We start from the raw sequence: 454,205 nt of genomic DNA on the forward strand, positions 1-454,205 counted from the left end.
TCGTCCTCGGTGGCTACCGGGACCGGCTCGTCGTCGAGCTCGCCCAGAACGCGGCGGATGCCGCGGCGCGGGCGGGAGTGCCCGGCCGGCTCCGGCTCACCCTTCGCGACGGTGTCCTCGTCGCCGCCAACACGGGTGCCCCGTTGGACGCCACCGGAGTGGAGTCCCTGTCCACGCTGCGCGCCTCCGCCAAGCGGGACGCCGAGGAGGCCGGCAAGGGGACGGGCGCCGTCGGACGGTTCGGCGTCGGCTTCGCCGCCGTCCTCGCGGTGAGCGACGAGCCCGCCGTCGTCGGGCGGCACGGCGGGGTGCGGTGGGCGCTCGCCGAGGCCCGCGAGCTGGCCGCCGACACCGCCCGGCACAGCCCCGGACTCGGTGACGAGATCCGGCGCCGCGACGGCCATGTGCCGCTCCTCCGGCTGCCGTTCGCCGCCGAGGGCACCGCGCCGACGCCGTACGACACGGCTGTCATCCTGCCGTTGCGCGACACCGCCGCCGAGGATCTCGCGGAGCGGCTGCTGAGCGGCGTCGACGACGCGCTGCTGCTGACGCTGCCCGGGCTGGAGGAGGTCGTCATCGAGGTGGGGGAGCGCACGCGCACCCTCGGTCGCCGTACCGACGGCGCCCTGACCCTCGTGGAGGACTCCCGGGACGGTACGAGCCGTTGGCGTACCGTCTCCGCCCACGGGCCCCTGGAATCCGCCCTGTTGGCCGGGCGACCGGTCGAGGAACGGCTGCGTCCGCACTGGTCGGTCACCTGGGCCGTGCCCGTCGACGCGGACGGGGCTCCCGTACCGCCCCGGACCAGCCCCGTCGTGCACGCGCCCACGCCGAGCGACGAGCCCCTGGGCGTACCGGCGTTGCTCATCGCCTCGCTCCCGCTGGACACCGCCCGCCGGCATGCCGCACCCGGCCCGCTCACCGACTTCCTGGTGCAGCGTGCCGCCGACGCGTACACCGAACTCCTCGCCGACTGGCACCCGGTGGGGGAGGGCATCATCGCGCTCGTACCCGGCCCGCTGGGCAAGAGCGAGCTGGACGGGCAGTTGCGCCAGGCGATCCTCGAACGGCTGCCGCGCACCGCCTTCCTCCCGCCCGCGCTCGACCCGGGCGACGACGACGAACTGCCCTCCGCCCTGCGCCCCCGGGACGCGGAGGTCGTCGAGGGCGCCGGGTCCGAGACCGTGCGTGTGCTCGCCGAGGTGCTGCCCACGCTGCTGCCCGCCGGGCTCGAACGCCGGGTGGAACTAAGGACGTTGGGAGTCGCCCGTGTCCCCCTGACCGAGGCCGTCGACCGGCTCGCCGGCCTGGAGAAGGCGCCCGAGTGGTGGCACCGGCTGTACGACAGCCTGGCCGGCGTCGACCCCGACCGGCTGACCGGGCTGCCCGTGCCGCTCGCCGACGGGCGTACGACCATCGGCCCCCGGCAGGTACTGCTGCCCACCGGTGGTGGGGAGGGGCAGGGTGCCCCCGCACCCGAGACCCTCGCCCGCCTCGGCCTCAAGGTCGCCCACCAGGAGGCCGCACACCCCCTCCTGGAGAAGCTGGGTGCCCTCCCGGCCACCCCGAGGGCCGTCCTCACCACCCCGCAGGTGCGGGCCGCCGTCGCCGGCTCGCTGGACGAGGACGCCCGCAGCCTGTCGTGGGACGACGAAGACACCCCCGACGCCGAGGAGTTGGCCGACACGGTCCTCGCCCTCGTGCGGGACGCGGGCCTCGAACCCGGCGACGAGCCGTGGCTGGGCGCCCTAGCCCTCCCCGACGAGGACGGCGAGCTGTCCCCCGCCGGTGAACTCGTCCTCCCCGGCAGCCCGTTCGCCCAGGTGATCAGGGAAGACGAACTGGCGACGGTGGACGCCGAGTTGGCGGAGAAGTGGGGCGAGCAGCCGCTGGCCGCGTGTGGAGTCCTGGCGAACTTCGCCTTGGTCCGCGCCACCGACGTCGTCCTCGACCCGGACGAACTGGAGCCCCGGGACAGCGACTTCGCCGAACCCGACGACCCGGGCCTGCTCGACGCCGTGGACGTGTGGAGCGAAGACATCCTCGACCGCTTCCCCGACTCGCCCGTGCCTCCCGTCGCCACCGAACTGGTCGCCGTACGCGATCTGGACCTGGTCGACGACGACCGCTGGCCCCAGGCCCTCGCCCTCCTGGCCCGGCCGCCCCTGCGGGACGCGATCGTCCAGCCGGTGCGCGTGCTGCTGCCCGACGGCACGCATGAGCTCGTACGGCCGTACACGGCATGGTGGTTGCGCGGAAACCCGGTGCTGGACGGGAGGCGCCCCGCCGGTCTGCTGGCGGCCGGCGGAGACCCGCTCCTGCGCGGCCTGTACGAGGAGGCCGACGCCACCGGGTTCGACGACGAGCAGGTGCTGCGGGCGCTGGGCGTACGGACGTCGGTGGCCGCCCTCCTCGACGAGCCGGGCGGCGCCGCCGAACTGCTGGACCGCCTCGCCGATCCCGACCGCGAGGTGAGCGGGGCCCAACTGCACGCTCTCTACGGGGCGTTGGCCGACCTCGACCCGGAACAGGTCACGCTGCCAGACGACTTGCGGGCCGTGGTCGACGGGCACGTGGAGGTCGTGGACGCGGCCGACGCGGTGGTCGTCGACTCACCCGACCTGCTGCCGTTCACGGCGGGGGTGCCGCTGCTCCCCGTACGCCCGGCGAGGGCGGCCGAGCTGGCCGAGCTGTTCCAGGTACGGCGGCTGAGCGAGTCGGTGACGGGCGAGGTGACGTCGGAGGGATCGGAGCACGACGTACCTGAGTCGGTACGGGTACTGCTTGGTCCGGCGACGCCGGCCACGTACGTCGAGCACGAGGAGCTCGTCGTCGACGGCGTGGAGCTGGACTGGCGGCGGACCCGGGACGGCGTGGTGCACGCCTCGACGCTGGAGGGCGTCGCGGCGGGCCTCGCCTGGGCGGCCGGACAGTGGCCGCGGCGGTTCGAGGTGGCGGCACTGATCGAGGACCCGTCGCGGACGACGGAGCTGGCGCGGGATCGCTGGTTCGACTGAGGCGGAAGCGGAGGCGGGGGCTCGGTCCGAGTCTCTGGGGCGAGAAGGCTGGTGGGCGGGCGCGGACGCCGGAGGGGTGTCCGCGCCGGGCCGTCGGCCGACAGGCCTCGCCCTGCGACGGTAACGCGAAGGCAAAATCTCCGCGGTCGGTGCAACATTCCGCAACTTCCGTACAACCATTCCCATCCGTCACGGATCTGAGCGTGCGAGTCAAGAGACTCCCAGATCACTTGGGCCCGGGTGCGACTGCGCGTGGTGCGGACGGACTCCGTACGGATGTGCACCACCGGGCCCCCCTTCTCCACTTGGGGAAACGCATGCGCATACGTGCCACCGTGGTCGCCGTCACCGGCGCCCTGGCCCTCTCCGCCTTCGTCGTGCCTGCCGCGCAGGCCGCTGCGGCGCCCGATGTCACCTTCACCAAGGTGACGATCAACAACGGCAAGCCGATCGTCGCCAAGGCCACGGGGACCACCTCCGTGGCGGTGACGTACACGTTCAAGTACGCCGCCGGGACGGACATCAGCTCGGACAAGCTCATGGTCCTTCCGTTCCTTTACGTGGGGCCCGTCGACGTGAACAAGGTCCGCCTCGGCGGCGACGACCCCGCTACCTGCACGGCCACCTCGTCGACCACCGCCAGCTGCAAGTCCACCTTCGCCCTGAACACCAGCGGAGACGACGCCAGGCTCCGGAACACGGACGCGCGCACGTGGAAGGTGGGCGCCGTCGCCGTCGCCATCTCGGACGGGGGCGAATACAAGGCCCAGGGCGACCTCGGCACGACCCAGGTCAAGTTCCACTCGAAGCTCAACACCGACGCCACCCCGGAGCCGGTCCGCAAGGGCGCGACCATCACGGTCAAGGGCACCCTGACCCGCGCCAACTGGAACACCGGTAAGTACACGGGCTACGTCAACGCCCCGGTGACGCTCCAGTTCAAGAAGAAGGGCGCCACCACCTTCACCACCGTCAAGACGGTCAAGGCGGGTGCCGCCGGCGCCCTGAAGACCACGGTCAAGGCGACGGTCGACGGTACGTACCGGTTCGCGTTCGCGGGCTCCTCGACGACGGCGCCGATCAACGCTGTCGGGGATGTCATCGACGTGAAGTAGGCGGAGTGCGGGCTGCAGGGCTCGTACGACGAATGACGAACGACAAGTGACGAACGAAGGCCGGAGCCGCCCAGCCAGGGCGGCGCCGGCCTTTGCGTTTCGGGCTCCGCTCAGTCGGCCTCGGCTTCGAGGAAGTACTCGTAGCGGTCCAGATCGAGACCGATCCCGGTCAGCCGCCGGAACGCCTCTGCCTGTGCGCCTTTCAGCGGGTACACGTCGGTGATGCGGGCGGGCGGAATGCCGAGCAGTTCGGACGCGTCGTCCACACTCAGGGCGAAGACGTCCGCGACCGAGTCCGGGGTGTCGGCGCCGTTCGCATAGCGGGAGATGAGGAACCTCACTTCTGAACCTTTCAGTGGAAGGTGACGGATGTTACGTGCCAGGCAGGTGTTGGATCTTCGCCCGCAGTGCATCCATCCCGCCCGTCGCAGATCTGAGCACGCGGGTCGACCGGCTCAACTATCACTGGTGACACGTATGCGCATACATGTCACCGTGGCCGTCAAGCTCGGGACCACGGGTCATGTCTCTGTCCCGCTCATCTTCACGCTGACCTACGGCGCTGAGGCCGACATCACCGCCGACGAATTCTTCGTCGACGCGTACGTCTACCGGGGTTCCTTCACCACGGAGACCGTGACGTGGGAAAACAAGACACAGCCAAGTCCTAGGTCAACGGCTACTACCGCTTCAGCTACGCGGGCATCACGTCCACCGCGGGTATCGCCACGGGTGTCTACGTCGACGTGAAGTGAGCGGTCTCCTGAAGTGACAGCCACCGCCCCCAGGGGAAGACAGACCCCCGTCCCTCTGCTCAGCGGGTGGTCACTCCTTGGAGTCCGTGTCGTTCGACAGGAGTTCTCCCACCTCGATTCCGCACTCTCGCTCGATGGTCGCGATGGATGCCTTGCGGGCGGAGTTGTCGACTGTGGCGGAGGTGCCGTCGCCCGTTTGGAGCGAGTCCGCGTACGCGTGCAGGGAGGGGGCGACGCTCTTGCTCGCCATCGCGGCGAGATCCCTCAGGACGGACGCCAGCTCGTCCGGGGTATAGCGGCTCTTCTCCGAAACCGCCAGTGGAGACGCGACGGAACAGAAGGTGTCCGAGGTATCGGCCACTCCCGTGACCTTCTCGTGGCGGGCCACCGCGTCCAGGCCGAAGTACTGCGCCACCTCAGGGTCCGGAGCGGTGCCTCGGAGGAGCTTCCCGACGCCGGAGGTCGGCTGGCCCGCGGCCCGGAAGGCCATGGGTTCTTCCTCGCCGGCGACGAGCTGCCGCCGCATCACCGAGCGATAGGCGTCCACGGTGACAACCTCCCCCTCGAACTCCCCCTCGCCGACCCGGTTGTTGTCGTAGGGCAGGACACCGCCGGATCCCAGCGGTGACCAGACTCCGTCGGAGAAGCGGGCGAAGGCGATCAGGTAGTCGTGGCCGACTTCGAGGCGTGACGTGTTGTGAGAGCCCACACGGACGCGTCCGGCCCCTTTTGTCTGCCATCCGTCGACGGTGATCGAGATGCTGTCGGGCAGAGCCGACGCGCCGGACCGCTCCCACACGCGCCCCGCGATCCGCAGGTCCACCGACCTCGGCAGGTACTCCTCGCCCCCCTCGTCGACATCGCCCGAATCACGCCGCTCGTGTTCGGCCGTCACCCGGACCACGGCGACCTGGTCCGCGTACGATACCCAGTCGGTTGCCGAGCCGGAGGGCACCGCCTCCTTGGTGTCCGAGAGCACGACACTTCGGCCGGGTTCGCGCTCGTCGGGATCGCCACCCAACGGGACGAGCAAGAGCGTAGCGGCGACGGCCGACGCCCCCAGTACGGCTCCCGTGATCTTCGTACGGGCGGTGATCGTCAAGACGTTTCCTCTCTTCGGTCCGACACAGGTCGTCACTGTGACGCTGTGAGGGCCGAGTTCGTTCACCCGAAGTGGCCCACCTCTGTGATCCGGCGTACGGCTGAGCCGTGGCCCGAGAGTTCGGGCCACGGCTCAGCGCGGGTGGTGCAACCCCGGGTCAGGCGGCTGCTGTGCCGTCAGCCGGTGGTGTTCACTCGGTGTCGCCCGTGTCGTTGGGCAGGAGGTTGCCCACGTCGATGGTGCATGCCTGCTCGATCTGGGTCGCCGAGCGCCCGCGCTGCCCACTCCCGGTCCAGGTCGTCGCGCTGCCCGTGTCGCTGCGCAGCTGCGCAGCGTAGAGCGTCAGGTTCCATTTCTCGGCCGATGTGTCGGACATGCCCGCGAGGTCCACGAGGATGTCGGAGAGCTCACCGGGCGTGTACTTGCTCCCAGCCGCGGTCGCGAGTGGCGCAGCCACGCTGCAGAAGGTGTCCTTTGCCCTCGCGGCCGCCAACGCGGCCTTGTACACCAGCTTGGCTCGGGCCACCGCGTCGAGGTTGTAGTTCGCCGCGGCGGTCGGGTCGGGCGTTGCGTTCGTCAGGAACGTTTTGACACTGCTCGCCTTGCTGGCGGCGGCCCGGTAGGCAAGGGGTTCCTCGGAGCCGGAAACCAGCTTTGCCTTTAGCACCGCGCGGTATGCGGTGGCGGAGACGGTGCTGCCCTCGTACTCGCCCTGCCCGATTTCGCTGTTGTCGTAGGGAAGGATACCGCCGGTACCCAACGTCGACCACTCGCCATCGGAGAAGTGGGCGAGCGAGACCAGGTAGTTGTGTCCGACTTCGAGCCGCGAGGCCTCGTGCGACCCCACCCGGGTCTTTGTGTCTCCCTTGAACGACCAGCCGTCCGCGACGATGGTCAGCGTGCTCGGCAGAGCCGTGACCCCGGCGCGAGACCACACACGTTCCTTGACATCAAGGTCGACCGTCCGCGACAGATACCCCTCGCCGGCTGCGATCTCCTCCTCGTCGGCCGGCATTTCATGCTCGGCCGTCACCTGAACGACTGCGGCGTGGTCGCCGTACGACACCCAGTCGGTGCCGGTGGTCGAGGGTATGGCGTCCTTCGACTCGGCGATGAGGATGTCGTTTGCCCGGCTCTCGTGCTGCCCGCGCGCATCGTCGACGAATGGCACGAGTGCGGCGGAACCGGCCAGGACAGCGCCCAGCACAGCCCCCGTGATTTTCGTTCTTGTGGTCATTGCCACGAGATCCCCCCGGATCGGACTTCAGTAAGTCGAGTTGATGTTCTCTTTGTTGCTTGCGCCGAGTCCGTAGACGTCGTTGTACGACATACAGCCGAGCCGGTCGTCGTCAATATCCTTGGCGGGGCTGCCGTTGGGGCCGTGCGTCAGACCGACGGCGTGGCCGGTCTCGTGGCAGGCGTCCGACTTGTTGACCGCGCCGATGCTGTGATGGTCCTTGTTGAAAGCGATGTAGTGCTGGTCGCACTTCCGTGAGGTGACGGCATCGTCGCACCAGGTGATGCCGATCTTCCCCCTCGCCAGGGTCTTCGCCTTGTAGATGACGTCCGTCTCGGCGCCGCCGGCGTAGACGCCTCTGGACTCGATCTTCACCGTGAGGTCGGTCGGCCCGTAGTAGTCCTTTACCGCACGCGCGATGGTGTTCTTCTCAGCTGAGGTCAGACTGCCCTCTCTGTAGACCGTCAGCGTCTTGTTGTCGGTCTGGCAAAAGGTGTCGCCCATGTCGCCGTCCCGGCAGGTCGGGCTGTAGTTGGCGGTCGGATACATGTTGTCGGTGTAGGCCGCCTGAACGACCGTGGCGGTTGCGACCAGAGCTGTAGTCGCAGCTCCGATGGCGAAGATCGTCTTCCGTTTGATCGCCACTCGTTCTCCCCCTGTCTGTCCGCCGACTGTGCAGCTCATAGGAAGTTCCGATGAACGTCAGCGGAAAGTGGATCTTAGGTGATCGTTCAATGGTCGAAAGCTGAGCAAATCTCATTTGACTGATAGTGATCATGGAATGGCCGAATGTGTGCATTCAGTAATGGATATATGGAGAGATCAAGGATGATGTCGCCGAAATGCACCCCTTCAGGGGTGAGTGGAGCTGCACGACTGGCCACAAGCGCTGCAGTCGAAGTTCGGCCGCAACGCTTACGCCGGTAAGCGGCCGGGCGACCCACTTCCACGTGAACTCCAGGGCGGCCGCCGCAACCGCCGCGGTCCTCATCGCGATCCGTGGCATCGTCACCCCGACCAGCTTCGGCGCGAAGAGGTTCTGCAGCCACGGCGCGACGAGCATCAGCAGAACGTCCCGCCTCTGGTGGCGACCAGGACGATCCGCCAGCATGTGTAGGGTCGGGCGACGATCGCCAGTACCCACATCGAGATCAGGAAGAGCGTCAGCGGTGCGGCGCTCGTCACCGCGTCCAAGGTGGCGGCGCTGGAGTGGCCCGCTTGGCAAGTGGCCTCCACTGCCGCGTCGGCGGCGGTGTGAAGAAGAAGCGCATCGTCACGGCTGACTTCAACGGGGACGGTGGGGATGACATCGCAGCTGTCTCCGCCGATGGCGCGTTGTATATCTCTACCTGGGCAAGACTGACGGTTCCTTCGGCCAGCCTCGCTCCACGTGGCCCTATAGGACGTGGACGAGTGGACGCCTCGTCCTGGACGGCGGCTTCAACGGCGCGCTGGCAAGGTCGGCATTGCTGCCATGCGTACTGCTGGCGACCTGCTGCTCTATGTCGGCGCCGGCAATGGTGGACTGGCAGTGAGCCGAACTGTGTGGCCATCCGTGTAGGGCCGCCCGTCGTGAGTATTCGACTTGTGGTTTGTCCCGTACGGAACGGCGTTCCGTACGGGACAAACCACAAGTGGGCATCATGGTGCTGGACCTCATGTGCAGAGTGGTACAGAAATCTGCACCACCCGTACAACCATTCCCGCCCCTCGTGAATCTGAGCATGCGGGTCAACTGACTCAACGATCACTTGGGCCCCCGGTGTGACGACAACCCGCGAGGACGACCATCATCGGGCCCCCTTTCTCCACTTGGGGAAACGCATGCGTATACGTGCCACCGTGGCCGCCGTCTCCGGCGCCCTGGCCCTCTCCGCCCTTGCCGTGCCGGCCGCGCAGGCCGACAGCTCGGTGTCCCGGGCCGACGCCGCCAAGGTCCTTGCGGCCGGCCGGGCCGACTCCGGCAAGTCCGCGTTCAGTACCTCGGCCGCCGCTGACGATCCCGGCGTGCCGTACGCCCTGAACGCCTCCTTCTCCAACATCAAGATCAACAATGGCAAGGCGATCGTGGCGGGCATCACCGGCACGATCACCGTGCCGATCACCTACACGCTGACCCACGGTGCCGATGTCGACATCACCGCCGAGGACTTCTTCACCGACGTCGAGCTGTACTACGGCGCCACGTACGTCGATTCCGACTTCGGGCTGTTCGGTGACGACTGGGCCCACTGCACGGCCAAGTCGACGACCGTCGCCAACTGCACCCAGTCCATCGTGATCCACCCGACCCGGGACCTCTTCAACGAGACCGCCGGAAAGTGGAAGGCGTTCGCGTACGCCGAAGCCTGGAACGGTCAGGACCTCGGCAGCGACGACTTCGACGCCACCAAGGTCGGCGTCGTGGAGAAGGACCTCATCGCCGGCCCCAGCCTCCTGCGCGCCGCGAAGCTGACGGTCAACGCCACGCCCGAGCCGGTCGTCAAGGGCAAGACCATCACCGTCACCGGCAAGCTGACCCGCGCCAACTGGGACGGCGCCAACTACACCGGGTACGCCGGTCAGCCGGTGCAGTTGCAGTTCCGTAAGAACGGGACCAGCGCCTACACCGTCGTCAAGACCATCAAGACGACCACCAAGGGCGACCTGAAGACCACCGTCAAGGCGACCGCCGACGGGTACTTCCGGTACGTCTTCACGGGGACGGCGACCACCGGCGCCCTCGGTGCCGCGCCCGACTTCATCGACGTGAAGTAGGACGCTGAGTTTGGCGTGAAGTAAACGGAGCCAGGGAGGGGACGAGGTTATGGCGGTGTGTCGGAAGTGCGGTGCGGGAAAGCGCCGTTGGCCCCGTTCCTGTTCCCGGTGCCCTTCCCGGTCGGAGCGGGGTGACACGGCCGCGGACGCTGCCGAGCTGGCTGTGGAGACAGGACTGCTCGGGTGGATCGGGCGAGGAGTCATGGGAGTCGTACGGCTGGTGGTGCGCGCGATCGACTGACCGCACCCACGCGGACGCGGCCCGGCCCGCGCGGTGCCCGGCGAGCGGCAGGCCCGGCGCGGTAGGTCCCGTACAGGTGTTAAGTGTTCCAAATCGTCTGCTGGTCGGGCGAAGTGTGTGCAACCGTCGTCGGCCCCCGTGTTCCCGGGGCCGGCGGCGGGCCCATGTGTAAGACGTGCGCAAAATTACGTCCCCTCCGCACAACCAACCGCTCCCGTCACGAATCTGATCATGGGGGCCATCAGGCTCCACGATCACCTGGGCCCCGGGGTGGGCGCGCGCCATGCGCGCGATCGTCGCCGGGTCCCTTCTCCATGTGGGGAACACGCATGCGTATACGTGCCACCGTGGCCGCCGTCTCCGGCGCCCTGGCCCTCTCCGCTCTCGCCGTGCCGGCCGCACAGGCCGATGTCCACGCTTCCGGGGGCGACTCCGCCTACCGCGCGACCGTCGCGAAGATCCTGGGCGCCAGCGGCAAGACCGCGTTCATCACCTCGCCGGTCGCCGCCGCCGAGCCGTCCAAGCTGAACGTCTCCTTCTCCAACTTCAAGGTCGCCAAGTCGATCAACGCCGGCGCCGGCGGTCACCTCGTCGTTCCGGTCACCTACACGCTGACCCACGGCACCGAGGTCAACATCAAGGCCTCCGACTTCGACAGTGGCCCGTACCTGTACCGGGGCGACTTCACGAAGCCGGAGAACGTGATCTTCGGTGAGAAGGCCGGCACCTGCACCGAGACGTCCACGACGACCGCCAACTGCAAGGCCAACCTCGACATCTACCCCGGTGAGGGCGACCTGACCAACACCGACGCCGGTGCCCGCTGGACGGCCGGCGCCCTGGCCATCGCCTTCAACGGGCAGGACCCCGAGGGCGAGGACTTCGACCCCTCCAAGGTCGGCATCGCCCAGCAGGGCGACCTCGGCACCACCACCGTCCGCCGCGTCTCCAAGCTGACGGTCAACGCCACCCCGGAGCCGGTCGTCAAGGGCAAGACCATCACGGTCACCGGCAAGCTGACCCGCGCCAACTGGGACGGGCCCAACTACACCGGGTACGCGACCCAGCCGGTGCAGCTCCAGTTCCGCAAGAACGGGACCAGCACCTACACCGTCGTCAAGACCATCAAGACGACCACCAAGGGTGACCTGAAGACCACCGTCAAGGCGACCGCCGACGGTTTCTTCCGGTACGTCTTCGCGGGTACCACGACCACCGTGGGCGCGAGCGCCGCCGCGGACTTCATCGACGTGAAGTAAACCTCGGTGTAAGGCTCATGCCGGGAAGCGGCGGTCCACCCACCTCCACAGGATCTCCAGGGTGGCCGCCGCCACCGCCGCGATACCCACCGCGATCCACGGCATCGTCGTGCCCACCAGCCTCAGCGCGAAGAACTCCTGGAGCTGCGGCACGACGAGTACCACCAGGAATCCCGCGCCCATCGATGCCACCAGGACGATCCGCCACCAGGTGTAGGGGCGGGCGATGATCGCCAGCACCCACATGGAGATCAGGAACAGGGTGAGGGTCGCGGCACTCGTCTCCGCGTCCAACGCGCCCTCGCCCGTGTAGTAGTGACGGGCAATCAGGTAGCTGGCGAAGGTTGCCACCCCCGCCAGCAGGCCGCCCGGGATCGAGTAGCGCATGACCCGCCGTACGAAGTGGGGTTTCGCGCGTTCCTTGTTGGGGGCCAGGGCCAGGAAGAAGGCCGGGACGCCGATCGTCAGGGTGGAGAGCAGGGTCAAGTGGCGTGGGAGGAACGGGTATTCGACCTGGAAGCAGACCACCAGGACGGCCAGGAGCACCGAGTAGACCGTCTTCACGAGGAACAGGGTCGCCACGCGTGTGATGTTGCCGATGACCCTGCGGCCCTCCGCCACCACCGACGGCAGTGTCGCGAAGCTGTTGTTGAGGAGGACGATCTGGGCCACGGCCCGTGTCGCCTCCGAGCCCGATCCCATGGCCACGCCGATGTCGGCGTCCTTCAGGGCCAGTACGTCGTTCACGCCGTCGCCCGTCATCGCCACCGTGTGCCCGCGTGACTGCAACGCGCCCACCATGTCCCGCTTCTGCTGCGGGGTGACCCGGCCGAAGACCGTCCCCTCGTCGAGCGCCTTCGCCATGTCGTCCTGGGAAGAGGGGAGTTGGCGGGCGTCCACCGTCGAGCCGGTCAGGCCCAGTTTGCCGGCCACCGCGCCCACGGACACCGCGTTGTCGCCCGAGATGACCTTCGCGTCGACGTCCTGCTCGGCGAAGTAGCGAAGCGTGTCCGCCGCGTCGGGGCGCAGACGCTGCTCCAGGACGACCAGGGCGGTGGGGGTCGTACCGGTGGCCACCTCCGGGTGGTCGAGTTCGCGGGTGGTGCGGGTGAGGAGGAGGACGCGCAGGCCGGCCTGGTTGAGGCGGTCCGTCTCGGAGAGGGCCGGGTCCGCGGAGGACAGCAGTACGTCCGGGGCGCCCAGCAGCCAGGTGCTCGTCTCCCCGTTGCCCTCACTGAACGACGCGCCGCTGTACTTGCGCGCCGAGGAAAACGGCAGCGACTCGGTGCAGCGCCAGTCCTCGCTGTCCGGATAGGCGTCGATGATGGCCTGGAGGGAGGCGTTCGGGCGGGGGTCGGACTCGCCGAGCGCACCCAGGACCCGCCGTACGTAGGTCTCGTCGCTGCCGCCCAGGGAGCGCAGCTCGGTCACGTCCATGCCGCCCTCGGTCAGCGTGCCCGTCTTGTCCAGGCAGACCGTGTCGACGCGCGCGAGGCCCTCGATCGCGGGCAACTCCTGTACGAGGCACTGCTGTCGGCCGAGCCGGATGACACCGATCGCGAAGGCGACGGAGGTGAGAAGGACCAGCCCCTCCGGGACCATCGGGACGATGCCGCCCACCGTGCGGGCGATCGAGTCCTTCAAGTCGTTGTCCTTGACGACCAGTTGGGTGATGCACAGGCCGATCGCGGCCGGCAGCATCATCCAGGTCACGTACTTGAGGATCGTCGAGATTCCGGTACGGAGTTCCGAGTGGACGAGCGTGAAACGTGAGGCCTCTTCGGCGAGTTGGGCCGCGTACGCCTCGCGCCCGACCTTCGTGGCCGTGAAGGCGCCGCCGCCCGCGACGACGAAACTGCCCGACATGACCGGGTCGCCGGGCTGTTTGACGACGGGGTCGGCCTCACCGGTGAGCAGCGACTCGTCGATCTCCAGGCCGTCGGCCTCGACGCACTCCCCGTCCACGACGATCTTGTCGCCGGGGCCGATCTCGATGAGGTCCCCGAGGACGATGTCGGAGGTGCTCACCGCTGTGGCGACGCCGTCGCGTCGGACCGTCGGCCTGGCCTCGCCGATCACGGCGAGGGAGTCGAGGGTCTTCTTCGCCCGCCACTCCTGGATGATGCCGATGCCGGTGTTGGCGAGGATGACGTAGCCGAACAGGGTGTCCTGGAACGGGGCGACGAACATCGTGATCAGCCAGAGCACGCCGATGATCGCGTTGAACCGGGTGAAGACGTTGGCACGGACGATCTCGGCGATGCTGCGGCTGCTGCGTACCGGGATGTCGTTGATCTCGCCGCGGGCGACGCGGTCGGCGACCTCGGTGGCGGTGAGGCCCTGGGCGCGGGGGCGGCCCTCGCCTGGTGCGCCTCCGTCGGCCGGGGTGCCCGGCGCGGCGCCGGGGAGCGGGACGGGGTGCACTGGATCGAGTTCGGCGCCGGCGTCGATGTGCGTCATGTGTTCGACGGTACGTGCGGATTTGGGGCTTCACCCGGTGAGTGGGGCAAAGATCCGACCTGGGGAGGAGGGGTGGGGTGAGGAGTGGTGCGGTGGTTGTAGTCGGAGGTGCGTAGGGGGTCGGCGGGTGGGGGTGGCGGTGGGTTGGGTTCGCCCCCGCCGCCCTTGCCCGTCCCGTCCCCGGGGGCTGCGCCCCCAGACCCCCGCTTCGGCCCTGGAGGGGCCTCGTCCTCAAGCGCCGGACGGGCCGGATGGTGCCGGCCCGGACTGAAATGCCTACTCCGACCGCGTCCTCTTGATCGCCGCGTCCCGCCCCCGGACGTACCAGATGCCGATCAGGCCCAGGCCCGTGCCCGCGAGGCACGTCCAGATCCACCACTCGTGGTTGTGGTCCTCGTACCAGCCGTAGAAGGGGAGCTGGGCCAGGAAGAGGACGAACCAGAGGGTGGTGAGGCCTGTGATGGTGGCGACGACGGGACCCTCCAGGGGCTCCGGCGCCTCGTGCTTCGGTGTCCACTTCGCCATGCGCACAGCTTACGAGGCTGCCCGGCGGGTGCTCCGCACGCCCATGGCTCCCTTGGTCGGCTCTTGTACTGCAAGGGTCTACGCGCGGAGATGGCCATTCCGACCTCATATGTTCATACTGAAACGACTTGAGCCTGGCTCTTTTCTTTCGTATGAATCTCCAACACGCCAACAGAAACACGAGCTCTACATGTCCACCTCGGCCCCTGCCAAGGCTCCCTCCCGGGCCCCCGGTGCCCTCGACCGCCATTTCAAGATCTCGGAGCGGGGCAGCACGCTGTCCCGTGAGGTCCGCGGCGGGTTCGCCACCTTCTTCGCGATGGCCTACATCATCGTGCTGAACCCGATCATCCTCGGCAGCGCCAAGGACATGTACGGCCATCAGCTCGACAACGGCCAGCTGGTCACCGCCACCGCCGTGACCGCCGCCTTCACCACGCTGCTCATGGGCGTCGTCGGCAACGTGCCCATCGCGCTCGCGGCCGGACTCGGGGTCAACACCGTCGTCGCGCTCCAGCTCGCACCGCGCATGTCCTGGCCGGACGCCATGGGAATGGTCGTACTCGCCGGGTTCATCGTGATGCTGCTCGTCGCCACGGGGCTTCGTGAGCGCGTCATGAACGCCGTGCCGCTCGGGCTGCGCAAGGGCATCGCGATCGGCATCGGGCTGTTCATCATGCTGATCGGGCTCGTCGACTCCGGGTTCGTGACCCGGATCCCGGACGCAGCGCATACCACCGTGCCGCTGCAGCTCGGCGGGGACGGTCGTCTCGACGGCTGGCCGGTACTCGTCTTCGTCCTGGGTGTCCTGCTCACCCTCGCGCTGATCACCCGCAAGGTGCCCGGCGCGATCCTGATCTCGATCGTCGCCATGACCGTGCTGGCCGTTGTCATCAACGCGGTCGCGACCGTGCCCTCCTGGGGGCTCACCACACCCAAGTGGCCCGGCAATCCGGTCGCCAGCCCCGACTTCGGGCTCATCGGCAAGGTCAGTCTCTTCGGCGGGTTCGACAAGGTCGGCGTGCTGACCGGCACCCTCTTCGTCTTCACCGTCCTGCTCTCGTGCTTCTTCGACGCGATGGGCACGATCATGGGCGTCAGCGACGAGGCCGGACTGACCGACGCCCAGGGCAACATGCCCGGCATCAACAAGGTGCTCTTCGTGGACGGCATCGCCGTCGCCGCCGGTGGCGCCAGCTCCTCCTCCGCCACCACCTGCTTCGTCGAGTCCACCGCCGGGGTGGGGGAGGGGGCCCGCACCGGGTTCGCGAACGTCGTCACCGGTTCGCTCTTCGTCGTCGCGCTGTTCCTGACCCCCGTCGCCACGATGGTGCCCTCCCAGGCGGCGACCCCGGCCCTGCTCGCCGTCGGTTTCCTGATCCTGGCCGGCTCGGTCAGGGAGATCGACTGGGCCGACCACACCATCGCCGTCCCGGCCTTCGTGACGATGGTGATGATGCCCTTCACCTACTCGATCACCAACGGCATCGGCATGGGCTTCATCACCTTCGTGGTGCTGCGGCTGGCGGCCGGTCGCGGGCGCGAGATCCCGGTCGCCATGTACGTCGTCGCCGCCGTCTTCGGGTTCTACTACCTGATGCCGGCCCTGGGCCTGCTCTGACCTGCGACTACCCCCGACCGACCGTGTCCTGCGGGGTGTCTCACGGCACCCCGTAGAACCTCTCCGTCTCCTCGACCGCGCTCTGGAACCGCTCGTCGAAGTCGTTCCGGATGAGCGTCTGGACCACGTAGTCCTGAACGCTCATTCCCCGTTTCGCCGCATGGTCCCGGAGCCGGTCGAGCAGCTCCCCGTCTATCCGCAGGCTGAGCACGTTGGTCCCCATGGAGACGAGGGTCGCGGGCCGATGCGGGGCGGCGGGGGGCTTTTTGCTGTCGATTCACTCGTACGGGTGATGTGGAGGTTCAGTGGCCCTTGTCACGGGCGATTCGGCGCGTCGCGAGTGGTCTTTAGTCAGAGTAATGAGTTAGGCTAAAGAACATGCCGGACCTAACCCATGGCGACGACGCTGCCGCTGTGAACTCACTGCGCTCCGCCGTGATGCGCCTCTCGCGCCGACTCAAGCACCAGCGCGTCGACGAGTCGCTGAGCCCCACCGAGATGTCGGTGCTGGGCACCCTTGCCCGCTGCGGCTCGGCCACGCCGGGCGAGCTGGCCCGCAAGGAGCATGTGCAGCCGCCCTCCATGACTCGTATCGTCGCGTTGCTGGAAGGCAAGGGCCTGGTCCGGCTGGAGCCGCATCCCGAGGATCGGCGCCAGAAGGTCGTCACCCAGACCGAGACGGCCGAGGCGATGCTCGAAGAGAGCCGCCGCAGGCGGAACGCCTGGCTGGCCGGTCTGGTCGAGGACCTGGACGAGGACGAGTGGGCCAAACTGCGCGCCGCCGCCCCCGTACTGGAGAAGCTCGCGCATCTGTAAAGCAGGACCCAGCAAGGAGGCGATTACCTTTGAGTTCGGGAACCGGAGCAGACTCCGCACCCGCACCAGCCACCCACGACCCCCAGCCCGCTCCCCGTCCCACCGCGCCCGTGACTCCTGCGGTACTTGTTCCTTCCACCGCGCCGGTGACTTCCGCGGTGCCTGTCACTTCCACCGCGCCGGTGATTCCCACGAATCCCGTGGCGCCCGTGGCTTCCTCCGTACCCGTGACGCCCGCCGCACCCGTGACGCCCGTCGTGACCGTCGCATCCTCCGCATCCGTCGGGCGCCCCGCGCCCGCTGATTCCCCGGAGCCGTCTGCCGGTCTCCCCGCGCCTTCCGACGGGGCGGAGTCCCCCCGCGCCGGCTCCCGCGCCGCGATGTTCAGTTCGCTGAAGGTCCGGAACTACCGCCTCTTCTTCCTCGGCCAGGTCGTCTCCAACATCGGCACCTGGATGCAGCGCATCGCCCAGGACTGGCTGGTTCTCAGCCTCACCGGCTCGTCGACCGCCGTCGGCATCACGACGGCGCTTCAGTTCCTGCCGATGCTCCTCTTCGGTCTGTACGGCGGTGTCCTCGTCGACCGGCTGCCCAAGCGGCCCACGCTGCTCGTCACGCAGACGATGATGGCCGTCACCGGCCTCGCGCTCGCCGCACTGACCCTCACGGGTGGCGTCGAGGTCTGGCACGTCTACCTCGCCGCCTTCGCCGTCGGTCTCGCCACGGTCGTCGACAACCCGGCCCGGCAGTCCTTCGTGTCCGAGATGGTCGAGCCCGGACAGCTCCAGAACGCCGTGAGCCTCAACTCCGCGAACTTCCAGTCCGCGCGCCTCGTCGGACCCGCCGTCGCCGGTGTGATGATCACCGGCGTAGGCACGGGCTGGGCCTTCCTCGTCAACGGACTGTCCTTCGTCGCCCCCATCGCCGCCCTGCTGCTCATGCGCGGCCGCGAACTGCGCGCCGTGGAGCGGGCGCCGCGCGCCAAGGGGCAACTGCGCGAGGGCTTGCACTATGTCGCCGGGCGGCCCGAGCTGGTCTGGCCGATCGTCCTCGTCGGGTTCATCGGCACCTTCGGCTTCAACTTCCCGGTCGTCCTCTCGGCCTACGCGGACGATGTCTTCCACGCGGGCGCCGGCGCGTACAGCCTCTTCAACACCCTGATGGCGGTCGGCTCACTGGCCGGCGCCCTGCTCGCCGCCCGGCGCGGTACGGCGAGGCTGCGCGTCCTCGTCGCGGCGGCCGTGGCCTTCGGCGCGCTGGAGATCGTGGCCGCGATCGCCCCGTCCCTGTGGCTGTTCGCGCTGCTGATGGTGCCGATCGGGATCGCCGGCCTCACGGTCAACGTCACCGCGAACACCTCGGTCCAGATGGCCACCGACCCGGCCATGCGCGGCCGGGTCATGGCCCTGTTCATGATGGTCTTCATGGGCGGTACGCCGCTGGGCGCACCGGTGGTCGGCTGGATCACGGACGCGTACGGCCCCCGGGTCGGCCTCGCCTTCGGCGGCATCGTCGCGACGGCCGCCGCCCTGACGGTCGGCCTGGTCCTGGCCCGGGTGGGTGGCCTGAAGGTCTCCGCCGACTGGAACTCCGGACATCCGCGCGTCAGCCTCGTCAAGCGGCGGGAAGAAGCAGAGCAGGACGCGAAAGATGCGCAGGACGTGCAAGAAGTGCAGGACGAGGGCCGGCGGGAGACGGTGACCTCCGTGGCGTGAGTACGGTGAGCGCCATGAGTGCCACGAGTGCCACGAACACCGTCAGACTGTTCGCCGCCGTACTGCCTCCCGAGGACGTCTCCGAGCAACTCGCCGACACGGTGGCCGCGTTGAGGAGGCTGCCGGGTGCGGACGGGCTGCGCTGGACCGGCGTACCCGGCTGGCACTTCACCCTCGCCTTCTACGGCGAGGTCGACGAGGACGTCGTACCGGAACTGTCGGAGCGGCTGGCGCGGGCCGCCCACCGCACGGACGCGTTCGCACTGGCGGTGCGCGGCGGCGGGCAGTTCGGGCACGGGCGGGCGTTGTGGGCGGGCGCCGCCGGTGAGGTGAACGCGCTGCGCCTGCTGGCCGACCGCGCGGAGGCGGCGGGGCGGAAGTCGGGCGTCGACATGGGGGAGCACCGGCACTACAAGCCCCACCTCACGGTGGCGCGCAGCCGCGAGGCCTTCGAGGTGCGGCCGTACGTCGAGGCGCTGGACACGTTCACGAGCCGCACATGGACGGTGGACGACCTGGCGCTCGTACGCAGCAATCTGCCGAAGTCGGGGGTACCGGGGGAGCAGCCCCGGTACGAGGTGGTCGCCCGTTGGTCCCTCGCGGCGGCCGGTTAGGCTCGGCGGCGTGAATCCGAAAATCCGGAACCGGGTGATGGCCGGCGCGCTCGTGCTGATGTTCGTTGTGGTGGGGGTGGCGGCGGCGGTCGGGAAATGACGCGGGAGTGATGCGGGAGGGACGCGAGAAGTGCCCTGGGGGAGGGACCTCGTGCGGGCCTCCTCCCGACCGCCGCCCACCTGCTACGGCTGCCGCCCGCTCACCAGGCGAAGGCCTCGGGTGACGGGCCCGGGCCCGGGAAGATCTCGTCGAGCGAGGTCAGCAGCTCGTCGCTCAGCTCCAGCTCGGAGGCCCGTACGGCCGACTCCAACTGCTCCGCGGTGCGCGGTCCGACGATCGGGCCGGTGACGCCGGGGCGCGTGAGCAGCCAGGCGAGAGCCGCCTCACCGGGCTCGATGCCGTGCTTTTCCAGCAGGTCCTCGTACGCCTGGATCTGGGCGCGTGAGGTGGGGTCGGCGAGGGTGTCGGCAGCGCGGCCACTCGCACGCCGGCCGCCCTGGACCTCCTTCTTGATGACGCCGCCGAGCAGCCCGCCGTGCAGCGGCGACCAGGGGATGACGCCGAGCCCGTACTCCTGCGCGGCCGGGATGACCTCCATCTCGGCGCGCCGCTCGGCGAGGTTGTAGAGGCACTGCTCGCTGACGAGTCCGATGGTGCCGCCGCGCCGGGCGGCGATCTCGTTGGCCTGGGCGATCTTGTAGCCCGGGAAGTTGCTCGAACCCGCGTAGAGGATCTTGCCCTGCTGTACGAGCACGTCGATCGCCTGCCAGATCTCCTCGAAGGAGGTCGAGCGGTCGATGTGGTGGAACTGGTAGACGTCGATGTAGTCGGTCTGGAGTCGCTTCAACGACGCGTCCACCGCGCGGCGGATGTTGAGCGCGGAGAGCTTGTCGTGGTTGGGCCAGGCGTCGCCGTCGGCGGCCATGTTGCCGTACACCTTGGTGGCGAGGACCACCTTGTCGCGGCGCTCACCGCCCTTGGCGAACCAGTTGCCGATGATCTCTTCCGTACGGCCCTTGTTCTCGCCCCAGCCATAGACGTTGGCGGTGTCGAAGAAGTCGATCCCCGTGTCCAGGGCCGCGTCCATGATCGCGTGACTGTCGGCTTCGTCGGTCTGGGGGCCGAAGTTCATGGTCCCGAGGACGAGTCGGCTGACCTTGAGTCCTGTGCGTCCGAGCTGCGTGTACTTCATGACTGTTCAGCCAACGTCGTGGAGTGCGCTCTAGGCAAGGGCGGGTTGGGCGGGGGCGTCTGATCTTGACACTAACTGTTGGTTAGTGCTTACGTATGCGCAGCGTTACTCACTTTAAGTTTCAAGATTTAGTTCGTCCTCGACATCCCCGAGAGAGGGAGCGCCGTGACCCCCCACATGCCTGCCCCGCGTATGCCCGTCCGCCGTGTCCTCGTGGCCGCGCTCGCCGTGTCCGCCCTGCTGGGCGCCGCGACCGTGCCCGCCGTCGCCTCGCCGTCCGCCGGTGGGCGTCATGCCGTCGGGAATCCCGGGTACGTCGGTGACGGCGCGCGGCTCAACCACCAGAAGGACGTCGCCGTACGCGTCCTCAAGGGCGTGTTCGAGCGGGGTGACACAGCGATCGTCGACAAGCTCGTGCGGGCCGACTACATCCAGCACAACCCGTTCGCGGCCGACGGTTCCGGGCCGCTGAAGAACCTGGCCGTCAGTGTGCACCAGCAGTTCCCCGAGGCGAAGTACGACGTCAAGCGGGTCATCTCCGAGGGCGATCTCGTCCTCGTGCACTCCAACGTCGTGCTGACGCCGGGGAGCCGGGGCTCGGCCGTCTTCGACATCTTCCGGTTCCAGGGAGGGAAGATCGCCGAGCACTGGGACACCGGCCAGAACGTGCCGGACACCAGCGCGAACGGCAACGACATGTTCTCGACGGTCAGTCGGCCGCAGAGCGAGCAGCCGGGGCCGCGATGGCTCACCGCCTACAACAAGGCGCTCGTGACCAAGGCCTTCGACCAGCTCATTGTCCGCAAGGACCTGTCGGCGCTCGACCGGTACTGGGGGACCGAGTACCACCAGCACAACCCCGACATCGCGGACGGTGTGGCCGGTGCGCGGGAGGGGCTCGGCGGGTTCTTCCGGGCGTTCCCGGAGCTGGCCGTCTCCCGTAAGCGCGTTGTCGCGGAAGGGGATCTGGTCGCCGTGCACAGCCACTACGTGAACGCGCCCGGCGAGCGCGGGCAGGCCGTCGTGGACCTGTTCCGGGTGCGGGGCGGGAAGATCGTCGAGCACTGGGACGTGCTTCAGGACGTGCCGGCCACTTCGGCCAACGACAACACGATGTTCTGAGCGCCGATGTTCTGAGTTCCCTTGTTCTGAGCTCCGAGTTCCGGGCCGAGAACACTGTCGTTCCGTGGGCGACGGGGCCGCCCGGCCTTCTGCCGGGCGGCCCCGAACCGGTCGCCCGGCGGAAGTGGTGGCTGTCGTCAGTGGGCGTCGAACATGCCGGGCTCGTAGTCGCCGGCGGGCTGCTGGACGATGACGTTCATCCGGTTGAAGGCGTTGATGAGGGTGATGGTGAGGATCAGCGCGGTGAGCTGCTCCTCGTCGTAGTGCTTGGCGGCGTCCGCCCAGGCCTCGTCGGTGACGCCGCCGGCCGCGTCCGCGATGCGGGTGGCCTGCTCGGTCAGCTCCAGTGCGGCGCGCTCGGCGTCGGTGAAGACCTTTGCCTCGCGCCAGGCGGCGACCAGGTGGAGGCGCTGCGCGGTCTCGCCCGCGGCGGCGGCGTCCTTGGTGTGCATGTCGGTGCAGAAGCCGCAGCCGTTGATCTGGCTGGCGCGGAGCCGCACCAACTCCTGTGTCGCGAGCGGCAGGGCCGAGTCCGCGGCAGCCTTGCCCGCCGCGACGAGGTGCTTCGTGGCCTTGGTGGCGATCGGGCTGGCGAAGAGGTTCAAACGGGCTTCCATGGTGGGCTCCTCCGTCTTTGCTGCTGCCTTTGTCGGGCGTTACACACGAACGACGGGACTCAGTCGCGGGATGTGACATGCGCGAGCGAATGTGACGTGGGTCTCGTCGGAGTGTGCGAGCTGAGGTCGGGTCGCCGGGATGTCGAATGCGTCTGTTCCCGATCGACGTGGGAGTGGGAGTGAGGAAGCACACCCCAGGACCTCAGACCTCCGGCATCAGGAGCACAGCACCATGACCGAGACCGACAGCGTGACCGTGACCGCGGATCTGGCCATCTCCCTCGACGGCTTCATCGCCGGCACCGACGTCACCCTCGACAACCCCGGAGGGGACGGCGCCGAGCCGCTCTTCGAGTGGATCCACAACCTGGCGAGCTGGCGGGAACGCCAGGGCATGTCCGGCGGGGAGGAGAACCGCGACTCCGAGCTGATGCGCGAGTGGTTCGACGCCACCGGAGCGGTGGTCATGGGCCGGATGATGTACGACACGGGCGAGAGGTTCTGGGGCGACAACCCGCCGTTCCGGACCCCGGTCTTCGTGCTCACCCACCGGCCCCGGCCCACCCTGGTCAAGGAGGGCGGCACCACCTTCACCTTCGTCACCGAGGGCATCCACAGCGCCCTCGACCGGGCGAAGGAGGCGGCCGGGGACAGGAACGTCGACATCGCGGGCGGGGCGAAGACCGTGCGGCAGTACCTCGCGGAGGGGCTCATCGACGAGCTGCAACTGCACGTCGTACCCGCGCTCCTCGGGGACGGGCTGCGGCTCTTCGGGGGGCAGGGCCCGGCGCGGCGGACCCTCGAAAAGGTCCGGGTGGTCGACACCCCCCTGGCCACGCACCTGAAGTACCGCTTCGCGGCGTCCAGTCGCTAGTCGCGCGGGAACTCGTCCGTCCTGAGGGTGAGGTCGACGACGGTGTCGCCGAGGTCCACGTCGTCGCCGAAGGGGAGTTTCGTCTCGGTCGCGTACTCGCCGTTCTTGGGGTGGGTGTAGAGGAAGCACCTGCCCTGGTAGGGATCGGCGATGAGATAGACGGGAACTTCGGCCTCCGCGTAGGCGGACTTCTTGGGGCCGTAGTCATTGGCGGCGGTCTTCTTCGAGATCACTTCGGCGACGAACTCGACGTCCTGGTAGCGCCACAGGCCGTTGTCGCCCTTCTCGGCACCTTCGGTCATGAGCGTGACGTCGGAGGAGAAGCCGTTGAGGTGGCCCGGGTAGTCGATGCGGACGTCGGACTTCACGCGCTTGCGCGGGTACTTGGCGCGCAGCTGATCGTAGATGGCTGCAATGATCTCCCAGTGGGTGTCCCGCTGCGGCGACATGAAGATGTTCCCTCCGACGATCTCGACCCTGTATCCGTCGGGGATGGGGCTCTTCTCAAGCCACTCGAACATCGTGTCGAGCGTCAGCTTGTCGCTGTTGTCGTCGATGTCGGCCATCTCGATCCTGTCTTCAAGGACGGTCACCGTGGCACTCCTCCCCGGCTGTGCCCCGGACGAGCGCAGCCGTGCGGTACAACGATACGCACGGTGACCATGGCACGCCCGGATTCGGTCAGTCGGTTTCAGCCCCGTACCGGTCCCCCAGATCCCAGGCCTCGTGCAGCGAGTCCGCGAACGCGCCCGCGATCTTGTGCTCGCCGTTCGCGTTGGGGTGCGTGCCGTCGTACGTGTCGTGGTGGATGTCGTACGACGGCGGGGGCGACGTCAGGAGCAGGGGGGAGCGGGGTTCGTCCAGGTCGGCCACCGTCTTCGCCAGGAGTTCGTTGAAGCGGGTGACCTGGGCGGCGAAGGGCGGGTCGGTCTCCGCGCGGACGTTCGGGATCACCGGGAGCAGGGCGATGGCGATGCGCGGGTTGGAGCGTCGTGCCTCGGCCACGAAGAGGCGGGTGTTCGCCGTCGTCTGTTCCGCGTCCGTGTAGAAGCCGAGGTCGATCAGCCCCAGGGAGACCAGCAGGACGTCCGGCTTGTGGGCGCGTACCGCGTCGGCGATGAGCGGGGTGATGTGGTGCCAGCCCTCGCCCCAGCCGGCCAGGTGGGCGCGGGGGAAGTCGGGGTCGGCGTACTCGTACGAGTCGGCGGTGTCCGTCGCCTTGTCGTACAGCGCCTCGCGCGGGCCGACGATCTGGAACGGGCCGCCGTACGTCTCCCGCAGGTGCTGCCACAGCCGGTAGCGCCAGGTGTGTTCACCGGCACTGCCGATGGTCATGGAGTCGCCTACGGGCATCAACCTGAGCATCCGCTCATGATGAGGGATGAGAGGGATGGACGGGGGAGTGTGGGACGCGTGCGGTGTGTGAGTCAGGCCACCCGGTGTCAGGTGTATGTCAGCTTGCGGGCAGTTGTACGTCAGTGAGCGGGCGATCCGGCACCGACTCCGCTCGTCCCCGCACGGATCCGGCGGCTGATTCGGCAGGCCCTCAGGGTCATGGGCCTCGTATCGATCGCCGGGATGGCACGCTTGAGGGCATGCGCCGATCGCTCGCCCTCCTCGCCGGGGGCCTACTCGTCGGGGCGCTCGCCGCGCCCGCCTCCGCTGCCGATGGTGACCAGGACTTCACCATCAAGGACTCGCGGATCACCGAGTCCAGCGGTCTCGCCGCCTCCCGCCAGCACCCCGGCATCTACTGGACCCACAACGACAGTGACGACGGCGCCTTCCTGTACGCGATCGACAGCGCGACCGGGCAGACCGTCGCCACCGTCACCATGACCGGTGTGGGCACGCCCCGCGACATCGAGGCCATCTCCATCGGGCCGAACAACCAGATCTACGTCGGCGACATCGGCGACAACGACGGAGTGACCTGGGATCACGTCTGGATCTACCAGCTCACCGAGCCCAAGGTGCTGAAGAACCGGACGATCCGCGCCACGCAGTACGTCGTGAAGTACTCGGACGGTTCGCGCGACGCCGAGTCCCTCGTGGTCCATCCGAAGACGGGGCGCGTCTACATCATCGACAAGCAGGAGGACGGCGGCCATCTGTACGCCGGCCCGGCCAGGCTCTCCTCCTCCGGCACCAACGTCTTCCGGCCCGTCGCCGCCGTCGACATGTGGGCCACCGACGCCGCGTTCTCGCCCGACGGGCGGCAGTTGGCCGTACGCGGGTACTTCGGGGGCGTCTCCTACGCCTGGAACGGCGGCAAGTTGAAGCGGCAGGGGCAGCTGGACGTGCCGTTGCAGCAGCAGGGGGAGTCGGTCACGTACAGCCGTGATGGGTCCAAGATCATGTATGGGAGCGAGGGCGCCCAGAGCGGGGTCGAGGCCGAGGACGCTCCTTCGTACGGCAAGTCCGGTGACTCCGACTCGGCTTCCGGCAACGGGAGTTCGGCCTCGGGGAGCGGGGAGGGCGGGGGCTCGGAGGGGAACGTCAGGAACGGGGCCATCGCTGTGGGCGTGCTCTTCATCGCCTATCTCGGGCTGAAGCGGCTTCGGCGGCGGCCGTCGTCGTGATCGTCCCGGTGGCCGGTCCCGCGAGTTGAGCCGCTGCGCCGCCGAGCGTTCCGGACGGTTCCCGGACGTCGTACGCATTCCGGGGTGCCGCGAGTATTGACGTGGGCATGTTGTGTCAGTTTCCTGGGAGGTGCGCGGTATGTGGGAGCGCTCCCATCGATTCCGGGGCCGCGCCTCCCGAGAGGAACGAGCGACATGTTCCGCTTCCCCACCCTCCGCGGCTGCCGCAGCTGGCGAAGAGCGCTGTGTTCTGCCGCCGCCGTGCTTCTGCTGCCACTGGGAGCCGGTGCGCAGGCCGCGCACGCGGCGGACGCCGATACGGCGGACGTCCGTGCGGCGGCCGCCGGCGCCGGATACTGGCACACCAGCGGGCGTCAGATCCTGGACGCGGCCGGACAGCCCGTCCGTATCGCCGGCATCAACTGGTTCGGCTTCGAGACCAGCAACAACGTGGTGCACGGCCTCTGGTCCCGTGACTACAAGAGCATGATCGACCAGATGAAGACGCTCGGCTACAACACCATCCGACTGCCGTACAGCGACGACATCTTCAAGTCCTCGACCGTCCCCAACAGCATCGACTTCAGCAGCGGCAAGAACGCCGACCTGCAAGGGCTGGGCTCCCTCCAGATCATGGACAAGCTGGTCGCGTACGCCGGTCAGACGGGCCTCAAGGTCATCCTGGACCGGCATCGGCCCGACGCGGCCGGGCAGTCGGCGCTCTGGTACACCTCGGCGGTGCCCGAGTCGACGTGGATCGCCAACCTGAAGGCGCTGGCGACGCGTTACTCCGGCCAGGACGCGGTCATCGGCATCGACCTGCACAACGAGCCGCACGATCCGGCCTGTTGGGGCTGCGGTGACACGACGAGGGACTGGCGGCTGGCGGCACAGCGGGCGGGCAACGCGGTTCTCTCCGTGAATCCGCAACTGCTCGTGTTCGTGGAGGGCGTGCAGACGTTCAACGGGGTCTCCGGCTGGTGGGGCGGCAACCTGATGGGGGTCGCGCAGTATCCGGTGCAGCTGGATGTGGCCAACCGGGTGGTGTACTCGGCCCACGACTACGCGACGAGCGTGGCCCAGCAGAGCTGGTTCAGCGATCCCTCGTTCCCCGCCAACATGCCGGGGATCTGGGACAAGTACTGGGGCTACATCTTCAAGCAGAACATCGCGCCGGTGTGGGTGGGGGAGTTCGGTACGACCCTCCAGGCGACCGTGGACCAGCGGTGGCTGGCCGCGCTGGTCGACTATCTCCGCCCGACAGCGACCTACGGCTCGGACTCCTTCCACTGGACCTTCTGGTCCTGGAACCCCAACTCCGGTGACACGGGCGGGATCCTGAAGGACGACTGGCAGACGGTCGACACCGTGAAGGACGGCTACCTGACGAGCGTCAAGGCGCCTGGCTTCCCGGGGAACGGTGGCGGCGGGGGAGGAGGCGGTGGCGGTGGCGGCAGTACGGCGGCCTGCACCGCCTCCTACGCGGTCAGCAGCGACTGGGGCGGCGGGTTCAACGCCGAGGTGAAGGTGACCAATTCGGGGACGGTGGCGCTCAAGTCCTGGAAGGTGACGTGGACTTGGAGCGGCTCGCAGACGGTCACCAGCATGTGGAACGCCTCGTACACGCAGAGCGGAGCTACGGTCACCGCGGTGAACGCGTCCCACAACGGGAGCGTGGCGGTGGGGAGTTCGGCGAGCTTCGGGTTCGGGGGAGCGCCGGGGGGTGGGGGGACGCCTGCGGTGACGTGCACGGCGACGTGAGGGTCTGAGGGCGTGGGACGGGGTGCCCGGTGGTCGGCGTGCCTGACGGCTGCCGGTCGCCGGGCACCCCGTCGACGTGTCTAGCGGTTCATCGACACCACGACGTACAGCCCCGCCACCACCGCGACCGCACAGACGACGGCCATGACGATCAGTGCGCAGCCGAGCGCCCCTGTGGTGCCGGCGATCGCTGCCCAGCCGAACCGCGTTGCCCCCTCGGCACGCCGGACCGCGTCACGGTACCCGCTGTCGTCGTTCCAGTCATGATCAGTCATGTGGTCACCCCGGGTCGGACTGTACGGCAGCTAGGATCCATGGCGACATCGCGTGTCGGTCACCGGCCGGGTGAGGCATGGAGGTGTCGGGACATGCCCGTCGGAGGCATTCCTTGTCAGTCGAGTTGAACCACACGATCGTCCATGCCCGGGACAACCGGGAGTCCGCGGAATTCCTCGCGAACCTGCTCGGTCTCGGGATCACCGCGGAGTGGGGGCCGTTCATCGCGGTCGACCTGAGCAACGGCGTCACACTGGACTTCGCCACGATCCCCGCGGACAGCATCACTCCCCAGCACTACGCCTTCCTCGTCTCCGAGGAGGAGTTCGACGCGGCGTACGCGCAGATCAGCCGGCGCGGCATCGAGCACTATGCCGATCCCCACCAGCAGCAGCCCGGCACCGTCAACCACAACGACGGCGGACGCGGCGTGTACTTCATGGACCCGGCGGGCCACGCCATGGAACTCATCACCGTGCCGTACGGCGGCTGGGCCCTGTAGGCGGATGCGCCGAGGGCCGCACTCCAGTGTGGAGTGCGGCCCTCGGGCACTGCTGGTGTGTGGTTACAGCTTCTCGATCACGTAGTCGATGCACTTCGTCAGTGCCTCGACGTCCGTCGGGTCGATCGCCGGGAACATCGCCACGCGGAGCTGGTTGCGGCCGAGCTTGCGGTAGGGCTCGGTGTCGACGATGCCGTTGGCGCGCAGAACCTTGGCGACCGCGGCGGCGTCGATCTCGTCCGTGAAGTCGATCGTGCCGATGACCTGTGAGCGCTTGGCCGGGTCGGTGACGAACGGGTTCGCGTACTTGACGTCCTCGGCCCAGCCGTACAGCGTGCGGGCGGAGGTGGCGGTGCGGCGGACCGCCCAGTCCAGGCCGCCCTGGCCGTTGATCCACTCAAGCTGCTCGTTGAGGAGGAACAGGGTGGCGAGGGCCGGGGTGTTGTACGTCTGGTTCTTGCGCGAGTTGTCGATCGCGGTGGGGAGCGAGAAGAACTCCGGGATGTGGCGTCCGCTCGCGTGGATGCGCTCGGCTCGCTCGATCGCGGCCGGGGAGAACGCGGCGAGCCAGAGGCCGCCGTCCGCCGCGAAGGACTTCTGCGGGGCGAAGTAGTAGACGTCCGTCTCGGCGATGTCGACCGGCAGACCGCCGGCGCCGGACGTGGCGTCCACGAGGACGAGGGAGCCCGCGTCGGCGCCGGACACGCGCTTGACGGGGGCGGCGACACCGGTGGACGTCTCGTTGTGCGTGTACGCGTAGACGTCGACGCCCGCCTCGGCCGCCGGGTCCGGGTGGGTGCCCGGGTCCGAGGAGATGACGGTCGGGTCGGCGAGCCAGGGGGCGAGCTTGGCGGCCTTCGCGAACTTCGAGCTGAACTCACCGAAGGTGAGGTGCTGCGACTTGTTCTCGATCAGGCCGTGCGTCGCGACGTCCCAGAACGCGGTCGAGCCGCCGTTGCCGAGGACCACCTCGTAGCCGTCGGGGAGCTGGAACAGTGAGGAGATGCCCTCGCGCACCTTGCCGACCAGGTTCTTCACCGGAGCCTGGCGGTGGGAGGTACCGAGGAGGGAGCTACCGGTGGCGGCCAGCGCGTCCAGCGCTTCCGTCCGCACCTTGGAGGGGCCCGCGCCGAAACGTCCGTCGGCGGGCTTGATGTCAGCGGGAATCTGGATCTCAGCCACGGGGGGAGCGTAGCCGTTCTGGGAAACGTGGACGAAACGTGGTCCGTCCGGTGAGACGCGCTCCGCGGGTTGGGCGGGGGTTGGGGGGACGCCTGTTCCTGGGGCTGCCGCCCCCGGACCCCCGCTTCGGCCCTGAAGGGGCCTCGTCCTCAAGCGCCGGACGGGCTGAAAATCAGCCCACGCCGGACGGGCTGAAGTGCCTGGGCGTCGGAGTGAAGCGGACCGGGAGTTCCGTCAGGCCCCGTAGCCAGGGGGACGCTCGGCGGGTCAGGGTTTCGGCGGGGACCGCCAGGTCGATGTCCGGGAGGCGGTCGAGGACGACCTCGATGCCGGTCCTCGCGATGACCTCCGCGACCTCCTGCGCCGGGAACGGGCACCGGTGTTCCCCGTGCCCGAAGGAGAAGTGGGCGTTGTTGCCGCCGGTGAGGGCGGAGCCGTCGGTGCGGACCTGGGGGTCGGAGTTGGCGCCCTGGAGGCCGAGGAGGAGCAGGTCGCCCGTACGGATCTGCCGGCCGCCCAGACGGGTGTCGCGGGACGCCCAGCGGCCCGGCATGGTCTGCACGGGCGCGTCCTCCCACAGGACCTCGTTCATCGCCTCGGCGACACTGCTGCGACCGCCGAAGAGGGAGGCCGCGAACCGCTCGTCCGTGAGCATCAGGCGCAGCGAGTTGCCCATCCAGTCGGCCGTCGGGTCGTTCCCCGCCGCGATCATGATCATCAGGTCGTGGGCGAGCTCGTTGTCGGTGAAGCCGTACGGGTTCGCGAGCATCCGCGAGGCCACGTCGTCCGAGGGCCGCAGCCTGCGGGCGGCCAGCAGCCGGCCCATCGACGCGATCAGGTACTGCTGGCCCGCCATGCCGGTCTCCAGGCCGTCGGTCATGGCGAGTGCCGCGGAGACCAGGGCCGGCCCGTCCTCGTCGGCGAAACCGAAGAGGCGGGCCAGGACGCGTACCGGCAGCAGCATCGCGTACTCCTGGACGAGGTCGGCCTCGCCCCGGGCGCAGATCGCGTCGATCAGCTCGTCCGCGAACTTCTCGGTGTACGCCCGCAGTTCGACCGGATCGGCCTCCTCCAGGGCGTTGCCGATCATCGCGGCGCGCTCACGGTGGCGTTCGCCGACGGTGTAGAGGACCGAGGGCTGTCCGCGGCCGATCATCGGCAGGTGCGGCCAGTCGGCGGGGATCTTCTCCCACTGGTTCCACAGCTCCGAGTCCCGGCTGAACAGCACGGAATCTCCGGTGACTTGATGCAGTTCGCGGTAGCCGAGCACCAGCCAGGCGGGTACGTCCCCGTCGAGCAGCACCGGTGTCACCGGGCCGTGATCGCGCCGCATCTCCCGGTAGAGACGGTCGGGTTCGGTCCGCAGCCGGGAGCTGTTGAGGGGGACATGGGCGGCGGTCACCGGGGCAACTCCTCGTAAGGGGCGGGCACTTGAGCGTCGTACGAATGTGAACGCCGGTAGCGGTTCTTCGCGTGTTCCACGAGTGCTATCAGGACCCGCTTGCTCGAACTCCGTGCGCGCGCGTCGCAGTGGATGAGGGGTACGTCGGGGTCGAGGTCGAGCGCGTCACGGATGGCCTGCGGGGCGAAGTCGGGGCCGCCGAAGTCGTTGCGGGCCACGACGAACGGTGTGCCGTGCCGTTCGAGACGGTCGATGGCGTACCAGGAGTCGTCGAGGCGCCGGGTGTCGACGAGGACGACCGCGCCGAGCGCGCCGCCGAACAGCCGGTCCCAGAGGAACCAGAAGCGTTCCTGGCCCGGCGCCCCGAACAGGTACAGCACGTTGTGGGCGTCGAGCGTGATGCGGCCGAAGTCGAAGGCGACGGTCGTGGCGTTCTTGTCGCGCACCGCGCTGACGTCGTCGACGGATTCGCCGGCCCGCGTCATCGTCTCCTCGGTACTGAGCGGACGTATCTCGCTGACCGAACGGACGAGCGTCGTCTTGCCGGCGCCGAAGCCGCCGACGACCACGATCTTCAGTCCGTTGTCGGCGGAGGCGCGCAGGGGTGGCCGTGGGTCGGCTTCGGCGCCGGTGCCTTCGGCGCGGTCAGAGGTTGCGGAGTCCAACGAGCACCTGCTCCAGGATGTCGGGGTCGGTAATGGCGGTCCGGCGCGGATGGCGGGCGCTGACGCGGCCCGCGGCGAGGAGGTCCGCGAGCAGGACCTTGGTGATGCCCACCGGCAGCCGCAGTACGGCGGCGACCTCCACCACCGCAGTGGGACGCTCGGCGAGCCGCAGGATCGCCGCGTGCTCGGACTGCATTCCCGGCGCCGGACCGCACTCGGCGACGACCAGCGTCACCAGGTCGAACGGGTTGTCGGGCGCGGAGCGGCTGCGTCCTCCGGTGATCGTGTAGAGCCGGTCCGGAGAATCGTCCCTTCCCGGACGGTTCCCCGGTTGTCCCCCCGGACCATTCATGCCGTACGGGGCTGGGCCGCACGGAGCTGGGCTGTTCGGGGCTGTGCGCGCAGGTGCTCCCCGAGCTGCTCGACGAGTTCGCTCATGTTGTGGCCGACGAGCCCGGTGTCCGCGTCCTCGGTGGTGACGACGGCGAGGTGCGCGCCCTGGCCGGCCTCGACGATGAACAGCACCCCGCCGTAGAACTCGGTCATCGCGGTACGCACCCCTCCGCTGCCGTCCCCGAACTCCACGGACGCGCCGTGCGACAGCGACTGGATGCCGGCGGCGATCGCGGCGAGCTGGTCCGCCTGGTCGACGGACAGCTCCGGCGTACGGCACAGCTTCAGGCCGTCCCGGGAGAGCACGAGTGCGTGCCGGGCACCCGGGGTGCGCTCCAGCAGGCCCTCGATGAGCCAGGTCAGCTTGTCGTCGGCGGTCGTCGGTCCGGGGCCGAGGCCAGTGCCGGTCATGGGGTGGGGTCGCCTTCCGGGTGGGAGGTGGTGGGGGGTGAGGTGGCGGGCGGTGCGGGCGGGGCTTCCAGCGGGCTTAAGGGGGCCTGTGCGGGGGTGGTGGGTGCGGGTGCCGGATCAGGGCCGACGCTGCCCTGGAGGGCCGCCTGATCGGGCACGGTGCCGCGCACGGCCTGCCGGAAACTCCCGAAACGGGCCACCCGCTCGCGCGTGTCGTCGGGGTCGGGCGGCGCGAGGGGGATCGAGAACCTCGACTCGTCGGCCGGTGCGCCCCCTCGGGCACGCTCGGCCTCGGCGAGCGTACGGCCCCGGCGCCGCTGCGGCAGCTCGCCCGGGGGCACCTGCGCGGTGTGGCTCTCCGGGGGCTCCGGTGCGTGGTGGGGGGACTCGTGGGTCGGTACGGGGTCCGGGTCCAGGTCGGTGACGGCGGCGCGGGCGGCCCCGTACGACTGCTCCCCGTACGACTGCTCCCCGTACGGTTCCCGCGCGCTCGGCTGCTCCTGCGCGTACGGCTCCTGCGCGGAGGGCGCCTTCGAGTACAGCTCCTCCGGGTACGGCCACTCCACGTGGCCCTCTTCCGCGTACGACACCTGCGGGTGCTGTTCCCGCTCCTGTTCCCCGGAGCGCGCTTCCCAGGGTTCGCCGGGTGTGGGCGCCGGGGCCGCGGGGGCCTCCGGTAGCGCCTGGGCCTCTCGCGCCGGCGGTGGAGACGGCGGTGGTGGCATCGGCATGGGCAGTGGCTCGGCCGCCGCCGTGCTCCCGGCGAGGATGTCCTGCGGGATGACCACGAGGACGCCGGTGCCGCCGCGTGCCGAGGGGCGGAAGGAGACCTTGAGGCCGTACTTGCGGGCGAGTCGGCCCACGACGGTGAGGCCGAGGCGGGTGCCGGTGAGGCCGCCGAGCCCCACGCCCTCGGAGTTCCTGCCGCTGCCCTTGGCGTCGCTCTTCCCGTCCTCCCCGGCGACGGCCCGTTCCGCGCGCTGCAGCTGCACGTCGCTCATGACCAGGCCGCTGTCCTCCACGGAGACGATGACCCCGGCGGGGACCTCCTCGACGTACACATGGACCTCGGCGGTCGGCGGCGAGAAGTTCGCTGCGTTGTCCAGGAGTTCGGCCAGCGCGTGCATGACACCCTCGGCGGCGTGTCCGGCGACGGCGGCGTCGCTGGCGGAGTGCACGCGCACGCGTTGGTACCCGCTGATGCGGCCCATGGCGCCGCGCAGGATCGACTCCATGGCGATCGGACGGGCCCAGCGGCGGCCCGAACGGGCGCCCGAGAGGACGGCGATCGAGTCGGCCAGTCGGCCCGCCTGGGCGGTGCGGTGGTCGAGGTGGAGAAGGTCGGCGACGACGTCCTCGTCCGTGTGCCGGTCCTCCATGGCGCGCAGGTCGGCCAGGGTGCTCGTGGCCAGTGCCTGCATACGGCCGGCCGCGTTGGCGGTGGCCGCGAGGGCCGCCGCCCGCTCCTGGTTGGCCCGGCGCAGTTCCTCGGTCAGCCGGGCGTTGTCCTCGCTGAGCCGGGTGATCTCGTAGGCCTTCTCCTGCTGGAGGCGGCTGAACTCCTGGGCGGAGGCCTCCGTGAGGCGGGCGCGGTCGCGGGCGAGATCGGCGGACACGCGCGCGCGTTCCCGGTCCAGATCGGCGGCCGTTCCGGCCCGCACCTGGTTCAGCTCCTCGGCGAGGCGGGCGCGGTCGTGCAGCAGTCGACCGGCGTCCTCGGTGGCGGCCGCGAGCCGTCGGCCCGACAGCCGGGCGGACCTGACGCCGTGGACGGCCACGGTGACGGCCACGCACAGCAGCAGCGCGGCGACCGCCCCGCCCAGGGTGAGCGGGACGCGCGCCTCGTCCGGCGCCCGGGCGACCCCGCCCGCCACCGCGACGGCGGCGAGTGCGGCGGTGAGCAGCGGAGCGGTCAGGAGGGCTCGGTGGGCGGGGCGTTCGCCGGGTTGACGGGGCGCGGTCATGAAGGGGTCCTCGGTCGGTTCCTGGGTCGGTTCCTCGGCTGTGTCCTCGGTGCTGCTGCCTGGCTCACGGGGCCCTGCGGGGTGCCTGTGCAATCGGTTTGTGAGCGAGATGTTACTTATGGTGCTCAACTCGCCGTAACTATAGGGGAGTTAGTGAACGAATTGACGGTGTTTCGGTTCGGTCCACACAATCCGTCCACGTTTCCCTGGCCGCACGGACGGTCACTGTCAGTGGCGGGATGCATGCTGGGGGCATGACGGATCTTCGGCCGCTGGAGGCGGAACTGCGGGAGGCCGTCCGGGGCGAGGTCGGTTTCGACGCCATGTCCCGGGCGCTGACCACCATGGACGCGTCGAACTACCGGCGCGTCCCGCTGGGCGTGGTCGCCCCGCGCGACGCGGACGACGTGGCGGCGGCCCTCACCGTCTGCAGGGCGCACGGGGTGCCGGTCGTGGCGCGCGGCGGGGGCACGTCGATCGCCGGCCAGGCGACGGGCACGGGGGTCGTTCTGGACTTCACGCGGCATATGGACCACCTCCTCTCCCTCAACCACGAGGAACAGACCGCTGTTGTTCAGCCAGGGCTGGTTCTCGACCGTCTCCAGGAGGCAGCCGCCCCGCACGGTCTGCGCTTCGGCCCCGATCCGTCGACCCACGGCCGCTGCACGCTCGGCGGCATGATCGGCAACAACTCCTGCGGCGCGCACTCCGTCGCCTGGGGCACCACCGCGGACAGTGTGCGCGAGCTGACGGTGATCCGCGCGCGCGGCGACCGGCTCCGCCTGGGCCGGGACTGGGCGGGCGCCCCGGAGGGCCTGCGGCGGCTGGCGGAGGGCGAGTTGGCCCGTCTGCGCACCGGCTTCCCGGACCTCCCCCGCCGCATCTCGGGGTACGCGCTGGACGCACTCCTCCCCGAGAAGGGCGCGGACGTCGCCCGCTCCTTCTGCGGCTCGGAAGGCACCCTGGGCATCGTCACGGAGGCGGTCGTACGCCTGGTCGAGGCCCCGCGCGCGCGTGCGCTGGCCGTGCTGGCGTACGCGGACGAGAGCGCGGCGGCGGAAGCGGCGGCCGGCCTGCTGCCGTACGGTCCGCTGACGGTCGAGGGCATGGCCGCCGACCTGGTCCGCACCGCCACGGACCTCCCCCGGGGCGGCGCCTGGCTGTTCGTGGAGACGGGCGGCGAGACCCCGGCGGAGGCACGCGCGCGTGCGGACGCGATCGTGCGCGCGGCGGACGTCACGAACGCCCTCGTGGTGTCCGACCCGGCCGGCCAACGCGCCCTGTGGCGAATCCGGGAGGACGCGAGCGGCACGGCGACGAGGATGCCGGACGGCACGGAGGCCTGGCCGGGCTGGGAGGACTGCGCGGTACCGCCGCACCGACTGGGCGCATACCTGCGGGACTTCAGGGCGCTCCTCGCGGCCCACGGGCTGCGCGGCACGCCGTACGGCCACTTCGGCGACGGCTGCATCCACGTTCGCATCGACTTCGACCTGTTGACGGCACCGGGCGTGGCCCGCTTCCGCCGCTTCTCGGAGGAACTGGCGGAACTGGTGGTGTCGCACGGCGGCTCGCTCTCCGGCGAACACGGAGACGGCCAGGCCCGCGCGGAACTCCTCCCGAAGATGTACGCCCCCGAGGTGATCGCCCTCTTCGAGCGCACGAAGGCGCTCTGGGACCCGGACGACCTCCTGAACCCCGGCATGCTGGTCCGCCCCGCCCGTCTGGACGAGAACCTCCGCTTCGCGGTCCTGCCCCGCGAGCCGGTGGACGTGGCCTTCGGCTACCCGGCGGACGGCGGGAACTTCTCGGCGGCGGTGAGCAGGTGTGTAGGGGTGGCCAAGTGCCGTACGCCGGCACCGGCGCTTGGTACGGGGGGCGGCGGAGGCTCGGAGGTGATGTGTCCGTCCTTCCGGGTGACGGGCGAGGAGGCGCACTCCACGCGCGGGCGGGCCCGGCTGCTGCACGAGATGCTCGCGGGCGAGGTGATCACGGACGGCTGGCGGTCGGAGGAGGTCCGCGACGCGCTGGACCTGTGCCTCTCCTGCAAGGGCTGCCGCTCGGACTGCCCGGTCGAGGTCGACATGGCCACGTACAAGGCGGAGTTCCTCCACCACCACTGGGCGGGCCGACCGCGCCCGGCGGCGCACTACGCGATGGGATGGCTGCCGGTGTGGCTGGGGGCGGTCGCACGCACGCGCACGGCGCGCGTGGTCAACTCCCTCGCCTCGGTGGGCGTGTTGGCGGCCCTGGCGAAACGGCTCGGTGGAATCGCGCCCGAGCGGGAGATCCCGGCGGTGGCGAGTCGGACGTTCAGCCGGTGGTGGGGGAGGCGAGCGGCCGCGCGTGACAGTGGCGGGCGTGGGCGGGCGGTCGTCCTCTGGCCCGACACCTTCACGGAGCACCTGACGCCGTCGGTGGGACAGGCGGCCATACGGGTACTGGAGGCGGCCGGCCTGGAGGTGACGCTGCCCCCGACCGGCCGGACCCGCACCCGCGCCCGGGTGTGCTGCGGCCTGACGTATGTCTCGACCGGCCAACTGGACCGGGCCCGCGCGGTGTTGCGCCGCACCCTCGACGTCATGGAACCGGTGCTGGACGCGGGCACACCGGTGGTGGTCCTCGAACCGAGCTGCGCGGCGGCCCTCCGCACGGACCTCCCGGAACTGCTGCACGACGACCCGCGCGCACGACGCCTCGCGGACGCGGTCCTCACCTTCGCGGAGACCCTGGAGCACCACACCCCCGACTGGACCCCGCCCCGCGTCGACCGCCCGGCAACGGGTCAGATCCACTGCCACCAGCACGCGGTACTGGGCGACGCGGCGGACCGCCGGCTGCGCACGGCAGCGGGCCTCACGGGCGACCTCGTCGGCGGCTGCTGCGGTCTGGCCGGCAACTTCGGCTTCGAGAAGGGCCACTACGAGGTGTCGACGGCGTGCGCGGAGGAACGCCTGCTGCCGGCGGTGCGGGGGGCCGGGGAGGGGGTGGTGGTGCTGGCGGACGGATTCTCCTGCCGGACGCAGTTGCAGCAACTGGCGGGGGTGCGGGGTCGGCATCTGGCGGAGGTGCTGGCGGAGGGGTTGGACCTGGAACCGGACCTGGAACCGGACCTGGACGTGAACATGGACATGGACATGGAAGGGAACGGGACATGAGCGAGACCGAGTTGAGCCGGGTGGCCGTCCTCTCCGACATCCACGGAGTGCTCCCGGCCCTGGAGGCGGTGCTCGCCGAGCCGGAGGTGGCCGCCGCGGAGCGCATCGTACTGACCGGGGACATCACGGCGGGCCCCCAACCCGCCGAGGTTCTCGCACTCCTCCGGGACCAGGGCGACCGGGTGCTGGGGATCGCCGGGAACGCGGACCGGGAACTGGTCGAGTACCGACGAGGAGAACGGACGTCGATCCCCGACCCGATAGCCCCCTTCGCCGCATCCCGACTGACTGAGGGCGAGGTCGATTTCCTGGCGGCCCTGCCGACATCCCTCACCCTCGCCGTCCAGGGACACGGCGACGTCCTCTTCTGCCACGCCACACCTCGCGACGACGAGGAGATCGTCCTGGTCGATTCCCGCCCCGACCGCTGGACGGAGGTCTTCGCGGACGTTCCCGAAACGGTCCGCACGGTTGTCTGCGGCCACACCCACATGCCGTACGTCCGCCTCGCCCACGGCCGCCTCGTCGTGAATCCCGGCAGCGTCGGTATGCCGTACGGCCGCCAGGGCGCCCACTGGTGCCTGCTCGGCCCCGGCACCGACCTGCGCGTGACGCGGTACGACATCCCGGCTGCGATCACCCGCCTCGTCGCGGAGTGCGCGTACCCGGAGATCGCGGAGTGGGCCGACTACTACCTGCGCGCCCGGGCGACGGACACGGAGGCGCTGGAGGCGTTCGGGGCGCGTGACGGGAGAGGGGCGACGCCGACGGGTTGAGGCGGCCCCCCTCCCCTCCCGCTAGTTCAGCCGGTTCAACCGCTGCCCCCGGCTCTCGGCCACGCGAAGCGCATCCCGGAGAGCCTCCGCCAACCTCTCGGCGAGGAAACGGAGTTCACCGCGTGGCGTGTCCGGGAGCAGTTCGCGGGCGTGGGCGAGGAGTTCACGGCCCATGTCGAGCTGGACGGACTCCGTCGCGTCGGCCAGGCGGGATACGGGGCCGCCGTGGTCGTCGGTGATCAGGAAGCATGACTTGCCCTCGGTGCCGGACCAGGGCAACAGACGGGGCGAGCAGTGCGACTCGGGTTCCGTGCCCATCAGGCGACCTCCACCCCGTGGATCCAGTACGGGCCGGGCATGTCCAACCCCAGGGTGGTCATGGCCAACTCCCTTCGCCGCAAACGTTGTTCGTGAGCGGCGAGGTATGGGCGTACGGACCTGGTGGCGGTGCCGTCGAGAGGGGCGTCGGCGTCCAGGCCGTACGGGCTGCGGTGGACGGGGAGCGTTGCTCGGGCCGGGGGTGGACTGGTGGGCGCGAGGAGGAAGGCCGGGTGTGTTCGGCGGTGTGTGCCGCGTGGGGTGAGCAGGGTGCTCACCCAGGCGATGAGGCGGTCGATAAGGTCGGGCACTGTCATCAGCTCCGTTCGGGATTGCTGGTGGCCATGCCCCGGGGCGGCCGGAATCCGTCGCCGGGGTCTTTCAAAGCTACACCCTACTGCGGTCTACTGCCGTATGAGCGGTGGACTGTGAATCGCGCAGAATGCGGCCGTCTGCGCATGGTGGTGCGGTGATGGAATTCGCTGCCGACATCCCCCGCTGGCGCCAGGTGGCCGAGGTGATCCGCCGCCGCATTCAGGACGGCACGTATCCGCCTCGGACCCGCATCCCGTCCGTTGTGGAGATCACGGCGGAGTTCGGTATCGCCGCCGTGACCGCGCAGAAGGTGCACAAGGGTTTGCGTGCGGAGGGGCTCATCTACACGGAACCGGGACTCGGCTCCTTCGTTGCCGAGCGAACCGAGGGGTGATCGGTCGACTCCCCCTTGATGAACAACTCGGCGCTCTGCGCGAGGTGTTGTCCCGCAACCACGTGTTGGTGGAGGTGCTGGCCCGCACAGCGACGCTGGAACTTCCCGGGTGGTACCTGACGGCCGGGTGTCTGTTCCAGACAGTGTGGAATGTCGCCACGGACAGACCGCCCACCCATGGCATCAAGGACTACGACGTCTTCTATTTCGACGACGGTGATCTGTCCTGGGAAGCGGAGGACAGGGTGATCCGAGCCGGGCGAGACACCTTCGCCGGCCTGCCAGCGGAGGTCGAGATCCGCAACGAGGCCCGGGTCCACCTCTGGTACGAGGAGAAGTTCGGCGTCCCGTGCCCGCCGTACCCGTCCACCGAGGCGGCGATCGACAGCTTCGCGGCGACGACGTGCTGTCTGGGCGTACGCCTGGAGGGAGACGGCCGGTGGCGTGTGTACGCGCCGCACGGGCTGTCGGACGTGTTCAACCTCGTCGTCCGGCCGAACCCGGTGCTCGCTCCGCAGGCTGTCTATGAGGCGAAGGCGGCACGGTGGCGGGAGCAGTGGCCCGAGCTGACCGTGCTGGACTGGCCTCGGTCGAATGGGCCACGTGGTGGCCGGAGTTGATTTCCCGGTCGCGCTGCGACCTGGTCTCCTTTCTTCGGGCTCACTCGAAGGTGACCTCCGGCGGTTAGACCGGGCCGAAGTCCTCGCCGGCCGGGGTGGTGAGTTCGCGGTGCAGGTCCTTGTCGGAGTGGATCAGCGCGGTGGACTTCCACGCGGCGATCACAGGGGCGAGCAGGCTCACGTTGTCGAGGCCGACGGCTGCGCGCGCGGTCTCGACGAACTCGACGAGGTACTCACGGATGGCCGCTTCGTGTAGGAAGCGCACCCAAGGGAACGCCTCGGGAAAGGCGTACTCGTGCTTCAAGGGGCCTTTTCTCAGTAGTGGCCGGTGAGGGCGGGCGACACCTGGCGGGGTGCCAGGGCGGCTCAGGGGGCCTCGGCGCGGACGATTAGCGTCCCGATGTGGCCTGGCGTCGGGGCGTCGAGCACTCGTGCCGTCGCTTCGCTGAATCCGGCCCGGTTCAGGAGCCGTTCCCACACGGTGGGGCGGTAGCTGTAGCGGTAGGTGAACATGGCCTTGCCCGCGAAGCCGCCCTTGTACATGCCCTGCGGCCCGTACGCGCCGGGGATGGCCGGGGGTTGCGAGAACACGAAGACACCACCGGGGTTCAACCGCTTTCGTACGAGCGGGAAGAGACGGCCCGGGTCGGTGAACCAGGCCGCGCCGAAGACCGAGTAGACGGCGTCGTACGTGTCCGCGCACTCTGCCAGGTGCTCCAGGACTTCGGCGCACCTGAACACGGCCCCGGTGTCTCTCCACTTCTCGGTCGTCCTCTCGACCATGACCGGAGAGAGGTCGACTCCGTGTGCCCGGATGCCGTGCTGGGCGAGGTGAGCGAGGGCCCGTCCGGTTCCGCAGCCGATCTCCAGCACAGAACTCGGCCTGCCGAGCAGTTCGACGCCGGGGCCGTGATCGGCGTACTGGGTCCAGCGGAACACCGGCTCGGCATCGTCCTGGAACGCGGACTCGGCGTAGGCGTCCCACAGTTCGGTCTCGGCGGCGGTGTCGTGTTGTGCGGGCAAGGCGGTTCCTCATCGCAGGGTCTGGCCCCTGCCCTCCGGGGGGTCGAGGACAGGCGCCAGCCTAGGGCGGTTCAGTGGCTGTCGGGGACCTTGTTGTCGCATGGCGAGCAGTCCGTGCCGTCGATGGCCCACAGCTCCTCGTCGACGTCGAACCCGATGGACCGCAGGAAGTCCGAGGTGCGCAGGCACAGGCCGTCGCGGCGGCGTTCTACGAACGGGGCGTGGTGCTTTTGACTTGCTCCTCGGGCTGAAGCCCGAGGATTCTGGCCTTCCGTTCCGTTGTTGTGCCGCTACGCGGCACGGGCTTGGTTCGGGAATCCGTGGCTTCCTGTTTCTTCGCGCTGTGCCGGGATTGCTCCTGGTCTTACCGGTGCTCCGCAGGCCGATACCGCCAGTCCGGCGGCCGTCTTGACGTTGATCGCGGCGTTGTGGTCCCGGTCGTGGACGCTGCCGCAGGCGGTACAGGTCCATTCCCGGACGTTGAGGGGTTTGGGTCCGTCCTTGACGCCGCAGGTGGAGCAGGTCTGGGAGGTCGGCTCGAACCGGCCGATCGTGACCAGGGTGCGGCCGTACCGGGCCGCTTTGTACTCCAGCATGCTGACGAACGAGGACCATCCGGCGTCGTGCACGGACTTGGCCAGTCTGGTGCGGGCCAGTCCCGCCACCGACAGGTCCTCCACGGCGATCCCTTGGTTCTCGGAGATCAGCCTGGTGGAGAGCTGGTGGTGGAACTCGCGGCGTGCGTCGGTCACCCGTGCGTGGGCGCGGGCGACCTTCAGGCGGGCCTTTTCGCGGTTCTTCGAGCCTTTCTGCTTGCGGGACAGTTCCCGCTGGGCCTTCTTCAGCTTCTTCTCCGCGCGCCGCAGGAAGCGCGGGGAGTCGATTTTCGTGCCGTCGGACAGGACCGCGAAGTGGGTCAGGCCGAGGTCGATGCCGATGGTGCGGTTGGTGTCGGGCATCCGGGTCGCGTCGGCGGCGGGGTCGGTGTCAATGACGAAGGAGGCGAAGTACCGCCCGGCCGCGTCCTTGATGACGGTGACGGAGGACGGCTGCATGGGCAGAGGCCTCGACCATTTCACTTTCACCGCACCGATCTTCGGCAGGTTCAGGCGCCCTTTGTCGGTGATGGACCAGCGGGCGTTGGCGGTGAACCGGATCGACTGACGCTTGTCCTTGCGGGACTTGAAACGGGGAGGACCCGTCCTGGGCCCCTTGCGATCACCCTTGAGTGAGGCGAAGAAGTTGCGGTACGCAGTCTCGACGTCCCGCAGGGACTGCTGGAGCACCACCGCGGAGACCTCTCCCAGCCAGGACCGCTCCACCGTCTGCTTCGCCTCGGTAATCAGCCTCTTCGACAGCTCTGCGGCCCTGGGGAACGGCTGCTTGGCCGCTCTGGCCTCCTCACGGGCGCGGACCGCGTCGTTGAACACGACACGGGCGCACCCGAACGCCCTCGCCAACGTCCTCTGTTGGCCGGTGTCCGGGTACAGCCTGAAGGAGTACCGGAGCTGCATGGCCATCACGATACATACTTGGGTTATGGGCGATATGCAGAAGATCAGAACTGGTAGGCACTGTGCTTTCGTGATGCACGTCCACTTGGTCTTCGTGACCAAGTTCCGGCACAGGGTGTTCACCGATGTTCATCTGACGCGCCTGGAGGAGATCATGCGGTCGGTGTGTACGGACTTCGAGTGCGAGTTGGTGGAGTTCAACGGCGAGGACAACCACGTCCATCTCCTGGTGAACTTCCCGCCCAAGGTTGCCGTGACCAAGCTGGTCAACTCCCTCAAGGGCGTCTCCTCCCGCCGCCTGCGCCAGGAGTTTCCCGACCTGGTACGCCACTACTGGCGGGCCAACAAGCTCTGGTCGGGCTCCTACTTCGCCGGAACCGTCGGCGGCGCCCCGCTCACCGTGGTCAGGCAGTACATCGAACAGCAGAACCGGCCGGTGTGAAGTTCCCCCGGCTCCACCGGGACCAGCCCGCGCGACGCCCCGCAGGCGAGGAACTGCGGTGTCCGGCTGCACCGGACCTGAATCCGCGACGCTCCGCGTCGCCATCATCAGATTCGCCTCACCACCGGCCTGAAGGCCGATGCACTGCGAATGAATTCCGGTAGCGCGATTTCGCGGTCCCACAGGGTCATGCCGCCGTCCAGCACGTTCACGGTCAGGTGCCTGACGTGGGGCTGGACGGCGTTGAGCAGTTCCTGGGGGTCGCGGGTGCGGGTACCTACCGGGCGGTCGAGAGCTACGGTCATGACTGTCCTACCTTTCTCCGGGAGTGGCACGTGCAGCCGCAGCGCGGTTGCAGGAGGATGCCGACGGCGTGGGGCAGCGGTATGTCGGTGGTCTGGCGGCAGCTGGTGTGCAGATGCTCGTAGCCGGGGTTTTCGGCGAGCGCGCACTCGGGCGACGGCGAGCGGTCTGCGGTGGGTGGAGTCGCCATGAGGCGTCCCTCGCGGTTCCGCTCAGTGAGCCGGGCGCGCAAGGCTTCCTTTGCGTCGGCCGGGCGGAGCCGGTCAGGGCTCGCGTCCCATTCCGTACCGCCGCCGGGTGGACGGAGCTGGACGTAGGGACCCTCGTGGCCCATGACGTAGCCGATCCTGTCGCCGTGCTCGGTGTCGATCAGCAGGGTGGCGACGGGATGCTTGGTGATGGTGTCCTGCGGCTCGTGTGCTGTGGACATGAACGGGATGGTAGGGAACGGGATTTGGTGGCGTCTCGCTGGTTTCTCGAAGTTTCTCCTACTCGGTGTGTGGTTTCTTGCTGTTTCGCACAGGGCCCCTGTGAACTGGGTGTTCGCGACGGTGTCCCCGGGGAGGATGGCCAAGAACCAGTACCTGGAAGGAAGGAGAGATCATGCGACGACTGCGATTCAACGGCACGGGCTCAGGTGGCGGCGGCTGTCCTGGGGTACACGAAGACCTCGACTCGGGGGAGGTCATCGTGCATGGACCTCCACTCACGGCTTCCGAAGACCTGGCCCAGTTACAGCGCCTCGACGAAGGCGAGGTGGCCGTGGTGGTGCCACGTAATACGCTGGTCGACTTCGGACCACGTGACGACACACCGCGGCTCATCAACGCCGAGGACGAGTTCCGCCGTCTTTTCGAGACTTTCGAGCACACCGCCTGGCGCCTGGAAACCCGGCGCCGGTACGCGAGTGACGAGACCGGCGACGACTGGGCCCAGTTCGTGGCGGGGGAGACCGTGGTGTGGGACTACGGCGACTCCTGGTGCCTCAACGTGCGGTCGCAGACCACCGAGGGCAAACGGTTCGAGCGCGTGCGCCTGATCGATTCGCCGGCCACGACCGGTCAGTTGTTCCTTCAGGCCAATGCCGCGCGGAACTGCGCTGTGGGCGAGGACATTCGCAACCTGCCGCGTGCCGAGGCAAACCGTTTGCACCTGCCCGACGAGGACTTCTGGCTCTTCGACTCCAGGCTGGTGGCGCGCCTCAACTTCGACGACGTCGACAACCTCGTCGACATCGAACTGATCACAGAGCCGGCGGTGGTCAACCGTTACTGTCAAGTGCGGGACGCCGCCTGGCACTATGCGGTTCGGTACGACGAGTTCAAGGTGACCTGAGCCATACAAGGCCGGGCAGGCCATGGGGAAACGGCGTGAGGTCCGGTGACCACTGACTATCAGCAGGCACGCGAAAGCCTGGGCATTCGACTCCGGGAGCTGAGGATCTCGTGCTCTGGCGGTCGGCTCAGCGGCGCGCAACTCGCGGACCGGCTCGGCGCCGGCTGGACCAAGTCCAAGGTCAGCAAGTTGGAGAACGGCAAACAGACCGCCGTGGCTGATGACCTGCGAGCGTGGGCCGATGCCACCGGCCACCCCGAGGCGTACGACGGTCTGCTGGCCCAGTTGCGCGGTTTCGAGTCCCATATCCGGTCATGGCGAAGGCAGTTGGCTTCTGGGCACAAGCCGGTCCAGGACGCCATCACCAGCGAACACGAGCGCACGCGGGTCCTGACGATCTGGGAGAACAACCTCGTCCCCGGCATGCTGCAGACAGCCGACTACGCGCGACATGTCTTCACCCGGCACTCCGACCTCTACCAATCGCCCCGGGACACCGAGGAAGCGGTCCGCGCCCGCATCCGGCGCCAGGAAGGGCTGTACGAGCCCGGCAGGAAGTACCGGATCACGATGTGGGAAGCGGCTCTCTACTCCCAGGTGTGCCCACCCTCCGTACTCGCTGCCCAGTTGGACCGTCTCGCGAGCGTCATCGGCCTGGACACCGTGGAACTCGGCATTGTGCCGTTCGCTGCCACCCTTGGGATCTATCCGGGCAACGGTTTCTGGATCTACGACGAACGGCGTGTAGTTGTCGAGGACTGGCATGCCGAACTGTGGCTGGACGACTCGAACACAGTGGGCACATACCTGCGCGTGTGGAAGACCCTCCAGGAGTCCGCCCTGTACGGCACCGATGCGCGGGCGGTGATCAACCGTGCTCGGCAGGTGCTGAGTGCGAGCTGAGGAACCCGGACAGTCGCGGACCCCTCACCTCAACTCCCCCTGTCCCTACGAGCCGTCGGCGCGAGGGCCAGCCCAACAACGCCATCCAGTGGCGCATGATGGCCGACGCTCACGAGCTGGGCGCCGCCGTGTACGACCTGCGCGGCATCACGGACACGCTGGAGGACTCCAACCACCTGCTCGGCCTGCTGCGCTTCAAGGTCGGTACGGGGGGCGAGGCCGCCGAGTATCTGGGGGAGTGGGATCTGCCCCTCAACCGGCTGCTGCACAAGGCGCTGGATCTGTACATGTCCCGCCGCTGACGAGGGAGGAGGGGGCGGGACAGGGCGCCGGAGCGCAGGCCGGGGCGCGTCGGGTGTGCGTGGGTTCGTATGCTCTTCCTGGTCCATTACTCTGGACGGTAGAGTGCATCTCATTGTACGGAGATCGCGTACAGATCCTGGGAAGGCCCTGTAAAGATGCCCAGTGCCGAGCGTCTGCCCGCGTGGGCCGCCGTGGCCGGACCTGTTGTGCCCGCCGGTGCGGGTGATGTCGCGCTGCCCTCCGCCAATCTGCCTGCTCTCGTCGTTCCCGCCCCTGGGGGCTCTCGGGGGCGGCACCGGGGGGCGCGCAAGGGGTGGGGGACCCTGGGGGCCGTTGGGCTCGTGCTGGCCGGGGGGATATCCGTGCAGTTCGGCGGGGCGCTCGCCGTGACGCTGCTGCCGAGGGCCGGGGCCTTCGGGATCGTGACGCTCAGGCTGGTGGCAGCGGCCGTGATCATGCTGCTGGTGTGCCGGCCCAGGGTGCGCGGCTACTCGCGGGGCGACTGGGGAGTGGTCGTCCTGTTCGGCGTGACCATGGCCGCCATGAACGGGCTGTTCTATCAGGCCATCGGACGGATTCCGCTCGGTCCCGCCGTCACGCTGGAGGTGCTCGGGCCGCTCGTGCTGTCCGTCGTCGCCTCCCGGCGGGCTCTCAATCTCGCCTGGGCCGGTCTCGCCCTCGCCGGGGTTTTCCTGCTCGGTGGCGGCGGCTTCGGCACCCTCGATCCCGTAGGGGTCGCCTTCGCCCTCGGCGCCGGTGCCATGTGGGCGGTCTACATCGTCCTCAGTTCCCGTACGGGCCGACGCTTCCCGCAGGCCGACGGGCTGGCGCTCGCCATGGTGGTCGCCGCGGTGGTGTTTCTGCCGTTGGGCATCGTCGAGTCGGGCGCGAGGCTGCTCGACCCGACCACCGTGGCTCTGGGGGCGGCGGTGGGCGTCCTGTCCTCCGTGCTGCCGTACACCCTGGAACTCCTTGCCCTGCGACGCCTGCCCTCCTCCACCTTCGCGATCCTGATGAGCCTGGAGCCCGCCGTCGCCGCGACCGCCGGGTTCCTGATCCTCGACCAGGCGCTCTCCGCCCCCGAAGCCCTCGCGATCTCCCTCGTCATCGTGGCGAGCATGGGGGCGGTGCGGACACAGGTGGGCCGGAGGGAGGACCCGGACGGCGCCGACGAGGGGCCGCCCGCTGGACCCGCTCAAGTGCCCAGGAAGCCTTTGGAGTTGGAGGCTTAGGGTCGCGCCGCGTCAGGGATAGGTATTGCCTGACTTGACCTGCCTGACCGCGTCCGCCCCGATCGTGTCCGGCCCGGGTCGGGGTCGACCACGGTGTCGGGGAGCACGCAGACGGGCCGCTTCGGGGCCGGCTCCCGCACCGTGCCGCCCCCCGGAGGGCTCAGCGGGCGAGTGAGACCGCGAAGGGCTTGAAGCCGCGTCGGCGCAGGATGTGGGGAACGACCAGGATCATGGCCTCGGTGGCACGGGCCGTGGTGATGTCCCCCAGGTCCTCGATCCATGCGTCCTGCCAGCCCAGTTCGCCGAGCAGACCGGTGACGGTCTTCTTCGCCTGTTCGTCGTCGCCCGAGACATAGACGGTCGGCGGGGTGGCCAGGATGTCGGGGGCGGTCATGACCATGAACAACATGGTGTTGAGCGTCTTGACCACACGGGTGTCGGGAAGTGCGGCCTGAAGTCGCTCGGCGAGGCTGCTGCCGGGGTAGCACAGGTCGCCGGGCAGGCCGTCGACGTCACGGGTGGCGTTGGAGACGTCGACGAGGATCTTTCCGGCTAGCTCGGTGCGCAGCTCCGTGAGGCGGTCCAGGGTGCTGTCGCCGGGCGTCGCGTTGATCACGATGTCCGCGGTACGGGCAGTGGTGCGCTGGTCCGCGAAGGAGATGCGGGGGTTGGTGTCACCGGTGGGTGTGGGTGTCGCGGTCCCGTTCGTCGGGCTCCGGCCGCCCAGGACGACGTGGTGTCCGGTCGCGGCGAGCTTGGCGGCGAGGCCGGAGCCGACGCGGCCGGTGCCCAGGATTCCGATGCTGGTCATGAGGTGATGCTCCTTGCGGTGGTGGGCAGTCGGGCAGTCGGGCGGTTGGACCGGAGGAACGGACGTGGCGTGCGGTCGGTTCGCGCTCAGACGATCGGTGACAGGGAGTCGAGGGCTGCGCCGTGGACTCCGGGGGCGGCGGCCAGGAAGTCCCGGGCGGCCGTGCTCCAGGGCTTGCCCGCCAGGTCGGTGACGGTGCCTCCGGCCTCGGAGACCAGCAAGGCGCCGGCGACCAGGCCGGAGCGGACGTCGGAGAACTGCCAGAACGCGTCCATGCGTCCGGCGGCGACATGGATGAGCTGCATCGTCGCGGGCACGGACACGCGCACCACGAGTGCGTCGGTGAGCATGGTGGTGACCGACTCCCCGATCCGCCGGAAGGTGTGCTTGTCCTCGCCGGGCCGGGCCTGACCCGTGCCGACGAGCGCGGCGCCCAGGTCGGTCTTGGCGGACACCTTCAGGGGGCGGTCGTTGAGGCGGGCACCGCCGCCGGCGACAGCCGTGTACGTGTCGCCGGTCAGCGGCAGATGGACGACGGTGAGTACCGGCAGGTTGTCGCGGACCAGCGTGGCGGTGACGGCCCAGTCCTCCATGCCGTGGACGTGGTTGATGTTGCCCTCGGCAGGGTCGACGACCCACCACTCCCCGGCCGGGAGCGCGCCGCCGGCCAGCTCGTCCTCGGCCCACTGCGATCCGGGCCGGGCCCGCAGCAGCGGTTCCCGCAGCGCGTCCAGCACCGCGTCGTCGTTGGCGTGGATCTCCGCGACGACCTCGTTCAGGCTCACCCCTCGGGCGTACGGGGTGTGGCGGTCGCGCAGCGTGACGCCGGCGTTCTTCACGGCGGCTGTCACCTCGGAGATGAGCGTCGTACCGGCGTCGAAAGGCATGGCTGTGCTCATGGCGGGCTCCCTGGGTTCGATGAGTGACCGCGGGGGTTCGGTGACCGAGAGGCGGCTTGTTCCGTCCCCGCACTTCGAAGGTAGGTCGCCTGATGATTAACAACAAGTGCATGGTTTTCACTCGTAGAGTTACTCCCATGCAACTGGATCTGAACCTGCTCACCGCTCTGGACGCCTTGCTGGAAGAGGGCAGTGTCGGTGGCGCCGCGGCCCGCCTGCACGTCACCGCACCGGCGATGAGCCGCTCCCTGGGCCGCATCCGCAAGGCCACCGGCGACCAGATCCTGGTCCGCGCCGGCCGCAGCATGGTGCCCACACCCCGGGCGCTGGCCCTCCGTGCCCAGGTCCACGCCCTCGTGCAGCAGGCCCACCAACTTCTGTCCGCACAGCAGGAACTCGACCTGGCGGCTCTGGAGCGGGTGTTCACCGTGCGCTGGCACGATGCCCTGACCGCCGCCTGCGGCACGGCCCTGATCACCGCTGTCCACCAGCGGGCCCCCGGCGTCCAACTGCGCCTGCCCGCCGAGTCCGGCACGGACAGCCCCGAGCTGCGGCGGGGTGAGGTCGACCTCGAATCCAGCTCCAGCCGGCCGACGCTCCCCGACATCCGGCACCGCCTCGTAGGCCGCGATCGGCTCGTCGTCGCCGTCCGCCCCGGTCACCCGCTCGCCGAAGGCCCGCTGAGCCTCGATCGCTACGCGGCCGCCGAACACCTCACCGTCTCCAGGCGCGGACGTCTGCGCGACCCGGTCGACGACGTCCTGGCGACGTGCGGACACGAGCGCCGCGTCGTCGCCGCCCTGCCCACCGTCGCCTTCGCGCTGCAACTCGCCCCGGGTACCGACCTGGTGCTCACCCTCCCCGACGCGGCCACCCGCGCCGCCCGGGACCAACTCGGCCTGATCACAGTGCCCTTGCCGCTCCAGATGCCCGCCATCCCGCTGTACCTCCTGTGGCACCAGCGCTACGACGACGACCGCGCCCACGCCTGGCTGCGCGACCTGGCCACCGAAACCGTCCAGGCACTGTTCGCCCCACCGGCCGATTCCCGGCTTCCCTCCGACTCCCGGCTTTCCTCGCCCTCCGAACCGGGCGGTGAGGACACCTGAGGCGAACGGGCGACACCACGAACGGCGCCAACGAGTCGCGGACGTACGTCGCCGCTCAGGCGCCGATGTCCAGTGCCGTCCCGTACGGCCGGTGGGTCCTCAGCCGGATCACGAGTCGGCGTTCGGCCACCAACCCCTCCAGAAAAGCCTGTTCGTCCTCCGGCCGGGCCGCCGCCGGGATCATCGCGAGCAACTCCCGCCCGACCGCGTCGCCCGGGACCGTCGTGACCTCGGATGCCTCCGCCTCGCCCTCCGCGACAGCGAACGACCACACGTCGCCGCCCGACACATGCAGCGCGGCCCGCGGGTCGCGTCGCAGATGCTTGACCTTGACGCGGTCGGCCGTGGTGGAGAACCGGACGATGCGGGTCTGCGGGTCCCAGCTGTAGACCATGGTCGTCAAGTGGGGATGACCACTGCGCTTGTTGGTGGCGAGCGTCCCGAACTGCTGCTTGCCCAGCAGGTCGGAGAGGGCTTCGTCGGACAGGGGGCGAGGTGCGGGGCCTTGGGTCATGAACTGGGTAACTGCCCACCCAGAGCCCGGCATTCCGCCGCAGCCAGGATTCGGAAACCGGAAACGGCCCGTCTCCGCAAAGGTGACGAACCACCGGTGCCCGCCCCGTCGGCCGTTTACTGTACGTATGTGCAGCACTGCGCAGCGCAGTCGGCCGAGGAGGAATTCTGTGTCATCGCCCTGCGACCCCCAGCACGCTCCCGTCGGCGATGTGGGCGCGGCACTCCTGGTGATCGACTCCCAGCTCAGGAGTGTCCACAGCGGCAGGACCGGGAGGGACCCCGAACAGCAGAAGCTGATCGACCAGTTCGCCGCGTCGTTGGGCCCCAAGGGAGCCCATGACCTGCTGGACGGCGCGTGCACCCTCATCTACATGTTCATGACCTGGCTGCGGAAGGCCCACGAGGAACACGACAAGGACGTCATCGAGTACGTGGTCCCCAACCTCGTGGCCTCGATGCGCATGATGCCCAAGAGCGTCCGCCCCGAGGCGATCCCCACCATGGCCGGCCTGGTCATCGCCGCGGGCACCGGCCTGAGTCCCAACCTGTGGCGCAAGCAGTACGGAGACTGGACCGAGAAGGAGATGACTCCCCTGGAAGCCACCGCCTTCCTGCTCGCGGAACACATCAACCGCATCACCGACGACCCCGACTTCGCCACCCGCATGATCAGCGAGGCTCTGTCCCGGTCGGTCGACGAAGGCTGAGTGCCCCTGGCGAGGCGTTGGCGCCGTACATGGTGAGCGCCGATGTCAGTCCCGTCCTCTACATTGGCGCCGCCCTCACAAGGAGGGCGCGGGGGAGAGGGGTGCGCGATGGGTGCGAGTGGCTGGGACTACGTGACTCCGTTCGACGGCAGTGTCGAACGAGCGCTGGAACGCCTGCACGAGCAGGTGTTCCAGGAGGACCACGGCGACGACGACGCGTACAAGACGCTGGAAGACCTCTACGCGGACGAGGAGTTGGGGGAGGAGGGCACCCACTCGATCCTCGACATCGAGCGAGTGGTGCACACGACCAAGCCTCCTTCCGGCGACAGGGCAGAGGATTTCGGGACCCTGCGCCCCCTCGCGCCCGACCGCACGGCCCATCACTTCGGCACAGGTCGCCCGACGCCCGAACAGTTCCAGGCGCGGCTCGACGAGGGGTACGGGGCGATCGGCGGGCAAACGGATCCCAAGGGGCACCTGATCGACGAGTGCCAGATGCGATGGACGGGCCTGTACGTCGTCCTGTACACCGGCGACGAGCCGACCCACCTGGGCATCTTCGGCTGCTCAGGCGACTGACCCGGCAAGCCGGCGGCGAGCGGCCGGACCGCGCCCGATGCCAGGTCAGCCGGCCGCCGGCTTCTCCCACACCGACACGTGCTTCGTGCTCTCGCTCGTGAACGGCTCCCGCGTCCACCCGTCCCACCGCTCGCGCAGTCGCATCCCGGCCAGCCGGGCCATCAGATCCAGCTCGGACGGCCACACGTACCGGAACGGAATCGAGCGGTACGATCCGCGGCCGTCCACCACCTCGACGTAGTTCGAGCTGGTCGCCTGGGTGGCGATGTCGTACACGTCGAAGGCCCAGCGCGTCGGGCTCGTGTGGAACGGTACGACGTTCTGCCCGGCCGGCAGCCTGCGCAGCTCGGGCACCAGGACCTCGACGACGAACGTCCCGCCGGGCGCCAGCTGCGCCGCGACATTGCGGAAGCACGCCACCTGCGCCTCCTGCGAGGTCAGGTTCATGATCGTGTTGTAGACGAGGTAGGCGACCGAGAAGTCCCCGTCCGTCGTCCCGGCCCTCGTCGCCGAGAAGTCCCCGATCGTCACCCCGATGGCGTCCCCGCCCTGCTTGGCCCGCAGCCGGGCCACCATCGCCCGGGACATGTCGATCCCGTGCACCTCGACCCCGCGCCGCGCCAACGGCAACGCGATACGTCCCGTGCCGATGCCGAGTTCGAGGGCCCGACCGTCACCGGCCGACCCGGCCAACCCGGCCAACCCGGCCAGGAAATCGGCCGCCGGTTCGATCGCGGCGGGCGTGAACATGTGGGAGGTGGGGTCGTCGTACCCCGCGGCCACCGGTTCTCCGAAGTAGCCGTCCTCGCCTTCGCCGTCGCGATGGCCGTCGTCGTTGTCGTCTGCGGCTCGGCCTTGGTCGGAACCGGCGTCTGAGGCAGTCACCGGGGGACCGTACTGCGGGGCACGACCGCACCGCATCCGAATTCGGCAGTGGAACGACCGGGACGACTGAGCCGAGGTCCACCCGCCCCGACGACCTTGTTCAATGCAAGCACGCTTGCTTGTTTCTGGTCGCGCTGCCATCCTTCAAGAACGGACCGCACCACGCCGCAACGCCCGGCACGCCGTCGTGCCCGAAAGGAAGCGCCTCGTGTCCGACCCGTCGGCCGTCATCGACGACATGTGTCAGGAGGGCGCCCAACTCGACCACCTGGTCGCCGAGTTGAGTGCCGAGCAGTGGGCCCTCGACACCCCCGCCCCCACCTGGACCGTCGCCCACCAGATCGCACACCTCGCCTGGACCGACCACTCCTCCGTGCTGGCCGTGACCGACCGGGCCGCCTTCGACCGCGAGGTGGAGAACGCGCTGACCTCGCCGGGGGACTTCGTGGACAACGGCGCCGAGGAGTGGGCGAAGAAGCCGCCCGCGCGGTTGCTGGCGGACTGGCGGGCCGGGCGCGAGGCTCTGGCGGAGGCCCTGCGCGCGGCACCCGACGGGGCACGGTTCCCCTGGTACGGGCCGCCGATGTCCACCGCCTCCATGGCGACCGCCCGGCTGATGGAGACCTGGGCCCACGGCCTGGACGTGGCCGACGCGCTGGGCGTGCCCCGGATCGCCCCCACCGCGCGCCTCCGGCACATCGCCCGACTCGGTGTCCGCACCCGAGACTTCGCGTTCGGCGTGCACGGGATGGCTCCGCCGTTCGACGAGTTTCGCGTGGAACTCGTCGGACCGGCAGGGGAGTTGTGGACGTACGGTCCGGAGGACCCGAAGCACGCGGTCGGCCGCGTCACCGGCCCCGCCCTCGACTTCTGCCTCCTCGTCACCCAGCGCGCCCACCGCACCGACCTCGCCCTGCACGCCGAAGGCGACGACGCCGACCGATGGCTCGACATCGCCCAGGCCTTCGCGGGACCGCCGGGCAACGGACGCGCACCGAAGGGGACCACGTGATGACGGCTCCCCGGAGTCACCGGCCGCCCCTCCGCATAGGCAACGCCTCCGGCTTCTACGGCGACCGTTTCGACGCCATGCGCGAGATGCTCACCGGTGGTCGACTCGACGTCCTCACCGGCGACTACCTCGCCGAACTGACCATGCTCATCCTGGGCCGCGACCGCATCAAGAACCCGTCGGACCCCTCGGCCGGGTACGCCCGCACCTTTCTGCGCCAGCTGGAGGAGTGCCTCGGGCTCGCCCATGAGCGCGGGGTACGGATCGTCGCCAACGCCGGTGGCCTCAACCCGGCGGGCCTCGCGGAGAACGTCAGGAAACTCGCCGACCGACTCGGGATCCCCGCCCGCGTGGCTCACGTCGAGGGCGACGACCTCACCGCCATGCACCCCAACAGCCTTGCCGCACACGCCTACCTGGGCGCCTTCGGCATAGCCGCCTGTCTGCGCGAGGGCGCGGACGTCGTCGTCACCGGCCGGGTCACCGACGCGGCCCTCGTCGCCGGGCCGGCCGCCGCCCACTTCGGCTGGGGACCGGCGGACCACGACCGGCTCGCGGGCGCGGTGGTCGCCGGGCATGTGCTGGAGTGCGGTACGCAGGCCACCGGCGGCAACTACGCCTTCTTCGCCGAGCACATGGGCCAGGACCGCGGCATCCTGCGCCACCCCGGCTTCCCCCTCGCCGAGATCCACTCCGACGGCACGAGCGTCATCACCAAGCACCCCGACACCGGCGGCGTCGTCGACATCGGCACGGTCACCGCCCAACTCCTGTACGAGACACAGGGCGCCCGGTACGCCGGCCCCGACGTCACCGCCCGCCTCGACACCGTCCGCCTCACCCAGGACGGCCCCGACCGGGTACGTATCCACGGCGTACGAGGTGAAGCGCCCCCGCCCACCCTCAAGTTGGGCCTCAACCGGCTCGGCGGATTCCGCAACGAGGTCACGTTCGTCCTCACCGGGCTCGACATCGAGCACAAGGCCGCGCTCGTCCGGGACCAGTTGGAAAGCGTGATCTGCGCGGCCAAGTCCCGCCCAGCCGAGGTGACTTGGACCCTCGCCCGCACCGACCACCCCGACGCGCCCACCGAGGAGACCGCCAGCGCCCTGCTCCGGCTCGTCGTCCGCGACCCGGACCAGAACACCGTGGGCCGCACCCTCAGCGGCGCCGCCGTCGAACTCGCCCTCGCCAGCTACCCCGGGTTCCATGTCCTGGCGCCTCCGGGAAAGGGTGCCCCCTACGGGATCTTCGAGGCGGAGTACGTCCCGCAGGACGCCGTGGACCACGTGGCCGTCCTGGACGACGGACGCCGGATCCCCGTACCGCCGCCGCACGACACCCTCGTACTCGACGAGCAGCCGAAACCGCCCCTGCCCGACCCCCTGCGACCCGGCCCGGCCCGACGAGCCCCCCTCGGCCTGCTGGCCGGTGCCCGCAGTGGCGACAAGGGCGGCAACGCCAACGTCGGTGTCTGGGTGCGCACGGACGAGGCCTGGCGCTGGCTCGCGCACACCCTCACCGTCGCCCGATTCCGCGAACTGCTCCCGGAGACCGCCGACTTGACCGTCGTACGACACGTCCTCCCGCACCTCCGCGCCCTCAACTTCACCGTCGAGGGCATCCTCGGCGAGGGCGTCGCCGCGCAGCACCGCTTCGATCCGCAGGCCAAGGCGCTCGGCGAATGGCTGCGCTCCCGGCACCTCGACATACCGGAGGCCCTCCTTTGAATCCTCCTCTCCCCTTAAGGGAGGGGATTCCTGGCTCACGTTGGCTGTGGACCGGCGGTCCAGCGGCTCTTACACGATCAGCACCAGCCGGGTTGAGACCAGCCCGGACGAGCATCACGCGGGCGGAGTTCTTGTCCCTGGGGGACTCGGCTCCGCATGCGGTGCAGGCGTAGGTTCGTTCTGAGAGGGGCAGTGCGTGCTTGGTTCTCGCTCCGCACTGTGCGCAGTCCATGGTGGTGTGCGCGGGGTGTACGAGGTGCAGTTCACGGCCGTGCTTGCGGGCCATGTGGATCAGCGCCTGCTTGGTGGCACCGATCGCCGCGTCGGTGGCTTTGCGGGCCATGGTGGACTTGGCGAGGAACTTCGGGCGGAAGTCCTCGACCGCGAGGCGGTCATGGTCGGTCACAACTTTCTTCGCCCACTTGCGTCCGGTGTCCTCCCGCTGCCGGGTGACCTTCTTGTGCAGCTTCGCGGCCTGCCGCTTCGCCTCCTGGTAGCCCTTCGATCCGGCCTGTCCGCGCTTGGGTTTCCTACGGGCCATCTGCTGCTGGTAGCGGGCCAGTCGGGCGGCGGCACTCTTGCCGTGCTGGGCATGGGGGAGGTCGTGGGTGTCGCTGGTGGTGGTCGCGGTCTCCTTGACGCCCCAGTCGATGCCGATGTCCCGCCCGGTGGCGGGCAGAGCTTCGGTGGTCGTCGCCACGACGAACGAGGCGTACCAGTGGCCGAGGCTGTCGCGGTAGACGCGGACGGAGGACGGCGGCTTGGGCAGGTCCCGCGACCACACCACGCTGAGCACGATCCCGCCCGCCAGGTGCAGACGACCGTTCTTGAGGCGGAACCCGCGCTGCGTGTAGTTCAGGCTCGGGTCGACCGTGTGCTTCTTCTTGCACTTTGGCATACCCGCCCGCTGCCACTGCGGCAACTGGGCCTTGATGTCCTTCAGTGCTTTCGCGCGGGATGTGGCGAAGTCGCGGATGATCTGTTGCTGCGGGACGCTGCTGCCCTCACGCAGCCACGCATTCGCGGCGCGGGCCTCGGTCAGCATCTTGTCCAGCCGGGCTGGGCCGCACTTCTCGCCCTCGGCGTGGGACTTCTTCGAGCGGGCGCAGCACTCGTTCCAGATCCACCGGCACCGCGCCCACTCGGCACCCAGACCGGCACAGGCAGTCGACGACACACGCAGCCGGAAGGTGTACCGGGCATGGCCGACATCATCCTTCTGTCTTTTTACTGTCGTCATGACGTCAAATGTATGGCAACTGTCCGTGCTTATGCAACTACAATGGCGGTATGGATGAAGAGAAGCGCATCACTGTCCGGCTCCCGGCCGAGCTCCACGAACGCCTGGCCGGTCAGGCGAAGCGGGACCGCAGGTCGGTCAACGGAGAGATCGTGCACCTCCTGGAGGTCGCCCTTGCTGATCCGTCGGTGGGCGGCGATTCGCGCTGACGACGATTCGCCTCTCCCCGTCCCGCTCTGCGAGGGCTGCATACCCGCACGGCTTGCGGGTCGTGGCATTTTCGGAGGAGTTCGGTGACTGTCCTGATCTCTAACCTCGACAGCGCAGCCCCTGACCACACCGCCCACCGCGAGTCCATGCTCGGCAGACTCGCCGCCCTCGACGCCGAACACGCCAAGGCGCTCGCGGGCGGCGGCGAGAAGTACACCGCCCGGCACCGCGCCCGCGCCAAACTCCTCGCCCGTGAGCGCATCGAGCTGCTCCTCGACCCCGACACGCCCTTCCTGGAGCTGTCGCCGCTCGCGGCCTGGGGGAGCGAGTACGCGGTCGGGGCCTCCCTCGTCACCGGGATCGGCGTCGTCGAGGGTGTGGAATGCCTGATCACGGCCAACGATCCGACCGTGCGCGGCGGTGCCAGCAACCCCTGGAGCCTGAAGAAGGCCCTGCGCGCCAACGACATCGCGCTCGCCAACCGGCTGCCCTTCATCAGCCTCGTCGAGTCCGGCGGCGCGGATCTCCCGTCCCAGAAGGAGATCTTCATCCCCGGGGGAGCCGTCTTCCGCGACCTCACCCGCCTGTCCGCCGCCGGGATTCCCACGGTGGCGGTGGTGTTCGGGAACTCGACGGCCGGTGGGGCGTACATCCCCGGCATGTCCGATCACGTGATCATGGTCAAGGAACGCGCCAAGGTGTTCCTCGGCGGGCCGCCCCTCGTGAAGATGGCCACCGGGGAGGAGAGCGACGACGAGTCGCTGGGCGGCGCCGAGATGCACGCGCGCGTGTCGGGCCTCGCCGACCACTTCGCCCTCGACGAGCACGACGCCCTCCGTCAGGCCCGCCGGGTCGTGGCCAGGCTCAACCACCGCAAGGCGTACGCCGATCCGAGCCCGGCCGACGTCCAGCCGCCCAAGTACGACGCGGAGGAGCTGCTGGGGATCGTCCCGGGCGATCTGAAGGTGCCCTTCGACCCCCGCGAGGTCGTCGCCCGTATCGTCGACGCCTCCGACTTCGACGAGTTCAAGCCCCTCTACGGGACCAGCCTCGTGACCGGCTGGGCCACGCTGCACGGCTATCCGGTCGGCATCCTCGCCAACGCGCAGGGGGTTCTCTTCAGCGCCGAGTCACAGAAGGCCGCCCAGTTCATCCAGCTCGCCAACCAGCGCGACATCCCGCTCCTCTTCCTCCACAACACCACCGGCTACATGGTCGGCAGGGAGTACGAGCAGGGCGGCATCATCAAGCACGGCGCGATGATGATCAACGCGGTCTCCAACTCCCGCGTCCCCCACCTCTCCGTCCTCATGGGGGCCTCCTACGGCGCCGGGCACTACGGCATGTGCGGGCGCGCCTACGACCCCCGTTTCCTCTTCGCCTGGCCCAGCGCCAAGTCGGCCGTCATGGGCCCGCAGCAGCTCGCCGGCGTGCTGTCGATCGTCGCCCGCCAGTCGGCCGCCGCCAGGGGACTGCCGTACGACGAGGAGGGCGACGCCGCGCTACGGGCCATGGTGGAGCAGCAGATCGAGGCCGAGTCCCTGCCCATGTTCCTCTCCGGGCGGCTGTACGACGACGGCGTCATCGACCCGCGCGACACCCGCACCGTCCTCGGCCTGTGCCTCTCCGCGATCCACACCGCCCCCTACGAGGGCGCCCGCGGCGGCTTCGGCGTCTTCCGGATGTAAGGAATCAACGATGCCTGGGGAACCAACTGTGATCAGCTCCGTACTCGTCGCCAACCGCGGGGAGATCGCCTGCCGGATCTTCCGCACCTGCCGTGAGCTGGGCATCCGGACGGTCGCCGTGCACTCGGACGCCGACGAGAACGCCCTCCACGCGCGGGTGGCCGACGCGGCGGTACGGCTGCCGGGGACGGCCTCCGCGGACACGTATCTGCGCGGCGACGCAATCGTGAAGGCGGCGCTGGCGGCGGGCGCGGACGCCGTGCACCCCGGATACGGCTTCCTCTCCGAGAACGCCGGCTTCGCGCGTGCCGTAATCGACGCGGGGCTCGTGTGGATCGGGCCGCCACCGGCCGCGATCGAGGCCATGGCGTCCAAGACGCGCGCGAAGCAGCTGATGGGGCTCAAGCCACTGACGGACGTCACCGAGACCGACCTGCCGGTACTGGTCAAGGCGGCGGCGGGCGGTGGCGGGCGCGGTATGCGCGTCGTACGCGAACTCGCCGATCTGGAAGGTGAGCTGGAGGCGGCCCGCGCGGAGGCCTACAGCGCCTTCGGCGACGGCGAGGTCTTCGTCGAGCCGTACGTCGAGGGCGGCCGGCACGTCGAGGTGCAGATCCTTGCCGACACCCACGGCACGGTGTGGACGCTCGGCACCCGCGACTGCTCCCTCCAGCGCCGCCACCAGAAGGTGATCGAGGAGTCCCCGGCACCGGGTCTCTCCGAGCACCTTGCGGAGGAAATAAGGGAGTTGGCTGTACGAGCCGCCCGCGCGGTCGCCTACGAAGGCGCCGGAACGGTCGAGTTCCTGATCTCTCCCGACGGCAAGGCGCACTTCCTGGAGATGAACACCCGCCTCCAGGTCGAACACCCCGTAACGGAGGCCGTGTTCGGCAGCGACCTGGTGGCCCTGCAACTCCGGGTCGCCGAAGGTCAACCCCTTGAAAGCAACCCCCCACGCGCGCGTGGCCACGCGATGGAGGCCCGTCTGTACGCCGAGAACCCGGCGGCGGCCTGGACCCCGCAGACCGGCACCCTGCACCGTCTGGCGGTCCCGCAGTCGTCCGACGTCCGCCTGGACACGGGGTACGCCGACGGCGACGCGATCCCCGTCCACTACGACCCGATGCTCGCCAAGGTCGTCGTACACGCCCCCACGCGCGCGGAGGCGATCCGCAGACTGGCCGGCGCCCTGGAACGGGCGACGATCCACGGCCCGATCACCAACCGCGACCTCCTCGTCCGCTCCCTGCGCCACGAGGAGTTCACGACGGCCCGTATGACCACGGGCTTCTACGACCGCCACCTCGCCGAACTCACCGAGCCTGCCCCCGACCCGCACGCCCCCCTGGCCGCGGCCCTGGCCGACGCCCACGGCCGCTCCCGATTCGGCGGCTGGCGCAACCTCCCCGCCCGAGCGCAGGTCAAGCGCTACGCGACGGCCGACGGCGAGGAACACGAGGCGGCCTACCGCCACACTCGCGAGGGCCTGACGGCGGAGGCGGACGGGGTACGGGTCGTCCACGCCGACGCGAGTCTCGTCGTACTCGAAGTGGCGGGCGTACGAAGGAAGTTCGAGGTGACGAGATACGGCGACGAGATCCACGTCAACAACACGACCCTCACCGCCCTGCCCCGCTTCCCGGACCCGACGGCACAGCACGCCCCGGGTTCCCTGCTGGCGCCCATGCCGGGGACGGTGGTCCGGGTGGCGGACGGCTTGGCGCCAGGAGCCCCCGTACAGGCCGGACAGCCCCTGCTGTGGCTGGAGGCGATGAAGATGGAACACAAGATCGCCGCTCCCGCGACAGGCACGCTCACGGCACTGCACGCCGTCACGGGCCAGCAGGTAGAGGTAGGCACTCTGCTGGCGGTGGTGATTTGACGGGCGCAGGCGGAGACGCGCCCGATAGGAGCGCGGGGAACTGCGCGACCGGCCCCAACGGGCCCGCACCCATCACACAGCCCGAAGCCCCTCCCCCTCAGGAGCCCTGAATGTCCTCTGCTATCGAATCCGAAGAGCACAAAGCACTCCGCACCGCAGTCGCCGCCCTCGGCAACCGCTACGGCCGCGAATACCTGGCCACAGTCACCCGGGAAAACCGCCACCCCACCGAACTCTGGGCGGACGCGGCCAAACTCGGCTACCTCGGCGCCAACCTCCCCGAGTCGTACGGCGGCGGAGGCGGCGGCATAGCCGAACTCTCCATTGTCCTCGAAGAGTTGGGTGCCGCAGGCTGCCCCCTCCTCATGCTGATCGTCTCCCCGGCGATCTGCGGCACCGTCATCGCCCGCTTCGGCACGGACACCCAGCAACAGGAATGGCTCCCCGGAATCGCCGACGGCACCCGCACCATGGCCTTCGGCATCACCGAACCCGACGCCGGCTCCAACAGCCACCGCATCACCACCACCGCCCGCCGCGACCCGGACACCGGCGACTGGCTCCTGACCGGCCGCAAGGTGTTCATCTCGGGCGTGGACATCGCGGACGCGGTCCTGATAGTCGGCCGTACCGAGGACTCCCGTACGGGACGGCTGAAGCCCTGCCTGTTCATCGTCCCGCGCGACGCCGAAGGCTTCACACGACGCCGGATCGACATGGATCTGGAGTCCCCGGAGAAGCAGTTCGAGCTGACCCTCGACGACGTACGGCTGCCCGCCGACGCGCTCGTCGGCGACGAGGACGCAGGACTGCTCCAGCTCTTCGCCGGGCTCAACCCGGAACGCATCATGACGGCCGCGTTCGCCATCGGCATCGGGCGGTACGCGCTCGACGTCGCCGTCCGGTACGCCAAGGAGCGCACCGTCTGGAAGGAGCCCATCGGCGCCCACCAGGCCGTCGCGCACCCGCTCGCCCAGGCGCACATCGACCTCGAACTCGCCCGTCTCATGATGCAGAGGGCCGCCGCGCTGTACGACGCCGGTGACGACGTCGGCGCGGGCGAGGCGGCCAACATGGCCAAGTACGCGGCCGGGGAGGCCTGTGTGAAGGCCGTCGACCAGGCCGTGCACACCCTCGGCGGCAACGGCCTCACCCGGGAGTTCGGGCTCGCCTCGTTGATAACGGTCGCCCGCGTGGCTCGTATTGCTCCGGTGAGCCGCGAGATGATTCTCAACTACGTCTCCCACCAGACCCTGGGCCTGCCCAAGTCGTACTGACCCGGCACGACCCGGCACGGTTTCGCGCGAGGAGGAACCATGTTCCGCAGCGAGTACGCAGACGTCGAACCCGTCGATCTCCCCATCCACGAGGCGGTGTTGGGCCGGGCCGCCGAGTTCGGCGACGCGCCCGCCCTCGTCGACGGCGTCGACGGCACCACCCTCACGTACGACCAACTGGACCGTTTCCACCGGCGGATAGCCGCCGGGCTCGCCGAGGCGGGCGTCCGCAAGGGCGATGTCCTCGCCCTGCACAGCCCGAACACGATCGCCTTCCCGACCGCCTTCTACGCCGCCACGCGCGCGGGTGCCATCGTGACGACCGTGCATCCGCTGGCCACCGCCGAGGAGTTCGCCAAGCAGCTGCGCGACTCGGGCGCCGACTGGATCGTCACCGTCTCCCCGCTCCTGGAGGCGGCCCGGGAGGCGGCCGAACGGGCGGGCGGCGTACGGGAGATCTTCGTCTGCGACAGCGCGCCCGGGCACCGCTCGCTCATCGACATGCTCGCCTCGACCGCGCCCGAACCGGAGATCGACATCGACCCGGGACAGGACGTGGCGGCCCTCCCGTACTCCTCCGGGACGACCGGTGTCCCCAAGGGGGTGATGCTCACGCACCGGTCCATCGCCACGAACCTCGAACAGCTCGCGCGGTGCGTCTCGGTGGCCCCGGGCGACCGCATCCTGGCCGTGCTGCCGTTCTTTCACATATACGGCCTGACCGCCCTCATGAACATGCCCCTGAAGCAGGGTGCCGCCGTTGTCGTCCTGCCGCGCTTCGACCTCGACACGTTCCTCGCCGCCATCGAGAAGCACCGCATCACCGGCCTGTTCGTGGCCCCGCCGATCGTCCTCGCCCTCGCCAAGCACCCGGCGGTCGCGAACCACGACCTGTCGTCCCTGGAATACATCATCAGCTCCGCCGCTCCCCTGGACGCGGCACTCGCCGCCGCCTGCTCGAAGCGGCTCGGCCTGCCGCCGGTCGGACAGGCGTACGGCATGACGGAACTGTCCCCGGGCACCCACATCGTCCCCCTGGACGACATGCGCGACGCCCCGCCCGCCACGGTCGGCAAGCTCCTCCCGAACACCGAGATGCGGATCCTCTCCCTCGACGACCCCGACCGGGACGCCGACGCCGACGAGGCCGGCGAGATCGTCATCCGCGGCCCCCAGGTGATGAAGGGCTACCTGCGGAACCCCGAGGCGACGGCGGCGATGATCGACGCCGACGGCTGGCTGCACACCGGGGACGTCGGCCGTGTCGACGCCGACGGCTGGCTGTTCGTCGTGGACCGCGTGAAGGAACTCATCAAGTACAAGGGCTTCCAGGTGGCCCCCGCCGAACTCGAAGCGCTGCTCCTCACGCACCCCGGGATCGCCGACGCGGCGGTCATCGGCGTCTACAACGAGGACAACAACGAGGTCCCGCACGCCTACGTGGTCCGCCAGCCGTCCGCCGCCGACCTCTCCGAAGGAGAGGTCATGATGTACGTCGCCGAGCGCGTCGCCCCGTACAAGCGCGTCCGGCACGTCACCTTCATCGACGGTGTACCGAGGGCCGCCTCGGGCAAGATCCTGCGCCGCCGACTGAGGGAGAAGTCTTGACGCAGACACCGGCACCGGCACCGGCCGTGACCGCCACGCGCGCGCGTGGCATCGCCACACTCACCCTGGACGCCCCCGCGACCCGCAACGCCCTGTCCGCGCACCTCGTGCGGGACCTGGCGGGCGCCCTCACGGACTGCGGCAAGGACCCGGCCGTACGCGCGGTCGTCCTCACCCACACCGGGAACACGTTCTGCGCGGGGGCCGACCTGAAGCAGCCGCCCGACCCGACGGCCTTCGTCGGACTGCTCCGGCAGTTGCTGGAGCTGCCTAAACCGGTGGTCGCACGGGTGACCGGCCATGTACGGGCGGGTGGCCTCGGCCTGCTGGGCGCGTGCGACCTCGCGATCGGCGGCCCGGAGACGTCGTTCGCGTTCACGGAGGTACGGATCGGCGTGGCGCCCGCCGTCATCTCGATGCCGCTGCTGCCCCGCCTCGACCCGCGTGCCGCCGCCCGCCACTACCTCACCGGCGCCCGTTTCGACGCCGTGGAGGCCGCCCGTACCGGCCTGCTCACGGAGGCGGCCGAGGATGTCGACACGGCCCTGGAGCCGATCCTCGACGGGCTGCGCAGGGCGGCGCCCGGCGCCCTGGCGGAGACGAAAAGGCTGCTCACGGCTAAGGTGCTGGAGATCTTCGACCGGGACACCACCGAGCTGACCGCCCTGTCGGCACGGCTGTTCGCCTCCGCCGAGGCCCGCGAGGGGATGGCAGCATTCCTCGAACGACGGGACCCTGCATGGACGTTGTGAACGCAGCGAACGCCGTGAACGCCGTGCCCGACAGCGCGTCCCGGGCAGAGCGCGCGCGGCGCGCGCCCAAGCAGGACCGCAGCCGGGCCACCCGCCAGCGGCTGCTGGAGGCCGCCGTGGCCTGCCTCGCCGAACACGGCTGGGCCGGCTCCACGGTCTCCGTCGTCGCCGAACGCGCGGGCGTCTCCCGGGGCGCCGCCCAGCACCACTTCCCGACCCGCGAGGACCTGTTCACGGCCGCCGTCGAGTACGTCGCCGAGGAGCGCTCCACCGCCCTGCGCGCCCTCTTCCCCGAGGGCGCCACCGACCGCCGCGCGGTGGTCGCGGCCCTGGTCGACCTCTACACCGGCCCTCTCTTCCGCGCCGCCCTCCACCTCTGGGTGGCCGCCTCGAACGAGGAGCAACTGCGCCCGCGCGTCACCGAGCTGGAGGCCCGCGTGGGCCGTGAGACACACCGCATCGCGGTGGATCTGCTGGGCGCCGACGAGTCCCGTCCGGGCGTACGGGAGACGGTCCAGGGTCTGCTGGACATGTCCCGGGGCCTGGGCCTGGCGAACCTGCTCACGGACGACGGCGGACGCCGGGACCGGGTGGTGGCCCAGTGGGCGACCCTGCTGGACGAGTCCCTGGACCGCCCGGCACCGTGACCCGGCGGTGTCCGGCCGTCAGGGACTGAGCCGCTCCACACGCCAGGTTCCGTCCGCCTGCGCCACGTACCGCAGCCGGTCGTGCAGACGGTTCTCGCGCCCCTGCCAGAACTCCACCGTCTCCGGGGCCACCCGGTACCCGCCCCAGTTCGGCGGCACCGGCACCTGCTCGCCCTCCGGATAGCGGGCGGCCAACTCGGCGTACGCGGCTTCGAGTTCGTCCCGGGAGAGGATCACCGAGGACTGCTCGCTGGCCCAGGCGCCGAGCTGGGAGCCGTGCGGCCGGGTGCGGAAGTAGGCGGCCGTCTCGTCGCGTCCCGTACGGCGTGCGACGCCTGTGACGACGACCTGGCGGGCCAGCGGCAGCCAGGGGAACAGCAGCGAGACGTACGGATTGGCGGCCAGGTCGAGCCCCTTGCGGGAGCCGTAGTTGGTGAAGAAGACGAAGCCCTGCTCGTCGTACTGCTTCAGCAGCACGGTGCGGGAGGAGGGCCGCCCGCCGGCATCGGCAGTGGAGACGACCATGGCGTTGGGTTCGACGAGCCCGGCCTCCTCGGCGGCCTGCCGGAACCAGCGCGCGAACTGCTCCATGGGACCGTCGGCCAGCTCGCCCTCGGCGAGACCGTCGGCGCGGTACTGCTTGCGCATCGAGGCGGGGTCGAGGGGTATGGCGTGGTGGCGGTCGGTCACACAGTCATCTTGCCGTATCGGCGACGTCACTGAGTGGCACTGAGTGCCGCAAGGGCTCCCCAAAGGTGGCACTCGGGGATATCGTGCTGTTGCCGTCCGGTTGAACGACCGATCGAACGGGGCATCACCAGGATGACCGTTTCGGACCGCGAGCAGTATGAAATGGCCGTGGATCCGAACCGGACACACACAACCTCGCGCACCCGGGCCGCACAGTCGTAAAGCCGCACACCCGTGGCCACTGCCGTGGCCGACGCCCGTCCACAGCATCTGTCGCACACATCAAGAGGAGCCGCCTGATGTCCGACTTCGTACCCGGACTAGAGGGAGTAGTCGCTTTCGAGACGGAGATCGCCGAACCGGACAAGGAGGGCGGCGCACTCCGGTACCGGGGCGTCGACATCGAGGACCTGGTCGGTCACGTCTCCTTCGGCAACGTCTGGGGCCTGCTCGTCGACGGCGCCTTCAACCCCGGCCTGCCGCCCGCGGAGCCGTTCCCGATCCCGGTCCACTCCGGCGACATCCGGGTGGACGTCCAGTCGGCGCTGGCGATGCTCGCCCCCGTCTGGGGCCTGCGCCCGCTCCTCGACATCGACGAGCAGACGGCCCGCGACGACCTGGCCCGCGCGGCCGTCATGGCTCTCTCCTACGTCGCCCAGTCGGCGCGAGGCCAGGGCAACGCCATGGTCCCGCAGCGCGAGATCGACAAGGCGCAGTCCGTCGTCGAACGCTTCATGATCCGCTGGCGCGGCGAACCGGACCCGAAGCACGTGGCCGCGGTGGACGCCTACTGGACGAGCGCGGCCGAGCACGGCATGAACGCGTCCACGTTCACGGCACGGGTGATCGCCTCGACGGGCGCGGACGTGGCGGCGGCCCTGTCGGGCGCGGTCGGGGCGATGAGCGGGCCCCTGCACGGAGGCGCCCCCTCCCGGGTCCTCGGCATGATCGAGGAGATCGAACGCACGGGCGACGCGGATGCGTATGTGAAGCAGGCCCTGGACAAGGGCGAACGCCTGATGGGCTTCGGCCACCGTGTCTACCGGGCCGAGGACCCACGCGCGCGCGTGCTGCGCCGCACGGCCCGTGAGCTGGGCGCCCCGCGCTTCGAGATCGCCGAAGCTCTGGAGAAGGCCGCGCTGGCGGAGCTGCACGCCCGCCGCCCGGACCGGGTGCTGGCGACGAACGTCGAGTTCTGGGCGGCGATCGTCCTGGACTTCGCCGAGGTTCCGGCCCATATGTTCACGTCCATGTTCACGTGCGCCCGCACGGCCGGCTGGTCGGCGCACATCCTGGAACAGAAGCGCACCGGCAGGCTCGTACGCCCGTCGGCCCGCTACATAGGCCCCGGCACCCGGGACCCGCGGGAGATCGAGGGGTACGAGGGCATCGCCCGCTGAGGCCGTTCCGCCTCGCGAACCGCGCCCGGTCAGGCCGACCCTCGTTTCGGGCCGCCCTGACCGGGTGACGCCGGGCCGTGACCCGCTCCGATAATGTGACCCGCTCGAACGAGGGGAGACACAGCACATGCTGGTCGGGGCTGGAAACAGACGGCACGGGTTGGTCCGGGCGACGCTGCTGGTGGCGGCGCTGGCTGCACTGGCGGGCTGCGCGGAGGCAGCCGACGACGGATCGAAGCCGGACGCGCCCGCGAGCGCCTCCGCGACGGCGGCCGGGACCACCGCCAGGAGCGGCGGCAGCATCGGAGCCGCCGGCTCGGCCTGCGAACTCCCCGTCACCTTCGACATGGCCGAGGACTGGACGGCGGAAGCCGTGGACGAGCCCCCGAGTCAGGGCCCGGTCGCCCTCGTCTGCGAGGTGGACGCCAAGCCCGCCGGGCACATCGGCTTCCTGCGTGTCTGGACCGGCGATCCCGGCAACGACGACGCACGCGCGGTGCTGGAGGCCTTCATGGCCGACGAGAACAACGCGAGCAAGGCGCGGTACAGCACGTTCACGACGGGCGGTCTCGCCGGCGTCGAGGTGGAGTACGCCTACCAGAGCGAGTTCGACGACGCCCCGAAGACGGAGCGCGCCATGGCCGTCACGACCTCGCGCGGATCGGTCGTCGTACACCTCGGAGGGCTGGACACCGAGGAACACGAGGCGATGCTCCCGGCGTTCGAACTCGCCAAGCGCACCCTGAAGGCTTAGAGATCTCTGGGCCTGAACGCAGGCGACCCGCGAGCTCGGTCCCTCTGGAGGAGGGGCCGGCCGGACGTGCCGGCGAGCTCGCGGGTCGGGTGACTGCGTTGGATTCGGCCGGCTGCGTGTCAGTCGCCCACGCTGGTCCGGCACCGCATTGAACGTGGTGGCGAGCCGCTAGCCCGCAGCCACCTCACGCGTCCGGGATACCTTCATGTACCCGATCACCTCCCTTCAGTGTGAGTCACACACTAGGAAGCGATCAGCCGCGCATCAACCGATTTATCGGAGAGGCCGGGACGGAGACGAAGGTGACGGCGGTCACGGCCGGGAAGGCCGTCAGGCGGACTGCCCGAACTGGATGCCCCGGCCGTTGGTGGCCAGGTACACCATGCCGGGAATGCGGGGATCCCCGGTGATGGCCTGGCCGATCCAGCCCCACTGGTGCCGGTCGTCGTTGATGCGCCGCCAGGTCTTCGCGGCGTCGTCGGAGCGGAAGACGCCGGTGACGCCTCCCACGGTGGCGACGTGGTAGACCGAGAGGTAGGACGCGCCGTCGGCAGCCGCACCGAAGCCGAGCGTGTACGAGGCCTCGCAGCTCGCGACCTTCGCGAAGGACCTGCCGCCGTCGGTGGACCGGAAGAGCCCGTTGCCCTTGGTGCTGAGCCACAGGTCACCGGAGCGTCCCGGCGCAGCGGCCAGCTGGAAACCGGCGTCGCCGGAGGGGAGTCCGGTGGCCCGGGCCGCGAACGTCAGACCCTTGTCGGTGCTGGCGAACAGCTTTCCGGTGGCGGTGTCGAACGTGTACAGGACCTTGGGATCGACCGGGTCCGCCACCGGTGTGGCACCTGCGGGGAACGAGGAGACCACCGACCAGGTGGCGCCGTTGTCCGCGGAACGCCGGGTCGCGTGCTTCGTGCCGTCCCAGTGGACGAAGGACCACACCAGGACGCTGCCGTCGGCGGTGGTGGCGATCGGCCCCGGTGCCTCCTTGGCGTCGGCGGGCTGGGACTTGAAGGACGTCCAGGTCTGCCCGCCGTCGTTCGAGAAGGCGCCGTTGCCGTTGTCGCCCGTGCCCGTGCGGACCACGTAGGAGGGCTTGTTCGCGGCCTGCGCGAGGCCCGCCGCCGTGGTGAAGACCGGGTTGGTCGCCAGGCCGCCGGCCGGAGACGCCGTGAGCCGGTCGTGGTACAGCGTGCCGATGTCCCGTGAGCCGCTGAGCAGGTGTGCCTGACCTGTCGGGGGCGAGATCAGGAAGAGCACCGACGTCTCCTCCAGGCCACGGATCTGCGGGGCCCACTTCTTCAGGTCGCGGGTGCCGTAGAGGGTGGCGCCGGTGCCGTAGACGATGTGCTGGGAGTCGAACGGGTCGACGGCGACCATCTGGATCCACCAGCCGAACGTCGGTGCGTCCTTGCCCCACTTGAGGAAGGGGGTCTCCGACACGTCGATGGTCGCCGTGTCCTTGAGGGAGGTCCAGGTCCGGCCTCCGTCGGTGGTGCGGAACAGGGTGTCGCCCCCCGACCAGCGGTTGTTGGTGGAGACGACGACGGTGCCGGTGCGCTGGGCGTCGACGGAGGCCCCGCCGTACGCGAAGCCGTCGGAGCCGCCGGGCTTCACCGGGGTGACGTCGGTCCACGTACCGCCGGCGACGGCCAGCTTGTGCACGCTGCCGTTGGACTGGCCGTTGGGGCCGGGGGCGTCGGCGTACGTCACGTACAGCTCGCCGGCGCGGGCGTCGTACGCGGCCCGCATGGGCATCTTGGCCGTCGGTCCGGTCGGCTGCCCGGGGACGGGCACCCAGGTGGTGCCGTCGGTGGTGCGGTACAAGGTGTTCGCGGTCGCGGTGCCGTCGCCGTCACCCCAGCCGGCGTACAGGGTGCGCCCGGCGGCGACGAGGACGGTGACGCCCTGGCCGGAGGAGCTGGGGACGGGCGGGAAGCCCGTCGCGGCGGCCCAGGTGGCGCCCCGGTCCGTCGACTTGAGGAGGCCGTCGTGCCGGGTGCCCAGCCACAGGGTGTCGCTGTTGCGCGGGTCGAGGAGGAGGCGCTCACCCGTGCCCCGGCCGTCCTCGTTGGAGCCGAGCTTCACCTTGAGGTCGGTACGGGTCCAGGTGGCCCCGCGGTCGTCGGAGCGCAGGAACGCGCCGTTGCCCGCCCACGACTGGGTGTAGCTGCCGAGGGCGAGGTAGAGGCGTTCCGGCCGGGCGGGGTCGATGGCCAGGGACTCGACGCCGAGGAGGTTCGCGTCGTCCTGGCTGAGCCAGTCCAGCAGCGGGATCCAGCGGGCCGCGCCGTCGTCCCAGCGGTAGGCGCCGCCCATGTCGGTACGGGCGTAGGCGAGCCCCTTCACGGCGGGATGGAACACCACGCCGGTGACGAATCCGGTGCCGCCGATGACCACGTTGCGCCAGTCGTAGGGCGCCGCGGCGGCCCCGACCGCGGATTCCGTGGCCCGGGCACGGCCCTGGAGGGAGGGAAGGCCGACGAACGCGGCGGTGGCCGCGGTACCGGCGAGAACGGTACGCCGACTCAGATCGGACGCATGCATGACATACCTCAATCTGTGGAGCTGAGGGGGAGGTCGGGCCACGGTGCGGGTCGATTACCGACTCGCACGATGATCACTCCGGGTCATTGTGCATGCGCACTGTGTAGTTGACCGTCTGGTTGAGCCGAAGGGGCGGAGCGTGTTGGTCGGCGCTCAACCGGCCGGCGTGCGCACCATGAACACGTCCACCGGGTCCTCGCTCTCGACCGTGAACCCGTGCCGCTCGTACAGCCGTCGGGCCGGGCTGCCCTGGAGCACGTTCAGCCGGACGAGGGTGCCCTCGCTGTCGCACCGTTCCAGCAGTTCGCGCAGGATGCCCGAGCCGATGCCGGCACCCTGAAGCCTCGGATCGAGGTAGAAGTGCTCCAGCCAGAGGGCGTTGTCGGCCGGCCGTAGTGCCACGCAGCCCGCGAACTCGCCGCCCACCTCGATCACCCAGGTGTGGGCGGCCCCGAACCCGTCCCGGAACCGCTGCCGGACGCGCTGCTCGTCGTACCGCCCGAGCCGCTCCAGATCCGGCCGCATCACCACGGCACGCAGCTCGGCCACCGCCTCGACGTCCGACGCCGACGCCGGCCGCATCTCCCAGTCCGCCATGATCCGCACGGTACTACTCCGTTGACGGCCTCCCGGAGCGTGCGATTTCCTGGCGTCGTGTCTGATCTTCGTATCGTGTCCGTGAGTGCTGCCGACGAGGTTGCCCTGGAGGACTGGCGGCACGTCCACAACCTGATCGTTCCGCCTGCCGCGATGTCCCTGGACGACGTACGCGCGCGCAGTGCGCGCTACCGGCTGGAAGTCGCGTATCTCGGGGACGACCTCGTGGGGTGTTCCACCGTTCGGCCACCCGCTGGTGGTGATGACGGTGACGGCGACGCGGCGGTGGCCACCGTCATCGCGCGCGTGCTGCCCGGTTTTCGGCGGCGCGGGTTCGGGGCGGAGATCTATGGGCGGGGACTCGCGCTCGCGCGGGAGCTGGGGGCCGGCCGGATCGAGACCGTCGTACTGGCCGCCAATGAGGACGGGCTCTCCTTCGCGCGCGGGCACGGGTTCGTCGAGGTCGAGCGGTATGCGCTGGACGGCGAGGGCGATGTCTGGGTCGACCTGCGGCTGGGGGAGCCCGTTGCCTGACACCACCGGGCATTCCGAATGGTCGGTTTGGTCCCGCGGGTGTGGGGCAGGAGGGGCTTGTTCCCGAACTACGGCGAATTTCCGCCGTGCAACGATTTCCTGAGAACTTGGGGGAACCCGATGTGTGCTGCGTCACGTTCGAGTTGAATGATGGTGAGTGAGCGAACCGTCGCGCAGTACGTGCGGACGCGGCCTGCAGGGGGTCCAGGTGAGTGCTTCCCGACGTAGTGGGACCACCGACGAGCTGGGGCCGGACGAGCCCGAAAGGGACGGCCCGGAGAACTCGGACGGCGGTGGCTTCCACCTGCTCGCGGCCCTTCTCGATGGCATGGACGCCGCCCTGTGCGCCTTCGACGCGGACGGGGTGGTCACCCACTGGAACAGGGAGGCCGAGCGGATTCTCGGCTGGACCGCCGCCGAGGCCGTCGGGCGCCACGGCTTCGCCGGATGGGCCGTGCGCAAGGCCGACGCCGAGGAGATCGAGGGGCGGCTGCTGTCCTCGATGCACGCCCCGGGGCGCCAGGTGAACGAGTTCGCGCTGCTGACCAAGGACGGCGGGCGGGTACTCGTCCGGACCCAGTCGGCCGCCGTGCGCGGTCCTGACGGCAAGCCCGCCGGGCTGTACTGCGCCTTCAGCGAGGTGCACGCGCAGATAGACCTGGAGCGGTCGATAGCGTTGAGCGAGGCCCTGTTCGAGGACGCCAGCTGGGGTGTCGTGCTCGTCGACGCCGACCTTCGGCCCGCCGTCGTCAACGCGCACGCCGCCCGCTCGCTCGGCATCGGACGTACCTCCGTGCTCGGGCGGCCCCTCGGCGAGCTGCTCGCGCAGGGTGTCGAGGAGCTGGAGAGCGCGCTGACGCACGTCCTCGCCGAGGGCGCGCCGCCCGCGCCCGCCGAGATGTGGGTGAGCGTGCGGACGCCCGAGGGCGAGAAGCGGCGCTGCTGGCGGAGCGGGTTCCTGCGGCTCGCCTCGCCGCTCACCGAGGAACCGGTTCCGCTCGGTGTGGGATGGCTCTTCCAGGACATCACCGAGAGCAAGCAGGTCGAGCAGGAGGCGGCTCAGCTGCGGTTCCGCACCCATCAGCTGCACCGCGCCGCGCGGGCCGCCGCCGAGTGCGAGGACCCCGCCGAGGCCGCGACCGTGCACCTGGACTTCGCCCTCGCCGGCTTCGCAGACCACGCGCTCATCGACCGGATCGCCGTCATCGGCGGCGAGGCGGCCGACGGTACGGCGGACGACGGGGACGGTCCGGTACGGCTGGTCCGCGCCGCAGCCACGCCCTCCGGGGCGCCGGGCCCCAGCGTCCTCGCCGGCCAGGCCGGACTCCCGGTCGGCTACGGCGACGGGCACCCGGCCGTGCAGTGCGTCGAGCGGGCCGGGTCCGTGCGCGCGAGCGCCGGGTCGTACGCCGCGGAACAGGCCCGCGAGTGGGCCGTCCAGCGCCGGTGGCCGGACGACTCGGTCCACGCACTGTGCGCGGTGCTGCGCAGCCGGGGGCGCACCCTGGGCGTCGTGACGTTTCTGCGAGGCACCGGGCGAAGCCGGTTCGAGCGCACGGACGCGATGTACGCGGAGGACGTCGCCGCCCGGATCGCGACGGCCCTGGACCTGGCCGGGCTCAGAGGGCAGGACCTGGCCCCGTAAGGGGCGCGGGGAACTGCGCGAACAGGCCGGCAGGATTCGTACCCGCCGAACCCGCTGTACCCGCCGATCCCGCGGAGCACTCAGCGTTCGTAGAAGATCCGGTCCCCGTACTGCTTCAGGATGCGCGCGTTCCAGTCGTGGCCGCCGTCCACGTTGCCGGAGCGCAGCAGCGGGGGCTCGATGCCCCGTTCCGCAAGGATGCCCGCCGCCGTCGCCATGACCGACTGGAGCAGGGCCGACGTCACCACCGTGGAGGCGGGGGCGAAGGGGGCCGGGATGGTGTCGAGGGTGAGTTCGGCGTCGCCGGGGGCGATCTTCGAGTCCAGTACGACGTCGCAGTGGTCCTTGAGGAAGGTGCCGGAGGTGTTCCGGGGCGTCGTCTCCGTCGCGTACGCCACCGAGGTCACGCCGATGACGCGTACGCCGAGGGCACGCGCGTGCAGCGCCATCTCCACCGGGAGGGCGTTGCGGCCGGAGAGGGAGATGATCACCAGTACGTCCCCGGCGCGCAGCGGAGATGTGTCCAGGACGGCCGTGGCCAGACCGTCGACCCGCTCCAGGGCGGAGCCCAGCGTGGCCGGCATGACGTCGACGCCGACGACACCGGGGACGGCCAGCAGGTTCATCAGGGCGAGGCCGCCCGCGCGGTAGACGAGGTCCTGCGCGGCGAGCGAGGAGTGCCCGGCGCCGAAGGCGAAGAGGCGACCCTCGGCGGCCACGGTGTCGGCGATGAGCGTGCCGGCGGCCGTCACGGCGTCCGCCTCCTCGTCGCGGACCCGCTCCAACAGCCCGATCGCCGCGTCGAGGAACCGCCCGGCCAGTTGCCCGGCCTGCTGTCCGGTCGGCTTGCTGTCGCTCATTTCCGGCATGTCCGGGGCCCCTCGGAGGTTCGAAGTGTCTTCGAAACGTCTGCGTCGCCGATCACGGTGAGGTCTGGACCACTGCCCTGTCAACAGCGGGACCGGCCGTTAGCGCGCCCGTCGCCGTACCCTCGGGGAAACGTGCTGTCTACCCGACCGCGGGGATCCGTAACCGTGTGGTTCCCACGCGGCGGCACGGTTGTCAGTGGTATGCGTCAGAATTGAAGCCAGGGCCAGCGCACGCGCCGGAGCCGTCGAGCCTCCGGCACATCTCATCAAGGGGCACGAATGTCCGGACTGATCGATACGACGGAGATGTATCTCCGCACCATCCTCGAGTTGGAGGAGGAAGGTGTGGTCCCCATGCGCGCCCGGATCGCCGAGCGGCTGGACCAGAGCGGCCCGACGGTCAGCCAGACCGTGGCCAGGATGGAGCGCGACGGTCTGGTGGCGGTCGCCAGCGACCGGCACCTGGAACTCACGGACGAGGGCCGCCGCCTCGCCATCCGCGTCATGCGCAAGCATCGCCTCGCGGAGTGTCTGCTCGTCGATGTGATCGGCCTGGAGTGGGAGCAGGTCCACGCGGAGGCGTGTCGCTGGGAGCACGTGATGAGCGAGGCCGTCGAGCGCCGCGTTCTCGAACTCCTGCGCCACCCCACCGAGTCGCCCTACGGCAACCCGATCCCGGGTCTGGAGGAGCTGGGCGAGAAGGACGGCGCGGACCCCTTCCTCGACGAGGGCATGGTCTCGCTGGCCGACCTCGACCCGGGCGTGGACGGCAAGACGGTCGTCGTACGGCGCATCGGCGAGCCCATCCAGACGGACGCGCAGCTGATGTACACGCTGCGCCGCGCGGGTGTGCAGCCCGGTTCGGTGGTGAGCGTGACGGAGGCGGCCGGCGGGGTGCTGGTAGGCAGTGGCGGCGAGGCGGCCGAGCTGGAGGCGGAAGTGGCGTCGCACGTGTTCGTGGCGAAGCGCTGACCCGGCGCTCGCCGCGGCGCCGGTTGTCGCGCCGTCAACTCCTGTGACCGGCGAGGGACTTGCCGAGTCCTGGGATCGGTGCCGGTCCAGGGCGCGAATCCAAGATTCAGTGTGCGGAATCGCAGCGCTCGGCCGTTTTGCGTGCCACGCTGTCGCGAGAGGCATATGACTTGAGGGCTCTTGGCCGGGTGCGGCAGCGGTGTCGCCCGGCGGGGGAGGGGGAGCGTGAGGATGTGCCGCGGACATGAAGAGGGCCCCGGCGCCAAGTGGCGCCGGGGCCTGTCCTCCCCTGTGCTGACCCGGAGCCCCGAGCTCCCAGGGTCATCCCCTACGGACCGTTTTCCCCGAGCGGTCCGCCTCCCGCAGAAGATCTCCCCTCGGCCACGCGGATCATTCCTTGCGTGGGGTCACTCGAACGAGGGGTGTTGCGGCCGGAGACCGCATTTTCGAATAGCCATTCGATAATCTGTGGTCCAGCGATCCAGCGATCCAGTGGTTCGGTCCCGGTGATCCAGAGATCGGCAGAGGAAACTTCGATAGCTAGGGGGGTGCCAGGACATATGGCGCGGCGTATCGACGTGACCGGAGCGGGCGGCGTGCGCCTTGCCGCCTGGGAGTTCGCCGACCCTCCCAAAGCCGGCGAGGAACAGACCCGGGTCGCGGAACCCGACCGGGCACCCGGCGTGCTGTTACTGCACGGGCTCATGGGCCGTGCCTCGCACTGGGCGTCCGCCGCCCGCTGGCTGGGCGAGCGGCACCGGGCCGTCGCACTCGACCAACGGGGCCACGGCCAGAGCGACCGTCCGGCCGGAGACATCTACACCCGTGAGGCGTACGTCGAGGACGCCGAGGCGGCGATCGAACAGCTCGGCCTCGGCCCGGTCGTCCTCATAGGCCACGCCATGGGCGCCCTGACCGCCTGGCAACTCGCCGCGAAACGCCCCGACCTGGTGCACGGTCTGATCATCTGCGACATGCGGGCGTCGGCACTGGGCGCGGCCTCCCAGCGCGAGTGGGAGGACTGGTTCAAGGCCTGGCCGGTCCCCTTCACCACCCTCGCCGACGTACGCAAGTGGTTCGGTGAGGACGACCCCTGGGTGGAGCGGCCCAGCCCCTCGCGCGGCGAGTTCTACGCCGAGGTGATGCAGGAGTCCCCCGACGGCTGGCGCCCCGTCTTCGAACCGGAGCAGATGCTCAAGTCCCGCGAGACGTGGGTGTTCGACGCGCACTGGGAGGAGCTGACGCAGGTCCAGTGCCCGACCCTGGTCGTGCGCGGCCTGGACGGTGAACTGGGCCGGGCGGAGGCCCAGGAGATGGTCCGTGTCCTGCCGAGGGGCGAGTACGCGGAGGTGGCCGACGCGGGCCACCTCGTGCACTACGACCGGCCGGAGGCCTGGCGCGCGGCCGTCGAACCCTTCCTGGACGGCGTACTGACGCGGTAGCGCTCCGCCGGGTGGGCGGTTCCGGAGCAGGTGGTTCTTGCTCGCGGGCCCGGTGGGGGCTGGTCGAGCCCCGTGCCGGGCCCGCAGATCGGATACAGCCGTGCGTCCCTTCCGGGGCGCGCGGGACCGCTCGGCCCGTCAGCCCTTGCCGCCCCCTCCCGTCACCGTCAGAAAGGCCACCGCCCCGGCTGCCACGAGGGTCACCGCGAGCAGGCACCAGCGGCGGGCCTCGTGGAAGGCGGCCCGGATCTGCCAGACGTGCGCCATGGCGAGCAGCCAGCGGACGAAGGGGTCGGTGCGGGCGATGTTGGCCTTCGCCCGGTCCAGATGCCCTCGCAACTGCGCGCGGCGCTGCGGGTCGGTCTCGGCCGCCAGCGCGCGGTGGATGTTCACGGCGACGGCCCGGTGCCGCAGCAGGTCGTCGACGCCGGTGGCGGCGGAGCCGAAGAAGTCGGCAGGGGAGGCGTCGACCAGCTCGCGCAGGCCGCGCGCCGCCGGGGTGTTGAGGGTGGCGGCGGTGGTGATCGGCGGCACGAGGACCCGGCTGACCTGCCAGACGGCGAGACAGACCCCGGCGAGCGCCACGGCCAGCGCACCGCCGGCGGCCAGCGCCTCGCCCGGACCGTGCACCTTCCCGACGGCCACCAGCGGCCCACCACCGACGAGCGCGGCCCCGACGGCACCGAACGAGGCGATCATCCACCGTGCGGCTGCCCGCAGTTCGGGCACGGCGTCGAGCGGGGAGGGGAGGGCGTCGAAGGGGGTGACGATGCCCGGTTCGGGCGGGGCCGGCGGCGGTTGCGCGGTCACTGCGGCCAGTCCTCGGCGGTGGGGGAGTCCTTCGTCAGCGCCTGGGGCGGCCCGTCGTCGTCGGGCACGTCCGGGTAGAGGACCCACGCCGTGCCGTCGTAGAACTCCAGCACGCCGTCGTCACCGAGCCGCACTTCGTTGATCTTCGGGGCGTCCGCCATACGCGCAGTATCCCAGTCGGCAGACGCCACCGGCCGGTCAACGGGACGCCGACTCCACGTCGTTGAGGTGGCGCAGCACCGCGGCGACCGCCGCCCGCTGGGCCGGCTCCTGAAGCCCGTCGGCGAGCCCGGGGTCGCGTTCGCCGACGAGAATCCGCTCCAGGACCGGGGCCATCTGCGCGAGGACGGGGTCGGAGGCGAACCCGTCCAGGTTCTCGCGGTTCACCTCGCCGGTCATGTCCTGGCCGAGAGCGGCGGCGACGAAGCTGCCGAAGGCGATGCCGAGATGCATCACGGTCCACAGTTCGACGGGCACGGTCACCCGGCCGGCCAGTGCGTCGAGCGCGCGGCCGGCCACCCCGGCGTCGAGAGGCCCCAGCCCGGCGAGCACACCCGGCCCGCGCTCGCCGCCCTGGATCCGGTTCAGTACGACGGTCAGGGGGACGAACATCGGGTCCAGCTCGACGAGTCGGGCAAGGTGCTGGCGCAGCTTCACCTTCGCCGCCGTGTTGCGCCGCTCGGCGGCCACCAGTGCCGCCAGCACCGGCTCCCACGTCATGCCCCACGCCGCCGCCTGCACGGCGCCGAGTCGGTTCGCCCCCGGGTCCTCCTCCCGCGCACTCTCGCGGGCCTCCCGGACCAGCGTGGCGAGCGTCTCCCGGGCGCGGACGAGCCCGGGGTCCAGGCCGGCCAGCAGCCGGTCCAGGGCCACCCCGGGCACCTCGGCCACCCGTGCGCACAACTCCTCGACGTCCGGGGGCAGTCGGGCGTCGGCGGCTGCCCCGAACTCCCGGAGGTCGCCCACCAGGGACAGCGCCGCGTTCATCGTCCGGCCGCCCCCGGTGAGCCTGGCGAGCAGCGCCCCCGCGAGATGGTGGGCGACGGCGCCGGCCGCGTCCCGCGCGTGGCTGTGCAGATAGGTGCCCAGGTTGGCGTGGCCGACCGCGACCAGCGCCGGATACCCCGCCCGGTACGCGTACCGCAGACTGTCCCGCTCCCGGGCGACCGCCACCTCGCCGTGCCCCCGTACGTCCGCCACATTGGCGAGCGCCCCGAACACCTCACCCAGGTACATGAAGTCCCCGGCATCCTCGAAGACCTCCCGGCACTCCTCCAGCAGCCGCAGCGCGTCCTCGGCGCGGCCCAGGCGCAGCAACGGCATGTACGCGGGCAGGCGGGCCTGCGCGAAGTCGGTGACCGGCGCGCCGCGCGCCCTTTTGGAGCCGCACAGGTCGTCGGCGTACTCCAGCGCCCGCCGCCACTCGCCCGCCTCGATCGCGGCCCGCTGCCCGGTGTCGCACAGCTCCTCCCAGACCGCCCACCAGTCGACTCCCTCACGGGGGCCGCGTTCCCGGGGCACGTCACGCATCCGCCGGTGCAGGGCGTCGGCCTCGGCGAGGGCCCCGCCTGCCCGGTCGGTCTGCGACAGGACGTGCAGTCGCTGGACCTCGTACAGGAGCGTCGTCCAGGTGCCCAGGCCGGCCCGCCGGGCGTGGTCGGCGCCCTGGTCGGCGAGGGCGAGCGCCTCGGTAAGGCGTCCGGTGCGAACGCAGAGGTCGACCAGGCCGCTGGTCGCGGTGGCGGCGGCCGAGTGGTCTCCGCGTTCGAGCGCCGAGGCCAGGGCGGCGCGTTCCTGCCGTTCCGCGAGGACCGGGTCGGTCTCGCCGAGCACCCGCGCCAGCGCCTCCGTCGGCGCCGCGACCCCGCTGCCCGGCGCGGACGCGGCGCGGGCCGCGATCCGGCGCAGCAGGGGCAGTACGCGGGCCCTGGTGGGAGCGGACGTGTCCCGGCGCAGTACGGCTTCCAGCAGGGTCGCGGCGGACGACTCCTGCCGCAGCCGGATCAGATAGGGAGCGGCGGCGAGCGCGGCGTGCGTCAGCAGCGGCCCGGCCGATCGGGCGTCCTCGGCGCCGGTGCCCTCGCGGGTCCACGCCATCTCGAACACCCGCAGCCAGTAACCCGACAGTCGTGTGTCGACCAGCTCCCGGAACCGCGCACCGGCCCGCGCCCGCCCCTCGGCTGCGACGGCGGCCTGGATCTCGTACGACTCTCCGGACCGAGGGGTGAGCAGGCCCTGGGCCACCAGTGTCCGCAGCGCCGCGGCAGCCGGTGTCTCCTGATGGCCGAGTCGGGCGCGCAGGTCGGGCCAGTTGTGGTCCACGGCCGGACGGGTGCGGTCGGTCTCCTCCAGACAGCACAGGACGTGGAACAGGTCGCGGTCGGCGGGGGCGAGCCCGGCGGTGACACCGTCGGACCAGGTGCGCAGTATGCGTAGCTGCTCGTCGTCGGTGCCGTCGGCCGCCGATGCCCGGTCTCCGGTGGCCGGCAGTCGGGTCGGGCGCTCCGGATCGGCGGCCCGGGCGTCGGCCAGCTCCAGCAACCTCGGGTGACCCTGGGCGAGTCGGAGCAGCCCGGTGGCGAGTCGCCGGGCTTCCGCAGGGGGTGTGCCGGGGAGCCGTCCGTCGAGCAGGCGGGCCAGGTGCGGCAGTTCGCGGGCGAGCAGCATGGCCTCGTCGGGGGTCAGCAGGCCGACCGGTTCGGCCCGTACGCGCACTCCGAGCCCGGCCGGCCGGACCCGCCCGCACAGGATCAGCCGCCCCGCCCCGGAGTGCTCGGACAGCGCATCGGCCAGCTCCCCCCAACGCCGGTCCTGCCAGGCCCTGTCGGGGGTCAGCAGTGCGTCGATGCCGTCGACGACCAGCAGTGCCCGCTCCCGCTCCAGCCACGCGGCGACGGCGCCCACGAAGTCCTTGGCCGGCTGTTCGGTCCCGCCGGTGTCCAGCAGATGCAGACAGCGCAGTCCCGGCACCGCCTGCTCCAGGGTCAGCGCGAAGGCGCCGAGCGCTCCCCCCGGATACCGCTGATCCTGTTCCCGGGGTGCCGTGAACCAGACGACCCGCTCGAAGGCGTGCGCGTGCGTCGCGACCAACTCCCTTGCGCACGCGGTCTTTCCGACCCCGGGCATGCCCTGCAGCAGCACCCCGCTGAGCCCGCTGCGGGGGTCCAGTACGGCACCGGCACGCGTGAGGAGGGCGACACGGCCCACGAAGTGCTCGGGTTCAGGCGGGAGCCGGCCGGCCGTGCCCTGGCCGACAGAGCCTGTCCCGTCCGGCGCCTCCTCCGTCGGCGCACCCAGGGTGAGTCCCACCGCCCGCGCCCCGAACAGCGCCGGAGTCGCCGCCCGGAGAGCGGACGCGGGCACCCCTTCCGCCGGTGCGCCCACCGCCGACAGATCGGCCACCGCTCCTGCCAGCGCCCGGGGCAACACCCGTCCCTCGACGACCAGTTGCCGGTAGAGATGCTCGGCGAGTGCGGTCGCGAACCCGTCCTCCACCGGGTACCGCATCGCCAGCACCGCACACCCGAGCCGCTCGACGAGGTCCCCGGCGACGGCCCCGACCACGGGCCCCTCGGGACCGCCGGAAGCCCCGTCGCCCACCGGATTCCCGGCCGCCGCCGACCAGCAGGCCGACAGGGTGACGAGGGAGACGCCACGGGCGACGCCGAGAAGGTCGACGAGTTCGGGCCCTCGGACACGGTCGGGGCGCCCGGCGCCGGTCTCCAGGAGGAGTTCGCCGGGAGCGCCGTGTCCGGAGACGTGGACGAGATCCCAGCCGGCCGGCCGCGCCAGTACGGCACGAAGCCGCTCGCGTGTCACCCCGTACTGCAGTGTGCGCATCTCCACCGCGCGACCGGCGTGTGCCGCCTCAGTGAACAGCCGGGTCAGCGCGAGCCGTTCACGCCGCAGGTTCAGCGCCCGGCTGCCCTCGGGCAGACTGAACAGCGCCAACACCCTTACGGTCCGCCCCCTTTCGTGCTCCCCGCCCTCATGGCCCGCACCCCACTGCGTCACCAGGGTCACGTCCTGGACGGCCAGTGGCCGCCCCCGCGCATGCGCCAGCTCCAGCGGTACGAACATCAGGCGCCGCGCGGCCGGCACATCCCTCGGCACGACGACCCGTACCACCGCCGGGGCCGCCGCGAGCAGCGCGGGCGCGACGGGCCCGAGCACCTCCGCACCGATCCATGTGCCCACGTCCCGGACGATCTCCCGTTCCCGCGCCGCCCGCACGTCCGGGGCCGCGTGCCTGCGCAGATATCCGGGCAGGTCGAGGAAGGCCTCGTACCGCGGTCCGGTCGGGTCCAGGCGGACCTCGTGCCGGGCGAGGACCCCGCCGTCCGGCGCCACCAGTACCCACCGCCAGCGGTCGGGGCCGGCGAAGTCCTCGACGTGCAGGGTCAGTTCGGCCACGGGCCGATCGGGATCACCGGCCCGGCCGGACCGGTCAGGCATCGTCAGACCCCGAACTGTCTGCGCAGGCCCTTGATGATGGCGAGCGTCTGTTCCACGCCGGCGCGCGAGGGGTGGCCGACGGGGAGTCCCCGCAGTCCACGCGCGTACATGTCCTCCGCCGCGGCCATGTGCTCCCGGTGGCCGGTCTGCACGAGGCCGAGGAGCGCGCCGCCGAGGTTGATGAGGCGCGGCGCGTGCATCGGATGGTCCTCGGGGGTGTCGCGCAGCGCGGCCCGGGCGTGTTCGGCGGCCTCGTCCAGGATGGCGCTGTCGTTGGCGGTGCGCCCCTTGCGGAGAAGGGAGTTGGCGAGGTTGGACTCCTGCGCGACGCGTTCCTCGTTCAGCCCGGCGGCGCGCACCGGCATGATGTCCAGGCAGCCGCGGTACAGGGCGATGGCCTCGTCGATGGACTCCGTGTCCTTGGTGCTGTCGTAGACCTCCTGGAGGGCGGTGGCCAGGGAGGACATGTGCCGGGGGAGCACCGGGTCGCCGGGCAGGGACTTGTCGACGGCCTGGCGGCCGTAGTCGACGGCTTTGACGAGGTCGGCGGCGGACCGGTCGCGTTCCCAGCTCAGCCGGTGCAGCATGCACAGCGAGGAGAGGGCGGCGGCGTGCCGGATGTCGTCGACCGGATAGACCTCCACTGCCAGCTCGGCGGCCTGGAGCGAGCCGCGCAGCAGCTTCGGGTCGCCGGTGCGGCCGTATGCCAGCCGCAGGTCGTCGGAGACACCGAGGGGTTCGAGGTGCTCGGACTCCGCCGCGGCTCCGGGCTTGTCGTAGCTCCTGGACCTGGATCTGCCGAACCATCTGGCCATGCGCAGGCTCCCCCCTGAAAGCTTTCGTCACCCCCTCAATCCCCGCGATTCGCCACTCAAACCCCTTATGCCGTAGGCAAGTTCACTCTCCGCGCGAGTGCGCGAGCGGATGGGGGGCGGGGGTCGGGGTTCAGCCCCTGCTGACCGCCGCCAGGATCTCCGGCAGCCGCCGTGCCGTGCGCGGGGCGGCGAGCCGCAGTCCGAGGAGTATGAGCAGGGCGCCGTACACGGTGCCGACGGGCAGCAGCAGCCAGGTCCACCGGTCGCCGCCGGAATCGACGCTCAGCCAGATCGTCAGGGCGATGACGGGGGCGCACAGCAGGGACGCCCCGACCATGCCGCCCAGAATGGCGACCGTGGCGAGCCCGGACTGCCCGGGGGCGACGTTCTTGTAGCCCTCCTGCGGGATGGAGTACGGGAACCGGGCCGACGACCAGGCCCCGGCCGCCAGCATCGCCCCCAGCAGTGCGAGGGACAGCCCGAGCGCCTCCGGCAGGGTGGCCCAGTCGTCGAGCAGCGCGGTGGTGAGAACGACCACGAGAGTGGCGTACGGCAGGCTGATCAGCAGCAACGCCAGTGCCCGGCCGCGCAGTTCGACGTACGCGTCCCGGGTGGACGAGATCGTCATCGCGACCATCCAGAAGGCGGAGGTGTCCTGCCCGAACTGGTTGTACATCTGGATGCCGAGCATCCCGGCCGCGAAGCAGGCGAAGTAGATCGAACCGGTGCCCTGCAACGCGTTGAACACCGGCACGATCAGCCCGATCGCGAGGGAGGTCACCCACGCGGCCTTGGTCTTGGGGTCCCGCCACGCATACCGCAGGCTCCGCTCCATGACGGTCCCGGTACGCCCGTCCGGCAGCAGCCGCGCGAGTCCGCCGGACGTCCGCTCCCCCTTGCCGGCAGGCTCGGCTGCCTGGAGCGTCGACCCGTCGGGCGAGGTCATCAACCGGGTGAGGGTCTGCGACCAGACCCTCAGCAGCAGCACCAACGCCGCCGTACTGAGCGCGAGTTGGGCGAGCGCGACCCCGTACGAGCCCTCGCTCGCCGAGTCCACCGCCCCGAGGGCGGACGCGGGCGGCACCCAAGCCAGCACTTCCGCGACCGGGTCGAGTTGACCGAGCCCGGCCGAACCGAGCTGCTGCATACCGAAGTTGACGAGCTGCGCCCCGACCGCGACGACCAGCCCGCTGAGTACGGCGAGATCGCGCCCCTTACGGCTGCTGAGCAGCCGGATGTTGGCGGCGGCGACGGCCCGCGCGAGCGCCACGCACACCAGCAGCGCGAGGGGGACGGCGACGAGCGACACCACGAACGCCGGCCCACCGCGCGCCAGGGCGATCACCGACCCGACGAGCAGGGACAGCGTGAACAGCGGCCCGATACCGACGAGCGAGGCCGCGAGCAGTGCCCGGACCAGCGGCCGGGGGCGCAGCGGGAACATCACCAGCCGGGTCGGGTCGAGGGTCTCGTCCCCGCTGGGGAAGAACAGCGGCATGAAGGCCCAGCCCAGCGCCATGACCGCGAGAAGCAGAACGGTGACGGACGCGGCGTGCGCGTTGCCGCGCAGGGCGAGCAGCCCGAGGAACTGGAGCGCGGCGATGAGCAGCACGAAGACGACGGAGAAGACGTATGCGGCCCGCCGCCCCGCGGACTGTCTGAGCCCGTTGCGCAGCAGCGACAGCTTCAGCCGTACGACGACGGCCGTGACCGACCCCTCCACCGTCATCGGGCGCCGCCGCCCAGCCAGTCGAGGTGGGACCCGTGGTCGCGCCCGCCCGCGCCGACGAGTTCGAGGAACGCCTGCTGGAGCGAGGGCGCGTCACCCCGCACCTCGGCCAGCGTGCCGTGTGCCCGGATCCGTCCCGCCGCCATCACCGCGACCCAGTCGCACAGCGACTCGACCAGTTCCATGACGTGGGAGGAGAAGACGACGGTGGCGCCGGAGGCCGTGTACCGCTCCAGCACACCCCGGATGATCTGTGCCGACACCGGGTCCACGCCCTCGAACGGCTCGTCGAGGAACAGGACTTCGGGATTGTGGAGGAGAGCGGCGGCCAGGCCGATCTTCTTGCGCATGCCGGTCGAGTAGTCGACGACGAGCTTGTGCTGGGCGCCGGCCAGGTCCAGGACGTCGAGAAGCTGGGCGGCCCGCTTGTCGACCTCGGCGCCGGGCAGCCCGCGCAACCGCCCCGAGTAGGCGAGGAGTTCACGCCCGGACAGCCGCTCGAAGAGCCGAAGCCCTTCGGGCAGCACCCCGATCCGCGCCTTGACCTCGACCGGGTCGCGCCACACGTCGTGCCCCACGACCTCCACGGTGCCCTGGTCGGGCCGCAGGAGCCCGGTCACCATCGAGAGCGTGGTGGTCTTCCCGGCCCCGTTCGGCCCGACGAGCCCGACGAACTTCCCCGCAGGCAACTCCAGATCGATCCCGGCAACAGCCACCTGCTGCCCGAACCGCTTCCAGAGTCCCCGCACCCGCACGGCAGCACCATCAACCATGCGAGGAGCCTAAACGGCAGCCGTTCCCAGCACACGGGGCCGCATTCGATGAGCGGCGACGGGAGGCAACCCCGGGCTTTTCAGGGGCGTGGGGAAGTTCCCGACGGGCGGCAACCCCAGGCCTTTCAGGGGCGCGGGGAACTGCGCGACAAGCCACAGCGCACCCGCAGCCGCCAGACAACCGAAACCAGGCACCCCGAACGGCGAACCTACCGATCCCGCCCACACGCATAGGCAAGCGGCGAGATCAACTCCTCCGCATCCGGCAGCCACCGATTCGCGGGCGTAGGCCGGCAGGCCCACTGCACGGCCCCCCGAGACGCGTACCGGGTAGGCGGCGCAGCCACATACGCACCCTCGCCCAACGCGACCAGATCCAGCGAGGCTGGCGACCACCCCAACTTGCGCACCAGATCAGGCACCTTCACCGACGCCCCCGGCAGCACGAAGAACCGCATCCGCCGATCCGGCGTCAACATCACCGGCCCGAGGGTCAGTTCCATCCGCTCCATGCGCGCCAGCGCGAGGAACCCGGCCGTCTCGGGCACATCGATGGCGTCGAACGTATGGCCGGTCGGCAGCAGGATCGACGCCGTCGGCTGGTCGGTCCACAGCCGGCGCGCGACGGTCGCACTGCCCGTGGCCTGCGTCACCCAGTCGGGCCGCGTCGGGTGTGCGCCGGGCAGGGCGCACGCGGTGTCGCCGCAGGAGCAGCGCTGTACCCCGTCGACTGCTTCCAGCCACGTACCAGGAAACACGTCCCAGTGGCGTTCTTCGGCGTAACGGACGGCGGTTTCCAAGAGGGATTCGCCGCGTTGCTTGGGGATTTGGGCAGCATCAGGGCCCGCGATGGTCTCTTCCACGATGAGGACAACTCTAGTGGGAATCATGAGTTACGCATGTCACATGCGCGGGGGAGGTGCATCGATTCCGCATCTGGGGCGCATGGATGCATGGGCGGGGGCGCGCAGGAGGATCCCGGGCGGGGCTGGGTAGGCAGGGGTGGGGGCTGGGCATCCGCCTTTACCCCGGCAATCCTCACATGCTTCGCATTGTCGGCATGTCTGCGGGGCATTGATCTTCGAGGCCGGATCTTTTCGCCGTACTCGTCCGCCGTCAGGACGCGCACGGAGAAGGGGTTCCGGGCACGGAAGACACGTCAACTCGGTGCGTGGGCACGGCACCGCAGCCACAGGGGGTACGCCATGGCCGCAAGGCCTCTCGTCGCGCGGCAGCCGAACGAACGGCTGCAGGCGCTCATCCAGGAAGCGGGCTGCTCGAACGCCGGGCTGGCCCGCCGCGTCAACATGTGCGGCGCGGAGCACGGCCACGATCTGCGGTACGACAAGACGTCCGTGGCCCGTTGGCTGCGCGGACAGCAGCCCCGAGGCCGGGCGCCCGCGATCATCGCCGAGGCCCTCGGCCGCAAACTCGGCCGTACGGTCACGATCGACGAGATCGGCATGGCCAACGGCAAGAACCTCGCCTCGGGCGTCGGACTCCAGTTCTCCCCGACCGTCCTCGGCGCCATCGAGCAGGTGTGTGAGCTGTGGCGCAGTGACGTGGGCCGGCGGGACTTCCTCTCCGGTTCGTCCGTCGCCGCGTCCGCGCTCGTGGAGCCCAGCCGCGACTGGCTGATCTCGTCCCCCGACTCCCAGGTGGCGCGGCAGGCGGGTCCACGTGTGGGGCCGTCGGACGTGGCGGCGGTGCGCGCGATGACACAGGCGCTCACGGACCTGGACCACCAGTTCGGCAGCGGGCATGTGCGTCCGGTCGTCGTGCACTACCTCAACAGTGTCGTCTCCGGGCTGCTGGCGGGCTCGTACCGGGAGGCGGTCGGGCGCGACCTCTTCGCCGCCGTCGCGCGGCTGACCGAACTCGCCGGGTACATGGCCGTCGACACCGGCCAGCCCGGTCTCGCCCAGCGCTACTACATCCAGGCGCTCCGGCTCGCCCAGGCGGCCGGGGACCGGGGGTACGGGGGATACGTACTCGCCGCCTCCATGAGTCATCTCGCCGCTCAGCTCGGAAACCCTCGGGAGATCGCGCAGTTGGCGCGGGCGGCGCAGGAGGGGGCGCGTGGCCGGGTTACCCCGCGCGCGGAGGCGATGTTCCACGCCGCCGAGGCCCGGGGGCACGCCCTGATGGGCGACGCGCGGGCGGCCCAGCTGGCGTCCGGGCGTGCGGTCAACGCGCTGGAGGCGGCCGATCCGGAGTCCGGGGACGACCCGGCGTGGATCGCGCACTTCGACGGTGCCTATCTGGCCGACGAGTTGGCGCACTGCCACCGGGACCTCGGCCAGGCCGAGGCGGCGGCGCGGTGCGCGCAGGAGTCGCTGGACGGGCACCCGGAGACACGGGCGCGGCGCCGGGCCATCGGTCTGGTGCTGCTGGCCACGGCACAGGTCCAGCAGCGCGAGGTGGAGGAGGCCTGCCACACGGGCCTGCGCGCGGTGGAACTCCTCGGCACCCTGCGCTCCAACCGGGGCGCCGAGTACCTGGAGGACCTCCAGCTGCGCCTGGAGCCGTACCGCGACGAACCGGTGGTCCGGGAGTTCGGGGCACGGATGGACCTGCGGGCGGCGGCGTGACGGGAGACACAGCGGGGCGCTGAGATGCTGGTGGGGGAGTGGTCCGGCCCTGTGATTCGTCAATCGGATTCCGGGAACCCGGTAGCTTTAACTGACGATTCCGAAGGTCCCCCCATCAGCAGGAGTCCCGGTGACGCAGAGTGGACAGGGCGAGGAGCACTCGCAGCGCGTGGCGCGCGAAGGCATCGTGCTGCCCTCCGACGGCGGCGAACCGCTGCTGCCGGGTATGACGGGGGCAAGCGGCCGGCCGGCTCCGGTCCCGGCCGCGCCTCCGGCCCCTGCCCCGAACCCGACCGGCGGTCAGGCCTGGGGACTGCCGTGGGGCCCGGACACGAACCAGGACCAGGACGATTACCAGGGCCACTACCAGGCCCCGGCACAGCCGCAACCTCAGCCGCAGCCCCAGGCGTCCGGGGGCTGGCCGACGCCGCCCGACGCCCAGCAGCACCAACAGTGGGGCGACCAGGGCCAGTTCCATCCGCAGCAACAGCCGCTGCCCCAGCAACAGCCCGAGCAGCAGGCGCCGTCGGCACCGGCGTGGAACAACGACCCGGGCGCGTCCGGCGGTTGGGCCCAGCAGCCCGGCTACGGCGAGCCCGGCTACGGCGCTCAGCCGACTCCGGGCGCCCCCTACTCCGTACATGCCGCCCATGCCGACCCTGGCCCCGAGTCCGCGCCGTATCCGCCCGCGGCCCCGCAGTACGAGCAGCAGGCACACCAGCAGTACGGTCCGTACGGCGGCGCCTCGCTGCCCCCGGTCGAGGACGCGACGCAGTTCATCCCGCCCGTTCCGGGCACCCCCGGGCCGGTCGCCGAGCCGGCCACCCAGTACCTCCCGCCGGTCGCGGCGCACGCGCCCGCGCCCCCGCACGTCAACGAGGCGGCGACACAGTTCCTGCCGCCCGTGGGCCCCGGCGCGATGCCGCCCCAGACGGCCGCCGAGGCGACCACGTACCTGGGCCGTGTGCCGCAGGCGGCTCCCGGCGGTTCCGACGCCGACGCCACCCAGTACATCCCGCCGGTGCCCGGAGGGTCGTACGGCATACCCCAGGGCGGTGCGGACGACCGTCAGCCGCCCTCCGCCTTCGACAACCTCTTCCGCAGCGGCCCCGGTGCCGAGACGCCGGCCGGCGCCACCCAGCAGATGCCCCGCATCCAGCCCCAGCAGCCCGCCCCCGCCCCCTACGGCCAGCAGGCTCCGTACGCCGCCCAGCAGGCCCCGTACGGCTTCCAGGCGCCCCACGACATGGACGGCGAGCAGGACCGCGGGGGCCGGCGTTCGCGGATGGCCGTCATCGCGGCTCTCGGGGTCGGCATCGTCGTGCTCGGGATCGGGGCCGGAGCCATGCTGAGCAGCAGTGGCGGGGACAGCGACAAGGACGCGGGCAACAAGACGGTCGCGGCGACCTCGGCCGCGCCGGAGGAGTCCGAGGCACCGGCCGCCGACCCGGCCAAGGCACAGGCCGTCGAGCTGGACAAACTGCTCGCCGACAGCAACAACAGCCGCGACACGGTGATCAGGGCGGTGTCGGACGTCAAGTCCTGCAACAACCTCGGCCAGGCCGCCGCGGACCTGCGCGGCGCGGCCCAGCAGCGCGGTGAACTGGTCACCCGGCTCTCCACGCTGGCCGTCGACAAGCTCCCCGAGCACGCCGGGCTGACCGACGCCCTCACCAAGGCCTGGCAGGCGTCCCAGGCTGCCGACAACCACTACGCCGCCTGGGCCGACCAGACGGCGGGCAAGAACGGCTGCAAGAAGGGCCAGGCCCGTTCGACGGGCCAGACGCAGAAGGGCAACCAGCAGAGCGGCGTCGCCACCGAGCAGAAGTCCAGGGCGGCCGAGCTGTGGAACACGATCGCGAAGACGTACGACCTGACGGAACGCCAGTCCACCCAGCTCTGACCCAGTTCCGACCAGGGCCCGACCCGGATCCGGTCCGGCGCGGTCCCTCCCGGAGGGACCGCTCGTCGGCCCTCTTGTCAGTCCTCCGCGTTCTCCAGCAGCTTCGTCGTGTTGATGAAGCCTTTGCGGGCGGCGACCAGCCGTCCCTCGCGGACGACCTGGAGGGTCACCTGCGAGTTGACCAGGCGCGGGAACCCGACCACCGAGAGCAGGTCCTCGAAGCGCCAGCGCAGGGTCGGGGTGAGGCCGCCGGTGGTGACACCCAGACCGTCGTCGAGGGCCCGCCGGACGGTGGTCGAGGACACCTCGCCGCCCTCCAGCGACTCGACGACCGTCTTCAGGACGGTGTACGCGATCCAGGTGGTCTGCACACCCGCGTCCTGCGGGTCGATGCGGTTGTCGCCGAAGGCCTCCTCCTTGATGACCTTCTTCATCCCGTCCCAGCGGGCGTCACTGGCCACCGGGTACCAGCCGGTGATGTACGCGTCCTCGTACGGCCCGGACCTGCCGCCGGTCGCGTTGATCACCGTCTGGTCGACGCTGCCGAGGACGGTCGCGGTGCGCACGTCCGGGTAGTCCTCGCGGTCGCGCCGGAAGGAGTCCATGAAGGTGTTGGTGCGGTCCCCGAGCGCCGGCACCACACAGCCCTTCTTCTCGGGCAACGGGTTCGTCGTCCGCTCCAGGGCGAGCCTCGTGTGCGTTCCGTACTCGGTGGCGTCCTCGGCCGCCAGCTGGTTCCGCGCGGGGGCGTGCCCGCCCGCGCGCAGACCCGAGTCGAGGAGCTGGGGCAACTGGTCGCCGGCGATGGTGTCGGGGCGGACCAGGGCGACGGGACCGCAGACGGCGGCGAGTTCCTTGCCGAGACCGGCCAGGAGGGCGGGCGAGCCGCCGTTGACGGGGTAGGACATCGGGTTGGTGAACTCGTCGTTGGTGACGCCGTAGCCGCCGATGTAGGGGATTCCGGCGGAGGCCAGGGGGCCCAGGAAGTCGTCGCCGAACTGGCTGTAGGAGCCGACGACGGCGACGACGTCCTCGTCGGCGGCGCGCCGGGCGCACTTCGCTGCGGTCACCCGGTCGTTGTGGTCGTTGCAGGTCAGGACCTTGAGCTTGCGCCCGTTCAGGCCACCCGTGGAGTTGATCCAGCGCGCGTACGCCTGAGCCATCGCCGGCATGCCGGGTTTGTTGGTCGCGTCGGTGCCCTCCGGCGCCCAGGTCATGACGGTGACCTCGCCGCCCTCGGAGTCGGCCGAGGTGCCGGGTACGACCCCGCAGCCCGCGGCGAGCGCCGCGCACACGGCCAGAGCGCTCATGGATCTCGCGCGCATGGACCTGGGGAGGTTGGTACGGAAGGTGCTGCGGGTGCGTCGCCTGCCGGTCATGGACATGCACGATTCCGTCACACGACCAACCCGGATGTGACCCTTGGTCAACATATGGTGACGGGGAGGTGAATTACGGGGGGTGTTGATCTCATTTTCACAGGGACCGTACGATCGATGACCGTGCAAGGTTCGGAAGACTCTTCCCGTCGCGGCCGTCGCTCCCCCACCATGGGCGGCATGCCACTCAACGACATGCCGTGGTGGCGCTGGCGCAGCAATGTGCGCTCCGCGCTGCACATGCTCTCCGATCCGGTGTTCCAGCGGGACGTCTGGCTGGCCGGTGTCGACGGGTACGGGGACGTCACCGACGCCGTGTACCGCCTGGTCGAGGACACCTGGCTGGACAGCTGGTCCGCCGAGAAATACGTCGGCACGATCTTCCGGGACTCCCAGGAGGCCGCCCTCGTCGACACCGCCGTGCTCCGCGTCCTGCGGATCATGCACCAGGTCGGCCCGGACGCTCCCGTCTCCGCCTACCTCGACCACGCCGGCTGGCCGGAGGCGGTCCGCGCGGCCCGGGACGCCCACGTGCGCCTCGCGGTGAGCGACGGCGAGGAGCCGGACGTCCCGCCGCGCACACTGGAGGTACTGCGGATACTCACGCGCTCGGCGTAGGAGCCGGTGACGCACGTAGCTGTTCCGGTGCGTTCCGGGTGGCGGACGGGAGTCGGCCGTTCCAGGTGAATATGGGACCCTGTGCGGCATGAACGAGCAGTCCAGCGCAGCCGCGGCCCCCGCCGGGAAGCCCGCCGAGCAGTACGTCCTCACCCTCTCCTGCCCCGACAAGCAGGGCATCGTGCACGCCGTGTCGAGCTACCTCTTCATGACCGGCTGCAACATCGAGGACAGCCAGCAGTTCGGCGACCGGGACACGGGACTGTTCTTCATGCGCGTCCACTTCTCGGGTGAGACGCCGGTGACGGTGGAGAAGCTCCGGGCGAGCTTCGCGGCGATCGGCGACGCCTTCCACATGGAGTGGCAGATCCACCGGGCCGAGGACCGCATGCGGGTCGTCCTGATGGTCAGCAAGTTCGGCCACTGCCTCAACGACCTCCTCTTCCGCGCCCGCATCGGCGCGCTGCCGGTCGACATCGCTGCCGTCGTCTCCAACCACACGGACTTCGCCGAGCTGGTCGCCTCGTACGACGTCCCCTTCGTCCACATCCCGGTGACGAAGGACACGAAGGCGCAGGCGGAGGCGCGGCTGCTGGAGCTGGTGCGCGCGGAGAACGTGGAACTGGTCGTTCTGGCCCGCTACATGCAGGTGCTGTCGGACGACCTGTGCAAGAACCTGAGCGGCCGGATCATCAACATCCACCACTCCTTCCTCCCGAGCTTCAAGGGCGCGAAGCCCTACCACCAGGCGCATGCGAGGGGCGTGAAGCTGATCGGGGCTACGGCGCACTATGTGACGGCTGATCTTGACGAGGGCCCGATCATCGAGCAGGAGGTCGAGCGGGTCGCCCACGACGTGACCCCGGACCAGCTTGTCGCCATCGGGCGTGATGTGGAATGTCAGGCGCTGGCGCGGGCCGTGAAGTGGCATGCGGAGCGCCGGATCCTGCTGAACGGGCGGCGGACGGTGGTGTTCGCCTAGGCAGGCGAACAGCCCTTCCGGGTGCTCGGAGTGCTCGGACCGGCCTGGGTGCTCGGGGTGCTCGGGGCGTGTCCGCGGACCGTGTCGCGGAAGGCGATCGGGGTCTGGCCGGTGCGCTGGTGGAAGTACTTGTTGAAGTGGGTGGCGCTGGAGAAGCCGAGGCGGTCGGCGATCCGGGCGGCTGTCCGGTCGCTGTGGGCGAGGAGCCGCTTGGCTTCGAGGACGACGCGGCGGTCGATGAACTCCTTGGCGCCGAGGCCCGCTGAGGCAAGGGTGGCCCGGGAGAGGGTGCGGGCCGAGTAGCCGAGCGCTTCGGCGTAGTCCTCGACCCGGCGGGTGCGGGCGAAGTCCGCCTCCACCGCGTCACGGAAGCGCAGGTAGGTGGCGTCGGGGTCGGGGGCGGGGCTGCCGACGGGCCCGGTGAGGTGGGCCAGCCGCAGGACGAGGACGGCCAGCAGGTGGCGCAGGGCCGCGGTGTGGATCTCCAGGGGCAGCTGTCCGAGTGCGTGGAACTCGGCGGTGAGATGGGCGCCGGCCAGTCGCAGGGCCCGGGCGTCGTCGGGCAGGGGCCGCCGCAGGATCGGCGCGTGCGGGTCCTCCGTGCGGGCTCCGGCAGCGGTGGCCGGGTCGAGGAAGTCCTGGCGGAACAGGATCAGGGTGCCGTCGGCGTGGGTGAGGTCGCCCCACTGCTGGACCTGGCCGGGGCGAACCCACAGCCATGAGCCGGGTTCGAGGGCGTAGGCGGTGAAGTCGACCGTGTGCCACAGGGTTCCGCCGGTGAGGGTGATCAGGTGGTGGAAGTCCGGGCGCTGGGGGGCCGTGAGCCGTTCGCCGGGTACGCGGTGGCGCAGCTCGGCGAGGGGCAGCACCTCGACACCGGCGGGGGTGCCGGCGGGCGGTGCGAAGGAGATCTCCGGGATCTCGCGGCCGGGATCGTGTCGGTTTTTGACCATCGGTAGTCGCCAGCGTATCCGATTGCACCTGTTCAACCGTTCTAGCTTGGAGCTGTCAGCCCGTCCGGCATCACTCGATGTCGGAAAGCGGTAAGAGAGTGCCAGGAGAGGAGGCGTGTGATGCCTTCGGCGGAACGGGCCTCCTTGACGTACGCCTTCGACGCGTACTGCGCCTGGTGCTACGGCTTCGGCCCCACCCTGCGGTCGTTCGCCGAGGACAACGCCCACCGCATCCGGCTCGGCGTCCTGTCGGCCGGCCTCTACACCGGTGCCCGGACGCTGCCGATCGCGGCCTATCCGCATCTGTCGGCCGAACGCGGCACCGTCACACGGTTGACCGGAGTCGCCTTCGGCACGGGCTACGACCGCGCGATATCGCGGGGAACGACCGTGCTCGACTCAGCCGCCGCCGGGGCGGGGCTGGCCGCGCTGCGCGACCAGCCCGGAATCAGCGAACTGGACGCGGCCGAGGCCGTGCAGCGGGCGTGGTTCGTCGACGGCCGCAGCCTGTCCGACGCTGAGGTCTACCGGGACATAGCCGGTGAGCTCGGCCTGGACGCGGACGCCGTGACCGCCGCGTACAGCTCCCCGTCCGGCCGGGTGAAGGCCCGCGCCGACTTCCGCGCGCTGCGCCGACTGCGTGTCCTCTCCTACCCGACGCTGCTGCTGGACACCCCGCACGGTGCCGACCGGATGGGCGACGCGGGCTCCACCGCCGCCTCCCTGACCTCAGCGCTCGACCAGCGGCTGACCACGTTCCTTCCACTGACCACGCCCCTTCCGCAAGCCCTCACGCACAACCTGCCCTCGCAAGGAGAACCGTCATGAGCAGCGCCAAGAACGCCAAGAACACGGTCCTGACCGCCGCCGGCGAACTGTTCGGCCAGCAGGACCCGAGCGCGGTGGACCGCTGGGTCGCCGCCGACTACACCCAGCACAGCACCCTGGCCGCCGACGGCCCCGATGCCCTGCGCCGGCTGGTCGCCGGCCTGCCGAAGGGCTTCCGCTACGAGGGCGCCCGGGTGATCGCCGACGGCGACCTCGTCGCCCTGCACGGCACGTACCACGGCTTCGGCCCCGACCCGCTGATCGCCTTCGACGTCTTCCGCGTCGACGCCGACGGCAAGCTCGCCGAGCACTGGGACGCCCTGACCCCGCAGGTCGAGGACACCGCCTCCGGGCGCTCGCAGACCGACGGCCCCACCGAGGTCACCGCGCCCGAGGAGACCGAGGCCAACCGGGCCCTGGTCGCCGAGTTCGCGCAGAAGGTCCTGGTCGGCGCCGACTACTCGGTGCTCACCGACTACATCTCCACCGAGACGTACCACCAGCACAACCCGGAGGCCGCCGACGGCCTCGACGGCTTCGGTGCCGCCGCCGCGAAGTGGGGCGAGCAGGGCAAGAACCTCGTCTACAAGACCATCCACCGGGTCATCGCCGAGGGCGAGTTCGTCCTGCTCCAGTCCGAGGGCGAGTTCGGCGTCCCCGTCGCCTACTACGACCTCTTCCGCGTCCAGGGCGGCAGGATCGTCGAGCACTGGGACGTCATCTCCCCGATCCCGGCCGATCTGCCCCACGGCAACGGCCTGTTCTAGAGCCACCCGACGCCGGCAAGGAGACAGACACGATGAGTGAGCTCACGTACGCCGGGAAGACTTTTGTCCTCCGCGTCGACAACGGGGTCGTCTTCCGCAACACCTACGCGGCGGACGGCACCGCCCTCCACTACGAGACCCTGGAGGGCCCGACCAAGGGCGCCGAGGAGAACGTCACCCTCCACACCGCCGAGGTCGCCCCCGGCCTGTTCATGCTCGGCTGGGTCGAGGAGTCCGGCATGACGATCACCCACGTCATGAACCTCGACGCCCTGACGGTCCACGCCTTCTGGACCTACGAGACGGGCGAAGGCCGCGTGGCCGAACTCCACACCGGAGTCCTCGAACCCGTCTGACGGGCCCTCACCCACCGCTGTGCTCCCACCGCTCCGCGGGTGAGGGCACAGCGGCGGCGTGCGGTTCGGCGGACCCGTCCACCCTTCGCCCCGCCACCTGCCCACTGCCCGGAGGACCGCCATGTACCCGATCTCGACCCCGGCCTCGACCCCGACTCCGGCCACGCTGCCGCTCGCCGCCTACCGCGCCGCCGTCGCGCTGGACGAGCCGTTCCGGCCCGACGCCGGCGATGGCCAGGACGGCCGGTCCGCCGACCTGGTCCGCGAGGCGCTCGGCCTGCTGGGCGACGACCCGGCGGCGGCGAGGGCCGGGCTGCTCCCCGAGACAGCGGACCGGCTCGACGACGCCGCCGCCCGGCGGCTCCTGCGCGCGGTGCTGACGGTCCGGGATCCTGGCCCGCTGCCCACCGGGGCCGCCCGCGTGCTGGACGCGCTCCTGGCCGGCGAACGCCTGGCACACGACACCATCGACGCGGCCTCGCTGCCCACCGTCCGCGACACGCTTCCCCACACCGCATACCGGGCCGCCGACCGTACGGTGCTGTGGCAGGGCGACCTCACCACCCTCGGCGCGGACGCCGTCGTGAACGCCGCCAACAGCGCCCTGCTCGGCTGCTTCCGCCCGATGCACCCGTGCATCGACAACGCACTCCACTCCGCTGCCGGCCCTCGTCTGCGCGACGACTGCCACACGGTCATGTCCCTTCAGGGTCACCCGGAGCCGACGGGCACCGCCAAGATCACCCGCGGCCACCACCTGCCCGCCCGCTACGTCCTGCACACCGTCGGCCCGATCGTCGACGGCCCCGTGCTCCCGCGGCACAGGCAGGCACTGGCCGCCTCGTACCGCGCCTGCCTCGACCTCGCCGCCGAAGCGGGCGGCATCCGCACCCTCGCGTTCTGCGGCATCAGCACCGGCGTCTTCGGCTACCCCAAGGCGCCCGCCGCCCGCATCGCCCTGGACACCGTCGCCGACTGGCTCGACCGCCACCCCGGACGGCTCGACCGCGTGATCTTCAACGTGTACGCGGACGACGACCGCGCCGCCTACCTCCAGGCACTGACCGAAGGAACCCAGCCCCGATGAACCAGCCCGCCTTCGACCTGGAAGCCGCCGCGCGGACGATACACACCTGGCTCGGCGAGGCCGACCGCGTCCTGATCACCGCCGGGTCCGGACTCAGCGCCGCCGCCGGATACGACTACGGCGACGAGGACCGCTTCCGGGAGCTCTTCCCCGCCCTGCACCGCCTCGGCCTGCGCTCCCGCTACCTCGTCGGCGTACCGCTGCCGCCCGAGCTGCGGTGGGGCTACTGGGCCGTCCACATCGACGACATCCGCTTCGCGACGGACCCCAACCCCCTCTACCAGCAGCTGAGTTCCCTCGTCGGCGACAAGGACCACTGGGTGATGACGTCCAACGTGGACGGCCTCTTCGCCCGCAACGGCTTCGCCCCCGACCGGATCTTCACCCCGCAGGGCGACTACGGCCGCTACCAGTGCACCGTCCCCTGCACCCCGGCCACCTGGGACAGCCGCCCCCTCGTCGAACGACTCCTCGCCGGGTACGACCCGGCCACCGGCGCCGTCGCCGAGCCCCTGCCCGACTGCCCGAACTGCGGCGGCGAGGTCGACATCAACGTCCGTATCGGCCCCGAGTTCGTCGACGGCCCCTACCTCCCGGCGGGCCGCCGTCTCGACGACTGGCTGGGAACGGCCACCGCCGACACCCGTCTGCTCATCCTCGAATTCGGCGCCGGATTCAACACCCCCGGCGTCATCCGATGGCCGGGCGAGCATCTCACCCGCCATTTCCCCCACGCACGCCTCGTACGCGTCAACCCGACCCACCCGGAAACCCCCGCCGACCTCGACGGCCGGACCCTGCCCGTCCCCGTCGAAGCCGACCACCTGCTCGACGCACTCACCGTGCCGCACCCGGCACCCGAACCTACGGTGGCACCATGAGCGACCCGGAGAAGAACAAGGCCACGGCTCAGGCGTTCTACGACCTGATGTTCAACCAGTGCCGCCCTGCCGAGGCGATCGACCAGTACGCCGGAGACACCTACATCCAGCACAACCCGCACGTCGGCGACGGCAAGCAGCCGTTCATCGACTACTTCGAGCGCATGGCCGCCGAGTACCCGGGCAAGCGGGTGGAGGTCAAGCGAGCCTTCGCCGAAGCCGACCACGTGATCCTGCACTGCCACCAGACGTGGCCCGACGAGGAGTACGCCGGCATCGACATCTTCCGGTTCGACACGGACGGCAGGATCGTCGAACACTGGGACGTCCTCCAGGTGATCCCACCCACTTCCGAGAACGACAACACGATGTTCTGACCATCAGCCCGGGCAGCCTGCTGGAGGCATTCCTCACCTGGCTGGGCCTGGCGGTCCCCATGCTCCTGGATCTGGCCCTGACGCCTTTCTGCCGTCGTTGGGTGACCTGTTCCGCCATCGTCTGCCGGTGATCTTCGCTGATACGGTCCGATCATGCCGCGCCTGGTGGAAGTCCCTGGGTACGTACGTTTCCTGACGGCCTCCGCTGTGTCTGCGTTCGGTTCTCAGGTCACGGGGCTGGCGTTGCAGATTCTTACCGCCGTGGCGCTGAGCGCATCCGCCACGGAGGTCGGCATCGTCAACGCCGCCCGCTGGGTTCCGTATCTGCTCTTCGGACTCGTAGCCGGGGTCGTGGTGGACCGCTGGCGGCGCAAGCCGATGATGGTCGCCACGGACCTCGCAAGGGCAGTCCTGCTCGGTGCGATACCCGTGCTGTATGCGCTGGATCGGCTCACCATCCCCGCGCTGTGCATGTTCGTCTTCGCGTTCGGGGTGCTGTCTCTGCTGTTCGAGGCGGCGAACCAGTCGTACGTGCCGCAGCTGGTGCCAAAGGAACTGCTCAACGCGGGGTACGCCCGTGTGCAACAGGCCGACGCGGTGGCCGGCTCGACCGGCCCTCTCATCGCCGGGGCACTGATCAAGGTCATGGGAGCGCCGCTTGCCGTGCTGGTGGACGCCCTCACCTATCTGGTGTCCGGCCTGCTGCTCGCCTCGGTGAAAGCGCCCGACCCCGTCCCCGATCGAGGCGCACGGCGCAGCCTGGGCAGCGAGCTGCGCGAGGGCGTGGCATGGGTCTACCGGCATCGCACGCTGGCGCCCATCGCCCTGACCTCGCACGCGATGCTCCTCTTCAACAGCATGGTGACCACGGTCTTCGTGGTCTTCGCCCTGCACAGCCTCAAGATCGGCGAATTCGGTCTGGGGGTCACCTACGCCTGCGCGAGTGTCGGCGTGATACTCGGCGGTGCGCTCTCCGGTCGCGTGGCCAGAAGACTCGACGTCGGCGCCACCCTGATCACCTTCCGCCTGCTCGCCGCCATCGGCTGGCTGCCCTTGGTCCTGGCCGAGCGCGGACCGTGGGCACTCGCCTCCGTGTCGCTCGGCTTCTTCCTCGTGTCCCTGGCCATCGGCGTCGAAAGCCCGGTGGAGATGAGCTACCGCCAGGCGGTGACACCCGATCGGCTGCGCGGGCGGATGAACGCGACGATCCGCTCGATGAACTGGGGAATGGTAGCGGTGGGCGCACCACTCGGCGGAGTACTCGCCGACCAGGTCAGCTATCGCTTCGCCCTGTGGATCGGACTGTCCGGAGCGGTCGTCCAGGCACTCGCACTGGCAGTGTCTCGTACCCGCGGGGCCCGTACCGCCGACGAACTCGATTCCTCGGCAACCGACCTGACACGGCACAGCGCAGAAGCCGCTGCCGGGGAGAGCAAGGACTGACCAGCTCGCGGTGGCAATTTCGGACCCGGGTGGCCCTGGTGCGGGGCGCTGTTCTTCTCCTTCCGCTCGGTCGGTACCCGGAACGGCAACTCTGCGTCGCGGCGGTCCAGTTCCATGCATCCGGACCGAGGCGCCGAATCGTGAGAGCGCGCCTACATCCGGCTCAGCGAAGCCGCCGCGAACAGCACGTCCCTGATCGCCTCCCTGTCGCCGTCCTGGCCCGCCGCCGCTTCCTCCGGTGACACATGGCCCGCCGCCAGTTGACAGAACTCCACCCCGTCCAGGGCCACATGGGCCACCTCGTGGGCGGACGAGGCACGGGCGGCCGGGGAGTCCAGGGGGATCAGCCATTCGCCGCCGCCGGAGCCCTCGATCTCCAGGCGGAGACTGCGGCCGGGCTCGCCGGCCGGGACCAGGTGGCGGTGCGTCCGGTTCGGTGCGGCCAGGCCTGCCTGGCGGCGGGCGGCCAGTGCCTCCGGGAGCATGCGGGCCGCGAGGTCGATCATGCCGTGGAGGTGGCGCGGGGCCGGCGGTTCGTAGGGGTAGTCGACCGCGTCCGCGATGTCACCGGCGTGCACCCAGCACTCGAAGGCACGGTCCAACATCGCCTCGTGCAGGGGCAGTTCGAAGTCGCCGTACGAGATCGGCAGCTTGCCCGAGCCCCCGCCCGCGAACGACACGTTCCGTACGATGCCATGGCTCTGCTCCCGCCACGGCACCCGTACGGAACGGGTGGGCGGGAAGTACGAGGCACGCCAGTACGCCTCCGTCCGGGACGCGGGATCCGGTGGGACCGGTGTCTTCTGCTCGCCGGTCAGCGGGTCGTCGAGGCCCAGCGCGACCGCGACCAGGCCGTCCACGCTCAGCAGGTGGGCGATGACACCGGCGACCGTCGTACGGCGGCTCGTCTGCTCGTCGCCCTCGAACCAGCGCAGGCGCACGGGCGCGTGCCACTCGGAGTCCCCGAAGTCCTGGAGCAGGGCGTCGAGGCGGGCGGTCTCCGCGTCGTACGCGGTCGCCCACTCCGGGACCGGGATGCGCGGCGGGCGCCGGTCGAGGCAGCCCTCCAGGACCCGGGTGCGCAGGGTCGGGTCCAGGTCGAGGGGCTCCGGGCGCTGGAGCAGTTCGACGGCCTCGCGCAGCCGCCGGGCCTCGTCCGCGCAGGCACCGCACTCCCCGAGATGCTCCTCGACGGCCAGCGTCTCCTCCGGCGAGCAGGCGGCCAGCGCCCATGCCCCCAGCAGCGACCTCAGCACGTCGTGTTCCAGGACAAGGGGTACGACGGGCATGCCTGTCGGGGCCGACAGGGGGAGTCCCGTGTCCTCGACCGGGGAGCGCGGCATCGGTATGCGGGGCGAGCCGTCGTCGGCGCGGTGGGGGGTGCCGGGTTCCGGTCCCTTGCCGTCGCCGTCGCCGCCAGTGCCGTCGTCAAGGGCGCCGTTGACGACGTCGGGGTCCTGGGGGTCGTACCCCTCGTACTTCTCCCACTCCCCGTCCTCGTGACCCGCGCCGCTCACACCGCACCCCCGTATTCGGGGGGTGCGCCCGGTGCGCCGGTGTCGTGGGCCGTGGACAGGAGCTGGAGGCCGAGGCGGAGGCGGCGGCGGGCCTCGGCCTCCGTGACGCCCAGGTCGGCGGCGGTCTGGCGGTAGTCGCGCCGCTGGAAGTACGCCAGCTCCAGGGCGGCGCGCAGCGGGGCCGGCATCGACGTGACGATGTAGTCGGCGCGGGCGGCGACGGAGGCGCGGCGGACCCTGCGCTCCAGTTCCTCCATGGAGCCCGAGGAGGAACCCGTGGAGGAGCCTGTGGCGTCGGCGTACGTGTCGGCGGAGTCGTCCTCCAGGTGGTCCCGGTTGTCCCGGCCGTCCGGGTCGCCGTGGGCCAGGGCTGCCGTCTCCGTCTGGCGCAGCCGCTGCACCGCGAGGCGGTGGGTCAGGGTGGCCACCCAGGAGCGCAGCGGGCCCTGTTTGGGGTCGTAGGCGTCGGGGTGCTGCCAGACGTGGGCGAAGACCTCGCGGGTGATGCGGTCGGCTGCCTGTTCGTCGGCGAGGACACGGTGGGCCAGGCCGTGCACGAGGGAGGCGAACCGGTCGTACAGCTCACCCAGCGCGGCCGCCTCCCCGCGCGCGAGCCGCTGCTGCATCTTGCGGTCCCAGCGGGGCGGTGTGTCCCTCTTCGGCATGCTGCCCCCTCACCCCCGTACGTCTCGGTCGCGTCAGTCGTCTCGGTCGTGTGTCTCAGTCGTGCCGGTCGTGCCCGTGCCGTGTTCCTGTCCAGGTCCGGCGGTTGCCCACCCTCTCCTCGAATGTAGTCGGCCCCCCTGACAGCCCACTCCGCTTTGCGGCATTGTGCGCCTTCCGAAGGGCTTCAGATGGTAGAGAACCAACGGAGATCGACCGATCGCGGCGCAATTTAGGCAGCTTTCGATCGAATGAGATCGCATGTGACCGAAACCAGTACCCTGCAAACCGCTTGCAAGTCTCTTGCGGTCCGGGTCGAGTCGATGTGCGGTGTTTGATGGCATGGCTGTTGGGCAGCCGCGTCGACAGGAAGCGTAGGTCGAGCTTCCGTTTCTTCCGGACGAGTCGGACGAGGGGCCTCATGGTGGCGTTCAAGGTGACCGACGGCGAGCGAGGCGGCTGGACCGTGCTCCAGGTGTCCGGAGAGATGGACCTGGTCACCTCGCCCGAGTTGCGACAGCGGGTGCACGACGCCGTGGCCGAGGGCCGCCACCGTGTCGTCCTCGACCTCTCCGAGGTCGTCTTCTGCGACTCCAGCGGCGTCGGCGTCCTCATCGCCACCCGCCGCCTGATGCGCTCCTGCCAGGGCCATCTGCGCCTGATCCTGCCCGCGCAGGGGGCCGCGGAGAGCGCTCACGCCCATCACGTCAACCGGGTCCTCGGCGCCCTGGGAGTCCGCCGCCTCTTCGACGTCTACGCGGACCTCACCACGGCCGCCGACGAGACGGCGGCCCCGCTCCAGGCGGCCCTCACGCGCGCGTGAGGGCCCGCAGTGCGCATGACCGGCCCCCACGCGCGCGTGACGCCCTTGTCGCGGAATTCCCCCGGTCTTGGTACAGGCGTCGCTTTCCTGCCCCGGCCGCCACCTGCGCGTCGTACGCTCCGTGCGAGAACCTCGACATGGAGTCAAGGCGCGCAGAGGTGAGACACAGAGCCAAGTCTCAACGTAAAGCGTGTAAGACGCAGGCGTAGGACGCAGACGTAAGGCAGGCCCGACAGACATGGTCAGTTCCGAGTACGAACGGAAGATCGCCGCCCGGTTCACCACCTTCGACCAGGACGGCAACGGCTACATCGACCGGGTGGACTTCAGCGTGGCGGCCAAGGCGCTGCTCGCCGAGTTCGGCACCCCCGCCCGGTCCGACAAGGGCCAGGCCCTCTACAGCGGCGCCGAGGCCTTCTGGCAGGGCATGGCGGGGATCGCGGACCGGGACGGCGACCAGCGGATCACCCGCGACGAGTTCGTGAACGGCGCGGTGAAGCGGCTGCACGACAACCCCGGCCGGTTCGCCGAGATCGCCCGTCCCTTCCTGCGGGCGGCCCTGGCCGTCGCGGACCTGGACGGCGACGGCACGGCGACCCTCGCGGACACAGAGCGCGTCCTCAAGGCACTCGGCGTGCCCGAGGACATCGCCGCCACGGCCGCCGCGACACTCGACACCGACGCCGACGGCCGGGTCGGCGAGACAGAGATCGTCGACGCGCTCGCCCGCTACTTCGACGTCTCCGACTCGGACGACGGCGCCGGCTCCTGAGAGGGCCCCGACTCCTGAGAAGGCTCCGAGTAGCGCTCGCGCAGCTTGTACTTGAGTACCTTCCGCAGGGCCTCGTTGCGCGGAAGGGCGTCCACCACCTCCAGCCGCTCCGGCAGCTTGTGCACGGACAGCCCTTCCGACCGCAGGTACGAGGTCAGTGAGGCGAGGGTCAACTCGCCCGCCCCCTCGGCCTGTTCCACCACCGCGCAGACCAACTCCCCGCGCTCCGCGTCCGGTAGCCCGACGACCGCCACATCACCCACTCCCGGATGCGTGTGCAGCAGGTCCTCGATCTCCTTCGCCGAGATGTTCTCGCCCTTGCGGATGATGACGTCCTTGAGCCGCCCGGTGAGCACCAAGTGCCCGCTCCCGGTGAGGAATCCCAGGTCACCGGTGCGCAGAAAGCCGTCCGCGTCGAAGGCCTCGGCGGTCTGCGCGGGGTCCAGATACCCCTGGCACACGGCCTCGCCCCGCAGCCGCACCTCGCCCTCCACCACCCGTATCTCCATCCCCTCCGGCGGACGGCCCTCCGTGGTCGCCAGGTTCTCGACCGTGTCGTCCGGCGAGCCCATGGTGATCATCGGCACCTCGGTCATCCCGTACCCGTGCGTGAGCTCCACCCCCATCTCCCGTACGACGGAGTGGTAGACCTCCGGCGGCTTCGGCGCCCCGCCGCCCGCGAGCAGCCGCAGCGAGGGGATCACCGGAACGCCCGGCTGTTTGCGCTGCTCGGCGAGGAACATGGAGTAGAAGGCCGTCGACCCGCCGGCCACGGTCACCCCGTGCTTTCGGTACCCCTCCAGCGCGTCCGGCAGCGCGAACTGCTCGAACATCACCGCCGGGAAGCCGTACAGCAGGAGCATCACCGTGTAGTCGGGGCCGGCGATATGGGCGTAGGGAAAAGCCATCGAGCCCACGTCCGACTCGGTGAGCCGCAGCGCGTGCGCGAGGCATGATCCGCCAGCGATGAGCGAACGGTCCGTGTGGAGCACGCCCTTGGGGTCGGAGGTCGTGCCCGAGGTCCAGTAGATCCAGCGGACGGAGGTGCCGTCGGCGGGCGGGGGCGGCAGCAAGGACGGGTCCGCGTCCGGGAGTTCGTCGCTGTCGTACGCCCGGAAGACGCCCTTCGCGCCGAGCCGCCGTGCCAGCTCCGTGTGGTCGAAGCCGCGCCACACGCCCGGTACGGCGAAGAACTCCGCCTTCGACTCCCTTAGCGCGAAGCCGACTTCGCGGTCCCGGTAGAAGGGGATGACCGGTGACTGCACGGCGCCCAGGCGGGCCAGCGCGAAGGAGAGCAGGGCGGTCTCGATACGGGTGGGCAGCTGCCAGGCGACGACCGTGCCGGGACGTACGCCCATCTCGTAGAGACCCGCCGCCACCCGTTCGGAGCGGGTGCGGAGTTCGCCGAAGGTGAGGGAGCGGTCGTCCTGGAGGAGGACGGGCCGGTCGGGGGTGAGTTCGGCGCGGCGGGCCACCAGTTCCCAGAGGGTACGGGCCGAACCCAGGGCGTGTGCGGTGTCGACGACGTTCACGTTGCCCCCTGTGGCTGAGGAAACAGGTAGCTGAACAGATAACTGACGAACCATCAGATTGTGCGGGGAGCGTAGGGCTTCACGCCTTGTCGGTCCATAGGTGCGGGACTAACCTTCTAGAGGTGTGGAACTGACGGTCCGTCAGATAATCATCACCAGCTGGCCAGGCGGAGGGGACCCATGACCGAACTGCCCCGCATCATCAGCGTCGACGACCACGTGATCGAACCCGCGCACCTCTTCGAGACCTGGCTGCCGGCCAAGTACCGGGACAAGGGGCCGAAGCCCTTCACCGCCGGCATCGGCGAACTCGCCTACGTGGGCGGCAAATACCGGATCACGACCGACCCCGACGGCCCGGTCACCGACTGGTGGCAGTACGAGGACCTGCAGTTCCCGTACAAGCGGATCATCGCGGCCGTCGGGTTCTCCCGGGACGAGATGACCCTCGACGGCATCACACGCGAGCAGATGCGGCGCGGCTGCTGGGACCCGAAGGCCCGGCTCGCGGACATGGACCTCAACCACGTCGAGGGCTCGCTCTGCTTCCCCACCTTCCCGCGGTTCTGCGGGCAGACCTTCGCCGAGGCCCACGACAAGGAGGTCGCGCTGGCGTGCGTACGCGCCTACAACGACTGGATGGTGGAGGAGTGGTGCGGCGACAGCGGCGGCCGGCTGATCCCGCTGTGCCTGATACCGCTGTGGGACATCGAGTTGGCCGTCGCGGAGATCCGGCGCAACGCGGCACGCGGGGTGCGGGCGGTGACGTTCTCCGAGATCCCGACGCACCTCGGACTGCCGTCGATCCACTCCGGCTACTGGGACCCGTTCTTCGCGGTGTGCGAGGAGACCGGGACGGTCGTCAACATGCACATCGGCAGCAGCAGCCAGATGCCCGCCGCCTCCCCGGACGCGCCACCCGCCGTCCAGGCCGCGCTGAGCTTCAACAACGCGATGGCGTCGATGATGGACTTCCTGTTCAGCGGTGTGCTGGTGAAGTTCCCGGCACTCAAACTCGCCTACAGCGAAGGGCAGATGGGCTGGATCCCGTACGCCCTTGAGCGCGCCGACGACGTGTGGGAGGAGCACCGGGCGTGGGGCGGGGTCCGGGACCTGATCCCCGAGCCGCCCTCCACCTACTACTACCGGCAGATCTTCTGCTGCTTCTTCCGCGACAAGCACGGCGTCGCCTCGATCGACGTGGTCGGGCGGGACAACGCCACCTTCGAGACCGACTACCCGCACGTCGACTCGACCTTCCCGCACACCAAGGAGGTCGCCCTCGACCATGTGAAGGGCCTCGACGACGAGACCGTCTACAAGCTGATGCGCGGCAACGCCATCCGCATGCTCGGCCTCGACCTGGACAAGTAGTGGACCTCTCCGACACCCCCCAAGAGGCGGAGTTCCGGGCGCGGTTGAGGGAGTGGCTGGGGAAGGTCCTTCCCTCGCTGCCCGCCAAGCCGTCGCCCGACGACTGGCCCGGACGACGCGCGTACGACCTCGGCTGGCAGCGGACGCTGTACGACGCCGGGTACGGCGAGGTCCACTGGGGCGCCGACCCCGCCGTACGGATGATCTTCCTGGAGGAGACCGAGAAGGCCGGCGCGCCCTATGTCGGCGCGAACTTCGTCGGACTGCTGCACGCCGGGCCGACCGTCGCCGCCGAGGGGACCGACGAACAGCGGGCGCGCTGGCTGCCGCCCGTGCTGCGCGGCGAGGAGGTCTGGTGCCAGGGGTTCAGTGAGCCGGACGCCGGTTCGGACCTCGCGGCGCTGCGCACCCGCGCACGGCGCGACGGCGACCACTACGTGGTGAGCGGCTCGAAGATCTGGACCTCGCACGCCGAAGTCGCCGACTGGTGCGAGTTGTTGGTGCGGACCGACCCGGACGCGCCCAAGCACCGGGGGATCACCTGGCTCGCCATGCCCATGGACGCGCCCGGTGTCACCGTACGGCCGCTGCGCACGCTCGCCGGGTCGAACGAGTTCGCCGAGGTCTTCCTCGACGAGGTCCGGGTGCCCGTCGCCAACCGGGTCGGCGAGGAGAACGACGGCTGGCGCGTGACGATGGTGACGCTGTCCTTCGAGCGCGGCACGGCGTTCGTCGGGGAGGTCGTCGCCTGCCGCCGGGTACTGGGCGAACTCGCCCTGGCGGCAAGGGAGAACGGGCGCTGGGACGACCCCGTACTGCGGCGCCGGCTCGGGCGGCTCAACGCCGAGTTCCGTGCGCTGTGGCGGCTGACGCAGTGGAACGTGAGCGAGGCGAGCGAAGGGGTGCCCGGGGTCGGCGGGTCGGTCTTCAAGCTGCGGTACTCGCACGCCCGGCAGGAGTTGTACGAGGCGGCGGCCGAGGTGCTGGGGGAGGGCGGTGCGGCGCTTGATCTCGAACAGCCCTGGGTGCTCGACCGGTTGTCCTCACTGTCGTACACCATCGCCGCCGGCACCTCCCAGATCCAGCACAGCATCGTGGCCGAACGCGTTCTAGGGCTGCCGAAAGGACGGTGACATTCCCATATGCGTTTCCAACTCAGCGAGGACCAGAGGGCGTTGCAGACGGGCGTACGGGGGCTGCTGGCGGCGCGGTTCGGGCGCGAGCAGCTGCGGGCGGCCCTGGGCGTCGGCGAGGCACCCGAGCTGGACCGGGGACTGTGGCGGGAGTTGGGGACCGCCGGGTTCTTCTCGCTGCGGTTGCCGGAGGAGGCAGGCGGGGTCGGACTCGGCCTGCCCGAGGCGGTGTTGGCCTTCGAGGAGGCGGGTCGGGTACTGCTTCCCGGGCCGCTGATCGCCACGCAACTCGCGGCCGGGGTGGTGCCCGGTGCGGCGACGGGGGAGACGGTGGTGACCGTCGTGGACGGCGGCGGGGTGGTGGAGTGGCTGGGGGCGGCCGACGTCGTACGCGGGGATGCCGAGGGTGCGGCGGTCCTGCGGTCAGTGGATCCGCTCACACCGCTGCACCGGGTGGCCGATCCGGACTCCGGCGACCGTACGGACGTACTCCTGACCTCTCTCCTCACCGCCGCCGAGCAACTCGGGACCGCCGCCCGGGTGTGCGAGCTGGCCGCGCAACACGCCCGGACCCGTGAGCAGTTCGGGCGGCCGATCGGGGCCTTCCAGGCGGTGCAGCAACTGTGCGCCGGGATCCTGGTCCGGGTCGAGCTGGCGCGGGCGGCGGTGTACGCGGCTGCCGTCACCGTCGATCCGGTGGACATCGCGGCGGCCCGGCTGCTCGCCGACGAGGCGGCCGTGCGCGGCGCCCGCGACTGCCTTCAGGTGCACGGCGGTATGGGCTTCACCTGGGAGTCGGACGTCCATCTGTATCTGAAGCGGGCGTGGGTACGGGCCCGGCGGCCCGGCTCGGTGACGGAAGGTGAGGAGGTGCTCGCCGCCGCGTTACTGGCCGAGGCGCGGTGACCGGGGGCCGGAGCGGGACCGGCCGGATCGATGTCGCCGATCGTGGCGCGATCGAAATGTGACCCAGGTGTTGTGAGATCACTGAGCGTCGATACCGGGTTGTGTCCTACGAGTGACTCGTCACGGCCCGGAGTCGTGTGTTCGCTCCGGTACCTTCTGTGGAATGCGAGTGGTTCCGAGGTCGAGCCATCCCGGTGTTGCCCCTGAGGCGGCCCCGGATTCGGCAGTGCGCCCCGCTCGTGGTGCGGGTCCGACTTCCGGGCCCGCCTGTTCGACTTCCCGTGGTGAGCGTCGCACAGTATGCCGCAGGCGTACTCCTTCGCGTTGGAATATGCCCGAAGCGCTTGTTGGCGTGACTGTACGTCAACCATGCTTTCTCGTAAGGGACTCACGTTCTGTGATCCCCGATCTGGCCGCCGGCCCAGCCGTTGTTCTGGGCATGCAGAAAATGGCTACGATCGTGGCCCTCGTGCGGCGCGAGGCGATGTGTCCGCCGGTTCGGATGGTGTGAGCGGTGCAGGTGCTTCAAGTGCAGCTGGAGATCCGGCCCGACCCCGCAGAGGTGGGGCGGGCCCGGAGATGGGCGCGGTCACGGCTTGCCGGGTCCGGGGTCGCGGACGACGAGCCGCTGGCCGAGACGCTGATCCTCCTCGTCTCGGAACTGGTCACCAACGCGGTGGTGCACACCGGGTGCCCGGCGGTCCTGCGGCTGTCGTTCCAGGACGTGTGCGGAACGCAGTCCGGCGCCCAGGGCGTGTCCGGCGGGATCGTGCGGCTGGAGGTCGTCGATCTGAGCGCCCGTCCCCCCGTGCCCCGGCATGCCGAGGGTGACGAGACCAACGGGCGCGGGCTGGAACTGGTCGACGGGCTCGCCGACCGTTGGGGGTGGAGCGCCGAAGGCGTCGGCAAGCGCATCTGGTGCGAACTGGACCGCTGTCCGGCCCCGGCCCCGGCGCCGCGCGGAGGCGGGAGTTCGGTCATCGCACCGGGGGTCGCCACGGCCACCGCCGCGGGTACCGCTTCCGCGTACGGGGGCATGGCGGCGTACGAGGCCGTCTGACCGGACGTCCTGGCGGTGCGGCACCCGATGTGGATGTCGGTGTGGCGTTCGGTGCGGCGCTCGTCGGGGCACGGTTGCAGAAATGTCCGGGTTTCTGGGCAGTGCGTGGTGCGGTGCGCCGGGGTGTGCCCCTGTGCGCGGTTGTCGCAAAAAGGGCGTAAGTGATAAATCCCCTAGCGGGTGTTGACGTGACGTGACCGCGTGAACACGCTTGTTCTCAGCGCGATCCGCCGGAGGGGACGGCGAGGGTCTGGTGACGGGGGCCCTCGGTGAGTGCGGGTCGTGTATTCGGCGTCGACTCCTTCAGGGGTGGGGGGTGGGGTGGCAACGCCGAAGGCGGGTGGCGGCGCGCGATGCCGTACTTGGGGTGGGCAATGGCGCGCCGCCGACCGGCCGGTAGGGGTCAGAGGATTGCCACGGGTGCCACGGGACTTCCCGTGGCACCCGTGAACGGTTCGGGTGTCGCCGACAGCAGGAACGCGTACCGGCCTTCTTGTCCACAGGCTGTGGACAACTTTTCGAGATTCCAGTTCTGACCCTGTGGCATCCCCATCTCCACCAGGTCGAGCGCGTGTACGGGCATCCACAGATCATTCGATTCCGGCGGAAATATCTCAAAGGTGAGCGTGTCGTTCGCGACCGCCGCGACATCCCGCGCGTGGAACCACTCCGGTGTACGGATCGACAGCCCGGGCGAGGGATACATGTACGCGTGCTTGTCGCCGGCCAGGTACACCTGGATCTGCCCGGTCCGTACGAGCACGATGTCACCGGCGCGCACGCGCGTGCCCGCCAGCTCCTCCGCCGCGTCCAGGTCCTCCGGGGTGACCGCGTGCCCCCCGTCGAGCCGGTCGACGCCCCGTGCGCGGGCCACGTCCAGCAGCACCCCGCGCGAGACGACGTGCCGGGCCTTGTCGATGCCGGTGAACTCGGCGCCGGCGTGGGCCGTGATCGTCGCCGCCGGGCGCCCGTTGTAGAGCTTCCCGGAGTGGGAGGCGTGGGCGAGGGCGTCCCAGTGGGTCGCGCACTGGAGCCCCAGGGTCACCACGTCGTCGCTGGTCGCGACGGTCCCGCCGCCCGGCGGCCCGAACAGCTCCTGGTTGATCTGGACCATGGCGTGCACGGGGTTCACTCGGCCCGGAATCGCCCCCGTCTGGACGCCGTCCTGCTGGAGCGGCAGGGCGAGGGGGATGCGACGGCCGGTGCGGACGGTCGCGGCGGCCTCGCGCACGACCGCGTCGGTGATGAGGTTGAGGGTGCCGATCTCGTCGTCGGCCCCCCAACGCCCCCAGTTGTTCACGCGTTTGGCGATGGCGTGGAACTCGGCCGGCAATGGCATGAGTCCGGTCCTTCCTGGAGTCCGGTCGCTCCCGGGGCTTGCCTCCGGATATCCGCCGGGACATAAAATCTAACGGTCCGTCAGAAACCGCGGGAAGGGGCCGGACGTGGGGAACTTCTTGGCAGGAAAAGTCGTCGCCGTGACGGGCGCGGGCCGGGGGATCGGCCGGGCGGTGGCACTGGGCGCGGCGGCCGAGGGAGCGCGGGTCGTCGTCAACGACTACGGCGTCTCCATCGACGGCGCCTCGCCGACGAGCGAGATCGCCGAGGGCATCGTCAAGGAGATCGAGGCGGCGGGCGGCGAAGCGGTCGCGGTGGCCGACGACGTCTCCACCATGGCCGGCGGCCAGCGGGTCGTGGACGTGGCGCTGTCGTCGTACGGACGACTGGACGGTGTCGTGTGCGTCGCCGGGATCCTGCGCGAGCGGATGCTGTTCAACATGTCCGAGGAGGAGTGGGACCCGGTCGTCGCCACTCATCTCAAGGGCACGTTCACGGTGTTCAGAGCGGCTTCGGCGGTGATGCGGAAGCAGCGGGCCGGGACGCTGATCGGCTTCACCAGCGGCAACCACCAGGGGTCGGTGTCACAGGCCAACTACAGCGCGGCGAAGGGCGGGATCATCTCGCTCGTACGCAGCGCCGCGCTGGGACTCCACAAGTACGGCGTGACCGCCAACGCGGTGGCGCCGGTCGCGCGTACCCGGATGTCCGCGAACGTGCCCATGGAACTGGCGGAGATCGGGGAGCCGGAGGACGTGGCGGCCCTGGTCGTGTACCTGCTGTCCGACCGGGCGAAGGAGCAGCGGATCACCGGGCAGGTGTACACGGTCGCGGGGCCGAAGATCGCGGTGTGGGCGCAGCCGAGGGAGTTGCGGGCGGCGTACGCGTCTGCCTCCGGCGGGTGGACGCCGGAGGCGATCGCGGAGTTCTTGCCGGGGTCTGTGGGGGTGGATCCGATGCCGATGCTTGTGCGGTTGGAGGAGATGGAGCGGGCTGCGCGGGATGGGGCGCGGCCGAACGCCCAATAGCTCGGGGGTGCGGGTGGTTTGGCGGGTGCGGGTGCGTTGTGGCTTGTCGCGCAGTTCCCCGCGCCCCTGGGTGGGTCCGTGCGTCCCGTGTTGAGAGGGGAGCCCTGTGGAGTTTGGACTTGGTGTCGGGGATGAGGAGTTCCGGGCGGAAGCCCGGAGTTGGCTCAGTGCGCATGTCGATGGGGCTCTTGAGCGGCGGAGTTGGGAGCGGATTCTTGGGAAGGCCGGGTGGATCGGGCTTTCCTGGGGGGAGACCGGGTACGGCAATCGCAGCGCCACTCTCACCCAACAGGTCGTCTGGGCCGAGGAGTACGCACGGTCGGGGGCGCCGACGCGCTCTGGGCACATCGGGGAGAATCTGCTCGCTCCGACACTGCTCGCGCACGGAACCGATGAGCAGCGGGCCCGGTTCCTGCCGCCGGTGGCCGCGGGTGAGGAGCTCTGGTGTCAGGGGTACAGCGAGCCCGGGGCGGGGTCCGACCTCGCCGGGGTGAGCACGAGGGCCGAACGGGCCGCTGACGGGACGTACCGGATCACCGGGCAGAAGATCTGGACGTCCCTCGCCCACGAGGCCGACTGGTGCTTCGTGCTCGCCCGGACGGAAGCTGGGTCGGTACGTCATCACGGGCTCAGTTTTCTGCTCGTCCCGATGGGCCAGCCGGGGCGGATCGAGGTCCGGCCGATCCGGCAGATGACCGGGACCAGCGAATTCAACGAGGTCTTCTTCGACGGGGCACACGCGCGCGCGGACCACCTCGTCGGCGGCGAGGGCGCCGGCTGGGGAGTCGCGATGAGCCTCCTCGGGTTCGAGCGGGGAGTGTCCACGCTCGCCCAACAGATCGGGTTCGCGGGGGAGTTGGCGCGGGTGGTGCGGGCGGCCGTCGACAGCGGCGCGGTGGCGGATCCCGTCGTACGGGAGCGACTCGTGCGGCAGTGGGCCGAGTTGCGCGTGATGCGCTGGAACGCCCTGCGCACACTGGGCGGTTCGGGGGACGCCGGGGCGCCGAGCGTGGCCAAGCTGCTGTGGGGCGGGTGGCATCAGCGGCTGGGGGAGCTGGCGATGCTCGTGCGGGGCGCGGAGGCCGGGGTCGGGCCGGTGGAGTGGTCGGCCTCGGCACCGTACGAACTCGACGACGCGCAGCACCTGTTCATGTTCTCCCGGGCCGACACGATCTACGGCGGCTCCGACCAGATCCAGCGCACGATCATCGCCGAGCGCGTGCTCGGTCTGCCCAGGGAGCCCAAGGGAGTCGTCTGATGCGCGGTGTTCTGTTCGACGGTAAGCAGATCCAGGTCGTCGACGATCTGGAGGTGAGGGATCCGGGGGCCGGGGAGGTACTGGTCGCGATCTCGGCGGCGGGGCTGTGCCACAGCGATCTGTCCGTGGTGGACGGGACCATTCCCTTCCCCGTCCCCGTCGTGCTCGGCCACGAGGGCGCGGGCGTGGTGGAGGCAGTCGGTGCCGGTGTCACGCATGTGGTGCCCGGGGATCATGTGGCCCTGTCGACGCTCGCGAACTGCGGTGCGTGCGCGGAGTGCGACCGGGGGCGGCCGACCATGTGCCGGCAGTCGATCGGGCGGCCGGGGCGGCCGTTCACGCGGGGCGGGCGGCCGGTGTTCCAGTTCGCGTCCAACTCGGCCTTCGCGGAACGCACGGTGGTGAAGGCCGTGCAGGCGGTACGCATCCCGAAGGACATCCCGATGCCGTCGGCCGCGCTCATCGGGTGCGGGGTGTTGACCGGCGTGGGCGCCGTGCTCAACCGGGCCCGGGTGGACCGCGGGGACAGCGTCGTGGTGATCGGTACGGGCGGGGTCGGGCTGAACGTCCTCCAGGGCGCGCGGATCGCGGGCGCCTCGCGGATCGTCGCCGTGGACGCGAACCCGGCGAAGGAGGCGATGGCGCTGCGGTTCGGCGCGACCCACTTCCTGACCTCGACGGAGGGAGTGCGGGACGTGCTGCCGACGGGCGCGGACCATGTCTTCGAGTGCGTCGGCCGGGTCGAACTCATCCGCCAGGCGATCGACTTGCTCGACCGGCACGGCCAGGCGGTCCTGCTCGGCGTCCCCTCGGCCACGGCGGAGGCGTCCTTCGTCGTCTCGTCGATGTTCCTGGACAAGTCGATCCTCGGCTGCCGCTACGGCTCCTCCCGCCCCCAGCGGGACATCCCGCTCTACGCCGACCTCTACCGCGAAGGGCGCCTGCTGCTCGACGAGTTGGTGACGGAGACGTACCCGGTCGAGGACTTCGAGAAGGCGGTCGGGGATGCGGAGGCGGGGCGGGTGGCGCGGGGGGTGCTGACGTTCTGAGGGCTGGCGGTACGGGGGACCGGCCTCACGGGCTCCCCGGTTCGTCCGGGGCATGTCGGGAGTTTCCACAGGCGGCGAAACTCCCTGACGCTGGTCCTGACAGCCGTCGGGTGGTGGGGCGAGACGCGCTCCGGTGACCGGTCGGTGGTGTGCGGGGCCGGCACGGTCGTCACCGCCGGTCCTGGCGGCTCGGCGGTAGGACCGGCCGAGCCGACGACAGGTCCTGGCGGCTCAATCAGCGATCCGGTCGTCGACCCCTGCCGCTCCGACGCCTCCTGCCCGGAAGGTGCGGCGATAGGAGGTGGGAGTGACACCGAGGGTCGTCTGTAGGTGCTGCCGCATCGACTGGGCCGTGCCGAAGCCCGCGTCACGGGCCACCTGGTCGACGGAGAGGTCGGTGGACTCCAGGAGGTGCCGGGCCCGCTCCACGCGCTGCTGGGTGAGCCACTGGCCGGGGCTGACGCCCACCTCCTCGCGGAACCGGCGGGTGAACGTACGTACCGACATCGACTCCTGCTCGGCCATGTCGCGCAGCTGGAGCGGTTCGTGGAGGCGGCCGAGCGCCCAGGCGCGGGCGGTGGTCGTGGTCGCCAACTGGGGCTCCGGTACCGGGCGTTGGATGTACTGCGCCTGCCCGCCGTCCCGGTGCGGCGGTACGACCGTACGGCGGGCCACGTCGTTTGCGACGGCGGTGCCGTGGTCACGGCGCACCATGTGCAGGCACAGGTCGATCCCGGCCGCGACGCCGGCCGAGGTCAGCACGTCGCCGTCGTCGATGTACAGGACGTCGGCGTCGACCCTGATGCTCGGGAAAAGCCGCTGGAGGTGCTCGGCGTCGGCCCAGTGCGTGGTGGCCGGGCGGCCGTCCAGAAGGCCGGCTGCGGCGAGCACGTACACGCCGGTGCAGATCGAGGCGAACCGGGTGCCCGGCCGGATGTGGGCCAGGGCGGCGGCCAGTTCGCCGGTCAGTACGCCCTCTTCGAAGACCGGGCCGAGTTCGTACGACGCCGGGACGATCACCGTGTCGGCGGTGGCCAGGGTCTCCGGGCCGTGGGCGACCTCGATGGCGAAGTCGGCGTCGGTCTCGACCGGGCCCGGCGGCCGGATCGAGCAGGTCACGACCTCGTACAGGTGCCGGCGCCGGGCGTCCCGGGGGCGGCCGAAGATGCGGTGCGGGATACCCAGCTCGAAGGGAAGCACGCCGTCGAGGGCGAGGACGACCACGCGGTGCGGGCGGAAGTCCGGGTCCGGCTGGGTGTCTTTCCGCGACAGGGGCATGGCCCGATCCTAGCGAATGCTGGCCTTCCGGCCACTCGATCGGGGAGTGCGCAGGTCGGAAGCTTGACGGTGTGACGACGACCTCCAGACAGACCGCTGATGCCTTCGACGACGCCTCCGGCCGGCTCCGGAAGGCCGGCCCGACCCCGCGCATCCCCATCCACCGGGCCTGGTTCGTCGCCGCCGTCGCGTTCGTGACGATCATCGGCGCCGCCGCCTTCCGCTCCCTGCCCGGGCTGCTCATCGATCCGCTCCACGATCAGTTCGACTGGTCGCGTGGCACGATCGGCGCCGCCGTCTCCATCAACCTCGCGCTCTACGGGCTCACCGCCCCCTTCGCCGCCGCGCTGATGGACCGCTTCGGCATCCGGCGGGTCGTCGCGGTCGCCCTCGCGGTCATCGCGCTCGGTTCCGGCCTGACCGTGTGGATGACGGCGGCCTGGCAACTGATGCTGTGCTGGGGCCTGTTGGTCGGCCTGGGCACCGGTTCGATGGCGCTCGCCTTCGCGGCCACGGTCACCAACCGCTGGTTCACCGAGCGCCGGGGCCTGGTGACGGGCATCCTGACCGCCGCCTCGGCCTCCGGTCAGCTGATCTTCCTGCCGCTGCTGTCGTGGATCATCGAGACCCGCGGCTGGCGCCCGGCGGCGGTGACGGTGTCCCTGGCGGCCCTGACGGTCATCCCCTTCGTCTGGCTGCTGCTGCGCGACCACCCGGCGGACGTGGGCCTGAAGCCGTACGGGGCAAAGGAGTTCGTACCGAAGCCGGCCCCCGTGCAGGGCGCCGCGCGGCGAACGGTCCAGGTGCTGCTCTCAGCGGTGCGCACCGGCCCGTTCTGGCTCCTGGCGGGCACCTTCGCGATCTGCGGCGCCTCCACCAACGGCCTGATCCAGACCCACTTCGTGCCCGCCGCCCACGACCACGGCATGCCCATCACGGCCGCCGCCTCACTGCTCGCCGTCGTCGGGGTCTTCGACGTGGTCGGCACGATCGCCTCCGGCTGGTTCACCGACCGCTACGACCCGCGCAGACTGTTGGCCGTCTACTACGCGCTGCGGGGCGTCTCGCTCCTGTTCCTGCCTGTGCTGCTGGGGCCCTCGGTCCACCCACCGATGATCTTCTTCATCGTCTTCTACGGCCTCGACTGGGTCGCCACGGTCCCGCCCACCGTCGCCCTGTGCCGCGAGCACTACGGAGACGACAGCGCGATCGTCTTCGGCTGGGTCCTCGCCTCCCACCAGGTCGGCGCGGCGCTCGTGGCGTTCCTCGGGGGGATGGCGCGGGATGTCTTCGGGGCGTACGACGTGGTCTGGTACGCGTCGGGGGCGCTGTGCGCGGCTGCGGCGTTGATGGCGTTGGTGATACGGCGGCGAGGGCCGGCTCGGGTGGTGGGAGCGCCGGCCTGAGGGATTCCGGCGAGGCTCGGCAGGCATCCGGTCGCGGAGCGAAAGGGTGTAGCGCAGTGAGACACGCAGGGCTACACTCGGTATGGTGAAGACGATCACTCAGCGTGAGTTCCGCAACAACTCCGCCGCGGTCATGGACGCGGTCGAGGCCGGTGAGACGTACCACATCACGCGCAACGGCATAGAGGTCGCCGAATTGCGCCCCCTGACGCGTCGACGCAGGCCGAGCGCCGAGCAGTTGGTCGCTCGGCACCGCATGCTTCCGCATGTGGACTACGCGCAGATGCGTGCGGAGGCGGACGAACTGTTCGAGGGTGAGGAACGAGTCGATGACGACCCGTGGGAGCGCAGGCGTGGCTGACCGACTCCCTACGGGCGTCCTCGACACCTGCGCCTACATTGACCTGGGTACCCTCAACCCGGAGGCTCTTCCCGTCGCGCCAGAACTCACCGCTGTGACACTCGCTGAGCTGCAGCAGGGTGTGGCCATGGCGAAGGATCCCGCCGCGAGGGCAGCCCGGATGGAGAAACTGGGAGCAGCGGTCGCGGACTTCGACCCCCTGCCGTTCGACGGGGACGCCGCTGCCAGGTACGGCACCCTGGTTGCGCTGACCATCGCGGCCAACAGGGACCCCCGTCCGCGTCGCATGGACCTGATGATCGCCGCTATCGCCTCGGTGAGAGGCCTGCCGCTCTACACGCGGAACGCGGACGACTTCAAGGGACTGGAGGGCGCGGTGACCGTGGTCTCCGTCTGACCGGGGTCCCGTCGGTTTCCCGAGCGCAGCGGCTACACGCGGTGTCGCCAGATCGAGGATGTGCCGTTGCCGCGCGGGAGGTGCATCCTGCTCGGGCCTCGTTGCCGGTGCTCATGTCATCGGCAACGGTCCGGTGACCCGGGAGGGTCCGGGTCAGATGAACTGCCCACGATGGAACAGCAGCGGAGTGCCTTCGTCCTCGCCCGTCCCCAGCGCCTCCACCCGTCCTACGACGATCAGGTGGTCCCCGCCCGTGTGCACCGCCTGGATCGTGCAGTCGATCCAGGCCGCCGCGCCCGCCAGGCGCGGGGAGCCGGAGACGGGCGTCGGCTCGTGGTCGACCCCCGCGAACTTGTCCGCGCCGCTCCTCGCGAACCCGCGGCACAACTCGCCCTGCCCGGCGCCCAGTACGTTGACGCAGAAGACGCCCGCACGCGCGATGAGCGGCCAAGTCCTCGACGTACGGCCGACCATGAAGACGACGAGGGGCGGGTCGAGGGAGAGGGCGGCGAAGGACTGGCAGGCGAAGCCGGCGGGGGTGGTCCCGCCCTCGGCGGCCGGGGCGGTGATGACGGTGACGCCGGTGGCGAAGTTGCCCAGCACGCGCCGGAATTCGGCCGGGGGGACCGGCGCCCGCTCGTCCTCGCCGACCGCCCGTAAGTCCGGCCGGGGCAGCGCCTCGACGGGGACCGCGATGGTGGGCGCTGCTGTGGGTGCCCCGACCGACCTGAGATAACGGACGGCAGCCGCCGCCATTCCTGCTTGTCCCAACATACGGTCCATTGGAACTGACGGAGCGTCAGAAGTGAAGCCCCGCAAGGCAGTCAGCTGCCGCCGTAGCGAGGGCTCCGCCGCTCGACGAAGCTCGCCACCCCTTCCCGTGCGTCCGCCGTCGTCATGTTGATCTCCTGGGCCGTGGCCTCGGCGGCGAAGGCGGTGGCCCGGTCGGAGTCGAGGGAGGCGTTGACCAGTTGCTTGGTGAGGGCGAGGGCGCGGGTCGGGCCGGTGGCCAGGCGCTCCGCCCATTCGCGGGCCGTCTTGTGGAGGTCCTCGGCCGGGACGACCCGGTTGACCAGTCCCAGGCGCTCGGCGTCCGGGGCCGTCAGCGCGTCGCCGAAGAACATCAGCTCCTTCGCGCGCTGCGGGCCGATCAGTCGGGGGAGCAGGTACGCTCCGCCGCCGTCCGGGACCAGCCCCCGGTGTACGAACACCTCGATGAACCTCGCCGACTCCGCTGCCAGGACCAGGTCGCAGGCCAGGGCCAGGTGGGCGCCCAGGCCGGCCGCCGTGCCGTTCACCGCCGCGATGACCGGCTTCTCGCAGTCGAGGACGGCCGAGATCAGGCGCTGGGCGCCCAGGCGGATGACGCGGGCCACGTCACCGGCGATCCGCTCCCCGCCGGCCTGTCCCTGCCCGCCTCGCAGGTCCGCGCCCGTGCAGAAGCCGCGGCCCGTTCCGGTCAGCACGACGGCTCGTACGGCGGGGTCGGCGGAGGCGTCCGAGAAAAGTTGGATGAGACGTTCTCGCTGGTCAGGGGTGATGGCGTTGAGGGATTCGGGGCGGTTGAGAGTGATCCACGAGACCTGATTGTCAGTGGCGTGCAGTACCAATGAATCAGCTGACGAAGCGGATTTTTTCTTGTCTTCCGGGTCTTCCGGAAATTTCGGCGTGCTGGATTCTTCGGGGGAGGAAGTCATGAGGGTGCTGCTCCGTTTCTTGTGGCGGCCAGGCAGGCGGCTAGGGCAGTGGCTGATGCACCACGCCCTGGTCCTCCGGACCCGGTCCGCACACCGCCAGCGCGTCCAGCGCCACCGCCCCCTGCCCTCTGGGCAGCACCATCAGCGGGTTGATGTCCAACTCCGCCAGCTCGTCCCCGAGTTCCAGCGCCATGCGCTGCACCCGCATGACGACCTCGACGAGCGCGTCCAGGTCGGCCGGGGGGCGCCCCCGGACCCCGTCGAGCAGGGCACGCCCGCGCAGCTCGGTCAGCATGTCCCGCGCCTGCACCTCGCCGAAGGGCGGCACGCGTACGGCGGTGTCCTGGAGCACCTCCACGAGTACCCCGCCGAGCCCTACGGTCACCGTCGGGCCGAACAGGTCGTCGTGCGTGACACCGACGACCATCTCGACGCCCCGCTCGACCATCTGGCACACGAGTACGCCGTCCAGGTCCACGCCCTCGTAGCGGGCGATGTCGGTCAGCTCGCGATAGGCGTCCCGGACCTGGCTGGCCGAGGTCAGCCCGATCTTCACCAGCCCGAGTTCCGTCTTGTGCGCGATCTGGCCGCCCGACGCCTTCATCACCACCGGGTAGCCCACCAGCCCCGCCGCCCGGACGGCCGCCGCCGCGCTGGTCACCAACTGCTCGCGCGGCACCCGGATCCCGTACGCGCGCAGCAGCAGCTTGGCAGCGTGCTCGCTCAGGGCTTCGCCCGGCCGCATCAGCGCCCGCGCCTTGCGGAAACTGGGCGACGGGGTGCGCGGTGCCTCGTCGAAGGGGGAGCGGTAGGAGGCGGTGAACCGGGCGTGGTCGAGGTGGGCGCGGACGGCGGTCACGCAGTTCGCGAAGGTACGGAAGGTGGCCACCCGGGAGGAGCCGAGCAGCGTCTCGCGGTACGCCGCCTCGGTGCCGACCGGCGAGCCCCAGATCACGCACACCAGCTTGTCCGTCTGCTCGGCCGCGTCCACGAGGTCCTGCGCGAGCTTGTCGCTCATCGGGGGGAAGGGACCGGTGATGGGGCAGACCAGGACGCCCACCGCCGGGTCGGCGAGGATCGCGTCGATGATCTTCCGGCCGCGCCAGTCGCCGACCGGATGCCCGCCGCTGTCGATCGGGTTGGCCACGTTCAGGTAGTCGGGTATCCACTGGTGCAGCTCGGTCTGCTTGCCGGCGGACAGCTGCGGCAGCTTCAGCCCGGCCTCGGTGGCCAGGTCCGCGAAGTGCGCGCCCGTGCCGCCCGAGATCGAATAGACGGCGACCCCGTCGGCGAGCGGGCGGCGGGCGCGGGCCAACAGGGCCGAGGTGTCCTGGAGTTGGTCGAGTCCGTCGACGCGGATCACTCCGTACTGCCGCATCGCCGCGTCCACCACCGCGTCCGCGCCGGTCAGTTTGCCGGTGTGGGAGGCGGCGGTGCGGGCGCCGGTCTCGGTGCGGCCCACCTTGACCGCGACGACGGGTACTCCGCGCCGGGCGGCCCGGTCGGCGGCCAGGAGAAAGGAGCGGCCGTCCTTCAGACCCTCGACGTAGCAGGCGATGGCGCCCACCTCGGGCCGCTCGGAGAAGTAGGAGATGAAGTCGGCGGTCTCCAGATCGGCCTCGTTGCCGGTGGGGGCCCAGTGGGAGAGGCGGATGCCGAGTTCCTGGAGGGCGAAGACGGGCCGGCCCTGGTGGCCGGACTGGGTGATGAGGGCGATCGCGGGGCCGTCGAGGTCCTCGCGGAAGTTCTCGAAGGCGTTGAGGTTGGTGTTCGGGCCGAGCAGCCGCAGGCCGGAGCGGCGTACGGCGGCGGACAGCCGGGCCTGTGCCTCCGCGCCCGCCTCGCCCGTCTCCGCGAACCCTGAGGCGAAGGCGACGGCGAACTTCACCTTGGCCTCGGCGAGTTGCTCGACCACGGGAAGGGGGTCGGCGACCAGCAGTACGGCGAGATCGACCTGTTCGGGCAGGTCCGCGACAGAGGGGAAGCAGGGTATGCCGAAGACGGCCTCGCGAGTCGGGTGCACCGGGTGCAGCCGGGCACCGACCCGCTCGGCCCACGCCAGCAACTGCCGCGTGATACCTGTGTTCGGCCGCCCCTCGGCGTCCGAGGCGCCGACCACCGCGAGGGACTCGGGTCGGAAGAAGCGGTCGAGATCGGGCACGCCGGCGTACAACGGCCGACCGCTGACATCGAGGTCGTCGACATCGGCGGGCCTGCCGTGCACGACCGGCGAGGGCTGCTCGCCGCAGGCGATGACCCGGGCCCGGCGGGAGTCGGTGGTGAGGGTGCCGTGGGTTGATCCAAGCATCGGTCCACCCGATCCTGTGTGACAGCCAAATAACTGACGTAGTGTCAGGTTACTGAACTGACACTCCGTCAGGAACCGGCGTGCGAGGAACTTCTTCACTACGGCCGCGAACTCCCGGACCGGGCGGGGGTGGACAACCGGGCGTTCGTACGCCTTCCAGTCGTGCGGCGACACCGTGTTGCCCGGTGCGATCGCTGTGGTCGTCCTCCTCCGGCGAGCAGGACGGGCGACAGGTTCGCGGTCGGCCCGGAGGGGGCGAACAGTTGAACAGTTGAGCGAAACCGGTGGTCGGTCCGTGGGCGGCGGAGGAACGGGGCGTACGAGGTCTGTCCGCCTCCTGCTACCGGAATTCATTCGCAGTGCATCGGCCTTCAGGCCGGTGGTGAGGCGAATCTGATGATGGCGACGCGGAGCGTCGCGGATTCAGGTCCGGTGCAGCCGGACACCGCAGTTCCTCGCCTGCGGGGCGTCGCGCGGGCTGGTCCCGGTGGAGCCGGGGGAACTTCACACCGGCCGGTTCTGCTGTTCGATGTACTGCCTGACCACGGTGAGCGGGGCGCCGCCGACGGTTCCGGCGAAGTAGGAGCCCGACCAGAGCTTGTTGGCCCGCCAGTAGTGGCGTACCAGGTCGGGAAACTCCTGGCGCAGGCGGCGGGAGGAGACGCCCTTGAGGGAGTTGACCAGCTTGGTCACGGCAACCTTGGGCGGGAAGTTCACCAGGAGATGGACGTGGTTGTCCTCGCCGTTGAACTCCACCAACTCGCACTCGAAGTCCGTACACACCGACCGCATGATCTCCTCCAGGCGCGTCAGATGAACATCGGTGAACACCCTGTGCCGGAACTTGGTCACGAAGACCAAGTGGACGTGCATCACGAAAGCACAGTGCCTACCAGTTCTGATCTTCTGCATATCGCCCATAACCCAAGTATGTATCGTGATGGCCATGCAGCTCCGGTACTCCTTCAGGCTGTACCCGGACACCGGCCAACAGAGGACGTTGGCGAGGGCGTTCGGGTGCGCCCGTGTCGTGTTCAACGACGCGGTCCGCGCCCGTGAGGAGGCCAGAGCGGCCAAGCAGCCGTTCCCCAGGGCCGCAGAGCTGTCGAAGAGGCTGATTACCGAGGCGAAGCAGACGGTGGAGCGGTCCTGGCTGGGAGAGGTCTCCGCGGTGGTGCTCCAGCAGTCCCTGCGGGACGTCGAGACTGCGTACCGCAACTTCTTCGCCTCACTCAAGGGTGATCGCAAGGGGCCCAGGACGGGTCCTCCCCGTTTCAAGTCCCGCAAGGACAAGCGTCAGTCGATCCGGTTCACCGCCAACGCCCGCTGGTCCATCACCGACAAAGGGCACCTGAACCTGCCGAAGATCGGTGCGGTGAAAGTGAAGTGGTCCCGCACTCTGCCCACCACGCCCTCCTCCGTCACCGTCATCAAGGACGCGGCCGGGCGGTACTTCGCCTCCTTCGTCATCGACACCGACCCCGCCGCCGACGCGACCCGGATGCCCGACACCAACCGCACCATCGGCATCGACCTCGGCCTGACCCACTTCGCGGTCCTGTCCGACGGCACGAAAATCGACTCCCCGCGCTTCCTGCGGCGCGCGGAGAAGAAGCTGAAGAAGGCCCAGCGGGAACTGTCCCGCAAGCAGAAAGGCTCGAAGAACCGCGAAAAGGCCCGCCTGAAGGTCGCCCACGCCCACGCACGGGTGACCGACGCACGCCGCGAGTTCCACCACCAGCTCTCCACCAGGCTGATCTCCGAGAACCAAGGGATCGCCGTGGAGGACCTGTCGGTGGCGGGACTGGCCCGCACCAGACTGGCCAAGTCCGTGCACGACGCCGGATGGTCCTCGTTCGTCAGCATGCTGGAGTACAAAGCGGCCCGGTACGGCCGCACCCTGGTCACGATCGGCCGGTTCGAGCCGACCTCCCAGACCTGCTCCACCTGCGGCGTCAAGGACGGACCCAAACCCCTCAACGTCCGGGAATGGACCTGTACCGCCTGCGGCAGCGTCCACGACCGGGACCACAACGCCGCGATCAACGTCAAGACGGCCGCCGGACTGGCGGTATCGGCCTGCGGAGCACCGGTAAGACCAGGAGCAATCCCGGCACAGCGCGAAGAAACAGGAAGCCACGGATTCCCGAACCAAGCCCGTGCCGCGTAGCGGCACAACAACGGAACGGAAGGCCAGAATCCTCGGGCTTCAGCCCGAGGAGCAAGTCAACGACTGCTGCTGCCGCGCGACCGCCTTGGCGATGCGTACCGCGTCGATCGCCATTTCGCGGAACATCCCGCTGATGGGGTTGGTGTAGCCGGAGAAAAAAAGGCCTGGCGCGTTCTTCGGGGCATGGGGCCCGTGGACGACGGGCTTGCCGCGCGCGTCGAGGACGTCGAGGTGGCCGACGAGGCCTTCCAGGCCCCGGAGGTATCCGGTGGCGGCGATGACGGCGTCCGGCTCCAGGCGCTCACCGTCGGCGAGGACGACCTTCCCGTCCTCGAACCCCTCGACGGCGGCCACGATCTCGACGCGCCCCTTCCGGACGGCGTCGATGAGGCCGACGTCCTGGACGGGGATCGAGCCGGCGGTGACGCGCGAGTACAGGCCGGTGTCCGGGCGGGGCAGCCCGTGGGCCGACAGGTCGGGCACGCTCAGCTTGGCCATCGGTCCGGCGAGCCGGTCGACGAGGCGCACCGGCAGCCGTCGTACGAGGATGCCCGTGAACTGGGCCGCCCAGCCGGCCGTGGACCGCCGCACGATGTGCGGAGCGGTACGCACCGACAGCCGTACCCGGGAGGCCCCGCCCTCCACCAGGTCGACGGCGATCTCGGCGCCGGTGTTGCCGATCCCGACGACGAGGACGTCGCGGCCGGCGTAGGGCGCGGGGTTGCGGTACTGGCCGGCGTGCAGCAGCTCGCCGGTGTAGGCGTCGCGCCCGGGCCACTCGGGGAGCCGGGGGGTGTGGTTGGTCCCCGTGGCGACGACGACCGCGCTGCCGGTCAGTTCGCGCCCGCCGGTGGCGTGCAGCAGCCAGCCGGTGCCGTCGGCGGTCCGCTCGACCCGGGACACCTCGACGCCGGTGACGACCTCCAGCTCGTGGTACTCGGCGTACTTCTCGAGATACCTGACGACGTCGTCGCGCGCCACCCACCGTCCGAAGGAGCGCGGCATCGCCAGCCCCGGCAGTGAGGACAGTCGCCGGGTGGTGTGCAGATGCAGCCGGTCGTAGTGCCGCCGCCAGGACGTCCCGACCCGGTCGCCCCGCTCCAGGACGACGGCCCGCACACCCTGGGCCCGCAGCGCGTACGCGACGGCGAGACCACCGGGTCCGCCGCCGATGACGTACACGGGGGCGGTCGATGACGGTGACGGTGTCGGTGAGTGGGCCATGTGCCTGAGCGTATGCACCCGCTCACTTGTTGGGTCTCGGGCAAGACCGGAATCGGTTGCGGATTGATCACGGTGGTGGGGGAGGCGGGTGGGGTCGGTGGCGCGGGAGGCCTGGTTGTGGGGGCTCGGTGAGGCCATACTGAACTGACGTACCGTCAGATCTGGACAGCGTCAGGGGGCCGTGGGCATGGACAGGAGCACGGGTACGGCGGGTACGGGTGCGGGCAGGTTCGACGTCCCCGAGGTCGACGCCTTCACGCGGGCCTACTGGGACGCGGCGGCCGAGGGGCGCCTGCTCGTGCGGCGTTGCGGGGCGTGCGGGCGGGCTCATCACTATCCCCGGGAGTTCTGCCCGCACTGCTGGAGCGAGGACGTGGCGTGGGAGACCGCGAGCGGACTGGCCACGCTCTACACCTGGTCCGTCGTGCACCGCAACGATCTGCCGCCCTTCGGGGAGCGCACGCCGTACGTGGCTGCCGTCGTCGATCTCGACGAGGGGCCGCGGATGATGACGGAGGTGGTGGGGGAGGCCGACGGTGTCCAGGACGTGCTGCGGGTCGGGATGGGGCTTGAGGTGGCTTTTCGGGAGGGTGTGCCCGTTTTCCGTCCACGGGGTGGGAGTCGTACAGCCGTACGGGCTTCAATGGACTGATGGCCCACATTCATGAGCGGTCCCTCGCCCACCCCGTCCCCGAGTTTCCCGAGCTGCTCGGGGACGGACTCCGGCTGCGGCAGTGGCGCGCGGACTCCGACACCGACGTCGACGCGTGGCTGCGCGGGCTGACCGACCCGGACTTCCAGCGCTGGAACACCCCGATGAAGCCGGTCACCGACCTCGACAGCGCCCGTGACTCCCTCGGCACCCGTTCCGGGACCGCGGCGGACGGCACCCGGGTGTCCTTCTGCGTCACGGACGTCGTCACCGGCGCGATACTCGGCCACCTGGGCGTCAACGACATCGACCCCTTCATGCGGGACGCGCACGTCGGCTACTGGGTCCTCCCCGAGGCCCGCGGCAGCCGCGTCGCGACCCGAGCCCTAGCCCTCGGTGCGCGCTGGGCCTTCGACGTCCTCGGCCTGAACCGCCTGCAACTCGGCCACGCCATAGGCCACGACGCCTCCTGCCGCGTCGCCGAACGCTGCGGCTTCCGGTACGAGGGGACCCTGAGAGGCGCGATGTTCGAGGAGCAGCGCCAGGACACGTTCCGGGACGTCCACCTGCACGGGCGGATCGCCCAGGACCCTGAGCCGGACGCCGAGCCGGAGAAGGGTGCGGGAGCATGAGGCATGCCTTCCACGCGCTGTGACGACGAGAGTCCCGGACAGTGGCGTCTCGTCGGCGGCCTCGACGAGTTCCTCCGCCGTGCCGGTGACTTTCTTCGCTCCCAACCCGCCCTGCACACCGTTGCGTTGCGAGTGACCGAAGAACTGCGCAGGCGCGGGCCGTACATGTACGGACCCCGGGCGCCCGTCTTCGGTGTGCTGGAGCGGGCGGGCGAGGTGACGGCCGCCTTCTACCGTACGCCGCCCCACCGGCTGCAACTCACGCCCCTGAACGGCGCGGAGGCCGATGCTCTCGCCGTCTTCCTCGCAGCCCTCGGCGAGCCCCTGCCCGGCGTCTCCGGGGTCCACGAGACCGCCGCCGCCTTCGCCGAGGCCTGGCAGCGCCGTACCGGGGTCACCGGTACGCCCTACCAGCGTCAGCGGCTGTACCGTCTCGGCGTCCTCGCCGCGCCTGAGCCCGCCCCGCCCGGCCGAGCCAGGGCCGCGGTCGTCGCCGACAGAGAGCAAGTGGCTTGCTGGTACGGGGAGTTCAGCGAAGAGGTCGGCGCGCCGCCGGCACCGGACGGAGGCCTTGGCTGGGCCGACGACCGCATCGCGTACGGCGGCATCACTCTCTGGGAGGGCCCCGACGGCACCCCCGTGTCCATGGCCTGCGCCGCCCCGCAACTGGCCGGTGCGGTGCGGCTCGCGGACATCTACACTCCGGCCCGCCTGCGTGGTCGCGGGTACGCCGGAGCCGTGACCGCTGCGGTGAGCCGGGCCGCGTCGGCGGCGGGTGCGGCGGAGGTGCTCCTCTTCACCGACCTCGCGAACCCGACCAGCAACGCCCTTTACCAGCGCCTCGGTTATCGGCCGGTACGGGATTTCACGGTGTACCGCTTCGACGTGACGCCTACGGCCACGGGCACGGGCACGGCTATGGCTACGGCCACAGCAACTCCCTGACCCAACCGGCAGGTGAACCCGCCTCCGTACGGCGGTACTTGAGTCGCACGTGGCGGCGTTGGGGGTCTCCCTGGAAGAACTCGGCCTCGTCCGGGCGTAGGCGGTACAGGGTCCAGGTCGGGGCCGGGGCGTCCGGTTCGCGTTGGGCCCGTTCCCAGGCCTCCTGCGATGCGCTCGCCAACTCGTCGACCGAGCCCAGTACTTCACTCTGGCGGCCGGTCAGCGCGGCGGCCAGTGCTCCGGTCGAGCGGGCGTGCAGGTCGGCCTGTGCCTCTGCCGAGGGGGCGGACTCGACCGGGCCGCGCAGTCGGATCTGGCGGCCCAGCGCGGGCCAGTAGAAGTGGAGCGCCGCGTAGGGGCGCTCCGCGAGTTGGCGTCCTTTGCCGCTGCCGGAGTGGGAGGCGAAGGACCAGCCGTCGGTGTCCGCGCCGTGCAGCATCACGGTGCGTACGTCGGGCAGGCCGTCCGCGTCCGACGTCGCCAGGGACATGGTGTGCGGCTCGGGCTGCCCGGCGGCCACCGCCTCCGCGAACCAGGTGGTGAACAGGGGGAGCGGTTCGGCCGGGGCTGTGTTCGGGTCGAAGGCGGGCAGCTTGGTGATCTCGGGGGACCACACCCGCAGGGTTCTGAGCAGGTCGTGAAGGTCCGGTTCCGGTTCCATTTCCATGCGACGAGTATCGCGGGTGCGGGCTGCAGCCCCGGTGTCCGCCCTCGCCCCAACCTCAACTGTCACTCCCCGCCTTCACCTCCGTCTCAACCTCCACCTCCGACCCAGCCCCAGCCCCGCCCCGGCGCCGTCAGCCGGCGTACGTGTCCGCCGGGCCGTACAGAGCCGCCGGGGCGCCCGTCGTCAGGGCCCAGTAGCGGTCGCCGTAGGACCAGTGCCACCACTCCGTGGGGTAGTTGGCGAGGCCTGCCGTGGTGAGTGCGGCCGACAAAGTGCGGCGGTTGTCGCGGGCGGTGGGGGAGATGCCGGGAGCGGCCGTGTAGCAGGCGCCGTCGCTCTCCTCCGGGCTCGCGTTCACCGGGGTGCCCAGGTCGAGTTCCGTTCCTGAGTCGGTGCACAGGGTGAGGTCGACGGCGGCGCCCGCGACATGCGGGCCGATCTCCGGCGGGGAGAGCGAACGGCTCGTCGCGGTACGCAGATAGGGCTCCGGCCAGTCGGGGTGGGCCGCGCGCAGTTCGGACTCGTACCTGTCGAAGTACCGCTGCTGGAGAACGAGCGGACGGTAGCCCTCGGTGACCAGCAGACGCAGGCCCTCGGGCAGCAGACGGGCGGCCCGGGCCAGTCGCAGGGCGACGCCCTCACGCAGCAGGGCGTAGGCGCCCGCCGGATCGGCCAGGCGGGTGTCGACACGCAGATGGGGTGACTCCCGTAGATCCACGAGTGGTTCACCGTTCTCCAGGACGGGGACGGCGGCCACGCGGGGGTCGTTCATGAGGATGATGTCGTTCATTTCGGTCTGGTGCATGTCCGTCCTGTGGGGTGAGCGGAAGTCGAGCCGGAGGTCGGGCCGGGCGTCGGGCCGCACGGAATCCGGGGACGGTCTGTCGACCGTCCCCGGAGATCCCCCGTCGCATGTGCTGTCCGTGTTGTCCCGCGGCTGGTTACCGCTTCTTCGGCGTCACGTAGCCGACGACGTCACCGGCCTTGGTGTTGTACCGGTTCGTTCGCTTGTAGACACCTTCCGCGCCGCCGGAGCCGGTCTTGGTGGTGTTGCCCTCGACGGTCGTCAGCTTCTTGGTGCTGCTGTTGTACGCGACGACGATGCCGATGTGGTCGACGTCCCAGCCGTTGTTCCCGAGGCTCGGCGTGCTGCCGTCCCAGTCGTAGAGGACCGCGTCGCCGATCTTCGGGACGTAGGAACCCCGCGCGTGCCACGTGCCGATGGAGTTGCGGGCCCGGTAGAACGAGCCGGCGAACGCGTCGGTGTTCTTCGTCCTGGCGCCGGAGTTCTTCCAGACGTAGCGGATGAAGTCGGCGCACCAGTTGTTGGTGCGCCACTGCAGCCCGTTGACCTTCGTGCAGTTGCCGACCGTGCCGCTCTTCGGGTCGGTGGCGACCGCGCTGTAGTAGTTGCAGTTGCCGGCCTTCTCGCGGTTGCGCGGCGAGATGGACACCTGCTGCTGGGCCTTGGCGACGATGGCGTTCTGAAGCGCCGACGCCGTCGGCGACACCGACGACGGCGCGGCCGAGGCCGCGGCCGACACCGACTCCGCGGTCAGCGCTCCGCCCGCGAGGGCCGAGATCAGGAGGAGAGTGGCGGCGCGCCGCGCGGGCGTCCTGATTGAACCGGGCTTGGTGATGCTGGGCATCGGAAGTCCTTTCCCCGTTGAATCCCCGTTGGTGCCGGGGGAGTTCGGGCTGCTCCCGTTCCCCTCCGACACCAAGAAGCTTCGCGAGGGCCGCTTCAACTTCTCTGTAAGTCCCCTTCAAGCCCCTTCAAGCCGCTTCAAGCCCCGGTCAGGAGCTGTCAGGTTCTCGCGCCTCCCAGGACTCCCGTGCTTCCCGTGCCTCGTACGCGGTGAACACCCCGCCCGCCTCCGCCCGCAGGGCAGCCGCCTCCCGCTCGTCGCCGAGGGCGGTCCGCAGGGCCGCGAGGGAGCGCAGGGTGCGGGCCCGGGGGAGGGGCAGGCTCAGGGCGCCCCACAGGGCGGCGGACGCCGAGAGATGGATGTCCGCGTCGGTCAACTCGCCTGCGGCGAGGGCGCATTCGCCGATGGTGCGGAGCACCAGCGCCTCGCCGTACCGGTCGCCGTACCTCCGGCACACGTCGAGCAGGCCGGCCAGGTCCGCCGCCGCCTCCACGGTCCGGCCCAGCCTCAGGCGGGCCTTCGCCCGCGCCTGTGCGGCGTACGCGCTCATCAGGTCGTCGCCGAACTCCCGCAGCAGCGTGAGGGATCGGCCGAGCAGCTCGTCGGCCGTCGCATAGTCGCCGCGTGCCCGGTGCAGCATCCCGTACGTCCGCAGGGCGAGCGCCTCGCCGCGTCGGCTGCCGAGGCGGCGGTACGCGGCCAGGGCCTCTTCGAGGCGGTCGGTGACGGCGGTGAACTCGCCGAGTTCGAGATGGGCCAGCGCGACGTACCGGCAGGCGACGCCGAGCCCCGCCGGGTCGTCGAGCCGCCTGAAGTCGTCGATGGCGCGGGTGAGTTCACGTACCGAGTCCCGTAACCGGCCCTGCTCGCGGTAGGCGCCGCCCAGGCCCGCGAGAGCCGTTGCGTGTCCACGCGTGTCGCCGAGGCCGGCGCAGAGCACGGCCGCCTGCCGGAAATGGCCCACGGACGCGGTGAAGTCGTCCTGCTCGTACCGGAGATGGCCGAGACCGACGAGCAGCCTGGCCTCCCCGGCGCGGTCCTCGGCGCGGCGTACGGCGGCCAGCGCGGCCTCGTGCGTACGCGACCAGGCGTCGAAACGGTTGCTGACGAGGTACGCGGACGAGCACAGGGTGGCTGCGGCCTCGCAGGCCAGCGCGGGCAGATCCATGGCGGCGGCCCGTTCGACGGCGACGGTGATTGCGCCGGACTCCGACTCGAACCACCTGGCCGGGTCGGCCAGTGCCGGTCCGGCGGCCCGGTCGCCGACCGGCCACAGTGTGCGCGGGTCCTGAAGCACCACCTCTCCGGAAGGCGCCGCGGCGGCGGCCCGGCCGGTGAGCCACAGCCAGCCGCCGAGCGCCCGGCCGAGGGCCGCCGCGCGCTCGGTGTGCGGGTCCTCGGCCTCGGCGCGTTCGGCCGCGTACACCCGCACCAGGTCGTGCAGCCCGAAGCGCGGCTGCCCGGCCCGGTCGGTGCCCGTGAAGTGCAGCAACTGGGCGTCGATGAGCTGCTCCACGATGTCCTCGCCGCACTCCGCCTCCGGTATGCCGAGGAGCGCGGCCAGTACCCAAGGGGCCACGTCGGACGCGCCGAGCAGGCCGAGCCGGCGCAGGGCGGTACGGGCGGGGGTGTCGAGGGCGTCGTAGCTCAGGCCGAGTCCGCTGCGTACCTCCAGGTCGCCGACGGTGAGTTCGTCGAGGCGGCGCCGCTCGTCCGCGAGGCGCTCGGCGAGCCCGCTGGGCGTCCAGTGGCTGCGGGTCGCCAGCCGGGCCCCGGCGATACGCAGGGCCAGCGGCAGCCCGCCGCACAGGGCGACGATGCGTCGGGCCGCCTCGGGTTCCCGCCGGATGTGCGCGTCGCCGGCGATGCGGGCGAGCAGCTCGATTCCCAACCCCTCGTCCAGGACGTCGAGTTGGGTGAGGTCTTCGCCGCCGAGGCCGGCCAGGCGGGCCCGGGACGTGATCAGCACGCCACAGCTCGCGCTGCCCGGCAGCAGCGGCCGTATCTGCGCCTCGCTGCCCGCGTCGTCGAGGACCAGCAGGATGCGGCGCCGGGCGACCAGGCTGCGGAACAGATCGCCGCGTTCGGCGAGGCCCTCGGGCGGATCGGCGCCCAGTGCGCGCAGCAGCCGGCCCAGCACTTCGGCGGGCGGCACCGGATCGCTGAAGCCGTGCAGCTCGGCGTAGAGCTGGCCGTCGGGGTAGGCGGCGGCGAGCCGGTGCGCGACCTGCACGGCGAACGCGGACTTTCCGACGCCGCCGGGGCCGGACACGACAGCGATCGGCATGGCCTCGCGGGGGCCGGACAACAGGGCCTGTACTTCGGCGAGTTGGGCCGAACGGCCGGTGAAGTCGCCTATGGCGGGCGGGAGGAGGGAGGCGCGGGGAAGTGTCACCGCATCGGCCCGGGTGCCGATGCGGCCTTCCCCCAGGGCGTTGTCGTCGTCGGCTTTCCGGTCGTCAGTCCCGTCGGCAGCCTCGCCGTCAGTCCCGTCGGCAGTCCTGTTGTCAGCACCGCCGGCAGTTCCGTCGGTCCTCGCGGCACCCCTGGGTGAGGTCGTGGAGGGGACCGGCATCAGCTTCTCGTCCGACCGCAGGATGGCCTCGTACAGCCTCCGGAGTTTCGGACCGGGGTCGATGCCCAGTTCGTCGGCGAGTACGGCGCGCCCCTCGGCGTACACCGTGAGCGCGTCGGCCTGGCGGTCCAACCGGTAGAGGGCGAGCATCAGTTGGCCGCGCAGCCGCTCCCGGGTGGGGTGGCCGCCGACCAGGGCGGTCAGTTCGGCGGCCAGGTTCTGTTCGTGGCCCGGCGTCGCCAGGTCGGCGGAGATCCGGTCCTCCAGGGCGGCCTGCCGTGCCTCCTCCAGCCGCCCCGCCTCGACCCGCAGCGCGTCGCCGACCCCGCCGAGGGCCGAGCCGCGCCACAACTCCAGTGCTTCGCGCAGGAGTTGGGAGGCGGCACGGTGGTCGCCGAAGGCCGCGCGGTCCCGGCCCCGCGCGGTGAGCCGTTCGAAGTCCGCGAGGTCGATCCGGGCACCGTCCGCGTGGAGGAGATAGCCGGGCGGGCGGGTCTCGATCGGATCGGCGCACATGGCCGCACCCGGGCCGGTGTCCGATTCAGTGTCCGGATCGGTGCCGGCGGGGAGCGCGCGCCGCAGCCCCGAGACGTACGTCTGGATCAGTCCGCGTGCCGTGTCCGGAGGCTGGTCCCCCCAGACCATGTCGATCAGCGCGTCGGCCGAGACCGTCCGTCCGGGCCGGAGCAGCAGCGCGGCGAGCAGGGCCCGGGGTTTGGGGCCGCCCAGCGCGAGACGGTGTCCGCCGGACCAGGCCTCGACCGGGCCGAGCAGACGGTATTCCAGGTCCAACCGAGCCCCATTCCGCACACAACGTGCGCATGTCAATGCTGGGGGGCGATCGGCATCGTACGCACTCGGGCGGCGGTAGGCCACGGGGAAACGGATGTGCGGGGGTAACGAAAACGTCCAGGCCGACCCGTACGGGCCGGCCTGGACGCTGTTACTCAGGTGAGCAGTGGATCAGACGAGGTCGAAGCGGTCCGCGTTCGACACCTTGACCCACGCCTTGACGAAGTCCTTGACGAACTTCTCCTTGGCGTCGTCGCTCGCGTAGACCTCCGCCACCGCGCGCAGCTCGGAGTTGGAGCCGAAGACCAGGTCGGCACGGGTGCCGGTCCACTTGACCTGGCCCGACTCGTCGCGGCCCTCGAAAGTGTTCTGGTCCTCGGACGTGGCCGTCCACTCCGTGCCCAGCTCCAGCAGGTTGACGAAGAAGTCGTTCGTCAGCTTGCCGGGGGTGTCGGTGAAGACGCCGTGCGACGAGCCCTGGTGGTTCGCGCCGAGGACGCGCAGGCCGCCGACGAGGACGGTCAGCTCGGGGGCGCTGAGGTTGAGCAGGTTCGCCTTGTCCAGCAGCAGGTACTCGGCGGGAAGGCGGTTGCCCTTGCCGAGGTAGTTGCGGAACCCGTCGGCGGTCGGCTCCAGGGCGGCGAAGGACTCGACGTCCGTCTGCTCCTGCGTCGCGTCCACGCGGCCCGGGGTGAAGGGGACCTCGATGTCGAAGCCGGCGTCCTTGGCCGCCTTCTCGACGCCCGCGGCGCCCGCGAGGACGATCACGTCGGCGATCGAGATCTGCTTGCCGCCGGACTGGGCGGCGTTGAAGGACGTCTGGACACCCTCCAGGGTGCGCAGCACCTGGGCCAGCTCGTCGGGCTGGTTGACCTCCCAGGCGGCCTGCGGCTGGAGGCGGATACGGGCACCGTTGGCGCCGCCGCGCTTGTCGCTGCCGCGGAAGGAGGACGTGGCGGCCCAGGTGGTGGAGACCAGCTGGGACACCGTGAGGCCGGAGGCGAGGATCTGCGCCTTGAGGGCGGAGACATCGGCGGCGTCGACGAGCTCGTGCGTCACCGCGGGCAGCGGGTCCTGCCACAGCAGCGTCTCGGACGGGACCTCGGGGCCGAGGTAGCGGACGACCGGGCCCAGGTCACGGTGGGTCAGCTTGTACCAGGCGCGGGCGAAGGCGTCCGCGAACTGGTCCGGGTTCTCGTAGAAGCGACGGGAGATCTCCGCGTACGCCGGGTCGAACCGGAGCGAGAGGTCGGTCGTCAGCATCATCGGGGGCTTGGACTTCGAGGCGTCGTGGGCGTCCGGGATGGTGCCCGCACCCGCGCCGTCCTTGGCGACCCACTGCTGGGCGCCGGCCGGGCTGTGGGTCAGCTCGTAGTCGTACTCGAACAGGTTCTTGAAGAACCCGTTGCTCCACTGGGTCGGCGTGCTCGTCCAGGTGACCTCAAGGCCACTGGTGATCGCGTCGCCGCCCTTGCCGGAGCCGTGCGTGCTCTTCCAGCCGAAGCCCTGCTGCTCGATCGGGGCGGCCTCGGGGTCGGGGCCGACAGCGTCCGCCGGGCCGTTGCCGTGGGTCTTGCCGAAGGTGTGGCCACCGGCGATGAGGGCGACGGTCTCCTCGTCGTTCATCGCCATACGGCGGAACGTCTCGCGGATGTCGCGGGCCGCGGCGAGCGGGTCCGGGTTGCCGTTGGGGCCCTCGGGGTTGACGTAGATGAGGCCCATCTGGACGGCGCCGAGGGGCTCCTCCAGCTCACGGTCGCCGGTGTAGCGCTCGTCGTCGAGCCATACCTTCTCGGGACCCCAGTACACGTCCTCGTCGGGCTCCCACACGTCGGCGCGACCGCCGCCGAAGCCGAAGGTCTCGAAGCCCATCGACTCCAGGGCCACGTTGCCCGCGAGGATCATGAGGTCGGCCCAGGAGAGGCTCTGGCCGTACTTCTTCTTGACCGGCCACAGCAGACGGCGGGCCTTGTCGAGGTTGCCGTTGTCCGGCCAGCTGTTCAGGGGGGCGAAGCGCTGCTGACCGGCGCCGGCGCCGCCGCGGCCGTCGCTGATGCGGTAGGTGCCCGCGCTGTGCCAGGCCATACGGATCATGAACGGGCCGTAGTGCCCGAAGTCGGCCGGCCACCAGTCCTTGGAGTCGGTCAGTACCGCGGCGATGTCCTGCTTGACGGCAGGGAGGTCGAGGGTCTGGAACGCGGCGGCGTAGTCGAACTCCTCGCCGAGCGGGTTCGAGACGGCGGGGTTCTTCGCGAGGATCTTCAGGTTCAGCTGCTCGGGCCACCACTGGCGGTTGCCGCCGCCCTGGGTCGGGTGCGGGGCGCGCGTGTGCGCGACCGGGCAGCCACCCGTGCCCTCGGTTTTCGCGTCGGTGACGATCGCGTCATGGTTCTCAGACATGGGAATCCTTCCGGACGGGGCAGATCTCGGTGCTGCTCACGAACTGCGTTCTCAGGAACTGGAGGGGGGTGGGGGGACGGTCGGCCATGTGGAGGAGGTCACACACGCCGTCACGTCGCTGCTGTCTCCTGCCGCACTGGTGCCGCACTGGAGTCTCTTCCTGTCCCTTGGCTCCCTTGGCCATCGCCGTAAGCGATCCTACAATGGACAAGGTCCAAGTCAAGAAGTGTGACAAATCCATATCCTATCGGAACCCGGACGTCCACTGGTAAAATCCGTGTATTCCACCGAACCTGAATAGGTGAACGATATGAGCGACCTGCTGGAGCGACTGCGTGGACGCGGCTGGCGGATGACTTCCCAGCGGCGTGTCGTTGCGGAGGTCCTCGACGGCGAACACGTCCATTACACAGCTGACGAAGTGCACGCCCGCGCGGCCCAGCGGCTGCCGGAGATCTCCCGTGCGACCGTCTACAACACCCTGGGCGAGCTGGTCTCCCTCGGAGAGGTCATAGAGGTAGCGACGGACGGCCGGGCCAAGCGGTACGACCCGAACGCGCACCACCCCCACCACCACCTGATCTGCTCCAACTGCGGCACGATCAGAGACGTCCACCCCACCGGCGACCCCCTGGCGGACCTCCCCGCGGAGGAACGCTTCGGCTTCACGGTGTCCCAGGTGGAAGTCACCTATCGGGGGCTGTGCGGGGCCTGCGCGTAGCGGAGCCGAGTCGAGGGCGGCGGATTCGGTGGGCGAGTCCGGTCTGCCGACAGGCGCGCGGGTGTGCTTTCCGACCACAGGGGTGCCGCGAAGGCCGAACGGACCCTCGCGGCACCGTGGTCGTTACGCCACGGTGTAGGCGGAGTCCCCGAAGTCGGCGATCACTCGAAGCTCCCCGCCCAGGGCCCGTACGTAGGAGCGCAGGGTTGCTACCTCGGTTCGGTCGATCTCGCCGTGCTCGATCGCCGAGATGCGGGGTGTGGAGACACCCATCGAGTCCGCGATCTCGCGTTGGGTGAGTTCCTGCTCGCGGCGGATCTCGGCCAGTTTGTAGGCCCGCACCTCGGCGAGGAGGCGGTCCATGTCGGCCTGCTTCTCCTCGGGGGACCGCACAGGGATACCGGCGGCCCTCTGCTGCTCGTGCATCCGGCGCTTGACTTCCTCCCAGCTGACGGTGCTCATTCATACTCCCTTGTGTGCAGCTCGGCGATGTGTTGCTGGTAGCGCTTCTCGGCGATCGGGATGTTGGTGTCGTACCAGCCGCTCCAGTTTCCGGCCTTGTCCCCGGCGACCAGTAGGACGGCATGGCGTACGGGGTCGAACGCGAAGAGGACGCGGATCTCGCCGGTCCCGGATGATCCGGGTCTCAGCTCCTTCAGGTGGTGTTCTTGCGAGCCCTTGATCCGGTCGACGAGTGGGCGACCGAGCGCGGGCCCGAGGAGTGCCAACGCGTCGATGGCGTCTTCCACTTGATTCGCGCTGCTTTGATCCGCCGTGATCAGTTCACCGAACCACGCCGCTACCTCGGCGACGAGGATTACTTCCCATTGAGCCCTGCCCGGAAAATTAATGCAAGCATTAACCGCGGTGTCCGTTTCGAGTCATATTCGCCCTAATGGGTGAACGGAGCGCCGCCCGTAGTCAGTGCCCTGCCCTGGCCCGCAGCCCGTCGCACAGCACCGCCAGCGCCAGTTGAGGGTCCGCGCCCGCGTTCGCCCGGTGGCGCAGGGCCAGCAGGATGCCCGACAGGATCGCCATCAGGTCCGCGATGCCGATGTCGGCGCGGACCGTGCCGGCGGACTGGGCGCGGGTCAGCAGGTGGCCGATCACGCGGTGCAGGTCGGCGGAGGTGGCGTCGACCGTCGCCCGGACCTCCGGCCCCGCGTGGGCGATCGCGTCGATCAGGTCCGCCTTCGTCACCGCGTCCGTCACCAGTCGGTCGAGCACCGTGAACAGGGCCGCACCCGGGTCGTCCGCGTCGCGCAGGGCGCGGGCCTCGGCGAGGAGCGGGTCGAGGCGCTCGCGCATCACCGCCTCGAACAGGCCCTCCTTCGTGGGGAAGTGCCGGTACAGCGTGCCCGGCCCCACGCCCGCCCGGCGCGCGATCTCGTCCAGCGAGACCGAGAGCCCCTCGGCGGCGAACGCCTCCCTCGCCACAGTCAGCAGCCGGTCCCGGTTGCGGCGGGCATCGGCGCGCAGGGGCCGGTTCTCCGTGGCCATCTCCGGGTCTCCCTCGTCGTGAAGCCTTTAAGCGGGGCGGTGTCTCCGGTACGGTGAGGAAACCGGGGCGCAGTCTCCGATTCTAGCCCCGGCACATGTGCTCGTCTCGTAAGGAGAACCCCGTGGCCACCCCTGACGCCCCCGCCACTCGGACGGCATTCCTCGCCCTCGACTACGTCACCTACATCGTCGACAACTTCAGCCACGCCCCCTCCGTCGCCGAACGCGCCGCACACGCCCTCACCGCCGCCCGTACGGCCGGGCTGCCCGTCTTCCATGTCGTCCCGCAGGGCATGAGCGAGCGGATCCACCCGCTCCTGGCCCCCGCCGAGGGCGAGACCGTGCTGACCAAGACCAGCTTCAGCGCCTTCGCCACCACGGACCTCCGCGAGCTGCTGGAGGCCGCCGGGGTCGGCCGGCTCGTCGTCGCGGGCGTGGCGACCTCCGGGACCGTGCTCTCCACCACCAGGTGGGCGGTCGACACCGGATTCAAGGTCACCGTCTGCGCCGACGCCTGCGACGACCCCGACCCCGAGGTCAACGCCGTACTCCTCGACGAGTCGGTCGCCCCGAAGAGCTGGATCGGGCTGTGGCGCATCGCCGACGTCCTGTCGGCGGACGAGATCCCCGAGCTGCGCCCCTGACAGCCGGCCCCCGGTTCCTCCCCGCTCAGCCCCGGCCCAGCACCACCGTCCCCGACGAGCAGAACCAGCCCCCGGTGCCGGAGGCCACCCCGAGCTCCGGCAGGCCTCCCCCAGCCGTACGGACCTGCCGCGCACCCCCGTCCCCGCGCAACTGCCGTACCGCCTCCACCAGCAGGAACAGGCCCCGCATTCCCGGGTGTTGGGCCGACAGTCCGCCCCCGTCCGTGTTGACCGGCAGCTCGCCGCCCGCCACCCTCAGGCGGCCCTTCGCGGCATCCACGAACTCGCCGCCCTCGCCCTTCCCGCAGAAGCCGAGATCCTCCAGCGTCACCAGCGTCATGTAGGTGAACGCGTCGTAGATCTCCGCGAAGTCCATCTCGTCCGGCCGAACTCCCGCCCGCTCGAAGGCGATCCGCCCGCTCACCGCCGCCGGGGACACCGTGAAGTCGGCCCACTCCGACATGCTCACGTGCGAGACGTGCTCGCCGGTCCCGAGGATCCACACCGGCCGCGTACGGCAGTCCCGTACGTACTCCTCGGCCACCAGCAGCACCGCCGCGCCCCCGTCCGAGCGCAGACAGCAGTGCAGTTTGGTGAAGGGGTCCGCGATCATCGGGCCGTCGAGCACCTCGTCGACGGTGATCGGCGTACGGAACATCGCCTCCGGGTTCAGTGCCGCGTTGTCCCTCGCCTGGACCGCCACCGACGCCAACTGCTCGATCGTCGTGCCGTACTGGTGCATGTGGCGGCGGGCGGCCATCGCGTACTTGGCGATCAGGGTGTGGCCGTACGGGACCTCGAACTGCAACGGGCCGCGTGCGCCGAAGGAGAGGTTCCCCGTCCGGCGGCCCGCCTTGACGTCCGCGCGGGCGGTGGAACCGTAGACCAGGAGTACGGCGTTCGCGTGGCCCGCCGCTATCGCGTCCGCCGCGTGCGCCGCCATGACCTCCCAGGTCGAGCCGCCGACCGAGGTGGAATCGACCCAGGTGGGGCGCAGGCCCAGGTACTCGGCCACCTCGGCGGGGGCCAGCGTGCCGAGACCCGCGGACGCGAAACCGTCCACCACCTCCCGGCCGAGCCCCGAGTCCGCCAGCGCGCGCCGGGCGGCCTGTGCGTGCAGTGCGTACGGGGTCGTGTCGTCCACCCGGCCGCAGTCCGAGAGGGCGACCCCGACGATCGCGACCTTCCGGTTCACCGTCCGCCCTCTCGCCGTCCGCCCGTTCGCCGCCTGCCCGTTCGTCGTCGACTCAGCATGAATCTGACGGTATATCAGCTCAGGCTCTGTGCGGCAGGGTGCGTCCGCCCTAATATGACGAACCGTCAGATCCCGCTGAACGGGCGCCGCGGACGCCCAGGAGGGGCAGGTCATGGACGCCCGTTTCACCCCCGAGCAGGACCACATCCGCCGTACTCTCCGCGAACTGCTCCACAAGCGGTGCTCGCCCGGCGACGTACGAGCCGCCGTCGACACCCCGGCCGGGTACGACCCCGCCCTCTGGACGGCCCTCGCCGGCGACCTCGGTCTGCCCGGCCTCGCCCTGCCCGAGACGCACGGCGGAGTGGGCGGCACCACGACCGAACTCGCGCTTGCCGCAGAGGAGTTGGGGCGCTCTCTGGCCCCTTCGCCGCTGCTCGCGACCGCCGTACTGGCCGCCCCCCTCGTCACCGCCCTCGGCACCGACGCACAGCGCGCCGAGCTCCTCCCGCGCATCGCCTCCGGCGCCCTGACCGCGGCCCTCGCCGTTCCCGGTGCCTGTCTGGCCACCGTCCTCTCCCTCACCGGCGAACCCCGCCGCGACTGGGCCGGGGGAGGCCGGGCCGGAGGTGTTCAGGCGGCCCGACGGTCAGGTGACTGGCGGCTGTACGGGCAGGTCGGACAGGTCCTCGACGGACACAGCGCCGAGCTCCTCCTCGTGGCGGCCCACGCCGGTGGATACGCCCGCTCACGCACCCTTCTCTTCCTCGTCCCCGGCGACGCCCCCGGTCTCGTCCGCACCCGGCAGACCTCCCTCGACGCGACCCGCCCCCAGGCCCGCCTCGAACTGCGGGACGTGCCGGCCGAGTTGCTGGGCGACGAGGACGCCGACGTCGGAGCCTGTCTCGCCCGCGCCGGAGACGTCACCGCCACCGTGCTGGCCGCCGAGGCCGTCGGGGCCGCCGACCGGATCCTGGAACTGACCGTCGAACACGCCCAGCGGCGCGAGCAGTTCGGGCGGGCGATCGGATCCTTCCAGGCCGTCAAGCACCGGCTCGCCGATGTGTACGTCCAGGTCCAGGCGGCACGTTCGGCCGCCTACTACGCGGCCTGGGAAAGCGCGTCGACCGAGCCGAGCGCCACAACTGCCACGACTGCCCACGAGGGGGAGCGGGTCGGCGGGCTCGCCCTCGCCCAGGCCCTCGACTCCCTCCGTACGGCCGCCGCCGAGGGCGTTCAGCTGCACGGCGGTATCGGCTTCACCTGGGAGCACGAGGCCCAGCTGTACTTCAAGCGCGCCGCCGGTGACGAGCTGCTGTTCGGGCCGGTGCACCGGCTCCGGGCGCACGCAGCCGAGGCCGCGCGGCTCTTCGACACGGGAGAGGTGGCCGTCTGATGCCTGTCACAGCGGCGAGAGTGGTGAAGGCGGTCCAGAAGGTGTCCTCGGCGCCGGCCTTCGCGCGGATCGCTCCGCACGTCGTCCCCGCGCTCGACCGGGCCGTCCACCGGCTGACCAGGGGCAAGGTGCTGCTCAGTGCCCAGCTGCTGCCCGGGGTCGTGCTCAGTGTGCGCGGGGCGAAGAGCGGGCAGCTGCGGCATACGCCGCTCGCCTGTATGCCGGAGGGAGAGGGGGAGGGGGCGGGAAAGGAGACCGGCGGTAGCTGGCTGCTCATCGGGTCCAACTTCGGGCGTACCGGTCACCCCGCCTGGACCGCCAACCTCCTCGCCCATCCGGACGCCGAGGTCAGCTGGAAAGGGGAGGACATCCCGGTCACGGCCCGGCTGCTGGCGGGCGAGGAGCGGGACGCCGCCTGGAAGGCGCTGCTGGCGTTCTGGCCGCCGTACGCGACGTACCAGGCGCGGGTGGAGCGGGAGATACGGATCTTCCGGATCGTACGGCGCTGAGCACCCGAGGGCCGGGCAGCCGAAAGCCGAACATCCGAAAGCCGAGCATTCGCAAGCCGGGAACCTGCTGCTGACGCGCGACAGGCGGTGGTCCACCGGAGTGAACCACCGCCTGCGTGACAGGACTTGGGCCTGAAGGGCCGCGGAACCTGGATAAGTGGAGTGGCCTGGGCTATTTCGTCGGCTTCTTGCCGGTCACGCCCAGATGGACCAACTGAGCCAGGTTCGGCTTCAGTTCGGCCTGCTTCACACCCCAGGTCTGGAACCCCTTCTGGTGGGAGGCCACCGCCGCGAGCATCGCGACGAGGGAGCCGGCCATGGCGGCGGGGCTGACGTCCTTGTCGACCCTGCCCTTGGCCTGGAGCTCTGTGACCGTGTCCGTAAGGGAGTTGGTCACGGAGTTGAGGATCTTCATGCGGATCTTGTAGAACCGCTTGTCGCCCTCGGCCGCACCCAGATCGACGACCCTGAGGATCGCGTCGTTGCGCCGCCAGAACTCCAGAAACCCGTCGACGAGTTCCTGGGCGGTCTGCCAGCCGGCCTTGCCGACCCATGACCGCCCCGCGAGCAGCTGGGTCAACCCGGCGCCCTCGGTGGCCATTTGCTCGGCGATTTCCAGGACGGCGCCTTCGACGTCCGGGAAGTACTGGTAGAAGGTGGCGGGCGAAGTCCCCGCCTTCCGGGCGACATCGATGACTTTGACGTCCCGGTAAGGGGAGGAGCTGAGCATCTCGCTGAGGCAGTCGAGCAGCTTCTGCCGGGTCGCCTGCCCACGCCGGCCGGCCACACGGCCGTCGACGGTACGCACTTGTCCTGTCATGCCGTCAGCTTACCGAGGGGTGATCGGAGCGCGATTCGGCCGACTGCAAATGGGGTGCGCGGGAGGTGAGAGGGCGTCTGGAGGGTGCCGAGAGGCGGCTGTGCCTGGTCCCGCACCCGATGCCACGCCTGCTCTGCGGGATGCGTGAAGGGCCGTTAACTTGACGGTATGGCCGAAAACAGGGCATCCGCCCGCACAGAGGGCGTCCCCTGCTGGGTGGACGCCCAGCTGCCCGACGTAGAGGCGGGCAAGCGCTTCTACGGTGACCTCTTCGGGTGGTCCTTCCGGGAGAAGGACGGCCTGACGCAGGCCCTGTGCGACGGCGAACCCGTCGCCTCCCTCGCCCACAAGACCGACGGCCGGATGCCCACCGTCTGGACGGTGTACTTCGCCACCCCGTACGTCCATGCCCTCGTCGCCCGGATCCACGCGGCCGGCGGACAGGTGATCACCGCGCCGGTTCCGGTGGGCGAACTGGGCACGACGGCGCTGGCCACCGACCCCGAGGGGGCCGTGTTCGGCCTCTGGCAGGCCGGGACGCACCACGGATTCGGCCGCTGTCACGAGCCCGGTACCTTCGCCTGGGCCGAGCTGTACGCCCGGGACACCGCCGTCGCCAACGACTTCTACGGTCATCTCTTCCACGAGGCCCTCTTCGGACCGGACGCGGTCCCCGACTTCGGCAGGGCCGCCGTCTCGGAGGTGTTCCCGGCCGAGATGCCGCCTCATTTCCTGGTCCATTTCGCCGTCGAGGACATGGAGGCGGCGCTCGGGACGGTGAACCGGCTCGGCGGTCGTGTCCAGGTGCCGCCCTTCGACACTTCGTACGGGAATGTGGCGGTCGTCACGGACAATCAGGGAGCGTCGTTCGCACTCCTCCGAAAATGAGCCGTCATCGGCTGCCATCAGGCGTCATGAGCCGCCTCGGAACGGGCGCGAGCAGGTGCGGGAGCACCCTCGGGAAGCGTTTTTGTCCAGACTTCGGTCGAGACATCCCGTTTCGTATCCGAGTTCGCAACCTGTGCCCCGGCCAGGAAGAATCGGGGTGCGTGCCGCCAACGCGGTGGCGGTGGTGAGACGCTGCACGAGGTCGCGTACATATGTAGGTGACGCGGCTCGTACGGGGAGGTGGCAGGCAAGTGGTGGATCCGCTGACGCAGCACGATCCGCGGCGTATCGGGCCGTTCGAGGTGCTGGGGCGGCTGGGTGCCGGCGGCATGGGGCTGGTCTATCTCGCGCGTTCGGCCTCCGGTCGGCGCGTGGCGATCAAGACGGTCCGGACCGAACTCGCCGAGGACCAGCTGTTCCGGGTCCGCTTCACGCGTGAGGTGGAGGCGGCGCGGGCCGTCTCCGGCTTCTACACGGCCGCCGTCGTCGACGCCGATCCGCGAGCCGCCGTACCGTGGCTGGCCACCGCGTACGTTCCCGCGCCCTCCCTCGAAGAGATAGTGAACGAGTGCGGGCCGATGCCGGCCCAGGCGGTGCGCTGGCTCGCGGCGGGGGTCGCGGAGGCGCTGCAGTCCATCCACGGGGCCGGTCTTGTGCACCGCGACCTGAAGCCTTCCAACGTGCTGGTGGTCGAGGACGGACCCCGGGTCATCGACTTCGGTATCGCCTCAGGTGTCTCGAATACACGTTTGACGATGACGAATGTCGCCGTCGGTACGCCCGCCTACATGTCCCCCGAGCAGGCGAAGGACTCGCGGAGCGTGACCGGCGCCAGCGACGTGTTCTCGCTCGGCTCGATGCTGGTCTTCGCGGCCACCGGCCACGCCCCCTTCCACGGCGCGAACCCGGTCGAGACGGTCTTCATGCTGCTGCGCGAGGGCCCGGACCTCGAAGGCCTGCCGGACGAACTGCGCCCCCTCATCGAGTCCCTGATGCAGATGGAGGCGACCGGCCGCCCCAACCCCGCCGACCTCCAGGCCCAGCTGGCCCCCCACCTCTACGGCTCCGGCTCCGACGACAGCGGTACGGCCTCCGCATGGCTGCCCGAACGGGCGGTGACCCTCATCGAGGCGCGGCGCGGTGGCCGCCCGGCGGCGAAGCCGCAGTCGTCCGGCGGCAGGAGCGGTGGCAGGCTGGCGATCCCGCCGCCACCGGCCCACGAGCCCGCGCAGGGCTTCGGACGCGGCCCCGGACCAGGTCTCCTGCCCGGCCCCATGCCGTCCTCCGTACCCACCGGAGCGCCGGACACCGGCCCCGTGCGGCTGGCCGGCGCCCCCGTGCCCATCGGTCCCGGTCCGCGCGTCGCCGACGCCCGCGCCGCCGCCGTACAGGCACCCCCGCCGGAGGCCGGCCTCGTGGCCTCCTGGTCGCGTCCGCGCCCCGGCGTCAACGGCGCCGACCCGAATCCCCTTCCGGTCGCGCCGCCGCTGCCCCCGGAGTCCCCGGCGGGCTGGCGCCCGTGGCGTTTCCGTATGTCGAACGATGTCTGGGGCACCCCGGCCGTCGCCGGCGACCTGGTCTACGTCACCTCCTTCGAGGTGCACGCCCTCGACGTGATGACGGGCCGCCGCCGCTTCAAGACGCGGGACGTCGCCTGGTCGATGGCGGTCGCGGACGGCCGTATCCACGCCTCCGACGGCCCGACCCTCTTCGCTCTCGACGCCCGCGAGGGCATGGACCTGTGGCGTCTGTCCACGGACGCCTGGGTGTACTCCCTGAAGGCCGACCGGGGCACGGTCGTCACCGGTACGCGCGGCGGTGGCGTCCAGGGCTGGGACGCGGCGACCGGCCAGAAGCTGTGGGAGCACGGCGGCGCCCAGACGGACTTCGAGTCCCCGGAGGCCGGGCCCCAGGTCCACGAGGGCACGGTCTTCGTGTGGCAGGAGGGCCGGCTCCGCGCCCTGGACGCCCGTACGGGTGACGAGCGCTGGTCCTACCCGATCGGCGACGCCGCCTCCTGCGGCGGAGTCCCGGTACGGCTGACCCCGGGCCCCGACGGCCAGGTGTACGTCTCCGCGGGCACCCGCGTCCTGGCGATCGACGTGGCAGGCGGCCATGTCCGCTGGCACTTCGAGGCTCCGGCGGTGTTCCTCTCGCCGCCCACCTTCGCGCCCGGCCCGGCGGTCACGGGCGGCGGCATCTACCTCGCCGACTACCTCGGCACGGTCTACGCCCTCGACGCGACCGACGGACGGGACAGATGGCGGATCGCGACGGAGTCGCGCGCCTCGATCGAACCGGTACTGGTGGCGGCCGGCCATGTGCACGTCGGCAGCGGCAAGGGCCTCTACACGCTCGACGCGGTCACCGGCACCCCCAAGTGGCGCTTCCAGGCGGGCGGCGACATCGTCGGCGCCCCGGCGGTGGCCGAGGGCCGCATCCACTTCGGCTCGACGGACCACCTCCTGTACACCCTGAAGGCCGACGACGGCCGCCTGAGATGGAAGCTGGCGACCGGCGGCGAGATCACCGGCGCCCCCGTGGTCAAGGACGGCGTGGTGTACGCGTGCAGCAAGGACCGGTGCGTGTACGCGCTGGACGCGGAGAAGGGGACGGGGACGGCTCGGACCGGGTGAGCCGAGGGGCTTTCGGCCGGGTGTGTGGCCGCGGGTCCGTGGGGGCTTGTCGCGCAGTTCCCCGCGCCCCTGTGGCGCGCCCCTACGGGCAGCGCCACAGTGCGCGGTCCTGGTTCCAGGGCGCTGAAACCGTCGTGAAACCGCGCTGAATGCGCTCTGCCGCAGTCTCCTCGGCATGACATCGACGACATCGCACTCACTCGCCATCGCGGCCAAGGGGCTGCGGAAGGCCTACGGGGACAAGACGGTCCTCGACGGCATCGACCTGGCGGTACCGACCGGCACGGTCTTCTCCCTCCTCGGCCCGAACGGCGCCGGCAAGACCACCGCGGTCAAGGTCCTCTCCACGCTCATCACCGCCGACGCAGGCGAACTGCGCGTCGGCGGCCACGATCTCGCCACCGACCCGCACGCGGTACGGGCCGCGATCGGTGTCACCGGGCAGTTCTCCGCCGTCGACGGACTGATCACCGGCGAGGAGAACATGCTCCTCATGGCGGACCTGCACCACCTGTCCCGCGCCGAGGGCCGCCGTACCGCCGCCGAGCTCCTGGAGCGCTTCGACCTCACCGACGCCGCGAAGAAGCCCGCCTCCACCTACTCCGGCGGTATGAAGCGCCGCCTGGACATCGCCATGACGCTGGTCGGCAACCCGCGGATCATCTTCCTCGACGAGCCGACCACCGGCCTCGACCCGCGCAGCCGCCACACCATGTGGGGCATCATCCGCGGGCTGGTCGCCGACGGGGTGACCGTCTTCCTCACCACCCAGTACCTGGAGGAGGCCGACGAACTCGCCGACCGTATCGCGGTGTTGAACGACGGCACGATCGCCGCCGAGGGAAGCGCCGAGGAGCTCAAGCGGCTCGTCCCCGGCGGGCACGTCCGGCTCCGCTTCACCGACCCGGTCGCCTACCACTCGGCCGCCGCCGCCCTGCGCGAGGTCACCAGGGACGACGAGGCGCTCGCCCTCCAGATCCCCAGCGACGGCAGCCAGCGCGAGCTGCGTTCCATCCTCGACTGGCTGGACTCGGCCGGCGTCGAGGCGGACGAGCTGACCGTGCACACCCCCGACCTCGACGACGTGTTCTTCGCCCTCACCGGCCCCGGCACCGCCCCCAGCCAGCCCAGCCAGTCCAAGGAGTCTGTCCGATGAGCGCCCTCTCCCTCGCCGTGCGCGACTCGTCCACGATGCTGCGCCGCAACCTGCTGCATGTGCGCCGCTACCCGTCCATGACGCTGAATCTGCTGCTCACGCCGATCATGCTGCTGCTGCTCTTCGTCTATGTCTTCGGAGGCGTGATGAGCGCGGGCATCGGTGGAGGCGGCGCCGACCGCTCGGCCTACATCGCCTATCTCGTCCCGGGCCTCCTGATGATGACCATCGGCTCCACCGTGATCGGGGCCGCGGTCTCCGTCTCCATGGACATGAACGAGGGCCTCATCGCCCGCTTCCGCACGATGGCGGTCTACCGCGGGTCCGTGCTCGTCGGGCACGTCGTCGGCAGCGTGCTGCAAGTGCTCGCCAGTCTGGTCCTCGTCAGTCTCATCGCCGTGGCCATCGGCTTCAGGTCCACGGACGCCACGGCCCTGGAGTGGCTGGCGGCGTTCGGACTGATCGCCCTGTTCACCCTGGCGCTCACCTGGATCGCGGTCGGGATGGGCATGGCCAGCCCGAACCCCGAGGCGGCCAGCAACATGGCGACACCGCTGATCCTCCTTCCGCTGATCTCCAGCGCCTTCGTCCCCATCGACGCGATCCCGGGCTGGTTCCAGCCCATCGCCGAGTACCAGCCCTTCACGCCCGCCATCGAGACCCTCCGCGGGCTTCTCCTCGGCACCGAGATCGGCGACAACGGGTGGATCGCCATCGCCTGGTGCGTCGGTCTGACCGTGCTCGGCTACCGCTGGTCGACGGCGCAGTTCAACCGCGACCCGAAGTAACCGCCATGACAGCGCGGGCCGCGTCCCGCAACTCGTCCCGGCCCAGGGCGGCGTACTCCGACACCGCGTCGGCGTACGCCGCCCCGGCCGCGTTCCCGGCGGCCCCGACCGCCCGGCGGGCGCGGTCCGCCGACATCGTCGGCTGGTAGTCGCGCAGCACCCGCAGCCGTTCGGCCAGCGCCAGCATCCGTACGGCGGTCGGGATGTCGTCGCCGGAGGCGAGCCCCGCCATGCCGAGGGCGTGGAGCATCGTCCCGAACACCGGGAGTTCCATGGGTGAGCGGGCCGGACCGGAGAGCAGGGTCCGCAGCCCCTCGCGCAGCCGGAGGACCGGCCGCGCGACCAGTTCGAGACGGCCGGCGTGTGCGTGCGCCGTCACCGCCGCCGACTGGAGCTGCAGTATCCACCGGTCGAGGAAGGGGTCGTCGCTGTGCATCGAGTCGGCCTCGGCCATCCCCTCCACGACACCGCGCCACAGGCCGAGCCCGACCTCCGTCAGCCCGCGGGCGAGCGCGATCTCGGCGCGGACGCCGAGGTCGGCGCTGTCGGAGTCGTCCTTCTGCGCGGCGTTGGCGACCTCCGCCTGCCGCAGCCAGTACTCGGCCTCGTCGGGGTCGCCGCGCTGCAGACAGGCGAGGGCGAGACCCCCGCGTACGCCGATGGAGTCGCGCTCGTCGCCGAGCCTCGGCAGCATGTCGAGCGCCGCCCTGAGATGCTCGTACGCCGCCTCACCCTGCTCCGTGTGCAGGCACAGCTCGCTCAGCCGGGCGTGCCCCAGAACCTGGAGGAACGGGTTGTCGGCCGGCCCCAGCGCGGCGATGATCCGCCGAGCCGAGGCGAGCGCGCCGTCGATGTCGTGCTCCGACTCCCAGACGTAGGTGGCGACGCACTCGGCGGTGCCGGCCAGCAGCGGCTGCTCGCTGTCGCAGAGCTTCTGCAGCACCTCGTAGTCGGGCGGCAGCATCTCGGGGATCGCGCTCAGCACCACCGCGATGGCGCGCAGCAGCGTGTCCGGCGGGGCCGGGGGCAGCCGCCGCAGGGTGACGAGCTGGCGTACGGCGACCGGGCCGTAGCCCATGAACAGGCTGGCCGTGCACAACACAGCGGCGGCGCGGGCGACTTCGACGTACTCGGGCTCGGGGTGGTAGTGCGACAGCGGCGGGCCGGTGTCCGCGGCGAGGGCGGCGAGGCGGGGGTAGTTGGAGCCGGTGGACCACAGAGCGGTGAGGACGGCGGTGAGGGCGGCGATGGTGGGGCCGTCCGTACGGGCCAGGGCGTGGCGCAGGGCCAGCACGAGGTTGTCCTGCTCGGCCCTGATCCGCTCCCCGGCGGCCATCGGCGCCGACCCGAAGTACCAGTCGTGGTGGGCGACCCCGAAGTCCCGCGCCCAGGCGAGGAACCGGCCGACGGCCTCCTCCTCTTCGCCGGCCTCCGCGCGCCGGGCCGCGCTGAACTCCCGTACGGTCTCCAGCATCCGGAACCGCACACCGGCCGGGGTCTCGGCGACGGTGAGCAGCGACTGGTCGGCCAACTGCTCCAGCAGGAACAGCGCGTCCTCCCCGAGGACCTGCTCGGCCGCCTCGCCGGCGAAGCCGCCGGGGAAGACGGACAGCAGGCGCAGCGCGGCCCTGGCCTCCTCGTCGAGGAGGTTCCAGCTCCAGTCGACGACCGCGTGGAGTGTGCGGTGGCGCTCCGGTACGTCCCTGGCCCCGCCGCGCAGCAGCGCGAACCGGTCGCCGAGGCGGCGGGCGATCTCCGGCACCGACAGCACCCGCACCCGGGCCGCCGCCAGTTCCACGGCGAGCGGCAGCCCGTCGAGGTGACGGCACAGCCCGGCCACCGCGTCCGGCGGCAGCTCCACGCCGGGCCGGGCGGCCCTGGCCCGCTGGGTGAACAGCTCGACGGAGGTGGCGAGTTCGAGCTCAGGCAGCGCGTACACCGCCTCCGAGGTGAGGCCCAGCGGGGCCCGGCTGGTGGCGAGCACCCGCAGGTTCCTGGCGGATGAGACCAAGGCCTGTACGAGGGCGGCGGCACCGGCGACGACCTGCTCGCAGTTGTCCAGGACCAGCAGTGCGGGCCCGGCGCCGAACACACCGAGGATGCCGGACACCGGGTCGTGGCCGCCCATGGCGCCGGGCCGTTTCTCGCCCGCCCCGAGCGCGGAGGCCACCTCCGCGGCCACGTCCTCGTCCGCGGTGACACCGGCGAGCGGCACGAAGTACACCACGCGCTGCTCGGCCCGGCGGCTGACGGCGTGCGCGAGCCGGGTCTTGCCGAGGCCGCCGGGGCCGACGACGGTGACGGCGCGGGAGGCGCGCAGCAGCCGTTCGACCTCGGCGACGGCGTCGTCACGCCCGAGCAGCGGGTTCGGTTCGTGCGGCACACCGTGCCTGACAGCGGGCGCCTCGCCGGACAGCAACTCCTGCTGTACGGACTTGAGTTGGGCCCCCGGGTCGGTGCCGAGCGTCTCGCGCAGCCCTCTCCGATACGCCTCGTACCGGGTCAGCGCGGCAGACGGTCCCGCCGACGCGGCCTCGGCGCGCAGCAGTTCGGCGAGCACCTCCTCGTCGCGCGGATGCTCCGCGAAGGCCACGGCCAGTGGCCCGGCGGCCTCCGCGTGCCGCCCCAGCCGGGCGAGCGCGAGCGCCCGCGCGCGTACGAGGGTGCGGTGGACGGGGACCCGTTCGGCGCGGAGCGCGGCAACAGGGTCGTGGATGTCACCGGTCCCGTCCCCGTTTCCGTCCGAGGTCCCCTCCCACAGCGCGAGCCCGGCCTCGGCGGCGGCCAGTGATCCCGCGTGGTCCCCGGCCCTGGCCCGGTCCGCGCTCGCGGCGGCGTGCAGCAACAGGGCGGAGCTGTCCACCTGTTCCTCGGCGAGGGCGAGCCGATACCCGGTCGGCGTGCTCGCGAGGACGTCGGCGCCCAACTGCGCCCGCGCCCTGGACACGAGGACCTGCAACGCCTTGCCCGGCCGCTCGGGCAACTCCTCCGGCCACAGCCCCGCCACCAGCCGCTCGGTGCCGCAGCCGGTGCGCAGATCGGCCGCGAGCAGTGCGAGAAGGGCGCGCAGGCGGGGCGCGGTGACTTCCTGTCGGTGCCAGGCGACACGCGGGAGGAGGGTCAGGTCGGTGGACATGCGTGCAGCGTAGTCAAGGGGTCGGCCCGGTTCGCCGGGCGGCGGTGAACTCCCGCCGCGCGGGCGGCTGTCGGGGCTACGCGATTCCGCTGAACAGGTCGACCAGACCGTGGGGTGTGTTGTCGCCGTAGAGCAGCTCGTGGAGTCGGGTGCCGTCGGCGGCGGCTGCGGCGCTGCGGGGGAACATGGCCTGCTCGTACTCGGTGAGCGCGGTCTCGATGTCGCCGGGGTGTGCGGCGATGGCGCCGGCGAGTTCCGCGCCGTCGAACATGGCCAGGTTGGCGCCTTCGCCGTTCGGGATCGAGAGGTGGGCGGCGTCGCCCACCAGGGTCACCCCCGGCACCCGGTCCCACCGGTGCTCGATGGGCAGGGCGTGGAGGATGCGCAGAACGGGTGCGGTCTCACCGTCGGTGAGCAGCGCGGTGAGTTCCGGCGCCCAGCCGTCGAACTTCTGCGCGATCCGCGCCGTGGCCACGGCGGAATCGGTGAAGTCGATGCCCGCGAACCAGTCCTGCGGCTCGTTGAGCATCACGTACGTGTGCAGGGTGCCGCCGCTCTCCCGGTGGGCCCCGAGTCCCTTTCCCGGCGCGAGCGCGTACAGGGCCCCGCCGCCGACCGTTTTCGCGTGGGCCGGGTGCCGGGTGTCGCTGTCGAACAGGTAGGTCTCGACGTACGACATGCCGGTGTACGTGGGTGCCGCGTCGGAGAGCAGCGGCCGGACGCGGGACCAGGCGCCGTCCGCGCCGGCCAGCAGGCCAGTGGTGACGGAGGTTCCGTCGGCGAAGGTCACCTCGTGGCGGCCCTCGCCGAGGGTGCGGGTGCCGCTGACCTTGTGCCCCCACCGGACGGTGCCGGCCGGGAGCGAGTCGATCAGCAGCTGCCGCAGATCGCCGCGCAGTACCTCGGGGCGGCCTCCCGTACCGTCGTCGGCCCGGTCGAACAGGACGGTGCCGTCGCGGTCGAGGATCCGCGTCGCCTCGCGGCCCTCCAGGACGAGGCCGCGGAACTCGTCGAACAGGCCGGCCGCCTTGAGCGCGAGCTGGCCGTCGTGTTCGTGGATGTCGAGCATCCCGCCCTGTGCGCGGGCGGTCGGGGAGGCCTCGGCCTCGTAGACCGTCGCCGGGATGCCGTTGACGTGGAGGACGCGGGCGAGGGTCAGTCCGCCGAGTCCGGCGCCGATGATCGTGACGTTTTCGCGAGTGGTCATGGTGGTGGCTCCTGGTAGGTCGCAGCACGTCTGGAACGCCGTTCCAGCTTGTTCGGGAGCCAGCCTGGAACGCCGTTCCAGAGATGTCAAGCTGGAACGACGTTCCAGGCGTGTGTCAGGATGCGTGCATGGCTGTCACCAGGAGGCGTCGTCCGGAGCGACGAGAGGAACCGCTCTCCCGGGAGCGCATCGTCGAGGAGGCGATCGGGCTTCTCGACGAGTCGGGCGAGGGCGGACTCACGTTCCGCGCACTGGCCCAGCGCCTCGCCACGGGGCCCGGCGCGATCTACTGGCACGTCACGGGCAAGGACGAACTGCTGGCCGCCGCCACGGAGTCCGTGGTCGCCGGCGCCATGCCCCCCGCCGCCACCGCCGAAGCGACACCGCAGGAGGCGGTCCGTGCTCTCGCGGTCGGCGTGTTCGACGCGATCGACGCCCACCCGTGGATCGGCACGCAACTCGCCCGCGCCCCGGCGCAGTCGCCGCTGCTGCGGATCTTCGAGCACCTCGGGCGCCAGGTCCAGGCGCTCGGGGTGCCCCAGACCGCCCACTTCACGGCAGCGTCCGCACTGCTGAACTACATCCTCGGCGTGGGCGGCCAGAACGCGGCCAACGCCCGCGACCAGCCCCCGGACGCGACCAGGGCCGAGTTCCTGGGCTCCGTCTCGGCCTCCTGGGCGAACCTCGACCCCGACGAGTACGCGTTCACCCGGAGCGTCGCGGACCAGCTACGCGATCACGACGACCGGGAGGAGTTCCTGGCAGGGATCGACCTCATCGTCGCCGGGATCACCGGAATCACTGAGCTGCGGTGAACTCCCGCCAGGCGGTGGGGGAGAGGCGGAGTATGGGGGCGTCTGGGGTTTCGGGGGGTGTCTTGGAGTCGCGGACGGCGACGACTCCGGGGAGGTTGCGGGCGACCTCGACGCATTCGCCGTTGGCGGTGCTGTAGGTGGACTTCACGAATCTGAAGTGGTCTGTCAATGCATGTCCTCACAGGTGCTCTCGACCAGCCTGAGCGAGTCTTTCGGAGCGAGGCTCAGTCTTGCCGTGCGGTCGAAGAATGAGCTGTACGTCGTACTGTCGGCCTCGTTCTCGACCCACACGGTAGCCGCGATGCTGTCGACATGGACCACGTCAACCGCCTCGGCTTCCGCGAACGAGACGATGTTGAAGGATCCGCCGATGCACGCGTGACCACCGGAGCGGAAGGGCAGTACCTGGATACGGACGTTGGGGAGTTCGGCGACCTCGATGAGGTGCCGCAACTGGGCGCGCATGACTTCGGGGCCGCCGACCTGTTGGCGCAGGACGCCCTCTCCGATGACTGCGTAGAACTGGAGCGGGTTGCTCCCCGACAGTCGAGCCTGGCGCTTCTGCCGTACATCGACAACGCCCTCGATCTCGTCAGGGTCCTGCCACAGTCCCGCGCTGACAACCACTCCCCTGGTGTACTCGGGGGTCTGCAACAGCCCAGGAATCAGCGACTGTTGCCATGTACGGATCTCGGAGGCGGCGTCCTCCATGGCGATGTACTCGGCGATCCCCCTGGCCTGCGGGGCATGTTGCCACCAGCCCTTTGTCTTGCGGCGTTCGCGGTCGAGCTTGGCGAGGGCGAGTAGCCGACTGAGCGTTTTCGGGTCCTCCAGGCCGTAGCACTCGCACAACGCCCGGATGTCGATGTCACGCATCGGTACCAGGCCCTGCTCCATCTTCACGATCTTCGAGTTGGTCGCGTCGAGAACGCCGGCGGCTTGCTGCTGTGTCTTTCCGGCGGCGTCCCGGAGGCGTAGCAACTCCCCACCGAGGCGGCGACCCAGGACAGTTGACGCTCGGTTACCTGTTGGTGCGGATCGGTTCACGGGATCAGTCTCGCGCCTCGCGGGGTGCGCCGTCACACGATGGAGCCAATTGTCTCCAAGCCGCTTGTGCTCAAACCTAATGGCTCGCTACGTTCAGTGCTCGGCCGATCACCTATCGGCAACCCCGCGCACCTGGAGGTGCACCCCCATGCCCGACCCCCTCCTCCACGAAGACCGCCTCGACTACACCCCCGTCCCCCGCAGCGTCCCCCTCGCCCGCACCCGCACGGCCCGACTGGTCGTCGAGTGGGGGCATCCGGGGCTGGCCGGTGATGTCGCCCTCGTCGTCAGCGAGTTGCTGACCAACGCCCTGCTGCACGGAAGCCTCCGGGGGCGCCTCATCCGGGTACGGCTCACCGTCACGGCCGCCGCGCTGCGCGTCGAGGTCAGCGACCCGCGTGCCGAGCGGATGCCCTGTCCGCGTGAGGTGGCCGACGACGACCAGTTCGGGCGAGGGCTGCTGCTGGTCGGGGCGCTGGCCGAACAGTGGGGCGTGGGGCCACGGGGTGGGGTGGGGAAGACGGTCTGGGCGGAGTGGGGGCTCGCTGGCGTCCCGTGCGAGGCCGGTCCGCTCATCGGCGTCCAGAAGTGACGGGAACGGCGTCAGCGTGGGCACGTGCCGGAACGCGGCTCGACGAGTGGCGGCCGAAGACCATGCCGTACGCGGACGGGGACGGTCCGCTCATTCCCCGCCCGGAGCTGACGCTCCCCGACCTGCGCCAGGCAGTGGCCACCGTTGTGCCGTCCCGCCTGAGCGGCTGGCCAACGAGCTCGCCGTGCGCGAGTCCATGGTCTTCCTGGAAGGGGCTGCCTACACGGGGCCGGGGCCCGGCGTGCGGACCGAGAGCCGGGGGCTGCTCATGCTCACGTACGTACCTGACGGACATTCGCGGTGAGCGGATCGTGGTCGTACAGGTGGGCTGGTTCGGCTGACTCTCTGAAAACACCCTCCGGCAGAGGGAAGGGCTCGTCCGTGATGGGCCGGTCGGTGATTCGGCATGGTGGAGTCGGGTGTGGGAATCACCGGATTGCGTGCAGCTATTCGTCGAGGTACCGGTATCTCTTGTCGGCCAGTGTGATGAGGAGTTGGCCATCGCGGATCTGCCATTCGGCCATCCCGTCGGATTCGTGACTGACAAGGAACAGACCCCGGACGCGGTCTCCGTCGTCATCGGAAGCGGGGATCCGGGCGATCTTCTCGATCTGGTCGGTGAACCAGTCAAGAGCCGACTCGCGGATGTCGGCGCCGTAGAAGAGGTAGTGGGTCCAGTTGACGTGTTGGCGGGGTGAGCCCCATCCGCTGGTGTAGTGGTTGTCTTCGTGTGAGGAGGTGATCTCGTGGACGGCGGCGAGTTGTTTCTCGTCGCATTCCAGCCACCCTCTGATCGACACGTAAACACCCATTGGAGTGTCCCCTCGCTTTGTCTGTTCTGATGTGCGGGTTTTCAGCTGCGCTGGCACGCGGCGCCCGGCCGTCGCGTGCCGACGCGCGGCCGACCGCTGGGACCAGCAGCCGGCCGGCGCCCGCGAGGGCGGTCTCCGTCCATCGGCTGACCCGACGGACGGAGACCGCCGCGCCGCCTACGACCGCACCGCGACCGAACCCTTCACGGTCGCGGACCGTCCCACGTGGTCGGCCGCCGGTGCGGTCAGGGTCCAGCGGTACGTACCCGTGGGGACCTTCTTGCCGCCTGGGCCGGTGCCGTCCCACGTCGCGGAGATCTTGCCTGTGGCCCGACCGCCGGTGAGGGTACGGACGGTTTTTCCGCTGGCGGCGGAGACGATCGTCAGCTTCCAGCTCGCCGCCGGCTTCGACAGGTGCCACACCCCCGTGTACTTGCTGCCGGCCGGGCGCAGATCCACGCGGGCGGGACTGTCGGTCGAGATGACGGCAAGGGGAGAGGTGGTCACCCGCGGCCATGTGACCGTCACGTCCCCCGCCTCGGTGAGGTAGGCCAGGGGGCCGCCGAACCGGTCCACGGCCCAGAACCGCCCACGCCGGTCGGCGGGTTCGCCCACCTGGTTCTTCAGCGGAGCCAGGTCGCTGGTGCCCACGCGCGCGGCCGGAACCGCGCCGGGGAAGTAGGTGATGCTCAGCCTGGCCGCCGCGTCGTTCTGGCTGACGAGGTAACCGTCGGCCAGTTGCGCGTAGCCGGACGGGACCTTGATCACACGCTTCGTGGTGCGGTCGTAGACACCGGCTTTCTTGTTGGGACCGCAGGACCAGTAGATCCACCGGCCCACCACCTGGATCTCCGTGGGTACGCAAGGGGCGCCCACGGACACGGCGGAGCCGAGCGTCTTCATCGACGGCAGGGACACCGCGGTGACGGTGCCGCTCCTGGTGCCCGCGCTCCACAGCTGGCTGCCCCAGAGGGAAGCCGCGTGCCAATGGTCGGTGTGGCTCAGCGCCTTGGTCCCGTCGTAGACGTACTGGAACCAAGGGTCGGGGCGCTGGACGCTGAACCTGCCGGATGCCGTCAGCGTGGGCACGTAGTTGGATTTGTTCAGGGAAGACCGCACGACGTCGCCCTCCCCGGTGCCGACCAGCCGCAGGCACTGCCCGGTGCAGTGCCTGTCGTACGCGGGCTCCTGGTCCGCCGGGTGCCATCCGAGGTCGCCGACGTTCCGCGGGGGCGTGGCGTTGAGCGTGCCACTCGCCGTCAGCGACAGGGAGGAGCCGGAAAGATACGTGGTCGCGCGGGAGGCGCTGCGCGGTACGTACAGCGTGCCGACCCGGAGTTGTCCCTGGTCGACCGCTACACCGCCCACGTCGTACGCCGTCTGCCGGGGCAGCGGTATGTGGACGCCGACGACCGGGGTCCCGTCGGCGCCGAGGGTGATGCGCCGAACCGCCCAGTCGTCCGGGCCCGTGCCGCCCACGGTGTAGAGGGCGCCGTCCGCACCTGTGACAGGGCGTTGGCTGCTGGCCTGCGGCAGCAGGGTGCGGGCCGCGCCGCCCGCGGCGGGCTGGGCCACGAGCTTGTCTTCGCCATCGGGGTATACCGCCCAGTTGCCCAGCAACGCCAAGTTGACGCTGGAATCCACGTTGAGCAGGGTTCGGGGCCCGTCCGGATGGTCGCGGTCGACGAGGTAGGACTTGAAATCCTCATTGGTGGCCTCGTACAGAACCGTGGTGGCGCTGAGCGACATCAGATTCAGCCTGGAGGCGTTGTCGGGCACCACGGTCAGGCGGCGGGTCGCGAAGTCCAGCAGTGTCTGGACGCCGGACCAGCCTCCGAAGGTGATCGCCGCTCCGCGCGCGTCCTGCTGGACGTGGGTGATGGCTCCCGGCAGGTTGTCCGGGACACCTGACACCGGCCGGTCGACCGGCCGGCCACCGGCTGCGGGGATCTCCAGCAGATGCAGTGTCAACTTGCCGGCTGTCTTGCGCTGCGTCAGCAGGCGGTTCTGGGCGATCACCGATGTGGCGGTGTCGCCGGTCGGCAGGTCGAACTGCACCACCTTGCCGGTGTCGTAGTTCCGGATCCGGTAGGCGCTGGTGGTGCCGACCCGCTCCAGGGCGAAGCGACCGTTGACGGCCCACAGGCTGTTGTAGTTATTAGGGGGGGAGAGAATGACGGGCTTGGGCAGGCCGTTCACGTATGTACCGTTCGGCCGCTCCCATGTGTACGCCGCCGATGGGCTGTTCCCGGTGCCGTAGGACAGGACGCCGGCAGCATCCGCGCTGACCGGCGCCGACGGCTTCGTCAGCGGTCCCAGTTGCCCCTTGAGGGTGACCGACGGCATCCCCGCGCGGTCCGCTACCGCGGCCCTCGGCCCGCTGCCGGCCTCCGCCGACGGCATCAGCCCCGCCCCGACCGCCAGGACCGTCACGGCCAGAACAGCCCCTGACCCGGCCTTTCGCCATCCTCGCTGACGTCTTCCCCGCATAGTGGGCCCCGTTCCTGATCGGTTGATCACCTGAATCCGACGTGTGATCGCTGAACACCGCAGACGGCGGTCAGCCACCGTGCCGATCAATCTGACGACCGATCCAGTCGAAAAGTTGTACGGGGGTGGCGACGGGGACGTGATGGGGACGGGGATGGAGATGGGGAAGGGGACGCCAGTCAGGCCGGTCCCGCTACGGAGCCGTGGTCGGCGCTACCGAGGCCTCGGGCGTGGCCACCGGCGACTCGTCGGCCGGGGCGTCGGGGGTTTCGCGGGGGGCCTGGCTGGGGGAGTCGAGCTCCTCGGTGGGTTCCGGGCCGGTGGAGCTGGGGTCGGTGGTGGCGGTCGTGGACGGTCGCGGTGTGGCAGGCACAGGCACGGGCGTGCGGTCGGCGGGGGGTGTCGCCGGGCTCGTCGAGACGGGCGGGGCCTGGGGAACCGTGGGGGAGCGGGGGCTCTCGGCCGTCGTCAGGTTGAGGGGGAGGGTGATGAGCGCGGCGACGGCGCAGACCATGCCCACTCCGGCCGCTGTGCGGGTCCGGCGGCGACGGGTCGCGGCGCGGCGGATCTCCTCGTAGCGGCCCGGGGGCGCGCCCAGGTAGGCGGGGTCGGGGCCGAGGAGGACCAGGAGGGGGTCGTCGGGGTCGTGGCCCGGGGCGGTGGGGTCGATCGGTCCGAAATCCCGGTCGTCGTCTTCGTCGTCGTCAAAGCGTGTGGTCAAGGCTTTTCCTCAGGTGGGCGCGGAGTAGTTCACGGGCCGCGTGGAGGTCGGCCTTGATGGTTCCTTCCTTGCGTCCGGTCAGTGCGGACACTTCCCGGATGGGCATGTCAGCGTAGTAGTGGAGCAGGATCGGGATGCGCAGTCGTTCCGGGAGTGATTGGACCAGGAGGCGGACGGACGGGTCCGACGGCTCGGTGTGGGTGCGCAGCGCCGCTTCCGTGGTCACGTGCCGCATGGCCCTGCGCTCGCGTTCCATTTTGCGCCAGTGGTCCCGGACGATGTTGGCCGCCGTTACATAGAGGAAGCCGCGCGGCTCCTCCACCGACGTCCAGCGGGCCCACAGCCGGGTGAAGGCCTCCGAGGCGATCTCGTGGGCCGTCTCGTCGTCGTCGACGAGTCGGCGGCACCAGCCGGCCAGGCGCGGATAGAGGGCGGCGAACAGCTCGGACGCTGCCTTGTCGCGGGACCGTTTCAACGCTCTCCATGGTGCTGTTGCCACGGGTGTGGCACTCGTGGGGGAGGACGGCGGGCCGGCGGCGTACGTTCCGGCGGCCCGCCATCCTTTGTGTTCCAGTGTGCTCACGGGGCGTTCACGGGCTCGTGGACGACGTCAGCGCGGCGAAGGCGATCACGTTGTCGAGGTAGCCGGTCCCGTCCCGGGGGCCGCCGCACGTGATGAGCCGGAGCTCGGGACGGTCCACGTTCCCGTAGACGTCGTCCGTCGGGAAGTCGGCCTTGGCCACCGTCCGCAGGGAGGTGACCGTGAACTCCGTCTCCGTGCCGTTCTGAAGACGTGCCACGATCTTCTCGCCCCGGCGCAGCCGCGCGAGGTCGTGGAACACACCGTCCCCGTACTCGCCGACCGTGACATGACCGAGGATCACCGACGGGCCGGTCTGACCGGGCGTCGGCGAGTGCTCGTACCAGCCGGCCTGGTCGTGGTCGCTGATCGGAGGGACCTGCACCGTGCCGTCGGCCGCCAGTCCCAGCCGCATGACCGGGGTGTCGACCCCGAGGGCCGGTATCCGCAGCCGGACGGGGGCCGAACGGCCCACCGCCCGCGCGGACTTGGCGGAGGTGTGGTTGCCCGTGGCCGACTGCGGCGGCGGGGCGGAGGCGTCGGGACTCGCGGTTCCCGTCGTCCGTACACCCTCGCCGCCGGAGGAACAGCCCACGAGCAGCGAGGCCGCGCCCGCCGTGGCTCCCGTAGCGAACGCGCGCCTGGAGAGCACGGTCACGCCCCGGTCGCCCGCCGACGGCGTACGACGAACAGCGAGGCGCCGGCCACGGCGAACGCGGCGGCAGCACCCCCGCCGATCAGTGTCCCTGGCGTTCCGGAGTCCTTCGACGTCTGCGTCACCCCGGTGTCGGGCGCGCCGCCCGGTACCTCGGAGACCTGGGGCGGGGCCGCGTTGGGGTCGGTGGTCGGGGCCTCGCTGGGCACCGGGCTGGCCTCGTCGGCCGGTGCCTGGGTCGGTTCGGTGCTCGGTTCCGGGGTGGCCTCGGTCGGCGCGACGGTGGGGGCCGGGACCGGGGTGGGGCTCGTCCCGTCGGCGAACGCGGGGGCGGTGCCCGCCAGTACGGCGGTGGCCGCGAGTGCCACGGCGCTGAGGACGGTACGGCGCACGGTACGGCGCATGGAATCGCTCTCTTTCGTCGGTCCGCCGATGGCAGGCCGGCCCGGTGATCGGGCCGGCGAGGGCGGGCTGAGTGACGGATCGTGCGGAGAGACGAGTCGGCGCCGGAACGGGTTGTAAAGAGCTGGCAAAGTCGCCGAAGGGGCTCAGCTGTTGGCGTCCCGCAGCTCCGTGAGGAACGGGATCAGCGCCGCGTTGACCTCGTCCGGCCGCTCCTGCTGCGTCCAGTGGCCGCAGCCTTTCAGCACCACCGGATCGCGCCGCAGGTTGGGCATCAACTCCGGGAGCTGCTCGATGAGTTCGGGCGTACCGGGAAACGCCGGCACCAGATCCCTGTCGCCGTACACATACAGCGCGGGCGGGCTGACCACGGCTCCGTGCCAGGCCGTCGTCAGTTCCCAGTTGCGGTCGATGTTGCGGTACCAGTTGAGGGCGCCGGTGAAGCTGCCCGCGAAGCTGCCGGTGAGGGAGTCGAGGTCCGCCTCCGTGAGCCAGGCCGGGAGTTCCTCCGGGTCGGGCATCGTGTCCAGCCAGCCCTGGCCGGGCTCGATCAGCGGCTGTTTGCCGGTGCCCGACTCGGGGTTGTCGCCGGAGAAGCCGTACAGGGTCCGGCGCAGGGTGGTGCGCGGGTCCCGGGCCAGTTCGGCGTCGGCGACTCCGGGGCGGTTGATGTAGTTCCAGTAGAAACGGCCGCCGAACATCGCCTCCATCACGCCCAGGGGGCGGTGGTCGCCCCGGAACGGCGGCGGCACGCTCAGTCCCGCCACCCCGCGCACGACGTCCGGACGCAGCAGGGCGGTGTGCCAGGCGACCGGCGCGCCCCAGTCGTGCCCGACGACGTACGCCGTCTCCTCGCCGAGCGCCCGGATCAGCCCGATCACGTCGCCGACCAGGTGCAGGATGCTGTACGAGGACACGTCCTCGGGGCGCTCGCTATCGCCGTATCCGCGCTGGTCGGGGGCGACGACCCGGAAACCGGCGGCGGCCAGCGGCCCGAACTGGTGGCGCCAGGAGTGCCAGGACTCGGGGAAGCCGTGCAGCAGCACGACGAGCGGCCCCTCGCCCGCCTCCGCGATGTGCAGCCGAATGCCGTTCACGGCCACCGTGCGATGCTCGACCCTGTGGTTCTCGGCCCCGGGACGCTCTGTCACTGTGCGGTTCTCAGCCATGACGCAAAGGGTATAAGTTGCTATCGCAACCGGAAATCCGGGGTCCTTGCCGAGAACAGTTCCGCCTGCCGGTCGCCCGGAAGATTGCCGAGACGGACCAGGTGCGGGGCGAACGCGAGGGCGTGCGCGCGGGCCGCCTCCTTCGCCGCCCACACCGCCCGTACCGTGCCCTGCACCCCCTCCGGCGGATACGACGCGATGACCCGGGCGCGCTCGACGGAGGCCTCCAACGACCCACCGGGCGCGGTGACTTCACTCACCAGCCCGATCTCGTACGCCCGCGCCGCCGACACCCGCTCCGCCGTGCCCATCAGCGCCATCCGCGCGATCTCCCCGTACGGCATCCGCTGCGCCATGCCCATCGACTCGTACGCGCTGACCATGCCGTACGTGGTGTGCGGGTCGAAGAAGGTGGCGCCGGGGTCGGCGACGATGAACTCCGACTCCGCGAGGAGATAGAAGGCGCCGCCGCATGCCATGCCGTTCACAGCGGCGATCACCGGCTTCCAGAGGCCGTTCGCCTTCGGGCCGATCCTTTCGAGCGGATCGTCCACCATATAGGGCGAGTTGGGCTGGGGTACGGTCGCGTCGCGGTCGAGGCCCGTGCAGAAGGCGCGCGGACCGGCTCCGGTGAGGACCACCGCCCGTACCGTGTCGTCGAAGCGCAACTCCTGCCAGGTGGCGGCCAGTTCGGCGGCGGTGGCGAGGTCGATGGCGTTGAGTTTCCGCGGCCGGTCGAGGGTGACGACGGCGACCCCGGTCTCCTTGTCGGCCGAAACGCCCAGGGTGGTCACGGTCGCTCCAGGATCCACTGCGGAAGCCCGGCCGAGGAGAAGACGACCTGGACCCGTGCGCCGATGCGAATCCGTTCGGGGGGAAGGGAGTTGATGGGCGCGTCGGGACCGGTGACCAGATTGCCGACCAGCCGGATGCGCGGTGCGTCCGCCAGCTCGACGACGATCACGTTGTACGGGGCCAGCTCGGCGTAGTCCGGGAGGAGCGGCGGATGCGGAACGACGTACGACCAGACACGGCCGCGTCCGCTGACCGCGCGCCACTCGCTCGCGAAGGACTGGCAGTGGGGGCAGCAGGGGCGGGGTGGGAAGCGGGGCTCGGCGCAGTCGGCGCAGGTCTGGACGCGGAGTTCGCCCTGGGCCGCGTACCCCCAGAAGGGGGCGCCGTCCTCGTCGACGACAGGTGTCAGCATCTCTCGACTCCTCAGCTTCTCAACTCTCAACTTCTCAGCAACAGGGCGGAGGTGGGGACGCCCTCACCTGCGGTGACCAGGCAGGTGGCGGCCCCGGGGACCTGGGCGGTGCTGGTGCCGCGCAGTTGCCGTACGCCCTCGGTGATGAGGTTGAAGCCGTGGACGTACGCCTCGCTGAGGCCGCCCCCGCCGGTGTTGATCGGCAGCCGGCCGCCGCTCTCCAGGGCGCCGCCCTCGGTGAAGGCGCCGCCCTCGCCGCGTCCGCAGAAGCCGTAGCCCTCCAGGGAGAGGGGGATGAGGGCGGTGAACGCGTCGTAGAGCTGGGCGACTTGCACGTCGTCCGGGGTGAAGTCGGCGTGCTTCCAGAGGTGTCGGGCGGCTGTCCAGGCCGGGCCGGTCAGCGGGTCGTCGTTCCAGTAGTTGACCATCCCGTGGTGCTGGGCGGGCAGGCCCTGGGCGGCGGAGTGGATGTAGACGGGGGTGCGGCGGCAGTCGCGAGCCCGTTCGGCGGACACGACCACGCAGGCCAACGCCCCGTCCGTCTCCAGGCAGTTGTCGAAGAGGCACAGGGGTTCGCTGATCCAGCGGGAGGTCATGTACATCTCGCGGGTGAGCGGACGGTCGTACATGATCGCGGCCGGGTTCTGGTTGGCGCGGTTGCGGCAGGCGAGGGCGACGTTGAAGAGGTGGTCGCGGGTCGTGCCGTACTCGTGCATGTGGCGGCGCGTGAGCATCGCGATCTCGTCGGAGGGCCGGAGCAGCCCGAAGGGGCGCGTCCACTGGGCCGGGGTGGGGAGTTGGACGCTCGTGTTCTTCCAGGGACGAGGCCCGGAACCCCTCTTCCGTGACCGCCAGGCGACGCCGACCGTGGCCTGTCCGGTGGCTATCGCGGCGGCGAGATGGGCGACGGTGGCGCAGGAACCGCCGCCGCCGTAGCCGACCTTGGAGAAGAAGGTGAGGTCGCCGAGTCCGAGCGCCTTCGCGACCTCGACCTCGTCGGTCTCCTCCATGGTGTAGGAGGCGAGGGCGTCGACCTCGGCGGGCGCGATGCCCGCGTCGTCGAGCGCGGCGAGGATCGCCCGGCACGCCAATGTCCGTTCGTTCTCGGGTAGTTGCCGGGCGAAGGGGGTCTGTCCGATCCCGGCGATGGCGGTGGCGTCCTTGATGCCGGTGACGCCTCTGATACCGGCCGTATCTGGTGCGACTGCCATGACTGCACACACCTCCGCACGCGTGCCCGGCTGCTGACAGGGCGTCAGGTTACAGCTAATCTGACGGTCAGTCAGCTCTTGTGCGGTGAGGTGTTCTGGGGAGGCTCGCGGTGCGCGGTGACGTGGAGTGGGGCAGCATTCCCGGTCTGGTCCGGGCGGCGGTGGAGCGGTACGGCGACACCGAGGCGGTCGTGGACGGACGTACACGCATCTCGTACGCGGAGTTGGGCGTACGGGTGGAGCGGGCGGCGGCGGCCTGTGTCGCGCACGGGGTGGCCGCCGGTGACCGGGTGGCGATCTGGGCGCCCAACTCCCTCGACTGGATGGTGTCCGCGCTGGGCGCGGTGTCGGCGGGCGCGGTGCTCGTACCGGTGAACACACGCTTCAAGGGTGCGGAGGCGGCGTACGTACTGGCGCGCAGCCGGGCGAGGCTGCTGTTCGTGACGGGGACGTTCCTGGGCACCTCGTACGTGGCCTCGCTGCGGAGGGCGGCGGGGAGCGGCGACGGTGCCGGGCCCCTGCCGGGGCTTCCGGAGCTGACGGACGTGGTGGTGCTGGGCGAGGACGCACCCGCCGAATTCCGTACGTGGAAGGACTTCCTGGCGGGCGGCGACGGAGTGGACGCGCAGGTCGTCCGGGCTCGGGCGGAGGCGGTGCGGGGTTCCGACCCCTCGGACATCGTCTTCACCTCGGGCACGACGGGACGCCCGAAGGGAGCGGTGATCACACATGCGCAGTCCCTGCGCGCGTACGAGATCTGGAGCGAGTTGGCGGGCCTGCGGGAAGGCGACCGCTATCTCGTCGTGAACCCGTTCTTCCACACCTTCGGCTACAAGGCGGGGGTGCTGGCGTGTCTGATGCGGGGCGCGACGCTGATCCCGCAGCCGGTGTTCAACGTCGACACGGTGCTGGCGAACGTGGCGGCGGAGCGGGTGTCGGTCCTTCCCGGCCCGCCCACGCTGCTTCAGTCGCTTCTCGACCACCCGTCCCGGGCGGCGTACGACCTGTCGAGCCTGCGGCTGGTGGTGACGGGGGCGGCGGTGGTGCCGTTGCGCCTGGTGGAACGGTTGCGTACGGAGCTGGGTGTGGGGACGGTCCTGACGGCGTACGGCCTGTCCGAGGCGAGCGGCATCGTCACGATGTGCCGCCGGGGCGACGCGGCACCGGTGATCGCGTCGACGTCCGGGCGGGCCGTTCCCGGCGTCGAGGTGAGGGTCGAGGCGCCCGTGGGCGAGCCCGGGGAGGTGCTGGTGCGGGGCTTCAACGTCATGCGCGGGTACTTCGAGGACGCGCGGAGCACGGCCGAAGCGGTCACGGGGGAGGGCTGGCTGAGGACGGGTGACGTCGGCGTACTGGACGCCGACGGCAACCTGCGGATCACCGACCGCCTCAAGGACATGTTCATCGTCGGCGGCTTCAACGCGTACCCGGCGGAGATCGAGCAGCAGCTCGGCCTGCATCCGGACGTGGCGGACGTGGCGGTGATCGGCGTACCGGACGCGAGGCTGGGGGAGGTCGGAAAGGCGTACGTGGTCCGGCGGCCGGGGGTGTCCCTGACGGGGGACGACCTGATCGCCTGGGCTCGGCGGGAGATGGCCAACTACAAGGTGCCGAGGGTGGTGGAGTTCGTGGGCGGGCTGCCCCGGAACGCGAGCGGGAAGGTGGTCAAGGGGGAGTTGAGGGTGGGGGGTTGAGCGGAAGAGGCGTTGAGGGAAGGAAGCATTGAGGGGAGGCGGGCGTCGGGGCCGGTCCGGTTCTCCGCTCGGAACGGGGTCAGGGCTTCGGGCTCGGGCGAGGTTGTCGCGAACGATGCCGCATGACCGCCTCGGTGTTTCCGCAGCGTGCTGTGCAGTAGCGCCGTCGCCCGTTCCTGGAGGTGTCCACGTACGCCCGCGAGCACTCGGAGCGCATGCACCGCCCCAGCCGTGCTCCCCCTTCCCAGCACAGGACGAAGGCGAGGCCGCCGGCGGTGACCGCCTTGACCCGGGAGAGCAGGTCGGCCGAGTCGGGGACGAAGTGGAGATGGGGCCGCAGGCCGTCGTGGGTGGTCACCCACGGACGGATCGTCGCCTCCATCAGCAGGTCGTTCACGGCTGAGCACTGCTGGGCCGGATCCCTTTGACCGAACACCCGCGACAGGCGATCCCGCCAGTCCCGAAAGCCCTGGACATCGGCATCACCGATCTCCGCGCGCCGGATCTCGTGCGCCTCAAGCAGGGCTTGGACACTCTCGGCGCTCACCTCGGGCAGATTGATCAGATCGGCGGAAAGCACCGCCCCCAGGCGGCCGTAATGATTCTGCTGCACGTGACCTTCTTGATTTTCTCGACCTTCTCGGCCCGCTCGGCCTTTTCGCACATTACGAAACCCCACGTGCCGGGGTTCGGCTTTCTCCGCTGGGCCGACGTACTTCGATGAGCTGGAAGTCGGAGCGGGTGACGAGCCATCCGCTGGTGGCGCACCACAGGTACCGCACCATTCCCTCGGACGTGAAGTGCTCGGATATCGGTCGACAGGATCCGGAGGGCAGGCCACAAGAGGGGCACCACCATGATCCACGTCTTACATCTGGAATTCTTCCCATGTCCGCCAGCGTGCGGTCATGGGTCTCATACGTTCAACCATTACATCGCGACGCGCACGGTGCCACTCGGTGGTGTCACGGCGACGGCCGGGCTCGCCAGACCAAAGCCTGGGCGACGATGACGTTCTCGCCGTTGAAGGTGATCGCGGGGCCTTCGTGCAGTGCGTAGCCGAGGGCGATCGCCTCGCTCACCCGTTGACAGAAGGCGGCGTCGTCCGGGCCGGTCACGACACGGTAGATGGGCAGTCCGTCCGGTGGTGTACTCATGGGAAAAGGTTCTCAGCCGGTGCGCCGACCGTGCATGGTGCCCTGCCGGTCATGACCGAAAGCGGCGGCCTTCCGGATCCCGGAGGGAAACGGAAGGCCGCCGCAGGCGACCGACGCCGGATCAGGAGGTCCGGGTCCCGTTCGCCGGCTTCTGGAACAGGAGCATCGCCGAGGATCCGAAGGCCTCGGTGTCGGTGTGCAGACTGCTCACCAGGCTGAAGCCGTGCCGGCTGATCTCCTCGGTCAGGGCTTCACCGGACCGCTCCGAGTAGGGGAGCACCTCCAGGCCGATGTTCTTCTCGCCGTCCGCGACCCGGATCCTCCTGGGGATCACCCGGCCCGGAACCATGTCGGCGGCGACCTCCGTGTAGTCCGGAATGGAGAAGAAGCCCTTCCCCCACTCGCTCGCGCAGTGGTCCACGATGAAGTGTCCGCCCGGGCGAAGGATGTCGAAGACGCGGGAGATGTGGCTGCCCCGCTGCTCCTCGTCGACGAGCATGTGGAGGCAGCCCATGTTCATGGCGAGGTCGAAGCTGTTCTCACCGAAGCCGCGAAGGTAGATGATGTCGCGCTCCACGAACCCCGACGCGTCCAGATTCGCGGCGGTGGCCAGCTCACGCGCACGAGTCAGAGCCGAGTGCGACACATCGACCGAGACGACGTCGTGCCCCTGCGACAACAGGTACAGGGAGTCGCGTCCCTCACCGCAGCCCAGGTCGATGATCTGGCCGGAGAAGACGTCCGGGCGCTCCCCGATCATCTGGAGGAGCGAGGCGTTCGGCTCCGCCGACTCCCACAGTTCGGCGCCGTTCTCGTACACGGTCCGGTAGCGGTCCTCGTAGCCGTAGTAGTAGTCGCCGATCGTGCCGACGATGCTCCGTACGTCGTCGCTGGTGGGCGAGAACTCCACGGGCGAGACGGTGACGTCCGCGTCCGCGCCCAGAACCATGAGTGTGGTGTCGTCGAGCAGCCCGATCGCCAGAATGTACTGCGACTCGTCGCACTCGACCGGCTCGCCGACCCCGAAGGGCGAACAACACTCTTTCAGTGTGTCCAGTGTCAGCGCGGCGGTCTTCTCACATATGAAGACGGCTGCTCGGCCCTGGGTCACCTTGGCGGCGAAGCCGGCTGAACTGTCCAGCTGCCAGACGGTGTTGCGGTCGGCGAGTTTGATCTCGGCCAGCTGCGTACCCTCGGGTGCGGCTTCGTCGAGAATCGCTTGGTAGTAGCTCACTTCAGTACCCCCTGTGTGTGGTTCTCGGATGTGCGCAGAGCCGCCAGGCGATCTTCGTACGCCTGGACTACGGGGCTCTGATGCCGGAAAATTCGTCCGGAGTCGTGGATGTGCTGCGCGACTTCGTAGTTCTGGCAGCGAAGAGCGGCCTCGATCCCGGTGAGTTCGACGACGTCGCGCTGGGCGTTGCTGCCGCCCATCGGGAACGCGCGAGGGAAGGACCTGGCCAGTCGGGCCGCCGAATCGGCGTAGTCGCCGGTCGTGAAGGACCGGAAGCCGAGGAATATGTCGGCCATTTCCTCGGACATCTCCTTGCCGCGTGCCATGACCGCTTCCAGAAGGGAGTCGGCACGGCGGTATTCGCCGACCTGGCAGTAGGTGATGTACGCGTGGAAGTCGTTGAAGAGGTACCAGCTCTCCTCCAGATAGGGCTTCCAGTCCTGGAAGAGCGACCGCCAGTAGGCGGAGAGGTCGAGCGACGGCCTGACGAGGGCGAGACGCCAGAGGAGCGTGACGGCGTCGAGGTCCTCGGTCGACCGCAGTGATGTCTTCCTGCGTATGCCGACGCGGTAACACGCCAGTACTTCCTGGATGTTGTCGGCGTAGAGCTCGAACAGCGCGTAGTGCCACCAGATGTGGATACGCATGGGAGTCGAGCCGTCCCTGCCGCGCATGTACTCCCGGATGTAGCGGGAGCCCTCCTCGTGGCGGCCTGTCTCGTAGAGGCAGTGCACCATCGCGTGCATCGCGTAGATGTCGTCGGGGTTGAGCGCCAGGGCGATCCGGCAGCGTTCGACCGCCGCCGTGATCAGGCCGTTCTCCTCAAGTGCGAACGCGTGCAGGCCGTTCAGGTAGCCGATGACCGGGTCGTCGGCCGTGAAGACCTCGATGGCCTCCGCCGTCGACGCCAGCATGTGCGGTGCGTCGCCGATGTAGAAGTCCAGCATGTGCGCGGTGTAGATCGACACGGCATCCCCGGGATACGTGTCGACGATGCTCTGGAAGCCGTTCCGGGCGGTGACGAGATCTCCCGCGGCCCAGGAACCGATGGCGGCGAGCATCGCCCTGGTCCGCGGTTCGGCCGGGTCGGTCTCGACGAGGGAGGCGTGGATCGCCGCCGCCTGAAGGACGGCCGGCCGCTCCATGGAGCACAACAGGTCCACGGCGAGCATCAGTTGGAGTGGGACGGATGGTGTGGGCCGAGCGGACCGACGACATCGTTCGTGGTCCAGTTTCATGGAGACGAGTTGGATGATCCCCCTCTCGACGAGCTCCATGTCCGACGGCCGTTCGACAAGATGTGGGACGCCTCGGGAATCGTTGAGGACTGTCATGTGGACACCTCGATCGGTATGGGTCGACTGCTCTGGACCTTGCGAATTCCGTGGAACGCGAGAACAAGCAGAAGTGTCAGTGCGAACGGGGCCAGCCAGATGTGGGAGGAGAAGTACCTTCCGCCCGCCAGGACGGCGGCCAGCAACACGAGTGAGGAGGCGTTGGCGTTCGCCACGATCGCACCGACCTGTCGGGGCGAGAAAGCCGAGGCCGCTTCCGCACGGAGGAGCACCCGCAGGGAGCCGAAGGCGCATCCGAGGGCGAAGATGGCGACCATCTGCGGCGCTCCGAATGCCGGGACGGCGAGCCAGAGCGCCATCGCCGCGGCCACGGCGACAGCGGCTCCCACCAGTACCCAGGACCCCAGGCTTTTCGTCAGGCGATGCAGGAAGGTTCCCGCGACGGCCATTCCGATGCCGAGGAACATGTCCATGATTCCGACGGTGAGCATGCTCTTGCCGTGGGCGAGGGCCTGCAACGGCAGCATCAGGTTGAACGTTCCGAGGATGGGCCAGACGAGCATGAAGGCCAGGAGGTACAGGACGCTGAGGCTGCTCGGACTCTTCGGCCCGACCTCCATCTGCTGGTCCTGCTCCGTGGCGGTCGCGGTCCGGTGTGCTCCCAGACTCAGGACGGCGACAGCGGCGAACAGGACGGCGCAGACGACCACCACCCACTCGGCCCGGATGACGCGCGTGAACAGCGGTGCGAACAGCGGGCCGACCATGAGCGCGACCTGGTTGACGGTCATCGTCAGCGAGCTGTGCTTGCGCAGGACGACGTCGTCGAGCCCGGACGCCTCGTCGTTGAACCAGACTTCCCAGGTCGATTCCAGGAAGAAGAAGAAGATCCACAGCACGAAGTTCAGCGCGACCACCAGGGTCACGTGGTCGTAGCCGGCCGCGATCAGAAGCAGGGTCAGGGAGACGCCGGCGAGCCCCGCGGCGGTCATCCTGGCCCCGCCGGCGATCGGACTGAAGCGGATCAGCGGCGGAACGAAGACGGCGGGGACGAAGGAGAGCGCCGTCGAGATGGCGAGTGCGTCATAGCCTCCCCCTTGCGAGGAGGCGATGTGCCAGTTCAGGAGCAGCAGCACCACTCCGTTGAAGAACCGGTAGAGACCGGAGTAGAGCGTGTACCTCTTCACTCGCCGACCGTCTCACCGCTCACGAAGATCTGGTCGGACAGCTCGTTCGCCACGGTCACCGGCAGCGAGGTCTTCTCACTGAACAGCTCGTCCCATTCGAGTTCCACGAGGCCCTCCCTGGTGCTCCAGTTCTTGGCGGCCTGGGAGAGATCACCGCGCTTGGCGCTGATGTTGATGCTCCGCACCTCGGGCGGCAGCGGCTTCCCGTCGAGGATGTCCTGGATGCGTCCGGGCGCGGCCTTGAGGAAGGCGATCGCCGAGGTCCTGGTGGGCACCGCGTCGGCGACGACGTCAAGGAGGTCGGATCCGAGATACGAGCCGACGTGCAGCCGATAGGGGTTGAGCGAGTACGCCCGCTCCACCTGGTCCATGATCCCGTCGCCGCCCGGCCGGGCGGCCACCTCGATCACCCAGGGCGTCCCGTCCGCGTCGAACTTGATCTCCACATGGGCGAGACCGCGGTCGATGCCCAGCGCGGTACAGGCCCGTACGGCGAGGTCGGTCAGAACCGGGTCTCCGGTGCGGTGGCTCGGCACCAGGTGCGCGACCTCGGCGAACCAGGGGCGGGGGGACAGGTACTTCTCGGTCACGGCGAGGACCTGTGCGCGGCCGACGCCGCAGAGGACCTCGACGGACACCTCGTCGTCGGAGTCGATGAACTGCTCGACGAGGTACTTGTCGCCGAGGATGTTGAACGACGATCCGTACTGCGCGATGACGGCCTTCGACTCCGCGAGACCGGCGATCGCCTCTTCGCGCGTGGTGGCCAGGACGACTCCGCCGCTGCCGCCGAAGTCGTACGGCTTGATGACCACCGGCAGACCGACGGACTCGATGGCGTCGAGCAACTCCTGCTCCGACTGCACGAGCCGGGAGTCGGGAGCCTGGACGCCGGCGGCCAGAAAGGCCTGCTTCATGACGTACTTGTTCCGCGCGTTGGTCACCGTCGCGGCGTCCAGTCCGCCCAGGCCCAGGACGCGGTTGACGGTGTTCGCCGATTCCACCGTCCAGTCGTTGAGCGGAATGACCATTCGGGGGTGCCAGCCCTGTGCGGATTGCGCGTGGATGGCCCTCAGCAGGGAATCGGAGTCCTTGGGATCGGCCGACAGCATGTTGTCGAACGTACGGTTCAGCTTGCGTACGGAATCTTCCGTAGCTGCCCAGACGGGAAGATCGACAGCCTGTTTCGCTCCCGAGAAGGCTCGTTCGCGAAGATACTGGTCCGCTCCGAGAAGAAGTACGTATTCTTTTGGCTGCATGGATGCACTCCCGATATTCAAGGATCCCCCGACATGTCCATGTCTATTTTTGTGTTGTCGCCGGGAATCGAATGAGGAAACGTTAATCAATTCGCGGCCGAGAGGGTCCGCCGCGACCTGGGTGCGGCGATTTACATTTCACCTCGATCGACACATCAACGAAATAGTTGCGTGACCCCCCTACCGCGAGATCGTAACTATCTGCCAGAGTGAGACGCAAGAGATTACTTTCGGAACCCTGGCTTGAAACGGGCGACGCATCGTGGCCGGGTCCATCTCCGCGGGCAGGGCTTCGAAGTGATCGCCTGGCGCGTCCCGGAGCGGTGTGCGTTGCCGTGTCCGCACTTCCCGCGCTGGTGAGAGGCGTCGGACCGGTGATCCGGCCGGGATCTCGGTAGGGCGAACGGGATGACCCGGCTCGCGCCAAACGGCCGATGCCACGCCTTGCGGTACGCCGGCCAGCCGGATTCTCCGGGTCCAGTTTGATTGAGTTCGCGCGGCTGGTGGCGGTATTTTCCGAGATCGCGCCAAATATTTCAGGAGTGTAAATTTACGGCAAGGTTTGGAGCTCTCGAGCGGGATCCGGGCGTCATCGTGGCAGCTTTGCGGGATCGTGCACGTCGATGCGTCACGTCCGGCCGATGACTTTCCCGGCCGCAGAGCCGTACGAGGAATTGCTTCGACCTGTGGTCAGTCGACGCTCTCGGTCTGCCTTTCCGGCGGAGACGCACGCCGGCCTCCGTGGTTCCGCCCGGCACGGTCCGTACTCCCCTATGGCAATTACCTGGTCGTGCGCGGAGAGAATGCGGGGTGGAATTGGGCGGGTGAAGAAGAGGTCGGCAACGGATTCCTCGGGCAGGAATACCCGGCGCTGTCCGACTGGTACTTGCATTCCTGACACTGGGTGCTGCGCGCTCAGCTTTTCATGTCGGTGAGAAAGGCTGCGCGGTCTTCGCCGGTGTCGAGGCTGTGGCTGCTCATGCGCCACTCCGCGGTGCTCACGTCGCGCTTTCCGCTTGCCATTTCGGTGGCCTCTGCCGCTCGCTCGGCCGTCGAAAGGCGCGGCGCGGGTGGGATTTCGGCGCCGGACTGCCCGTTTCCGTGCGAGTGGGCTGCGTGGAGGACGGTGCCCGTTCTCCGGCTGGAGGCGGGTGATCCCGGTCCGCGCGCTCTGCCGGTGCCGCTCAGCGCCACCGGGGCCGACGAGTCGGGGCGTGGGCTGACGCTGCTCGGGGCGTCGGCGGTGTGTCGGGGAGCGGCGTGGGCAGGACGTTGGTGGCAGGCGTCAGGCGTCAGGCGGAGGGTGTGGCGCTGTGCACGTCCGAGGAGCACTGCACGGGAAACGTATGGTCCCAAGGCGGTCGTCAGAGGCCTCCGGGCCCGCCCCCGGACACACCACGACCGCGGCGGCTCCCCCTCCGCGCCGCCGCGGTCGTTCCCCGTGTGCAGGTGTACGTCTGTTGGAGCCGGTGGGTCAGGCCGGCTCGTCCGTCGCGTGGACGTCGTTCGGCTTGGCGGTGACCGGTTCCGTCGTCGCGTGGACGTCGCCCAGGACCGTCGCCGTGGCCTTGGACTTCTTGGCCGGTTCGGTCGTCGCGTGGACGTCGTCCAGGGTGGCGGTGGCCGGCTCGCTCGTCGCGTGGACGTCGTTCGGCTTGATCTCGTCGCTCATCTTGCTGTCTCCCCTGCAATGGTGACCGTTGGACTGAGGGCCCGCCCCGCGACTCCCCCGTGGACTGCGGGGCGGGCCCTGGGCCGGTTCACCTTAAGAGGTCCGGCCCCCTGTCGTTCCGCCTGCCCCCCGACGCGACGGCTCGACAGGGACGAGCCTGCCGGACGGCGATAAACGAACGATGAACGCCGCTCGTCCTCGGCTCCGTCCGGGCAACCCTCAGCGGTTCGTGCGCGTCGCCCGCCCCAGCAGTTCCCGCACCGCGTCCGCCTCCGGTGCCTCCAGGGACTCGAAGATGCCGAGCGCGTCCTGCCAGCACACCTGGGCGCGGTCCAGTTGGCCTATGCCGTGCAGGGCGCGGCCGAGGACCGTCAGCACATTGCCCCGCCGCCACTCGCCGCCGATGCCGCGCAGTACCGTCAGCGCCTGCTCGGCGTTGGTCGCCGCACGTGCCGAACGGGCCGCCGCGAGATCGACCTCGGCGAGGCGGAACAGGGTCATGCCCTCCCACAGGCGCTGCCTGCTGTCCCGGAACACCCGTAGGGCTTCGTCGAGATGGCCGGCGGCCTCCGTCAACTGGCCGCTCTGGGTGAGTGCCAGGCCGAGCGCGTAGCGGCCGTTGGCTCCTCGCACGGTGTGGCCCATCGCGTCGTACATCGCCGTGCCCTGCTGGGCGAGGGCGACCGCGCTGTCGGTGCGGCCCGTGGCGAGGTGGATGCGCGACAGGTTGCACAGGGCGCTCGCCTCGCCGGGGCGGTCCGCGCAGGCGCGGTAGTTCTCGATCGCGCGGGTGAAGTGGGCCTCTCCCGCGTCGTGCCGGTTCTGGTAGAGCGCGACGACGCCGCTGATGTTCGACGACCAGCAGGCGGTGTACTGGTCGTCGGCCGCGAGGGCCAACTCCGTTGCCCGCTCGGACTCCTGGACGGCTGCGTCGAAGAGGCTCCCGGAGACGTGGTGCACGAAGGCCAGCGTGGTCAGGGCGCGCGCCTCGGTGCGACGGCAGCCCGCAGCCCGGGCCGCGTCCCGCACGATCGCCGCGACCGCCTCGTACTCCTTGGAGTTGGTGCCGGACTCGGCCAGTTCGACCGCCGCCCAGAGCACGTCGGCGGCCCGGCGCAGCGTGTCCGGCCGGGTCGCGGACTGGCGGACGCAGGCCAGCACGCACACCGCCTCCGCATGCACCCAGTCCTGCGCGGCGTGGCTGTCGGTGAACGTCAGTCCGGGGTACTCCGCGTGTTCCAGGTGGTCGACCAGTCTGTCCTCGGGGCGCTGGACGCGGTAGGTCGCGGCGACCGTCGCGAGGTAGAAGTCGAGCAGACGGGACAAGGCCGACGCCCGCTCGCCGGGAGGGTGTTCGTCCCGTTCCGCACAGGCACGCGCGTAGAGTCGTACGAGGTCGTGGTAGCGGTAGCGGCCCGGCGCCGCCGATTCCAGGAGCGAGGTGTCCACGAGGGACTCCAGGATCTCCTCCGCATCGTCGACCGGCAGGCCCAGTACGGAGGCTGCCGCCGCGAGCGAGATGTCGGGGCCGTCCGCCAGGCCCAACAGCCGGAAAGCGCGGGCCTGCTGACGGTCCAGGGCGCCGTAGCCGAGTTCGAAGGTCGCCTTCACGGCGAGGTCGCCGGCCTGGAGTTCGTCCAGTCGACGGCGTTCGTCCCCGAGCTTCTCCGCCAGGACGGACACCGTCCACGTCCTGCGCGCCGCCAGCCGGGACGCCGCGATCCTGATCGCCAGCGGCAGGAAACCGCAGGCCGCCACGACATCCAGGGCTGCCTTGCGCTCGGCCGCGACCCGTTCCTCGCCCACGATCTTCGTGAAGAGCTGGAGGGCCTCCTCGGGGGACATGACGTCCAGGTCGACGAGGTGGGCGCCGGCCAGGTCCACCATCCGTACCCGGGAGGTGACCAGGGCCGCGCAGCCCTCCGTGCCCGGCAGCAGCGGACGTATCTGGGCGGCGTCGCGGGCGTTGTCCAACAGGACCAGCACCCGGCGGCCGTCCAGCACCGAGCGGTACAGGGCCGCGCGCTCCTCCAGCGAGTCCGGGATCGCCGAGTCGGCGGTGCCGAGGGCGCGCAGGAACGCGCCGAGGACCGTCTCCGGCTCGGCCGCCCGCGTTCCGGCGCCCTGGAGGTCGATGTACAACTGCCCGTCGGGGAAGGCGGAACGGGCCTGGTGGGCCACATGTACGGCGAGAGTCGTCTTGCCCACACCCCCGATACCGGCGAGCGCGGACACGGCCATCACCCGGCCCTGCGCCGACGACGCCGACGAGGCGGACGCCAGGACCTTGCTCAGCTCGGACACGAAGGCGGCGCGCCCCGTGAAGTCCGGGACCGTGGCCGGGAGCTGGGCGGGACGGACGGGCGCGGGGGCGGCTTCCGGCGCGAGCGGGGCGGAGGGCTCGGCGAGTCCCGGGTCCGCCCGGAGGATGCGCTGCTGCAACTCTCTGAGGCCCGGGCGGGGATCGACGCCGAGTTCGTCGGCGAGGAGGCGGCGCGTGTCCGCGTACACCGCCAGTGCCTCGGCCTGCCGGCCGCTGCGGTACAGCGCCAGCATCAACAGCTCGCGCAGGCGCTCACGGAGAGGGTGTTCGGCCGTGAGGGCGGTCAACTCGCTGACCGACTCCGCGTGGCAGCCCTGTTCGAGGTCCATGTCGAGGCGGGACTCCAGGAGTTGGAGAAGCCACTCCTCCAACCGGACGCGCTGTGCCTCCGCGTACGGGCCGGGGATGCTTGCCAGTGGCTTGCCGTCCCACAGGTCCAGCGCCTGGTTGAGGACGTCCCGGGCATGGCGCAGCTCCCCGGCGCTCCTGGCCTTCTCCGCCTCCGTCGCCAGTTCCTGCGCCACCGTCAGATCCAGCGCGCCCTCCGCGAGCGAACGGATCGCGTATCCGCCCGACTCGCTCACCAGCACCCAGGCGCCCAGCACCTTGCGCAGCCGGGACGCGTACGTCCGTACCGCCGCCAGTGCCTGCGACGGCGGTTCCTCGCCCCACAGCGCGTCGATCAGCTCGGCCGCCGTCGCCGTCCGGCCCTCACGCAGCAACAGCGCGGCCAGCAGTGCCCGTTGCTGCGGAGATCCGGTGGGCAGTGGCTCGTCGCCGCGCCAGGCCCGTACCGGCCCGAGCACGCTGAAGCGCAGCGCCGCCGGGGATTCAGCCGAGGAGTCCACCGGGGGCCTCACCGGCGTATCCCTGGGATCCCGCTGTGCCGGCACCCGCGGTACAGCCGGTATGTCACCCATCACCGCTCCCTGCCGAACATCATGACTAGAACAGCAGTTTGCCTTGTCCATGGCATGTGCGTCAGCTCCGGAGACGCCGATCACAGACCGGGTGCGAGGTATTGCACGGTTCTCGCACGCTCTTCGCACAGGGTTCCATGAAACGCAGGCGGAGAGGTGGCCGGAAGGGACCTGCGATCGCATAGCTGACGGTTCGTCAGATCGGCGCTACCGTGCCTTCTATGGAGACGACTGTGGAGAGCGCGGTGGAGGGTGCGGAGACGACCGACACCTTCCCGAAGATCATCTCGGTGGACGACCACACGGTGGAGCCCCCCAACGTCTGGCAGGACCGGCTGCCGAAGAAGTACCTGGACATCGGCCCGCGCATAGTCCGGGCGCCGCTGAAGTCGATGTCCTTCCTCGGCGGCCGGTTCAAGCCCGTCATGGGCGAACCCGGCGACGACGGCCCGATCGGTGACTGGTGGGTCTACGAGAACCTGCACCGCCCCCTCACCCGCCTCGACACCGCCGTCGGCTACGACCGCGACGAGATCAAGCTCGAAGTCATCACCTACGAGCAGATGCGCCCCGGTTCCTACGACGTCCCGCAGCGGCTGGCCGACATGGACATCAACCACGTCCAGTCCGCCGTCTGCTTCCCGACCTTCCCGCGCTTCTGCGGCCAGACCTTCACCGAGGCCGAGGACCACGAACTCGGACTGCTCGGCGTACGCGCATACAACGACTGGATGGTGGACGAGTGGTGCGGTCCGGCCGCGCAGGGCCGTCTCATCCCGCTCACCCTGATCCCGCTCTGGGACGCGGAGTTGGCGGCTGCCGAGGTCCGGCGCAACGCGGCCCGGGGTGTCCGCGCGGTCGCCTTCTCCGAGATCCCCCCGCACCTCGGCCTGCCCTCGATCCACGGCGACGACTGGGACCCCTTCCTCGCCGCCTGCGCCGAGACGGGCACCGTCATCGCGATGCACATCGGCTCCAGCAGCCGGATGCCGTCCACCTCCGCCGACGCCCCGCCCGCCGTCGGCTCCACCATCACCTTCGCCAACTGCTGCTTCTCGATGGTCGACTGGCTGATGAGCGGCAAGTTCGAACGCTTCCCGCAGCTGAAGATCATGTACGCCGAGGGCCAGATCGGCTGGATCCCGTACATCCTGGAGCGCGCGGACGTGGTCTGGGAGGAGAACCGGGGCTGGGGCGGAGTCGCCGACAAGGTCCACCGGCCGCCGTCCGAGCTGTTCGCCGAACACGTCTACGGCTGCTTCTTCGACGACGCCTTCGGGCTGCGCAACCTCGACTCGATAGGCGTCGGCAATGTCCTCTACGAGACCGACTACCCCCACTCCGACTCCACTTGGCCCGGCTCGCGCGAGGTCGGTGAGGCGCAGATGGGGCATCTGGACCCGGAGGTCGTGGAGCGGATCGTACGAGGGAACGCGATCGAGCTGCTGGGGCTGACGCCCGACGGGCTCTGGAATCCCGGGAGTTAGCGGCGCAGGGGCGCCGCAGGGGGCAGCGGGTGGGGCAACGCGGGGGGCGGTGCGGGGGCAGTACAGGGCGCGTATCGGCGGATTCCCCCGTAGCCCCACGTAGAACGGTTGGTCATCCGGTACCGTGAATTCCCTTGGGGGGCCAAGTGGTCGGATGGTGAAGACGCGCTGCCGAACGCGCCTGTCCCCCGGGCGACCGCACAGGGACAAACGGGGGACGTCCGTTGCCGTACACCGCAGAGATCAGCCGGACCAACCCAGGATGCTTCATCTTCCTCGTGGACCAGTCCGCCTCCATGAGCGATCCCATGGAGAGCGGTGAGACGACACAGCCGCGGGCCGAGGTCGTGTCCAACGCCATCAACCGGCTGCTGACGGAACTGTCGGTCAAGTGCGCCAAGGAAGAAGGCGTACGCGACTACTTCCACGTCGCCGTGATCGGCTACGGCCACAACCGCGTCGGCTCCGCCTACCAGGGTGCCCTCGCCGGCCGCGACCTCGTTCCGCTGAGCGAGGTCGCCAACAACCCGGCGCGGGTGGAGAGTCGCACCAAGAAGGTGTCGGACGGCGCCGGCGGTCTCGTCGAGACGACCGTGCAGTTCCCGGTGTGGATGGACCCGGTGACCAACGGCGGCACGCCCATGACCAGGGCCCTCGGCTACGCGAACACCCTGGTGGGGCACTGGGTCGACATGCACCCCGGCGGCTTCCCGCCCATCGTCCTCAACCTCACCGACGGCGAGTCCACCGACGGCGACCCGACCAGCGCCGCCATCGGCCTGGCCTCGCACGCCACCGCCGACGGACCGGTGCTCCTCTTCAATCTGCACGTCTCCGGCAGCGGCGGCGCCCCCATCACGTTCCCGGACAACGAGCAGGCGCTGCCGGACACGTACGCGAAGCTGCTGTTCCAGATGTCCAGCGTCCTGCCCACCCACATGCGTTCGTACGCCGCCTCACAGGGACACCGCGTCAGCGAGACGACCCGGGGCTTCGTCTACAACGCCGACATAGTCTCCATCGTGGAGTTCCTCGACATCGGCACCCGCGCGACGGAGCTGCGCTGACCATGGGGGAGATCCCGGCGCTGCCGCGGGCGCAGTGGTTGTGGACGCAGAAGTCGGGCAGCAGCGAGCGGGAGTGCGAGGACGCCGCGTACCACTGGCAGTCGGACGAGGCGGGCGTCGACAGCGCCGGACGGGCCGTCGCGTCGCTGTACGCCTCGGTGTCGGACGGAGCCTCGGAGAGCCTGCTCGCCCGCGACTGGGCCATGCTCCTCGTCGCCGACGCCGTCGAGTCCATGCGGCTCGCCGGTGACTGGTGGGAGGAACTCGCCACGTTCGTACGGGACTTGATGGAGCGCTCCGCACTGCACTGGGACGCCTTCCTGGCCCGCTACCAGGCCGAGCGTGCCGCCCAGGGCAGGCCCATCGCCTGGTATGAGCAACCCGGCCTGGAGAAGGGAGCGTTCGCCACCGTGCTGGGGGCCGAGATCCGGTCCACCGCACTGGAGGACGGCACGACCCGCTGGTCCTGGCACGCCTTCGCCCTCGGCGACAGCTGTCTGTTCCACCTGCGCGACGGGCACGTCCTCGACTCCTTTCCGGTGCGCACGGTCGAGGAGTTCGGGATCACCCCTCAACTGCTGGGCAGCCGCAACCATGATGTGCGGCTGGTCGCGGAACGGATGCGGGTGGCGCACGGGGAGCTGCTGCCGGGGGACGAACTCCTGCTCGTCACCGATGCGTTGGCGGCCTGGATGCTGTCCCGGCAGGCGGCGGGCGAGGCTGAACAGGTTTCGGCCCTCCCGGCCTTCGCCGCGTTCGACCAACAGGACTTCGCCGAGTGGGTGGACGACCAGCGGGCCCGCGCCCGGATGCGCAACGACGATGTGACCCTCGTCCGAGCGAGAGTGTGACGTTCATCCGTATATCCGTATGACGGTGTGGCGTCATGAGGGAGTCACGTCATGAGGGTCCGGCGTTCTTCCGCACGGCAGCGAGAGGGGAGGCGTGGATGGCGGTGTCCCGCAGTGGTCGCCCCGGTCACGATCCCGGTCATGGTCATGGTCATGGTCCCGGCACCGGACCGGCCAGGAAGTTCCCGACGGGAGCGAACTACGCGGAGGCGTTGCAGCACCCCGAACTGTGCTTCAGCGACCCGGACTTGAAACACGGCGCCGTTCAGCAGAGCCCGGTACTGGGTCCGAAGGCGATCTCCGGGAACTTCGCCAGCGTCTTCTCCGTCACGGCCACCAACGGCCAGCGGTACGCGCTGAAGTGCTTCACCCGGGACAGCGTGACGCTCGGCAAGCGCTACTCCGCCATCAGTACGGCACTCGGCGGTCTCGGCGGCAGTGGTGGCCCCGGTGGATCCGGTGCGGGCGGGCTGTCCCAGCCGTGGCCGGTGGGGTTCGACTTCCTGGAGCAGGGCGTCCTGGTCGGCCGGGAGTGGTACCCGGCGGTCAAGATGACCTGGGTCCAGGGCACCGGCCTCATCAACTGGATCGAACGCAACCTCCACGACCCCGCCGCCCTGCACACGCTCGCCGACCGGTTCCTGGCCATGACCGCCGACCTGGAGAGGAACGGCATCGCCCACGGCGACCTCCAGCACGGCAACCTCCTCGTCGCCGCCGACGCGACCTTCCGCCTCGTCGACTACGACGGCATGTACGTCCCCGCCCTGCGCGGCGAGCGGGCGACCGAGAACGGCCACCGCAACTACCAGTCGCCCTCCCGTACGGCCGCCGACTTCGGCCCGGCCATGGACCGCTTCTCCGCCTGGACCATCGAACTGGCCCTGCTCGCCGTCGCCACGGACCCCGGCCTGTGGACCCAACTGCACGACAGCCAGGGCGAGTTCCTGATCCTCTCCGAGGCGGACTTCAAGGAACCGGCGACCTCGCTGGCCTGGCCGGTCCTGCTGAGCCACCCGGACCAGCGGGTGCGGGACGTCGCCGGCCGGGTCAAGAGCTTCCTCGGCAGACGGGCGTCGGCGCTGCCGCCCCTGACCGCCGACGCCGTGCGGCTCCCGGCGCAACGGACGGCATCGGGATCGGCATCGGGCGCGCGAACAGGGGCGGGTACGGGTGCGGGGGGTTACGGGGCCGGGGGCGGTCTCGGCGGCAACCGGCCCACGGTCACGACCTGGACACCGGCCGCGTCCGGGGCATCCGGTTCCGGGGTGCCGGCCTGGATGGCGGGACGCATCACCGCGTCCACAGCGGCTTCCACCGTCGCGTCCACCACCGCGTCGGGTGCCGCACAGAGCCCGGTATCGCAGTCCTCAGGCGGTCTCTCGGGTCTCTCCGGTCTCGCCGGACTTTCCGGCTTCGGCGGGCGCAGCGCAGGTGACCTGGTCGCTGCTCTCGGCGCGCTGCTCAGTACGTCGGCCCCGGGTGCACTGGTCCTCGCCGCGGCGCAGCCGGTGGACGTCCTGCCGGCGGCACAGGGTGTCGCCCTGCTCACCTCCGCCGCGATGGTCGGGTTCGGCCGACGCCGGCGCCCCGAGTACCGGGCGGCGCGCAAGCGGGTGCGCGAGCTCAAACGGCGCTCCCGCGAACTGGCCGACCCGGCGAGCGCCCATCAGCGCCTGGAGAAGGAGATCAGCGTCCTCGACGACGCCCTCGCCAAGGACAACACGGCCTCCGACCAGGGCGTCCAGGCCCTCCAGCTCGAACTGCGCGACGGCCAGGCCCGTATCACCATGGACCTCAACCGGCGTACGGACCAGGCCCAGCAGCAGTTGGCGGGGCTGGCGGCGAAGGAACAGCGCCGGGTCGACAAGGCGCTGGAGCCCGCGATCAGGGCGCACATCCAGGACAAGCTGCGCAGGACGTCGATCCAGGACGCGCGGTCGCTCAGCAACATGGGCAACAAGATGGTGCAGGCGCTCCAGGACGCGGGTATCCGAACCGCGGCGGACTTCATCGGAGTGGACTTCTCGCACAACCCGTCCGTCGTGTACCTGGTGCGTCCCGGCGGCCAGCGGATACGGGTGCCGGGCATCGGCGAGGCCAGGGCCACGGCCCTCAGCGACTGGCGGCAGGGTCTGGAACGCCGGGCCAGGGCATCCGCGCCCACCACGGTGCCGCCGGCGGCCAAGGCCCAGATCAAGGCGGACATCGCCGCACTCCGGCGGACCCACAAGGCGGAGATCAAGCAGGCGGAGGCCGAGGCCTTTCAGAAGAAGGCCGCCCTGCAGCAACGGATCACCGACGAACGCGCCCGCCTCACCGGCCAACGTCAGCAGCGCGCGATGGACACGCAGCGCAGGCGCGCGGAACTCCTCCATCGCCAGAAGCAGTTGGCGGGCGCGGAGGCGGAGCGGGCGAGGGTGGAAACGGAGTTGGGGGTTGCGCGGGGGGAGACACGGGATGCCCTCGGGGTGGGCAAGTACCTGCGGTTCCTGCTGACGGGACGGTGAGAGGGCCCGTCTCGGCAGGCCGGGGGTCCCCTTCTGCGTTCCCCTGCTCGGGAGTTCGAGGACAAGGACCTCCGGAGGGAAGCTCGGCAACCCCTTGCCTGACGATGCGTCAGCCGTGACGATGGCCATCGCGATCCGATTTGACGGATCGTCAGATTCAAGGCAGGGAAAGGGACGCGCCCATGACCTACGGCATGCAACTCCCCATCCAGTCCCAGTCCACCCTCTACACCGAACCCTGGGAGACCTCGGCCACCCCCGCCGACCTCCTCGACATCGCCCGCACCGCGGACCGAGCCGGCTTCGCCTACCTCGCGAGCTGCGACCACGTCGCCATCCCGCGCCGCCTCGCCCCCGCGATGAGCACCGTCTGGTACGACCCCGTAGCCACCCTCGCCCACCTCGCCGCCGTCACGGAACACGTCCGACTCCTCAGCCATGTGGCCGTCGTGGGCCTCCGCCACCCCCTCGTCACCGCCAAGCAGTACGCCACCCTCGACCATCTCTCCGGCGGGCGCCTGATCCTCGGGGTCGGGGCAGGTCACGTACAGGAGGAGTTCGAGGTGCTGGGGGTCGACTTCGAGCGCCGGGGTGCCGTGCTCGACGAGACGATCGACGCGTTGCGCGCAGCACTCGGCCCGGACGAATTCCCGGAGCACCACGGCAAGTTGTACGACTTCGAGGGGCTCGGCCAGCAGCCGCGGCCCGCCCAGGAACGTGTACCGCTCTGGGTCGGCGGGTCGTCCCCCGCCGCCGTACGCCGGGCCGCGCTCAAGGGCGACGGCTGGCTGCCGCAGGGCGACCCCCGTGACCGTCTCCCGGACCAGATCGCCCGTATCCGGCGACTGCGCGAAGAGGCAGACGTCCAGGGGCCGTTCACCATCGGGGCCATCACCGAGCCGCTGTACGTCGGAGAGCCCGGGTGGGATGTCGGGCGGCGGACGATCAGCGGGTCGCCGGAGGCCCTCGCCGAGTCGCTTCGGGCGTACGGCGCGATGGGGGTGGACCAGATCCAGGTTCGGTTCCGTAGCCGCAGTCTCGCTGAACTCACCGACCAGATAAGGCAGTTCGGGGAGGAAGTGGGCCCACTGCTGGAGAGCGGGTCGAAGGGGGACCTGTCCGACAGCCTGCCTGGATCTCATTGAACCTTTGAACATGTCCATGCTGGGACGCGTACGTAGGGACGTACGGACGTCATCGTTCCGGCGGAAGGACATGCACGGTGCGCGCTTCCCGGCTCGTCGACCACCCCTCACCGAGGCTGTCCGTCGCCCTCGCCTGTGCCGAGGGTGAGTGGCCGCACCAGGACTGGCCGGACCCCGACGACCCGCATGTGGGGCGGGCGTCACACGTGGCCCCGCCGTACCGGGAACTGGGGGAGCAGGGCGCGGTGGACGTCGTCGTCCTGCGGTGCGAGGAGCCGGCGGCCGAGTTTCCGGTGCTGCTGAGGGCCATGGGCGCCGTGAGCGTTCCGGTGATCGTCGTCAGTCCCCGGCGGGACACGGAGACCGTGGTGGAGGTGTTCCGGGGCGGGGCCGGCTATCTGGTCGAGGGCGACTACTGCACCTGCATGCTGGCCTCGGCGGTCATGGCGGCCACGGTCGGGCACACCTACCTCTCACCGGTCGCGTGCGCCGCCCTCCGGGAGGGGGCCCATCGGGCCTCCGAGGAGGGGGTGAAGGGCGCGTCCGTAGCCGGGGCGGCGATGGAGCGGCTGCGGAGTCTGCTCTCGCCGCGCGAACGGCAGATCATGGAGTTGCTGTCGACCGGCCTGGGCGCCCAGGAGATCGGGCTGCGGCTGAGGCTGAGCGAGAAGACCGTCCGCAACAACCTCAGCAACATCTACGCCAAGCTCGACGCCCGGGGGAGTACGGACGCGGTCCTGAGATGGCTGGGGGCGACTCCGGCTGTTCGCATATGAGAAACATGAGAACAACCGGTGCCGCCTCATCCGGTGACTTGTGTCTCGAATTCGGCTACTGAGTCGAAATCTCCGACGCCGGGATCTCCGACAGCGGGACTTCCACGTCCGTGACGTTCTTGCCGCCCTCTTCGAATCCCGGCTCCGTCCGGATACTGTTGCTCGAATTCTGGATTCCGTTGGCCTCCGGAGTTCCGCATTTCACATTGCGCAGCCACAGGCGGCCGTCCGGGGTTCCGTTCTTCAGGAGCTGCGGATAGAAGACGTGGACGGTCGCGGCACCCTCGCTCGGTGCGAAGAACACCTTCTGGCCGTCCTGTTCTTCCTTGTATGTTGCACGCAGGAATCCGCTCACGTCGGTGCGCTTGGCCGACCACATGAAGAAACCTATGCTGTCCGCCTGCACGGTGTCGGTGCGGCTGATTTCCAGACCGGTCGTCTTGTCGTCCGTCGTGATGTTGATCTCCGAGGTGTTGAAACTGACGCCGACCTCGACGATCGAGCCCACCAGTTTCGAGTCCGCCGCGGCGACGAAGCCGTCCTCCAGCTGAATGAACCGGCTGACGGACGTGGCCACCTTGAAGGTCTTCGAGGCGGTGCCGGTCGATCCGCAGTTGTCGGTCACCGCGGAGACCCGTTGGTTGGGGCCGAGACTGTTCCTCTTGTTCTGGACGGGGACGAAGTCGCAGTCCTCGAGTCTGTCCGAGTTCGACGCGCAGTCCGCGGACACCTCGGAGGGTGTGGCGGCGCCCGCCTGGGCCATCAGCGGGACGGCCACCGCGAGGGCCGCCACCGGGGCCAGGGCGAGGGTGATGCGCTTCTTCTTGCTCCGGTGGCTCTTGGCGCGGCCGGTGCGGCTCATGGGGTTCTCCTGGGGGGGATATAGCTGTTGACCTGTGGTGATCGAGGTGCTCAAGGCTGGATCGAGGAGGGTCAGCAGTCCTCCAGGACCGCCTTGGAGGTGCCGTCCATGAGACCGGGGGCGCCGGCGGCGCCGGGCAGGATGGCGGGCCCCTCGATGACATCGGGTGCGACGAAGTTCTTCTCGGGGGAGGGGTTCACGGCGAAGCTCCCGGGGTTGGCGTCGATGCGCACCCGCCATTCACCGGTCATCCGCTGCAGCGTCGGCGTGAACTCCATGTGGAGCACCTTGCCGACAGGGACCTCGCGCTCTTCGGTGTCGCCCGCCGAAGCCACCTTCGTGGTCAGGTCCAGGGTGCCCTTGTGCTTGAGCCAGGAGCCGCCGATGGCTCCGAAGAGACCTCCGCCGCCACCCTGCTGGGTCACGGTGTACTTGCCCTGCCCCTGAGAGGCGCTCGCCGACCAGGTGATGGACACCTTCGACGGTTCGGTGGCGTTCGGTTCGCAGTTCGGGAAATCGATGGACGACTTCTCGGTGGGTCCGTCGAAGGTCTCGAACTTCGTCTCGACGAAATCACAGTTGTCGGACTCGAAACTCGGGCCGGCAATCGGATGGCCACCGAAGTCGAAGATGTCCTGCTGTTTACCGTTGAGCACCTTGGCCCTCTGGCACAGCGTCATGATCTGCTCGGGTGTCTTCTCCTCGGCCGCGTTCGCCGACGGAAGGAGGGTGATGATCACGCCGCCGGTCGCGAGCGCCGATCCAACCGCCACGAGTCGGATCTTCCTGTTCTTCAGACGCCTCTTGGCCATGCCGCTCCGTCCCTGGGGTCCTTGGTGTTCGCTTTACCTGTTCGTGGAGAATTATTGGCATCACCTGTGGGTTCGCGACAGGGTCAAATATCCCTACTCGCCGGTCACTTTGTGTGTGCTCTCGCACACGCGGCACACCTGCCCACCGACTCTGACGGATCGTCAGATCCGGCGGTACGATGCTGACCTCCATCGATGTGAACGCTGCGAAGGGGTTCCGCATGGGCAAGCTCGACGGACGGGTCGTACTCGTCACCGGCGCGGCACGCGGTCAAGGGGAGCAGGAGGCGCGGCTCTTCGTGGCGGAGGGCGCTCGGGTGGTCGTGGCGGATGTGCTCGACGATCAAGGGGAGGCTCTGGCAAAGGAGTTGGGCGCCCTCTACGTCCATCTCGACGTACGTGAGGAGGCGGGCTGGCAGGCCGCCGTCGCCGCCGCCGAGAAGGCCTACGGCCGGATCGACGGACTGGTCAACAACGCCGGCATCCTCCGCTTCAACACCATCCTCGACACGCCCCTCGACGAGTTCATGCAGGTCGTGCAGGTCAACCAGGTCGGCTGCTTCCTCGGCACGAAGACGGTCGCGCCGCGCATCGCCGACGCGGGCGGCGGGACGATCGTCAACACCGCCTCGTACACCGGGGTGACCGGGATGGCGGCGGTCGGGGCGTACGCGGCGAGCAAGCACGCCATCGTCGGGCTCACCCGGGTCGCCGCGCTGGAACTGGCGCGCCGGAAGATCCGGGTCAACGCCATGTGCCCGGGCGCGATCGACACCGCGATGTCCAACCCGGCCGTACTCGACCCGGACGCGGATGCCGAGAGCGCCTCGCAGGGGCTGGACAAGCTGTACCGCAAGCTCGTGCCGCTCGGGCGGATCGGGCGGCCGGACGAGGTGGCGCGGCTCGCGCTGTTCCTCACCTCGGAGGACTCCTCGTACATCACCGGGCAGCCGTTCGTGATCGACGGTGGCTGGCTCGCGGGCGTCTCCGTCGTCTGACCGACCCGATCCGACCATCCTCCCGTACCTGACTGACCGTCAGCTATTGACGGTCCCAGGGGCCGGTGGAACAGTCGACTCAACAAATCTGACGCTGCGTCAGATACGTCAGGAACGTCAGGAACGGTTACTGGGGACGGTGAACCTCCTTGGAATTCGGGCTCTTTGTACAGGGATACGTGGGCAAGCGGGCCGAGACCGATCCGCTCGCGGAGCACAAGGCGCTGATGGAGGAGACCGAGTACGTCATTCAGGCGGACAAGTCGAACTTCAAGTACGCCTGGGTGTCCGAGCACCACTTCCTGGAGGAGTACTCGCACATCTCGGCCAGTGACGTCTACCTCGGCTACCTGGCCCACGCCACCGGGCGCATCCACCTCGGCTCCGGCATCTTCAACCCGCTCGCCCCGGTCAACCACCCGGTGAAGGTGGCCGAGAAGGTCGCCATGCTCGACCATCTCACCGGCAACCGCTTCGAGTTCGGCTCCGGCCGGGGCGCCGGCTCACACGAGATCCTCGGCTTCATGTCCGGCATCACCGACATGAACCACACGAAGGAACTCTGGGAGGAGACGATCGCCGAGTTCCCGAAGATGTGGATGCAGGACGAATACGTCGGCTTCCAGGGCAAACACTGGTCGCTGCCGCCGCGCAAGATCCTGCCCAAGCCGTACGGCCCCTCGCACCCCGCGATGTGGTACGCCGCAGGCTCGCCGCCCTCGTACGCCATGGCCGCCCGCAAGGGGCTCGGGGTGCTCGGCTTCAGCGTGCAGAAGGTCTCCGACATGGAGTGGGTGCTGGAGCAGTACAAGACGGCGATCGTGGACGCCGAGCCGGTCGGGGACTACGTCAACGACAACGTGATGGTGACGTCGACGGCGATCTGCGCGCCGACGCACGCCGAGGCGGTGCGGATCGCGGCGGGCGGTGGGCTGCACTATCTGCAGTCGCTGCTCTTCCGGTACCACGACACGTTCCCTCGTCCCGAGGGGTTCCCTGTCTGGCCGGAGACGCTGCCCGAGTTCAACGAGGAGATCATCGAACTGCTCATCGCCGAGGAGCTGTTGATCTGCGGGGACCCGGACGAGGTGCTGACGCAGTGCAAGCGGTGGGAGCAGGCCGGGGCCGACCAGTTGAGTTTCGGGATGCCTATCGGGATCTCTCGGGAGGACACGCTCCAGACGATTCAGCTGGTCGGTGAGCATGTGATTCCGAAGATCGACACCGACCCTGTGCATCGCACCTCGCGGTTCCGGGGGGCGGCTTGAGGTTGTCGTCGGCGGGTGCGGGTTCGTTGTGGTTTCTCGCGCAGTTCCCCGCGCCCCTAAGGGGGCGCGTCTGCGCGGCCGTTGGGAAGAGGTGCAGCCGTGCTTGACCATCTGATCGCGGGCGTCACCGTCGTCGACGGGACCGGCGCGCCCGCCTACGTCGCCGATGTGGGGATACGGGACGGCCGCATCGCGGGCATCGGGACCCGGATCACCGAGGAGGCCCGGACCACCGAGGACGCGTCCGGGCTGGTCCTCGCGCCCGGGTTCGTCGATCCGCACACGCACTACGACGCCCAGCTCTTCTGGGACCCGTATGCCACGCCGTCCCTCAACCACGGGGTCACGACGGTCGCTGCCGGCAACTGCGGCTTCACCCTTGCCCCGTTGAACCCGGACAGGCCCGAGGACGCCGACTACACGCGCCGGATGATGTCCAAGGTCGAGGGGATGTCCCTGGTCGCGCTGGAGGAGGGGGCGCCCTGGACCTGGAGCGGCTTCGGGGAGTACCTGGACGCGCTGGAGGGGCGGATCGCGGTCAACGCCGGTTTCATGGTGGGGCATTGCGCGCTGCGCCGGTACGTCATGGGCCCGGACGCGGTGGGCGGACAGCCGACGGAACAGCAACTCGCCGACATGCTGAGGCTGTTGCACGAGGCCATGGATGCCGGAGCCTGGGGATTCTCCACCACACAGTCGTCCTCGCACTCCGACGGGGACGGCGAACCGGTGGCGTCCCGGCACGCGCTGCCCGCCGAACTCCTCGCCCTGTCCCAGGCGGTCGGCGAACACGAGGGCACCCAGATCGAGGCGATCGTCGCGGGCTGCCTCGACCAGTTCAGCGACGCCGAGATCGATCTGTTCGTCGAGATGAGCGCGGCGGCCGGGCGCCCGCTGAACTGGAACGTGCTCACCATCGACTCGTCCGTGCCGGCCCGCGTACCCCGCCAGCTTGAGGCAAGTGAGCGCGCCCGCAAGGCGGGTGGCCGGGTCGTGGCCCTCACCATGCCCATCCTCACGCCGATGAACATGTCCCTCGGCACCTTCTGCGCGCTGAACCTGATCCCCGGGTGGGGACCGGTGCTCGGCCTGCCGGTCGCCGAGCGGATCGCCAGACTCGCCGACCCGGAGGTGCGGGCGGAACTGGTCCGCCGGGGACAGAGCGAGGAGGCCGGTGTCTTCCGGCGGCTGACGGACTTCGGCCGGTATGTCATCGGGGACACCTACAGCGCGGCGAACGAGGGCCTGACCGGAAGGGTGGTGGAGGACATCGCCGCCGAACGCGGCCTCGACCCCTTCAGCTGCCTCGTCGAGATCTGTGTGGCCGACGAGCTGCGTACGGTCCTGTGGCCCATGCCCACCGACAACGACCCGGCGTCCTGGGCGCTGCGTGCCGAGACCTGGCGCCACGAGGACGTGCTGCTCGGCGGCTCCGACGCCGGCGCGCACCTGGACCGGATGTGCGGGGCCCCGTACACGACCCGTTTCCTCGGCGACTGTCTGCGCGGCCGGAAACTCGTGTCGCTGGAGCGGGCGGTGCAGATGCTGACCGACGAACCGGCGCGACTGTTCGGCCTGCGCGAGAGGGGCCGTGTCCAGGAGGGCTTCCACGCCGACCTGGTTCTCTTCGACCCGGAGCGGATCGCCGCCGACAAGGCCACCCTGGTGCACGATCTGCCAGGTGACAGCCCGCGTCTCGACTCGAAGGCGATCGGCGTAACTGCTGTATGGGTCAACGGAGTCGAGACGATCCGGAACGACACGGTGACGGGCGCGGTACCGGGCAGAGTGCTTCGCTCGGGCCGTGACACGGCGACGGTGAGCACCAAGTGAGCGACGGACAGCGGCTGTTCGTCGGCGGTTCGTGGGTGGAGCCGGCCGACGGGCACTACGAGGTGATCGACCCGGCGACGGAGGAAGTCGTCGGGCGGGCACCGGAGGCCTCCCGGGAGCAGGCGTACGCCGCAGCGGCGGGGGCCCGCGAGGCCTTCGGGCCGTGGTCGCGCACCTCACCGGAGGAACGGGCCGCCGTCCTGGCCCGCGCCGCGGACATCATCCAGAGCCGTCTGGTGCCGTACGCCACCCTCGCCCAGGCGGAGACCGGCGCCACGACGGGGACCGCGCGCGGGATGCAGGTGGGCGTGGGCGCTGCCCGTTTCCGCCGGTACGCGAAGGTGGAACCGGCCGAGTGGGCGATCCCGCCGCAGGTCAACGAGGGGGGACCGTTCGGGAAGGCCGCGGTGATGGGCGCGCTGGCGATACGCCAGCCGGTGGGTGTGGTCTCCTGCATCACCTCGTACAACAACCCGTGGGCCAACCCGGCCGGCAAGATCGCGCCCGCGCTGGCCATGGGCAACACGGTGGTCGTGAAGCCCGCTCCGCAGGACCCGCTGTCGGTGTACCGGATGGCGGAGGCGCTGGAGGAGGCGGGCGCGCCGCCGGGGACCGTCAACGTGGTCAGCGGGCTGGGCGTCGGGGTCGGTGAGGCGGTGGTCGACTCCCCGGACGTCGACATGGTCAGCTTCACCGGCTCCACGGCGGTCGGACAGCGGATCGCCGAGGTGTGCGGCCGGGGCATGAAGCGCCAGTTGATGGAGCTGGGCGGCAAGGGCGCGGCCCTCGTCTTCGACGACGCGGACATCCGCTCGGCGGTCTCGGGCATCGGCACGACGTTCTCGTTCTACAGCGGCCAGATCTGCACGGCACCGACCCGGGTGCTGGTCCAGCGGGGCGTGTACGGGCAGCTCGTGGACCAACTTGCCGTGTACGCCGGTCACTTGAAGGTGGGCGACCCACGCGCGGAGGGCACGGTGGTCGGGCCGGTGATCTCGGCGGCGCACCGGGACCGGGTCGAGGCATACGTCGAACTCGGCCGGAAGGAAGGCGCGGTGGTGGTCGCGGGAGGCGAACGGCCGCCGTACGAGCGGGGGTTCTATGTCGCCCCGACTCTGCTGGCCGACTGCACGAACGACATGCGGGTGGCCCGGGAGGAGATCTTCGGGCCGGTGGTCACCGTCATCCCCTTCGACGACGAGGAGGAGGGCGTCGCGCTGGCCAACGACAGCGAGTACGGCCTCATCGACTATGTCTGGTCGGGGGACGTGGCCCGCGCCTTCCGGGTCGCGCGCCGACTTCGGGCGGGCGGCGTGGGCGTGAACACCGTCGGCCGGAACATGGAGGCACCGTTCGGCGGGTTCAAGCGGAGCGGGGTGGGGCGCGATGTGGGGTCGTACGCGCTGCACGCGTACGGGGAGGTGCAGGCGGTCGTCTGGGCGGGGTGAGCGTGGGTGGGCAGGGCCGTCGCCCCCGACGACGTGCGGCTCCGCCGCACGCGACCGGCCTGCACCGGCCTGCCCGCACTGGCCCCCAGGATCACCACCGCGCTGCCCGCGGAGCGCCTAGCGGCCGAGGTAGAACCGGATCGCCGTGCCGTCGGGGTCGGTGTGGACGCGCACCAGGTCCGCGACGGTGTGCACCAGCAGCAGACCGCGTCCGCCTCGCTGGTCCCGGGTGGCCGGGCGGCGGCCGGCGAGCGGGTCGTTCAGTTGCCCGCGGTCGCGGACCTCGCACACCAGCTGCGACTCCTCGGCCCAGATCCGCAGGCTGCCAAAACCGCCGCCGTGCACCACGCTGTTGGTGGTCAGCTCGGCCACCGCGAGCGCGAGATCGTCCAGCTGTACGCCGGACAGGCCCAGCTGCGCGCCCCGCGCGACGGCGAATCGCCTGACGACCGGCAGCTCGTCGACGCCGAAGTGCTGGGGCTCGGCCGCCGCGGGAGCGGCCGGGAGCGGCCGGTTGTAGCGGGCGACGACCTGTCCGGGCGCGTAGGACGGGCTGGTCCGCCGACTGCCGCCGGAGATGATCACCGGGTGGGTGGCGTACGCATCGGTGAGTACCTCCTTGTCGAGGCGCTCGGCGTCGTACGGGCACAGGATGGTCACGTCCCGGCCCTCGAAGGCCGGGTTGATCAGCGCCTCGTGCTGCACACACGCCGGGTACTCGACGCTGCTGCGGCCGACCCAGATCGGCTCCCCGATGATCCGTACATGTGTCTGGGTGTGGGCGTCGGCGAAGGCGCGCAGCACCCTCGGGATGATCCGGCCCGGGTTGCGGCCGGCGTCGGTCATGTCGAGGAAGCGCACGGACGCGGCTTCCTCGCCCAGGCTGCCCTTGAGCAGGGCCAGGTTCGGGCCGGGCACGGCGACCGCCACCGGATGTCCGGCCTTCAGCCCCTCGCGGATGAAGGGCACCGTGCCGTCCAGGTACTCCTCCTCGCCCCGGTAGAACAGGGCGGGATGCACGAACGGCTCCGCGGTCGACTCGTCGGTCGACCCAGCGGTCTTCGTGGCAGTCATCGTGCCACCACCTCGATCACGGGCAAATCGGGCCAGAACATGTCCAGCAGTCGTGGCAGAGTCGCGGGCGGCCGTTCGACCACGATGCGCCGCTCGACCGAGAGGTCCTGGGCGGCCACCGCCAGGGCCGAGGCGCCTGCGACATCGACGAACGTCACGGCGGACATCTCCAGATGGCCCACGATCTCCTCACGCAGGGACATACCCCGGGTCAGTTGCTTCAACGTCTGCTCCCAGGCCGGGCACGTGGCCGAGGTGATCTCGCCGACCGCCCGCCACCCCGCGCGGTCCGGCAGCGGACCCAGCCGCAACGCGTTGCCCGGCGGAGCCGCCACCGACGTCGAGGCATTGGTCCGCCGCAGGCTGTCCACGCTCCCCCCCCGTGTGCCGGTTGCACCTCGATTTCTCTGCCGCGCGGTCGGCGGAGGGAAGACGCTCATGCGCACCTCCAGAACGACCCGCACGATGTTGCCATATCCCCCTGCCCCGCAAGGTCGCATTCATGCACAGCTCTACCCACAGCGCCCACCACGCACAGTGGCGAGCGAGGCGGCGAGTGCGTGGGCGGCGGTTCCGCGAAACAGGCCCCGCATCTCCACGCCGGTTCCGGAATAGGCCGTCCCGGACGGGGAAGGCGCGACAGAACAACGGCCGCGGGCTACGTCAGAGCCGCGTGCAGCGTGGCGCGGACCCGTCGGCACATCCGGACCCAGACCCGAGGTGAGTACATGTCTGTCGCCCCCGTTTCTCCTCAGTCGGCATCGGTCGGCAACGTGCCGCTGACCGTCCGCACCGAGATGCGGGGCACCACGGCGGTCCTGGCACCGAGCGGAGAGATCGTCCACGGCTGCACAACGGTGCTCGCACCTGTCCTGGACAAGCTCCCCGACGGGACGGACGGGCTGGTCGTGGACATGGCCGAAGTGACCTTCATGGACACGGCCGGACTCCAGTTCCTGGAGCGACTGGAGGACTTCAGAGCCGTCGCGGGCGTCCCCTTATGGACCGTCAACTGGAACGGCCAGCCCCGCCGCATCCTGGAGATCACCGGCCTGTCGGTCCCGGCCGCCGCGTCCGACCCCGCAGGTTCCACCTCCGCGTGGCTGCCCCCGGACACCCGTCACCTGGTCGCCCTACTGGGCTCTGAACAGGGACTTTCCGCGGTGGCCGCGGAACGCGCGGAACAGGTGCGGCGACTTGAGGAAGAGGTCCAGCAGTTGCAACACGCCATCGAGTCCCGCCCGGTCATCGACCAGGCCCGCGGAATCCTCATGGCGGTCGAAGCGTGCACAGCCGACGAGGCCTGGAACGCCCTGCGCGAGGCCTCCCAGCAAACGAACACCAAGCTCCGCGAGGTCGCCGAAGCGATCGTCGGGGTGAGCGCGGGCGGCCCCCCTCCGGCCGAGCCCGTGCGGACGGCGCTACGGGATGCGGTGCGGCGGCAGCACGCGCGCGAGGAGGCCGGGCCGGCTACGGCGTGAAGGGGCCGGCCCGACCGGACACGGAAAAGGCGGCCACCGTCTGCTGACCGCCCAGCACAGGCGGGACGTGGTAGACGCGGAAGAGGTGGACCATGACCTGGAAGACTCCGAAGTCGTCCCCCACGGAGCGACCACGGTCACTGGGCAAAAGCAACGCAAGTCAACGCAACGTACCGGCTGGACGAGGCTGAAGGCGGGCGTGGGTTGCGCCTCGTACGGGCGTGTGCCGACTCGTGGGGTTTCCCTTGGCCTTCATGGAGGCGGCTGTCTCATCGGGCAGGTGCATCCTTCAAGTACCCAGCGGTTGAAGGCGGGGAAGATATCAGGCATGCACTCACATGCCCCGCGTCCACACCTGGAACGCATCGCTCTCATCTCCGACGTCCACGGGAACCTCACGGCACTCGAAGCCGTGCTGGACGACATAGACGCCCGGGGGATTCGCAGGATATTCAACCTCGGCGACTACGTGGGCAAGGGCCCGCGCGGACGGGAGGTCATCGACGTGTGCCGGGAGCGCTGCGAAGTCAACATCCTGGGGAACTGGGACGACTTCCTGCCGAACCCGGCCCGTGAATTCGACAGCGAGGCGATGGCGTGGTGGCTCGGGCAGTTGTCGGAGGGGCAGGGCAGTTGGCTTCGTGCTCTTCCCTTCAGCCATGACTTCCTGATCAGCGGACGCTGGGTGCGGCTCTTCCACGCGTCGTCGACTTCGGTGCATCGAAGGGTGCGGTTCGACCACGACGAGGCCGAGTTCCTCGACATGTTCGCCAACACCCCGGCCACCGGCGACGGTCCGGTGCCCACGGTGGTCGGTTACGGCGACACCCACGACGCGTACTACGAAGTCGACCGGGAGCGCCGCACGTTGTTCAACACCGGCAGCGTGGGCAACAGCATGGACGACCCGACGCCGGTGTACGTGATCGTCGAGGGCGTTCTCGACTCTGCGGCCGACGCCCCGTTCTCCTTGCAGTTCGTACGGGTTCCGTACGACGTCGAAGCGGAACTCTCGGTGGCCAGGGCGATGGGGGTACCGGAATTCGAGGGCTACGCCTCCGAGTTGCGGCACGGAATCTATCGCGGAGACTTCAGGACCGGTGAGCCGCCGAGCTATCACCGCCGTGGCCGAGGCGCGTAACTCGGCGGCGGGGCGACCGGCGGAGTCGACTCCCCTGGATGTCGGTACGATCCGGGCCCGACGTACGGCAACGCCTTCGCGGCGACCTTGTACGAGGTCGAGCCGCGGGCGCCGCCACGACTCGCGGTTCTGCGGGTCGGGGCGATGACCGAGTTTCCAGCTCGCGATTGCCGTGTCCTCGTTCTCCACCCAGTACGTGTCGCGCAGTTCCAGATGAACGGCGGACTCTTCGGCGGACCGGAGCAGATCGGCAAAGCTACAGGCCGACCTCCGTTGTCGAGCATGTTGCATCTGGTTGCACGAGCTTCTACGCGAGCGTCGACCGGTCGCCGGCCTTGAGCATGCGGACGAGGGCGCCGAAGGCGTCGTGGCTGGTGGCGAGGATCGATGAGGGGGCGGGGGTTGCCGAATCGGAGAGCAGGACCGTTTCGGCGGTGACGGATATATGGACGCAGGCCTCGCCCTGGGCGCAGTAGGACGACTTCTGCCAAGTAGTGGCGGCCATCTCGGGTTCCTTCACAGCTGGTTGGCGATGTCGTGGATGAGGTTCTGGGACTCTGTTGGGGGGAGGGCGGCGGCCTCCAGCCGCTCGAGAAGCAGCCGGTACTGGGCCAGTTGGGCCTCGGAGTCGATGAACCCGGGGCCGTGGGACTGGTCCAACTGTGCGGTGTCGAGTGTCGATACGGGGCCGCTCACGTAGTAGACCGACTGGCCCGAGCCGGGGTAGGAACCCGCGTCGAAGGGGATTACACGAATCGACACGTGCTCGTGCTCGCCCACCTTGAGCAAGTCCTCTTGGAGCTACGCCCTCCAGCTCCCTCACGATCCGCGCGCACCCGGGATCGCCCGAGCGACCCTGCGCACCGTCCTGGCCGCCCATGACCTCGCCCACCTCACCCCCACCGCCGAACTGCTCACCAACGCCCACCTCCACACCAAGGGCCCCTACATGCTCCGCCTCTTCTCCGGCGAACCCGACCGGCTCCGAGTAGCCGTCTGGGACACCGACCCCCGGGTCCCGCCCGGCTTCCGCGAGGAGGGCGCCCCTGTCGGCGTACCCCCGGAAGACGCCGAAGGCGGGCGCGGGCTGCACCTCGTACGGGCGTGCGCGGACTCGTGGGGTGTGTCCGTGCTGCGGGAGCTGGGGGCGTCGAAGGGCGGGAAGATGCTGTGGGCGGAGTGCGGGCGGACGTAGGTTCAGCCGTCCAGATCGACCCGTACCGTCAGCAGATTCGTCCCCAGGGTCCGTACGCCCGTGCTGTTGACCTTCGGCAGGGTCCGCAGGCGGGCGACCGGATCGTCGTCCGGCATCAGGTGGGCCGTGCCCGAATGCCACCGCCCACCGACGCGCACCCGCACCCGGGGATCAGCCTTGATGTTCCGTACGTAGTGCGACTTCTCGCCGAACTCCGAGACCAGCCAGAACGTGTCGCCGATGCGGCGGCCGCCGAGCGGGGTGACGCGAGGCAGGCCCGACGTGCGGCCCGTGGTCTCCAGGAGGGTCTGGAAGGGGAGGCGGCGCGTGACGGGGTTGCCGATGCGGCGCTGGAAGGTGGTGGCAGCCTTGAATCTGAACTCTCTGAATTCTCCGAAGCGGGACATCTTGTTCCTGTGCCTCCTGGGCGCGTGCCGCTGCTGTTGGTTGTGTTCTTGAATGGTGTCCCAGAGAGACGACAGTTGGGCGAGCGGGTGGGCGGTGGCGAGTATGCGCGTGGTGACCTGGAACCTGTGGTGGCGGTTCGGGCCCTGGGAAGCGCGGCAGAAGGCGATCCTCGCCGTTCTGCGGGATCTGCGGCCGGACGTGGTCGGGCTCCAGGAGGTCTGGGAGTTCGGCGGGGAGAACCTCGCCGGCTGGCTCGCCGACGAACTGGGGCTGCACTGGACCTGGGCTCCCTACGGGGCACCCGAGCGCTGGCAGCGGCGTATCGGGGGCGAGAAGGTCGACGTCGGCAACGCGGTGCTGAGCCGCTGGCCCGTCGTCGAGAGCGAGGCGATACGGCTGCCGGCCCCCGACGACCTGGACGACGGACGCATCGCCCTGTACGCCCGCCTCGCCGCCCCCGGCCACCACGTGCCCTTCTTCACCACCCACCTCACCTCCGCGGCCCACGCCTCGGCGGTCCGCTGCCAACAGGTCACCGCTCTAGCGGAGTTCGTGGCGAAGCACCGTGGCGGCACCGACTTCCCGCCCGTCGTCACCGGCGACTTCAACGCCTGGCCCGACTCCGACGAGATCCGTCTGTTCGGGGGCTACCGGACTGCCCCGCCCGTCCCCGGCCAAGTCTTCATGGACGCCTGGGAGTTGGCCGATCCGGCGGCTCCGTCGGCGACCTGGGACGCCGCCAACCCGTATGTCGCGGCCGGGTTCGGCCCCGGCGCGCGGATCGACTACATCCATGTGGGGGTGCCGTGGCCGGGAGGCCTCGGGCATGTGCGTGCGGTACGGCGGGCGGGGGACGGGCCGGTCGGGGATGTCTGGCCGTCCGATCATGCCGCCGTCGTGGCCGAGTTGGCGTCCGCCGAGTGAGCTGCCCCCCGGCCGGCATCCGTGCCCTATGACCCTTCGGGCGTACGGGGTGCCCCGTACCAGCGCCACTTCGTGAGGCGCGGTCGGCCGGGGAGTTCCGCCCGGCCGGTGGCCCACAGGAGGGTCGGCCAGCGTTCGGTGTCGGTCGGGGCGTCGGGGAAGAGGCGGCGCAGTACCCGGTCGCACAGGTCGGGGTCGGGGATCCACTCGACGCCCAGGCCCTCGGCGACGTCGTGCGTGTGCACCAGGGTCTCCACGATGCCCATGGCGGCGAAGCCCTCGGGGTCGGCCGCGCCGAAGACGTGGTGAGACCTGACTGTCGGCGGCCTGGTCCGCACGATGGCGGTCAGCAGGGCGCCGCTCGCCTCCAGCACCTGGAGCAGTCCGGCCGGCCCCGACTCGCGGTCCGCGAAGATGACGTTCGCCGGGCCGCCCGGCTTCCTGCGGCTCCACACGAAGGGGATGTGGGTGTCCAACGGCGGCTTCTCGGGGCCCAGTTGGGCGGCGTACGAGAACAGGTCGTCGGCCAGGTGCTCGACGGTCTCCCAGCAGTCCCACTCCAGTGAACCGGCGTCGGCGCCCCAGTCGGCAGCCTGTGCCCCACGCAGGGCACTGACCGCCGAGCGCACGGCGTGGTCGACGTCGTCCGCGGTGACGGTGGTGCCCTGTGCGCCCTGTGTGCCTTGTGTTTCAGCCATGGCCGGACCGTATCAACGGCAGTCGTCCATGGTTCGCCACAACCATCGAGGCGCCCCAGAGGTCACACAGGTGTCTGCGGAACCTGCGCGATGTCGTGCGTTTCGCGCTGCCCACTTCCTTTCACCGGGGGTCATTTCATGAATTCTCGCCGTGCCCTGGCACGCCCTGCCCTGGCGGTCGCCGCCACGCTGATCCCGGCGGCGCTGTTGTCCGGAACGGTCGCGACCACCTCGTACGCCACGGAGTCGCCGAGCCCGTCGGCCTCGGCGCCGGCGTCGAGTGAGTCCGCGTCGCCGTCCCCGTCCGGTCCGGCGTCCGCGTCGGCTCCGGCCTCGGCGAGCGCCTCACCGTCGGTGTCCGCCTCCCCGTCCGTGTCCGTGCCGCCTGCCGACGGGGAGCCGGAGTGCCCCAGTGAGCCGGGCAAGGACGACAAGATCCTGCGAACCACCATTTCCGCCGGGACCAACAAGCTGGTCGCGGACGGTGCCTGGCGCGAGATCACGTTCAAGCTGGAGAACCGCTCGGACATCGCCCTCAAGAAGGTGCAGGTCGGGCTGGAGAGGATGGCGCACGGCAACGCTCCCGACGGAACGTTGCCGAACGAGGTGCTGGAGTACGTCAATCTCCAGGAGTGGGATGCCAAGTCCCGTACCTGGAAGAGTGTCTGGTGGGACGAGGTGCAGATCGGCGGCTCGTTGCTCGGCTACTACGACGTGGCCCCCCACAGGACGACGAACGTCGCCGTGCGCATCAAGGTCGGCAAGAACATGCCCTACGGCAGGTTCCCCGAACTCGAACACGAGAACATCGGGAGCGGCTATCTCGAAGCCGATACCTATGGTCTCCCCGAGAACAAGGGTGTGTGCGAATACGGGGACCACTGGGCCTTCACCATCCACAAGCCCGGTACGAACACCGGAGACGGTGACGGCGGTGGAGCCACCTCCACGCCCACCAGCGGCACCGGCGGCAACACCCCCACTCCCCAGACCGGCACCACCGCACCGGTCACCCCCGGCCCCACCCCCACCGGCGACCTCGCCCACACCGGCTCCTCCTCCGCGCTCCCGGTGATCGCCGGCGTGGGCGGCGCGGCCGTGGTCCTCGGCGCCGGTGCCGTGTACGTCGTACGGCGCCGCAGGTCCGGTACCGGCACCCACGCCTGACGCGAGCCGCCTACCGCCCCAGGAAGATCGGGTTGGTGAACGCGGCCAACGCCCCGGGCAGCGGCGCGAGCACCGCCTCGTGCCGCACCTCCGCCCGGACGTACGCCGCGTACTGGGGCGTCGTACGCCACTCCACGACCCCCGCGCCCGCCACCGGCAGGACCGCGCTGGTGAACAGCACGCCCTGGTCCGTCACGAAGCGGACCGTGCAGCGCGGGGCGCCCGACACCTCCAGGCGGACCGTCACCGGGGCGTCCTCGGACACCTTCAACCGGCCCCCGATGTCCGCGTGTTCGCCCTTCGGGCCGGATGCCGTGAAGGAGAGGGAGAGCGACTTCGACTCGGCGACGTACGAGCGGCCTGCCCGCAACCCCTCCTGGATCGCCTCCCGGGTCAGGTCGTCGGCCAGGACCACCGTCTGCGGGACGCCCACCGGGTCGGGATCGCGGTGGGCGTCGCTGTTGCCCATGGCCGGGATCCATCCGCGCCCGCCCGGGGCACCCTCCCGCACCGACGCCACCAGCATGCCGTCCCAGTCCGCGAGCGCCACCTCGTCCTCGGGCGAGTAGGTGCCGTTCCACACCTCCACCGCGTCCGCCTCGGCGAAGCCGAACTTCCAGTTGCAGCCGACGCAGGTGGCGTGCGGGTGGGCCGGGACCACCAGGCCGCCGGCGCGGCGGATCCGGCGCGCGTACTTGCCGAAGCGGTTGTCACGGGCCCGGTAGCGCCAGTCGACGAACGTCCCCGGGTCAGTGCCGAGCGCGAGCACGTGGCCGTTGCGGGTCGTCACCTCCTCGCCCACCATGACGAGGAGGTCGTCGCCTGCCTCCGCGGCCCAATGGGCGTGCGACGAGTGGGTGTTGTGGTCCGAGCTGTTGATGAAGTCCAGGCCCGCCGCCCGCGCCAGGGCCGCGATCTCGGCGGGGGTTCGGCGGCCGTCCGAGTACCAGGTGTGCAGGTGACAGTCGCCCCGGTACCAGGCCCGGCCCCGCCCCTTCGCGCGCTCCGGCGGGTAGACCGGGTCGACGGCGTCGCCGGGCTCGCCGTAGGTCAGCGTGATGGTGATCTCGTACGAGAGGCCCTGCGGGGAGACCGTGTAGGGGCCCAGCGCGATGTGCCAGGTGCCGGCCTCCACCCGGCCCGGGATGTAGCCGGGCGTCGCGTCGTCCGCGCGGACGAAGAACTCCGTGCGGGCCCCGCCCGACCAGCCCCGGAAGCCCTTGCCTCCCAGTTCGGTGCCGCGCTGGTCGAACACACCGATGTCGAGCGCGTTGCCCGCGGTGCCGGCCGGGACGGAGGGGCGGTCATAGCTGTAGGAGACCCTCAACTCCCTTACGCCTTCCGGGATTTCGACGGGCAGGTAGACGAAGTCGGGGGAGCCGGTGGGCAGCGTGCCCCGTACGGTCCTGGTCTCCGTACCGTCGTTGCCGTCGGCCGCCGCCGCGGCCGGGGTGCCGTGGGAGAAGGTCACGCTTCCCAACGTAAGCGCGGCGGCGGCTCCCGTCACGAACAGAGCGCGTCTGGCCAGCTCGTTTCCCGTGCCGTCTCCGGCGCTGGTTCCGTGGTCGTCTTCGCACATGCTGCCGCTCCCAGGGTGTCGGGGTGTGACGTGGGTGACGCAGTGGTGGCGTGTATCACTTTCATGGCCACTCTCGTGCCCGGGAGTGAACTCCCGTACAAGACAGGGGAATCGCCGTGACAAGACAGAGGGGTGGCCCGAGTGACGTTCGACCGATGCCGACCGGTCGGTATGGACAGACGGGGCATCGGCCGGTACAGATATGGACATGCGCCTAGCCGTCACGATCTTCCTCACCGACGAGACGATCACCCCGACCCGACTCGCCCGTGAGCTGGAACAGCGCGGGTTCGCCGGGCTGTATCTGCCCGAGCACACGCACATACCGGTCGAGCGGACCACCCCGTACCCGGCGGGCGGCGACCTGCCGCCCGAGTACGGACGTACGCTCGACCCCTTCGTCGCGCTCGGCCAGGCCGCCGCCGTCACCGAGCGGCTCGCCCTCGGCACGGGCATCACGCTCGTCGCCCAGCACGACCCGATCGACCTCGCCAAGCAGATCGCGACCCTCGACCACCTCTCCGGCGGACGCTTCACCCTCGGACTCGGCTACGGCTGGAACGTCGAGGAGGCCGCCGACCACGGTGTGGAATGGCGTACGCGGCGCGAGCTGACCAGGGACCGGATGGCGCTGATGCGCGCCCTGTGGGCGGACGAACCGACCGCGTACGAGGGCGAGTTCGGAAGTGTGCGGGCCAGCAGCGCGTACCCCAAGCCGGTGCAGAAGCCGCGTGGGCCGGTCGTCGGCCCCCGCACCCTCATCGGCGGCTCGGCCGGGCCGAAACTGTTCGCCCACATCAGCGAGTACGCCGACGGCTGGCTGCCGATCGGCGGGCGCGGCCTGTCCGAGTCACTGCCCGTACTGCGGTCGGTGTGGGCGGACGCGGGCCGCGACCCGGCCGCCCTCCAGGTCGTCCCGTACGCGGTCCAGCCCACCCCGGGCAAGCTCGCCCACTACGCCGAGCTGGGCATCGAGGAGACCGTGGTGCAGCTGCCGCCGGCCGGGGAGGCGGAGGTGCTCGGCCTGCTGGACGGGTACGCCCCCTACCTGTAGCCCTGTGCGCGTAGCTCCGTACTCGTACGCCCGTGGTCATACCCAGGTGCTACTGGCTCGGCAGACCATGGCCGGACGGGAAAGCGCCGCCCTGTAACGTTCGGCCGCCCGAACGGACAGGGCGGCCCCTGCTGGACCTGATCACATCGATCGTATGCTCGAAGGATGACGACTCCCGAGACCTCCGGAACCGGTTCCACCGAGCGCCCCGGCGCCACCGGCCCGACCGAGAACTCCATGCGTCGCGCCCTGAAACGTGCCCGGGACGGTGTCGCCCTCGACGTCGGCGAGGCGGCCGTGCTGCTCCAGGCCCGCGGCGAGGCCCTCGACGACCTCACCGCGTCCGCGGCCCGCGTACGGGACGCCGGCCTGGAGGCCGCGGGTCGCCCCGGCGTCATCACGTACTCGAAGAGCGTCTTCATCCCCCTGACCCGGCTCTGCCGTGACAAGTGCCACTACTGCACCTTCGTGACCGTGCCGGGCAAGCTCCGCCGGGCCGGACACGGCATGTTCATGTCCCCGGACGAGGTCCTCGACATCGCCCGCCGCGGCGCGGCCCTCGGCTGCAAGGAAGCGCTGATCACCCTCGGCGACAAGCCCGAGGACCGCTGGCCGGAGGCGCGCGAGTGGCTCGACGCGCACGGCTACGACGACACGATCGCGTACGTCCGCGCCATCTCGATCCGCATCCTGGAGGAGACGGGCCTGCTGCCCCACCTCAACCCGGGCGTGATGTCCTGGACGGACTTCCAGCGTCTGAAGCCCGTCGCCCCCTCCATGGGCATGATGCTGGAGACGACCGCGACCCGCCTCTGGTCCGAGCCGGGCGGCCCGCACTACGGCTCCCCGGACAAGGAACCCGCCGTACGGCTACGGGTGTTGGAGGACGCGGGTCGTTCGTCCGTCCCCTTCACTTCCGGGATCCTGATCGGCATCGGCGAGACGTACGAGGAGCGGGCGGAGTCGCTCTTCGCGCTCCGCAGGATCTCGCGCGCCTACCACTCCGTCCAGGAACTGATCATCCAGAACTTCCGCGCCAAGCCGGACACCGCGATGCGCGGAATGCCCGACGCGGAACTGGACGAGCTCGTCGCGACGGTGGCGGTGGCACGCCACATCATGGGCCCGAGCGCCTGCCTCCAGGCCCCGCCCAACCTCGTCGACTCCGAGTACGAGCGGTTGATCGGCGCCGGCATCGACGACTGGGGCGGGGTCTCCCCGATCACCATCGACCACGTCAACCCGGAACGCCCCTGGCCCCAGATCGAGGAACTGGCCTCGAAATCGGCGGCCGTCGGCTTCGAACTGCGCGAACGCCTCTGCGTCTACCCGGAGTTCGTACAGCGCGGCGAGCCCTGGCTCGACCCCCGCCTCCTCCCGCACGTACGAGCACTCGCCGACCCCGAGACGGGCCTCGCGCGCGAGGACGCGATCGTCGAGGGGCACCCGTGGCAGGAGCCGGAGGAGGTGTTCGTGTCGTCCGGCCGCACCGACCTGCACACCACCATCGACACCGACGGCCGTACGTCCGACCGGCGCGACGACTTCGACGAGGTGTACGGCGACTGGGGCGCCCTGCGCGAGGCCGCGGCGCCCGGGATGGTGCCGGAGCGCATCGACACGGACGTACGGCAGGCGTTGCGCACGGCGGCCGACGACCCCACTCGTCTGACCGACGACGAGGCGCTGGCCCTCTTCCACGCGGACGGCCCCGCACTGGACGCGCTGTGCCAAGTCGCCGACGACGTAAGGAAGTCGGCGGTCGGGGACGACGTCACCTACATCGTCACCCGGAACATCAACTTCACCAACGTCTGCTACACCGGCTGCCGTTTCTGCGCCTTCGCCCAGCGCCGCACGGACGCCGACGCCTACACGCTGTCCCTGGACCAGGTGGCCGACCGCGCCCAACAGGCCTGGGACGTGGGGGCGGTTGAGGTCTGTATGCAGGGCGGAATCCATCCCGACCTGCCGGGCACCGCCTACTTCGACATCGCGCGCGCGGTGAAGGAGAGGGTCCCCGGCATGCATGTCCACGCCTTCTCGCCCATGGAGGTGGTGAACGGCGCGACCCGCACCGGGATGCCGATCCGCGAGTGGCTGACAGCCGCGAAGGAAGCCGGTCTCGACACGATCCCCGGCACGGCGGCCGAGATCCTCGACGACGAGGTCCGCTGGGTCCTGACGAAGGGCAAGCTGCCGACGGCGACCTGGATCGAAGTCGTCACGACCGCCCATGAGTTGGGCATCCGCTCGTCCTCGACGATGATGTACGGCCACGTGGACCAGCCGCGCCACTGGCTCGGCCACTTCCGCACCCTGGCCCGCATCCAGCAACAGACGGGCGGCTTCACGGAGTTCGTCACGCTCCCCTTCATCCACACCAACGCCCCGGTGTACCTGGCGGGCATCGCGCGGCCCGGCCCGACGATGCGCGACAACCGGGCGGTCATCGCCATGGCCCGCCTTCTCCTGCACACCCACATCCCCAACATCCAGACCAGCTGGGTCAAGCTGGGCACGGAGGGCGCGGCGGAGATGCTCCGCTCGGGCGCGAACGACCTGGGCGGCACTCTGATGGAGGAGACGATCTCGCGGATGGCGGGGTCGTCGTACGGCTCGTACAAGTCGGTGAAGGACCTGATCGCGGTCGCGGAGGCGGCGGGACGTCCGGCCCGGCCCCGGACCACCCTCTACGGGGAGGTCACGGAGGAGCGGCAGCGGGCGGCGGCTCTGTCGGATGGGCATCTGCCGGAGCTGTTGCCCGTGTTGGAGTGAGCGAGGATTCCGTGGGGCAGGCCGACGGCCTCCCGCACCGGTCCACCGACGTCGGGGGGCGAGTGCGTAAAATCTCGTCCCATATCTCGAACACGGATCCCGCTCCGCGAGAATCGAAGACGTCGGGAGCGTTAAGGCGGAGTTTCACCGCGCGGCAAGTCAAAAATCTTCGAAAAAAGCCCGCAAAAATGGAATACCTACTGGAGCTGCGATCGGTGCCTATTACACCCACGCAATGGTCGAAGGGTGTAGGGTCGCGGTGCACCATTGCGGTCCGATGGGGCGAATGATCTAAGGGGGAGCGCATCATGACAATCACCGAGCAGCAAAGGAAAGAGCTCGCCGCCTTCCTTCGCAACCGACGTGAACGCGTAGCGCCAGAGGCTGTCGGTATCAAGAATTCGTATGGGCGCCGTCGTACGCCGGGCCTGCGCAGAGAGGAGCTCGCCCAGCTCGCCGGGGTGAGTGTGACGTGGTACACGTGGCTCGAACAGGCCCGCAGGATCAGGGTGTCGAGCCAGGTGTTGAACGGTCTGGCGCGGGCCTTGCAGCTCAATACGACGGAGACCGGGCATCTGTTCCGGCTGGCCGGCGAGTTACCGCCGGCAGGGCGGGCACCGTGCTCTCGGGAGCATATTCCGGAGCAATATCTGACCTTCCTCGAATTCCAGGATCCGCTGCCCGCCTTCATTGTGAATCACCGGTTCGACGTGTTGGCATGGAATCAGGGATTCTGTGCACTGTTTCCCCGTTTCGAATCCATGGGGCACAGTCGTCGCAACACTCTCCTGTTGATGTTCGACGAGCAGGCCCGGGAGATGTACCCGAACTGGGAGCAGGACGCCCTCGAAGCGGTGGCGCTCTTCCGCGCACAGGTCGCCGATCAGCTCGCCCATCCCGCATACGCGAAGATGATCAAAGATCTCCAGGCCGAGCACCCGGAGTTCCGCGAACTGTGGGAGCGGCTCGACCTCGCTCCCTCCCTGCCGTCCGTACGCTGCTTCGACCACCCGACCCTGGGGCGGATCGAACTCGGTTATGTGAAGCTGCGGCTCGCGGGCGTGGACGCCACCCTCGTCGTCTACCAGCCCGCTCTGGACAGCCGGTTGATCGACCGCTTCCGTGATCTGGTCGAGGAGCGGATCAGGGTGCGGTTCCGTTCGGGCGGAGACTCAGCCGGACGCCCGTACCGACAGAGCGTGCCGGAAGACATTCCGCGGATCCCAGACGGCCTTGGCCCGCTGGAGACGGGGGTAATTCCCTTTGAAGTACAGCGAGTGCCAGGGAACGCCTGAGGTGTTCCAGCGCGGATCGGCCAGATCCACGTCCGGATAGTTGATGTAAGAGCCGTCGGTACGTGCGTCGGAGACGGGTACTCCGCCTGTCTCCACGTAGAGATCCCGGTACAGTTCCCGGATTCTGCGGATGTGCCGCTCGTCGTCGGCGGGATCGGTCCAATACGTGCCGAGGTAGCTCTTGAGGACCGAATCCCGCTGGGCGACGGCGGTCGCCGCGGGGTCCACCGTGTTGACCTTCCGGCCGTAGGAGAACAGCACCACCGTCGTATGACCGTCGTAGTCCGGGTCGGAGAGACGCCGGAAGAGCAGCTCGGTCTCCGCGGCCGAGTACGGCCGCCGCAGATAGGCGCCCTTGCTCTTCGAGCGGGTCAGCTCCCCGCGGTTCTCCACGTCCCGCTGGGTGACTCCCAGCCACGGCATGCTCGTGTACGTGATCCGGCACGGGGTCCCTACGCCGCTGCCCACAGCGGCGACGTACTCCTTGAGCCGGTCGTGTGCGGCGGGGGCAGAGCCGTCCAGCTGCGCGCCGAGGACGATCCGGCCGACCGCGTGCTGGTTGAGGTACAGCGCGCTGTACAGACTCTCGTACGTCGGGTCCGTGCCGTCCTCCGTGCTGTGCCAGTCGCCGTGGTTGCGGACGAGCCTGGCGAAGTCCCGCTCGCTCAGCGTCTCCCAGGGCCACTCGGCGGAAGCGAAGAGGACCGTCTTCGGCGGCCGGGGCAGCACGTCCCGCGGGGCGTCCGAGTCCGCTTCCGGGGAGCGGAACCAGTAGCGCGTGACCACTCCGAAGTTCCCGCCGCCCGCGCCGGTGTGCGCCCACCACAGATCGTGGTGCGGGTCGGAGGGGGACCGGGCGGCGACCACGGTGCGGGCCTCACCCGCGCCGTCGGCGACGACGACCTCCACCGCCTCCAGGTGGTCGACGATCAGCCCGTGCCGTCGGCACAGCGCGCCGAAGCCTCCGCCCTGGACATAGCCGCCGAGCCCGACCGACGGGCAGGTGCCGCCGGGCAGGGCCACGCCCCAGTTCAGGTACAGGGAACGGTAGACGGAGCCGAGCAGTGCGCCCGCGCCGATGCCGAATGCCGCCCGGTCCTCGTCGTACGTGACGTCGTCGAGCTCGGACAGGTCGACGAGGGTGCGCACCGCCGGGTCGTCCACCAGGCCCTCCAGGCCGTGGCCGCCGCCGCGCACCGCGAGCCGTGACCCGTCGTGGACGGCGGCGGTGACGACCCGGCGTACCTCTTCGGCGGTACGCGGCACATGGATCCGGTCCGGCCGGCCGGTGAAGCGCGTGTTGCGCGACCGCGTGGTGAGGGAGAGGTAGCGGGGGTCGGCGGGAGTGATCGCGGGTACGCCCTGTGCGGGCACGCCCTGCGCCGGGATGCCCTGCGCAGGGATGCCGGGCATGGCGAGGACGGGATCGGATATGTCAGTCATCGGTGGCGGCCATCGCCTTTCGTGAGGTCACTGTGCGGCGCACCGCCGCGTGGCCGAGGAGCAGGAGCAGGGCGCAGACACCCGCGGCACAGCCGAGCAGGGCGGTGTCCGGCCAGCCGCCGTGCGCCCAGAGGGGACCCGTCAGCGCGGAGCCCGCCGCACCGCCGAGGAAGTAGCAGGTCATGTAGACGGTCGTGACGCGGCTGCGCATCTCGTCGCCGACCTGGGCGAAGACCGTCGTCTGGTTGGAGATGTGCGCGGCCTGGACCGCGAAGTCGATCAGGAGGATCGCCGTGCCGAGCACCAGCAGTGAGGACGACAGGACCGACACCACGGCGAACGACACGGCGATGAGCGCGAACGCGCAGGCACTGACGGCCCGTTGGCGTCCCCGGTCGGCGAACCGGCCCGCCAGGTTGGCGCCGAGGGCGCCGCCCGCGCCGAGCAGACCCATCGCGCCGATCGCGGCGGAGCCGTAGTGGTAGGGCTCCTGGATCAGGCGGAGCGGCACGGCGGTCCACAGCACGGTGAAGGCGGCGAACCCCAGGGCGCCGTACAGGCAGCGCTCCATGATCACCGGCCGTGCCCGGACGAGGGAGAACAGCGAGCCGATGAGCCGGGCGTACCCGCGTGCGGTCAGGGGCGTTCCGGCGGGCTGTGGGGGCAGGATGCGGCGCAGCATCACGCAGACACCGAGCATCAGGGCCGCCGCACCCCAGAACACGGCCCGCCAGTCGACGAGTTCGGCCACCACCCCGGCGAAGGTCCGGCACAGCAGCGCGCCGAGGATGACGCCGGTCATCACGGTGCCCACCACCTGCCCGCGCCGTTCGGGCGGTGCCATGCCCGCGGCCTGCGGCACGATCACCATGGCGGCGACGCTCACCAGGCCGAGCAGGAAGAACAGGCCGGTGAGGAACTCGCCGTCCGCCCAGGGAATCACCGCGAGCACCGCGGCTGCCGTGGTCACCAGGACCGTGAGCAGCCGTCTGCGGTCGACGGCGTCGCCCAGCGGTACCAGCGCGAACAGGCCGAGGGCGTAACCGAACTGGGTGGCCGAGACGGACGAGGTGAGCGAGCCGGGCGTGCGGTGCAGCGAGGCCGCGAGCTCGGGCAGGATCGGCTGGAGGTAGTACAGGTTGGCCACGCACAGACCGCAGGCGGCGGCGAGCAGCAGCACGGTGATCCGGCCGACCCGCGGCCGCGGCGGCGCGGCGGGCCCCGCCAGGCCCGTCGCGCCGCCGTGCGCCGCCTCGCTCACAGCGTGCCGCCGCCATCGATGTGCAGGACCGCGCCGGTCACGAAGGTGTTCTCCAGCAGGTGGAGCACCGTTGCCGCGACATCGTCGGGCTGTCCGACGCGGCCCACCGGGGTGCTCTGCGCGGTCTGCTCGAAGAGACCCGCGCGGGCCTCGTCGGGCAGGAAGGACCAGAGCGGGGTGTCGATCATCCCGCCGACGACGACGTTGACGCGCACCGGGGCGAGCTCGACGGCCAGGGAGCGGCCCATGCCGCCGATGCCCGCGTTGGCGGCGGCGGTCGCGCTCATGTCGGCGTACGACTTGAAGCCGGCCGCACCGGCGATCAGCACGATCGAGCCCTGGCCCGAGATCTTCCTGCCGGCGTGCCGGACACTCAGCAGCTGGCCGACGATCTTGGTGTCGAGGGCGGCGCGCACCGCGTCGAGGGACACGTCGTAGACGGAGCCGACGGCCATGTCACCGGGGCAGACGACGAGGTGGTCGAGGGAGTCGATGCCCGCGAAGAAGGCGGCGACGCTCTCCTCGTCGGTCACGTCCACGACATCGGTGGTGATGCCGTCGATCTCCTTGGCGGTCTGCTCCAGCTTGTCCTGGGAGCGGGAGCCGACGACGACCTGGGCACCCGCGGCGGCGGCCTGCCGGGCCACCGCCTTGCCGATGCCGGACGAGCCGCCGATCACCACGACACGGGCGCCGGACAGGGAAGAGGGGGTGGAGGAGGAAGCGGACAAGGTTGTCTCCAGGTGACGAGCGAACGGGTGCGTGTCGGCCGGTCCGGAGATGACCGCCCGGCCGCTACCGACGCTGTCAGCTCGCGCCAGAGGCAGGGAGACGAGGTTTCATGCTAGTTGGAACACCACCTGGTTAGGCCTTTGCGGGCGGGCCACCATGGTTGTCGTCGGGCGCGTCGGCCTGCCCGGCGCAATGACTGTTGTCCCGATGCCCCCCATATCCCGATGCCCCCCATATTCCGAGGCGGTTCTCTGTGCGTACGGAAAGTCCCTTCCCGCACGACCCGGTACCGACGGTGCGCGGGCCGGTCGCCGCGGCGGACCTGGGTGTCACGCTCGCGCACGAGCATCTTTTCGTGTTGAGTTCCGAATTCCAGTCGAATTTCCCCCACTTGTGGGACCGCGAGGCCGGAGTACGTGAGGCCGTGCGCCAATTGGAGCAGGCGTACGCGGCCGGGGTGCGGACCCTCGTGGACATGACGGTGCTCGGACAGGGGCGTGACATCGGCCTGGTGCGTGCCGTCGCCGAGCGCACCCCGGTGAACATCGTGCTCGCCACCGGCGTCTACAGCGTCGACGGCATACCGCTCTTCGCCCGCTTCCGGGGCCCCGGCGCCGCCGTCGAGGCGGACGACCCGCTGATCGAGCTGCTCCTGCGGGACGTCACCACCGGCATCGCGGACAGCGGAGTCCGGGCGGGCCTGGTGAAGTTCGCCTGCGAGCGCACCCCGCCGGACGCGTCCGCGCACCGGATGGCCGCAGTCGTCGCCGAGGTGCACCGGCACACCGGCGTACCGGTGGTGGTGCACTGCGACCCGTTCGAGGGCAACGGCGTCCACCTGGTGCGGCTCCTGGAGAAGGAAGGCGTGGCGGCCGGCTCCGTGGTCGTCGCGCACGCCGGGGACTCGGCCGACCTGAAGGGCCTGCGCGCCCTCGCGGACACCGGCTGCGTCCTTGGCTACGACCGCTACGGCATGACGCCCTTCGCCCCCGACGAGCAGCGCAACGCCACTTTGGCAGCGCTCGTCCGGGCGGGCCACGCGGCCCAGTTGCTCGTCTCGCAGGACCACCCGGTGCACATCGACTACCTGACGGCCGAGCAGCGGGAACGCGTGTATCCGGGCTGGAGCTACGTCCATCTCTTCGAGCGCGTCCTGCCGCTCCTCCTGAAGGAGCCGGGCATCGACGAGGAGACCGTGCACACCCTCCTGGTCGACAACCCGCGGCGGCTGCTGTCGCGGATCGCCGCGCCCCGCCCCTCCGGCGAGCGCACGGAGGTGCGGGATGCCGCTTGAACCCTGGGAGGAGCTGGGCGCCGAACTGCTCGTCGACGAGGACCACGTCAAGTGCTGGGTGGAGACCGTGCCCCCCGGCGAGCAGCGGCCCGCCCACACCCACCGCCACCCCTGGGTGACCGTCGTGCTCTCCGGGGCGCACGGTGAATCCCTGGACGAGAACGGCGAGTTGATCAAAGCGGTGTCGCTGGAGACGGGACAGGTGGTGCACAACCGCGGCGAGTCCCTGCCCATGCGGCACTACGTCCACAACCTCTCCGACCGGACTCTCGTCATGGTCGCCATCGAGCTCCGCACGCCCAGCGTGCCGGAGGAAGGACCGAACCCATGAGCCGACCCGAGCGCTCAGCAGAACAACAGCCGCCGAGCGCCCCCGCCCTCGTCACCGGAGCCACCTCCGGGCTCGGCCGGAGCCTCGCGCGGGCCCTCGCCGACCGGGGCTGGATCGTCCTGGTGCACGGCAGGGACGAGAACAGGTGCGCCGCCGTCGTCGACGAGCTGCGCGCGGCGGGCGGCACGGCACATCCGTACGTCGCGGACCTCGCCTCCCTGGAGGAGGCCGCCGAGCTGGGCCGGCGGGTGGCCGCCGAGCACCCCTCACTGGGGCTGCTCGTGAACAACGCGGGAGTGGGCGCGGGGCGTGACGCACGCCGCCGCGAAGTGAGCCGGGACGGCTACGAGCTGAGGTTCGCCGTCAACTACCTTGCGCCGGTGGTCCTCACCCGCGGGCTGCGCTCACCCCTGCGCGCGGCGGGTACGGCACAGGTGCTCAACATCGGGTCGATCGGACAGAGCCCCTTCGACCCGGACGACGTCCAGTTCACCCGGCGCTACGACGGCATGGAGGCGTACACCCGCAGCAAGTTCGCGCTGGCCGCCTTCACGTTCACCATCGCGGAGGAGTACGCCCGCGAGGGCATCAGGGTCAACTGCGTGCACCCCGCGAACTACATGGACACCACGATGGTCGTCGAGGCCGGGGTGCGTCCCTGGTCCTCGGTGGCCGAGGGGACGGCCGCCGTGCTGCACGCCCTCGACGAGGGTGCTCGGGGCGCGAGCGGCCAGTACTACAACGAGAGCCGCCGGGCCCAGGCACACCGTCTCGCCCACAGCGCCGACACCCAGCGCCGGCTCACCTCCCTCACCGACCGGCTCATCGCTCCCACGGAGCGGGCGGGCGGCACATCCTGGTGACAGCGGACGGACGGCGGACGGGCTCGGGCAGCGCCGAGAAGCGCGCCCGGGCCCGTCCGCCGTTCTCAGTCCTCCTGGACCATGGCGAGCAGGTGCTCGGGGAAGCGCTCGCCCGCGAAGGCACCGGGCGGCGCGAGCTCGTCGACCTCCCGCAGCACCTCGGGGGTCGGGACGACGGCTCCCGCGGAGGCGTTCTCGTTCATGTGCGTACGCTTCTGCGCCCCCGGGATCGGTACGACACCCTGCGCGACCAGCCACGCGAGCGCGAACTGCGCCGGTGAGCAGCCCAGTCGGGACGCCAGCTCGCCGATCCTGGCGACCAGCCGCTGGTTGACGCCGAGGTTGTCCTCGGAGAACCGGGGCAGACCGCGCCGCATGTCGTCCTGGGCCAGCTCGGCCCCGGAGAGTTCGCCGGACAGCAGCCCGCGGCTGAAGGGGCTGTAGGCGACGAAGCCGATGCCGAGTTCCCGCACCGTGGGCAGCACCGAGCGCTCCGGGTTGCGGCTGGCGAGGGAGTACTCGGTCTGCACCGCGGTGATGGGATGCACGGCGTGCGCCGCGCGGATCGTCCTCGAACCGGCCTCGGAGAGCCCCAGGTGCCGTACTTTTCCGGCGGCGACGAGCTGCGCCATGGCGCCGACCGACTCCTCGACCGGCACCTGGGGGTCGACCCGGTGCAGGTAGTACAGGTCGATGTGGTCGGTGCCCAGGCGCTTCAGGCTGGCGTCGACGGCCTCGGCGATGTGCCGGGGGCTCCCGTCGACCCGTACGCCGTCCGGGGTCCGGATCAGCCCGCACTTGGTGGCGAGCGTGACCCGGTCGCGGTGCCCGCCGGCCAGCGCCCGGCCGACGATCTCCTCGCTCAGGCCGGCGCCGTACATGTCCGCGGTGTCGAGGAAGTCCATGCCCCGGTCCAGGGCCTCGTGGATGGTGCGGATCGACTCGGCCTCGTCGCGGTCGCCGTAGAACTCGGCCATGCCCATGCAGCCGAGGCCGATCGCGGACACCTCCAGCCGGCCGCCGAGCAGGACGCGGTTCAGGGTGTGCGGTGTGGTGGTGGTCATGCCTTCTCCTCGTGGGCTACGAACGGTGGGGCGAGGCGGTGGTCCCGGGGTCGCCCTGGCGGGCGGGCAGGAGCTGTTCGAGGCGGCGCAGGGCGGTGGGGTCGGCGAGGGCTGCTGCCGCGGCGACGACGCCGTCGGGACGTACGAGCACGGCTCCCGGGCGACGTGCGCCCAGGGCGCGCGCGGTCCGCGCGTCCAGGTGGGCGCAGACGGGTACGTCCCGCCCGGTGAAGGGGGTGCGGCCCGCGAGGACGAGCAGCGTGTGCCGCCCGTCGCGCAGCAGGTCGTGGGTGCGACCGCCGGACGGAAGGGGGATGTCCGGCAGCCGTGTTCCGGGGCCGAGCGGCCCGAGTGCGGGGCCCTCGGCGGGATAGCGCAGGTCCATCTGCGCGAAGCGGGACGGCAGGACGCGGTCGAGGACACCGCTGCGCTCGGCGGCGGACGCCGCGAGGTCCCGGGCCCGCTCGCGCCAGCCGCCCCACGTCCACAGCCGGGTCTGCCGGTCGGTGTCGGTGACCACGGCACGCGCGACATGCATGCGTTCCCGCTCCCACGCCCCGAGCGCGGTCTCCGGCAGCCGGCCGCGGATCACGTCCGCGAGACGCCAGGCCGCTTCGTGAGCGTCCTGGATGCTGGTGTTCAGGCCCTGCCCGCCGGCCGGGCTGTGCACATGCGCCGCGTCGCCCGCGAGCAGCACCCGCCCCTCGCGGAACCGGTCGGCCATCTTGCGGTGGACGCGGAAGTGGCCCGAGCCGCTGACGGAGGCCAGCTCCAGGGGAACCGGGCTGCGCTCGGCGGCGATCGCCCGCACGGTCTCCTCGACGTTCTCCTCGGTGGCGCCTTCGGGGGCGCTGCCGAAGACACGTATGAGTCCACCGGGGAGACCGACGACGACCAGCACGCCCGCGGGGCCCATGAAGTAGTGCGCCTCGGCGGGTGCGAGGGAGGTCTCCCACTCCCCGTCGACGAGGACGAACGACTGGGGGTAGGTCGGCCCGGTGAACGCGACGCCGAGCCGCTCGCGGACCGCGCTGTGCGCGCCGTCGCAGCCGAGCAGCCGGCCCGTGCGGTGGACGGTCCCCGACAGGTCGGCCTCCACCCTGTCGGCGTCCTGGGCGAGGGCCGTCAGCCGATGGCCGTACTCGACCCGTCCGCCCGCCTCGTGCAGCGCTTCGAGCAGCAGTCCCTCGGTCTCGTTCTGCGGGAGGGAGAGGGGGGTTCCGAAGCGACTGCCCTTCAGGCCACGGAAGTTGATACGGGCGACACGGCGGCCACGGGTGTAGTAGTTGGCGGCGACGACCGGTAGGGCGGCGTCACGGACGCGTTCCTCCAGGCCTAGGCGGGCCATCACCTCCAGCGCGCGCGGCTGGAGGATGACCGCCTTCGCATGGGGGTTCCTTCGGGCCGCGCGATCGACGATTCTGGTGTCGATCCCGCGGCGGAGCAGCTCGGTGGCCATCATCAGGCCGGTCGGCCCCGCGCCGACGACCAGTGCTTCGCTGTCCACGGTGAACGTCACACCTCCTGCGCTCAGGGGGGGGGGCGCCACGTCGGCTCGTGTGGCCGGTTCACGCCGGATGGCCATCGTGCACGAAATCAAAGGGTGGGACGTGGTGCGCCTGATACCCCTGAGTCCTGCACCACCCTGAGGAATCTTTCCGGTGGCGGCTCCGGCCGGCGGCGGCCGTTCGACCCCGCCGCTGATGCCTCGTCGACATGACGTGAGGTTCTGTCAACGGGCACGAAGAGCGGCAAAAGGGGCTTTTGGCCGCCGGGTGGTGGTACCGATTTCAAGGGTATAAGCCGCACAGGTGGCAGAAAGCTCTGGCTGACGGCTGTTCGGCGTTCGAAGAATGTGAGCCACGAGCCCGGCCACTGCCCAAGGAGCAGCACACGATGCCCCTCCCTCAGAGCGCCCTCGCCCCGGACGCGGTCACATCCGCCCCCGCACTCTCCCACCGTCGCACGATCGACCGTGTCGACGTCCACCGCTGGGCGGTCAGCGAGGTCTTCCTCACCGACTACGCCGACCTGTCCGCCGACACCTACCTCGCCGCGGCCCAACTGCCGCCCGCACACTACTACTTCGGCGACCACACCGGCCCGGCCGCCGACCGCCCCGACAGCATGCTCCTCCTGGAGTGCTGCCGGCAGTTCGCCACCTGCATCGCCCACCGCGGCCTCGGCGTCGCCAGGGACAGCGCCTTCCACGTCAGTGAATGGACGCTCGCCCTCACCGGCGACACCCCGCTCCCGCCGCACGACCGGCCCCGCGAGCTGAACATCGAGGCCGCCGTCACCCGCAGCCAGATCCGCTCCGGGACGGTACGCGCCGCGCGGTACGTCCTTGAGCTCTCGCTCGGTGGAGCGGTACTCGGCCGCTGCGACATCTCGGCCCGCTACTCGCCCGGTGAGGAGGCGGAGATCGTCCGCCGCTACCACCGCAGGTCGGCGCCGCCGCTGTCCGGTTCGCTGCCCGCCGTACCGCCCGGCACGCCCGTGCCGCCCTCCGACGTGGCCCGCCGCGATCCCGCCAACGTGGCGCTCGCCGACGCCCGCCGCGTGGCCGGCGGGGTGTCCGCCGTGGTGGCGGTGGGGTCCGGGCACCGTACGCACTTCGACCACCCGCAGGACCACTACACGGCGATGATCCTCATGGAGGCCGCCCGGCAGGCCGCGCTCCTCGCGGCGGGCACCGGCGTGCGGATCACCGGCTACCGGTCGAGGTTCGCCCGGTTCGCCGAACTCGACGCCCCGGTCCGGGTCGCCGCCGTGCGCCGCACCCGCGACGAGGTCGCCGTGCGCTTCCGGCAGGACGGCACCGTCGTCAGCGAGATAGCCGTCGGCGTCGCGGAGGAGCTCTGATGGCGCCGGTGACCGGACCCGTGCGCGCGGTCTGGACCGACTACGGCGGCGTACTGACCCCGCCGGTGGCCGAGACGCTGGAGCCCTTCTGCGCCCGGCTCGGGGTGCCCTCGGCCACGCTCCTCGCCGCAATGCGGCAGGTGGCCCGCGACTGCGGGGCCGGTGACGACGGCATGGCACCGCTCGACACCCCGCTGCTCACCCAGGAGACCTGGGAGCGTCGGATGGAGGAGACCCTCGCGGCGCACAGCGGCATCCACGTCGACCTCAGTGACTACCCCGCACGCTGGTTCGCCGACCGCGCGGTCAACCAGCCCTGGCTGGACACCCTGCACCGGTTGCGCCGACAGGGAGTGTTCGTCGGGCTGCTGTCCAACATGCCGCCCGCCTGGGACCGCCACTGGCGGCTGACCGTGCCGCCCGAGGGACTCTTCGACGCGGTGGTGCTGTCGTACGAGTCGGGCTGCCGCAAGCCCGAGCGGGAGATCTTCCGCAGGGCCGCCGAGCGGGCCGGGGTGCCCGGCGAACAGTGCGTGCTCGTCGACGATCTCGCGGTCAACTGCGCGGGCGCCGAACAGGCAGGCTGGCACGCCGTGCACTTCACCGACACCGCGAACGCCACGATCAGGGTGGAGGAGCTGGTCAACGAGGGCAGGGCGGGCGCCGCTACGGCACGCGTCGGTGCGGAGGGTGACGATCGGGACGCCTTCGGCAGGGGAGGTCGCGCGTGAGAGCGGCCGTCATCAGCGGCATCGGTGCGTGGCTGCCGCCCAACGTGGTCGGCAACGACGACCTCGCGGCCCGTATGGACACCTCGGACGAGTGGATACGCACCCGCACCGGCATCCGCACCCGGCACTTCGTCTCCGCCGGCATGCCCACCTCCCGCCTCGCCGCCGAGGCCGGGGCGCGGGCCCTGGAGTCGGCGGGCACGGCGGACGTCGACGCGGTGGTGCTCGCCACCACCACGCCCGACCGCCCCTGCCCGGCCACCGCTCCCGAGGTGGCCCGCCGCCTGGGTCTCACCGGACGCCCGGCCTTCGACGTCTCCGCCGTCTGCACGGGATTCCTGTACGCCCTCACCACCGCCGCCGGAATGATCGCGTCCGGCGCCGCCGACCAGGTCCTCGTCATCGGCGCCGAGGCCTTCAGCACCCTCATCGACCCGCAGGACCGCTCCAGCGCCGTCGTGTTCGGCGACGGTGCGGGCGCCGTGGTGCTGCGCGCCGGCGAGCCCGGTGAGCCCGGCACCCTCGGCCGGATCGTCCTCGGCAGCGACGGCTCGCTCGCCGACCTGATCACGGTACGGGCCGGCGGCTCGGAGCAACCCCGCCCGCACCCCGACGCCGATCCGGCCGACCGCTACTTCTCCATGCGCGGCCGGGAGGTGTTCGGGCACGCGGTGACCCGTATGACCGAATCGGCACGCACCGCCCTCGCCCACACCGGATGGCAGCCGGACGACGTCGACCGGCTGGTCGGCCACCAGGCCAACCTGCGCATCCTGCACGCCGTCGCGGAGCAACTGGACATCCCCGTGGCACGGCTGGTGATCCATCTGGACCGGGTCGGGAACACGGCCGCGGCCTCCATCCCGCTCGCCCTGGCACACGCACACGACACGGGGGACCTCACCCCCGGCGCCCGTGTCGTCCTGGCCGCCTTCGGCGGCGGCGCCACCTGGGGGGCCACGGCACTGACCTGGCCCGCGCTGAAGTCCGCGTAACCACCGGCACGTTCATACCGGGCGCGGCTCAGGTCCGCGTCACCGCAAGCACGTTCACATCACCCGCCCCCGGACGCGTCCGCGCCCGGTTCCCCCCCACCCGAAAGGCACCGTCGCGATGAGCACCTTCACGCCCCCCACCTTCGAGATCCTCTCCCAGGTCCTGGAAGAGAAGTTCGGAGTCCTGCGCGAGGACATCAGGCCCGACACCGTTCTGGAGGACATCGAACTGGACTCACTCGCGCTCATCGAGGTCGCGCTGACCCTGCAGAAGCAACTCGGCGTGGTGATACCCACCGAGGACCTCAACAGCAGCGGCACCGTCTCGGACCTCTTCGAGCTGGTGAACACGGCGGCGGGGAACGCCTGATGGCCGAGGCCGTAGGACGGGACCCACGCGTCGCGATCACGGGCATCGGCCTGGTCACCCCGGCCGGCATCGGGGTGGCGGCCAACTGGGAGCGGCTGCTGTCGGGCCGCCCCACCGCACAGCGCGACCCGGCGCTCGCCGGACTCCCGGTGGACATCTCCTGCCGGGTCCCCGGCTTCGACGCCAACGCCCTGCTCGGCCGCTCCACGGCCTGGCGCCTGGACCGGGTCACTCAACTCGCCCTGGTGGCAGCCAAGGAGGCGCTTTCCGACGCGGGCCTGGACCCGGACGGGTGGGACGGCGCCCGGGTCGGCGTGGTGATGGGCAACGCGCTGGGCGGCACCGCCTCCTACGAGGACGCCCACACCGCATTCCACCAGGAGGGCGCCGACCAGGTCTCACCGCTGGTGATGGTGAACTGGCCGGTCAACATGATCTCCGGATACCTCGCCATGCACTGCCGGGCGCTCGGCCCCAACCTCGTGGTCGCCACGGCCTGCGCCTCCGGTGTCACGGCGATCGGCACCGCACGGCAGCTGCTCCGGTCCGGCATGTGCGACGTCGTGCTCGCCGGCGCCTCCGAGGCACCGATCAGCCCGACCCCGATGGCCGCCTACCACCGCATGGGCGCCCTGTCCCGGCGCACCGAGGACCCGGCGGGGGCGTCACGCCCCTTCGACGCGGACCGCGGCGGTTTCGTGGCCGCGGAGGCGGCGGCCGTGCTGGTCCTGGAGCGTGAGCGGGACGCGACAGCGCGGGGCGGCACGGTCCGCGCGCTGGTCGCGGGCTACGGCGCCAGCGCCGACGGGCACCACGCCTCCGCGCCGGACCCGACGGGCGCGGGCGTCGAACGCGCCCTGCGGTCGGCGCTCATCGACGCGGAGGTCGCCCCCGAGGCCGTCGACCACGTCAACGCCCATGGCACATCGACCAGGTTGAACGACCTGATGGAGTCCCGGCTGATCAACCGGGTTCTGCTCGGCCGGCCGTCGGTGACCTCCACCAAGGGTGTCACGGGGCACGCGCTCGGTGCCGCGGGTGCCATCGAGGTGGCGTACGCGGCCCTGACCGTCGAGCACGGTCTCGTGCCGCCCACCGCCAACCTCGACAAGCTCGACCCCGAGATCGACATCGACGTCGTCAGCGGTGCGCCGCGCGAGCAGCACGTCGAGACCGCGACCAGCCATTCCTTCGGGTTCGGCGGGCAGAACGCCGTCCTGGTCCTCCAGAAAGCAGGCACAGCATGACCGAGGGCCGGTCCGTCTTCGTCACCGGCGCCAACCGTGGCATCGGTCTGGCCATCGCCCGCGCCTTCGCCGCACAGGGCGACCGGGTCGCCGTCGGGCACCGGTCGGGCGAACCTCCCGAGGGCTTCTTCGGCGTACGCTGCGACGTCACTGATCCCGGGTCGCTGGACACCGCGTACGAGAAGATCGAGGCCGAACACGGCCCCGTGCAGGTCCTGGTGGCGAACGCCGGGATCATGCGGGACAAGCTGGCACTGCATACCACCGACGAGGATTTCCTGGAACTCCTCGACACCAATCTCGTGGGTGCCTTCCGGTCGGCGCGGCGGGCCGTCCCCGGCATGCTGGAAGGCCGGTGGGGCCGGCTCGTCTTCATCTCGTCCTTCTCCGGGATGCTCGGCTCGCCGGGACAGGCCAACTACGCGGCCTCCAAGACGGGCCTCACCGGCCTGGCCCGCTCGCTCGCCCGGGAGCTGGGGCGGCGCGGCATCACGGCCAATGTGGTGGCTCCCGGCTTCATCGACACCGACATGGTGGCCGGCGTCAGCCCGAAGAGGCGTGCCGAGTACCTCTCCATGACGGCGCTCGGCCGTCCCGGCACTCCGGAGGAGGTGGCGAACGTGGTGCGCTTCCTCGCCGGTGCGGACGCCTCGTACGTCACCGGCGCGTTCATCCCTGTCAGCGGCGGTCTCGGGATGGGCGTATGAGCACGTCGGCGCAGGACGCCCGGGCCGAGGGCACCTCGACCGAGACCGGCCGGCCGACGGGCGGGCTGCTCGCCGGGAAGCGGCTGCTGATCACCGGGGTGCTCTCCGACACCTCGATCGCCTTCCACGTGGCGCGGATCGCCCAGCGGGAAGGGGCCAGGGTGGTCCTGACTTCCTTCGGGCGGGCCCTGCCCATCACGGAGGCGATGGCGGAGCGCCTGCCGATGCCCGCACCGGTGGTCCGTCTCGACGTCACCGAGCGTGGCGATCTCGACGCGTTGCAGGACGCGGTGGCCGGCCACCTGGGCGGTCTCGACGGCATCGTGCACTCGATCGCGTTCGCCCCCCGGTCCGCGCTCGGCGGCGCCTTCCTCGACACGTCGTGGCAGGACGCGGCGACGGCGCTCGAAGTGTCGGCGTACTCCCTCAAGGCCCTGGTCACAGCATGCCTTCCCCTGATGGAGGAAGGCTCGTCCGTGGTGGGCCTCGACTTCGACGCGGCCCTGGCCTGGCCCGGCTACGACTGGATGGGCGTCTCCAAGGCCGCGCTCGAGTCCGTCGCCCGCTACCTGGCGCTGTACCTCGGCGAACGGCGCATCCGCGTCAACCTGGTCGCGGCGGGCATGGTCCGTACCCTGGCCGCGCGTTCGATCCCCGGAGTGGACCGGATGGAGCAGATCTGGCGCACCCGCCCGCCGCTCGCCTGGGACGTCCACGATCCGGAGCCGACGGCGAAGGCCTGCGTGGTGCTCCTGTCGGACTGGCTGCCGGCCACCACCGGCGAGATCCTGCACGTCGACGGGGGGCTGCACGCGGTCATGACATGAAGCACCGATCCCATGAAGACGACGGTACGGTACGACCCACCCGGGTCGTACCGCCTCCGGCATCAATGCGGGTGGGCGGGCGGGAAGAGCCCCGACCGTCAGTACCCCACCCTGAACGTGGCGTCCTGCTTCTCGGTGGTCGTGGAGATCGTCTCGATGCCGCAGTGCTCGGAGTCGACCGGCTTGGGTGTACGTCTTCTGGTCGAGCGCGGTTCAGGGGTCGGACGCCAGGATCGAGCCGGGGGCCGTCTCACCCGGGAAGCGCGAGGCAAGGGCATCCGCCTCGGGCCCCTCGCTCGGCGCCGTGGTTCGATATGCCGATGGACGGTCAAACAAGCGTGGCCAACGAGGCTGCGCTCTACCGCGCGCTCGACGAGACCGTGTCACGGCTGTACGCCGAAGGCCGGTTGGCCGACGCCCTCGAAGCGGTGGAGGACGAGGCTCCCCGGATCCCCTCGCGCCGTGCGGACACCGCACACCTCGCGGCCTGTCTGCTGACGCTCACCGGGCGTGCCGAGGACGCGCTGGCGGAGCTGCGCGCCGCGCTCGCCGACGGCGCCTGGTGGAGTCCCGCGATCCTCGTCGATGACGACGACCTGGCCGCCGTCCGTGACCTCGAAGGGTTCGCCCCTCTGCTGCGCGAGTCCACGGCCCGGCACGTGACGGCCACCGGAGTCCCCCTTCCCCCGGTCGTACGACGGCCGCAAGGCGCCGCCCGAGGTGTTCTGGTCGCCCTGCACGGCGCCGACCAGGCCGCGACTCTGGCCGCGGAACAGTGGGCGGCCGCGGTGGACTCGGGCCTTGTCCTCGTAGCCGTCGACTCCTCCCAGCGATCGACCCCGCTCTACCGCAGCTGGCCCGACACCGGCCTGGGCATCCGGGACATCACCGCCGCCCTCGCCGAGCTGGACGCGACCGACCGTTCCCTGCCGCTCCTGGCGGCGGGGTTCTCGGCGGGCGCCCGGGTGGCCGTGCTGTGGGCCCTGTCCGACGCAGCGGTACGGCCCTCCGGATTCCTGGCGTTGGGCCCGGCACTCACCCCGGCACACCTCGACGGGGAATGGCGGGCAAGGGCTGCGGGGAGCGCGGTGCGGGGCCGGATCCTGGTGGGGGAGCAGGACGACGACGTCACCCCCGAGGTGTTCGACGCCCACAAGGTGCTCGCCGACGCCGGCGCCGACGTCACGCTGGAGACCATTCCCGGCGTCGGGCACGACTTCCCCGCGGACTTCCCCCGGAGCCTCCCGGCACTGCTGGACTCCTTGCTGGCGGCTCGGCCTCGCCCTGCGGGACGGTGAGGCCCGCCGGGGCGGCAGGCCTCAGGCCGAGTCCGCCTTCCTCCTGAGCTCGGCCAGCTCGTCGAAGGTACGGATCAGGACCGTGCGCCGCTCGTCCTTGTAACCCGAGGAGGGCGCCAAGCCGTCGATACTGCTCTCCCACACCGCCATGTACGTCGTCTTCCACCCCTCGACCACCTCGGCCTCGGGCAGCGACGCACCCACGTAACCCTGCCGCGCCAGAAGGCTCAGCAGCTCCAGGTTGGCCGGCACCGCGACTCCCCAGTACTCGTCGGGCTCGATCTCGACCGGGTCACCGGCCATCGCGTCCGTCACCTCGGTGATGAGCCGGTCCGTGAGGATCGACAGGTGGTCTGCGGCCGTGTCGTTCTCGAAGTTGCCGGTTCCCCAGTCGCCCACGGGTCTCCTCTGCTGGTCGGGTCGGTACGCAGGAGTTGTATCAGCGCGCACCGACAACCGGGCCGTACGGAGGTGCGGCGGGCCGGGATGCCCGGAACGACGTGGCCAGGCCATGTGGCGGACCGGCAGTCGCCGGTCGGCCATCGTCCTGCCGCCTGGCGTGCCCGGACCGGGAACTGGCGCTCGGCTCGGCTCAGGGATTTCGCTCCCGTCAGGCTGCGGTGGCCTGCTGGGCCAGCAGCAGTGCCAGCGGGCCCCCTTGCAGCAGAAAACGTCCCTCGGTGGCGGCCCGGATCGCGTCGGGCATCGGCCACCACATGAGCTTGAAGTCCTTTTCGCTGGAGGTGAGTTGCTGCGGGCCGCAGGTGAGGACCTCGGCCAGGAAAAGGTGGATGTGGGCAGCGGAGTCCAGGGTGATGGCATACGAGCCGAGGGACCGCCAGGTCCGCGCGGTGACCCCGGCCTCCTCGCGCAGTTCGCGCCGCGCGCACTCTTCCGGTGTCTCCCCGGGCTCCCGGCGTCCCCCGGGCAGGAACGCGTACTCGCCGCCGTGCCGGGGGAATTCAGCACTCAGGACGGCGACCGTGCCGTCCGCGTCTCGGGCCACGACTACGGAGGCGTCGCGCACAGCTTCTGGCTGGGAGGTGTCGGTCATGGCCCGGGAGCGTAGCCGCCTACTGTGACAGCCAGGCCGCGAACGGCACGTTCAGGACCGTTGGGTGAGCGATGCCGCGGCCGTGGTAGCCGTCCTCGCCGAAGGCATCGCCGTGGTCGGCACACATGATGATCAGCCACCTCTTCTTGGCAGTGAGCCCGTCGACGAGGCGCCCGAGGTGTTCGTCCGCGTACGCGAGCGCGGCGGCCTGGGACCGCCAGGAGTCGACGCTGTCGCCGGTGTAGTGACCATGGGGGACGTGGGTGGCGGAGACATTGACGAACAGGAACAGCGGCCGGTTCGTGTTCTGCTCGGAGACTGGACTCCCTGGCTCTGTCGGCGCACTTGGCGCTCGGCGACTACCCGACCGCCGAGTTTCACGCCCACCGTTGTCTGTCCGCACTCCGGCCCCATATGGCGCGCTCCCGGCCATCACGACCGCCCGGCTCGCACACCGCCCAACTCGCCCAGGGCGACGCCAACGTCGCCACGGCCTTCGCGATGAGGTTCCTGCTGACGCCGCGCCCAACACGCCCGGGTAGCACGCATGCTGCGGGAGTTCGGGGCCGGCGCCGACTGCTCCCCGCACCCGCGGTGTCCGCCGTCCACACCTCTGGGAGTCATCCCCACGCTCGCAGGGATGGCTCCCAGAAGTGACGCTGTTATCCGAAGGACAGCCGCCGGAACTGCTACAGGTGCGGAGTTGCCGGTGCCGGACAGTTCCCCGGCACCGGCATCGGCGGCGAGACGGGGCCCCCGACCGTCAGTACCCCACCCTGAACGTGGCGTCCTGCTTCTCGGTGGTCGTGGAGATCGGGTCGATCCGCAGCACGTAGTTCGAGTGCCGTATGTACCGCGTCGGGTTGTTGTACGACCGGAAGGACGCCCACGAACTGTCCGCCAACCCCGCCGTGCGGTAGAACGTCGCGTCGCCCGCGAACGTCGACGTGCCGTCGTTGACGTCGAGTTGGAGGGCGTAGTTGTAGTGCCGGAGGTAGCGGGTGGGGTAGTTGACCGACTGGAAGGAGACGCCGGTGCTGTCGGCCAGGCCCGGGACGAGCTTCCACTCCGAGTCGGTGTACAGGTCGAAGGGGTACTCGTCGATGCGGGCCTTGTAGTCGGCGTGGCGGATGTAACGCGCCGGGTAGTTGTACGACTTGAGGCGGTTCCAGGCCGGGGAGCCCCACTTGGTGAGCAGGTTGTTGTACTCGGCTGTCGTGATCGTAGTGACACCGCAGTGCTTGGAGTTGACCGGCTGGGTGTACGTCTTCTGGTCGAGCGCGGACCAGGTGCCGGAGGCCAGGTCGGAGGTCTGCCAGGCGTAGAAGACGCCGTTCGGCGTGTACGTGTCGCCCCAGAGGTACCAGGTGTTCGACGACAGCGACTTGAAGACTGTCGGGGCTTCCGTGCCGCCGTGTGCCACGCCCGCGCTGTACTCGGTGAAGCTGCCCGGGTTGAGGGTGGTGGAGCGGGCGGACACCAGGGTCTGGTTCTTCTTGAAGAACAGGTAGTTGTAGCCGTTGACCCCGACCGCCATGTCCCCGTCGATCACGTCGTAGCCGGGGTCGAAGAAGACCTGCGGGCTCGACGCCGTGACGAAGTCGCTGGTGTAGTTCACCATGATCACGTTGTGGCCGCTGGAGTTCACGGAGGAGTAGATCACCGCGTACTGACCCCGGCCCGCGTCCCAGAACGCCTCGGGTGCCCAGCTGTGCGTGGTCATGTCGTGAAGTTTCAGGCGCCGGTAGCCGGTGAAGGTGCGCAGGTCGACGGAGTCCCAGACGTGGATGTACTGGCTGTTGTACGACCAGTCCGTGCCCTTGAGGTCGGTGGCGATGGCGACGAACGTGCCGTCCTGCTTGCGCATGAGGAACGGGTCGCGCAGACCGAGGGCGCCCGCGGTGGGGGTGACCACGGGGTTGTTCTGGTTCAGCGGCGTCCAGTTGAGCGAGTCGGTGCTGACGGCCAGGTGCAGGCCGTAGTCGGTGCCCAGCCCGAGGCTCGTCGACTCGGTGAAGTAGCACATCACGTAAGCCGAGTCGGCAGCGTGGGCGGTGCCGGCGCCCAGGGTCATCACGCCGGACATGGCGAGGGGAGTGGTGGCGGCCATGCCGAGGAAGAGACGGCGGGACGGCTGGGGTCTTGCGCTCATCTTTGTCTCCAAGCGGGTGCTGGCGAGGGGGTGGATGCGGGTCCAGGAGTGGAGTGAGCGGCTGCGCGCCCCGTGTGTGGGGGAGGGGGGAACGGGGTGAACGGGGACGTGGAACGCGTAGCCCAGGCAAGCGAAATGGCCGAGATTTCGAACTAGGTTCGGAAAGTCGATCAGAAGGTAGATCGCCCCACCCTGCTCGTCAATCACTCTGGCGAGGCTGTGGGGATTCTTTGCGCACAACCCTCTGTACGCGTCGAGAGTCACCTGGGGGTGTTGAAACCGCTTGATCCTCTTGGAGGCTGCGCAATGCCCGCTCGCCCCGTAAGCCATCTCTTCAGCCGCAAGGCGCTCCGCGTGGCCTCGGCCCTGACCCTGGCCGTCACCACCGGCCTGACCGCACTGGTCGCCCTGCCCGCCACCGCCGGCGCCGCGGAACCGGCGGCCACCGTGACGAGGGGCCCTGACGGCATCTCTTTCGTCTACACAGCGGCGCCGGGTCAGACCAACAAGGCGAAAGTCGACGCGACGATTGACGGCGGCATGTCACTCGCCCTCTTCTTCACCATCGACGACGTGGTTCCGATCGATGCTCCCGGGGACTCCTGCCGCTACTGGGACCCCGCAGACCGCACCAAAGTCTCCTGCGAACTGTACGCCTATGCCAGCGACGCGGAGTATGTGGCGTTGGCCATGAAACTCGGCGACGGCAATGACACCGTCACCGTCAACAGGTACCCCGATCAGGGCACATACGCAGTCGCGATCGACCTTGGCGCCGGAAACGACAGTTCGCTCCAGACCGGTGGCAAGGACGGCAACCTGGTCTACGGCGGACCTGGCAACGACAACATCACCGTGCAGGGCAAGGGGCGCGTCTGGGGTCAGGACGGCAAGGACACCATCTCCGTCGACAGCGAGGGAAGCCGCGTGGACGGTGGCCCGGGCAACGACCTCATCTACGGAGGCGCGGGCCGGCAGACCCTGACCGGTGGCGACGGCAGCGACACGGTCCGCGGCGGTACCGGCAACGACCTGATCTACGGCAGCCCGGGCAACGACATCCTGTACGGCAACAGCGGCAACGACACGATCCAGGGCAACAGCGGCAACGACAAGCTGTACGGCGGTCCGGGCAAGGACGTCCTCAGCGGCGGCCCCGGCCGCAACGTCGTCCGCCAGGACTGACACCCACGCCGCCCGCCGGTTCCCTCCCGGCCCTTTCCTGGCCCTTTTTCCGGCCCTTGGCCGTCCAGGGAGGGCATGCGCGTCGGAGTACGATGATCCGACCCCCGGCGGAGGACCCGGCGGCGGGTTCTGTTGCTGAGGAGATGCGTGACCGTGGCTGCCCGACGGCTTCCCTCATCGGTCTGGGTCACCGGTCTGACCTTGGGCGCGATCGCCGCGGTCGCCGTGCTGGCGGTGAAGGCCGAGCAGGGTCCGCAGCCCCACGCCACCGCCGCCGCCAGGCCCAGCGCGTCCGCCTCGGCGCAACCCTCCGCCAAGCCCAGCCAGCCCGCCGAGGTCGCTGTGCCCGACGGGTCCGGGACCGGGCGGAGGGTCGTCTACTCGCTCGGGCAGAAGCGGGTCTGGCTCGTCGACGCGAGCGAGCAGACCCGCCGTACGTTCGCGGTGTGGCCGGGCTCGGTGAGCCCGGACCCGGGGACGTACTCGGTCGGGCAGCGGGACGAGGCCCGGACCGGCTCCGACGGCGTCGAGATCGAACACGTCATGTTCTTCGCCACCGGCTCCGGGCTCTCGATCGCCTTCTCCAACGCCGTCGACGGCGCCTCACCGCAGCCCGCGTCCGGCGTTCGGACGGGCGGCATCCGGATGTCCAAGGCGGACGGCACCGCCCTGTGGGCCTTCGGGACCGCGGGGACCGTGGTGACGGTCGTCAAGTAGGCGGTGCCGTTCCTACGACTTGTCGTCGGGAACGGCGTTCCGGGACGTACCCGTGGGCAGGTGGATCACCAGCAGCACCAGCCCGCTCAGCGTGAACACCCGCGTCGCCGCGTCCAGACCGTTCCAGTCCTCCGACTGCCACATGGCGAACCACTCGCCGCCGATCGCGATGAAACCGGCGCCGAACAGCAGCATCAGCATCAGCAGGCCGTACGTCGCGATGCGCCGCGCCTGTTCGAGGTCACGGCGGATCCACAGCCACGTACCGGCGATGAGGACGAGTGCCGCGAGCGTCTCCCACGCGATGATCGCGACGTACGCCGTGTCCTGGAGGCCCTTCGACGTGATGGCTCTCCACATCAGGTCGTCGTCCTTGAACGTGGTGTCCATCGCGAGGACATGACGCACGAACTGCTGGTTCGAGTCGAAGTCGGTGATGTTGCCGAGCGCAACGAGGGCCGTGTAGAGCGCGACCGTCGCCGTCAGCAGGGTCGCGGCGAGGGTGAGCGCGGTATGTGGGGGGTGGACGGTACGGGTGGGGTGGGGGGTACCTGTTGAGGTCATGGTCCAACTCTATGGATCGGTTCGGGCGCCGTCTCCCCGTCCCCGTGCGGGAGTTGAGCCAGACCGAAGGACGCCTCAACCGGACATCCAGGGGTCCCTCGGCCGGCAGCACGCGAAATGACGAAGGCGTGGGATGCGTGGGAGGAATGGAAGACGTGAGCGGGGTCAGCGGCGTGAGGTGTGTGAGGGGAGTGTGAGGGACGGCGTAAGGCTCTCGTTTGGTGACCAGCCGGGATCACTGGTGCCGAGTCATGCCCACTCGTGTCACATTCCGCATACCAATACGGGCCCTGAACGGACCGTTCCCGGTCGATTACAGTGCTGAGCTGTCAATCGTACGAACGATGCTGTGAGGGAGGTCCGAGGTGGGTGTGATGACATCCGGTGGCGTGACCGGTGCCGCGTCCGGCGCCATCTGGGGCCGCTCCGAACAGCAGGACTTCCGCAGCCGGGTCCGCGGCACCCTGCTCGGCGCGGCCCTCGGCGACGCCCTGGGCGCCCCGCTCGACGGACTCACCCTCGACTCCATCCACGAGGCGTACGGCGCGGACGGACTCACCGATCTGGCCTTCGCGTACGGCAGACGCGGCGCGATCACCGATCTCACCCAGCTCACCCTCTTCACCCTGGACGGCCTGATCCGCGCCCAGGTGCGCCGCGACACCGGCGCCTGGCACCCGCCGACCGACCTGCACCGCGCCTACCGCCGCTGGGCGGCCACCCAGAGCGACTGGGGGCCCGACGAGCGCCGCAAGGAGGACGGCTGGCTGGCCCGCGAGGAGTGGCTGTACGCCCGCCGCGACCCGGCCCTCGCCTGCCTGCTCGGCCTCGGCGACGAGACGATGGGCACCCTGGACGCGCCGAAGAACCCCGGTGAGGCAGGGGTGGAGGCGGCGGCCCGCTCCGGCCCCTTCGGGCTTCTGGTCGGCTGGGAGCCACAGCTCGTGATGCAGCTGGCGGTGGAGTGCGCCGCGCAGACCCACGGTCACCCGACGGGATACCTGGCGGCGGGCGCGTACGCCGTGATCGTGCACGGCCTGGCGCGCGGCGAGAGCCTCGACGCGGCGGTGCAGCGGGCGCTGGCCCTGCTGACGGCCAGACCCGGCCACCAGCAGGTGGCGGAGGCCCTCCAGCGAGCCCTGGGCGCCGTACGCCAGGGCATCCCGTCTCCCGCACGGGTCGCGGACCTGGCCGGCGCCGGCACGGCGGAGGGCCTCCTGTCCGTGGCGGTCTACTGCGCGCTGGTCGGCGAGGACGTCCGCCACGGGCTGTCCCTGTCGGTCAACCACGGCGGCCCCTCGGCCGCCACCGGGGCGCTGACCGGCGGCCTGCTGGGCGCCATGCACGGCGAGACGGCCCTTCCGCCCGCCTGGCTGGCGGAGCTGGAGGGCCGACCGACGATGCTGGTCCTCGCTGACGACTTCGCGATGGAGATGACCCAGGGACCGGCTCTGCACGGTCCGGCGGGGTCGTCTCCGGGGTGGCTCACACGGTACCCACGGGCGTAAGGGGCAAGTTCCCCACCCGTCTCGGCCCGTGCTTCCAGCCCGTCCGGCGTTTGAGGACGAGCGCTTTCAGCGCGAAAGGGGGGTCTGGGGGCGCAGCCCCCAGTGGGGGTCCCCCCCTCTGGGGGAGGGATGGGACGGGTAGGGGCGGCGGGGGCGAGAACAACCCAGAGCCACCCCCACCCACCCGCACCCTCAGTCCTTGCCCGGCACCGCATCCGCAGGAACCGGCACCCGCACCGCCGCGCTCCCGCCCTCGTCCCCGTCCGTGTTCACCGTCTCGATGATCGCCAGCCGCTCCGGGGTGTCCTCCGGCCGCAGGAAGCCGATCAGGATGTACAGCACCAGCGAGACGGCCAGCGGGATCGACACCTGGTACTGGAGCGGCACCCCGCCCTCCACGTTCCAGTTGATCGGGTAGTTCACCAGCCAGAAGGCGAGCAGCCCCATCGACCAGCTGCCCAGCGCCGCCGTCGGCCCCGACCGCCGGAACGGCCGCAGCAGTCCCAGCATCATCGGGATCGCCATCGGACCCATCAGCCCGGCCACCCACTTGATGACGACGGTGATGATGTCCTTGAACGCGGGGGAGTTGACCTGCGTGGCCGCCGCCATGGACAGACCGAGGAAGACGACCGTCGCGAGCCGTGCCGCGATCAGCCCCGACCGCTGGCTCCAGTTCCGGGCCCGCGTCGATATCACCGGTGCCACGTCCCGGGTGAAGACGGAGGCGATCGCGTTGGCGTCGGAGGAGCACATGGCCATCGTGTGGGAGAAGAAGCCGACGATGACCAGGCCCAACAGGCCGTGCGGCAGCAGCTGTTCGGTCATCAGACCGTAGGAGTCGGAGCCGTCCGGCTTCTGCGACTCCACCAGCAGCGGCGACATCCACATGGGGTAGAACAGGACCACCGGCCACACCAGCCAGAGGATCGCGGACAGCCTCGCCGAGCGTTCGGCCTCCTTCGGGCCGGCGGTGGCCATGTAGCGCTGGGCCTGGTTGAGCATGCCGCCGTTGTACTCGAAGAGCTTGATGAAGAGGAAGGCCAGGAGGAAGACCGTGCCGTAGGGGCCGACCAGCGGCTCTCCGTGGCCCTGCAGCTCCGGCTCGTCCCAGGCGCCGAGGAAGCCGATGTCCTTGTCGTTGAGCTTCATGACCACGGCCACGAACATCGCGACGCCGGCCAGCAACTGGATGACGAACTGGCCCAGTTCGGTCAGCGCGTCCGCCCACAGGCCGCCGATCGTGCAGTAGACCGCCGTGATGCTGCCGGTGATGAGGATGCCCTGGTTGAGGGACATGCCCGTGAAGACGGACAACAGGGTCGCGATGGCGGCCCACTTGGCGCCCACGTCCACGATCTTCAGCAGCATCCCGGACCACGCCAGCGCCTGCTGGGTCTTCAGGTCGTACCGGTTCTTCAGGTACTCCAGCGGGGACGCCACATGGAGCCGCGACCGCAACCGGTTGATGCGCGGCGCGAACAGCTTGGACCCGATCGCGATGCCCAGCGCGATGGGGAAGGACCAGGTGACGAACGACGTGACGCCGTAGGTGTAGGCGATGCCGGCGTAACCGGTGAACATCACCGCGCTGTATCCGGACATGTGGTGGGAGATACCGGACAGCCACCAGGGCATCTTCCCGCCCGCGGTGAAGAAGTCGCTGACGTTGTCGACCCGTTTGTGGGACCAGACACCGATCGCGACCATCACACCGAAGTACGCGATGAGCACGGTCCAGTCGAGGCCGTTCATGTGCTCCCTCCCAGGGGCATCGAGCAAGTCGAGCGGGGGCGTCGAGCGCCCGCTCATCGTCGATTCGATGGCATGGCAACGACAACAGCCCGAACGGTCAAGAGGGAGTAAAGAAGTTCGCCGCACTGACCTTGGTTCATGTCCATGAACTCAGCGCGACCACTGAAAGATTGGCGGAATATCGGCTACCGCATCAACTCACCCGCGTTCACCAGCAACGACTGCCCGGTGATGGCCCGAGCCCGCTCCGACGCCAGAAATACCACCGCGTCCGCCACATCCCCGTCCGTGGCCAGCTCCGGCAACGCCATCCGCTCCGCGAGCCGCCGCCGCACCTCGTCCTCCGCCACCCCTTCCCCCTGCGCCGTGAACCGCACGTACGCCTCGACCGGCGGCCCCCACATCCACCCCGGCAGAACGGTGTTGACCCGTATCCGATGGGGCCCGAGCTCCCGTGCGAGCGAGTACATCGCGCTCGTCAACGCCCCCTTCGAAGCGGCGTACGCGGCCTGCCGCACCTGCGAGGGCGCGGCCACGGCGGACTGCGTACCGATGAACACCACACTCCCGCCCCGCTCCTTCAGCGCCGGCAGACAGGCGCGCGTCATCCGCAGAGTGCCCAGCAGATTCACATCGACGACACCCGCCCAGCTCTCGAAGTCCGCGTCCTCGATCCCCCCGAAGTAGCTGTCCCAGGCGGCGACATGAACGACCCCGTCGATCCGCCCGAACCGCTCGCACGCCAGCGCGGCCAGTGCCCGGCACTGCTCCTCGTCGGTGATGTCGGTCGCGCGGTACGCCGTACGCGTCCCGTCCGGATCGAGCTCGGCGGCGGTCTTCACGAGGTGCGCCTCGGTGCGCGCCCCGAGCACGGCGTTCCCCCCGTCCCGCACGACAGCCGCGGCGACCTGCCGCCCCAGCCCGGCGCCGACGCCCGAGACCACCACGGTCTTCCCTGTGAGCAGCGACATCGAAGCCCTCCCCGGCTCTGGCGGATTGTCTGACGGGGCGTCAGAGTATGGGCGTCCGAAGGAGGAAGGAAGAGCGAGGGCGAGAGAGGAAGGGGAAGGGAATGAGCGAGAAAACCCATGACGAGGAGACCCGCAGCGAGGTCTATGCCGAACTCGCGGCCCTCGGCCCGTACGGAGTCCACCCCGGCCATGCGCTCATCACCATGGTCGAACCGCATCCGGGCCACGAGTACGCGTACAACCGCTGGTACGAAGACGATCACTTCATCGCCGGCGCGATGGCCATGCCCTGGATGTTCTCCGGCCGCCGCTGGGTCGCGACCCGGGACCTCCAACTCCTGCGGTACCCGGAGAAGTCGGCGGTCGCACAGCCGGTGACGGCGGGCTGCTACCTCTCCACGTACTGGATCACTCAGGGCCGCTACGCCGACCACATGCGCTGGACCGTGGGCATCAACAAACGCCTCAACCGCGACGCACGCGTCTGCCACGACCGTACCCATGTCTTCACCGCGTTCCAGGACCACGAGACGACGGTCTACCGGGACGGCGCCGTCGGCCCCCGTGACTTCCACGCGCTCGACCACCCGTACAAGGGGCTGGTGTTGCAGGTCATCGACGCCGAAAGCCCGGAAGCACGGGCGGAGTTGCTGGAGTGGCTGAGCACCCGGCACCTGCCCGAGCGGCTCGCGGGGTCGCCCGCCGCGATGGTCACCGTCTTCCACCCGACCCCGCTGCCCGGCGACCGTATGACGTACGTCAAGCAGGTCGAGGGTGTGGACGTACGGCTGACGCTGCTGTGGTTCCTGGAGGCGGACCCACGGGACCGCTGGGAGGCGCACTTCGCGGGGCTGGAGGAGGAGGTCGGTGAAGTGGGCCTGGGGCGGGTGGAGTTGGTGGCGCCGTTCGTTCCCACCGTGCCGGGGACCGACCTGTACGTCGATCGGCTCAGGTGACCGGAGCCGGGCATGGCCGAGCCCCCTCGGCCAGGACGGCGGGCCAGTCGAGAGGGCTCTTCCTGCGGTGCTTATGGAGTTGTGGGGAGTAGCGGTGAAGCATCAGTCGAGGTCGAACGCACCCCGGCTGACCTCTGCCACGAACGAGTTCCATGAGTCGGCCGGGAAGGCGAGCGTTGGGCCTGCCTGGACCTTGGAGTCCCGGACCGCCATCGCCGTGTGAATCGGGGACTTGACCTCGACGCACGCGCCATTGCCAGTGGAGTACGAGGACTTCGTCCAGGTGCTCGTGGCGCCTTGCTGAATTGCCATGTTCGCTCCGCTTTGACCAGTGGTGAGTTGCTGTCGCCGACCGGAGGGCACCCTGCGGAGCCCGCGGCACGGTTTGCGCCAACGTTGTTCCTTGATGGCCTGATCGACGCTACTCGCCAACATCGGTATGCGGACCGGCCGTTCACTCGACCGGGTGGCATATACCAGCGGGCTCTTCCACTGGCGTGATGCGGAGGTGTACCGTGCGTCCCTTGCTTCTCCAGGACGTCAGCGTGCGTACTCTTTCGCCAAGTCTGCGATGAACTGCCGGGATTGGTCCACATTCAGGGCCTGTGCCCGCAAGTGTTCGTACATGACGCTGTACTTCTGAACGTCCTGCGCCTTCTCCAGGTAGAGGTCGCTGGTGACGCCCTCGATGTAGACCACGCTGGAATCGGCGGCGTCGGGGAACTCCAGGATCGCGTACTGGCCGTTGAGGCCCGGGTGCGCGCCCATGTCGAAGGGGATCACCTGGACCGTGACGTGCGGCAGCTGGGACTGCTCCACCAGGGACTCCAGTTGCTCCCGCATCAGCAGCCTGCTGCCCACGACACGGCGCAGCGCCGCCTCGTCGAGGACCGTCCACAGGCGCAGCGGGTTCTCCACGGCGGTGATTCGTTCCTGTCGGCGCAGCCGGACCTGGACGCGGTTGTCGATGTCACCGGAGGGCGTCTCCGGCAACGCGCCGGTGATGAGCGCCTCCGCGTACGGGCGGGTCTGCAACAGCCCCGGGATGACCTGGGGGTCGTACACGCGCAGCGACGCCGCGTCCGTCTCCAGTCCGATGTACACGCTGTACGGGACGTCCCCGAACGCGTGCCACCAGCCCTGCTGGCGGGAGTCCTTGGCCATCTCCATCAGGGAGTCGACCATCCGCTGGTCCTCGACCTCGTACACCCCGCACAGATCGCGGACGTCGCGCTGGCTGATGCTGCGGCGGCCGTTCTCCAGCCTGCTGATCTTCGACTGGGAGACCAGCAGCCGCTCGGCGACCTCTTCGGCCGTCATGCCCTTCTGTTCGCGGAGCCTGCGCAACTCCTGGCCCAACCGGCGTCGCCTGACGGTGGGATTGACATTGGACGCCATGGGACGTGCACCTCCGGCTGTGTACCTGTACTTGCCACTTTCCGTATCTGCTGTTGAGCAGACTGCCACCAAGATGCGTGCTAGCGCTGGGAAACTGCGGATATGCGGTGCCGAGGCGGGAGATATGCGCCCGGTACACGCCAGTGCGGCGGATTCCGCTTATCGTTCGCGTTCGCTCCCGGCCGGCGCCCGACGGGCATGTGCCGGACGCACCCTGCCGGACGCGCTCCGGCGGAGGGCATGCGCTGAAGGGCGAGTCCCGGGCGCCCGGCCCCGGACATGCGGCCGCGCGAGGCGGCGAGGGCCGTGTCGGAGTCCTTGCGGACGTCCTCACGGTCCCTCACCGCCCCGCGCGGGCCAGCGGCTCCCGGACCGGTCTTGGGGACTGCGGTGCGGCGCTGTTGAGGTCCTGCGTGGTGCGTGGTGCGAGTAAGCGTCGAGCGGGGTGGTGCGGGTGCTTCGCGGATCGGGCGTTCGCCGTGGGACTGCGGCTCAGTGAGCCACGGCGCGCGCCATGGATCCGCGGTGCGGCTGCATCGGAACGCCGCGTGCGGCCTCCGGTGCGGGCCTGGCTCCGGGGGTGGCCTGACGGCCGGCCGGTGCCGGGCTGCGGCGCGGCTGGACCGCGACGCCGTTCTGCACGTCCATGACAGCGTGGGCCACCAGACCGCCCATGGGGTCGTGCCGGATCAGGTCCCGCAGCCGGGAGCGGGACGAACGTCCCTCGTTACCCGGATACAGGTGCTTGCCGAGACCGACCGCATGGGCCAGCGCGGCGAGCGCCGCCGTCCGCGGGTCCGGCGGGACGCCGGTGCGGATGGCGGTGTCCAGTCGGGCTCTGATCTCCCGGCTGATCTCCGTGTCCGTCGCCTGATAGCGAGTTGTCGGAAGCACCCCGCACATCTGTCCCGCCACGGCATGCACCATGCCGCACCGCTCAAGATGCGAGAGGTAGGTCTGACGCAGCCCCAGGCGGGGCCCGCCAATCCAGTTCACTGCGCGCACGGGTGCTCCGCGTCGGCGAAGCAGTTCCAACGCACAGTCCAGTGTTGGATCTCCAGTCGGCCGTGGTACTACCACGGCGATACGATCCCCATCTGGGGCTATCCGTCCGGCCATCGCCAGCTCCACTAGCTGTGCTCCGGCCAGACCGAGGTCGAGCGACTGCGGCTGTGCGGTGGTACCCGTGGCCGGGTCCAGCGCCAGCAGAAGAAGCTCTTCCGGAATTGATCTGCGGCTCCTGCCCATCCATGCCTCCCCGCGTGGATGAATGACAGGGTGACCCCTCTCACATTCATCTGTCGAGAGGGCGTGACCAGTTCGTAGTGGAACCAGTAGGTATGTCGTTCTCGTCTACCGCAGGAGTCAAGGCTGCGCACAGGACACTGGTAGCTGGTTCGGACAGTGTCGTTCGAGCGGCGTTTGGCGGTTCACGGTTCACGGTTCGGTAGACGCACGGTGAGCGTGCGGCGCACGAAGGAGGCATCGGTGGCGGGCGAGTCCCCCGACAGGTCGAAGCAGCGCGAGTCGTCGGAAGAACCGACGTCGGGGAGCGCGGGTCCGGTTCCCGGGGCCAGGGGTGAATCAGGCGCCGGGCCGCGCGACCCACGGCTCGCGGTCGCCCGGGAGCGGGAGTCCGCGGCGCGCGGCGGCGTCGACATGGCGACGCGGGTGTTCTCCCGGCCGCCGCTCCCGACGGAGGCGGACGCGGAGGCGGAGACCGCGGACACGGACGCGGATGCCGACGCCGAGGTTGTCGCGGACGCAGACGCAGACGCGGGTACGGCGGACACGGCCGAGGAGACCGCGAGCGAGCCCGAGAGCGCCGCCAAGGCCGACTCGGCCGACGGCACCGACGGAACGGGCAGCACCCGGTTGCGTGCGGCTGTGGCCGAGTGGGTCGCGAGCGCGGACAAGGGCGAGGACGAGGGGGAGTCCGAAGGCGTCGAGGGTGCCGCCGAGGAACACGACCCCGATGCGGTCGCGCCGACCGAAGCCCCTGAGGGTGCCGAGGAGCCCGCGGCGGACGTTGCCGACGATCCCGGACCCGATGGACCCTCGGAGGCCGCCGACGGGGCCCCTGGGGCCACTGGCGGGGCATCCGGCGACTCGGGCGAGGACTCCTCTGAGCCGGAGAGCGCCCAGGAGAGCGACTCGCAGCCCGAGCCGAAGCCCGGGGCCGCCGAGAGCGCGAAGTCGGAGTCCGGCGCAGACACCGACTCCGCGACCGGGACCGAGAGCCAGGCCGCGTCGAAGTCCCCCACGGCGACGGAGCCCGGCGCCGAGACGAAGAGTGCGGCTGACTCGCAGCCCGGCACCGGCACCGAATCCGAGGCCACCTCCAAGTCCGGCACTGAGTCCGAGACCGCTACCGGGTCCGGGGCCAAGGCCCTGCCCGCAACCGAGAGCACGTCGGACTCGCGGCCCAAGCCGGACGCGAAGCCGGATGCGAAGTCGGACGCGAAGGCCGCGGCCGGGACTGACCCCGCCTCCGGCCCCGGCGGCCCGGCTCCCAAGCCGTTCGTCGACCAGCCCACCGCCGTCTTCAAGGCCGTACGTCCCCCCGCCGCACCCCCTGTCGACCAGCCGACGACGATGCTCAAGCTGGGCGACCTCGCGGCCGCGAAGCCCAAGGGGGACGCGGGCGCCGCGAACGACAGGACGGACGCCGGCGCGGACGCCAAGGGTGAGTCCATTGCTGAGCGAACCAGCAAATTCGTAGCCCTGAAGCCGCTGGACGACCCCGCGACCCGTAAGCCGCCGCCTGGCGCCACGCCCGGCGCGGGATCCTCCAAGGCGCCCGCCGCCGCGACGCCCACCGCCAAGCCGACCAAGGCGGCCGCCGCCGAGGCCACCGCTGTTGTCCCGCAGGTCGGGCCGGAGCGGACGACACAGCAGCCCCTGCCGCCTCTGCCGCCGCTGGATCTGCTGGCCGAGCTGACGAACACGCCGCCGCCCCGGGACACCGCGGTGCGGTCGATCGCGCGGCGCGTCAAGATCTGGACGCCGGTCGTCGTCCTGCTGGCGATCGTCTTTGCTGTCGTACAGGCGTTTCGTCCGCTGCCGAGCCCCGAGCTGACACTGACCGCCGAGGACTCCTACACCTTCGACGGGACGGCCGCCGCGCTGCCGTGGCCGTCCGAGGGCCAGGGCTGGATGGACGTCAACGGCGTCGGGACCATGGGGAACTTCGGCGACCAGAAGCCGATCGCCATCGGCTCCGTGGCCAAGACGATGACCGCGTACGTCGTCCTCAAGAGCCACGCCCTCAAGACGGGCGAGGACGGCCCCAGCATCACCGTCGACGCCACCGCGGAGAAAGAGGGCGGCTACAACCAGAGCGGCGAGTCCACCCTCAACACCGTCCGGGCCGGCGACAAGCTCACGCTCCAGCAGGCCATCTCGGCGATCATGATCCCGTCGGCGAACAACATCGCCCGGCTGCTGGCCCGCTGGGACGCGGGCTCGGAGGCGGCGTTCGTCGAGAAGATGAACGCCGCGGCCAAGGAACTCGGGATGACGAACACCACGTACACCGACCCCTCCGGGCTGAAGGAGACCACCGTCTCCACGGCCGAGGACCAGGTGAGGCTCGGCAACGCGGTCGTGAAGATCCCGGCTCTCGTGGCGATCACCAGTGCGGCCAGCTGGACGGACCCCTCCGGATACAACTGGTCCAACTACAACGAGCTGCCCTACAAAATGGGCGCTATCGGCATCAAGACCGGCTCCACCAGCGTGGCCGGCGGCAACCTTCTGTTCGCTGCCCGCAAGGAGGTCGGCGGCGAGACGATCACCATCGTCGGCGCGGTCCTCGGCCAGCACAAGCCGACCATCCTCAAGACGGCCAACGAGGTTAGCCGGACGGCCCTGACCGCCGCCGAGGACGCCCTGGTCGCGGCGAAGATCCTCAAGAAGGGCGACGTCGTCGGGTACGTCGACGACGGGCTCGGCGGGCAGACGCCGGTCGTGCTGTCGAAGGACGTCACGGCGGTCGGCTGGGCCGGGCGGAAGGTCGAGCTGTCGTTCGTCGCCGCCACCGACCTGCCGCACTCCGCCAAGGCGGGCACCGCGGTCGGCAGCCTCACCGTGGGCGACGGCAAGGGCGGCGCGGTCAAGGTTCCCGTACAGCTCCAGAAGGACCTGGTCGAGCCCGGCTTCGACAAGAAGCTGACGCGGGTCGGCTGACCGGTACAAGCCGGACGCGCAGGGCGCGCCGGAGCTGTGGGACGTGAGGAAGGGCCCGCCCAGATCTGGGCGGGCCCTTCCTCACGTCCTGCGCGTCCTGGGGATCGCGTCCCCGTTACTGCTCCTTGTCCGCTTCCTTCTCGCACTGCAGGGTCGTCTCCCGGGACGGCCCGCCGTACGTGGAGCTGATCCGGATGTCGCCGGGCGCCTCGACGGTCAGCTTGGTGAACTCGCCCTCGTCCGTCAGACAGCCGTTCTCCGCCCACAGCCAGGGCGAGTACGCGATCCGTACGGTCACCTCGCCCGCCTTCGGCATCCGGACGACGAGGTTGGCGCCGTCGGCGCTGACCACGGAGGCAGGCTTGTCGACCAGCGGGGTCGCGTTCTTGACCCGGTAGATCTTCCAGTTGGCGTCCTCCCAGACCGGCTGGAGATAGCTCGGCCCGCTGGTCACCAGGGCGTGTTCGAGCTTCGCCGGGCCGTCCGGTTCACCGTTGACGAGGACGACGAAGCCCACCGCCCACTGGGAGAGCCACGCCTTGTAGGCCTCGGGGGAGAAGCCGCCCTCGGGCTCCGCGGTGCCTCCGTGACCCTCGTAGAAGAGCCGGCCCCGCTCGACGTCGGCCTGCCGGTTCCAGCCGCGAGCCATGTTGATGTACGGGGCGAGGATGGCGGCCTCGCGGTGGTCGCGGGCCGGCACCACCTCTACGCGCGTCTGCTCGGCGCCCAGCCGCTTCAGCTCGTTCACGACGCCGTCCGTCTTGACGGCCCACTCGGGCACCGTGGTGTTGGTGACGATGTCGGCGATCGTCTTGCCGGACAGCCAGCTCACGGAGATGGCCATCGCGAGCCCGAGGGCCACGATGCGCCGCCGGGGGGTGAACCAGGGGAGGGGCAGCCGGGGAAGGGCAGCCTGGGCGGCGTCCCGATCCCGATTCCGGTCCCGCTCGGCATTCGGTTCCCTGCCCTGCTCCCCGTCCAGTTCTCCGCCCTGCACTCCGTCCCGCAGCTCGTCCTTCCCCCACCCGGTCCGGTACATCATGATCGCGAGCAGTGTCGCCGGGGCCGCCAGTTCCGAGAGCCGCTCGACGTTCGTGCCGATCGGGGTCGGGATCAGGTAGCAGAGGACCACGCCGACCGCGTACACCGCGGAGCCCAGCCGCAGTGTGCGCCAGGCGCTCGGGGCCGTCAGGACGATGATCGCGCACAGCACGACGGGCGGCCATATGCGGGCGAACGGCATCGGCTGCTCGCCCTCGAACGGGAACAGCAGCGTCGTGACGCCCACGACGGCCACCGGGGGCACCAGCAGTGCCGCGGCCCTGCCCCAGTCGCGCGACAGCAGGTAGGCGGCGCCGACGACGAGGACGAACAGCCCGGCGACGGGGCTGCCGGTGGTGGCCAGCGTCGCGCAGACGGCGGCGACGGCGAGGTGCCGTGCGCCGCGTCCGCTCACCACGGCCAGGACGGCCGCCATCCCGAAGGCGGTGCCCAGCACGAACGTGGAGCGTCCCGAGATCACCTGGCACCACAGCGAGAACCCCACCGCCAGGGCCGGCCACACCGGCTTGCGCACACCCGTACGGGCGACGAGTTCCGCGCCGAGCAACGTGGCCGCGACCCCGGAGAGCATGGTGGCCGCGACGACACCGATGGCGGCCATCAGGTACGGGGACATCAGGCTGTAGTTGGCCGCGTGCAGACCGCCGTACCAGAACAGGTTGTACGCGGAGTCCGGGTACATCTTCGCGAACTCGGCCCACGCCACCTGGGCGGCCAGGTCGCCGCCGCCGGTCGCGAACACCGCCCACCACACGAAATACAGCGGCACCGCGCAGGCGGTCACCGTCAGGGCCACCCGGTGGCGCTCGTGCCACACCTCACGGGCCTGCGTGGGCTTGTCGGCGCGCATGACAGGTCTGCGTGGGGTCAGCTCGGCAAAGGCCACTGCAACTTCCGTTTCGCTTCGGCTCGGGCGCGCGCGGACGACTGGCGAGTGTCTGTCCTGTGGAGGTCTCTCCGGGGTAGACGCTAATCGCACCCCGGGCGTTGGTTTACAGGGCCCCATGTGACCAGGCGGTGACCGGGGCATGACGGAAAAGAGCCCCATCAGCTTGAGACGGTTCCCGGACGGGCGCGACCGGATAATTCAGGCCGCGCCCTTCCGGACACCCCGCAGGGACTCCTCAAGCGTTCATCAGGCACTCTTCGACATTCTTCAGGGTCCCCCACGAGTTCCCCCGGGGCATTCTCACGAACCGATCGGGAACGCGATGTCGCACACCGCGTCGTCCGGCCCCGCCGCGTCCCAGTCCGCGAAGTACACCTCGCGGCACGGCCCCGCCGGCTTCATCCCCTGCCCGGCCAGCCACCGCTCCACCGCCTCGAAAGCGGCGATGATCTGCGGATGGGCCACCTGCGCCTTGGTGATCCGCGTGTACGCGAGCCGCCGGGCCGGTTCCACCCGTACCGCCGTCTCCCAGGCCCGTCCGTGCGCCTTCGCCCAGGCCCGCGCGGCGGCCTCGTCGGCGACCGGAACGCACGACTCGGCAGGGCCGTCGCTCTCCATGGACACCTCGGAGTGGTAGACGACGAACGGCGCCGCCGTCACGCCCCCGCACTCCCGGGCCCCGGCCTCCAGGCGGCCCAGCGACGCCCCGATCCACGCGGGCAACTCATCCGCGAGAGTGTGCCGCGTCTGGGTCAAGACCACCCTCTCGGGTACGTCCACGGTCTCGACCACGAACTTCCCGTACAGCTCTTCCATCTCGGAGCTCCTCCCCGACAGTCGTCCACGGAGGTAGTCGGCGAGCGTGCGCTGTCCCGCGATCCGAGCCTCGACGTCCGCCCAGTAGGCGGCGAGCCGCCCGGCGGCGGCCGGCCCGTCCAGCTCGACCAGGGCCACCAGCTCGCCGATGAGGGCGAGTGGCATGTCCAGCTGCCGCAGCATTGCCACCAGGCGGGCCCGTTCGATCTGGGCGGGCCGGTAGAAGCGGTAGCCGCTCGTCTCGTCGACGTGCGCGGGGGCGAGCAGCCCGAGCCGGTCGTACAGCCGCAGGGCCTTGGGCGAGAGCCGGGCCCGTGCGGCGAACGCGCCGATGGTGAGCCGGTCGTCGTCCCCGCAGCTGTCCCCGTAAACCGTCGTTCACCCCGACATCCTCCGTCACCGGGCACGGTCGGCCCGGTGACACAGGACGCTCGGCCTTGCCCCAGGGGCAAGGTCAACCCGCCGAGCCCGAGGGAGGTCAGCCGATGGCCTTCTCCACCGCGCCCACCAGCTCGTCCGTCTCCGGCTCGGTCTGCGGGGAGAAGCGGGCGACGACCTGGCCGTCGCGGCCGATGAGGAACTTCTCGAAGTTCCAGCGGATGTCCCCGGTGTGGCCCTCGCCGTCGGCGAACCCAACCAGGCGGTCGTACAGGGTGTGCCGGGCCTCCCCGTTGACCTCGACCTTCTCGGTCATCGGGAAGGTCACGCCGTACGTCGCCGAGCAGAACTCGGCGATCTCCTCGGAGCTGCCGGGCTCCTGGCCCATGAACTGGTTGCAGGGCACCCCGAGGACGGTGAAGCCCTTCTCGGCGTACCGCGCCTGGAGCTTCTCCAGCCCCGCGTACTGCGGGGTCAGCCCGCACTTGGAGGCGACGTTGACGATGAGGACGGCCTTGCCCGCGTACTGGGCGAGGTCCGCGGAACCGCCCGTGAGGGCGCCGATCTCGACGGCGAGGGGGGAGTCGGCGGAGGGGGAGGAGGAAGGGGAAGTGGCATCTGTGGTCATAAGCGGATGCTAACTCCGGTAGGTGTCGGGCCCGGGCCCCGCCCCTGAAGCCTTGACCAAGACCTCACCGGCGGCCGTACGCGAGTACAGCACCGACCGCCCCGCCCGATGCCGCTCCACCAGCCCCGCGTCCAGCAGCACCCGCAGATGCCGCCCGACCGAGCCGAGCGCCTGCCTGGTCAAGGCTGTCAGCTGAGTAGTACTGAGGGGTGAGTCGAGAAGTACGAGCACGGTGCTACGCGCCGGCCCGAGGAGCGCCCCGAGAGCGGCGGAGGCCGTACGCCCACCGCGGTGCCCGGTCAGTGCTCCCGCGCACGGGTAGATGACGGCGTACCGCTCCGGCTCCTCCCACGCCACCCACCCCGCTTTCGGCGTCACGGGCACGAAGACCAGCTCGGCGCCGGAGATCTCGCGGGGCGGGTACTCGTGTGCGTTGACCTGGAGCCGGTTGCCGCCGAGCCAGCGCGTGCCCGGCCGCAGCGCGTCCAGCACGGCGGCCCAGCCGCCCTGACTGACCTGGGCGGTCCGCGCGACCACATCGGCTTCGAGGACGCGCCGGCGCCGGTCCCAGTCCGGGAGCACGGCCTCCTCCCACACATAGGTGAGGAGACCGGCGGCGCGTTCCGGGAGGTCGTCCCGGTCGGCGAGGGTGGCGGGCAGCGGGCCGGGGCGGGAGCGGACGAGGTGGTCGCGGGCGAGCGCGGGCGCGACCGTGCGGACGCGCCCGACGGCATCCTCGAACGTCTCGCCGTACCGGGGGGTGGGGGTCAGGAAGTCGGCGATCCAGTCGCGGCCGATGCCGATCCGGACGAGGAGGGCGGTGGTCGGGTCCTGCGCGAGACGGCGGCGGTACGCGGGCAGGTGGGCGGCCAGCCAGGTGCGCTCGCCGGGGTGCGTGGCCGTCCCGGTGTGCAGCAGTCGCAGGCTCGCGAAGGTCTCGGCGAGGGGCGAGATGACGAACCGGCTGCGGGCGAGGGTGTCGGCGTTGACCTGCCACCAGCCCATGGCCGTACCTCCGTCGGTGTGGAGCGCGCGTGATGTTTCGCGTGTGCGCGAAACAATAACGACGGCCCGGTGTCCCTCGCAGACTCCCCGCATGCGCAGCTACTCCGCCCTCTTCCGCACCCGCGAGTTCACCCCGCTCTTCCTCTCCACGGCGCTCAGATCGGCCGCCTCGACGATCGGCGGCCTGGCCCTCGCCACCCTCACCTACCGGGCCACGGGCTCGCCCCTGCTCTCCGCCCTGAGCATGTTCGGCCCCCAACTCGCCCAGGTGGTCGGCGCGACGACCCTTCTCTCGGCCTCCGACCGGCTGCCCCCGCGCGCGACCCTGACGGGCATCGCGCTGGCCTTCGCGCTCGGCACGGCGGCGATGGCGACCCCGGGTCTGCCGATCGGGGTGGTCTTCGCGCTGCTGTTCGTCCTCGGGCTGATCGCGTCGCTGGGGGCGGGGGTCGGCTGGGGCCTGCTCAACGAGATCCTGGCGAAGGAGGGCTATCTGCTGGGGCGTTCGGTCTTCAACATGTCGAACGGGCTGATGCAGATCGCGGGTTTCGCGACCGGCGGGGTCATGGTGGCGGCCCTCTCCGCCCGCACCACACTCCTGACCTCGGCGGCCCTCTACCTGGCGGGCGCCCTGGTGACCCGCCTGGGCCTGACCCGCCGCCCGCCCCGACTCTCCGGCCGCCCGTCCATCGCCCAGACCTGGCGTACGAACGCCCGCTTGTGGTCGGACCGGCCCCGCAGGCTCACCTATCTGGGCCTCTGGATCCCCAACGGCCTGGTCGTCGGCATCGAGTCCCTGTACGTGTCCTACGACCCCGGTTCCGCGGGCACCCTCTTCGCCTGCGCGGCCCTCGGCATGCTGATCGGGGACGTGACGATCGGCCGCTTCGTGCCACCCCGGCTGCGCCGCCGACTGGCCGTACCGCTGCTGCTGTTGCTGGCGGTGCCGAATCTGCTCTTCGCCCTGGACCCCGGAGCCTGGACAGCGGCCGTGACGGTCTGCCTGGCCTCGGTCGGCTACGGCGCGAGCCTCGTCCAGCAGGAACGCCTGATGTCCCTCACTCCGCCCGAACTCTCCGGCCACGCCCTCGGGTTGCACTCCGCCGGGATGCTCACCATGCAGGGCGTGAGCGCGGCCCTGGCCGGCACGATCGCCCAACTCACCTCTCCGGGAACGGCGATGACGGTGATGGCGGCGGGGTCGGTGTGCGTCACGGTGGGGCTGGTGGCGGCGGGGCGCCGGGAGGGGCGCGGCCGGGGTGCAAGCGAGGGCGCGGGATCGAGCCCGGTGCGGCGGTCGCACTCCGGCACGTGACCGTTGGCGGTCCCCGGACCGGGTGAGGGATTCCGCGCGCGGGAAGAACTGGGCAGGACATGCGCGGCTCGACCGGCTTGCCAAGGGGGACCCACTCGTATGACGACGCGTGACGAACGTACGGCGAAGGTGAAGGCGAAGAACACGGAGCAGGCGGAGCAGACGGCCGAAGGAGCAGCCGCGGGAGAAGCCGCGGGAGAAGCCGCTGGTGAGGCTGCGGGGGAGAAGGGCGCCGACGACGGTGTCTCCGAGTCCGAACGGCTGCTGTTCGGGGGGCCGTTGAGGTACGACATGGGGTGGAACCAGCACCAGGGGTCGTTCCTCGAACTGGGGCTGCGGACCATGGTCGCGCGGATGCCCCGGCTGATCGGCGCCACCGTCCGGCTCGCCCACCGGGCCGACCCGCGCGCCCTGCGGCGGGTGGCGATCGCCGAGTTGGGCGGGGGAGTGGCGCAGGCGGTCGGGCTCGTGGCCGTCAACCGGGTGCTCGCCCAGCTGCTCGGCGGCGGGCACACCACCGACCGGCTGCGGGACGCCGTACCGGCGCTGGCCGTCGTCGCGATCACCGCGCTCGTCGGCGCGCTGTTACGGTCCGCGTCCACCGCCGGCACCGGACGGCTGGAGCCCAAGGTGTACCGGGTGGCGACCGAGGAGTACCTGGAGCGGGTGGCCCGGGTCGAGTTGGCCGCCGTCGAGGACGAGGAGTTCCACAAGCTGCTCGACTCCGCGCAGTACGGCGCCGAGTCCGCGCGGCGCATGATCCGGTTCTGCACCTCCGTCATGACCGCGAGCATCGCGCTGGCGGCGGCCGCCGGTGTGCTCACCGTGCTGCATCCGGCCCTTCTCCCGCTCCTCGTCCTGATGACGCTGCCCAGCGCCTGGAGCGCGCTCACGATCGCCCGCCGGCGATACGTCTCCTTCCACACCTGGGTCCAACACGCCCGCGCGGGGCAGCTGTTGGGGCGGCTGCTGATCGACGTACAGGCGGCGCCCGAGGTGCGGGTGCACAACATCGGGCCGTTTCTGCTGCGGCACTTCCGGACCATGGCCGAGACGGGGGAGCGGGAACAGACGCGGCTCGCCTCGCTGGCCGCCCGTACCGGGCTGATCGCCTCCGGGTGGACGGGCATCGCGACGGCCGCCGCGTACGGTGTGCTCGGGCTGCTGCTGTGGACGGGGGCGATGGATCTGGCCGTCGCCGGTACGGCGGTCATCGCCATCCGGACCGGGTCCGCCAACCTGGAGGCGCTGGTCGTACAGCTCAACTACCTCTACGAGGAAAGCCTGTTCGTCGCAGACCTGGAGCGGCTGTGCCAGGAGGCGGACCGCAGGCTCATCCCGGACACCGGCCGCAAACTGCCCGCCCGGGTGGACGCCGTCCGCTTCGAGAACGTCTCCTTCACCTATCCGGGCACGGCCACCGAACCCGCCCTCGACGCGGTCAACGTCACCATCCCCACCGGCCGGATCGTCGCGCTGGTCGGCAACAACGGCAGCGGCAAGTCGACCCTGGCCAAGCTGCTGTGCGGGCTGTACGCGCCCGACGCCGGCCGCATCCTCTGGGACGGGATCGACTCCACCGAGCTCGACCGTACCGACCTCTTCGACCGGGTCGCGGTCGTCGCCCAGGACTTCTACCGCTGGCCCTTCACGGCGCGCGTCAACATCGCCATCGGCCGGCCCGACGCCCCGCACGAGGATGAACACCTGCACGCCGCCGCCGAGTACGCGGGCGCCGACGAGACCATCGCCGGCCTGCCCCGGGGGTGGGACACCCTCCTCGCCCGCGGGTACAAGGGCGGCCACCAGATCTCCGGCGGCCAGTGGCAGCGCCTGGGCATCGCCCGTGCCCGGCACCGCGACGCCCGCATCCTCGTCGTGGACGAACCGACCAGTGCCCTGGACGCGGAGACCGAGCAGCGCGTCTTCGACCAGATCCGCAGCCTCGCCGCCGGGGGTCAGACGATCATCCTGATCACCCACCGCCTGCACAGCGTCCGGCACGCGGACGAGATCTACGTCCTGGAGCGGGGCCGCGTCGCCGAACACGGCACGTTCGAGGGCCTGTTGAAGGCCGACGGTGACGGACCGGGGCTTTTCCGGCGGATGTACCTCGTGCAGTCGGAGCAGTACCGGCTGGACACCGAGCAGTGAGCGGGGCCGTAAACCGCATAGTGATCCACTTCACAAGATCGTGACGCAAAGAAAGTAAAGGAAGTGTGCCTCGGAGGCGGGTGGGGCTGGCATGCTCATGCGTGGCTACCGAGGGGTAATCGTTCGTGCTCAACCTCCGAACATGAACCCCCGCGCCCCGTCCCGTCATTCGATCCACTCGATTCCGAGGACCCCCACGCGTGCACAAGCTCACCAGACATGCCCTGCTGGCGTCGGTCACCGTCGCGGCCCTGCTCACCACAGGCTGCTCCGCAAGCTCGCCGACCGAGGCGGACAGCGCGGGCGCGGCGGCGGCCGAGATCCCCGCCGCCGCCAACACGCCGGACCAACTCGCGGTCGTACAAGCCCCGTTGGGTAACGGCGCCCCCACGGCTGTGGCAACCCAGAACTCGGCCGAGGAGGGTGCCGGAGCGCGGAAGTCGTCGCTCAAGGTCGCCTCCTACGACAAGAAGAGCGGCCGGGCGGTCATCACCGCGAAGTCGGTGACCGCACCGGCCGGCGGCAAGGCGACCCCGTCCGCCGCCTCTTCCTCCGAATCCCCTGAGTCGCCCAAGTCCCCCGAGTCCCCCGAATCCTCTGATCCCACCTCTCCCTCACCCTCCGCGTCGGAGTCAACCGCCGCCCCCGAAGCGCCCGTTGCCGTCGGCGACGTCATCGCCAGCGCCCCCGCTCCCGGTGCCCCCGACGGACTGCTGGCCGAGGTGACCGAGGTCGTCGGTGAGGCCGCGGACGGCGGAACGGAGGTGGTCACCAAGTCCGCCGAACTCAACTCCGTACTCGGTGAGAGCAAGGCCGAGGGCGAGGTCCCGGTGGACCCGTCGACCATCGAGGTCGAGCCGCTCGTCGAGGGCGTGAAGGTCTCCTGGGCCAAGACCGGTGACCTCACCTTCGGTCCCGAGGGCGCCAGGCTTCCGCTGGGCAGCCTGCGTATCGACGTGGGCGCCGCCATCGCCACGGCCGAGGGCGCTCCCGCCTCGGCGTCGGCCTCGGTGCAGGGCTTCGTCCAGCTCGCGCCCGAGGTCGCCTTCTCGTACGACGGTTCCGGCAGCGGGACGGGCTCCTCGCCCGGCGGCGCGTTCCTCGGCCTGACCGGTGACTGGGCCTCGAAGTGGTCACTGAAGGGCCGCGCGGCCGGCACCACCACGACCAACGGCAAGCCCCTGCGCATCCCCTTCGCGGAACTCCACTCCGACCCCGTCATCTACGCGGGCCCGGTCCCGATCGTCGTCAACCTCGACCTGGTCTGCTACTTCCAGGTCGACGCCGACGGCAAGGTGACGGTCGACGTCGAGCAGGACCTCAAGGGTGACTTCCGCGTCGGCGGCACCTTCTCCTGGAGCAAGGGCTGGCAGTCGGTCAGCGAGTCCGAGATGACCGGCACGCCGCTGGACGTCAACGTCACGGCGAACGGTGACGTCAAGGCGTCCCTGGGCGCCGAGGCCTCGATCGGCCTGTACGGCACCGTCGGTGTCAGCGCCGACCTCGCCCCGTACCTCCGCGTGGAGGCGGACGCCGCAGCAGGCGGATCGAGCGACGGCACGGGCTCGGCGAGCGGCTCCTGGGCCCTGTACGGCGGCATCGACCTCTCCGGCGCCCTCCAGCTCCAGCTGACCATCTTCGGCACACCGATCTTCCAGACCCGCATTCCGCTGGGCGAACTCCACAAGGAGTGGCCACTGGCGAAGGGCGAGGCGTCGACATCGACGCCTGCGGTGAAACCGGCGGCCTGACGTACGGCGGACTGACCTGCGCCGAGGGGTGTTTCCGTCCTGCACCGGGCGGAAGCGCCCCTCGGCTGTGTTTCGGCCGTGCGTTCCTGCCCCCCCAGTTGTCGGCTCGCCCCATCGCTGGCGGGCGAGGATGCGCCGGGCGTCGAGCAGCAGCAGCCGACCGCCGTTGTGGATCTGGCCGGACATCCAGCCTCAGAACCGGGCCTCAGGCCCGCTGAGGCACACGCATCCCGGCACGCACCCGCGCGGCGAGTTCGCGCACGGTCGGATCGGGACGGCGTACCGACGGCCCGGAAACCTCCGACCCGCTCCCGGCTCGGTCCCGGCAGCCCCGGCAGAGCCCACCGGGCAACGCTTCCGGCCGCCCCGGGACCCCGCAGTCGGTGCACTCCATCAGCAGATTGCGCCGGGGACCGGGAGCCGGTGCCACGACGGTCCGCTCGGGCGGCATCTTGTCGACCAGCCGCCGCTGGACGAACGCCCGGGGTGAGTGGACGTGGTCCGGAAGTCCGGCGACGAGGGCATGGGTGATGTGCTCGGGCGTCGCGCCCCGGGCCATCCAGTCGGCGGCCGGCTGTTCCAGGGCGGCGCAGTCGGCGGCGGACAGGGCGAGGCGGGGCTCCTGGAGACCGAGTCGGGCGAGGGTGTCGTATGCGACGGAGGGGCCCGAACTCCGTTCGAGGCATGGCGAGTTGGCGGTACGGGGCGGTACGGCGCCGGAGGATTCCGGGTCTTCGTCGGCTTCCGGAGGTTCCTGGGCGTCGGTCTCCTGGGAGTCGGGCGCGCCCGATGTTGCCCTGGGCGTCTCGGCGGTCGCGTCACCTTTGAGGAAGGTGGCCCACCATTCGTTGTCACGTGCGGTACGCGACCAGTACGTGTGGACGACCCACCGGCTGCCGCTCACTCCCTCACCGGGCGGGATGCTCTGGCGCACCCGGCGCAGATGTCCGGCCACGCCGAGTTCGTTGAGGGTGGTGCGCACGGCGGCCTGGCCGTAGAGGGGCTGGGCCTTGGCAATGGTCTTGGCGTCCATGGCCGCGTTCTCGCAGAGCCGGTCGAGGAGGCTCGCCAGATAGGCGGCGCGGGCCGGGAGGTGATCGAAGTCGCCCTTCCGGGGCGGCGACTAGTCCGGGGCGGAGCGCTTGCCGTAGCCGGGTTTGGCCATGGGATGGGCTTGGGCTGCGGGGGCGGGCAGGGCAGCGATAAAGTCGTCGTACGCCACGAGATCTCCTACGAGGATCTTGTTGGTCAGACCCCGGCGGGTGTTGGTAGCACCCGGCCGGGGTTGTTTGTTGTCGCGAACGCTAGACCGTCACCACGGCACGTCGCAAGCCGGTCACGAAAAGTCATATGCGCTGGTATGGGTGCCAGTTGAGGCGCCGGTGGGACCGGGGGAGGGTGGGAGGGTGGGTTGAACTTACCGCCCATTCCATACAAAAAGAGCTCGGATCTCGGCACCCGGAGCTTGGGGCTCAGGCTTCGCTGGATTGCGGGTGCGAGGGGTCGATGGAGGGTGGGGGCGGGCATCGATTCGGGCCCGGCAACTCGGACCCTGAAGCCCGAGCCCCGAACTCAGCTCCACTTCTCACCGAGTGCACTGGGCGGAGCCACCCCTGTTTCCCTGCAAAAGTGCGCTCATGCCGACCGGCCGAATCGACTTCTCCGACCTTCCCGCCGATGCCCAAGGCTCCGTACTCACCCGCACCGGCCCGCTCCTGAGTGCCCAAACCGTGCCTGCCGTCCGGTTTCAACTCCGCCATCGCCGCGCGCCTGACGACCGAGAAGGGCGAGGTATACGTCAAGGGGTTGCCCGTGGATCACCCCAGGGCATGGACGCAGCAGCGAGAGGCGGCCGTCGGCCCGTCCGTGAGCGGCATTTCTCCCCGCGTGCGATGGCATCTCCAGGCCGGCGGATGGGACCTCGTCGGCTTCGACGCACTCGACGGCCGCCACGCCGACTACACGCCAGGTTCTGACGACCTCCCACTCGTCGCGGCGACTCTGGAACGGCTGGCCGGGCTGCGCGCGCCAAACGACGTGGAACTCAAGGAGGCCGCCCACCGGTTGCGTGAGCACGCACCTGCCGCAGCTCTCGCGCACTTCGCCGGAGACACCCTCTGCCACACCGACCCGAACCCCGCCAACGTCATCATCGGCCAGCGGCAGGCGTGGCTCGTCGACTGGGCGTGGGCCACCCGAGGCGCGCCGTGGCTGGACGCCGGGTACTGGGTCGTGTGGCTGATCGCCGGGGGCGGCCACACTCCCGAGAGCGCCGAGCAAGGGGCTTCCCTCATCCCCGCCTTCCGCGAGGCACCCGAGGCCGGGCTGAACGCGTTCGCGGCGGCCAACGAAAGCGTCTGGACCCAGATCGCGGAGGAGTCGCCCAACTCCTGGACCCATGGAGCCTGTACGGCCGCCAAGTTGTGGGCAGCCCACCGCGTACGGATGCCCTGACTGACTACACGCGCCCTGACAAAAGGAGGCTCGGATCTCGGATCTCGGATCTCGGATCTCGGCGCCCGAAGCTCAGGGCTCAGGGATTCGCTGTCACGGGACACATTGTCCTGTGTCAGCTTTCACTCGGGCGTGTCGTGGCTGATGAGGGAGTCCCGGCAGCTGATTCGTTTGCAGTTTCCCTGCGGGCCGCCGGGCTGGAAGTCGGGGCACGGGCAGGCCAGACAGGGGATGGTGTCTTTGCGGTCGGGCTCCCAGCCGTTCTTCGCCAGTCGCGCTCGGGCGGTTTCCCGGATACCGCGCAATTGATCGTCGAATCTGCGGAAGTCGGCCTCGTTCTCCTCGAAAGCCTTCTTCTGGGCGTCTGTCACGTCGTACTGCTGCATGTTGCCCTCCCGAGGTGGAGGTGGCGGCGAGGAGTGTCTCGCCCCTACGCCCACGATGGCCCGGCGGGCGCCTGTCCGCACGTCGAGCGCGAGGGGAGGGGAGGGGCTCAAGGGGCGCGATCCACTCCATTGGAACTCGGGCCCCGACCTTCGAGCCCCGAACTCAGCCCCGTTCCTCCCCGAGCGCCGCGCGCAGCCAGTCCAAGGACCCCGTAGCGAGCACCGCATCGGCGAGTTCGTTGGCCGACTTGGTGGTGAGCCGGGCGCGGCTGTTGTCGATCCAGCGCTGGGCGTTCTCGTAGCCCTGGGCCTTGTACTCGATGCCCTGGATCATGCACTCCAGTTTGTCGGCGTCCCGGGCGCAGATCGCTTCGGTGGATTCCTTGGCCTCGTACTCCGCGACGATCTCGCGCACGGCGGAAGCCAGGATCTCGGGCATACCGGCGACCTGGTCGGCGGTGACGGCCTCCGGGTCCGCACCGGGGGCGTACTTCTTGCCGAGGTGGTTCACATCGCCGGTACGGGTCTCCTGGGAGTCGTGCCAGACCGCGAGGTAGGCGGCGCGTGCGGGGTCGGCGCCTTCGAGTTTCGCGATGATCGACGCGAGAAGAGCGGTGCGCCAGGAGTGCTCGGCCACCGACTCCGGGTCGCGTACGCCGGCCATCCACCAGCCGGTGCGCTTTGTCTGTTTCAGGGTCCCCGCCTCGTACAGGAAGCGCGCCACCGCGGACAGGTCTTCAGCCACCGTTGGGCTCCTCTCACGCCTCGGCGAGGCGGATCGCGTACCGGATGCTCTCCAACTCCCGGCGCCCGCGCGCCGACAGTTCCCGGCTATCCAACATCACGGGCAGCCGGTCGCGCAGGGCACGGCCCGCCGCACCGGATCGCAGCAGGTTGGGACGGACCTGGAGCAGGGACCACACGGAGTGGATGTTGAGATCGACGTAGCCGTGATGCGGCGCGAGCCCCTGCGTGAGGTGAGTGAGCAGTTTGTCGCCCGGCCATGGTCCGGGGGCGCGGGCGGCGATGAAGTCGTCGCTCAACTCCAGGTGGGCGGTCTCGCCGATCCAGTAGGCCCAGTAGTTCAGGTTCGCGGCCTCACCGGCGTCGTCGTCGGCGAGGGCGGTGTCGATGAAGTGGCTCATGCGGTCCCGGTCTCCGCGCCGGGCCGAAACGGCGGCGACAGAACGGGAGTTGAGCCACCTGGTGAGCCAGTCGCCGGGGCGTTCGGCGGCCTGCTGATGGGCGAGCCAGTCCGTCGTGTCGGGCTGGTCGTCGTACCCGGAGAGGTACAGCGCCTGGCGGCGGAGGAGGAACTGACCTTCGCAACGAGCCTGCTCCGCAGTGCGCCGCATCTGGGTGAAGAAGTGCGTCCGCTCGGAGGCCGACAGCTCCGGCCCGGCCGGCGCGGGTCCTCGGCGCCTGCGGGGCACGGCGGGCAGGTCACGGACGGGCTGGGGTGGTACGTGGTTGAGGGGCCACGCAAGCACCTCGACGAGATCGCGCTGCATCACCCAGGCCCCGAGCGGGCTGTTCTCGACTCCGGTGGCCTCTGCGTCGAGGGCGCCCGCGAGGAGTACGTCTGCTTCAAGGGCACGGTCGAGGGCTTGGAGAAGCGCAGGTACGGTGCCCATCTGCATGAGTCGGTGCCGGTGCGCGAGCATCTGTCCGACCGGTACGGCAGTCAGCGGGCGTCGGCCGGACTCCCACCCTGCGATCGTGTCCGCTGACACCCGTAGCTGCTCAGCCGTTTCCTCCTGGGTGAGGCCCAGCTGCTCGCGTATGACCCGGAAGACGTACCCGGAAATGACGCCTGTTCGCGGGCGTCCGGGTGTTCCCTGACCACCGGTCAGGGTTTGTCGCGAACTCGACCGCATACACAGCCCCATTCCCGTGTGTTCGCAGCAAACCACTTGTACTCGCGGTCACTTCAAGCAGTGATCACGACTCTCTACCGTCTTATGCATCACCGGATGAGCCTAGTGGGGCAGCAGCCCTGGGGGTCGGTGACAAGGCCACACGGAACGCGAGCACCCCCGAGGGACGCGACGATGACCACGACGGCTGCATCAACATCAGCAGGACCACAGCGCTACCAGGATCGGTATGCGGCGAGGCCGGAAGCCGCTCGGCAGGGCCGCCGGGACATAGCGTCGGTTCTGGATAACTGGGGCCTTCCTCACCTGATCGAGGTAGCCGAGCAGATCGTCACGGAACTGGTCGCCAACGCGGTGGAACACACCGGCGCGGCCACGATCGGCATTTCCGTCACCCGGACCGGTGAGGAGGCCGTACGGATCGTCGTCACGGACACCTCCCGCACCGCACCCACCCCGGCCGCGCCTTCCGGTGACGCCGAGAACGGACGTGGCCTTCTCCTTGTGGACGCGCTAGCCCACGACTGGGGAAGCGAGCCGGTCCACGGCGGGAAACGGGTGTGGGCCGAACTACGCGGGGGCGGCCTGCTGTTCCTGGCGCCGGACGGTGAAAGCCCGCTCACCACCAACCAACTTACGGAGGAACCATGCCCATTGCAGTCATCCCCTTCGGCGCTCGCGCCGAGCGCACCCCGTACACCGTGACCCTGGAGGCAGGGTCATTCATCTATGACCCGGTACGTCAGGTCAACGTTCTGGCCGACGGCTCCGGTTTGTTGTGGAGTCGGTCCACCTCCCTGGCGGGGAGCTGCACGAACACGAACTGGGACAGCAAGAACGACGACACGTCCGACCCGTACCTGATGCGGTGACGCAGCATCTGTCCGGAGGTCCGGTGCTTGTCGTCACCAAGGAACTGGACCCCGCCGCAGACCTGGTGGTCGACGAATTGACGATCCGGCGAGTGCCGGTGATGCGCTTCGACATGGGGAACTTCCCCTCGGCCGTCTCGCTGTCCGCCGAACACGCCGGCGCACCCTGGGCGGGGGCCCTGGCCGACGAACACCGCTCCGTACGGATGGAGGAGGTACGGGCCGTCTACTACAGGCGGCCCCGCCTTCCCGCCGTATCCGAGGAAATGCAAGAGCCCCACCGCACGTGGGCCAACGAACAGGCGCTGGCCGGTTTGCTCGGCACGCTGTACGCGCTGCCGGTGCTGTGGGTCAACCGGCCGGACGTGGACGGCATCGCCTCCCACAAGCCGGGACAACTCCCGGTGGCGGCAGCGCACGGGCTCCGTACTCCCCGGTCGCTGATCACCACCGATCCCAAGGCGGCCCGGGTGTTCTGTCGGGAGTTGGGCGGCCCGGTGATCTGCAAGCCGCTCATGGGCGGCCCGCTGGAGTACCCGGACGACCGCCGAACCGGCGTACCGACGGCCCTGATCGACCCCGACACCATCGACGACACCGTTTCCCTGACGGCGCACCTGTTCCAGGAGCGGATCACCAAGTCCCACGAGGTGCGGCTTACCGTCGTGGGCACGGACATGTTCGCGGCCGAGATCCACGCGGGCAGCGACATCTCCCGGGTGGACTGGCGCAGCGACTACGACGCCCTCACCTACGACGTGTGCGAAGTGCCGGACGACGTACGGGCCGGTGTGCTGGGTTGGCTGAAGCACTTCGGGCTCAGCTTCGGTGCGTTCGACTTCGCCGTGACGCCGTCCGGGGACTGGGTGATGTTCGAGTGCAACCCGTCCGGAGAGTGGTCCTGGATCCAGAGCAAGACCGGCCTGCCCATCGCCGCGCACATCGCTGACCTACTCGCCAAGGGACGACCATGACGACACATACCGAAGAGCGCGCCGCCGAACTGCGTAGGGCACTGGCCGACACGCTGGAAGCCGACGGCCAACTGACCGATCCCACCTGGAGGAAGGCGTTCGAGACCGTACCGCGCCATCCGTTCGTACCGGAGTTCTGGACCCTGGCCAACGGCACGCAGCGGCTCGTGCCGACGGCCCATCCCGACTGGCTCGACCTCGTGTACGCCGATGACGCTTTGGCGACCCAGATGACAGACGGCGTTGCCACCTCGTCGTCCACCGCACCGGGCCTGATGCTTGCCATGCTCCAGGCCCTGGATGTGGCCGACGGCAATCGGGTGCTTGAGGTGGCCACGGGGACCGGCTACAACGCGGCACTACTGGCGCAGCGGTTGGGCAGTGAGCAGGTGGTCACGGTAGAGATCGACCCTGTGCTGGCACGTCTTGCGGAATCGCGGTTGCGGCACTGCGGATACACGCCGCTTGTCGTCGCCGGGGACGGCCGCGACGGCTACCCGGGCCGGGCACCGTACGACCGGCTGATCGCCACCTGCGGCTTCTCCACCATCCCGACAGCGTGGCTGGAACAGGTAAAGCCCGGCGGACTGATCGTGTGTCCGTTGGGCTGGGGCACTGTGAGCCTGGTCGTCGGCTACGACGGCCGTGCCGAAGGGCGGTTCCTGCCAGGAGGCTCTTACTTCATGGCCGTCCGTGACCCCGGCACCACAGGCATGCCGGTACACCCGGGCAGGCCGAGCGCGACGAGCGGGCGGCTTACGGCCCTCGATTCGGCCGTCTTCGCCGAGGACGACGCGTTCCGTTTCGTTCTGTCCCTTGCCGTGCCCGACACGGCGTTCGCCTTCGAGCGCGGCGACGACGGTGCGGTAACAGCCGTGGAAATGTGGGCTGTTGACGGCGCGTGGGCGCGATCAGAGGACGGGGCTGTACGACAGGCCGGGCCGCGCCTGCTGTGGGACGCGGTGGAGGCCGCGCACACGCTGTATGTCGAGAACGGCCGACCGGGCCGTGAGCGCTTCGGTGTGACCGTGACCGCCCAGGCGCAGCGCATCTGGCTGGACGCTCCCAGCCGCTCTGTGCCGCGCGGACAGTCGTGATCCAGCCCGATCTCCCCAACCTCCCGGGTCCGTACACCTACGGCGCGTGTCTGGTTGCGATCGAACAGGTGCTGCTCAAGCCGGATAAGGTGCCCTCGAAGTCAGGCGTGAGGGGGATCGCGTTGGAGCGACGGAAGGCGATCGGGATCGGGGCGGGGCTGGCGGTCCTACCCGTCTGGTGGGCCCTGCGGCAGGTGGCAAACGGGGGCGAGGGGGACTGGCGCACCGACGCCGCACCGCTGGAGCGGGCGTTCCCGCTGCTGGGCCCGCTCACCGACGCCAAGTGGGTGAGCAGCCGGGACAACGACCGGGGCGGACCGTCGCCGGAGCTGGTGATCTCGGGCTTCGCCCGGCTGGCACAGGGGAAACTTGCCAAGCTGACGGCGGCCCATGCCTTCGTCTCCGAAGGGCCGGCCGATGACTTCTCCTCGTGGTTCGAGAAGCCGCTCAAGGGCGAGGGGCCGGAGAACCCGCAGTGGGTCCGGTCGCACGAGCTCGACCGCGACGGCAGCGGCTACTCCACCAAGTTGTGGTTCGACCGTCGCAGCGACATGGTCCGCTTCTGGGCACTCAATCCGTACGGCTAGGGTCTCTGCGATGTTGTGATCAGTTGGTGGGTTCACCCCCCCCTGTGACAGGCCTGGCCAGGCCAGGGGGATGAACCCGCTCACCAGGCAGGGCGGATCGGCCCCGGTGGCGTGAGGCGGGTCAGGTCGGCGACGAGTTCGCTGAAGCGTGTCTCGCCCAGTGCCTCTCGCCATGGTTCGACGGCAGCCCGGGCCGCCTGGTCGGCGGCGCGAGTGGCGGCCCAGCCGGTCTCGGTCAGAGCCAGGAGCCGGGCGCGGGCGTCGTGGGGGTGCGGATGCCGCACCACGTACCCCTTGCGGACCAGCTCCTCGACCAGTTGGGCGGCGGCCTGTTTGGTCACCCCCAGATGCTCGGCCAGCGCGGCCGTGGTGGCGCCGCCCATGGAGATGCGGACGAAGGCGAAGCCGTGCGCGGGCCGCAGATCCTCGAATCCCTGCTCGGACACGCCGGCGTGGATCTCCTGCACCAACTGTCCGGAGAGTGCCAGCACCAGTGCGGAGAAGGCCAGAGCGTCGTCCATGGCTTGACTATAACTCGGCAAGCTGCTTGTCTTTATGGACAAGTTGCTTGTCTATAGGGGGAGCTGACACATGCCTTTCATCCACAGCGCCGAGGCCGTCGCGCACGAGATCCACGGTGCCCGCTTCGTTTCCTACATCCGTCCGGACACGGGCGGCCGGGACCTCGCCGCCTGGCGTACCGAGGTCCCGGCCGGAATGGTGGGCCAGGCCCACACGATCAGTCACGAGGAGACGTTCTACGTCCTCTCCGGCCGCCTCCGGCTCACCATCGACGGCGAGAGCGCCGAACTCGGCGTCGGTGACGCGGCGGTGGCTCCGGCAGGCTCCGAGCTGGAGGTTGCCAACACCACCGACCAGCCCGCCCACATGTGGGTCACCACACGTGTCGGGCTCAGCGCCAAACTGGCCGACGGCAGCACCATCACGCCGCCGTGGGCTCATTAGGGCCGCATTGGGTGGCGCAGGGCAGCCGGGCGTAGTCTCGGGGGAGATGGTATCAATGGCGATAGTATCGCTATCGATACCATTGCTTCCGATACCTTTGCTTCCGGGAGTCTCCATGCGCCGTTTCATCGGCAGGAACCGCGAGCTGACCGTGCTCCGTACCGCCTTCCAGGCCGTTCAGGACGCCGCCGGGTCCGCCAAGCCTGGCCAGTGCATCCTCATGCGGGGAAGGCGACGGGTCGGCAAGTCCAGCCTCGTCGAGGAGTTCCTGCGGCGCACCGGGACGCCGTACCTCTTCTTCACCGCGGCGGGAGGCACGGCCGAGGACGAACTGGCGGAGCTCCTCGACGCCGCCGCCCGGTCCACCCTGCCAGGGAGGGAACTGTTCGCGGAGGAGACCCCGACGCAGTGGAACGCGGCCTTCAGGCTGCTTGCCGAGGTCCTGCCCGACGACCGCCCGAGCGTGATCGTCATCGACGAGGTCCCGTATCTCATGGACCGTATCGACGCCTTCGAGGGCATGCTGCAGAGGGCGTGGGACCGCCTGTTCAGCCGCAAGCCGGTGCTTCTCCTCCTGGTCGGATCCGACCTGTCGATGATGGAGGCGCTGAACAGCTACGACCGTCCCTTCCACCAGCGCGGGCGAGAGATGGTCGTGGGGCCGCTCAACCCGGCCGACATCGGCGAGATGCTCGACCTCGAACCCGCAGCCGCCTTCGATGCCACCCTGATCACGGGCGGTCTCCCGCTGATCTGCGCGGAGTGGCGGCCCGGAGCGGACCTCTGGGAGTTCCTCCGCGACTCACTCGACAATCCGATCTCTGCACTGCTGGTCTCCGCCGAGCGCTCACTGGCCGCGGAGTTTCCGCCACAGGCGATGAGCGGGGAAGTCCTACGGGCGATCGGAACCGGCGAACGCACCTTCACCAACGTCGCGCGTGCCGCCGGTGGCATCAGCCACACCACTCTCACCCGGGCCACGGACGTCCTGACCGGGAAAGGGGTGGTTGCAGCCGAACTGCCTCTCTCTCTGCGGCCGTCGAAGGAACGCCGCTACCGAGTGGCCGATCCCTACCTGCGGTTCTGGCTCGCGTTCCTGGATCCGCACATGGCGGAGATCGAGCGCATGCGGGGAGATCTCACGCTGAGCCGGATCAAGGAGCGATGGACGAGCTGGCGAGGGCGCGCGATCGAACCCGTCGTCCGGGAATCCCTCGCCCGGCTTCTCCCTGACGAGTTCCTGCCCGCCGCTCCGGCGATCGGCGGGTACTGGACCCGCAGCAACGACATTGAGATCGACCTCGTCGGTGCCGACCGGCAGCCGGTGGCCAAGCAGTTGCTCTTCCTCGGGTCGGTCAAGTGGCTGGAGAACTCCGCGTTCGACAACCACGACCTGGCCGCGCTGCAGAAGCACCGGGCCGCGATCACCGACGAGCCCGTACCGCTCGTCGCGGTCTCCCGCAACGGGGTCGGCTGTTCCGGGCTCCAGGCGGCGTACGGCCCCGAAGAACTGCTCGGCGCCTGGCGCAGGGCCTGAGGCGGGCCCACCGACTCCCAGCCCCGAGCCCTCGTGCCCCTTACCCCACTACCCCCTACCGGAACAGTTCGAGCGAGACATGCCCGGCCAGAGCGCCGAGGAAGTCGGTCGCGTCGAAGGCCGCCCCTGCGGACGCGACACCGACCGTCCGCGTACGTCCCGTCAGGACCCGTTCCACCGCCTCCACCGCCAGCGGCGCGCTGACCGCGTAGATGTCCCGGCCGCTCGCCACCGCCCGCCGCTCCACGCCCCCGGCCCGTACGACGACGTCCACGACGAACGTCTGCGCGGACCGGCCGTCCGGGTCGACCGCGACCGGTGCCGGGGTGTCCGGTGCCGACAGTTCCCTGGCCGCGTCCGCCGCCATGTAGCCGCGTACCTCGGGGATGTTCAGGTGGCTGGGGACGGTGACGACGTCGGCCATGGAGAACTCGCCGATCATCTCCCGGGGTCCCATCGGGGCCGGGAAGGACCACTTCAGGGTCGGCAGCGCGTCGTCGTGGTACTCCAGTCGGCCTCCGCTGTAGCGGACCCGGCGGCCGTTCCGGCGGTCCCGGGAGACCGCGCCCGCGGTGCGTGTACCGGTGGTGGGGTGCCAACTGCTCAGCCCGTACGCGATGTTCGCCTCGTCGGCCGACGTCCAGTCGCCCATCGCCGCGGTGACCAGGAGGTCACTGAGGCCGCCGAAGAAGGCCATCGCGGGGATCACCAGGGTGTTCGCGGCGCGGGCACGCTCCGCGAAGTGCGTGAACGTGTCGAGGTTGGCCTCGATCTCGGCCGCCACGTCCACATACGGGATCCCGGCCCGCAGCGCCGCCTCGATCACCGGCGCGGCCGTCACCGCGAACGGTCCGGCGCAGTTGATCACGGCCGCGGCTCCGGCCAGCGCGCGGTCCAGCGCCGCCGGGTCGTCGACCGACGCCGGTCGTACATCGATCTCCGGATCGGTCTCCGGAACGACCTCCGGATCGGTTCCCGGGCGGAGTACGGTCAACTCCCTTGCCAAGTCGTCGAGTTGACCCGGGTCCCGCCCGGCGAGGATCGGGACGTACCCCCGCTCCAGCAGCTCGGCGACCACGAACCGCCCCGTGTGCCCGTACGCGCCGAACACCACAACCGCCTGTCCCGCTACCGATTCCATGTCTTCTCTCCCCGTCGCGTTTCAACTGTTGCCATCCTGACCGCGTCGCCCGATCCGCACGAGTGTCCGGAACGACATGTCCCGTACAGTTCCGGACATGGAAACTGGTACGGGGATGGGCACGAGGACTGTCGCGATCGCCGTCACCGACGGCATGCTGCACTTCGAGCTCGGCATCGCCTACGAGGTCTTCGGCTCCGATCTCTCCCACCTGGTCGACCCCTGGTACGACGTCGCCCTCTGCGGCCCGGGCCCGACACGCGCCGGCAGGTTCCTGTTCGAGCCCGACTCCGGGCTCGACCGGCTCCCGTACGCCGACACGGTGATCGTCCCCGGCTGGGCCGACGTCGACCAGGCGCCGCCCGCCGAACTGGTCGACGCCGTCCGTGCGGCGCACGAGGCGGGAGCGCGGGTCGCCTCCCTGTGCACCGGTGCGTTCGTGCTGGCCGCAGCCGGACTGCTGGACGGGCGGCGCGCGACCACGCACTGGGCGCACACCGATGTCCTGGCCGCCCGATATCCCGGGGTGGAGGTCGATCCGGACGTGCTCTACGTCGACAACGGCAGCGTCCTCACCTCCGCCGGCAAGGCGGCCTCGATGGACCTGTGCCTGCACCTCGTACGGCTCGACCACGGCTCGGCGATCGCCAACACCGTCGCCCGACGCCTCGTCGTACCCCCGCACCGGGCCGGCGGTCAGGCGCAGTTCGTCACCGCTCCGGTGCCCGCACAGGACGACCATCCGCTCGCCGAGCTGTTCCCCTGGGCGATCGAACGGCTCGACCGCCCGCTGACCGTGGAGGACCTGGCCCGCCGGGCCAACATGAGCTCGCGCCACCTCGGCCGCCACTTCCGGACGGTCACCGGTACCACCCCGCTGCAATGGCTGCTCACCCAGCGGATCCGGCGCGCCCAGGAGCTGCTGGAGGCCACCGGCGACAGTGTCGACGCCATCGCGGAGGCCGTCGGCATGGGCACCGCCACGACGCTGCGCCGCCACTTCAACCGCACGATCGGTGTGCCCCCGGACGCGTACCGCCGTACGTTCCGCAGCACACGGTCCGGCACCGGCTGACGGACGGCCGGTGTGCGCGATGTCTTGACGTGTCCCTGCCGTCATGGGTGTATGGGAGCGCTCCCACATTTCCGCTGTTGCTGAAGTTTCTTGGCGCTCACTCCCTGGAGTCGCAGTGAGAACAAAGAGAAGCACCACGCGAAAGAGCCCCCTGACCGTCCTGCTGACCGCCCTGGCCACCATCCTCGGCCTCCTGGCGCTCGCCCCGACCCCCGCCCAGGCGCAGGCCGAGCCGCCCCGCGCCCTGGCCACCGGCCTCCACATCTCGAACGGCCGTCTGCTCGAAGGCAACGGCAACGACTTCGTGATGCGGGGGGTCAACCACGCCCACACCTGGTACCCGACCCAGACCCAATCCCTCAGGGACGTCAAGGCGTTGGGTGCCAACACCGTCCGCGTCGTCCTCGCCGACGGGCACCGCTGGACCAAGAACTCCGCCGACGACGTGGCCGCCGTCGTCGCGCAGTGCAAGGCCAACCGCCTGATCTGCGTACTGGAGGTGCACGACACCACCGGCTACGGCGAGGAGGCCGCCGCCGGGACGCTCGATCAGGCGGCCGACTACTGGATCGGCCTCAAGAGCGTGCTCGCCGGTCAAGAGAACTACGTCATCATCAACATCGGCAACGAGCCCTGGGGCAACACCGATCCGGCCGGCTGGACCGCCCCGACGATCGCGGCCGTACAGAAGCTGCGCGCCGCCGGCTTCCAGCACACGATCATGGTGGACGCGCCCAACTGGGGCCAGGACTGGCAGGGCGTCATGCGCGCCAACGCCCAGTCCGTGTACAACGCGGACACCACCGGCAACCTGATCTTCTCGATCCACATGTACAGCGTCTTCGACACGGCCGCGGAGATCACGGACTACCTGAACGCCTTCGTCACGGCCAAACTCCCCATCCTCATCGGCGAGTTCGGCGGTCCGGCCGACCAGTGGGGCGATCCGGACGAGGACACCATGATGGCGACCGCCCAGCAGCTGAAGCTGGGCTATCTGGCCTGGTCGTGGAGCGGTAACACGGACCCGATCCTCGACCTGTCGATCGGCTTCGACCCGAAGCAGCTCAGCACCTGGGGCCAGCGCATCTTCAACGGCGCCAACGGCATCGCCCAGACCTCCAAGGAGGCCACGGTCTACGGCGGTGGCACGGGCACCGACACCCAGGCCCCGACCGCCCCCGGCACCCCGGCGGCGTCCGGAACCACGGCCACCTCGACCACCCTGACCTGGGCCGCGTCGACTGACAACGTTGGCGTCGCCGGTTACGACGTCGTCCGCGTGAGCGGCGGTACGGAGACCACGGCCGCCGCCTCCACCACCAGCACCGTCACGGTCACCGGCCTCACCGCGGCCACCGCGTACACCTTCGCCGTGTACGCACGGGACGCGGCCGGCAACCGTTCGCCCCGCTCGGCCACGGTGAGCGTCACCACGTCGCCGGGCGGCGGTACCCCCGGAGTCAGCTGCTCCGTCGCCTACCGGGTCGTCGGCGAGTGGCAGGGCGGTTTCCAGGGCGACATCACCCTGCGCAACACGGGCACCGCCGCCCTCACCAACTGGACCTTGGGCTTCAGCTTCGCCAACGGCCAGACGATCAGCAACATGTGGGGCGGTACACCCACCCAGAGCGGCGCCAACGTGAGCGTCGTACCCGCCTCCTACACGGCAACGATCCCGGCCGCCGGATCTGTCTCGGTCGGCTTCATCGGGACGAAGGGGGCGACGAACACGGCGCCGACCGCCTTCACCCTCAACGGCACTGCCTGCACGACCAGTTGATCCGCGTCAAGTGCCGAAGGGTGGCGTTCCGTTGCCGGAACGCCACCCTCTGGCCTGCTGGTTACCGGGTCCGTCAGCCCTGGTGGGGTGTGCCGTGGACGACGAGTTCGGTCATGTCCAGGAACTCGCAGCCCGACGGGCCGGAGTCCTGCGCGCAGTCCACGCCGTTGTCGACGGCCTGGTTGCCCAGCATCGTCACGCGGACGTACCGCACGTTCTGCGTGGTGCCCGTGTTGAGCGGCACGGCGTTCTCCCGGCCGGTGTCGGCGGGCCCGAAGTGGCCCTCTGCGGCGGTGGCCCAGGTGGTGCCGTCCGTGGAGGTCTCGATCCGGTAGTCGCCGAGCGACGCCGTCAGGTCGTCCCCGCAGCCCGACGTCGGATCGACGCGCAGGTCGCTGACGTCCACGGCCGCGGGCAGCCGTACGGTGTTGTGGACCGGGTCGACCCCGGTGCCGTTGGTGCCGCCGTTGGCCTCCGAACCCCAGACGGTGGCCGACATGTCGATCAGACCGGCCGGTCCGCAGCCGAAGTCGCTGTAGTCGACGCCGCTGAACTCCGCGACCTCGGCGCCGCCGGAGGAGGCCGACCAGTTACGGCGCACCGCCCAGTCGGCAGTACCGGAGGTGACGGTGAGCGTGCGGACCTGCGGCTCATAGCCGTTGCCGCTCGCGTAGACCTTCCGGTACGTGCCCTCGGGGACGTTCCGGATCGCGTACGTGCCGTCCGCCGCGCTCACCGCGGACAGGTCGGCGCCGGGGAAGCCGGAGGAGTGGCCGCTGATGCTGACCGTGACCCCGCTCACCGGGAGGCCGGACTCGTCGTCGGTCACCTTGCCGGTGAGCGTGACCACCGGGGTGTCCGGGCCGGGCGGGACGGAGAAGTCCTCGTCGGGCCTGGTGTCGTCGCCCGTGAGAGCGGCGGCGAACCAGCCCATGCCCCGCTTGGCGAACACCTGCCAGAGCACATCGTGCGCACGCCCGCCGTTGACCACGGTGTCGGCCTGCAGAATGGCGTTCCGCTGGTCGAGGAAGGACGGGCTCACGGGCGACAGTTCCATCGCCCGGGTGACGAGCGACTCGGCGAGCCGGCTGCCGAGCGCGTTGCGCAGGTCCCAGAGCGTCTCGCCCCAGATCTCGCCGTCGGCGTGCACCTCTGCACCGCGGGAGGAGATCTTCCCGTAGTCGCCGTAGGTGTAGCCGCCCGGGCCCGCCGCGGCCGTACCGTCGCACTTGGCCGACGTGGAGCCGACCGGGCAGTCCAACGCCTGGGTGCGCGCGGGCAGTTCGTCGCTCCAGCCCGGCGGGTCGAGGGTCACGTCGCCGTCGGTACGCCGATTGTCCTTCAGCAGGCCCTCGTTGTTGAGGAAGTCGAGGGCGTACCAGTCGCTCCACGCCTCGCCCATGGCCCCGGACTGCTGGCTGTTGAGGGCGGGGACGCCGTCGGCGTCGGTGATGAGCCGGTGGGACAGGCCGTGGGTGTACTCGTGGTAGACGGTGGCCGCGTCGTCGCCGAAGTTGCCCTGCAGCACGTTGAAGCCCGGTATGGAACCGGTCAGGTACATCTGCATCGTGGGCGCCTGGCCGTCCGGCGGCGTACCCATGTTGGCGTTGTTCAGGTGGTCGTCGTCGGGCAGCCCGTCCTTGACGGCCGCGCCGTCGTCCGTCTGCGCCTGTACGGCGTCGCCGTCGCGGCTGTCGAAGTTGCCCGCGGCCCGGGTGAAGCCGATCGGACCGGCCTCCAGGTGGTCGTGGAAGGTGCCGAGGAAGTAGTAGACCTGCGCGGCGTTCTGCTCGCGGTTGGTCTGCCAGGAGTTCGGCGTCTTCTGGTCCCACGAGCAGGGCAGCGGGGTGCCGCAGCCGTCGCCGGTGAAGGGCTTGAACGGGAAGGAGAACGTCCCGTCGGCCGCCGGGGTGATCTCCTCGCCCGGGTCCACCTTGTTGTTGTCGTTGACGTCGCTGAAGACGTGCGCGACCGACCCGTCGAGGGTCTGAGCGCCCTCGGGGAGCCAGCCCCGGGCGGTCAGGTGACGGGTGTGCTGCTTGCCACCGGACTGCGCACCCGGGTACTGGTCCCAGACGAGCACCTTGCCGGTCTGCCGGAGCGGGCCCGCCGAGGCCAGGCTCGCGGACTGCCTGTCGACGGACTGCTCGCCTGCGGACTGCTTGCCGGACGAGGCCGCGGACTTCCCGGGCGTCAGATCGGAGGACAGGTTCTGCCGGTACAGGACCCGGCCGGTGCCCGCGTCGACCACGTGCAGCCACATGCCCTGGCCGTCCGGCGCGGTGACCGTCCGCCATGCGCGTCGGGCCGTGCCGCCCGGCGTCGTGTACACCACCTGCTTGGCGGTGTCCGAGGCGCCGAGGCTCACGTTCCCGCCGCCCGCGATGTCGCGAACGGCGGTGCGCCGGGCCTCGGTTCCGGTGACTCTGGCGGGCGCGAGGGAGGACGGCAGCTTGCGCACCGGGGCGCCGAGCACGCTGATCAGCCGTCCGTCGCGGGCGACGTTTGCCTTGACGCCGTTGCCGAACACCGGGACACCGTCGACCGACTGGACGAACGACAGGTGACGTATCCCGGCGACATCGGTGTACTGCTTGCGCAGGGTGAGTCCACGGATCTGGTCGGCGGAGAGCCCGAACACATCGGGATGCGCCCGCAGATACTGCCGGGCGATGTCCTCCGGGTCGGCGCCGCTGGCCGACGTCAAGTACCCGTCGAGCTTGGCGACTTGACGCGCGGTACCGGTGGCCGGGTCCAGTTCGAGCACGCCCTGCGTCCCGAGCTGCTTGCGCAACTGCCGTACACCGGGCCGCTGTTCGGCCTGCGTCAGCCGGGCGTCGTTTCGCGCCAGCGACTGCTGCGAGGGTATGGGCGGCAGTCCGTCGGCGGCCGGGGTGTCTGTCGGGGAGTCGGCCGCGGGGCGGCCCACCGGATCGCCCGGGGCCGCGTTCGCGCCGCCGGGAAGCAGAGCGACGGCCAGCGAGAGGCCGGCCGTCGCGGTGAATATGGTCGCGCGCGTTCTGCGCGAGAAGGGGGCTTTCGCCATGGTGCGCCTCGTGGGGGGTGAGGTCCAACGACCGCATGGAGCAGCCGAGTTGTATACCTCGAACCTTTCAGAGTGCCCAGCACAACAGGAAGCCTGAATGTTCAATATTCACAGGAGCCTCACAGATCACATCTCGCCGCGCCCGCCACCGGGGCATCGGTCACTGCCCCCGGCCTGCGGTGTGAGGGCCACGCAACCCAAGTTCCCACGGGCTCTAACAGATCGGAAACCGGCCGCCGCGGCAGGCGCACTAACTTCGTGACATGAGGGTGTGGACGCGTTTGGGGCCGCTGCTCGACAGGATCTGCAGACTCGGTGAAGCCGGCGAGCGCGACGTCGGCAAGCCGGAGGTCGGCATGCGGGAGATCGGCGGGCGCGGTGACGGCAGGGGCGCTGTCGGAAAGGGCGCTGTCGGTACGGGTGGTTCGGCGCGCCGCCACGCTGACCGTACGTCTCCCGGCCGCCGCCCGCTGCCCGGCTGGCGCAGCATCAGAGGCCGGGTGGCGGTGGTCATCACCGTACCCATCTGCCTGCTGCTGACGGTGGCCGGTCTGGCCGTGTACGGCCGCGCGGAGGCACTCGGCGACGCCCGGACGACGCGTGCCGAGGTCGGTCTCAGCCTGCGCGTCCAGGCGCTGGTGCACCAGCTGCAACGCGAACGCGGCCTGACGAACGGCCTGTTGGGCGGCGAGAAGAGCTACCGCACACCGCTCACCGACACTCGCCGACGCGTGGACACGGCACTGGAGGCCATGCGTTCCGAACGTGCCGTCGAGGAGGTCATCCAGAAGCACCTGCGACGCCTCACCGCCATCCGCACCGCTGCCGACACGGGAACCGCGGGAAAGGCGACCGCCGACCGCGCCGCGACCCTCACCTTCTACACGACCGCCGTCGACGCCCTCAACGCCGTCGACCCGGTGGCGGACACCGCGACCCGCGACGACCGCCAACTCCGCGACGGACTGGCGGCGTTGCGGGAACTGGCCGCCGCCAAGGAGTCCGTCGCCCTCGAACGCGGCTTCCTCAACGGCGTGTTCGCCGACGGCGCCTTCCACGACCGCGAGTACCTCACCTTCACCGAGGTGCGCGCCACCCGGGTCGCCGCCCTCACCCGCTTCCGCCAGGTCGCCACCGCGCCCCAACTCGCCGCACTTGACCACGCGTTCGGCACCGAGGACGCCGAACGCGCCGCCGCCTACGAGACCCGGGCGGAGGCCGCCGCCGACGGCTCCGCGCTGCGCGCCGACGCCGGTACCTGGTGGGACGCGATGACCGTACTCGTGGACGACCTGTACGCCGTCCAGCAGTCGGTCGGTGACGACGTACGGGACCGGGCCGACAGCCTCAGTCACGACGCCGAACTCGGCCTCGCCGCCTACCTCGTCGCCGGAACGCTCATGGCCGCCCTCGTCGCGGCCCTCGCCGCCTTCGCCTCGCGTTCCCTCACCCGCCCCCTCGGCGCACTCGCCGAGGCCGCCCACGACGTGGCCCGGCACCGGCTGCCCGCCACCGTCGCCCGTATCCAGCGGTCCCCGCAGGACCAGGTGGAGTTCCCCGAGGTACAGGCACTGGGCGGCGCGGCGGAGATCGCCGAAGTCGCCGAGTCCCTGCGCCAGGTGGAACACACTGCCCTCCAACTGGCCTCCCAGCAGGCCGGGTTGCGCCGCAACACCACCGAGTCGCTCGCCAACCTCGGCCGCCGCAACCAGAATCTCGTACGCCGTCAGCTGGGCCTCATCACCCGCCTGGAACGGCAGGAACTCGACCCGGACGCCCTCGCCGAACTCTTCGAACTCGACCACCTCGCCACCCGCATGCGGCGCAACGCCGAGAGCCTGCTGGTCCTGGCCGGACAGAATCCGCCCCGGCCCACGGCATCACCCGCCGGCGGCCTGGAGGTCGTCCAGTCGGCCGTCGCCGAGGTGGAGCAGTACCGCAGGGTCCTGATCGCGGCCGTGGAACCGGTGCGCGTACGCGGACACGCCGTCGCCGATGTCGCCCACCTGCTCGCCGAACTCATCGAGAACGGGCTGACGTTCTCGCCCCCGAACGAACCGGTCGAGGTGCACGGCTGGCACGACCCCGAGGACAACACGTACAGCTTCGCCGTCGTCGACCACGGCGTCGGCATGTCAGTGGCCGACAAGGAACGCGCGAGCGCCCGCCTCACCGGCTCGGACGAGGACGCCTTCCTCGCCGCACCCACCCGCTTCCTCGGCCACCTCGTCGTCGGCCGGCTCGCCCACCGCCTCGGCGAGGGTGCGAAGGTCCACCTCTTCGACACCCCGGGCGGCGGTCTGTCCGCACTCCTCGTCCTGCCCGACCGCCTGCTCGCCCCCGCCCAGCCCCTCACCGCCGTACCTCTCGCCCCACCCACCACCCCACCCGCCACCACACCCGCTGTCTCCTCCCTGCTCAACGGTTTCCGAGCAGGTGTCGCCCGAGCCGAGGCCCGAAGCACCCAAGGAGCGTCATCGTGACCACCGCCGTCCAGAGTTTCGGCTGGCTCATCTCGGAGTTCGTACGCACCGCCGACGGCGTCACCGACGCGGTCGCCGTCTCCTCGGACGGCCTCCTCATGGCCGCCTCCGAAAGCCTCGGCCGAGACCGCGCCGACCACCTGGCCGCCGTCGTCTCCGGCATCACCAGCCTCGCCCAGAACGCGTCGACGACACACGGCTTCCGCGGGATGAAGCTCGTCATGATCGAAATGTTCGGCGGTTTCCTCATGGTCGGCCGCATCCGCGACGGCAGCTGCCTCGGCGTCCTGGCCACCGAGGGCTGCGACGTGGGCCTGGTCGGCTACGAGATGTCCGTCCTGGCCGACCGCGCCGGCGAACTCCTCACCCCACAGCTCGTACGCCAACTCCACTCGGCACCACTGGCGGCGGGATAGGCGCGACGCGGTGCCCCTGCGGGAGGCCCCTGCGGCACGGTTCAGGTGTCCGTCGGCGGTACGGCGCCATGGCACGGGGCTTTCCAGGGCCACCGGGCCGAAGTGGCCGAAGTGGACCAAGTGGACGGGGCGGACCGGGGGATGGCCCCGGAAGACCCCGCCGATATCACCGTGTTCGTCTGGGACGTGACGCCGAAATCGCGGTGATCGCAGACACCTGACGCTCAGTCAAGCCGTACGCGCCCGACCACCGGCAAGTGATCGCTCCCGGTCGCGTCCAGGGCCGACACCTCAGTCACCACGACACCCCTGCCGAGCACCTGGTCGATCCGCGCCACCGGCAGGGAAGCGGGCCAGCTGAACGCGAACCCCGTGTCGGGGGCGCCGAGTTGTGAGGTGAGCGGATCCAGCCCCCGGTCCTGCACGGTGCCGTTGAGATCACCCACGACCAGGAGCCGACCCGCCGGGTCGTCCGCGATCCGTGCCCCGAGCAGCGCCGCGCTCTCGTCACGGGCCGCCGATGCGAAGCCGCTCGCGCCGATCCGGACCGACGGCAGGTGGACCACGTACACCGCGACCGCCCCCTCGGGCGCGGCGACCGTGGCCCGCAGTCCGCGCTGCCAGCTCGCCGGGAACCCCGCGGGCCGGATGTCCACGGTCCGCACGTCCGTGAGGGGGTACGAGGACCAGAGCCCGACCGTGCCGTGGACCGCCCGATGGGGGTGGGACGCGCCCAGCACGTCCTCGTAGACGGGCCGCGCCGCGGATGTCAGCTCCTGTACGGCCACGAGGTCGGCGCCCGTGGCGAGCAGCGCCCGCGCGGTGCCGGACGGGTCGGAGTTGTCGTCGGCGACGTTGTGCTGGACGACAGTCAGGTCGTACGCGTCGGAGGACGAGGCGAACCAGAGCCCGCCGAACAGCCAGAGCCAGGCGAGGACGGGCAGCAGACACGCGATCAGCCCTGCCGCCGACCGCTTGACCAGGGCGAGACACACGAGGAGCGGCACGGCCACTCCCAGCCACGGCAGAAACGTCTCCAGCGCGCTCCCGAGCCGCCCGACCCGGTTGGGCACGACGAAGTGCAGGACCAGCAGCCCGGTGACACCGACGGCGCCCGCGACAAGCCCGTACTCCCACCACCGGCTTCGCCGATCTCCGCGTACGATCACACGCCCCCCTCGTCCCGACGGACGACGCACCTGTCCGCCGGACGGTTCCCCTTGGCGAACGGAGACCTACGGCCGTGGCGCGGCGTTCTTCGGGCCGCATCCCTCACCGAGTGCGTCCGGTCAAGGGGCTGAAGACCGATCCCGGAGGCCGATCGACCGGATGTGGTCGCCGAGGGCGGAGAAGACCACGGGTTCACCGCCCGCCGCGTGAACCGTCCCCAGGCCGACGGTGTCGGCGTCCAGGGCGGCGACCACGGAGCGGGGGAGTACGTAGAACTCCCACTGGGCTGTGTCGAGGGGGTCGTAGGCGGCGTGGTCGCGTGCGGTCTGGACTGCGAAGACGTAGACGTCGGCGTTGTGCGACCGCGTCTCCGAATAGCCGCCGTCAGGTGACCAGGTACGAGCACGGACTCCACCGGCGCGATCCCTGAAGCTCTCGCTGCCGGCTCCTGGCCCCGACCGGCCGCACCAAAGAGACCTCGGATCCTCCCTGGAATCCGCCGACCGGGGAGTGCCGGGCCTTGGCCCCGATTGGCAACGCGCCCTCGGCAGGATTCGAACCTGCGACACCGGTTTCAGGAGCGCGATCGGATCCTTGCCGGGGGGGCCTGGCGTTGCGGCGGGGGTGCTGTTTCCGCTGGTCAGAACCGTGCGGCGAGTACTTGATCCGGCCTGTGCCGTGCTGTATCGCGCCGTCCGCTCACGCGTCGCTCACGTGCGGCCGGGCTGCTGAGCGGCGCGTGGTCAGACCTGCCCGAGGTCGATCTCCACAGGGAAGGGGGCCGTAGCCTTGAGGACGCCGGTGAACATCTCTCCGTCCCGGTAGGTCTGCGTCGCGGGGTCGAGAACGTAGGTGTACACGAGAGGAACGCCTGTCGCAGCCTGCTCGATCCGCCAGTAGAAGCCGATGCCCGCCTTGGCGTACTGGTCGACCTTCACGATCCGGTCGGTGGTCTCAGAGCCTGGCGACACCACCTCCGCGACCAGCAGCACATGCTCAGGGCGAGTGGGGGTGATGTCGATCGTGTCTGCGCGGTACACGACGACGTCCGGGCGGCGATTGGTGAGCGGGACGTCCTGAAGCCGGACGTCGAAGTCCGTGTCGGCGTTCCAATCCGGGCCTGCCGCGGCATCCAGGGCGTTCGCCAGAATCCGGGCCAGCCGGTTGTGCCGCTTGGACGCACTCGGACTCACGACGACCATCCCGTCCACGATCTCGATGCCGGCGCACTGCTCCTCGGACCAGGACTCGTACTCCGCCGCTGTGATCTGCTCATGCATCCACGCCGGGGCAACCATCTCGGCCGTCATGAAGCACCTCCCGGACACTGTGGTGCGGGCCCGATCCCGCTGGATTCAGCGTACTGTCTGCGATCCGTCCTGCACGTGTGTGTCCCGCTCACACGTGCTCCCCATCGGCCGCCGTCCGACCAGCGCGCCCATGGCAAGAGTGAGGAACCGGCACGGGCCTCGTCATCAGGAGATCGGAACAGGCCGGCGGCACTACTGTCCCCGTGCGGCAGCCGCCGTGGTACGGCCAGCGAGGCGAAATCTGAGATCGCGTCTGGGGGATGGCGCGGCGGGAGCGGCTTGACCGGACCCGATGGCGATGGGGTGTTTCCACAGGCCTCCGTTTGGTCTCTGACCTGCGTGGATGGCGTCCCGCTGATCCTCGACGGTTTCTCTGGCGAAATCGTGAGCCCGGGCCGCGCATGGCTCGCTGGTCAGCTCTGGTTGGCCAGGCACACGGTGTCAACCTCGGCGGGGTCGGGGCGGGATGGGGCGGGGGCGTGGTCCTTGGTGCGACGGAGGATGGGCACTCGGCCTTCGCGGCGGGGATTCACTTCGTCAGTCGCTCCGGAGAACGGTGAACCGCGGCTTCGGTGGCCGAGGTTGCGCCGCTAACCCCTCGGTTCCCCAAGATCGACCTTGGCCCCATCGACGGGTGCCGTGCCGATTTGATGGAGGAAGTACATGAAGGCCGAACGCACTGCGATTGCCGCGCTGGGCGCTGTGGTTGCCGCAATTATCGCCGTGTCGCACCCCTCGCTCATTCCGGCGATGACGCTGGCCGTAGCCGTGTGGGTGGCGCTCGCTCTGTATCTCAAGGTGTGAACCAGCTGTGTCAGAAGCCCGCCGCGACAGTTGGAGGAGAGAGATGAACCCTGACCGCCCTGACTCACTCTGCCAGGCAGAGACGTCTACGACGACTTGGGAGGACGTCGACGTCGACGTCGACGTGCCTTCGGCCCTCGGAGACCATCTGTCGGTCTGGGAGGACGTAGACGTGCCATCTGCCTTCAGCGACCCTCGTCCAGTGGGCTGGTGGGACTGCGATGACGTGCCGCGCGTGCTGGAGATTCTGGATGCCGACGCGACGGAGGATTCGTGAACGACGGCCGAAGGGCGGCCCGGACGTGACTCCGGGCCGCCCTCGCGGTCCCGTGTCCTCTTGGATGAAGCATGAAGTCAGCTGACCGACAGGGCCGTTTTGCGACGCGCTCACGGCCGTCCCGATGCAGCCCTTCTTGTTGGCGCCTGTCATGCCTCGCCCGGACAGCGAGAAGCGGGTGTCGTTGTGGACATCACGGTTCTGCCTGGTTTCTGATCACGTGGAAGGGGAGAGCTGTTCGCGCGCCCATTCGGGATCGGGGTGGTGTGTGGCTGGCCCGCGACGGCGGCGGTCGGCACGGTCTCGTTGCCGTCGTTGCCCGCCCGCACCGCTCACACAAACGGCCCCAGGCGGGGACCTGAGGCCGAACAGAGCACCCCTGGGGGAGAAAGCCCAGTTCAGTACCCTACTGCGTTGTGCCCTCGGCAGGATTCGAACCTGCGACACCGGCTTTAGGAGAGCCGTGCTCTATCCCCTGAGCTACGAAGGCGGGGCGGAGCGACCGACGTGCGGCTGCACCACCGCCGACAGTCTAGCGGGTGCTGCTCGGGCGGCCAGCGCGTTGATCGGACTCCGGATGTGAGGAGGGGAGCGCCGGTGTCCCCTCAGTCCGATCTTCGTCCCCCACACCCGCTCCTCGCGCCCGCCCCTACCGCACCAGGCAAGGCCGCTTCCCGTCGAACTCCCACCCCGGCACCAGATACCGCATCCCGATGGCATCGTCCCGCGCGCCGAGGGCCTTCTCCCGGTACAGCTCATGTGCCGCGAGCACTCGCTCCATGTCCACCCGCACCCCCAGCCCCGGCGCGTCCGGCACCGCGATCTCGCCCCCGACGATCCGGGGCGGAGCGACCGTGAGGCGTTCCAGGCCCTCCTGCCAGATCCAGTGGGTGTCGAGGGCGTTGTACTCGCCAGGCGCCGCCGCACCGCAGTGCGTGACCATGGCCAGGGAGATGTCGAAGTGGTTGTTGGAGTGGCAGCCCCAGGTCAGGCCCATCGCGTTGCACAGCTGGGCCACGCGTACCGAGCCCTGCATGGTCCAGAAGTGCGGGTCGGCCAGCGGGATGGAGACCGACTGGAGGGCCAGGGCGTGGGTCAGCTGCCGCCAGTCCGTGGCGATCATGTTGGTCGCCGTGGGCAGGCCGGTCGCCCGGCGGAACTCGGCGAGGATCTCCCGCCCCGAGTAGCCGCCCTCCGCGCCGCACGGGTCCTCGGCGTAGGCCAGCGTCCCGTTCAGTGGTGTGCACAGCTCGATCGCCTCGCGCAGTGACCACGCGCCGTTCGGGTCGAGGGTGATCCGGGCCTGGGGGAAGCGGTCCTTCAGCGCCCGTACGGCCTTGACCTCCTCCGCGCCCTCCAGGACCCCGCCCTTGAGCTTGAAGTCGCGGAAGCCGTAGTGGGCGTGGGTGGCCTCGGCCTGGCGGACGATCGCCTCCGGGGTCAGGGCCTCCTCGTGCCGGACGCGGTACCAGTCGACGTCCGAGTCCGGCTCGCGGACGTAGTCCAGGTCGGTGCGGTCCGGGTCGCCGACGTAGAAGAGGTAGCCCAACACCCGTACGGAATCGCGCTGTTGGCCGTCGCCGAGCAGGGCCGCGACCGGTACGTCCAGATGCTGGCCGAGGAGGTCGAGGAGGGCCGACTCGACCGCCGTCACCGCGTGGACGGTGGTGCGCAGGTCGAAGGTCTGGGCGCCGCGTCCGCCCGAGTCACGGTCGGCGAAGCGCGCCCCGATGTCCCGCAGTACGCGCTTGTAGTCGCCCACCTTCGCCCCGACGACCAGGGACTCGGCGTCCCGCAGGGTCTGGGTGATCTTCGCTCCGCCGGGCACCTCGCCGAGTCCCGTACGGCCCTCGGAGTCGGTGAGGATCACGATGTTGCGCGTGAAGTACGGGCCGTGGGCGCCGGAGAGGTTCAGCTCCATGCTGTCCCGGCCGGCGACCGGGTAGACGGCGAAGGCGGTGACGGTCGGCTGGCTCATGCTCATCAATGTCCTTGGGTACGAAGGTGGTTGGCGCCGGTGATCAGATGGTGAGGATGTCCAGGGCCCATTCCGCCGCCAGCACTCCGCCCAGGCCCAGGACCGCCAGTACGGTCGTGTAGCTCGTACGGACCTTGATCGCTTCGACGACCGACAGGTTGAAGTACTCCTTGAACAGCCAGAATCCCGGGTCGTTGACGTGGGAGCAGGCGATCGAGCCGCAGGCGACGGCCAGCACCATGATCTCCGGGTGGATCCCGCTGCCCGCGAGGAGCGGCAGCACCACGCCGGAGGCCGTGACGACGGCGACCGTCGCCGAGCCGAGTGCCACGCGGAGGATCACGGCGATGAGCCAGGCGAGGACGATCGGGGAGACCGACCAGGAGTCCGTGGTGTCCTTGATGTAGTCCGAGATACCGCCCTCCACCAGGACGTTCTTGAAGGCGCCGCCCGCGCCGATCACCAGCAGGATCATCGCCATCGCCTGGGCCGCCGACGTACAGGACGCGCCGACCTCCTCCAGGCTCCGCCCGATGCGCGGACCGAACGCCCACACCGCCAGACACAGGGTGAGGAGGAGTGCGATCGGGGCCGAGCCGATGAACGCGACGAAGTTCAGGAACGGGCTCTCGGCGGAGGTGGCCAGGTCGGTCACCGCCGCGCCCGCTATCAGGACCACCGGGAACAGCGCCACCGACAGTGACCAGCCGAGGCCCGGCATCTCCTCGTCGGTGAACTCGCGCTCGCTGACCAGACCCTTGGGGATGGACGGGTCCATCGCCCTGATGAACGGCAGGCGCGGCCACACCAGCGCGATCAGCGCGCCCACCGGGACGGCGATGAACAGGCCGTAGAACAGGGTCAGTCCGACGGACGCGTGGAAGGTCGCCGCGACGGCGGTCGGGCCGGGGTGCGGGGGCAGGAAGCTGTGCATCGTCGAGAGGGTGATCGACATCGGCAGACCGACCCAGAGCAGCTTCGCGCCGGTGACCCTGACCAGGGTGAAAGCGATCGGCACGATGATGATGAAGGCGACCTCGTAGAACATGGTCACGCCGATGAGCATGGACGTGACCACCATCGCCACCTGGACCCCGCGCGGTCCGCCGGCGTCGAGGAGCTTTCCGGCGATCCGCTGGGCGGCGCCCGAGTCGCCCATGACCCGGCCGACCATGGCGCCGAGCCCGATGGTGAGCATCGTGTCGCCGATCTGACCCCCGATGCCGTCGGAGAGGACGTCCGGGATGGTCGCCACCGGAATGCCCCGGACCAGCGCGACACCGACCGCCACGAGGAGCAGGGCGGCGAAGCCGTTGAGTCTGAACCGGGTCATGAGGAGCAGCAGGATCACAACGCTGACGCCGACCACGAGGAGAGGCATGACAGTTCCCCTTCGAACTGTGTATGCAGATGCTGTCCATGTATGCAGATGGAGGCTAGGTGGGTGAACAGGGCAGGGTCAATGGGAGCGGCAGCACGGATTCGCGGCCGACCTACGATGGGCCCATGCCGGAGAAGAGAGGCGTCCGCAGCGTGAAGTCGGCGGCCCGTACCGTCGAGCTGCTGGAACTCCTCGCCGCGCGCGGCGAACAGCCCTCGCGCCTGGACGAACTCGCCGAGGCCCTGGGCGTGCCGCGCAGCAGCATGTACCAGCTGCTCCAGACCCTCGTCGACTGCGGCTGGGTCCGCTCCGACGCCACCGGCTCCCTCTACGGCATCGGCATCCGCGCGCTGCTCACCGGCACCGGCTATCTCGACGGCGACCGGCGTATCCGCGCGGCGCGGCCCTACCTCGACGAGGCCTCGGACGCGCTCGGCGAGACGATCCACCTGGCGCGTCTCGACGGCCCGGACGTCGTCTATCTCGCCACCCGCGAGTCCCACGAGTACCTGCGCACGATCAGCCGCGTCGGCCGCCGTGTCCCGGCCCATGCCGGTGCCCTCGGCAAGGCCTTGCTCGCGGAGCGTCCGGACGCCGAACTCCCGCTCCCCGAAGGGGTGTTGACAGCCCTCACGGAAAACACCCACACCACCCGGACCGCCCTGCACGCCGATCTGGCCCAGGTTCGCGAGCGGGGCTGGTCCGTGGACCGCGAGGAGACGGTGACCGGCATCGCGGGCTTCGGCTTCGCGCTGCGGTACGACGACCCGGCCACCGACGCGATCAGCTGTTCGGTACCGGTGGCCAGGCTGACCCCGGAGCACGAGCTCCGCATCGTCGCGGTCATGCGCGAGACGCGGGCGCGGATCGAGGCGCATCTGCCGCTGAACTCGGGTGCGCCCGACTGGCGTTGAGGGCTTCGGGGCGGGTGGGTTGTTCAGCGCGACCGGTGGGTGCCGGCGCGGGCCGGTCGCGCCCGTGCGGCGGAGCCGCGCATCGATCAGCCCCGCGCCCCTTTCGGGGCTACGCCAACGGCACCCGCGTGAACCGCCCCGCCGTCCGCAGTTCCCCCTCGATCCGTGAGGCCGTCCGGTACAGCTCCGGCAGTACCTCCGCCACACAGTTCTCCGCCGTGCGCCGGGTCGTGTGCATCGCGACGTTCACCGCCGCGACGACCCGCCCCGAACGGTCCCGCACCGGGACCGCGATCGACCGCAGCCCCTCCTCCAACTCCTCGCTGACCAGGGCGTATCCCTGCTCCCGTACCTCCGTCAGCACCCGGGCGAAGGCCACCGGGTCCGTCACGGTGTGCGGGGTCAGCGGGGCCAGGTCCCGCACCTGACGTTCCGCCTCCGGTATGTCGGCCAGCAGTACCCGGCCCATCGAGGTCGCGTACGCCGGCAGCCGCGTCCCCACGGTGATGTTGGCACTGACGATGCGCCTCGTCGCCACCCGCGCCGTGTACTGGATCTCCGCCACCGAACTCGTACCCGCACTCGCCCCCGAACCCCCCGACAGGACCGCCAGTGACGCCGACTCCGCGACGCGGTCCGCGAGTTCGGCCAGGTGAGGTGAGGCGATCTCGGGCAGGGAGGTGCGCGAGAGGGGCGGGAAGCCGAGGGACAGCACCCGGGGGGTGAGGGCGAAGACGCGGCCGTGTGCCTCGACGTACCCCAGGTGCTCGTAGGTGATCAGGGCCCGGCGGGCGGTCGCCCTCGCCAGACCCGTCGCCCGCGCGACCTCCGTCAGGGTCAGCTCGGCGCGGGACTCGCCGAAGGCCGTCAGGACCGTCAGGCCCCTGGCCAGGGACTCGACGAACTCCCGGCCCAGTTCCTGCTTGGAAGCACCGGTCCAGGCCGCCAGGCCGCAGGGGGGCGCCGGCGTCCCGGCAGGCGGGCGCACCCGCAGCTCGGCCTCCATCGCGGCCACCGTCGCGCGCAGCCGCGGCAGCAGGTCGTCGCGCAGGTCGGTCACCGTACGACGGCTCGTGTGGCTGACCACGCTCGCGACACAGGCCACCCGGCCCGTACGGGGGTCCCGTACGGGTACGGAGACCGCGACCAGCCCCGGTTCGATCAGCTGGTCGTCCATTGCCCAGCCGTCGACGCGGGCCCGCTCGACGAACGCCTCGAAGCCGGCGCCCGAGTCGGCGCCCGAGTCGGAGGGGCGGGGCGGAACGGCGGGGAAGCCGAGGTCGGTGGGGTCCGCCGACCGGCGTTCGCGCCAGCGCCGCCAGTCGGCGGCCGTCCATTCGGTGGCGAACAGAGGGCCGGGGGCGGTGCGTTCGGCGGGGAGGAGGTCGCCGATGCGGAAGCTGAGGGACATCGCGCGGCGGCGGGTGGCCTGGTGGATGAACCGGATGCCGTCCAGGTCGCCGACCGCGAGCGACACCGACTCGTCCAGCTCGTCGGCGAGGGCGTCCGCGTGCGCGTCGAGAAGGGCGGGCAGCCGGATGGCGGCCAGATAGGCGTTGCCGAGCTCCATCAGCCGAGGGGTGAGAACCGCGTCCCGGCCGTCGAGACGGACGTACCCCATGCGGGCGAGTGTCGCCGTGATCCGGTCGACCGTGGAACGGGCCAGCCCGGTCGCGCGCTCCAGTCCGCTCAGGCTCAGCGTCCCGCCCGCCTCGGTCAGTTGCCGCAGTACGGCGATCCCGCGCATCAGCGGGGCGACGGCCTCGGCGGGCGCGGAACCGTCCAGGACCGGCGGGACATTCGTGGCGGGGGCAACCATGGGCACACCGTAATGCCCGAGAGGGACCCCCTGGCCGTACGTCCGCCGGCGCCGGGCGGATCACCGCCGGGTGATCGTCACCCGGTGGTTCCCGTCGAGGTCCGCGCTCGTCACGGCGATCTGGATGCCCCGCCGGGGGTCCTTGAAGGTCTCGCCGGGTGCGAAGGGAGCGTCGGAGAGCTCCGCGTGGACGTTCGGGCTGCGTGTGCAGCCGCCGCTGCCCCGGCGGGAGTCGTACACCGTGACCGGGCCGCGGCCGGTGTCCACGTTCGCGTCGACCCGGTAGATCAGCACGCCCGGCCGGCACACGGTCTCGTCGTTGCCCTCGCGTGTCCGCAGCTCAAGGGCGTACCCCGTACGGGAGCTGACCGGCACGAAGACGAGTTTCGCGCCGCCGGGACGCGCCAGCGGGGTGAGCGTGTACTCCGTCGTCCCGGCCGTCGCCGCGCACCCGACCTGCGAGGGGTCCAGCCAGCCGAGCTTCCACTTGTGCCAGCCGAGGAGGTCGTTGTTGGCCCCCCAGTCCTCGCTCATGATGTCCCAGTGGCCGACCGCGCCCCCGCCGTGCTGTGTGTACAGGTCGGGCAGCCCGAACACATGGCCGTTCTCGTGCGGGAGGACGCGGTAGCCCGTGGTGTCGTACGAACCGGAGCCGTCGTCCTGCCGGGAGTAGACGAAGGACGTGTTGGCGACGCGCACCCCGTCCGCGACCGGCGCGTCCCTGTTGCCGGCGAAGGTGACGGACAGGACGGTGTCCAGGGCGGAGGGGCCCGCGTTCGGGGTGACGAGCACGTTCAGCAGGTCGTACGAGCGGAAGTCGACCGTCGGGTCGGCCGCGCGCACGATGTCCTGGACCAGCCGGCGGTAGCCGGGGTCGAAGGGCGCGCCGCGCTCTATGCGGTACGAGCGGAACGAGCGCGGCATCCGCAGCCAGCCGGCGATGGGGGCCTCGGGGCGGTAGTCGAGGCGGCCGTACGAGCTGGTGGTGAACCAGTCCCGGGTCTTCGGGAAGAACTCCGCGAGCCGGTCCTGGGCGCTGCCCTGGCCGGGGGCGTCGGAGAAGTCCACCATCAGGTTCAGCGCGCGGACGGTGCCCGTGGAGCGGGAGTAGCCGGCCGGGGTGGGCAGGCCCTCGGACATCTGGACGCCGAGGCCGCCCCGGATCGCACAGGGGCCGAGCGGGGAGGTGCGGGTCAGCGGGACGGAGCCCGCGGCCGTCGGGGAACCCGGGGTGAGGTGCGCGGTTCCGGCGGAGGTGCTGACCGCGAGGGTCAGCGCGGCCACGGACACGAGCGTCGCCGCCCGGCGGGGGCGCAGAGGACCCGGCGGGCGTATCCGACGACGGCTGGACGGCTGCTGCATGCACGGACCCCTCGCGCCACGGCAGCCGCCGGTCTCGGACTGCACCCTTTCGATCACCCTGTGTCGAGGTCGGCGCGGGCGCGCGCTGGAGGAGACCGATCGTGGGGTTTCGGTCAGGGGAATGTGTGCTCCGGGTCAGAGGAGTGTGTGACCCAGGTCATATCGAATCTCCTCCGATGCGGGAAATAACCGGGGACCGAATCCCCGTTTAGCCATGTGTCCGAGCGAAACGGGGACTGCTTCCCCGGATCGCGTCCGAACCTCTCTGATCCCGAACCTCACCGAAGGAGTACGCCGTGCAGACCGCGATCCCCGTGCAGAAGGCGACCCGGCCCCGCGCCGATGCCCTGCGCAACCGGGAGCGGATCGTCACCGCCGCCCGCGAGATGTTCGTCGAGTTCGGCGCCGAGGTGCCGATCGACGAGATCGCCCGCCGGGCAGGCGTCGGCAATGCCACGGTGTACCGCAACTTCCCGGACCGGGACGCCCTGGTGCGGGAGGTCGTCTGCTCGGTCATGGACCGCACGTCCGAGGCCGCCGAGCTCGCGCTCGCCGAGACCGGCGACGCCTTCGAGGCGCTGTCCCGCTTCGTGCACGTCGCCGCCGACGAGCGGATCAGCGCGCTCTGCCCGATGATGTCCAGCACCTTCGACAAGCACCACCCGGACCTGGAGGCCGCGCGGGAGCGGGTCGAACAGCTCACCGGGGAGATCATGGACCGCGCCAGGGCGGCCGGACAGCTCCGCACCGACGTGGGCGTGGGCGACGTGCTGGTCGTGGTCACCCAGCTCAGCCGCCCTCCGGCGGGATCGGCGTGCACGAGCATCGACCGCTTCGTCCATCGCCACCTGCAGCTGTTCCTGGACGGACTGCGGGCCCCGGCCCGCTCCGAACTGCCCGGCAAGCCCGCGACGATGGAGGACCTGCGCCGATCCTGACCGATTAGTTCGGAGCACCACCCGAGTCACCCCCCGAGTCACCCCTCGCACCACTCGCAAGAACACACACCAGACTTCCAGTCGTCAGTGCTGACGAACTGATCCCTTTCACGTCCTTTTTCTCTCCCGAAGTCCCGAAGTGGGTATCTCCATGTCCGAAACAGCCCAGGCTGTCGCCGCCAAGGCGCCGACTCCCGACTCCAACCGCTGGAAGGCGCTCACGTTCATCGCGCTCGCCCAGCTGATGGTCGTGCTCGACGCGACCATCGTGAACATCGCACTGCCCTCCGCCCAGCAGGACCTGGGGATATCGGACGGCAACCGCCAGTGGGTCATCACGGCCTACGCCCTCGCCTTCGGCGGACTGCTCCTCTTCGGCGGCCGGATCGCCGACATCTGGGGCCGCAAGAACACCTTCGTCACCGGTCTGATCGGCTTCGCCGCCGCCTCCGCCCTGGGCGGTGCCGCGACGAACGAGGCGATGCTCCTCGGCTCCCGAGCCCTGCAGGGTGCCTTCGGCGCGCTGCTCGCGCCCGCCGCGCTCTCCCTGCTCGCGGTGATGTTCACCGACGCCAAGGAGCGCGCCAAGGCGTTCGGCATCTACGGTGCGATCGCCGGTGGCGGCGGCGCCGTGGGTCTCATCCTCGGTGGCTTCCTCACCGAGTACCTGGACTGGCGCTGGACGTTCTTCGTGAACATCCCGTTCGCGATCGTCGCCGCCCTCGGTGCGTACTTCGTCATCCGTGAGCCCTCCGGCGCCCGCAACCGCTCGCCGCTCGACATCCCGGGTGTCGTCCTGTCCACCCTCGGTCTGGTCTCCCTCGTCTACGGCTTCACGCGTGCCGAGTCCGAGGGCTGGAGCGACTCCCTGACGATCGGCCTGTTCGTCGCCTCGGCGCTGCTCCTCGCGACCTTCGTGTTCGTCGAGTCCAGGGTCAAGGCCCCGCTGCTGCCCCTGCGTGTCATCACCGAGCGCAACCGCGGCGGCGTCTACCTCTCGCTCGGCCTCGCGATCATCGCGATGTTCGGCCTGTTCCTCTTCCTGACCTACTACCTGCAGATCGTGAAGGGCTACTCGCCGGTCAAGACCGGCTTCGCCTTCCTGCCGATGATCGCGGGCATGATCACGGGCTCCACGCAGATCGGTGCCCGACTGATGACCCGCGTCCCGGCGCGGCTGCTGATGGGCCCGGGCTTCCTGCTCGCCGCGCTCGGCATGCTGCTGCTGACCCAGATGGAGATCGGCTCCTCGTACGCGGCCCTGCTCCTGCCGGCCATGCTCCTGCTCGGCCTCGGTATGGGTACGGCGTTCATGCCGGCCATGTCCCTGGCCACGCTGGGCGTCGAGCCGCGTGACTCCGGTGTCGCCTCCGCGATGGTCAACACCTCGCAGCAGGTCGGCGGCGCGATCGGCACGGCTCTGCTGAACACGATCGCCGCCTCGGCCACCACGTCGTACGTCGCGGACCACATCGGTTCGGCGACCACGCGCTCCCAGCAGCAGCTGGTCCAGCTGGAGGCCATGGTCGAGGGTTACACCAGTGCCATCTGGTTCGCCGTCGGCATCCTGGTCGCCGCCGCGGGTATCGCCTTCACCTTCATCAACGCCGGTCGCCCGGACATGAGTTCGGTCAGCGGCGAGGGCGCCGAGGAGGAGCTGAAGGTTCCGGTGGTCGCCCACTGACCCCGGCCGCCGTCCCCTGATACCCCTTCGGGCCACTCCGTACGTCACGTGGGGTGGGGACGCCTCGTGACGTACGACTCCAGGATCTGCCCTGGTTCCGCTCAGCGGAGCCAGGGCAGATCCGCGTTCGCGTCCTTCGGCTGAAGGCCCTGGGCGACGATCTCCATGACGTCGTGGAGCGTCTGGCGCTGCTCGTCGCTGATCCGGTCGAACAGCGCCTGCCGTACGGCGCCCACATGGCCGGGCGCGGTGCGACGGAGCACCTCGTGGCCCTGGTCGGTCAGGACCGCGAACTGGCCGCGCTTGTCCGAGGGGCAGTCCTCACGGCGTACCCAGCCGTTCTTCTCCAGTCGGGCGATGGCGTGCGAGAGACGGGAACGGGTGATCTTCGCCTTCATCGCGAGCTCGGTCATGCGCAGCCGCCCGTCCGCGGCCTCGCCGAGACCGACGAGCAGGCCGTAGTAGACGTGCGGCATACCGGCGTCACGCTGGAGCTGGCGGTCGAGATGGTCCTCGAGGAGGGTGACGGCGTGCATGTAGGCGCGCCAGGTGCGCTGCTCCTCGTCGGTGAGCCAGCGGGGCTCCTCGTCAGATGTAGATGCCGTGTTCATGTACTCCACTCTACGTTCCCCGTCCTTGAATTTTAAACCAAAACGATGTATGTTCAGTATGCGAGAAGCTTGAGACTTCAAGATGCAGACTTGAAGCAGAAGCGGTAGAGGTCCCGGGAAGGGAGCAGTCGACATGTCCGCCGACATCCAGGAGCGCATGCCCGCGCTCTACCTCAGTCACGGCGCACCCCCGCTGGCGGACGACCCGATCTGGCCCGGCGAACTCGCGGCCTGGTCGGCCGACCTGCCCCGCCCCAAGGCGATCCTCATGGTCTCCGCCCACTGGGAAGAGGCCCCGCTCGCCCTCGGCGCCATCGAAACGATCCCCCTCGTCTACGACTTCTGGGGCTTCCCCGAGCACTACTACCAGGTCGAGTACGCCGCCCCGGGCGCCCCCGAACTCGCCGAGTCCGTACGCAAGCTGCTCCGGGCCCCCGGTATGCCCGTCCAGGACGTCCCGGACCGCGGTCTCGACCACGGCGCGTACGTCCCGCTGGTGGAGATGTTCCCCGAGGCGGACATCCCTGTCCTGCAGATCTCGATGCCGACCCTCGACCCGGTGAAACTGATGGACATCGGGCGCAAGCTCGCCCCGCTGCGCGACGAGGGCGTGCTGATCGTCGGATCCGGCTTCTTCACCCACAACCTGGCCGCCCTGCGGCACACCGGCCCCGGTGTGCCGACCTGGTCGAGCGAGTTCGACGACTGGGGCCGCCGGGCGTTGGAGGCGCGGGACGTCGACGGCCTGCTGGACTTCCTGAACAAGGCTCCCGCGGGCCGGTACGCCCACCCGCGCACCGAGCACTTCGCCCCGCTCTTCGTGACGATGGGCGCGGCCGACGTGGCCGGCGAGCTGGACTCCCAGAGGTCGGTCATCGACGGCTTCTGGCTCGGGATGGCCAAGCGGTCGGTGCAGTTCGGCTGACCCCGCGGCCGGTGTTCGGCCCCTTCGGGCAGGTGCCCGGTGGCCGGAAGGGCCACCCGAACGGGTACGGGAAGAGGCTCAGAACTCCTTCTCGTACCAGGCCACATCCCAGTAGCGGCCGAACTTGCGGCCCACCTCGCGGTACGTGCCGACGTACCGGAACCCGAAGCGTTCGTGCAGCCGCACGGACGCTTCGTTCGGTAGGGCGACCCCCGCCAGGACGCGATGCACGTCCTCGCCTGCCAGGGCATCGAAGAGCGCCTCGTAGAGCAGGGTGCCGATGCCGCGTCCGCCCGCGTCCGGGGCGAGATAGACAGTGACCTCCACGGTGGTGCCGTAGGCCGGCTTCGGGCGGAACGGGCCGGACGTGGCATACCCCAGAATCCGCTGTGAGTCCACATCCGTGGCAACCATCAGGCGGTGCGGGCCGTCTTCAGGGTGGGAGAGCAGCCAAGGACGGCGCTCCTCCGGTGTGAAGGTTTTGGTGTCGAACGTCGTGGGTGTCTCCTGCACGTAGTGGTTGTAGAGATCGGTGAGGGCTGTGAGGTCATCCTCGACCCCTGGCCTGACCTGCACTTCTGTACGTTCCGACGGCATCGGACCTCCTCTGCGGCGGGGCAGGATACTGCAAGATCAGAAAAACGGGGGGACTGGTCGGGAATTCTGTCCTGATTCCAGTCGTTGTTTCCTTCGGAAGCTGGGCACGCGAGGAGTGTGCTGAGCGTTCAGTAACCAACAGAGACACCCAGGACCACCCGCTGGCCCTCCATCGCAAGGGAGCAAGCATGGCAACCCGTGCCGTCGCCCGTCGTACGTCGTCCGCCACCGGCGGGACCGTCGGCGGCGCACGCAGTGTTCGCGCCCATGGCGGCGAGATCGCCGACCGCGACCTGGTCGGCATGTACTTGGACGAGATAGCCCGAACCCCGCTGCTCGACGCCGCCAAGGAGGTCGAGCTCTCGCAGACCATCGAAGCCGGTGTGTTCGCGCGCCAGATCCTCGACGGCGAGGCGGAGGCCGAGGCCGACGCCACCGTCCCGGAGCTGGAGGCACTCGTCGCCGAGAGCGAGCGGGCCAAGGACGTCTTCATCCGCTCCAACCTCCGGCTGGTCGTCGCCGTGGCGCGCCGCTACCCCCGCAGCGGCCTGCCCCTCCTCGACCTGATCCAGGAGGGCAACGCCGGCCTGGTGCGCGCGGTCGAGAAGTTCGACTACCGCAAGGGCTTCAAGTTCTCGACATACGCCACCTGGTGGATCCGTCAGGCCATCACCCGCTCCATAGCCGACCAGTCGCGCACGATCCGCCTCCCCGTCCACCTGGTCGAGGAACTGGGCCGGATCCGGCGCGTACAGCGCGAGTTCAACCGCAAGAACGGGCGGGACCCGGAGCCCACGGAGATCGCCGCCGAACTGGACACGAACGCGGCGCGCGTGGTCGACGTCCTGGACTGGGCACGCGACCCGGTCTCGCTGAACATGCCGGTGGACGACGAGGGCGAGACCCAGTTCGGCGACCTCCTGGAGGACACGTCGGCGGTGTCGCCGGAGCAGTCCGTGCTGACGCTGCTGCGCAGCGAGGAACTGGACGACCTGATCGGCCGCCTCGACCAGCGCACGGCCTCCATCATCAAGATGCGGTACGGCATCGACGACGGCCGGGAGCGCACGCTGACAGAGGTCGGCAAGGAGCACGGGCTGACCCGTGAGCGCATCCGGCAGATCGAGAAGCACGCGCTGATGGAACTGAAGAAGCTGGCCCGGGACACCGGGTTCGACGCGGCGGCCTGACTCCGCTCGTGCTCCGCCGGGCGTGCGGTTCGTCGTCCGGCCCGGTGGCGGCCGGTCTTCACAGGGGGCGCGTTCGAGTGGTCCGTGCGCCGGGAGGCGTACGACTGTTGGCGGTCGCGTGCGCGGGGTGGCGGAAGGCCGCGCAAAGATAGCGGTGCAAGGCTGCTTCAAACCGCCGGGTCCGGGGCACAAGACCTCAGGGCCCAGGACTTCGGGTCCGGGCGGCAACGCCTCGGACCCCCCTGAGCCGAGTCCCGACGCAACCCCCCCCCAGCGTCGGGGCTCTCCCCGAGCCGGGCTTCGGCACCTACCCCCCCCAGGTGCCGGGGCCCGGCTCTCTTTTGCCCGCGGATCGCCCTGTGGTTTCGCATGACGGCGGGGCACCCCGTACCTGAACCCCGGGGTGGCCCGCCGAATGGCAGATTGTGCCACAGCGGCATAACGTGGCGTCCGTGTCCCACCCCAGTTCCCTCACCGAACGGCGAAAGCACGAGACCCGGATGGAGATCGCCCTCGTGGCGGGGCGGCTCTTCGTGACCCACGGGCTGCGGGCCACCCGTGCCGAGGACATCGCCCAGGCGGCCGGGGTCGCGCCACGCACCTTCTACCGCTACTTCGCCACCAAGGAAGAAGCCATCGGCCCCCTGTTCGGCGCGGGCACGGAGCGCTGGGCCCAGACGGTTCGCGAGGCCCCGCCCGCGCTGTCCGTCCCGCAGGCCCTGGAGTACGCGGCACGGCAGTTGCTGACACCGGGCGCCGGAGTGTCGCAGGGCGCCCTGGACCGGGCCCGCACCCTGCTCCGGCTGGCGGAGGAGAGCCCCGGCCTGCTGCGGGTGTGGGCGGAGCGGTGCCGTACGTCGGAACGGGCGCTGGCCCAGGCGCTGGCCTCCCGGGGCGAGGGCCCGGCCGACTCGCCCGAAACGCGCTTCACGGCCGCCGTCGCCAGTGCCGCCGTACGCGTCGCCTTCGAGACCTGGTCGGCCGGGGACGCCCCGGCCGACGGTCCGACCGGCCCGGCGGCACTGGCGGTGCGCAACCTGGGGACGCTGCGGGACTTCCCGTGGAGCGGCGCGAACTCCTGAGGGTGGTCGGCGGAGCGGTGGGGCCGGCCGGTCAGTTTCCCGCCGCCCGGGTCAGACGGGCCCCCAACTCCCTCATCCGCTCGACCAGTTCGGCCGGTTCCCGAACCGTGAACTCGCATTCGACCGACGCGAGCCGCACCGCCAGCCACTCCACCGGGTCACCGACCGAGGAGCGGATACGGCAACTGTGCTCGTCCAGAGGCTCGGGGGTGCCGAGCCAGGCGGGGACGCGGGCGGCGACATACGCGGCCGGGGCGGCGAACGTCGCCTCGAACACATAGGTCTCCTGCCGTGCGTACATCGAGCGGCGCAGATACTCCGCGGCGTCGCCCGTCGGCAGCTCGCGCGCGGTGAAGCGGGCGCCCGTCGCGAAGGGGTCGCCGACCCTGTCGACGCGGAAGGTGCGCCAGTCGGCGCGGTCGAGGTCGTAGGCGACGAGATACCAGCGGTGGCCGGTCGACACGAGCCGGTAGGGCTCGGTCAGGCGCTTGGTGGGGGTGCCGTCCTTCGAGCGGTAGGCGAACCGCAGTCGCTCCTGACCGGCCACGGCAGAGGCGATCACGGTCAGTGTCTCGGGCGCGATGACCGCACCGTCGCCGCTGGTCAGCGGGGTGGTCGCGGCTTGGAGGGTGGAGACTCGGCGGCGCAGCCGGGACGGCAGGACCTGTTCCAGCTTGGCCAGCGCCCGTACGGACGCCTCGTCCAGCCCCTCGACCGCGTGCCCGGCGCCCGCCCGGAGCCCGACCGCGATGGCCACCGCCTCCTCGTCGTCGAGCACCAGCGGGGGCATCGCCTTGCCCGCGACGAGCCGGTACCCGCCGTCGGAGCCCTTGGTCGCCTGCACGGGATAGCCGAGTTCGCGCAGCCGGTCGATGTCCCGCCGCACGGTGCGCCGGGACACCCCGAGCCGGTCGGATAGCTCGCCGCCCGGCCACTCGCGGGGCGTCTGGAGGAGTGAGAGGAGCTGAAGGAGTCGGGCCGGTGTGTCCGTCGTCATGAGTTCGAGGATGCCGTACCACTAGGACACGATCTGACCTAATGGGGTCCTACCTTGGATTCATGACCTCCACCGAAACACCGACCGGCCTCCCTGTCGTGCCGGACCGGCGACGCTGGTTCGCCCTCGCCATCGTGATGACCGCGGCCTTCATGGACCTTGTCGACGTCACGATCGTCAACGTCGCGATCCCCTCGATCCAGCGCGAGGCCGGTGCCTCCTTCGGCCAGATCCAGTGGATCACCGCCGGCTACGCGCTCGCCTTCGCCGCCGGTCTCATCACCGGCGGACGGCTCGGCGACATCCACGGCCGCAAGCGGCTGTTCCTCGTCGGCATAGGCGGCTTCACCCTCGCCTCCGCCCTCTGCGGCTTCGCCGCCAACCCGGAGATGCTGGTCGCCTCCCGCATACTCCAGGGCGCCATGGCGGCGATGATGGTGCCGCAGGTCCTGTCGATCGTCCACGCGACCTTCCCGGCACACGAGCGCGGCAAGGTGTTCGGCCTCTTCGGCGCGATCGTCGGCCTGGGCGCGGTCAGCGGTCCGCTGCTGGGCGCGCTGCTGACGGAGTGGGACCTGTTCGGCCTCGGCTGGCGGCCGATCTTCCTGATCAACCTGCCGGTCGGCATCGCGGGACTGATCCTGGGCCACCGCTTCATCACCGAGTCGAAGGCCCCCCGGGCGCTGAAGCTGGACCTCGTCGGCGTCGCCCTGGTGACCCTGGGTCTGCTGATGCTGCTCTACCCGCTGATCCGCGGGCGCGAGCTGGGCTGGCCGCTGTGGGGCTACCTGTCGATGGCGGGCGCGCTCGGTGTCTTCGGCGCGCTGGTGGCGTACGAGAAGCGCAAGACGCGGATCGACGGTTCGCCGCTGGTCGAGCTGTCGCTGTTCAGGGTGAAGAGCTTCGCCGCGGGCATCGCCGTGCAGACCGTCTTCGGGGTCGGCCTGGGCATCTTCTTCCTGGTGTGGACGCTGTACATGCAGATAGGGCTCGGCTGGAGCGCCCTGCGGGCCGGGCTGACCGGCGTGCCCTTCTCGATCGCGGTGTCGGTGGCGGCCGGGATGTCAGTCCAGAAGCTGGTCCCGCGCTTCGGCCGCAAGGTGCTCCAGGCGGGCGCGCTGGTGATGGGCCTCGGCGTACTGATCTACATCTGGGAGTCCGGCCGGTACGGCCTGGCCATCACCTCCTGGCAGATGGCGCTCCCGCTGGTGGTCATGGGCGCAGGCATGGGCCTGATCGTCGCCCCGCTGACGGACGCGGTGCTCTCGGAGGTGCCGAAGGAGCACGCCGGGTCGGCGTCCGGGCTGATCAACACCGTGCAGCAGATGGGCAACGCGCTCGGGCTCGGGCTGGTGTCGGTGGTGTTCTTCGGGGCGATGGGGGACAGGCTCGCGCCGGGCGAGGTGGGACCGGCGTTCGTGGACGCCTTCCAGAACGCGCTCGGGTGGGTGGCCGGGCTGATGGGCTTGATCTTTGCGGTGATGTTCGCGCTGCCGGGGCGGGCCCCGGTGACGGACGCGCAGGCCGCGGCGCCGGAGGAGAAAGAGAAGCGGGAGAAGGTCCTCGTCGGCTGAGCGCGGACGGTTGAGCAAGGACAGCTGAGCAAGGACAGCTGAGCGAGGACTGCTCGGCAAGGGCGGTGGAGCAGGGCCCGGCACCTCAGGTGCCGGGCCCTTTCCCCTGCGCGTAGCCGCCCTGGCAGCTGCCCCGGCATCCCCGCAGAAGCCTGGTTGTGTCCGCATCACGCCCGAATCTGTTTACTTTCCGGAAATCCGGGCGTAGCCTCCGAACGAATCCACAAGTTCGGGCATCAGGCAGTCATCGGTCGGAGGTAAACGGACATGTACGCACCGGAGCGGCAGCAGGAGATCCTGCGGCTCGCCCGTGACGGCGGACGGGTCGACGTGCTGTCACTGGCCGAGCAGTTCCAGGTCACCGCGGAGACCATCCGGCGGGACCTGAAGGCTCTGGACCGCGCGGGCCTCCTGCGGCGTGTGCACGGCGGGGCCATACCGGCCGGTCGCCTCGACTTCGAGCAGGACCTCACCGAGCGCGAGTCGACCTACGCCGACGAGAAGGACCGCATCGCCAAGGCCGCCCTCGCCGAGCTGCCGACCGAGGGCACCCTGATCCTCGACGCCGGCTCGACGGTCGCGCGCCTCGCTGCCGCCATCCCGCTGGAGTCGACCCTCACCGTCGTCACGCACAGCCTTCCGATCGCGGCCCGCCTCGCCGACCACCCCGGCATCCAGCTGCACCTCGTCGGAGGGCGCGTCCGGCACCGTACGCGCGCCGCCGTCGACGCCTGGGCGCTGCGGGCGTACGGCGAGATCCGCGCCGACGTCGCGTTCGTGGCCGCCAACGGGTTCTCCGCCGAGCGCGGGCTGACCACGCCCGACCTCGCCGAGGCCGCCGTGAAGCGGGCCGCGGTGGAGGCCGCCCGCCGGGTGGTGCTCCTCGCCGACTCGACGAAGCACGGCCAGGAGCACTTCGCCCGCTTCGGCGACCTGGGCGATGTGGACCTGCTGATCACCGACAGCGGGCTGAGCCCCGAGGACGCCACCGACCTGGAGCGCGGCGGAGGCACGGAAGTGGTGCGCGCATGATCCTCACCGTCACCCCCAACCCGTCCCTCGACCGTACGTACGAGGTCCCGTCGCTCGACCGCGGCGAGGTCATCCGGGCCACCGGCGAACGCATGGACCCGGGCGGCAAGGGCGTCAACGTCTCGCGGGCCGTCGCCGCCGCCGGGCAGCGCACCGTGGCCGTGCTGCCGCTGGGCGGCGCTCCCGGAGCACTCGTCGCCGACCTGCTCGACGCCCAGGGCATAGAGGTCGCGCCGGTGCCGATCTCCGGGGCCACCCGGTCCAACATCGCCCTCGCCGAGGCCGACGGTGTACTCACGAAGATCAACGCACCCGGGCCCGAACTCTCCGCCGCCGAGCAGGAGTTGCTCCTGGAGACCGTGCGCCGGCAGTCGGCCGAGGCCGACTGGATCGCCTGCTGCGGCAGCCTGCCGCGCGGTCTCGCCCCCTCCTGGTACGCCGACCTCGTCGCCCGTACCCACGCCGCCGGCGCCCGGATCGCCCTCGACACCTCCGGCCCGGCACTCCTCGCCGCCCTGCGCGAGCGGCCCGACGTGGTCAAGCCGAACGCCGAGGAGCTCGCCGAAGCGGTCGGCCGCCCCCTCGCCACGATCGGCGACGCGGTCAAGGCCGCCGAGGAACTGCGCGAACTCGGCGCGGGCGCGGTCCTCGCCAGCCTCGGCGCCGACGGGCAACTGCTCGTCAACGGCTCCGGCACCTGGTTCGGCAGCGCACGGGTCGACACCGTACGCAGCAATGTGGGCGCCGGTGACTCCTCGCTCGCCGGATTCCTGATCGCCGGCGGCAGCGGACCCGAGGCCCTCGCCTCCGCCGTCGCACACGGCGCCGCAGCCGTCCAGCTGCCCGGCAGTGTGATGCCGACGCCGGCCGACCTCGATCTGCCGGCGGTGACGGTGACGAGCGAGGTGCCCGTGGACCGCGTACTGAGGGAGCCCGTGTCATGAGCTCCCACCTGCGCGTTCCTCCTGAACCGGCCCTGAAGCGGCGGGGTTCCCCCGGCCCCGCCGCAGCCACCCCCCTTCCCCTGAACCCCCACCGCACCACCACCGTCCCCAGCCCCGCCCACCCCATTCCCCGGGCGACACACGTGCGAAGGAGCCCGCGATGAGCGAGATGATCACCGCGGATCTGGTCGATCTCGACCTGTCCGCCCAGACCAAGGACGCGGCGGCCCGTGCCCTCGCCGAGCGCATGGTGGCGAAGGGGCGGGTGACCGATCTCGACGGTTTCCTCGCCGACGTGGCCGCCCGCGAGGCGCAGATGCCGACCGGCCTCGACGGCGGCATCGGCATCCCGCACTGCCGGAGCGAACACGTGACCGAGCCGACGCTCGCCTTCGGGCGCAGCGCCGCCGGGATCGACTTCGGCGCGGCCGACGGACCCGCCGACCTGATCTTCCTGATCGCGGCCCCGGCCGGCGCCGACGACGCCCATCTGACGATCCTCTCGTCGCTGGCCCGGCAGCTGATGAACGACGAGTTCACGGCGGCGCTGCGCTCGGTGGGCGACGCGGCGAGCGCCGCCGCGCTGATCCGCGGCGACGAGGCGCCGACCGCGGGCGCCGACGACTCCGCGGCGGTTTCGGCGGCGGCCTCCGCCGAAGCCGCCGCGGGCACAGCCGGTGAGAGCGGTGCGCGCCCGTTCCGTATCGTCGCCGTCACCTCCTGTCCGACCGGTATCGCGCACACGTACATGGCGGCCGAGGCGCTGGAGAACGCGGGCCGCGAGGCGGGCGTCGAACTCGTCGTCGAGCCCCAGGGCTCGGCCGGGTTCACCCGGCTCGACCCGGCGGTCATCGCCGACGCGGACGGCGTGATCTTCGCCCACGACGTGCCCGTACGGGAGAAGGAACGCTTCGCCGGGAAGCCGACCGTCGACGTCGGCGTCAAGGCCGGCATCAACAAGCCCGCCCAGCTCATCGCCGACGTACGCGGCAAGGCCGAGCGCGGCGAGGTCACCGCCGGTGCACAGGGCGGCGGGACTCCCGTCGAGCGGGCCGGCGAGTCCGGCGACAACTACGGCACCAAGCTGCGCAAGTGGCTGATGACCGGCGTCAGTTACATGGTCCCGTTCGTCGCCGCGGGCGGTCTGCTGCTCGCCCTCGGCTTCGCGATCGGCGGCTGGGAGATCAACAAGGCGCCCTCGGTCATGGAGCACTTCTCCTGGACCCAGGTCGACAGCTGGGGCGCGCTGCTGTTCCAGATCGGCGGGGTGGCCTTCGGCTTCCTGATCCCCGTCCTGGCCGGCTACATCGCCTACGGCATGGCCGACCGGCCCGGTCTCGTCCCCGGCTTCGTCGGCGGCATGATCGCCTCGAACATCGCGGCCGGCTTCCTCGGCGGTCTGGTCGCCGGTCTGCTGGCCGGTGGCATCGTCCTGGCGATCCAGAAGATCAGGATCCCACCGGTGCTGCGCGGCATCATGCCGGTCGTGGTGATCCCGCTGATCTCCTCGCTGATCGTCGGCTTCCTGATGTTCGTCGTGGTCGGCAAGCCCATCGCCGAGGCCCAGAAGGGCATGACGGACTGGCTCTCGGGCCTGTCCGGCACCAACGCCGTACTGCTGGGCATCCTGCTCGGCCTGATGATGTGCTTCGACCTCGGCGGCCCCGTCAACAAGGTCGCGTACGCCTTCGCCACCGCCGGTATCGCCGTCCAGGACCCGAGCGACTCCGCGATGAAGGTCATGGCCGCCGTGATGGCCGCGGGCATGGTCCCGCCGCTGGGCATGGCGCTGGCCACCGTCGTCCGCAAGAAGCTCTTCACCCCGGCCGAGCGCGAGAACGGCAAGGCCGCCTGGGTACTGGGCGCGTCCTTCATCTCCGAGGGCGCGATCCCGTTCGCGGCGGCGGACCCGCTGCGCGTCATCCCGGCCTCGATGGCGGGCGGCGCGGTCACCGGCGCACTGTCGATGGCCTTCGGCGCCACGCTGCGCGCCCCGCACGGCGGCATCTTCGTGGTCCCGCTGATCGGCAGCCCGTTCCTCTACCTGATCGCCATCGCGGCCGGCACCTGCGTCACGACGGCCCTGGTGATCCTCCTCAAGAGCATGCGCAAGTCGGCGCCGGGCGCCATGGCCGCCGAGTCGCCTGAGGGCGCGACGGCGACGGCGCCGGAGAAGAAGGAGCCGGTGGCGGCGTAGGCGCGGCAAAGAGCACGCCAACACCCCGGTGGGCCGGTCGCCTTGGCGGCCGGCCCACCGGGGTGTGTGCACTGGGGTAGGTGACTCCCGTCGGGCTACGACGCCCGCGCCGCCCGACGCTCCATCGCGTCCCGCGCCCCGTCCTCCGTCGGATACACCTCGCACATGTGGCGGCCGTCCGGTGTGGCCGTGTGCTCGATCTCCCAGAGGGAGACCTCCTCACCGCCGGGCAGCAGGAAGGCGTGCTCGTAGAGCGAGAAGCCGATACCGGCCCGGCCCGCACGGCACGGCCGCCCGAACGCCTGGGTGATCTGGTGCGCGAACGCCGTACGCAGCAGGTCGGCGATCTCCGCCCCCGGCCGGTCCGTGTTCTCCGCACGCCTCAGTAACCTGCGCGCGTGGTCCGCCGAGTCGTGGTCCGGAACATACCTGTGCCGCGGCTGGACGACCGCCGACAACTGCACGGTCACCGGCAGCTCGAAGTCGGGGGCGTCCGCCGGCAGCGGGAGCCGGGCCGTCGCGGCGCGCAACTCCTCCTCGTCGACATACACCTCGGCCTGCGGACCCGCCCCGGGAGCCGTGTTGTGCACCAGCTCCCAGAGGGTGAGCGCCGAGCCGTCGGCGAGCAGCCAGGTGTGACGGTACGTCTCGCGGTGCAGCCCCGCGCTGTGGTGCGCGGAGTGCAGCGAACTGTCGTGCGCCAGCGCGCAGTCGAGCCGACGTATCGCCTCGTCGGGCAGTTCGAAGGAGTTCAGCGCACGGCCCAGAAGTCGCTCGAGGTGCTCCTCCGGAGACTCGGGCGACTCGGGTGGTTCGTACGCTGCCGTCTCGTACGGAACGCTCAAGGCTTCTCCCGGCGTTGCTGCATGTCACCTTGTGGGTGCATACCGTAGCCCCTCGGTCGGACATCATGTCCGCGAACCGAGAAAACGTATGCCCGAAAGACGCCCGGGCCGCACGAAAAGTTCCCGCACGGCCCCGAAAACCGTCAATGATCCGTCAACACGCCCTGGTAGGACGGTACTTCATGCAGCGCTCCCGGCGGTCCACTCGCTCCACGACAGGTTCCAGCCGTTGAGACCGTTGTCCGGCGCGACCTGCTTGTCGGCGGAGTTCTTGACGATGACGACGTCCCCGATCATCGAGTTGTCGAAGAACCACCTGGCGGGCGTGTCCCCCTGGGCCCCCTGCACATCCCGCAGCCCCACACAACCGTGACTGGTGCCCTCGCGCCCGAAGGGCGGGTTCCCCTTCTTGTACCAGTAGTTGCCGTGGATGAAGGTCCCGGAGGTGGTCAACCGCATCGCGTTCGGTACGTCCTTGATGTCGTACGCGTTGGCCAGACCGACCGAACGGCTGTCCATCCGCGTCTCCCTCAGCTTCTCGGAGATCACCATCTGCCCGTTGTACGTGGTGAACTCCGGGCTGCCGGCCGAGATCGGGATGTCCTTGCGGGTCTGCCCGTCCCGTACGACCGCCATGGTCTGCGTGTTGACGTCGACCGTCGACACCTGCGAGCGCCCGATCGTGAAGCTCACGGTCTTCTTCTGCACCCCGACCGCGCCGTTCGCGCCCTTGACCCCGTCCAGGTCGATCTTCATGGTGACCTTGGAGCCGGCCTTCCAGTACTCCTCCGGCCGGAAGTCGAGCCGCTGCGCCCCGAACCAGTGCCCCACCACCTGCTGCCCGCTGCTCGACGTGACCGTGATGTGCGACCGCACGGCGGCCTGGTCGGTGATCGCCTTGTCGAAGGTGAACGACACCGGCATCCCCACCCCGACCGTCGTCCCGTTGTCCGGTGTGTACGACCCGATGAAGCTGTTCGCCCTGGTGACCGTGGTGAAGGTCGAGTCGGCGGTCTGGGCCTGCCCGTCGGCGTCCTTCGCGGTCGCCGCTATTCGGTACCGCGTCCCACGCTCCAACTGCTGCCCCGGCTGCCAGCTCTGCCCGTCCGCGGATATCGCCCCCGCCACGGCCGCCCCCGTCTCCGCGACGGTCATCTTCACATCGGTCAGCGTGCCACCGCTGACCTTCACACCGGTCGTGTTGATCGACGCGCCCGCAGAACCGTCCTTCGCGGAGATCGCGATCCGCACGGCCGACGTCGCGACGGAGCCGCTGCCGCCCTTGCCGGTCCCGCTACCGCCCTTGCCCCCCTTGCCGTCGTCGCCTCCGCTGTTGTTGCCACCGCACGCCGTGAGGGACAGGGCGCCGACCATCAGGACGGCACATGCCCCCAGTGCGCGCCGAGCTGTTGTGTTCGGCGTTGTCACGAGCTGCTCCAGTTTTGTGTGATGTGGGTGATCCGCTCCATTGCGTGAGGAAAGAGGGGAACACCCCCGGCCCGGGTTCCCGCCGATCACCCTCATGGCCATCACGTGACAGAACCACGACAATCGCACCTCGACTGAGAAGGAAACGGCCGGAGTTACCGCTCCCCGTGCGGTTCCCCGCGCAGCTCCTCGTGCGGCTTTTCGCGCGGTTCCCCGTACAACTCCCGGTACGACGGCCACGTCCCGCCCGGCCCCGCCACCGACTCCGCCGCCCGCACCGCCCGGACGATCGCCCGCGTCACCAGGTCCGCGCCCGCCGCGAGGATCTCGTTCAGCGCGAGCGGGTCGCCCTCGGCCAGCGGACGCGCCCCTGTCGCCAGTGTGAACACGGTGTCCCCGTCGGTGAGCAGATGCACGGGTCGTACGGCACGCGCGATGCCGTCGTGCGCCGTGCCGGCCACCTTCTGTGCCTGCGCCTTCGACAGCGCCGCGTCGGTCGCGACCACCGCCAGCGTGGTGTTCAGGGGCGGCAGGGGGACCTGCGCGGCGACCTCGGCCAGCCGCCGCTGCGCCGCCTCGTGCACACCGGCCGCCGGATACCCGACCCGCCGGCCTTCGAACAACTCCCCGTACAGCACTCCCGTTTCCGGATCCACGGAGTACCCCGCCGCATTGGCCACCACCAGCGCCGCCACCGTGATCCCGGACGGCAGCACGGTGCTCGCGGTGCCGACCCCGCCCTTGAGGTGTCCGACCACGGCCCCCGTGCCGGCGCCCACGCACCCCTCCGGCACGGGCGCGCCCGGATCGCTCGCGGCGGCTGCCTCGACGGCTGCCCGACCGGTGGCCGCGTCCGGCCGGGCCCGGAAGTCGCCACCCCGGCCCAGGTCGAAGACGCAGGCGGTGGGCACCACCGGCACGACGTGCCCCGGACCGGGCCCGACCCGTACCCCGCGCCCCCGCTCCTCCAGCCAGGCCATCACGCCCGACGCCGAGTCCAGCCCGTACGCGCTGCCGCCGGTCAGCACCACCGCCTCGACGCTCCGCACGACGTTGCGCGGATCCAGGGCGTCGGTCTCCTTGGTGCCGGGCCCGCCGCCCCGCACGTCCACGGCAGCCACGGCGCCGCCCTCGGGGGCGAGCACCACCGTCGTCCCGGTGAGCCACCCGTCGCCGGTACGGGTCGCGTGTCCCACTCGCAGGCCGGCGACATCTGTCAGAGCGTCAACTGTCATGTCCCCCAGTGTTGTCCAGCGCCCCCTGCCGTGCTTCCTCTGCCCGCCTCGCCGCCTCCGTGTCTTCCGCCCGGCGCTCCCCGGCCACTGTCCGGGCGGTCAGCGTCACCCCGGCCGCCACCGCGAGCGCCGATAGGAGGCCCGCCGCGAGCACGGCCCAGTCGCCCAGGAACGTGCACCCGATCACCAGCAACGCTGTTACCGGCAGGACCAGTTGCTCGACGATGCCCACCTTGAAGTAGCGCGAGTGCAGGGCCCAGACGGTGACGAGGAAGAGCGCCGTCGGCAGGGTCACGGCAGCCGACGCGGCCAGCCCCGAGGTGTGCGCCTTGCCGACCCCGTGCTCGACCGCCACCTCCAGGCCCGCGCCGATCGCGGCGGCCGACGCGAAGATCAGATAGTGGCCGTACCCCCACAGGAACGCCTGCCCACTGGTGCGCAGCCGCCCATGGATGGGGACGGCGAAGTAGATCCACCAGGCGGAGAACACGATCAGCAGCCCGCCCGCCGCGATCGGCAGCAGATCGGCCAGTGCGTCGTTCTCCTGCACACCCGACTTCACGGCCACCGTCGCCGCCGCGATCGCCTCGCCCAGCACGATGATGGTGAACAGTCCGTACCGCTCGGAGATGTGGTGCGGGTGCCAGGACGTCGTGAAGTTCCTCTCCGCGTAGACGGGCACCGCCAGTTCTACGAGCGCCATCACCAGGAACACCCAGGGGCGGCCGGCCTCCGGCAGGACCACCAGCCCCAGCCAGCCGACCATGCACAGGAGCACACCACCGGCGTAGCGCAGTGCCGTCGTCCGCTCGGCGCCGGAGGCCGTGCGGGCGGCCCGCAGCCACTGGGCGGCCATCGGCAGCCGCATGATCAGATAGCCGAGCCAGACGATCACGAAGTCGTGATTCTCGAAGGCCCGCGAGACCCCGGCCGCCAGCACCAGGACACCGGCGATCTGGACCAGGGTCACCACCCGGTACAGCACGTCGTCGTTGTCGTACGCCGAGGCGAACCAGGTGAAGTTCATCCAGGCCCACCAAATGGCAAAGAAAACCATGGCGTAGTTGAGGATGCCCTCGCCCGGGTGCCCCTCGGCGACGGCGTGCACCAACTGGACGCCCGCCTGGGCGACGGCCACCACGAAGCAGAGGTCGAAGAAGAGCTCCAGCGGCGAGGCGACCCGGTGCGACTCGCCCCGTCCGCGCGCGGTCAGTCGACGCAGGGGAGCGTCGCGGCCGGCACCGGCCGAGGCTTCGGGCAGGTCGGGCAGGTCGGCCGCGGGTGAGGAACTGGACGTCATACGCCCCAGCACAGCAGACGAGCCATCCATGCGCAGGCCGAAGGGCGGCGCCGGAGCGTGATCGTGATCCGGACGGTGCCCCGCAGCCTGGACAGGCCCCGGCGGATGGGCCGTACCCTGGAGTCATGAGCAGCCCCGCCGCCCCCGAACCGTGCGACCCGAAGCCCGCGCTGATCTTCGACGACCCGCTGGACCAGCAGTCGTCGGACGACACGGACCGGGGGTGGGGCGAGCGCCCGGGCGAGGGCGGCGGCGACAGCGCGACCGACCTGAGGCGCCTCCTCGACGAGAAGCCGCCCCACCACATCTGACACCTCTGAACCACGCCGAACAGCCTCTGTACGAGGCCGCCGAGCGCGCCGCCTACCGCTCCTTGTGCTCGGAGTCCCGCTGGGCCACCAGGGCCTCGTTGTGCCCGGCGCCCCGCTGGGTCACCAGGGCGTCGCGGATCTCCTTGAGCACCTCCAGCTCGCTCAGCTCGACGACCTCCTGCGCGCCCTCCTTCGCCTTCTGCCGTGCGGCCACCCGGGCCAGATACTTCGACATCGGCAGGACCATCAGGAAGTAGACGACGGCCGCGGTGATCAGGAAGGTGAGCGTGGAGCCCAGGACCGAACCCCACATGATCCGGACGCCGGTCGCGGTGTCGCCGGTTCCGGTGCAGGGGTCCTTGAGGCAGTAGCTGTAGTTGTCCAGGTTCTTGGTCCCGAACGCCCCCACCATGGGGTTGATGACGCCCTTCACCACCGAGTTGACGACGTTGGTGAAGGCGGTACCGATGACTACCGCGACCGCCAGATCGACGACGTTTCCGCGCGTCAGGAAGGTCTTGAAGCCCTCCAGGACGCTCGGTTGCTTCTTCTCGCTCACCGCGGGGCCTCTCCTCGTGCACGCAATTGGTGGAACAAACCGTTCCGCAACCTACGTCAACGCCCGGCAGGCCTGTCCAATTGGGTAACTCCAACGAGCGACTTGACGCCTGCCGGTTCGAGCCCACCACGCTACGGCTCACCACAGCGTCACCGCCAGCCTCGCCGTCGCACCCGCGCCGGCCAGCCGGGACGCCGTGGCGTGCGGCACCGAGAGCACGATCAGGGCCCCGCCCTCGACCACGCTGTCGTGGGACGTCGTGACCTGCGGCACCTGAGTCACCCGTGCCCGGTGCGCGACCACCCGGGCGCCGGTGCCCGTCGGCGACTCCTCCGCCGCGATGACGTCCACCCGGTCACCGGGCCGCAGCAGCCGGACCGTGGCCGCGTCGGCGATCCGTACCGGCGCCGTCACCATCTGAACCGCCGGCCGCTCCCGTACGGGAGCGGCCACGGGATGGCCCCGGACCCGTCCCGCATCGGGCGCCGGCCCCGCCGCCTCGCGCGGGCCCGCAGCGACGATCGCCGCCGCAGTCACGGCGAGGCCGACGGCCAGCGCCCGCCTCCGGTGCCCCAGCAGGCGCCGCAGCCGATACCGCCCGCCGCGCACCCGCACGGGGGCGAAGTGCGGCACCTCGCAGGGCGCGGGTACGAGCGGGACGGAACGCACGGAACGTACGGGATGCGCGGAGGACACGGGACGTACGGAGGACACGGACACGGGGACCACCACCTGTGACGAGGGAGCTGCTTGCGCTCCCACGATGAGGCTTTCCGGCGAACCGTGCTGAGGCCTGTGTGTTACTCACCGGTTGTGGACAACTCGCTCACCCGAACGGGAAGTTCCGCCCCCGCAGTCCCTGTACCCGGTCCCCGCCGACCCTGTACCTCACCCCCGTCAGGGCAGCTCGAACCCCGGATCCATCCCACCCAGCGCCTTCGTGCACAGGCAGTCCCGCGTGCCGCCCGCGGGCAGCGCGGCCACCGCGTCGAACAGGACGCCCCGCATCCGGTCCACGTTCGCCGCGAACACCTGGAGCACCTCCTCGTGCGAGACGCCCTCGCCGGTCTCCGCGCCCGCGTCGAGGTCGGTGACGAGGGCCAACGACGTGTAGCAGAGCTCCAGTTCACGGGCGAGTGCCGCTTCGGGATGGCCTGTCATACCCACCACCGACCAGCCCTGCGCCCGGTGCCACTGGGACTCGGCGCGGGTGGAGAACCGCGGCCCCTCGATCACGGTCAGTGTGCCGCCGTCCACCGGCTCCCAGTCGCGCCCGCGCGCCGCCTCCAGGGCGACCTTGCGGCCGACCGGGCAGTAGGGGTCGGCGAGGGACACGTGCACCACGTTGGGGACGGCGCCGTCGGGCAGCGGCAGGCCGTCGAAGAACGTCCCCACCCGGGACTTCGTACGGTCGACCAGCTGGTCCGGCACGAGCAGGGTGCCCGGGCCGTACTCGGGCCGCAGCCCGCCCACCGCGCACGGGGCGAGCACCTGGCGCACGCCGACCGAGCGCAACGCCCACAGATTGGCGCGGTAGTTGATGCGGTGCGGCGGAAGATGGTGGCCGCGTCCGTGCCGGGGCAGGAAGGCGACCCGACGGCCGGCGACCTCGCCGAGGAACAGGGAGTCACTGGGGGATCCGTACGGCGTGTCGACCTGTATCTCGGTCACGTCGTCGAGGAAGGAGTAGAAGCCGGAGCCACCGATCACGCCGATCTCGGCGCTCGCAGCGGCCGCGGGATTCGCCTGATTCACCATGTCCGCACCCTAGCCGGGCGCGGAAAACCCTCGTGGGTGCCCGAAAACACCAAAGACCCCGTCGTCGTGCGACGACAGGGTCCCGTGGGCCAAGAGGCGGTGCTTACGCGGCCGAGCTGGTGCTCGACGAGCTGCTGGAGCCCGACGAGGAGCTGGACGACGAGGACGAGCCCGACGACGAGGAGCTCGACGAACTCGACGACGAGTCCGAGGAGGACGACGTCGAAGAAGACGTGGACGGCTTCGACGCGGCGGGCGCGCTGCTCGACGAGGAGCCGCGGCTGTCGTTGCGGTAGAAGCCGGAGCCCTTGAAGACGATACCGACGGCGGAGAACACCTTCTTCAGGCGGCCACCGCAGCTGGGGCACTCGGTCAGGGCGTCGTCGGTGAACTTCTGCACCGCTTCGAGGCCCTCAGCGCACTCCGTGCACTGGTACTGGTAGGTCGGCACTTGTCTTCCTCCTGGCACTCTCACTCGATGAGTGCTAACGACGGTCCAGTGTGACGTATTCCTGAGGATCAGTCCACTGTCACCGGCACGCGGTGACCGACGCCACGTGCGAGAGTCCGGCTCGCGGGCCGGATCTTCGCCTCGGGCGCGAGCCGTGACCGCAGGGTCACGAGGGTCGCGAGGGCCAGCAGTGTGCCTCCCATGGGGACCAGGAATCCGGCCCCGTCCCACAGGCGGTCCTCCAGCTGGCCGGCGACGGTGACGGCCGCCGCCTGGCCGAGGGCGACCGCGCCGGTCAGCCAGGTGAACGCCTCGGTACGGGCGCCGGCCGGGACAAGAGCGTCGACCAGGGTGTAGCCGGTGATCAGCGCGGGCGCGATGCACATGCCGACCAGGAGGCCGAGCCCGGCCAGGGTCAGCACGGACTCCGCCGTCCACAGGCCGGAGGCGGTGACCGCGAGGGCCGCGTACCCGGCGAGCAGACGTCGTTGCGGGGCCATGCGCCAGGCGACGGCTCCGCAGACCACGCCGGAGAGCATGTTGCCGGCGGCGAAGACCCCGTACAGGATGCCGTTCAGGCCGGGGTTGCCGATGGACTCGCTGAACGCGGCGAGCGAGACCTGCATACCGCCGAAGACGGCTCCGATGCCCAGGAATGCGACGATCAGGACGCGTATCCCGGGGACGCCCAGTGCCGAAACGCGCTCCACGCGCGCGTGCGGACCGCCGAGCGGGCTGCCGGTGAGGACCGGCGGCTGGGTGCTCTTCTGCGCGGCGAACAGCAGACCGCCGATGAGGGTCAGTGCGGCCTCGGTGACCAGGCCGGCCGCCGGGTCGACGGCCGTGCACAGGGCGGTGGCGAGCAGGGGGCCGAAGACGAAGGTCAGCTCGTCGGTGACGGACTCGAAGGCCGCCGCCGTCGGCATGAGGGGCGAGTCCTGGAGCTTGGTCGCCCAGCGGGCACGGACCATGGGGCCGACCTGGGGCGTGGAGGCGCCGGTCAGGACCGCGGCGGCGAACAGCGTCCACAGGGGGGCGCCGGTCAGCGCCAGCGCCGTCAGGGCGAGGCCGGACAGGGTGTGCAGGGCGACACCGGGCACGAGGACCGCGCGCTGCCCGTGGCGGTCGGCCAGGCGGCCCCCGTAGGGCGCGCACAGGGCCATGGAGACGCCGGTGACGGCGGCCACGGCGCCGGCGGTCCCGTACGAGCCGCTGGTGTGCTGGACGAGCAGCACGATGGAGATGGTGAGCATCGCGAACGGCTGCCGCGCGGCGAAACCGGGGAGCAGGAACGTCCAGGCGCCGGGGGTGCGGAGCAACTGTCCGTAGGTGACCGTGGATGCCACGGCCGTGCCTTTCTGCCGCCTGGTAGCGCGGCCCCCCTTGCGAGTGGGGCGGCGCCGAGAGCTGTCCTCTTGCGCGGACTGCGGTAGATGCCGACGCCCCCGCAGAGGATGTCCCGGCCGCCATACGGTCGCGCCAGCTCTGCTTCAGACAGAGTTGGTTCGATCAGGGTGCGCCTTCAGTGTACAGGGGCAATGGCGCCCCGTACCTCTGAAAGGAAGCGGAGAGGTACGTCACGCCTCTGCTCCGTTGCCGCCCGTCCCCAGCCACTGCGCCAGCTTGCCGCCCTGTCCCACGGCCCGCAGCCGGCGTTCCGTCGCGTCGCGGACCGGGTCGGTGGTCACCACGAGGAGTTCGTCACCGCGGTGCAGGATGGTCGTCGGCAGCGGAACGAACGATTTTTCATCGCGGACGACGAGGGTGACCGCGGCGCCCGGCGGCAGCCTCAGCTCGCCCACCTCCACGCCGTGCATCTTGGAGCCGTGGGGTATCGCGACGGACAGCAGATGCCCGCGCAGCCGCTCCAGGGGCGCCGACTCGATGCCGAGGTCGGCTGCCTCCGCGGACTTGTCGAGGTGCAGTTTTCGGGCCAGCCAGGGGAGTGTCGGGCCCTGGACGAGGGTGTAGACGACGACCAGGACGAAGACGATGTTGAAGATGCGCCGGCTGTCCTCGACGCCGCTCACCATGGGGATCGTCGCCAGGATGATGGGCACCGCGCCGCGCAGCCCGGCCCAGGACATCAGGGTCTGCTCCTGCCACGGGACCCGGAAGGGCGTGAGGCTGACGATCACGCTCAGTGGGCGCGCGACCATGGTCAGGGCCAGGCCTATGACGAGCGCGGGCCAGATGTCGTCGCCCATCTCGTGCGGGGTCACCTGCAGGCCGAGCAGGACGAACATGCCGATCTGGGCGATCCAGCCGAGTCCGTCGGCGAAGCCGCGGGTGGCCGGCCAGTGCGGCAGCTTGGCGTTGCCGAGGACCATGGCGGCCAGGTAGACCGCGAGGAAACCGCTGCCGTGGGCGAGTGCGCCGGCGGCGTACGCGGTGACCGCGATCGCCATCACGGCGATGGGGTAGAGGCCGGACGCGGGCAGAGCCACGTGCCGCAGGCCCCAGGCGCCGAGCCAGCCGACCGTGATGCCGATGGCCGCGCCGATGGCCAGCTCCAGGATGATGATGCCCAGCAGCATGTACCAGTGCTCGACCGGGCCCGCCGTGGACAGCGAGACGACCAGGATGACCACAGGGGCGTCGTTGAAGCCCGACTCGGCCTCCAGGGTGCCCGTCACGCGCGCGGGGAGGGGGATTTTCCGCAGGACGGAGAAGACCGCCGCCGCGTCCGTCGAGGACACCACCGCCCCGATGATGAACGCCTGCCGCCATTCCAGCCCGACCAGGTAGTGCGCGGCCGTCGCCGTGATCCCGACGCTCACCGCTACCCCCGCCAGCGCCAGCGCCGAGGCGGCCGGAAGGGCGGGTTTGATCTCCTTCCACTTCGTGGCGAGTCCGCCCTCGGCCAGGATCACGACCAGGGCCGCGTATCCGATGACCTGGGTCAGTTCGGCGTTGTCGAAGTGGATGTCGCCGATGCCGTCCTGGCCCATGGCGACGCCGATCCCCAGGTAGACGAGCAGGCTGGGGAGCCCGCTGCGCGAGGAGATCCGGACCGCTGCCACAGCGATGAGGAGGACGAGCGAGCAGACGAGCAGGAGCTGGTTGAGGTGGTGGACAGTCAGCGGCCGTTCCCTTCCCTGGCCCGGGCGCGGCACGCGCGGGGCTCACGTACATCGGACACGAGGTGAGGTCACCGCGCACCCAAGTACTTCGTTACCTTACCTAACTCTTGACGATTTCTTGACACTTCCGCAGGCATGATCGAACGCCCGTCCGTTCGCGTACCCGACTCCGCGTCAAGTCGCGTCGGGCCCTGCGCCTATGGTTGCTCCAGCACTCCAGTACCGCCTGCCGCTCGCGTTAGGACAGCAAGGACAGCGATGCCCCCCACCACCACCAGCTCTTCCGGCCACAAGTCCGGCAAGTCCGGCAGGAAGAAGGGGCGCAAAGCCCGACTGTTCTTGATCGTCCTGGTTCTGGCCATCGTCGGAGGCGTCGCCTTCGGCGCCTACTGGTCGGTCAGTACCGTCCGGGCCTCCTTCCCGCAGACCAAGGGCTCGATCTCCCTCGAAGGCCTGTCGGGACCCGTCGATGTCAAGCGCGACAGCTACGGCGTCCCGCAGATCTACGCCTCCTCCGACGAGGACCTGTTCATGGCGCAGGGCTACGTCCAGGCGCAGGACCGGTTCTACGAGATGGACGTCCGCCGGCACATGACCTCGGGCCGCCTCTCCGAGATGTTCGGCAAGGGGCTGGTCGAGAAGGACGAGTTCCTGCGCACCCTGGGCTGGGACCGGGTGGCCAAGGACGAGTACGACAAGACTCTGTCGCCCGCCACGAAGAAGTACCTCCAGGCCTACGCCAAGGGAGTCAACGCCTACCTGAAGGGCAAGGACGGCGCCGACATCTCCCTGGAGTACGCGGTCCTCGGGTTCGACAACGACTACAAGCCGCAGGAGTGGACCCCGGTCGACTCGGTCGCGTGGCTGAAGGCGATGGCCTGGGACCTGCGCGGCAACATGCAGGACGAGATCGACCGCTCCCTGCTGACCAGCCGTCTCGGCCCGCAGCAGATCGCCGACCTGTACCCGGAGTACCCGTACAGCCGGAACAAGCCGATCGTCCAGGAAGGCGCGTACGACGCCACGACGCGGACGTACGTGCAGGGCGGCAGCGCCGCGAGCACGGAGTCCGCGTCCTCGGGTACGTCCGGAACCTCGGCTGCCGACTCCGCGGCCTTCCAGAGCCAGCTGGAGGGCCTCTACCGGGTCCTCGACGACCTTCCGACGGCCGTCGGGGTGAACGGCAACGGCATCGGCTCCAACTCCTGGGTCGTCGGCGGCGACCACACCATCACCGGAAAGCCGCTGCTGGCCAACGACCCGCACCTGTCGCCGTCGCTGCCGTCCGTCTGGTACCAGATGGGCCTGCACTGCCGCAGCGTCTCCGCCAAGTGCCAGTACGACGTCGCCGGATACACCTTCGCGGGCATGCCCGGTGTGATCATCGGCCACAACGCCGACATCGCCTGGGGCATGACCAACTCGGGCGTCGACGTCACCGACCTCTACCTGGAGAAGCTCTCCGGCGACGGCTACCTGTACGACGGGAAGACGAAGCCGTTCACCACGCGTGAGGAGACCATCAAGGTCGCGGGCGGCGCGTCCAAGAAGATCGTCGTCCGCGAGACCGAAAACGGACCCCTGCTGTCCGACCGCAGCGACGAGCTCGTCAAGGTCGGCCAGAAGGCCACCGTCGACGCCTCCGCCCCCGACCGCGGTGACGGCTACGGCATCGCGCTGCGCTGGACCGCGCTCGACCCCGGCAAGTCCATGGACGCCGTCTTCCTGATCGACAAGGCGTCGAACTGGGCCGAGTTCCGCGCGGGCGCCGCCTCCTTCGACGTGCCCTCGCAGAACCTCGTCTACGCCGACACCGAGGGCAACATCGGCTACCAGCTGCCGGGACGCATCCCCACGCGCGCGGCGGGCGACGACGGCTCGCTCCCGGTCCCCGGCTGGGACTCCAAGTACCGCTGGACCGGCTACCTCAAGCAGGCCGAGCTGCCCTTCGAGTACAACCCGAAGCGCGGCTACATCGTGACCGCCAACCAGGCCGTCGTCGACAAGGCCAAGTACCCGTACACGCTCACCACGGACTGGGGCTACGGCACCCGCAGCCAGCGCATCACCGACCTGATCGAGTCGAAGATCAGGGGCGGCGGCAAGATCTCCACCGACGACATGCGCCAGATGCAGCTGGACAACAGCAGCGAGATCGCCAAGCTGCTGGTGCCCAAGCTGCTGGCGATCGACGTCAAGGACAAGTACGTCCGTGAGGCGCAGAAGCTCCTCGTGGGCTGGGACTACACCCAGGACCCCGACTCGGCCGCGGCTGCCTACTTCAACTCGGTCTGGCGCAACATCCTGAAGCTCGCCTTCGGCAACAAGCTGCCCAAGGAGGTGCGGGTCGAGGGTCAGTGCCTGTACGTCAAGCCGGTGAACACCACCAGCCCCGCCGACGCGGACCAGCGGGTGCTCGAATGCGGCCAGCGGGAAGCGGACCAGGCGCAGCCGGACGGCGGCGACCGCTGGTTCGAGGTGGTCCGCAAGCTCATCAACGACCAGGACAACGACTGGTGGAGCACGCCGAAGACTCGTACCAAGCCGGCCGCGACCAACCGCGACCAGCTGTTCGCGCGCGCCATGTCGGACGCCCGCTGGGAGCTGACCGCCAAGCTCGGCAAGGACATCGACACCTGGAGCTGGGGCCGGCTGCACCGCCTGTTCCTGAAGAACCAGACCCTGGGCACCGAGGGCCCCGGCTTCGTGCAGTACATCCTCAACCGCGGCCCCTGGAAGCTCGGCGGCGGCGAGGCGACGGTCAACGCGACGGGCTGGAACGCGGCCGGTGGCTACGGCGTCGTCTGGGTGCCGTCGATGCGGATGGTGGTCAACCTCGGCGACCTCGACAAGTCGAAGTGGATCAACCTGACAGGAGCCTCCGGGCACGCCTTCAGCGACCACTACACCGACCAGACGGGCAAGTGGGTCAAGGGCGAACTGCTGGACTGGTCCTTCTCGGACAAGGCGGTCGACGACAGTACGAGCGACACGTTGCTGCTGAAACCGTGAGCACGCGGTAATCGAGCACCCGGCGATCCGGAAAATGGCCCTCCACGCGCGTGGAGGGCCATTTTCCGGATCAGCAGGGGCCGCGGAACCGACGTACTCCCGTAGGCGTGACCACCGCGTGCACCGGCCGGTCGTGCGGCTCGGCCGGGACCCGGGGGACGACCTCGGAGTCGTACAGCAGCACCACCAGGGCCGGATCGGCGCCCGCGCGCTCCAGCCGGGCCAGCACACGGTCGTACGAGCCTCCGCCGCGCCCCAGACGTAGCCCGAGGCCGTCCACGGCCAGACCGGGCAGCAGAACGGCGTCGGCGCCCGTCACGGCGTCCGCTCCGAGGCGGTCGCCGGCCGGCTCCAGGAGAGCCATCCGGCCGCCGTGCCGCACCTCCGCCAGGGACCCCTCCCCGGAGTACCGGCCCCAGTCGAGGTCGTTGTCCGGGAGGAGCACCGGCAGCAGGACCCGCACCCCGCGCGCGTGGAGGACGTCGAGCAGCGCCCGGGTGCCGGGTTCGGTGCCGACGGAGACGTACGCGGCCACCGTGCGCGCGTGCGCGAGCTCGGGCAGGTCGAGCGCGCGGGAGGCCAGGGCGGCCCCCGCCACCTCCACGTCGGCGGCCGTCAACCCGCCTCTCACCGCGAGGAGGTCCCGCCGCAACGTGCGCTTGTCAGGCTCTGCCCCCATGGCTCTCCCTATCGCGTCCAGCGTTCTCATGCGCCTCATACGTAGATGTGAGCCTCATTTAATCGGCGCCACGGAATCCGTACAAAGGCTCCGGATAAGGTTGCCGCATGACTGAGTCGCACCCCAGGATCAGCAAGGCTGTCATCCCCGCAGCAGGCCTCGGCACCCGGTTCCTGCCGGCCACCAAGGCCACTCCCAAGGAGATGCTGCCGGTCGTCGACAAGCCGGCGATCCAGTACGTGGTCGAGGAGGCCGCGTCCGCGGGCCTCGACGACGTCCTCATGATCACAGGACGCAACAAGCGCCCCCTTGAGGACCACTTCGACCGCAACTACGAGCTGGAGTCCGCCCTTCAGAAGAAGGGCGACGCCGCGCGACTCGCCAAGGTCCAGGAGTCCAGCGACCTCGCCACCATGCACTACGTCCGCCAGGGCGACCCCAAGGGCCTCGGCCACGCCGTCCTGTGCGCGGCCCCGCACGTCGGCCACGAGCCCTTCGCCGTCCTCCTCGGCGACGACCTCATCGACCCCCGCGACCCCCTGCTCCAGCGCATGGTCGAGGTCCAGGAGCAGCACGGCGGCAGCGTGATCGCCCTCATGGAGGTCGCCCCCGAGCAGATCCACATGTACGGCTGCGCGGCCGTCGAGACCACCGACGACGGCGACGTCGTCAAGGTCACCGGCCTGGTCGAGAAGCCGGAGGCGGCGGACGCCCCGTCGAACTACGCGATCATCGGCCGCTACGTCCTCGACCCGCACATCTTCGGCATACTCCGCGAGACCGAGCCCGGCCGCGGCGGCGAGATCCAGCTCACCGACGCCCTCCAACAGCTCGCCCAGGACGAGAAGATCGGCGGCCCCGTGCACGGCGTCGTCTTCAAGGGCCGCCGCTATGACACCGGGGACCGAGGCGACTACCTGCGTGCCATTGTCAGACTCGCATGCGAACGTGAAGACCTGGGCCCGGACTTCCGGACCTGGCTTCGCAGTTACGTAGCCGAGGAGATGTAGCAACGTTGAGCAGCGCCGCGCCCCGCACCGCCGCCCAGGACCACCTGTGGTCGGTGGACGAGCACCTGGAGGACATCCTCGCGACCGTCCGCCCCCTGGAACCCATCGAGCTGCAGATCCTCGACGCCCAGGGCTGCGTCCTGGTCGAGGACGTCACGGTGCAGGTCTCCCTGCCGCCGTTCGACAACAGCTCCATGGACGGGTACGCGGTCCGGGTCGCCGATGTCGCGGGCGCGAGCGAGGAGTTCCCGGCCGCCCTGACGGTGATCGGGGACGTCGCGGCCGGCCAGGACGGACTGCTCCACGTCGGCCCCGGCCAGGCCGCCCGCATCATGACCGGCGCCCCGCTGCCCCCCGGCGCCGAGACGGTCGTCCCCGTGGAGTGGACCGACGGGGGCCTCGGCGAGGGCCCCGTCACCGGGATGCGCGCCCGCAGCACGGACCCCGAGGGCGCCCACGGCCAGGTGCGCGTGCACCGCCCGGCACCGGCACGCGCGCATGTGCGCGCACAGGGCAGCGACGTCCGGGCCGGCGACCGCGCCCTCGCCGAGGGCACCGTCCTGGGCCCGCCGCAGATCGCCCTCCTCGCCGCCATCGGCCGCGGCACCGTCCGCGTACGCCCCCGCCCGCGCGTGGTCGTCATGTCGACCGGCAGCGAGCTGATCCAGCCCGGCGAGAAGCTCGCGCCCGGTCAGATCTACGACTCCAACAGCTTCGCCCTCACCGCCGCCGCCCGGGACGCCGGAGCGATCGCGTACCGCGTGGGCGCGGTCGCCGACGACGCCGAGACCCTCCGCTCCACCATCGAGGACCAGCTCGTCCGCGCCGACCTCGTCGTCACCACCGGGGGCGTCAGCGTGGGCGCGTACGACGTGGTCAAGGAGGCCCTCTCACACGTCGCCGACGAGGACGAGCCCGGCGCCGGCGTCGACTTCCGCAAGCTCGCCATGCAGCCGGGCAAGCCCCAGGGCTTCGGCACCGTCGGCCCCGACCACACCCCGCTGCTCGCCCTGCCGGGCAACCCGGTGTCGTCGTACGTCTCCTTCGAACTGTTCGTCCGGCCCGCGATCCGCGCCCTGATGGGCGTGCCGGACATCCACCGGCCCACGACGAGGGCCGTCCTGGAGACGGACAAGGCGCTGACCTCGCCGCCCGGGCGCCGCCAGTTCCTGCGCGGCACCTGCGCGGACGGCCGGGTGACGCCGGTCGGCGGCGCGGGATCCCACCTGATCGCTGCCCTCGCCCACGCCGACGCACTGATCGTCGTGCCCGAGGACCAGGAGTCCGTGGAGCCCGGCGCCGAGGTCGAGGTCGTCCTGCTCGGCTGACCGGCGGGCGGGGGCGGCTGAAGGGCGCCGGTTGGGAGTACCGTGTCGCGCACAACAGGCCCGACCGGGAGCGCCGCAGCACATGAGCACGCAGGACGACCGACTGACGCACATCGACGAGGCGGGCGCCGCCCGCATGGTCGACGTATCCGCCAAGGACGTGACCGCGCGCACCGCCCGTGCCAGCGGCCGTGTCCTTGTCTCGCCACGCGTGATCGAGCTGCTGCGCGGGGAGGGGGTCCCCAAGGGGGACGCCCTGGCCACCGCGCGGATCGCGGGCATCATGGGCGCCAAGCGGACCCCGGACCTCATCCCGCTCTGCCACCCGTTGTCGGTGTCGGGTGTGAAACTGGACCTGTCGGTCGCGGACGACGCCGTCGAGATCCTGGCCACCGTGAAGACGACGGACCGCACGGGCGTCGAGATGGAGGCCCTCACAGCGGTCTCGGTCGCCGCGCTCACCGTGATCGACATGGTCAAGGCGGTCGACAAGGGGGCGGTCATCACGGACGTCCGGGTGGAGGAGAAGACCGGCGGGAAGTCGGGCACCTGGAGCAGGTCATGACGCAGATGCTGCCTCCCGGGTTCGGGGGCCCGCTGCTCGCGCCCTACGCCGCCATGGTCGTGACCGCGTCCAACCGCGCGGCCGCCGGCGTCTACGAGGACAAGGGCGGTCCCCTGATCGCGGCGGGGCTGGAGAAGTTCGGCTTCGCCGTCGACGGACCGTGGGTCGTGCCCGACGGCGACCCGGTGGAGAACGCCCTGCGGGCCGGTGTCGAGGCCGGGTACGACGTCGTCGTCACCACCGGTGGCACCGGCATCTCGCCGACCGACCGCACCCCGGAGGCGACCCGCGCGGTGCTCGACCTGGAGGTGCCGGGCATCGCCGAGGCCATCCGGGCGTTCGGCCGCGAGAAGGTGCCGACGTCGGCGCTGTCGCGCGGACTGGCCGGCGTCGCGGCCGGGACGCTGATCGTCAATCTGCCGGGCTCCACCGGCGGGGTGAAGGACGGACTGACCGTGCTGGAGCCCCTGTTGAAGCACGCCGTCGACCAGATCCGGGGTGGCGATCACCCCAGACCCGGCGGAAACAGTGGGGGTGCGAGCTGAACAGCCCGTCCTGGCCGGTGGAGCTGGTGGACGGCGATGTCGTCCTCCGGCCCGTCAGGCTGCGCGACCAGCGGACCTGGCGCGAGATCAACCGGCGCAACCGGGACTGGCTGCGGCCCTGGGAGGCGACGATCCCGCCGCCGACCCCCAGCGGCCCGGTTGCCCACCGGCCGACCTACCGCCAGATGATCCGTCATCTGCGCGCGGAGGCGAACGCGGGCCGGATGCTGCCCTTCGCCATCGAGTACCAGGGGCAGCTGGTCGGCCAGTTGACGGTCGCCGGCATCACATGGGGCTCGATGTGTTCGGGACACGTCGGCTACTGGGTGGACGAGGCGGTGGCGGGCCGGGGCGTGATGCCGACGGCGGTCGCACTGGCGGTCGACCACTGTTTCCGTACGGTCGGACTGCATCGCGTCGAGGTCTGCATTCGCCCGGAGAACGGGCCGAGCCGTCGGGTCGTGGAGAAACTCGGATTCCGCGACGAAGGGCTCAGGCCCCGCTATCTCCACATCGACGGGGCCTGGCGCGACCATCTCGTCTTCGCACTGACGGCGGAAGAGGTACCGGAAGGGCTGCTGAGCCGCTGGCAGCGGGCTCGCTCTCGGAACACACCGGGGAACACGCCTCGGAATCCCGCGTAAATTGAATAAGTGTTCGAAAGCGATCGGCCGACGACTGAGTGGCGACCGAGTGGCGATCGACTTGTGGTGCCAAATTCGCGCCCTAGATGACCCGCTGATCGCATCGATCACAAAAAAAGCTCGAAATATCAGCCAGATCGTGCGACACACCGGCTCAATTGGCAGATGGCCTCACGCAAACCCCTCTACCGTGTGAGGCGTGAGCAGCAGCGGCCTCATCTACGCAGTCATTGTCGGGGCCTGGGCCGCCTACTTGGTGCCGATGTGGCTCCGTAGGCAGGACGAGCTGAACGAGGCTCGTCCGACGGAACGCTTCAGCACCGCCATCCGGCTCCTGTCCGGACGGGCGGGCATGGAGCGCCGGTACGCCAAGGACCTGCGGGCGCGCTCCACCGACGAGGGGGAGCACAGCGCCGGAGACCCGGAGGGTGTCACCGACTCGGTGGACGTCCGGGCCTTCGCCGTGCCCCCGACCCGCCCCAAGGCGAAGGTCCAGGTACAGGCGCAGGAGCGGGCGCACCAGGAGCAGTCGCCGGCCCAGGCGCACGAACAGCAGCGGGCGCCGAAGCGGGACCAGCACGCACAGGCGTCCGCTCCGGCTCCGGTCAGGGAACGGGAGCGTGAGCGCGTACCGGCGGCCCGTCGGAGCGCGAGCGCATCGGCGGAAGCCGCCGCGCGCGCCCGGCGCTCGAAGGTGCTCGCGCGCCGACGGCGTACGACGGTGATGTTGTTCTTCGCCTTCACGCTCGGCGCGATCGTCGCGGCGGTCGGCGGACTCGCCTTCCTCTGGGCCCCCGCTGTCCCGGCGGCCATGCTGAGCGGATACATCGCCTATCTGCGTACGCAGGAACGGCGCCGCTTCACCTACCAGATGGACCGGCGCCAGGCCGAGCTCGCCGCGCAGCGACTGCGTGAGCGCCAGCCCCGGCGGCGGCCGTCCACCGACCCCGGGGCGGAGGAGCAGGACGAGCACCCGGAGCCGGCGACCGACCCGGGTCTGTCCGCGCTCGCCGCCGACAGGCGTGCGCTCGTCGAGCAGACCGACCACGCGGAGTGGGTCGACCAGCAGCGCGAACGCCAGCGCCGCCCCGGCCACGGCGACAGCTGGGACCCGGTCCCGGTACCGCTGCCGACGTACGTGACCGCCCCCGTCGCCCCCCGCGCCACGTCCGACGTGGACCTCGGCGCACCGGACGCCTGGAGCGCGGCGCGGTCCAGCACAGTGGGCCGCGAGTCGGAGTCGTCGGCGGACGAGCCGGTGACGGCGGAGGACGCGACGGAGGCGGACCGGTCAGAGCTGTTGGAGGGGCCGGAGTCCGACTCGGACCAGGACCCGGAAGGCTCGGACGGCCGCACCGACGCACGCCGCGCGGCCTCCGCCCGGCGGGCCCGGGAACGGGGCCGTACACCCCTGTTCGACCAGTACGAGGACGGCGAGCGACCTCGCGCGGCCAACGAGTAGCGAGCGGTACGGGCAGGTGGGGGCGTGTGCGGTGGCCCCGACTGACCAGCGCGGAACGGATTTCCGAGCACCCGGATCGGGATGCTAGAGTTTCACTCGTTGCAAGGGCCTGTGGCGCAGTCTGGTAGCGCACCTCGTTCGCATCGAGGGGGTCTGGGGTTCAAATCCCCACAGGTCCACGCACAGCTCGAAGCCCCGGCGGGTTTTCCCGTCGGGGCTTCGGCATGTCCGAGGTTCGGTCGGGATGTCCGCGGCCGTCAGTCCCGGACTCCTGCCAGGTCCACCGGCCTTCGCCGCAGGGACAGTGCCGCCGGGACCAGGGCCGCGACCACGGCGAGTGCCGCGCAGGTCGTGGTCGTCGTGGCGAGGGCCTGCCACGGGAGTTCGAGCGAGGTCCGTACGGACAGGAGGCGCAGCGCGCCCCACATGCCCAGCAGGTTCAGTGCGGCGACCAGCAGGCCGAGGACCGCGCCCACCGTCACCACCAGCAGAGCTTCCGCGCCGACCACTCCCAGTACCTGTCGGCGGGTCGCGCCGGCCAGGCGCAGCGCGGCCAGTTCGCGGGCTCGGTCGGAGGTGGCCATGGTCATCGTGTTGGCGAGGGAGATGCCCGTGTAGGCGAGGGCGATGCCGAGCACCAGGAGGAGGCCGACGCGGGTTGCCGGGTCGGAGCCCGAGGGCGGGGAACCGGCCCTCAGCCATTGGGCGTTGGTGAGCAGCCGGCCACCGGTCTCCTCGACGGCCCTGCGCAGGGCCGCTGTCGTCGCCGGAGCGTCCGCGTCGGCCGTCAGGGTCACGTCCAGCCGGTCGGGCCGGGCTCCCCGGGCGTTGGCCGGGGTGACGTACGCGCCGTTGTCCCCCGTGCCGGTGGCCAGGGTCGCGGCGATCCGCAGTGATCGTTTCGTGCCGTCGCCCAGCCACACCGTCACCCGCTCGCCCACCGTGTGCCGTTCCCACTCCTCGTTGACGATGATCGAGTCGTCGTCGAGGTCGGTCACCCGGCCCGATGTCACCGGCAGGTCGGCCGTCGCGGCGAGCGGGGCCGGATCGGCCGTGCGGGCCTCGGACTTGATGAGCGCCACGCCCTCCTCCAGGACGTGGACGGCGGTCGGCGCGGTCGCGGAGACCTCGGCCACTCCCGGCAGGGTGCGCAGACGTGCCGCCAGTTGTGTGTCGAAGGCCGACCCGGGGGGTGCGGTGGCGACGAGGTCGGCTGTCGTCGCGTGGCGCAGCTCGGTCGCCCTCGCCTCGGTGAGGGTCGCGGTGGCGCCCAGGAGGGATCCCGTGAGAGCCACGGTGACCAGGACAGGGGCCGCGATCGCGGCGGTACGGCGGACGTTCGCTGTGCTGTTCTCGCGGGCCAGCAGCACTGTTGCGCCCGGGAGTCGGGCCAGTGGCCGGGTGAGGAAGCGGGTCAGGGGGCGGACGAGAACCGGCGCGAGAAGCGCGGTCGCGGTGATCAGGAGCAGGGGACGGCTCGTGTACGTCTTGCGGTGGAGCAGATCGCCCGGGTCGGTGAGCAGGGACAGGGTGAGGGTCAGTACGGCCGTCAGCAGGAGGGCCGCGCCGATCAGGAGGCGGGTGCGGGGCAGGGGGCGGATGTTCGGCGCGGCCTCGCGCAGCGCCTCCGTGGGAGCGGTGCGGCCCGCGCGCCAGGATGCGGCCGTCACACCGCACAGCGCCACCAACAGGCCTGTCCAGAACGCCAGATGGTACGGCCACACGTGGTCGCCGAGCACGAACCAGCGCGGTGCGACACCACCCGCGACCGTCCACTCGACGAGACGCGGCGCAGCGTACGCGCCGAGTGCGCAGCCGGTGGCCGAGGCGAGGACACCGACCGTCAGGGCCTCCGCGAGGACCATGCGGCGGAGTTGGCCCGGGGTCGCTCCGGCGGTGCGCAGGAGGCCGAACTCCCGTTGTCGCTGGGCCACCGTGAACGCGAACGTCGACGCCACGACGAACACCGACACGAAGCCGGTGACCCCGCCCGCCGTGCCGAACAGTGCGTTCAGGGCGGTGAGCGCCTCCCCGTCCCGGTCGGGGTCCGCGTCCGCGAGGCGTCGGGCGCCACCGGTCAGGACCGTGACGCCGCCGACGCCGCGCACTGTCTCCCGTACGGCCGTCACGTCGTCGGTGTCCACCACCAACTGGGCGCTGTACGGCACGAGTTCGGCGGCCCGCGCGTCCGTGAGGAACATGGCGTTCTCGAAGTCCGGCGCGGTCCCCGGGGGTCGTACCGTCCCGACTATCCGTACCGTGCCGTAGGTGGTGGACACCCGGTCGCCGGGCTTCGCCCAGTCGCCGGTCACGACCACCTCGTCGGCGGTTCTCGGGGGCCGGCCTTCGGTGATCGTGTACGGGGCGAAGGCGGCGGTCGACCAGGGGTGGGCCAGCAGGTCGTCGGGGGCGGAGCCCGTGTCGGCTCGTACGGCGAAGGTTCTGTCCTCCACGACCCTTCCCAGGGTGCGCAGTTGGGCGACGAGCTTCGCCGGTAGCGGGCGGGGGTGGGCCAGGCGCTGTGTCTCGGTGCCGTTCGGGGTTCGTACGCGGAGGGTGTCCGTGCCTCGTACGACCAGCGGTGCGGCTGCGAACCGTTCGGGGCTGCGGGCGTGGGCGTCCAGGGTGGCGGCCAGGGCCAGACCCATGACGGCGATCAGGGCGACGCCGAGGGAGAGGGCCACGAAGCTGCCGGTGAAGGCCGTCCAGCGGGTGCGGAGAGTGGTCGTCGTCAGCACGGAGCGGCCTCCGGACGGGTCGCCTGCGCGGACTCCAGGGCTGCCATACGGGCGGCGACGGCCTCTGCCGACGGGGCCGCCACCTCGTCGTGCACCCTGCCGTCGACGAGGAGGACCACACGGTCCGCGTACGACGCCGCCACCGGGTCGTGCGTGACCATGACGACCGTCAGACCGTCCGTGTCGACCATCGCCCGCAGCAGCCGGAGTACCTCGTGCCCCGTCCGGGAGTCCAGCGCGCCGGTCGGCTCGTCGGCGAACAGGACCTCGGGGCGGGTGATCAACGCGCGGGCCAGGGCCACCCGTTGCTGCTGGCCACCGGAGAGCTCCGGCGGGCGGTGACGGGCCCGGTCGGCGAGGCCGACCTGTGTCAGCGCCTTCCGGATCTGCGACCTGGCAGGGCGGCGCCTGGCCAGCCGCAGGGGGAGCGCCACGTTCTGCTCGGCGGTCAGGGAAGGGAGCAGATTGAACGCCTGGAAGACGAAACCCACGCGGGCACGGCGCAGCAGGGTCAACTCCCGTTCGTTCAGGGCGGTCAGCTCGGTACCGTCCAAGGTGACCGAACCGGACGTGGGCCGGTCCAGCCCCGCCGCGCACTGCAACAGGGTCGACTTGCCCGAGCCGGACGGGCCCATGACGGCCGTGAAGGTGCCCCTGGGGAAGGCGAGAGTGATCGAGTCGAGGGCCGTCACCACGCTCCCGTCTCTTCCGCCCGTGCCGAACTTCCGTGTGACGTCACGTAGTTGAATCGCGTCGCTGTCCATGGGTTCAAGGCAACCGTGCGCGGTGCGCCGAAGCAGTGCGGCAGGGGCGAGACCTGGGGTAGGGCCAGGCATACCCTCGATTCGCCGGCTGGACCGATGGCCCTCGCGGGCGGCTGCCTCCTACCGTGATCGTCATGCATCCGAGCAACGTGTGGCAGGCCATGACCCGGCCGGGATTTCTGCTGTCGTGGTGGCCCTGGCGGTCGGTCGCCTACCTCGTCAGCGGGGCCGTGACCGGGTCTCTTGTCCTTGTGCTGGTCGTGCTCCTGGCGGTGGCCGGCGGAACGCTCGCCCTCGTGCTCGTGGGCCTGCCACTGCTCGTCGCCCTCGCCCTCACCGGGCTTCCCGTGGCCCGCGTCGAGCGGTTCAGACTGCGGCTCGTCGATCCGGAACCGGTGCCCGATCCGCACCGGGAGCCGGTCGTACCCGGACTGCGGCCGTGGCTGACGGTCCGGCTCCGGGAGGGGGCCACCTGGCGGGAGCTCGGGTACGCGCTGCTGTTCGCGGGCCTGTTGTGGCCCGTGGACGCCCTTGTCGTCGCCGTCGCACTGTGCGTCCCCGTGGCTACGGCGGCAACTCCCTTGCTGATGGCGACCGTTGGCGAAGGGCAGGAGGTGAAGGTGCTCAAGCAGTGGACGGTCACCGACTGGCCGACCGCCTTCGGCTGCTCGGCCGGCGGGCTGGTTCTGCTGGCCCTCGGTGCGTATGCGCTCGCGGTCGCCGCCGGTGCGCGGGCCGGGCTGACGCGGCTCCTGATCGCCGCCCCGGACGTCGAGTTGGGGGAGCGGGTCGTCGAACTCGCCCGCTCCCGCGTCCGGTTGGTGGACGCCTTCGAGGCGGAGCGCCGGCGGATCGAACGCGATCTGCACGACGGGGCCCAACAGCGCCTGGTCGCCCTGTCGGTGACGCTCGGCCTGGCCCGGCTGGACGCACCGCCGGGGCCGCTCGCCGAGCAACTGGCCAAGGCCCAGGGGGAAGCGGGCAAGGCGCTGGAAGAGCTGCGTGAGCTGATCCACGGGATCCATCCGCAAGTCCTCGCGGACTACGGGCTCCAGGCCGCGGTGGCCGACGCGGCCGACCGTACGGCGGTGCCCGTGGACGTCGGCCTCGACGTGCCCGGTCGTCTTCCACGAGCGGTGGAGTCCGCCGCGTACTTCGTGGTCTGCGAGGCGCTCGCCAACGTCGACCGGCACAGCGGGGCGAGCCGGGCCGAGATCGGCGGCGGACACCGCGACGGACGGCTGTTCGTCACCGTGCTCGACGACGGACGGGGCGGCGCGGACGCCGGAGGGGGCAGCGGGCTCACCGGGCTCGCGGACCGGGTGTCAGTGCTCGATGGCAGACTTTCCCTGTCCAGCCCGCCGGGTGGACCGACGTTGCTACGGGTGGAGATTCCTTGCGAGTTGAGTCGGTCGACGGATCGAGCCCATCGCTCCGCATAGTCCTCGCCGAGGACAGCGTGCTGCTGAGGGAGGGGCTGATCGGGCTGCTCACCAGGGTCGGCCACGAGGTGGTGGCGGCCGTCGGGGATGCGGAAGCCCTGCTCGCGGCGGCCGCCGAGCAGAAACCGGACATCGTGCTGACGGACGTACGCATGCCGCCCGGATTCCAGGACGAGGGGCTGCGGGCGGCCGTGCGGCTTCGCGAGGCGCGGCCGGGGCTGCCTGTTCTGGTGCTCAGCCAGTACGTCCAGCGGACCTACGCCGCCGAACTGCTCGACTCCGGCGACGGGACGGGCGTCGGCTATCTGCTCAAGGACCGGGTCGGACAGGTCGAGGAGTTCGTCGACGCGCTGCGACGGGTCGCGGACGGGGGCACCGTCGTCGACCCCGAGGTCGTACGGCAGCTGCTGCGCCGGCGTCGCGATCCGCTGGAGCGGCTGACCCCGCGTGAGCGCGAGGTGCTGGCGCTGATGGCGGAGGGCCGGTCCAACGGTTCGATAGCCCGCGAACTGGTGGTCTCCGAGGCGGCCGTCGGCAAGCACATCGGCGGCATCCTCGCCAAGCTGGACCTGCCTCCGGCGGACGAGACTCATCGGCGGGTCCTGGCGGTGCTGGCGTTTCTGCGGGCGTGAGCAGCCGACCCCGTATCGGGCCCTACAGGCTCTTGGCGAAGCAGCGGCTCGCGTCGTGGTGGCGGTAGTAGCCGAACTTCGCGGAGGGCTCGTAGCCGCTGGAGGTGTACAGGGCGATGGCCTCCGGCTGTCGGTCGCCCGTCTCCAGGACCATGCGGGTGCGGCCGGCTGCGCGGGCGTCCTCCTCCAGGGCGGCGAGTATGCGGCGGGCCAGACCGAGTCCGCGCGCCTCCTCGACGACGTACATCCGCTTCAGCTCGGCGTCGCCGGGCAGATAACCTTCGTCGTTCGCGTTGTCGTGGCCGCGCCAGCCGCCGGTGGCCACGGGGCGGTCCTGCTCGTCGTACGCGATCAGGTACAGGCCGGACGGCGGGTCGAACATCGCCGGGTCGAGGTGGGTGGCGTCGCCCTCGTCCTCGTAGCGGGCGGCGTACTCGGCCTGGACCTGGTCGTTGAGCTTGACGGCGTCGGGGTGGTCGAAGGAGACCCGGCGGATATTCATGCCATGCACGGTACATGTATGCATGTCGCTGTCGCCAGGTGATTTCGCTCTCCGGGTATCGTGCCCGCGTGCTGACTGTGACCAGTGTGAATGTGAACGGACTCCGCGCCGCCGCGAAGAAGGGCTTCGTGGAGTGGCTCGCCGAGACCTCCGCCGACGTGCTGTGCCTCCAGGAGGTGCGCGCCGAACCGCAGCAGCTGCCGGAGGAGGTCCGCGCGCCCGAGGGCTGGTACGTCACGCACGCGCCCGCCGCGGCCAAGGGCCGCGCGGGGGTCTCCCTGTACACCCGCCGCGAGCCCGACCGTGTCCAGGTCGGCTTCGGCTCCGCCGCGTTCGACGGCAGCGGCCGGTACGTCGAGGCCGACCTGCCCGGTGTCACCGTCGCCAGCCTGTATCTGCCGTCCGGCGAGGTCGGCACCGAGCGGCAGGACGAGAAGATCCGCTTCATGGACGAGTTCCTGGCGTATCTGAAGGACCTGCGGGTGCGGGCCGCCGCCGACGGGCGCGAGGTCGTCGTCTGTGGCGACTGGAACATCGCCCACCAGCCCGCCGACCTCAAGAACTGGCGCGCCAACCAGAAGAACTCCGGGTTCCTGCCGGAGGAGCGGGCGTGGCTCGGGCGGGTGCTCGACGAGGGGGACGGGGGATACGTCGACGTGGTGCGGGCGCTGCATCCGGACGTCGAGGGGCCTTATTCGTGGTGGTCGTACCGGGGGCGGGCCTTTGACAATGATTCAGGGTGGAGGATCGACTACGAGATCTCGACGCCGGGGCTCGCCGCCAAGGCGGTCAAGGGATATGTCGAGCGGGCGGCCACGCATGCGGAGCGCTGGTCGGACCATGCGCCCGTCACGGTTGTCTACGACCTCTGAGCCGCCCCACGGCTGGGGCTTCAGGTGTCCTGGCGCATTCGGCGGTCCAGCGCCAGCGAAAGCTCCGCCTCCACCACCCGTTGCGCCAGTGGGCGCAGGCGTGCCGGGTCCGCCTCCGGGGTGTGGGTGAGGATCACGTCCGTGAAGATCTCGGCCAGGGCGTCCGCGTGGTCGCGTACCCGTTTGCCCGCCGCCAGGACGGCTGAGAGCGGGATGCCCTCCTGGACCAGCGCCGACGACGCGTCCAGGAGGCTGCGGCTGATGTGGACGATCTGGTCGCCGTCGATGCCCAGATAGCCGAGGTCCATCGAGGCCGCGAGGTTCTCGGGGGTGGCGTCCGGGCCGAAGCGGTCGGCGAGTTCCTCGGGGGTGAGGCGGACCGGGGTCTCCTCGGTGGGGGCGCCGAGGCCGAGCAGGTCGGCGACGTCGCGGCCGTTGTCGAAGGCCTCGGCCAGTTCCGCGATGCCGTTGAGGGTGTGCCCGCGTTCCAGCAGCGCCGAGATCGTGCGCAGGCGGGCAAGGTGGTGGTCGTCGTACCAGGCGATGCGGCCCTCGCGGCGGGGTGGCGGGATCAGTTTGCGTTCGCGGTAGAAGCGCAGGGTGCGGACGGTGATGCCGGCCAGCCCGGCCAGCTCCTCCATCCGGTACTCACGCGCCTCTTCGGCGTTCTCTGCGTCTGCCACGTCGGAACCCTAAGTCGTACCGGCGGTAACTTTCCCTGTTCCGGACCCTACCCATCAGTACGGACCTCCTCTACTCTCCCCATTGCGCCAGTGTTCACTGGCACGGTCGCGCAGGGAAAGGCATCGGCATGGCCGAACAGGAAGCCGGACACGAAGCCGGACACGAACATGTGCGGGTGGCGGTGATCGGGTCCGGGTTCGGGGGGCTCGGGGCCGCCGTGCGGCTGCGGCGCGAAGGGGTCACCGACTTCGTCGTGCTGGAGCGGGCCGGCAGCGTCGGCGGAACCTGGCGCGACAACAGCTATCCGGGATGCGCCTGTGACGTGCCGTCCCACCTCTATTCGTTCTCCTTCGCGCCGAATCCCGACTGGCCGCGCGCCTTCTCCGGGCAGGAGCACATCCGTGCGTACCTGGAGCACGTCGCCGACATCTTCGGGCTGCGGCCCCACCTGCGCCTCAACTCCGAGGTGAAGAAGATGACTTGGGACGGGAGCCGACTGGCGTGGGTGATCGAGACCAGTAGCGGGACCCTGCTCGCCGATCTCGTCGTCTCCGCCACCGGGCCCCTCTCCGACCCCAAGGTGCCGGATGTCCCGGGGCTCGACACCTTCCCCGGCAAGGTCTTCCACTCCGCCCGCTGGGACCACGACTACGACCTGCGCGGCAAGCGGGTCGCGATGGTCGGGACCGGGGCCTCCGCCATCCAGATCGTGCCCGCCATCCAGCCCGACGTCTCCCGCCTCACCCTCTTCCAGCGCACCCCGCCGTGGGTGATGCCCCGCATCGACCGGGCCATCGGCGACGCCGAGCGCGCCGTGCACCGCGCGCTGCCCTTCACCACCCGGCTGCGGCGCGGACTCCTCTGGGGCATGCGGGAGTTGCAGGTCCAGGCGTTCACCAAGCATCCGGGTGAGCTGGGCGCTGTGGAGGCGCTGGCCAGGCGCAATATGCACCGCGCGGTCAAGGATCCCGCCCTGCGCGCCAAACTCACCCCCGACTACCGCATCGGCTGCAAGCGCATCCTGCTGTCGAGTGCGTACTATCCGGCGCTCACCCGGCCCAACGTGGATGTCGTGGCGAGCGGGTTGAGCGAGGTGCGGGGTTCCACCGTCGTGGGCGCCGACGGGAGTACGGCCGAGGTGGACGCCATCGTCTTCGGTACGGGGTTCCACGTCACGGACATGCCCATCGCCGACCGGGTCGTCGGGGCCGACGGGCGTACGCTCGCCGAGGCCTGGGCGGGCAGCGGGATGCGGGCGCTGCGCGGGGCCTCCGCCGCCGGTTTCCCCAACTGGATGACGATCATCGGGCCCAACACCGGCCTCGGAAACTCCTCCATGATCCTGATGATCGAGTCCCAGCTCAGCTATATGGCCGACTATGTAAGGCAGTTGGGTGTTCTCGGGGGTCGGGTCGCTCTTGATGCCCGGCCCGCCGCCGTCGACGCCTGGAACGACCGGGTCCAGCAGCGGATGCTGCGCACGGTGTGGAACACCGGCGGGTGCAGCAGCTGGTACCTCGACGCGAACGGACGCAACACCACCATCTGGCCCGGTACGACATCCGAGTTCCGGCGGGCGACCCGGCGCGTGGATCTCGCCGAGTACGAGGTCCTGCGGACGCCCGGCAGCACCAGCACCAGCACCAATGCCAGCGCCAACACCGGTGCCAGAACCAGCACCGGTGACGTCAACTCGACCGTAGGGGTGGAAGCATGAGTCGGCTGATGTCCGTGGCGGACGGTCCGTACAACCCGCCCGTGCCCGTCCGTGAGCTCACCGTCGTTTCGGCGGACGGGGCCCGGCTGCATGTCGAGGTACACGGCGTGGACGACGGGCCCGTGGTCGTCCTCGCGCACGGCTGGACCTGTTCCACCGCCTTCTGGGCCGCCCAGATCCGCGAACTCGCCCCCGATCACCGGGTCGTGGCCTACGACCAGCGCGGCCACGGACGCACCCCCGCGAGCCCCGTGTGCAGCACCGACGTCCTCGCCGACGATCTGGAGGCCGTCCTCGCGGCCACCCTCTCGCCCGGTGAGAAAGCCGTGGTCGCGGGGCACTCCATGGGCGGGATGACGGTGCTGGCGGCGTCCGCGCGGCCGGGGTTCCGGGAGCACGCGGCGGCCGTACTGCTGTGCAGTACGGGCAGTTCGCGGCTGGTCGCCGAGTCGCTGGTCGTCCCGATGCGGGCCGGGCGGCTGCGTACCTGGCTCACCCGGCGGGCCCTCAGTTCACGCGCCCCGATGGGGCCGGTCACGCCGGTCTCCCGGCGCATCCTCAAGTACGCGACGATGGGCGCCGGTTCGACGCCCGCGATGGTCGAGGCATGCGCCCGGATAGTGCAGGCGTGCCCGCGCAAGGTGCGGTACGCGTGGGCTCGGGTGCTGGACGGGGTGCAACTCGACGCTCATGTGAGGGAGTTGACTGTTCCGGCGGCTGTCCTCGTCGGTACGGCCGATCGGATGACCCCGCCCGTTCACGCGCGGGCACTGGCCGCCGCGCTGCCCCGGTGTCACGGTGCGACCGAGCTGCCCGGGCTCGGGCACATGACGCCGGTCGAGGCGCCGGAGGCGGTGACCGGGGTGATCCGTGAACTGGTCGCGGTGTATGGGCGGTCGGGGCCGAAAGACACTCAGGCAGGCAGCGGCGTACCTATCGAGGAGAGCGCATGAGCAAGGTCGGTCTGGACGGGCAGGTCGCTGTCGTCACGGGAGCCGCTCGGGGGGTCGGTGAACTGCTCGCGCGCAAGCTCTCCGCCCGTGGGGCCAGGGTCGCGCTGGTCGGGCTGGAGGCCGACGAGCTCAAACAGGTCTCGGAACGGCTGCACACCGACAGCGCGTACTGGTACGCCGACGTCACCGATCACGAGGCGATGTCCCGGGTGGCGGCGGAGGTCAAGGAGCGCTTCGGGAAGGTCGACATCGTCGTCGCCAACGCCGGGGTCGCCAGCGGCGGGCCCTTCGCCGACTCCGATCCGGAGTCGTGGCGGCGGGTCATCGAGGTCAATCTGATCGGGTCGGCGGTTACCGGCCGGGCGTTTCTGCCGGTGCTGACCGAGAGCCGGGGGTACCTGCTGCAGATCGCCTCCCTGGCCGCCATCACTCCGGCGCCGATGATGAGTGCGTACTGCGCGTCCAAGTCCGGGGTCGAGGCGTACGCGCACTGTCTGCGGGCCGAGGTCGGGTACAAGGGCGTCCGGGTGGGCGTCGCGTACCTGTCGTGGACCGACACCGACATGGTGCGCGGGGCCGACCAGGACGACGTCATGCGGGAGTTGCGGCAGCGGTTGCCGTGGCCGGCCAGCAAGACGTATCCGCTGGGGCCCGCCGTCGACCGGCTCGTCGCGGGGATCGAGCGGCGGTCCAGTCATGTGTACGGGCAGTGGTGGCTGCGCGGGATGCAGGGGGTGCGGGGGTATCTGCCGGGGCTGATCGGTGCGGTGGGGCAGCGTGAGGTCGGGCGGTTCTCCGGGCGGTTGCAGGGGATGGGCACCGGGCTGGTGGGCGCGGGCGGGGCGGCGGACGAGGAGGCCCGGGGCGCGGGGGCCGGAAGGGGGTCCGGCGCGGGCGGTGACTGATCGTGACTGATCGAAATGCGCGCTTTGTCGGTGCGTGCAAATCTGGTCGAGCCCCCATCCCCTCACCCAATTACGGGAGTGAACCCACATGGGCATGAAGGACGAGATGCAGGACAAGGCTCGCCAGGCCAAGGAGAAGATGGAGCAGGCCCGTAAGGGCCAGCAGGGTCAGCGCCGGCAGGGTCAGGAGGAGACCCCGGAGCGTGGGCGTCCTCGTGACGAGGAGGAGACGGAGCGGGCGATGCGTGAGGAAGCGGATCGACTCAACCGGGACTACGACATCTAGTCCGGCTTGAGCGGTCGACGTGGGGTGCCCTCTGTATTTCGAGGGCACCCTGCGTTTTTGTCGGGGGTGTTCGGGGTGTCGGGGGTGTGTGGTCGGGTGCGGGTGGGTGGGGGCTTGTCGCGCAGTTCCCCGCGCCCCTCAGGTGGGTGACCCCAGCGCCTGTCAGGAATGCGGCCGGAGTCGTGGGTTGTCACCGCGGGGGAAGTTGTGGCCTTGCCCTGTTGGGGACCTCGTCGTAGGTCGGGGGAGTCGCTGCCGGGTGGGTGTCCAGGAGGGCCAGGGCCAGTTTGATGGCGTCGTCCGTCTCGACGTGGCGGCCCTCCGCCCAGTCCAGGGGGGTGCGCAGGACCTCCAGGTCCGGGGCGACGCCCTGGTTCTCGACGGTCCAGCCGTAGGTGTCGAACCAGGCCGCGTTCATCGGGACCGTGATCACCGTGCCGTCGCCCAGGCGGTGGCGGCCGGTCATGCCGACCACTCCGCCCCAGGTCCGCTGGCCGACCACCGGGCCGAGTTCCAGCAGCTTGAAGGCCGCCGTGATCATGTCGCCGTCGGAGGACGTCGCCTCGTCGGCGAGGGCGACCACCGGCCCCCGGGGGGCGTTCGAGGCGTACGAGACCGGCTGGGCGTTGCGTGTCAGGTCCCAGCCCAGGATCGTGCGCGTCAGCTTCTCCACCACCAGTTCGCTGATGTGGCCGCCCGCGTTGCCGCGCACGTCGACGATGAGGGCGGGCCTCGACACCTCCATGCGCAGGTCGCGGTTGAACTGGGCCCAGCCCGAGCCGCCCATGTCGGGGATGTGCAGGTAGCCGCACCGCCCGCCGCTCAACTCCCGTACCACTTCCCGGCGCTTGGCGACCCAGTCCTGGTACCGCAACGGCCGTTCATCGACTAGGGGGACCACCGCGACCCTCCGCGCCCTGCCCGAGCCCGAGCCATCGGCCGGAGCGTCCTCCGGCGCGGTGAACGTCAGCTCCACCGTCGTACCGCCCGCGCCGGCGAGCAACGGGAACGGGCCCGTCACCGGGTCCACCGGGCGCCCGTCCACCTGGGTGAGGAGCGCGCCCTCCCGGATTCCCGAACCGGCCAGCGGGGAACGGGCCTTGGAGTCGGAGGAGTCGCCGGGGAGGATCCGGTCCAGCATCCAGCCGCCCTCCCTGCGCACGAAGTTGGCGCCGAGCAGGCCCTGTCTGCGCTGGTAGTGCGGTGGGCCCTCGTTGCGGCGGGCGGCTGTCACATACGCGTGGGACGTGCCCAGCTCGCCCAGGACCTCCCTCAGCAGGTCCGCGAACTCGTCGGGGGACGCTACCCGTTCGACGAGCGGGCGGTACTGCTCCAACACCGCGTCCCAGTCGATGCCGCACATCCTGGGTTCCCAGAAGTAGGCGCGGATCAGGCGGCCCGCCTCCTCGTACGACTGGCGCCACTCCGCCGGCGGGTCGACCTCGTGCAGGACCCGACGCAGGTCGATCCAGACGGTCGTGTCGCCGTCGCCGGGGTCGGTGGAGGGCACCGCGCGCAGCTCGTCCTCGTCGACGACGACGAGTCGTGAGGCGTCGCCGCTCACCGCGAACCAGTCGAGGTGGCCCACGAGTTCGGACTTCTTGCCCTTGCTGAGGTTGAAGTGTTCGAGCGTGGGCCGGCCGCTCGTGTCGTCCGGGTTCGCGAACGTCTCGCCGAGCGCGCCCGAGATCGGCCAGCGCAGCCACACCAGTCCGCCGCCCGCGACCGGGTACAGCGCCGAGTACTTGGAGGCGGCGACCGGGAAGGGCGTCACACGGCTCTCCAGGCCCTCGGCCTCGACGGTCACCGTGCCGTCGGCGCCCTCGTCCTCGGCGGGATCCAGGCCACCGGCGGCCGGTCGTCCGTCGGGGGAGAGAGCGAACGGGGACGGGGTGGCGGAGGAGAGGGGGACGAGGTAGGGGCGGCAGCCGAGCGGGAAGGAGAGATCGCCCGTGTGGACGTCGTACACCGGGTCGAAGCCTCGCCAGGAGAGGAAGGCGAGATAGCGGCCGTCCCTGGTGAAGACCGGGTTCTCGTCCTCGAAGCGGCCGTTGGTGACGTCGACGATCAGACGGTCCTTTATGCGCGCCATCTTGATCTGGCGCAGGGAGCGGCCGATGCCGGGGTGCGACCAGGTCAGCCAGGCGCCGTCGGGGGAGAAGGCGAGGTCGGTGACCGGACCGTTGAGGGAGCAGATCAGCTCGGTGACCTCGCCGTTCGAGTCCTCGGTGGCGTCGAGGAGGAGAAGGCGGCCGTCGTGGGCGGCGATGGCGAGGCGTTCGCCCGCCGGGTCGGACACCAGTTCCAGTACCCGGCCCAGCCTGCCCGAGGCCAGTCGTCTCGGCTCCCGCTCCCCGCTGGCCCTGGGCAGATAGGCGATCTCGATCGCGTCCTCGCCCTCCGCGTCCGTGACGTACGCGACCTGCCCGCCCGAGCCGAGCATCTCGGGCAGCCGGACCCGTACCCCCGGGGTGTCGGTGATCGTCCGGGCCGGGCCGTCCCGGTGTGTCAGCCAGTACAGGCTGCCGCGCACGACGACGGCGCTCGCGCGGCCCGTCTCGTCGACCGAGATGCCGTCGACGTGCTGCGCGGCGGGCACCTGATACGTACGACGGCCGGCGCGCGGCCCGCCGAGCCGTACGTCGAGGCGGCGGGGGACGGAGTCGGCGGCGAGGTCGTCGACGATCCATAGGTCGCCCGCGCACTGGTACACGACCCGGGTGCCGTCGCTGGAGGCGTGCCGGGCGTAGAAGGCGTCGTGGTCGGTGTGACGGCGCAGGCCGGAACCGTCGTACGCGCACGAGTACAGGTTGCCGACGCCCTCGTGGTCGGAGAGGAAGGCGATGCGGTCGCCGACGAACATGGGGGAGTGCAGATGGCCGTCGAGGTCGGTGAGCAGGCGCTCGCCGTGCAGCCAGAGGCGGCCGGTCGCGCCGCCCCGGTAGCGCTTCCAGGCGGCCGGTTCGTGGGGCGGGGTGCCCGTGAGGAGGAGGGTCCTGCGCTCCCCTTCGATGTCCGCGACCTGGATGTCGGAGACCGGACCCCAGGGGAGCCGCCCGCCGGGGCCGCCGCCCGCCGGGACGCTGTAGGCCCAGGTGAAGTAGGAGAAGGGCTGGCCGTGGGAGGCGACGGCGAGGATGTCGCCGTCCGGGGACCAGCCGCAGACCTGGGTGTCGGCGCTGCCCCAGTAGGTGAGCCGCTGCGCGGGACCGCCGTCCACCGGCGCCCGGTGGATCTCGGGCACGAGACTGCGCCAGCTCGTGTACGCGATGTGCCGCCCGTCGGGCGAGAAGCGCGGGTGCCCGACCTTCGTGCGGTCGACGGTGAGCCGCCAGGCACGGCCGTCGGTCCTGGAGGACCCCGGCCCACCGTCACCGTCGAGGCGGGCGAGCCAGAGATCGTCCTCGGCGACGAAGCACAACAGGTCTCCACTGAGGTGGGGCAGGCGCAGATAGCTCACCTCCCCATGCTTTTCCGGTAACGAGGCCCCAGCAACTTCGGACCCGCTTCCAATTCCGTCAATTTATGAAATATCCGGCTCGCCGGCGGGTTCCGATGCCGGCCGTGAGTCAAGACACGTACGAAACGGTTTCGTTTCTATGGTTCTCAGGGTATGTTCATTGACGTAGGGCGAAGCTGTACGAAACGGTGTCGTCCGAAACCGGAACCGGAAAGGGTGAGTGGCATGACCGAGGTCGCAACGGCGCGTCGTAGTCGGATCACGCCCGAGCGCGAGGCCGAGCTGTACGGCGCCACGCTCGACCTGCTCCGGGAAGTCGGCTACGAGGCCCTCACCATGGACGCCGTCGCCGCCCGCACGAAGTCCAGCAAGGCCACGCTCTACCGCCAGTGGGGTGGCAAGGCCGAACTGGTCGTCAGGGCCATGCGGCACTTCAAGCCGGGTGGCGCCGACATCGCCGAGATCGACACCGGGTCCCTGCGCGGCGACTTCCACTCCCTGCTGCTCCGCGAGGACGACTGCGCCATGGAACAGAACTCCGCGCTGATGCGGGCTCTGGGCATGGCGGTCCACGGCAACCCGGATCTCCTTCAGGCGTTCCGGGAACTGCTCGTCGAGCCGGAGATGGCGGAGTTCCGCAAGGTGATCCAGCGGGCCATGGACCGTGGAGAGGTCCGCGCGGACAATCCGGCGGCCGACTACGTGCTGCACATGATGATCGGCGGCTTCGTGGCGCGCACGCTCATCGACGAGCGGCCGCCGACCCAGGCCTACTTGCGTGACTACATCGACGCCGTGGTGCTCCCCGCCCTCGGCGTGCCGGTCCCGTAGGACAGCCCGCCCCACCTCGCCGAACCCATCCACCTGTACCTGACACGACCGCTCACGTCGTCGGGTTGATCACTCCTGCGCCCCAACAGGCCGATCAAACCTGTCCTGTTGCTGTTCAACGACCCGACCGGGAGTACCCCCCTCGTGGCCACGTTCCTCTACAAACTCGGCCGACTCGCCTTCAGGCGACGGCATTTCGTCGCCCTGATATGGGTGGCGCTGCTGACGATCGCGGGAGTTTCCGCGGCCAGCGCGCCCGCCGCGGGCACCACCTCCTTCTCCATTCCGGGTACGGAGGCCCAGAAGGCCTTCGACCTGCTGGAACAGCGTTTCCCCGGCGCCAGCGCCGACGGAGCGACCGGCCGTATGGTCTTCAAGGCACCCGACGGTCAGAAGATGACGGACCCCGCCAACAAGGCGACCGTCGCCAAGACCGTCAAGCAACTGGGCGACGGCTCCGAAGTCGTCTCCGTCACCGACCCGTTCACGACGGGCGCAGTCAGCAAGGACGGGACGGTCGCCTACACGTCGGTGAAGTACACGCTGCCCGGCATGGAGCTGACGGACTCGACCAAGGACGCCCTGGAGAAGGCCGGCGACCAGGCCCGGGCCACCGGGCTGACCGTCGACGTCGGGGGTGACGCGCTGCAGGCGCAGTCCGAGCCGGGGGCGATCGGCGAGGCCGTCGGCATCGCCATCGCCGCGGTCGTCCTCGTCATCACCCTGGGTTCGCTGGTCGCGGCCGGACTGCCGCTGCTGACGGCGATCATCGGCGTCGGTATCGCCGGCGCCACCATCGCCTCCCTCGCCAACGCGCTCGACCTCGGCGACAGCACGTCCACGCTCGCGCTGATGATCGGGCTCGCGGTCGGCATCGACTACGCGCTGTTCATCGTCTCCCGCTACCGCGGCGAGCTGGCCGACGGCCGCGACCGCGAGGAGGCGGCCGGCCGCGCCACCGGCACCGCCGGCTCGGCGGTGGTCTTCGCGGGCCTCACGGTCGTGATCGCCCTGGCGGGCCTCGCGGTCGTCAACGTCCCGATGCTGACCAAGATGGGCCTCGCCGCGTCCGGCACGGTCGTGGTCGCCGTACTCATCGCACTGACCCTCATCCCGGCGCTGCTCGGATACGCGGGCCGCAAGGTCCAGCCGACGGGCCGGAAGAACGGCGGGCAGAGCAGGACGAACACGAGCGAGGCGAACGACCAGGTCGAGCCGAGTGGCAGTGGCAGTGGCCGGGCCGAGCCGGTCGCGCCCAACATGGGCACCCGGTGGGCGCGCTTCGTCATCCGCCGGCCGGTCGCCGTACTGATGCTCAGCGTGCTCGGTCTGGGGGCCATCGCGCTCCCGGTCACCCAACTGGAGCTGGGCCTGCCCGACGACGGCTCGCAGCCGACGTCCACGACCCAGCGCAGGGCGTACGACCTGCTGTCGGAGGGCTTCGGCCCCGGCTTCAACGGTCCCCTGATCGCCGTCTACGACGCCCGGGGCACCGCCGATCCCCAGGCCGGCGTCGACAAGCTCGCCGAGCGGATCAAGAGCCTCAAGGACGTCGTCACGGTCGCCCCGGCTCAGTTCAACAAGGCCGGCGACACCGCGACGATCACCGTGATCCCGGACTCCAAGCCGTCCTCGACCCAGACCGAGGACCTGGTCCACGCGATCCGCGGCCAGAGCGCCGACGTCAAGGCCGAGACCGGCGCGACGGTACTGGTCACGGGCACCACCGCGATGAACATCGACTTCTCGCAGAAGCTCAACGACGCCCTGATCCCGTATCTGGGCCTGGTGGTCGGCCTCGCCTTCCTGCTCCTGATCCTGGTCTTCCGTTCCATCCTGGTCCCGCTCAAGGCGGCCCTGGGCTTCCTGCTCAGCGTCCTCGCCGCGCTCGGTGCCGTGGTCGCGGTCTTCCAGTGGGGCTGGCTGAGCGGCCTGCTCGGCGTCGAGGAGACCGGCCCGATCATGTCGATGGTGCCGATCTTCATGGTCGGCGTGGTCTTCGGTCTCGCCATGGACTACGAGGTGTTCCTCGTGACCCGGATGCGGGAGGCGTACGTCCACGGCGAGTCACCGTCGAACGCCGTGGTGACCGGCTTCAAGCACAGCGCCCGGGTCGTGGTCGCCGCCGCGATCATCATGATGGCCGTCTTCGGGGGCTTCATCAGCTCCAGCGAGTCGATGATCAAACTCTTCGGCTTCGGTCTGGCGATCGCTGTCTTCTTCGACGCGTTCGTGGTCCGCATGGCGATCGTCCCGGCGGTACTGGCCCTGCTGGGCAAGCGGGCGTGGTGGCTGCCGAAGTGGCTCGACCGCGTCCTGCCCAACGTGGACGTCGAGGGCGAGGGCCTGCGCGCCCTGGACGACGACAACCGTCCGAAGGACGAGGACCGGGAGCTCGTACAGGTCTGAGCCGGTCGCCGGCAGGACAGCAGGATGAGGAGATGAGGAGGGGCACCCCGCGCCGCGGCGGGGTGCCCCTCCTGCGTATGCCGGATGCCGGTACCCGGAATTCGTTTCGTGATGCATCTGTCCGCCCGCTAGCGTGCTGGACATGACCACGTCTTCCCGTTTCGCCGAGGCCCTCGACCAGCTGGGCCTCAGTGAACTCCACTCCCGTATCCGCCGGTTCCCCGACGAGACCCGTACCGCCGCCGAGGCCGCCGCCGCGATCGGATGCGAGCTGAGCCAGATCTGCAAGTCGCTGATCTTCTCCGCCGACGGGGTCCCGGTCCTCGTCCTCATGGACGGCGCCTCCCGCGTCGACGTCGAGCTCGTCCGGCGCGAACTCATGGCCGCGAAGGTCACCCGCGCCAAGGTGGACGTCGTACGGGAGACCACCGGGTACGCCATCGGGGGTGTGCCGCCCTTCGGGCACCGGACCAGGACCCGTGTCCTCGCGGACCGTTCGCTGCTGGAGCACGACGTCGTCTGGGCCGCCGCCGGAACTCCGTACACCGTGTTCCCGATGGAGCCGAAGGCCCTGATCGCGCACGCCGGCGCGACCCTCGTGGACGTGCGCGAGTCGGCGGATTCGTGACCCCGGCCGTCACCGCCGCCGTACTGCTCGCCGCCGTCACGCACGCCTGCTGGAACGCGCTCGCGCACCGCATCACCGACAAGCTGGTCGGGTTCACGCTGATCGCGGGTGGCGGGATGGTGCTCGGGCTGGCCGGGGTGCCGTTTCTGCCGATCCCCGCTGCCGGGGCGTGGCCGTATCTCGTCGCGTCGGCCCTCATCCACATCGCGTACTACGTGCTGCTCATGCGGTCCTTCCGGCTCGGCGACTTCGGGCAGGCGTATCCGATCGCGCGCGGTACCGCGCCCCTCGTCGTCACCGTGCTCGCCGCCGTGTTCGCCCACGAGGTGCCGAACGGCTGGGCGGCGGCCGGAATCGCCGTGTCCTGTACGGGACTTACCGGGGTCGCGCTGTGGGGGATGCGCGGGCGGCGGCCCAACTGGGCGGCGATCGGGGCCGCGTTGGCGACCGGGCTGTCCATCGCCGCGTACACCGTCGTCGACGGTCTGGGCGTACGGGCCTCGGGCTCCGCGCTCGGCTACATCGCCTGGCTGATGGCCCTGGAGGGCATCGCGATCCCCGCCTACGCGTGGTACCGCTGGCGGGGCCAATTCCTTGCGACAGTACGGCCGTTCGCCGCCATCGGACTCCTCGGCGGCGCGCTGTCGGTGGCAGCGTACGGGCTGGTGCTGTGGGCGCAGACCCGGGCCGAACTCGCCCCTGTGGCGGCACTCAGGGAATCGTCGATCATCGTCGGGGCGGCCATCGGGGCGGTGTTCTTCAAGGAGCGGTTCGGGGCGCCGAGGATCGCCGCGGCCGGGCTGCTCGTCGTCGGCATCGGGCTGATGCTGCACGCCGGGTAGGGAGACCCGCGAACCCTGGGGCCACCCAGGCGCGGCGTACACATATCGCACCGGCCTGGCTCGAACCTTGTGACATGGACTTGGCAACTGCTTCACTGTGGCGATCTACGGGCCGTGCGGCGGCATTTCGCAGTCTCCGCTGCCTGTCATCCAGGAGGCGTGGGGCATGAACGATTCAGCGCTGATCACGACCGGCTTGCCCGTCGCGCTCGCCATCATCATGTTCGGCCTTGGGCTCTCGCTCACCACTGCCGACTTCAAGCGCGTGGCCGGTTCGCCGAAAGCGGTCGTCTTCGCGCTGATCGTGCAGACAGTGGTGCTGCCGCTGCTCGCCTTCGGGCTGGTGCAGATCTTCGACGTGGACCCGCTGCTCGCAGTGGGCGTGATGCTGCTGGCCGCGTCGCCGGGCGGCACCACCGCCAATCTCTTCAGCCATCTGTTCCGCGGGGATGTGGCGTTCAACGTCACGCTCACCGCGATCAATTCCGTGCTGGCAGCCGTCACCATTCCGCTCATCACCAACCTGGCCATCAGCTACTTCGATGCCGAGGGCGACCTGGGACTGCAGGTCGGCAAGGTGTTGCAAGTGATCGCCATCGTGCTCGTCCCGGTCGGTCTCGGCATGCTCGTCCGGAAACGCTCCGCGGACTTCGCCGCCCGAGCGGACCGTCCGGTCCGTGTGTTCTCCATCGCCATGCTGGTCGCGGTGTCCCTGGCGGCGCTGCTGGGAGAGTGGGAGAACCTCGCGGACTACCTTCGCCAGGTCGGCCTGGTCACCGGCCTCTTCTGTCTGGCGAGCCTCAGTATCGGCTACGGCGGTGCCAGGGCCCTTCGCCTGAGTGAACCTCAGGCTGTCGCCAGCGCCATGGAGGTGGGGATTCACAACACCACTGTTGCCCTCACCATCGCACTCAGCATCCTCGACAACACCACGGTGGCGGTCCCCAGTGCTGTCTACTCGGTTCTCATGTACGCGCTGGCCACGGCTTTCGGTTACGCCATCACCCGGCCCCGCTCGGGAATCGGTCGACGGCGGGCCGAGCCGGTGACGGCGACCGAGGCCGGAGCGGACCAGACACGCGACCCGTCCGACTCCGCTGCCTGAACCCCTCCGGCCGCCGAGCGGACGCAGCCACGAGGTCACCTTCATGACCTGGGCCCGGCCCCGCAGGTGCGGAGACCGGGCCGGAGGGTTCATCGGTGCCGGGTGATGGTCACCGTGGTGGGGTCACCTCACGGGGCGAGCCGGTAGGCGTTGGTGATCGTCTCGCGGGTGGTGTTGCCGCCCTTGTCCTTCAGGTCCACCAGGAAGGACACGGCCTTGGCGGTCGCCGGGTGCTTCACGCTCACCGAGCGCGCCCCCGTCGCGGCGGTCGTCACGGTGAGGGGTCGCCAGGTCCGGCCGCCGTCGAAGGAGACCTTCACGGTCAGCGTGGCGAGCTGCCCCGTGGCGGCGGCCGGGCCGCTCAGCTTGAGCGGCACCGTGAGGGTGCCTCCCGACGGCGCCGTGCCGCGCAGGCTCAGCGCCGGCGCGAACCGCACCGTCGACATCGGCAGCCTGGCCGTGGTGCCCGACGCCGGCCGGGCCGACGTGAACGTCCACACCCCTGCCACCTTCGTGCTGGTGGAGGTGTCAGCGGCGGAACGGCTCGCCTCGACCGTCAGGCGGTACGCGGCGGAGGCGGCGGGAACCTCGGTGCTCAGCCATTCCGTGGCCGGGCCCTCGGCGAGGATCCGCCCACCGGATTCCAGCCGGGTGAAGCCGCCGGTGACCACCGAGGAACCCAGGTTGCCGCCGCCGTCGTTGAACAGCGGGACCATGGCGAGGACGGAGTCCCCGATCCGCTCGGCGCCCTGCTGGTAGGGGCTGCCCGCCCCGAGATCGGGGCCCACCACACCGGTGTTGAACTTCAGCGTGTGACGGGAGCCCGGCCGGTAGGTGACCTCCTCCTTCGTGTAGACCATGCGCACCTCGCTGCGGGCGTTGAGCTGCACGGCCCTCCAGGACCAGCGCACGCCGGCCGTGCTGAGGTAGTGCGTGGTGGCCTGCGGCAGGTTCTGCTCCTGCGGTTCGCCTATGGCGAGGCTCCTCCCGTCCTCGTCCAGCGGCGTGATGTGGACCTGGCCCTTGGCCCCCGTCACGGAGGCGCCGAAGCCGAGCTTCACCTCGGCGACCTCGGCCCGGGTGACGGTGCGGTTGAGGCCGGTGAAGAAGCTGCCCTTGCGCTGGAAGACGAGCCGGTAGTCGATGTTCTTGCCGGCCGCGCCGGGCGTCTTCCACACGCCGTTGAACTGGGCCCGCATGGTGTCGGACGCCGGGCCGAGGGCGGCGGTGCGGACCGGCGGCACCCCGTTGGTGGACCAGGAGTTGGACCCCGCGGCGGCGTCGGAGTAGCCGACGATGGAGGTGACGAGCTTCGCGGCCGGATCCGGGGCCTTCACCGCCATGGGCTTCGCCTTGCGGGAGTCGAGGGTGATCGCGACGTTCTTGTTCACCTCCAGGACCGGCTGGACGAAGAAGCCCACCTCGTTGTCCTCCGCGAAGACCAGGCTGTCCAGCTGGTAGGACCCCTTGGGCAGCCGCTGGACCACCGTGCCGTTCGCGCGGTACGGAAGCTCCGTGCGGATGCCCTGCCCGCCGACGGAGTTGATCGTCGTCGCGTAGGTGGCCGGGTTCGCCCCGTCGGCGTCGATGTGCCGCACCGTGACGTCGTACGACTCCACCTCCCGCTCGACGACGAGACCGGTGCGCACCTGCTGGCCGCCTCCCGACGCCAGCACGGTGCCGCCGAAGACCCCGTCTACGGCGCCCTTGCGCGTGTCCGCGGTGACGGTGGTCTTCGCGGTGCCGCCGGCCGGCACGGTGAGCTGGGCGTCCTTGACGGTGAACAGGCCGGCCGGGGCGGGTCGGCCCGACGAGTCCGTCCCGGAGGCGGTCAGACGCAGGGTGACGGCCTGGGTGCCGTAGTTGCGGTAGGTGAGGGTCTTGGCGGCCGGCCTGTCGTCGGCGTGCGGCCAGGAGTGCTTCCCGAAGCCGAGGGAGCCGGGCTCGGAGACGACCAGGGCCGTGGCGGCACGCGTCAGGTCCACCCGGCCCGAGCCCTGCTGGTGGGCGTTCAACAGCGGGTTGGGCTTGGCCGAACCGGTCAGGAGTGCCTTCAGCCGGGCTCCGGTCCAGTCCGGGTGCTGCTGGAGCACCAGGGCGGCGGCGCCCGCGACGTGCGGGGCGGCCATCGACGTACCGGACATCGACGTGTAGCCCTCGCCCGAGGGCTCCCCGCTCTGCGTGGTCAGGGCGGCGGTGATGTCCTCACCCGGGCCGGTGATGTCGGGCTTGGGCGCCCCGTCGAGGTTCGGGCCGCGACTGGAGAAGGCGGCGAGCTCGTCCTTCTTGTCCACGGCCCCGACGGTGAGTGCCGCGGGGGCGCTGCCGGGCGACTTGATGGTGAGGGTCTCGCCACCCTCGTTGCCCGCGGACACCACGAACAGGGCCTTGCCGGAGAGTCGGGCGACGGCCGCCTCCAACGGGTCGGCACCCGGCTCGTCGGGGTAGCCCAGACTCATGTTGACGACCTTCGCGCCCTGGTCGACGGCCCACTGCATGCCGGAGACGACGGTCGACATGGCTCCGCTGCCGTCATCGGCCAGGACCTTGCCGTCCAGCAGTCGCACGCCGGGCGCCACGCCCTTGTAAAGGCCGCCGGACCTGGCCCCGCTCCCGGCCAGGATGGAGGCCACGTGCGTCCCGTGTCCGTAGCGGTCCTTGGCGTCGGAGGACGTGCTGAAGTTCTTCTCCGCCGTCTCCACGCCCCTGAGGTCCGGGTGGGTCTGGTCCACACCCGTGTCCAGGACCGCCACCTTGATGCCCTTGCCGGTGTAGCCCGACTGCCACATGGTGGGCGCACCGATCTGCGGCACGCTCTCGGCCAGGGTGGCCCGGACCTTCGCGTCCAGCCAGACATGGGCGACGGGCGCGGGGGTGGTCGTACCGTCTGCCCTGCCACCGCCCGCCGTACGGGCCGAAGAGTGGTCTGTGACGGCCGCCCACAGCGCCGGAGCACCGGTCTTGGGCGCCTCGAAGGCCTCGCCGTCGACCGCGGGCAGAGTACGGCGCTCCCGGACGGCCACGCCCGCGAACGGGTCGCGGGTGGCGGTGCGGGCACCTGCTCCGGCGCCGTCCCGGCGGTAACCGACGATCAGTGGCATGGCGCTGCGGTGCGCGTCGTCGTAACCGTCCCTGACCAGCTGCGCCACGTCGAACAGCCGCCGGTCGAGCACGCCGTCGGCGACCAGGCGCAGGGCGTCCTGCGGGACGACGTACGTGTGGCAGTCCGTGCGCCGCACCGAGAAGCCCATCCCCTCGCGGTCCTTGCCGCGCACGAGCCGAACCACCTGGCCGTCGGGGCCGACGGCCACGCGGTCGCCGGTGATCAGCGTGACGGTCGCCGCCGGCTTTGCCTTCGCCGGGACCTTCGTCCCCTCGTGCGTGGTGGTGCCGGCGGCTTGCGCCTGCTGACCGCCCACCGATATCGCCCCCGTGACCAGTGCCCCGGCCAACATGGCGGCCAGCGCCACCGTTCTCGAGCGTGCTGTGGATGCCACTCGCGTTCCCCCGTTCCCCTGTGCATGCCAACGCGTTCTCCGCTATCACGCAGGTGGGACGCGTTCGGTTCTCGGCGGTCCTCGCGAACGGGTGGAGGGGAGAAGGGGGGCAGACGAATCGAGAAGCCCCGAATCGGGCGAGCGCCATCCCCGGCAGGGCCAGCCAGGCGACACCGCTGAGCGTCTGTGCCGGGAGCCGGGAGCCGGGAGCCGGTCGCCGAAGCGGGCGTGCAGGGCCTTGCCGAGGGTCTCCAGCCTGTCCAGGTCGTCGTCGACGACGACGAACGTACCGAGCCGCACGACGTGTTCGTGGCCGGGGCCGACCCCTTCGAGCGCGGCACGCAGCCGGTCGAAGGCCAGATCCACCTGGGCGGCGAAGTCGCCCGGTACGGGAGCGCCGGTGGCGTCGGAGGCGTACTGGCCCCCGATGTACACGGTTTCACCGGGCGCCGACACCGCGTGGCTGTAGACGAAGCGTGTCGGGTCGTGCAGGGCGGGCGGGTTGGTGATCGTGCGCTGGTCGGAGGTCATGCCGGGGCCGACGCCCGGCGGGCACCCGCGATTCCGGCAGGCGTTCGCACGCGCCCGCTCAGGATGTCGGGGCCGCGTAACAGCGGACGTTCACCTGTTGCCCCGGGCCCCATTCCTGATCCACCTCCGCCAGCAGCGTCCAGCCCAGGCGCTCGTACAGGGCCGCCGCCGCTGTGTCCGTCGACACCACGTCGAGTACGGGGTGCAGGGCGCGCAACCGCGCCTCCGCCACTGCCCGTTCCATCAGCGCCGCGCCGACTCCCCGGCCACGGGCCGCCGGATCGACGTACAGACGGTTGATCACGGCCGTCGGACCCCGGTCCCACAGGGCCGCCGCCGCGTCGCCCTCCTCGCTGCGGGACAGGACGATGTGACCGACGATCCCCCGACCGTTCGCCTCTCCCGTCTCTTCCACCTCTCCCGTCTCTTCCGCCACCCACACCGCGAGGAGTGACCGTGGGGTGAGCCAACCGGCCGGATCGGTCGGCCAGTTGAGGGGATACGCGTTCTGCTCGTGGATCGTCGCCAGCACCCGTACGCAGGCTTCGAGGTCGGCCTCCGTGCGGGGGCGGACACGGAAAGAGGCTGGCATCGGCGCGCTGTCGTCTGTCACGCGCGCAGGTAAGCACGTACGCCGGACAGGTCGTGGAGGCGCATGCTGTTGCGGTCGGTCACCGAGCGGCCGAGGGCGTGGTGGGGCCAGAGGCCGCCTGCCGTGAGGCGACTGCGTTCGACCCAGGCGCGGGCCGGGACGCTGCTGTTCTTGTAGTAGTTGAGGGCGTAGCCGCCGGTGTGGACACGCAGGAGGCAGAAGCCGCCCGGGTAGTCCTTCACCGCGCTGACCTCCTGCTGGGTGACGTGCGACGCGCCGGTCAGGACCGTGCGCTTGTTGCGGTGGGTGTGGCCCGCGTGGTGGAGGAAGACGCCGGGGGAGGAGGCGTAGGCGTCGACGATCGAGCGGGCCTGGCCGCGGTCGAGGCGCTGACCCCGCCCCATGGGGAAGACCGAGTCCCGTGTGGTGAGCGGGTGGTGGCCGAAGACGACGGTCGGCTGGTCCCGGTCGCGCCTCAGGCCGGCCCGGAGCCAGGCCAGTTGCTCTGCGCTCAGCCCGCCCGCGTCCCCGCCGTTGCCGTTCTTCTCGTAGGTGTCCAGGCCGATCAGACGCAGGCCTCCCAGGTCGCGCGCGAAGTAACCGGGACCGTCGGCGCCGCCCAGGAAGCCGTCTCGGAAGGAGTCGTCGGGGTGCCTGGGGCGGTCGTGGTTTCCCCGTACGACGAAGTAGTCCCGTCCGTGGGTGCCGAAGCCGTCCAGGATGCGGCGGGCCTCGGCCAGGTCCCGGGGTGCGCCGGCCGCCGAGATGTCCCCGGCCGCCAGCAGGACGTCCGCCCCGCGCCGGTGGGCCTCCTCGACCATGGCCCGGCTCATGATCTCGGGATACGGGTCGAGGCCCGGCCGCTGCGAGACCCCGCGCAGCATCGGCACGCCGGCCACCCGGCCCGCCGTGGTCTCGCCGAGGTGCAGGTCGTTGCAGAGCGCGATGGAGAGGAGGTGGCGGCCGGGAGGCGGCTGGGGAGTCGTGAAGGAGTAGGGGCCGCCGTGCGAGCCCAGGCCGTGCAGCGAGGTGCCCACCGCGTTGCCGCGCACCAGGTGCAGAGGGGTCGGTGTGGCCGCCCGGCCCCGCGAACGGGCCTGGTAGTAGTACGTCTGGCCCGGTTCCAGGTCCGTCAGCTCGACGTAGTGGTGGGCGGTCGGCCGGCCCTCCGACGCCGTGCGGTCGAGGTGGGCGGGGTGGGTGCCGTACACGACCTCGCCCTCGGTGACCGCGGGGATCAGGTGGCCGAAACCGTCGTCGGTGCCGGGCACCGCCGTGTACCAGGTGATGACGGCGCTGTCCTCGGTGAGCGTGACCAGCTCCAGGTGGAGGGCCGTCACGACGTCGGCGCGCGTGACGCGTTCCCGGCGCGCGGCGAGCGCGGACCGGAGTACGGCGGGCGTGAGGAGCGCGCCGGAACGGACGAGGTCGCGGGGGGCGGGGAACGCCGCCAGGGCGGCCAGGGGAGCGGAGAGACAGCAGCGCATGATCTGGAACGTGCCCGTGGCCCGTTAACGGCTGCCGTGGGGGCGGAGGCGGCCGGAGGTATGGGGCACGACAACTCCTTGGCGTCGGTGCGGTCGGTGCGGGGGTTCTTGCAGCGTACGGCTGAGGGTGCGCGCGCATCCCTGGCCCGGGGTAATCGCGACGAACGTCACACAACGGACGCCGTGCGGGTCCGCCGGCCCCGGTGCGCCCGGCACACGTGCGTGCGAGGGGCGACAGGAGCACTCTGGAAGCAGCGGTACCGGAGGTGATCGTCATGACGCACACCGCAGTGGGATGGCATGTGGAGCTGGAGTTCGAGGAGGACGAGCAGCGCACACGGGCAGCGGCCCTCGTGCGGCTCGCCGACGGCAGCGAGGTACGGGCCAACGGCTACGCCAGCCGCCACCGGTCCGACGAGAACCAGCCGCGCATCGGCGAGGAGATCGCCGGGGCGCGCGCCCTCAACGAACTGGCGATGAAGCTGCTGACGAAGGCACACGACGAGATCGACGAGGCGTCGGGGCGTACGTCGAGGTCGATTGCCCTGGGATAGTCCACAGGCCTGTGGACGGGCAACCGGGTGGCCGGGGGGTGGCTCAGCGCTCCCGCCTACACCCCCACCACCCCCCGAACCGCCCGTACCAGCGCCTGTGCCCGCCCGTCCGCCGTCACGCTCCTGCGGAAGCCGTTCGTCACATAGCCGAACGCGATGCCTGTGTCGGGGTCGGCGAAGCCGAGGGGGCCGCCGCGCCCCGGGTGGCCGAAGGAACCGGGTGTCAGGAGCGGCGAGGCGGTGCCGTGGAGCATGTAGCCGAGGCCGAAGCGGGTGCCGATGACCAGGACACGGTCCGGGCCCGCCGACTGCTCGCGTCGGGCGAGTTCGACCGTCGCCGGGGTGAACAGCCGGGTTCCGCCGTCGACCCGGCCGATCAGTGAGGCGTAGAAGCGGGCGAGTCCGTCGGCCGTGGCGATGCCGTTGGAGGCGGGGAGGGAGGCGGCCCGGTACGCGGGGTCGTTCTCGTCCGGCATCGGGGTGATCGCGGTGAAGGCGCGGCTGGTGAGGGAGTCCGGGTCGGCGTAGGCGTCGGCGACGGACCGCTTGGGGCGCGTTCTGAGGCCCGGGCCCGCCGTCTCCGGTGTCTGTACCCGGCCCACGCGGCCCACGCGCCCCGCCTCCGTGTCCGGCAGCCCGATCCACAGGCCGAGGCCGGCCGGTCCGGCGATCTCGGCGGCGACCCAGTCGCCGATCGTGCGCCCGCTGACCCGTCGTACGAGCTCGCCCGTAAGCCAGCTGTACGTCTGGGCGTGGTACCCGTGGTCCGTCCCCGGCTCCCAGGCCGGCGCCTGTGCCGCGACCGCCGCGGCGCCGAGGGCGGGATCGGCGGCCTGTGCCGGTGTGAGCGGCCGGTCGAGCACGGGGACGCCCGCGCGGTGCGCGAGCAGGTGCCGTACGAGGGTCCGTTCCTTGCCCGCCGCCTTGAACTCCGGCCAGTACTCGCCCACGGGAGCGTCCAGGTCCAGCCTGCCGCGCTCGGCCAGCATCAGGAGTACGGCGGCGGCGACGCCCTTCGTCGCCGAGCGCACGATCTGCGCGGTGCCGTGCTCCCAGGGCGCCGAGCCGGAGCCGGCGTCCCCGTCGAAGTCGCGTACGCCGGCCCACAGGTCGACGACCCGGTGTCCGTCCCGGTACACGGTGACGGCGGCGCCGGGCTCGCCGCCGGTCGCGAAGTTCTGCACGAACGCGTCCCGGACCGGCTCGAAGCCCTCGGCCACAGTGCCGTTCAGGTTCACGTTCACGTCGGGGTTCAGATTCAGGTTCAGGTTCACCGGGTCCACGCGGGTGTAACGCGCATCTACCCGCTCCCGATTCCTCGGCCCAGGAGGGGATCAGCCCAGGATGATCGTCACGTCGATGTTGCCGCGGGTGGCGTTGGAGTACGGGCAGACCATGTGCGCCGCGTCCACCAGTTTGGCCGCGATGTCCTGGTCCAGGATCGGCAGCGAGACGCTCAGGGCGACCGCGAGGCCGTAGCCGCGCTGCTTGTTGGGGCCGATGCCGACCTTCGCGGCGACCGTGGAGCCGGTCAGGTCGTAGCCCTCGCGGCGGCCGACCAGGACCAGGGCGTTGTGGAAGCAGGAGCTGTAACCGGCGGCGAAAAGCTGCTCCGGGTTGGTGCCGTTGCCGTCGCCGCCCATCTGCGGCGGCATCGCCACCTTCAGCGCGAGCTGGCCGTCCTGGCTGGTGACATCGCCGTCCCGGCCGCCGTGGGCGGTGGCCTCGGCGACGTACATGATCTTCGTCGGACGGGTGTCCGGACGAATATCGGCGGTACGGGCCTCGACGTCGATATCGGCGTCAGTCACGGCGGAACCTCCCCCAAAGCGGACAACAGGAACATGTGTAGATACTGCGAATACCGCAACTACATCGTGCACAAGGTACCGGCTGGTAGGGGTGTAATCGCTACCCGGGGGTAGGAACCGCCGGTAACCTGAGGTCAGTGGCCGGCCTCAGGCCGGACGGGCCCGGTCGGCGGCCCCCTGCGCCCGCTCCGCCAGCTCCCACAGCTCGCCCCGCAGCCGGGCCACCTCGCCCCCGCTCAGCTCGGTCGCCGCGAGCAGCGCTCCCGGTACGCGCGCCGCGCGCTCCCGGAGTTCCGCCCCTCGCCCGGTGACGCGGACGGACACCGACCGCTCGTCCAGCACCGACCGCTCCCGGCGGACCAGCCCCGCCGCCTCCAGCCGCTTGAGCAGCGGCGAGACCGTGCCGTAGTCGAGGCACAGGGCGGTGGCCAGCTCCTTCACGGTCACCTCGCCGCGCTCCCACAGGACCAGCAGCACCAGGTACTGCGGGTAGGTGAGGCCCAGCTCCTCCAGGAGCGGACGGTAGGCCGCGGTCACCGCGCGCTGGGCCGCGTACAGCGCGAAGCACAGCTGGTCGTCGAGGCGCGGCGACCCGGGATCGTGTGTGCCGTTGTGCGCGTCCTCTTGTTCGATCACGCGCCCATTGTCCACATGCCCGTCGTCAGGTGGTGCGGGCGGTGGAGACGGAGCGCGGGTCGAAGCCGTAGGGCAGTTCCAGGCGGTGGGCGCGCATCAGGTCGTCGTCGGCCAGGAGGTCGCCGGTGCGTCCGTCGGCGGCGATGACGCCCTCGCTGAGGATCAGCGCGCGCGGGCACAGCTCGAGGGCGTAGGGCAGGTCGTGCGTGACCATGAGGACGGTGACGTCCAACGACCGCAGGATGTCGGCCAGTTCGCGACGCGAGGCGGGGTCGAGGTTGGACGACGGCTCGTCGAGAACGAGGATCTCGGGCTCCATGGCGAGCACGGTCGCCACCGCCACCCGGCGGCGCTGCCCGAACGAGAGATGGTGCGGCGGCCGGCCGGCGAAGTCCGCCATGCCGACCAGGTCGAGGGCGGTACGGACGCGCCGCTCCAGTTCCTCGCCCTTCATCCCGGCGGCGGCGGGCCCGAAGGCGACGTCCTCGCGGACCGTCGGCATGAAGAGCTGGTCGTCGGGGTCCTGGAAGACGATCCCGACCTTGCGTCGGATTTCGGCCATGTGCCGCTTGCCGACGGGCAGCCCGGCCACGGTGACCGTCCCCGCCCCGCCGGTGAGGATGCCGTTGAGGTGCAGAACGAGCGTCGTCTTGCCGGCCCCGTTGGGCCCGAGCAGCGCCACCCGCTCACCGCGCCCGACGGAGAAGTCGACGCCGAAGAGGGCCTGGTGGCCGTCGGGGTAGGCGTAGGCCAGCCCGGCGACTTCGAGGGAGGGGGAGAGCGAGGGTGTTGTCACAGGGACCATCCCAGCAGACAGACGGCGAGCGCGGCCACGGGCAGGGCGAAGGCGTACGACCACTGTGCCCGGGACGCGGTCACCTCGTCGATGACGGGCATGGAACCGGCGTACCCCCGGCTGATCATGGCCAGATGTACGCGCTCGCCCCGCTCGTACGACCGGATGAACAGCGCGCCCGCGGACTTCGCCAGCACGCCCCAGTGCCGGACTCCGCGCGCCTCGAACCCCCTGGACTCCCGGGCGATCCGCATCCGCCGCATCTCGTCGGCGATGACGTCGCCGTACCGGATCATGAAGGAGGCGATCTGCACGAGCAGCGGCGGGAGTTTGAGGCGTTGCAGGCCGAGGAGGAGTTCGCGCAGCTCGGTGGTGGAGGCGAGGAGCACGGAGGTGGCGACACCGAGGGTGCCCTTGGCGAGCACGTTCCAGGCGCCCCAGAGGCCGCCCACGCTGAGCGACATGCCCAGGACCTCCACCCGCTCGCCCTGTGCCACGAACGGCATGAGCACGGCGAAGGCGACGAAGGGGATCTCGATCAGCAGGCGCTTGAGGAGGAAGGCGGCGGGCACGTGGGCGGCGCGGGCGACGGCCGCCAGCAGAACGGCGTACACCGCGAAGGCCCACACCGCCTCCCGGGGCGTCGAGACGACGACGATCACGAAGGCGAACGCGGCGGCGAGCTTGGTGTGCGGCGGCAGCGCGTGCACGGGGGAGTGCGCGTGCCGGTAGAGCCGGTGGGCGTGCCCGGCGCCCATGTCAGGCGCTCGCGCGCGGGGTGACGGAGGCGGCCGGGGTGTCCTCGTCGGTACGGCGCCTGCGTACCGCCCAGAAGACGCCGGTCCCGGCGACGATCGTGGCGCCGACGCCGATCACGCCGGCGAGGCCGCCGGAGAGCCGGCCGTCGGTGATGCCCTCGACGCTGTAGTCGGCGAGCGGGGAGTCGGCCGCGGCGTGGTCCTCGACCTTGGCGTCGATGCCCTTGTCGGCGGCGACCTTCTCCAGGCCGTCGGGGCTGGCGGAGGCGTAGAAGCTGACCACACCGGCGAGGAGAAGGGAGGCGGCGAGGCCGGTGAGCCAGACGTTGCGGGTGCGGTGGGAGGGGGCGAGGACGGGGGAAGCGGGCTGCGGCTCGGGCGCCGCGTCGACCAGTTCGCCGTTCACGCGCAGCTGGAGCTTCCGGGTCAGGCCCCGGGCGCCGTACACGAGGTCCGGTCGTACGGCGATGACGGCGCCGACCGTGAACGCGGTGATCGCGGCCTCGCCGAGCCCGATCAGGACGTGCACGCCGACCATGGCGGTGAGGACCCGGCCGATCGGGACGTCCGTCGTGCCGCCGACGGCGTAGACGAGCGTGAAGGCGAGGGCGGCGGCCGGTACGGAGAGCGCGGCGGCGACGAAGGCGGAGACGGTGACGGAACGGCGCTTCCTGGGGAGCACCTTCACCAGTCCGCGGAAGACGGCGTAGGCGACGACGGTCGTCACGACGGCCATGACCGTGATGTTCACGCCGAGCGCGGTGAGGCCGCCGTCCGCGAACAGGATGCCCTGCATGAGCAGGACGACGGACACGCACAGGACCCCTGTGTAGGGGCCCACGAGTATCGCGGCCAGCGCGCCGCCGAGCAGATGTCCGCTGGTCCCGGCGGCGACCGGGAAGTTCAGCATCTGCACGGCGAAGATGAACGCGGCCACCAGACCGGCGAGTGGCGCGATCCGTTCGTCCAGCTCGCGCCGGGCGCCGCGCAGGCTCACGGCGACGGCGCCGGCGGCGACGACTCCGGCCGCTACGGAGACGGGGGCGTTGATGAATCCATCGGGCACATGCACCGTTCGATGATAGTGGCTTGTTGCGAACGTCTTGCAAGAGCGATGAGAAAGCAATTTGCTGCGTATTTGGGAAAATATGCGACATTGGAGAGGAAGTGGAAGCGGATTCACAGCTTCTGCACAGGTTACGCAGCGTAAGGGGCCGTCTGATGTCCGTAGTCGAGCAGTACGCGCGAGCCCATATCGTCACGGACGCCCAGGACGACGACCGCGACGCGGTCCCCGTGGTCCTGCGCTACGACCCCGACGCGGATCCGCGCGCGGTCCGCATCGGTCTGCCCGGCCCGCACGAGTGGACGTTCTCGCGGTCCCTCCTGGAGGAGGGGTTGCGGGCGCCGGTGGGGTCGGGCGAGGTGCGGGTGTGGCCGTGCGGTCGGGTGCAGGCGGTGGTCGAGTTCCACTCGGCGGGGGGTGTGTCGGTGGTGCAGTTCGAGACGAAGACACTGACGAGGTTCCTGCGGCGTACGTACACGGCGGGGGCGCGGGTTGCCGGCTGACGTCGGGCGCGCCCCCTCCCGGACCTACGAACCCGCCTTCAGCAGTGCCGCCACGATCGGGCCCGCCGTGCTCCCTCCGTGCCCGCCCTGCACAACCACACCCGCGCCCGCCAAATCTCCCCGGTACGCGGTGAACCAGCCGTTCGGCTTGTCCTGGCCGTCGACCTCCGCGGAGCCCGTCTTCGCTCCGTAGTCGGGGCCGAGCCCGGCCATCGCCTCCGCCGCCGTCCCGTACGCCGCCGTGTACTGCATCAGTTCCCGCAGTTGCGACAGCGTCGACGCCGACATCGTCCGCGACGCCTTCGCCAACGTACGGCCGTCCACCTCCGCCGAGACCAGATACGGCTGCCGGAACACGCCCGACTCCACCGTCGCCGCCACCGACGCCATGTTCAGCGGGTTCATCCGCACCCCGCCCTGCCCGATCAGCGAAGCCGCCATCTGCGCCTGCGACTGCACCGGCACCGATCCGTCGAAGGTCGAGACGCCGACCGCCCAGTTGTCCATGCCGAGACCGAACACCTGCTGCGCCTGCTTGGTCAGGCTGTCGTTGTCGAGTTCCTTCGCCTGGCTGATGAAGGCCGTGTTGCAGGACCGCGCGAAGCTCGCCTTGAACGTGCCGCCCTTGATCTCGAACTCGTCGTCGTTCTGGAACTTCCAGCCGCCGTACGTCGAGTACTTCGGGCACGGGTGCGCCTTGTCCGGCGACGCCAGTTCCTTCTCGATGAGCAGCGACGACGTGATGACCTTCATCGTTGAGCCCGGCGCCAGCGAGCCCTGGAACGCGGTGTTGAAGCCGTGCGACTGGTTCGCCACCGCCAGCACCTCACCCGTCGACGGGCGGATGAGGACCACGGACGACTTCGGCTTCTTCAGGACCTGTGCCTCCGCCGCCGCCTGAAGCCCCGGGCTCAGCGTCGTCTTCACGGTGCCCGGTGTGCCCTTGCTCAGCTCCAGCAGCGTCTTGTCGGCCGACTTCGCGGCCTTGGACGCCGTACCGCGCACGACCCGCAGCTCGATGCCCGCCTTGCCGCCGGCCTTCTTGCCGTACTTCTCCCTGAGGCTGTCCAGGATCGTGCCCAGCGACGGGTACTTCTTGAGCGTCAGCTCACCGCCGTCCCGGTCGACGGCCTTGATCGGCGGGGTGCCGGACTCCCCGGTGAGGAGCTTGTCGCCGTCGGCCAGGTCGGGGTGGACGACCGACGCGTGCCAGTCGACCAGCGGCTTCCCGTCGGACGTACGACGGACCACCGTCAGGGCGCTCTCGTACGTCAGCGGCTTGCTCGTGCCGCCGAACGTCACCGTGCCCTTCACCGTGAAGGGGACCTTGGCGCCCGTCGCCGTGCCCGGGGTGATCGTCACGCCGGTGATGTGGGCGTCCTTGGTGTAGCCGGTGAGGAGGGCCGTGGCCGACTTGGTGGTGTCGTTCGTGGCAGCGACAGCCTGAGCGGTCCTGCCCGTCTGCCAGGACGTCAGGAACTGCGTGGCGACCGCCTTGACCTGGGTCGCGGACACCGGGCCGGTCGGCACCGACGGCTTCTTGTCGGCCGCCGACGTCGAGGAGCCGTCCTCGGCCGCCGCCCCGGCGCCGTACAGCGCGTAGACGCCGAAACCGGCGCCGCCGACGACCACGGCGATCATCCCGCCGATCACGGCGGGTCTGGTCTTCCGTGCGCTCTGCCGCTCGGCGACGCGCTTCTTCTTGCCCCTCGTGCCCACAGCTCCCGATCCTCCGCGGTAATCCTCAGGGTCCCCGTTGCCCTCACGTACACCTCAACGACAACGACCAGCCTAGAGTCCCGTGCTGTGCGGGTGAGTTCAGCCGCCTGTCCGTAGCACGGCTGCGACAATCGGCCCGGCCGCGTCGCCTCCGTGGCCGCCCTCCTGGGTCATGGCCGCCGCCGCGATGTCGCCCCGGAACCCGGTGAACCAGCTGTTGGACTTGGCCTGCCCGTCCACCTCGGCGGACCCGGTCTTCGCGCCGATGTCCCCCTTCAGCCCGGCCATGGCCTCCTGGGCGGTGCCCTGGGTCGCCGTCATCCGCATCATCTCCTTGAGCTGCGCGGACGTGCTCGCCGGCAACCCCTTCGCCGTCGCCAGCTGACGGCCGTCCAGGTCCGGCGACACGAGGTACGGCTGCCGGAACTCACCCGTGATCGCCGTGGCCGTCACCGACGCCATGTTCAGCGGGCTCATCTGGACCTGGCCCTGGCCGATCGCGTTGGCGGCGCGGTCCGGGCCGGGGGAGGCGGGGACGCTGCCGTCGAACGAGGTGATCCCGGTCTTCCAGTTGTCCTGCCCGAGCCCGAACCGCTCCTGGGCCTCGGTCGTCAGCGACTCGTCCGTGAGGGGGTTCGCGTCGGTGCCGTCGATCAGCTTGATGAAACCGGTGTTGCAGGAACGCATGAAGTCGTTGGCGAGGGTGGCGTTCTCGTTCGGTTCCATGCCCTTGAGGTTGCTGAAGGTCTGGCTCTTCCAGATGGCCGTCGATGTGCAGGGCGCCGGGCCGTTCATCGACGTCACGCCGTTGTCGATCAGCATCGCCGCCGTGACGATCTTCATCGTGGAGCCCGGCGCCAGCGTGCCCTCGAAGGCCGCGTTGAACTGGTCCGTACGGTGGTTGGCGACCGCCAGCACCTCACCGGTGCTCGGCTGTACGGCGACCACGGACGACTCGGAGAACCTCAGCACCGCCTTCTCGGCGGCGTCCTGCGCGCTCGCGCTCAGCGTCGTCTCCAGCTTGCCCGGGGTGCCCTCGGAGAGGGTCACCAGCGAGGTGTCGGCGACGTTGGTGTCGGCGTGCCGGACCATCAGCTCGATGCCCGGCGTACCGCCCGCCTTGTCGCCGTAGCGCGCCCGCAGGGTGTCCAGGATCGGCCCGAGGGACGGGTACTTCTCCTTCGTCAGGACCTTGCCGTCCCGGTCCAGCGCCTCGATCGGCGGGCTGCCCGCCTCCCCGGTGACCAGCGAGTCCCCGACGGCCTTGAGGCCGGGATGCAGGACCGACGGCTTCCAGTCGACCAGCGCCCGCCCGGTCGTCGTACCCCGGACGATCGTCAGGCTGCTGGTGTAGGCGAGCGGCTTGCTCTTGCCCTGGAAGGACACCGTGGCCTTCACCGAGAACGGCACGGTGGCTCCGGTGGGCGTCCCGGGGGTGATCTTCACCCCGGTGATGTGCGCGGTCGCCTTGTAGTCGCCGATCAGCGTGGCGGCCGGCGCGGCGTTGTCGGTGAGGTCGGCGGCGGCCTGCGCCTGCCCCTTCTCCCAGGCCGCGAAGAACTTCTCGCTGGTCTCCGCTGTCTCGTCCTTCGATGGCGGCCCGGTCTTCACGCTCTCCGCGCCGCTGTCCTCGCTGAGCGCGGACACGATGTTGAACGCGCCGTAACCGGCCCCGCCGACCATCACCGTGAACACGGACCCGACGATGACGGCCTTGGCTCCCTTGCGCATGAGTACTCCCCTCCCCGTTGGCCTATGCACTGTAAGTGGCCTGAGGGGCTGCTGTGAGGGGAGTTTCCGTCTCTTGGCCCAAGAGTGACCAGAGCGACAGGAGCGAAGAGACCCTGTGACTAGACCCAGGTATCCAGCCACATACGTGAACGCCAGGAATCGATCGGAATCGCCGTCCCCGTGTACAGCGGCCAGAAATAGATGAAGTCGACCACCGGTCGCGCGAGATGCCCCTGAGCAGGTCGTATGCGACTTGTGGAAGCTGCGAGCGTGCAGTGGGGCCGTCTGTGGGCCGTGATGCCGAGGAGGCGGGCAATCGGCGGGATGGTCGGTGCCGCTAGGGGGCTCGTCAGGGGGAACCTCTGCTGGTTCGCGATCGCTCAATCGCGAACCATGAGGGCAGTATGCCGCCTACAGTTGACCTTGTGTGCGGTGTCTGCCCTCACAGGGTTGGTCGACCGTGAAGTGGGAGGGGCGGGTACAGCTTGATGATTCCTGAGTGGTTCGCAAAAGGGTCCAACCTGGTATCCCTGGGGGCTTTGGTTACGGCTTTGACGGCTCTTACGCGAACTTGGAGCACCAGCCGTACGGCGAAAAAGAACCTGAGCATCGCGATACAGCAAGAAGCGCGAAGGGCTATCGATCCCCAAGTCGAGCTTATGCAAAGTAAGCGCAGGGAGCTGGATGGTTTCGAGCGATACTCGTTTCTGGTTCACATCGGGAACTCTGCGGATTCTGGGAACTTCGTCGCACGCGCCGAAATGGGGATCGACTACCGCACCCCGGACGGTGTTGTGACCACTGTAAAGATACCGGCCGAGCGAGTGCAGGAGGAGGAGGTTAAGTATCTTGGTAATGAATCCAGCTTGGAAGTCCCTGTGAATGTTTCGGCGCGGGCTGCCATTGAAGGGTGGATTCATTTTAAATTTGCGAGCAATCTGATGTCTGGAAATGACGTGGACAGGTTCGTCATTGTGCTGGAAATGGGGCACGGTAGACCGCTTGTGGTGGAATCAATAATCCCGGCAGATATCTAAAAGTAAATGTAGCGCAATGAGGTGCTGTGGCGTAATGAGAAAGCCCACCGGGCGGAGGCCCGCTAGAAAAGTGGTTCGCACTCCGAAGCCCCTTGAGGTTGTCGGAGATGCGGCGATGGCTTCGCACCTGGTCGGTGATGGTCGGTTGATTCCTGTGCTAATCGTCGACACGACCGCACGCCCTGACTTGGATGAGCTGGTCAGGGTGCATCAGTACGTTTCATCCGGAGATTGCAAATCTCAGTGGGGTACGACCTTGGGTGGCGAAAACCAGGTTCTGCTTCACCTTGAGTTTATTCGGCCAGCCCCGATGACTGTGACGCTTGGCATCGATGTGGCTTCTCGCGGAATTCTGATTGATTCAATATTGATGACTCAAGCACTCTACTTGTTGCCTGGGCGCCCTGGTGATCGATTCATGACAAAGCAGAATGATCCTCGCGTGCTCCTTGAGATTCCCAGGGGTGACTTCGTTGTGGTTTGGGAGAAGATCCTGCGATCTGTAATGCGCAAAAAATTCCGTGATCGAGGATTTGACAGACCAGGGGCACGTGCCGCAACGGAGGAGTTCATTTTGAAAATGCGTGAGCTCACGGGTTTTCGTCTGAAGAAGTAGCCTGACTCGCCGCGATATAGTATTCGATTCGTTGGGTCTGAATTTGTTGGTGCAGGATGACCTGCACCAATACGTTTGACCTGCGGCAACGTGAGGACACAGCTGTTTAGTCGCGGACAGGTGATTGGTAGTGCATCTCGATGGCCTTCCGGGTGCGCCCCTCGCTGCTCGGCATCAGGTGCGTGTACGTCCGGAGCGTGAACCCTGGGGTCGCTGTGACCGAGGTACTGACTCAGGGCGGCCGGTCTCGTCGACCAGATGACGGGGCATCTCGCCCGCCTGGAAGACGCACTGAACTTCGCGGTGCTTCCCATCACACGCCGACCCGTGGCACTCGCGCTTGCGGGGGCGTCGACCCTGGCCGCGTGGCAGGCTATCGACTCAGGAGCAGTCGAACGGGCTTGGCGGCACTACGAACTCGCGAAGCGTGCCGCACGCGACGCTGAGGCTCCGATGTACCTCGCGCACGCGATGGCGGAACAGGCATACGTGCTGTGTGAGGCTGGCCGGCCGTCTCTCGGTGTCGACCTGGTGCGCGATGCCCAACGCACCGTTGGTCAGGCAGGGTCGCCCCGTCTCAGGGCCAAGCCCCTGCTTGCCGCGACTCGCCAGGATGTGGAGCAGGGCAACGAGGGTGCCGGAACCCATTAGCGCACCGCGAGCCATCAGTCCCGGCACGTCGGCCAGCGGCACCCACTCGATGTGCCCCGCCTCTTCGAGGTCCGTTGGCGAACCGACCTGTTCGGCCCCGTGGCCTACGAAGATCTCGTGAGGCGAGTCGACCATGCCGACCATGGGCTGATAGGTGACCACGTGGTCCACAGACTTGGGGCGCCAACCGGTCTCTTCGACGACTTCCCGGAGCGCCGTGGTCGCGGGGTCCTCCCCTTCATCCACGATGCCGCCGAGCAGCTCCCAACCCCACTGCTGTGGGACGAAGCGATACCGCCACATCATGAGTACGCGGTCCTGGTCGTCCAGAACGGCAGTGATGGCGACGTGGTGAAGCTTCACCACATGATGTTCGAAGCGCTCCACTCCGGGCGGCTCCACGTCCCACAGTTGGAGTTTGACCCATCGGTTGTCGTAGACGTCCCGCTCGCCATGGATGCGCCAGGGCTCCAACCCTTCGGGCGTCTTGACGCTCACAGCCCCGGGGACCCGGTACGAACTCCGGCCCCGAACCTCCAAGGTGCCCTCGGAGACGAGTCGGGCCATTACTTACCGCAGGGCGGCGCGGCCGATGTGGAGTTCTTCGGCCAGCGCCCGTTCCGAGGGGAACTTGTCCGCGGGGGCGTACGCGCCGGCCGTGAGCCGCTCTCGAAGCGTCTCGTAAACCTTGGTTGTCTTTGTTCCCATCCGCAGAGCACTCTCCGTTCTGAATTGGTGCGTACCAGCGTAGCGGGGTAGGCGCACTACCGAGTCCGTCCGCCGACGCCCGTAGGTCACTCGGAGATGAGCCAAGAGGCCGCTGGCTTCGCGGTGTGGGCAAGAATACCGCTTGCCGTAAACCAGGCCGATCCCTCCTGTGGCGTAACTTGAACCCCGGAAACTGCCGATGTAATCGGTCTCCCGTCCATGTTTGGAGGGACCTCTACATTGCCACCTTCTATGTGTTGGCGGAAGCGTTCCTCCATCCACTCGGATTCCTCAGGTGGGTGAGCGGGTTTCATCCGATTGAGGGCGGGCTCCCAAAAGAACCAGCGGGCTCTTCCATTCGGATAGATAGCCATGATGGCAACCGGGCCTGGGGGCGGAGATTCGGGCCAAAATAGCTTATCAATCTCCGTGAGGGCCTGGCGGTACTTGGGCCAATAAGCCAGAAGGCTGTCGATGTCTTCGACGAGCCTACGAGTGTCGATGGTCTGGCGACTGCCGACCTCCTTGGCGAATTCTCTGAAGAATGTGAACCCTTCAAGGTAGGACAGCACTGCCAGTTCGAGGGAAGGTCCGGTGCGATGGACCGTGCTGCCTGCTATTTCGGCGTGGCTTCCAAGTACTCCGCCGCAACTCCCGTGCGTTACCTGGGAGAGCAGCCGGTAGGTGTCGTAGTGAGTGTCGTAACCGTAGGCCGCTGCCCTCTCGTAGAGGTTGCGAGAGGACCAGTCGCGGCGGAAGCGTGTGCCGAATCGCGCTAGGGCGTCCTTCAGGGGATGCAGGGTATCCCGCTTCAGTTTCGTGAGCCGACTCCGCTCCTGCTTGTACTGTGTTCCCCTGAGGTGCCGAAGTCTGTGGATCAGGTTCCCCAGCAAGTCGACTGTAACGACCTTGTGCTCCAAATAGCGTTCGGCCGCTTCGGGAGAAGACATTACCTCGCAATAGTTGACCAAGTGCTCGTAGAGAGATCTAGAGGCCCGCGCGGCCGACCTGCCATCTCCAGAGAGGAGGCAGTCTATGAAGCTATCCAGATCGTTGAAAGCGTGATTTCCTACGATGGCTGCAGACTTGTTGGTGGTCTCGCTAAAAAATCGACGTGTGACAATGTGTAGCTCTTCTAGGGCATTCGAAAGTAGGCTGGAGAGCTCGGGCAACTTCTCCTTGATATTGCCAAGTATTTCGCCTTTAAGGGCCACGCCGTGACGCTGTGAAGGTGGAACACTGAAATCAACCTCGCTGTACTTATTGCTCACCGGTCAGCCCTTCCCTGGTAATTACAGACAGACTAGGGCGAACCAGGTGTCGACGGGGAGGGTTTTCCTGGACTGTCGACGCACCGCGCAAGGGGGCCGGTGACCTGCGATAAACGCTGGCCACCATCCACCAGCCTGCCCCCGGTTGGGCCCTGCGATACAGGCGGTCCATCAGCTGATCCACACACACGGCGACGGCCCACACTTTTCAGTGCGGGCCGTCGCCGTTTCTGCTCTCGCCGGCCCCCGCATCTCAGCAGGTCACGCGACTACTGCCGGGCCGTCTACGGGCCGTACGAGGGCGACCAACGACGACCGTTGACGACCAATGACGGCCACTTTCCTGCGGTGGCCCTCATCCCACGGTGAAGCAGTCAGCCCAGCTAGACCCAGGTGTCCAGCCACATCCGCGACCGCCAGGAGTCGATGGGAATCGCCGTCCCGGTGTACAGCGGCCAGAAATAGATGAAGTTCCAGGCGATCAGCAGCACCAGCACACCCGCGCCCGCCGCCCCCGCGACCCGGCGGCGCTCGCTCGACCCCGGTGGGCCGACGATCGCGCCGATCATCATCGCCAGGGCCAGGCACAGGAAGGGCAGGAAGACGATCGCGTAGAAGTAGAAGATCGTGCGCTCCTGGTACAGGAACCAGGGGGCGTAGCCCGCCGCGATCCCGCAGGCGATGGCGCCCGCCCGCCAGTCGCGCCGGAACAGCCAGCGGTACAGGACGTACAGGACCGCGAAGCAGGCCGCCCACCACAGGAGGGGCGTGCCGAGGGCCAGGACCTCGCGGGCGCACTGCTCGCCGGAGTTGGTGGGGCAGCCGCCGCTGCCGGGTTCGGGGGACTCGTAGAAGAACGAGACCGGGCGGCCCAGGACCAGCCAACTCCACGGGTTCGACTGGTAGTTGTGCGGGGTGTGCAGGCCCACGTGGAACTCGTACACCGCGTGCTCGTAGTGCCAGAGGCTGCGCCACCAGTCCGGGAACAGCCACGACCAGCTGCTGCCCTTGCCCTCGGTGGCCGCCCAGTTGCGGTAGTAGCCGCCGGTGCCGTCCGACGGGGAGAGGATCCAGGCCGTCCAGGACACGATGTACGTGAAGACGGCCACCGGGACCGTCGCCAGGAACGCCCAGCCCAGGTCGCGCTTGATGACCGCCTCGTACGGGTGCCGGGCGCCGGCGACCTTGCGGGAGCCGACGTCCCACAGCACCGCCAGCACGCAGAACGCGATCAGGATGTAGAGGCCGTTCCACTTGGTGCCGATGGCGAGGCCCAGCATCAGGCCCGCGAGCCAGCGCCAGGGGCGGAAGCCGAAGCGTGTCGTCTCGGCGATGTGCGAGTCCGGCCGTACGGCACCGTCCGCGTCCGGCGGTAGCGCCGCCGCCAGCCGTTCGCGGGCCCTGTCGCGGTCGACGACCAGGCAGCCGAAGGCGGCGAGGACGAAGAACTGGAGGACGCCGTCGAGGAGCGAGGTGCGGCTCATCACGAAGGCCAGACCGTCCACCGCCATCAGCGCGCCCGCCAGGCAGCCCAGGAAGGTGGAGCGGAAGATGCGGCGGCCGACGCGGCACAGGATCAGGATCGACAGCGTGCCCAGCAGCGCCGTCATGAAGCGCCAGCCGAACGGGTTGAACCCGAACATCCACTCGCCGAGCCCGATGACGTACTTGCCGACGGGCGGATGCACGACATAGGCCGGATCCGTCGGGATCGCCACATGCCCGTCGGTCTTCAGGATCAGGTCGTTGACGTCCTTGTCCCAGTTGACCTCGAAGCCGCGGTGGATGATGCCCCAGGCGTCCTTCGCGTAGTACGTCTCGTCGAACATCACCCGCTTCGGACTGCCCAGGTCCCAGAAGCGCAGCACGCCCGCCAGCAGCGTCACCAGCAGCGGTCCGCCCCAGCCGGACCAGCGCGTGATCCGGTCGGAGAGGGCCGGCGGCAGCCCGAGGGTCGCCCACAGGCGGGGGTTCGGCTCGGTGTACGGCGGCACCAGCCGGTCCCGGACATCGCTTCTCGGCTTCGCCGTGTATCCGTATCGGCGCAGCCGCTGCTGCCACCCCGGGCGCTGCTCTGGCGAGGGGGCGCTTTGCCGGGTGTCCGTGGAGGGCGCGGTACTGGTCACCGCGCCATCGTAGGGAACAGCTCTGTGTGAGTCCCGTGCAAGGGCCCTGCGAGGATGGAAACGTGACAGGAACCTTGGTTTTGGCAGGCACGCCCATCGGCGACATCACGGACGCGCCGCCCCGGCTCGCGGCGGAACTGGCGGGCGCGGACGTCATCGCGGCCGAGGACACCCGGCGGCTGCGCCGGCTCACCCAGGCGCTCGGGGTGCAGCCCAAGGGCCGGGTGGTGTCGTACTTCGAGGGCAACGAGGCCGCGCGCACCCCCGAGTTGGTCGAGGCGCTCCTCGGCGGCTCGCGGGTGCTGCTGGTGACGGACGCGGGCATGCCGTCGGTGTCCGACCCCGGGTACCGGCTGGTCGCCGCCGCCGTGGAGAAGGACATCAGGGTGACGGCCGTACCCGGCCCGTCCGCCGTGCTCACCGCGCTCGCGCTCTCCGGGCTGCCCGTCGACCGCTTCTGCTTCGAGGGTTTTCTGCCGAGGAAGGCGGGCGAACGCCTGTCGAGACTGAGGGACGTGGCCGAGGAACGGCGCACCCTCGTCTACTTCGAGGCCCCGCACCGCCTCGACGACACCCTCGCCGCCATGGCCGAGGTGTTCGGGACGGACCGACGGGCCGCCGTCTGCCGGGAGTTGACGAAGACGTACGAGGACGTAAAACGCGGTCCGCTGGCCGAGCTGGCCCGGTGGGCGGCGGAGGGCGTACGGGGTGAGATCACCGTCGTCGTCGAGGGCGCCCCCGAGCGGGACGGCGGGGAGCTCGGCGCCGAGGAACTGGTGCGGCGGGTGCGGGTGCGCGAGGAGGCGGGGGAGCGGCGCAAGGAGGCCATCGCGGCGGTTGCGGCCGAGGTGGGCCTGCCGAAACGGGAGGTGTTCGACGCGGTCGTGGCCGCGAAGAACGCGGAGGGCGCGCCGGGCGAGGGCCGTGCCGGAAGTGCGACGCCGGTCACGCCATAAGGGGGCAAAGCGGGAGGGCGGAAGGCAAAGCCCGGACCTCGGATCCGGGCTGTTCCCACAAGGAATGGCCAAGACGCCTTCAACACTCGACAGGTCTGATGCCTTCACGTCGGCAGAGGCGTCCACTGGTTCACAGGGACGCTTCCGTCCTTTGTCCAGCGGACAAGAGGAGCTGGCATGAGCGAGATCACCGGCCACCGCAGCACGGCCACCGCCGTCGTTCACGAGTCGTATTCCTTCGCCTGCATGCGCTGCGGGCACGGCTGGGAACAGTCGTACGAGATCGAGCACCACACGGACGCCGAGGGCGCCCAGATGGTGATGTACGTGGCGGACGGCAGCGTCGTACCGTCCCCGCTGACCCGGCCCACCTGCCAGAACTGCGACGGCCATGTCGTACGCATCATGCGGGCGGGGCAGGTGTCGTCGGTACAGAACTCGATGCACCGGCAGCGCTCGGCCCCCAAGGCGGCACCGGCGGCCGACACGGCCTCCGGGGAGCCCGGGGAGCCGAAGGAAGACCATCACTGGCACCTCTCGGATCTCCTGCACCCGTTCCACCGCAAGGCGAGTTAGCTCCCTCCGGCTCCCCCGTCCCTCCCCGGGCAGGGCAGGCATGCCCCCTCCCGCGACCCTTTCGTAGGATCGGGGCATGTCTGCCAAGTCCCAAGCCGCTTCGGCGCCGCCGCTGCCCGAACCCCTTCGGGTGGCGGTCGCCGATTCCCACACCCACCTCGACATGCAGTCCGGCACGGTCGCGGAAGGCCTCGCCAAGGCCGCGTCGGTCGGGGTGACGACGGTCGTCCAGGTCGGCTGCGACATCAAGGGCTCCCGGTGGGCGGCCGAGACGGCGGCCACGTACGAGAGCGTTCACGCGACCGTCGCCCTGCACCCGAACGAGGCCCCGCGCATCGTCCACGGCGACCCCGACGGCTGGTCCCGGCAGGGCGCGCGGGTACCCGGCGGAGACACGGCCCTCGACGAGGCGCTCGCGGAGATCGACCGGCTCGCCGGACTCCCGCAGGTCAAGGGCGTCGGTGAGACGGGACTCGACTACTTCCGCACCGGACCCGAGGGCAAGGAAGCCCAGGAGCGGTCCTTCCGCTCCCACATCGAGATCGCCAAACGGCACGGCAAGGCGCTGGTCATCCACGACCGGGACGCGCACGCCGACGTCCTGCGGGTCCTGAAGGAGGAGGGCGCCCCCGAGCGGACCGTCTTCCACTGCTACTCCGGCGACGCCGAAATGGCCGAAGTCTGCGCCGCGAACGGCTACTTCATGTCCTTCGCCGGCAACATGACCTTCAAGAACGCCCAGCCGCTGCGCGAGGCACTCGCCGTGGCACCCCTGGAGCTGGTCCTCGTCGAGACGGACGCGCCCTTCCTCACCCCGGCGCCGTACCGGGGCCGCCCCAACGCCCCTTACCTCATTCCGATCACCCTGCGGGCGATGGCCGAGGTGCGGGGCATCGACGAGGACGGTCTGGCGGCGGCCATCTCGGCGAACACCGCACGCGCCTTCGATTACTGACGCGCACTGACGTGCGTTGACGCTCCGTAGCCGCGTCGCTTTGGAGAGTGACGTCCGCTCCGCTAGGTTCTGGTGCCCGTCGCCGGAACCTGGAGCGTGTCGTCGTGAGCAGTTCGCCGTACGAGACGTACAGCCCCGCCGGCGGGCCGCAGCCGCCGTCGCCCTACGGGGGGTACGACCCGCACACCGCCGAGACGGTGGCGTACGGGGTGCTGCCGTACGAGGACACGTACCGGCCCGCCTATGAACCCCCGCCGCCGCCGGCACCCCTGGAGCCGCCGCTGTCGCCCACGCTGCCCCAGCAGCAGGCGGCCCGTGGACGGGTCCGGGAGGGGCGGGCGGCGGCCAGGCGCCGCAAGGGCTCCGAACGGCCCGACGCCATCCGCCGGTTGCTGCCGCAGGCGCTCGTGGTCGCCTTTCTCGCGGGCGGCACGACGGCCTTCGTCGCCAAGGACAAGGCGATCGAACTGAACGTCGACGGCAAGCCGCGCACCCTGCACACCTTCGCCGACGACGTGACCGAACTGCTGGCCGACGAAGGGGTGGCGGTCGGCGCCCACGACGTCGTCGCCCCCGCGCCGGGCACCGCACTGGCCAGCGGCGACGAGGTCCGCGTCCACTACGGGCGACCCGTACGGATCACTCTGGACGGTGAACGGCGCGAGGTGTGGACGACGGCCCACACGGTGGAGGGAGCGCTCGCGGAGTTCGGGGTGCGCGTCGAGGGCGCTTACCTGTCGCTCGCGCGCTCCCAGAGAATCGGACGCCAAGGGCTCACCATCGACGTCCGCACCGAGCGCACGGTGACGATCATGGCGGACGGCCGGGCCCGCACGATCCGTACGAACGCGGCGACGGTCGGCGAGGCGGTGGAGGAGGCCGGGATCACGCTCCGGGGCGAGGACACCATCTCGGTGGCCGCCGCGAGCTTCCCGCGCGACGGCCAGACCGTGACGGTGCTGCGCGTGACGGGCTCGAAGGAGGTGCGCGAGGAGCTGATCCCCTACGACGTGCGGCGCACCCAGGACGCGTCCCTGTTCAAGGGCACGGAGGTCGTCGACCAGGCGGGCCGCCCGGGCCTGCGCCGGGTCACCTTCGCCCTGCGCACGGTCAACGGCGTGAAGCAGAAGCCACGCCGGGTGCGCACGGAGGTGGTGCGCGAGCCGCGGGCCCAGCTGGTGAGGGTGGGTTCGAAACCCCTGCCGACGTCGGTGCAGGGCGCGGACCATCTGGACTGGGGTTCGCTGGCGGCCTGCGAGTCCGGGGGGCGCCCGAACGCGGTGGACCCGTCGGGGACTTACGGAGGGCTCTACCAGTTCGACACACAGACCTGGCAGAGCCTGGGCGGCTCCGGGCGCCCCCAGGACGCGACGGCGTCGGAGCAGACGTTCCGGGCGAAGCGGCTGTATGTGAAGCGGGGGGCGGGGCCCTGGCCGCATTGTGGGGGGCGGTTGCACGGGTGAGCGTCTGTTCTCGGCCCAGGCCCAGCCCAGGCCGGTCCTAGTCGCGATTGGGCCAGACGGGGCCCTGATCGGTCCAGATGACACCCTTGTTGCGGCAGAGGCAGAAGGGGTGGCCGATGGGGTCGGCGTAGACGCGGAAGCCGTAGCCGTTGGGGCCGATGCAGTCCCGCTGCAGGGTCGCGCCGAGGGCCAGGATGCGGCGCTGTTCGGCCTCGACGTCGTCGACTTCGAAGTCGAGGTGGAACTGCTTGGGGTGCTCGCTGTCGGGCCACTGCGGGGCGCGGTAGTCCTCGACCTGGATGAAGGCCAGTTCGATCTCGCCGAACCGGATACCGGCCCAGTGCTCGTTACTGCCCTCCTTGACCGGGAATCCCGTCACCTCGGAGTAGAAGGCTGCCAGCTTCATCGTGTCCGGGCAATCGATGATGAAGTCGGTTAGTCGTAGCATCCGGCGATCTTTTCACAAGATCAAGTGAGCCGGACTTTGAGGCAGTCCCTGGGTGACGCGGGCGCTCACACCGGCGGCCAGTTCGCACCACACGAACTTGCCCCGGTTCCCGAACCGGGAGAGGGGCTGCCATCCCCAGAGATCGGAACAGGCCCGCACCATGCCGAGTCCGCGCCCGTCCGTCGAGTCGGTGAGCTGGTCCAACTCCTGGGGTGGCTCGGGTGGTTGGGGGTCGGCGTCCCAGGCTCCGATCCGCAGGACGCCGGCCGACCAGCGGACGCGCAGGGCGGCTGGGCCCGTGGTGTGCCGTACAGCGTTGGACACCAGCTCGGTGGCGAGGAGTTCGGCGACATCGACGAGGCCGATCAGTCCGTGCATGGTCAGGATCAAGCGGAGGGTGCGGCGGCTGACGGTGACGGCTCGGAGGTCGTTGGGGATGTAGAGGGAGTACTCCCAGGACTCGGGCGCGGGCTCGGTCCTGGTTTCCTTCTCGGTTTCGGGCATGCGGCAACTCCCGTTCGGTGGTGGGGGGTGCGGTCGGGCGGGCGGTGGCATGCCGCAGCCGTCGTGGCAGGACGGAGTGGTGCGCTTCCGGGTGTCCCGGCGTTCCGCAGGGTGTGCGTCGCGTCACTGACGGTAGACCTTAGATTTAAGAATCGGCAAGCCGGTCGCGTAATCTGACCCCGAACGAGTCGCACTCGCACGTGCGTTGAGCCAAGGAGTAGTCGATGGGGACCAAGCGCGAACCAACAGCGCGGCAGATGCGTCTGGCGGTCGAATTGCGCAGGCTCCGCGAGGCGGCAGGCCTCAGCGCCCGTGAATCAGCGGCACTGCTCGGCGTCAACTCTGTCCAGATCAGCCAAATCGAGTCCGGCGTATCCGGCGTGAGTGAGCAGCGTCTGCGTCGACTCGCGGCCCATTACGCGTGCACCGACGAGGCGCTCGTCAACGCCCTGGCGGCGATGGCGGCCGACCGAACGCGCGGCTGGTGGGAGGAGTACCGAGGACTGCTGCCCGCATCGTTCCTCGACCTGTCCGAGCTGGAACACCGCTCCACATCGCTCCGGGAAGTCCAAGTCCTGTACGTCCCAGGCCTGTTCCAGACGCAGGACTACGCCCGGGCCGTCTTCTCCTTTCGCGTCCCTGAACTCCAGGACAAGGAAATCGAGTTGCGCGTCCATCACCGGATGCAACGCAGGGCGATCCTTGAAGGTCCCGCTCCGACCCCGTACGAGGCGGTCATCCACGAGGCGGCACTCCGCATCCGGGTCAGCGACCGCGCCGCCTCGCTACGGCAACTGGCCCGCGTCCTCGAACTCTGCGAAGCGGACCACATCACCGTGCGCGTCATCCCCTTCGACCTGGACGGGTTCGCCGGCGCCGCGAGTGCCATGACGTACGCGGCAGGTGCCGTACCCAAGCTGGACACCGTCGTGCGCGATGCACCCCAGGGTGCGGCTTTCGTCGATTCCGAGACCCAACTCGCCGCCTTTCGAACGCTTCTTCGTAGACTGGAGGCGGTGTCGCTCGCCCCCGGACGGTCGCGTGACTTCATCCACAAGTTGACGAAAGAGCTGTGAGGCACCCCATGGGCACCCTCGACAACTGGCAGAAGTCGTCCTACTCAAGTTTTGGTGATGGCGACTCCTGCGTTGAAATAGCAGACCACCGCGCCCGGGTAGCCGTACGGGATTCCAAGAACCCTGCCTACGGCACCCTCACCTTCCCGACGGGAGCCTTTACCTGCTTCGTCGAGACTCTCAAGTCACCCACAGCCCACCGCCAGTGACCGCCCTCACCACCTGGCGGAAGTCGTCCTACTCCGGCGGCGGCCAGGGCGACGCCTGCGTCGAGATCGCGCATCGCCACGCACACATAGCAATCCGTGACTCCAAGGCCCCGGCCCGAGCGACTCTCACCTTCCCGACCGGCGTCTTCGTCCCCTTCGTCGAGTCCGTCAAGTCGCCCACCTCTCAAGCCACTTCCGCACCCTGAACTCGTACGCCCCGGTGTCACATCGTCGATGTCCGGGACAAGGTAGGAGTGCTTCCGGCCCAAGGGGCTTCCACGCTCACCCGAAGAGAGTGGGGAGGTCGCTGCTCGGCCTCGGACGAGTCGTCGCTCAGCACCCAGATCGCGACCATGGCGATGAAGCCGATGACGAGAAGTGCAGGCAGACCCAGGATGAGGGCGACCACCCACCACCTGGTCCGTCCCGAGGGGGCCTGGATGTCCTCGTGCTTCACTGGCGGGCCCTGTGTCGTTCCCATGAGATCCATCCTTCATCTGGGTGTGCCCCTGTCGCCCACCCATCCAACCAGGAGCTTCACCTCGTCCCGAACTCAGCCGCCCTCAACTCGGCCTGTACTCAACCAGGTTGGCAACGACCTTGACGAGGTCGGTCCATGTCGGCTTCGCCGGACCGGGACTCAGGCCGCCGCGGCGCGAAACGTGCTGGGGCTCATGCCCTTGTGGCGTTTGAACGCGGCGCTGAAGCCGAAAGCGTCGGCATAGCCGACCGATCTTCCGATCTGGGCGACGCTGAGGTCGGTGTCCGTCAGCAGCGTCTCGGCCTCGTCCATGCGGCATTCGGTGAGGTAGGCGAGGGGCGGGCGGCCCATCAGCTTGGTGAAGCGCTTGGCGAACAGCGCCCGGGAGACGCCGGCTCGGGTGGCCAGCGACGCCACAGTCCAGGACTCGGTGGGCCGGTCGTGGAAGGCCTGCAGGGCGGGGGCGAGGACCGGGTCGGCGAGGCCCCGGTACCAACTGGGCGCGTCGGCGCCTGCCTGGTCGAACCAACTGCGCAACGTGCACACCAGGGCCCAGTCGAGGAGCCGGTCCATCAGCGCCTGTGAACCGGCCGTGGACCGGGCGGCGTCGGCAGCGGCCGTCTCCAGCCAGGCACAGACCTCGACGTCCTCGTTGATCACCAGGACGGGCGGCAGGGCGCGCAGGAGCCGCTGGTGGCGGTGGCCCGAGGCGCGGTAGGCGCCCACGATCAGCGCGGTCGCATCCTTTGATTCGGTGCCCCAGTGGATACCGCCGAGTTGCCGGCCGGCGCACTCGGCGTCCGTGGTGAAGCAGGCGATCTCGTACGCGGCATGGGGGCCGTGGACGGCGGCGGGATCATCCGCGAGATGGAACGGTTCGGGGCCGCTCACGATGGCTGTGTCCCCCACGCCGACCGCTCGCTCGGTGCCGTCGGGCAGCAGTAGTGTGCCCCCGCCGCGCAGGACACTGATCATGGTGAGCGGCGCGTCGTCGGCGAAGCGGATGGTCCAGGGCGCTGTCAGTACGGCGTGGCTGACGACCGAGCCTTCGGCCCGGATGCCACTGAGGAGCGAGCTCAACGGATCCACGGAACGCATCGTAGACGATCTCCTATGCCCTGGAGCGTTTCTCCCATGGATCATCTACGTCTCCGCGGCTCTACTGGATTCATCGAATCGATCGAGATCAGCCGGGAGACACCGTGAGCCAGCACGACAGCCATGCCGGGACAGCCCTCGTAGTCCTCTCGCACCACCGCACCGATTCCCTCACCGCGCACACGGCCCGCCGCGCGGCCGCCCGGCTCGAAGCCGCCGGATACGGCATCGACATGCTCGACCTGCACGCCGAGGGGTTCGACCCACGGATGAACGTGTCGGACCAGCCGGACTGGGGCAACAGGGAAAAGCCGTACTCGGACGAAGTGCACGCCCATATGCAGCGCATCCTCGACGCCGATGTCGTTGTCGTCGTCTTCCCGGTGTACTGGCAGAGCGTGCCCGCCATCCTCAAGGGCTGGATCGACCGCGTATGGAACTACGGGTTCGCCTACGGCCGCAGCAAGCCCCGCCTCGCCGGCAAGCGCATGCTGTGGCTGGGCCTGGCCGGCGCCACTGCCGACGATCCCGTCGTGGAAGGGATGCAGGCCGTCCTCGAAGCCAATCTGAGCGACGGCATCGCCTACTACTGCGGCTTCTCCCATTCCACGATCGGCCTGCTCACCGACGCGGAGGAGCGCCCGCAGACCATCGACGCCGAAGGCAACCTCCTGGTCGGCGAAGCGGTCGCGGGCGCTGAGCGGGAGACGCAGTACGCAGATCTCGACCGACGTGCCCGGGGGTTCGTGGACAGGTTCGCCGCCGACAGCCTGTCGGTCCCGAATCGGGCGACCTCAGGTATCCGCTGACCGGATCCGTCCGCTTCGGGGCCCGATGAGGCCTGTAGCCGCACTCTCCGTATAGCGGAGGCTGGGCACATGACCCGAGCACTGATCGTCATCGATGTCCAGGAGTCCTTCCGCGCCCACCCGCTGTGGGAGACCATCTCCGACCCGAAGATCGCCGACAAGGTCAGCCGACTGGTGCGGCTGGCCCGGCGGGCCGGGGACCTGGTGGTGTGGGTACTGCACACCGAGCCCGGGAGCGGCGATACCTTCGACCCCGCCCTCGGTCACGTCCGGCTGCTGGAGGAGCTGGGGCGGCCGGAGGACGGCGAGCCGGTGATCCACAAGACCTCGCACAACTCCTTCACCACCACCAACCTGCAGCAACGCCTCACCGAGCACGGGGTCCGCGAACTCACCGTCTGCGGCATCCGCACCGAGCAGTGCGTGGAGACCACCGCCCGCGTGGCGAGCGACCTCGGCTACCAGGTCACCTTCGTCGTCGACGCGACCGCCACCAACCCGATCCCGCACCGCGACGCCCCCGCCGACCAGAGCGTCGCCGAACTGCTCGCCGACCCCCGTACCCTGTCCGCCGACGAGATCATCCGGCGCACCGAGTACGCCCTCGCCGGCCGCTTCGCCACCATCGCGACGGTCGACGAGGTGGAGGCCGCGGCGGAGCTCCCGGCATGACGGCCGTTCTTCCGGCATGATGACCGAATCGTGAGCCACATCGTCTTCTTCCTGGTGCCCGGAGTCCACCTGCTGGACCTGGCCGGCCCCGCGCAGGTCTTCTCCACCGCAGCCGACTTCGGGCACCCCTACGCCCTCACCTATGTCGCCGAGCGGCCGGAGGTCCCCACAGCTCAGGGACTGCCCCTGGTGGCGAGCCTCGACTGGCCCGAACTCGGGCCCGAGGACCTGATCGTGGTCCCGGGCTGGCGGACGGTCACCCTGGCCGACTCGCCCGCCATCGCCGACGCCTCCCTGGAGGTCCTGCGGGACCACCACACCAGGGGCGGAACGGTGGCCAGCGTCTGTGCCGGAGCGGAGGCGCTCGGGCGGGCCGGTCTGCTCAAGGGCCGTCGCTGCACCACCCATCACGACGTGCAGGACGAGCTGGCCCTGCGTCACCCCGGGGCGGTCGTCGTCCGCGACGTCCTGTTCACCGCCGACGACCGGGTGATCACCTCGGCCGGTATCGCCAGTGGCATCGATCTGGCCCTCCATCTCGTCGCCGGCCGGCACGGGCCCGCCGTCGCCGCCCAGGTCGCCCGGGACATGGTCGTCTACGCCCGCCGCAACGGCCACGAGCCGCAGACCAGCGCGATGTTCCGGCACCGGTCCCACCTCGACGACACCGTGCACCGCGCCCAGGACCTCATCGACACCCGCTTCGACCAACCGCTGCCGCTGCCCCACCTGGCCGCGGCCGTCGGCGTCAGCGAACGCACCCTCACCCGGCTCTTCGGCCGCGCCACCGGCCTCACCCCGCTGCGCTACCAGCAGACTCTGCGCCTGGAACGCGCCGAGCATCTCATCAGCCACGGCGCCACGGTCGACGCCGCCGCCCACTCGGTCGGCTTCGAGGACGCCCGCATGCTGCGCCGCCTGCGCGCCCGCGCGGCGTGACGGGACATGGGCATGGCCATAGTCATAGGCGTGCCCATGCCCATGCCCGTGGCGCTGCTGCCGCTCTCCTCCTCCACCTGGTACCGACGCGTCAGCCTGCCTGCTCGCGCGGCGCCAGCCACTCCTGGAGTTCGATCAGGTTTCCTTCCGGGTCCTCCAGGTAGGCGACTCGCATCCGGTCGCCCATCGGGGCCGGGGTCCGGGTGAAGTCCGCCCCGCGGGCGGTGAGTTCGGCGTGTGTGGCGTCCAGGTCGTCCACCCGCAGCACCACCAGTGCGCGGTGTCCGGCCGGCTCCGCCCCCAGCCGCTCCAGTACGCCGGCCATCTGCGCCCGGTCCTGCAGTGCGATCGCCGCGTGCCCGGTGTCGGGGCTGAGCTTGGCGTACGGGCCGCTCTCGGCCTCGAACTGCGGCTTGAGCCCGAGCACGTCCCGGTAGAAGCGGTAGACGGCGGGGAAGTCGGACACCAGCAGGCGTATCTGGGTGAGTTCCATACCGATCTTTCTAGTCCAGAGAGCGAGGCGGCGGGAGAGCGGGAGGCAGATGCCCCGTACCCCGTCGAGGTCGCTTCAGGTCGCCGCCGGTCTCTGTCCGTGGGCGATGACCTCCGTGCCGTGAGCGGGCCCTCCCGGTGTGATCACGCGCGGTCCGCGCGGACGAGGTGCGTTGAGCGGACCCGGCCACTGACAACGCCCCCGAGGTCACCCCGTACCGAGCCCACCAGCCCACCAGCCCAGCTGCACATCCCCACCCCCCACCCCCCGTACCCTGGACCCGTGAGTACCAGCCCCGTCCCCGACGCCTCCCCCGATGCGCTGTTCGGCGCCGCCGACATCCGCGAGCTGGCCGACGTCCTCGGCGTCCGGCCCACCAAGCAGCGCGGGCAGAACTTCGTGATCGACGCCAACACCGTCCGCCGTATCGTGCGCACCGCCGGTGTGCGGCCCGACGACGTGGTCGTCGAGGTCGGGCCGGGGCTCGGGTCCCTCACCCTCGCGCTGCTGGAGGCCGCCGACCGGGTCGTCGCCGTCGAGATCGACGACGTGCTCGCGGGCGCGCTGCCCGCCACCGTCGCCGCTCGGATGCCCGGCCGCGCGGACCGGTTCTCGCTGGTGCACTCCGACGCCATGCGCGTCACCGAACTGCCGGGCCCCCCGCCCACCGCACTGGTCGCGAATCTCCCGTACAACGTCGCGGTGCCCGTGCTGCTGCACATGCTGGAGACGTTCCCGAGCATCGAGCGGACCCTCGTCATGGTGCAGGCGGAGGTCGCCGACCGGCTCGCCGCGCCGCCCGGGTCGAAGGTGTACGGCGTCCCGTCCGTGAAGGCCAACTGGTACGCCGAGGTCAAGCGCGCCGGTTCCATCGGCCGCAACGTCTTCTGGCCCGCGCCCAATGTCGACAGCGGGCTCGTCTCGCTCGTCCGGCGGGCCGAGCCGCTGAAGACGACCGCCGAGCGGCGCGAGGTGTTCGCCGTCGTCGACGCCGCCTTCGCCCAGCGGCGCAAGACCCTGCGCGCCGCGCTCGCCGGTTGGGCCGGATCGGCCGCCGCCGCCGAGAGCGCCCTCGTCGCCGCCGGTGTCTCCCCGCAGGCCCGCGGCGAGTCCCTGAGCGTCGAGGAGTTCGTCCGCATCGCGGAGAACAAGGTCCAGGAGGACAAGGTCCAGCAGCAGAACAGTGGCGACGAGGAGTCCGGGCAGCTGTGAGCGTCACCGTTCGGGTTCCTGCCAAGGTCAACGTCCAGCTCGCGGTGGGTGCCGCGCGTCCCGACGGCTTCCACGACCTCGCCAACGTCTTCCTCGCCGTCGGCCTCTTCGACGAGGTGACCGTCACCCCGGCAGCGGAACTCCGGATCACCTGTGACGGGCCCGACGCCGCTCAAGTCCCCCTCGACGGTACGAATCTCGCCGCCCGCGCCGCCGTCGCACTCGCCGAGCGGTACGGCCGTACGCCCGATGTGCACATCCACATCGCCAAGGACATCCCCGTCGCGGGTGGGATGGCGGGCGGCAGCGCGGATGGCGCCGGTGCGCTGCTCGCCTGTGACGCGCTGTGGGGGACCGGGGCCTCGCGTGTCGAACTCCTCGACATCTGCGCCGAGTTGGGCAGCGATGTGCCTTTCAGCCTGGTGGGCGGGGCCGCGCTCGGGATCGGGCGCGGGGAGAAGCTGACGGTCCTGGAGACCGGTGGCACCTTCCACTGGGTGTTCGCGATGGCGGAGCGCGGGCTGTCGACGCCGGCCGTGTTCCGGGAGTTCGACCGGCTGGTCGCGGACAGTGACGTTCCGGTGCCGGTCGCCTCGCCGGAACTCCTCGACGCGCTCGCCAAGGGCGACCCCGACGCGCTCGCCGCGTCCGTCTCCAACGACCTCCAGCCCGCCGCCCTCTCCCTCTTCCCGGCCCTCGCCGACACCCTCGCCGCAGGCCGTGCGGCGGGCGCGCTGGCCGCGCTGGTCTCGGGTTCCGGTCCGACGACGGCGTTCCTCGCCCGGGACGCGGAGGCCGCGCGGCAGGTGGAGCGGGCGCTGTCGGCGTCCGGTACCTGCCGGGCCGTACGAGTGACCTCGGGGCCTGTACCGGGTGCCAGGGTGCTGTGACAGCGCGTACGCGACGGCTGCCCCATTTGCCGGACCCGCACAGGGAATTCACCGTTCCTTGGCCTGGACCTGCGCGGGTGGGGCGGGCGTGACGAGTAGGGTTTCTTTCAACTTCAAGCACTCGCCGTCCGCCACAAGTCTTCGCTGAGGCCCAGGAGTTCACCGAATTCCAGAGTGCGTGCACGGCGTGGGGTCCCCCTTGAGTTGCCAACTCCCCCAGCACTTCGGAAGGCATCTCCGTGTCAGTACCTCCCCCCTCCTCGTCCTCTTCCTCTCCGGCTCCCTCCCATCGCCGGAAGGTCCCCCTCACCCGGCGCGGCGTGATCGGTGCCGCGGGCGCCGTCGCCGTCGGCGGTGCGCTGACCCCGGTGGTCTTCGCGGCCACCAACGGTGAGGACTCCGCCTCCGGTACGACGGACGGCGCATCCGGTACGTCCGCCACGTCCGGTACCGCGGGGACCGAGCCGCAGAAGTTCCCGGCCACCCGCACCGAGGCCGCCACCGGCACCGCCGAGGCCAGTGCCGCTTTCGCCATCTCGTACGTCGGTGTGCGCTGGAGCGGCGCGGCGGACGGTGCCGGGATCAGGTTCGCGGACGGTGCCTCCGCGCCCGGCAAGTGGCAGGACCTGAACGGCGGTTGCGCGACTGTCGAGGGCGGCGGCACGGCGCTGGTGGCGGCGGGGGACGCCACCGCGTACGAGCTGAAGCTGCCGGACGGGTCGAGCGCGAGCGGGGCGCGGTCGCTGGCGATCGACACGACCGGCGGGGCCGGCAAGACCTTCCGGGTGCCGACCGAGCCGACCCGGGTGCGCGGGGTGCAGTACCTGTCGCGGCCGGCGTGGGGGGCCGACGAGTCGAAGCGGTACAAGGACGGCAAGGTCAACTCGCCCGAGGTGTACTACCCGTTCCAGACGATCACCGTCCACCACACGGACACCCCGAACGCCGATCCCGACCCGGCGTCGACGGTGCGCGGCATCTACGAGTACCACGCGATCACCCTCGACTGGGGCGACATCGGCTACCACTTCCTCATCGACGAGGCGGGTGCCGTCTACGAGGGCCGCTACTCCGGCGACGACCTCGTCCCCGCCTTCGACAAGGACGGCAAGCTCGTCACCGCCTTCCACACCGGCGGCTTCAACTCCGGCAACCTCGGCATCGCGCTGCTCGGCAACCTGGTCGCCCAGCCGCCGACCGACGCGGCCAAGGCGTCACTGATCCGCCTGATCAAGGTGATCGCCCGCTTCAAGGGCCTGGACCCGCAGGCCAAGTTGACCTACGTGAACCCGGTCAACGGCGTGACGAAGGACGTCAACGCGATCAGCGGCCACCGCGACTGGCTGGCGACCGACTGCCCCGGCCAGACGATGTACGACCTCCTCGGCGAGGTCCGTACGGCGGTCGCCGGCAAGCCCGCCTGACCAACAGCCGTGCGCCCCGGGCGAGTTGCGTCCCGGGGCGCACGGCTTCTGATACTCGGCTCAGCTGATGTGCGTGCCGGTCAGAAGGTGAGCTTCCAGCTGTTGATGTAGCCGGTGTCGGCGCTGTAGACGTCCTGGACCTTGAGCTGCCAGGTCCCGTTGACGGTGGTCTCGCTGGACGCGTCGACGGTGTAGGTGGCGTCGACGTTGTCGGTGGAGTCCGAGGAACTGCTGTTCTTCAGGCGGTAGGTGGAGCCGTCCGGTGCGACCAGGTCGATGACGAGGTCACCGCGGTAGGTGTGCACGATGTTGACGTACACGGACAGGTCGCTGGGCGCGCTGCCGGTGATGCCGCTGACGGTGATCGGCGAGTACACCGCCGACCCGGCGTCCGTGATGGTCACATCGGTGGTCGACTCGAAGGTGGTGCCGGTGTCGCCGTCGTCCCCGTCGTCAGTCCCGCTCGGGGTGACCTGGAGGAGCAGGTTGGGGCTCCCGGTGCCGACGCTGGTGAGGGTGCCACTGGACGCGGCCGAGGTCAGCGCGGTGGCGACCTGGGCGGGCGTGGCGCCGGGGTTCTCGCCCAGGTAGACGGCCGCCGCGCCGGCGACGTGCGGGGACGCCATCGACGTACCGGAGAGTGAGGCGGTGGCGGAGTTCGACGTGTTGTACGTCGACGTGATGCTGGAGCCCGGCGCGAAGATGTCCAGTACGGAGCCGTAGTTGGAGAACGACGACCGCGCGTCGGCACTCGTGCTGGAGCCCACGGTGATGGCGGAGGCGACGCGGGCCGGGGAGTTCGATGACGCGTTGACGTTGTCGTTGCCGGCGGCCACCGCGTAAGTGACGCCCGAGGCAATGGAGTTGGCGACTGCCTCGTCGAGTACGGAGTCCGCGTCGCCGCCCAGCGACATGTTGGCGACGGCCGGGCTGACGTGGTTCGCGGTCACCCAGTCGATACCGGCGACGACCTGGTCGGTGGTCCCGGACCCCGAGTCGTCGAGCACGCGCACGGCGACGATCTTGGCGGCCTTGGCGACACCGTACGTGGCACTGGCGACGGTCCCGGCGACGTGCGTGCCGTGCCCGTTGCCGTCGTTCGCGCTGGTGTCGCCGTCGATGGCGTCGTAGCCGTAGGAGGCGCGTCCGCCGAAGTCGGTGTGGGTGATCCGTACGCCGGTGTCGATGATGTAGGCGGTCACGCCGCTGCCCGCGCTGGACGGGTAGGTGTAGGCGGAGTCGAGCGGCAGGTCCGCCTGGTCGATGCGGTCGAGTCCCCAAGTGGGGCCGGTCTGCGTGTCGTTGATGTGCAGGGTCTTGTTCTGCACGACCTTCGCCACGGCGGGGTCGGCGGCGAGCCGCTCTGCCTCGGCCTCGGTCATCTCGGTCGCGTACCCGTTGAGGGCGGACGTGTAGGTCCGCTCGACCTCGGCGCCGTACCGGGTGGCGAGCGCCTTGCCCTTGCTGGACGCGGCCCGGAAACCGGCACTGTCCTTGAGGGTGACGATGTAGCTGTCCTTGATGGCACCTTCGGCGTCGGCGCCCTGGATCACCCCGACGGCCGGGGTGGCCGCGACGGCGGGCGATACGGCGGCGCCGGCGAGGGCGAGCACGGAGGCGACGGCGGCGAGCGCGGCGAGGGTGCCGCGTCTGGGCGAGAAACTGTGCGCGGAGCCGGGGGTGGGGCGCCCGGCGGGCATGCCTGTGGGGGAGTGCGGTACGGACACTGGGTGGTTCCCCTCTTGTTCGATGTGCACGAGGCGTACGGGGACGTGTGGGGGGTGAGGGGGGTGGCGTCTCCGTGGGCACACCGTGGCGGAATTGAAGGGATCACGTCAATGGGGGGAATCCCTACGTCCGGGTAACGAGCGTGTCGAGCGCGCCCACCGCCGCACGGACATGGGCCGGGACCAGACCCGACGCCTCTCCCGCGCACCACCAGTACGGCTCCTCGTCAGCGAGCTGCCCGTCCGCGCCCCGCGGATGCATGCCGAGGCCGTGATCGGCGCACACGGGCCACGCCTGCCACATTCGGTCCATGATGGTCTCCTGCGCGGCATCGGCGACCTCTGCCAGCGCGGCGGCAGGGTCGTCCGCACAGTCCGGGTCCAAACAGTTGCCGTGCCACTCGTCGTCGGCCAGAGTGACGTAGACGTTCTCCGGTTCGTTCGCGTCGCAGGGCGTAAGGGCCAGCAGGCGCAGGGGCTCCTGCGCGGGAAGGGTCACCGCCAGGTCCCGGTTGAGAAGGGCGAGAGCCCGGTCCCACACGGGGTACTCGCCCGGCGAGACGCGACGGGGTTCGGGGCTGTCGAGAAGAGTGGCCATGGGCACTATTTTCCGACGCGCGGGGGCCCCGGGTCGCACACCAGGTAGCTGGTCGCGTCCGCCGAGAAAGCGCTGCCTGCCCCAGGCGCCCAGGCACTCGCGGTGCCGTTTCGTGGGCCCGGGGAAACCGCCTACGCGGCCACCCGGGCCGCCGCCGGCGACAGTGCGACCATCGCCGCCCGCGCCGTGACGCAGGCCGCCCAGTCGAAGGCGGCGTTCCGTACCGCCGCCGCGAACGAGGCCCGGGCCCAGGCGAAGGCCGCTGCCGCCGCCGCACAGGCGCAGACCGCCAATGCGGCCCGGGATCTCGCGAAGGCGAAGCTCGCCGAACAGCAGAAGGCCGTCGCCGAGGCGCACTCCGCCAACGCGCAGAAGAACGCCGCCCAGGCCGCGAGAGTCGCCAACGCGGCTACCGGGGACGCCAAGGCCGCCTACACCATCGCCGACAAGGCCGCCGGACGCGCCGAGGGCTACGCCAAGGACGCCCGCGACTCCGCCGACCAGGTGGCACTGGACGCCGCCGCAGCCCGCACCTCCGCGTCCGAGGCCGAACAGGCGGCGAAGGACGCCCGTTCGGCGGCCGACCGCGCCGACGCCGAGGCCATCGCGGCCGAGGAGGCGGCCAGAGGAACTCGTCGCAGATCTGTACGCATGGTCGAGGGGCATCGACGCCGCGCTGAACCTGTACGTGCAGGACCGGGACGAAGGCAGACACGAGCAGTGGTCGCGGCAGCAGTTCCGCGAAGGGATGGAGCTTGCGAGGCCGGTGGAGCGGGTTTGGACCCTCCGCACCACCAGCCGCTCCCGGTCACCCTTCAGACGACGCCGACACTTCCGCTCACGTACATCACCTCATCGGCGAACCGCATTTCCAACGGCCCGTCCGCGCTTTGGTCTGCTGCGCGAGCATATTTATGCTCATGGCCAGCGGCTCTGTGGTCATCGACGCCTTGGCACAATGGCCGCGGGCAACGGCTACTTCATCAAGCTCGTCAGAGCGCCCAAGGCGGAGGGTCAGCCGAAACACCCCAGGGCCACTACGTGCAGACCTGCTACCCGAAGTAGGAAGGTGACCCGCTGTGCAACGCTTCACCGAGTTCGACTTCGGCGTCTCGTGGGTGATGGGCTTCTGGCATCAGGACTGGGGCTACGAGGCCGACACCGCCGCCGAGGTCGTCGAGCAACACCTGCCGGAAGGGGCCGGCGAGTATGCCCTGGCGGTCCGCCGGGACGCCCGGACGCTCCTCGACAACCTTCCGTCCAAGTCGCTGGACTTGCTGTGGACGGCTGGATCGCAGTACATCCCGAGATTCGAGCAGAACTCGGCGGCCGAGTGGACGCGGACGGTCATCGGCGTGTGTGACACCTGGCTGTCCGCACAGAGTGAGGTACGCCCTCTCACCGGAGCCGACACGGAGGACGGTCTGGCCCACCGGGACGCGGTCGTCGCCGAGATCGAGGGGATGGGGTTCCTGGCCGCCGAGGTACGCCGGGCGCTTGTCGACTGCGCTCACCACTGCACCCCGGACCTGGCGTTGCGGGTGCTGCTGAGGGTCGCCGTGGAAACCCCCGGTGCGTCATTGTCCGAGGACCAGTACAAGAGGCTGGATCGCATCGGATCGGCACTCCACTACGGCGAGTTCGTGGTGGAGGACGTCAAATTCCTGGTGGCCGAGGGCGACTAGCCGTACGGCCCGTAAGGCACTCTCCGCGCGGGGCCCTACACGGCCTTCCCGATCTGGTCCCCAGCACAGAAGGTGACGGTCAATGCGCAGTACCGACGAGTCCGACTTCGGTGTGACCTGGCTGATGAGCATGTTCCACGAGGACTGGAGTCATCACGGGCCCACGGCCGCCGACGCGGTCGGATACCACCTCTGCGACGAACTGGACCCGGAGAGCGTTCTCGCCGTCCGGAGGGACGCCCGGCTGTTGCTGCTGCTCCCCTCGGAGACGATCGAGGTGCTGTGGCTGGCCGGCACGGCGGTCGGGCCGTCCTTCTTCTCCGGCTTCTCCGGAGGACGGACCGGCGTCACCTCGGGAACGCGGTGGATGGAGACGCTCACCGGCCTGTGCGACGCCTGGCTGTCCCGGCACGCGCAGAGCGCCGTCCCCGCCGCCGTCCCCGTCGAGTGGGACGGCGTGGAGCTGGCCGACGCGGTCCTCGCCGAGATCGGTGAGGACCGCGTCGTACCGGAGCGGGCCGGGCGGGCGCTGGCCGAGTGTGTCCATCACTGCACCCCGGACCTGGCGTTCCGGCTGCTGCTGCGGGCGATGGCCCGGACAGGCGCCGCGTCCGGCGCGACGCTCTCGCCGGAGCACTACGCGCGGCTGGCGGCGCTGGGATCGGCTTTCCACTACGGCGAGTTCGTCGTGGTGAACGTCGAGTACCTGGTGGCCGACGACTAGAGGCACGGACTGAGGGCCCTCCCCGTACGGCCGCATGGGGAGGGCCCTCACTCGGCGTTCCCGATCTGGTCGCGTCCGCCGAGAAGATAGGGACCGACGGCAGCGGTGGGCGTGCTCGCCGGCGGGTGACGCCTTGCTTCTGGGACGAGCCGCCGAATCTGGGGCGGTCAGGCAAGCTGACGGCTACAACGAGGCGTACGACCTCAGCCAGAGTGCCCAAGACTGGGCATGACGGTGCCCGGCTCAGGTCGGGCCCCGCTCATTCAGAACGGACCGCTGTCAGTCGTCGTGGTCCTCTGCCACCCCGGTCAGCCGCTGATCGAGGTCGCTTGCCCAGTGCTGGGCCCAGACTCTGAGTTCTTCCGTCTCCTCCGACGTGAGGCTATAAGCGGCGAATTCGTCGTCGTCGAACCACTCCGCACCGCCGAGACGCTCACGGAGGTCCTGGAGACGGAACTCGCCGCGACCATGCAGCTCGCCGAGCCGTTCGAGATCTTGAAGATTGTGGCTGTCGGCGGCGGCGTGAACGTCGATGAGGTCTCTGACGGCACCGCGATCGGCCAAGGCGCGGACCTTGGTCCCGATGACGTCCTCGAAGGAGAGGACCAGTCCGTGTTCGGTCAACTCGGGCGACGCCCAGAAGTTCTCCTTGAGGACGTCCACTTCGCAGTCCTCGCCGGTGTCGGGGCTGGCCACCAGCAGACGAGCGGAGAGAGGGTCGACACTGATTACGGTGACCTGCCAGCCTCGGTGTGAGAGCCCCTGCCTCAGATCCTGGGCAATGGCAGCCATGGGAGCAGGGTTCTCGGTCGCGACGTCGATGTCCTGGCTGAGACGGTCTACGAGCCCGTGCGCCTGGACGGCGTATCCGCCCGTGATGACCAGCGGATAAGGAGTGCCGATGGAAAGGACGTCGGCGAGGAGCCGACGGTGGAGGCCGCTGAGGTTCACGCCGCAGTCGGTCCGGTCCGGCGCACGAGTTCAGGGAAGTGTTCTTCCCACACCGTACGGATGTGCCGACTGATGAGGGTGCGCAGGACCGGCCACTGCTCGATCAGCAGATCGCGGTGGAGGAAGGCCGCCACATCATCCCGCTGTCCTTCGGCCAGGACGGTGCGGTACAGGCTCATACGCTGCCGGGGCCGGTCCAGATCGTAGCTGCGCAGACCTGACCAGGCGATGTGGAGGGGCAGCGGAACCTGGCCGTGTGTCGGACCGGCGAGGTCTTCGATGGCGTCCGGGAGCCGGTCCGCGTAGCGCGCCCGCAGCACGTCGGCCGTGGAGAGCTGGGAACTGGAGAAGGACTGCGGTGCCATGCCGGTGATTATTCCTCCTGGCCCGCGCGGGCGCCTACACGATGCCGTTTCACCGGCCCCCGCGAATCCGCCCGCCAACCCCACCCACCCCGCCCACTATCCTGGAAGGTCGACCCACCCACCTCAGGAGCAAAATGGCCGTCAACCTCGTCAATGTCGAGAACGTCAGCAAGGTGTACGGGACCCGTGCCCTGCTCGACGGGATCTCGCTCGGGGTGTCCGAGGGGGACCGGATCGGGGTCGTGGGTCGTAATGGCGACGGCAAGACCACCCTCATCCGGATGCTCGCCAAGCTGGAGGAGGCCGACACCGGGCGTGTCACCCACTCCGGCGGTCTGCGACTCGGTGTCCTCACCCAGCACGACTCCCTCGACCCCGCCGCCACCGTCCGCCACGAGGTCATCCGGGACATGGCGGACCACGAGTGGGCCGGGAACTCCAAGATCAGGGACGTTCTCACCGGGCTGTTCGGCGGACTCGACCTGCCCGGGTTCCCGCAGGGCCTCGACACCGTCATCGGGCCCCTGTCCGGTGGTGAGCGGCGTCGGATCGCGCTCGCCAAGCTGCTCATCGACGATCCCGACCTGATCGTTCTCGACGAGCCCACCAACCACCTCGACGTCGAGGGCATCTCCTGGCTCGCCCGGCATCTGCGCGAGCGCCGCTCCGCGCTCGTCTGCGTCACCCACGACCGGTGGTTCCTCGACCAGGTCTGCACCAGCATGTGGGACGTGCAGAAGGGCGCGGTGTACGAGTACGAGGGCGGCTACACCGACTACGTCTTCGCCCGCGCCGAACGCGAGCGCATCGCCGCCACCGAGGAGGTCAAGCGGCAGAACCTCGTCCGCAAGGAACTGGCCTGGCTGCGGCGCGGGGCACCCGCCCGTACGTCCAAGCCGCGCTTCCGCGTCGAGGCCGCCAACGAGCTGATCGCCGACGTACCGCCGCCCCGGGACAGCAGCGAGCTGATGAAGTTCGCCTCGACCCGGCTCGGCAAGACCGTGTTCGACCTTGAGGACGTGACCGTGCAGGCCGGGCCCAAGGTGCTGCTGAAGCACCTCACCTGGCAGCTCGGCCCCGGTGACCGCATCGGGCTCGTCGGGGTGAACGGCGCCGGCAAGACCTCCCTCCTGCGTGCCATGGCCGATGCCGCCCGCAGCGGGGGCGAGACACAGCCCGTCGCCGGGCGGGTCGCCGTCGGGAAGACCGTCAAGCTGGCCTATCTCTCCCAGGAGGTCGGCGAGCTCGACCCGAACCTGCGGGTGCTGGAGGCCGTGCAGCAGATCCGGGACCGGGTCGACCTCGGCAAGGGGCGCGAGCTGACCGCCGGGCAGCTGTGCGAGACGTTCGGGTTCGGCAAGGAGAAGCAGTGGACCCCGGTCGGGGACCTGAGCGGTGGTGAGCGGCGCAGGCTGCAGATCCTGCGTCTGCTCATGGACGAGCCCAACGTCCTCTTCCTCGACGAGCCCACCAACGACCTCGACATCGAGACCCTCACCCAGCTCGAAGACCTCCTCGACGGCTGGCCCGGGTCCATGGTCGTCATCTCCCACGACCGGTTCTTCATCGAGCGGACCACCGACCGTGTCTTCGCGCTCCTCGGCGATGCCGCCCTCCGGATGCTGCCGCGCGGCATCGACGAGTACCTGGAGCGGCGCAAGCGGATGGAGGATGCCGCCGCAGCCGCCGTACCGGTTCCCGCCGCCAAGGCCGTCACCGAGAAGAGCGCCGCCGACACCCGCGCAGCCAAGAAGGAACTCCAGAAGATCGAGCGGCAGTTGGACAAGATGTCCGAGCGGGAGAGCAGGCTGCACACGCAGATCGCCGACAACGCCACCGACTTCGAGAAGGTCGCCAAACTCGACGCCGAACTCCGCGAACTCTCCGGCGAACGCGACGACTTGGAACTGCGGTGGCTGGAACTCGCGGACGAGGCGTAGTCGTCGCACCGCCGAAGGCGGACGAACGGTGAAACTCGCAGACGTGGCGTGAAGGGCACGTGAACGCGCATAACGGCGGCATCACGGGGCGGTTCGCCCTTGGGAACAGAGGTGGGCAGGGGCGGATACAGTCCGGTGCGGGGTGGCCACGGAGTGGTAGAAAGAGCCCTCTGAGACTCCCCGAGCACCGCTACGCGTGCGTCCGCGCACCGTTCGCGTGCCTCGAGGCGTGGCTAAAAATCAGCTGAAGGGGGAACGCGCTGATGACCCAGCCGCCCAGCCAACCGCCCCAGGGTCCGCCCCAGGGCGGCTTCGGCCCACCGCCGGAGACCCCGCCGCACGTGGCGCAGGGAACGCCCTACGGGGCCCCGCCGCCCCTGCCGCCGGCCCCGCCCACGCCCCAGCCGGGGTACGGCTATCCGCAACAGCCCGGCCCCTACGCCCAACCGGGCCCGTACGGTGCCCAGTCCGGCCCCTACGCCCAGCAGCCCCCGGCGTACGGGGCGCCGCCGCCCACCCCCGGCTACGGCTACCCGGGCCAGCAGCCCCCGCAGTTCCCCGGGGCCCCCGTACCTCCGCCGCCCTCCCGCAACCCCTTCAAGGGGCGGCCCGCGTTGATGCTCGGGGCGGCCGTCGCCGCGCTGCTCGTCATCGGGGGCACCGTGTACGCCGTGACCAGCGGCGGTGGCGACGACGACAAGCCTTCCGCCGGCGGAAGCCAGGCCGGCCCCGACCTCTCCGTGCCCCCCTCCGGCCCCGCCGACGCCAGTGGGGGCGGCGACGACGCCGGCGGTGGCACTGCCGGTGCCGACCCCGACGACCTCAACGAGGGTCGCCAGGCGGGCGAGTCGAAGGTGCTCTGGTCCAAGGACGCCCCGGACGCGCCCGCCTCCGGGGCCGATGCCGACGGCATGTGGATCACCGACAAGGTGGCCGTGAAGTCGGCGTACAAGGAGATGTTCGCGTTCCGGGTCGGGGACGGGGACACGGCCTGGGGGCCGATCACCTTCCCGCAGAAGATCTGCGCCGTCACTCCGCAGAAGTCGGCCGACGACAAGATCGTGGTCGCCTACATGAGCGGTGCCAGCGACCGCGCCAAGTGCAACCAGCTCCAGGTGCTCGACCTGAACACGGGTGCGAAGGGATGGAGCGGAAAGGTCGCCGACGGGGCGCTGTTCGACAGCGCGCTCAGCGTCGAGCTGACGCTCACCGGGACGACCCTGATGGTCGGGCGCTCGCAGTCCGGCACGGCGTACGACCTGAACACCGGCGCCAAGCTGTTCGACAAGGTGAGGTACGGGGCCGCCTGCTTCCCCGCCGCCTTCGCGGGCGGCGCGAAGCTGATCGTCGTGTCGTCCTGCGGGGCGTCCACCTCCACCGAGCACGACGAGGTGCAGGAGCTCGACCCGAGGACCGGGGCGGCCAGGTGGACCCGGCCGATTCCGAAGGGCTGGGCGGTCGGGCGCACGTACTCCGTCGATCCTGTCGTCCTCTACCTCACCAACGAGGACAAGAAGTCGTGGAACATCTCCACGCTCAAGGCCGACGGCAGCTTCCGTTCCGAGGTGGCCGTCGACGAGTCCTTCGCGCCCCTGTGCGGCTGGGCGATCCTCGAACGCGACCTCCAGGGCTGCCAGGGCGTCGCCACCGACGCCGAGACCCTCTATCTGCCGACCAAGGCGACCACCGGCGCCAACGAGATCGTCGCGATCAACCTGGCCACCGGCAAGGAGAAGTGGCGCGCCAAGTCACCGGCCGACGAATCGATGCTGCCCCTGAAGGTCGAGGGCGGCCGGCTCATCGCCTACGTCGAGCCGTCGTACGACGCCGGCGGCCAGGTCGTGTCGATCCCCGTCACCGGCAGCAGCCACACCCCGACGACGCTGCTGAAGAACCCGGCGGCAGCCGCCGACGTCGAGAACGGCTTCTACTCCAAGGCGTACGACTGGGTCGACGGCCGCTTCTATCTCTCCACCACCCGACTGAGCGGCAGGGACGAGCTGAAGGAGAAGCTGATGCTCGCCTACGGCAAGTAACACGTCCTTTCCCTGTCCCACTCTTCTCTCTCTCCGCTCCCGAGGTACCCACGTCATGACCCAGCCGCCGCCCCCGCCCAACCAGCCCCCGCAGCCTCCCCCCGGCTACGGCTACCCCCAGGGCGGCCCGAACCCGTACGCCCAGCAGCCGCAGCCTCCGTACGGGCCTCCCGGTTACGGCTACCCGCAGCAGCCGCAGCCCGTCCATCCGCCTCAACCTCCCACCCCCAAGAGGAAGGTGAACGCGCAGGCGGCCATCATCGTCTCGGCCGTCGTCGCGATCGCGCTGATCATCGGCGGCGGTGTCTGGTACTCCTCCTCCGAGGACGGCAGCAGCGACGGCAAGAACACGGGCTCCGGCACGACCGGTGGCACGGGCGGGACCGACAGCGGCACCGGTGGTGGCGGTGGTACGGACAAGGCGCCCGCGAACACCGCCTCCAAGGTCCTCTTCCAGCTCCCCGAGCCGGCCGTCGGCGCCGACGAGAGCAGTGTCACCGTCGTCGGGTCCTGGCTCACCGACACCGTGTACGCCAAGAGCGGCAACGCCGAGATCGTCGGGTACGACCCCGCCAAGGGCACCAAGCTCTGGACGGTCCCGCTGCCCGGCCCGGTGTGCGCGGCGAGCCGCCACACCACCGCCGACCACAGCACGGCGATCGTGTACGAGCCCGCCATGCCGACCAAGGACAAGCCCTCGCACGGCTGCAGCCAGGTCGCGGCGATCGACCTCGACGCCGGCAAGAAGCTGTGGACGCGGACGGTCAAGTCCGGCGACCAGGTGATCAACCTCGACAACGTGACGGTCAGCGCGAACACGGTCGCCGTGGGCAGCACCAGCGGCGGCGCCGCCTTCGACATCACCGGCAAGTCCCTGTGGACCCCGAAGCCGACCGACTCCTGCTACGACGCGGGCTACGGCGGCGGCGAGAAGCTGGTCGCGGTCCGCAAGTGCGGCACGTACGACGCCCGGCAGCTGAACATCCAGACCATCGACCCGGTCTCCGGCAAGGTGCTCTCCGAGTACGCGATGGCCAAGGGCATCGAGGACGCCAGCATCGTGTCGACGAACCCGCTGGTCGTGGCCTCCGACATCAACCGCTCCGCGGGCGACGGCAGCGGCATCTCCGACTTCTTCTCCATCGACAACAAGACCGGACAGCTGCGTACGAAGATCTCGGCACCCGGCGACAGGTACGCCGCCGAGTGCGAGGGCATCACCAGGATCGAGTACTGCACCAAGCTGGCCGTCGGCAACGACAGGCTGTACCTCCCGACCGAGGAACACGACGGCACCGGCGAGTACAGCAAGACCAACGAGATCGTGTCCTTCGACCTCGCCACCGGCAAGCAGGACGGTCAGCGCGCCGACGCGGGCAACGGCTACACGATCTCGCCGCTGACCATGGACGACGGCAACGTGATCGCGTACAAGCGCCCGCCCTACGACAAGGGCGGCCAGGTGGTCAGCATCGACGGCGGCTCCTTCGCGCAGACGAAGCTGATGGAGAACCCGGCGACGAAGGCGGTGCGGGACATCGAGGCCACCATGCAGCCCGACTACGCCGAGATCGTCTACGCCGACGGCCGCCTCTACATGTCCCAGGTCTACGCCCGAAAGCCCTCCAGCACGGGGGAGACCAGGTACCTGGCGATCGCGTACGGCACGAGGTGAACACGATCGACTGATCACCGACCGCTGTGTTGACGGCCCCGTCCCTGCTCAGGGGCGGGGCCGTGCACGTACTACTCATCACCCTCGAAAGAGAGGATTTTCCGCGATCCGGGGCACTTCTCTTCAGTAGGGGAAGCGCAACGTCGAACAAGCGTGTAGCTTCCGGGGGCATGAGAAGCGGGGGGAGCCGGGGGGCTCCCGACCGTGGGGACCAATGGACATCCAGAAGGGACAACCATTGGGGGGACTGGGGGGTGGCTCGATGGGAGTGCGGCTGATGGTGGTCGACGACCACCGACTGCTCGCCGAGGCGCTTGCCTCGGCGTTGAAGCTGCGCGGACACCGCGTGCTCGCCGCGGCGGCACCCGCCGCGGGTGCGGCGGAACTGGTGATCACGCGCGCGCCGGAGGTGTGCCTGCTGGGCACGGCGACCCCGGCCGAGCCGGGCATGTTCGACCCGGTGGTGCGGATCAAGCGCGAGCGTCCGCAGGTGGCGGTCGTGGTGCTGGGCCCGGTGCCCAGCCCGCGCGGCATCGCCGCCGCCTTCGCCGCCGGAGCTTCCGGGTACGTACGTCACGACGAGCGCATAGAAGGCGTCGAGCGCGCCATCATGAAGGCCAGAGCGGGCGAGGCGGCGATCGCTCCGGCGCTGCTCCAGGGCGCGTTCAGCGAGCTGCTCAACCCCGCCGCCCAGCCCGACGACGAGGGCCAGCGCCTCCTCCAGATGCTCACGCCGAGGGAGGTCGAGGTCCTGGTCCGGGTCGCCGACGGCGAGGACACCCGGCTGATCGCGGCCGGCATGGGGATCGCGCCCAGTACGGCCCGTACGCATGTGCAGCGGGTGCTGATGAAGCTGGGGGTGGGGTCGAGGCTGGAGGCGGCGGCGCTGGCGGCCCGTACGGGACTGCTGGACCGGGCGGGCCCGGTGCATCTGCACTCACCTCCCGAAGCGGACTTCTGACCCGACGAGGTGTCTCGCTCTCCAGACTGCGGAGCCGGAGTTCCCGTGAACTCCGGCTCCGCTGACGTTTCACGGCTCGCCTGGGTATACCGATGGTTGTGGATTTATGATTTGATGTGTTCGGTTCTGTTTGAAGCTTGGCTTCGCTTGGCTGTGCTTGTCCCGGCGGTTCCTGGCTTGTAATGGCTGGTTTGGGTACGGATGGAGAGTCCGGCGTGAAGAAGACCTCGACGAGGCTCGCCGACGGTCGTGAGCTCATCTACTACGACCTGCGCGACGACACAGTGCGTGACGCGGTCGACCGGCGCCCCCTGGAGCGCACGGTCACCACGTCGCAGGTACGCCGGGACCCGCTGCTCGGCGACGAGGTGGCCATCGCCTCGCACCGCCAGGGCCGCATCTACCACCCCCCGGCCGACGAGTGCCCCCTCTGCCCGACCGAGGGCGACCGGCTGAGCGAGATCCCGGACTCGTCGTACGACGTGGTCGTCTTCGAGAACCGGTTCCCCTCCCTGGCCGGCGACTCCGGGCGCTGCGAGGTGGTCTGCTTCACCTCCGACCACAACTCGACCTTCGCCGACCTCACCGAGGAGCAGACGCGGCTGGTCCTGGAGGCGTGGACCGACCGGACGGCGGAGCTGTCGCACCTCCCCTCCGTGGAGCAGGTGTTCTGCTTCGAGAACCGCGGCGCCGAGATCGGCGTCACCCTCGGCCATCCGCACGGCCAGATCTACGCGTACCCCTTCACCACCCCCCGCACGGCCCTGATGCTCCGCTCGGTGGCCGCGCACAAGGAGGCGACGGGCGGCGAGAACCTCTTCGACGCGATCGTGGAGAAGGAACTCGCGGGCGAACGACTGGTCCTGGCCACCGACCACTGGGTCGCCTTCGTGCCGTACGCCGCCCACTGGCCGTACGAGGTGCACCTGTACCCGCGCCGCCGGGTGCCGGACCTGCTGGCGCTCGACGAGGAGGCCCGCACAGAATTCCCCCAGGTGTACCTGGAACTCTTGAGGCGCTTCGACCGGATCTTCGACGGACCGGGTGGTGCGAAAGAAGGGGCAGGGGAGCCGCCGACGCCGTACATCGCGGCCTGGCACCAGGCTCCGTTCGGCACGCTGGAGGAGTTCGAGGGCGTCAACCGGGACGACTTCGCGCTCCACCTCGAGCTTTTCACCATTCGCCGCACTTCCGGCAAGCTGAAGTTCCTCGCGGGCTCCGAGTCGGGGATGAGCGTGTTCATCAACGACATCCAGCCGGAATCCGCGGCCCAGCGACTGCGAGAGGTAGCGAGTTCATGAGCGGTAAGTACCTGGTCACCGGTGGTGCGGGCTATGTCGGCGGGGTGGTCGCCCAGCATCTGCTGGAGGCCGGCCACGAGGTCGTCGTCCTCGACAACCTCTCGACGGGCTTCCGGGAGGGCGTCCCGGCAGGTGCCACGTTCGTGGAGGGCGACATCAAGGACGCCGCCAAGTGGCTCGACTCCTCGTTCGACGGGGTGCTCCACTTCGCGGCCTCCTCCCAGGTCGGCGAGTCGGTCGTCAAGCCCGAGAAGTACTGGGACAACAACGTCGGCGGCTCGATGGCGCTGCTCACGGCGATGCGCGAGGCCGGCGTACGCAAGCTGGTCTTCTCGTCCACGGCGGCGACGTACGGCGAGCCGGAGACGACCCCGATCGTCGAAACGGCCCGCACGTCCCCGACGAACCCCTACGGCGCCTCGAAGCTGGCCGTCGACCACATGATCACCAGCGAGGCGACGGCCCACGGCCTCGCCGCGGTGTCGCTGCGCTACTTCAACGTGGCCGGCGCGTACGCCACCCAGGGCGAGCGCCACGACCCCGAGTCCCACCTGATCCCCCTCGTCCTCCAGGTCGCCCAGGGCAAGCGGGACGCGATCTCGATCTACGGCGAGGACTACCCGACCCCGGACGGCACCTGCGTACGGGACTACATCCACGTCGCCGACCTGGCGGACGCCCACCTGCTGGCCCTCACGGCCGCGACGGCGGGCGAACACCTGATCTGCAACCTCGGCAACGGCGAGGGCTTCTCGGTCCGCGAGGTCGTCGAGACGGTGCGCCGGGTCACCGGGCACCCGATCCCGGAGGTCGTGGCCCCGCGCAGGGGCGGCGACCCGGCGGTCCTGGTCGCCTCCGCCGACCGCGCCCGGACCCGACTCGGCTGGAACCCGACCCGGTCCGACCTGGCCGGAATCGTCGCCGACGCGTGGGAGTTCGCGCAGCGGCACAGCAAGTAGCGGAAAGCAGCAGGTAGTTGGGCCTGGCAGGCCGCAGGCCCGGAACGTACGAAACGAAAGGTCAGAGGTAGAGGGCATGACGACTGTGGATGTCGCCGAGGCGTTCGAGGGTCTGTACGGTTCCGCGCCGGAGGGCGTGTGGGCGGCGCCGGGCCGGGTCAACCTGATCGGCGAACACACCGACTACAACGACGGTTTCGTCATGCCCTTCGCCCTCCCGCACACGGCGATGGCAGCGGTCTCCCGCCGCACGGACGGCGTGGTGCGCCTGCACTCGTCGGACGTGGAGGGGGGCGTCATCGAGCTGCGGGCAGGGGAGTTGACGCCCGAGTCGGACAAGAGCTGGACGGCGTACCCGGGAGGCGTGATCTGGGCGCTCCAGGACGCGGGCCACACGGCGGTGTCGGCCGGCGCGGACATCCACCTGACGTCGACGGTACCGACGGGCGCGGGCCTGTCGTCGTCGGCGGCACTGGAGGTGGTGGTCGCCCTGGCCCTGAACGACCTGTACGAACTGGGCCTGGAACGCTGGCAGTTGGCCCGTCTGTGCCAGCGTGCGGAGAACGTGTACGTGGGCGCCCCGACCGGCATCATGGACCAGACGGCCTCGGCGTGCTGCACCGCGGGCCACGCCCTGTTCCTCGACACCCGGGACCTGTCCCAGGACCAGATCCCCTTCGACCTGGCGGCCGAGGGCATGAGCCTCCTCGTCGTCGACACCCAGGTCAAGCACTCCCACAGCGAGGGCGAGTACGGCAAGCGCCGGGCAGGCTGCGAGCGGGGCGCGGAACTGCTGGACGTGAACGCGCTGCGGGACGTGCCGTACGAGGACCTCGACGCGGCACTGGCCCGGCTGGCCGACGCGGGCGGCGATGAGGAAGTACGCCGCCTGGTACGGCACGTCGTGACGGAGGACCACCGAGTCGAACGGGTGGTGGAGTTGCTGAAGTCGGGCGGTGACACCCGCGCGATCGGCCCGATCCTGACCGAGGGCCACGCCTCCCTCCGCGACGACTTCCGGGTGTCCTGCCCGGAGCTCGACCTGGTGGTCGAGGCCGCGGTCGAGTCCGGCGCCCTGGGCGCCCGGATGACGGGCGGCGGCTTCGGCGGCTCGGCGATCGTCCTGGTCGAGGCGGAGGCCGCGGAGCGAGTCGGCAAGGCGGTGGAGGAGGCGTTCGGCGCGGCCGGGTACACGGCACCCCGGGTGTTCACGGCGGTGCCTTCGGCGGGGGCGCGCAGGGTGAAGTGACCGGTTGAAGTGACCGGTTGCGGCGGCCGGTCGACGTGACCGGTCAGCGCGTGGGAGAGACGAACTCCGGCTGGTCCAGCAGCCGCAGCCAGCTTCCGTCGGGCTGACGGCGGACGACCTGTGCCCGGGCGCCGGCTCCGTCCTTCGGCGGGGTCGAGGTGAGGGCGATGTCCCCGCAGACCAGGGTCGGCAGCGGCTGTTCCGGTTCGAAGCGGGGACCGTTGGCCAGCACCTTCTCCCACAGTGCGCGGATCGCCTCCCGGCCCACCGTCCGGTCGCCGGGCGGGTAGGCCAGCACCGCGTCCTCCTCGTAGAGCGCGGCGACCCCGGCCGCGTCACCGGCGTTGGACCGTTCGACGAACAAGCGGGTGATGTCCTCGGGCCGCATGGCCTTCTCGTACTCCGGCACGGGTGCCTCCTGGCGGTTCGTCGGGCTTCGGACCTGGGGGTTCACTTCCCAGCCTGGCAACCCGCCCACCAGAAGTCCAACAGATGGTTCTTCTGGAAACTAGAATCCCCAGTCATGGAACTGAGGCAGTTGGAGTACTTCGTCGCGGTCGCCGAAGAGCAGAACTTCACCAGGGCCGCCGAGCGGGTGCACATCAGCCAGTCCGGCGTCAGCGCCCAGATCCGCCGACTGGAACACGAACTCGGCGCCGAACTGTTCGACCGGTCGGCGCGCACCGCCACCCTCACCGTCGCGGGAAAGGCCGCACTGGGACCCGCCCGAGCCGCCCTCGCCGCGGCCGAGGCGGTCGGACAGGCGGTGGGCGAGGTGACCGACCTGATCCGGGGCCGGCTCACGGTCGGGATGGTCGTCGGATGCACCGTCACACCGCTCTTCGACGCCCTCGCCGCGTTTCACCGGGCACACCCCGGTGTGGAGATCTCCCTGCTGGAGGACAACTCCGACCGGCTCGTCGAGCAGGTGCGCACCGGCACCGTCGACCTGGCTCTCATCGGTACGGCGACCGCCACCCCCGAAGGGCTGGACGCGCTGACGATCATCAGCGAGCGGCTCGTCGTGGCAGTGCCGGACGGGCACCCGTTGGCGAAACGGCAGCGGGTCTCGCTGCGCGACCTGACCACCCACCCGATTGTCTGCATGCCGCCCGGCACCGGCCTGCGCACGGTGTTCGACCGTGCCTGCGCGGCACAGGGCATCCACCCCGCCATCGCGCTCCAGGCCGGCTCCGCGGATGCCGTCGCCGGCCTCGCCGCCCGGGGGCTCGGCGTCGCCGTCCTCAGCGAGTCGATGGCCGCGGACCACCGCGACCGCCTCACCGCCCGCACCATCGACGACGTCGAGACCCCGGCGCTGCTCGCCCTGGTCTGGAGGAGAACACCCGACCCCGCCCTGCGTGAGCTGCTCGTGCACAGCCGCCGGGCATTCGCCTGACTCCTGCCCTCGCCGCCCCCGCAGCCGCCGCCCCGGACCGCGCTCCCCGGACTGCCGCCGTACGCAGGCATGCCGGGCCGCCGATCGCCTCGGATCACAGCTTGATGAAGACCCGCAAGCCGTCCGGCGGTTCACTCGGGGGACACAGGTGTGCCCCCACGGGGGAGGAAGTGCGGACATCGTCCGGTACGCGTACAGACCGCTCGCATCCACCTCACGGAACTCGCCGCGGCAGTCCACAGCAGCCCCACAGCCGCCTCGGCCGACTCCGCCCCGACCTGTCCGGACGCACAAGAGGTGCCGCTATCTTCCGCCCCACGGCAGCCGAACTCCCGCTGCCGTCAGGCGATTTGAGAGGTGGCACTTGAACAGGTACAGGGGGACGCTCGACGGGCACGGGGCCCGGTACAGAACCCGCTACAGATCCCGGCACAGACACGGTATGCGTGCCGCATGGGTGGTACTGCTGCTCACGGGGTTCGTGGCGAGCGGGAGTCCGTCCGGCGGCGGGGCTCTGCTGAGCACCGCCACAGGGGACTCATCCGCGGCGCCCGGAATCACCATTCCGGTCACCACCCTGGACGACACCGGGAGCGAGGGCGCGGCGAAGGCGCTGTCGTTCCTGTCCGAGGATGAACTCGCGAGGCGCAAGGCGAAGCTGAGCGGGGAGCGCGTCGAGCTGACCTCGCGGCGCACCGAGAACTCCACGGTGTACGTGAACCCGGACGGCACGCTGACGGCCGATTCGTACGCCGGCCCGGTGCGGGTGAAGCGGGCCGACGGCTCGTGGCAGGACATCGACACCGAACTGTCCGACGAGGGTGCCGCACTGGAGCCCGAGGCGGCAGCCGCCGACATCACGGTGTCGGACGGCGGTGACAGGAAGCTCGCCTCCGTCGCCCAGGACGACGTGTCCCTGAGCCTGGGCTGGGAGGACACCCTGCCGACCCCGACGGTGGACGGCGACACCGCCTCCTACGCCCTGGGCGACGGCGAGACCCTGACGGTCACCGCCCTGAAGGAAGGTTTCTCCCAGAACGTCGTCCTAGACTCGGCCCCCGACGGCGCGCTCGCCTACCGCATCCCCGTCACCACGGAGGGACTCACCCTCTCCGAGGCCGACTCGGGACACCTGCTGCTCAGGAACGCCGACGGCGATCTGGTGGCCGAGGCCCCGGCGCCCATGATGTGGGACTCCTCCAAGGACGCGGCCTCCGGCGAGTCACAACACCTCGCCTCCGTCGACACGGAGATCGAGACGGCGGCCGACGGCACCCAGACCCTCGTACTCACCCCGGACGCCTCCTACTTCGACCAGGACCTGACCTACCCCGTCACCGTCGACCCGACCACCACGCTGGCAGCGACGACCGACACCTGGGTCGCCACCAACTACAACGACTCGCAGATATCCTCCACCGAGCTGAAGTCGGGCACGTACGACGGCGGTGACACAGTCGCCCGTTCGTTCATGAAGTTCGATGTCTCGGACTTCGCGGGTACCGACATCCTCGACACCAACCTGGCGCTGTACTCGTACTGGTCGTCGTCCTGCACGGAGGGCACGGGCACCGTGGTACGCCGTATCACCGAGTCCTGGTCGTCCTCCACGATCACCTGGGCCGACAAGCCCGCGGGCACCAGCACGGGCCAGGTGATCAACACCGCGGCCAAGGGGTACTCCTCGGACTGCCCGGCCGGCACGATGAACTTCGACATCGACGACATCGTCCAGGCCTGGGCGGACGGCACCACCAACTACGGCCTCCTGGTCCGCGGCGTCAGCGAGACCGACTCCTACACCTGGCGCCGCTTCCGCTCCGCCAACTACGTCTCCGGCGACGGCTCGACCGAGCCGCACCTGACGGTCACGTACAACTCGTATCCCAAGACGAGTTCACCGACCCTCGCGCCGAGCACCACCAGCGGCACCGAGAAGATCGTCACCGCGCTCACGCCGGTGTTCTCCGCCAAGGTCACCGACGCGGACTCCGGCGCCAAGGCCCGCGTCCAGTACGCGATCGAGCCCGACCCCGTCTACGCCGACACGACGTACTCGCTGACGAAGTCCAGCGCATACGTCAGCTCCGGCAAGGCGACCCCCCTGACCGTGCCGTCCTCGACCCCCCTGCCGGACGGCACCCACCTGCGCATCCGCGCCCGCGCCTACGACGGCACCGACTACTCCACGGCCTGGACGTCGTGGCAGACCTTCACCGTGGACACGGGCGCACTCGACATCCCGGACGTCCCGAGCGACCTGCGGACCGGCGCCACCGAGACCGGCACACCGCTGCTGACCGCCGTCGTCACCGCGCTCGGACAGGACGACGTCGAGGCGCAGTACGTGCTCTACAACAGCTCCGGCACCGTCGTCGGCGACAGTCCCCTGGGCACGGCCACCGTCGCCTCGGGTGAGCGTGCCGCACTCCAGGTCCCGGACGGGCTGCTGACCGACGGAGCCACGTACAGATGGAAGGCGCGCGCCTGTGTCGGCGCCGTCTGCTCCTCGTACAGCGGGCTGAAGTCCTTCACCCTGGACGTCGCAGAGGAGGACACCACGGCCCCCGACGAGGACACCACCGGCACCGCTCCCACCGCGGTGAGCGAACTGACCGCCCGGGCCGGGGAGAAGGGCGCCCTGGTCACCTGGGCCGCGTCCGAGTTCACCGGCGACGAGGACGACGAGGTCACCTACACGGTCGTGGCGAAGCTCAACGGCACCACGACCAGTGCGACCACGACGACCACGGGCACGTCCGCGATCCTCGCCGGCCTGACCAACGGCTCGGCGTACACGTTCACCGTGACACCGGCCAACGACTACGGCACCGGCGCCGGGACCACCTCGTCCTCGGTCACCCCGGTGGCGGTCACCGGAGGGACCGCCGCCTACCGGACGGTTCTGGAGGAGTACCTCGCCGCCCAGAACGCCCTGCTCACCGGCGACCAGGTCAGCGCGGAGACGGCGGTCGCGGCGAGCGACAGCGGCGACGGCTTCGCGGACGTCCTCGACGCCGAACAGGCCACGCCCCTGACCGAGCGGGCCGGAGTGACCGGCGACGACATGGACGCCGAGGAGCCCGCCAGCACGCTCACGGACGTCCTGGCCATGCCCGGCACCACCGGCTCCACCGTCGACCTGAGAGCCACCGCCACCACCACCGCCACCTATGTGTCCGGGGTCGACGGCGAGACCCCCGACGCGACCGACGACGGCGGGGTGACGACGGACATCTACACCTTCACGGCCGGCACGGCACCCAGCCTCACCGGCCACATCACCGCCGCGGCCGGCGAACGAACCGTCAGCGCGGGCGCCGAGGCCCTGACCGACTTCGGCGACACCCTCGACACCGGAACCCTCGACGACACCGACGACGCCTCCGAGTTCGACGGCGACAGCACCAGCACGAGCGCCACGGCGACCACCGTCTCCTACGACGCTCAGCAGGCCAGCGTGTCCATGTCCTACGGCGGAATCGCCGGCTGGGCCGTCAGCCACGCGTACCAGGACGCCATGTACAGCCAGGACTGCACCAACTTCGTCTCCAGGGCACTCCACCTGGGCGGCGGGATGAAGAAGAAGTACGACTCGTACGCCTACTGGAACGAGGACGATCTCGACTACTGGTGGCGCTACAAGGGCAAGGTGTACGGCTACAACCAGTCCCGCACCTGGATCAACGCCGCGGCGCTGAAGAACTTCGTCTACCACTACGCCCTGTGGACGACGCACTCCACCAGCAGTGCCCAACTCGGGGACGTCATCTTCTACGACTGGGATCCGGACAGGAAGGACGGCGTCGAGCACTCCTCCGTCATCTCGAAGATCGACGCGAACGGGAAGATCTTCGTGGCACAGCACAATCACAACTACAAGTACCGGCCTCTCACCACCCAGCGAAAGCTCGTACCCGAAATGAAGATCTGGATCTACAAGGTGTGGCCGGAGTGGTACTCGTGACCGAAGAATCCATGGCGACAACCACAACCGAGGTCGGCCAGGTCTCGCGGCACCGCGGGATCCTCGTGGCGGAGGCCGCGACGGCGCTCGTCCTTGCCCTCGTGGTCGGCGTCTGGGCCTACACGGACCCGTACACCTCGCTGGACACGCGGGCGGTGCTGCTGCGTGTCGTGGTGGGCGTGGTGGTGTCGGTGGGCCTCAGCGCCGTGCTCCTCAGCCGTGGAGGCCGTGTTCCGCGGAACCTCGGTCGGGCGGTGATCGCCCTGCGGGCACCGGTGCTGGTGGTGTACCTGCTGGGCTTCCTGCTGCCGAAGATCACGTCCGCACTGCTGTAACCCCGCCCGCCCGCGGCGCGGCACGTCTCCTGGACGTGCCGCGCCGCGACAGCCGAGGTGAGCCGGTCCGCTCCAGCCACGGACTCGGCGGAGATCCTGCCTCGCGGACCTGCTGCAAAGGCCCGTGCCGGGCGCGCCGAGGTGATTCCTGATCATGACGTCACCCTTTGTGATGACGGTTCCGGATTCCGGCCGTTACCGTGTGAGGGCAGGCCGAGAATTCCGTCCATGGGAGGAATCATGACCGCCGAGCCCGTTGCCGAGCCGACCGCTGAGCCCGGCTGCCGCTGGCCGGTGCCGCCCCAGGACGGGTACACCGTGGACGATCTGTTCACGCTGCCCGACCTCCCGCCGCACACCGAGCTGATCGACGGGAGCCTGGTTTTTGTGAGTCCGCAGCGGCGTTTCCACGCCAAGATGATCGAATTGCTGATGAACGGCCTGCGCCGGACTGTCCCCGAGGATCTGAGCGTCGAGCGTGAGATGACCGTGGTGCTGGACCGCCGCAACGGCCCTGAACCCGACCTCTCCGTCGTCCGCGCGGCGGCCATCACCGGCTTGGAGCAGACCCGATTTCGGGCCGAGGACGTCCTGCTCGCCATCGAGGTCGTCTCCCCCGACTCAGAGGCCCGCGACCGTGACGCCAAGCCCCGCAAGTACGCCGCCGCAGGCATCCCCTACTTCTGGCTCGTCGAGATGGCCGACCCCAACCAACACCCGGTCGTCCGTGCTTACGAGATCGACCCGGTGAACAAGACCTACGCCCTCACCGGCATCCACCACGACCATCTCAAGCTCACCGCGCCTTACGACATCGACGTCGACATCACGCTGGACGCGCTCAGGAAGGTCTGACCGTCAGCCAGGTGTGACGGTACGCAACCGCTTCGTCAGCGTGTACTCCGTCACCCCCGGTGGATAGTCCGGGATCACGCACACCACCTCGTACCCCTGCTTCCGGTAGAAGTCCGGTGCCTGGAAGTCCCAGGTCTCCAGGCGTGCGTGGGTGCATGCGCGCTCCTCGTGTGCCTTGCGCTCCGCTTCCGCGAGGAGTCGGGAGCCCAGGCCGCTGCCCCGGTGCGGGGCGTCGACCCAGAGATACGCCACATGCAGCCAGGCCGTCCAGGTGTGGCCGACGAGGCCGCCGGCCAGGCTTCCGTCCTCGTTCAACGCCCATACGTGGAGCGGGATTTCGCGCTCGGCAGGGGTGCCGCGCAGGGCGCGCAGGACGGGTGATGCCGCCGTGTTCGCGTCGCGCAACCGCGACCGGAGCAGGGTGAGCCATTCCTTGTCGACTTCTGTCTCAATACGAAACATGCGGCACACCATAAACGCCCTGGCCAATCAGTTCTGTGAATTACCTTCCGCTCCTGCCTCCCGGCCGTACCCTGATGAACAGCACCGGTGGGGGCCGGTGCTGATCAGGGGGCGAGACAGTCGGGTACGACGCCCGGAGTGGGGGTAGCAGTCATCGCACGGCGGCGGCCGTGCGCCGGTGACCGCGGCAGCCCCGTCCCAGGCCAGAAGCAACAGCCGGGGACTGCTCCGGGCGTCGTGTCCGCACGGGTTGTCCCCCCGACGATTGGGTGTCCCCAGCTCTTGAGGAGCTCGGGGAAGGGGGTTTCAGTGGTTCGCATCCGAGTCCTGGTCGTCGACGACCATCGCATCTTCGCCGAGTCGCTCGCCGCCGCCCTGGCGGCGGAGCCCGACGTCGACGTCTCCGCCGCAGGCAGCGGTCCCGCCGCGCTGCGCAGTCTGGAGCGCGCGGTGGCCGAGGGCCGCCGGTTCGACGTCCTGCTCGTCGACTCCGACCTGGGCGGCAACGTGCCCGGGGCGCGGTCGGCGGTGCCCGTGCAGGAGGGCAACGCGGAGGGTCTCGTCGACGGCATCTCGCTGGTCGCGGGCGTCCGTTCGGCACATCCGCATGTACGGATCGTCGTCCTCGCCGAGAAGGACGACCCCCGTAGGGCCGCGCTCGCCCTGCAGGCCGGCGCCTCCGGCTGGGTCGCCAAGGACTGCTCTCTGTCCCGGCTGCTGACCGTCATCCGGGGCGTGCTGCGCGACGAGACGCATCTCCCGCCGGCCCTTCTCACCGGTGTGCTGCGCGAGTTGACCGCCGCCCGCAAGCACCGCACCGAGAGCGAGCGGCTCGTCGAGTCGCTGACGCCCAGGGAGCGGGAAGTGCTGCGGTGCATGGTCGCCGGGCTGGGCCGGAAAGCCGTTGCCGAACGGCTGTTCCTCTCCCCGCACACCGTGCGTACACACATGCAGAACGTGCTGGGCAAACTCGGCGTCCACTCCACGCTCGCCGCCGTCGCTCTCGCCCGACGGGCCGGGGTCGGACCCGTCGACCTGGGCCACGGTGGACGGATCACGGTGGAGGAGAGCAGCAGCGCCTGACCGGTGGCAGCACCTGACCGGTCGGCGTATCCCGGTGTCAGCCGGGGATGTTGTCGAACGGCGCGGTCAACTGGCGCAGCAGCCCCGCCAGTTCGCCCCGCTGTCCCCGTGACAGCTCCGCCAGGATCGCGCGCTCCTGGTCGAGCAGGCCCGCGAGCGCCTGATCCGCCCTGTCCTGGCCCTCCGGCGTGAGCCGGACAAGCACTCCCCGCCGGTCGCTGGGGTCGGGGAGGCGCTCCACCAGGCCCTTCTTCGTCAACCGGTCGATGCGGTTCGTCATCGTGCCCGAGGTGACCAGGGTCTGGGTGAGGAGCTGCCCGGGGGAGAGTTGATACGGGTTTCCGGCGCGCCTGAGCGCGGTCAGGACGTCGAACTCCCAGGGCTCCAGGGCGTGCTCGGCGAACGCCAGCCTGCGCGCCCGGTCCAGGTGCCGGGCAAGCCTGCTGACCCGGCTGAGCACTTCGAGTGGTTCCACGTCGAGGTCCGGGCGCTCCCGGCGCCACGCAGCGACCAGCCGATCGACCTCGTCCTCCATGGCGATCAGTGTAGTGGTTGTGTCGATGTGAAGTCTCTTGGCCTCAAGTCTCTTGACGTCGAGATATTTTCTCGGTCAGGGTGGAGTCGTAGACGGTGATCGTCCCCCTGACTTCCGGGAGAGCCCTCCATGCCTGCCACCACCCCCACCTGGGACCCCGCCCAGTACCTCCGCCACGCCGACCACCGAGCCCGCCCCTTCACCGACCTCCTCGCCCGAGTCCCCGCCCTGCCCGCCACCGAGCCGCGCATCGCCGACCTCGGCTGCGGCCCCGGCAACGTCACCGCCGTACTCGCCGACCGCTGGCCCACCGCGCACATCACCGGGTACGACAACTCCGCCCCGATGCTGGAACGGGCGGCGCGGTACGCGGGCCCCACGGCGGACGGCGGACGCCTCGACTTCGCCCACGCGGACGCCTCGGCCTGGACGCCCTCCGAGACGTACGACCTGATCGTCTCCAACGCCGCCCTCCAGTGGGTCGAGGGGCACCTCGACGCGTTCCCGGCCTGGCTGGACGCCGTCGCGCCCGGTGGGACCTTCGCCTTCCAGGTGCCGAACAACCTCGACGCGCCCCTGCACAGCCTGATGCGCGAGCTGGGCACCGGCGCCCGCTGGAGGAGCCGCCTGGGCGAGGTGCTGCGCCACGACGACTCCGTCCACGCACCCCTCGTCTACCTCGACCGCCTCGCCCGGCTCGGCTGCGAGGCGGACGTGTGGGAGACGACGTACCTGCACGTCCTGCAGGGCGAGGACCCGGTGCTGGACTGGGTCAAGGGGACGGGACTGGTGCCCGTCCTCACCGCCCTGGCGGACGATCCGGAGGCACGGGACGCGTTCGTCACGGAGTACCGCGACCTGCTGCGCGCGGTGTATCCGACGGAGACGTACGGCACGGTGCTGCCGTTCCAGCGGCTGTTCGCCGTGGCGCGGAAAGGTGGAACAGCGGAAGGGCGGGCTGAGCGGTGATCGCCGCCGTCGACCATGTGCAGCTGGCCGCGCCGGCCGGCACGGAGGATGCCCTGCGGGCGTACTACGTCGGCATCCTCGGCATGACCGAGATCCCGAAACCGCCGGCCCTGGCCGCGCGGGGCGGGTGCTGGTTCCAGGCGGGGCCGGTACAGCTGCATCTCGGGGTGGAGGAGAACTTCAGGGCGGCGAGGAAGGCCCACCCGGGGCTGAGGGTCACCGAGACCGAGGCGTACGCGGAGAAGCTGGTCGCAGGTGGGGCATCGGTGGCCTGGGACGACGAACTCCCTGGCCACCGACGGTTCTTCTCGTACGACCCGGTGGGCAACCGGCTGGAGTTCCTGGAGAGGGTCAGACCGTGCGGCCCAGGTGGGTGATGAGGATGTGGATCGACTCTTGGTCGATGAAGTAGAGGACCCGGTAGTCGTTGATGCGCAGGCGCCGAATGTCGCGTGACCCGTAGGGGATCGACCCCGCCGGGCGAGGATCGGTGGCCAGCTTGTCGATGGTGTCCAGGACCAGGGAGAGGCCGCTCGGATCCTCCTTGAGGAACCGAGCCGCGGCGTCGAGGGCGTGCGGCTCGAAGACGATCTCGTAAGTCACCGGGTTTCGAGCCCCAGCCGCCTGCGTACCTCCGCCATGGGGATGCCGGGCTCAAGCGCTCCCTCAGCCTTGCGCCGCTGGAAGTCGGCCACCGCCAGCGCGTCCTCGAAATCCTCTATCACCTGAGGCGAGACAAGGAGCGCCGCCACGTGCCCATGGTCGGTGAGGGCGATGGTCTCGCGGCTGTGCGCCGCCCGGCGGACAAGGTCGCCGAGCTGGGAGCGGGCTGCGCTGATCGCGATCTCAGTCATAGCCGAATGATGCCACAAGGTGAATCTAGAGGAATGTTCATTCAGCTTTTCCGTCGCCCTATCAACCGCGGCTTCGCCTCCAGCCCGTCCAGCCCGTGCCACGCCAGGTTCACCAGATGCGCCGCCACCTCCGCCTTCTTCGGGCGCCGCACGTCCAGCCACCACTGGCCGGTGAGCGCGACCATGCCGACCAGGGCCTGGGCGTACAGCGGGGCCAGCTTGGGGTCGAAGCCGCGGCGCTTGAACTCGCGGCCCAGGATGTCCTCCACCTGCGTGGCGATGTCCGAGATCAACGACGCGAAGGAACCCGTCGACTGGGGGATGGGGGAGTCGCGGACCAGGATGCGGAAACCGTCCGTGTACTCCTCGATGTAGTCGAGGAGCGCGAAGGCCGCCTGTTCGCACAGCTCGCGGGGATGCCCGGCCGTCAGGGAACTCGTCACCATGTCCAGCAGGCGCCGCATCTCGCGGTCCACGACCACCGCGTACAGGCCCTCCTTGCCGCCGAAGTGCTCGTACACCACCGGCTTGGAGACGCCGGCCTTGGCCGCGATCTCCTCCACCGACGTGGCCTCGAAGCCCTTCGTGGCGAACAGCGTGCGGCCGATCTCCAGCAACTGGGCCCGGCGCTCGGCACCCGTCATCCGGGTGCGGCGGGGGCGCCGCGGTTTCTCATTGCTGTCGGTGTTGCTGGAGTCGGTCACCACGCCGTCAATCATGCCGCCTTCGCGGGCTCCTTCCTGCGCCGGGAGCCGTCCTGATCCGTGTTTCGACGGGAATCGATACGCGAGCGTGACGGCCAGCGCACGTCATAGGCCCAGCCGAGCTTCTCGAACCAGCGGATCAACCGCGCCGAGGAGTCGATCTGCCCGCGCATCACACCGTGCCGCGCCGATGTCGGGTCGGCGTGGTGCAGGTTGTGCCAGGACTCGCCGCAGGAGAGAACGGCCAGCCACCACACGTTCCCCGAGCGGTCCCGCGACTTGAACGGGCGCTTGCCCACCGCGTGGCAGATCGAGTTGATCGACCAGGTGACGTGATGGAGGAGGCAGACGCGGACCAGGGAGCCCCAGAAGAAGCCTGTGAAGGCGCCCCACCAGGACATCGTCACCAGGCCGCCGATCAGCGCGGGGAGAGCCAGGGACAGTCCCGCCCAGAGCAGGAACTGACGCGAGATCGCCCGGATGTCCGGGTCCTTGATCAGATCGGGCGCGTACTTGTCCTGCGGGGTCTGCTCCTCGTCGAACATCCACTCGATATGCGCCCACCACAGGCCCCGCATCAGCGCCGGGACCGTCTCCCCGAACCGCCACGGCGAGTGCGGGTCACCCTCCGCGTCCGAGAACTTGTGGTGCTTGCGATGGTCGGCCACCCAGCGCACCAGCGGACCCTCCACCGCCATCGAACCGGCGATCGCGAGCGCGATCCGCAGCGGTCGCCTGGCCTTGAAGGCCCCGTGCGTGAAGTAGCGGTGGAAGCCGATCGTGATGCCGTGACAGCCCAGGTAGTAGAAGAAGACGAGCAGGCCGAGGTCCAGCCAGCTCACCCCCCAGCCCCACGCCAGCGGCACCGCCGCCAGCACCGCGAGGAACGGGACGGTGATGAACAGGAGAAGCGTGATCTGTTCGAGCGAACGCTTCTGTTCGCCACCCAGCGTGGCCGAGGGCACTGGGGTGTCGTCGGGCGTCTTCCCGGCGTCTTCGATCGCATCGGAAGGTGAGGTGGTCATGCGCGTCCCCTGGGGGGTGGTGGGTCTCGGTAGATGCCGGGGTACGGAATCCGCGAACGTTCTCGGATCCGGGCTCCCTACGGTTGCGTAACCTACGGCGTCGTAAGTATGTCAGCGCGTTGCCCGGCGGCAAGAGCCCGAAATTTTGCGCGTTCCCCTCGACACCTATCCTTGAGTCGGTCGGACAGCGCGGTCCGCTCCCATTTCTTCCCGGATGCCCCGCCCCTATGCCGCCCGGCAACCCGGTTCCGGGGCGGCCTGACCGCCCGGACACCGGCCGGGTACCCACCCGCCGAGCCTCCACACTGCAAGGAGCCGCACCTGTGAGCAGTGCCGACGACCATGGCCAGGCCACCACTACGACCAGCAGCGAACTGCGCGCCGACATCCGGCGCCTCGGTGACCTCCTCGGAGAGACCCTCGTCCGCCAGGAGGGCCCTGAGCTGCTGGAACTCGTGGAGAAGGTCCGCCACCTGACCCGCGAGGACGGCGAGGCCGCCGCCGACCTGCTGCGTGGCATCGAGCTGGAGACCGCCGCCAAGCTCGTCCGCGCCTTCTCCACGTACTTCCACCTCGCCAACGTCACCGAGCAGGTCCACCGAGGCCGCGAACTGCGCGCCAAGCGCGCCGCCGAGGGCGGCCTCCTCGCCCGCACCGCCGACCGCCTCAAGGACGCCGACCCCGACCACCTGCGCGCCACGGTCAAGAACCTCAACGTTCGCCCGGTCTTCACGGCCCACCCCACGGAAGCGGCCAGGCGCTCGGTCCTCAACAAGCTGCGCCGCATCGCCGCCCTGCTGGAGACCCCCGTCATCGAGGCGGACCGCCGCCGCTACGACACCCGTCTGGCCGAGAACATCGACCTCGTCTGGCAGACGGACGAACTGCGCGTCGTACGCCCCGAACCGGCCGACGAGGCCCGCAACGCCATCTACTACCTCGACGAACTGCACGCCGGCGCCGTCGGAGACGTACTCGAAGACCTCACCGCCGAACTCGAACGCGTCGGCGTCCATCTCCCCGACGACACCCGGCCGCTCACCTTCGGCACCTGGATCGGCGGCGACCGCGACGGCAACCCCAACGTGACCCCGCAGGTCACCTGGGACGTCCTGATCCTCCAGCACGAGCACGGCATCAACGACGCCCTGGAACTGATCGACGAGCTGCGCGGCTTCCTCTCCAACTCGATCCGCTACACGGGCGCCACCGAGGAACTCCTGGAGTCCCTCCGGACCGACATCGAACTCCTGCCCGAGATCAGCCCCCGCTACAAGCGCCTCAACGCCGAGGAGCCCTACCGGCTCAAGGCCACCTGCATCCGCCAGAAGCTCGAGAACACCAAGCAGCGCCTGGCCAAGGACACCCCGCACCAGCCCGGCCGCGACTACCTCGGCACCGGCCAGCTCCTCGCGGACCTCACCCTCATCCAGACCTCCCTGCGCGAACACCGCGGCAGCCTCTTCGCCGACGGCCGCATGGACCGCACGATCCGCACCCTCGCCGCCTTCGGCCTCCAGCTCGCCACCATGGACGTACGCGAACACGCCGACGCCCACCACCACACCCTCGGCCAGCTCTTCGACCGCCTCGGCGAGGAGTCCTGGCGGTACGAGGACATGCCCCGCGAGTACCGCAACAAGCTCCTCGCGAAGGAACTGCGCTCCCGGAGGCCCCTGGCGCCCACCCCGGCGCCCCTCGACGCGGCCGGCACCAAGACGCTCGGCGTGTTCGAGACCGTCAAGAAGGCCCTCGCCGTCTTCGGACCCGAGGTCATCGAGTCGTACATCATCTCGATGTGCCAGGGCTCCGACGACGTCTTCGCCGCCGCCGTACTCGCCCGCGAGGCCGGACTCATCGACCTCCACGCCGGCTGGGCCAAGATCGGCATCGTGCCGCTCCTGGAGACCACCGACGAGCTCAAGGCCGCCGACACGATCCTGGAGGACATGCTCTCCGACCCGTCCTACCGGCGCCTCGTCGCGCTCAGGGGCGATGTCCAGGAGGTCATGCTCGGCTACTCCGACTCCTCCAAGTTCGGCGGCATCACCACCTCCCAGTGGGAGATCCACCGCGCCCAGCGCCGCCTGCGTGACGTGGCTCATCGCTACGGAGTGCGGCTGCGGCTCTTCCACGGCCGCGGCGGCACCGTCGGCCGCGGTGGCGGTCCCTCGCACGACGCGATCCTCGCCCAGCCCTGGGGCACCCTGGAGGGCGAGATCAAGGTCACCGAACAGGGCGAGGTGATCTCCGACAAGTACCTGGTCCCCTCGCTCGCCCGCGAGAACCTCGAACTGACGGTCGCCGCCACCCTCCAGGCCTCCGCCCTCCACACCTCCCCCCGCCAGTCCGACGAGTCCCTCGCCCGCTGGGACGCGGCCATGGACCTCGTCTCCGACGCGGCCCACGCCCGCTACCGGTCTCTGGTCGAGGACCCGGACCTGCCGACGTACTTCCTCGCGTCGACACCGGTGGACCAGCTCGCCGACCTGCACCTCGGCTCCCGGCCGTCCCGCCGCCCCGGCTCGGGCGTCTCCCTCGACGGACTGCGCGCCATCCCGTGGGTGTTCGGCTGGACCCAGTCCCGGCAGATCGTCCCCGGCTGGTTCGGCGTCGGCTCCGGCCTGAAGGCACTGCGCGAGGCGGGCCTGGACACCGTGCTCGACGAGATGCACGAACAGTGGCACTTCTTCCGGAACTTCATCTCCAACGTCGAGATGACACTCGCGAAGACCGACCTGCGCATCGCCCGCCACTACGTCGAGACCCTCGTCCCCGCCGAGCTCCAGCACGTCTTCGCCGACATCGAGGCCGAGCACGAGCTCACCGTCCGCGAGGTTCTGAAGATCACCGGCGAAAGCGAACTCCTCGACGCCACCCCCGTGCTGAAGCAGACCTTCACCGTCCGCGACGCCTACCTGGACCCCATCTCCTACCTCCAGGTGACCCTCCTCAAGCGCCAGCGCGACGCCGCTGCCGCGGGCGCCGACCCCGACCCGCTCCTCGCCCGCGCCCTGCTCCTCACCGTCAACGGAGTGGCGGCAGGCCTGCGCAACACCGGCTGAGCCGGGCGAAAACAGCTGAGGGTGCCCTCGTACGCACGATCACGCGTACGAGGGCACCCTCACGTCGTCACATCGTCACATCGGTCGCCACGTCGTCACCAGGCGGGACAGAGCCAAGGGCCCCGACGTTCACAACGCCACCCAGGCCGCCGTCACCAGCGCCAGACCACTCCCGGCCAGCGCCCACCCGGTCCGCGTCAGCCCCAGCCCGCCCGCCACCACGACCGACGCGAGCAGCAGCGCGCCGCCCAGCGGCACCCAGGCGTACAGGAAACCGGCCGGCCCCGACCGCACCACATCACGGCTGCCGGGCTTCACGACCACGGTGTACGTCTCGCCCTCGCTGACCCCGACCGACTGGTCCAGCACAACCCGGCCTCGCGCCGTCGACCCCACCGAAACCGGCCGGTACGACCCCGTGCAGACACCGTCCTCGCACCCCGACACGGTCATCGTGCCCTGCTCGCGCCCCTTGCTGAGCATCACGTGCTGGGCCGACCCCCAGGAGGCCCACACACCCGCGATCAGGATCAGCGCGGCGACCGTACCCATCACCGCGAACCGCCCGAGACGCCCGAGACGCCCGAGGCGCCCGAACCGCAGCGTGGCGGGGGCGGACTTGCGCCGGTGGGCGGTGGCTGGCATGGCCGGGATCATTGGCCATGGTCGGGCGATCGGTCAACTCCTGCCCGACAAAGTCAGGAGTTGTACGTACGAATCCCCGGCCGCCCTCCCACCTCGGGAGTTCACAGCAAATCCTCAGGAGTTCCCGTAGGACCTCAGGAGTTGTACGCGCTCTGCGCCCGCTCCAGGCCCTCGGTCAGCAAGGACTCCACCGCGTCCGTCGCCCGGTCCACGAAGTAGGCCAGCTCCTTGCGCTCCGCCGACGAGAAGTCCTTCAGCACGAAATCGGCCACCTGCATACGGCCCGGCGGACGCCCGATCCCGAACCGCACCCGGTGGTAGTCCGGGCCCATCGCCTTCGTCATCGACTTCAGACCGTTGTGGCCGTTGTCCCCGCCGCCCAGCTTCAGCCGCAGCACCCCGTAGTCGATGTCCAGCTCGTCGTGGACCGCCACGACACGGTCGAGCGGCACCTTGTAGAACTCGCGCAGCGCGTTCACCGGCCCGCCCGACAGGTTCATGTACGACGTCGGCTTCACCAGGACCACCCGACGGCTCGCCGGTCCGGGCGGCCCGACACGCCCCTCGACGACCTGCGCCTGCGCCTTCCCGGCCCGCTTGAACTTCCCGCCGATCCGCTCCGCCAGCAGGTCGGCCACCATGAACCCCACGTTGTGCCGGTTCATCGCGTACTCCGGCCCGGGATTGCCGAGCCCCACGATCAGCCAGGGGCCGCCCGCGTCGGTCGTCACGTCCATCTCTCCTTGATGCGTCTCGATACGCGTCGGCCGCCGCCCCTGGTGGGAACGGCGGCCGACGGACTGGCACTCCGGGGAAAATCAGGCCTCGGTGGTCGCCGCTTCGTCGTCCGCGGCGGCTTCCTCCGCCTGGGCGGCCAGGACCTGGAGGACGACCGCGTCCTCGTCGATCGCCAGCGTGGTGCCCTTGGGCAGCGGGATGTCCTTGGCCAGGATGGAGGCACCGGCCTCCAGGCCCGCGATGGACACGGTGACGGACTCGGGGATGTGCGTGGCCTCGGCCTCGACGGTCAGCGTGCTCAGCACGTGCTCGAGCAGGTAGGCGCCGGGGGCCAGGTCGCCCTCGGTGTGGACGTAGACCTCGACGGTGACCTTCTCGCCGCTCTTCACGGTGAGCAGGTCGACGTGCTCCAGGTAGCCCTTCAGCGGGTCGCGCTGCACGGCCTTCGGGATCGCCAGCGCGGTGCGGCCCTCGATGTCCAGGGTGAGCAGGACGTTCGGCGTACGCAGGGCGAGCTGGAGCTCGTGGCCTGGCAGCGTGATGTGGACGGGCTCGGCACCGTGGCCGTAGACGACCGCGGGAACCTTGGCCTCGCGGCGGATCCGGCGGGCGGCGCCCTTGCCGAACTCGGTGCGGGTCTCGGCGGTGAGCTTGACGTCGGACATGCTTTTCACTCCTCGTACGGGTGAGAGACGGACAGGTCACCCGGCCACGAACGGCCTGCTACGAAGAGCGCGTCGATAACGGATCACCGGCCCGTGAACGAACACGGGTACGGCCTCCCTCGCCGAGCAACTCCAACAGAGTACTCGGCAGGGGAGGCCGCAGAAAAGTTGATCTTGCAGAAGCGATTCGGCAGATCTGACGGGTAAGAAACCCGCAGGTGAAAGACCTGACCCGACCTACTGCTCGTCGAACAGACTCGTCACCGAACCGTCCTCGAACACCTCACGCACCGCACTCGCGATGGTCGGCGCGATCGACAGCACCTTGATCTTGTCCAGGTCGGCACTCAGCTCACCCGGCGTCGGCAGCGTGTTCGTGAAGATGAACTCACTCACCCGCGAGTTCTTCAGCCGGTCCGCCGCCGGACCCGACAGCACACCGTGCGTCGCCGTCACGATGACATCCTCCGCACCGTGCGCGAACAACGCGTCCGCCGCGGCACAGATCGTCCCACCGGTGTCGATCATGTCGTCGACGAGAACACACACACGACCCTTGACCTCACCCACGACCTCGTGGACGGTCACCTGGTTCGCCACGTCCTTGTCACGCCGCTTGTGCACGATCGCCAGCGGCGCACCGAGACGGTCGCACCAGCGGTCGGCCACCCGCACCCGGCCCGCGTCCGGCGAGACGACGGTCAGCTTGCCCTTGTCCACCTTGTCGCCCACGTAGTCCGCGAGCAACGGAAGCGCGAACAGATGATCCACCGGGCCGTCGAAGAAGCCCTGGATCTGGTCCGTGTGCAGATCCACGGTCAGAATGCGGTCCGCACCCGCCGTCGCCATCAGGTCCGCGACCAGACGCGCCGAGATCGGTTCACGCCCACGGTGCTTCTTGTCCTGCCGCGCGTAACCGTAGAACGGCACGATCACGGTGATGGAACGAGCCGACGCACGCTTCAACGCGTCGATCATGATCAACTGCTCCATGATCCACTGGTTGATCGGAGCCGTGTGGCTCTGGATCACAAAGCAGTCCGCGCCACGCGCCGACTCCTCGTAACGGACGTAGATCTCACCGTTCGCGAAGTCGAAGGCCTTCGTCGGGACAACCCCGACCCCCAACTGCTGGGCGACCTCCTCGGCAAGCTCGGGGTGGGCGCGGCCGGAGAAGAACATCATCTTCTTCTTCTCGCCGGTCGTCTTGGTCCCGGTCACAGCACTGTCTCCTCGGAGGTGTCTCAGCCGTGATCAGCCCTGGCAGGCCTGCTCAGCTGGGGGTGTGCGGGTGTGCATCTATCACGGTAGCCCGAGTCGGACCGGACCGTTTCCGGTCAGCTTTCGCCGCCCGGCTCCCGGGAAGCCGCCTCGGCCGCCCTCGCCGCCGCACTTCCCGGACGCTTACGAGCCACCCAACCCTCGATATTCCGCTGCTGGCCCCGGGCCACGGCCAACGAACCGGGCGGTACATCCTTCGTGATCACCGAGCCGGCCGCGGTGTAAGCACCGTCCCCGACCGTGACAGGCGCCACAAACATGTTGTCCGAACCCGTCTTGCAGTGCGACCCGACAACGGTGTGATGCTTGTCCTGCCCGTCGTAGTTCACGAACACACTCGCGGCACCGATGTTCGTGTACTCACCGATCGTCGCGTCCCCGACATACGACAGATGCGGCACCTTCGTCCCGTCACCGATCGACGTGTTCTTCGTCTCCACGTACGTACCGATCTTGGACTTCACTCCGAGGCGGGTCCCGGGACGCAGATACGCGTACGGCCCCACAATCGCCCCCGCCCCCACCACGGCACCATCGGCCACGGTGTTGTCCAACCGCGCGCCCGCCCCCACCCGGGTGTCCTTGAGCCGCGAGTTCGGCCCGACCTCGGCACCCTCGGCGAGGTGGGTCGCGCCCTGGAGCAGGGTGTTCGGATGGACGACGGAATCCTGCTCGAACGTGACCGTCACATCGACCCACGTACTGGCCGGATCGATCACGCTCACACCCGCGAGCATGGCCTCGGTCAGCAACCGCTCGTTCAGGATCCGACGCGCCTCGGCCAGCTGCACACGGTTGTTGATCCCGGCGATCTCACGATGATCGGCGGCCACGGACGCCCCCACCCGATGCCCGGCCTCACGCAGGATCCCGAGCACGTCGGTGAGGTACTCCTCGCCCTGACTGTTGTCCGTCCGCACCTTCCCCAGCGCGTCCGCGAGCAACTGCCCGTCGAAGGCGAACACACCGGAGTTGATCTCACGGATCGCCCGCTGCGAGTCACTCGCGTCCTTGTGCTCGACGATGGCGGTGACCGCCCCGGAGGCACCGTCCCGCACGATCCGCCCGTACCCCGTCGCGTCCGGCACCTCGGCGGTCAGCACGGTCACGGCATTGCCGTCGGCGGCATGCGTGGCGGCGAGCGCGCGCAGGGTCGCCCCGGTGAGCAGCGGGGTGTCGCCACAGACGACCACCACGGTCCCGTCGACGGTCCCACCCAGCTCTTCGAGCCCCATGCGTACGGCGTGACCGGTGCCGTTCTGCTGCGCCTGGAAGGCGGTACGGACAGCGGCGTCGGCCTCCGTCAGATGGGCGGTGACCTTCTCACGGGCGTGCCCCACGACGACGACCAGGTTCTCGGGGTCCAACTCGCCTGCGGCGGCGAGCACATGCCCCACGAGGGAACGGCCGCAGAGCTCGTGCAGGACCTTGGGTGTGGCCGACTTCATACGGGTGCCCTCACCCGCTGCGAGTACGACTACGGCGGCGGGGCGATTGGCGCTCACGGGTTGTGCCCTTCGGCTGCGGAGGGGGGCGGGGGTGACATCCGCAGGATACCGGGGCGTTTCGTGGGGGACATGAGTAAGGGTCCTGACTGGACTGTCAGGACCCGAACCGAGTATGGCTCCCCTGCCAGGACTTGAACCCGGACATATGGCACCAAAAGCCACAGTGCTGCCAATTACACCACAGGGGAATAAATTCGACTAAACCGGACATTTGGTCAGGTCGCCGAATTGGCACCCACCACTATGCCGTACCAGGCACCCTCGATGCGACGGTACAGATCTGCTCCTTGTCGCACCCTGATGCCGAGGCACCCTCGGTAGGAGTCTCCCGTGTTCTTGCGAACGGTCGAGGGATTGTGCTTCTTGAGGATCGTCCTGCCCAGGGCTGACGGGTCCATTCCGATGAGGTCGGCCCAGTGGCGTTCGGCGGCGACGACGTCGGCAGACTCGTGAATCATGACGCGACAATGCAGCCGTTCCCGACTTACCTCAAGCAGGTCGAGCCAGGCGAGGAAGACTCTGATCATTCCGGGGTCGCTGTTGACGAACTCCACACACTCGCGGCGAGCGTGTGGCTTGTCCTTGGTCCCCTCGGCCCAGTAGAGGGCGACACCTGTAAGGAACAACTCGCGATCCGACAGTTCACCGACGGCTGTCGCTGCTGCCTGCTTCGTGGCGTCACGCTCCTGCTGTCGGGAGGCTTGCAGCCGAGCGAGCCCCGCGTTCATCCGCTCCCGCTGCTCCTTCGGTGTGCACTTGGGCTCCGGATGCGGCAGATCCCGCACCCAAAGTGAAACCGAACTCTTCGAACACCCCAGTTCCGCCTGGATCCGGTTGTAGGTCCAGCCCTGCTTCCGCAGTTCCCGCGCCCTCTCGCGGAGGTCGTCCTTCGCTCGCGGGCGCTTCGTCCACTCCGGAGGAGGTTCGCCCTCGACGAGGCGCTGCAGGACCTCCTTGTTGTGGACCTGGAGCTCGTCGCGGATCTGCCGAAGGCTCAGGCCCTCTCGCCGCAACGCCAGCGCCCGCTCCCGCAGTCCCTCGAAATCCGCGTACTTGCCACATGCATGTTCCATGGGCAAACCCTCGGGGTGGAATCACCGCTTCCGGGGTCGAACGGTGCGCGATTCAGCAGTTCGAGGGATTCTGGTGGGTTTCGCTTCTGTTCGATTGTGGTCACGGCGGGCTGTGTGGTGTAGGCCGGTCGTCGAAACTCGCCGGAAAAGCGGGGGGTGGCGCCCGTAGGCTGGACGCATGACCACTACGGGGGAAGACCACGCCGCGGCCCTGACCGGGCCGTTGTGGTGGGCCCGGTGGCGCAGTGCGGCGTTTGACGTGGGTCTCGCGGTGCTGTCCGCCGGGGAGTGTGCGGCGGAGGGGGTCCGGTTCGCCGGGGAGGCGGGGATCCCGGCGGCGGCGGGGATCGTGTTCGGGCTTGTGGCCGGGTCCGTGCTGGTGTTGCGGCGGCGGTGGCCGATCGCTGTCGTGCTGGTGTCGATCGCCGTCGCGCCGGCCCAGATGGGCTATCTGATGGGCATCGTCGGGCTGTACACGCTCGCCGCCTCCGAGCTGCCCCGGCGGATCATCGGGGCGTTGGCGGGGATGGCGATGGTGGGGACGCTGATCGTGACGTTCGTGCGGTCGCATCAGGACATGGCGGACGGGAGTCTGAAGATCGGGGACTGGCTGGTTCCTGTCGTCGCCATCACCACGTCGCTGGGTGTCACCGCGCCGCCGTTGCTTCTCGGGCTGTATGTGGGTGCTCGGCGGCGGTTGATGGAGAGCCTTCGGGAGCGGGCCGACAGTCTGGAGCGGGAGCTTCAGTTGCTGGCCGAGCGGGCCGAGGAGCGGGCGGAGTGGGCGCGGAACGAGGAGCGGACGCGGATCGCCCGTGAGATGCATGACGTGGTGGCCCACCGGGTGAGTTTGATGGTGGTGCATGCGGCGGCTCTGCAGGCGGTCGCGCGCAAGGATCCGGAGAAGGCTGTGCGCAATGCCGCTCTGGTGGGGGACATGGGGCGGCAGGCGTTGACCGAGTTGCGGGAGATGCTCGGGGTGCTGCGGTCGGGGGACGGGCTGGAGCGGCGGGTGCAGGGTGTGCCGTTGGCGGCGGTGGGTGTGGCCGCGGCGGTGGCTGCCTCTCGTGCTGCGGAGGGTGGTGAGGGGGCGGGGGACGGGCCGTGTCTGTCCGAGTTGGAGGAGTTGGTCGGGCAGTCGGCGGCTGCCGGGATGGTCGTCGCGCTGTCGGTCGAGGGGGAGGTGCGGTTGTACGGGGCGATGGTGGAGCAGACCGCGTATCGGGTGGTGCAGGAGGCGTTGACGAACGTTCACAAGCACGCGGCGGGTGCGAAGACGCATGTACGGCTGGCTCATCGGGGTGACGAGATCGCGATGCAGGTGGAGAACGAGCCGCCGCCCGAGCCGTCGTCGGGCTCGTCGGTGCGGTTTCCGTCCGGTGGCAATGGTCTGCTCGGGATGAAGGAGCGGGTTGCCGCGTTGGGCGGGGTTTTCGTGTCCGGGCCGACGGAGGCCGGGGGGTTTCGGGTGTCGGCGGTCATTCCGACGTGACGCTCCGCTGGTTGTGCGGTTCTTTGGCTGCGGGTCCGGTGGGGGCTGGTCGCGCAGTTCTCCGCGCCTCTGTCGGGGCGCGTCGCGTACCCGACCTGGCCCGGCGGGCGGGGCTCAGGGAGGTGTCAGGCGGACCGGTTCCAGGCCGGTGACCAGGGTGGCGAGGGCCTGGTCGACGTCGGCGCCGAGGTACCAGTCGCCGGTGTGGTCGAGGGCGTAGACGCGGCCGGCTGTGTCGATGGCCAGCAGGGACTGGGTCTCGGGTTCCTCGCCGAGGGGGCAGACCTCGGTGTCGAGGGCGCGGCCGAGGTCGGCGAGGGTGCGGGCCATGTGGAGGCCGTGCAGGGGGTCGAGGTGCAGGGCGGTGGGGGCGACCTGGCGGCCGGTGCCGGGGGGTGTGATGTGCAGGCCGCCGAATTCGGCCCAGGCTTCCACGGCGGCCGGGAAGACCGCGTGGCGGTGTCCGGCGGGGGAGGTGTGGCCGCGCAGGGTGTCGGCCCAGATCTCGGCCTGTTTTATGTCCCAGCGGCCGGGTTGCCATCCGGCGGCGCGCAGTGCGGCGTCGACGGCCACGGGGAAGCGGGTGGTGGAGGTGCGGTCGGTGTGCATCTGCCCTTCGATCGTCGAGGTCATGGACCGGCGCGAGCGCGTGCCTGGTGCGGCGCCGTCGTGCGGTGGGGCCTGGGGGTGGGGTGGGGGCGTCAGTCGGTGGGGGCCGACGAGTCGACTATGCGGACGCCGAAGTGGGCGCTGAGCGCTGTGCAGGAGCGGCAGGGTGCGGCGAAGCTGCCGTGGAGGGGGTCGCCGTCCTCGCGGATGCGGCGGGTGGTGAGTTTGGCTTGTTTGAGTGCTCTGCGGGCTTCGCCGTTGGTCATGGGTTTGCGGGCGGCGCGTCGGCTGCGGGCCTCGTCGGCGACGGTGATCTGCCGGGATATGAGGAGTGCTTCGGCGCAGCGGCCGGTGGATCGGTCGCGTTGGGTGCTGGCGAGGGTGTCGAGGAAGTCCTGGACGAGTGGGTGCAGGGTGGGTGGCTGGTCGCCGCGTGCGGCTGTGCCGGTGAGGGTCGCGCCGCGTACGGAGAGGGCGGCGGCGACGGTCGGGAGTATGCCGTCGCGGCGGTGGCGGAGGGTGGGTGCGCGGGGTGGCTCGTCGGCGCTCCAGCCGACGCGTGGGTCGCCGCCGGGTCTGCCGGTCGTGCCGGGCATTGCGGGTGTGGGTGTTCCTGTGGTGCCCTGCGTCGGCCGTCCTGTCGGCCTTCCTGTTTCTGTCCCCGTCTGTGTCGCGTTCATGATCGTCATCCCCTCCGGTGCCTCCCCCGTGAAACCCCTCGGCGGACACAGAGTGCCAAATGGCGTGCCTGGAGCGGTAGCTGGGGCGGTGTGACACGCCCGGGCTTCGCCGCACCGTCACGGCAGGGTGACGGCAGGTCACGGAACGCGGGGGCCGGTGGCTGGTGCCGGTGACCGGTGTCGGCGTACCGCATAGGCTGTCGGGCAGCCGCGATCCGCAGCGCCGTCCGGGTTGCTGTCCGCACTGATGTGCTGACAGGCGGGACGGGGTGATGTGTCGTGATGTGATGTGACAGACGTACGGGTCGTACTGATGTACAGGCCTTACAGGACGCCGCAGGGGGCAACCGCCATGACGACAGGTCGGCTCGGGCAGCGAGCCGTGCCGCCGAACGCGGCCTATGCCGGGCAGGTCGTGCACTTCCCGGATCCGGTACGGGCCACTCGGCATCCCAGAGGGGTGCGGGTCGACGAACACGGCTATCCGGACTTCTCGCTCTACGCGCGTGCGGCGGCGGAGATCGCCGAGCCGCCCGAGGGCTTCGGTGTCGACGAATTGCGGCTGACGGACTACGTGTCGGCGAACGCGGCGCTGGCCGCGTCGGGGCACGAGTTGTGGGACACGGTTCCGGCGGTGGCGACTCCGCACGGCTGGACCTGGCACCACGTACCGGGCGGGCGGCGACTGGAGCTCGTCCCGGTCGAGGTGAAGGCGCTGCTGCGGCATCACGGCGGGATCGCGACGTCGGCCGTCGACCAGCACAAGCGTGGTACGCGGCCGTTGCAGGAGACGCGGCCGGCGCACTTCGCGCTGCCGAGGTCGGCGGTGGCGGTGACCGAGTTGCAGGTGCAGGGCGTCGAGGAGGACCTCGGTTACCGGCTGCCGGGGGCGTACCGGTCGTTCCTGAAGGCGGCGGGCGGGTGCGCGCCGGTGGGTGCGGCGCTCGATGCCGAGCTGGGGCTGCTGCTGGACCAGCCGTTCTTCACGGTGCGGGACGAGGCGGCGGTCAACGACCTGGTGTACGTCAACAAGTGCCTGCGGGACCATCTGACGAAGGACTATCTGTGCGTCGGTTTCGTGCAGGGCGGTCTGCTGGCCGTGAAGGTGAAGGGTGAGCGGCTCGGTTCGGTGTGGTTCAGCGCGTACGACGACGCGCGGGACGTCGATCCGACGTGGCCGCCGGCCGACCGGGTGCAGCGGCTGCTGCTGCCGTGCGGCGACGACTTCGACCAGTTCCTGTCCCGGCTCGCCGGCAATCCGCCGGAGCTGGAGACGGTGGCGAACCTGATGGTGGACGGCGGTTTCGCGCGTGCGGTGCCGGCTTCCGGGGCGTCTTCGGCGTCTTCGGTGGGGGAGTGAGCTGACCGATGGTGACTTTCGCGCAGGCGCAGGAGCGCGCCGAGGAATGGGTCAACGGGGATGTGCCGTCGTATCAGCACCGGGAGGTGCGGGTGCGGGAGTTCGAGCTCGGGTTCGTGGTCTGGGCGGAGGACCGCGCGGAGGGTCCGCGTTCGGACGGCGGTGCGCAGCGGCTGGTCCTTGCCCGGGACAGTGGTGAGGCCACTCTGTGGCCCGCCCTGCCGGTCGGCGAGGTGATCCGCCGGTACGAGGAGCAGTACGGCCGTGCGGCCTCGGTCGAGGACGCGGTACCGGCGCCTCCGGCGCGGGTCGACCTGAACCAGACGTCGTTCCTGCTGACTCCGCCGGAGTGGTTGCAGGAGGCGGCGGACAAGCTGGGGATTTCTGATCGGCGGGCGGCTTCGGGTTCCGGCACCTCGGGTGGCGGTGCGGCTTCGGCCGCTCCCCCGGCTCCCCCGGTTCCCGTGGCTTCTTCGGGCGGGGGGCCGGTGGACGCGGTGCCGCCTGTGGGTGCCACGCCGTGGACCGGGACCGACACGACGAGTGTGGACGCGGGCGAGGACCGTTCCGTGCCGCTTCCGGCGACCGTGTTCGCGCCGCAACTGGGTGACGAGGACCGGGACGACGTCCCGCGTCCCCGGGACGCCTTCAACGGCGGTCCGGGCGCTCCCGGGACTTCGGGTGCTCCGGGGTACGGGTATCCGCAGAGGGCCGGTGGCCCCTCGTACGGGTACCCGCAGGGTGCGCCCGGTGTGCCCAACTCTCCGGGGCGGGCGCTCGCGCCCAACGCGGGCGAGATCGCGGACGCGGCGACCAGCAAGGCGCCGCCGCCGCGCGGTGCCCGGGGCGCGAGCGCCCCGCCTCCCCCGGGTGCGCCGGGAACTCCGGGCGCGCGTCCGGGAGTTGCGCCGCCTTCCCCGCCGCCGGGTCCTGGTCCTGCGGGGGGATATGTGCCTACGCAGTTCGTGTCGGCGCTGGGGCCTGATGGGCTCGACGGTGCGAATCCGGCCGGCGGTCCGCCCCCGCCTGGCGGTCTGGATCGGCCGGGTGCTCCGAGTGCTCCGGGCGTCCCGGGTGCTCCGAATCCGCCCGGTGCTCCCAACTCGCCTGCGGGGGCGCCGCCTGGGGGCGTTCACCAGGCCGCGACGATGTTCTCCGGTCCCGGCGGTCCCGGTGCGCCCCAGCCTCCGGCGGCTCCCGGGGTTCCGGGTGCGGGCCGGGGCCCGGGTGCGCCTGGCGCTCCGGGTGCCCCGGGTGGGGCCGGTCGGCTCGGTGTGTCCGGTGCTCCGCAGCCTCCCGGCGCGCCGAATCCGCCTGGCGCTCCGTTGCCTCCGGGTCCGCCCGGCACCCCAGGTGCCACTGGCGGGCCGAACCGACCGGGCGTTCCCCACTCGCCCGGGGGTACCCCGCCGGACGGTGTCCACCAGGCCGCGACCATGTTCGCCGACCCTCATCAGGGCGGCGCCCCCAACGCACCCCGGCCGCCGGGCGTACCGGGTGCTCCCCAGCCTCCGGGTGCCCCCGGCGTGCCCGGTGCGCCGGGCGTTCCGTCCGCTCCCGGTGCTCCCGGTGCGGTGCATCACGCCGAGACCATGCTGGCCGGTCCTCCGGTCGGCGGTCCCGGCATGCCCCCGCCGCCCCCGGCCGTCGGTGTACCAGGCGGTCCGGGAGGTCCGGGCACTGCTGGTGGATCGGGTGCTCCCGGTTTCCCCGGCACTCACGGCACGCCCCCCGGCGCTCCCCAGCACCCCATGCCCCCTGGCGCGATGCCCCCGCCCCCCGGCGGCCGGCCGGCGCCCGGTGTGCCCGCGCCGGGTGGTCAGGCCGTTCCCGGGCTCGCGGCGCCCGTCCAGTCGGCGCACGTCCCCGGGTTTCCGCCGCCGCCTGCCCCGGGTCTCTCCGCGCCGCCGCCCGCCCCCCAGGCCCCTTCCTACGGCTACCCGCCGCCCGGGCAGCCCACGGTCGGGCCCGGCTATCAGGCCGTTCTTCGTTACCGGGCGCCCGACGGGTCCGAGCAGCAGGTGATCCGGCGGTCCGCGCCCGGGACGCCGCATCCGGAGTGGCAGATCTTCCATGAGCTGCGGGCGATGAACATCCCGCCGGACCAGGTCCTCGAACTCCACACCGAGTTGGAGAGCTGTGAACTGCCGGGTGCCTACTGCGCCCGCATGATCCGAGAGCAGTGGCCGAACGCCCGGATCACGAGCATCGCGCCGTACGGCACCGATCACGCGAGCCGTCAGCAGGGCATGGCCCAACTCCTGGCGCACCAGGGTGAGTTGCATCAGGTGGCGGATGGTCCGGCCCGTCCGGGGCCGGTGCGTACGCCGCTGCCGCCCGTGCAGCCCGCGCCGCCGATCCCGCCGGAGGCGGTCGCCCAGGAGATGGCCGCCGCGTTCGGACCCGGGGTGTTCCGGTTCGACCAGGCGGCGGTGTCGCGGCAGGGGGTGCCGCCGATCGTGGCGCACACCCTGGTCGTGGCCGGGCTGCCCGCCGACATGGGGCCGTTCTTCTGGGCGCAGGCCCAGCCGGGGCGGCCGGTGCCGACCCTCGCCGAGCTGGCGCAGGAGCGGGGGGTGCGGCCGGCGGCGGACGCCGGGTCGTATCTCGTCATGGGCAGCGACTTCGGCAAGGCGATCTGTGTGCAGTACGGGACGGCGAACATCGTCGCGGTGCCCGTGGAGGCGGGGCCGGGCGGAGCACCCGTACCGCCGCAGTTCGTGAACACGGGGCTGCCCGAGTTCGCGCGGTGTCTCGCGCTGCTCGGCCGTATGTGGCGGTTGCGCTACGGCCTCAACCAGGAGCAGGCGGGCCGCTGGACGGTCGATTTCCAGGCCCAGCTCGCCTCCCTCGATCCGGCGGCGCTCGGCTCCCCGGAGAGCTGGTGGTCGGTGCTGCTGGAGGAGATGTGGGACGGGTTGCTCTGACCTGCTGAGCAGAGGAGGAAGGGGGTGGGTGGCCGCACGGCCACCCACCCCCTTCCGTGTACCGAGAGCTCGTACAGGCCGTGACCCGGCCCGGAGTGTCGCGTTAGGCACATTTCATCCCAATCCATCAAGATGTGCGCGAAATCATTACGTCGTACGCGGAGAGGGGTCGCAGGATGAGCAGCGCAGCGATGTCGTCGCACGGTTTCGTGGCCGGTTTCGGGGCGGGACGGGGGCGCGGTTACCGGCCCGATCAGGTCGACGCGTATGCCGCCGCGCTCTCCGCGGAACGGGACGCCGCCTGGGAGCGGGCCGCGCGGCTGACCGTACTGGCCAGGGAGATGGAGACGGAGTCGGGGCGGCTGCGGGAGGCCGTCGCGCGGCTCGCCCCGCAGACGTACGAGAGTCTCGGTGAACGCGCCCGGCGGCTCTGGGAGTTGGGTGCCGAGGAGGCCGGTGCGGTCCGGGAGCGGGGGCGGAGCGAGGCGCGGCACCTGGTCGCGGATGCCGAGGCCCGGGCGGACGCCCTGCGGGAGGCGGCGGAGGCCGCCGCCGAGGCCGTACGCGGCGAGGCCGAGGAGCGTGCCGGGCATCGGCTGCTCGCCGCCCGTGCGGAGGCCGACGAGATCCGGATCGGCGCCCGCAGGGAGGTCAAGGAGGGGCGGGGGGAGGCGCTGGCCGCGCTGCGTGAGATGCGGTTGCGGACCTCCGGGCTGCTCGCCGAGCAGGAGAAGGAGTACGCCGAGCGGTGGGCCGAGGCGGAACGGATCACCGCCGAGCGCGAAGTCGCCCTGGAGAAGCGGCACATGGAGCGGGTGACGGCTGCCGAGGCCGTGCTGTCCGAGGCGAAGCGGGCCTTCGCGGATGCCGAGGAGTCGGTCCGGCGGAGCGACGAGGACGCGCGGGTTCGCGCCGCCGAACTCCTCGCCGAGGCCCGGGTCCTGGAGGACCGCATCGCCCGCGAGACCGAGCGGGTGCTGCGGGAGCACGGCGAGGAGTGGGACGACGTCCAGGCCCATATGGACCACGTACGCAGCAGCCTGACCGCGCTCACGGGGCGGGCGGCGGCCGAGTGAGCGCCGCGCAGGGCGCCTGCTGACGACGGCTACTACGGGCTGTCGAGGACCGGGAAGCGGCGCGGCGCCAGTACCAGCAGCGCCACGAACGCCAGTGCCGCCGCTCCCGCCGCTCCGAAGTACACCGCGTGCACCGCGTCCGCGATCGCCCGGCGGGTCGCCTCCGGTGCGGCACCCGCGCCCAGCGCCCGCGTCACCGAGTCGAGGTCGCTCGCGCCGCCCAGCCGGGACGCCAGTACGCCGTTGGCCACCGCGCCGAACAGGGCGGCGCCGATCGTCTGGCCGGTCTGGCGGCAGAAGAGCACCGACGCCGTCGCCGTGCCGCGTTCCGACCAGCCGACCGTCGACTGGACGCCCACTATCAGGGGGAGTTGGAAGAGCCCCAGGGCGCCGCCGAGCAGCAGCATCAGGAGCGTGGGCTGCCAGGCGGAGCCCGGGTACGGGAGGAAGGGGAACGCCAGCAGGATCAGGGTCGCCGCGCCGATGCCGAGCATCGCCGTGTTCCGGAAGCCGATCCTGCGGTACACGTGCTGGCTCAGCGCCGCCGACACCGGCCAGCTCAACGTCCATACGGACAGCACGAATCCGGCGGCGATCGGGGCGAGGCCCAGCACCGACTGGGCGTACGTCGGCAGGAACACCGTCGGGGCCACCATCAGCAGGCCCAGCGCGCCCAGCGACAGGTTGACCGCCGCGATCGTGGGGCGCCGCCACACCCAGCCCGGGATGATCGGCTCGGCCGCCCGGCGTTCGATCACGACCACGAGGAACACCAGCGCAAGTCCCGTACCGAAGAAGGCGGTTGACGGAAGCGACAGCCAGGGCCAGGCCACACCGCCCTGGACGAGGGCCGTCAGGAGGACGCCGCCGCACGCGAACACCGCGAGCGCGCCCGCCCAGTCGATGCGCGCGCGGGGGCCGGAGGTGTCGCGCTGCGGTTCGTGGAGGTGGCGGGCCAGCAGCCACATCGCCACCGCGCCGACGGGGAGGTTGACGAGGAAGATCCAGCGCCAGCCGGCGTAGGCCGCCAGAACTCCGCCCAGGGCGGGGCCCGCCACCGCCGCGGTTGCCCATACGGTCGACAACTTGGCCTGGATCTTGGGGCGTTGCTCCAGCGGATAGAGGTCGGCGGCCAGTGTCTGGACCGTGCCCTGGATGGCGCCGCCGCCCAGACCCTGGACGATCCGGAACGCGATCAGCGCGCCCATGTTCCAGGCCAGCGCGCAGAGGAGGGAACCGAGGAGGAACAGGGCCGCGCCCGCTATCAGGACCGGCTTGCGGCCGAAGGTGTCGGAGAGCTTGCCGTACACCGGGAGGGTGACCGTGACGGCCAGCAGATAGCCCGAGAACAGCCAGGAGAAGACGGAGAAGCCGCCGAGGTCGCCGACGATCTGCGGTACGGCGGTCGCCACGATGGTGGAGTCGAGCGCGGCCAGCGCCATCGCGAGCATCAGGGCCGCGACGACAGCCCCTCGCTTGTCGGTCCCGGTGTGCTGCGCAGCGCCGGGTGTCGCGGGTACCGCGGGTTTCGTACGGCGGCTGCTTCTCCCCACCGGGTTCCTTTCCCCCTGCATCTATCTGTCGGCGACCACTCTGCCACTTGCCCCTCACACGGCGGGAGGGTGGAGCGTGGCCGGGGCGGAGGGTGGAGCAACCCCGAGACCCGCTCCACCGAGGGGTGGACGGCCCCTAGGGGTACCTCCTTACTACGGCTCGGGGAGGGTTCGTACCGACGGAGGAGGAGACGGGGGGCGGGCCGTCCTTAACCTGGCTTTATGCCGCTGGGGACGGCGTTCCTGAACTTCGGGGGTGGGGTTTTCCCCCGCAGAAGACTGCGCTGGGCACCAGAGACCCGGACCCCCTCCCAGCAGCAGACTCATGCACATACCGCAGAGCGATGCGGAGCAGCGCGGAGCAATACAGAGCAGCACAGGGCAGCACATCGCCGGGTATCCGTGCGCTCTCCATACTGACCGACTTAGGAGACATACCGTGACATCGGCTGTAACCATCACCAGGCACGGGAGCACTGGAGGGCGTACTGCCGTTGCCGCACGGGCACGGCAGGTCGTGAAGGCGTACGGGTCCGGTGAGACCCGCGTCGTCGCCCTGGACCATGTGGATGTCGACATCGCGCGGGGACAGTTCACCGCGATCATGGGCCCCTCGGGTTCCGGCAAGTCCACCCTCATGCACTGCCTCGCAGGCCTCGACACCGTGACGTCCGGCCAGATCCACCTCGACGACACCGAGATCACCGGGCTCAAGGACAAGAAGCTGACGCAACTGCGCCGGGACCGGATCGGGTTCATCTTCCAGGCGTTCAACCTGTTGCCGACGCTCAGCGCCCTGGAGAACATCACACTCCCCATGGACATCGCCGGCCGCAAGCCGGACAAGGGCTGGCTGGCGCAGGTCGTCGAGACCGTCGGGCTCAAGGACCGGCTCAAGCACCGGCCCAACCAGCTCTCCGGCGGCCAGCAGCAACGCGTCGCCGTGGCACGGGCGTTGGCCGCGCGGCCCGAGATCATCTTCGGTGACGAGCCGACCGGAAACCTCGATTCCCGTGCGGGCGCCGAGGTGTTGGGCTTCCTGCGCCGCTCGGTGGACGAGCTGGGGCAGACCATCGTGATGGTCACGCACGACCCGGTGGCCGCCTCGTACGCGGACCGGGTGCTGTATCTGGCCGACGGGCGGATCGTCGACGAGATGTTCCGGCCGACCGCCGACAGCGTTCTCGACCGTATGAAGGACTTCGACGCGCGGGGGCGTACGTCATGACTGTGCTGAAGACCTCGATGCGCAACTTCTTCGCGCACAAGGGCCGGATGGCCCTGTCGGCGGTGGCCGTGCTGCTGTCGGTGGCGTTCGTGTGCGGGACTCTCGTCTTCACCGACACCATGAACACGACGTTCGACAAGCTGTTCGCGGTCGGCACCCCCGACGTCACGGTGTCGCCGAAGGCGGCCAAGAACGACGAAACCCCGCAGAACGGGGTGCCGGAGTCGCTGCCGGCCTCCGTGCTGGCGAAGGCGCAGCAGGCCCAGGGCGTCAAGTCGGTGGAGGGCGCGGTCAGTTCGATGAACGTGACCGTCGTCAACAGTGAGAACAAGAACATGGGGTCCAGTACCGGGGCGCCGACCTTCGCGGGCAACTGGACGCGCAACGACCTGCGTTCGATGGAGATCACCAGCGGTCACGCACCACGCGGGCCCACCGAGGTGATGGTCGACGCCGACACAGCCGACAAGCACCACCTGAAGATGGGCGACGAGCTTCGTACCATCGCGCAGACCGGTGACATCAGCGCGCGGATCGTCGGTATCGCCACCTTCAAGGTGACCAACCCCGGCGCGGCCGTCGTCTACTTCGACACCGCCACCGCACAGCGTGAACTCCTGGGCGCCACCGGGCGGTTCAGCCAGCTCTACGTGACGGCGGCCGACGGGGTCACCGACACGCAGCTCAAACAGAATGTCACCAGCACGCTCACGGCCGCCGGCGCTTTCAAGATACAGACGCAGAAGGAGTACTCCGACGAGAACCGGGAGGGCATCGGCGAGTTCATGAACGTCATCAAGTACGCCATGCTCGGCTTCGCCGGGATCGCGTTCCTGGTCGGCATCTTCCTGATCATCAACACCTTCTCGATGCTGGTCGCCCAGCGGACCCGCGAGATCGGCCTGATGCGGGCGATCGGCTCCTCCCGCGGTCAGGTCAACCGGTCCGTACTCGTGGAGGCGCTGCTCCTCGGCTTCGTCGGATCGATCCTCGGTGTCGGCGCGGGGGTCGGCATCGCGATCGGCCTGATGAAGCTGATGTCGATGGCCGGCATGAACCTCTCCACCGACGATCTGACGGTGAAGGCGACCACCCCGGTGATCGGTCTGGTCCTCGGCGTCGTCGTCACCGTCCTCGCCGCCTACCTTCCCGCCCGCCGCGCGGGCAAGGTCTCCCCGATGGCCGCACTCCGCGACGCCGGCACCCCGGCCGACGGCAGGGCGGGCCTCGTACGGGGTCTCATCGGCCTCGTCCTGACGGGCGCCGGCGGCTTCGCCCTCTACCTGGCCGCCACCGCCGACAAGGCGAGCGACGGTTCGCTGGTCCTCGGCGCGGGCGTCGTACTCACGCTCCTCGGGTTCGTCATCATCGGCCCGCTCCTGGCGGGCGCCGTCGTACGGGTGCTCAGCGCCGTACTGCTGCGGGGCTTCGGGCCCGTCGGCCGGCTCGCCGAGCGCAACGCACTGCGCAACCCGCGCCGGACCGGTGCCACCGGCGCCGCCCTGATGATCGGCCTGGCCCTGGTCGCCTGCCTCTCGGTGGTCGGCTCGTCGATGGTCGCCTCGGCCACGAGCGAGCTGGACGCCTCGGTCGGCGCGGACTTCATCGTCCAGGGCAACCAGCGGATCGTGCCGCAGGCGGAAAAGGCGATGCAGCACACGCCCGGCCTGACCCACGTCACCCGCTACAAGGAGGTCGAGGTCACTCTGACCCCGTCCGACGGCAGGGCGGAGAAGACCGAGCTGACGGCCGCCGACCCGACGTACGCCTCCGACCTGCGCCGCACCACCATCTCGGGCACGCTGAGTGCCGCGTACGGCAAGGACGCCATGTCGGTGGGCTCCGGCTACGCCAAGGACCATGGCGTGAAGGTCGGCGAGACGATGACCGTCGCCTTCAAGGGCGGCTCGACGGCGAAGCTCAGGGTCGCCGCGATCACGGACGACGACGTGGCGATCGACAAGGGCTCGCAGTACCTGTCCATCGCGACGATGGAGAAGTACCTGCCCGCCGACAAGATCCCGCCGAACAGCCTGATGTTCGCCTCGGCGAAGAAGGGCCAGGAGGAGGCGGCCTACGCGGCGCTGAAGAAGGCCTTCGACCCCTACCCGCAGTACCAGGTCCGTGACACGACCGACTACAAGCAGGAACTGAAGGACCAGATCGGCCAGCTCCTGAACATGGTCTACGGCCTGCTCGCCCTGGCGATCGTGGTGGCGGTCCTGGGCGTGGTCAACACGCTGGCCCTGTCGGTGGTGGAGCGGACACGGGAGATCGGCCTGATGCGTGCGATCGGTCTGTCACGGCGGCAACTGCGCCGGATGATCCGGATGGAGTCGGTGGTGATCGCCCTCTTCGGCGCGCTGCTGGGGCTCGGCCTGGGAATGGGCTGGGGTGCGACGGCTCAGCAGCTGCTCGCCCTGGAGGGCCTGAAGGTCCTGGAGATCCCGTGGACGACGATCGGCGGGGTGTTCGTCGGGTCGGCCTTCGTGGGTCTGATCGCGGCGCTGGTGCCGGCGTTCAGAGCGGGGCGGATGAACGTGCTGAACGCGATCGCTACGGACTGACCGGCCAGGGGGAACGGGGAACGGGGGAGCGGGGGAAGGCCCGGCGCCGGGGAGTCTGCGGACTCGTCGGCGCCGGGCTTCGTGGTGAGGTGGGTTCACGTTGGTTCAGCGGGCTGTCCACCACGAGGTACCTGCTCCGGTGGCCGTCGTCACCAGCGTGGTGAGCTACATCGGGATGCTGGACGGCATTCGGTCGAGGGTGGATCTGATGTGGCGCGGTGCCGTTCCGCTAGTCGGCGGTCACTCCCCAGTAACCGATCTGCGCGGGCAGGCCGTCGCGGTAGAGCACCGTGCAGTTTCCCTGGGCACGGTCAGGGAAGGCCAACCGCTCGCTGTCGAGTGCGTCGTCCCAATCCGCGTAGGTGGGTCGGGCGTCGGGAGCCCACGCACGTACCTCACCGTCAGTCAGTGGCCGCATGTACGGGCCGTCATCGGTGTCCGTGGCGTCGATCATGAGGGGGAAGTCCAGCACGGTGCCCGTGCCTCCGGTGAGGATGTACTCGTGCCAGTCGGGATCGCGCCACAGCTCCTCGATGGATCGGCCTTCGAAGCCGTGGTTGTCCCGTGCCAGTGTCTCTTCCTGAGCCTGCCGGAACGCGGCCGCAAGGTCACGCTGATACGGGCCCGTGTGGCTCCATGCGTTGCCGCCCATCCTCGATCCTCCCCCATCTGAACTGTTCGATCGGAACCGCAGCGTAGGAGACGGCACTGACAACGCACGACGCCCGCGCTTCCACCGCCGCTCGATGCACTCGGCGCAGCAGCCGGTCAGGAGGCCGGTGTGGCGCGCGTTGTCCACAGGCGCCGCACCTGTCCGCGCGGCGTCGTACCCTGGACACCCCCCGGCCCGTCAGACGTGTCGGGCGGTTCGCGTTGCCCACCCCTGACCACCCACCCCTCACGAAAGCCCCCTAATGAGCCTGCACGGTCTGCTCGACGTCGTAGTCAAGGACGCCGCCCTCGCGGAAGCGATCAAGGCCGCCGGCGACGGCAACCGTATGCACGTCGACCTGGTCGGACCACCCGCCGCCCGCCCCTTCGCCGTGGCCGCGCTGGCCCGCGAGTCCGGGCGCCCGGTGCTGGCCGTGACCGCGACCGGCCGGGAGGCCGAGGATCTCGCCGCCGCCCTCAGAACGCTGCTGCCACCGGACACGGTCGCCGAGTACCCGGCCTGGGAGACCCTCCCGCACGAGCGACTCTCACCCCGCAGCGACACCGTCGGCCGCCGCCTCGCCGTACTGCGCCGTCTGACGCACCCCCGCCCCGACGACCCGGAGACCGGGCCGGTCTCGGTCGTCGTGGCCCCCGTGCGTTCCGTACTCCAGCCGCAGGTCAAGGGGCTCGGCGAGCTGGAGCCGGTCGCGCTGCGGACTGGCAGGACCGCCGACCTCGGCACCGTCGTCGAGGCGCTGGCCGCCGCCGCGTACTCCCGCGTCGAGCTGGTCGAGAAGCGCGGCGAGTTCGCCGTACGCGGCGGCATCCTCGACGTGTTCCCGCCCACCGAGGAGCACCCCCTGCGGGTGGAGTTCTGGGGCGACGACATCGAGGAGATCCGTTACTTCAAGGTCGCCGACCAGCGCTCCCTCGAAGTCGCCGCGCACGGGCTGTGGGCGCCGCCCTGCCGCGAACTGCTGCTCACGGACGAGGTGAGGGAGCGGGCCGCCGCCCTCGCCGAGGCCCACCCGGAGCTCGGGGAGCTGCTCGGCAAGATCGCCGAGGGGATCGCCGTGGAGGGCATGGAGTCCCTCGCTCCCGTACTCGTCGACGACATGGAGCTGCTGCTCGACGTCCTGCCCAAGGGCTCCATGGCCGTCGTGTGCGACCCGGAGCGGGTACGGACCCGGGCCGCCGACCTGGTGGCGACCAGCCAGGAGTTCCTGCAGGCCTCCTGGGCGGCCACCGCGGGCGGCGGCGAGGCGCCCATCGACGTCGGCGCGGCCTCCCTGTGGTCCATCGCCGATGTCCGGGACCGGGCGCGCGAGCTGGACATGATGTGGTGGTCGGTGTCGCCGTTCGCCGCCGACGAGGAACTGACGGATTCGTTTGCCGCTGACGCGGCGGGGGACACGCTCAAACTGGGCATGCACGCGCCCGAGACCTATCGCGGGGACACCGCGAAGGCGCTCGCCGACACCAAGGGCTGGCTCGCGGACGGCTGGCGCACGGTGTTCGTCACGGAGGCGCACGGCCCGGCCGCCCGTACGGTCGAGGTGCTGGGCGGCGAGGGCATCGCGGCCCGCCTGGAGTCGGACCTGACCTCCCTGACGCCCTCCGTCGTGCAGGTGGCGTGCGGCTCGATCGACTTCGGGTTCGTCGACACGAAGCTGAAGCTCGCCGTGCTGACCGAGACCGACCTCACCGGACAGAAGGCCGCCGGCAAGGACGGCGCCCGTATGCCCGCCCGGCGCCGCAAGACCATCGACCCGCTGACTCTCGAAACCGGCGACTACATCGTGCACGAGCAGCACGGTGTGGGCCGGTACATCGAGATGGTCCAGCGGACCGTGCAGGGCGCGACCCGCGAGTACCTCGTGGTCGAGTACGCGGCGGCCAAGCGCGGCCAGCCCGGCGACCGTCTCTACATCCCCACCGACCAGCTGGAACAGATCACCAAGTACGTCGGCGGCGAGTCACCCACCCTCCACCGGCTCGGCGGCGCCGACTGGACGAAGACCAAGGCGCGCGCCAAGAAGGCCGTCAAGGAGATCGCCGCCGACCTCATCAAGCTGTACAGCGCGCGCATGGCGGCCCCCGGGCACGCCTTCGGGCCCGACACACCCTGGCAGCGCGAGCTGGAGGACGCCTTCCCGTACGTGGAGACGCCCGACCAGCTGACCACGATCGCCGAGGTCAAGGACGACATGGAGAAGACGGTCCCGATGGACCGCCTGATCTGCGGCGACGTCGGCTACGGCAAGACGGAGATCGCCGTCCGCGCCGCCTTCAAGGCAGTCCAGGACGGCAAGCAGGTCGCCGTCCTCGTCCCCACGACTCTCCTCGTACAGCAGCACTTCGGCACCTTCGGTGAGCGCTACTCCCAATTCCCGGTCAACGTGCGGGCGTTGAGCCGCTTCCAGACGGAGACCGAGGCGAAGGCCACCCTGGAGGGCCTGCGGGAGGGCTCGGTGGACGTCGTCATCGGCACGCACCGGCTGTTCTCCTCCGAGACCAGGTTCAAGGACCTCGGACTCGTCATCGTCGACGAGGAACAGCGGTTCGGCGTCGAGCACAAGGAGCAGCTGAAGAAGCTGCGCGCCAACGTCGACGTGCTCACGATGTCCGCGACGCCCATCCCCCGTACGCTCGAAATGGCGGTCACCGGCATCCGCGAGATGTCGACGATCACCACGCCGCCGGAGGAGCGTCACCCGGTGCTGACCTTCGTCGGCCCGTACGAGGAGAAGCAGATCGGCGCCGCGATCCGCCGTGAACTCCTGCGCGAGGGCCAGGTCTTCTACATCCACAACCGTGTCGAGTCCATCGACCGGGCGGCGGCGCGGCTGAGGGAGATCGTCCCGGAGGCACGGATCGCTACGGCCCACGGCCAGATGTCCGAGCAGGCGCTGGAGCAGGTCGTCGTCGACTTCTGGGAGAAGCGGTACGACGTCCTCGTGTCGACGACGATCGTCGAGTCCGGCATCGACATCTCCAACGCCAACACCCTCATCGTGGAGCGCGGGGACAACTTCGGTCTCTCCCAACTCCACCAGCTGCGCGGGCGAGTCGGGCGAGGGAGGGAGCGCGGGTACGCGTACTTCCTCTATCCCCCGGAGAAGCCTCTGACCGAGACCGCGCACGAGCGGCTCGCGACCATCGCCCAGCACACCGAGATGGGCGCGGGCATGTACGTCGCCATGAAGGACCTCGAGATCCGTGGCGCCGGAAACCTCCTCGGCGGCGAACAGTCCGGTCACATCGCGGGAGTCGGCTTCGACCTGTACGTACGGATGGTCGGCGAGGCCGTCGCGGACTACCGGGCCTCACTGGAGGGCGGAGTGGAGGAGGAGCCGCCGCTGGAGGTCAAGATCGAGCTCCCGGTCGACGCCCACGTCCCGCACGACTACGCCCCCGGCGAGCGCCTGCGCCTCGCGGCCTACCGGTCCATCGCCTCCGCCAACACCGAGGCCGACATCAAGGCCGTACGGGAGGAACTCGTCGACCGTTACGGCAAGTTGCCCGAGCCGGTCGAGAACCTGCTGCTCGTGGCGGGGCTGCGGATGCTCGCGCGTGCCTGCGGAGTCGGTGACATCGTGCTCCAGGGCACCAACATCCGCTTCTCGCCGGTGGAGTTGAGGGAGTCGCAGGAGCTGCGGCTCAAGCGTCTCTACCCGGGGACGGTCATCAAGCCGACCGCACACCAGATCCTCGTACCGCGCCCCAAGACGGCGAAGGTCGGCGGAAAGCCCTTGGTCGGGCGGGAGTTGCTCGGCTGGACCGGGGAGTTCCTCGCTTCGATCCTCGGGTCGTGAGTGTGGGTGAGGGTGAGGGTGAGGTCGTGAGTTGGAGGTCCTGCGCGAGGGCGTGAGCGCGCAGGAAGCGACAAGAGGAAGCCGCCCGTGGCCCGTTGAGGGGTGCGGGCGGCTTCTCCCTTTGTCTCAGGCTTCGGGGACCTCCGGGGCTAAGGCTGTTCGGGCCTGTCGCGATCGCGATCCATACCCATCGCGCCCTCGACCCGCTGCTGCGCGTCGTCGACCTGGCTCGTGTACTTGTCGCCCGTCTTCTCGTTGACCTTCTTCTCCGCGGTGTCGGAGACCTTCTGTCCCGTCTTGCCGCGCATCTGGTCCTTGAACTTGTCGAAGATGCCCATCCAGAGCTCCTTCCGGAGGTGAGTCAGCATCGACGATACGCCCGGTATGCGGAATATGCCCCTTGAGTGCCGGTGGGCGCCCCTGTGGTGGGGGAAGTCCGGCCGATAGCCTGGCGACCGGCGGACTACTGCGGGCGAGCGGGGGAACTGGCAGTAGCGGGCGGGGACGGGAACGGGCAGTAGGGGAGGGGCGCAACGTGGTGTGTCTTAGGGGTGGGGGCGTCGCCGCCGTCGTACTCGTGGTGGTGTTCGGCGTCGGCGGGTGCAAGGGCGAGACCCTGGGGTCCGCAGGGCCCGACGAGAGCGCGAGCGGTGCGGCAGGCGGGGGAGGCACCGGCGGGGGCGCGGCGCTCGCCGCCGTCGACTCGCTGACCGTGAAGGGGCGGGCGCCCAAGACGGGATACGCCCGGGACCGGTTCGGCACCGCGTGGGCGGACACCGACTCCAACAAGTGCGACACCCGCGACGACATCCTCAAACGGGACCTGGTCGATGTGCGGTTCCGCAGCGGCGGCTGCAAGGTGGCGGCGGGGAAACTGGATCCGGACCCCTACAGCGGCAAGGACGTTACGTTCACGCGGGGCCGCAGCGAGGTCGACATAGACCACATCGTCGCGCTCTCGGACGCCTGGCAGAAGGGCGCCAAGTACTGGGACGCCAGCAAGCGCATAGCGCTGGCCAACGACCCGCTCAACCTCCGTGCCGTCGACGCGAGCACCAACCGCAGCAAGGGGGACGGTGACACGGCGACCTGGCTGCCGCCGAACAAGGCGTACCGCTGCACGTATGTCGCCAACCAGGTCGCCGTGAAGAAGAAGTACGAGCTGTGGGTCACGGAGGCGGAGAAGACCGCGATGAAGAAGGTGCTGTCGGGGTGCGCCGGGCAGAAGCTGCCGGCCGGCGGCAATCCGACGGAGGCGCCCGCGCGGTTCCACGCGAGCTGAGTTTTGGTGCCGGTGGGGTTGGTGGACCGGCGTTGGTGTGGGCGTCTGCTGGGGGCTGCCGCCCCCAGGCCCCCGCTCCGGCCCTGAACGGGCCTTGTCCTCAATCGCCGGACGGGCTGGAGGGTGTCGGCTCGGGCTGGATAGGACCGCTCCGGGCTGGAGGGCGCCGACTCTGGCTGGATGGGTCCGCTCCGGGCTGGAGGGCGCTGGCCCTGGCTGGATGGGTCCGCTCCGGGCTGGAGGGCGCTGGCCCTGGCTGGATGGGTCCGCTCCGGGCTGGAGGGTGTCGCCCGGGGGCTGGGGTGCAGTGCGCGATCCGGTTACCGTTTCGCCCATGGAGTTGAAGGTCTCGTCCCTCGCCGAGCGCCCCGAGATGTATCGCCAGGTCGTCGAAATGCCCGACACCTGGCCCGAGTTGATGCAGCACGACTTCACGGGCAACGCCCACTACGACCGGATCGCCACCGAACTCCCGGAGCACGTCCTGTTCGCCGAGGACGAGCGGGGCGAGGTCGTCGCGCACGCCTACAGTGTGCCCTTCGCGCTCGCCGCCGACGGCCGGGGCGGGGGCGAACTGCCCGCGCGTGGCTGGGACCAGGTGCTGGTGTGGGCGTTCCAGGACCTGCGCGCCGGTACCCGTCCGGACACGGTGAGCGCGATCTCGATCGTCGTCTCCCCGAACGCGCAGGGCACGGGACTGTCCGGACGCATGCTGGCGGCGATGCGGGACAACGCCGCCGCGCACGGTTTCCGCGAGGTCGTCGCCCCGGTGCGGCCCAGCGCCAAGCACCTGGAGCCTCGGACGCCGATCGCCGAGTACGCCCACCGGGTGCGCGAGGACGGTCTGCCCTACGATCCCTGGCTGCGTGTGCATGCCCGGGCCGGCGCCACGATTGTCGCCGTGGCGCCTGCGTCGATGTGCGTCGCGGCCTCGCTGGAGGAGTGGCGCGCCTGGACGGGCCTGCCCTTCGACAGCGACGGCGAGGTGGAGGTACCCGGGGCACTGGTGCCGGTGCGGTGCGACATCGAGCACGGGTACGGGGTCTATGTGGAGCCCAACGTGTGGATGCGCCACACCCTGTGACCAGCGGTCCGGCGGCCGGGCTCAGCCGCCCAGCGCGTCCAGGTCGAGGATCTCGCCGCTGGGCTTCCGGGCTGCGACAGGCTTGTCGTAGTCACTGAAGACGATGGTCCCCGGGTCCTTCGCCGACTTGCTGTCGACCTGGAGGAGATAGGGCTTGCCCTTGCTGGCGACGTACATCGTGTACTTGTCCTTGCCGTCCTTCTCCGTGACGACGACGGCAGGCACACCGCCGACGGTCGTCGTGCCATCCCGCGTCACACCGAAGCCGGGCCCGGAATCGGCTTCCTTGAAGTCGGCGAGCACGCTGTCCAGGTCGCAGAAGTCCGCGAGGTCCTTGGCGTCGGAGCCGGTCGCGGACATCTTGGTCCACTTTCCGGCCAGCATGGCCACGACCGCGTCGGTCTCCTCCTTCGACGAACCCTGGCTCTGCGCCCGCAGGAACTTCTCGTCGTACCGCATGTAGAGGGTGGTGCCGGACTTCACGAGCTCGGCCTTGCCCTCACGGTTCATGCTCATCGTCCCGACGCAGTCGCCCCGCTTGTCGAGGGCCATGTCGATCCGGATCGTCCCCCCGCTCTCGTCGTCCGGGACATTGCCCGTCATGCGCAGCGACGAGGCACCCGAGGTGGCTGTCAGCGATCGTTCGGCTATCTCGCTCGCGGTCAGTCCGGCGAACGGGTCCTTCGGCTTGGCGGCCGTCTTGTCCGCCGTCTTACCGGCTGTTTTCTCGGCCGCCCGGCCGGACGGCTCGCTGTCGCCGCTCTGGCAGCCGGCGACCCCGGCGACGGTGACGGCGGTGAGGCAGAGGGCGGCAAGTGTGCTTCGGTGCATGGGAGTTCCTCCGAGTTTTCGTGGTGACGGTGGTGAGGGACGAGCCGGGTGGAGCTGGGAAGGGTGGGCGGCGGTGGCGCAGTCCCCGGCGCTTCGCCACCGCCGCCCGGCTGGGGACAGCGAGAGAAGGGCGCGCCCGCCTCTTTCCGGCGGATGCTCGTTCGCTGGGTCAATAACAGCAGAGCGTGTGAACCGAGTCAACACGATTCACGCGATGCTTCGTGTACACGGCGTGAATGGGTAGATCTTGCGTACGTCGGTATGCTCGGCGTCACAGTGGATCGAGGGCTGCACGACCAGGACTGTGTACGGAGATCAGAGCCGTACGCGGGAACGCCGAAGCCGTGCACGGGACGAGGGGAGCGCGGAGCGTGCAGGACAACGCCACGGAAGTGACCGCCGCCGGCATCGCACGGCTCGCGGGCGTCGGCCGCGCCGCCGTCAGCAACTGGCGCCGCCGTCACGCCGACTTCCCCAAGCCGGTCGGCGGCACCGAGACCAGCCCCGCCTTCGCCCTCGCCGAGGTCGAGTCCTGGCTCCGCCGCCAGGGGAAACTCGCCGAAGTGCCCCTCCGTGAACGTGTCTGGCAGCAACTCGTCGGCCACCCCGAGGGCCCGGCCACCGCCCTCGTCCACGCCGGCTGCGTCCTGCTGCTCATCCACGACCGCCCGACCGTCTGGCTGGAGCTCGGCGCGGTCTCCGACGAGCGCCTCGCCGCCCGCCTCCCCGGCACGCTGGAGCAGGTGATCGCCCCGCGGTTCGGCGTCGCGGGGAGGCGCAGGGTTCACACCTCGCCTGCCGCGCGGGGAGTTCACACGGCTCCCGCCGCGCAAGGGGTTCACAGTCCGACTGATGTTCGGGGGGTTCACACCCTTCCGGGTGAGCGTGGTGCGTCGGCTGTGAACGAGCCGGGGGGCGTGAACATCCAGGGTGCTGTGAACACTCCGCCCGGCGTACACGCCGCTGCTCCCGCAGCCGGTGTGCACACGTCCCCTCCCGCATCCGGCGTTCACACCACCCCCGCCCCGCCCCGCGTGCACAGCGAGCCCCCCGTACACAGCGGCAGCGTCGCCGGCACCTCCGCAGCCGCCCCCGCCGTACACACCCCCACCGGCCCCGAACTCCTCCCCTCCGTCCCCCTCCTCCGCGGCGTCGCCGAGCTCGCCGCCGAGATGGGGGCACGGCAGGCGTACGAGTTCCTGGTCGGGCGGCATCTCGACGCCAACCCGCGGCAGTACACGCTCACCCCGGCCGAGCTCGCCGCGCTCATGGGGGACCTCGCCGGCCCGGCGCGCACCGTGCTCGATCCGGCCTGCGGCACCGGCGCGCTGCTGCGGGCCGTTCCGGCGCGCGGTGCGCGGGAGGTCGAACGGGACGATTCCGAGCGGGAGTTGTACGGCCAGGACAGTGCCCCGGAGCTGGCCGCGCTCACCGCCCTCCGGCTCGCGCTCCAGGGCCGGAACGTGGTCGTACGCACGGCAGCCGGGGACACGCTCCGCGCGGACGCGTACCCCGGGCTCAGGGCGGACGTGGTCCTCTGCCATCCGCCGTTCAACGAGCGCAACTGGGGGCACGACGAACTCGCCTACGACGCCCGCTGGGAGTACGGGTTCCCGGCCCGCAACGAGTCCGAGCTGGCCTGGGTGCAGCATGCGCTCGCCCGGCTCAGGGACGGCGGCACCGCCGTGCTGCTGATGCCGCCGGCCGCCGCCTCCCGGCGTTCGGGGCGCCGTATCCGCGCCGATCTGCTGCGGCGCGGTGCGCTGCGCGCGGTGATCGCGCTGCCGGTCGGCGCGGCACCCCCGTACAACATCCCGCTGCACCTGTGGGTGCTGCGGCGGCCCGACAAGGCGCCCGCGCAGCCCGAGGTGCTGCTCGCCGACACGGGGACGGTCGCCGAGCACAGCGGGCGCGGGGGGCTCGACTGGGAGGCCGTGCGCACCGCCGTTCTCGGCGCCTGGCGGCCCTTCGAGCGAGCCGGCACGGCGGTCGAGCAGCCCGGGGTGGCGCGTTCCGTGCCCGTCATCGAACTCCTCGACGACGACGTCGACCTCGCCCCGGCCCGCCACCTCCCGCTCGCCACCGCGGGCGACGGCGAGCACCTGAGCGACGTACGGGAGCGCCTGGGCGAGACCCTGCGGCTGACCGTCGACCTCACTCCGCCCGCCCCCGCCGGACCCACCGAGGAACAGCCCGGGCGCTGGCCGCTCATCACCATCGGCGAACTCGCGCGCGGGGGCGCCCTGGTGATGCGTACCGGCGGAAACGGCGGCCACGCGCGCGTGCCCGTGCTCACCGACCAGGACGTCCTCGCCGGAACCGCTCCCTCCGGCACACTGCCCGAGAGCGACGAGGCGGCCGTGCGGGTGGCGGCGGGCGACGTCGTCGTGCCGATCCTCGGCGGCGGATCCGTCGCGCGCGTGGTCGACGACGCGACCGCGGGGGCCGTTCTCGGCCGCAGCCTCGTCCTCCTGCGGCCCGATCCGGCCGCCCTCGACCCGTGGTTCCTCGCCGGTTTCCTGCGCGGCACCGCCAACAACCGCCAGGCCAGCAGCTACGCGTCCACCGCGACCCGGCTCGACGTGCGCCGACTGCAACTGCCCCGACTGCCGCTGGACGAACAGCGGCGCTACGGCGCGCGGTTCAGGGCGCTCGCCGAGTTCGAGGAGGCCCTGCGCCGCGCGAGCCGGCTCGGCGGACAGCTCGTACGGGGCATGTACGACGGGCTGACGGACGGGACCGTCGCGCCCGACTGACGTGCCGATGCCGCTCTGATCCGACGGTTCCCGAGCCGCGATGCGGGGCGGCAGGACCGCAGGACAACAAGGGGCGGCGGGACGACAGGACGACAACGGTTCGGTACAACCCGGACCTGTTGTCGGTGTCGGCCTATACGCTCGAACTCCGACATCGAACCTGTCACTCGTACGCCCGTCCCCGTCGGCATCACCCGGTCCAGGAGCAGTCATGTACGGCCCCGGCGCGCCGCCGCCCACCCGCAGCGCGGGCACCGTCATCACCCTGCGCGTGCTGATCGCCGCAGCCGGGTTCCTCTCGTGCGGCCTTTTCGCGTGCCTGCCGCTGTTCCGCGTCGCCTTCCTGCGCGGCCGGTGGTTCAACTGGGCGGCGGCCTGGGCGAGTCTGCCGCTGTCCATCGTGTGCCTCGCGGTGGTCGGCACGGTGGACGAGAGCAACGTCAAGGGCGACATCGCCCTCGCCGTCGTGCTGATCCTGGGCGCCCTGGCCAGCGCGTACTTCCTGGTCATGGACATACGGCACGGCAACTGGCAGCACCCGTACGCCGGTTACCCGCAGGCGCAGGCCTCGACCGTGCCCCCCGGGTACGGCTACCCGCCCCCGTCGCCGTACGCGAACATGCAGACCGGGCCGCAGCAGCAGCCCCCCATGCCCCACACGCCGATACCCCAGCCCCAGCCCCAGGCTCCGGCACCCCGGCCGCCCGTCGCGCAGGGCCCCGTACCGCCCCCGCCGCAGCGCCCCGCGCCCGCCCGCATCGACCAGGTGCGCGCCGAACTCGACGAGCTCAGCGACTACCTGCGCAAGCACGACAGCAACGGCAATGGCAACGGCGGCGGAGACGGCAGCCAGAACGGCAACGGCAACCCCGAGGGCGGACGGTGAGCGTGGCGACGGGCCGTGTCATCGCCGACCGGTACGAACTGTCCACGCTCATCGGACAGGGCGGCATGGGCCAGGTGTGGACCGCGTACGACCAGCGGCTCGACCGGCGCGTGGCCGTGAAACTGCTGCGCCCGGACAAGGTCGCCGGCCAGGAGGCCGACGAACTGCGGCGCCGCTTCGTGCGCGAGTGCCGGGTGACCGCGCAGGTCGACCACCCCGGCCTGGTCACGGTCCACGACGCGGGCAGCGAGGGCGAGGAACTGTTCCTCGTCATGCAGTACGTCGACGGCGCCGACCTCTCCGACCACCTCGCCGAACACGACCCCTACCCCTGGCAGTGGGCGGTCGCGGTGGCCGCGCAACTGTGCGCCGTGCTGAGCGCCGTGCACGCCGTGCCGATCGTCCACCGCGACCTCAAGCCGCGCAACGTGATGGTGAAGCAGGACGGCACGGTCACCGTCCTCGACCTGGGCGTCGCCTCCGTCATGGACACGGACACGACCCGCCTCACCCACACCGGTTCACCCATCGGCTCGCCCGCCTACATGGCCCCCGAGCAGGCGATGGGCGGCGCGGTCGGCCCGTACACGGACCTGTACGCACTCGGCGTACTCCTCCACGAACTCCTCAGCGGGGACGTGCCGTTCTCCGGCTCGACGGCCCTCGGGGTGCTCCACCGGCACCTGTACGAGCCGCCACTGCCCGTGCGCCGCCTCAGACCCGAGGTACCCGATTCGCTGGAAGCGCTGGTCCTGCGGCTGCTCGCCAAGGACCCGCAGCACCGGCCCGCCTCCGCGCAGGAGGTGTACGAGCACCTGGCGCTGCTCCTCCCGGAGCGAGGGATGCCCACCGGGGCACCCCTCGACCCCACGCGCCCCTTCCTGCGCCCGCACGCCCCCTGGCCGGACCGCGCCCGCACCCCCGCGCCCCAGCCGACGGCAGCCCCGGCCGCCGACAGACCCGACGTCGCCAGAGCCGTCGACGAGGTCAAACGCCTCCTCGGCGAGGGCCGGATCACCCAGGCCGTCGACATCCTCGGCGGGATCCTGCCCGCCGCCGCCGAACAGCACGGCGAGCACTCCCCGGTCGTCCGCACCCTGCGCAAGCAGTACGCGGCCACCCTCATGGACGACGGCCAGTACCGCCGCGCCCTGCCCGAACTGCGCCGCCTCGCCGACGAACGAGCCGCCGAGGCAGGCCAGGCCGACCCCCAGGCGCTGCGCTTCCGCTACGAGGCCGCCCAGTGCCTCGAACAGCTCGGCGAACCCGCGGCGGCCCTCGCCGAGTACCGCGCCCTGCTGCCGTACTACGAGAACCAGTACGTCGCCGGCGACCCGGAACTCGCCCTGGACGTCCGCCGCCGCATCGGCCACCTCCTCCTCGCCCTCGGCGACCGCACCGCCGCCCGCGACACCCTCGCCCGCCTCCTCCACGACGTGGAACGCACCCGCGGCCCCGGGCACCCACTGGCGGCGGAGATCCGGCGGACACTGGAGTGGCTGGGACAGGTGCGCGGCTAGTGTTTGCCGTGGCTTGAGGGAATTTTGTAGGCCTCCGGAGCCGGTTTTTCCCGAACACGGGAACGGCGCCGGTTACGTTGCGACCTGCTTCCGTGTCATAGAACCAGGGGTGGGTCCACGTGGTGTCCAGTCACCGGCAGTCCAAGAAGCGCCGATACGTCACCTGGGCGGCGGCCGGCGCGGCCGTCGTCGCCGGGGCCGGGATCGCCGCGCAGTCGTCGATGGCCGCCACCACCTGGCCCGCCCAGCGCACCTACACCGGCCGCGCGTTCGACACCTGCACCGCGCCCTCCCTCGCCGCGATGAAGGCCTGGCGCACCAACAACTTCTACGGTGCCGCAGCCGTCTACATAGGCGGCAAGAACCGCGGCTGCGCCCAGCCCAACCTCACCGCGTCCTGGGTGAAGTCGGTCAGTGCACAGGGCTGGAAACTCATCCCCCTGTACGTCGGCGCCCAGCCCTCCTGCCAGACCGGCTCCAGCCCCGAGAAGATCACCGCCGCCACGGCCGCCTCCCTCGGCGCGACGGACGCGGCGGACGCGGTGACGAAGGCCTCGGCGCTCGGTATGAAGGCCGGCAGCCCGGTCTACCTCGACATGGAGTCGTACGACATCACGAACAAGGCGTGCAACGACGCCGTACTGACGTACGTACGCGCCTTCGACAAGACGCTGCAGGCCAAGACGTACCGCACCGGCTACTACGGCTTCACCAGCTCCAGCGCGAAGGCGATCGCCCAGGCCACCGACCGCACCAACCTGCCGGGCAACATGTGGTACGCCCTGTGGGACAAGCAGAACACCACCACCGCGGACTGGCCCTTCGCCGCCACCCAGTGGACCAACCACAGCCGGGCCCACCAGTACATGGTCAACAGCAAGGAGACGCGCGGCGGTTACACGATCACCGTGGACCGCAACGCGTGGGACGCACCGGTGGCGATCACCGGCTGAGGCCGCCAGGGCGGGCACGGCGGGCATGGCGGTGCCCGAAGTCCCGGTGAATCGTTGGTCGAATGGCTTGGCCGGAGCCCGGCCACTGCCTAACATCGATCACCGCAAGACTTTGTGCACCGCCGCACAATCTCCTCAGGAGGCTTCCGTGCACCGCCGTCGTCGCACCGCGCTCTTCCTCTCCGCCGCGATCGTCGCCGCGGCACCCCTCCTCACCGCCTGCGGAAACGACGCGCACCCCGGCGCGGCGGCCGTCGTCGGCGGGCAGCGGATCACGGTCGCGCAGCTGGAGAGCAGGGTGAACGAGGTACGCGCGGCGCAGCGGGCGGCCACCGCGGACCAGGCCCAGTACGCGCAGGCCGTCGCCAGAACCGGCAGCCTCACCCGGGACACCCTGCACACGATGGTCCTCGACCGCGTCCTGAACCAGGCCGCGAAGAACGCGGGCGTGACCGTGACCCGCAAGGACGTCCAGACCCTGCGCGCCTCCCTGGAACAGCAGGCGGGCAGCGCGAAGGCGCTGACGGACGCCTGGCTCCAGCAGTACGGCGTCGCCCCGGCACGCCTCGACGACAGCCTGCACACCGAGATCGTGGCCCAGAAACTGGCCGCCGCGCTCGGCGCCGACATGAACTCGCCGGACGGCCAGGCCACGTTCTGGAAGGCGATGTCCGAGGCCTCGAAGACCCTCGACGTCGACCTCAACCCGCGCTACGGCAGCTGGGACGTCCAGAAGAGCAGCCGCGTCGACGCGAAGACACCCTGGCTACGGGAGATCACGGCGGCACAGACGGCCCAGGACACGGCGTGACGACCACGGTGTGACGGCCATGGTGTGACGGTTGCCCGTACGGGCGTACGAGCGTACGGGCACCGGTGCGCACAGGGGCGTCAGGCCTGTGGACAACCGGCGGGGCTGTCGGCGGCGTGGGTTACGTTCGGAGAGTGAACGCAACCAGCGGCTTCGAGACCGCTCCGGAGACGGAGACCGACCCCGGTCGTGTCGTCCTGCTCACCACCAGCCACCGCGTCGCGCCAGGCCTGCTGTCCTGGCCCGCCTGGCAGACGCTGCACGCGGCCGACCGGGTGCTGTGCGCGGACGGTACGCATCCGCAGCTCCCGTATCTGCGGGACGCCGGCATACCGGTCGCCGAGATCGCCCCGACCGCCGAGGAGCTGATCGACGCCTGCGCCGGAGGCCGGACGGTCGTGGTCGTGACGACGGGCGAGGGCGACCCGGCCCTCACGGACGGCCTGGCACGCCTCGCGGGCTCCGGCCGCGTGCGGATGCCGGACCTGGAACTCCTCCCCGCCTCCTACGACCTCCCCGGCGCCCGCCTCCTCGACCTCGTCCAGGTCATGGACCGCATCCGCCTGGAGTGCCCGTGGTCCTCCCGCCAGACCCACAAGGGCCTGGCGAAGTACGGCATCGAGGAGGCGTACGAACTCGTCGAGGCGATCGAGGACGGCGACCGGGACGAGCTGCGGGAGGAGCTGGGGGACGTCCTTCTCCAGGTCGTCTTCCACGCGCGCATCGCCGAGGAGGGCATCGAGGAGGAAGGCGAGGAGGGCACCGCCCCGTTCTCGATCGACGACGTGGCGGCCGGCATCGTCACGAAGCTGATCCACCGCCACCCGCACGTCTTCGGCGACGAGACCGCGTCCACACCGGAGGACGTCAAGGAGCACTGGCTGCGCACCAAGGCCGTCGAGAAGCGGCGGGAGTCGGTGACGGACGGCGTGCCCCTGGGCCAGCCGGGCCTCGCACTGGCCGCGAAGCTGGCGTCGCGGGTGCACACGGCGGGCCTGGACGTCCCGCTGCCGCAGGGCGAGGGCATCGGATACGAACTGCTGGAGATGGCGGTACGCGCGGAGACGGAGGGCGTGGACCCGGAGGCGGCGCTGCGGGCGGCAGCGCGGGCCTATCGGGATGCGGTGCGGGTGAGGGAAGGGGTGGCCGGGGCGACTGCTGGGGAGTGACAGCGCCCTGAACCGGGCCCGGCCGTAGGTACCGTCGCCCCGGGGCCGGGGCCGGGGCCTGTGCTGAGGCGTGGTGGTCGGGGGCGCGGGGGAGGGGAGGTGTGCCGGAGAGTGCGGCCGCGTCGGCGCCGACCAGGGCCTCGCTGAGGGCCTCCGCCCTCCCGATACCGTCACCGGGTGACCAACCAGCCCCCCGCCACGCCCCCGACCCCCGCTCCCGAACTCTTCACCTGGGAGTTCGCGACGGATCCCTACCCCGCCTACGCCTGGCTCCGTGAGCACGCGCCCGTGCACCGGACCAAGTTGCCCAGCGGCGTGGAGGCCTGGCTCGTCACCCGTTACGTCGATGCCAAGCAGGCCCTCGCCGACCCCCGGCTCTCCAAGAACCCCGCGCATCACGACGAGCCCGCGCACGCCAAGGGCAAGACCGGTATCCCCGGGGAGCGCAAGGCCGAGTTGATGACGCATCTGCTCAACATCGATCCGCCGGACCACACCAGGCTGCGGCGGCTCGTCGCCAAGGCGTTCACTCCGCGACGGGTCGCCGAGTTCGCGCCCCGGGTGCAGGAACTCACCGACGATCTCATCGACCGGTTCGCGGCGAACGGCTCCGCCGATCTCATCCACGACTTCGCCTTCCCACTGCCCATCTACGCGATCTGCGATCTGCTGGGCGTACCCCGTGAGGACCAGGACGACTTCAGGGACTGGGCCGGGATGATGATCCGGCACGGAGGAGGGCCCCGGGGCGGGGTCGCCCGGTCCGTCAAGAAGATGCGGGGCTATCTCGCCGAGCTGATCCACCGCAAGCGCGAGGCGCTGTCCGACGTCCCCGAACCCGGCGAGGACCTCATCTCCGGGCTCATCCGCGCCTCCGACCACGGCGAGCACCTCACCGAGAACGAGGCCGCCGCCATGGCCTTCATCCTCCTGTTCGCTGGTTTTGAGACCACAGTGAACTTGATCGGCAATGGGGTCTACGCCCTGCTCACCCACCCCGAGCAGCGCGCCCGCCTCCAGGCCTCCCTCGCCGTCGAGGACTCCTCCCTCCTCGAAACCGGCATCGAGGAACTCCTCCGCTACGACGGCCCCGTTGAGCTGGCCACCTGGCGCTTCGCCACCCGGCCGCTCAGCATCGGCGGACAGGACATCGGGGCCGGCGACCCCGTCCTGGTCGTCCTCGCCGCCGCCGACCGGGACCCGGCGCGGTTCGCCGACCCCGACACCCTCGATCTCGGCCGCCGGGACAACCAGCACCTCGGATACGGCCATGGCATCCACTACTGCCTCGGCGCCCCGCTCGCCCGACTGGAGGGGCGCAGCGCGCTGGCCACCCTCCTCACGCGTCTCCCTGACCTGCAACTCGGCGCGGACCCGGCCGAGTTGAGGTGGCGGGGTGGGCTCATCATGCGAGGACTGCGTACCCTGCCCGTCGAGTTCACGCCGGTTCGCGGAACCGGGCGCGCGGCGCCGGAGGGGTCGTAGGAGTTCGCGAGAAGGTGACACTCCCTCAACAATGTGATCTTCACGTGATCTGTGCGGCATTAACTTGTGACAAGTGATCGCCTGTCGATACGTTCGTGCACCAGTGCGATGCCTTGCATCATCTGTCGCACCGCTCCTCGCTGTCTCGTGAAAGGCAATCGCATGCTCTCCGGGAACGGTCGTCACCGTCGCCCCCGTCAGGCCCCGGCTCTGCTTGTCTCGGCCGGCGTGGCAGGCTCCGCCATCGCGATTCCGCTGCTCGGCGCGACCGGGGCCAGTGCGGCCAGCGGTACCACCTGGGACCGGGTCGCGGAGTGCGAGAGCGGCGGTTCCTGGAGTGCCGACCCCGGCAACGGGTTCTACGGCGGGCTCCAGTTGACCCAGGCGGACTGGGAGAAGTACGGCGGCCTCGCGTATGCCACGAGCGCCGACCAGGCCAGCCGCTCGCAGCAGATCGCCGTCGGCGAGAAGATCCTCGCCGACCAGGGCGCGGGGGCCTGGGAGGCCTGTGCGCTGCTGTCCGGGCTCGGCAAGGACACCGGATCGGCCGGTGTCGACACCGGTGTGGCCGAGGGTGACACCTCGGAATCGACCGCGGGTTCGGGCTTGGGTCTGGGTCTGGGCCTGGGGTCGGGGTCGGACTCCTCTTCCTCCTCCTCGGCTTCGGAGTCGCCCACGCCCTCGGCATCTCCCTCCACCGGCTCCCCGGCCTCGCCCGGGGCCTCCGACTCGTCGCCGTCCCCCACGCCGTCCGCCGGGGCGACGACGGGCTCTGCCGACCCCACCGACCCCGCCGGGTCGGTCACCTCGCCGTCCCCTTCCTCCTCGTCGCCCGGTGCGGGTGACGTGAAGGAGGGCGACAGTTCACCCACAGATTCCGTAGTAGGTGGAGAGCGGGGCAACTCCGGGCAGAGTGCGGCAAAAGGGGTCGATGCGACCGAAGGTGAGGCCTCCGTCGGTACCGGCCGGCACCGCGGCAAGGCCGAGGGCTCGTACGCCGGCGGCATCGGGGGTGTCCTCTGGGGTGTCACCGACTCCCTCGACCTCGCCGGCGGGCAGTCCGCGGATCCCGCCGGGACCGAGTCCTTCCTTGACGCGGACTCGGGCCTCATCCTTCCCGGTCAGACCCTTGCGGTAGGTAGCGAACCCGGGCAAAACTAACCGGAGTTCACGTCCTGGTTTCGCGCTGAATGTCCTTTATCAATGCGGTGAGACAAAGGTCTCAGAAGCCCTGATCGTCTTTGTATTTCAGAGGATCAGCTGTTTACGGTCGTCATCGCCCGCCACAGTGGGCCCCGCCGGTCGCAACGCCGAATCCTGCCAACGGCCGTACGGGAACAGTCGTCGCTATCAAGCGCCGTAGGCAGGAGCGGGGGACCCAAGGTAAGTGCCGCACCGGGCAGTTGTCCGGAGCGGCTTGGGGTGAAGCCGTACGCCGCCCGAGAGGGACGTACGGCCGGGCAACTCAACCGGCCCGAACCCGACAGCTCACCTCGCAGGCGTCGGTGAGGGGATCACGCATGCTGTTTACCGGTAAGGGCAAGCACCGCCGTCCGTCCAAGGCCACCCGGGTCGTCGCCATCGCCGGTGTCACCGGCGCCGCGGTCGCCGCTCCGCTTCTGGCGGCCGGCTCCGCCTCTGCCGCCACTTCCGCCGAGTGGGACACGGTCGCCCAGTGCGAGTCCGGCGGCAACTGGTCCATCAACACCGGCAACGGCTACTACGGCGGCCTCCAGTTCTCCGCCTCGACCTGGGCCGCGTACGGCGGCTCGGCGTACGCCTCCACCGCCGACCAGGCCTCCAAGTCCCAGCAGATCACCATCGCCGAGAAGGTCCTCGCGGGCCAGGGCAAGGGTGCCTGGCCGGTCTGCGGTGTGGGCCTGTCCAACGCCTCCTACGGCGGCGGCTCCAGCGACAGCTCGTCCAGCGGTTCCAGCAGCTCGGGCAACTCCAGCAGCTCCAGCGGCTCCGGCGAGACCTCCACCCGCTCCACCGACAACCAGCAGGCCTCCCGTTCGCAGGAGCGGCCGGCCGCGAAGAAGACCGTCACCACCCCGACCGGCAAGAAGGTCAAGAAGGGCGACGGCGAGTACAAGGTCGTCAAGGGCGACAGCCTGAGCGCCATCGCCGAGGCGCACGACGTCAAGGGCGGCTGGCAGAAGCTCTTCCAGCTGAACAAGGACATCATCGACGACGCCGACTTCATCTTCCCGGGCCAGCAGCTGCACCTCAGCTGACGCGGCTGTACCGCGGCTGACCCCGGTCACCGGCGGGCCGGAACCTCCCCCAGACCCCGGCCGGCTCGTAGGTGAACCACAGGGCCCTCACATCCGTGCCTTCCATAGTGGAGGCCTCGCGAGGGCCACCCCCGTCCCCCACGGGCTCCCCGCTTCGGTGCGTCTTCCCCCGTACGCACCGGAGCGGGGCTTTTTGTTCCCTGGGGGAACAATGTTTACCCTGGGTTCCGTTCATGTTCCGTCCATGGGGTGGTCGGACGGCTGGCCGATCCCCCGGAGCCGGTTAGGCTCATCATCGCGGAGCCGCCGCGGCCCCGTACCCGCGAGGCCCAGCAGCCCCGCGTACCCGCGTCACATCCCATGAAGGAGATGCTCGTGCCGTCCATCGACGTCGTCGTAGCCCGGGAAATCCTCGACTCGCGAGGCAACCCCACCGTCGAGGTCGAGGTCGGCCTCGATGACGGCAGCACCGGTCGTGCCGCCGTCCCGTCCGGCGCCTCCACCGGAGCCTTCGAGGCCATCGAACTGCGCGACGGTGACCCCAACCGCTACCTCGGCAAGGGTGTCGAGAAGGCCGTCCTCGCCGTCATCGAGCAGATCGGCCCGGAGCTCGTCGGCTACGACGCCACCGAGCAGCGCCTGATCGACCAGGCCATGTTCGACCTGGACGCCACCGACAACAAGGGCTCCCTCGGCGCCAACGCCATCCTCGGCGTCTCCCTCGCCGTCGCCCACGCCGCCTCCGAGGCCAGCGACCTGCCCCTCTTCCGCTACCTCGGCGGCCCGAACGCGCACCTGCTGCCCGTTCCGATGATGAACATCCTCAACGGTGGCTCCCACGCGGACTCCAACGTCGACATCCAGGAGTTCATGATCGCCCCGATCGGCGCGGAGTCCTTCTCCGAGGCGCTGCGCTGGGGCGCGGAGATCTACCACACCCTCAAGAAGGTGCTGAAGACCAAGGGCCTGTCCACCGGTCTCGGCGACGAGGGCGGCTTCGCCCCGAACCTGGAGTCCAACCGCGCCGCCCTCGACCTCATCATCGAGGCCATCAAGCAGGCCGGTTACGTCCCCGGTGAGCAGATCGGGCTCGCGCTCGACGTCGCCGCGTCCGAGTTCTACAAGGACGGCAAGTACGAGTTCGAGGGCAAGTCCCGCACGGCCGCCGAGATGACCGAGTACTACGAGGAGCTCGTCTCCGCGTACCCGCTCATCTCCATCGAGGACCCGCTGTACGAGGACGACTGGGCCGGCTGGAAGACCATCACCGACAAGCTGGGCGACAAGGTCCAGATCGTCGGCGACGACCTCTTCGTCACCAACCCGGAGCGCCTCGCCCGTGGCATCGAGGAGGGCTCGGCCAACGCCCTGCTCGTCAAGGTCAACCAGATCGGCTCGCTGACCGAGACCCTGGACGCCGTCGAGCTGGCCCAGCGCAACGGCTTCAAGTGCATGATGTCCCACCGCTCCGGCGAGACCGAGGACGTCACCATCGCCGACCTCGCCGTCGCCGTGAACTGCGGCCAGATCAAGACCGGCGCCCCGGCCCGCTCGGACCGCGTCGCCAAGTACAACCAGCTGCTGCGCATCGAGGAGATCCTCGACGACGCCGCTGTGTACGCCGGTCGCAGCGCCTTCCCGCGCTTCAAGGGCTGACCCAACCAGGGTCAAGGCATAGCCAGTCGTACGTACGTCCCCGTATCCGGTCCCGTACCGTGTGCGGGGACGTACGCGTGTGTGAAGGGGAGGCGGGGAACATGGCCGTGAAGGACCGGGACCGGTTCTCCACCGCGACCAGGATCAAGCTGCTCGGCGAGCAGACGGCGGCCCGCGTCTACCGTTCCCAGACCAAGCGGCAGGCCCGCCGCTCCCGTCTGACCGGCCGGGCGGCGCTGCTCGCCCTGGTCCTGTGCACGTTGATCGTGGCCCTTGCCTACCCGATAAGGCAGTACGTCTCCCAGCGCGCCGACATCGCCGAGATGGAACGCGAACGCGACCAGGCCAGCCGGCGGGTCGAGCAGCTCCGCGACCTGAAGGCACGCTGGCAGGACGACGCGTACGCGGAGCAGCAGATCCGGCAGCGGCTGCACTATGTGATGCCGGGCGAGACCGGGTACATCGTGATCGATCCCGACGCGGCGAAGCAGTCGCGCGCAGACCTCGGCGCGGCCGACCGCCCCTGGTACGCGAACGTCTGGGACGGCGTGGACAAGGCCGACGCCGCCGACCAGTGAAGTGAACGGAACAGAGAAGACAGGTATGGACACGCCCCCGCCTCCCACCCCGCGCACCGAGCCGACCGACGCGGACGTCGAGGCCTTCCAGCAGCAGCTGGGCCGCCCGCCGCGCGGGCTGCGCGCCATCGCACACCGCTGTCCCTGCGGCCAGCCGGACGTCGTGGAGACGGCTCCGCGGCTGCCGGACGGCACGCCCTTCCCCACGACGTACTACCTGACGTGCCCGCGCGCCGCCTCGGCGATCGGCACGCTGGAGGCGAACGGCGTGATGAAGGAGATGACGGAACGCCTGGCGACGGACCCGGAACTGGCCGCCGCCTACCGGGCCGCGCACGACGACTACATCGCCCGCCGTGACGCGATCGAGGTCCTGGAGGGCTTCCCGAGCGCGGGCGGCATGCCGGACCGCGTGAAGTGCCTGCACGTCCTCGTGGGCCACTCGCTGGCCGCCGGCCCCGGGGTGAACCCGCTGGGCGACGAGGCGATCGCGATGCTGCCCGAGTGGTGGGCGAAGGGACCCTGCGTGATGCGCTCGACCCCTCCGGAGGGGGAGGGCTGGGTGGTGCACGAGAACGGGTCCGGCCACTTCGCGTTCAAGCCGACGGACCCGACGGACTCCCCGGACCCGGTGCAGTCAGGGAAGAGCGACAAGTGACCCGCGTCGCCGCCGTCGACTGCGGTACGAACTCGATCCGCCTCCTCGTCGCCGACGCCGACCCGGACACCGGTGAACTCGTCGACCTGGACCGGCGGATGACCATCGTCCGGCTCGGCCAGGGCGTCGACCGTACGGGGCGGCTGGCCCCCGAGGCGCTGGAGCGGACCTTCGCGGCCTGCCGGGAGTACGCCGCGGTCATCAAGGAGCACGGCGCGGAGCGGCTGCGGTTCGTCGCGACGTCCGCCTCCCGGGACGCGGAGAACCGGGACGAGTTCGTCCGGGGCGTGCTGGACATCCTGGGTGTCGAGCCCGAGGTCATCTCGGGCGAGCAGGAGGCCGAGTTCTCCTTCACCGGCGCCACCAGGGAACTGACGGGGCGCGCCGACCTCGCCAAGCCCTACCTGGTCGTGGACATCGGCGGCGGCTCGACCGAGTTCGTCGTCGGGGACGACCAGGTGCGCGGGGCACGCTCCGTGGACATCGGGTGCGTACGGATGACGGAGCGGCACCTGGTGCGGGACGGCGCGGTCACCGATCCGCCCGCCGAGGAGCAGATCGCGGCGATCCGCTCGGACATCGAGGCGGCCCTGGACCTGGCGGCGGAGACGGTCCCGCTGAGCGAGGCGCGCACGCTGGTGGGGCTCGCGGGGTCGGTCACCACGGTGTCGGCGATCGCGCAGAACCTGTCCGCGTACGACCCCGAGGCCATCCACCATTCCCGGGTCTCCTACGACCGCGTCCGTGAGATCACCGAGACCCTTCTCCGGTCCACCCATGCCGAGCGTGCGGCGATTCCCTCCATGCACTCGGGGCGCGTCGACGTGATCGGTGCGGGGGCGCTCGTACTGCTCTCGATCATGGAGCGGATCGGGGCGTCGGAGGTCGTGGTGAGCGAGCACGACATCCTCGACGGGATCGCGTGGTCGGTCGCGTGACCCTCGGCTGAGCAGGTCGGACAACGTATGAGCGCACCTGGGGGGCTGTTTGCGGCCCCCTGGTGACGCCCCCTCGGGAAACTTCGTGAAGTTCTTCACAAGGAATTCGGTCCTGTTGGGCGACGAACGTGGTCCGGAGGGCCCTTTCGGGGGCTCACCTGGGGTGGGAGCGTGCTCGGGGGAGCGTTTCGGCGCTGTTTCCCGGGGGTGTGGCCGAGGGCTGGTCCAGTCGCTCCGGCGACCCGGAAGAGCAGTTCACGCGGCATTGACATCGGGGCGTACCGCCCGCTGGTACCCCTCGCATGGCATGGCCTGGACCATGCGGGGCGCGCAGTGTAGCAGAGGGTCCGCATAAGCTTGTGAAGGGGCGCACGAGCGACCCCCCTGGAGCGGGTGGATACTCGATGGCATGAGCACCACGGAGCGTCCCAGGATCCTCGTAGTAGGCGGTGGGTACGTAGGCCTGTACGCAGCTCGGCGCATCCTCAAGAAGATGCGCTACGGCGAGGCGACCGTCACGGTCGTCGACCCCCGGTCGTACATGACCTACCAGCCCTTCCTCCCCGAAACCGCCGCCGGCAGCATTTCGCCGCGCCACGTCGTCGTACCGCTGCGACGTGTGCTGCCCAAGGCGGAAGTTCTGACCGGTCGGGTCACCACCATCGACCAGGACCGCAAGGTCGCGACGATCGCCCCCCTCGTGGGTGAGGCGTACGAGCTGCCTTTCGACTACCTCGTCATCGCCATGGGCGCGGTCTCCCGCACCTTCCCGATCCCCGGCCTCGCCGAACAGGGCATCGGTATGAAGGGCATCGAGGAGGCCATCGGCCTGCGGAACCACGTCCTTGAGCAGCTGGACAAGGCCGACTCCACGACCGACGAGGAGATCCGCCGCAAGGCGCTCACCTTCGTCTTCGTCGGCGGGGGCTTCGCGGGTGCGGAGACCATCGGCGAGGTCGAGGACATGGCGCGCGACGCCGCGAAGTACTACACCAGCGTGTCCCGCGAGGACATGCGGTTCATTCTCGTCGACGCCGCCGACAAGATCCTTCCCGAGGTCGGCCCGAAGCTGGGCCAGTACGGCAAGGAGCACCTGGAGAGCCGCGGGGTCGAGATCTACCTCTCGACGTCGATGGACTCCTGTGTCGACGGCCATGTGGTCCTGAAGAACGGCCTCGAGGTCGACTCCAACACCATCGTGTGGACCGCGGGCGTCAAGCCCAACCCGGTCCTGTCGCGGTTCGGCCTGCCGCTGGGTCCGCGCGGTCACGTGGACGCGCAGCCGACGCTCCAGGTCACGGGTACGGACTACATCTGGGCCGCGGGCGACAACGCCCAGGTGCCGGACGTGGCCGCCCGCAAGGCCGGCGTGGAGAACGCCTGGTGCCCGCCGAACGCGCAGCACGCGCTGCGGCAGGCGAAGGTGCTCGGCGACAACGTGGTCTCCGGTATGCGGGGCTTCCCGCAGAAGGAGTACGCGCACTCCAACAAGGGCGCCGTCGCGGGTCTCGGCCTGCACAAGGGCGTCGCGATGATCGTCATGGGCAAGCTCAAGATCACGCTCAAGGGCCGGCTGGCGTGGTACATGCACCGCGGCTACCACGGTCTGGCGATGCCGACGTGGAACCGGAAGATCCGGGTGTTCGCGGACTGGACGCTGGCGATGTTCCTGAAGCGTGAGGTTGTGGCGCTGGGAGCGCTGGAGACTCCTCGTGAGGAGTTCTACGAGGCCGCGAAGCCGGCACCGGTCGCTGCCGCGAAGAAGGCCGTGGAGAAGACCGAGGAGAAGACAGAGGCCAAGGCCTCCTGACCTCCCCCCTTTGACCTCCGGTCACTGGAACACCCCTGAAGGGGCCGCTCGCCATCCGTGGTGCGAGGGGCCCCTTCAGGCGTTTGTTCGCGATCTGCGCCCCCGGACCCCCGCTTGGGCCCTGAACGGGCCTCGACCTCGAACGCCGGACGGGCTGGGGATGCTTTTGCCCAGTTGTGATCAGCGTGGGGGACTGCGCGTCCGGGGCGTTGGTGTTTTCGTGGGTGTTGGACATTCCCGGTGATGTCGTCACGGAGGTGTGCGTCATGCCCGAAGCCGCGCCGCGGCTCCAGAGCTTCGCCGAACAGTTGCTGGGGGCCCCGCTCCCGATGCGTATCCGCGCCTGGGACGGTTCGGAGGCCGGGCCGCCCGGCGCTCCCGCACTGGTCGTCCGCAATCGCCGCGCCCTGCGCCGGCTGCTGTGGAAACCCGGCGAACTGGGGCTCGCCCGGGCCTGGGTCGCCGGTGACCTGGACATCGAGGGGGACTTCTACGCCGCCCTCGATCACCTGTCCGGGTTGGTCTGGGACCGCGGGGAGGACGCCCGGACTCTCACCGAGGCCCTGCGCGAACCCGGGGTGCGGGCCGCGGTGCGCGGGCTCGTGAAGACGGCCGGGCTTCCCCTGCCGCCCGCACCGCCCCGTGAGGAGGTTCCGCGGCGCCGCCGGCGGATCCACACCAGGCGCACCGACAAACGCGCCGTCAGCCACCACTACGACGTGGGCAACGACTTCTACGAGGTCGTCCTCGGCCCGTCCATGGTGTACTCCTGCGCCTACTGGGAAGCCCCCGGCGGAATCCCGGGCGGAACCTCCGGCGAGCTCCCCGGCGGTGCCACCGGCCTCGAAGACGCCCAGCGCGACAAGCTCGAACTCGTCTGCCGCAAGCTCGCCCTGATGCCGGGCCTGCGCCTCCTCGACGTCGGCTGCGGCTGGGGCTCCCTCGCCATCCACGCCGCCCGCGAGCACGGCGTACAGGTCGTCGGCGTCACCCTCTCGCAGGAACAGGCCGCGTACGCCCGTAAGCGCGTCGCGGAGGAAGGGCTCGCCGACCGGGTCGAGATCCGGGTGCAGGACTACCGGGACGTCACCGACGAGCCCTTCGACGCCGTCTCCTCCGTGGGGATGGCCGAGCATGTGGGAAGCGAGCAGTACCTGACGTACGCGCGTGATCTGTACGCCCTGCTCAAGCCTGGCGGCCGGCTGCTCAACCACCAGATCGCCCGCCCGCCGCGGAACGACGAGGACGCCTACAGCCTCGACGGGTTCATCGACGCCTACGTCTTCCCGGACGGCGAACTCGCGCCCGTCGGCACCACCGTCACCCAGCTCGAACGGGCCGGGTTCGAGGTGCGTGACGTCGAGTCGATCCGGGAGCACTACGCGCTGACCCTGCGCCGGTGGGTCACCAATCTGGAGGCCGACTGGGGGCGGGCCCAGCAGCTCACCAGCCCGGGGCGCGCCCGCGTCTGGCGGCTGTACATGGCGGCCTCCGCCCTCGCCTTCGAACACAACCGGCTCGGCGTCAACCAGGTCCTCGCCGTGCGGACCACAGGGTCCGGTGAATCCGGGATGCCCTTGCGGGCCCGTACCTGGAACTGACGTCAAAAGGAGGGGAGTTGGATCCGCCGTTTCAGCGGCGGGGCCGACTCCCCTCCCTCGCGGGGCCGTGTCTACTCCGACTTGATCGCCGCCAGCATGTTCAGACGGGCCGCGCGGCGGGCCGGCCACAGGGCCGCCAGGACACCCACCGTGGCCGCGAGGAGCAGGAAGAGCGCCATCCTGGCCCAGGGCAGGACGAGTTCGTACGTCGACATGGTCGTGCCCAGCAGTTCGCCGGCCGCCCAGCCGAAGAACACACCCAGGCCGATGCCCAGTACGCCGCCGAAGAGGGAGATGACCAGGGACTCCAGGCGGACCATCCGCTTGATGCCCTTGCGGTCGAGGCCGATCGCGCGGAGCATGCCGATCTCCTGGGAGCGTTCGAAGACCGACATGGCCAGCGTGTTGATGACCCCGAGAACCGCGACCAGGACCGCCATGGCCAGCAGGCCGTAGAGCATGTTCAGGATCAGCGTGAACATCTGCGCGATCTCGTTGGAGAGGTCCTTCTTGTCCTGGATCTTGATGGCCGGGTTGGCGCCCAGGGCCTTCTCCAGCTTGTCCTTCGTCGCGCTGTCGGCGCCGTCCGAGGTCTTCACCATGACCTGCCTGTCGGACCGGTCGGCCGCGTCGGTCCGGTGCGGGGCCAGCAGGGTGTTGTCGGCCATGATGCCGCTCATCACCTCGTTGCCCTCGTACACGCCCGCCACCGTCAGACGCTGCTTCCGGCCGTCCTCGTAGCCGACGGTGAAGGCCGAACCCGCCTTCCAGTCACGGGACTTCGCGGTGCTGTCGTCCACGACCACCTGGGTGCCGCCGACCTTGAACGTGCCGTCGTCGACCGTCAGCTTCGTCAGCCTGCCGATGGTGGCGCCGGTGACACCGGTCACGCGCTCCGTCGCGCCGTCGATGCGTACGAAGGCGTCGCGCAGGGGGCTGACGGCGGTCACTCCGGGTGTCTCCGCCAGCTTCTCGGCGACGTCCGGGGAGAGCCCGTTGCCGTTGGCCATCGAGACGATGTAGTCCGCCCTGATCGAGGCCGACGCCATCTTGTCGATCGCCTGCTGGAGGCTGCCCGCCATCACCGTCATCCCGGTGATGAGGGTGAGCCCGATCATCAGCGCGGAGGCCGTGGCGGCCGTACGACGGGGGTTGCGGACCGAGTTCTGGCGGGCCAGCTTCCCGGAGACGCCGAACACGCGCATGAACGGGCCGGCGGCGGCGATCAGCGGACGGGAGAGGAGGGGGGTGAGGATGAAGACACCGATGATGAGCAGTACCGCGCCGATGCCCATGGGGGCCTGGCCGTCCGAGCCGCTCATCGTCGTGGCCGCGAGGACCACGGCGACACCCGCGCCCGAGAAGAGCGCGCCCAGTGTGTTGCGCAGCACCAGCGACTTGGTGGTCGCGGTGGCGTGGACGCTGCTCATGGCTGCCACCGGCGGGATCTTCGCCGCCCGGCGGCCGGGCAGCCAGGCCGCCAGCATGGTGATGAGGATGCCGACCGCGAGGGCCGCGCCGACCGTGCCCGGCGTGACGATCAGCGGCCCGTCGGGCACGGTCGCGCCGATCATGCCCAGCAGCGCCTTCAGCCCGGCCCCGATGCCGATGCCCGCGACCAGCCCGGTCACCGCCGCCACCGCGCCGACCACGAACGCCTCGATCAGCACGGACCGCGTGACCTGCCGGCGCGAGGCGCCGACCGCCCGCATCAGGGCCAGTTCCTTGGTGCGCTGGGCGACCAGCATGGTGAAGGTGTTGGCGATGATGAACGTACCGACGAACAGCGCGATGCCCGCGAAGACCAGCAGGCCCTGCTTGAGGCCGCTCATGCCGGCGGAGATGATCTCCGCCTGGTCGGCGGCCAGCTTGGTGCGTGTCGTGGTCTCGACGGTGTCCCGTGGCAGGGCCTTGTCGAGGGCCGCCTTGAGGGCGGTCTGGCTCGTCCCGGCCGCCGCCTTGACGTCGATCTCGTCGTACGTGCCCACCTTGCCGAAGAGCCGCTGCGCGGTCGCCGTGTCGAAGAGGGCGAGGCTGCCGCCCGCCGTCACGTTGCCGTCGTCCGTGGTGAAGATGCCGGAGAGGGTGGGGGAGAGCACCGGGCCGTCCACCGACAGGCGCACGGTGTCGCCGACCTTGTAGCCGGCCCGGTCGGCGGTCTTCGCGTCGAGGGCGACCTGGCCGGCCCCCTTGGGCGCGGCGCCGTCCGTCAACGGGTAGCGGGCGTCCTTGCCGCCCCAGTAGTTCCCGCCCTGTGACTGGAAACCGTCGCCGACGAGCTTGCCGTCCTTGTCGGCGATGGCCGTGAAGCCGCTCACGACACCGATGACGGAGGCGGCGCCCGGAACCTTCGCGGTCTCGTCGAGCAGGGCCTGCGTCAGTTCCGGCGTCTTGCCGATCTTGTCGCCCACATCGTCCCGGTAGCCCGGCTGCACGGCGACGTCGACCTGGTCGAAGCCCTTGGCGGAGCTGTTCTGGAGGGCGTTCGAGAGGGTGTTGGTGAAGACCAGGGTCCCGGACACGAAGGCGACGCCGAGCATCACGGCGAGCACGGTCATCAGGAGTCTGGCCTTGTGCGCGAGTACGTTGCGCAGGGCGGTACGGAACATGGGGTGTCGTCTCAGTCCGTCGGGTGAGGTGAAAAGAGGGAAGGCAAAGAGGGAAGGCCCAGAAGGCCTACGGAAACTGAGGGAGCGTCAGCTGGTGCGGACGGTCCTCGTGTCCAACCGCTTCATGCGGTCCAGGACGCCGTCCGCCGTCGGGCCGTACAGCTCGTCCACGATCCTGCCGTCCGCGAGGAAGACCACCCGGTCCGCGTACGCCGCCGCCACCGGGTCGTGGGTGACCATCACGACCGTCTGCCCCAGCTCCCGTACGGAGTTGCGCAGGAAGCCCAGCACCTCGGCGCCCGCGCGGGAGTCGAGGTTTCCGGTCGGTTCGTCGCCGAAGATGATGTCGGGGCGGGAGGCCAGGGCCCGGGCCACGGCGACGCGCTGCTGCTGGCCGCCGGAGAGCTGGGACGGGCGGTGGCGGAGCCGGTCGGCGAGTCCGATCATCGAGATCACCGAATCCAGCCACTCCTTGTCCGGCTTGCGGCCCGCGATGTCCATCGGGAGGGTGATGTTCTCCAGGGCGGTCAGCGTCGGCAGCAGGTTGAACGCCTGGAAGATGAAGCCGATCTTGTCCCGGCGGAGCTTGGTGAGCTGCTTGTCCTTGAGCGAGCCCAGCTCGGTGTCGCCGATGCGCACGGAGCCGGACGAGAAGGAGTCCAGGCCCGCCACGCAGTGCATCAGCGTGGACTTGCCGGAGCCGGACGGGCCCATGATCGCGGTGAACTCGGCCTGCTTGAAGTCGACGGAGACCCGGTCGAGGGCGACGACCTGTGTCTCCCCCTGTCCGTAGACCTTGGACAGCTCCGTGGCGCGGGCGGCCACCGTGGTGGTGGTCCGGTCGGCGAGGGGGGTGGTGGTCACGGGTGGGGCTCCTGTCGGGACGGCGGTGCGCGGCGATGGGCCAGATGTGTGACGGGCCCGGGTTCGAGGTCCGAAGCTCGTGAACCCATCGTCATGGCCCGAGGTCGCCGTGTAGTCAGCCGTTGTTCCGGTTCCGAAGGCAGACTCGGGACGGACCCGGGGGGCCCGTGTCATACCTGGGGATGACGGTCGTCCCCTAGACCCTCCGGACGCTGCCATGGCAAGAACAGGTGGAGCCCCCTTGTTCGTACGGTGAAATTCCGTCATTCCGCATGCGCGCCGGGCCGCCTCGCGAAAGGCTATTGGCAAGTGCGGATGGCTCGTTCCAGGTGCTGATGCACCCTCAGAAGTCAATAAAATAAGACAACATCGGGGCCCTCACCCGCAGTTCGGGTGGGGCGTCCCGATAGGCTCGGAACCTCGATGCGGAGCCCAGGGCCTGCCCGGATGGTGGAATGCAGACACGGCGAGCTTAAACCTCGCTGCCCCTTCGCGGGCGTGCCGGTTCAAGTCCGGCTCCGGGCACTTCCGACTGCTGTATGCCGGATTTGTCGGTGCTGCCTCCATTGAGGACTTCATCGCGGAACCGTTGACAGCGGGCGTGTGCGGTCAGACACTCATCACAGAGAGTTCGTGAAGAAAATTTCACCACACGAACACATCGGGTGGCCGAACCGCACGAAGGGAACGACCGATGCGTACCACCGTCGGCATCATCGGAGCCGGCCCCGCCGGGCTCCTGCTCGCCCGGCTGCTCCACAACGCCGGAATCGACTCGGTCGTCCTGGAGAGCCGCGACCGGGAGTACGTGGAGCGGCGGCAGCGGGCCGGGATCCTGGAGCAGGGCACCGTCGACGTGCTGCGGGCGGCCGGGGCCGGCGCACGCATGGACCGGGAGGGCCTGCGCCACGACGGCATCGAGCTGCGCTACGACAAAAAGCGCCACCGCGTCGACTTCCCCGCGCTCACCGGCGGCCGGTCCGTGATGGTGTACGCGCAGACCGAGGTCTGCAAGGACCTCATCGCCCTCCAGCAGGCGGAGGGCGGCCCGCTGCTCTTCGAGGCGGAGGCGCTCGGGGTCGAGGGGGCCGACAGCGGCAGCCCGCGCGTGCGGTTCCGGCACGAGGGGCGCGAGGACGTACTGGAGTGCGAGTACGTCGTCGGGTGCGACGGCTTCTGGGGGGTGGCCCGTACGGCGATCCCCACCGAACTCACCCGGGTCTTCGAACGGTCGTACCCCTTCGGCTGGCTCGGCATCCTCGCCGACGTACCGCCCTCGCACGACGAACTGGTCTACGCCCGCCATGACCGTGGCTTCGCCCTCCTGTCCATGCGCTCCCCGTCCGTCTCCCGCCTCTACCTCCAGGTGCCGGACGGCACGGACGCCGACGAATGGAGCAACGAGGAGATCTGGGACGAGCTGGAGCGCCGCTTCGAGACCGCCGACGGCTGGAAGCTCGACCGCGGGCCCATCACCCAGAAGTCCGTGACACCGATGCGGAGTTACGTCCACGAGCCGATGCGGTACGGACGGCTGTTCCTGGCCGGGGACGCCGCGCACATCGTGCCGCCCACCGGCGCCAAGGGGCTCAACCTCGCCGTCGGGGACGTCGTGACCTTCGCACGCGCACTCGCGCACGAGAAGGAGACGGGGTCGGCGCGGCTGCTCGACGCCTACTCCGAGACCTGTCTGCGCCGCGTCTGGCAGGCCGAGCGGTTCTCGTACGACATGACGACCCTTCTGCACCGGACCCCGGACGCCACCCCCTTCGAGGACAGGCTCCAGCTGGCCCGGCTGGAGCGGATCGCCGGCGCCCGTTCGGCGGAGACCGACCTCGCCGAGGGGTACACGGGATTCCCCCTTGAGTGACTCCACTGGATCAGCGCGCGGTCTCGGCTCTGTACCGGGTTGGTCATGGTCCTGGGGCTCCGTAGCCGGGAATGAGAGGGCCGCGTAGCGTGTTCGCGACAGGACAAGGGAAAGATCCTCCCCAAGCACTAGGGTCAATCCTTTGCCCACCTATTACTCTTGAGCCCAAGGCCACGCAGTGTGGCCATGGAGGAGTGAAATGAGGAGCAGCAACCCGGTCTTCTCGCGACGGGGGTTCAGCCGCGACAACGGCTACGCGGGCTTCAACACCGCGCCGCAGGCCGGGGGCGTCGGTACGCAGTCGGGCAACCCGTACGCGGACCAGCAGGCCCAGCAGGGCGGCAACCCGTACGCGACCAACCCCTACGCCCAGCAGGACCTTCAGCACGGCGCACCGCCGCAGGCCCCGGTCTCCACCGGCCGGATGACGATGGACGACGTCGTCATGCGGACCGCCACCACTCTTGGTGTGCTGGTCGTCACGGCGGCGCTCGCCTGGGCACTCCTGCCGGTCGACGACGCGAACATCAACCGGTCCTACGGCATCGCCATCGGCGCCGGTCTGGTCGCGATGGTCCTGGGCCTCGTCCAGTCCTTCAAGCGCAAGGCCTCGCCCGCGCTGATCGTGACGTACGCGGCGCTCGAGGGTGTCTTCCTCGGTGTCATCTCCAGCGTCGTCGACAACCGCATCGCGAGCGGCGCGGCCATGCAGGCCGTGATCGGCACGATGGCGGTCTTCACCGCCGTACTCGTGGCGTACAAGGCGGGCTGGATCCGCGTCAACCGCCGCTTCTACGGCTTCGTGATGGCGGCCGCGCTCGGCTTCGTGCTGCTGATGGCCGTGAACCTCCTGTTCGCGGTGTTCGGCGGCGGTGACGGCCTCGGCTTCCGCAGCGGCGGCCTCGGCATCATGTTCGGCATCATCGGCATCCTGCTCGGTGCGTGCTTCCTCGCCCTCGACTTCAAGCAGGTCGAGGACGGCATCGCCTACGGCGCGCCGCGCGAGGAGGCCTGGCTCGCCGC

The 454,205-nt window shown here is 70.2% G+C and carries 408 protein-coding genes, 4 tRNA genes, 10 pseudogenes and 1 riboswitch (2 of these 423 running past the window's edge); of the genes and pseudogenes, 223 read left to right on the top strand and 199 right to left on the bottom strand.

Annotated elements, in window-relative coordinates; translation table 11 throughout:
- Together OHN74_RS24030 and OHN74_RS24035 are read left to right on the top strand one after the other, a co-directional pair.
- Positions 1 to 3,017, top strand: the 3' portion of a protein-coding gene (locus OHN74_RS24030; RefSeq protein ID WP_327696630.1) for a sacsin N-terminal ATP-binding-like domain-containing protein. 133 nt of this gene lie to the left of the window's left edge; only the last 3,017 of its 3,150 coding nucleotides appear in the window; its start codon lies off the left edge, out of view; it ends in the stop codon at positions 3,015 to 3,017.
- A gap of 317 nt (positions 3,018 to 3,334) precedes the next feature.
- A complete protein-coding gene (locus OHN74_RS24035) occupies positions 3,335 to 4,132 on the top strand; it encodes a hypothetical protein (RefSeq protein ID WP_327696631.1) in 798 nt (265 codons plus the stop codon).
- A gap of 110 nt (positions 4,133 to 4,242) precedes the next feature.
- On the opposite strand, the gene OHN74_RS24040 is transcribed toward OHN74_RS24035, so the two are convergent.
- The 5 genes and pseudogenes from OHN74_RS24040 to OHN74_RS24060 form a co-directional block, all read right to left on the bottom strand.
- Positions 4,243 to 4,473, bottom strand: coding sequence for a DUF7683 domain-containing protein (locus tag OHN74_RS24040; RefSeq protein WP_327696632.1), 231 nt, complete (start codon positions 4,471 to 4,473; stop codon positions 4,243 to 4,245).
- 484 nt (positions 4,474 to 4,957) lie between these two features.
- Positions 4,958 to 5,989: a hypothetical protein gene (locus OHN74_RS24045; protein ID WP_327696633.1), complete on the bottom strand. Its 1,032-nt coding sequence runs from the start codon at positions 5,987 to 5,989 to the stop codon at positions 4,958 to 4,960.
- 190 nt (positions 5,990 to 6,179) lie between these two features.
- Positions 6,180 to 7,226 carry a hypothetical protein gene (locus tag OHN74_RS24050; protein ID WP_327696634.1) on the bottom strand — a complete coding sequence of 349 codons (1,047 nt, stop codon included), beginning with the start codon at positions 7,224 to 7,226 and terminating at the stop codon, positions 6,180 to 6,182.
- Positions 7,227 to 7,253: 27 nt separating this feature from the next.
- Positions 7,254 to 7,871 (bottom strand): hypothetical protein, encoded by a 618-nt coding sequence (locus OHN74_RS24055; RefSeq protein WP_327696635.1) that lies wholly within the window; start codon positions 7,869 to 7,871, stop codon positions 7,254 to 7,256.
- A gap of 286 nt (positions 7,872 to 8,157) precedes the next feature.
- Positions 8,158 to 8,438: pseudogene (locus OHN74_RS24060) on the bottom strand (cation-translocating P-type ATPase); the annotation flags it as partial.
- Between the two features lie 612 nt (positions 8,439 to 9,050).
- Here OHN74_RS24060 and OHN74_RS24065 point away from each other — a divergent pair.
- Together OHN74_RS24065 and OHN74_RS24070 are read left to right on the top strand one after the other, a co-directional pair.
- The gene (locus tag OHN74_RS24065; protein WP_327696636.1) at positions 9,051 to 9,983 is read left to right on the top strand and encodes a hypothetical protein; all 933 of its coding nucleotides are present in this window, start codon (positions 9,051 to 9,053) and stop codon (positions 9,981 to 9,983) included.
- Between the two features lie 570 nt (positions 9,984 to 10,553).
- On the top strand, positions 10,554 to 11,483 hold the full coding sequence (locus tag OHN74_RS24070; protein WP_327696637.1) for a hypothetical protein: 930 nt from the start codon (positions 10,554 to 10,556) through the stop codon (positions 11,481 to 11,483).
- Positions 11,484 to 11,498: 15 nt separating this feature from the next.
- On the opposite strand, the gene OHN74_RS24075 is transcribed toward OHN74_RS24070, so the two are convergent.
- Positions 11,499 to 13,943: an HAD-IC family P-type ATPase gene (locus OHN74_RS24075; protein ID WP_327696638.1), complete on the bottom strand. Its 2,445-nt coding sequence runs from the start codon at positions 13,941 to 13,943 to the stop codon at positions 11,499 to 11,501.
- 276 nt (positions 13,944 to 14,219) lie between these two features.
- Positions 14,220 to 14,468 (bottom strand): DUF2530 domain-containing protein, encoded by a 249-nt coding sequence (locus tag OHN74_RS24080; RefSeq protein ID WP_327696639.1) that lies wholly within the window; start codon positions 14,466 to 14,468, stop codon positions 14,220 to 14,222.
- 190 nt (positions 14,469 to 14,658) lie between these two features.
- Here OHN74_RS24080 and OHN74_RS24085 point away from each other — a divergent pair, with 190 nt between their 5' ends.
- Positions 14,659 to 16,089 carry an NCS2 family permease gene (locus tag OHN74_RS24085; RefSeq protein ID WP_327696640.1) on the top strand — a complete coding sequence of 477 codons (1,431 nt, stop codon included), beginning with the start codon at positions 14,659 to 14,661 and terminating at the stop codon, positions 16,087 to 16,089.
- A 40-nt stretch (positions 16,090 to 16,129) separates the two neighbouring features.
- Here OHN74_RS24085 and OHN74_RS24090 read toward each other — a convergent pair whose 3' ends face one another.
- Positions 16,130 to 16,312, bottom strand: a complete 183-nt coding sequence (locus OHN74_RS24090) for a ribbon-helix-helix protein, CopG family (RefSeq protein ID WP_319095471.1) — start codon at positions 16,310 to 16,312, stop codon at positions 16,130 to 16,132.
- Positions 16,313 to 16,467: 155 nt separating this feature from the next.
- Between OHN74_RS24090 and OHN74_RS24095 the strand changes: the two genes are divergently transcribed.
- The 3 genes from OHN74_RS24095 to thpR all read left to right on the top strand — a co-directional run bounded on the left by OHN74_RS24095 (position 16,468) and on the right by thpR (position 19,234).
- Complete coding sequence (locus OHN74_RS24095; RefSeq protein WP_319095470.1) at positions 16,468 to 16,905, top strand: MarR family winged helix-turn-helix transcriptional regulator; 438 nt, start codon at positions 16,468 to 16,470, stop codon at positions 16,903 to 16,905.
- Between the two features lie 380 nt (positions 16,906 to 17,285).
- Complete coding sequence (locus OHN74_RS24100; RefSeq protein ID WP_327696641.1) at positions 17,286 to 18,620, top strand: MFS transporter; 1,335 nt, start codon at positions 17,286 to 17,288, stop codon at positions 18,618 to 18,620.
- A 14-nt stretch (positions 18,621 to 18,634) separates the two neighbouring features.
- On the top strand, positions 18,635 to 19,234 hold the full coding sequence (gene thpR / locus OHN74_RS24105; RefSeq protein ID WP_327696642.1) for an RNA 2',3'-cyclic phosphodiesterase: 600 nt from the start codon (positions 18,635 to 18,637) through the stop codon (positions 19,232 to 19,234).
- A 200-nt stretch (positions 19,235 to 19,434) separates the two neighbouring features.
- Here the strand turns inward: thpR and OHN74_RS24110 are convergent, their stop codons facing one another.
- Positions 19,435 to 20,427, bottom strand: coding sequence for an aldo/keto reductase (locus OHN74_RS24110; RefSeq protein ID WP_327696643.1), 993 nt, complete (start codon positions 20,425 to 20,427; stop codon positions 19,435 to 19,437).
- 165 nt (positions 20,428 to 20,592) lie between these two features.
- Between OHN74_RS24110 and OHN74_RS24115 the strand changes: the two genes are divergently transcribed.
- Positions 20,593 to 21,549 carry a nuclear transport factor 2 family protein gene (locus OHN74_RS24115; RefSeq protein ID WP_327696645.1) on the top strand — a complete coding sequence of 319 codons (957 nt, stop codon included), beginning with the start codon at positions 20,593 to 20,595 and terminating at the stop codon, positions 21,547 to 21,549.
- 137 nt (positions 21,550 to 21,686) lie between these two features.
- Here OHN74_RS24115 and OHN74_RS24120 read toward each other — a convergent pair whose 3' ends face one another.
- On the bottom strand, positions 21,687 to 22,166 hold the full coding sequence (locus OHN74_RS24120; RefSeq protein WP_327696646.1) for a carboxymuconolactone decarboxylase family protein: 480 nt from the start codon (positions 22,164 to 22,166) through the stop codon (positions 21,687 to 21,689).
- Positions 22,167 to 22,398: 232 nt separating this feature from the next.
- Between OHN74_RS24120 and OHN74_RS24125 the strand changes: the two genes are divergently transcribed.
- A complete protein-coding gene (locus OHN74_RS24125) occupies positions 22,399 to 23,040 on the top strand; it encodes a dihydrofolate reductase family protein (RefSeq protein WP_327696647.1) in 642 nt (213 codons plus the stop codon).
- Here the strand turns inward: OHN74_RS24125 and OHN74_RS24130 are convergent.
- Both OHN74_RS24130 and OHN74_RS24135 read right to left on the bottom strand, forming a co-directional pair.
- The gene (locus OHN74_RS24130; RefSeq protein WP_327696649.1) at positions 23,037 to 23,633 is read right to left on the bottom strand and encodes a Uma2 family endonuclease; all 597 of its coding nucleotides are present in this window, start codon (positions 23,631 to 23,633) and stop codon (positions 23,037 to 23,039) included. The genes OHN74_RS24125 and OHN74_RS24130 overlap by 4 nt on opposite strands.
- Positions 23,634 to 23,721: 88 nt before the next feature.
- On the bottom strand, positions 23,722 to 24,405 hold the full coding sequence (locus tag OHN74_RS24135; protein ID WP_327696650.1) for a GDSL-type esterase/lipase family protein: 684 nt from the start codon (positions 24,403 to 24,405) through the stop codon (positions 23,722 to 23,724).
- A gap of 230 nt (positions 24,406 to 24,635) precedes the next feature.
- Between OHN74_RS24135 and OHN74_RS24140 the strand changes: the two genes are divergently transcribed.
- A complete protein-coding gene (locus OHN74_RS24140; protein WP_327696651.1) occupies positions 24,636 to 25,622 on the top strand; it encodes a WD40 repeat domain-containing protein in 987 nt (328 codons plus the stop codon).
- Positions 25,623 to 25,817: 195 nt separating this feature from the next.
- A complete protein-coding gene (locus OHN74_RS24145; RefSeq protein WP_327696652.1) occupies positions 25,818 to 27,383 on the top strand; it encodes a cellulase family glycosylhydrolase in 1,566 nt (521 codons plus the stop codon).
- A gap of 80 nt (positions 27,384 to 27,463) precedes the next feature.
- Here OHN74_RS24145 and OHN74_RS24150 read toward each other — a convergent pair whose 3' ends face one another.
- A complete protein-coding gene (locus OHN74_RS24150) occupies positions 27,464 to 27,658 on the bottom strand; it encodes a hypothetical protein (protein WP_327696653.1) in 195 nt (64 codons plus the stop codon).
- A gap of 113 nt (positions 27,659 to 27,771) precedes the next feature.
- On the opposite strand from OHN74_RS24150, the gene OHN74_RS24155 reads away from it, so the two are divergent.
- On the top strand, positions 27,772 to 28,161 hold the full coding sequence (locus tag OHN74_RS24155; protein WP_327696654.1) for a VOC family protein: 390 nt from the start codon (positions 27,772 to 27,774) through the stop codon (positions 28,159 to 28,161).
- Between the two features lie 63 nt (positions 28,162 to 28,224).
- Here OHN74_RS24155 and serC read toward each other — a convergent pair whose 3' ends face one another.
- From serC to OHN74_RS24185, 6 genes are all read right to left on the bottom strand, one after another.
- Positions 28,225 to 29,343, bottom strand: a complete 1,119-nt coding sequence (gene serC, locus OHN74_RS24160) for a phosphoserine transaminase (RefSeq protein ID WP_327696655.1) — start codon at positions 29,341 to 29,343, stop codon at positions 28,225 to 28,227.
- Positions 29,344 to 29,515: 172 nt separating this feature from the next.
- A complete protein-coding gene (locus tag OHN74_RS24165) occupies positions 29,516 to 30,745 on the bottom strand; it encodes a cytochrome P450 (RefSeq protein ID WP_327696656.1) in 1,230 nt (409 codons plus the stop codon).
- On the bottom strand, positions 30,742 to 31,410 hold the full coding sequence (locus OHN74_RS24170) for a GTP-binding protein (protein WP_443060437.1): 669 nt from the start codon (positions 31,408 to 31,410) through the stop codon (positions 30,742 to 30,744). Before OHN74_RS24170 ends, OHN74_RS24165 begins: the two co-directional genes overlap by 4 nt.
- A complete protein-coding gene (locus OHN74_RS24175) occupies positions 31,391 to 31,762 on the bottom strand; it encodes a DUF742 domain-containing protein (RefSeq protein WP_327696657.1) in 372 nt (123 codons plus the stop codon). Before OHN74_RS24175 ends, OHN74_RS24170 begins: the two co-directional genes overlap by 20 nt.
- Positions 31,759 to 32,214, bottom strand: a complete 456-nt coding sequence (locus tag OHN74_RS24180) for a roadblock/LC7 domain-containing protein (RefSeq protein ID WP_327696658.1) — start codon at positions 32,212 to 32,214, stop codon at positions 31,759 to 31,761. Before OHN74_RS24180 ends, OHN74_RS24175 begins: the two co-directional genes overlap by 4 nt.
- Positions 32,211 to 34,178, bottom strand: a complete 1,968-nt coding sequence (locus tag OHN74_RS24185; protein ID WP_327696659.1) for a sensor histidine kinase — start codon at positions 34,176 to 34,178, stop codon at positions 32,211 to 32,213. The genes OHN74_RS24180 and OHN74_RS24185 overlap by 4 nt, the downstream gene beginning before the upstream one ends.
- 254 nt (positions 34,179 to 34,432) lie before the next feature.
- On the opposite strand from OHN74_RS24185, the gene OHN74_RS24190 reads away from it, so the two are divergent.
- The gene (locus OHN74_RS24190; RefSeq protein WP_327696660.1) at positions 34,433 to 37,336 is read left to right on the top strand and encodes an FAD-binding and (Fe-S)-binding domain-containing protein; all 2,904 of its coding nucleotides are present in this window, start codon (positions 34,433 to 34,435) and stop codon (positions 37,334 to 37,336) included.
- Entirely contained in the window at positions 37,333 to 38,112 is a 780-nt protein-coding gene (locus OHN74_RS24195; protein ID WP_327696661.1) for a metallophosphoesterase family protein, read from the top strand. Before OHN74_RS24190 ends, OHN74_RS24195 begins: the two co-directional genes overlap by 4 nt.
- A gap of 21 nt (positions 38,113 to 38,133) precedes the next feature.
- On the opposite strand, the gene OHN74_RS24200 is transcribed toward OHN74_RS24195, so the two are convergent.
- Entirely contained in the window at positions 38,134 to 38,430 is a 297-nt protein-coding gene (locus OHN74_RS24200; RefSeq protein ID WP_327696662.1) for a hypothetical protein, read from the bottom strand.
- A complete protein-coding gene (locus tag OHN74_RS24205) occupies positions 38,430 to 38,747 on the bottom strand; it encodes a hypothetical protein (RefSeq protein ID WP_327696663.1) in 318 nt (105 codons plus the stop codon). Before OHN74_RS24205 ends, OHN74_RS24200 begins: the two co-directional genes overlap by 1 nt.
- 155 nt (positions 38,748 to 38,902) lie before the next feature.
- Here OHN74_RS24205 and OHN74_RS24210 point away from each other — a divergent pair, with 155 nt between their 5' ends.
- The gene (locus OHN74_RS24210) at positions 38,903 to 39,139 is read left to right on the top strand and encodes a GntR family transcriptional regulator (RefSeq protein ID WP_327700248.1); all 237 of its coding nucleotides are present in this window, start codon (positions 38,903 to 38,905) and stop codon (positions 39,137 to 39,139) included.
- A complete protein-coding gene (locus tag OHN74_RS24215; RefSeq protein ID WP_327696664.1) occupies positions 39,136 to 39,759 on the top strand; it encodes a nucleotidyltransferase family protein in 624 nt (207 codons plus the stop codon). The genes OHN74_RS24210 and OHN74_RS24215 overlap by 4 nt, the downstream gene beginning before the upstream one ends.
- A gap of 64 nt (positions 39,760 to 39,823) precedes the next feature.
- Here OHN74_RS24215 and OHN74_RS24220 read toward each other — a convergent pair whose 3' ends face one another.
- The 3 genes from OHN74_RS24220 to OHN74_RS24230 all read right to left on the bottom strand — a co-directional run bounded on the left by OHN74_RS24220 (position 39,824) and on the right by OHN74_RS24230 (position 42,296).
- Complete coding sequence (locus tag OHN74_RS24220; RefSeq protein ID WP_327696665.1) at positions 39,824 to 40,063, bottom strand: hypothetical protein; 240 nt, start codon at positions 40,061 to 40,063, stop codon at positions 39,824 to 39,826.
- Between the two features lie 62 nt (positions 40,064 to 40,125).
- A complete protein-coding gene (locus tag OHN74_RS24225) occupies positions 40,126 to 40,782 on the bottom strand; it encodes a class I SAM-dependent methyltransferase (protein WP_327696666.1) in 657 nt (218 codons plus the stop codon).
- A 290-nt stretch (positions 40,783 to 41,072) separates the two neighbouring features.
- Entirely contained in the window at positions 41,073 to 42,296 is a 1,224-nt protein-coding gene (locus OHN74_RS24230) for an RNA-guided endonuclease InsQ/TnpB family protein (RefSeq protein ID WP_327696667.1), read from the bottom strand.
- 25 nt (positions 42,297 to 42,321) lie between these two features.
- On the opposite strand from OHN74_RS24230, the gene tnpA (OHN74_RS24235) reads away from it, so the two are divergent.
- Positions 42,322 to 42,738, top strand: a complete 417-nt coding sequence (gene tnpA / locus OHN74_RS24235) for an IS200/IS605 family transposase (protein WP_327696668.1) — start codon at positions 42,322 to 42,324, stop codon at positions 42,736 to 42,738.
- Between the two features lie 107 nt (positions 42,739 to 42,845).
- Here tnpA (OHN74_RS24235) and OHN74_RS24240 read toward each other — a convergent pair whose 3' ends face one another.
- Together OHN74_RS24240 and OHN74_RS24245 are read right to left on the bottom strand one after the other, a co-directional pair.
- Positions 42,846 to 43,043 (bottom strand): hypothetical protein, encoded by a 198-nt coding sequence (locus OHN74_RS24240; RefSeq protein ID WP_327700473.1) that lies wholly within the window; start codon positions 43,041 to 43,043, stop codon positions 42,846 to 42,848.
- On the bottom strand, positions 43,040 to 43,471 hold the full coding sequence (locus tag OHN74_RS24245; RefSeq protein ID WP_327700474.1) for a hypothetical protein: 432 nt from the start codon (positions 43,469 to 43,471) through the stop codon (positions 43,040 to 43,042). Before OHN74_RS24245 ends, OHN74_RS24240 begins: the two co-directional genes overlap by 4 nt.
- 170 nt (positions 43,472 to 43,641) lie before the next feature.
- Here OHN74_RS24245 and OHN74_RS24250 point away from each other — a divergent pair, with 170 nt between their 5' ends.
- The 4 genes and pseudogenes from OHN74_RS24250 to OHN74_RS24265 all read left to right on the top strand — a co-directional run bounded on the left by OHN74_RS24250 (position 43,642) and on the right by OHN74_RS24265 (position 46,814).
- Positions 43,642 to 44,376, top strand: coding sequence for a DUF6879 family protein (locus OHN74_RS24250; RefSeq protein WP_327700249.1), 735 nt, complete (start codon positions 43,642 to 43,644; stop codon positions 44,374 to 44,376).
- Positions 44,377 to 44,421: 45 nt separating this feature from the next.
- Positions 44,422 to 45,279: a helix-turn-helix domain-containing protein gene (locus OHN74_RS24255; protein WP_327696669.1), complete on the top strand. Its 858-nt coding sequence runs from the start codon at positions 44,422 to 44,424 to the stop codon at positions 45,277 to 45,279.
- A 47-nt stretch (positions 45,280 to 45,326) separates the two neighbouring features.
- Positions 45,327 to 45,581 (top strand): annotated as a pseudogene (locus OHN74_RS24260) (peptidoglycan bridge formation glycyltransferase FemA/FemB family protein); the annotation flags it as partial.
- A 156-nt stretch (positions 45,582 to 45,737) separates the two neighbouring features.
- Positions 45,738 to 46,814 (top strand): EamA family transporter, encoded by a 1,077-nt coding sequence (locus OHN74_RS24265; RefSeq protein WP_327696670.1) that lies wholly within the window; start codon positions 45,738 to 45,740, stop codon positions 46,812 to 46,814.
- 160 nt (positions 46,815 to 46,974) lie between these two features.
- On the opposite strand, the gene OHN74_RS24270 is transcribed toward OHN74_RS24265, so the two are convergent.
- Together OHN74_RS24270 and OHN74_RS24275 are read right to left on the bottom strand one after the other, a co-directional pair.
- Complete coding sequence (locus OHN74_RS24270) at positions 46,975 to 47,625, bottom strand: NADPH-dependent F420 reductase (protein WP_327696671.1); 651 nt, start codon at positions 47,623 to 47,625, stop codon at positions 46,975 to 46,977.
- A gap of 86 nt (positions 47,626 to 47,711) precedes the next feature.
- Entirely contained in the window at positions 47,712 to 48,524 is an 813-nt protein-coding gene (locus OHN74_RS24275) for an inositol monophosphatase family protein (RefSeq protein WP_327696672.1), read from the bottom strand.
- Positions 48,525 to 48,661: 137 nt separating this feature from the next.
- On the opposite strand from OHN74_RS24275, the gene OHN74_RS24280 reads away from it, so the two are divergent.
- Positions 48,662 to 49,633 carry a LysR family transcriptional regulator gene (locus OHN74_RS24280; RefSeq protein ID WP_327696673.1) on the top strand — a complete coding sequence of 324 codons (972 nt, stop codon included), beginning with the start codon at positions 48,662 to 48,664 and terminating at the stop codon, positions 49,631 to 49,633.
- A 55-nt stretch (positions 49,634 to 49,688) separates the two neighbouring features.
- Here the strand turns inward: OHN74_RS24280 and OHN74_RS24285 are convergent, their stop codons facing one another.
- Positions 49,689 to 50,147, bottom strand: a complete 459-nt coding sequence (locus OHN74_RS24285) for a pyridoxamine 5'-phosphate oxidase family protein (RefSeq protein WP_327696674.1) — start codon at positions 50,145 to 50,147, stop codon at positions 49,689 to 49,691.
- A gap of 169 nt (positions 50,148 to 50,316) precedes the next feature.
- On the opposite strand from OHN74_RS24285, the gene OHN74_RS24290 reads away from it, so the two are divergent.
- Both OHN74_RS24290 and OHN74_RS24295 read left to right on the top strand, forming a co-directional pair.
- Positions 50,317 to 50,856 (top strand): hypothetical protein, encoded by a 540-nt coding sequence (locus OHN74_RS24290; protein ID WP_327696675.1) that lies wholly within the window; start codon positions 50,317 to 50,319, stop codon positions 50,854 to 50,856.
- Positions 50,857 to 50,964: 108 nt separating this feature from the next.
- Positions 50,965 to 51,438 carry a hypothetical protein gene (locus OHN74_RS24295; RefSeq protein ID WP_327696676.1) on the top strand — a complete coding sequence of 158 codons (474 nt, stop codon included), beginning with the start codon at positions 50,965 to 50,967 and terminating at the stop codon, positions 51,436 to 51,438.
- Between the two features lie 45 nt (positions 51,439 to 51,483).
- Here OHN74_RS24295 and OHN74_RS24300 read toward each other — a convergent pair whose 3' ends face one another.
- A complete protein-coding gene (locus tag OHN74_RS24300) occupies positions 51,484 to 52,221 on the bottom strand; it encodes a class I SAM-dependent DNA methyltransferase (protein ID WP_327700250.1) in 738 nt (245 codons plus the stop codon).
- 310 nt (positions 52,222 to 52,531) lie between these two features.
- On the opposite strand from OHN74_RS24300, the gene OHN74_RS24305 reads away from it, so the two are divergent.
- Together OHN74_RS24305 and OHN74_RS24310 are read left to right on the top strand one after the other, a co-directional pair.
- Positions 52,532 to 53,335, top strand: coding sequence for a TIGR03084 family metal-binding protein (locus tag OHN74_RS24305; RefSeq protein WP_327696677.1), 804 nt, complete (start codon positions 52,532 to 52,534; stop codon positions 53,333 to 53,335).
- Positions 53,335 to 55,065, top strand: coding sequence for an acyclic terpene utilization AtuA family protein (locus OHN74_RS24310; RefSeq protein WP_327696678.1), 1,731 nt, complete (start codon positions 53,335 to 53,337; stop codon positions 55,063 to 55,065). Before OHN74_RS24305 ends, OHN74_RS24310 begins: the two co-directional genes overlap by 1 nt.
- A gap of 31 nt (positions 55,066 to 55,096) precedes the next feature.
- On the opposite strand, the pseudogene OHN74_RS24315 reads toward OHN74_RS24310, so the two are convergent.
- A pseudogene (locus OHN74_RS24315) lies at positions 55,097 to 56,305 on the bottom strand (RNA-guided endonuclease InsQ/TnpB family protein); the annotation flags it as partial.
- A gap of 50 nt (positions 56,306 to 56,355) precedes the next feature.
- On the opposite strand from OHN74_RS24315, the gene OHN74_RS24320 reads away from it, so the two are divergent.
- From OHN74_RS24320 to OHN74_RS24350, 7 genes are all read left to right on the top strand, one after another.
- Positions 56,356 to 56,514 (top strand): Arc family DNA-binding protein, encoded by a 159-nt coding sequence (locus OHN74_RS24320; protein ID WP_327696679.1) that lies wholly within the window; start codon positions 56,356 to 56,358, stop codon positions 56,512 to 56,514.
- Positions 56,515 to 56,598: 84 nt separating this feature from the next.
- Positions 56,599 to 58,203: an acyl-CoA carboxylase subunit beta gene (locus tag OHN74_RS24325; RefSeq protein WP_327696680.1), complete on the top strand. Its 1,605-nt coding sequence runs from the start codon at positions 56,599 to 56,601 to the stop codon at positions 58,201 to 58,203.
- Positions 58,204 to 58,213: 10 nt separating this feature from the next.
- Positions 58,214 to 60,085 (top strand): acetyl/propionyl/methylcrotonyl-CoA carboxylase subunit alpha, encoded by a 1,872-nt coding sequence (locus OHN74_RS24330; protein ID WP_327696681.1) that lies wholly within the window; start codon positions 58,214 to 58,216, stop codon positions 60,083 to 60,085.
- Positions 60,086 to 60,195: 110 nt separating this feature from the next.
- Entirely contained in the window at positions 60,196 to 61,362 is a 1,167-nt protein-coding gene (locus tag OHN74_RS24335; RefSeq protein ID WP_327696682.1) for an acyl-CoA dehydrogenase family protein, read from the top strand.
- Between the two features lie 39 nt (positions 61,363 to 61,401).
- The gene (locus tag OHN74_RS24340; protein WP_327696683.1) at positions 61,402 to 62,970 is read left to right on the top strand and encodes a 4-coumarate--CoA ligase family protein; all 1,569 of its coding nucleotides are present in this window, start codon (positions 61,402 to 61,404) and stop codon (positions 62,968 to 62,970) included.
- A complete protein-coding gene (locus OHN74_RS24345) occupies positions 62,967 to 63,722 on the top strand; it encodes an enoyl-CoA hydratase family protein (protein ID WP_327696684.1) in 756 nt (251 codons plus the stop codon). Before OHN74_RS24340 ends, OHN74_RS24345 begins: the two co-directional genes overlap by 4 nt.
- Complete coding sequence (locus OHN74_RS24350) at positions 63,710 to 64,369, top strand: TetR/AcrR family transcriptional regulator (RefSeq protein WP_327696686.1); 660 nt, start codon at positions 63,710 to 63,712, stop codon at positions 64,367 to 64,369. The genes OHN74_RS24345 and OHN74_RS24350 overlap by 13 nt, the downstream gene beginning before the upstream one ends.
- Before the next feature lie 18 nt (positions 64,370 to 64,387).
- Here the strand turns inward: OHN74_RS24350 and pdxH are convergent, their stop codons facing one another.
- Complete coding sequence (gene pdxH / locus OHN74_RS24355; RefSeq protein WP_327696688.1) at positions 64,388 to 65,059, bottom strand: pyridoxamine 5'-phosphate oxidase; 672 nt, start codon at positions 65,057 to 65,059, stop codon at positions 64,388 to 64,390.
- Positions 65,060 to 65,358: 299 nt separating this feature from the next.
- On the opposite strand from pdxH, the gene OHN74_RS24360 reads away from it, so the two are divergent.
- Both OHN74_RS24360 and OHN74_RS24365 read left to right on the top strand, forming a co-directional pair.
- Positions 65,359 to 66,459 (top strand): citrate synthase 2, encoded by a 1,101-nt coding sequence (locus tag OHN74_RS24360; RefSeq protein ID WP_327696689.1) that lies wholly within the window; start codon positions 65,359 to 65,361, stop codon positions 66,457 to 66,459.
- A gap of 127 nt (positions 66,460 to 66,586) precedes the next feature.
- A complete protein-coding gene (locus tag OHN74_RS24365) occupies positions 66,587 to 67,213 on the top strand; it encodes a lipoprotein (RefSeq protein WP_327696691.1) in 627 nt (208 codons plus the stop codon).
- Positions 67,214 to 67,543: 330 nt separating this feature from the next.
- On the opposite strand, the gene OHN74_RS24370 is transcribed toward OHN74_RS24365, so the two are convergent.
- Both OHN74_RS24370 and OHN74_RS24375 read right to left on the bottom strand, forming a co-directional pair.
- Positions 67,544 to 69,754, bottom strand: a complete 2,211-nt coding sequence (locus OHN74_RS24370) for a 1,4-beta-glucanase (RefSeq protein WP_327696692.1) — start codon at positions 69,752 to 69,754, stop codon at positions 67,544 to 67,546.
- Positions 69,755 to 69,907: 153 nt separating this feature from the next.
- Entirely contained in the window at positions 69,908 to 70,351 is a 444-nt protein-coding gene (locus tag OHN74_RS24375) for a GNAT family N-acetyltransferase (protein WP_327696693.1), read from the bottom strand.
- A gap of 57 nt (positions 70,352 to 70,408) precedes the next feature.
- Between OHN74_RS24375 and OHN74_RS24380 the strand changes: the two genes are divergently transcribed.
- Positions 70,409 to 70,885 carry a GNAT family N-acetyltransferase gene (locus OHN74_RS24380; RefSeq protein ID WP_327696694.1) on the top strand — a complete coding sequence of 159 codons (477 nt, stop codon included), beginning with the start codon at positions 70,409 to 70,411 and terminating at the stop codon, positions 70,883 to 70,885.
- Between the two features lie 208 nt (positions 70,886 to 71,093).
- A complete protein-coding gene (locus OHN74_RS24385; protein ID WP_327696695.1) occupies positions 71,094 to 72,530 on the top strand; it encodes a PAS domain-containing protein in 1,437 nt (478 codons plus the stop codon).
- 80 nt (positions 72,531 to 72,610) lie between these two features.
- Here the strand turns inward: OHN74_RS24385 and OHN74_RS24390 are convergent, their stop codons facing one another.
- Positions 72,611 to 73,390 carry an SIS domain-containing protein gene (locus OHN74_RS24390; protein ID WP_327700251.1) on the bottom strand — a complete coding sequence of 260 codons (780 nt, stop codon included), beginning with the start codon at positions 73,388 to 73,390 and terminating at the stop codon, positions 72,611 to 72,613.
- Between the two features lie 288 nt (positions 73,391 to 73,678).
- On the opposite strand from OHN74_RS24390, the gene OHN74_RS24395 reads away from it, so the two are divergent.
- Both OHN74_RS24395 and OHN74_RS24400 read left to right on the top strand, forming a co-directional pair.
- Positions 73,679 to 74,371 (top strand): metal-dependent transcriptional regulator, encoded by a 693-nt coding sequence (locus OHN74_RS24395; protein WP_327696697.1) that lies wholly within the window; start codon positions 73,679 to 73,681, stop codon positions 74,369 to 74,371.
- A 560-nt stretch (positions 74,372 to 74,931) separates the two neighbouring features.
- Positions 74,932 to 75,813, top strand: a complete 882-nt coding sequence (locus OHN74_RS24400; protein WP_327696698.1) for an alpha/beta fold hydrolase — start codon at positions 74,932 to 74,934, stop codon at positions 75,811 to 75,813.
- A 138-nt stretch (positions 75,814 to 75,951) separates the two neighbouring features.
- On the opposite strand, the gene OHN74_RS24405 is transcribed toward OHN74_RS24400, so the two are convergent.
- The 7 genes from OHN74_RS24405 to OHN74_RS24435 all read right to left on the bottom strand — a co-directional run bounded on the left by OHN74_RS24405 (position 75,952) and on the right by OHN74_RS24435 (position 85,258).
- On the bottom strand, positions 75,952 to 76,623 hold the full coding sequence (locus OHN74_RS24405) for a hypothetical protein (RefSeq protein ID WP_327696699.1): 672 nt from the start codon (positions 76,621 to 76,623) through the stop codon (positions 75,952 to 75,954).
- A complete protein-coding gene (locus OHN74_RS24410; RefSeq protein WP_327696700.1) occupies positions 76,620 to 76,784 on the bottom strand; it encodes a hypothetical protein in 165 nt (54 codons plus the stop codon). The genes OHN74_RS24405 and OHN74_RS24410 overlap by 4 nt, the downstream gene beginning before the upstream one ends.
- A 37-nt stretch (positions 76,785 to 76,821) precedes the next feature.
- Complete coding sequence (locus OHN74_RS24415; protein WP_327696701.1) at positions 76,822 to 81,036, bottom strand: CHAT domain-containing protein; 4,215 nt, start codon at positions 81,034 to 81,036, stop codon at positions 76,822 to 76,824.
- A 44-nt stretch (positions 81,037 to 81,080) separates the two neighbouring features.
- On the bottom strand, positions 81,081 to 81,893 hold the full coding sequence (locus OHN74_RS24420) for a hypothetical protein (protein WP_327696702.1): 813 nt from the start codon (positions 81,891 to 81,893) through the stop codon (positions 81,081 to 81,083).
- Positions 81,894 to 82,023: 130 nt separating this feature from the next.
- Positions 82,024 to 83,622, bottom strand: a complete 1,599-nt coding sequence (locus tag OHN74_RS24425) for a transporter (RefSeq protein WP_327696703.1) — start codon at positions 83,620 to 83,622, stop codon at positions 82,024 to 82,026.
- Positions 83,619 to 84,395 (bottom strand): ABC transporter ATP-binding protein, encoded by a 777-nt coding sequence (locus OHN74_RS24430; RefSeq protein ID WP_327696704.1) that lies wholly within the window; start codon positions 84,393 to 84,395, stop codon positions 83,619 to 83,621. Before OHN74_RS24430 ends, OHN74_RS24425 begins: the two co-directional genes overlap by 4 nt.
- Positions 84,396 to 84,604: 209 nt before the next feature.
- Positions 84,605 to 85,258, bottom strand: a complete 654-nt coding sequence (locus OHN74_RS24435; protein ID WP_327696705.1) for a bifunctional DNA primase/polymerase — start codon at positions 85,256 to 85,258, stop codon at positions 84,605 to 84,607.
- Between the two features lie 342 nt (positions 85,259 to 85,600).
- On the opposite strand from OHN74_RS24435, the gene OHN74_RS24440 reads away from it, so the two are divergent.
- Both OHN74_RS24440 and OHN74_RS24445 read left to right on the top strand, forming a co-directional pair.
- The gene (locus OHN74_RS24440; protein WP_327696706.1) at positions 85,601 to 86,986 is read left to right on the top strand and encodes a transcriptional regulator; all 1,386 of its coding nucleotides are present in this window, start codon (positions 85,601 to 85,603) and stop codon (positions 86,984 to 86,986) included.
- Between the two features lie 130 nt (positions 86,987 to 87,116).
- The gene (locus OHN74_RS24445; protein WP_327696707.1) at positions 87,117 to 88,889 is read left to right on the top strand and encodes a hypothetical protein; all 1,773 of its coding nucleotides are present in this window, start codon (positions 87,117 to 87,119) and stop codon (positions 88,887 to 88,889) included.
- Between the two features lie 77 nt (positions 88,890 to 88,966).
- On the opposite strand, the gene OHN74_RS24450 is transcribed toward OHN74_RS24445, so the two are convergent.
- Entirely contained in the window at positions 88,967 to 90,268 is a 1,302-nt protein-coding gene (locus tag OHN74_RS24450) for an ABC transporter substrate-binding protein (protein WP_327696708.1), read from the bottom strand.
- 117 nt (positions 90,269 to 90,385) lie between these two features.
- Between OHN74_RS24450 and OHN74_RS24455 the strand changes: the two genes are divergently transcribed.
- Positions 90,386 to 90,886, top strand: coding sequence for an SCO4402 family protein (locus OHN74_RS24455; protein WP_327696709.1), 501 nt, complete (start codon positions 90,386 to 90,388; stop codon positions 90,884 to 90,886).
- Between the two features lie 88 nt (positions 90,887 to 90,974).
- Positions 90,975 to 91,868, top strand: coding sequence for a formyltetrahydrofolate deformylase (gene purU / locus OHN74_RS24460; protein ID WP_327696710.1), 894 nt, complete (start codon positions 90,975 to 90,977; stop codon positions 91,866 to 91,868).
- Here purU and OHN74_RS24465 read toward each other — a convergent pair.
- Entirely contained in the window at positions 91,865 to 92,821 is a 957-nt protein-coding gene (locus tag OHN74_RS24465; protein WP_327696711.1) for a helix-turn-helix domain-containing protein, read from the bottom strand. The two genes, purU and OHN74_RS24465, sit on opposite strands and share 4 nt — an antisense overlap.
- Positions 92,822 to 92,941: 120 nt before the next feature.
- Between OHN74_RS24465 and OHN74_RS24470 the strand changes: the two genes are divergently transcribed.
- From OHN74_RS24470 to OHN74_RS24500, 7 genes are all read left to right on the top strand, one after another.
- Positions 92,942 to 93,649, top strand: a complete 708-nt coding sequence (locus OHN74_RS24470) for a DsbA family protein (protein ID WP_327696712.1) — start codon at positions 92,942 to 92,944, stop codon at positions 93,647 to 93,649.
- A complete protein-coding gene (locus tag OHN74_RS24475) occupies positions 93,646 to 94,416 on the top strand; it encodes a nuclear transport factor 2 family protein (RefSeq protein ID WP_327696713.1) in 771 nt (256 codons plus the stop codon). Before OHN74_RS24470 ends, OHN74_RS24475 begins: the two co-directional genes overlap by 4 nt.
- A gap of 32 nt (positions 94,417 to 94,448) precedes the next feature.
- Complete coding sequence (locus tag OHN74_RS24480) at positions 94,449 to 94,772, top strand: MoaF-related domain-containing protein (RefSeq protein WP_327696714.1); 324 nt, start codon at positions 94,449 to 94,451, stop codon at positions 94,770 to 94,772.
- A 121-nt stretch (positions 94,773 to 94,893) separates the two neighbouring features.
- Complete coding sequence (locus tag OHN74_RS24485) at positions 94,894 to 95,859, top strand: protein-ADP-ribose hydrolase (RefSeq protein WP_327696715.1); 966 nt, start codon at positions 94,894 to 94,896, stop codon at positions 95,857 to 95,859.
- Positions 95,856 to 96,740 (top strand): NAD-dependent protein deacetylase of SIR2 family, encoded by an 885-nt coding sequence (locus OHN74_RS24490; RefSeq protein WP_327696716.1) that lies wholly within the window; start codon positions 95,856 to 95,858, stop codon positions 96,738 to 96,740. The genes OHN74_RS24485 and OHN74_RS24490 overlap by 4 nt, the downstream gene beginning before the upstream one ends.
- On the top strand, positions 96,737 to 97,117 hold the full coding sequence (locus OHN74_RS24495) for a nuclear transport factor 2 family protein (protein WP_327696717.1): 381 nt from the start codon (positions 96,737 to 96,739) through the stop codon (positions 97,115 to 97,117). Before OHN74_RS24490 ends, OHN74_RS24495 begins: the two co-directional genes overlap by 4 nt.
- A 153-nt stretch (positions 97,118 to 97,270) precedes the next feature.
- Complete coding sequence (locus OHN74_RS24500; RefSeq protein WP_327696718.1) at positions 97,271 to 98,560, top strand: MFS transporter; 1,290 nt, start codon at positions 97,271 to 97,273, stop codon at positions 98,558 to 98,560.
- Positions 98,561 to 98,712: 152 nt separating this feature from the next.
- On the opposite strand, the gene OHN74_RS24505 is transcribed toward OHN74_RS24500, so the two are convergent.
- Both OHN74_RS24505 and OHN74_RS24510 read right to left on the bottom strand, forming a co-directional pair.
- A complete protein-coding gene (locus OHN74_RS24505) occupies positions 98,713 to 100,077 on the bottom strand; it encodes a zf-HC2 domain-containing protein (protein ID WP_327696719.1) in 1,365 nt (454 codons plus the stop codon).
- Positions 100,074 to 100,742, bottom strand: a complete 669-nt coding sequence (locus OHN74_RS24510; protein ID WP_327696720.1) for a sigma-70 family RNA polymerase sigma factor — start codon at positions 100,740 to 100,742, stop codon at positions 100,074 to 100,076. Before OHN74_RS24510 ends, OHN74_RS24505 begins: the two co-directional genes overlap by 4 nt.
- Before the next feature lie 419 nt (positions 100,743 to 101,161).
- On the opposite strand from OHN74_RS24510, the gene OHN74_RS24515 reads away from it, so the two are divergent.
- Together OHN74_RS24515 and OHN74_RS24520 are read left to right on the top strand one after the other, a co-directional pair.
- Positions 101,162 to 101,563 (top strand): STAS domain-containing protein, encoded by a 402-nt coding sequence (locus OHN74_RS24515; RefSeq protein ID WP_327696721.1) that lies wholly within the window; start codon positions 101,162 to 101,164, stop codon positions 101,561 to 101,563.
- Positions 101,564 to 101,801: 238 nt separating this feature from the next.
- A complete protein-coding gene (locus OHN74_RS24520) occupies positions 101,802 to 102,335 on the top strand; it encodes an EF-hand domain-containing protein (protein ID WP_327696722.1) in 534 nt (177 codons plus the stop codon).
- Here the strand turns inward: OHN74_RS24520 and OHN74_RS24525 are convergent.
- Entirely contained in the window at positions 102,293 to 103,867 is a 1,575-nt protein-coding gene (locus tag OHN74_RS24525; RefSeq protein WP_327696723.1) for a class I adenylate-forming enzyme family protein, read from the bottom strand. The two genes, OHN74_RS24520 and OHN74_RS24525, sit on opposite strands and share 43 nt — an antisense overlap.
- A 180-nt stretch (positions 103,868 to 104,047) precedes the next feature.
- Between OHN74_RS24525 and OHN74_RS24530 the strand changes: the two genes are divergently transcribed.
- From OHN74_RS24530 to OHN74_RS24545, 4 genes are all read left to right on the top strand, one after another.
- Positions 104,048 to 105,241, top strand: coding sequence for an amidohydrolase family protein (locus OHN74_RS24530; protein WP_327696725.1), 1,194 nt, complete (start codon positions 104,048 to 104,050; stop codon positions 105,239 to 105,241).
- The gene (locus tag OHN74_RS24535) at positions 105,241 to 106,374 is read left to right on the top strand and encodes an acyl-CoA dehydrogenase family protein (protein ID WP_327696726.1); all 1,134 of its coding nucleotides are present in this window, start codon (positions 105,241 to 105,243) and stop codon (positions 106,372 to 106,374) included. Before OHN74_RS24530 ends, OHN74_RS24535 begins: the two co-directional genes overlap by 1 nt.
- Positions 106,375 to 106,383: 9 nt before the next feature.
- The gene (locus OHN74_RS24540; protein WP_327696728.1) at positions 106,384 to 107,280 is read left to right on the top strand and encodes an acyl-CoA dehydrogenase family protein; all 897 of its coding nucleotides are present in this window, start codon (positions 106,384 to 106,386) and stop codon (positions 107,278 to 107,280) included.
- Positions 107,281 to 107,794: 514 nt separating this feature from the next.
- Positions 107,795 to 108,340 (top strand): ATP-binding protein, encoded by a 546-nt coding sequence (locus tag OHN74_RS24545; protein ID WP_327696729.1) that lies wholly within the window; start codon positions 107,795 to 107,797, stop codon positions 108,338 to 108,340.
- A 403-nt stretch (positions 108,341 to 108,743) separates the two neighbouring features.
- On the opposite strand, the gene OHN74_RS24550 is transcribed toward OHN74_RS24545, so the two are convergent.
- Positions 108,744 to 109,679, bottom strand: a complete 936-nt coding sequence (locus tag OHN74_RS24550; RefSeq protein ID WP_327696730.1) for a cyclase family protein — start codon at positions 109,677 to 109,679, stop codon at positions 108,744 to 108,746.
- 106 nt (positions 109,680 to 109,785) lie between these two features.
- On the opposite strand from OHN74_RS24550, the gene OHN74_RS24555 reads away from it, so the two are divergent.
- From OHN74_RS24555 to OHN74_RS24565, 3 genes are all read left to right on the top strand, one after another.
- Entirely contained in the window at positions 109,786 to 110,706 is a 921-nt protein-coding gene (locus OHN74_RS24555; RefSeq protein WP_327696732.1) for an SDR family NAD(P)-dependent oxidoreductase, read from the top strand.
- A 106-nt stretch (positions 110,707 to 110,812) separates the two neighbouring features.
- Positions 110,813 to 111,964 (top strand): acyl-CoA dehydrogenase family protein, encoded by a 1,152-nt coding sequence (locus OHN74_RS24560; RefSeq protein ID WP_327696733.1) that lies wholly within the window; start codon positions 110,813 to 110,815, stop codon positions 111,962 to 111,964.
- Complete coding sequence (locus OHN74_RS24565) at positions 111,964 to 113,013, top strand: Zn-dependent alcohol dehydrogenase (RefSeq protein ID WP_327696734.1); 1,050 nt, start codon at positions 111,964 to 111,966, stop codon at positions 113,011 to 113,013. The genes OHN74_RS24560 and OHN74_RS24565 overlap by 1 nt, the downstream gene beginning before the upstream one ends.
- Before the next feature lie 231 nt (positions 113,014 to 113,244).
- Here OHN74_RS24565 and OHN74_RS24570 read toward each other — a convergent pair whose 3' ends face one another.
- A complete protein-coding gene (locus OHN74_RS24570) occupies positions 113,245 to 114,291 on the bottom strand; it encodes a GlxA family transcriptional regulator (RefSeq protein ID WP_327696735.1) in 1,047 nt (348 codons plus the stop codon).
- Positions 114,292 to 114,362: 71 nt separating this feature from the next.
- On the opposite strand from OHN74_RS24570, the gene OHN74_RS24575 reads away from it, so the two are divergent.
- From OHN74_RS24575 to OHN74_RS24585, 3 genes are all read left to right on the top strand, one after another.
- Complete coding sequence (locus OHN74_RS24575) at positions 114,363 to 115,697, top strand: MFS transporter (protein ID WP_443060438.1); 1,335 nt, start codon at positions 114,363 to 114,365, stop codon at positions 115,695 to 115,697.
- 82 nt (positions 115,698 to 115,779) lie between these two features.
- A complete protein-coding gene (locus OHN74_RS24580) occupies positions 115,780 to 116,058 on the top strand; it encodes a type II toxin-antitoxin system Phd/YefM family antitoxin (RefSeq protein ID WP_327696736.1) in 279 nt (92 codons plus the stop codon).
- Positions 116,051 to 116,455: a type II toxin-antitoxin system VapC family toxin gene (locus OHN74_RS24585; protein ID WP_327696737.1), complete on the top strand. Its 405-nt coding sequence runs from the start codon at positions 116,051 to 116,053 to the stop codon at positions 116,453 to 116,455. Before OHN74_RS24580 ends, OHN74_RS24585 begins: the two co-directional genes overlap by 8 nt.
- Before the next feature lie 153 nt (positions 116,456 to 116,608).
- Here the strand turns inward: OHN74_RS24585 and OHN74_RS24590 are convergent, their stop codons facing one another.
- The 4 genes from OHN74_RS24590 to tnpA (OHN74_RS24605) all read right to left on the bottom strand — a co-directional run bounded on the left by OHN74_RS24590 (position 116,609) and on the right by tnpA (OHN74_RS24605) (position 121,381).
- Positions 116,609 to 117,229 (bottom strand): flavin reductase family protein, encoded by a 621-nt coding sequence (locus tag OHN74_RS24590; protein WP_443060439.1) that lies wholly within the window; start codon positions 117,227 to 117,229, stop codon positions 116,609 to 116,611.
- Between the two features lie 50 nt (positions 117,230 to 117,279).
- Entirely contained in the window at positions 117,280 to 118,152 is an 873-nt protein-coding gene (locus tag OHN74_RS24595; protein WP_327696739.1) for an enoyl-CoA hydratase/isomerase family protein, read from the bottom strand.
- A 40-nt stretch (positions 118,153 to 118,192) separates the two neighbouring features.
- The gene (locus tag OHN74_RS24600) at positions 118,193 to 120,460 is read right to left on the bottom strand and encodes an acetate--CoA ligase family protein (protein WP_327696742.1); all 2,268 of its coding nucleotides are present in this window, start codon (positions 120,458 to 120,460) and stop codon (positions 118,193 to 118,195) included.
- A gap of 504 nt (positions 120,461 to 120,964) precedes the next feature.
- Positions 120,965 to 121,381 (bottom strand): IS200/IS605 family transposase, encoded by a 417-nt coding sequence (gene tnpA, locus OHN74_RS24605; RefSeq protein ID WP_327696668.1) that lies wholly within the window; start codon positions 121,379 to 121,381, stop codon positions 120,965 to 120,967.
- A gap of 25 nt (positions 121,382 to 121,406) precedes the next feature.
- Between tnpA (OHN74_RS24605) and OHN74_RS24610 the strand changes: the two genes are divergently transcribed.
- Positions 121,407 to 122,630 (top strand): RNA-guided endonuclease InsQ/TnpB family protein, encoded by a 1,224-nt coding sequence (locus tag OHN74_RS24610; protein WP_327696744.1) that lies wholly within the window; start codon positions 121,407 to 121,409, stop codon positions 122,628 to 122,630.
- Between the two features lie 39 nt (positions 122,631 to 122,669).
- Here the strand turns inward: OHN74_RS24610 and OHN74_RS24615 are convergent, their stop codons facing one another.
- On the bottom strand, positions 122,670 to 123,854 hold the full coding sequence (locus OHN74_RS24615) for a flavin-containing monooxygenase (RefSeq protein ID WP_327696746.1): 1,185 nt from the start codon (positions 123,852 to 123,854) through the stop codon (positions 122,670 to 122,672).
- Positions 123,855 to 124,041: 187 nt separating this feature from the next.
- Here OHN74_RS24615 and OHN74_RS24620 point away from each other — a divergent pair, with 187 nt between their 5' ends.
- From OHN74_RS24620 to OHN74_RS24630, 3 genes are read left to right on the top strand one after another with little or no spacing between them, the layout of a single operon-like run.
- On the top strand, positions 124,042 to 124,506 hold the full coding sequence (locus tag OHN74_RS24620) for a Zn-ribbon domain-containing OB-fold protein (RefSeq protein WP_327696747.1): 465 nt from the start codon (positions 124,042 to 124,044) through the stop codon (positions 124,504 to 124,506).
- Positions 124,506 to 125,138, top strand: a complete 633-nt coding sequence (locus OHN74_RS24625) for a GNAT family N-acetyltransferase (protein WP_327696748.1) — start codon at positions 124,506 to 124,508, stop codon at positions 125,136 to 125,138. Before OHN74_RS24620 ends, OHN74_RS24625 begins: the two co-directional genes overlap by 1 nt.
- A 3-nt stretch (positions 125,139 to 125,141) precedes the next feature.
- Positions 125,142 to 126,083: a GNAT family N-acetyltransferase gene (locus tag OHN74_RS24630; RefSeq protein ID WP_327696749.1), complete on the top strand. Its 942-nt coding sequence runs from the start codon at positions 125,142 to 125,144 to the stop codon at positions 126,081 to 126,083.
- On the opposite strand, the gene OHN74_RS24635 is transcribed toward OHN74_RS24630, so the two are convergent.
- From OHN74_RS24635 to katG, 5 genes are all read right to left on the bottom strand, one after another.
- Complete coding sequence (locus OHN74_RS24635) at positions 126,061 to 126,750, bottom strand: pyridoxine/pyridoxamine 5'-phosphate oxidase (protein WP_327696750.1); 690 nt, start codon at positions 126,748 to 126,750, stop codon at positions 126,061 to 126,063. The genes OHN74_RS24630 and OHN74_RS24635 overlap by 23 nt on opposite strands.
- 130 nt (positions 126,751 to 126,880) lie before the next feature.
- Complete coding sequence (locus OHN74_RS24640; protein ID WP_327700253.1) at positions 126,881 to 127,540, bottom strand: M15 family metallopeptidase; 660 nt, start codon at positions 127,538 to 127,540, stop codon at positions 126,881 to 126,883.
- A 151-nt stretch (positions 127,541 to 127,691) separates the two neighbouring features.
- Positions 127,692 to 128,399: a CHAP domain-containing protein gene (locus OHN74_RS24645; RefSeq protein ID WP_327696751.1), complete on the bottom strand. Its 708-nt coding sequence runs from the start codon at positions 128,397 to 128,399 to the stop codon at positions 127,692 to 127,694.
- Between the two features lie 148 nt (positions 128,400 to 128,547).
- The gene (locus tag OHN74_RS24650) at positions 128,548 to 131,766 is read right to left on the bottom strand and encodes an AfsR/SARP family transcriptional regulator (RefSeq protein WP_327696752.1); all 3,219 of its coding nucleotides are present in this window, start codon (positions 131,764 to 131,766) and stop codon (positions 128,548 to 128,550) included.
- A gap of 171 nt (positions 131,767 to 131,937) precedes the next feature.
- Entirely contained in the window at positions 131,938 to 134,166 is a 2,229-nt protein-coding gene (gene katG / locus OHN74_RS24655) for a catalase/peroxidase HPI (RefSeq protein ID WP_327696753.1), read from the bottom strand.
- Positions 134,167 to 134,476: 310 nt separating this feature from the next.
- Between katG and OHN74_RS24660 the strand changes: the two genes are divergently transcribed.
- Entirely contained in the window at positions 134,477 to 134,887 is a 411-nt protein-coding gene (locus tag OHN74_RS24660; protein ID WP_327696755.1) for a Fur family transcriptional regulator, read from the top strand.
- Between the two features lie 123 nt (positions 134,888 to 135,010).
- Here OHN74_RS24660 and OHN74_RS24665 read toward each other — a convergent pair whose 3' ends face one another.
- From OHN74_RS24665 to OHN74_RS24675, 3 genes are all read right to left on the bottom strand, one after another.
- Positions 135,011 to 135,349: an XRE family transcriptional regulator gene (locus OHN74_RS24665; RefSeq protein WP_327696757.1), complete on the bottom strand. Its 339-nt coding sequence runs from the start codon at positions 135,347 to 135,349 to the stop codon at positions 135,011 to 135,013.
- Complete coding sequence (locus tag OHN74_RS24670) at positions 135,346 to 135,738, bottom strand: type II toxin-antitoxin system RelE/ParE family toxin (RefSeq protein ID WP_443060571.1); 393 nt, start codon at positions 135,736 to 135,738, stop codon at positions 135,346 to 135,348. Before OHN74_RS24670 ends, OHN74_RS24665 begins: the two co-directional genes overlap by 4 nt.
- A 70-nt stretch (positions 135,739 to 135,808) precedes the next feature.
- A complete protein-coding gene (locus OHN74_RS24675) occupies positions 135,809 to 136,387 on the bottom strand; it encodes a TetR/AcrR family transcriptional regulator (protein WP_327696758.1) in 579 nt (192 codons plus the stop codon).
- A 122-nt stretch (positions 136,388 to 136,509) separates the two neighbouring features.
- Here OHN74_RS24675 and OHN74_RS24680 point away from each other — a divergent pair, with 122 nt between their 5' ends.
- On the top strand, positions 136,510 to 137,031 hold the full coding sequence (locus OHN74_RS24680; protein ID WP_327696759.1) for a cysteine hydrolase family protein: 522 nt from the start codon (positions 136,510 to 136,512) through the stop codon (positions 137,029 to 137,031).
- A gap of 25 nt (positions 137,032 to 137,056) precedes the next feature.
- On the opposite strand, the gene OHN74_RS24685 is transcribed toward OHN74_RS24680, so the two are convergent.
- On the bottom strand, positions 137,057 to 138,226 hold the full coding sequence (locus OHN74_RS24685; protein ID WP_327696760.1) for a thiolase C-terminal domain-containing protein: 1,170 nt from the start codon (positions 138,224 to 138,226) through the stop codon (positions 137,057 to 137,059).
- 172 nt (positions 138,227 to 138,398) lie between these two features.
- On the opposite strand from OHN74_RS24685, the gene OHN74_RS24690 reads away from it, so the two are divergent.
- Both OHN74_RS24690 and OHN74_RS24695 read left to right on the top strand, forming a co-directional pair.
- On the top strand, positions 138,399 to 139,622 hold the full coding sequence (locus OHN74_RS24690) for an acyl-CoA dehydrogenase family protein (RefSeq protein ID WP_327696761.1): 1,224 nt from the start codon (positions 138,399 to 138,401) through the stop codon (positions 139,620 to 139,622).
- On the top strand, positions 139,622 to 140,131 hold the full coding sequence (locus OHN74_RS24695) for a nitroreductase family deazaflavin-dependent oxidoreductase (protein WP_327696762.1): 510 nt from the start codon (positions 139,622 to 139,624) through the stop codon (positions 140,129 to 140,131). The genes OHN74_RS24690 and OHN74_RS24695 overlap by 1 nt, the downstream gene beginning before the upstream one ends.
- A gap of 172 nt (positions 140,132 to 140,303) precedes the next feature.
- On the opposite strand, the gene OHN74_RS24700 is transcribed toward OHN74_RS24695, so the two are convergent.
- Positions 140,304 to 140,951 (bottom strand): TetR family transcriptional regulator, encoded by a 648-nt coding sequence (locus OHN74_RS24700; protein WP_327696763.1) that lies wholly within the window; start codon positions 140,949 to 140,951, stop codon positions 140,304 to 140,306.
- A 168-nt stretch (positions 140,952 to 141,119) separates the two neighbouring features.
- On the opposite strand from OHN74_RS24700, the gene OHN74_RS24705 reads away from it, so the two are divergent.
- The 4 genes from OHN74_RS24705 to OHN74_RS24720 all read left to right on the top strand — a co-directional run bounded on the left by OHN74_RS24705 (position 141,120) and on the right by OHN74_RS24720 (position 146,419).
- On the top strand, positions 141,120 to 141,839 hold the full coding sequence (locus tag OHN74_RS24705; protein ID WP_327696765.1) for a VOC family protein: 720 nt from the start codon (positions 141,120 to 141,122) through the stop codon (positions 141,837 to 141,839).
- A 251-nt stretch (positions 141,840 to 142,090) separates the two neighbouring features.
- On the top strand, positions 142,091 to 144,475 hold the full coding sequence (locus tag OHN74_RS24710; protein WP_327696767.1) for a serine/threonine-protein kinase: 2,385 nt from the start codon (positions 142,091 to 142,093) through the stop codon (positions 144,473 to 144,475).
- A gap of 175 nt (positions 144,476 to 144,650) precedes the next feature.
- The gene (locus tag OHN74_RS24715; RefSeq protein ID WP_327696769.1) at positions 144,651 to 145,631 is read left to right on the top strand and encodes an ATP-binding cassette domain-containing protein; all 981 of its coding nucleotides are present in this window, start codon (positions 144,651 to 144,653) and stop codon (positions 145,629 to 145,631) included.
- Positions 145,628 to 146,419 (top strand): ABC transporter permease, encoded by a 792-nt coding sequence (locus OHN74_RS24720; protein ID WP_327696770.1) that lies wholly within the window; start codon positions 145,628 to 145,630, stop codon positions 146,417 to 146,419. The genes OHN74_RS24715 and OHN74_RS24720 overlap by 4 nt, the downstream gene beginning before the upstream one ends.
- On the opposite strand, the gene OHN74_RS24725 is transcribed toward OHN74_RS24720, so the two are convergent.
- A complete protein-coding gene (locus OHN74_RS24725; protein WP_327696771.1) occupies positions 146,400 to 149,555 on the bottom strand; it encodes an ATP-binding protein in 3,156 nt (1,051 codons plus the stop codon). The two genes, OHN74_RS24720 and OHN74_RS24725, sit on opposite strands and share 20 nt — an antisense overlap.
- Positions 149,556 to 149,631: 76 nt before the next feature.
- Positions 149,632 to 150,762: an FAD-dependent oxidoreductase gene (locus OHN74_RS24730; RefSeq protein WP_327696772.1), complete on the bottom strand. Its 1,131-nt coding sequence runs from the start codon at positions 150,760 to 150,762 to the stop codon at positions 149,632 to 149,634.
- 128 nt (positions 150,763 to 150,890) lie between these two features.
- Between OHN74_RS24730 and OHN74_RS24735 the strand changes: the two genes are divergently transcribed.
- The gene (locus OHN74_RS24735) at positions 150,891 to 151,577 is read left to right on the top strand and encodes a TetR/AcrR family transcriptional regulator (RefSeq protein ID WP_327696773.1); all 687 of its coding nucleotides are present in this window, start codon (positions 150,891 to 150,893) and stop codon (positions 151,575 to 151,577) included.
- On the opposite strand, the gene OHN74_RS24740 is transcribed toward OHN74_RS24735, so the two are convergent.
- Positions 151,561 to 151,746 (bottom strand): DUF397 domain-containing protein, encoded by a 186-nt coding sequence (locus OHN74_RS24740; RefSeq protein WP_327696775.1) that lies wholly within the window; start codon positions 151,744 to 151,746, stop codon positions 151,561 to 151,563. The genes OHN74_RS24735 and OHN74_RS24740 overlap by 17 nt on opposite strands.
- A complete protein-coding gene (locus OHN74_RS24745) occupies positions 151,743 to 152,660 on the bottom strand; it encodes a helix-turn-helix domain-containing protein (protein ID WP_327696777.1) in 918 nt (305 codons plus the stop codon). Before OHN74_RS24745 ends, OHN74_RS24740 begins: the two co-directional genes overlap by 4 nt.
- A 112-nt stretch (positions 152,661 to 152,772) precedes the next feature.
- Here OHN74_RS24745 and OHN74_RS24750 point away from each other — a divergent pair, with 112 nt between their 5' ends.
- Positions 152,773 to 153,216: an ATP-binding protein gene (locus OHN74_RS24750; RefSeq protein ID WP_327696778.1), complete on the top strand. Its 444-nt coding sequence runs from the start codon at positions 152,773 to 152,775 to the stop codon at positions 153,214 to 153,216.
- 446 nt (positions 153,217 to 153,662) lie between these two features.
- Here OHN74_RS24750 and OHN74_RS24755 read toward each other — a convergent pair whose 3' ends face one another.
- From OHN74_RS24755 to OHN74_RS24800, 10 genes are all read right to left on the bottom strand, one after another.
- Complete coding sequence (locus OHN74_RS24755) at positions 153,663 to 154,028, bottom strand: hypothetical protein (RefSeq protein WP_327696780.1); 366 nt, start codon at positions 154,026 to 154,028, stop codon at positions 153,663 to 153,665.
- Positions 154,029 to 154,205: 177 nt separating this feature from the next.
- On the bottom strand, positions 154,206 to 156,461 hold the full coding sequence (locus OHN74_RS24760; RefSeq protein ID WP_327696781.1) for a FlgD immunoglobulin-like domain containing protein: 2,256 nt from the start codon (positions 156,459 to 156,461) through the stop codon (positions 154,206 to 154,208).
- A gap of 250 nt (positions 156,462 to 156,711) precedes the next feature.
- On the bottom strand, positions 156,712 to 157,239 hold the full coding sequence (locus tag OHN74_RS24765; protein WP_327696782.1) for a hypothetical protein: 528 nt from the start codon (positions 157,237 to 157,239) through the stop codon (positions 156,712 to 156,714).
- Positions 157,223 to 157,714, bottom strand: a complete 492-nt coding sequence (locus OHN74_RS24770) for an RNA polymerase sigma factor (RefSeq protein ID WP_327696783.1) — start codon at positions 157,712 to 157,714, stop codon at positions 157,223 to 157,225. The genes OHN74_RS24765 and OHN74_RS24770 overlap by 17 nt, the downstream gene beginning before the upstream one ends.
- A gap of 115 nt (positions 157,715 to 157,829) precedes the next feature.
- Positions 157,830 to 158,477: a class F sortase gene (locus OHN74_RS24775; protein ID WP_327696784.1), complete on the bottom strand. Its 648-nt coding sequence runs from the start codon at positions 158,475 to 158,477 to the stop codon at positions 157,830 to 157,832.
- Positions 158,474 to 158,866, bottom strand: a complete 393-nt coding sequence (locus OHN74_RS24780; RefSeq protein WP_327700255.1) for a sortase-dependent protein — start codon at positions 158,864 to 158,866, stop codon at positions 158,474 to 158,476. Before OHN74_RS24780 ends, OHN74_RS24775 begins: the two co-directional genes overlap by 4 nt.
- Positions 158,867 to 159,022: 156 nt before the next feature.
- The gene (locus OHN74_RS24785) at positions 159,023 to 160,045 is read right to left on the bottom strand and encodes an alpha/beta fold hydrolase (protein ID WP_327696785.1); all 1,023 of its coding nucleotides are present in this window, start codon (positions 160,043 to 160,045) and stop codon (positions 159,023 to 159,025) included.
- A gap of 20 nt (positions 160,046 to 160,065) precedes the next feature.
- Positions 160,066 to 160,839 (bottom strand): enoyl-CoA hydratase/isomerase family protein, encoded by a 774-nt coding sequence (locus OHN74_RS24790; RefSeq protein ID WP_327696786.1) that lies wholly within the window; start codon positions 160,837 to 160,839, stop codon positions 160,066 to 160,068.
- Positions 160,836 to 161,252 (bottom strand): Zn-ribbon domain-containing OB-fold protein, encoded by a 417-nt coding sequence (locus tag OHN74_RS24795; RefSeq protein ID WP_327696787.1) that lies wholly within the window; start codon positions 161,250 to 161,252, stop codon positions 160,836 to 160,838. Before OHN74_RS24795 ends, OHN74_RS24790 begins: the two co-directional genes overlap by 4 nt.
- A 26-nt stretch (positions 161,253 to 161,278) precedes the next feature.
- Entirely contained in the window at positions 161,279 to 162,463 is a 1,185-nt protein-coding gene (locus tag OHN74_RS24800; protein ID WP_327696788.1) for a lipid-transfer protein, read from the bottom strand.
- A gap of 110 nt (positions 162,464 to 162,573) precedes the next feature.
- Between OHN74_RS24800 and OHN74_RS24805 the strand changes: the two genes are divergently transcribed.
- Positions 162,574 to 164,157 carry a FadD3 family acyl-CoA ligase gene (locus OHN74_RS24805; RefSeq protein WP_327696789.1) on the top strand — a complete coding sequence of 528 codons (1,584 nt, stop codon included), beginning with the start codon at positions 162,574 to 162,576 and terminating at the stop codon, positions 164,155 to 164,157.
- A gap of 79 nt (positions 164,158 to 164,236) precedes the next feature.
- Here OHN74_RS24805 and OHN74_RS24810 read toward each other — a convergent pair whose 3' ends face one another.
- The 8 genes from OHN74_RS24810 to OHN74_RS24845 form a co-directional block, all read right to left on the bottom strand.
- Positions 164,237 to 164,770 (bottom strand): CGNR zinc finger domain-containing protein, encoded by a 534-nt coding sequence (locus OHN74_RS24810; RefSeq protein WP_327696791.1) that lies wholly within the window; start codon positions 164,768 to 164,770, stop codon positions 164,237 to 164,239.
- Positions 164,771 to 165,122: 352 nt separating this feature from the next.
- The gene (locus tag OHN74_RS24815) at positions 165,123 to 165,314 is read right to left on the bottom strand and encodes a DUF1737 domain-containing protein (protein WP_327696792.1); all 192 of its coding nucleotides are present in this window, start codon (positions 165,312 to 165,314) and stop codon (positions 165,123 to 165,125) included.
- A 121-nt stretch (positions 165,315 to 165,435) separates the two neighbouring features.
- Positions 165,436 to 166,548 (bottom strand): class I SAM-dependent methyltransferase, encoded by a 1,113-nt coding sequence (locus OHN74_RS24820; RefSeq protein WP_327696793.1) that lies wholly within the window; start codon positions 166,546 to 166,548, stop codon positions 165,436 to 165,438.
- A complete protein-coding gene (locus OHN74_RS24825; protein WP_327696794.1) occupies positions 166,545 to 167,720 on the bottom strand; it encodes a hypothetical protein in 1,176 nt (391 codons plus the stop codon). Before OHN74_RS24825 ends, OHN74_RS24820 begins: the two co-directional genes overlap by 4 nt.
- Before the next feature lie 158 nt (positions 167,721 to 167,878).
- Positions 167,879 to 169,030, bottom strand: coding sequence for an MFS transporter (locus tag OHN74_RS24830; protein ID WP_327696795.1), 1,152 nt, complete (start codon positions 169,028 to 169,030; stop codon positions 167,879 to 167,881).
- Complete coding sequence (locus OHN74_RS24835; RefSeq protein ID WP_327696796.1) at positions 169,027 to 170,142, bottom strand: ATP-grasp domain-containing protein; 1,116 nt, start codon at positions 170,140 to 170,142, stop codon at positions 169,027 to 169,029. Before OHN74_RS24835 ends, OHN74_RS24830 begins: the two co-directional genes overlap by 4 nt.
- Positions 170,143 to 171,763: 1,621 nt before the next feature.
- Positions 171,764 to 171,961, bottom strand: a complete 198-nt coding sequence (locus OHN74_RS24840) for a hypothetical protein (protein WP_327696797.1) — start codon at positions 171,959 to 171,961, stop codon at positions 171,764 to 171,766.
- 219 nt (positions 171,962 to 172,180) lie between these two features.
- Positions 172,181 to 175,204 carry an AfsR/SARP family transcriptional regulator gene (locus tag OHN74_RS24845; RefSeq protein WP_327696798.1) on the bottom strand — a complete coding sequence of 1,008 codons (3,024 nt, stop codon included), beginning with the start codon at positions 175,202 to 175,204 and terminating at the stop codon, positions 172,181 to 172,183.
- Positions 175,205 to 175,425: 221 nt separating this feature from the next.
- Here OHN74_RS24845 and OHN74_RS24850 point away from each other — a divergent pair, with 221 nt between their 5' ends.
- The 6 genes from OHN74_RS24850 to OHN74_RS24875 all read left to right on the top strand — a co-directional run bounded on the left by OHN74_RS24850 (position 175,426) and on the right by OHN74_RS24875 (position 183,040).
- A complete protein-coding gene (locus OHN74_RS24850; protein ID WP_327696799.1) occupies positions 175,426 to 176,691 on the top strand; it encodes an amidohydrolase family protein in 1,266 nt (421 codons plus the stop codon).
- Positions 176,692 to 176,915: 224 nt separating this feature from the next.
- On the top strand, positions 176,916 to 177,758 hold the full coding sequence (locus OHN74_RS24855) for a vWA domain-containing protein (protein WP_327696800.1): 843 nt from the start codon (positions 176,916 to 176,918) through the stop codon (positions 177,756 to 177,758).
- Between the two features lie 2 nt (positions 177,759 to 177,760).
- Entirely contained in the window at positions 177,761 to 178,609 is an 849-nt protein-coding gene (locus tag OHN74_RS24860) for a hypothetical protein (protein ID WP_327696801.1), read from the top strand.
- A gap of 98 nt (positions 178,610 to 178,707) precedes the next feature.
- The gene (locus OHN74_RS24865; protein ID WP_327696802.1) at positions 178,708 to 181,119 is read left to right on the top strand and encodes a hypothetical protein; all 2,412 of its coding nucleotides are present in this window, start codon (positions 178,708 to 178,710) and stop codon (positions 181,117 to 181,119) included.
- Between the two features lie 182 nt (positions 181,120 to 181,301).
- Positions 181,302 to 182,264: an LLM class F420-dependent oxidoreductase gene (locus OHN74_RS24870; RefSeq protein ID WP_327696803.1), complete on the top strand. Its 963-nt coding sequence runs from the start codon at positions 181,302 to 181,304 to the stop codon at positions 182,262 to 182,264.
- 77 nt (positions 182,265 to 182,341) lie between these two features.
- On the top strand, positions 182,342 to 183,040 hold the full coding sequence (locus tag OHN74_RS24875) for a helix-turn-helix transcriptional regulator (protein WP_327696804.1): 699 nt from the start codon (positions 182,342 to 182,344) through the stop codon (positions 183,038 to 183,040).
- 55 nt (positions 183,041 to 183,095) lie between these two features.
- Here OHN74_RS24875 and OHN74_RS24880 read toward each other — a convergent pair whose 3' ends face one another.
- Both OHN74_RS24880 and OHN74_RS24885 read right to left on the bottom strand, forming a co-directional pair.
- Positions 183,096 to 183,902, bottom strand: a complete 807-nt coding sequence (locus OHN74_RS24880) for a hypothetical protein (protein ID WP_327700256.1) — start codon at positions 183,900 to 183,902, stop codon at positions 183,096 to 183,098.
- A 71-nt stretch (positions 183,903 to 183,973) separates the two neighbouring features.
- Positions 183,974 to 184,714 carry a hypothetical protein gene (locus OHN74_RS24885; RefSeq protein WP_327696805.1) on the bottom strand — a complete coding sequence of 247 codons (741 nt, stop codon included), beginning with the start codon at positions 184,712 to 184,714 and terminating at the stop codon, positions 183,974 to 183,976.
- Positions 184,715 to 184,935: 221 nt separating this feature from the next.
- On the opposite strand from OHN74_RS24885, the gene OHN74_RS24890 reads away from it, so the two are divergent.
- The 4 genes from OHN74_RS24890 to OHN74_RS24905 all read left to right on the top strand — a co-directional run bounded on the left by OHN74_RS24890 (position 184,936) and on the right by OHN74_RS24905 (position 190,261).
- On the top strand, positions 184,936 to 185,712 hold the full coding sequence (locus tag OHN74_RS24890; RefSeq protein WP_327696806.1) for an SDR family NAD(P)-dependent oxidoreductase: 777 nt from the start codon (positions 184,936 to 184,938) through the stop codon (positions 185,710 to 185,712).
- Between the two features lie 149 nt (positions 185,713 to 185,861).
- Positions 185,862 to 186,980 carry an LLM class flavin-dependent oxidoreductase gene (locus OHN74_RS24895; RefSeq protein WP_327696807.1) on the top strand — a complete coding sequence of 373 codons (1,119 nt, stop codon included), beginning with the start codon at positions 185,862 to 185,864 and terminating at the stop codon, positions 186,978 to 186,980.
- Between the two features lie 99 nt (positions 186,981 to 187,079).
- The gene (locus tag OHN74_RS24900) at positions 187,080 to 188,813 is read left to right on the top strand and encodes an N-acyl-D-amino-acid deacylase family protein (RefSeq protein ID WP_327696808.1); all 1,734 of its coding nucleotides are present in this window, start codon (positions 187,080 to 187,082) and stop codon (positions 188,811 to 188,813) included.
- Entirely contained in the window at positions 188,810 to 190,261 is a 1,452-nt protein-coding gene (locus OHN74_RS24905) for an aldehyde dehydrogenase family protein (protein WP_327696809.1), read from the top strand. The genes OHN74_RS24900 and OHN74_RS24905 overlap by 4 nt, the downstream gene beginning before the upstream one ends.
- Before the next feature lie 117 nt (positions 190,262 to 190,378).
- Here OHN74_RS24905 and OHN74_RS24910 read toward each other — a convergent pair whose 3' ends face one another.
- Together OHN74_RS24910 and OHN74_RS24915 are read right to left on the bottom strand one after the other, a co-directional pair.
- Complete coding sequence (locus OHN74_RS24910) at positions 190,379 to 191,335, bottom strand: sensor histidine kinase (protein ID WP_327696810.1); 957 nt, start codon at positions 191,333 to 191,335, stop codon at positions 190,379 to 190,381.
- On the bottom strand, positions 191,332 to 191,706 hold the full coding sequence (locus OHN74_RS24915; RefSeq protein ID WP_443060440.1) for a hypothetical protein: 375 nt from the start codon (positions 191,704 to 191,706) through the stop codon (positions 191,332 to 191,334). Before OHN74_RS24915 ends, OHN74_RS24910 begins: the two co-directional genes overlap by 4 nt.
- Positions 191,707 to 192,063: 357 nt before the next feature.
- Between OHN74_RS24915 and OHN74_RS24920 the strand changes: the two genes are divergently transcribed.
- Positions 192,064 to 192,816, top strand: a complete 753-nt coding sequence (locus tag OHN74_RS24920; protein WP_327696811.1) for an ANTAR domain-containing protein — start codon at positions 192,064 to 192,066, stop codon at positions 192,814 to 192,816.
- Here OHN74_RS24920 and OHN74_RS24925 read toward each other — a convergent pair.
- Entirely contained in the window at positions 192,806 to 192,940 is a 135-nt protein-coding gene (locus OHN74_RS24925; protein WP_327696812.1) for a hypothetical protein, read from the bottom strand. The genes OHN74_RS24920 and OHN74_RS24925 overlap by 11 nt on opposite strands.
- A gap of 204 nt (positions 192,941 to 193,144) precedes the next feature.
- On the opposite strand from OHN74_RS24925, the gene OHN74_RS24930 reads away from it, so the two are divergent.
- Complete coding sequence (locus tag OHN74_RS24930) at positions 193,145 to 193,957, top strand: metallophosphoesterase family protein (protein ID WP_327696813.1); 813 nt, start codon at positions 193,145 to 193,147, stop codon at positions 193,955 to 193,957.
- A 57-nt stretch (positions 193,958 to 194,014) separates the two neighbouring features.
- On the opposite strand, the pseudogene OHN74_RS24935 reads toward OHN74_RS24930, so the two are convergent.
- The 3 genes and pseudogenes from OHN74_RS24935 to OHN74_RS24945 form a co-directional block, all read right to left on the bottom strand.
- Positions 194,015 to 194,248, bottom strand: a pseudogene (locus OHN74_RS24935) (DUF6879 family protein); the annotation flags it as partial.
- Positions 194,249 to 194,264: 16 nt separating this feature from the next.
- Positions 194,265 to 194,462 carry a DUF397 domain-containing protein gene (locus tag OHN74_RS24940; protein WP_327696814.1) on the bottom strand — a complete coding sequence of 66 codons (198 nt, stop codon included), beginning with the start codon at positions 194,460 to 194,462 and terminating at the stop codon, positions 194,265 to 194,267.
- A gap of 11 nt (positions 194,463 to 194,473) precedes the next feature.
- Positions 194,474 to 194,719, bottom strand: coding sequence for a Scr1 family TA system antitoxin-like transcriptional regulator (locus OHN74_RS24945; RefSeq protein ID WP_327696815.1), 246 nt, complete (start codon positions 194,717 to 194,719; stop codon positions 194,474 to 194,476).
- Positions 194,720 to 194,738: 19 nt separating this feature from the next.
- On the opposite strand from OHN74_RS24945, the gene OHN74_RS24950 reads away from it, so the two are divergent.
- Positions 194,739 to 195,152 carry an ATP-binding protein gene (locus tag OHN74_RS24950; protein WP_327696816.1) on the top strand — a complete coding sequence of 138 codons (414 nt, stop codon included), beginning with the start codon at positions 194,739 to 194,741 and terminating at the stop codon, positions 195,150 to 195,152.
- 2 nt (positions 195,153 to 195,154) lie between these two features.
- Here the strand turns inward: OHN74_RS24950 and OHN74_RS24955 are convergent, their stop codons facing one another.
- Positions 195,155 to 195,559 carry a nitroreductase/quinone reductase family protein gene (locus tag OHN74_RS24955; protein ID WP_327696818.1) on the bottom strand — a complete coding sequence of 135 codons (405 nt, stop codon included), beginning with the start codon at positions 195,557 to 195,559 and terminating at the stop codon, positions 195,155 to 195,157.
- Between the two features lie 103 nt (positions 195,560 to 195,662).
- Here OHN74_RS24955 and OHN74_RS24960 point away from each other — a divergent pair, with 103 nt between their 5' ends.
- Positions 195,663 to 196,484 (top strand): endonuclease/exonuclease/phosphatase family protein, encoded by an 822-nt coding sequence (locus tag OHN74_RS24960; RefSeq protein ID WP_327700258.1) that lies wholly within the window; start codon positions 195,663 to 195,665, stop codon positions 196,482 to 196,484.
- A 26-nt stretch (positions 196,485 to 196,510) separates the two neighbouring features.
- On the opposite strand, the gene OHN74_RS24965 is transcribed toward OHN74_RS24960, so the two are convergent.
- Entirely contained in the window at positions 196,511 to 197,182 is a 672-nt protein-coding gene (locus OHN74_RS24965; protein WP_327696819.1) for a hypothetical protein, read from the bottom strand.
- A 131-nt stretch (positions 197,183 to 197,313) separates the two neighbouring features.
- Positions 197,314 to 197,607, bottom strand: coding sequence for a hypothetical protein (locus OHN74_RS24970; protein WP_327696820.1), 294 nt, complete (start codon positions 197,605 to 197,607; stop codon positions 197,314 to 197,316).
- Between OHN74_RS24970 and OHN74_RS24975 the strand changes: the two genes are divergently transcribed.
- Positions 197,561 to 198,349: an LAETG motif-containing sortase-dependent surface protein gene (locus OHN74_RS24975; RefSeq protein ID WP_327696821.1), complete on the top strand. Its 789-nt coding sequence runs from the start codon at positions 197,561 to 197,563 to the stop codon at positions 198,347 to 198,349. The genes OHN74_RS24970 and OHN74_RS24975 overlap by 47 nt on opposite strands.
- Positions 198,350 to 198,359: 10 nt before the next feature.
- On the opposite strand, the gene OHN74_RS24980 is transcribed toward OHN74_RS24975, so the two are convergent.
- The gene (locus OHN74_RS24980) at positions 198,360 to 199,928 is read right to left on the bottom strand and encodes a CehA/McbA family metallohydrolase (protein ID WP_327696822.1); all 1,569 of its coding nucleotides are present in this window, start codon (positions 199,926 to 199,928) and stop codon (positions 198,360 to 198,362) included.
- Positions 199,929 to 200,136: 208 nt separating this feature from the next.
- Between OHN74_RS24980 and OHN74_RS24985 the strand changes: the two genes are divergently transcribed.
- From OHN74_RS24985 to OHN74_RS24995, 3 genes and pseudogenes are all read left to right on the top strand, one after another.
- Positions 200,137 to 200,982 (top strand): LLM class F420-dependent oxidoreductase, encoded by an 846-nt coding sequence (locus OHN74_RS24985; RefSeq protein ID WP_327696823.1) that lies wholly within the window; start codon positions 200,137 to 200,139, stop codon positions 200,980 to 200,982.
- 165 nt (positions 200,983 to 201,147) lie between these two features.
- The gene (locus OHN74_RS24990) at positions 201,148 to 203,760 is read left to right on the top strand and encodes a bifunctional FO biosynthesis protein CofGH (protein WP_327696824.1); all 2,613 of its coding nucleotides are present in this window, start codon (positions 201,148 to 201,150) and stop codon (positions 203,758 to 203,760) included.
- Between the two features lie 308 nt (positions 203,761 to 204,068).
- Positions 204,069 to 204,848, top strand: a pseudogene (locus OHN74_RS24995) (helix-turn-helix transcriptional regulator); the annotation flags it as partial.
- 84 nt (positions 204,849 to 204,932) lie between these two features.
- Here OHN74_RS24995 and OHN74_RS25000 read toward each other — a convergent pair.
- Genes OHN74_RS25000 through OHN74_RS25010 form a run of 3 tightly spaced genes read right to left on the bottom strand, consistent with a single transcriptional unit; the run spans position 204,933 to position 208,490 of the window.
- Positions 204,933 to 206,498, bottom strand: coding sequence for an FAD-binding oxidoreductase (locus OHN74_RS25000; protein ID WP_327696825.1), 1,566 nt, complete (start codon positions 206,496 to 206,498; stop codon positions 204,933 to 204,935).
- On the bottom strand, positions 206,491 to 207,759 hold the full coding sequence (locus OHN74_RS25005) for an MFS transporter (protein ID WP_327696826.1): 1,269 nt from the start codon (positions 207,757 to 207,759) through the stop codon (positions 206,491 to 206,493). Before OHN74_RS25005 ends, OHN74_RS25000 begins: the two co-directional genes overlap by 8 nt.
- Positions 207,756 to 208,490 (bottom strand): SDR family oxidoreductase, encoded by a 735-nt coding sequence (locus OHN74_RS25010; protein ID WP_327696827.1) that lies wholly within the window; start codon positions 208,488 to 208,490, stop codon positions 207,756 to 207,758. The genes OHN74_RS25005 and OHN74_RS25010 overlap by 4 nt, the downstream gene beginning before the upstream one ends.
- Before the next feature lie 254 nt (positions 208,491 to 208,744).
- On the opposite strand from OHN74_RS25010, the gene OHN74_RS25015 reads away from it, so the two are divergent.
- The 3 genes from OHN74_RS25015 to OHN74_RS25025 are packed head-to-tail and all read left to right on the top strand — an operon-like array spanning position 208,745 to position 210,979.
- Positions 208,745 to 209,785 (top strand): phosphotriesterase family protein, encoded by a 1,041-nt coding sequence (locus OHN74_RS25015; protein WP_327696828.1) that lies wholly within the window; start codon positions 208,745 to 208,747, stop codon positions 209,783 to 209,785.
- A complete protein-coding gene (locus tag OHN74_RS25020) occupies positions 209,775 to 210,116 on the top strand; it encodes a cupin domain-containing protein (RefSeq protein WP_327696829.1) in 342 nt (113 codons plus the stop codon). The genes OHN74_RS25015 and OHN74_RS25020 overlap by 11 nt, the downstream gene beginning before the upstream one ends.
- A complete protein-coding gene (locus OHN74_RS25025) occupies positions 210,113 to 210,979 on the top strand; it encodes an SDR family NAD(P)-dependent oxidoreductase (protein WP_327696830.1) in 867 nt (288 codons plus the stop codon). The genes OHN74_RS25020 and OHN74_RS25025 overlap by 4 nt, the downstream gene beginning before the upstream one ends.
- Positions 210,980 to 211,044: 65 nt before the next feature.
- Here the strand turns inward: OHN74_RS25025 and OHN74_RS25030 are convergent, their stop codons facing one another.
- Complete coding sequence (locus OHN74_RS25030; RefSeq protein ID WP_327696831.1) at positions 211,045 to 212,043, bottom strand: aldo/keto reductase; 999 nt, start codon at positions 212,041 to 212,043, stop codon at positions 211,045 to 211,047.
- Between the two features lie 16 nt (positions 212,044 to 212,059).
- A complete protein-coding gene (locus OHN74_RS25035; protein WP_327696833.1) occupies positions 212,060 to 213,562 on the bottom strand; it encodes an FAD-dependent monooxygenase in 1,503 nt (500 codons plus the stop codon).
- Positions 213,563 to 213,939: 377 nt separating this feature from the next.
- Between OHN74_RS25035 and OHN74_RS25040 the strand changes: the two genes are divergently transcribed.
- The 8 genes from OHN74_RS25040 (at position 213,940) to OHN74_RS25075 (ending at position 221,083) form a co-directional block, all read left to right on the top strand.
- Positions 213,940 to 214,908, top strand: a complete 969-nt coding sequence (locus tag OHN74_RS25040; RefSeq protein ID WP_327696835.1) for an AfsA-related hotdog domain-containing protein — start codon at positions 213,940 to 213,942, stop codon at positions 214,906 to 214,908.
- Entirely contained in the window at positions 214,908 to 215,639 is a 732-nt protein-coding gene (locus OHN74_RS25045; protein WP_327696837.1) for an HAD family hydrolase, read from the top strand. The genes OHN74_RS25040 and OHN74_RS25045 overlap by 1 nt, the downstream gene beginning before the upstream one ends.
- Positions 215,636 to 216,634: a beta-ketoacyl-ACP synthase III gene (locus OHN74_RS25050; RefSeq protein ID WP_327696839.1), complete on the top strand. Its 999-nt coding sequence runs from the start codon at positions 215,636 to 215,638 to the stop codon at positions 216,632 to 216,634. Before OHN74_RS25045 ends, OHN74_RS25050 begins: the two co-directional genes overlap by 4 nt.
- A 118-nt stretch (positions 216,635 to 216,752) precedes the next feature.
- Positions 216,753 to 217,004, top strand: coding sequence for an acyl carrier protein (locus OHN74_RS25055; protein WP_327696841.1), 252 nt, complete (start codon positions 216,753 to 216,755; stop codon positions 217,002 to 217,004).
- Positions 217,004 to 218,251 carry a beta-ketoacyl-[acyl-carrier-protein] synthase family protein gene (locus OHN74_RS25060; protein ID WP_327696843.1) on the top strand — a complete coding sequence of 416 codons (1,248 nt, stop codon included), beginning with the start codon at positions 217,004 to 217,006 and terminating at the stop codon, positions 218,249 to 218,251. The genes OHN74_RS25055 and OHN74_RS25060 overlap by 1 nt, the downstream gene beginning before the upstream one ends.
- On the top strand, positions 218,248 to 218,958 hold the full coding sequence (locus OHN74_RS25065) for an SDR family oxidoreductase (RefSeq protein WP_327696844.1): 711 nt from the start codon (positions 218,248 to 218,250) through the stop codon (positions 218,956 to 218,958). Before OHN74_RS25060 ends, OHN74_RS25065 begins: the two co-directional genes overlap by 4 nt.
- Positions 218,955 to 219,785, top strand: coding sequence for an enoyl-ACP reductase FabI (gene fabI / locus OHN74_RS25070; protein ID WP_327696845.1), 831 nt, complete (start codon positions 218,955 to 218,957; stop codon positions 219,783 to 219,785). The genes OHN74_RS25065 and fabI overlap by 4 nt, the downstream gene beginning before the upstream one ends.
- A gap of 320 nt (positions 219,786 to 220,105) precedes the next feature.
- Positions 220,106 to 221,083 (top strand): alpha/beta hydrolase, encoded by a 978-nt coding sequence (locus OHN74_RS25075; RefSeq protein ID WP_327696846.1) that lies wholly within the window; start codon positions 220,106 to 220,108, stop codon positions 221,081 to 221,083.
- A gap of 21 nt (positions 221,084 to 221,104) precedes the next feature.
- Here OHN74_RS25075 and OHN74_RS25080 read toward each other — a convergent pair whose 3' ends face one another.
- From OHN74_RS25080 to OHN74_RS25090, 3 genes are all read right to left on the bottom strand, one after another.
- Positions 221,105 to 221,482: a DUF4259 domain-containing protein gene (locus OHN74_RS25080; RefSeq protein ID WP_327696847.1), complete on the bottom strand. Its 378-nt coding sequence runs from the start codon at positions 221,480 to 221,482 to the stop codon at positions 221,105 to 221,107.
- Between the two features lie 211 nt (positions 221,483 to 221,693).
- Positions 221,694 to 222,137, bottom strand: coding sequence for an NUDIX hydrolase (locus OHN74_RS25085; protein ID WP_327696848.1), 444 nt, complete (start codon positions 222,135 to 222,137; stop codon positions 221,694 to 221,696).
- Positions 222,138 to 222,156: 19 nt separating this feature from the next.
- Positions 222,157 to 222,540, bottom strand: a complete 384-nt coding sequence (locus tag OHN74_RS25090; protein WP_327696849.1) for a sulfatase-like hydrolase/transferase — start codon at positions 222,538 to 222,540, stop codon at positions 222,157 to 222,159.
- On the opposite strand from OHN74_RS25090, the pseudogene OHN74_RS42935 reads away from it, so the two are divergent.
- A pseudogene (locus OHN74_RS42935) lies at positions 222,456 to 222,794 on the top strand (XRE family transcriptional regulator); the annotation flags it as partial. The gene OHN74_RS25090 and the pseudogene OHN74_RS42935 overlap by 85 nt on opposite strands.
- Before the next feature lie 106 nt (positions 222,795 to 222,900).
- Here the strand turns inward: OHN74_RS42935 and OHN74_RS25095 are convergent.
- Positions 222,901 to 224,289 (bottom strand): glycoside hydrolase family 43 protein, encoded by a 1,389-nt coding sequence (locus tag OHN74_RS25095; RefSeq protein ID WP_327696850.1) that lies wholly within the window; start codon positions 224,287 to 224,289, stop codon positions 222,901 to 222,903.
- 306 nt (positions 224,290 to 224,595) lie between these two features.
- Here OHN74_RS25095 and OHN74_RS25100 point away from each other — a divergent pair, with 306 nt between their 5' ends.
- Complete coding sequence (locus OHN74_RS25100) at positions 224,596 to 225,474, top strand: calcium-binding protein (RefSeq protein WP_327696851.1); 879 nt, start codon at positions 224,596 to 224,598, stop codon at positions 225,472 to 225,474.
- Between the two features lie 147 nt (positions 225,475 to 225,621).
- The gene (locus OHN74_RS25105; RefSeq protein WP_327696852.1) at positions 225,622 to 226,191 is read left to right on the top strand and encodes a hypothetical protein; all 570 of its coding nucleotides are present in this window, start codon (positions 225,622 to 225,624) and stop codon (positions 226,189 to 226,191) included.
- A gap of 12 nt (positions 226,192 to 226,203) precedes the next feature.
- Here OHN74_RS25105 and OHN74_RS25110 read toward each other — a convergent pair whose 3' ends face one another.
- Positions 226,204 to 226,755 (bottom strand): DUF2165 domain-containing protein, encoded by a 552-nt coding sequence (locus OHN74_RS25110; RefSeq protein ID WP_327696853.1) that lies wholly within the window; start codon positions 226,753 to 226,755, stop codon positions 226,204 to 226,206.
- Positions 226,756 to 227,129: 374 nt separating this feature from the next.
- Here OHN74_RS25110 and OHN74_RS25115 point away from each other — a divergent pair, with 374 nt between their 5' ends.
- Positions 227,130 to 228,263, top strand: coding sequence for an ADP-ribosylglycohydrolase family protein (locus tag OHN74_RS25115; RefSeq protein WP_327696854.1), 1,134 nt, complete (start codon positions 227,130 to 227,132; stop codon positions 228,261 to 228,263).
- Positions 228,264 to 228,455: 192 nt separating this feature from the next.
- Here OHN74_RS25115 and OHN74_RS25120 read toward each other — a convergent pair whose 3' ends face one another.
- Both OHN74_RS25120 and OHN74_RS25125 read right to left on the bottom strand, forming a co-directional pair.
- The gene (locus tag OHN74_RS25120; protein WP_327696855.1) at positions 228,456 to 230,018 is read right to left on the bottom strand and encodes a sodium:solute symporter family protein; all 1,563 of its coding nucleotides are present in this window, start codon (positions 230,016 to 230,018) and stop codon (positions 228,456 to 228,458) included.
- 185 nt (positions 230,019 to 230,203) lie between these two features.
- Positions 230,204 to 230,989 (bottom strand): SDR family oxidoreductase, encoded by a 786-nt coding sequence (locus tag OHN74_RS25125; protein WP_327696856.1) that lies wholly within the window; start codon positions 230,987 to 230,989, stop codon positions 230,204 to 230,206.
- Between the two features lie 101 nt (positions 230,990 to 231,090).
- Between OHN74_RS25125 and OHN74_RS25130 the strand changes: the two genes are divergently transcribed.
- Complete coding sequence (locus tag OHN74_RS25130; protein WP_327696857.1) at positions 231,091 to 231,945, top strand: hypothetical protein; 855 nt, start codon at positions 231,091 to 231,093, stop codon at positions 231,943 to 231,945.
- 102 nt (positions 231,946 to 232,047) lie between these two features.
- On the opposite strand, the gene OHN74_RS25135 is transcribed toward OHN74_RS25130, so the two are convergent.
- The 3 genes from OHN74_RS25135 to OHN74_RS25145 all read right to left on the bottom strand — a co-directional run bounded on the left by OHN74_RS25135 (position 232,048) and on the right by OHN74_RS25145 (position 234,591).
- Positions 232,048 to 232,257: a DUF397 domain-containing protein gene (locus OHN74_RS25135; protein ID WP_327696858.1), complete on the bottom strand. Its 210-nt coding sequence runs from the start codon at positions 232,255 to 232,257 to the stop codon at positions 232,048 to 232,050.
- Positions 232,258 to 232,485: 228 nt separating this feature from the next.
- Positions 232,486 to 233,343 (bottom strand): helix-turn-helix domain-containing protein, encoded by an 858-nt coding sequence (locus OHN74_RS25140; protein WP_327696859.1) that lies wholly within the window; start codon positions 233,341 to 233,343, stop codon positions 232,486 to 232,488.
- 492 nt (positions 233,344 to 233,835) lie between these two features.
- On the bottom strand, positions 233,836 to 234,591 hold the full coding sequence (locus OHN74_RS25145; RefSeq protein ID WP_327696860.1) for a GOLPH3/VPS74 family protein: 756 nt from the start codon (positions 234,589 to 234,591) through the stop codon (positions 233,836 to 233,838).
- Positions 234,592 to 234,831: 240 nt separating this feature from the next.
- Between OHN74_RS25145 and OHN74_RS25150 the strand changes: the two genes are divergently transcribed.
- Positions 234,832 to 237,531: a D-alanyl-D-alanine carboxypeptidase gene (locus OHN74_RS25150; protein ID WP_327696861.1), complete on the top strand. Its 2,700-nt coding sequence runs from the start codon at positions 234,832 to 234,834 to the stop codon at positions 237,529 to 237,531.
- 115 nt (positions 237,532 to 237,646) lie between these two features.
- Here the strand turns inward: OHN74_RS25150 and OHN74_RS25155 are convergent, their stop codons facing one another.
- From OHN74_RS25155 to OHN74_RS25170, 4 genes are all read right to left on the bottom strand, one after another.
- Entirely contained in the window at positions 237,647 to 239,443 is a 1,797-nt protein-coding gene (locus OHN74_RS25155; protein ID WP_327696862.1) for a hypothetical protein, read from the bottom strand.
- Between the two features lie 339 nt (positions 239,444 to 239,782).
- The gene (locus OHN74_RS25160; RefSeq protein ID WP_327700259.1) at positions 239,783 to 240,631 is read right to left on the bottom strand and encodes a MerR family transcriptional regulator; all 849 of its coding nucleotides are present in this window, start codon (positions 240,629 to 240,631) and stop codon (positions 239,783 to 239,785) included.
- 145 nt (positions 240,632 to 240,776) lie between these two features.
- Positions 240,777 to 241,304 (bottom strand): glutathione peroxidase, encoded by a 528-nt coding sequence (locus OHN74_RS25165; RefSeq protein WP_327696863.1) that lies wholly within the window; start codon positions 241,302 to 241,304, stop codon positions 240,777 to 240,779.
- Between the two features lie 9 nt (positions 241,305 to 241,313).
- The gene (locus OHN74_RS25170; RefSeq protein ID WP_327696864.1) at positions 241,314 to 242,309 is read right to left on the bottom strand and encodes a winged helix-turn-helix domain-containing protein; all 996 of its coding nucleotides are present in this window, start codon (positions 242,307 to 242,309) and stop codon (positions 241,314 to 241,316) included.
- 91 nt (positions 242,310 to 242,400) lie between these two features.
- Here OHN74_RS25170 and OHN74_RS25175 point away from each other — a divergent pair, with 91 nt between their 5' ends.
- The 3 genes from OHN74_RS25175 (at position 242,401) to OHN74_RS25185 (ending at position 247,529) form a co-directional block, all read left to right on the top strand.
- On the top strand, positions 242,401 to 243,624 hold the full coding sequence (locus OHN74_RS25175; RefSeq protein ID WP_327696865.1) for an MFS transporter: 1,224 nt from the start codon (positions 242,401 to 242,403) through the stop codon (positions 243,622 to 243,624).
- 291 nt (positions 243,625 to 243,915) lie between these two features.
- Entirely contained in the window at positions 243,916 to 245,778 is a 1,863-nt protein-coding gene (locus OHN74_RS25180; protein WP_327700260.1) for an ABC transporter ATP-binding protein, read from the top strand.
- Positions 245,779 to 245,978: 200 nt separating this feature from the next.
- Positions 245,979 to 247,529 carry a hypothetical protein gene (locus OHN74_RS25185; protein ID WP_327696866.1) on the top strand — a complete coding sequence of 517 codons (1,551 nt, stop codon included), beginning with the start codon at positions 245,979 to 245,981 and terminating at the stop codon, positions 247,527 to 247,529.
- A 205-nt stretch (positions 247,530 to 247,734) separates the two neighbouring features.
- Here the strand turns inward: OHN74_RS25185 and OHN74_RS25190 are convergent, their stop codons facing one another.
- Positions 247,735 to 248,562: a hypothetical protein gene (locus tag OHN74_RS25190; protein ID WP_327696867.1), complete on the bottom strand. Its 828-nt coding sequence runs from the start codon at positions 248,560 to 248,562 to the stop codon at positions 247,735 to 247,737.
- Positions 248,563 to 249,248: 686 nt separating this feature from the next.
- On the opposite strand from OHN74_RS25190, the gene OHN74_RS25195 reads away from it, so the two are divergent.
- Complete coding sequence (locus OHN74_RS25195) at positions 249,249 to 249,983, top strand: phosphotransferase family protein (protein WP_327696868.1); 735 nt, start codon at positions 249,249 to 249,251, stop codon at positions 249,981 to 249,983.
- Positions 249,984 to 250,105: 122 nt separating this feature from the next.
- On the opposite strand, the gene OHN74_RS25200 is transcribed toward OHN74_RS25195, so the two are convergent.
- The 3 genes from OHN74_RS25200 to OHN74_RS25210 all read right to left on the bottom strand — a co-directional run bounded on the left by OHN74_RS25200 (position 250,106) and on the right by OHN74_RS25210 (position 252,258).
- Complete coding sequence (locus OHN74_RS25200) at positions 250,106 to 250,369, bottom strand: hypothetical protein (protein WP_327696869.1); 264 nt, start codon at positions 250,367 to 250,369, stop codon at positions 250,106 to 250,108.
- Between the two features lie 163 nt (positions 250,370 to 250,532).
- A complete protein-coding gene (locus OHN74_RS25205) occupies positions 250,533 to 251,114 on the bottom strand; it encodes an HD domain-containing protein (RefSeq protein WP_327696870.1) in 582 nt (193 codons plus the stop codon).
- A gap of 13 nt (positions 251,115 to 251,127) precedes the next feature.
- Positions 251,128 to 252,258 carry a helix-turn-helix transcriptional regulator gene (locus tag OHN74_RS25210; protein ID WP_327696871.1) on the bottom strand — a complete coding sequence of 377 codons (1,131 nt, stop codon included), beginning with the start codon at positions 252,256 to 252,258 and terminating at the stop codon, positions 251,128 to 251,130.
- 162 nt (positions 252,259 to 252,420) lie between these two features.
- On the opposite strand from OHN74_RS25210, the gene OHN74_RS25215 reads away from it, so the two are divergent.
- The 5 genes from OHN74_RS25215 (at position 252,421) to OHN74_RS25235 (ending at position 255,776) form a co-directional block, all read left to right on the top strand.
- Positions 252,421 to 252,951, top strand: coding sequence for an ATP-binding protein (locus OHN74_RS25215; protein ID WP_327696872.1), 531 nt, complete (start codon positions 252,421 to 252,423; stop codon positions 252,949 to 252,951).
- Positions 252,894 to 253,118, top strand: a complete 225-nt coding sequence (gene tgmA / locus OHN74_RS25220; RefSeq protein ID WP_327696873.1) for a putative ATP-grasp-modified RiPP — start codon at positions 252,894 to 252,896, stop codon at positions 253,116 to 253,118. Before OHN74_RS25215 ends, tgmA begins: the two co-directional genes overlap by 58 nt.
- A complete protein-coding gene (gene tgmB, locus OHN74_RS25225) occupies positions 253,115 to 254,092 on the top strand; it encodes an ATP-grasp ribosomal peptide maturase (protein WP_327696874.1) in 978 nt (325 codons plus the stop codon). Before tgmA ends, tgmB begins: the two co-directional genes overlap by 4 nt.
- Entirely contained in the window at positions 254,089 to 255,189 is a 1,101-nt protein-coding gene (locus OHN74_RS25230; protein WP_327696875.1) for a methyltransferase domain-containing protein, read from the top strand. The genes tgmB and OHN74_RS25230 overlap by 4 nt, the downstream gene beginning before the upstream one ends.
- A gap of 122 nt (positions 255,190 to 255,311) precedes the next feature.
- The gene (locus OHN74_RS25235; RefSeq protein ID WP_327696876.1) at positions 255,312 to 255,776 is read left to right on the top strand and encodes a hypothetical protein; all 465 of its coding nucleotides are present in this window, start codon (positions 255,312 to 255,314) and stop codon (positions 255,774 to 255,776) included.
- Positions 255,777 to 255,856: 80 nt separating this feature from the next.
- Here OHN74_RS25235 and OHN74_RS25240 read toward each other — a convergent pair whose 3' ends face one another.
- Positions 255,857 to 256,297: a MarR family winged helix-turn-helix transcriptional regulator gene (locus OHN74_RS25240; RefSeq protein WP_327696877.1), complete on the bottom strand. Its 441-nt coding sequence runs from the start codon at positions 256,295 to 256,297 to the stop codon at positions 255,857 to 255,859.
- A gap of 70 nt (positions 256,298 to 256,367) precedes the next feature.
- On the opposite strand from OHN74_RS25240, the gene OHN74_RS25245 reads away from it, so the two are divergent.
- Together OHN74_RS25245 and OHN74_RS25250 are read left to right on the top strand one after the other, a co-directional pair.
- Entirely contained in the window at positions 256,368 to 256,742 is a 375-nt protein-coding gene (locus tag OHN74_RS25245) for a cupin domain-containing protein (protein WP_327696878.1), read from the top strand.
- Between the two features lie 115 nt (positions 256,743 to 256,857).
- Positions 256,858 to 258,279, top strand: coding sequence for an ATP-binding protein (locus OHN74_RS25250; protein ID WP_327696879.1), 1,422 nt, complete (start codon positions 256,858 to 256,860; stop codon positions 258,277 to 258,279).
- A gap of 55 nt (positions 258,280 to 258,334) precedes the next feature.
- On the opposite strand, the gene OHN74_RS25255 is transcribed toward OHN74_RS25250, so the two are convergent.
- Positions 258,335 to 259,420: a saccharopine dehydrogenase family protein gene (locus OHN74_RS25255; protein WP_327696880.1), complete on the bottom strand. Its 1,086-nt coding sequence runs from the start codon at positions 259,418 to 259,420 to the stop codon at positions 258,335 to 258,337.
- Positions 259,421 to 259,535: 115 nt separating this feature from the next.
- Between OHN74_RS25255 and OHN74_RS25260 the strand changes: the two genes are divergently transcribed.
- Entirely contained in the window at positions 259,536 to 260,495 is a 960-nt protein-coding gene (locus OHN74_RS25260) for a helix-turn-helix domain-containing protein (RefSeq protein WP_327700261.1), read from the top strand.
- A gap of 115 nt (positions 260,496 to 260,610) precedes the next feature.
- Positions 260,611 to 262,278: a cellulase family glycosylhydrolase gene (locus OHN74_RS25265; RefSeq protein WP_327696881.1), complete on the top strand. Its 1,668-nt coding sequence runs from the start codon at positions 260,611 to 260,613 to the stop codon at positions 262,276 to 262,278.
- A gap of 73 nt (positions 262,279 to 262,351) precedes the next feature.
- Here the strand turns inward: OHN74_RS25265 and OHN74_RS25270 are convergent, their stop codons facing one another.
- A complete protein-coding gene (locus tag OHN74_RS25270) occupies positions 262,352 to 265,324 on the bottom strand; it encodes a M36 family metallopeptidase (protein WP_327696882.1) in 2,973 nt (990 codons plus the stop codon).
- Between the two features lie 263 nt (positions 265,325 to 265,587).
- Between OHN74_RS25270 and OHN74_RS25275 the strand changes: the two genes are divergently transcribed.
- Both OHN74_RS25275 and OHN74_RS25280 read left to right on the top strand, forming a co-directional pair.
- The gene (locus OHN74_RS25275) at positions 265,588 to 267,807 is read left to right on the top strand and encodes a sensor histidine kinase (RefSeq protein WP_327696883.1); all 2,220 of its coding nucleotides are present in this window, start codon (positions 265,588 to 265,590) and stop codon (positions 267,805 to 267,807) included.
- On the top strand, positions 267,804 to 268,223 hold the full coding sequence (locus tag OHN74_RS25280; protein WP_327696884.1) for a roadblock/LC7 domain-containing protein: 420 nt from the start codon (positions 267,804 to 267,806) through the stop codon (positions 268,221 to 268,223). Before OHN74_RS25275 ends, OHN74_RS25280 begins: the two co-directional genes overlap by 4 nt.
- A gap of 224 nt (positions 268,224 to 268,447) precedes the next feature.
- On the opposite strand, the gene OHN74_RS25285 is transcribed toward OHN74_RS25280, so the two are convergent.
- The gene (locus tag OHN74_RS25285) at positions 268,448 to 269,392 is read right to left on the bottom strand and encodes an endonuclease/exonuclease/phosphatase family protein (RefSeq protein ID WP_327696885.1); all 945 of its coding nucleotides are present in this window, start codon (positions 269,390 to 269,392) and stop codon (positions 268,448 to 268,450) included.
- 744 nt (positions 269,393 to 270,136) lie between these two features.
- Complete coding sequence (locus tag OHN74_RS25290) at positions 270,137 to 270,703, bottom strand: Uma2 family endonuclease (protein ID WP_327696886.1); 567 nt, start codon at positions 270,701 to 270,703, stop codon at positions 270,137 to 270,139.
- Positions 270,704 to 271,366: 663 nt separating this feature from the next.
- Between OHN74_RS25290 and OHN74_RS25295 the strand changes: the two genes are divergently transcribed.
- Complete coding sequence (locus OHN74_RS25295) at positions 271,367 to 271,507, top strand: hypothetical protein (protein WP_327696887.1); 141 nt, start codon at positions 271,367 to 271,369, stop codon at positions 271,505 to 271,507.
- 43 nt (positions 271,508 to 271,550) lie between these two features.
- Positions 271,551 to 271,784 (top strand): hypothetical protein, encoded by a 234-nt coding sequence (locus tag OHN74_RS25300; protein WP_327696888.1) that lies wholly within the window; start codon positions 271,551 to 271,553, stop codon positions 271,782 to 271,784.
- Between the two features lie 417 nt (positions 271,785 to 272,201).
- On the opposite strand, the gene OHN74_RS25305 is transcribed toward OHN74_RS25300, so the two are convergent.
- The 3 genes from OHN74_RS25305 to OHN74_RS25315 form a co-directional block, all read right to left on the bottom strand.
- Positions 272,202 to 272,274, bottom strand: a tRNA-Arg gene (locus tag OHN74_RS25305).
- 159 nt (positions 272,275 to 272,433) lie between these two features.
- On the bottom strand, positions 272,434 to 273,762 hold the full coding sequence (locus OHN74_RS25310; RefSeq protein ID WP_327696889.1) for an enolase C-terminal domain-like protein: 1,329 nt from the start codon (positions 273,760 to 273,762) through the stop codon (positions 272,434 to 272,436).
- 43 nt (positions 273,763 to 273,805) lie between these two features.
- Positions 273,806 to 275,143, bottom strand: coding sequence for a gluconate:H+ symporter (locus OHN74_RS25315; protein ID WP_327696890.1), 1,338 nt, complete (start codon positions 275,141 to 275,143; stop codon positions 273,806 to 273,808).
- A gap of 125 nt (positions 275,144 to 275,268) precedes the next feature.
- On the opposite strand from OHN74_RS25315, the gene OHN74_RS25320 reads away from it, so the two are divergent.
- Positions 275,269 to 276,057: an IclR family transcriptional regulator gene (locus tag OHN74_RS25320; protein ID WP_327696891.1), complete on the top strand. Its 789-nt coding sequence runs from the start codon at positions 275,269 to 275,271 to the stop codon at positions 276,055 to 276,057.
- Between the two features lie 109 nt (positions 276,058 to 276,166).
- Here the strand turns inward: OHN74_RS25320 and OHN74_RS25325 are convergent, their stop codons facing one another.
- Both OHN74_RS25325 and OHN74_RS25330 read right to left on the bottom strand, forming a co-directional pair.
- On the bottom strand, positions 276,167 to 277,876 hold the full coding sequence (locus OHN74_RS25325; RefSeq protein WP_327696892.1) for an IclR family transcriptional regulator domain-containing protein: 1,710 nt from the start codon (positions 277,874 to 277,876) through the stop codon (positions 276,167 to 276,169).
- A 60-nt stretch (positions 277,877 to 277,936) separates the two neighbouring features.
- Positions 277,937 to 279,238, bottom strand: a complete 1,302-nt coding sequence (locus OHN74_RS25330) for a M6 family metalloprotease domain-containing protein (protein ID WP_327696893.1) — start codon at positions 279,236 to 279,238, stop codon at positions 277,937 to 277,939.
- A gap of 296 nt (positions 279,239 to 279,534) precedes the next feature.
- Here OHN74_RS25330 and OHN74_RS25335 point away from each other — a divergent pair, with 296 nt between their 5' ends.
- Both OHN74_RS25335 and OHN74_RS25340 read left to right on the top strand, forming a co-directional pair.
- Entirely contained in the window at positions 279,535 to 280,176 is a 642-nt protein-coding gene (locus OHN74_RS25335; protein WP_327696894.1) for a TetR/AcrR family transcriptional regulator, read from the top strand.
- Between the two features lie 151 nt (positions 280,177 to 280,327).
- Complete coding sequence (locus OHN74_RS25340; protein ID WP_327696895.1) at positions 280,328 to 281,860, top strand: MFS transporter; 1,533 nt, start codon at positions 280,328 to 280,330, stop codon at positions 281,858 to 281,860.
- Positions 281,861 to 281,961: 101 nt separating this feature from the next.
- Here OHN74_RS25340 and OHN74_RS25345 read toward each other — a convergent pair whose 3' ends face one another.
- On the bottom strand, positions 281,962 to 282,471 hold the full coding sequence (locus OHN74_RS25345; RefSeq protein WP_327696896.1) for a MarR family winged helix-turn-helix transcriptional regulator: 510 nt from the start codon (positions 282,469 to 282,471) through the stop codon (positions 281,962 to 281,964).
- Between the two features lie 133 nt (positions 282,472 to 282,604).
- Here OHN74_RS25345 and OHN74_RS25350 point away from each other — a divergent pair, with 133 nt between their 5' ends.
- Positions 282,605 to 283,396, top strand: coding sequence for a dioxygenase family protein (locus tag OHN74_RS25350; RefSeq protein WP_327696897.1), 792 nt, complete (start codon positions 282,605 to 282,607; stop codon positions 283,394 to 283,396).
- Between the two features lie 78 nt (positions 283,397 to 283,474).
- Here the strand turns inward: OHN74_RS25350 and OHN74_RS25355 are convergent, their stop codons facing one another.
- The gene (locus tag OHN74_RS25355) at positions 283,475 to 283,993 is read right to left on the bottom strand and encodes a GNAT family N-acetyltransferase (protein WP_327696898.1); all 519 of its coding nucleotides are present in this window, start codon (positions 283,991 to 283,993) and stop codon (positions 283,475 to 283,477) included.
- A 188-nt stretch (positions 283,994 to 284,181) separates the two neighbouring features.
- Here OHN74_RS25355 and OHN74_RS25360 point away from each other — a divergent pair, with 188 nt between their 5' ends.
- Together OHN74_RS25360 and OHN74_RS25365 are read left to right on the top strand one after the other, a co-directional pair.
- On the top strand, positions 284,182 to 285,183 hold the full coding sequence (locus tag OHN74_RS25360; protein WP_327696899.1) for a sigma-70 family RNA polymerase sigma factor: 1,002 nt from the start codon (positions 284,182 to 284,184) through the stop codon (positions 285,181 to 285,183).
- A 500-nt stretch (positions 285,184 to 285,683) separates the two neighbouring features.
- Complete coding sequence (locus OHN74_RS25365) at positions 285,684 to 286,265, top strand: TetR/AcrR family transcriptional regulator (protein ID WP_327700262.1); 582 nt, start codon at positions 285,684 to 285,686, stop codon at positions 286,263 to 286,265.
- A 31-nt stretch (positions 286,266 to 286,296) separates the two neighbouring features.
- On the opposite strand, the gene OHN74_RS25370 is transcribed toward OHN74_RS25365, so the two are convergent.
- Positions 286,297 to 287,262 (bottom strand): helix-turn-helix transcriptional regulator, encoded by a 966-nt coding sequence (locus OHN74_RS25370; protein WP_327696900.1) that lies wholly within the window; start codon positions 287,260 to 287,262, stop codon positions 286,297 to 286,299.
- A 62-nt stretch (positions 287,263 to 287,324) separates the two neighbouring features.
- On the opposite strand from OHN74_RS25370, the gene OHN74_RS25375 reads away from it, so the two are divergent.
- The 4 genes from OHN74_RS25375 (at position 287,325) to OHN74_RS25390 (ending at position 293,009) form a co-directional block, all read left to right on the top strand.
- Positions 287,325 to 288,836: an MFS transporter gene (locus OHN74_RS25375; protein ID WP_327696901.1), complete on the top strand. Its 1,512-nt coding sequence runs from the start codon at positions 287,325 to 287,327 to the stop codon at positions 288,834 to 288,836.
- Positions 288,837 to 289,103: 267 nt separating this feature from the next.
- Complete coding sequence (locus tag OHN74_RS25380; protein ID WP_327696902.1) at positions 289,104 to 289,868, top strand: DeoR/GlpR family DNA-binding transcription regulator; 765 nt, start codon at positions 289,104 to 289,106, stop codon at positions 289,866 to 289,868.
- Positions 289,865 to 290,812 carry a 1-phosphofructokinase gene (gene pfkB / locus OHN74_RS25385; protein ID WP_327696903.1) on the top strand — a complete coding sequence of 316 codons (948 nt, stop codon included), beginning with the start codon at positions 289,865 to 289,867 and terminating at the stop codon, positions 290,810 to 290,812. The genes OHN74_RS25380 and pfkB overlap by 4 nt, the downstream gene beginning before the upstream one ends.
- 160 nt (positions 290,813 to 290,972) lie before the next feature.
- Positions 290,973 to 293,009, top strand: coding sequence for a PTS fructose transporter subunit IIABC (locus tag OHN74_RS25390; protein ID WP_327696904.1), 2,037 nt, complete (start codon positions 290,973 to 290,975; stop codon positions 293,007 to 293,009).
- Between the two features lie 95 nt (positions 293,010 to 293,104).
- On the opposite strand, the gene OHN74_RS25395 is transcribed toward OHN74_RS25390, so the two are convergent.
- The 4 genes from OHN74_RS25395 to OHN74_RS25410 form a co-directional block, all read right to left on the bottom strand.
- A complete protein-coding gene (locus OHN74_RS25395) occupies positions 293,105 to 293,854 on the bottom strand; it encodes a DUF6227 family protein (protein WP_327696905.1) in 750 nt (249 codons plus the stop codon).
- A 180-nt stretch (positions 293,855 to 294,034) separates the two neighbouring features.
- On the bottom strand, positions 294,035 to 295,282 hold the full coding sequence (locus tag OHN74_RS25400; RefSeq protein ID WP_327696906.1) for a L,D-transpeptidase: 1,248 nt from the start codon (positions 295,280 to 295,282) through the stop codon (positions 294,035 to 294,037).
- Between the two features lie 155 nt (positions 295,283 to 295,437).
- Positions 295,438 to 296,517 carry a P1 family peptidase gene (locus OHN74_RS25405; RefSeq protein WP_327696907.1) on the bottom strand — a complete coding sequence of 360 codons (1,080 nt, stop codon included), beginning with the start codon at positions 296,515 to 296,517 and terminating at the stop codon, positions 295,438 to 295,440.
- Positions 296,507 to 297,817, bottom strand: a complete 1,311-nt coding sequence (locus OHN74_RS25410; protein WP_327696908.1) for a low temperature requirement protein A — start codon at positions 297,815 to 297,817, stop codon at positions 296,507 to 296,509. Before OHN74_RS25410 ends, OHN74_RS25405 begins: the two co-directional genes overlap by 11 nt.
- Before the next feature lie 125 nt (positions 297,818 to 297,942).
- Here OHN74_RS25410 and OHN74_RS25415 point away from each other — a divergent pair, with 125 nt between their 5' ends.
- Positions 297,943 to 298,128, top strand: a complete 186-nt coding sequence (locus OHN74_RS25415) for a hypothetical protein (protein ID WP_327696909.1) — start codon at positions 297,943 to 297,945, stop codon at positions 298,126 to 298,128.
- A gap of 52 nt (positions 298,129 to 298,180) precedes the next feature.
- Here the strand turns inward: OHN74_RS25415 and OHN74_RS25420 are convergent, their stop codons facing one another.
- The 6 genes from OHN74_RS25420 to OHN74_RS25445 all read right to left on the bottom strand — a co-directional run bounded on the left by OHN74_RS25420 (position 298,181) and on the right by OHN74_RS25445 (position 304,012).
- The gene (locus tag OHN74_RS25420; protein WP_327696910.1) at positions 298,181 to 298,687 is read right to left on the bottom strand and encodes a large conductance mechanosensitive channel protein MscL; all 507 of its coding nucleotides are present in this window, start codon (positions 298,685 to 298,687) and stop codon (positions 298,181 to 298,183) included.
- A 138-nt stretch (positions 298,688 to 298,825) separates the two neighbouring features.
- The gene (locus OHN74_RS25425) at positions 298,826 to 299,356 is read right to left on the bottom strand and encodes an RcpC/CpaB family pilus assembly protein (protein ID WP_443060441.1); all 531 of its coding nucleotides are present in this window, start codon (positions 299,354 to 299,356) and stop codon (positions 298,826 to 298,828) included.
- Between the two features lie 228 nt (positions 299,357 to 299,584).
- The gene (locus OHN74_RS25430; protein ID WP_327696911.1) at positions 299,585 to 300,445 is read right to left on the bottom strand and encodes an S-methyl-5'-thioadenosine phosphorylase; all 861 of its coding nucleotides are present in this window, start codon (positions 300,443 to 300,445) and stop codon (positions 299,585 to 299,587) included.
- Between the two features lie 103 nt (positions 300,446 to 300,548).
- A complete protein-coding gene (locus OHN74_RS25435; protein ID WP_327696912.1) occupies positions 300,549 to 300,896 on the bottom strand; it encodes an FmdB family zinc ribbon protein in 348 nt (115 codons plus the stop codon).
- Positions 300,897 to 300,964: 68 nt separating this feature from the next.
- Positions 300,965 to 302,242 (bottom strand): MFS transporter, encoded by a 1,278-nt coding sequence (locus tag OHN74_RS25440; protein ID WP_327696913.1) that lies wholly within the window; start codon positions 302,240 to 302,242, stop codon positions 300,965 to 300,967.
- Between the two features lie 231 nt (positions 302,243 to 302,473).
- Complete coding sequence (locus OHN74_RS25445; protein WP_327696914.1) at positions 302,474 to 304,012, bottom strand: potassium/proton antiporter; 1,539 nt, start codon at positions 304,010 to 304,012, stop codon at positions 302,474 to 302,476.
- 225 nt (positions 304,013 to 304,237) lie between these two features.
- Here OHN74_RS25445 and OHN74_RS25450 point away from each other — a divergent pair, with 225 nt between their 5' ends.
- Positions 304,238 to 306,991 (top strand): penicillin acylase family protein, encoded by a 2,754-nt coding sequence (locus tag OHN74_RS25450; RefSeq protein WP_327696915.1) that lies wholly within the window; start codon positions 304,238 to 304,240, stop codon positions 306,989 to 306,991.
- Between the two features lie 70 nt (positions 306,992 to 307,061).
- Here the strand turns inward: OHN74_RS25450 and OHN74_RS25455 are convergent, their stop codons facing one another.
- The gene (locus OHN74_RS25455; RefSeq protein ID WP_327696916.1) at positions 307,062 to 307,670 is read right to left on the bottom strand and encodes a 5-formyltetrahydrofolate cyclo-ligase; all 609 of its coding nucleotides are present in this window, start codon (positions 307,668 to 307,670) and stop codon (positions 307,062 to 307,064) included.
- A 107-nt stretch (positions 307,671 to 307,777) separates the two neighbouring features.
- On the opposite strand from OHN74_RS25455, the gene galU reads away from it, so the two are divergent.
- The 7 genes from galU (at position 307,778) to OHN74_RS25490 (ending at position 313,403) form a co-directional block, all read left to right on the top strand.
- Positions 307,778 to 308,680, top strand: coding sequence for a UTP--glucose-1-phosphate uridylyltransferase GalU (galU, locus tag OHN74_RS25460; RefSeq protein WP_327696917.1), 903 nt, complete (start codon positions 307,778 to 307,780; stop codon positions 308,678 to 308,680).
- Between the two features lie 5 nt (positions 308,681 to 308,685).
- The gene (gene glp / locus OHN74_RS25465; protein ID WP_327696918.1) at positions 308,686 to 310,008 is read left to right on the top strand and encodes a molybdotransferase-like divisome protein Glp; all 1,323 of its coding nucleotides are present in this window, start codon (positions 308,686 to 308,688) and stop codon (positions 310,006 to 310,008) included.
- A gap of 82 nt (positions 310,009 to 310,090) precedes the next feature.
- Entirely contained in the window at positions 310,091 to 310,573 is a 483-nt protein-coding gene (gene moaC / locus OHN74_RS25470; protein ID WP_164409875.1) for a cyclic pyranopterin monophosphate synthase MoaC, read from the top strand.
- Positions 310,570 to 311,118 carry a MogA/MoaB family molybdenum cofactor biosynthesis protein gene (locus OHN74_RS25475; protein ID WP_443060442.1) on the top strand — a complete coding sequence of 183 codons (549 nt, stop codon included), beginning with the start codon at positions 310,570 to 310,572 and terminating at the stop codon, positions 311,116 to 311,118. The genes moaC and OHN74_RS25475 overlap by 4 nt, the downstream gene beginning before the upstream one ends.
- Before the next feature lie 26 nt (positions 311,119 to 311,144).
- Positions 311,145 to 311,762, top strand: coding sequence for a GNAT family N-acetyltransferase (locus OHN74_RS25480; protein ID WP_327700266.1), 618 nt, complete (start codon positions 311,145 to 311,147; stop codon positions 311,760 to 311,762).
- A 199-nt stretch (positions 311,763 to 311,961) separates the two neighbouring features.
- On the top strand, positions 311,962 to 313,224 hold the full coding sequence (sepX, locus tag OHN74_RS25485; protein WP_327696919.1) for a divisome protein SepX/GlpR: 1,263 nt from the start codon (positions 311,962 to 311,964) through the stop codon (positions 313,222 to 313,224).
- 105 nt (positions 313,225 to 313,329) lie between these two features.
- Positions 313,330 to 313,403 (top strand) — tRNA-Ala (locus OHN74_RS25490).
- 78 nt (positions 313,404 to 313,481) lie between these two features.
- Here OHN74_RS25490 and OHN74_RS25495 read toward each other — a convergent pair.
- Positions 313,482 to 315,962, bottom strand: coding sequence for an ABC transporter permease (locus tag OHN74_RS25495; RefSeq protein WP_327696920.1), 2,481 nt, complete (start codon positions 315,960 to 315,962; stop codon positions 313,482 to 313,484).
- Positions 315,956 to 316,726, bottom strand: coding sequence for an ABC transporter ATP-binding protein (locus OHN74_RS25500; RefSeq protein WP_327696921.1), 771 nt, complete (start codon positions 316,724 to 316,726; stop codon positions 315,956 to 315,958). The genes OHN74_RS25495 and OHN74_RS25500 overlap by 7 nt, the downstream gene beginning before the upstream one ends.
- Before the next feature lie 134 nt (positions 316,727 to 316,860).
- Between OHN74_RS25500 and OHN74_RS25505 the strand changes: the two genes are divergently transcribed.
- A complete protein-coding gene (locus tag OHN74_RS25505) occupies positions 316,861 to 318,168 on the top strand; it encodes a sensor histidine kinase (RefSeq protein WP_327696922.1) in 1,308 nt (435 codons plus the stop codon).
- Positions 318,123 to 318,800, top strand: coding sequence for a response regulator transcription factor (locus OHN74_RS25510; protein WP_327696923.1), 678 nt, complete (start codon positions 318,123 to 318,125; stop codon positions 318,798 to 318,800). Before OHN74_RS25505 ends, OHN74_RS25510 begins: the two co-directional genes overlap by 46 nt.
- Before the next feature lie 22 nt (positions 318,801 to 318,822).
- Here the strand turns inward: OHN74_RS25510 and OHN74_RS25515 are convergent, their stop codons facing one another.
- Positions 318,823 to 319,302, bottom strand: coding sequence for a GNAT family N-acetyltransferase (locus OHN74_RS25515; protein ID WP_327696924.1), 480 nt, complete (start codon positions 319,300 to 319,302; stop codon positions 318,823 to 318,825).
- A 68-nt stretch (positions 319,303 to 319,370) separates the two neighbouring features.
- Between OHN74_RS25515 and OHN74_RS25520 the strand changes: the two genes are divergently transcribed.
- Complete coding sequence (locus OHN74_RS25520; protein ID WP_327696925.1) at positions 319,371 to 320,174, top strand: exodeoxyribonuclease III; 804 nt, start codon at positions 319,371 to 319,373, stop codon at positions 320,172 to 320,174.
- A gap of 20 nt (positions 320,175 to 320,194) precedes the next feature.
- Here the strand turns inward: OHN74_RS25520 and OHN74_RS25525 are convergent, their stop codons facing one another.
- The gene (locus OHN74_RS25525) at positions 320,195 to 320,815 is read right to left on the bottom strand and encodes a MerR family transcriptional regulator (protein WP_327700267.1); all 621 of its coding nucleotides are present in this window, start codon (positions 320,813 to 320,815) and stop codon (positions 320,195 to 320,197) included.
- Positions 320,816 to 320,985: 170 nt separating this feature from the next.
- Between OHN74_RS25525 and OHN74_RS25530 the strand changes: the two genes are divergently transcribed.
- The 4 genes from OHN74_RS25530 (at position 320,986) to OHN74_RS25545 (ending at position 324,719) form a co-directional block, all read left to right on the top strand.
- Complete coding sequence (locus OHN74_RS25530; RefSeq protein WP_327696926.1) at positions 320,986 to 322,575, top strand: flavin-containing monooxygenase; 1,590 nt, start codon at positions 320,986 to 320,988, stop codon at positions 322,573 to 322,575.
- Positions 322,572 to 323,528 carry an alpha/beta fold hydrolase gene (locus OHN74_RS25535; RefSeq protein ID WP_327696927.1) on the top strand — a complete coding sequence of 319 codons (957 nt, stop codon included), beginning with the start codon at positions 322,572 to 322,574 and terminating at the stop codon, positions 323,526 to 323,528. Before OHN74_RS25530 ends, OHN74_RS25535 begins: the two co-directional genes overlap by 4 nt.
- Positions 323,525 to 324,433, top strand: coding sequence for an SDR family oxidoreductase (locus tag OHN74_RS25540; RefSeq protein ID WP_327696928.1), 909 nt, complete (start codon positions 323,525 to 323,527; stop codon positions 324,431 to 324,433). Before OHN74_RS25535 ends, OHN74_RS25540 begins: the two co-directional genes overlap by 4 nt.
- 88 nt (positions 324,434 to 324,521) lie before the next feature.
- A complete protein-coding gene (locus tag OHN74_RS25545; RefSeq protein ID WP_327696929.1) occupies positions 324,522 to 324,719 on the top strand; it encodes a hypothetical protein in 198 nt (65 codons plus the stop codon).
- Positions 324,720 to 324,909: 190 nt separating this feature from the next.
- Here OHN74_RS25545 and OHN74_RS25550 read toward each other — a convergent pair whose 3' ends face one another.
- Entirely contained in the window at positions 324,910 to 328,179 is a 3,270-nt protein-coding gene (locus OHN74_RS25550; protein ID WP_327696930.1) for a S41 family peptidase, read from the bottom strand.
- Positions 328,180 to 328,404: 225 nt separating this feature from the next.
- Here OHN74_RS25550 and OHN74_RS25555 point away from each other — a divergent pair, with 225 nt between their 5' ends.
- The 5 genes from OHN74_RS25555 to OHN74_RS25575 all read left to right on the top strand — a co-directional run bounded on the left by OHN74_RS25555 (position 328,405) and on the right by OHN74_RS25575 (position 333,994).
- Positions 328,405 to 329,010, top strand: coding sequence for a TetR/AcrR family transcriptional regulator (locus OHN74_RS25555; RefSeq protein ID WP_327696931.1), 606 nt, complete (start codon positions 328,405 to 328,407; stop codon positions 329,008 to 329,010).
- Between the two features lie 144 nt (positions 329,011 to 329,154).
- The gene (locus OHN74_RS25560) at positions 329,155 to 331,419 is read left to right on the top strand and encodes an MMPL family transporter (protein WP_327696932.1); all 2,265 of its coding nucleotides are present in this window, start codon (positions 329,155 to 329,157) and stop codon (positions 331,417 to 331,419) included.
- Between the two features lie 142 nt (positions 331,420 to 331,561).
- Positions 331,562 to 332,047, top strand: a complete 486-nt coding sequence (locus OHN74_RS25565; RefSeq protein WP_327696933.1) for a YbaK/EbsC family protein — start codon at positions 331,562 to 331,564, stop codon at positions 332,045 to 332,047.
- Positions 332,044 to 332,889, top strand: coding sequence for a DMT family transporter (locus tag OHN74_RS25570; RefSeq protein WP_327696934.1), 846 nt, complete (start codon positions 332,044 to 332,046; stop codon positions 332,887 to 332,889). The genes OHN74_RS25565 and OHN74_RS25570 overlap by 4 nt, the downstream gene beginning before the upstream one ends.
- A 166-nt stretch (positions 332,890 to 333,055) precedes the next feature.
- Positions 333,056 to 333,994, top strand: a complete 939-nt coding sequence (locus OHN74_RS25575; RefSeq protein ID WP_443060572.1) for a bile acid:sodium symporter family protein — start codon at positions 333,056 to 333,058, stop codon at positions 333,992 to 333,994.
- Positions 333,995 to 334,122: 128 nt separating this feature from the next.
- On the opposite strand, the gene OHN74_RS25580 is transcribed toward OHN74_RS25575, so the two are convergent.
- The 4 genes and pseudogenes from OHN74_RS25580 to OHN74_RS25595 form a co-directional block, all read right to left on the bottom strand.
- Positions 334,123 to 337,491: a S8 family serine peptidase gene (locus tag OHN74_RS25580; protein ID WP_327696936.1), complete on the bottom strand. Its 3,369-nt coding sequence runs from the start codon at positions 337,489 to 337,491 to the stop codon at positions 334,123 to 334,125.
- 145 nt (positions 337,492 to 337,636) lie between these two features.
- Positions 337,637 to 338,022 (bottom strand): annotated as a pseudogene (locus OHN74_RS25585) (RidA family protein); the annotation flags it as partial.
- 58 nt (positions 338,023 to 338,080) lie between these two features.
- Positions 338,081 to 338,614, bottom strand: a complete 534-nt coding sequence (locus OHN74_RS25590; protein ID WP_327696937.1) for a GNAT family N-acetyltransferase — start codon at positions 338,612 to 338,614, stop codon at positions 338,081 to 338,083.
- Positions 338,615 to 338,631: 17 nt separating this feature from the next.
- Positions 338,632 to 340,101 (bottom strand): metallophosphoesterase family protein, encoded by a 1,470-nt coding sequence (locus tag OHN74_RS25595; RefSeq protein ID WP_327696938.1) that lies wholly within the window; start codon positions 340,099 to 340,101, stop codon positions 338,632 to 338,634.
- Between the two features lie 275 nt (positions 340,102 to 340,376).
- On the opposite strand from OHN74_RS25595, the gene OHN74_RS25600 reads away from it, so the two are divergent.
- Positions 340,377 to 340,655, top strand: coding sequence for a DUF1876 domain-containing protein (locus OHN74_RS25600; protein ID WP_327696939.1), 279 nt, complete (start codon positions 340,377 to 340,379; stop codon positions 340,653 to 340,655).
- 56 nt (positions 340,656 to 340,711) lie between these two features.
- Here OHN74_RS25600 and OHN74_RS25605 read toward each other — a convergent pair whose 3' ends face one another.
- The 6 genes from OHN74_RS25605 to OHN74_RS25630 all read right to left on the bottom strand — a co-directional run bounded on the left by OHN74_RS25605 (position 340,712) and on the right by OHN74_RS25630 (position 345,728).
- Positions 340,712 to 341,893, bottom strand: coding sequence for a serine hydrolase domain-containing protein (locus OHN74_RS25605; protein ID WP_327700268.1), 1,182 nt, complete (start codon positions 341,891 to 341,893; stop codon positions 340,712 to 340,714).
- 96 nt (positions 341,894 to 341,989) lie between these two features.
- On the bottom strand, positions 341,990 to 342,466 hold the full coding sequence (locus OHN74_RS25610) for an organic hydroperoxide resistance protein (RefSeq protein ID WP_443060443.1): 477 nt from the start codon (positions 342,464 to 342,466) through the stop codon (positions 341,990 to 341,992).
- 147 nt (positions 342,467 to 342,613) lie between these two features.
- Positions 342,614 to 343,102, bottom strand: a complete 489-nt coding sequence (locus OHN74_RS25615) for a MarR family winged helix-turn-helix transcriptional regulator (RefSeq protein WP_327696940.1) — start codon at positions 343,100 to 343,102, stop codon at positions 342,614 to 342,616.
- A 25-nt stretch (positions 343,103 to 343,127) separates the two neighbouring features.
- Positions 343,128 to 343,907, bottom strand: a complete 780-nt coding sequence (locus tag OHN74_RS25620; protein WP_327696941.1) for an energy-coupling factor ABC transporter ATP-binding protein — start codon at positions 343,905 to 343,907, stop codon at positions 343,128 to 343,130.
- Positions 343,895 to 344,656, bottom strand: coding sequence for a cobalt ECF transporter T component CbiQ (gene cbiQ, locus OHN74_RS25625; protein WP_327696942.1), 762 nt, complete (start codon positions 344,654 to 344,656; stop codon positions 343,895 to 343,897). Before cbiQ ends, OHN74_RS25620 begins: the two co-directional genes overlap by 13 nt.
- Position 344,657: 1 nt before the next feature.
- On the bottom strand, positions 344,658 to 345,728 hold the full coding sequence (locus OHN74_RS25630; RefSeq protein ID WP_327696943.1) for an energy-coupling factor ABC transporter permease: 1,071 nt from the start codon (positions 345,726 to 345,728) through the stop codon (positions 344,658 to 344,660).
- A 149-nt stretch (positions 345,729 to 345,877) separates the two neighbouring features.
- On the opposite strand from OHN74_RS25630, the gene OHN74_RS25635 reads away from it, so the two are divergent.
- On the top strand, positions 345,878 to 346,225 hold the full coding sequence (locus OHN74_RS25635) for an SsgA family sporulation/cell division regulator (RefSeq protein ID WP_327696944.1): 348 nt from the start codon (positions 345,878 to 345,880) through the stop codon (positions 346,223 to 346,225).
- Positions 346,226 to 346,249: 24 nt separating this feature from the next.
- Here the strand turns inward: OHN74_RS25635 and OHN74_RS25640 are convergent, their stop codons facing one another.
- Positions 346,250 to 347,944, bottom strand: coding sequence for a penicillin-binding transpeptidase domain-containing protein (locus OHN74_RS25640; RefSeq protein WP_327696945.1), 1,695 nt, complete (start codon positions 347,942 to 347,944; stop codon positions 346,250 to 346,252).
- A 99-nt stretch (positions 347,945 to 348,043) separates the two neighbouring features.
- On the bottom strand, positions 348,044 to 349,675 hold the full coding sequence (locus OHN74_RS25645) for a penicillin-binding transpeptidase domain-containing protein (RefSeq protein WP_327696946.1): 1,632 nt from the start codon (positions 349,673 to 349,675) through the stop codon (positions 348,044 to 348,046).
- Positions 349,676 to 350,160: 485 nt separating this feature from the next.
- Here OHN74_RS25645 and OHN74_RS25650 point away from each other — a divergent pair, with 485 nt between their 5' ends.
- Together OHN74_RS25650 and OHN74_RS25655 are read left to right on the top strand one after the other, a co-directional pair.
- Positions 350,161 to 350,712 (top strand): hypothetical protein, encoded by a 552-nt coding sequence (locus tag OHN74_RS25650; protein ID WP_327696947.1) that lies wholly within the window; start codon positions 350,161 to 350,163, stop codon positions 350,710 to 350,712.
- Between the two features lie 115 nt (positions 350,713 to 350,827).
- A complete protein-coding gene (locus OHN74_RS25655; protein WP_327696948.1) occupies positions 350,828 to 351,328 on the top strand; it encodes a hypothetical protein in 501 nt (166 codons plus the stop codon).
- A 106-nt stretch (positions 351,329 to 351,434) separates the two neighbouring features.
- Here the strand turns inward: OHN74_RS25655 and OHN74_RS25660 are convergent.
- Positions 351,435 to 351,567 (bottom strand): annotated as a pseudogene (locus tag OHN74_RS25660) (site-specific integrase); the annotation flags it as partial.
- Here OHN74_RS25660 and OHN74_RS25665 point away from each other — a divergent pair.
- Positions 351,566 to 351,913: pseudogene (locus OHN74_RS25665) on the top strand (XRE family transcriptional regulator); the annotation flags it as partial. The pseudogenes OHN74_RS25660 and OHN74_RS25665 sit on opposite strands and share 2 nt — an antisense overlap.
- 3 nt (positions 351,914 to 351,916) lie before the next feature.
- Here the strand turns inward: OHN74_RS25665 and OHN74_RS25670 are convergent.
- From OHN74_RS25670 to OHN74_RS25680, 3 genes and pseudogenes are all read right to left on the bottom strand, one after another.
- A pseudogene (locus OHN74_RS25670) lies at positions 351,917 to 352,687 on the bottom strand (NUDIX domain-containing protein); the annotation flags it as partial.
- 86 nt (positions 352,688 to 352,773) lie between these two features.
- Positions 352,774 to 353,958 carry a DUF5677 domain-containing protein gene (locus tag OHN74_RS25675; RefSeq protein WP_327696949.1) on the bottom strand — a complete coding sequence of 395 codons (1,185 nt, stop codon included), beginning with the start codon at positions 353,956 to 353,958 and terminating at the stop codon, positions 352,774 to 352,776.
- A gap of 383 nt (positions 353,959 to 354,341) precedes the next feature.
- Positions 354,342 to 356,084: a dolichyl-phosphate-mannose--protein mannosyltransferase gene (locus tag OHN74_RS25680; RefSeq protein WP_327696950.1), complete on the bottom strand. Its 1,743-nt coding sequence runs from the start codon at positions 356,082 to 356,084 to the stop codon at positions 354,342 to 354,344.
- Between the two features lie 62 nt (positions 356,085 to 356,146).
- Between OHN74_RS25680 and rsmI the strand changes: the two genes are divergently transcribed.
- The 4 genes from rsmI (at position 356,147) to OHN74_RS25700 (ending at position 360,034) form a co-directional block, all read left to right on the top strand.
- Positions 356,147 to 357,040: a 16S rRNA (cytidine(1402)-2'-O)-methyltransferase gene (gene rsmI / locus OHN74_RS25685; protein WP_327696951.1), complete on the top strand. Its 894-nt coding sequence runs from the start codon at positions 356,147 to 356,149 to the stop codon at positions 357,038 to 357,040.
- A 177-nt stretch (positions 357,041 to 357,217) separates the two neighbouring features.
- Entirely contained in the window at positions 357,218 to 357,616 is a 399-nt protein-coding gene (locus OHN74_RS25690; protein WP_327696952.1) for a hypothetical protein, read from the top strand.
- Between the two features lie 76 nt (positions 357,617 to 357,692).
- Positions 357,693 to 358,571, top strand: a complete 879-nt coding sequence (locus OHN74_RS25695; RefSeq protein ID WP_327696953.1) for a TatD family hydrolase — start codon at positions 357,693 to 357,695, stop codon at positions 358,569 to 358,571.
- A gap of 104 nt (positions 358,572 to 358,675) precedes the next feature.
- Complete coding sequence (locus OHN74_RS25700; RefSeq protein WP_327696954.1) at positions 358,676 to 360,034, top strand: ubiquitin-like domain-containing protein; 1,359 nt, start codon at positions 358,676 to 358,678, stop codon at positions 360,032 to 360,034.
- Between the two features lie 37 nt (positions 360,035 to 360,071).
- Here the strand turns inward: OHN74_RS25700 and OHN74_RS25705 are convergent, their stop codons facing one another.
- Positions 360,072 to 360,482, bottom strand: coding sequence for a VOC family protein (locus OHN74_RS25705; protein WP_327696955.1), 411 nt, complete (start codon positions 360,480 to 360,482; stop codon positions 360,072 to 360,074).
- Positions 360,483 to 360,494: 12 nt separating this feature from the next.
- Positions 360,495 to 360,986: an ATP-binding protein gene (locus tag OHN74_RS25710; protein ID WP_327696956.1), complete on the bottom strand. Its 492-nt coding sequence runs from the start codon at positions 360,984 to 360,986 to the stop codon at positions 360,495 to 360,497.
- Positions 360,987 to 361,210: 224 nt separating this feature from the next.
- On the opposite strand from OHN74_RS25710, the gene OHN74_RS25715 reads away from it, so the two are divergent.
- Genes OHN74_RS25715 through OHN74_RS25725 form a run of 3 tightly spaced genes read left to right on the top strand, consistent with a single transcriptional unit; the run spans position 361,211 to position 362,477 of the window.
- Complete coding sequence (locus OHN74_RS25715) at positions 361,211 to 362,062, top strand: helix-turn-helix domain-containing protein (RefSeq protein ID WP_327696957.1); 852 nt, start codon at positions 361,211 to 361,213, stop codon at positions 362,060 to 362,062.
- Between the two features lie 8 nt (positions 362,063 to 362,070).
- Positions 362,071 to 362,271 carry a DUF397 domain-containing protein gene (locus OHN74_RS25720; protein ID WP_327696958.1) on the top strand — a complete coding sequence of 67 codons (201 nt, stop codon included), beginning with the start codon at positions 362,071 to 362,073 and terminating at the stop codon, positions 362,269 to 362,271.
- Entirely contained in the window at positions 362,268 to 362,477 is a 210-nt protein-coding gene (locus OHN74_RS25725; protein WP_327696959.1) for a DUF397 domain-containing protein, read from the top strand. Before OHN74_RS25720 ends, OHN74_RS25725 begins: the two co-directional genes overlap by 4 nt.
- A 17-nt stretch (positions 362,478 to 362,494) precedes the next feature.
- On the opposite strand, the gene OHN74_RS25730 is transcribed toward OHN74_RS25725, so the two are convergent.
- Together OHN74_RS25730 and OHN74_RS25735 are read right to left on the bottom strand one after the other, a co-directional pair.
- Positions 362,495 to 362,752, bottom strand: a complete 258-nt coding sequence (locus OHN74_RS25730) for a hypothetical protein (RefSeq protein WP_327696960.1) — start codon at positions 362,750 to 362,752, stop codon at positions 362,495 to 362,497.
- 159 nt (positions 362,753 to 362,911) lie between these two features.
- Complete coding sequence (locus OHN74_RS25735) at positions 362,912 to 363,841, bottom strand: AraC family transcriptional regulator (RefSeq protein ID WP_443060444.1); 930 nt, start codon at positions 363,839 to 363,841, stop codon at positions 362,912 to 362,914.
- 113 nt (positions 363,842 to 363,954) lie between these two features.
- Between OHN74_RS25735 and OHN74_RS25740 the strand changes: the two genes are divergently transcribed.
- The 3 genes from OHN74_RS25740 (at position 363,955) to OHN74_RS25750 (ending at position 366,270) form a co-directional block, all read left to right on the top strand.
- Positions 363,955 to 364,659: an NAD(P)H oxidoreductase gene (locus OHN74_RS25740; protein ID WP_327696962.1), complete on the top strand. Its 705-nt coding sequence runs from the start codon at positions 363,955 to 363,957 to the stop codon at positions 364,657 to 364,659.
- Between the two features lie 69 nt (positions 364,660 to 364,728).
- Positions 364,729 to 365,331 (top strand): isochorismatase family protein, encoded by a 603-nt coding sequence (locus OHN74_RS25745; protein ID WP_327696963.1) that lies wholly within the window; start codon positions 364,729 to 364,731, stop codon positions 365,329 to 365,331.
- 30 nt (positions 365,332 to 365,361) lie between these two features.
- Complete coding sequence (locus OHN74_RS25750; RefSeq protein WP_327696964.1) at positions 365,362 to 366,270, top strand: GlxA family transcriptional regulator; 909 nt, start codon at positions 365,362 to 365,364, stop codon at positions 366,268 to 366,270.
- Positions 366,271 to 366,361: 91 nt separating this feature from the next.
- On the opposite strand, the gene OHN74_RS25755 is transcribed toward OHN74_RS25750, so the two are convergent.
- Positions 366,362 to 366,763 (bottom strand): VOC family protein, encoded by a 402-nt coding sequence (locus OHN74_RS25755; RefSeq protein WP_327696965.1) that lies wholly within the window; start codon positions 366,761 to 366,763, stop codon positions 366,362 to 366,364.
- A 282-nt stretch (positions 366,764 to 367,045) separates the two neighbouring features.
- Here OHN74_RS25755 and rsmA point away from each other — a divergent pair, with 282 nt between their 5' ends.
- The 3 genes from rsmA to OHN74_RS25770 all read left to right on the top strand — a co-directional run bounded on the left by rsmA (position 367,046) and on the right by OHN74_RS25770 (position 370,289).
- On the top strand, positions 367,046 to 367,975 hold the full coding sequence (rsmA, locus tag OHN74_RS25760) for a 16S rRNA (adenine(1518)-N(6)/adenine(1519)-N(6))-dimethyltransferase RsmA (protein WP_327696966.1): 930 nt from the start codon (positions 367,046 to 367,048) through the stop codon (positions 367,973 to 367,975).
- Entirely contained in the window at positions 367,972 to 368,865 is an 894-nt protein-coding gene (locus OHN74_RS25765; protein ID WP_327696967.1) for a 4-(cytidine 5'-diphospho)-2-C-methyl-D-erythritol kinase, read from the top strand. Before rsmA ends, OHN74_RS25765 begins: the two co-directional genes overlap by 4 nt.
- A 320-nt stretch (positions 368,866 to 369,185) precedes the next feature.
- A complete protein-coding gene (locus OHN74_RS25770) occupies positions 369,186 to 370,289 on the top strand; it encodes a peptidoglycan recognition protein family protein (RefSeq protein WP_327696968.1) in 1,104 nt (367 codons plus the stop codon).
- An 80-nt stretch (positions 370,290 to 370,369) separates the two neighbouring features.
- Here the strand turns inward: OHN74_RS25770 and OHN74_RS25775 are convergent, their stop codons facing one another.
- The 4 genes from OHN74_RS25775 to OHN74_RS25790 form a co-directional block, all read right to left on the bottom strand.
- Positions 370,370 to 371,989 (bottom strand): S8 family peptidase, encoded by a 1,620-nt coding sequence (locus tag OHN74_RS25775; RefSeq protein ID WP_327700270.1) that lies wholly within the window; start codon positions 371,987 to 371,989, stop codon positions 370,370 to 370,372.
- Between the two features lie 151 nt (positions 371,990 to 372,140).
- Complete coding sequence (locus tag OHN74_RS25780) at positions 372,141 to 372,614, bottom strand: hypothetical protein (protein ID WP_327696969.1); 474 nt, start codon at positions 372,612 to 372,614, stop codon at positions 372,141 to 372,143.
- Positions 372,615 to 372,745: 131 nt separating this feature from the next.
- Positions 372,746 to 373,039: a hypothetical protein gene (locus OHN74_RS25785; protein ID WP_327696970.1), complete on the bottom strand. Its 294-nt coding sequence runs from the start codon at positions 373,037 to 373,039 to the stop codon at positions 372,746 to 372,748.
- A gap of 45 nt (positions 373,040 to 373,084) precedes the next feature.
- Positions 373,085 to 373,267, bottom strand: a complete 183-nt coding sequence (locus OHN74_RS25790) for a hypothetical protein (RefSeq protein ID WP_327696971.1) — start codon at positions 373,265 to 373,267, stop codon at positions 373,085 to 373,087.
- A 426-nt stretch (positions 373,268 to 373,693) separates the two neighbouring features.
- On the opposite strand from OHN74_RS25790, the gene OHN74_RS25795 reads away from it, so the two are divergent.
- A complete protein-coding gene (locus tag OHN74_RS25795) occupies positions 373,694 to 374,299 on the top strand; it encodes a hypothetical protein (protein WP_327696972.1) in 606 nt (201 codons plus the stop codon).
- An 82-nt stretch (positions 374,300 to 374,381) separates the two neighbouring features.
- A complete protein-coding gene (locus OHN74_RS25800) occupies positions 374,382 to 375,023 on the top strand; it encodes a hypothetical protein (RefSeq protein ID WP_327696973.1) in 642 nt (213 codons plus the stop codon).
- A gap of 279 nt (positions 375,024 to 375,302) precedes the next feature.
- On the opposite strand, the gene OHN74_RS25805 is transcribed toward OHN74_RS25800, so the two are convergent.
- On the bottom strand, positions 375,303 to 375,974 hold the full coding sequence (locus OHN74_RS25805; protein WP_327696974.1) for a nucleotidyl transferase AbiEii/AbiGii toxin family protein: 672 nt from the start codon (positions 375,972 to 375,974) through the stop codon (positions 375,303 to 375,305).
- Positions 375,971 to 376,339, bottom strand: coding sequence for a hypothetical protein (locus tag OHN74_RS25810; RefSeq protein WP_327696975.1), 369 nt, complete (start codon positions 376,337 to 376,339; stop codon positions 375,971 to 375,973). Before OHN74_RS25810 ends, OHN74_RS25805 begins: the two co-directional genes overlap by 4 nt.
- Positions 376,340 to 376,473: 134 nt before the next feature.
- Here OHN74_RS25810 and OHN74_RS25815 point away from each other — a divergent pair, with 134 nt between their 5' ends.
- The 7 genes from OHN74_RS25815 to galK all read left to right on the top strand — a co-directional run bounded on the left by OHN74_RS25815 (position 376,474) and on the right by galK (position 386,460).
- Positions 376,474 to 378,279 (top strand): ABC-F family ATP-binding cassette domain-containing protein, encoded by a 1,806-nt coding sequence (locus OHN74_RS25815; RefSeq protein WP_327696976.1) that lies wholly within the window; start codon positions 376,474 to 376,476, stop codon positions 378,277 to 378,279.
- A 263-nt stretch (positions 378,280 to 378,542) separates the two neighbouring features.
- Positions 378,543 to 380,315, top strand: a complete 1,773-nt coding sequence (locus OHN74_RS25820; protein WP_327696977.1) for an outer membrane protein assembly factor BamB family protein — start codon at positions 378,543 to 378,545, stop codon at positions 380,313 to 380,315.
- A 55-nt stretch (positions 380,316 to 380,370) separates the two neighbouring features.
- The gene (locus tag OHN74_RS25825; protein WP_327696978.1) at positions 380,371 to 381,990 is read left to right on the top strand and encodes an outer membrane protein assembly factor BamB family protein; all 1,620 of its coding nucleotides are present in this window, start codon (positions 380,371 to 380,373) and stop codon (positions 381,988 to 381,990) included.
- Positions 381,991 to 382,252: 262 nt separating this feature from the next.
- The gene (locus tag OHN74_RS25830; protein ID WP_327696979.1) at positions 382,253 to 382,951 is read left to right on the top strand and encodes a helix-turn-helix transcriptional regulator; all 699 of its coding nucleotides are present in this window, start codon (positions 382,253 to 382,255) and stop codon (positions 382,949 to 382,951) included.
- Between the two features lie 215 nt (positions 382,952 to 383,166).
- Positions 383,167 to 384,252: a galactose-1-phosphate uridylyltransferase gene (gene galT, locus OHN74_RS25835; RefSeq protein ID WP_327696980.1), complete on the top strand. Its 1,086-nt coding sequence runs from the start codon at positions 383,167 to 383,169 to the stop codon at positions 384,250 to 384,252.
- Positions 384,249 to 385,211: a UDP-glucose 4-epimerase GalE gene (gene galE, locus OHN74_RS25840; protein WP_327696981.1), complete on the top strand. Its 963-nt coding sequence runs from the start codon at positions 384,249 to 384,251 to the stop codon at positions 385,209 to 385,211. Before galT ends, galE begins: the two co-directional genes overlap by 4 nt.
- Before the next feature lie 76 nt (positions 385,212 to 385,287).
- Positions 385,288 to 386,460, top strand: a complete 1,173-nt coding sequence (galK, locus tag OHN74_RS25845; protein WP_327696982.1) for a galactokinase — start codon at positions 385,288 to 385,290, stop codon at positions 386,458 to 386,460.
- 43 nt (positions 386,461 to 386,503) lie between these two features.
- On the opposite strand, the gene OHN74_RS25850 is transcribed toward galK, so the two are convergent.
- Positions 386,504 to 386,869, bottom strand: coding sequence for a YybH family protein (locus OHN74_RS25850; protein ID WP_327696983.1), 366 nt, complete (start codon positions 386,867 to 386,869; stop codon positions 386,504 to 386,506).
- 114 nt (positions 386,870 to 386,983) lie between these two features.
- On the opposite strand from OHN74_RS25850, the gene OHN74_RS25855 reads away from it, so the two are divergent.
- From OHN74_RS25855 to OHN74_RS25870, 4 genes are all read left to right on the top strand, one after another.
- Positions 386,984 to 387,859, top strand: a complete 876-nt coding sequence (locus OHN74_RS25855) for a LysR family transcriptional regulator (RefSeq protein ID WP_327696984.1) — start codon at positions 386,984 to 386,986, stop codon at positions 387,857 to 387,859.
- 442 nt (positions 387,860 to 388,301) lie between these two features.
- Positions 388,302 to 391,826 (top strand): DNRLRE domain-containing protein, encoded by a 3,525-nt coding sequence (locus OHN74_RS25860; protein WP_327696985.1) that lies wholly within the window; start codon positions 388,302 to 388,304, stop codon positions 391,824 to 391,826.
- An 11-nt stretch (positions 391,827 to 391,837) separates the two neighbouring features.
- Positions 391,838 to 392,161 (top strand): hypothetical protein, encoded by a 324-nt coding sequence (locus OHN74_RS25865; protein WP_327696986.1) that lies wholly within the window; start codon positions 391,838 to 391,840, stop codon positions 392,159 to 392,161.
- A 228-nt stretch (positions 392,162 to 392,389) separates the two neighbouring features.
- On the top strand, positions 392,390 to 393,016 hold the full coding sequence (locus OHN74_RS25870) for a Uma2 family endonuclease (protein ID WP_443060445.1): 627 nt from the start codon (positions 392,390 to 392,392) through the stop codon (positions 393,014 to 393,016).
- Between the two features lie 3 nt (positions 393,017 to 393,019).
- On the opposite strand, the gene OHN74_RS25875 is transcribed toward OHN74_RS25870, so the two are convergent.
- Complete coding sequence (locus OHN74_RS25875) at positions 393,020 to 393,490, bottom strand: GNAT family N-acetyltransferase (RefSeq protein WP_327700272.1); 471 nt, start codon at positions 393,488 to 393,490, stop codon at positions 393,020 to 393,022.
- 297 nt (positions 393,491 to 393,787) lie between these two features.
- On the opposite strand from OHN74_RS25875, the gene OHN74_RS25880 reads away from it, so the two are divergent.
- Positions 393,788 to 394,561 (top strand): response regulator transcription factor, encoded by a 774-nt coding sequence (locus tag OHN74_RS25880; RefSeq protein WP_327696987.1) that lies wholly within the window; start codon positions 393,788 to 393,790, stop codon positions 394,559 to 394,561.
- 37 nt (positions 394,562 to 394,598) lie between these two features.
- Here OHN74_RS25880 and OHN74_RS25885 read toward each other — a convergent pair whose 3' ends face one another.
- Complete coding sequence (locus OHN74_RS25885) at positions 394,599 to 395,096, bottom strand: MarR family winged helix-turn-helix transcriptional regulator (protein ID WP_327696988.1); 498 nt, start codon at positions 395,094 to 395,096, stop codon at positions 394,599 to 394,601.
- A 129-nt stretch (positions 395,097 to 395,225) separates the two neighbouring features.
- On the opposite strand from OHN74_RS25885, the gene OHN74_RS25890 reads away from it, so the two are divergent.
- Positions 395,226 to 396,065 (top strand): trans-aconitate 2-methyltransferase, encoded by an 840-nt coding sequence (locus OHN74_RS25890; protein ID WP_327696989.1) that lies wholly within the window; start codon positions 395,226 to 395,228, stop codon positions 396,063 to 396,065.
- Complete coding sequence (locus OHN74_RS25895; RefSeq protein WP_327696990.1) at positions 396,062 to 396,442, top strand: VOC family protein; 381 nt, start codon at positions 396,062 to 396,064, stop codon at positions 396,440 to 396,442. The genes OHN74_RS25890 and OHN74_RS25895 overlap by 4 nt, the downstream gene beginning before the upstream one ends.
- On the opposite strand, the gene OHN74_RS25900 is transcribed toward OHN74_RS25895, so the two are convergent.
- The 4 genes from OHN74_RS25900 to OHN74_RS25915 are packed head-to-tail and all read right to left on the bottom strand — an operon-like array spanning position 396,417 to position 398,648.
- Complete coding sequence (locus OHN74_RS25900) at positions 396,417 to 396,668, bottom strand: type II toxin-antitoxin system RelE family toxin (protein ID WP_327696991.1); 252 nt, start codon at positions 396,666 to 396,668, stop codon at positions 396,417 to 396,419. The two genes, OHN74_RS25895 and OHN74_RS25900, sit on opposite strands and share 26 nt — an antisense overlap.
- Positions 396,665 to 396,919: a type II toxin-antitoxin system Phd/YefM family antitoxin gene (locus tag OHN74_RS25905; protein WP_327696992.1), complete on the bottom strand. Its 255-nt coding sequence runs from the start codon at positions 396,917 to 396,919 to the stop codon at positions 396,665 to 396,667. The genes OHN74_RS25900 and OHN74_RS25905 overlap by 4 nt, the downstream gene beginning before the upstream one ends.
- 41 nt (positions 396,920 to 396,960) lie before the next feature.
- A complete protein-coding gene (locus tag OHN74_RS25910) occupies positions 396,961 to 397,638 on the bottom strand; it encodes a TetR/AcrR family transcriptional regulator (RefSeq protein WP_327696993.1) in 678 nt (225 codons plus the stop codon).
- Positions 397,635 to 398,648 (bottom strand): acyl-CoA desaturase, encoded by a 1,014-nt coding sequence (locus OHN74_RS25915; protein WP_327696994.1) that lies wholly within the window; start codon positions 398,646 to 398,648, stop codon positions 397,635 to 397,637. The genes OHN74_RS25910 and OHN74_RS25915 overlap by 4 nt, the downstream gene beginning before the upstream one ends.
- A 323-nt stretch (positions 398,649 to 398,971) precedes the next feature.
- Here OHN74_RS25915 and ppc point away from each other — a divergent pair, with 323 nt between their 5' ends.
- A complete protein-coding gene (gene ppc / locus OHN74_RS25920; protein WP_327696995.1) occupies positions 398,972 to 401,713 on the top strand; it encodes a phosphoenolpyruvate carboxylase in 2,742 nt (913 codons plus the stop codon).
- Between the two features lie 129 nt (positions 401,714 to 401,842).
- Here ppc and OHN74_RS25925 read toward each other — a convergent pair whose 3' ends face one another.
- The 7 genes from OHN74_RS25925 to OHN74_RS25955 form a co-directional block, all read right to left on the bottom strand.
- Positions 401,843 to 402,370, bottom strand: coding sequence for a hypothetical protein (locus tag OHN74_RS25925; RefSeq protein ID WP_327696996.1), 528 nt, complete (start codon positions 402,368 to 402,370; stop codon positions 401,843 to 401,845).
- A gap of 122 nt (positions 402,371 to 402,492) precedes the next feature.
- Positions 402,493 to 403,095, bottom strand: a complete 603-nt coding sequence (gene pth / locus OHN74_RS25930; protein WP_327696997.1) for an aminoacyl-tRNA hydrolase — start codon at positions 403,093 to 403,095, stop codon at positions 402,493 to 402,495.
- Between the two features lie 81 nt (positions 403,096 to 403,176).
- A complete protein-coding gene (locus tag OHN74_RS25935) occupies positions 403,177 to 403,761 on the bottom strand; it encodes a 50S ribosomal protein L25/general stress protein Ctc (protein ID WP_327696998.1) in 585 nt (194 codons plus the stop codon).
- 237 nt (positions 403,762 to 403,998) lie between these two features.
- The gene (locus tag OHN74_RS25940; protein WP_327696999.1) at positions 403,999 to 404,982 is read right to left on the bottom strand and encodes a ribose-phosphate diphosphokinase; all 984 of its coding nucleotides are present in this window, start codon (positions 404,980 to 404,982) and stop codon (positions 403,999 to 404,001) included.
- Between the two features lie 116 nt (positions 404,983 to 405,098).
- A complete protein-coding gene (gene glmU, locus OHN74_RS25945) occupies positions 405,099 to 406,547 on the bottom strand; it encodes a bifunctional UDP-N-acetylglucosamine diphosphorylase/glucosamine-1-phosphate N-acetyltransferase GlmU (RefSeq protein ID WP_327697000.1) in 1,449 nt (482 codons plus the stop codon).
- Positions 406,548 to 406,663: 116 nt separating this feature from the next.
- A tRNA-Gln gene (locus OHN74_RS25950) sits at positions 406,664 to 406,738 on the bottom strand.
- A 27-nt stretch (positions 406,739 to 406,765) separates the two neighbouring features.
- The gene (locus OHN74_RS25955) at positions 406,766 to 407,623 is read right to left on the bottom strand and encodes a hypothetical protein (RefSeq protein WP_327697001.1); all 858 of its coding nucleotides are present in this window, start codon (positions 407,621 to 407,623) and stop codon (positions 406,766 to 406,768) included.
- Positions 407,624 to 407,801: 178 nt separating this feature from the next.
- Between OHN74_RS25955 and OHN74_RS25960 the strand changes: the two genes are divergently transcribed.
- Positions 407,802 to 409,115, top strand: coding sequence for a sensor histidine kinase (locus tag OHN74_RS25960; RefSeq protein WP_327697002.1), 1,314 nt, complete (start codon positions 407,802 to 407,804; stop codon positions 409,113 to 409,115).
- A gap of 114 nt (positions 409,116 to 409,229) precedes the next feature.
- On the opposite strand, the gene OHN74_RS25965 is transcribed toward OHN74_RS25960, so the two are convergent.
- Both OHN74_RS25965 and OHN74_RS25970 read right to left on the bottom strand, forming a co-directional pair.
- Positions 409,230 to 409,724 (bottom strand): SUKH-3 domain-containing protein, encoded by a 495-nt coding sequence (locus OHN74_RS25965; protein WP_327700273.1) that lies wholly within the window; start codon positions 409,722 to 409,724, stop codon positions 409,230 to 409,232.
- Positions 409,725 to 409,816: 92 nt separating this feature from the next.
- Entirely contained in the window at positions 409,817 to 410,413 is a 597-nt protein-coding gene (locus OHN74_RS25970) for a YwqJ-related putative deaminase (protein WP_327697003.1), read from the bottom strand.
- Positions 410,414 to 410,756: 343 nt separating this feature from the next.
- Here OHN74_RS25970 and OHN74_RS25975 point away from each other — a divergent pair, with 343 nt between their 5' ends.
- The 3 genes from OHN74_RS25975 (at position 410,757) to OHN74_RS25985 (ending at position 415,767) form a co-directional block, all read left to right on the top strand.
- Complete coding sequence (locus tag OHN74_RS25975; protein WP_327697004.1) at positions 410,757 to 411,764, top strand: SMI1/KNR4 family protein; 1,008 nt, start codon at positions 410,757 to 410,759, stop codon at positions 411,762 to 411,764.
- Between the two features lie 8 nt (positions 411,765 to 411,772).
- Positions 411,773 to 414,691 carry an SUKH-4 family immunity protein gene (locus tag OHN74_RS25980; RefSeq protein WP_327697005.1) on the top strand — a complete coding sequence of 973 codons (2,919 nt, stop codon included), beginning with the start codon at positions 411,773 to 411,775 and terminating at the stop codon, positions 414,689 to 414,691.
- A gap of 176 nt (positions 414,692 to 414,867) precedes the next feature.
- Entirely contained in the window at positions 414,868 to 415,767 is a 900-nt protein-coding gene (locus OHN74_RS25985) for a cellulose-binding protein (protein WP_327697006.1), read from the top strand.
- A 32-nt stretch (positions 415,768 to 415,799) separates the two neighbouring features.
- On the opposite strand, the gene OHN74_RS25990 is transcribed toward OHN74_RS25985, so the two are convergent.
- Positions 415,800 to 417,341, bottom strand: a complete 1,542-nt coding sequence (locus OHN74_RS25990) for an MFS transporter (protein ID WP_327697007.1) — start codon at positions 417,339 to 417,341, stop codon at positions 415,800 to 415,802.
- A gap of 418 nt (positions 417,342 to 417,759) precedes the next feature.
- On the opposite strand from OHN74_RS25990, the gene OHN74_RS25995 reads away from it, so the two are divergent.
- On the top strand, positions 417,760 to 418,548 hold the full coding sequence (locus OHN74_RS25995; RefSeq protein ID WP_327697008.1) for an ABC transporter ATP-binding protein: 789 nt from the start codon (positions 417,760 to 417,762) through the stop codon (positions 418,546 to 418,548).
- Positions 418,545 to 421,115, top strand: coding sequence for an ABC transporter permease (locus tag OHN74_RS26000; protein ID WP_327697009.1), 2,571 nt, complete (start codon positions 418,545 to 418,547; stop codon positions 421,113 to 421,115). The genes OHN74_RS25995 and OHN74_RS26000 overlap by 4 nt, the downstream gene beginning before the upstream one ends.
- Positions 421,116 to 421,344: 229 nt before the next feature.
- Here OHN74_RS26000 and OHN74_RS26005 read toward each other — a convergent pair whose 3' ends face one another.
- Positions 421,345 to 421,767: a hypothetical protein gene (locus OHN74_RS26005; RefSeq protein WP_327697010.1), complete on the bottom strand. Its 423-nt coding sequence runs from the start codon at positions 421,765 to 421,767 to the stop codon at positions 421,345 to 421,347.
- A gap of 262 nt (positions 421,768 to 422,029) precedes the next feature.
- Between OHN74_RS26005 and mfd the strand changes: the two genes are divergently transcribed.
- Positions 422,030 to 425,584, top strand: coding sequence for a transcription-repair coupling factor (mfd, locus tag OHN74_RS26010; protein WP_327697011.1), 3,555 nt, complete (start codon positions 422,030 to 422,032; stop codon positions 425,582 to 425,584).
- Between the two features lie 149 nt (positions 425,585 to 425,733).
- Here the strand turns inward: mfd and OHN74_RS26015 are convergent, their stop codons facing one another.
- Complete coding sequence (locus OHN74_RS26015; RefSeq protein WP_327697012.1) at positions 425,734 to 425,922, bottom strand: Rv0909 family putative TA system antitoxin; 189 nt, start codon at positions 425,920 to 425,922, stop codon at positions 425,734 to 425,736.
- Positions 425,923 to 426,122: 200 nt separating this feature from the next.
- Between OHN74_RS26015 and OHN74_RS26020 the strand changes: the two genes are divergently transcribed.
- Complete coding sequence (locus OHN74_RS26020) at positions 426,123 to 426,866, top strand: HNH endonuclease family protein (protein ID WP_443060573.1); 744 nt, start codon at positions 426,123 to 426,125, stop codon at positions 426,864 to 426,866.
- A gap of 334 nt (positions 426,867 to 427,200) precedes the next feature.
- Entirely contained in the window at positions 427,201 to 427,950 is a 750-nt protein-coding gene (locus OHN74_RS26025) for a GNAT family N-acetyltransferase (RefSeq protein WP_327697014.1), read from the top strand.
- A gap of 21 nt (positions 427,951 to 427,971) precedes the next feature.
- On the opposite strand, the gene OHN74_RS26030 is transcribed toward OHN74_RS26025, so the two are convergent.
- Positions 427,972 to 428,781, bottom strand: coding sequence for a hypothetical protein (locus tag OHN74_RS26030; RefSeq protein ID WP_327697015.1), 810 nt, complete (start codon positions 428,779 to 428,781; stop codon positions 427,972 to 427,974).
- Positions 428,782 to 429,152: 371 nt separating this feature from the next.
- On the opposite strand from OHN74_RS26030, the gene OHN74_RS26035 reads away from it, so the two are divergent.
- From OHN74_RS26035 to OHN74_RS26105, 15 genes are all read left to right on the top strand, one after another.
- Positions 429,153 to 431,537 carry an N-6 DNA methylase gene (locus OHN74_RS26035; RefSeq protein WP_327697016.1) on the top strand — a complete coding sequence of 795 codons (2,385 nt, stop codon included), beginning with the start codon at positions 429,153 to 429,155 and terminating at the stop codon, positions 431,535 to 431,537.
- 211 nt (positions 431,538 to 431,748) lie between these two features.
- Positions 431,749 to 432,423 carry a hypothetical protein gene (locus OHN74_RS26040; protein WP_327697017.1) on the top strand — a complete coding sequence of 225 codons (675 nt, stop codon included), beginning with the start codon at positions 431,749 to 431,751 and terminating at the stop codon, positions 432,421 to 432,423.
- Between the two features lie 38 nt (positions 432,424 to 432,461).
- Entirely contained in the window at positions 432,462 to 433,943 is a 1,482-nt protein-coding gene (locus tag OHN74_RS26045; RefSeq protein WP_327700274.1) for a protein kinase domain-containing protein, read from the top strand.
- Positions 433,944 to 434,065: 122 nt separating this feature from the next.
- Entirely contained in the window at positions 434,066 to 434,896 is an 831-nt protein-coding gene (locus OHN74_RS26050) for a glycoside hydrolase domain-containing protein (RefSeq protein WP_327700275.1), read from the top strand.
- A gap of 148 nt (positions 434,897 to 435,044) precedes the next feature.
- Positions 435,045 to 435,707 carry a SurA N-terminal domain-containing protein gene (locus OHN74_RS26055; RefSeq protein ID WP_327697018.1) on the top strand — a complete coding sequence of 221 codons (663 nt, stop codon included), beginning with the start codon at positions 435,045 to 435,047 and terminating at the stop codon, positions 435,705 to 435,707.
- 134 nt (positions 435,708 to 435,841) lie between these two features.
- Positions 435,842 to 436,876, top strand: coding sequence for a nucleoside triphosphate pyrophosphohydrolase (locus OHN74_RS26060; protein ID WP_327697019.1), 1,035 nt, complete (start codon positions 435,842 to 435,844; stop codon positions 436,874 to 436,876).
- Positions 436,877 to 437,053: 177 nt separating this feature from the next.
- Positions 437,054 to 438,361, top strand: a complete 1,308-nt coding sequence (locus OHN74_RS26065) for a cytochrome P450 family protein (protein WP_327697020.1) — start codon at positions 437,054 to 437,056, stop codon at positions 438,359 to 438,361.
- A 228-nt stretch (positions 438,362 to 438,589) separates the two neighbouring features.
- Positions 438,590 to 439,522 (top strand): transglycosylase family protein, encoded by a 933-nt coding sequence (locus OHN74_RS26070; protein WP_327697021.1) that lies wholly within the window; start codon positions 438,590 to 438,592, stop codon positions 439,520 to 439,522.
- Positions 439,523 to 439,706: 184 nt separating this feature from the next.
- A riboswitch (cyclic di-AMP (ydaO/yuaA leader) is annotated at positions 439,707 to 439,878 on the top strand.
- Positions 439,879 to 439,881: 3 nt separating this feature from the next.
- Positions 439,882 to 440,598, top strand: coding sequence for a transglycosylase family protein (locus OHN74_RS26075; RefSeq protein WP_327697022.1), 717 nt, complete (start codon positions 439,882 to 439,884; stop codon positions 440,596 to 440,598).
- Positions 440,599 to 440,967: 369 nt separating this feature from the next.
- Complete coding sequence (eno, locus tag OHN74_RS26080) at positions 440,968 to 442,254, top strand: phosphopyruvate hydratase (protein WP_053741659.1); 1,287 nt, start codon at positions 440,968 to 440,970, stop codon at positions 442,252 to 442,254.
- A gap of 101 nt (positions 442,255 to 442,355) precedes the next feature.
- Positions 442,356 to 442,832 carry an FtsB family cell division protein gene (locus OHN74_RS26085; RefSeq protein WP_327697023.1) on the top strand — a complete coding sequence of 159 codons (477 nt, stop codon included), beginning with the start codon at positions 442,356 to 442,358 and terminating at the stop codon, positions 442,830 to 442,832.
- Between the two features lie 25 nt (positions 442,833 to 442,857).
- Positions 442,858 to 443,490 carry a DUF501 domain-containing protein gene (locus OHN74_RS26090; protein WP_327697024.1) on the top strand — a complete coding sequence of 211 codons (633 nt, stop codon included), beginning with the start codon at positions 442,858 to 442,860 and terminating at the stop codon, positions 443,488 to 443,490.
- Positions 443,487 to 444,428 carry a Ppx/GppA phosphatase family protein gene (locus tag OHN74_RS26095; protein WP_327697025.1) on the top strand — a complete coding sequence of 314 codons (942 nt, stop codon included), beginning with the start codon at positions 443,487 to 443,489 and terminating at the stop codon, positions 444,426 to 444,428. The genes OHN74_RS26090 and OHN74_RS26095 overlap by 4 nt, the downstream gene beginning before the upstream one ends.
- A 409-nt stretch (positions 444,429 to 444,837) precedes the next feature.
- Complete coding sequence (locus OHN74_RS26100) at positions 444,838 to 446,238, top strand: NAD(P)/FAD-dependent oxidoreductase (protein WP_327697026.1); 1,401 nt, start codon at positions 444,838 to 444,840, stop codon at positions 446,236 to 446,238.
- 266 nt (positions 446,239 to 446,504) lie between these two features.
- A complete protein-coding gene (locus tag OHN74_RS26105) occupies positions 446,505 to 447,839 on the top strand; it encodes a cyclopropane-fatty-acyl-phospholipid synthase family protein (RefSeq protein ID WP_327697027.1) in 1,335 nt (444 codons plus the stop codon).
- A 71-nt stretch (positions 447,840 to 447,910) separates the two neighbouring features.
- Here OHN74_RS26105 and OHN74_RS26110 read toward each other — a convergent pair whose 3' ends face one another.
- Both OHN74_RS26110 and OHN74_RS26115 read right to left on the bottom strand, forming a co-directional pair.
- Positions 447,911 to 450,448, bottom strand: a complete 2,538-nt coding sequence (locus OHN74_RS26110) for an ABC transporter permease (protein WP_327697028.1) — start codon at positions 450,446 to 450,448, stop codon at positions 447,911 to 447,913.
- 87 nt (positions 450,449 to 450,535) lie between these two features.
- Positions 450,536 to 451,312 carry an ABC transporter ATP-binding protein gene (locus OHN74_RS26115; RefSeq protein WP_327697029.1) on the bottom strand — a complete coding sequence of 259 codons (777 nt, stop codon included), beginning with the start codon at positions 451,310 to 451,312 and terminating at the stop codon, positions 450,536 to 450,538.
- A 441-nt stretch (positions 451,313 to 451,753) separates the two neighbouring features.
- Between OHN74_RS26115 and OHN74_RS26120 the strand changes: the two genes are divergently transcribed.
- The 3 genes from OHN74_RS26120 to OHN74_RS26130 form a co-directional block, all read left to right on the top strand.
- Positions 451,754 to 451,837, top strand: a tRNA-Leu gene (locus tag OHN74_RS26120).
- 169 nt (positions 451,838 to 452,006) lie between these two features.
- Positions 452,007 to 453,182, top strand: a complete 1,176-nt coding sequence (locus OHN74_RS26125) for a 4-hydroxybenzoate 3-monooxygenase (RefSeq protein WP_327697030.1) — start codon at positions 452,007 to 452,009, stop codon at positions 453,180 to 453,182.
- 199 nt (positions 453,183 to 453,381) lie between these two features.
- A protein-coding gene (locus OHN74_RS26130) for a Bax inhibitor-1/YccA family protein (RefSeq protein WP_327697031.1) crosses the window boundary here: on the top strand, positions 453,382 to 454,205 show its 5' portion. Its footprint extends 79 nt past the window's final position; 824 of the gene's 903 nt are visible here — the first part of the coding sequence; it begins with the start codon at positions 453,382 to 453,384; its stop codon lies off the right edge, out of view.

It is taken from the genome of Streptomyces sp. NBC_00459, assembly GCF_036013955.1.
In the GTDB taxonomy this organism is placed as follows: Bacteria; Actinomycetota; Actinomycetes; order Streptomycetales; family Streptomycetaceae; genus Streptomyces.

Excerpts from the sequence above, each read along its gene's own strand:
- OHN74_RS24035 (WP_327696631.1), top strand. The coding sequence starts at position 3,335 with ATGCGCATACGTGCCACCGTGGTCGCCGTCACCGGCGCCCTGGCCCTC.
- OHN74_RS24050 (WP_327696634.1), bottom strand. The coding sequence starts at position 7,226 with ATGACCACAAGAACGAAAATCACGGGGGCTGTGCTGGGCGCTGTCCTG.
- OHN74_RS24065 (WP_327696636.1), top strand. The coding sequence starts at position 9,051 with ATGCGTATACGTGCCACCGTGGCCGCCGTCTCCGGCGCCCTGGCCCTC.
- OHN74_RS24070 (WP_327696637.1), top strand. The coding sequence starts at position 10,554 with ATGCGTATACGTGCCACCGTGGCCGCCGTCTCCGGCGCCCTGGCCCTC.
- OHN74_RS24075 (WP_327696638.1), bottom strand. The coding sequence starts at position 13,943 with ATGACGCACATCGACGCCGGCGCCGAACTCGATCCAGTGCACCCCGTC.
- OHN74_RS24080 (WP_327696639.1), bottom strand. The coding sequence starts at position 14,468 with ATGGCGAAGTGGACACCGAAGCACGAGGCGCCGGAGCCCCTGGAGGGT.
- OHN74_RS24085 (WP_327696640.1), top strand. The coding sequence starts at position 14,659 with ATGTCCACCTCGGCCCCTGCCAAGGCTCCCTCCCGGGCCCCCGGTGCC.
- OHN74_RS24090 (WP_319095471.1), bottom strand. The coding sequence starts at position 16,312 with ATGGGGACCAACGTGCTCAGCCTGCGGATAGACGGGGAGCTGCTCGAC.
- OHN74_RS24095 (WP_319095470.1), top strand. The coding sequence starts at position 16,468 with ATGCCGGACCTAACCCATGGCGACGACGCTGCCGCTGTGAACTCACTG.
- OHN74_RS24100 (WP_327696641.1), top strand. The coding sequence starts at position 17,286 with ATGTTCAGTTCGCTGAAGGTCCGGAACTACCGCCTCTTCTTCCTCGGC.
- thpR (WP_327696642.1), top strand. The coding sequence starts at position 18,635 with ATGAGTGCCACGAGTGCCACGAACACCGTCAGACTGTTCGCCGCCGTA.
- OHN74_RS24110 (WP_327696643.1), bottom strand. The coding sequence starts at position 20,427 with ATGAAGTACACGCAGCTCGGACGCACAGGACTCAAGGTCAGCCGACTC.
- OHN74_RS24120 (WP_327696646.1), bottom strand. The coding sequence starts at position 22,166 with ATGGAAGCCCGTTTGAACCTCTTCGCCAGCCCGATCGCCACCAAGGCC.
- OHN74_RS24125 (WP_327696647.1), top strand. The coding sequence starts at position 22,399 with ATGACCGAGACCGACAGCGTGACCGTGACCGCGGATCTGGCCATCTCC.
- OHN74_RS24135 (WP_327696650.1), bottom strand. The coding sequence starts at position 24,405 with ATGCTCAGGTTGATGCCCGTAGGCGACTCCATGACCATCGGCAGTGCC.
- OHN74_RS24140 (WP_327696651.1), top strand. The coding sequence starts at position 24,636 with ATGCGCCGATCGCTCGCCCTCCTCGCCGGGGGCCTACTCGTCGGGGCG.
- OHN74_RS24145 (WP_327696652.1), top strand. The coding sequence starts at position 25,818 with ATGTTCCGCTTCCCCACCCTCCGCGGCTGCCGCAGCTGGCGAAGAGCG.
- OHN74_RS24150 (WP_327696653.1), bottom strand. The coding sequence starts at position 27,658 with ATGACTGATCATGACTGGAACGACGACAGCGGGTACCGTGACGCGGTC.
- OHN74_RS24175 (WP_327696657.1), bottom strand. The coding sequence starts at position 31,762 with ATGAATGGTCCGGGGGGACAACCGGGGAACCGTCCGGGAAGGGACGAT.
- OHN74_RS24180 (WP_327696658.1), bottom strand. The coding sequence starts at position 32,214 with ATGACCGGCACTGGCCTCGGCCCCGGACCGACGACCGCCGACGACAAG.
- OHN74_RS24185 (WP_327696659.1), bottom strand. The coding sequence starts at position 34,178 with ATGACCGCGCCCCGTCAACCCGGCGAACGCCCCGCCCACCGAGCCCTC.
- OHN74_RS24190 (WP_327696660.1), top strand. The coding sequence starts at position 34,433 with ATGACGGATCTTCGGCCGCTGGAGGCGGAACTGCGGGAGGCCGTCCGG.
- OHN74_RS24195 (WP_327696661.1), top strand. The coding sequence starts at position 37,333 with ATGAGCGAGACCGAGTTGAGCCGGGTGGCCGTCCTCTCCGACATCCAC.
- OHN74_RS24200 (WP_327696662.1), bottom strand. The coding sequence starts at position 38,430 with ATGGGCACGGAACCCGAGTCGCACTGCTCGCCCCGTCTGTTGCCCTGG.
- OHN74_RS24205 (WP_327696663.1), bottom strand. The coding sequence starts at position 38,747 with ATGACAGTGCCCGACCTTATCGACCGCCTCATCGCCTGGGTGAGCACC.
- OHN74_RS24210 (WP_327700248.1), top strand. The coding sequence starts at position 38,903 with ATGGAATTCGCTGCCGACATCCCCCGCTGGCGCCAGGTGGCCGAGGTG.
- OHN74_RS24230 (WP_327696667.1), bottom strand. The coding sequence starts at position 42,296 with ATGCAGCTCCGGTACTCCTTCAGGCTGTACCCGGACACCGGCCAACAG.
- tnpA (WP_327696668.1), top strand. The coding sequence starts at position 42,322 with ATGGGCGATATGCAGAAGATCAGAACTGGTAGGCACTGTGCTTTCGTG.
- OHN74_RS24240 (WP_327700473.1), bottom strand. The coding sequence starts at position 43,043 with ATGACCGTAGCTCTCGACCGCCCGGTAGGTACCCGCACCCGCGACCCC.
- OHN74_RS24245 (WP_327700474.1), bottom strand. The coding sequence starts at position 43,471 with ATGTCCACAGCACACGAGCCGCAGGACACCATCACCAAGCATCCCGTC.
- OHN74_RS24265 (WP_327696670.1), top strand. The coding sequence starts at position 45,738 with ATGCCCAGTGCCGAGCGTCTGCCCGCGTGGGCCGCCGTGGCCGGACCT.
- OHN74_RS24270 (WP_327696671.1), bottom strand. The coding sequence starts at position 47,625 with ATGACCAGCATCGGAATCCTGGGCACCGGCCGCGTCGGCTCCGGCCTC.
- OHN74_RS24275 (WP_327696672.1), bottom strand. The coding sequence starts at position 48,524 with ATGAGCACAGCCATGCCTTTCGACGCCGGTACGACGCTCATCTCCGAG.
- OHN74_RS24280 (WP_327696673.1), top strand. The coding sequence starts at position 48,662 with ATGCAACTGGATCTGAACCTGCTCACCGCTCTGGACGCCTTGCTGGAA.
- OHN74_RS24285 (WP_327696674.1), bottom strand. The coding sequence starts at position 50,147 with ATGACCCAAGGCCCCGCACCTCGCCCCCTGTCCGACGAAGCCCTCTCC.
- OHN74_RS24295 (WP_327696676.1), top strand. The coding sequence starts at position 50,965 with ATGGGTGCGAGTGGCTGGGACTACGTGACTCCGTTCGACGGCAGTGTC.
- OHN74_RS24310 (WP_327696678.1), top strand. The coding sequence starts at position 53,335 with ATGACGGCTCCCCGGAGTCACCGGCCGCCCCTCCGCATAGGCAACGCC.
- OHN74_RS24320 (WP_327696679.1), top strand. The coding sequence starts at position 56,356 with ATGGATGAAGAGAAGCGCATCACTGTCCGGCTCCCGGCCGAGCTCCAC.
- OHN74_RS24330 (WP_327696681.1), top strand. The coding sequence starts at position 58,214 with ATGCCTGGGGAACCAACTGTGATCAGCTCCGTACTCGTCGCCAACCGC.
- OHN74_RS24335 (WP_327696682.1), top strand. The coding sequence starts at position 60,196 with ATGTCCTCTGCTATCGAATCCGAAGAGCACAAAGCACTCCGCACCGCA.
- OHN74_RS24340 (WP_327696683.1), top strand. The coding sequence starts at position 61,402 with ATGTTCCGCAGCGAGTACGCAGACGTCGAACCCGTCGATCTCCCCATC.
- OHN74_RS24350 (WP_327696686.1), top strand. The coding sequence starts at position 63,710 with ATGGACGTTGTGAACGCAGCGAACGCCGTGAACGCCGTGCCCGACAGC.
- OHN74_RS24360 (WP_327696689.1), top strand. The coding sequence starts at position 65,359 with ATGTCCGACTTCGTACCCGGACTAGAGGGAGTAGTCGCTTTCGAGACG.
- OHN74_RS24365 (WP_327696691.1), top strand. The coding sequence starts at position 66,587 with ATGCTGGTCGGGGCTGGAAACAGACGGCACGGGTTGGTCCGGGCGACG.
- OHN74_RS24370 (WP_327696692.1), bottom strand. The coding sequence starts at position 69,754 with ATGCATGCGTCCGATCTGAGTCGGCGTACCGTTCTCGCCGGTACCGCG.
- OHN74_RS24375 (WP_327696693.1), bottom strand. The coding sequence starts at position 70,351 with ATGGCGGACTGGGAGATGCGGCCGGCGTCGGCGTCGGACGTCGAGGCG.
- OHN74_RS24390 (WP_327700251.1), bottom strand. The coding sequence starts at position 73,390 with ATGAGCGACAGCAAGCCGACCGGACAGCAGGCCGGGCAACTGGCCGGG.
- OHN74_RS24395 (WP_327696697.1), top strand. The coding sequence starts at position 73,679 with ATGTCCGGACTGATCGATACGACGGAGATGTATCTCCGCACCATCCTC.
- OHN74_RS24400 (WP_327696698.1), top strand. The coding sequence starts at position 74,932 with ATGGCGCGGCGTATCGACGTGACCGGAGCGGGCGGCGTGCGCCTTGCC.
- OHN74_RS24410 (WP_327696700.1), bottom strand. The coding sequence starts at position 76,784 with ATGGCGGACGCCCCGAAGATCAACGAAGTGCGGCTCGGTGACGACGGC.
- OHN74_RS24420 (WP_327696702.1), bottom strand. The coding sequence starts at position 81,893 with ATGGCCAGATGGTTCGGCAGATCCAGGTCCAGGAGCTACGACAAGCCC.
- OHN74_RS24425 (WP_327696703.1), bottom strand. The coding sequence starts at position 83,622 with ATGACGGTGGAGGGGTCGGTCACGGCCGTCGTCGTACGGCTGAAGCTG.
- OHN74_RS24430 (WP_327696704.1), bottom strand. The coding sequence starts at position 84,395 with ATGGTTGATGGTGCTGCCGTGCGGGTGCGGGGACTCTGGAAGCGGTTC.
- OHN74_RS24440 (WP_327696706.1), top strand. The coding sequence starts at position 85,601 with ATGGCCGCAAGGCCTCTCGTCGCGCGGCAGCCGAACGAACGGCTGCAG.
- OHN74_RS24450 (WP_327696708.1), bottom strand. The coding sequence starts at position 90,268 with ATGACCGGCAGGCGACGCACCCGCAGCACCTTCCGTACCAACCTCCCC.
- OHN74_RS24455 (WP_327696709.1), top strand. The coding sequence starts at position 90,386 with ATGACCGTGCAAGGTTCGGAAGACTCTTCCCGTCGCGGCCGTCGCTCC.
- purU (WP_327696710.1), top strand. The coding sequence starts at position 90,975 with ATGAACGAGCAGTCCAGCGCAGCCGCGGCCCCCGCCGGGAAGCCCGCC.
- OHN74_RS24465 (WP_327696711.1), bottom strand. The coding sequence starts at position 92,821 with ATGGTCAAAAACCGACACGATCCCGGCCGCGAGATCCCGGAGATCTCC.
- OHN74_RS24470 (WP_327696712.1), top strand. The coding sequence starts at position 92,942 with ATGCCTTCGGCGGAACGGGCCTCCTTGACGTACGCCTTCGACGCGTAC.
- OHN74_RS24475 (WP_327696713.1), top strand. The coding sequence starts at position 93,646 with ATGAGCAGCGCCAAGAACGCCAAGAACACGGTCCTGACCGCCGCCGGC.
- OHN74_RS24480 (WP_327696714.1), top strand. The coding sequence starts at position 94,449 with ATGAGTGAGCTCACGTACGCCGGGAAGACTTTTGTCCTCCGCGTCGAC.
- OHN74_RS24485 (WP_327696715.1), top strand. The coding sequence starts at position 94,894 with ATGTACCCGATCTCGACCCCGGCCTCGACCCCGACTCCGGCCACGCTG.
- OHN74_RS24490 (WP_327696716.1), top strand. The coding sequence starts at position 95,856 with ATGAACCAGCCCGCCTTCGACCTGGAAGCCGCCGCGCGGACGATACAC.
- OHN74_RS24495 (WP_327696717.1), top strand. The coding sequence starts at position 96,737 with ATGAGCGACCCGGAGAAGAACAAGGCCACGGCTCAGGCGTTCTACGAC.
- OHN74_RS24500 (WP_327696718.1), top strand. The coding sequence starts at position 97,271 with ATGCCGCGCCTGGTGGAAGTCCCTGGGTACGTACGTTTCCTGACGGCC.
- OHN74_RS24510 (WP_327696720.1), bottom strand. The coding sequence starts at position 100,742 with ATGCCGAAGAGGGACACACCGCCCCGCTGGGACCGCAAGATGCAGCAG.
- OHN74_RS24515 (WP_327696721.1), top strand. The coding sequence starts at position 101,162 with ATGGTGGCGTTCAAGGTGACCGACGGCGAGCGAGGCGGCTGGACCGTG.
- OHN74_RS24520 (WP_327696722.1), top strand. The coding sequence starts at position 101,802 with ATGGTCAGTTCCGAGTACGAACGGAAGATCGCCGCCCGGTTCACCACC.
- OHN74_RS24530 (WP_327696725.1), top strand. The coding sequence starts at position 104,048 with ATGACCGAACTGCCCCGCATCATCAGCGTCGACGACCACGTGATCGAA.
- OHN74_RS24540 (WP_327696728.1), top strand. The coding sequence starts at position 106,384 with ATGCGTTTCCAACTCAGCGAGGACCAGAGGGCGTTGCAGACGGGCGTA.
- OHN74_RS24550 (WP_327696730.1), bottom strand. The coding sequence starts at position 109,679 with ATGCCATTGCCGGCCGAGTTCCACGCCATCGCCAAACGCGTGAACAAC.
- OHN74_RS24565 (WP_327696734.1), top strand. The coding sequence starts at position 111,964 with ATGCGCGGTGTTCTGTTCGACGGTAAGCAGATCCAGGTCGTCGACGAT.
- OHN74_RS24570 (WP_327696735.1), bottom strand. The coding sequence starts at position 114,291 with ATGCCCCTGTCGCGGAAAGACACCCAGCCGGACCCGGACTTCCGCCCG.
- OHN74_RS24580 (WP_327696736.1), top strand. The coding sequence starts at position 115,780 with ATGGTGAAGACGATCACTCAGCGTGAGTTCCGCAACAACTCCGCCGCG.
- OHN74_RS24590 (WP_443060439.1), bottom strand. The coding sequence starts at position 117,229 with ATGTTGGGACAAGCAGGAATGGCGGCGGCTGCCGTCCGTTATCTCAGG.
- OHN74_RS24595 (WP_327696739.1), bottom strand. The coding sequence starts at position 118,152 with ATGACTTCCTCCCCCGAAGAATCCAGCACGCCGAAATTTCCGGAAGAC.
- OHN74_RS24600 (WP_327696742.1), bottom strand. The coding sequence starts at position 120,460 with ATGCTTGGATCAACCCACGGCACCCTCACCACCGACTCCCGCCGGGCC.
- tnpA (WP_327696668.1), bottom strand. The coding sequence starts at position 121,381 with ATGGGCGATATGCAGAAGATCAGAACTGGTAGGCACTGTGCTTTCGTG.
- OHN74_RS24610 (WP_327696744.1), top strand. The coding sequence starts at position 121,407 with ATGCAGCTCCGGTACTCCTTCAGGCTGTACCCGGACACCGGCCAACAG.
- OHN74_RS24615 (WP_327696746.1), bottom strand. The coding sequence starts at position 123,854 with ATGGCCCACTCACCGACACCGTCACCGTCATCGACCGCCCCCGTGTAC.
- OHN74_RS24620 (WP_327696747.1), top strand. The coding sequence starts at position 124,042 with ATGGACAGGAGCACGGGTACGGCGGGTACGGGTGCGGGCAGGTTCGAC.
- OHN74_RS24625 (WP_327696748.1), top strand. The coding sequence starts at position 124,506 with ATGGCCCACATTCATGAGCGGTCCCTCGCCCACCCCGTCCCCGAGTTT.
- OHN74_RS24630 (WP_327696749.1), top strand. The coding sequence starts at position 125,142 with ATGCCTTCCACGCGCTGTGACGACGAGAGTCCCGGACAGTGGCGTCTC.
- OHN74_RS24635 (WP_327696750.1), bottom strand. The coding sequence starts at position 126,750 with ATGGAAATGGAACCGGAACCGGACCTTCACGACCTGCTCAGAACCCTG.
- OHN74_RS24640 (WP_327700253.1), bottom strand. The coding sequence starts at position 127,540 with ATGAACGACATCATCCTCATGAACGACCCCCGCGTGGCCGCCGTCCCC.
- OHN74_RS24645 (WP_327696751.1), bottom strand. The coding sequence starts at position 128,399 with ATGCCCAGCATCACCAAGCCCGGTTCAATCAGGACGCCCGCGCGGCGC.
- katG (WP_327696753.1), bottom strand. The coding sequence starts at position 134,166 with ATGTCTGAGAACCATGACGCGATCGTCACCGACGCGAAAACCGAGGGC.
- OHN74_RS24660 (WP_327696755.1), top strand. The coding sequence starts at position 134,477 with ATGAGCGACCTGCTGGAGCGACTGCGTGGACGCGGCTGGCGGATGACT.
- OHN74_RS24665 (WP_327696757.1), bottom strand. The coding sequence starts at position 135,349 with ATGAGCACCGTCAGCTGGGAGGAAGTCAAGCGCCGGATGCACGAGCAG.
- OHN74_RS24675 (WP_327696758.1), bottom strand. The coding sequence starts at position 136,387 with ATGGCCACGGAGAACCGGCCCCTGCGCGCCGATGCCCGCCGCAACCGG.
- OHN74_RS24690 (WP_327696761.1), top strand. The coding sequence starts at position 138,399 with ATGGACGCCCGTTTCACCCCCGAGCAGGACCACATCCGCCGTACTCTC.
- OHN74_RS24695 (WP_327696762.1), top strand. The coding sequence starts at position 139,622 with ATGCCTGTCACAGCGGCGAGAGTGGTGAAGGCGGTCCAGAAGGTGTCC.
- OHN74_RS24700 (WP_327696763.1), bottom strand. The coding sequence starts at position 140,951 with ATGACAGGACAAGTGCGTACCGTCGACGGCCGTGTGGCCGGCCGGCGT.
- OHN74_RS24705 (WP_327696765.1), top strand. The coding sequence starts at position 141,120 with ATGGCCGAAAACAGGGCATCCGCCCGCACAGAGGGCGTCCCCTGCTGG.
- OHN74_RS24715 (WP_327696769.1), top strand. The coding sequence starts at position 144,651 with ATGACATCGACGACATCGCACTCACTCGCCATCGCGGCCAAGGGGCTG.
- OHN74_RS24720 (WP_327696770.1), top strand. The coding sequence starts at position 145,628 with ATGAGCGCCCTCTCCCTCGCCGTGCGCGACTCGTCCACGATGCTGCGC.
- OHN74_RS24725 (WP_327696771.1), bottom strand. The coding sequence starts at position 149,555 with ATGTCCACCGACCTGACCCTCCTCCCGCGTGTCGCCTGGCACCGACAG.
- OHN74_RS24730 (WP_327696772.1), bottom strand. The coding sequence starts at position 150,762 with ATGACCACTCGCGAAAACGTCACGATCATCGGCGCCGGACTCGGCGGA.
- OHN74_RS24735 (WP_327696773.1), top strand. The coding sequence starts at position 150,891 with ATGGCTGTCACCAGGAGGCGTCGTCCGGAGCGACGAGAGGAACCGCTC.
- OHN74_RS24750 (WP_327696778.1), top strand. The coding sequence starts at position 152,773 with ATGCCCGACCCCCTCCTCCACGAAGACCGCCTCGACTACACCCCCGTC.
- OHN74_RS24755 (WP_327696780.1), bottom strand. The coding sequence starts at position 154,028 with ATGGGTGTTTACGTGTCGATCAGAGGGTGGCTGGAATGCGACGAGAAA.
- OHN74_RS24785 (WP_327696785.1), bottom strand. The coding sequence starts at position 160,045 with ATGGCTGAGAACCGCACAGTGACAGAGCGTCCCGGGGCCGAGAACCAC.
- OHN74_RS24795 (WP_327696787.1), bottom strand. The coding sequence starts at position 161,252 with ATGCTGACACCTGTCGTCGACGAGGACGGCGCCCCCTTCTGGGGGTAC.
- OHN74_RS24800 (WP_327696788.1), bottom strand. The coding sequence starts at position 162,463 with ATGGCAGTCGCACCAGATACGGCCGGTATCAGAGGCGTCACCGGCATC.
- OHN74_RS24815 (WP_327696792.1), bottom strand. The coding sequence starts at position 165,314 with ATGAGTACACCACCGGACGGACTGCCCATCTACCGTGTCGTGACCGGC.
- OHN74_RS24825 (WP_327696794.1), bottom strand. The coding sequence starts at position 167,720 with ATGCTCGCCGTGGACCTGTTGTGCTCCATGGAGCGGCCGGCCGTCCTT.
- OHN74_RS24835 (WP_327696796.1), bottom strand. The coding sequence starts at position 170,142 with ATGCTGTCGGCCGATCCCAAGGACTCCGATTCCCTGCTGAGGGCCATC.
- OHN74_RS24840 (WP_327696797.1), bottom strand. The coding sequence starts at position 171,961 with ATGAGCGACGAGATCAAGCCGAACGACGTCCACGCGACGAGCGAGCCG.
- OHN74_RS24845 (WP_327696798.1), bottom strand. The coding sequence starts at position 175,204 with ATGGGTGACATACCGGCTGTACCGCGGGTGCCGGCACAGCGGGATCCC.
- OHN74_RS24850 (WP_327696799.1), top strand. The coding sequence starts at position 175,426 with ATGGAGACGACTGTGGAGAGCGCGGTGGAGGGTGCGGAGACGACCGAC.
- OHN74_RS24860 (WP_327696801.1), top strand. The coding sequence starts at position 177,761 with ATGGGGGAGATCCCGGCGCTGCCGCGGGCGCAGTGGTTGTGGACGCAG.
- OHN74_RS24865 (WP_327696802.1), top strand. The coding sequence starts at position 178,708 with ATGGCGGTGTCCCGCAGTGGTCGCCCCGGTCACGATCCCGGTCATGGT.
- OHN74_RS24870 (WP_327696803.1), top strand. The coding sequence starts at position 181,302 with ATGACCTACGGCATGCAACTCCCCATCCAGTCCCAGTCCACCCTCTAC.
- OHN74_RS24880 (WP_327700256.1), bottom strand. The coding sequence starts at position 183,902 with ATGAGCCGCACCGGCCGCGCCAAGAGCCACCGGAGCAAGAAGAAGCGC.
- OHN74_RS24885 (WP_327696805.1), bottom strand. The coding sequence starts at position 184,714 with ATGGCCAAGAGGCGTCTGAAGAACAGGAAGATCCGACTCGTGGCGGTT.
- OHN74_RS24890 (WP_327696806.1), top strand. The coding sequence starts at position 184,936 with ATGGGCAAGCTCGACGGACGGGTCGTACTCGTCACCGGCGCGGCACGC.
- OHN74_RS24910 (WP_327696810.1), bottom strand. The coding sequence starts at position 191,335 with ATGACTGCCACGAAGACCGCTGGGTCGACCGACGAGTCGACCGCGGAG.
- OHN74_RS24920 (WP_327696811.1), top strand. The coding sequence starts at position 192,064 with ATGTCTGTCGCCCCCGTTTCTCCTCAGTCGGCATCGGTCGGCAACGTG.
- OHN74_RS24930 (WP_327696813.1), top strand. The coding sequence starts at position 193,145 with ATGCACTCACATGCCCCGCGTCCACACCTGGAACGCATCGCTCTCATC.
- OHN74_RS24940 (WP_327696814.1), bottom strand. The coding sequence starts at position 194,462 with ATGGCCGCCACTACTTGGCAGAAGTCGTCCTACTGCGCCCAGGGCGAG.
- OHN74_RS24955 (WP_327696818.1), bottom strand. The coding sequence starts at position 195,559 with ATGTCCCGCTTCGGAGAATTCAGAGAGTTCAGATTCAAGGCTGCCACC.
- OHN74_RS24960 (WP_327700258.1), top strand. The coding sequence starts at position 195,663 with ATGCGCGTGGTGACCTGGAACCTGTGGTGGCGGTTCGGGCCCTGGGAA.
- OHN74_RS24965 (WP_327696819.1), bottom strand. The coding sequence starts at position 197,182 with ATGGCTGAAACACAAGGCACACAGGGCGCACAGGGCACCACCGTCACC.
- OHN74_RS24980 (WP_327696822.1), bottom strand. The coding sequence starts at position 199,928 with ATGTGCGAAGACGACCACGGAACCAGCGCCGGAGACGGCACGGGAAAC.
- OHN74_RS24985 (WP_327696823.1), top strand. The coding sequence starts at position 200,137 with ATGCGCCTAGCCGTCACGATCTTCCTCACCGACGAGACGATCACCCCG.
- OHN74_RS24990 (WP_327696824.1), top strand. The coding sequence starts at position 201,148 with ATGACGACTCCCGAGACCTCCGGAACCGGTTCCACCGAGCGCCCCGGC.
- OHN74_RS25000 (WP_327696825.1), bottom strand. The coding sequence starts at position 206,498 with ATGACTGACATATCCGATCCCGTCCTCGCCATGCCCGGCATCCCTGCG.
- OHN74_RS25020 (WP_327696829.1), top strand. The coding sequence starts at position 209,775 with ATGCCGCTTGAACCCTGGGAGGAGCTGGGCGCCGAACTGCTCGTCGAC.
- OHN74_RS25025 (WP_327696830.1), top strand. The coding sequence starts at position 210,113 with ATGAGCCGACCCGAGCGCTCAGCAGAACAACAGCCGCCGAGCGCCCCC.
- OHN74_RS25030 (WP_327696831.1), bottom strand. The coding sequence starts at position 212,043 with ATGACCACCACCACACCGCACACCCTGAACCGCGTCCTGCTCGGCGGC.
- OHN74_RS25040 (WP_327696835.1), top strand. The coding sequence starts at position 213,940 with ATGCCCCTCCCTCAGAGCGCCCTCGCCCCGGACGCGGTCACATCCGCC.
- OHN74_RS25045 (WP_327696837.1), top strand. The coding sequence starts at position 214,908 with ATGGCGCCGGTGACCGGACCCGTGCGCGCGGTCTGGACCGACTACGGC.
- OHN74_RS25055 (WP_327696841.1), top strand. The coding sequence starts at position 216,753 with ATGAGCACCTTCACGCCCCCCACCTTCGAGATCCTCTCCCAGGTCCTG.
- OHN74_RS25060 (WP_327696843.1), top strand. The coding sequence starts at position 217,004 with ATGGCCGAGGCCGTAGGACGGGACCCACGCGTCGCGATCACGGGCATC.
- OHN74_RS25065 (WP_327696844.1), top strand. The coding sequence starts at position 218,248 with ATGACCGAGGGCCGGTCCGTCTTCGTCACCGGCGCCAACCGTGGCATC.
- fabI (WP_327696845.1), top strand. The coding sequence starts at position 218,955 with ATGAGCACGTCGGCGCAGGACGCCCGGGCCGAGGGCACCTCGACCGAG.
- OHN74_RS25075 (WP_327696846.1), top strand. The coding sequence starts at position 220,106 with ATGGACGGTCAAACAAGCGTGGCCAACGAGGCTGCGCTCTACCGCGCG.
- OHN74_RS25085 (WP_327696848.1), bottom strand. The coding sequence starts at position 222,137 with ATGACCGACACCTCCCAGCCAGAAGCTGTGCGCGACGCCTCCGTAGTC.
- OHN74_RS25095 (WP_327696850.1), bottom strand. The coding sequence starts at position 224,289 with ATGAGCGCAAGACCCCAGCCGTCCCGCCGTCTCTTCCTCGGCATGGCC.
- OHN74_RS25100 (WP_327696851.1), top strand. The coding sequence starts at position 224,596 with ATGCCCGCTCGCCCCGTAAGCCATCTCTTCAGCCGCAAGGCGCTCCGC.
- OHN74_RS25110 (WP_327696853.1), bottom strand. The coding sequence starts at position 226,755 with ATGACCTCAACAGGTACCCCCCACCCCACCCGTACCGTCCACCCCCCA.
- OHN74_RS25115 (WP_327696854.1), top strand. The coding sequence starts at position 227,130 with ATGACATCCGGTGGCGTGACCGGTGCCGCGTCCGGCGCCATCTGGGGC.
- OHN74_RS25120 (WP_327696855.1), bottom strand. The coding sequence starts at position 230,018 with ATGAACGGCCTCGACTGGACCGTGCTCATCGCGTACTTCGGTGTGATG.
- OHN74_RS25125 (WP_327696856.1), bottom strand. The coding sequence starts at position 230,989 with ATGTCGCTGCTCACAGGGAAGACCGTGGTGGTCTCGGGCGTCGGCGCC.
- OHN74_RS25130 (WP_327696857.1), top strand. The coding sequence starts at position 231,091 with ATGAGCGAGAAAACCCATGACGAGGAGACCCGCAGCGAGGTCTATGCC.
- OHN74_RS25135 (WP_327696858.1), bottom strand. The coding sequence starts at position 232,257 with ATGGCAATTCAGCAAGGCGCCACGAGCACCTGGACGAAGTCCTCGTAC.
- OHN74_RS25140 (WP_327696859.1), bottom strand. The coding sequence starts at position 233,343 with ATGGCGTCCAATGTCAATCCCACCGTCAGGCGACGCCGGTTGGGCCAG.
- OHN74_RS25145 (WP_327696860.1), bottom strand. The coding sequence starts at position 234,591 with ATGGGCAGGAGCCGCAGATCAATTCCGGAAGAGCTTCTTCTGCTGGCG.
- OHN74_RS25155 (WP_327696862.1), bottom strand. The coding sequence starts at position 239,443 with ATGCGCGCCGACAAGCCCACGCAGGCCCGTGAGGTGTGGCACGAGCGC.
- OHN74_RS25165 (WP_327696863.1), bottom strand. The coding sequence starts at position 241,304 with ATGACCACAGATGCCACTTCCCCTTCCTCCTCCCCCTCCGCCGACTCC.
- OHN74_RS25170 (WP_327696864.1), bottom strand. The coding sequence starts at position 242,309 with ATGGGCTGGTGGCAGGTCAACGCCGACACCCTCGCCCGCAGCCGGTTC.
- OHN74_RS25175 (WP_327696865.1), top strand. The coding sequence starts at position 242,401 with ATGCGCAGCTACTCCGCCCTCTTCCGCACCCGCGAGTTCACCCCGCTC.
- OHN74_RS25180 (WP_327700260.1), top strand. The coding sequence starts at position 243,916 with ATGGGGTGGAACCAGCACCAGGGGTCGTTCCTCGAACTGGGGCTGCGG.
- OHN74_RS25190 (WP_327696867.1), bottom strand. The coding sequence starts at position 248,562 with ATGGACGCCAAGACCATTGCCAAGGCCCAGCCCCTCTACGGCCAGGCC.
- OHN74_RS25200 (WP_327696869.1), bottom strand. The coding sequence starts at position 250,369 with ATGCAGCAGTACGACGTGACAGACGCCCAGAAGAAGGCTTTCGAGGAG.
- OHN74_RS25210 (WP_327696871.1), bottom strand. The coding sequence starts at position 252,258 with ATGGGGCTGTGTATGCGGTCGAGTTCGCGACAAACCCTGACCGGTGGT.
- OHN74_RS25215 (WP_327696872.1), top strand. The coding sequence starts at position 252,421 with ATGACCACGACGGCTGCATCAACATCAGCAGGACCACAGCGCTACCAG.
- tgmA (WP_327696873.1), top strand. The coding sequence starts at position 252,894 with ATGCCCATTGCAGTCATCCCCTTCGGCGCTCGCGCCGAGCGCACCCCG.
- OHN74_RS25230 (WP_327696875.1), top strand. The coding sequence starts at position 254,089 with ATGACGACACATACCGAAGAGCGCGCCGCCGAACTGCGTAGGGCACTG.
- OHN74_RS25240 (WP_327696877.1), bottom strand. The coding sequence starts at position 256,297 with ATGGACGACGCTCTGGCCTTCTCCGCACTGGTGCTGGCACTCTCCGGA.
- OHN74_RS25245 (WP_327696878.1), top strand. The coding sequence starts at position 256,368 with ATGCCTTTCATCCACAGCGCCGAGGCCGTCGCGCACGAGATCCACGGT.
- OHN74_RS25250 (WP_327696879.1), top strand. The coding sequence starts at position 256,858 with ATGCGCCGTTTCATCGGCAGGAACCGCGAGCTGACCGTGCTCCGTACC.
- OHN74_RS25255 (WP_327696880.1), bottom strand. The coding sequence starts at position 259,420 with ATGGAATCGGTAGCGGGACAGGCGGTTGTGGTGTTCGGCGCGTACGGG.
- OHN74_RS25260 (WP_327700261.1), top strand. The coding sequence starts at position 259,536 with ATGGGCACGAGGACTGTCGCGATCGCCGTCACCGACGGCATGCTGCAC.
- OHN74_RS25270 (WP_327696882.1), bottom strand. The coding sequence starts at position 265,324 with ATGGCGAAAGCCCCCTTCTCGCGCAGAACGCGCGCGACCATATTCACC.
- OHN74_RS25275 (WP_327696883.1), top strand. The coding sequence starts at position 265,588 with ATGAGGGTGTGGACGCGTTTGGGGCCGCTGCTCGACAGGATCTGCAGA.
- OHN74_RS25290 (WP_327696886.1), bottom strand. The coding sequence starts at position 270,703 with ATGACGGCCGAGATGGTTGCCCCGGCGTGGATGCATGAGCAGATCACA.
- OHN74_RS25295 (WP_327696887.1), top strand. The coding sequence starts at position 271,367 with ATGAAGGCCGAACGCACTGCGATTGCCGCGCTGGGCGCTGTGGTTGCC.
- OHN74_RS25300 (WP_327696888.1), top strand. The coding sequence starts at position 271,551 with ATGAACCCTGACCGCCCTGACTCACTCTGCCAGGCAGAGACGTCTACG.
- OHN74_RS25310 (WP_327696889.1), bottom strand. The coding sequence starts at position 273,762 with ATGAGCCAGCCGACCGTCACCGCCTTCGCCGTCTACCCGGTCGCCGGC.
- OHN74_RS25315 (WP_327696890.1), bottom strand. The coding sequence starts at position 275,143 with ATGCCTCTCCTCGTGGTCGGCGTCAGCGTTGTGATCCTGCTGCTCCTC.
- OHN74_RS25320 (WP_327696891.1), top strand. The coding sequence starts at position 275,269 with ATGCCGGAGAAGAGAGGCGTCCGCAGCGTGAAGTCGGCGGCCCGTACC.
- OHN74_RS25325 (WP_327696892.1), bottom strand. The coding sequence starts at position 277,876 with ATGGTTGCCCCCGCCACGAATGTCCCGCCGGTCCTGGACGGTTCCGCG.
- OHN74_RS25330 (WP_327696893.1), bottom strand. The coding sequence starts at position 279,238 with ATGCAGCAGCCGTCCAGCCGTCGTCGGATACGCCCGCCGGGTCCTCTG.
- OHN74_RS25340 (WP_327696895.1), top strand. The coding sequence starts at position 280,328 with ATGTCCGAAACAGCCCAGGCTGTCGCCGCCAAGGCGCCGACTCCCGAC.
- OHN74_RS25345 (WP_327696896.1), bottom strand. The coding sequence starts at position 282,471 with ATGAACACGGCATCTACATCTGACGAGGAGCCCCGCTGGCTCACCGAC.
- OHN74_RS25350 (WP_327696897.1), top strand. The coding sequence starts at position 282,605 with ATGTCCGCCGACATCCAGGAGCGCATGCCCGCGCTCTACCTCAGTCAC.
- OHN74_RS25355 (WP_327696898.1), bottom strand. The coding sequence starts at position 283,993 with ATGCCGTCGGAACGTACAGAAGTGCAGGTCAGGCCAGGGGTCGAGGAT.
- OHN74_RS25360 (WP_327696899.1), top strand. The coding sequence starts at position 284,182 with ATGGCAACCCGTGCCGTCGCCCGTCGTACGTCGTCCGCCACCGGCGGG.
- OHN74_RS25365 (WP_327700262.1), top strand. The coding sequence starts at position 285,684 with ATGGAGATCGCCCTCGTGGCGGGGCGGCTCTTCGTGACCCACGGGCTG.
- OHN74_RS25370 (WP_327696900.1), bottom strand. The coding sequence starts at position 287,262 with ATGACGACGGACACACCGGCCCGACTCCTTCAGCTCCTCTCACTCCTC.
- OHN74_RS25375 (WP_327696901.1), top strand. The coding sequence starts at position 287,325 with ATGACCTCCACCGAAACACCGACCGGCCTCCCTGTCGTGCCGGACCGG.
- OHN74_RS25380 (WP_327696902.1), top strand. The coding sequence starts at position 289,104 with ATGTACGCACCGGAGCGGCAGCAGGAGATCCTGCGGCTCGCCCGTGAC.
- pfkB (WP_327696903.1), top strand. The coding sequence starts at position 289,865 with ATGATCCTCACCGTCACCCCCAACCCGTCCCTCGACCGTACGTACGAG.
- OHN74_RS25390 (WP_327696904.1), top strand. The coding sequence starts at position 290,973 with ATGAGCGAGATGATCACCGCGGATCTGGTCGATCTCGACCTGTCCGCC.
- OHN74_RS25405 (WP_327696907.1), bottom strand. The coding sequence starts at position 296,517 with ATGACAGTTGACGCTCTGACAGATGTCGCCGGCCTGCGAGTGGGACAC.
- OHN74_RS25410 (WP_327696908.1), bottom strand. The coding sequence starts at position 297,817 with ATGACGTCCAGTTCCTCACCCGCGGCCGACCTGCCCGACCTGCCCGAA.
- OHN74_RS25415 (WP_327696909.1), top strand. The coding sequence starts at position 297,943 with ATGAGCAGCCCCGCCGCCCCCGAACCGTGCGACCCGAAGCCCGCGCTG.
- OHN74_RS25430 (WP_327696911.1), bottom strand. The coding sequence starts at position 300,445 with ATGGTGAATCAGGCGAATCCCGCGGCCGCTGCGAGCGCCGAGATCGGC.
- OHN74_RS25450 (WP_327696915.1), top strand. The coding sequence starts at position 304,238 with ATGCCCCCCACCACCACCAGCTCTTCCGGCCACAAGTCCGGCAAGTCC.
- OHN74_RS25455 (WP_327696916.1), bottom strand. The coding sequence starts at position 307,670 with ATGGGGGCAGAGCCTGACAAGCGCACGTTGCGGCGGGACCTCCTCGCG.
- galU (WP_327696917.1), top strand. The coding sequence starts at position 307,778 with ATGACTGAGTCGCACCCCAGGATCAGCAAGGCTGTCATCCCCGCAGCA.
- moaC (WP_164409875.1), top strand. The coding sequence starts at position 310,091 with ATGAGCACGCAGGACGACCGACTGACGCACATCGACGAGGCGGGCGCC.
- OHN74_RS25475 (WP_443060442.1), top strand. The coding sequence starts at position 310,570 with ATGACGCAGATGCTGCCTCCCGGGTTCGGGGGCCCGCTGCTCGCGCCC.
- OHN74_RS25500 (WP_327696921.1), bottom strand. The coding sequence starts at position 316,726 with ATGGACAGCGACGCGATTCAACTACGTGACGTCACACGGAAGTTCGGC.
- OHN74_RS25505 (WP_327696922.1), top strand. The coding sequence starts at position 316,861 with ATGCATCCGAGCAACGTGTGGCAGGCCATGACCCGGCCGGGATTTCTG.
- OHN74_RS25515 (WP_327696924.1), bottom strand. The coding sequence starts at position 319,302 with ATGAATATCCGCCGGGTCTCCTTCGACCACCCCGACGCCGTCAAGCTC.
- OHN74_RS25525 (WP_327700267.1), bottom strand. The coding sequence starts at position 320,815 with ATGGAGGAGCTGGCCGGGCTGGCCGGCATCACCGTCCGCACCCTGCGC.
- OHN74_RS25530 (WP_327696926.1), top strand. The coding sequence starts at position 320,986 with ATGGCCGAACAGGAAGCCGGACACGAAGCCGGACACGAACATGTGCGG.
- OHN74_RS25535 (WP_327696927.1), top strand. The coding sequence starts at position 322,572 with ATGAGTCGGCTGATGTCCGTGGCGGACGGTCCGTACAACCCGCCCGTG.
- OHN74_RS25540 (WP_327696928.1), top strand. The coding sequence starts at position 323,525 with ATGAGCAAGGTCGGTCTGGACGGGCAGGTCGCTGTCGTCACGGGAGCC.
- OHN74_RS25545 (WP_327696929.1), top strand. The coding sequence starts at position 324,522 with ATGGGCATGAAGGACGAGATGCAGGACAAGGCTCGCCAGGCCAAGGAG.
- OHN74_RS25555 (WP_327696931.1), top strand. The coding sequence starts at position 328,405 with ATGACCGAGGTCGCAACGGCGCGTCGTAGTCGGATCACGCCCGAGCGC.
- OHN74_RS25565 (WP_327696933.1), top strand. The coding sequence starts at position 331,562 with ATGACCACGTCTTCCCGTTTCGCCGAGGCCCTCGACCAGCTGGGCCTC.
- OHN74_RS25575 (WP_443060572.1), top strand. The coding sequence starts at position 333,056 with ATGAACGATTCAGCGCTGATCACGACCGGCTTGCCCGTCGCGCTCGCC.
- OHN74_RS25590 (WP_327696937.1), bottom strand. The coding sequence starts at position 338,614 with ATGCCAGCCTCTTTCCGTGTCCGCCCCCGCACGGAGGCCGACCTCGAA.
- OHN74_RS25595 (WP_327696938.1), bottom strand. The coding sequence starts at position 340,101 with ATGCGCTGCTGTCTCTCCGCTCCCCTGGCCGCCCTGGCGGCGTTCCCC.
- OHN74_RS25600 (WP_327696939.1), top strand. The coding sequence starts at position 340,377 with ATGACGCACACCGCAGTGGGATGGCATGTGGAGCTGGAGTTCGAGGAG.
- OHN74_RS25620 (WP_327696941.1), bottom strand. The coding sequence starts at position 343,907 with ATGGTCCCTGTGACAACACCCTCGCTCTCCCCCTCCCTCGAAGTCGCC.
- cbiQ (WP_327696942.1), bottom strand. The coding sequence starts at position 344,656 with ATGGGCGCCGGGCACGCCCACCGGCTCTACCGGCACGCGCACTCCCCC.
- OHN74_RS25635 (WP_327696944.1), top strand. The coding sequence starts at position 345,878 with ATGTCCGTAGTCGAGCAGTACGCGCGAGCCCATATCGTCACGGACGCC.
- OHN74_RS25645 (WP_327696946.1), bottom strand. The coding sequence starts at position 349,675 with ATGCGCAAGGGAGCCAAGGCCGTCATCGTCGGGTCCGTGTTCACGGTG.
- OHN74_RS25655 (WP_327696948.1), top strand. The coding sequence starts at position 350,828 with ATGGCTTCGCACCTGGTCGGTGATGGTCGGTTGATTCCTGTGCTAATC.
- OHN74_RS25690 (WP_327696952.1), top strand. The coding sequence starts at position 357,218 with ATGAGCGAGATCACCGGCCACCGCAGCACGGCCACCGCCGTCGTTCAC.
- OHN74_RS25695 (WP_327696953.1), top strand. The coding sequence starts at position 357,693 with ATGTCTGCCAAGTCCCAAGCCGCTTCGGCGCCGCCGCTGCCCGAACCC.
- OHN74_RS25705 (WP_327696955.1), bottom strand. The coding sequence starts at position 360,482 with ATGCTACGACTAACCGACTTCATCATCGATTGCCCGGACACGATGAAG.
- OHN74_RS25710 (WP_327696956.1), bottom strand. The coding sequence starts at position 360,986 with ATGCCCGAAACCGAGAAGGAAACCAGGACCGAGCCCGCGCCCGAGTCC.
- OHN74_RS25715 (WP_327696957.1), top strand. The coding sequence starts at position 361,211 with ATGGGGACCAAGCGCGAACCAACAGCGCGGCAGATGCGTCTGGCGGTC.
- OHN74_RS25720 (WP_327696958.1), top strand. The coding sequence starts at position 362,071 with ATGGGCACCCTCGACAACTGGCAGAAGTCGTCCTACTCAAGTTTTGGT.
- OHN74_RS25730 (WP_327696960.1), bottom strand. The coding sequence starts at position 362,752 with ATGGGAACGACACAGGGCCCGCCAGTGAAGCACGAGGACATCCAGGCC.
- OHN74_RS25745 (WP_327696963.1), top strand. The coding sequence starts at position 364,729 with ATGACCCGAGCACTGATCGTCATCGATGTCCAGGAGTCCTTCCGCGCC.
- OHN74_RS25755 (WP_327696965.1), bottom strand. The coding sequence starts at position 366,763 with ATGGAACTCACCCAGATACGCCTGCTGGTGTCCGACTTCCCCGCCGTC.
- OHN74_RS25775 (WP_327700270.1), bottom strand. The coding sequence starts at position 371,989 with ATGCCCGCCGGGCGCCCCACCCCCGGCTCCGCGCACAGTTTCTCGCCC.
- OHN74_RS25780 (WP_327696969.1), bottom strand. The coding sequence starts at position 372,614 with ATGGCCACTCTTCTCGACAGCCCCGAACCCCGTCGCGTCTCGCCGGGC.
- OHN74_RS25790 (WP_327696971.1), bottom strand. The coding sequence starts at position 373,267 with ATGCGTACAGATCTGCGACGAGTTCCTCTGGCCGCCTCCTCGGCCGCG.
- OHN74_RS25800 (WP_327696973.1), top strand. The coding sequence starts at position 374,382 with ATGCGCAGTACCGACGAGTCCGACTTCGGTGTGACCTGGCTGATGAGC.
- OHN74_RS25810 (WP_327696975.1), bottom strand. The coding sequence starts at position 376,339 with ATGGCACCGCAGTCCTTCTCCAGTTCCCAGCTCTCCACGGCCGACGTG.
- OHN74_RS25815 (WP_327696976.1), top strand. The coding sequence starts at position 376,474 with ATGGCCGTCAACCTCGTCAATGTCGAGAACGTCAGCAAGGTGTACGGG.
- OHN74_RS25820 (WP_327696977.1), top strand. The coding sequence starts at position 378,543 with ATGACCCAGCCGCCCAGCCAACCGCCCCAGGGTCCGCCCCAGGGCGGC.
- OHN74_RS25825 (WP_327696978.1), top strand. The coding sequence starts at position 380,371 with ATGACCCAGCCGCCGCCCCCGCCCAACCAGCCCCCGCAGCCTCCCCCC.
- OHN74_RS25830 (WP_327696979.1), top strand. The coding sequence starts at position 382,253 with ATGGGAGTGCGGCTGATGGTGGTCGACGACCACCGACTGCTCGCCGAG.
- galE (WP_327696981.1), top strand. The coding sequence starts at position 384,249 with ATGAGCGGTAAGTACCTGGTCACCGGTGGTGCGGGCTATGTCGGCGGG.
- galK (WP_327696982.1), top strand. The coding sequence starts at position 385,288 with ATGACGACTGTGGATGTCGCCGAGGCGTTCGAGGGTCTGTACGGTTCC.
- OHN74_RS25855 (WP_327696984.1), top strand. The coding sequence starts at position 386,984 with ATGGAACTGAGGCAGTTGGAGTACTTCGTCGCGGTCGCCGAAGAGCAG.
- OHN74_RS25860 (WP_327696985.1), top strand. The coding sequence starts at position 388,302 with ATGCGTGCCGCATGGGTGGTACTGCTGCTCACGGGGTTCGTGGCGAGC.
- OHN74_RS25865 (WP_327696986.1), top strand. The coding sequence starts at position 391,838 with ATGGCGACAACCACAACCGAGGTCGGCCAGGTCTCGCGGCACCGCGGG.
- OHN74_RS25870 (WP_443060445.1), top strand. The coding sequence starts at position 392,390 with ATGGGAGGAATCATGACCGCCGAGCCCGTTGCCGAGCCGACCGCTGAG.
- OHN74_RS25875 (WP_327700272.1), bottom strand. The coding sequence starts at position 393,490 with ATGGTGTGCCGCATGTTTCGTATTGAGACAGAAGTCGACAAGGAATGG.
- OHN74_RS25885 (WP_327696988.1), bottom strand. The coding sequence starts at position 395,096 with ATGGAGGACGAGGTCGATCGGCTGGTCGCTGCGTGGCGCCGGGAGCGC.
- OHN74_RS25890 (WP_327696989.1), top strand. The coding sequence starts at position 395,226 with ATGCCTGCCACCACCCCCACCTGGGACCCCGCCCAGTACCTCCGCCAC.
- OHN74_RS25905 (WP_327696992.1), bottom strand. The coding sequence starts at position 396,919 with ATGACTGAGATCGCGATCAGCGCAGCCCGCTCCCAGCTCGGCGACCTT.
- OHN74_RS25910 (WP_327696993.1), bottom strand. The coding sequence starts at position 397,638 with ATGATTGACGGCGTGGTGACCGACTCCAGCAACACCGACAGCAATGAG.
- OHN74_RS25915 (WP_327696994.1), bottom strand. The coding sequence starts at position 398,648 with ATGACCACCTCACCTTCCGATGCGATCGAAGACGCCGGGAAGACGCCC.
- OHN74_RS25925 (WP_327696996.1), bottom strand. The coding sequence starts at position 402,370 with ATGATCCCGGCCATGCCAGCCACCGCCCACCGGCGCAAGTCCGCCCCC.
- pth (WP_327696997.1), bottom strand. The coding sequence starts at position 403,095 with ATGGACGTGACGACCGACGCGGGCGGCCCCTGGCTGATCGTGGGGCTC.
- OHN74_RS25935 (WP_327696998.1), bottom strand. The coding sequence starts at position 403,761 with ATGTCCGACGTCAAGCTCACCGCCGAGACCCGCACCGAGTTCGGCAAG.
- OHN74_RS25955 (WP_327697001.1), bottom strand. The coding sequence starts at position 407,623 with ATGGAACATGCATGTGGCAAGTACGCGGATTTCGAGGGACTGCGGGAG.
- OHN74_RS25960 (WP_327697002.1), top strand. The coding sequence starts at position 407,802 with ATGACCACTACGGGGGAAGACCACGCCGCGGCCCTGACCGGGCCGTTG.
- OHN74_RS25965 (WP_327700273.1), bottom strand. The coding sequence starts at position 409,724 with ATGCACACCGACCGCACCTCCACCACCCGCTTCCCCGTGGCCGTCGAC.
- OHN74_RS25970 (WP_327697003.1), bottom strand. The coding sequence starts at position 410,413 with ATGACGATCATGAACGCGACACAGACGGGGACAGAAACAGGAAGGCCG.
- OHN74_RS25975 (WP_327697004.1), top strand. The coding sequence starts at position 410,757 with ATGACGACAGGTCGGCTCGGGCAGCGAGCCGTGCCGCCGAACGCGGCC.
- OHN74_RS25980 (WP_327697005.1), top strand. The coding sequence starts at position 411,773 with ATGGTGACTTTCGCGCAGGCGCAGGAGCGCGCCGAGGAATGGGTCAAC.
- OHN74_RS25985 (WP_327697006.1), top strand. The coding sequence starts at position 414,868 with ATGAGCAGCGCAGCGATGTCGTCGCACGGTTTCGTGGCCGGTTTCGGG.
- OHN74_RS25990 (WP_327697007.1), bottom strand. The coding sequence starts at position 417,341 with ATGCAGGGGGAAAGGAACCCGGTGGGGAGAAGCAGCCGCCGTACGAAA.
- OHN74_RS26000 (WP_327697009.1), top strand. The coding sequence starts at position 418,545 with ATGACTGTGCTGAAGACCTCGATGCGCAACTTCTTCGCGCACAAGGGC.
- OHN74_RS26005 (WP_327697010.1), bottom strand. The coding sequence starts at position 421,767 with ATGGGCGGCAACGCATGGAGCCACACGGGCCCGTATCAGCGTGACCTT.
- mfd (WP_327697011.1), top strand. The coding sequence starts at position 422,030 with ATGAGCCTGCACGGTCTGCTCGACGTCGTAGTCAAGGACGCCGCCCTC.
- OHN74_RS26015 (WP_327697012.1), bottom strand. The coding sequence starts at position 425,922 with ATGGGCATCTTCGACAAGTTCAAGGACCAGATGCGCGGCAAGACGGGA.
- OHN74_RS26025 (WP_327697014.1), top strand. The coding sequence starts at position 427,201 with ATGGAGTTGAAGGTCTCGTCCCTCGCCGAGCGCCCCGAGATGTATCGC.
- OHN74_RS26030 (WP_327697015.1), bottom strand. The coding sequence starts at position 428,781 with ATGCACCGAAGCACACTTGCCGCCCTCTGCCTCACCGCCGTCACCGTC.
- OHN74_RS26040 (WP_327697017.1), top strand. The coding sequence starts at position 431,749 with ATGTACGGCCCCGGCGCGCCGCCGCCCACCCGCAGCGCGGGCACCGTC.
- OHN74_RS26075 (WP_327697022.1), top strand. The coding sequence starts at position 439,882 with ATGCTGTTTACCGGTAAGGGCAAGCACCGCCGTCCGTCCAAGGCCACC.
- eno (WP_053741659.1), top strand. The coding sequence starts at position 440,968 with ATGCTCGTGCCGTCCATCGACGTCGTCGTAGCCCGGGAAATCCTCGAC.
- OHN74_RS26085 (WP_327697023.1), top strand. The coding sequence starts at position 442,356 with ATGGCCGTGAAGGACCGGGACCGGTTCTCCACCGCGACCAGGATCAAG.
- OHN74_RS26090 (WP_327697024.1), top strand. The coding sequence starts at position 442,858 with ATGGACACGCCCCCGCCTCCCACCCCGCGCACCGAGCCGACCGACGCG.
- OHN74_RS26100 (WP_327697026.1), top strand. The coding sequence starts at position 444,838 with ATGAGCACCACGGAGCGTCCCAGGATCCTCGTAGTAGGCGGTGGGTAC.
- OHN74_RS26105 (WP_327697027.1), top strand. The coding sequence starts at position 446,505 with ATGCCCGAAGCCGCGCCGCGGCTCCAGAGCTTCGCCGAACAGTTGCTG.
- OHN74_RS26110 (WP_327697028.1), bottom strand. The coding sequence starts at position 450,448 with ATGTTCCGTACCGCCCTGCGCAACGTACTCGCGCACAAGGCCAGACTC.
- OHN74_RS26125 (WP_327697030.1), top strand. The coding sequence starts at position 452,007 with ATGCGTACCACCGTCGGCATCATCGGAGCCGGCCCCGCCGGGCTCCTG.